We start from the raw sequence: 332,874 nt of genomic DNA on the forward strand, positions 1-332,874 counted from the left end.
CCTGCACGAGCTCCCACCCCTGCTTGCCCCAGTTGTTGAGGATCGCGGCGGTGTTGTGGATCAGCAGGGGCGTGGTCAGGTACTCCCACGTCGTCATCGAGGCTCCTCGCAGGTGGCGGATCGGCGGGCGGGCGCGGGCGGCTGATGCTCCGCTCGGGCGCGCGGCTGTCAAGGCATCGCCCAGGTATCTCCCTTACGATCACCCTATGCCTGATACGAAAAGAACGGCTAGCGGTGTGCTCGGCGGACTCGCCGGACTGGTCGGCCTCAGCGCGGTCGCCGGAGTGCTGATCAGTGCCACCGTCACCCCCGCCATCGCCGTATCGGGCGCAGCGGCATCCAGCGCGATCACGATGTTCGACAACCTGCCGAGCGTGCTCGACATCGACAAGCTCATGTTGCCGACCACGATCTACGCCAAGAACGAAGAGGGCGAGTGGCGTGAGCTGACGCAGTTCTACGACCAGAACCGGTCGCCGGTGGACTTCGACCAGATCGCACCGGTCATGTACGACTCGATCCTCTCCAGTGAGGACCCGCGCTACTACCAGCACGGCGGCGTCGACCTCATCGGAACCACCCGTGCCGTCATGAGCAACGTACGCGGGGGCGGCGAGACCCAGGGCGGCTCGTCGATCAGCCAGCAGTACGTCAAGAACATCCTCGTGCAGCGCTGCGAGGCCGACGCCAAGCCCACCGAGACGACCACGCTCGAGGAGGAGCGCTACGCCTGCTGGTTCGAGGCCACGCGCTCGGACGGCACCGACGGCATCCAGCGCAAGCTGCAGGAGATGCGCTACGCGATCGCGCTGGAGCAGAAGTACTCCAAGAACGAGATCCTGCTCGGCTACCTGAACATCGCCAACTTCGGCGGCACGACCTACGGCATCGACGCGGCGGCCCGGTATTACTTCGGGGTCACCGCCTCGAAGCTGAACCTCGCCCAGGCGGCGACGCTCGCCGGCATCGTGCAGAACCCCAACACGTACCGCATCGACCAGCCTAACAACGAGGTCAACGGCAAGGCCGACGGCTACGCCCTGACCAAGAAGCGCCAGCAGTACGTCCTGGACCGGCTGCTCGACGACGGCAAGATCACGCAGGAGCAGTACGACGAGACCTATGACGCCCCCCTCGAGCCGAAGATCACGCAGCCCAAGACCGGCTGCGCGGCCGCGAGCGGCGCGGAGTACTTCTGCCAGTACGTCCGCTACGTCATCGAGCGCGACCCCGCCTTCGGCGCAACCCCCGAAGACCGCATCGAGGCGCTGCGCCGCGGCGGCCTGAACGTCTACACGACGCTGAACTGGGAGCTGCAGAAGACCGCGCAGGCGGCGGTCAGCGAGACCGCGCCCACCTCGGTGCCGGGCACCAAGTTCGGGACCGCGTCGGTGAGCGTCGAAGCCGAGACCGGCCGCATCCTCGCCATCGCCCAGAACACCAAGTTCAGCGAGAGCATCACCGACGACAACAACTACTCGTCGATCGTGTACGCCGGTGATCGCCGCTTCGGGCAGTCGGACGGCTTCAACGCCGGCTCGACATTCAAGCTGTTCACGCTCATCGACTGGCTCGAGAAGGGCCACTCCATCAACGAGGTCCTCAACGGCCGCCTGCGTGCGATCCCGCGGATGACGAACTCGTGCAACGGCGACTGGGTGAACCAGGACGACACCATCGTCGGCAACTTCAACAAGGTCGGCGGCTACACCGGCACCCCGCTGCAGTTCACGCGCGACTCGCTGAACTCCGGCTATTTCGCGATGGCCGAGAAGCTCGACCTGTGCGACATCCAGAAGGTCGCGACCAAGATGGGCGTCACGCGCGGCAACGGAGACCCGGTCAACATGGACACGCAGTTCTCGGTGATCGGCTCCAACGACGTCTCGCCGCTGTCGATGGCCGGGGCCTACGGCACCGTCGCCAACAACGGCATCTACTGCCAGCCGAAGGCGATCGACAAGGTCACCGACTCGGAGGGCAACGAGTGGACGCTGCCCAAGCGCGAGTGCAACCAGGTCCTCGACCCGAAGGTGGCCGCGACCGCCGCGTTCGCGCTCTCGAGCGTGATGAACTCCGGCGGGACAGGCGCCTTCGGCAACCCGTTCGACGGCACGCCGCTGCTGGGCAAGACCGGCACGCACGAAGAGAAGCAGACCTGGCTGGTCGAGTCCAGCACCAAGGTCGCCACCGCCGTGTGGGTGGGCAACGCCGAGGGCAACGCCGACCTGTTCAAGAACTGGCACAACGGCTGGCAGCTCTCGCAGCTGCGCTACCTGCTGGCAAAGACCATCCAAGGCAAGGCGAACCAGCTCTTCCCGGGTGCGCCGTTCCCGACACCCGACTCGCAGCTGACGCGCCAGGTGCTCACCGACCTGCCGAACGTCGTCGGCCGCACGGTCGACGAGGCGCGCGGCATCCTGCAGCAGGCCGGCTTCACCGTCGTCGTCGGCGACGCCGTGGACTCCCCTGAGCCCGAGGGCATCATCGCCTCGCAGGACCCCGGCGCGGGCCGCGTCGCGGGCGGCACGACGGTGACGATCCGCCCCTCCAACGGCCAGGGCATCGCGGTGCCGGATGTCTCGGGGAAGCCCCTGGACCAGGCGGTCAAGGAGATCCGCAGCGCCGGTTTCGGCAACGTGCGGGAGGGATCGTGCACGGCGAACGAGGATGCCGACAAGCAGCCTCGCGCGACCGCCACGGATCCCGGTGCCGGCAGCGTCGTCAACCGCAACGCGGCGATCACCGTCAACTACCAGCAGCGCAGCTGCGACGGAGCCGACGCCGCGCCGGGCAGCAGCGGCAACGACTGATGCCCTCGTCCGCAGTGCGGACCGCCCTCACCGCGCTCGGCGCCGTGGGGGCGGTCGGCGCCGGCGCCGCGGTGTGGGGCGTGGGGATCGAGCGCTACCTGTTCACGGTCCGCCACCACCGGCTCGAGGTGCTGCCCGAGGGGAGCCGCCCGGTGCGCGTCCTGCACCTGTCGGATGCCCACATGGCGCCGTGGCAGCACCGCAAGCAGCGGTGGATCGCCGGGCTCGAGGGCCTGGAGCCGGACCTCATCGTCAACACCGGCGACAACCTCGGTCACCGTAACGGCCTCGACGGCCTGCGCGAGGCGTTCGCGCCGTTCCACGGCATCCCCGGCGTCTTCGTCCACGGCTCCAACGACCACACCTCGCCGAGTCCCCGCAATCCGCTGCGGTACTTCATCGGGCCGTCCAAGCACGTCGAAGAGTCCGAGCCGCTGGACACCGCCGCCCTCGACGACTATCTCGGGGGCGAGCTGGGGTGGATGCCGCTGAACAACGACGCCGGGATCGTGGAGGCCGCCGGCCACCGCCTGGAGGTCTTCGGGGTCAGCGACGCGCACCGCCGGTGGGACCGGCTGAGCGTCCTGCCCGGACTGCTCGGCGCACTGCGGGAGGGGCCTCGGGCCTCGGCATCCCTCGGGGTCAGCCACGCGCCGTACCGCCGCGTGCTGGACGCGTTCGTCGACGACGGGGCGGACGTCATCTTCGCCGGCCACACCCACGGTGGGCAGGTGCGGATCCCCGGCTCGCGCTCGGCGCTCGTGGCCAACTGCGACATCCCCCTCGACCAGGCCCGGGGCCTGTCGGCGTGGACGTCTCGCGGCCGGACCGTCCCACTCAACGTCAGTGCGGGTCTCGGGCACTCCATCTACGCCCCGGTGCGCTTCGCGTGCCGCCCCGAGGCGTCGCTGCTGGAGCTCGTCCCCCGAGCCTGACGCCGCGGCGTCCTCTCCTCCCCAGCGGCCCGAGCCGCGGCATCCGTCCCCAACCGTCACCTCACGCACGGGACGGGCCGACCGTGCGGCGACGATCGACTCCTCACCGACCGGAGGACCCGATGACCACCGCCGCCCTGACACCTCGCCCGCGACACCCCCGCCGCCGCGCCCTGCTCGCCGTCGTCGCCGCCCTGATGCTCGTTCTCGGAGCCCTCCTCGCCCTGCCGCAGACCGCGCACGCCGCGGACCGCGGCACCGGCTTCGGCTCGTGGGCGCCGCGGTCGACGTACGGCTGGCACGGGTCGATGCTCGTGGACGGCGTCCACACCTACTGCATCCTGCCCGGGGCTCCCCTGCCGACGGGACCGAGCGTGGACCGAGGCGTCCGCAGCGACGTCCGGGGCCTGACACCGGCTCAGCTGACGGGCATCAACCTGCTCGTCACGCGCTACGGGCAGACGTCCGACCCGGTGCAGGCGGCCGCGGTGGGCTGGGCGGTGAAGGCGCTCGTGGACTGGGACGAGACCCTCCGCCACTACGGGTACCGCGGCGATTCGCTGGCCGGGGCGATCCACTGGACGTTCTCGGCCCTCGCCCCCGCCCACAGCAAGGCCGTCCAGCAGCGCGCGGTCGCCTACTACCGGGAGGCCAGGGGCATCGCCGCGGGGGCCGCGACGGCATCCGGCGCCGTCCGCCTCGCGCTCGACGCCGCCGACCCGCTGCGGGGCGTCGTGCGCGTGCAGTCCTCCCGAGCGGCGACCGGCGTCCTGCGACTGCAGGGCGCGGTGTTCGCCGACACGGGCTCGGCCGAGAAGACGGATGCCGCGACCGGCGTCGACTACGCCGTCGAGGTGCGTCCAGCCGCGCCCGGACGGCCCTTCGAGGTGTCCGCCGCGGGAGAGTTCCGGGCGGGCCTGGCCGCAGCCGTCCGCCACGTCACCACGGCGGGCGGTCAGGACACCGCGGGCCCGGCGGGCGAGGCGTCCTTCAGGGTGGCGGCCGACGCCGGCGGGCTGCCCCTCTTCGCGCCGACGATCTCGACGCAGGCCGTCAGCCCGGCCGCCCCCGGTGGGGCGTACGTGGACGACGTCACCTTCGGCGGCGACCTGGTCCACTGGCCGCGCGACGCGGAGGGGGCGACCCTGCCGGTCACCGCGACAGCGACGGTGTACCGCACGGCGGCGGACCCGTCGGAGGCCGACGGCGCCCCCGCGGAGGGCGAGGCGGAGCCTGCAGAAGGCGGAGAGGTTCCCGCGCAGCCCAGCGCAGTGCCGGCCGACGCGGAGCCGGTGGGCTCGCTCGCCGCGACGGTGTCGGACCCGGCGGCGATCACGCGCGTCACGTCGGCGTGGAGCCTCGACGAGCCCGGCTGGTACACCGCGGTCTGGACGATCGCGAGAGGGGCGCAGACGGCGGAGGTCGCCGCGCACCTGCCCGAGCATTACACGTGGACCGAGGCGTTCGGGGTCGCGTCGCAGGTCGTGCACGTCCCGGCACCGCCGTCGCCCGTTCCCGAGCCCGAGCCGGAACCGGAACCCGAGCCCGAGCCCGAACCGGAACCCGAGCCGGAGCCGGAGCCCGAGCCCGAGCCCGAACCGTCCCCGGAAGCGGCCGCTCCCCCGGCCCCGCCGGCCCCCGCACCGCCGGCGCTCGCCGAGACGGGCGTCGACGTGGACTCGGTCCGAGGCCTCGCGGGCGTGGCCCTCGGTCTCGTCACCGCGGGGGCGACCCTGCTGACGCTGCGGCGTCCGCGGTTCGAACCACCCGTCGCCATCGGGTAGACTCGTCGAGTTGCCCGCGGGGTGTGGCGCAGCTTGGTAGCGCGCTTCGTTCGGGACGAAGAGGCCGCAGGTTCAAATCCTGTCACCCCGACATCGAAGAGGCTCCGCCGCGAGGCGGAGCCTCTCGTCTGTTCCGGAACCGAAAGTGAGAACCGTGGCCCGCAGCACCCCTCCCCGGCTGGTCGCCTTCGACCTGGATGACACGCTCGCGCCGTCCAAGAGCGCCATCCACCCGCGCATCGGCGACCTGCTGATCGCGCTCGCAGAGCGCGTCGAGGTCGCCGTCATCTCGGGCGGGCAGCTCGCCCAGTTCACCGCGCAGGTGGTGGACCTGCTGCCGGCGTCGTCAGGCGACGTGCTGTCCCGGTTCCACCTGCTGCCCACGTGCGGCACGCAGTACTACCGCGTCGAGGTCGACGGCATCCGCACCGTGTACGCCCACTCGCTCACCGACGACCAGAAGTCGCGCGCCATGCACGCCGTCGAGGACGAGGCCCGCCGCCTCGGCTACTGGGAAAGCCAGACCTGGGGGGACATCCTCGAGGACCGCGGGTCGCAGATCACCTTCTCGGCGCTCGGCCAGAGCGCGCCGCTCGAGGCGAAGACCGCGTGGGACCCCACCGGGCACAAGAAGAACACCCTGCGCGCCGCGGTCGCCGAGCGCCTGCCGGACCTCGAGGTCCGCTCGGGCGGGTCCACCTCGGTGGACATCACCCACCGGGGCATCGACAAGGCCTATGGGATGCAGCGCCTCGCGGAGCAGACCGGCATCCCCCTGGACGACATGCTGTTCGTCGGCGACCGGCTCGACCCCAACGGCAACGACTACCCCGTGCTGGCGATGGGTGTCGCGTGCCGCGCCGTCGAGGGGTGGGAGCAGACCGCCGCCCTGCTGGACGAGCTGATCCCGACCCTTCCCGCCCGCTGACCCGGCTCAGACGTTCGCGTCGGTGATCGCGCGAACGCCCGCCGGCTGACCGACGGGAACGAGTCGCTGCAGTTGCGTGACGTGCGAGGGTTGCAGCTCGGCGAGGGTCGAGACCCCGAGCAGCTGCATCGTCCGCTCGATCTCGCCGCGCAGGATCGCGATCATGCGGTCCACGCCCTGGCGCCCACCCGCCATCAGCCCGTAGAGGTACGCACGCCCGACGAGCGTGAACCGCGCGCCCAGGGCGATCGAGGCGACGATGTCGGCGCCGTTCATGATGCCCGTGTCGATCATGACGGTGGCGTCCTGCCCGACCTCGCGCACCACGTGCGGCAGCAGGTGGAAGGGAATGGGGGCGCGGTCCAGCTGGCGGCCGCCGTGGTTGGACAGCACGATCCCGTCGACGCCGTGGTCGATGAGCTTCACCGAGTCGGCGACCGTCTGGACGCCCTTCACGACGATCTTCCCCGGCCACATGTCCCGGATGTAGGCGAGATCCTCGTAGCTGATCGTCGGGTCCATCGCGGAGTTGAGCAACTCCCCCACGGTGCCGCCGGTCGTCGACAGCGACGCGAACTCCAGCTTCGGGGTGGTGAGGAAGTCGAACCACCACCAGGGCCGCGGAAGGGCGTTGAGGATGGTCCCGAGCGTCAGCTGCGGGGGGATCGAGAACCCGTTCCGCTTGTCGCGCAGCCGGGCACCCGCCACGGGGGTGTCGACGGTGAACATCAGCGTGTCGAACCCTGCGGCGGCGGCGCGCTGGGCCAGGCCGTACGAGATCTCGCGGTCGCGCATGACGTAGAGCTGGAACCAGTTGCGTCCCGCGGGGTTCGCCGCCTTCACGCCCTCGATCGAGGTCGTGCCGAGGGTGGACAGCGTGAACGGGATGCCGGCGGCCCCCGCCGCGGCGGCGCCGGCGCTCTCGCCCTCGGTCTGCATCAGCCGCGTGAAGCCGGTGGGTGCGATGCCGAAGGGAAACGCGGACGGCCCCCCGAGGATGTCGACCGACGTGTCGACGGCGGGCGCCGGGGTGAGGATCCCCGGGTGGAACTCGATGTCCTCGAAGGCCTGCCGCGCGCGCGCCAGCGACAGCTCCCCCTCGGCGGCCCCGTCGGTGTAGTCGAAAGCCGCCTTGGGCGTGCGTCGCTTCGCGATCGCCCGCAGGTCCGAGATGGTCAGCGCGGCGTCCAGGCGGCGCTTGCGCGCGTCCAGCTCGGGCTTCTTGAACTGCATGAGCTCCAGCAGCTCGGACGGCTTGGGGAGCTGTCGGGTGACCATGGGATGCCTTTCAGGAGTGCCGACGGGACAGGCCCGCCTCGGCGTAGTAGCCGGTGATGTGATCGGTGACGAGGGTCTCTGCACGGGCGGCGTCGCCCGCCTCGACGGCGGCGACGAGCGCGCGGTGCTCGGCCCGCAGGCGCGCGGACGTGGCGTCCCAGTCGGCGATGCGCTCGGCGCCGGTACGGACGTACCCTTCGATCGCGCTTCGCAGACCCGCCATCATCGCGGCGATGACGGCGTTGCCCGACGCCTCGGCCAGCGCGAGGTGCAGCTGGGAATCCAGGGCCAGGAACTCCTCGGCCGTGAGGTCGGCCGGCTCCATCGCCTCGAGCACCGTGCGGGCGTCGGCGAGGTCCGGCTCGGCCTGCGCGGCGAGGGTCCGCGCCACGGCTGCCTCGAGGACGACGCGGGTCGCCACGACGTCGTCGATCGGGAACCCCTGGGCGGCGACCTGGAGCCGCAGCAGCTGCGCCATGCCGCCCCGCGGCGTCGCGACGATCATCGCCCCCGAGCTCGGGCCCGACCCGGTCGCGGTGCGGATGAGCCCCATGACCTCGAGGACGCGGAGGGCCTCCCGCACGCTGGAGCGCCCGACGCCGAGCGCCGTGGAGAGGTCGCGCTCGCCCGGCAGGCGATCACCGGGCGCGAGGGCGCCGTCGAGCAGGTCGCCCTCGATCTTCTCGAGCACGGTGCGCCATGCACGCGGTGCCGGAGCGGATGCCGTCATCGGTCCTCCTCAGTGGTCTGACCACGATAGCCGCTGTGGTCAGACCATGCAAGGCCGGTCAGCCGAGCGCGCCGCCAGACTCCCGCAGGTAGCATTCCGCGCACATCGACTCGTAGGTCACCCGCGCGCTGGACTGCTCGTCGATGGCGACCTGGTCGCCGTCGAAGACGAACCGGCCCCCCACCAGTCGGGCGTTGAAGAGCGCCTTCCGCCCGCAGCGGCAGATGGTCTTCAGCTCCTCGAGGCTGTGGGCGAGCTCCAGCAGGCGCCTCGACCCCGGGAAGGCCTGCGTCTGGAAGTCGGTGCGGATGCCGTAGGCGAGGGCCGGGATGCCGTCGAGGACGACGATCCGCAGCAGGTCGTCGACCTGCGCGGGCGTGAGGAACTGCGCCTCATCCAGCAGGAAGCACGCGACGTCGGGCGCGGCGCCCGTCGCGGCGGACTCCGGGATGAGCGCGTCCTCGGCCTCCGCACGCAGCCGTGCGCGATGCTCGGCGAACAGGGCACGCAGGTCGTCGTCCGGCTTGATGAGGAAGTCGACCTTGCGGCGGACGCCCAGCCGGCTGTCGATCTGATCGGCGCCCTTGGTGTCGATCTCGGGCTTGGCCAGCAGCACGTGCTGCCCGCGCTCCTCGTAGTTGTACGCCGCCTGCAGCAGAGAGGTGGACTTGCCGGAGTTCATCGCCCCGTAGCGGAAGTACAGTTTGGCCACTGCAGGAGTCTACGGAACGCCCACCGGCGCGACCGGTCTCAGGCGTTGAGCGAGAGCGTGCCGGCCGTCTCGGAGAGCACCTGCCGTGCGGCATCCGGTCGAGGGTTGAGCGTCTCGCCGTAGCTGGGGATGAGCTCCCGCAGGCGCGGCTCCCACTCCTCGACGCGGTCGGGGAAGCAGGTCTTCAGCAGCCCCAGCATGATCGACACCGCCGTCGAGGCGCCCGGGGACGCCCCCAGAAGCCCGGCGATCGTGCCGTCGGCGCCCGTGACGACCTCGGTGCCGAACTGCAGCACGCCACCCTTGTCGGGATCCTTCTTCATCACCTGGGCGCGCTGACCGGCGTTCAGCAGCTCCCAGTCCTCGTCCCGCGCGGTCGGCATGAAGGTGCGCAGGCTCTCGACCTTCTGCCTGTGCCCCTTCAGCAGCTCGCCCACGAGGTACTTGATCAGACCGGGGTTGTCGATGGCGACCTTGATCATCGGCCAGAGGTTGCCCGGGCGGACCTGGGCGACGATGTCGAGCATCGAGCCGTTCTTGAGGAACTTCGGGCTGAAGGTGGCGAACGGGCCGAACAGCAGCGAGGCCTCGCCGTCCACCACGCGGGTGTCCAGGTGCGGCACCGACATCGGCGGGGCGCCCACGGACGCCTGGGAGTACACCTTCGCCTTGTGCTGGGCGACGATGGCCGGGTTCGAGGTCTTCAGCCACTGACCGCCGATGGGGAACACCCCGTAGCCGTCGATCTCGGGGATGCCGGAGCGCTGGAGCAGCTTGATCGCCCACCCGCCGGCGCCGACGAAGACGAAGCGGGCGCGGATGCTGCCGGGCGTGCGCCCGACGGAGTTGCGCCAGCTGACCTTCCACGTGCCGTCTGCCTGCTTCTTCAGCCGCTTGACCTCGCGGTTGGTGACGACCTCGGCACCGCGCGCCGACAGGTTGTCGAAGAGCTGGCGGGTGAGGGCGCCGAAGTCGACGTCGGTCCCCGCCGGCACGCGCGTGGCGGCGAACGGCGCGTCCGAGGCCCGGCGCTTCTGCATCAGCAGCGGCGCCCACTGGTTGATGACGCGGGAGTCCTCGCTGTACTCGATGCCTTCGAACAGCGGCTGGTCCTTGAGCGCCTCGTAGCGCTTCTTGAGGTACGCAACGTCCTTCTCGCCGCGGACGAAGGTCATGTGCGGCGTGGCGTTGATGAACGTCGACGGCGCGTCGAGCACGCCCTCCTCAACCAGCGAGGCCCACAGCTGCCGGCTCTGCTGGAACTGCTCGTTGATGGCGATCGCCTTCGCGGGGTCGACCGAGCCGTCCTTGCCCTCGGGCATGTAGTTCAGCTCGCAGAGCGCCGCGTGACCCGTGCCGGCGTTGTTCCACGCGTTCGAGCTCTCGAGGGCGACGTCGCTGAGCCGTTCGTAGACGACGATCTTCCAGTCCGGCTGCAGCTCGCTGAGGAGCGTGCCCAGCGTCGCGCTCATGATGCCGCCGCCGATGAGGACGACGTCGACCGGCTCGCTCATCGAGCAGCCCCCTCGGCGAGGGCGCCCTTGCGTGCGGCGATGAGCTCGGCGATCTGCACGGCGTTGAGCGCGGCGCCCTTGCGCAGGTTGTCGTTGCTGATGAACAGGGCCAGTCCCTTGCCCTCGGGCGCGGACTGGTCGGCGCGGATGCGCCCGACGAAGCTCGGGTCCTTGCCTGCGGCCTGCAGCGGCGTCGGCACGTCGGCGAGGCTGACGCCGGGAGCGTCGGCGAGCAGCTCGCGCGCCCGCTCGGGGGTGATGTCGCGCGCGAACTCGGCGTTGATCGACAGCGAGTGGCCGGTGAAGACCGGGACGCGCACGCACGTGCCCGCCACCCGCAGGTCGGGCAGCTCGAGGATCTTGCGCGACTCGTTGCGCAGCTTCTTCTCCTCGTCGGTCTCTTCCTCGCCGTCCTCGACGATCGAGCCCGCGAGCGGGATCACGTCGAACGCGATGGGCGCGACGTACTTCTGCGGCGCGGGGAAGTCCACCGCCGACCCGTCGTGGACCAGGCGCAGCGTGTCTCCCTGGGCGAGGACCTCTTCGACCTGGCCGAGCAGCTCGCGCGCGCCGGCGAGTCCGGACCCCGACACCGCCTGGTACGTCGAGACGATGAGGCGCTCGAGCCCGGCCTCGGCGTCGAGCACCTTCAGCACCGGCATCGCGGCCATCGTCGTGCAGTTCGGGTTGGCGATGATGCCCTTGGCCGGCGCCTCGGCCGCGTGCGGGTTGACCTCGGCGACCACCAGCGGCACGTCCGGGTCCATGCGCCAGGCGCTGGAGTTGTCGATGACGACGGCGCCCGCCGCGGCGAACCGCGGGGCGTGCGCGCGGGATCCGTTGGCACCGGCCGAGAAGAGCGCGATGTCGATTCCCGCGGGGTCGGCCGTCGCGATGTCCTCGATCTCGACGGGCTGGCCGGCGAACTCCACGACCGTCCCCGCGGAGCGCGCGGTGGCGAACAGTCGCAGCTCGCGGATCGGGAAGGAGCGCTCCGCGAGGATCTCGCGCATCACGGTGCCGACCTGCCCGGTGGCGCCGACGACCGCGATGGAGAGTCCGGAATCGGAGATGCGGGTCATGGTGTACCTCTCTGCAGGAAGGATCAGCGGCCGGTGCCGGCGTAGACGGTGGCCTCGGTGTCGCCGTCGAGACCGTACGCGGTGTGGACCACGCGGGCGGCCGCGGCGAGGTCGTCCCCGCGGACGACCACCGAGATGCGGATCTCGGAGGTCGAGATCATCTCGATGTTGATGCCGGCGACGCTGAGCGCCTCGAACAGGGTCGCCGAGACGCCCGAATGGGTGCGCATGCCGGCGCCCACGACCGAGAGCTTGCCGATCTGGTCGTCGTGCACCAGGTTGTCGAAGCCGATCTCGGACTGGTCGGCGCTGAGCGCCTTCAGCGCGATCGCGGCATCCCCCTTGGGCAGGGTGAACGAGATGTCGGTGCGGCCGGTCGCCGCTGCCGAGACGTTCTGGACGATCATGTCGACGTTCGCACCGGACTTGGCGACGATCTTGAAGATCTCGGCGGCCTTGCCCGGGACGTCGGGCACGCCGATGATCGTGATCTTGGCCTGGCCCAGGTCGGTGGCCACTCCGGCGACGATCGGCTCTTCCATGTCTTCTTCCTCACCGTCGGGGCGGGTCTGTCCGGGGCCGAGCACCCACGTGCCGTCGGCCGAGCTGAAAGTGGAGCGGGCGTGGATGAGGACGCCGTGGCGGCGGGCGTATTCCACCGCGCGGATATACAGCACCTTCGCCCCGTTGGCGGCGAGCTCGAGCATCTCCTCGCTGCCGACGACGGCGAGCTTGCGCGCCTTCGGGACGACGCGGGGGTCCGCGGTGAAGATGCCGTCGACGTCGCTGTAGATCTCGCACACGTCCGCTTCGAGCGCGGCGGCGAGCGCGACGGCCGTGGTGTCCGAGCCGCCGCGGCCGAGCGTGGTGATGTCGCGGGTGTCGCGGTTGAAGCCCTGGAAGCCGGCCACGATGACGATCGCGCCCTCGTCCAGCGCTTCGCGCAGGCGGACGGGGGTGACATCGACGATGCGGGCGGAGCCGTGATCGGCGGTGGTGATCATCCCCGCCTGGCTGCCGGTGAACGAGCGGGCCTCGAAGCCCATCGAGTGGATCGCCATCGCCAGCAGGGCCATCGCGATGCGCTCCCCGCTCGAGAGCAGCATGTCCAGCTCGCGCGGTGCGGGGATCGGCGCGACCTGGGAGGCGAGGTCCAGCAGCTCGTCGGTGGTGTCGCCCATGGCGCTCACGGCCACGACCACGTCGTGGCCGGCCCGGCGCGTGTCGACGATGCGCTTGGCGACGCGCTTGATGCTCTCGGCATCCGCGACGGACGACCCGCCGTACTTCTGGACGATCAGCGCCACGATGAGACTCCCGAGGTGCCCGCGGGCACGCGTGTGGTGACGGGCGGGCGAACGGATGCCGCGCCCACCGGTCCATCTTACGGATGCCGCCATGCGGCCCCGGCCATGTGACAGGTGGCGGCCGTCCGCGGTGATTACGATCGACCGATGGGCACTCGTCGTCGTCGTCTCATCGGTCCCCTCGAGAGCCTCGTCCGCTCGGGGTCCGCGGCCGCCGACACCGAGGCGCTGATGGTGCTCGACGACACCGTCGCGGCGCGGATCCTGGACCTCGCGGTGCGCATCGGCGAGACGATGCTGGTGACCGGCGCGTCGGCGAGCGAGGTGACGCTCACGATCGTCCGCGTCGCCGGCGTCTACGGTCTGACGCACGTCCACGTCGACGTCACGTACAACTCCATCACCGCGGCCCACCACAGCGGATCGGCGCAGCCGATCGCCCTCATGCGGGTCGTGCGGGGCTCGATGCCCGATCACGACAAGCTGCAGCGCCTGCAGGCGCTGGTGGCCGACATCCGCGCCGGCCTGGGCCTGGCCGAGGCGCGGGAGCGCTATCGCGAGATCCGCCGCCGGCCGTTCGGATACCGCCCCGTCGTGGTGGTGGCCGCGCAGGCGCTGCTGGCCGTCGGGGTCGCGGTGATGTACGGGGGGAACTGGCTGGTGATCCTGCTGGCATTCGTGGGGGCGGCGCTGGCCGCTCTGACGCAGTGGCTGCTGGCGCGCGGCAAGGTGCCGTACTTCTTCAGCCAGATCGCCGGGGCGTTCGTGCTCACCCTGATCGCCGCGGCTTCCCCGCTGCTGACGCTGCTGGGCTGGCCTGCCGCCGAGGGCCTGCGCCCGTCCCTCATCGTCGCGTCGGGGATCGTGCTGATGCTGGCGGGGCTGACCGTCGTCGGAGCCGCGCAGGACGCCATCGACGGCTTCGCTCTGACGGCCACCGGACGCATCCTCGAGCTCATGACCCACACGCTCGGGGTGGTGCTCGGCATCCTGGCGGGCCTCGAGACGGCGCGCGTGCTGGGACTGCCCATCGATCCGCCGGATGACGCGCTGCCCCTCGGCGCGGTCCCGCTGCAGCTGCTGGGAGCGGTGATCATCGCCGTCTCGGTCGCCGTGTTCAACGGAGCGGGCCGGCGCATCGTCGGCGTCAGCGCGCTGCTGAGCCTCATCGCGTGGCTCGGCTATCTCGTCGCGACCGGGATCGGCTTCGAGTCGGCGGCGGCGGGCGGGGCGGGCGCGCTGGTGGCGAGCTTCCTGGGAGTCGTCCTCGCCCACCGGCTCCACGTCCCGTCGGTGGCGATCACGACCGCCGCGATCCTGCCGATGGTCCCGGGTGCCCTGGTGTTCCGCGGTCTGCTCGATGTCGTCGCCGGCGAAGGCGGGTCGGGGGCGATGACGCAGGGGTTCGCGACGCTGGTGAGCGCGGCGATCATCGGCATCAGCCTCGCGGTGGGCGCCTCGCTCGGGATCTACCTGGGGCAGCCGGTGCGGGCGACCCTCGGGTCGGTCACGCGGGCGCGGATCCGCGCCCGCCGCTGACCACGCCGGCTCAGACCGAACGGCGCCCTTCGAAGGCGCGGCCGAGGGTCACCTCGTCGGCGTACTCGAGGTCGCCGCCCACGGGCAGGCCGGATGCCAGGCGGGTGACCGAGATCTCGAGGGTGTGCAGCAGCCGGCTGAGGTACGTGGCCGTCGCCTCGCCCTCGAGGTTGGGGTTGGTGGCGATGATGACCTCTTGCACCGTCCCGTCGGCCAGGCGCTGCATGAGGGAGGTGATCCGCAGATCGTCGGGTCCGATGCCGGCGATGGGGCTGATCGCCCCTCCGAGCACGTGGTACAGCCCGCGGAACTCGCGGGTCCGCTCGATCGCGGCGACGTCCTTGGCGTCTTCGACGACGCAGATCAGCGACTCGTTGCGTCGGGGGTCGCGGCAGATGCTGCAGCGCTCCTGCTCGCTGACATTGCCGCACACCTCGCAGAAGCGGACCTTCTCGCGGACGTCGGTGAGCAGCTCGGCGAGCCGCGACACGTCGAAGTTGGGGGTCTGCAGGATGTGGAACGCGATGCGCTGGGCGGACTTCGGGCCGATGCCGGGAAGGCGCCCGAACTCGTCGATCAGGTCCTGGACGATGCCGTCGTACATGGGCTAGCTGAACCTCGTCGGCGCTTCGTAGGGCTCCTCGCGCACGAAGCGCGCGCCCAGCACCTGGCGGACGACCGCCTCGCCGTAGCGCTGCACCCCGTCGCCGCGGGTCTCGGGCGCGGCGGCCAGCCGCGGGGCGACCACCGGCGGGATGGGGGCATCGGCATCGGGCACGTCGGGGACCTCGTCGGCGGGGTCGTCGGCGTCCTGGGCGGGCGGCGCCGCGTCGGCCGGCGCGAGGACGACGCCGTCGCGCGGCGGGGCGAGAGTCGCCAGGCGCGCGGGGGCGGCGGACTCCGCCTCTTCGGGTTCGTCGTCGACGGCGAACTGCGCCGCCGGCGGACCGGAGTCCGGGATCGGCGCGACCGCCCAATCGGTCACGGGGGCGGCGGGATCCGGACGAGATGCCGGGGCGGGACGGGAAGACTGCGCCGGCCGGGACTGGGCCGGAGAGGACTGGGCCGGAGAGGACTGGGCCGGAGAGGACTGGGCCGGCGCGGGACCGGACGACTGCGCCGGAGGCGGCGGCGACGCGGGTCCGGAGGGCGGCGCCGAGCTCGGAGACGCCGAGGAGGGCTGCTCCGCCGGGGCCGGCGGCGCCCAGCGGTCACCCGGTTCGGTCTCGTCGCCGGGGCCGGGAGCGGGGTCGCCTGACCCGTCGGCGTCGTGCTTGGCGAGGTACTTCACGCGGATGCCGAGGACGCCCTGGATCGCGGTGCGCAGGTCCTCGCTGGGCCCGGCGCCGGCGGCGCGGCGCTTGAACGCCGCGACATCCGACTGGCTCTGGAAGCCGAGGGTGAGGACCTCGTCGGCGAAATCCGCCACCCGGGCACTCGAGGCGATGAGCCACGACGACCGGCTGATCTTCTCGAGCGCGCCCAGCACCTCGGGCCACGCGTCCCGCATGCGCTGCGCGGTGACGGGCCCGGTCGGCACAGCGGGAGCCGGCGACGCGGCGGGGGCAGAGACCGGCTCGGCCTGCTCGGGAGCGGGCACCGGGCGGGCATCCGCGGGAGCGGCACCCGTCGGGGCAGCACCCGTCGAGACGGCGCCCGCCGTTGCCGGCGACGCCACCGGAGGACTCTGGGCGGGCACCGCAGCGGCCGCGGTGGTCTGCGCGAGCACGCGCGCCACCATGAGTTCCAGCTGCAGGCGCGGCGAGGTCGCCCCGGTCATCTCGTCGAGTGCCGCGATGACGATGTCGGCCGTCCGCGACAGACGGCCCGCGCCGAAGGCGTCGGCCTGTCGCTGCATGGTGGCGAGCTCTTCGGCCGACACCCCGCGCAGCACCGCCGCGGCATCCTGACCGGTCGCGGCGACGATGATGAGGTCCCGCAGGCGCTCCAGCAGATCGTCGACGAAGCGGCGCGGGTCCTGCCCGGTCTGCACGACGCGGTCCACCGCGGCGAAGGCCGCTGCGGCGTCGGCGGCGGCGAACGCGTCGACGACCTCGTCCAGCAGCTCGGCGTGGGTGTAGCCCAGCAGTGCGACGGCCCGCTCGTAGCGAACGGTCACCCCGTCCTCGGCGGGTTCCGAGCCGGCGATCAGCTGGTCCAGCAGCGACAGCGTGTCACGCGGGGACCCGCCGCCGGCGCGGACCACGAGCGGGAGCACACCCGCCTCGACGGTCACGTGCTCGGCGACGCAGAGCTGCTGGACGTACTCCAGCATCGCCGCCGGCGGCACGAGCCGGAACGGGTAGTGGTGGGTGCGCGAGCGGATGGTGCCGATGACCTTCTCGGGCTCGGTGGTGGCGAAGATGAACTTGACGTGCGCGGGCGGCTCTTCGACCAGCTTCAGCAGGGCGTTGAAGCCCTGCGGGGTGACCATGTGCGCCTCGTCGAGGATGAAGATCTTGAAGCGGTCCCGCGCCGGCGCGAACACCGCCCGTTCGCGCAGGTCCCGCGCGTCGTCGACGCCGTTGTGGCTCGCGGCGTCGATCTCGACGACGTCGAGCGAGCCGCCGCCCCCGCGACCCAGCTCGACGCAGCTCTCGCATTCGCCGCACGGGGTGTCGGTCGGACCCTGCGCACAGTTCAGGCAGCGGGCGAGGATGCGCGCCGACGTCGTCTTGCCGCAGCCGCGCGGACCCGAGAACAGGTAGGCGTGCCCGACGCGATCGCCGCGCAGCGCCGTCATGAGCGGCTCGGTGACCTGGGACTGCCCGATCATCTCGCCGAACGACTCGGGCCGGTAGCGGCGGTACAGGGCGGTGGTCACCCCCACAGCCTACGGCGTGCCGCAGACATCGCCGCGGCCGGTTCCCCCGCCGGGGACACGGCGACGACGACCCCGTGCCGGCCTGCTAGATTGCTCGGCAGTGACACGGGGTGCCCGCACGGCGGGCTGAGAACACACCCGTCGAACCTGATCTCGATCATGCGAGCGAAGGGATGTCGCGATGAACGCGCGCACCGAAGCACACCTGTCCGCCCTCTCCCCCGCCGAGGCGGTGAGCGCGCTTCGGCGCGCGGCGCCGCTGGTGCAGTGCATCACGAACGCGGTGGTGACGAACTTCACCGCCAACGCGCTGCTGGCCGCCGGCGCGGCGCCGGCCATGTGCGACATCCCCGGCGAGGCCGGGATGTTCGCCGCCGTCGCCGACGCCGTGCTGATCAACCTCGGCACCCCGACCGCCGAGCAGCGGCAGGCCGCCCTCGAGGCGGTCGAGCACGCCCGCCGGGCTGGCACGCCCTGGGTGCTCGACCCCGTCGCGGTCGGCGTGCTCCCGGTGCGGACCGCCCTCGCCCGGGAGCTCCTCGAGCACCGGCCGACGCTCATCCGCGGCAACGCATCCGAGATCCTCGCGCTTGCCGGCGCCGGCGAGGGCGGGCGGGGAGTGGACTCCACCGCCGGTCCGGATGCCGCGGCCTCGGCCGCCCGGGATCTCGCCGAGCGCTGCGGCGCGGTCGTCGCGGTGTCGGGTCCCGTGGACCTGGTCACCGATGGCGACCGCGTCGCCCGCGTCACCGGCGGCGATCCCCTGCTGACGCGCGTCACCGGCGGCGGCTGCTCGCTCGGGGCGGTGATGGCGGCGCTCACCGCCGTGACCGCCCCCTTCGAGGCCGCCCTCGCGGCATCCGTCATGTACGCCGTCGCGTCGGAGCGCGCCGCAGCCCGCTGCAGCGGCCCCGGCTCGTTCGCGGTGTCCTTCGTCGACGAGCTCGATGCCCTTCCGCGGACCGTGGCCGACGGGCCGTCGCGCATCGCGACTGCCCAGGCGGTGGCACGATGACGCCGGCGGCGCGAGCCGCGCTCCACCTCGTCACCGACGACCGGGTGCCCTTCGGGCGCCTGCGCGACATCGTCGACGCCGCCGTCGGAGCCGGCGTGGACGTCGTCCAGCTGCGGGCGAAGTCGGCGTCGGCGCGCGAGATGATCCAGCAGGCGGTGACGCTGTCGGATGTGATCGACCGCCGGTGCCTTCTGCTCGTCGACGACCGCGTCGACGTGGCCCTCGCCGCCCGTGACGCGGGCGCCCGCGTGGACGGCGTGCACCTCGGGCAATCCGACGTGCCGCCGGCTCTCGCGCGGCGACTGCTCGGCGCGCAGGCCGTGATCGGCTGGACGGCCAACACTCCGCAGCATCTGGCCGCGGCATCCGCCCTGCCCGCCCGCACCGTGGACTATCTGGGAACCGGGGTCATCCGCCCGACCGCCACGAAGGCCGACCATCCGCCGCCCCTCGGGGTGGCGGGGTTCGCCGCACTGGCCGCGCAGACTCCGCTGCCCTGCATCGCGATCGGCGGCGTCGGCGAGGGGGACGTCGAGGCGCTGCGGCGCGCGGGGGCCGCCGGCGTCGCGGTGGTCTCGGCCGTGTGCGCGGCCGAGGATCCCGCGGCGGCGACGCGGGCGCTGCGCACGGCGTGCGACGCGGCACTGCCCGCTCCGGACGCCGTCCCGGAGCCGGTCCGCGGGCCGCACGCGGCGCCGCGCCCGGAGCCGGTGCGATGATCCCCCGCGTCCTGAGCATCGCCGGCACCGACCCGACCGGCGGGGCGGGCGTCCAGGCCGACCTCAAGTCGATCGCCGCGTTCGGCGGCTACGGCATGGCGGCGGTGACCGCCCTGGTCGCCCAGAACACGTGCGGCGTGCGAGACGTGCACGCGCCGCCCGCGGCGTTCCTGCGCACGCAGCTGGACGCCGTGTCGGACGACGTCGAGATCGACGCCGTGAAGATCGGGATGCTGCACTCGGTCGAGGTCGTCGAGACGGTCGAGGACTGGCTCGTGCGCACCGATCCGCCCCTCGTGGTGCTCGACCCGGTCATGGTGGCCACCAGCGGCGACCGGCTGCTGGACGCCGAGGCGGAGTCGGCTCTGCGGCGCCTCTGCCGGCGCGCCGATCTGGTGACCCCGAACCTCGCCGAGCTCGCCGTGCTCACCGGGCGGCCCCCGGCGGCGACGTGGGAGCAGGCGGTCAACGACGCCGAGGCGCTGGCGAGGGATGCCGGGACCGCCGTGCTCCTGAAAGGCGGCCACCTCGCGGGCGAGGACTGCCCCGATGCGATCGTGACGACCCAGGGGGTGCACGAGGTGCCCGGCCGCCGGGTCGCGACGACGCACACGCACGGGACGGGCTGCTCGATGTCGTCGGCGATGGCCACCGTCGCGGCGCACGGGGCGTCCTGGCCCGACGCGCTCGGGCGGGTGAAGGAGTGGCTCACCGGAGCGCTGCGCCACGCGGACGCGCTGCGCGTCGGACGCGGCAACGGACCCATCTACCACTTCCACCACCAGCGGCCGGCGTCGGCCGAGGCCTGGTCGGCCACGGCGTGGCGCGCCGCGGCGGACATCCGGCACCGGATCGACGGATGCCGGTTCGTGCGCGGGCTCCTGGACGGAACGCTCCCTGGCGAGACCTTCGCCCGCTACGAGGCGCAGGACGCGCTGTACCTCGCCGAGTACGCGCGGCTGCTGCAGCGGGCGAGCGCCCTCGCCGGATCGCCCGCGGATGCGGCGTTCTGGGCGGGGTCGGCCGAGACCGCCGTCGCGGCCGAACAGGCGATGCACCGCCGGCACGGTGCGCGCGAGGTCGCGCCGGCGCCTCAGACCACCGCCTACCTCGCGCACCTGGAGCGTTCCGCGTCGGCCTACTCCGAGCTCGTGGCGGCGCTGCTGCCGTGCTTCGTCGTGTACGCCGACCTGGGCGCCCGCTTCGGCGGGAACCGGCATCCGGAGCACCCGTACGACGACTGGCTGCGGATGTACGGCGACACGGCGTTCGCCCGGGCGACGGCGAGCGCCGGCGCGATCGCCGATGCCGCCGCCCGCGCCGCGGACGACGCGGGGCGCGCGCGCATGCACGTCGCGTACGCGAGGTCGACCGAGCACGAGCTCGACTTCTTCGACCGCGCCTGACGGCGCCGAACTCAGCGCACCGGCCTGTGCGCACCGGCCCGCGCACCGCGCGCGGGCCGGTGCCCTCTCAGCTGTCCGAGCCGTGCTCGACGTTCTCCATCGACCCCACGATCGGGATCGCGGTGGTGACCGCCGGCACCGAGGCCGACAGGTTCGAGCCGTCCTCGCGGCGGACGTCGGCGAACTGGCGCAGCGACGGGCGGCCGGGGATGACCGGGCCCTGGTCGGCGAGCGGGACGACGATCTGCTCGCCGCCGGGCACGATGAACGCCTCGTCGCGGACGGTGAAGGCGACCGGGTCGCCCGGGCCGGCGGCGACCGTCAGGGACGAGCGCTCGACGGTGACCTGCAGCCGGGTGCCGTGCCAGTGCAGCACGTAGCTGAGCGAGGGCCAGTCCGCGGGCAGCCTCGGGTCGAACGACAGCTCGCCGAAGTGGTCGCGCATGCCGCCGAAGCCGCACACGAGCGCGGTCCACACGCCGCCGGCCGAGGCGACGTGCACGCCGTCCGAGGCGTTGTGGTGCAGGTCGGCGAGATCGACGAAGGCGGACTCGGTGAAGTACTTCAGCGCCAGCTCCTGATAGCCCACCTCGGCGGCGAGGATCGCCTGCACGACCGCCGACAGCGTGGAATCGCCCGTGGTCAGCGGGTCGTAGTACTCGAAGTCGGCGAGCTTGTCGGCGGCCGAGAAGTGGTTGCCCTGCAGGAACAGCGCCAGCACCACGTCGGCCTGCTTGAGCACCTGGTACCGGTAGATCACCAGCGGGTGGAAGTGCAGCAGCAGCGGGCGCTTGTCGTCCGGGGTGTTCTCCAGATCCCAGATCTCCCGTTCCAAGAAGACGTGGTCCTGAGGGTGGATGCCGGCGGCCTCGCTGAACGGGATGTGCATCGCCTCGGCGGCGCGCTCCCACGCCTCGGGCTCGTCGTCCTCGAGGTTCAGGCGCGCGACCATATCGCGGTACACCTCGCCGTCGAGCTCGGCCATCTCGCGGACGGTCCGTGCGGCGAAGCGCAGGTTGAACCGCGCCATGACGTTGGTGAAGAGATTGTCGTTGACGACGGTGGTGTACTCGTCGGGACCCGTCACGCCGTGGATGTGGAACGTCGTCTCGACGTCGTCCACGCTGCGCCAGAAGCCGAGGGTCGTCCACAGCCGCGCCGTCTCGACGGCGATGTCCACGCCCTCGCGGTGCAGGAACTCCTCGTCGCCGGTCGCGCGGACGTACTTGGCCAGCGCGAACGAGACGTCGGCGTTGATGTGGTACTGCGCGGTGCCGGCGGCGTAGTACGCCGACGCCTCCTCGCCGTTGATGGTCCGCCAGGGGAACAGTGCACCGGCCTCGTTGAGCTGGAAGGCCCGGCGGCGCGCGGCGGGGAGCATCAGCGAGCGCATCCGCAGGGCGTTGCGGGCCCACTGCGGCGTCGTGTACGCCAGGAACGGCAGCACGTAGATCTCGGTGTCCCAGAAGTAGTGCCCGCTGTAGCCCGAGCCGGTCATGCCCTTGGCGGGCACCCCCAGTCCGTCGGCGCGCGCGGCGGCCTGCGCGAGCTGCAGGATGCACCAGCGCGCGGCCTGCTGCAGCTCGTCCTGACCCTGGATGACGACGTCCGAGCGCTCCCAGAACGACGCCAACCACGCCCGCTGGCGCTCCAGCAGCGTCTCGACGCCCACCTCCTGCGCGCGGTCGAGCGTGCGCCGGCAGCGGTCGACCAGCTCCCGCACGGGGACGCCGCGCGAGGTGTGGTAGCTGACGAACTTCGTGATGACGATCGGGACGCCCGCCCGCGCATCCACGCGGAAGACGTCCTTGGCGATGTCGGCCTCGATGAGGGTGCGCAGGTTGTAGGAGTTGTCGGTCTCGATGACGTGGTCGGCGGCCACGGCGAGGGTCATGCCCGACTCGCTGGCACGGTAGGACATCGCGGTGCGGGCGCCGTCCTGCCAGTACTCCTGCGGCTGGAGCACGCGCTGCCCGTCGATCTTCTCGGCCTTGCGCGGGTCGACGCCGGCGGTGCGCGCCGAGGAGGGCGCGCCGCCGTAGACGTCCTCGCCGTCCTGCCGGTTGATGATCTGGCAGTTGACGGCGACGGGGGCGTCGGCGTTGAGCACCGTGACCCGCAGCCGCATGACCGCCAGGTGCTTCTCTTCGAAGCTCACCATGCGCTCGAAGTCGATCTGCACCTCTTTGCCCGACGGCGTCACCCACAGCACCGAGCGCCGCAGCACGCCGTCGCGCATGTCGAGCTCACGGCGGTAGCGGCGCAGGTCCGCGACGTCGAAGGACAGCGGCTCGTCGTCGACGTAGACGCGCATGATCTTGGAGTCCGGCGCGTTGATGATCGTCTGCCCGAGCTCGGCGAAGCCGTAGGCGTTCTCGGCGTGACGGATCGGGAAGGTCTCGTGGAAGCCGTTGATGAAGGTGCCGTGCTCGTGCGCCCAGCGCCCCTCGGGGTGGTTGCCGCGCAGGCCCAGGTAGCCGTTGCCGACGCTGAAGAGGGTCTCGGTGACTCCGGCATCCTCCATCGAGAACGACGTCTCGACGAGCTTCCACGGGTCGACGGGGAAGCGGTCGCGGTCGATCATTCGCCCTCCTCCTCACCGGCGGGGACGGTGCGGATGCCGGTGCCCACGGCCGGGACCAGCTCGGCGAGGTCGGCGACGACCAGGTGCGCCCCGGCGTCTCTGAGGACCTGCGCCCCGACGCCCCGGTCGACGCCGACGACGAGTCCGAAGCCGCCCGCGGCGGCGGACTGCACGCCGCTGAGGGCGTCCTCGACGGCGGCGGCCGCTGCGGGGTCCACGCCGAGCATGCGCGCGGCCTCGACGAAGACGTCGGGGGCGGGCTTGCTGGCCAGGTGATCGCGCTCGGCGATGACGCCGTCCATCACCACGCCGAAGCGGTCGCGGATGCCGGCGACGCCGAGCACCTCCTCGGCGTTCTTCGAGCTGGAGACCACCGCCACCGGCGTGCCGGCTGCGGCGAGACGGTCCAGCAGCTCGAGCGACCCGGGGTAGGGGGCGATGCCCTCGTCGCGGAGCACCTTCTCGAAGAACGCGTTCTTGCGGTTGCCGATGCCGCAGACGGTGTCGGCGGCGGGGTCGTCCGAGGGGTCGCCCCACGGCACCTCGACGTCGCGGGAGCGCAACAGGCTCGCCACGCCGTCGTACCGCTTCTTGCCGTCGAGGTAGTCGAAGTAGTCGCGCTCGGTGTACGCGGGGGTGATGTTCCAGTCCTCGAAGAGCTCTCGGAACATCGTCTGCCAGGCGTGCATGTGCACTTCGGCGGTGGGGGTCAGCACGCCGTCCAGGTCGAACAGGACGGCGTCGTACACGGTCAGATCGGGCAACGCGTCAGCAGACACGGAACCTCCGGGGGACGAGGGGTGGGGGGATGACGAGTGGGTGTTCGTGCCGTGAAGCAAGAGTAGTGCCGCCGCGGCACGGCGGGAACGGGCGCGGATCAGGCGCGGGCGACGCCCAGGGTCTGCCGGGCGATCTCGAGTTCCTCGTCGGTGGGGACGACCAGGACCGCGACCGCCGATTCGTCGGTCGAGATCGTGCGGATGCCCTGCCCGCGGGCCTCGTTGCGCTCGGGGTCGATCGCCACGCCCGCGAAGCCCAGGGTCCGAAGCGCCGCGGCGCGCACGCGCGCGGAGTTCTCGCCGACTCCGGCGGTGAACGAGATCACGTCGACGCCGCCGAGCTGGGCGAGGTAGGCGCCGGCGTACGCCCGCAGCCGGTGGACGTAGACGTCGAAGGCGAGGGCGGCCGCGGCATCCCCCCGGTCGACGCCGGCGTCGATGTCGCGCATGTCCGACACCCCGGCGAGCCCGAGAAGGCCGCTGCGCTTGTTGAGCAGGGCGTCGAGGTCGTCGATGGACAGCCCCGCCCGCCGCGCCAGGTGGAACAGCACCGCCGGGTCGATGTCGCCCGAGCGCGTGCCCATGACCAGGCCCTCGAGCGGCGTCAGGCCCATCGAGGTCTCGACGGAGCGACCGCCGTCGATGGCGGTGACCGACGCGCCGTTGCCGAGGTGGAAGACGATCTGGCGCAGCTCGCCGACCGGCCTGCCGACATGGCGGGCGGCGGCCTCGCTGACGAACTTGTGGCTCGTGCCGTGGAATCCGTACCGGCGGATGCGGTGCGCGGCGGCGAGGTCGGCGTCGATGGCGTACGTGTACGCGGCGGGCGGCAGCGTCTGGTGGAAGGCCGTGTCGAAGACGGCGACGTGCGGCACGTCGGGGAACGCCGCGCGCGCGGCGGTGATCCCGGCGAGGTTCGCGGGGTTGTGCAGGGGGGCGAGCACGCTGAGCTCGTCGATGTTGATCTCGACGAGCGGCGTGACGAGGGTGGGCTCGAAGAACCGGGCGCCGCCGTGGACGACGCGGTGGCCGACCGCCACCGGCGGGTGGTCGTCCAGCGACGGGCCGTCCTGCGCGAATGCCTCGAGCATGACCGCGAAGCCCGCGGTGTGGTCGGCGATCGGCAGCTCGCGGCTCGACGTGGCGTCGGTGTAGGCCGCCTGGCTGCCCGCGGGCGCCCGCACGGTGTGGGTGGCCGTGCCGGTCGGCTCGCCGATGCGCTCGACGAGCCCCGAGGCGAGCACCCGCTCGGCATCCATGTCGATCAGCTGGTACTTGAACGAGGACGAGCCGCTGTTGACGACGAGGACAGGGGTCATTCGGATGCCGTTCCCTGGGCCTGGATCGCGGTGATGGCGATCGTGTTCACGATGTCGTCGACCAGCGCCCCGCGCGACAGGTCGTTGATGGGCTTGTTGAGCCCCTGGAGCACGGGTCCGATGGCGACGGCGCCGGCGGAGCGCTGCACCGCCTTGTAGGTGTTGTTGCCGGTGTTGAGGTCGGGGAAGACGAACACCGTCGCCCGGCCGGCGACGCTGGAGCCGGGCATCTTGGCGGCGGCGACGGCCGCGTCGGCGGCGGCGTCGTACTGGATCGGGCCCTCGACGAGGAGCTCGGGCGCCCGCTCGCGCACCAGCCGGGTCGCCTCGCGCACCTTCTCGACGTCCGCACCGGAGCCCGACTCCCCCGTCGAGTACGACAGCATTGCCACGCGCGGCTCGATGCCGAACTGCTCGGCGGTCGCCGCCGACGAGACGGCGATGTCGGCGAGCTGCTCGCTGGTGGGGTCGGGGACGACGGCGCAGTCGCCGTAGACCAGCACCCGGTCGGCGAGGGCCATGAGGAACACGCTCGAGACGACCGAGACTCCGGGCCGGGTCTTGATGATCTCGAAGGCGGGCCGGATGGTGTGGGCGGTGGTGTGCGCGGCGCCCGAGACCATCCCGTCCGCGAGCCCCATATGCACCATGAGCGTGCCGAAGTACGACACGTCCGTCACGGTGTCGGCGGCCTTCTCGAACGTGACGCCCTTGTGCGCCCGCAGGCGCGCGTACTCCTCGGCGAAGCGCCGGACATGGGGGGCGTCGAAGGGCGAGAGCACCTCGGCGGCCTGGATGTCCACGCCCAGCTCGATCGCCCGGGAGCGGACCTCGAAGGGCTCCCCGAGGATGACGAGGTCGGCGATGCCGCGCTTGAGGACCGTGGCGGCGGCGCGCAGGACACGGTCGTCGTCCCCCTCGGGCAGCACGATGCGGCGCCGGTCGGACCGCGCGCGCTCGATGAGCTGGTAGCCGAACATCAGCGGCGTGACGACGGTCGCGCGCGCCAGGCCCGCCGCGCGCACGAGCTCCTCGGTGTCCACGTGGGTCTCGAACAGCGACAGGGCGGTGTCGTACCGGCGCTGCGAGTCCGCCGCCAGCCGGCCGCGGGTGTTCATCACGCGCACCGCCGTCTCGTACGTGCCGAAATCGGTGGTGATGATGGGGACGTTGGAGCCGAGGCCCTCGAGCAGTCGCGTGACGGGCTCGGGGATCTCGAAGCCGCCGTTGAGGACGATCCCCGAGATCGAGGGGAACGTGCCCGAGGCGTTGGCCAGGAGCGCGGCCAGCAGGACCTCGGAGCGGTCGGCGGGGATCACCACGACGGCGCCCTCGAGCAGGCGCGGCAGGACGTTGACCATCGACATGCCGGCGATGACGACGTCGAGGGCCTCGCGGGTGAGCAGCTCGGGGTCGCCGCCCAGCAGCTCGCCCTCGACCGAGCGCATGATGTCGCGCATCGACGGCGAGACCAGGAAGCGGTCCTCGGGGATCGCCCACACCGGCACGGCGGCGCCGCGGGCCGCGGTCACCGACGTCGAAATCGCCTCGACCACCTCGGCGAGGGCGCCGGCGTCGGCCCGGTTGGCGACGACGGCGAACAGCTCGGCGCGGCCGTGGGCGAGCTCGGCGAGGGCGAGGTCGGCGATCTGGCCCATCTGCGCGGCGGTGCGGGGGAGGGAGGATCCGAGCTGCTCGGGCTGGCCCTGCACGTCGCGGCCGCCCAGCACCAGCAGGACGGGGGCTCCGAGGTTGGCGGCGATGCGGGCGTTGTAGGCCAGCTCGGCGGGACTGCCGACGTCGGTGTAGTCGCTGCCGAGGATGACGACCGCCTCGCACCGGGCCTCGACGGCCTTGTAGCGTTCGACGATGGTCGCCAGCGCGGCATCCGGATCATGCCGGACGTCGTCGTAGCTGACGCCGATGCACTCGTCGTAGTCGAGGTCGACGCCGTCGTGCTCGAGCAGCATCTCGAGGACGTAGTCGCGCTCGTCGGTGGAGCGCGCGATCGCCCGGAAGACCCCCACGCGCGGCGTGGCATGGCTCAGCGTGCTGAGCACCCCCAGCGCGACGGTGGACTTGCCGGAGTGACCTTCTGCCGAGGTGATGAAGATGCTCTGCGCCACCCTGCCAGCCTAGGGCGGCGCGGCGGGTGTTCCTCGGGATCCGCCGGGAAAAGTAAGACTCTCCGCGAACCCGGCAGAGCCTGGTTACCCTTGCTACGTTTCCGTCCTGGGGGAGTTGGCCTGGATGCCGCCTCGCGGAGAGCTGTCCCCAGTGTAACCCGTCCGCGGACTCACTCCGCGAGCGGCAGGACGTCCACGGTGCCCTCGCCGGTGACCACCGCGAGCACGCGCGGCGCCGAGACGCCCGCGACCGCGGCGCGGACGGCATCCACCGCGGCGTCGTCGAGGACGCCGGCGCTCCCCGGCTGCGCCCGCCACACGGCCACCGGCGCTCGGGCGTCGGCGCGCAGCCGCTGCACCAGCTCGGTCGGGGCGTCGCCGGCCACGAGCACGATGCGGCCGACGGTCGCACGGGGCGCGATGGTGCGGGCCTGCGTCCGGTCACGCCGCCAGATGGCGAAGTGGTAGGCGAAGACGAGGACGGTGGCGCTGAGAAGACCGAAGGGGGCGCGGATTCGCTCGACCAGTCCCCCGCCGCTTCCGAGCATCAGCTCGAACACGCGGTAGCCGATGATCAGCAGCGTGACGATCGCGACCACGGCGCTCACACCGAAGACGACGACGAGGTAGACCCGGCGGGCGGTGACCGCGGCGTCCTCGGCCGAGATCGCGCGGGTCGGCCGCCAGGCGACCCACCACACCGGGAACCCCACGAGCAGCGCGGCCAGTCCGCCCAGCAGCAGCGTGCGGGGGTCGTCGTCGACCAGGGTGCGGCCGGTGGTGGCCAGCAGCGCGTTGACGATGACGCCGAAGCCGCTGGCGGCGCCGCCGAGGGCGACCGCCGAGATCAGGATGCGGGCGATGCGGCGCGTGGCCGCCGGCCGGGTCGCGAGGACCTGGCTGTGGTAGGCCCACACGACGCCGCCGATGAGGGCGGCGGCCACCGCGGTGTCGAGGGGCCGCAGGACCTCGGTCAGGGGGTCGTTGTCCAGCAGCATCCGCAGCACGACGAACAGCACCGTGCCGACGGCGAAGAGCGTGACCCCGGCGATCACCGCCACCACCACGACGAGGATGACGGCGGCGAACGACCCTGCCTCGTCGCGCCCGCCCTCGCGGTACCAGTGCCACCACCAGACCAGGGCCCCCAGCGCGGCCCAGATGAGGGCCTGCAGGACCGGCACGCCCCACGATCCCTGGCCGACCAGGGCGTCATCGCCGACCCCGAGCGCCTGCTCGATCACGAGCGCGAGTGCGCTCACCGCGCCCGAGGTCGCCACGGCCAGGCCGTAGGCGCCGCCCAGCGCCACCGGCACCCCCGGAAGCCGGGCGGGCGCGGTGCGGGCGCTGCGGCGCAGATGGCGGTGCCACACCCACACCCCCGCCCACACGATGCCGTAGGCGAGGCTGCCCGGCTGCCACCTGCCGTCGACCGCCTCGGCGGCGGTCGAGGCCAGGGACACGGTCGCGGCGATGAGCGAGACGGTGGACATCGCGGTGATGTACAGCGCCCACATGAGCGAGGCGCGCTCGGCCGGGTCGGCGAGGCGGCGGCGCTGCCACCACCACAGCACGCCGGCGAGCGGACCGCCGATGAAGGTGAAGGCGAGGGAGCGGGCCAGGGCGTCGTCGCCGCCCGACAGGACGCGCCCGATGGAGAAGAGCAGTTCGAGAAGGCCCGCGAGACCGGTCGCGGCGATGACGACCAGGGCGAACAGGATCAGGTAGACGATGACGCGGCGGACGCCCGCCTGGACCCGTCCGGTCTGGCCGACCGGGGCCGAGGCGCCCGGCTCGGTGAGGACGGTCATCATTTCACCCCGCCTTCGGCGCACACCGCGAGCTCCCACGGCGCGGTCTCGATGAGCCAGCCGCCGTCGGCGGAGACCAGATCGAACACTCCCTCGGTCTCGTACTCGCTGGAGCCCAGCGGGCCGGAGCCGTAGACCGTTGCGATCATGACGTGCACGCGCGTGCCGTCGGGACGCTCGTCGGTCTCGAGGAGCGTGACCCTGCGATCCTCGCTGCCCAGCGGGATGCGTTCGCAGTCGTCCGCGAGCTCGGGGACGAGGTAGCCGAGGGCCTTCTGCGTGTCGCCGTCGACGACCGCCTGGCTGTAGCGCTGCACCACGCCCTCGGGGGTGTCCTCGGCGAATTCGGCGGGGCCGCCCCGCGTGAAGACCACCACGAGGGCGATCACGACGACGAGCCCCACTGCGGCCAGCAGGGCGTACATGACGAGACGGGACCGCCGGGCTTCTTCGCTCATGACCTCATCTTCGATGCTCGGGCGCCCCTCACCGAGGATCTTCGTCCCGCCACGCCGGGAGCGGCCGGAAGACGGTTCCGCGGCGCCCGACCCGCCCCGTGCGGGGGTGGGCGTTGTTACCATCGACGAGGGGGCGATGCCGCCCGCCTGCCGGTCGGGAACCGGCCCGCCCGACGGCCGTACCGGAGGTCACCCGTGACAGATGCACCCGTGACGGCAGCGCGCGCGACCGCTCCGCCCGAGAGCGCCGGCGGCGTGACGGCGGAATCGTTCCTGGCCGCGACACGCGGCATCCTGGACTCCGTCTCGCGCGTGATCGACGGCAAGCCCGAAGCGGTCCGCAGCGCCCTGGTGTGCCTGCTGGCAGAGGGGCACCTGCTGATCGAGGACGTCCCGGGCGTCGGCAAGACGATGCTCGCGCGCGCGCTGGCGGCCTCGGTGCACGCCACCGTGCGGCGCGTGCAGTTCACCCCCGACCTGCTGCCGGGCGACGTGACGGGGGTGTCGGTGTTCAACCCCGTCGACCGGGAGTTCGAGTTCAAGCGCGGCGCCATCTTCGCCCACATAGTCATCGCCGACGAGATCAACCGTTCGTCCCCGAAGACGCAGTCCGCTCTGCTCGAGGCGATGGAGGAGCGCCAGGTCACCGTGGACGGGCGCACGCACCCGCTGCCGGATCCGTTCCTCGTGGTCGCGACGCAGAATCCGCTCGAGATGGAGGGCACGTACGCCCTGCCCGAGGCCCAGCGCGACCGCTTCATGATGCGCGTGTCGATGGGATACCCCGACGCCCAGGCCGAGGCGCTCATGCTGCGCCAGCGCGAGCGGATCAACCCGCTCGACGAGGTGCGCCCGGTCATCGACGCCGACCGCGTGTCGGACCTCATCGCGTGGGCGCGCGCCATCCACGTCGCGCCCGCCATCGAGGAGTACGCGGTGGCCCTCGCCCACGCCACGCGCGTCCACGCCGACCTGCGCCTGGGCGCCAGCCCCCGCGCGACGCTGCAGCTCGTGCGCGCGGCGAAGGTGCGGGCGGCCCTCGACGGTCGCGGCTACGTCATCCCCGACGACCTGGTGGCGCTGCTCGTCCCGGTCTTCGCCCACCGCCTCATCCCCACCCGCACCGCCGGCGGCGGTCGCGGCCGCACCGTCGCCGACACCGTGAGCGGCGCGCTGGACCGCATCGCCGCCAGCGTGCCGGTCCCGATCGCCGCGCGGCGCTAGCACCGCCATGAGACGGCTGTGGCCCTTCACCGCCCGGGGAGCCGGCGCGGTGGTCCTGTCCGTCGGGGCGTTCATCGCCGCCAGCGAACTGGGCCTCGTCGAGCTGGTCTACTTCGGGATGCTGCTGGTCGCCGTCGTCGCGGCGAGCCTGATCTCGCTATACCTGACCCAGCGCACCGACGACGTCGTGCGTGCCCTGCATCCCGACACCGTCGCGGTCGGGTCCGAGGCGGAGGTGGTAGTGCGGGTCGCCGCGCGCAGCGCCGTCCCCACCGCCGCCGGGTCATGGCAGGACTCCTTGCCCCGGGGGCTGGCCGGCGAGGCCCGCGGGGTCTTCCCGTCGCTGGGCTCGGGGCTGCGCCGCGCGGAGCGGATCGTCGAGCTCGCCTACCGCGTCCGGGGCGTGCGCCGCGGCATCCACTCGATCGGTCCGCTGTCGGTGTCCTCCACCGATCCGTTCGGTCTCGTCCGGCGGCGCACCGTCCTCGGGGCGCGGACGCGCGTGACGGTCGCCCCGGCGGTGGTCGAGCTCGCGCCGCTGTCGAACCTCGCCGGCGAGTCGGGGGGCCTCCTGCACGTCAGCACCGATCAGCTCGGCCAGGGGTCGGACAACCTGTCGCCCCGCTCGTACCTGCCGGGCGATTCGATGCGGCGCATCCACTGGCGGGCCACCGCGCACCGCGACGAGCTCATGGTGCGGCAGGAGGAGCAGGAGTCGACCCCCGAGGCCGTCGTCGTGCTCGACCGGGGGGTGCTGCGCTGGTCGCCCGAGGCGATGGACGCCCCCGGCGCGGACGCGGACTTCGAGGCGGGCGTCTCGGCGTGCGTCTCGGCGGTCGCCCGGCTCGTCCGCGACGGCTACGGCGCCGAGGTCGCCGACAGCGACGGGACGCTGCTGGCCGACCGCATCGACGGCGGCGACCTCGCCGAGATCGACCATCTGGTGACCGACTTCGCAACCCTCACCGCGCGCCGCGACGACACGTTCGCCCGGCTGCCGCTGCTGTTCGCCGGCGGGTCGACGGGTCCGGTCGTCATCATCGTCGGCCGGCTGGACGCCGTGGACGTCGACGCGATCGCCGGCCTCGTCCACCATTGCACCCTCGCGGTGCTGCTGGCCGCGGCCCCCGCCGCCGGGGCGCTGGACCGGGCTGCGGCCCTGGGCTTCCACGCGGCGCGGCTGGATGCCGACGCCGACCTCGCCGACGTGTGGTCGGATGCCGTGCACACGGGGGTGCGACATGTCGCAGGCTGACCCGCGACCCCGCCGCCGCGGCATCCGGAGTCTGACGATCGGCGTCGTCGCCGCCGTGCTCGCCTCGCTCATGCCGATGCTGCGGGTCATCGCGCCGGGGCCGTGGGTCATCGGCACGCTCGCGATGATCGGGATGCTGCTGGCGGCCGGCTTCGTCGCCCGCAGGTACCGCCTGCCGGCGCTCGCGGTCACCCTCATCGAGGGCGGGCTGTGGGCGGCGTTCCTGTGCCTGGTGTTCCTGCGCGAGGAGTCGCTGTTCGGGTTCATCCCGACCGCCGACGCCGTGCGCGCCGTCCCCGCGATCATCGACGGCGCGATGACCGACATCGTCGAGGGCATCGCACCGATGACGGCGTCCACAGGCCTGACGTTCCTGCTGATCGGGGCGGCGGGGCTGCTCACGATCGTCGTCGATCACGTGGTGCTGACGGCACGGATGCCGCTGGTGGCGGCCATCGCGCTCATCGTGGTGTCGCTGATCCCCGCCATCGCCGTCCCCGTCGAACCCGACATCTCGGCCTTCCTGCTGGTGGCCGCGGCGGTGCTCTTCCTCGTCCGCGCCGAGACGCGGGCGCGCGAGCCCGTCGCCCCCGCGGCCTCGCCTCGTGAGGCGGGCCGCCCCACGGGCGCCACCGCGACAGCCCTCGGCATCGGCGCGGTGGCGGTGGTGGTGGCGCTGGTGGTGACCCCGTCGCTGCCGCAGCCGGTGCTGCGCGCGGGCAGCGGCGAGTTCGGCACGGGCATCGGCCTGGATGCCTCGCTGCAGCTGGGGAGCGACCTGCGCCGGCCGCGCGAGATCGAGGTCATGCTGGTGCGCAGCGACGCGCCCGCTCCCCCGTACCTGCGGGCGACGACGCTGTCGACCTTCGACGGCGCGGTGTGGGAGCCCGACCGGGCGGAGTCGACGTCGCTCGAGGGGTCCCGGCCGTTCGGTCCGCTCGAGACCTCCGGCGAGGTCGCGGTGGCGGAGTACACCACGACCGTCGAGGTGAAGAACCTCTCGTCGGCGTGGCTTCCAGTGCCGTATCCGGCGACCGAGGTGAGCGGCCTCGTCGGCGACTGGTCGTCGGTGCCGTACAACCGCACCGTGGTCGCCCGCGGAGCGACGAGCCAGGGTCAGAACTACCAGGTGACCTCGACCGTCCCCCGTCCGACGCTCGAGCAGATCCGGGCGACCGAGGCCGGGGGTGCGGGTCTCGAGGAGGCGAGGCAGCTTCCGCCGGGGCTGCCGGCGATCATCCGCGAGCTCGCGCGCGAGGTGACCGCCGAGGCGACGAACGACTACGACCGCGTCTTCGCGTTGCAGGAATGGTTCCGCGGCGCCGACTTCCGCTATTCGCTGTTCGCGCCCGTCGAGGAGGGCTTCGACGGCACCGGAGCCGACGCGATCGCCCGCTTCCTCGAGGTGCGCGAGGGGTACTGCGTCCACTTCGCGTCGGCGTTCGCGCTGATGGCGCGGACGCTCGGGATGCCGGCACGCATCGTCGTCGGCTATCTGCCGGGTGCGCCGACGACGGATGCCGTGGACCGCCAGACCGTGCACTCGGTCACCACGAGCCGCACGCACGCGTGGCCCGAGGTGCATTTCGAGGGCATCGGCTGGATCGGGTTCGAGCCGACGAACAGCCTGGGGTCGCCGACGGCGTTCGCGGCGGCCCGGGACGAGACGGGCCAGACGCCGGCCGATCGCGCGGACGGCGAGACGGCCACCCCGACCCCGACGCCGCGGGCGACGGCGGACGTGCCCGGCGCGCAGGAGCGCGATCAGGGATCGGCCGCCGGTCCCGACGCCGGCCGCGGTACCGGTCTGCCGCCGCTGCTGGTGGTGACCGCGCTGCTGGCGCTGCTGGCGGCACCGGGCGTCGCCCGCGTGGTGCGTCGTCGGCGGCAGCTGACCGAGGCGGAGCGCGGCGACGCGCTCGCGGCCTGGTCGGTGGCGCAGGAGGCGGCGATCGACGTGGGCGTGTCGGTGCCCGGGGCGGAGTCGCCGCGGGCGTTCGGGGCCCGGCTCGTCGCCGAGCACGGGGCGCCCGCCGACGCGGTGGAGCGGCTGGTGCTCGCGGTCGAGCAGGCCAGCTACGCGCCGGTCCGGGGGCGGGAGTGGCTGGGCGACGGCATCGCCGAGGCGGCCGTCGCCGTGCGGACGGCGCTGCTCGCCGACGCGGATCCGGCGAGGCGGGTGCTGGCGGTGGTGGCGCCGCGTTCGCTCATCGTGCGTCCCGGCACGACGTTCGCCACCACCGCCCGCGCCTGATCAGCGGGTCGCGACCGGTGCCGCATCCTCGCGCCCGTCGACGGTGTCGTCGTCGGTCGCGGCGGTGACGGCATCCCGAGCGCTGCCTTCGTTGGTGACGGCATCCCGAGCATTGCGCCTACGAGCGCTGTCGTCGTCGGCGCTGTCGTCGTCGGCGCTGTCGTCGGCGAACGGCACGTCGCCGCGGGGCGCGTCGTAGAGGGCCCGGTCGAGGATGCCTTCGCGCTGCGCGACGATCGTCGGGACGAGCGCCTGCCCGGCGACGTTGACGGCGGTGCGGCCCATGTCGAGGATCGGGTCGATCGCCAGCAGAAGGCCGACGCCTTCCAGCGGCAGGCCGAGGGTCGACAGCGTCAGCGTGAGCATCACGGTGGCGCCGGTCGTGCCGGCGGTGGCGGCGGATCCGACGACCGACACGATGACGATCAGCAGGTACTGCCAGATCGACAGGTCGATGCCGAAGAACTGGGCGACGAAGATCGCCGCGATCGCCGGGTAGATGGCGGCGCAGCCGTCCATCTTGGTCGTGGCGCCGAGGGGGACGGCGAACGAGGCGTAGTGGCGGGGAACGCCGAGGTTCCGCTCGGTGACGCGCTCGGTGAGGGGCAGCGTGCCGATCGACGAGCGGCTGACGAAGGCCAGCTGCACGGCGGGCCAGACCCCCGAGAAGTACTGCCGGATCGAGAGTCCGTGGGAGCGGACGAGGATCGGGTAGACCGCGAAGATGACCAGTGCGAGGCCGATGTAGACGGCGCCGGCGAACCACGCGAGGGTGGTGAGCTTCTCCCAGCCGTACTCCACGACGGCGGCGCCGATGAGGCCGAGGGTGCCCAGCGGTGCGATGCGGATGATCCACCAGAGCACGCGCTGGATGATCTTCAGGGCCGACTCGGTGACCCGAAGGAAGGGCTCGGCGCGGCGTCCGAGCTTGAGCGCGGCGATGCCCACGGCCACCGCGATGACGATGACCTGCAGGACGTTGAAGCCGACGCTCGAGGTGGCGGCGCCGGTCTCGGCGTCCACCTGGGTCGAGACGGTGAGTCCCAGGAAGTTCTGCGGGATGAGACCGATGAGGAAGTTCCACCACGTGCCGACCGTCGAGGGCTCGGCCGTGGCCAGCTGCGACTCGTCGACGCGGGCGCCCGGCTGGATGACGACGCCGAGCGCGATGCCGATCGACACCGCGATGAGTGCCGTGACGGCGAACCACAGGATCGTCTGCCCGGCCAGTCGCGCGGCGTTGGTGACGCGGCGCAGCTGAGCGATGCTCGCCACGATGGCGGTGAAGATCAGGGGCACGACGGCGAGCTTCAGCAGCGTGACGTACGAGCCGCCGATCGTGTCGAGGGTGGCGGCGAGCGCGTTGGGCGCTCCGTCGGCACCGGGGCCGATGCTGCGGGCGAGCAGGCCCAGCACGACGCCGAGGACGAGCGCCGCGGTGATCTGGAAGCCGAAGGAGGTCAGAAGGCGGCGCGGTGCGCTCTTGGCGGCGGCGCGCGCGGGCGGGGAGGTGGAGCTCATGGTTCTCTCTCGAAGTCAGCGGTCAGCTGGCGGGCGAAGTGTCACTCTGCTGAGTCGACCCGGTCGAGGCTAGGCCGATTGCCGGATGCCGGCGCACGATGTGACGCGGGATGACAACTCCGCGGGTGTGGGGGTTCATTCCCGATCCGTCGGATCCGGGCCCGTTCGGTCCCGCGTTCGGCGTGCGTCGCCGACCGGGTAGACTGTCGGACGGCCCTCCGGGGCTGCTGGAGGATTCGCCTAGTGGCCTATGGCGCACGCTTGGAAAGCGTGTTGGGTGCAAGCCCTCAGGGGTTCGAATCCCCTATCCTCCGCCGCCGCGATCCCAGTGTTTTCAAGGGATCGCGAGCCGTTTCAGATCCCGTGGCACAGTTGGTGGCACAGTTATCCTCGCTTCGGGCCCTGAAATCGGGCGCGGGAAGCCCCTCTCCGACCGCGAGAGGGTAGCGATCAGCCGGCGCTCCGTGCCGGGCTTTCGGCGGCATATCCTCGGCGCTGCGCGCCTGCGGTATTCCACGACCCGGCACTGCGCACCGTCAGATCGCTGATGTTCGCTGATGTCGGACAGCGGCGCCGAATGAGCGCGAACGCTAGGTCGCGGGAACCGTCGCGTCGTCGATCGCGGCGGGAGCGAGCAGTTGGCCGACGAGGTCCGCCGCGCCGCGCTGGAGGGTGCGCACGGCGTGCGAGTACGTGTTGAGCGTCGTCTGGATGTCGGCGTGCCCGAGGCGCTCGGACACGATCTTGGGATGCACGCCGGCCCTCAGCAGCAGTGTCGCGTGGGTGTGGCGCAGCTCGTGCAGGTGCAGCTCGTCGAGGTCCGGATGCGCCGCGGCGGCCTTCAGGACGCGCTCGCGCCACTGGCGGGAGAACTGGGTCGGGTTGTGCGGCATCCCGTACCGGTTGCAGAAGATCAGGTGCTCGCCGCGCGCGAGCTCGGGCGACACGGCGCGGAGCATGTCGCGCTTGGCCCGGAGCGCGCCGGCGAGTCGGGCGTCGATATCGACGTTGCGTACGCGGCCGCTCTTGGTCGCCTTGAAGTCGATGACCGGCCTCTTGCCGGCCTCCTTCACGTATGACATCGCGCGGGCGATCGTGATGACGTCGTTGTCGAGGTCGAGGTCCTTCCAGCGGAGCGCGAGGATCTCGCCGCGTCGCATCCCGGTGCCGAGGAGCGTCAGCCACGCGAGCCACAGGTAGTCCCCCGTCGATTCCGACCACTCCAGGAACATCCGCGCGTCCTCGGCCGACCAGGTCGCCATCTCGGGCGGCGCGGCCTCGAGCTTCGTCGGCGGCGACGCGCGCTTGGCGGGGTTGAAGCGGATCAGTCCGTCCTCGAGCGCGTGCTGCAGCACCTGCGAGATCAGCACGTGGATGTGCCGGACCGTCGCTGCGCCGAGCGGCTCGCCGATGTGGCCGCGGTCCTTGCGCCCGTTCTGCTCGAGCTGGCGGTAGAACCGGTTGAGATGATCCTTCGTGATGTCGGCGATCGGAGTGCGGCCGACCGACGACGGCAGCACGTGGACGCGGAAGTGCTTGCGGTAGCCAGCGAGCGTGGTCGGACGCACCCGCAGCGCGTCGAAGTAGAGCTCGGCGTAGCCGTTGAGCGTCGCGCGGGTCTCCTCGACGTGGTCGCCGCGGCGGATATCGACCTGGATCTCGGTCAGCGCATTCAGTGCGTCTCGCTCGGTCGCGAAGCCTCGACGGAACCGGCGCGCCGAGTCTCCGTCCGCCCGATCCACCCAGTAAGCGATCCGATACCGCGTCTCCCCCGTCTTCGTCGTGTACGACGAGACCGTTCCGTCCTGGTTGGATCTGCGCGGCATCCGCTCCCCCTCAGAAGATCGATGGCCCGCCGGACGAGGGCCCCGCGGGGCCTGTATATGGCCCCGGCGCGTGCCTGCGCTGCGGGCGGCGGTCGTCGCCGCGCACACGGCTCATCAGCCGGGTCGCCGTGCTCTGGCTGACGCCGAGGTTGTCGGAGACCATTCGCAGAGGCGGAAGGTTGATGGTGTAGGCGAGTTGGTAGAGCCGCACGGCATCCGCCATGGTCTGCTCGTTGGTCCGCTCGCCGCGCTCGCGCATGCGCAGAATGTACTCCCCACCGCTGACGTCACGCTCGCCGGGCTCGGCGACTGTGGACACCCTCAGCCCGCTCGCTTGCAGCGCGTACTGCACGCGCACTTCGCGCAGCGTCACGCTGGTGACCTCGTCCTTCTCATCGCCGCGCGTCACCCGCACTTCGCCGGCGACGACGCGACGAAGCTCGGGTGAGTAGACCGCGTGCACCTGGATCTCCCCCGGCACGTCAGGTTCGCCCCGCATCACAGCGGTCCACGACGCCGGAACACTGACGCCATTGCCCACAGCAACGCGCTGCTCGCTGACATCGACGCACTGCAGGTCCACCATGCGCCCCAGTATTTCAGGCGCCAACACGCTGAACAAGGCATGACATGACTGATTCTTGACACATATGGCTCACCCTCGTGCTACCGTGTGCGCATGCGCTGACAAAGGTGGCTCAAGGAGGGAACGAAGATGAACCGCTCGCCGAACTCGCTCGCTCTCACGTACAAGGATGCCGCCGCGCTCGTCGGCGTCGAATACCGCACCATCAAGCTGGGCGTCGAGCGGGGGACGATCCCGACCGTCCAGCTCGGCCCGCGGCGGATGATCCCCCGCGCGGCGCTCCTCCGGGTCTTCGGCGTCGAGCCCTGATCCGGGCTCGCGGAGCTCGTCATGGTGGACGCCCGCCTCCCGGCCGAGTGGCTCGGGAGCATCCGCATCGACGGCCTCAGCGACCGCGCGTTCCGCATCCTGGCCGGCGCGCTGATGTGGTGTAACGGCCAGGGTACGGACGGCGCGATCCCCGCCCGCTACACGAAGTACCTGCATCCCGACGGCGATGATCAAGCCGCGTTCGAGGAGCTCGAGCGCGCCGGCATCTGGAAGCGCGACGCTGACGGCTACCTCATGTCTGGATGGTCGGACGAGCTGCGCCAGTCCACGGCCGCGGAGGTCGCCCGCTACAAAGAGGCCGCACGACTGCGGCAGCGGGCGTACCGGGAGCGACGGCGAAGCGAAGCCGACGCTGGCGCGACGCCACCGGGTCGACCGTCGTCGGTGACGCGTGACGTCACGCGTGACAAGACGAGTGACGTCTCGGCGAACGTAGGCTCAGGCTCTTCTGGAGACCACCAGAAAAAGAGGAGAGCCTACGCGACGCGTGACGTCACGCGTGACGGATCCTCCCCCTTCTGCGAAAAGCACCCCTCCGGCACCACGGAGCCCTGCGGGGGCTGCGCACGCGCCAGAGTGGCGCTGGAGGCCCGTCAGCAGGCGCTGCCGGGCCTCGCGTGGGACTGCGCCGTGGACGGCCACAAGCTCGTCATCGATGGCACGTGTGCGGTGTGTGACTTCCGACCGCACCGCGACGTCGCGTGACGCGCACCCTGCAGCGGTCAGCGCAGCTCGATGAGCCGGTTCCCCGCCTCGACGAGTTCGACGACGCGATCGATCAGCGGCTCGAACCACTCCACCAACGCGCGGCGCCGGGTGTTGCCGACGCGAACCCACACGATCACCGGTGCCGCAGCGCCGAGAGCGACCATGCTCGGGAAGTCTTCGTCCTTCGTGATGAGGACGGCGTCGTGCTCGAGCGCGTAGCGCCACAGCTCGCGGTCCGAAGCGTCGGCCGGGCCGATGTCGATCACATGCTCGGCGATGTGCCCGCGGGCCGCGAGCATCCGCGCGAGCGCCGGCGGCAGCTGAGCGTCGACGAGGAAGCGCACCGTCAGGACGCGAGCACGATCGTATGGTCGGCCTGCGCGGCGGCGTACTCGAGGCAGGCGCGGATGTCCTCGGCGGTCAGGTACGGGTAGTCCTCGAGGATCTCCGACTCGGGCGCGCCGGCTGCGAGCAGCGCGAGCACGTCCGACACGCGCACACGCGTGCCGCGGATCGCCGGACGGCCGTGCACGACCTCGGGGTCCACGACGATGCGCTCGAGCAGTGACATGGCATCAGGGTACCGCGCGGCCGTATGAGATTCACGGGCTGAAACGGCGGACTCAGGACGCGTACACGTCAACCGCCTCACCGAAGGCGCGGCGGGCGAAGTAGGGGTTGCGCACGGCGGTCGCTTCGACCAGATCGACGTCGCGCCCCACGATGCGCTCGAGGGCCTCCTTCAGATCGAGGAACGGTGCGATCCCCCGGAGCGCGTCGGGCTTGAAGTCGACGAGGAAGTCGAGGTCGCTGGTGGCGGGGTCGAAGCGTGGGGTGAGCGCCGAACCGAAGATCCGTAGCCGAGCCACGCCATGCGCCTCACAGGCGCGCGCAATCGCCTCGCGATCCAAGTCATCCACCGCGTCCATGGCTTCACCGTACCGAGCCCTGAAGCACACAAGCGCCCGATCGCGAACCACTCCGACGAAGTCAACGCGAGAGTCCCCCGGGTAGCCGCAGCGCGACGCCAACTGCACTGCCCACAGCACAGAGATGACGAACAGAATGGGCGATGCACGCAGGCACTATTCAGTGACACGCTCCGATCCCTTGAGCAGGCTGGGATCGCGTGACAACCTGGTTACATGGTTCGAGGAAGGCAGCAGCTGAAGCGTGACGCCGCCCGCACCCGCGAAGCCGAGGCGCTCAAGCAAGCAGAGCGAGAGCGACGCGAGGCGGAGGAACGCGCAGCTCTCGACCGCCGCTTGACGCGGAAGTGGGGCGGCCCGCGATCCGCACTCGACCGCCTCGGCGCACTCTCCCGCGACCTCGAGAAGCTCCACCAGGAAGAGGCTCGAATCCTGCGAGAACGGGACGAACTCGTTCTCTGGCTCCGCGACGGCGGGCAGAGTTGGACCACGCTGAGCGCTCGCACGAAGCTCAGCCGACAGGCTCTCATGAAGCGGATCCGCAGCACCTGAGCCGCACGCATCGCGGGCCGGCATCGCCCCACCCATCGCGCGGGGTTCACGAACAGTCAGACTCACAAGCACTCAACCGGGAACCTGTCAGGGCATCTCCTCCCCACGGGAACGGACCCCCCAAGGTCACTGCGCTCGGCCCTAAGGGACGGCATCCGTGCGTGCGGCGACCCCCAGCAGCGACTGCCTCACCGTCGCGACGTCAGGACCGAGACCGGCCATCGAATCCCGTGTTCGTCGTGTCCCCCATTCGATGGACAGACACGTCCGGTTCGCGCCGCTAGATTCTGTTTCACTCGCCCCAGTCATCACGGGGCACCGAGAACGGAAACGCACCCATGCCCGCACCAACGAGGCGAGTGAGGCAGACGCTATTCGCGGCTGCCTCAGCGATGATGCTCGTGCTCACCCTGGCCCCACCCGCACAGGCCGCACCACCCGAGGGCGTGCCCGCGGGCTCGCCGCTGGACCAGTGCGTCAGCGCGGCCACCGCGGCCAAGCACCAGCAGTGGACTTGTCTGGGCGGCGAGCTGACGATCGAGAAGGACAGCAACGGCAAGGCGGTGGGCCGCACCGAGCGGATCGCCGCAGAGCTGCCCGCGCAGGCGAACGTCCCCGGAGCGTCGGCACAGAAGCCGATGTTCTCGACAGCGAGCTTCACGACCAAGACCGCCACGGTGGCCGCAGCCAGCTCAATCCGGGTCGTGCCGATGAAGGGCGGCGACTTCTACGACACCTGGTGTGAGACCGGCACCATCTGTAGCCGTTCGATCTCGACGTACGCCTCAGAGACTAAGGGGAACGCCGCCTACGGGAACCAGAGCGGCGTCATCGGCTCGTATGACGTCATCATCACCACCAACCTGAACGGTCGACAGGGCCAGTGGGTGGTACGCACCATCTGGGACAGCGGCCCAGGGCTGAACTTCAACAGCCCCACCCTGCACTGCCGGCAGAAGGATTTCTGGGCGGCGCTCGACTGCGGCAACCACGGGTACTACAGCCACCGCCTGACCTCCTCGAACTACCGCTACACGTCGAACACGCTCTACGGCAACAAGCTCGTCAACATCGCCGACTACTACGGGCAGTTCAAGGTGCAGTTCACGCCCGACGGGTACCCGCCCTACAACGCCACCGCGCTGAACACCCGAGTCTTCCACTGCCCGAGCGGCGGCTCAAGGTGCTTCTTCCCGTGAGCACCGTGAAGGCGCTGGTCCCCGACAACGGCTGGCAACTACTGATCGCCATCATCGCGGCGGAGACGGTATCCCCCGATCTGCTCACCGTCGACCCTGTCCCACGGCAGCGACGTGTGGTTCGCGAGGACTGCATCACCGCCGACGGCACCACCACCACCCACCGGGAGCAGACGCCAGAGGAGGAGGACAGGCTGTCCGAGATGGTCGACAGCTACCTGACCGACGCAGGCGTGCAGCCGCTGCCCCGGCCGGTGGCGGTGCACCTAACACTGCCGGACGGGGTGAAGGACATGGACCAGCTGGGCGAGCTGGTGCAGGCCGACCTCTGGGATCGTGAACTGACCCACCCCTCGGCGTGGGCGGCCGCGTTGCGGGAGGTACTTCCGGGACGCTATGCAGATCCCACATAGACCGCGCGGCGGTGCGGCCGGTCCCTTCGGGGCCGACCGCTCCCCCTGCGCTCGGTGTCCGAAAACGGTCACGTACGGCGGCAATGATCCGACGGTGGCACAGTTGTGGCACAGTTGTGGCACAGTTGGCCGCGACACGCCGTGTATTTCGATGCAGGTAAACGCATACTGTGCCATATTTCGGAGCACCGAAAACCCCGGAATTACGCGGCAAAGTGGCCCATTCGCACCTCAGAAAATGAGAGTTCGAATCCCCTATCCTCCGCCACGGTCGTCCGCGCCGCGCCTGTGCGAGATCGCGGGGCTATGGGCGTCGTCCCCCGCACGGCCACTAGGCTCCGGTCATGTCGCTGCTCCGACGCCTCGTCCTGCAGGCGCTCGCCGCGATCGTGGTGATCGCGGCGGCCGGTCGGGCGCTACGGGTGATCGGCGGCGACGACCCGCCTGAGGACCGGGCCGTGCGTGCGCTCCAGGCAGCGTTCGGCCACCGGCCGACCGGCGGCGCGTCGGAATCGGCGGACCCGACCGGCCCGCGCGAGCCGATCGACCGCGTGACCGCCCCGCTCTCGTGGTACTCCGGCGTGCCGCAGACCATCGCGAACGGCGCGATCTGGTGCGGCGTCCTCTGGTGGCGGACGCGCGAGCGGCGCTCCGCCGTCGCACCGGCGGCGGCGCTCGCCCTCGAGACGGCGTGCTTCGTCGCATCCGCCGCGCTCGTGGGGCGGCCGCGGCCCGAACGGGTGTGGCGTCCCGAGCGACCGCACGCGACGTCGTCCTTCCCCTCCGGTCACACGGCGGCGGCCTTCGCGCTGCACGGCACGCTCGCCGACCTGCTCGATCGCCACGGCTCCCGTGGCGCGCGGCGGCTCGGTCCGCTCCTGCGGTACGGCATCCCCGGAGCGGTCGCGTTCTCGCGGATCTTCCGCGGCCAGCACCACATCACGGATGCCGTGGCGGGCGCCGTCCTCGGCCGGTGGACCGCGACTGTCATCCGCCGGGCGTTGCTGAGGTCCTAGGCGGAGAGGTCCCGCGCTCTTCACGCCTGGTCGAGCGCGGTCGTCCCACGACGGGAAGCGATCCGGGTCCGATCACGTGCGGGGTTGACGCCTTCTGCGGTGATCCGACCGGATGGCGACGGATGGCGTCAACTGCCGGGTCGCGCGCGACGTGCAGTTGACGCCGTTCGCGACGACCGGACGCGATAACGACGGATGCCGTCAACTGCACGGCGGGCAGCCCTGGCCACCGGCATCCGGGCCCCCGCGCGGTCCTGTCAGCGCTTGCCCCTCAACTGGACCGTCGTCTCGTTCATGTAATCGGAGCAGAAGGCGACACCGCACGCCACCGCGAAGGTGACGGTAGCTGACTTGCCTCCCTTGAACAGGCCGTTGTCTCCCATCATCTCGATGGCCCAGGGATTCGTCGTGCCGTCGCACGTGATCTCCGCACCACCCCATCCGCGGATGAGGAAGCGTCCCACCCGCTGAGTCAGCTGCGCATCGAGGAAGGCGAATTCGGCATCCGCCCCGCACATGATCGTGCCCGAGAGGGTCACCCACCCGGTCTTGGCGTCGAAGCGGGCCGTCGGGTCGACCGTGACCTCGAGGGCCGGGGCCGGCGGGGCCACGTCGATGGCGAGCTCCATCTGGCCACCGTTGCCGCCTTCGTCGAACTGGTCGTCGAAGACGACGACGAGGTAGGTCTCGCCGGCTGTCGCCTGCCACGCCGCGCCGCCGGGCCCGCAGGCGATCACCTCGAAGCCTCCCGGGGAGCCGGTGGCCACGATGACGCCCGCGGTGTAATCCGAGGCCGAGACATCCGCGAGATAGGACTCATCGGCGGCAGCCGTGAGGGAGTACCACACGCTGGCATCCGTCGCCGGAGCACCGCATCCGGCGTTCAGCTCGGCGTCGTCGGCGTCGGTCGTCGCCTCCGTGGTGTCGAGGAGTGCCGTGAACGGCAGCCCGGCGACGATTTCGGCGCCGCCGAACACGTCGTTCGTGGGCGGCGCCGCCACGGCCGGCGAGCCCGCCAGCGCGGTGACGGCGAGAGCGACCGCGAGCCCCGCAGTGAGGCGTTGTGAGATCTTCATTGACCTTCCCCCTTGTGATCCGGCTTGTGATCCGGGGCGATCCGGCTGCCCGCCCCCGCAGGCTCATCTCGGATCGTCGCCGCCAGTATGGCGCGCTCCGTGCGCCCGCGCTACGGGTGCAGCGCGCGACACCGCGGCGTCCGCGGGCCACGGCGCGCGTGCCGCAGAAGAACGAGGGTGAGGACGGCGAGGGGGCCGTTGATCAGGCCCGGCGCGCCGACCCAGAGCGAGCCGGTGCCGACCGCATACGCCCCCCAGAAGCACGCGTTCATGAGCAGCAGCACCTGCGAGGACGCCGACACCCCCGTCAGCAGCTCACGCCGGCCGCGCGACCTCCATACCAGAGCAGCCTGCGGCCACCACAGGACGAACGAGATCACCGAGGCGATGACGCCCAGCAGTTCGACGTACGGGTTCACGGCTGCCACCTCCTCCGGCTGTGCCTACAGGAAGGAGTACTCGCGACCCGCGGGCGATACGCCGGAGAGCGCTTCTCGTACAGGCGCGCCTCGACGAAGCTGCCCGGTCCGGGCGCGGGATCACCGGCACGCGATGCGCCCCGGCCGGCCCTGGCCGCCGGCATCCGCGCCATACTGGCGGCATGACCGCGAATCCGCCGCGCGCCGCCGTCGCGACGATCGTCGCCGCGAACGCCGTCGACAAGCTCGCCGCGCTCCAGATCATCGCCGACGCGGTGGGCTCGTTCGTGAAGGATGCCGGGACGTCGCAGCCCGCCATCCCCCTGGCCGAGGGGGTGTGGATCCGGATCGAGATCCCGAAGTTCGGCGAGCCGCCGCCCCTCGCGATCGACGTGCATGCCGCCGGCGGTACGGAACGCGCCAGAAGCGAGGCGCTGGCCCTGATGGAGCGGTTGCGCGAGCGGACCCCGTGGCTGCTCTCGCCGACGTTCGCCGACGGCGTCCCACCTTCGCACGCCACCTGAACCATTCACCGGAATAGGACCCGCGGGCGTACCGTTGGCACCACCATGGAACGCTTCGGAACCCTTTCGTTCGGCCACTACGGCCCGCTCGGCGGCGGTCGCCAGCTGACCGCGCAGGACTCGATGCTGCAGGCGGTGGACCTCGGGCAGGGGATGGACGACCTCGGCGTCGACGGCATCTACTTCCGCGTGCACCATTTCGCCCGGCAGCAGTCCTCGCCCATGCCGCTGCTGGCGGCGATCGCCGCGCGCACCGAGCGCATCGAGGTCGGCACCGGCGTCATCGACATGCGCTACGAGAACCCGCTCTACCTCGCCGAGGAGGCGGCATCGGTCGATCTGCTCTCGGGTGGCCGCCTGGCGCTGGGCGTCAGCCGGGGCTCACCCGAGACGGTCGTGCGCGGCTACGAGGCCTTCGGGTACACCGGATCGGACGACCCGCGCGGCGCCGACATCGCCCGCGAGCACTTCTCGCTCTTCCTGCGCGCGATCGACGGCGAGGGTCTCGCCGAGCGCGACGCCACCAGCCCCTTCGGCGGCGGCAGCGGCCTGCAGCGCATCGAACCGCACTCGCCGGGCCTGCGCTCGCGCGTGTGGTGGGGCGCCGGCAACCGGGACTCCGCCGAGTGGGCGGGGCGGACCGGCGTGAACCTCATGTCCTCGACGCTGCTCACCGAGGCCGACGGCACGCCCTTCGACGAGCTGCAGGCTCAGCAGATCGACGCGTTCCGCCAGGCGTGGACGGATGCCGGTCACGCCGGCACGCCGCGCGTGTCGGTCAGCCGCTCGATCTTCCCCATCACCACCGCCGAGGACGCGATGTACTTCGGCGGCCGGCAGGACGGCGACCAGATCGGCGTCATCGACGGGATGCGCTCCACGTTCGGCAAGACCTACGCCGGTGAGCCCGACGACCTCGTCGAGCAGCTGCTGCAGGATGCCGCGGTCCGAAGCGCCGACACCCTGATGCTCACGATCCCCAGCCAGCTGGGCGTCGCCTTCAATCTGCGGCTCGTCGAGAGCTTCGCGCGCTTCGTCGCGCCGGCGCTGGGATGGCAGGGCACTCGGGTCTGAGCGCCCTGCATCCCCCCACCGGCCGGCGGGTCCTCAGCCGACCGGGTGTCCCGCGGCGAACATGCCCGACGGGTCCCACTCGGCTTTGAGAGCCCGCAGCCGCTCCCCCGCGTCGCCGAACGCCGTCGTGCGCTCCACGCCGCCGTCGACGAAGGTCAGCGCGAGCGCGGGCGCGTGCCAGGGCGACATCGCGGCGATCACGCCGCGGACGGCCGCGAGCGCGGACACGGCGAACTCCGCGCCCGGCACCATCGCGATCCCGACGACGAGGTAGTCGGCGTCGACGGCGCCGATGGCCCCGGCGTCCGCGGGACGGCGGGATGCCGCGCCGCCGACGTGACGGAGCTCGGCGATGAAGAGCCCCGGCGCGCTCGCGGCGGCGAGGAACGCCTGGACCGCGTCCCCGGGGAGCGCGGCGACCATCGCGCCCTCTGAGAAGGCCGGTGCCGGCTCGGGCGGATCCATGTGCATGAGGACCAGTCCCGCCGACGGGATACGCGCGAAGGTGTCCATCTCGGGCCCGAGGTCGCGCAGCGGCTGCAGCAGCGCCGCCGCATCGTCGTCGCCGGAGAGAATCGCCCCGTCGATCGCCACGAGGCTGCGCCCCGACAGGAACGGCGGCAGCTCGGGCATGGGCGGGAAGTGCATGATGCGCAGCGAGGTGGATGCCGACTCCGGCGCCGTGCGCGTCCACGCCGCCCATGCGGGGGCGACCTCGGCCGCCCGCGACGCGTCCCATCCTCGGCGAGGCGGATCAGCCGGGAGTGGTGCACGTGCGCGACACCCTGCTCGAGCCCGCCGACGCGCCGGTCGCCGCGTATCGCCGCGACGCGCACGTCGTACACCCCGACGCCGCCGTCCACGAGGTGCTCCGGGACATGCGCGAACGCGGCATGCAGCTCGCCGTCGTCATGGATGGGGGAACGGTGACAGGCGTGGTCTCGATCACCGACATCGTCGCGCGTGTCCTGCCGCGGCAGGACACGGCTGCCTGAGGACGCACGGCAGGACGTGACCCGGGAATCGGTCGGCGAAGTGGCACGCCGCCGTCGCGGACATCACCCGCCGACCTTGTCTGCCACGGCGTCCCACCACGCCGACGCCGCGGAGCGGTGGGCGGGGAACCGCTCGGCGGCGGTCGCCCGGATGCGCTCGCGTGCGCCTGCGACCGCGTCGAGGACGCCGGGCGCGGCGGCGAGGTCGTCGAGATCCACCACGTGCGACCCGCCCTGGCCCCAGTGCCCGAGCGCCCCGGTCAGCTTCACGCGCGTGTAGACGTCGGCGGCCAGGGCGAGGATCGGCACGCCCGCGGGGGCGGCGAACACGGCGGGGTGGTAGCGGCTGGTCACGAGGGCCGCGGCGCCGCGGGCCAGCGCGGCGGCCGGCAGCGAGTCGCCGGTGGGCACCACGGTGCTCGGCTCGCTCATGCGGGCGCGCACCCGCTCGTGCAGGGCGGCGTCGCCCGCCGGCGCCGCGGCGAGGTCGTACTGCCCGAAGTGGGCGTGGAAGACCACGGGTCCGACGCTGCGCGCGGCGTGATCGAGCACCGCCGCGATCGCCTGCTCGACGACGTCGGCGGGGCGGTGGGCGAACCAGCCCGAGAGGCTCACGAGCACCGAGCCGGCGGCATCCGTCGAGGCCGCAGGCCACCCCAGGAACGACGCGTCGTCGACGGTGCGGACGTCCGTCGCGCCCCATCCGCGGACGAGCTCGCCGGAATCGGCTTCGCGGACGCTGGTGGCGGCCGCCTCGCGCACGAGCTCGGCGACCCGTGCCGCGTCGGCCGGGTCGAGATCGGGGCCGAAGGTCTGCCCCGTGACGACGACGGGCAGGCCGCGGTCGCGCACCATTGCGGCCAGCGTCGTGCGCTCGTAGATGTGGACGGGCCAGCGCGAGGCGAGGTTGCCGCCGCCGGCGTTGACGAGCCCCGTGACCTCGTCGAGTGCCTCGAGGACGCCGCGCGCGGGATCGTCCGCGGCGAGCGCGCCGCGACCGCGCGCCGCGTCGCGGAGCTCGTGCGCGCGCCGTTCGGCGGTGGGACGATCCAGACCGGCGAACCCGAGCCGCTCGAGCATGGGGACGCCGTAGCGCGCGGTGGACTCGGCGGGCGCCGACGAGACGCCGATGATGCCCACCGACCGCGCGGACAGCTCGTCGCGCGTCGCCTCGAACATCGCCTCGTCGCCGATGTGCATCATCCCCGACACCACGCCGATGTCGCCGATCGCCAGTACCGTCATCCCTCGCCCTTCCGCGCTTCGCCGCCCTCAGGAAGATCCATCGGGATGCCGGATGCTTTGTCAACCATAGGCTTCCCGGCACGTGCGGCCACTACGATCGCATCTGCTCGCATGCGGCGGGACCGCGTGCAGAGAGGACGGGTCATGGGGATTCAGACGGCGATGGACCGCATCGTGGAGGCGCCCGCCATCGTCGAGGCGCTCCGCGCCGCGGACGACCTCGCCTTCGAGGCCGGACGCGACCCCGGTCTGCGGACGCTGCGGGTGCTGTCGGCGGCGATCGGCGGCAGCGACGACATCGCGGCCCTCGCGGCGGTGCACGCCCTCGCCGAGATGCACGACGAAGAGGCGGCGCGCCTGCTGGTGTCGCTGCTGTCGGATGCGCGCGCGTTCGTCCGCGAGCACGCGGCCTGGTCGCTCGGACAGGGCCTTCCCCGCCCCGCCGCCATCGCGAGGCTGACCGGGATGGTGGCCGGCGGCGGCTTCACCGGCATGCTCGCACAGCACACCCTCGAGAAGTGGTCGGCGGGCTCCGGGGAGCTCCTCGCGGTCGCGCTGGAAGCGGCTGTGAGCGGGCACGCCGACACCGCCGCGCGGGCCCGGGTGGTCGAGACGCTGGGGCTGGTGCGTCACGCCCTCGCCGTCCCTCCCCTCTGCCGCATCGCGCTGAACGCCGCCGAGGCGCTGCCGGTCCGCGAGGCGGCCGTGGCCGCCCTCGGGCAGCGCGGCGGGGACGCCGTCGTCGCCGCGACGCTGGAGGACCTGCTCGCCGCCGGCGGCGCGCTCGCCGACGCCGCGCGGCTCGCGCTCATCGACCTCGAGGCCCCCGCGGCCGCACCCGCCGAGCACGCCGGGCTCACCGTCGCGCAGCTGTTCCTGCACGCCGACATCGACCCGTCGCTGTCGGCCTCGGGCGCCGGCGACAACGGCGGCATCGCGACGCTGCTGGTGCGCCTGGGCGACGCCCTCGCGACCGACCCTGCCGCGGGCATCACCCGCGTGCTCACCCTCTCGCGCGGCTCGATGGCCCAGGCGGGCGGCGACCTGCTCGAGGTGGCCGGCTCCTCCGGGCACGTGTACGGTCACGTGCCGCTGGGCGAGCCGGCGCCGCCGTCGGCGGCGGCCTGGCCGCTGCGGGTGACGGCGCGGCGAGGCATCCGTCGCCTTCTGCGCGCTGCGGGGCGCGTGGACGTGCTGCACCTTCGGATGGCCGACGTGGGCAGCCTCGCCGCCGCCGACGTCGCGCGGGAGCTCGGCATCCCCACCGTCTTCACCGTCGCCCCCGACCCCCACAGCGTCATCCAGTCGCTCGATCGCGCGGGGACGCTGACGCGCGAGGGGTTCGGCGAGGCGGACCTGCGCGAGCACTTCTGGTTCCGCGCGCGGCTGGTGCAGAGTCTGGCCGGCTCCGCCTCGCACACGGTGCTCTTCCCCCGACCCGAGCTCGCACGGGACATGCGCGAGCTCGTCGGCATCGACATCGACTCGCACCGCGAGCGCCACTCGATCGTCGCCGAGGGCGTGGATCTGCAGGTCATCGACCGCGCAGTCGACGCCGCCCGCACCGACGTCGCCGCGGCCGGCGCCGACCTCGCGCGGCTCGTGCAGCAGCTCGAGCCGGCCCGCCGCGGGCTGCCGCTCATCGTCTCGGTCGGCCGCCTGCACCGCGTGAAGGGCATGGCGACGCTGGTGCGCGCGTGGGCGGAGTCACCGCTGGCCGAGCGCGCCAACGTGCTGCTCGTCGGCGGCGACCTCGAGCACCCGTCGGTGGACGAGCGCGAGCAGCTCGACCGCATCGACGACGTCGTCCCCGCCGCCGAGCGCGCCGCGCGGGGCCTGATCGTCGCGGGGCACCGCCCCAACGACGTCACCGCCCGCTGGCTCGCCGCGGCGAGGTTCGGGATGCCGGGTCTCGCCGCTCCCGGCGGGGTATATGCCTGCGCGAGCATCAAGGAGGAGTTCGGCATCGCGCTGCTCGAAGCTCTCGGCGCCGGACTCGTCGTGGTCGCGCCGGACGGCGGCGGACCCGCCACCTACGTCGATCACGGCGACACCGGCTTCCTCACCGCGACGTGGGATCCGCGGCGCCTGGCGGAGTCGATCGGGCAGGCGCTGGACCGCGCCGCGCTCGGCGACGACGCCATCGCCGCGCGGGCGCGCGGCGTCGTCGAGGAGCGCTTCACGATCCAGGCGATGGCGGCCGCGCTCGCGCCGATGTACCGCACCGTCGCCGTCCAGGAGCAGGAGCTCGTCCGGGCGGCGGGGCTGCCCGCATGACGCTGCTGGTCATCAGCCCCGACTACGCCTCACACCTGCTGCCCCTGGCGACGCTCGCCACAGCGTGGCAGCGCGACGGCCACGATGTCGTCGTGGCGACGGGGCCCGCCACCGCCCCAATCGTCGCGCAGTTCGGCTTCACCCGCGCCGATCTGCCCCTCGGCCGCGGCGCGAACGCCGGCGTCATCCGCTCGCAGGAGCAGCAGGCGGCCGAGGCCGCCTCGCTCGAGGGGTTCTTCGCGGCGACCCGGCGGGGAATGGTCGAGACGCTCACCTATCAGGCGCGGGAGCGGCTGACGGATCTGATGTGGATGCCGGCGGACCGGGCCCGCGCCACCCTCGAGGTCGTCGAGCGCGTGCGCCCGGACCACATCCTCGTGGACCATCTGGCCTTCAGCGCGCGCCTGGCGCTGCACACGGCGGGGATCGCGTACGGCGACGTGGTGCTCGGGCATCCCTCCGCCCTTCCCGGACCGGGCGAGGTGTACGGCTTCCCGCCGGCGTGGCCGTCGTCCTTCACGCCGGCCGCGGCCGACCTCGAGGCGCTGCGCGGGCTGTGCGAAGAGGTCTCGGACCGCTTCGCCGCGCAGTGGTCGGCGGCCGCGCGCGAGCTCGACCCGGCGGCGCCGGCCGTCGCGGACGCATTCGCGCTGCACGGCGAGACCGTGCTCTACAACTACCCGGCCGCCTTCGCCGACGGCGACGGGCGCGCGTTGCCGCCGCACCGCTTCCTGGGTTCGACGTGGCGGGACGAGGACGCCGACGCCGGCGTCGAGGACTGGATCGGCACGGCCGGGGCATACGTGTACGTCAGCTTCGGCAGCTTCCTCTCGGTGCGCGCGGACGTGCTCGCGCGTGTCGCCGAGGCCTTGCGCCGCCTGGGCCTGCGCGCGGCGATCGCCACCGGCGTCACCGACCCCGCAGACCTCGGCCCGCTGCCCGCGGACTGGCTCGTGCGCGAGTACCTGCCCCAGGTGCGGCTGCTCGCGTCGGCAGCGGCATCCGTCACCCATGGCGGGAACAACTCGGTCACCGAAGCGGCGGGGGCGGGGGTGCCGATGGTCGTGCTGCCGTTCTCGACGGACCAGTTCGCCGGTGCGGCCGCGATCGAGCGGGTGGGCGCAGGCCTCGCCCTCGACCCCAACACCGCGAGCGCGGCGGAGCTGGCCGACGCGATCGGCGCGGTCGCGGCGCCGGGCTTCGCCGGCCGGATGCTGCTCGACGACGTCGCCGCCGGGCAGCGGCGTGAGCCGGGTCCCGAGATCGCCTACGCGACCCTCTCGTCGAGCTCGCTCGGGAGCCCGACCAGCTGAGCCATCGCGTCGGGGTCGCCCGCGGCGAGACGGTATTCCTCCATGCGCGCGGCGTTGGCGTCGTAGGCGGCGCCGGCACGGACCTCGCCGATGTGATGGAGGGCGTAGACGCGTCCCGCGTGCCGCTGCGGCGGGGCACCCAGCAGCGTCGTGTGGGCCAGGAACCACGCGGCGTCCTCGAAGCCCCAGCCGCGGAAGCGCTCGTCCTGACCGCCGTGGCTCGCCCAGGTGCGGGGCGTGGCGACGTAGACGCCCGAGCACGCGCCCTCGACCAGGTCGTGGGCGCAGTCGACGAGCGGCGTTCCTGCGGCGTACTGCGCCGAGCCCTCGCGGCCGAGCCAGCGGTACTCGTCGTAGGGCAGGTGCACGAACGGGCTGTCACGCGCGGCGGCGATCGCCTCGCGGAGCGCCGCGGGCTCGGGCAGCGTGTCGGCGTCGCCGATCACCACCACCTGGTCGGGTGCGGCCTCGGCCATGGCGCGGTTGCGGCACGCGGCGAGCACGAACGGGTCGTCGTCCGTGTCGACGGTCTCGATCGGCAGGTCGGGGAAGTGGTCGGCGTACCAGGCGACCACGCGCTCGAAGGCGTCGAGGCGCGACGGGGCCGCACGCCACGGCAGCACGATCTTCGCGGGGGCGATGGTGGTCGCTTCGAGCACGCGGTTCTCCTGGACGACGGGAAGGGATGGGGGACGACCGGAGGGTCGGTTCAGAGCCTAAGCGCCCGATCGACCCACGCGGGAACGATCTCGGTGGCGGGACCGAGCTCGACGTGGTCGTAGAGCGAGACGTCCTCGTGGGTCTCCAGGTTCAGCAGGGCGGTGCGGGCGCCCACGGCCGCAGCCAGCGCGTGCAGGGTCGAGGCCGGTGCGACCTGCCCGGAGGTGCCGACCACCCACAGCTCGCGGCATCCGCTCACCGCCTCGTAGATCTCGTCGAGTCGGTAGACCGCCTCGCCGAACCACACCACGTCCGGCCGGAGCGCCGGCCGGCCGCACGCCGGGCACGGGGGTGCCGGGGCGAGGTCGCCCGTCCACTCCGGCCGCGCCCCGCACGCCGTGCACCGTGCGCGGGCGAGCTCGCCGTGGATGTGGATGACACGACCGGAACCGGCCCGCTCGTGCAGGTCGTCCACGTTCTGCGTGACGATCGTCACCGGGTGGCGCTCCTCGAGGCGGGCGAGGGCCCGGTGGGCGGCGTTGGGCTCGGCCGCGCGGGCGGCGCGGCGACGCTCGTCATAGAACGCGTGCACGAGGGCGGGGTTCCGGGCGAAGCCCTCGGGGGTCGCGACGTCCTCGAGCGCGTGGTCCTCCCACAGTCCGTCGGACTGGCGGAAGGTGCGGATGCCGGACTCGGCCGAGATCCCCGCGCCCGTCAGCACGACGATGGCGGATGCCGTCACCCGGCGTCCTCGATGAGGTGCAGCTGCGTGCCGTCGGGGTCGATCAGGTAGCCGGCGCGGTGTCCCCACTCCTGGAGCGCGACCGGCACCAGGCGCGGGATCCCGGTGCTGCGCTCGACGACGCCGGCGGCGCGGACGGCGGCGTACAGCTCGTCGAGGTCGGCGATGCGGATGCTCGCCATGAACCACGAGGCGTACGGGTCGTGCTCGGGCGCGAGGAAGAACTCCAGGGTGATCGTCCCGCGGGCGAGGATCAGCCATCCGCCGTCCCGATAGGCCGGGACGAATCCGAAGCCGCCGTAGAACGTCACCGTCGCGTCGAAGTCGCGCGACGGCAGGTTCGGCACGGCGCGGTCGTGAACGGCGCGGTCGTGAACGGCGCGGTCGTGAACGGCGCGGTCGGGCACGGCGCGGTCGGACATGGTGCGACGATACCTCCGGCGAAGTCCGCGGGCCATGTCGATTCGCCGGCCGCCCGTTCGACGTCATAGTGAGAGGGGACGACCGGTCCCCCGCAGAACAGGAGACGACGATGAAGCACATGCTGATCATGCGAGCCACCCAGGAGGCCGTGGAGCGGTACGCCGAGATGGACTTCGAGGCCGTCATCAACGCCATGGGCGCCTACAACGAGCAGCTCATGAAGGCGGGCGTCATGGTCGGCGGCGACGGGCTCGCCCCCGAGCCGGGCTGGGTGGTCGACTTCGACGGCGAGACGCCGGTCGTCAGCGACGGCCCGTACGGCGAGGTCCACGAGCTGTTCAACGGCTTCTGGATCATCCAGACCGCGACCGCCGAAGAGGCGCTGGAATGGGCCAAGCGCTGCCCGCTCGGCCCCGGCAACCGCCTCGAGGTACGCCGTGTGACCGACGAGTCGGACTTCGCCGACCATGCCGACAACGAGTACATCCAGAAGGAGAGCGCCTGGCGCGAGGAGCTCGGCACGAAGTGACCGGCTCGACCGCGGACGAGATCCGTCGGGCGGTCGACGCGGTGTGGCGGGTGGAGGGCCTGCGGATCGTCACGGCGGTCGCCGCCCTCACCCGCGACGTCGCCCTGGCCGAGGATGTCGCCCACGAGGCCGTCCTCGAGGCGCTGGGATCGTGGACCGGCGGCATCCCCGACAATCCGGGGGCGTGGCTGACGACCGTCGCCAAGCGCCGCGTGATCGACGCGTGGCGGCGCCGTGAGCGCCTCGACGAGCGCTACGCCGCCCTCGCCCACGATCTCGAGTCGACCGCCGGGGACGACTGGGAGCTCATGGACGACGACGTGCTGCGGCTGCTGTTCACGGCGTGCCATCCCGTGCTGTCGCGGGAATCGCAGGTCGCCCTCACGCTGCGTGTCGTCGGCGGGCTGTCCACCGAAGAGATCGCCCGTGGATCCGGCCGGATCTCGCCGACGAAGCGCTGCGGCTCGGACGCCTCGTCGCCGCGCTGCTGCCGAACGAGCCCGAGCCGCTCGCCCTCGTCGCCCTCATGGAGTTCCAGCGTTCGCGCTTCGCCGCCCGCGAGTCGGCGACCGGCGACCCGGTGCTGCTGGGCGACCAGGACCGCAGCCGCTGGGATCGCGGCCAGATCGCGCGTGCGGTGATCCTGCTGGATCGGGCGGATGCCGCGGCCGCCGCCCGGGGACGCAGCCGGGGCCCGTACGCGCTGCAGGCGGCCATCGCGCGGTGTCACGCCGTAGCGCCCCGCATCGAGGACACCGACTGGGAGCGGATCGTGCTGCTGTACGAGGTCCTGGGCCGTGTCGCACCGAACCCCGTGGTCGATCTCAACCACGCCGTGGCGGTGTCGATGGCCCGCGGACCGGCCGACGCACTGGCCCTGGTGGACCGGCTGGCCGACGCGGGGGTCCTCGCCGGATCCCCGCTCCTGCGCGGCGTGCGCGGCGAGCTGCTGGCCCGGCTCGGACGCCGCGAAGAGGCCGCGGCGGAGCTTCGACGGGCCTCCGCGCTGGTCGGGAACGCGGCACGCAAGGCGACGCTGGACCGGCGCGTCGCGGAGCTCACGGAACGAAACGCGAGCCCCTGACCGGGACTTTTCGCAACCCGCGCTCACACGGGATGTCCAGGATCTGCACACGAACCGTCCAGACCGGGTCGGCAGACTCTGGGACTTGTGCCCGCGGAAGCGGGTGCGAAGCGCCGGCCCGACGGCGCGGACATCGATACGGAACCCGGTTTTTCATGCGCTCCACCACGTCTTCCTTCCTGCCCGCCCGCCGTGCTCGCCGTCTGGCCGAGCGCCGCAACCGCCGCCGCCCCCTCGTGATCGCGGCCGGCTTGGCCTTCGGCCTCACCGCCGCGACGGGCCTCGCGATCGCTCCGGCCGCGCTGGCGGCGCAGGCTCCTGCCGAGCCCTCGATGGCGCCCGCGGCATTCACGGTGCCCACTGATCCCGCACCGATCGTCACCGCGTTCGGCACCGACGCCATCTCGATCGAGGTGCGCACGGCGCTGGCCGACGCGAAGGCGGCGGTGGCGGCATCCGAGCAGATCACCGTCGAGATCGACGAGTCGGGTCTGGACGTCGGCGACGTCGACACCACGGTGGACACCGCCGAGCTCGAGGCCGCCGCCGAGCGCCTCGAGGCGGCGAAGGACATGCCCGCGCCGCTGCTTCCCGCCATCGCCGACGAGGTCTCGGAGCTCGCGTCGGCGGTCGACGGGCAGGTCGACGGTTTGCAGGCCGCCCTCGAGGACGCCGAGAAGGCCAAGGCGAAGGCCGAAGCCGAGAAGAAGGCGAAGGAGAAGGCCCGCAAGGAGGCCGAGGCCAAGGCCGCGGCCGAGCAGAAGGCCGCCGAAGAGGCCGCCGCCGCCGAGGCCGCCGCCTCGTCGTCGTCGCAGCAGCAGGCTCCCCTTCCCGCCGCGCCCGCCGGCACCGGCGGCGGCGCGAGCCCCGCCGAGGCGCAGGCCATCGCGCAGGGCATGCTCGCCGGCTACGGCTGGGGCGGCGACCAGTTCTCGTGCCTGGTGTCGCTGTGGAACAAGGAGTCCGGCTGGAACTACCAGGCGATGAACCCCTCCAGCGGCGCCTACGGCATCCCGCAGGCTCTGCCCGGCAGCAAGATGTCGACCGCCGGCGCCGACTGGCAGACCAACGCCGCCACCCAGATCTCGTGGGGTCTCGGCTACATCAGCGGCCGCTACGGCTCCCCGTGCGCCGCGTGGTCGCACTCGCAGGCGGTCAACTGGTACTGAGCCGCGGTCCGGCGCTGGCATCGCGCCGACCCCGGTAGCATCGCGCGTCGCGCCCTGGCAAGCCCCGGCGGCCAGGGCGCGACGCGCTTAACGTGGCCCGCATGACGCGATTCGGCTACACCCTGATGTCCGAGCAGAGCGGCCCGCGCGAACTCGTGCGCTACGCGCAGGCCGCCGAGCGGGCGGGCTTCGACTTCGAGGTCCAGAGCGATCACTACTCCCCGTGGCTGATGAGCCAGGGGCATTCCCCGTACGCCTGGACCGTGCTGGGCGCCGTCGCACAGGCGACCACGAGCGTCGAGCTGATGACCTACGTCACCTGCCCGACGATGCGCTACCACCCCGCCGTCGTCGCGCAGAAGGCCGCGACGCTGCAGATCCTCAGCGAGGGACGGTTCCTGCTCGGGCTGGGGTCGGGCGAGAGCCTGAACGAGCATGTCATCGGACGCGGCTGGCCGCACGTGTCCACCCGGCAGGAGATGCTGGCCGAGGCCATCGACATCATCCGCGAGCTGCAGAGCGGCGAACTCGTCACCTACAAGGGGCAGCACTTCGAGGTCGACTCGGCGCGCCTGTGGGATGTGCCCGACGCTCCCCTCGAGATCGGCGTGGCGGTCTCGGGCGAGGAGTCGATCGCGATGTTCGCGCCGCTCGGGGATCACCTGATCGCCGTGCAGCCCGACGGCGACCTCGTCGGGCAGTGGGAGGCGGCGCACGGCGAGGGGTCCCGCAAGATCGGCCAGATCCCGATCTCGTGGGATCCGGACCGGGATGCCGCCGTCGAGCGGGCGCACGAGCAGTTCCGCTGGTTCGCCGGCGGGTGGGCCGTGAACGCGGATCTGCCGACCCCGGCGGGATTCGCCGCCGCGACGCAGTTCGTCCGGCCCGACGATGTCGCCGACGCGATCGCGTGCGGCCCCGACCTCGACGAGCTCGCCGAGAGCGTGCGCCCCTACCTCGACGCGGGGTTCACCGACGTGGCGCTCGTCCAGATCGGCGACGCGCAGCAGGACCGGTTCCTGGCCGAGGCGGCCGAGCCGCTGCTCGAGCGCCTGCGCGCGCTCTGACGGATGCCGGCGCTCACACCCGGCCGGTGAGGATGAGGTTCCAGTACACCCACGGCAGCACCCACCGGTCCGCGATCCACGCCAGCCGGTTTTCGCGGTACATCCGCGGCAGGAACGGAAGTGTGGGCTTCAGGGCACCGGTGTCGTCGAACTCCGCCCACACGACGCTGTGACGCGAGACGGTGAACGGGCATACCGCGTAGCCGTCGTAGCGGGCGGTCGGCTCCTGGCCGCGCAGGACGGCGGCGAGGTTCTTCGCCAGCACGTACGTCTGCTTGCGGAGCGCTCCCCCGCACTTGCTGTTCGCGGTGGCGGCGGCGTCGCCGAGCGCCCACACGTGGGGGAAGCGCGGGTGGCGGAGCGTCTCGGTGTCGACCTCGACGAATCCCCCGGTGTCGCCGGGCGCGGCGAGCCCCGATTCCCGGAGCCACGCGGGGGCGGACTGCGGCGGCACGACGTTCAGGACGTCGTAGGGCAGTCGCTCGGTCCCGTCGGGGCCGGCGATGACGACCGCGCCGGCGACGGCATCCACTTCGATGAGTTCGCTGCGGGTGCGCAGTTCGATGCCGTATTCGGCGATCTTGCGATCCAGTTCGGCGTCGAAGGCGGGGATGCCGAAGATCGTGTCGGTGGGGACGACCATGACGACGCGGATGTCGTCCAGCACGCCGGTCCGGCGCCAGTAGTCGCACGCCTGGTACATCGGCTTCTGCGAGGCGCCCGCGCACGAGGCGGGTCCCGAGGGCTCGGTGAACACCACGGTGCCGGACCGCACGTCCCGCAGCAGCCGCGACGTCTTCGCCGCGAGGGCGTGCTCGTAGTGCGATGACACCGCCGGGGTCTGCAGGGCTGCGTCGAGGCCCGGCACGCGTTCCCAGTCGTGACGGATGCCGGGACTCACGATGACGTGGTCGAACCCGACGCGGGTGCCGTCGTCGAGCGTGACGGTCCCGGCCGCGGGGTCGATCGCCGTGACGGCGGCGCGGATCCACCGCACTCCTCGGGGGATCACGGCCGCCTGCGGACGGACGGTCTCGCTCGCTCGGGCGGTGCCGCCGGCGACGTGCGAGAACAGCGGCTGGTAGAAGTGCGTGTCGCGCGGCTCGACGAGGGCGATGTCGTCGACGCCGGCACGGCGCAGGCGCGCGGCCACCGACACCCCGCCGTTGCCGCCGCCGATCACCAGGACGCGGTGGCGGGTGGTCGTGTGCTCGGGCATACGGGCCACGGTACGACGGACCCGAGGGCGACCCCGAGGGGTTGCGGTGGGGTGAGCGTGCGGCTACGCCGGCTGCGCGGTGCGCAGGATCTTGTGCATGGGGCGGCCCTTGGCCAGCTCGTCGATCAGCTTGTCGAGGTAGCGGATCCTGCGCATGAGCGGATCCTCGATCTCTTGCACCCGCACCCCGCACACGACGCCGGTGATGAGCGCAGCGTGGGGGTTGAGGCGCGCGTCGGCGAAGAAGTCCTCGAGCGTCGTGTGCTCGTCGAGGTGACGGCGCAGGTCGTCGTCGTCGAACCCCGTGAGCCAGCGGATGATCTCGTCGACCTCGTCGCGCGTGCGGCCCTTGCGTTCGGCCTTCGTCACGTACAGCGGGTAGACCGACGCGAATGCCATGGAGAAGATCCGGTGCACCCCGCCAGGCTACTCGCGATGGCGGACGCCGTCAGGAGGGGGAAGGCCGCGAGCGCAGCTCGGACTCGTCGAAGGACAGGGAGTCCAGGGGCAGTTCGCGGTCCGCGTCCCACGGCTCCGCCCAGCCGAGCCGGTCGAAGAGGCCGTCGAGCACCATGCCGGTGAAGCCCCACACGAGGTGGTCTCCGGTGGCGTCCCGAACGAGGAATCCCGGTCCGCGCCATTCGCGGCCGTCGCGGCGGATGACGGTGACGCCCCGGTGGGCGGGGTGGAGCAGGTCGGCGACAGGTGCGCGGAAGACGGCGGACGACTCCGCCTCGTCGACGACCCCCACGGGGGACGGATGCCGCCACCAGGCGAGGACGGGTGTGACGAGGTGACCGGAATACGCCAGGGGGACGGGGTCGAGGACGCCCAGCACCTCGACACCCGCGGGGTCGAGGCCGGTCTCCTCACGCGCTTCGCGCAGGGCCGCGCCGACGGGGCCGCCGTCGGCGGCGTCGACGCGGCCGCCGGGGAAGGCGACCTGGCCGGGGTGGGAGCGCAGGGTCGTCGCCCGGGCGAGGAGCAGCACGTCCAGGTCCCGCGAGACGGCGTCGTCGGCTGCCACGTGGCCGGCCGGCACGTCGTCGAGGACGCCGAAGAGGATGAGGACCGCCGCCGGTCGCGGGTCGGGCGAGGCGGGCAGGTCGCCGACGACGCCGGTGCCCGCCGTGCGGTGCACGAGGGCGCGCAGCTCCTCTCGCGCGGACGACGGCGGGTGCTCGGCGGGCATGGATTCAGGGTACGCCGCGATGACGCGGGAGCTTCGTCTCGGTCGCTGCGCTCCCTCGCTCAGCGTCCGGTTCCCCGCGCGGCGCCCCGCCCACCCGGCCCGGGCCCCCGGCTGCGGGCGCCTCGCCCACCCCGGTCGCTGAGCGAGCGAAGCGAGACGAAGCGCTCCCGGCTGCGGGCGCCACGCCCACCCGGCCGCTGAGCGAGCGAAGCGAGACGAAGCGTGGGCTCGGTCGGCGATACTGAGGGCGTGTCCCCCTCCGTCTCCGGTGCAGCCAGGCCGCGGCTGCTCTATATCGAGGACGAGGCCGACATCGCGGGCATCGTGACCGAGGTGCTCGCCGATGAGTACGACGTCGATCACGCCTCCTCGGGCGAGGAGGGGCTGCGGCTGGCGCTCGGCCGGCGGTACGACGTGATGGTGGTCGATCGGCGGCTGCCCGGGATGTCGGGCGCGCAGCTCATCGAGGCGGTGCGCACCGCCCACCTCGCGACGCCCGCGATCATGCTGACGGCGCTCGGTGCCGTGGAGGATCGCGTGAGCGGGCTCGACGCCGGCGCGGACGACTACCTCGTCAAGCCGTTCGACTTCGCCGAGCTCCGCGCCCGGCTGCGGGCGCTGCTGCGGGGGCGCGGGGCCGGGGTCCGCCGCGAGCTGGGCGACTGGGTGTTCCTGCCGTCGGCGCAGGCGCTGTATTCGCCCGCGGACGGGCGCATTCCGCTGACGGTGGCCGAGACCGAACTGCTGGAGCTGCTGTCCTCCAGTCCGGAGCACGTGTTCTCGCGCGACGAGATCCTCGCGAGCGTGTTCCCCGGCGGCTCGGCGAACACGGTGGACACCTACGTGCACTACATCCGGCGCAAGTCGACGCCCGAGATCATCGAGACGGTGCGGGCGCGCGGCTATCGAAGCGGTCGTCCCCGATGAGTCGCGCGAAGCCGGCGGGGCCCGTCCCGGATGCCGGCGACCGCGCACGCGTGCGGCGCTCGGCGCTGCGGGTGGCGGTGTGGGTGGGGGCGGCATCCGCGGCGATCGTCGGCCTCATCACCGTGGCGACCGTGAGCGTGCTCTTCGCGACGTCGCGCCCGGACGGTCGTCCACCTCGAGAGGGCGGTCGTCCGCCCGGGCGCGTGATCGACCTGGATGACGTGGTGCCGGTGGCGATCGCGCTGGGGGTGCTGGGAGTGCTCGCGCTCGGCGTCATCGCGTGGTTCGCCGCGGCCCGTGCGGCCAGGCCCCTCGCCGAGGCGCTCGCGGTGCAGCGCGCGTTCGTCGCCGACGCCAGTCACGAGCTGCGCACGCCGCTGACGACCCTCACCAGCCGCATCCAGCTCGCGGAGCATCGCGCCGAGCGCGGCGGCGACGTGGCCGGGGCGCTCGCCGACCTGCGGCGTGATGCCGCCGCAATGGACGGCGTACTCACCGACCTGCTGCTGTCGGCCGAGTCGGCGGCGTCCGGCGGCGCAGACCGGGATGCCGCCGCCGACGTCGCCGCGAGCGCGAGCGCGACGGTGGCCGTGGTCGGCCCCGGGGCGGCGGAACGCGGCGTGACGCTGCGGGTCGAGTCGCCGGAGGGCCTGGTCGCAGCGGCCGAGCCGGCCGCGCTCACCCGCGCGCTCATCGCGCTGGCCGACAACGCGGTGCGGTACTCGCCGGCCGGGGGGACGGTGCTCGTGACCGCGCGTTCGGCGCCGGGCCGGGTCGAGGTGCGCGTGTGCGATGAGGGCCCGGGGATCACCGGCATCCCGATGGATCGTCTGTTCGACCGGTTCGCGCGCGCGGACGGCGGAACAGAGGGAGGCGGGCGGCGCGGTTTCGGCCTGGGGCTGGCCCTCGTGCGCGACATCGCGACGCGTTCCGGCGGCAGCGTCGAGGTGGAGCGCACCTCGAGCGCGGGAACGGTGTTCCTGCTGACGCTGCCGCTGCGTCGCGGGCGGGCCTGAAACGCGGCCGCGACGCCGGCTGAGGGTCTTCGATCCTGACCCTATGAACTCGCCCAGAGGGGCCGATTCTTGGTCGTTTCTGGGAAGGTCGTCGCGACAGTGACGGCATGACAGACAGCGACAAGACCCCGTCCTCCCCCCAGGATCCCCCCGCTCGATCGGAGCGTGCGGCTCCGCCCGACTCCGCTGCGGCCTCGGATGCCCCGACGACGCCGCTTCCGCCGCAGCCCACGGCAACGGCCACGCCCCCGCGGACGGCGGACACGGCCGCGCCCGCGGTGCCGCTCCATCGGCGAACGTGGGTCCGTGTGACGGCGGGGGCGGTGGCTGCGGCGCTCCTGTTCGGCGTAGGCTTCGGCACCGGCTGGGCCTCTTCGGCGGCGGCCACCACGGCGTCGCTGGTGAACTCCGGTGGTCCGTTCGGCTGGGGCGCTGACGACGACGATCAGGACGGTGATCGAGACGGTGACGGCGCGCGTCCGGGGATGCCGGGACCGGGCGAGTCCGGCCGTGGCGGTCCGCACGCCGACGGTCGTCACGGCGACGGCATGCGTGGATCGGACGACGACGACAGCGGGACCGACGACGACGGCGGGTCCGACGACGGGACCGAGGACTCCGAGTCGGGAACGGGCGCCGGCTCATGACCACCACGACCGTGCCGGCTGCGCGTGCCGTCACGCCGCCGTCGAGTGGCGCCGCCCCTGCCGTGAAGAGGCGGCGTGCCGCGGCCTGGCATGCCGGCGCGGTCGTGGTCGTCTGGGCGACGAGCCTGTTCGTGGCGGCGCTGTGGGTGGCCGGCGGCGGAGTCGATGCCGTGCTCGCCGGGGGCGGCGACGCGCTCAGCGCCCTCGGCCGGCTGACGGGGCTCGTCGCCTCGAACCTGCTGCTCTACCAGGTCCTGCTGATGGCGAGGGTGCCGCTGTTCGAGCGCGGGTTCGGCCGTGACGCGATCACGCGCATGCATCGGCTCGTCGGGTTCTGGTCGTTCTGGCTGATGCTCGCGCACATCGCCCTGCTCGCCGTGGGCTACGCCGTCGTCGCCGGGATCGATCCCCTCGCCCAGCTGTGGCAGTTCGTGTGGGACTACCCCGGGATGCTGGCGGCGACAGCCGGGACGATCCTCGTGATCGGCGTCGCGCTGACCTCGATCCGGCGAGCTCGTCGTCGCCTGCGGTACGAGTCATGGCACCTGCTGCACCTCTACGCGTACCTCGGCGTCGGGCTGGCGCTGCCGCACCAGCTGTGGACGGGCGCGGACTTCACGGCGTCGCCGGCGGCGACGGTGTACTGGTGGATGCTGTGGGGTGCGGCGGCGGGAGCCGTCGTGGTGTGGCGGATCGGCGTGCCGGTCGCGCGGTCGCTCCGCCATCGGGTCGTGGTGTCGTCGGTGATGCCCGACGGCGAAGGCGGGGTGACGGTGCGGATGCGCGGGCGACGTCTGGCGGAGCTCGGGGCTCGGCCGGGCCAGTTCTTCGTGTGGAGATTCCTCGACGGGTCAGGCTGGATGCGGGGCAACCCGTTCTCGCTCTCGGCGGCGCCGCGCGGGGACGAGTTGGCGATCTCGGCGCGCATCGTCGGCGACGGCACTGCGAGGCTCGCGACACTGAAGCCCGGGACGCCCGTCCTGTTCGAGGGACCATACGGCACGATGACCGGCGATCGACGCGAGGGGCGGAAGCTGCTCCTGGTGGGTGCCGGAGCGGGTGTCGCTCCCCTCGTCTCGCTGCTCGAGGGCGAGTCGTACGGAACCGGTGACGCGATCCTGGTGACCAGGGACTCCACCAAGGGTGCGGCGCTCCGTGCGGACGCGATCGCGCGGATCGTGCGGGACCGCGGGGCGCGGTACGTCCCGCTGCCCGGCCGCCGGGCGCGTGCGTCGGCGAGCTGGCTGCCCGAGTCGCACGCGTCGTGGCACGGGGCCGATGTCTTCCGGTACCTGGCGGACGACCTCGCCGAGTACGACGCGTTCGTGTGCGGCCCACCCGCGTGGATGGGCGCCGTCGTCCGGGATCTTCGCGAGGCCGGCATCCGTCAGGACCGCATCCACACCGAGAACTTCTCGGTCTGAGGGAGGGAGTGGGATGAAGAGGATCCTGTACGCCGTGCTGGCGACCGTGAGCGGCGTGGTGCTGCTGTTCGGGTACCGCGCGTCTCATATCGAGACGGGTGATGGAGCGGCGAGCGCGGACATGGCGTCGTCCGCGGGGACAGCGGGCGCGGCATCCGGCGTTGCGTCGGCCGGATCGACGGCCGCGAACTCTGACGGGTCGTCCGGCGGAACGGCCGGCGACGCGTCCGACGCGTCGTCGGGCGCATCGGCGGGGCTCGCGGACGGGACCTACACCGGGGCGGCCGCGAGCACGCGGTATGGGCCGGTGCAGGTGCAGATCACGGTGGCGGGCGGGGTGGTCACCGAGGTGCAGGTGCCGGAGTATCCGTCGAGCAACGGCCGGGACCGTCAGATCAACCAGCGTGCGCTGCCGGTGCTGGTCTCCGAGACGCTGGACGCCCAGAGCGCCGGCATCGACATGGTCTCGGGCGCGACGTACACCAGCGAGGGATACGTGCGCTCGCTGCAGAGCGCCCTGGACGAGGCACGGCCGTGATCGAGCCCCGCCGCCACGTGCGCGTCGAGCACATCATGGGGACTGCGATCAGCATCCAGGTGATCGGCGACGTCCGCGACGGCGTGCTCGAGGCGGCAGCGGAAGCCTGCTTCGCGGACCTTCGTCGAGCCGACCGCGTGTTCTCGCCGTTTCGCGACGACTCGGACATCCTGCGGTTGGCGCGGGGCGAGCTCGCCGACGCGGCGGCCGACCCCTGGGTCGGGCAGGTCGCGGAGGCGTGCGAGCGCGCGCAGGCCGAGACCGGGGGACTTTTCACGGCGTGGTGGTCGGGGGTGTTCGATCCGACCGGACTCGTGAAGGGGTGGGCGGTGGAGCGGGCGGCGCGCGCGCACCTGGCGCCGCTGGTCGGGGAGCGTGGAGTCCTCGCGGCGGGGATCAACGCCGGCGGCGACATGCAGCTGTTCACGGCGGCGGATGCGGAGTGGGTGTGGCGGGTCGGGATCGCGGATCCGACCGCGGGTCCGGCGAGGACGTTCGCGACCGTCGAGGTGCGGGAGGGCGGCGTGGCGACGTCGGGATCCGCGGAGCGGGGGGCGCACGTGGTCGACCCGCGCTCCGGCCGACCGGCGCGCGGCGTCGCGTCGGCGACGGTCGTGTCGTCGAGTCTCACACACGCGGACGTCTGGGCGACCGCCGCCGTGGCAGCGGGGTTCGACGATCGGGCGTGGATCTGGCGTGCGGGAGAGAGCACCGGCATCCTGTTGACCGACGACGGGCGCGTGTGCCGCTGGATCGACGGCGTCGAGGTGCACGCGCACGCCCCCGGCCCCGCAGCGGATTTCGATACGCCGGCTGCGCCGGCTACTCAATCACCGGCGGTCCGACCGCTGAGCGAGCGCGCTTCTCCCGGTCGCTGAGCGAGCGCAGCGAGACGAAGCGTCCCCCGGCCCCGCGGCGGATTTCGATACGCCGGCTGCGCCGGCTACTCAATCACCGGCGGTCCCACCGCTGAGCGAGCGCAGCGAGACGAAGCGTCAGAAAGGCGCGGGATCCGGCTCAGGTTCGGGGATGCGTTCCGGGCGGAACACCGGGACCCGCCGCTCCGGTTCGACGAGGTAGGTCCGGCCTATCGGCGACCGCCATTCCAGCACGCCGCCGGCGAGCTGAGTCACGCGCCAGTTCCCGTGGGTCTTCACGATGTGGTGGTTCTTGCAGAGCGGACCCAGGTTGCTCAGCCCGGTGTGGCCACCTGCCGACCACGCCAGCGTGTGGTCGATCTCGCACCGTGACGCCGGCATGTTGCATCCGGGCGCGAGACACCGGTCCGCGCGCCACTTCACGAGCCGTCGCAGCGACTCCGGCGGAGAGTAATGGTCACGGCCGACCGAGAGGACCATGCCTGTCTCAGGGTGGGTGAGCACCCGCATCCACCCCGATGCTCCGGCGCACAGCCGGCGCGCGGTCTCGATCGGCACCGGCCCGGTCCCCTCGACGACCGGAGCGTCGGATGCTGCGGCGTGCTCGTCGTCCAAGAGAGCGAGGGCGGGCACGGTCACCATCACCTGCGCACGGATCCCCCGGGCCTGCTCGGGGTGCTGCGGCACCTGCCCGTCGATCAGCAGGTCGCCGATGACGTCCGCGCGGATCTGATCCAGCGTCCGGGTCTCGCCGTCGGCGGCCTCGATCACCTTCCCCATGCGCGTCGCACGGTCGAACGCCGCCTGGGTGTCCACGACGGGTGCGTAGACATGAAGCCACCCCATGCCGTCGCCGGCGTTCTCGTGCCTCACGTGACGATGACCGATCAGGCGCTCGTGGCGTGCCGCCAGGGACTCGGCTCGGACGTCGTCGATGCGCCTGCGCAGCAGCCGTCGGAATGTCCCGACCGGATGCCGCTCCGCCAGGCGCAGCGCCTCGGCGGCGAGCCCGGTCGCGACCTCGGCCTCGACTTCCGTCAGCAGCGACACCATCGCGCGGGCGTGCTGCTCGGTGATGTTCGCGCGCATGAGGGACGTCAGCGCGTCGGGGAAGCGATGAACGAGGGACTCGGCCAACTCCATGAGCTCCTGCGCGGCGTGCTCGCTGATCCGCAGGCCGGCCACCAGCTCCAGCCGCACCGACCGCGCGATCACGTCCGAGAGCGCGCGACCGTTCGCGCCGGCGTGCGAGATGCGCACCTGCAGCAGGCGATCGACCGCCATCAGCCGCTGCGCGAACGAGGACGACAGCACGGCCGTGCACTCCATCACGAGGTCGAGTTCGTCGGGACCCGACCACTCCGCGGAGCGCTCGGTCTCGACCGGATCGAGCGGCAGCATGATCGCGTCGTCGAACCAGTCCGGGGGTTCGTCGGGATCGAACAGATGATCGGGTGTCATGGTTCCACGATAGGGAGGGGGTCCCACATTGTGATCGATACGGCAGGTCCCCGCAGGTGCGGGGATTTCGGTACGCCGGCTGCGCCGACTACTCAATCGCCGGGAAACGGGATCCCCGGCGCCACCTTCACCCCGGACGCTGCGCGAGCGCAGCGAGACGAAGCGCCGCGCCGACCCGGTCAACCGCGGAAGAACACCTCGGCCACGCGCGACAGGTCCCACAGGTCGCTCACGCCGGCGAGCTCGCGCGCCGAGTGCATCGACAGGATCGGGATGCCGATGTCCACCGTCCGGATCCCCAGGCGCGTCGCCGTGATGGGCCCGATCGTCGAACCGCACGGTACGGCGTTGTTCGAGACGAACTCCTGGGTGGCGACGCCGGCCGTCGCGCACCACGCGCTCCAGGCGGCCGCACCGGCGGCATCCGTCGCGTAGCGCTGGTTGGCGTTGATCTTGAGGATGGGTCCCGAACCGAGCAGCGGCTGGACGACCGGATCGTGCTTGTCGGCGAAGTTCGGGTGCACGGAGTGGCCGACGTCGCTCGAGACGCACCACGACGCGTCCAGCGCCCGCAGCTGCTCGACGCGATCGGCGCCGAGCGACAGCCACACCCGCTCCAGCACGTCCGACAGGAACGGCCCGGCCGCCCCGGATCGCGTCGCCGAACCGACCTCCTCGTGGTCGAACACCGCCAGCATGGGGATGTGGTCCGCGTCGAAGTCGTCGGCCGCACGCTCCATCGCCACGACGCCCGCGTGCACCGACGCAAGGTCGTCGAGCCGGCCGGCCGCGAAGAACACGTCGTCGAGCCCGAAGGTGGCGCCGCGCGCAGCATCCGCCGTCACGATGTCGTAGCCCCGGATCCGCGCCGCATCGACACCGGCGCCCCGCGCGAGCTCGGCGAGCAGGTCGGCCGAGGCCGCCTCGCCGAGTCCCCACACGGGCTGCGTGTGCAGCTGCTTGTGCAGCGCGAGGTGATCGTTCGCCTCGCGGTCGAGGTGGATCGCCAGCTGCGGAAGACGCAGCAGCGGTCCGGTCGCGGCGAGCACGGCCGTGCCGTCATCGAGCACGAGCCGGCCGGCCAGCCGCAGCTCGCGGTCCAGCCACGAGTTCAGCAGCGGCCCGCCGTAGATCTCGACGCCCGCCTGCAGCCAGCCCCGTGCGCCGGTCGTCGGCTTGGGCTTGAGCTTGAAGCCGGGCGAGTCGCTGTGCGCGCCGAACACCCGCACGGGCGTCGTCCCCCGCGCACCCGTCGGCACGATCCAGGCGATGACGGCGCCGTCGCGGACGACGACGAAGCGCCCTCCCGGCGCCTGCGGCCAGGCCTCGCCCTCGTCCAGGCGCGTGAAGCCCGCCGCGGCGAGCCGCGTCGCCACCTCTGCGGCGGCGTGGAAGCTCGACGGCGACGCCTCGACGAAGGCGGCCAGATCGTCGGCGTGGGCGAGGGACTCGGATGCAGCGGGCACGTCAGGACTCCTCGTCGGGCGGGGTGGGCGGTCCTTCGATCGTAGGCGGATGCCGCGACACGCCGCCTCGCGTGCATCGCGGGTCCGCCCGGAGCAGACTGACCGTACCGCGAACGAAGGGACCCGCCGTGGACAGCCTGAATCTCACCGGACTCGTCACCGCCCTGCGGGAGGAGGCGCGGGCGGCGACCACCGGACGCGCCGCACGCACCGTCTTCGGCGGCCGGGAGCATCGCCTGCGGCAGACGGTCATGGCGCTCACGGCCGGAACCGGCACGGGCGAGCACGAGAGCCCCGGCGAGGCGACGTTGCAGGTGCTTTCGGGCACGGTGCGCGTGAGCGCCGGCGATGAGACGTGGGAGGGCGCGGCCGGCGACCACCTGGCCCTCCCCCGCGCCCGGCACAGCCTCGACGCCCTCACGGACGCCGTCGTCATCCTCACCGTCGCCACCGTCTGAGGGCGCGCGTCGGCTCCTCCCCAGCCCCGTCCCGGACCCCGGGTGTCCACAGGCGGCGGGTGGCCGGCGATGCCGCCCCGACGGCTGGCTAGCGTTCCGGCATGCGAAACCCCCGACTCAGACACGTCCATCGCCTGCGCCTGTCGATCCTCGGCGTCGGCGACACCACCGCGTGGCGCGAGGCCGACGTCGACGAAGAAGTCACGCTCGCGGATCTGCGCGTCGCGATCCGTGCCATGTTCGACGGACCCGAGTGCCGTCATCACGTCTTCGCCGAGGAGCCGGGAGCGTCGTGGTCTCCGGCGCGACGCCGCTGGGGCGACCGGTGGACCATGATCGACTTCCGCGACCCGACCGTCATCGACGAGACGACCGCGCGCGTCGGCACGGTGCTGCGCGACGCGCCGCTGCTGCTCTCGCACACGTGCGACGGCGAGTGGACGGTCCTGATCGATCGCGGGGCGAGCGACGTGGTGCCCGCCACCGAGCCGGAGGTGCGCGTCGTCGCAGCCGAAGGGGCCGCGCCGTTCGCGTGCTCCCGCGGCTCCTTCGAGCTCGAGGTGCTGCACGGGATCCTCGCCGACCCGGCGCACCCCGCTCACGCCGACCTGGCTGCGCGGCTCGAGTGGACGTACGGCCCGTGGTCGTCGTATTCCGCGGATCATGTCGACGTCGCGGCGCTGCAGCGGCAGGTCGACCGCGCGCTCGTGCCCGCGCGTCACGCCGGGCCGCTCGACCGCATCGTCGGCTCGCTCCCCCACCGGGCGCGTACCGGAGCCCGCACCCACATCGAGGCCACGGGCCTGCATCTTCCTCCCGCGATCACCGAAGAGGACGCCGAGTCCCTCACCGGCGACCTGCGATGGCTCCTCCTGCGCATCGGCATGGACGGCGTCCCGGCCCGCGCCGGCGACGTCGACCCGGGGGCGGTCGCCGAGCTCTCGCACGACCGCAACTGCACGCCCGCCCGCGTCGCCGCGCTCTTCGCGGTCGCCCGCCGGATGCGCCTCGTCTACAACCGCCTCGGGCGGCTCCGCGCCAAGAAGGACGTGCTCGCCCGCATCGAGTCGCCGACCGGCATGTGGTCGGTGGTCGCTGCGGCACTCCCCGGCAGGTACGACACGGCAGCCGACCTGCTGCTGCTCGCGGTCGCCGACGGCAGCATCGGCGACGCCCGCACGGGCCTCCTCCCGGCCTCACGCGCCCTCGCCCTCGCCGACGCCGGCGATCGCCGCGAGCGCGCGCGGTACGGCCTCGGCGATGTCGGAGCCTATGGCGAGCCCGACCCGTGCGACACCCGCTGCGACTGCCCCGTCATCGCCGGGTCGACGTGGCACGACGTCGTCGCGCAGGCGATTCAGGATGCCGCGGCCGCCGCCGCCGTCGACGGCGCCCGCACGGTCGCCTCACTTGTCGGACCCGACGCACGGCACGCCGCCGCGGTGCCCGCCGAGTGGGTGTGGCACACGTCCGCGCCCGACGACGACCCGTACGGGTGGCCGGCGACGCCACGGCACGCGGGCTGGGGAGCCGGCGTGAGGACCGTCGGCCTCGAGGCCGAGCTGCTGCAGCGCACCGTCGAACTGCGCGAGGTGCTCACCGCGCTGGGCCTCGAGCGCAGGGACGACGGCGGCTGGCTCGTCCCCGACCTGCTGCGCGAGCTGGCGCGCACGGCGCTCGGGACGCGGGGAGCGCACCGCTACGGCGGCTCCTCGTTCTGACGGACCCTCGTTCGGCGACGGTTGCGGGGGGCCTGCAGGATGTCTGAGCTTCCGCGGTCAGCGGCGGGCGCGCCCGGTCGCCCGCGGTCGCCGCCCGCGCCGCACGAGCGTCGCGACGACCCGCCAGCCCACGAGGAATGCACCCAGCACCGCGGCCGCGACGGCGACGAACGAGACCTGCACGCCTTGGTCGACCAGCGCCCGCAGGATCATGCCGCCGGCGACCGTCACCAACCACACCATCGCGCCGGTCCGGACGGGCGCGAAGGGTCGCCGCCATGCGGCCGTCACGATCCACCCGACGGCGAGCGCCGTGAGGAACGGCCACGCCGTGCTCCACAGACCCGCGAGGACGTCCTCGCGGTGACTGACTCGTCCGGTTCCTGCGAACAGCAGCACGAGCGCGGCGTCGATCGCGAGTGCAGACGCGACGCCTCGTCCCGTCGCGCGGCCCGTCACGCGTCCCGTCGCGCGGCCGGTCGCGTGAGAAGAGGCGGACTCGTGCGGGGTCATGACTCCCCAGCCTAGGCAACCCCGCGTAGCGCTGCTCTCGGGCCCCCCTGGCGGGACTTATCGTTTTTCGATAGATTTGCCCCGTTCATCGACAAGGGAGCCGCCATGGGGACCATCACCATCGTCGCACTGCGCATCGTCATCGCCCTCGCGCTCGCGGGCTCCGTCTTCGTGCAGACCGTGATCGTCCCGCTCATATGGGCCGACATGGAGGGCGAAGGGCCGTGGGGTCAGGTCGCCTTCGTCGTCATCGCGGTGCTCGGGGTGGCGACGATGCAGGTGTTCGCCGTCTGCGTGTGGATGCTGCTGACGAAGGTCCGGCGGGGGTCGGTCTTCTCGCCCGCGTCGTTCCGGTACGTCGACGTCATCATCGGCGCCATCGCGGCGGCGGCGACGCTCACGTTCGCGCTCGCGGTCCTGCTCGCCCCGGGCGAGGTCGCACCGGGGGTCGTCGGCCTGATCTGCGGGGCCGCGCTGGTGCTGGCGGGGATGGCCCTGCTCGTAGTGGTCATGAAGACCCTGCTGCGCCAGGCGATCGATCGCGAGACCGAGGCGCGGGCGCTGCGGTCCGAGCTCGACGAGGTCATCTGAGATGCCGATCGTGGTCGACGTCGACGTCATGCTCGCGCGCCGCAAGATGTCGGTGGGCACGCTCGCCGAGCGCATCGGGATCACCCCCGCCAACCTCGCGGTCCTCAAGAACGGCCGCGCCAAGGCGGTCCGGTTCACGACGCTGGACGCGCTCTGCGCGGTGCTGGAGTGCCAGCCGGGAGACGTCCTCCGCTGGGTCCCGGACGAGCAGGCGTGAAGCCGCCTCAGCCCCGAGGGCGCCCGGCGACCCCCGCGAACACCGCGTGCAGGAGCGGCGGGATCGAGGCCACCATGAGGAGCGTCCCGAACACGGGCTCCTCGGGTCGCAGCACCGCGCCGCTGATCACGAGGCCCGTGAACAGCGCCGCCGAGACCACGCGGCGCCCGGTGCGCTCGAGGCCGCGCAGCCGCTGATCGAGGCGCGGGGTGTCGACCTGGAGCCTGCCCTCCTCGGCGCGCGAGACCAGTCCGTCCAGGCGTCGCGGCAGACGGGCGGCGATCCCGGCCGCATCGGCCACTTCGCGCACCACGGCCTGCACCGCGCTGCCGCTCTGATCCCGCAGCAGCTGCTGCGCGTACGGCTCGACGGCGTTCCAGATGTTGAACTCCGGGTCCAGCGAGCTGCACATCCCCGAGGTGAGCGAGATGGCCCGGATGATGAGCAGGAAGTTCTCGGGCAGCTGGAACGGCATCGCCCGGACGGTGTCGCCGAACTCGCGGGCGAAGTCCCGGAACTCCCGCGGGTCCACCCGCTGCAGCTCGGCGAAGCCCATGCCGCCGAACCGCGCGAACAGCGCCGAGAGCGCCCGCTCGAGCTCGGCGGTGTCGGCGGAGGGCAGCAGCACGCCCACTTCCCGCACGCCCTCGACCATGCGGCGGCTGTCCCGAGCCGCGACGGCGATGATGAGCCGCTGCAGGCCCTCGCGCAGGCGGTCCGAGACTTCGCCCATCATCCCGAAGTCGACGAAGCTGAACCGCCACGCCGGCGACCCGGCCGGGGCCCCCGGCAGGGGCGTGATGAAGATGTTGCCCGGGTGCGGGTCGGCGTGGAAGTACCCGTCGACGAACAGCTGATCGAACATCACGTTGGCGAACGCGGTGGCCACCTCGGCCGGATCGATCCCGGCGGCGCGCAGCGCGTCGACATCCGAGATCTTGATCGCCGAGACGTCCTGGAGCGTCAGCACGCGCCGCGTCGTCCGCTCCCACACCACGTCGGGCACCGTGACGCGGCGGTCGCCGGCGAAGCCGAGATCGAACCGCTCCGCGTTCTGCGCCTCGTGCAGGTAGTCGATCTCCTGCAGGCTCGTGTAGGCGAACTCCTCGACGAGCGTCGGCAGGTCGACGTGCTTGCGGATCATCTGCACCCGGTTCAGCCGGGCGGCCACCGTCCGCAGCGCCCGCAGGTCCACCTCGACGATGCGGTCGATCCCCGGACGCTGGATCTTCACCACGGCGTCGGCGAAGCCGGCCTCGTCCGCGTCGGCGGGCAGGAGCCGCACCCGGTGGGCCTGCCCGAGGGATGCCGCCGCCAGCGGCACCGGATCGACGAAAGCGTAGGCGCGCTCCAGCGGCATCCCGAGCTCCCGCTCGGCCTGCTCCTTCATCGCGGGGAAGGCGACGGCGGGCACCTCGTCCTGCAGGCCCTCGAGCTCCTTGGTGATCTCGGGCGGCAGGATGTCCAGGCGGGACGACATGAACTGGCCGACCTTGATCATCAGCCCGCCGAGCCCGAGGGCGAGCCCGTGGAAGTCGCGGGCGATCGCGCGCAGCCGACGGCGCCGCCCGAGCGCCGAGATCCGCTCGAGCCCGAACCGCGGCAGGAACAGCTCGTACCACCACGCCTGGATCATGTAGCGCGTGGCGAATCGCATGATGCGGCGATACCGCGCACGCGAACCGTCGACGTCGGCCATCGGGTCTCCTTGATGCCGACGTGCGGACGGCACCGATCAGCTCTGGGCGAGGATGCTGTAGAGCTTACGCCGCGCGTCGTCCAGGACGGCGACCGCCTCGGCGACCTGTTCCGCGGTCCCCGCCTTGGCCACCTGCGCGGCCGCCTGCGCGAGCTTCGCGCCCGCCTTGGGAAGCGCGGTGGCGCGGGTCGCCTCGCGCATGCCCGGCATCGCCCACGGCGCGGTGTCGTCCTCGGCGCCGTCGGCCTCGGCCCGACCGGCCTCGGTGAGCGAGTAGGTCTTCTTCCCGCCGGACTCCTCGGCGACGATGAGCCCCTCGTCGGCGAGCATCTGCAGCGTGGGGTACACCGAGCCCGGGCTCGGCTTCCACATCCCCGAGCTGCGCTCCTGGATCTCGTGGATGATCTGGTAGCCGTGCATCGGCTGCTCCTTGAGCAGCGTCAGCACCGCGGCGCGGACGTCGCCGCGGCCCATGCGCCCCGAGACGCGCTGCTCGAACCCGCCCCACAGCTGGTCCATCGCCTCCCAGAGCCCGGCGCCGGGGAAGCCGCCCTGGCCCGGACGCCCGGATCCCCGGTGCCGCGGGCCGAACGGGTTGCCGCGGTCGCTGTCGCTGTCGTTCATGATGGCCTCCTCGGCGTCGCGCCCGCACTCACGAGCGATACCTACCGATATATCGTTGACCCAGGCGTGACGCAAGATCCCGAGCGCCGGAGTGCGACGCCGGCTACCGCGAGCGACGGAGCCGGTCAAGGGGGTGGCCGCCCGGACGGGGCCGCCGCAGGGTGAGGAGACCACCCGCCCGATCCGGCACCGACAACCCGGATCCGGCACCGACCACAAGGAGGGCCCGTGAACACCTCGATCCCCGACACGCCCGACTCGACCGGCTACGAGGGCGTCGAGCCCGAGTCCGACCAGCCGATCGTCCCCACCCCCGACGAGCCGCTGGCGCCGACGCCCGACGAACCGATGGCGCCGAATCCGGACGAGCCGCTCGCCCCGTACGACGAATCCACTCCCCCGCCGGACTACCCCACCGAATAGTCACCCGGCAGTCACCGGCTCCGCCGCTCCGGCCCGCCTCAGCGGGACCCGGAGCGGCGTCTGCGCATCTGGGCCAGCGGCAGGCTGAGGCGGGGGTTCCCCTCGAGCAGCGGCTCGTGCGCCTCCAGGAACTCCCAGTAGGCCGAGGTGAAGGCGGACTCCCGCGCGGCCGCCGCCGACGGCCACCACGATCCCATCCTCTGCAGGTAGGCCCCGCCCGAGATGTAGGGCTTCGTGGCGACGCGGCCGCCGTCGGCGTACTGGCTCATGCCCTGCACGTTGGGCACCATCACCCATTCGTACGCGTCGACGAACAGCGCCGAGAACCAGTCGTAGACCGCCTGCGGCCGGTACCCCTGCAACAGGAACCAGTTGCCGAGCACCATCAGGCGCTCGATGTGGTGGGCGTATCCCCACTCGTGCACGCGCCGGAGCACCGTCCGCACGGGCACGGGCAGATCCTCCGGGATGCCGGCACCGGTGTACCACCATGGTTCGAGCTCGCGCGTCAGCGCGAAGTGATCGGCGTCGCCGAGCTCGGGCCACGCCCGGTACGCACCCCGCATGTACTCGCGCCACCCGATCACCTGCCGCAGGAATCCCTCGCGTGCGGCCAGCGGCACGTCTGATCCGGTGGCGAGCGCGGCATCCACCACTTCGTCCACGCGCAGCAGCCCGATGTTCAGCAGCGGGCTGATGACGGAGTGGAAGAGGAACGGCTCGTCGGCGGCCATCGCGTCCTCGAACCTTCCGAACGACGCCAGCCGCTCGGCCGTGAAGGCCGCCAGCCACTCCCGCGATCCCTCGGCGGTGACGGGCAGCCAGAACCGCGCGGGGTCGCCGGGATGGTCGGCGAACAGCCGCGCCGTGTCGGCGATCGCCTGCCGGACGATGTCATCGTGGCGGACCGCCGGCAACGCGGGCACGTGCACGCCCTCGCGTGGCAGCGGTTCGCGGTTGTCGGCGTCGTAGTTCCAGCGGCCGCCCGCAGGTTTCACCCCGTCCATCAGGATGCCGGTGCGCCGGCGCTGCCGGCGGTAGAAGTCCTCCATGCGCGCGCCGTCATGCCGGGCGAACCACGCGTCGACATCCTCGGCCGGCGTGAGGAAGAGCGCGTCGGGGTAGACCTTCGTGTGCACCCCTTCGCCCTCGCAGAGCCGCGCGATCCGCCGGTCCACGCCGCGATCGGTCGCGCTCATCCAGGCCAGGCCATCGACGCCCTCGCGGCGGAGGACCTCGCGGAGCGCGTCGGCGAAGCCGAGCTCCTCACCCACGTCCACCCGCACGACCCGCCGCCCCGCGGCCTCGAGCCTCGCGGCCGCGTGACGCATCGCCGCCAGCAGCAGCACGATCTTGTGCGCGTGGTACGGCCGGCGGCGGAACACCGCGGCGGACTCGATGAAGATGAAGGCCTCGATGTCGGCGTCGTCCTCGGCCGGGTGCGGATCGAAGAGCTGCGTGGCGAGCACGAGCGCGGCCTTCATGACCGCCATCCTGGCACCCCCGCGGACGACGGGGCGCGTCGGGGCGAAATCCGCCCCGACGTCCGCGCTCGCACCTAGGCTGGCCGGAATCGGCGCCCCGCTCGCGGCCCCGATCCGCCGACAGCCGAGCAGGGAGGACCATGGACGGCGACGGAAGCGCGGCGAGCGCCACCATCTCGGTGGTCATCCCCGTCAAGGACGACGACGACGAACTGCGCCGATGCCTTCGCGCCCTGGCATCCCAGACGCGCCCGCCGGACGAGATCGTCGTGGTCGACAACGACTCGACCGACGCCTCCGCCGAGGTCGCGCGGTCGGCTGGCGCCCGCGTCGAGCAGTGCGGCGCCCCCGGCATCCCGGCGGCGGCGTCGCGGGGGTACGACTGCGCGCGCGGCGACCTCATCCTGCGTCTGGACGCCGACTGCATACCCGGACCGACCTGGGTGCAGGACATGGCCGACGCCTTCGCCCGGCGCCCCGACGTCGCGGCGTTCACCGGGGGCGCGCGCTTCATCGACGGCCCGCGGCCGCTGCGGGCTCCGCTGGTCGCGCTGTATCTGGGCGCCTATGTGCTCACGACGTCGTCGGCTCTGGGCCACCTGCCGCTGTTCGGCTCGAACCTCGGGATGCGCGCCGAGGTCTGGCGCAGCATCCGGTCGCGAGTGCACCGCGACGACCCCGGCATCCACGACGACCTCGACCTCGCCTACCACCTGGGCGAGCGGCACCGGATCCGGGTGCTGCGCGGCGCGGCGATGGGGATCTCGATGCGGCCGTTCTTCCCCGGGCGCGCGTTCGGTCGCCGCATGTCCGCCGGGTGGCGAACGGTCCTCATCCACTGGCCCGCCGACCTGCCGCCGGTGCGCTGGACGCGACACGCCCTGCGCCGACTGCGGTCCCGGATCGGGGGCCCGCGATGAGCGGGCTGCTCGGCCCCGTGTCGCCGCCGGATCTTCAGGTGATGACGTACAACGTCCGTCGCGCGGTGCGGGCGCCGTGGCCGCCGGCCGACCGCTGGCAGCGCCGGCAGCCGAGACTGCAGGCGCTGCTGCGCGCGGAGCGCCCCGCCCTCCTGGGGGCCCAGGAGGTGCTGCCCCGGCAGGCGCAGGCGATCGGCGCAGCCCTGGGTCCCGCGTACCGCAGGATCGGCAGCGGACGCCGGGCCGGCGGCCTCGGCGAGGGCTGCCCGGTGTACTACGACTCCGACCGGCTGGAGCTGACCTCGTGGACGCAGACCGCGCTGTCGTCCCGCCCGGGCGAGCCCGGGTCGCGCACGTGGGGGAACCTGCTGCCGCGTGTCCTCGTGCAGGCGGATCTGCGCGATCGGCCGACGGGCGCCCGCCTGCGGATGCTCAACACGCACTTCGATCCGTTCTCGCGCGCATCCCGGGTCCGCTCCGCCGAGCACGTGCGGCTCGTCGTCGCCGCATCCGACGTGCCCGTCATCGTCACGGGCGACCTGAACGACCGCGCCGGCTCGCAGGCGCTCGAGACGCTGTTCGACGACGACGTCCTCGTCGACGCGTGGGAGCACGCGCACGAGCGGGTCGGGTCCGAGTGGGGCACCTTCGGCGGCTACCGCGAGCCGCGCGCGGGGACCGGACGCATCGACTGGGTCGCCGTGACACCGGACATCGAGGTCCGTCGCATCGGCATCAACACCTCCCGCCACCTGGGCGGGTGGGCGTCGGACCACCTGCCGGTCCAGGCAGTCGTCCGCATCCCGACAGGAGCCCCTCATTGAGACGCAACTTCCTCACTCCCCCGTCAGGCCCCGCGGAGTGGGCGGCCGACGCCGTCCGCGTCCTCGGACTGCTCAGCGTCCTCGCCGTCTGGATCTGGGGCACGCCCACCCACGTCGGCGTCCTGGCTCTGGCTCTGCCGGCCCTCCTCGTGCCGAGGTTCCTGGCGCTGCGGGCCGGCTTCGACGTCTTCTACGGGCTGACCGTGCTCGTGGCGGCGTGGAGCAACGTCTTCGACCTCTACACCACGGTGACGGGGTGGGATCTGCTCATCCACTTCGTCTGCACCGGGGTGGTCGTCGTCGTCGCCTACGTCGGGCTGGCACGCGTGGGCGTCGTGGCCGCGGCCCGCGGCGACGGCATCCCGCGCCGGCGGCCGATCGTCCTGGCGGCCGCCTTCGGGCTCGCCGTCAGCGCACTCTGGGAGATGGTCGAGTGGCTCGGATGGGCCTACCTCACGGACGACATCTTCGTCGCCTACGAGGACACGATCGGCGACATGGCGGTGGGCGGACTCGGCGCGCTGTGCGCCGGCGTGCTGCTGGCCTACGTGCCGCTGGAGCGCGCGGTCTCGAGCTCGGCGCGCGCCGGGGAGTCGGCCGTGCGCGAGAGCGCCCGGTCGACCGCGACGTAGGCGAAGCCGACGATCTCGAGCGTCACCGCCAGCGCGAGGATCCACAGCGCCACCCCGCCCACGCCGAGGGTGGCGACGTCCATGAACGGGTAGGGGAAGGTCACGCCCGGCTCGAACTCCCCGCCGAAGGCCCCGAAGACGAACGCGAACGCCAGGTAGCCCAGCGGCAGGATCGCCCAGAGGAAAGGGTCGCGCCAGCGCATGCGGCCCTTGGGGGTGAACAGCAGCCAGTCCAGCACGACCAGCACGGGCGTCACGACGTGCACGAGCGAATCGGTGAGGGTGTAGGCCTGATACGACGGGTCCTCGGTCAGCTGCGGAACGAGGACGACGGTGTAGACGAGCATCACCACGGTGACGGCCATGAGCACCGCCCCGTGGATCTCGGGCGACGGGTTGGTCACGCCCCGCGGGCCGCGCCGGACGAGGTCGCGCAGAGTGGCGAGCATCACCACCGTCAGCCATGCCAGCACGATGACGTTGGTCACCGCCGTGAAGTACAGCATCGTCCGCCAGCTGGGATCGGGAGTGAACAGGTCCAGCAGGCGGATGACGCCGGTCGCCACCAGGACGACCGCGACGACGCGGAATGCGAGCGCGGCAGGACGGAAGGGAATGGCCACGACACGACCCTAGGCGCTGGCCGCGGCCCCGAGCCGCCGCGAATCGGCGAAACTGGAGAGCACGCATTCGCGAGAAGGAGCGGACGACATGAGCCTCGACGACGGCAGCATCACGCGCACCCCCGGCACCGAGACGGCGGTGCTCGCCGGCGGATGCTTCTGGGGGATGCAGGACCTCATCCGGCGCCGGCCCGGCGTCATCGACACCCGGGTGGGCTACACCGGCGGCCGGAACGACCACGCCACCTACCGCAACCATCCCGGCCACGCCGAGGCGGTCGAGATCGTCTTCGACCCGTCGCAGACGACCTACCGCGACATCCTCGCCTTCTTCTTCCAGATCCACGACCCGTCGACCCTCAACCGTCAGGGCAACGACATCGGCACGAGCTACCGGTCGGCGATCTTCCCGCTCAGCCCCGAGCAGGAGCGCGTGGCCCGCGACACCATCGCCGACGTGGACGCGTCGGGCCTCTGGCCGGGCAAGGCCGTCACCACGATCGAGCCGGCGGGGGCGTTCTGGGAGGCCGAGCCGGAGCACCAGGACTACCTGGTGACCTACCCGAACGGCTACACGTGCCACTTCCCGCGGGCGGGCTGGGTGCTGCCCGAGCGGGCGCCGGCGGGCGTGGACGCCGACTCCGCCTCGTAGCACCGGGCCGGTGGCGGCGGCGGGACCTTCGGCTCTCGCCGGGTGCGCCGTGGACGGCCTACCGTCGAAGGACGCCGATGCCTGCGCACGGAGCCCACCGATGGCCACGCCCCTACACGACCGCCCCCACGCCGCCCACCCGCGCGACGTGCTCGCCGGGCTCCGGGCCACGGCGCACGGGCTCGCCGGGGCCGAGGCCGCCCGCCGGCGCGACCTCTTCGGGCCGAACGCCCTCCCCGAGGCGCGGCGCACCTCACCGCTGCTGCGGTTCCTCGCGCAGTTCGACAACGTCATCATCTACGTGCTGCTGGTCTCGGCGGCGATCAAGCTGGTGTACCGCGATCCGGTCGACGCGACCGTCATCGCCGCCGTCGCCGTGATCATCGCCGTCATCGGCTTCGTGCAGGAGGGTCAGGCCGAGAAGGCACTGGCGGGCATACGACGGATGCTGTCGCCGCAGGCCACCGCTCGGCGCGACGGATCGTGGCAGAGCGTGGACGCGTCGACGCTCGTCCCCGGCGACATCGTGCGCGTGCACCCCGGCGACCGGGCGCCGGCCGATGCCCGGCTGGTCGAGGCGCGGGGCGTCCGCGCGGACGAGGCGCCGCTGACCGGCGAGTCCGAGCCGGTCGACAAGCACGTCGACGCCGTGGCGTCCGATGCCGCGGTGGCCGATCGCTCCAGCATGCTCCACGCCGGCAGCGTGGTCGTCTCGGGGCGTGCCGTCGCCGTCGTCACGGCGACCGGCGAGCGTACCGAGCTCGGCCGTATCCAGCGTCTGGTCCGCGAGGCGGACTCCCCCGACACTCCGCTCACGCGCGAGATCGATGGACTGGGCCGCCGCATCGTCGTCGCGATCGCCGCGGCGACGGCGGCGATGATCGCCATCGGCTTCCTGCTGCACGCAGACTCCCTCGAGGAGCTGCTGTCGGCGGCCATCGGCTTCGCCGTGGCGGCAGTGCCCGAGGGGCTGCCGGCGGTGGTCACCATCACGCTCGCCCTGGGGGTCCGACACATGGCCACCCGGTCGGCGATCGTGCGCAGGCTGCCGGCGGTCGAGACGCTCGGGTCGGTGACGGTCATCTGCTCGGACAAGACCGGAACGCTCACGCGCAACGAGATGACGGTGCGCGAGGTCGTCACGGCCGCCGGACCCCGCCCCCTCACGCCGGACGGGTGCAGCGACACCGGCGGCGGTGTCGGGGAGCTCGCCACCGCGCTCGCCGTCTGCAACGACGCCCGCGTCGCCGAGGTCGACGGCCTCACCCGCGTCGTCGGCGACCCCACCGAGGCGGCGCTCGTGCTGCTCGCCCGCGCGTGCGGCGTCGATACCGGCCGGCACCGCCGCCTCGACGAGATCCCCTTCGACGCCGAGACCCGCCTGATGGCCACGTCGGACAGCGTCGACGGCGCCGCCCCGGTCCTCACGGTGAAGGGAGCCCCCGATCGCGTCCTCGCGCTGTGCGCCGACCAGCGGGCCGCCACCGGCGCCACCGAACCGCTCGACGAGGATTTCTGGGACCGAGAGGTCGCCCGGCTGGGCGGGCAGGGCATGCGGGTCCTCGCCGCGGCGGTGTCCACGCGGCCCGTGCCCGCCGGGCCGCTCACGACGTCCTCGCTCGCGGACCTGACGCTCCTCGGCGTCGTGGCCATCGCCGATCCCCCGCGCCCCGAGGCGGTCGCCGCGATCGCGGAGTGCCGCCGCGCCGGCATCCGAGTCATCATGATCACGGGCGACCACGCCCTGACCGCGCGGGCGATCGCCGCGGAGCTCGGCATCACGACCCCGGGAGCGCGGACGCTCACGGGAGCCGAGGTCGAGCTGCTCGACGACGACGCCCTCGCCGCGGCGGTCGCCGACGTCGACGTGTACGCCCGCACCGATCCCGGGCACAAGCTGCGGATCGTCGCCGCCCTGCAGGAGCGCGGCGAGGTCGTGGCGATGACCGGCGACGGCGTCAACGACGCACCCGCCTTGATGCAGGCCGACGTCGGCGTCGCCATGGGCGTCAAGGGAACCGAGGCGGCCAAGGATGCCGCCGACCTGGTCCTCGCCGACGACGACTTCGCCACCATCGAGGGCGCCGTGCGCCAGGGCCGCCGCATCTACGACAACCTGCGGACGTCGATGCTGTTCATCCTGGCGACGACCTTCGCACAGGCCCTCATCGTCTTCGCCTCGGTGACGCTGGGGTTCACGCCGCCGCTCGAGCCCACCCAGATCCTGTGGGTCAATCTCGTGACCGGCGTCACCCTCTCGCTCGCCTTCGCGTACGAACACGTGGACCCCGGCGTCATGAACCGTCCGCCACGACCACGCGGCGAGGGGATCCTCGCGCGTCAGGGACTGCGCATCGTGGGCATCGGGACGGCCGTCGCGGCGGTGTCGGTCGCAGCCTTCTTCACCGAGCTCGCTCGCGGAGCGGAGCTGAACGCCGCCCGCACGACCGCGGTCGCGGTCCTGGTGCTCTCGCAGGTCGCGGTGCTGTTCTCGGTGCGGTTCGCCGAGGCATCGAGCCTGACTGCGCGGGTGCTCCGGGGCAACCGGGCGATCTGGGTGTCGATCGCCGTCCTCGCCGCGCTCCAGACGCTGTACACCTACGTGCCCGCCTTCCACGCGTGGTTCGGATCGCGCACACTCGGCGCGATCGAATGGTCGATCGCCGTGGCCTTCGCCGCCGCCTGCTTCGCCGCCGTCGAGATCGGCAAGGCCGCGGGACGGATCCTTTCACGAAGACGTCAGGCCCGCGTGCTAGGGTGAGTCGGCCTTCGGAGTGTTCAGCCTCCGGTGCTCGCGTGCGTTGCCACGCCCCTCACACGTCCGTTCCGCACACGCCGGGACGGCACCCCCGGTCGCTCACGCGGCCCGAAGAATAGAAGGAAAGACACGATGGCCACTGGCACCGTGAAATGGTTCAACTCCGAGAAGGGCTACGGGTTCATCGCGCCCGACGACGGCTCGGCCGATCTCTTCGCGCACTTCAGCGCGATCGTCGGCGACGGCTACAAGGAGCTCCGCGAGACGCAGAAGGTCGAGTTCGACGCCGAGCGCGGACCCAAGGGCATGCAGGCCGCCAACATCCGGCCGCTCTGATCCAGACGTGCTTCCGAAGCCGGGATGACATCTGTCATCCCGGCTTCGGTGCGTTCGGGCCCCTGTCAAGCCCACCCCGGCGCCTCGCGTCGTGCGTAACGTGACGCTCGAGTCGCGCCGGCCACGGCCGCGGCACCGACGAGAGGAGCCGTCATGGCCGAGGGGCTGCACAAGGGCGACCGCGTGAGCTGGAGCACGTCGCAGGGGCGCACCCAGGGCAAGGTCGTCGAACGCAGGATCAAGGACTTCCAGTTCGCGGGGCAGAAGTTCACGGCATCCGCCGACGAGCCGTCCTACATCGTCGAGTCCGAGAAGAGCGGCGACCGCGCCGCCCACAAGGGGTCGGCGCTGCGCCGGCTCTCATGAGCTCGCCGCAGCCGCTGAGCGCCGAGCCGCCGCCGCTGCACGGCCCGGTGGTCGCCGCGCAGGAATGGCGCCATGTCGCCTTCGCCCACTGGCGCGCGCCCGCAGACGTCGTCGCTCCCCTGCTGCCCGCCGGCGTGGTGCCCGACCTCTTCGACGGGTCTGCCTGGGTGGGGCTCATCGCCTTCCGCCTCGGCGAGGCGCGGCTCGGCCTGTTCGCCACCCCGCGCCGGCTCGGGACCTTCACCGAGGTGAACGTGCGGCTGTACGGCGTCGACGCGCAGGGCCGTCGCGGCGTCGTCTTCCGCTCCCTCGAGGCGGCGAGTCTTCCCGCCGTCCTCGCCGCGCGGGCGGCGTTCTCGCTGCCCTACATGTGGGCGCGGACCGACCAGCGGTCGCGGCCCGAGGGATGGGAGTACGTCTCGCGCCGATGGTCGGCGTCGGGGGACGGGCCGGGATTCCGGCTCGCGGTCGCGGTCGACACCACGACGACCGCCGGCGACGAGCTCTCCCTGTTCCTCACCGCCCGATGGGGCCTCTTCCAGCGCCGCTTCGGGCGGACCCTGTGGCTGCCGAACACGCACGAGCCGTGGCTGCTGCATCCGGCCAGAGTTCTGTCTCTGCGGGACGAGCTCGTCCCGGCGGCCGGGCTGCCGCCGGTGGCCGGGACACCGGCGGAGTCGGTCCTGTACAGCCCGGGAGTCGACGCCCGTTTCGGCCGCGCCGAAACGCTCGACGTGCGCTGAGCCGGATCAGGCGCGTGACAGTGCCGCGAGCGCATCGCCCGTGAGCCGATGCGTGGTCCACTCCGACATGCCCGTCGCGCCGATCGACCGGTAGAAGGCCAGGGACGGCTCGTTCCAATCCAGCACCGTCCACTCCAGCCGCCGGTACCCCCGCTCGACGCACACCGCGGCGAGCGCCGCGATCAGCGCTTTGCCGTAGCCGCGGCCCCGCTCGGCGTCGAACACGAAGAGGTCCTCGAGCCAGATCCCGTGCGTGCCGGTCCAAGTCGAGTAGGTGAGGAACCACAGCGCGATGCCGACGACCTCGCCCTGCCTCTCGACCACGTGGGCGAACGCGCGCGGGTCGTCACCGAACAGCGTCTCGGCGAGCGCCGGGACGCTGTTCTCGACGGCATCCGGCTCGCGCTCGTACTCGGCGAGGGCCTGGATGCAGGCGAGGATGCCGGGTTCGTCACCCGGGCGGGCCGGGCGCAGCACGGCGCCGTCGGCGAGGTGGCGGACAGTCACCCCCCGAGCGTAGCGGGGGCCGCCCCGCCGCCGTCAGCGCACGACGAGCGCCGCGGGATCCAGCCGCACCGTGAACGCCTGCGCGTCGCCGACCTCTTCGCCGTCGATCTCGAACAGCGTCGGCGAGGGCAGCTCGACCCGTGCCCGCTCGCCGCTCAGGTGCAGCGCGGTGTCGGAGCTGACCGTGGAGGCATCCTGGACGAAGAGCTTGCGCACCCCGTTGTCCCACACGAAGGTCTTGAGAGTCTCGAGCCACTGCGCCGGGGAGTCCGCGCTGACCACCAGCAGGTCCAGGCGGCCGTCGTCGAACAGCGCGTCCGGCAGCAGGGCGACACCGCCCTGCAGCGTGCCGCAGTTGCCGATGAGGAGCGTGTGCGCGCTGATGCGCTGCGGCTCCCCGTCGTCGAGCGTGAGGGTGACGTCCACGACCTCGGATGCCGACACCGCGCGCCCCATCGCCTCGACGTAAGCCAGCCAGCCGGCCTTGTCCTTGAGGTCCTCGTCCGTCTCGGACAGCATCTGCGCGTCCAGCCCGAAGCCCACCATGACGGTGAAGGCGCGCTCGGGCTGGTCGTCGCCCTCGATGTCGACCCAGCCGATGTCGATCGTGCGCTGCTGGCCCGCGTCCAGCGCCCTCGCCAGCGCCTTGTCGATGCTGCCGAGGGGCACCTCGAGGTTGCGGGCCAGCAGATTGCCCGTCCCCTGCGGGACGATCCCCATGGGCACGCCAGACCCGGCGAGCATCTCGGCGGCGGCACGGACCGTGCCGTCGCCCCCGGCGACGATCACGAGCTCGGCGCCCCCGTCCAGCGCATCGCGCGTCGCCCCCCGACCCGGGTCCTCGACGGTGGTCTCGTACCACTGCGCCGCCTCGGCGGCGCCCGGCTCCAGCCGCTCCAGCGCCTCGCTCAGTTCGTCGCGTTCGATCTTGCTCGGGTTCCATACGATCCCGATACGAGGTGATGTCATGCGATCACTCTCGGTGCCCGGCCGACCTCGCGCAAGTACTGGCGCGAGGGTCCCTGAATGTGCTCTCAGATGACGTATGAGTGAACTCTCATCTGACAACCGGCGTCGGGTCGCGATGAGACCTACCGCATGCCTGCGGGCGAACATAGGCTCGGACGCGTGTGCGCCCGAACCCGGGACGCGCGCGTGCGACACCGAGGGTCGGGGGAACCTCCGACTGCCGGCATCCGTCTTGCAGAGGAGATCACGCAAATCATGCAGCAACGAACGCGCGGCCGCGTCGCCGCAGGAGCACTCGCGGGAGCCACCGCACTCGCCCTCGCCCTCGGCGGCGTCGGAGCGGCGAACGCCGCCCCCGCCGACCCGAAGAGCCCGCCCGCGAAGGGCCGCACCGTCGAGATCAACCTCGTCACCGTCAACGACTTCCACGGCCGCATCGAGGAGTCCGGCACCGCCGCCGGGATCGCGCGCCTGTCGGGCGCGATTCAGCAGCTCCGCAAGGACAACCCGCACACGATCTTCGCCGCCGCCGGCGACATGATCGGCGCGTCGACGTTCACCTCTTTCATCCAGGACGACGTGCCCACGATCGAGGCCCTCAACAAGGCCGGTCTCGACGTCAGCGCCGTGGGCAACCACGAGTTCGACCGCGGATTCGCCGACCTGACCGAGCGCGTCATGCCGCTGGCGCAGTGGGAGTATCTCGGCGCCAACGTGTACGACAGCGAAACCGGCGACCCCGCTCTGCCGGAGTACTGGATCGAGAAGGTCGGTGGCGTCAGCGTCGGCTTCGTCGGCGCCGTCACCGACGAGCTGCCCTCGCTGGTGAACCCCGCCGGCATCGAGGAGATCACCGTCGGCAGCCCCGTCGAGGCCGCGAACCGCGTGGCCGACCAACTGAGCGACGGAGACTCTGCCAACGGCGAGGCCGACATCGTCGTGATGCTCGTCCACGAGGGCGCGGCCGACACGACCGTCGCCAGCGCGACGGACGCGACCACCCGCTTCGGCCAGATCGTCACCGGCGCAGGCGACAACATCGACGCCATCGTCTCGGGGCACACCCACCTGGCGTACAACCACGTGATCGACGGCCGCCCGGTCATCTCGTCCGGTCAGTACGGCGAGCGCTTCTCGAACATGGAGATCGTCTACGACCGCAAGGCCGACGAACTGGTCTCGATGGAGAACACCATCTACACGATGGCCATCCGCAACGATCGCGGTGACGTGATCGGGTACGAGTACGAGCCGAACAAGGCGCTGCTCCCCCTCGTCGCCGAGGCCACCGAGATCGCCGCCGAACTCGGCAGCGTCGAGCTCGGCGTCGCCGACAGCGGGTTCGGCCGTGCCGTGTTCGCCGACCCGGCGACCGCCACCGACTTCCCCGAAAACCGCGGCGGCGAGTCCACGCTCGGCAACTTCGTCGCCGACGTGCAGAAGTGGTCGCTGAACGCCGAGGGCACGCGCAACGTGCAGATCGCCTTCATGAACCCGGGCGGCCTGCGCGCCGACATCATCCCCGGCCCCGTCACGTTCGCCGAGGCGGCCGCCGTGCAGCCCTTCGCGAACACCCTGGTGTCGATGACACTGACGGGCGATCAGATCAAGCAGGTGCTCGAGCAGCAGTGGCAGCCGTCGACGTCGTCGCGTCCGTTCCTGAAGCTCGGCGTCAGCTCCGGCTTCACCTACACGTACGACCCGACGGCGGCCGAAGGCAGCCGCATCACGCAGATGTGGCTCGACGGCGTCGAGATCCAGCCGACGACCACCTACCTCGTGGGGGCGAACTCGTTCCTGGCGGGCGGCGGTGACAACTTCACCGCCTTCCGCTCGGGCGCCGGCAAGGCCGACAGCGGCAAGATCGACCTGGAGTCGATGGTCGACTGGTTCGACACCTTCGGGACGGCCACCCCCGACCTCGCGCAGCGCGCCGTCGGCGTCCATCTGCCCGCCGGCACGTCGGTCGCGGCCGGCTCGTCGGTGACGGTGAACCTGTCGTCGCTGGACTTCACGCGCGACGAGACCGACGCCGACCAGGCCGTGGTCTCGCTGGCCGGCACCGAGCTCGGCCGGGCCGCGGTCGACACCGCGTACACACCGCGGACCGACGAGGTCGGCACGGCGGTCGTGACGTTCACGGTCCCCGCGACCGCGAGCGGCGCGACGACCTTCGACGTGACGGTGCCCTCGACCGGCACCACGACGACGTTCACGCTGAACGTCACCGGCTGACGATCACCGCAGCCAATGGCCCCGGGCGCGCAGCCCGGGGCCATTCGCCGTTTCTGGACTCGTCAGTGGCGGTGCCAGTCAGTGCCGGCGCCGATCAGTGCCAGCGCCAGTCCGTGACCTCGGGGATGTCCTCGCCGTGCTCGCGTGTGTGCGCCCGCGCGCGTTCGCGCCGCCGCTCGAGGTCGTCTCGGAACCCGGCGTGGTTCTCGGCCGCCCCCGGCACGAGGTCGAGGGCGTCGATCGCGAGGCGATAGCGATCGAGGTCGTTGCGCATCACCATGTCGAACGGCGTCGTGGTCGAGCCTCGCTCGCGATATCCGCGAACGTGCAGGTGCTCATGGCCGTTGCGCTTGTAGGTCAGGCGGTGGACGAGCGCGGGGTAGCCGTGGAAGGCGAACAGCACCGGACGATCGCGCGTGAAGACGGCGTCGTAGTCCTCGTCGGACAGCCCGTGCGGGTGGCTGCCGGTGGGCAGCAGCCGCATCAGGTCGACGACGTTCACCACGCGCACCGACAGCCCCGGTGCCCCGTCGCGCAGCAGCGCCGCCGCCGCCAGCACCTCGAGCGTCGGGACGTCCCCGGCCGCGGCGAGGACGACGTCCGGCTCGTCGCGAGATCGCGTGCCGGCCCAGTCCCACACGCCGACGCCCCGTGCGCAGTGCTCGCGCGCCTCGTCCAGCGTCAGCCACTGGGGCTCGTCGTGCTTCCCCGCGACGATGACGTTCACATGGCCCGCGGTGCCGAGGCAGTGCTCGGCGATGACGAGCAGGGTGTTGGCGTCGAAGGGCAGGTAGACGCGCACCACCTCGGGGCTCTTTGTCGTCACCACGTCGAGGAATCCGGGGTCCTGGTGCGTGAAGCCGTTGTGATCCTGCCGCCACACGTGGCTCGAGAGCAGGTAGGTGAGACTCGGGATCGGCTCCCGCCAAGGCACCGCGGCCGCCGTCTCGAGCCACTTCGCATGCTGATTGAACATCGAGTCGACGATGTGGACGAACGCCTCGTAGGTCGCGAAGATCCCGTGACGACCCGTGAGCACGTATCCCTCGAGCCACCCCTGGCACTGATGCTCGCTGAGAACCTCGATGACTCGCCCGGTGCGCGCGAGGTCACGGTCCACCGGCAGGATGGCGCTCTGCCACTGCTTCGCGGTGACCTCGTACACGGCCGGAGCGAGCTTGTTCGAGGCCGTCTCGTCGGGTCCGAAGATCCGGAAATCGCGGGGATTGCGCTCGATGACCCCGCGGAGCCACATGCCCAGGACGGCGGTGGATCCGGCATCCGCCGAGCCTCGCGCGGCGACGGCCACGGCGGACGGCTCCAGCGGGGGCAGATCGATCGGCCGTCGCATGCCGCCCGACGTATGCGGCGAGGCGCTCATGCGGCGATCGTCTCGCGGCGTCAGCGACGAGACGACGGATGCCGGCACCCCGGCCTCGTCGAACAGCTCGTGCGGACGATACGACCGCAGCCACGCCTCCAGCTGCGCGAGGTGCCCGGCGTCGTCGCGGACACCCTCGAGCGGCACCTGGTGCGCACGCCACGTGCCCTCGACCGGTTCGCCGTCGACGATGCGCGGTCCCGTCCAGCCCTTCGGCGAACGCAGCACGATCATCGGCCAGCGCGCGGGCGGCGCCTCGCTCCCGGCATCCCGCGCCGCTGCCGCCGCGCGTCGCAGCTCCGCGATCCGGTCGAGGGCGTCATCGACGACAGCGGCGAACCGGCGGTGGATTTCGAGGGGAGGGTCGTCGGCGTCGAAGCCCACCACGATCGGGTCGTGGCCGTACCCGCGCAGCAGGTCCGTCAGCTCATCGTCGGGGATGCGGGCGAGCAGGGCGGGGTTGGCGATCTTCCAGCCGTTCAGGTGCAGGATCGGCAGGACCGTCCCGTCGGCGACCGGATCGAGGAAGCGGTGCCCGTGCCAGCCGGTGGCCGCCGGCCCCGTCTCGGCCTCGCCGTCTCCCACGACGCACACCACCGTGAGCCCCGGGTTGTCGAACGCCGCCCCGTACGCGTGCGAGAGCGAGTACCCGAGCTCGCCGCCCTCGTGGATCGACCCGGGCGTCTCGGGTGCGGCGTGACTGGGGATGCCGCCTGGCCACGAGAACTGACGGAACAGCCGGCCCATGCCCGCCTCGTCGCGCGTGACGTCGGGACACCGTTCGGTGTACGTCCCGTCCAGCCACGCCGCGGCCACCATCGCCGGGCCGCCGTGGCCCGGACCGGCGATGTAGAGGGCCTCCAGATCGCGCTCGCGGATCGCGCGGTTCATGTGCGCATAGACCAGGGTGAGCCCGGGGACGGTGCCGAAGTGACCGAGCAGACGTGGTTTGACGTTCTCGCGCGTCAGTCCGCCGCGCAGCAGCGGGTCCTCCCGCAGGTAGATCTGACCGACCGAGAGGTAGTTAGCCGCTCGCCACCACGCATCCAGCGCGGCGGCGGTGTCGTCGTCGATGGGGGCGGAGGGTCGAGAGGACATCACGCCGCAACGCTACGCATCGCCCGCAGCCTGCTCGACGGGGTTGCGCCCGCGGGCCGCGGCGCGTATCGGGATCGCCCGGGTCAGTACCCGCCGACGGCCACCCGGTCCCCGAGGATCGCACGGGTGCTCGACAGGCCCAGGCGCGTGGCCCCGGCGGCCATCATCGCCTTGGCGTCGGCGAGCGTGCGGATGCCGCCCGAGGCCTTCACCTCGAGGCGGTCGCCGACCGTGCGCTTCATCAGCTCGACGGCGTGCACGGACGCGCCGCCGTCGGGGTGGAAGCCCGTCGAGGTCTTGACGAAGTCCGCGCCGGCGGCCTCGGCCGCCCGGCACGCTCCGACGATCGCCACGTCGTCCAGCGCCGCGGCCTCGATGATGACCTTCAGCACGATCGGGCGCGGCGCGGCCTCGCGCACCGTCCGGATGTCGGCCTCGACGTCGGCGAAGCGGCCGTCGCGAGCGGCGCCCACGTCGATGACCATGTCGATCTCGTCGGCGCCGTGCGATACGGCCAGGCGCGCCTCGGCGGCCTTGATCTCGCTGTGGTGCTTGCCGCTGGGGAACCCGCACACGGCGGTGAGCTTGAGCCCCTCGGGAAGCTCGACCGGCAGCGCCGACGGCGAGAGGCAGACGCTGTAGGCGCCGAGCGCGGCCGCCTCGGCGACGGCGGCGTCGATGTCGGCGGCCGTGGCCTCCTGCTTCAGGAGCGTGTGGTCGACGGCGCGGGCGAGCTCAGCGATGGACATGGTCCTCCAGGGACGAAAGAGAGGGGAAGCGACCCTCCATTCTGCCCGACGCGGCTGAGCGGAGCCTGACGCTAGAGCAGCCAGGGATCGATGCCGAAATCGTCCTGCCGGGGCGGGTCGGCGATGATCGGCGGCGGCGCGTGACGCCGCCGCTTGCGCTTGACCAGGACGTGGGTCGCCACCGCGGCCGGCGTCTGCTCCCCCGCCCGCATGCGGATGAGTTCCGCAGCGCGCGGCCCGGTGGGGATGTCGCGGGGCAGCGAGGAGGCTGCCACCACCCAGTCGGGCAGCCCCAGCAGCCGCAGCACCGAGCGCAGGCGCTCGGACTCGTAGACGCTGTCGGGGTCCAGCTCCTCTGCCAGCAGCCGCTGCAGGTCCTCGGCGGCGCCGGGCCTGCCGGCGACGGCCGCGATCTCGGGCGCATCGTCCTCGCCCACCGGCTCGGCGAGGACCTGGCGGTCGGCTCCCGGTTCGATGGACGGGTCGCTGCAGTACCGCGCGACCTCGGCGCCGTCCTGCCACGCGACGATCGCCAGCTGGCGGTCCCGCCTCACCTGCAGCGCGATCACGCCGCCGCGCAGCTCGGCGGCGAGCACCGCGGCGACCTCGACGATCCCCCGCCGGCCGCGCGCGACGACACCGGCGCCCGGGTCGCCGATCAGCACCTGCCAGCCGCCCGCCGGCGGGGCGATCCACCCCGAGAAGCGAAGGTCGTGCAGGACGGCGTCGACGGAGGGCGCGGCATCCGTCTCTGCGGGCAGGAGCACCGCGCTGTAGGAGTACCCGTCCGGACCGCCGACCTCGTCGGCCATGCCTGCAGCGGGAGGGGGCAGCATGTCAGCCGAGGAACTGGGTCGGATCGAACTCGTCGATCGGGATGATGCGCACCCGCGGCAGCGGGGCGTCGAAGACTCCGGCGTCGAACTCCAGATCGAAGGTCTGGATGCCGGCGAGCGAGGCGTAGCCGATGTTGCGGAACTCGTTGAACGCCAGCAGCCCGACGCGGCGGTCGGGTCCGACGAGGGCGCCGAGGTCCTCGAGGAAGTCGCCGTCGTGGCTGACGAGCATGACGTCGTCGCCGCGGTCGCGCAGGGCGGCGAGCGTCCGCTGAATGGCGATGTCGACGACCTTCTCGTCGGGTGCGCCCGACAGCGGGACGACGCGGTAGTCCATGGCCTTCAGCGCCTGGACGAACGACATCGGGATGCCGCTGGAGGCGTTGAGGAAGAACAGGCCCTGCGCGTGGTGACCCCACGTGCGGGCGGCGAACGCGATCACCCTGTCCCAGCGCGGGCGCTCCTCGGGCTGCGGCCGGCGACCGAGGATCGCCGAGCCGAGGGTCGCGTCGATGTTCTCGCCGTCCACCAGGACCCACGTCATATCGCCTGCCATGGGTCCTCCGCTCGTGCCGCGGGTGCGGCGTGACCCCAGCCTAGGGGCCGCCGGGCGCACAGCGAAGCGGTGCGGGACCGAGCCGGTCTCGCACCGCTTCGAGGTGGGCGATCAGAGCAGCCAGGGGTTGCGCTGCACGAGGGGCAGCCGCTTCCACATCCCGCCGAGACCCCATGTCTCACCCGTGGCCAGTGCGGCGAGGGCGATCGCGACGAGCGCGTAGACGATGTGGTAGTCGACGATGGGGTTGGTGGACCCGGCGGCGAACGTCCACTCCGCGAGGTACATCAGGAGCATCATCGCGGTGGTCGCCGCAGCGGCGACCCGCATGCCGACGCCCGCCATCAGGGCCAGCCCGATGCCGGCGAGCCCGAGCATGAACACCACGTCCACGACGGGGGTCGCGAGGCTCTGGAACCACGGCTGCAGCGGGCCCTGCACGGCCTCGCTCTGCAGGAAGCCCTGCGCGGGCGTGCCCCCGTTGATCCACGCCCGCTCGGCGGGGGTGGCGAAGCCGAGGCCGAGGAGCTTGTCGACGAAGGCCCACAGGAAGATGAAGCCGGTCGCGAGCCGCAGCACGGCGAGGGCGCGGCGGGCGGTCGCACTGCGGACGACGTCCCGCTCGAGGGCGACCTCTCGCGTCACGGCGCGGGTGCGGGCACCGGTGAGGGCGAGGGGGACGGCGTGGGTGGTCATGGGAGTCTCTCCTTGCGTCGGGTCGACGTCTGCCGGCCTGGTTTCCTTGTGTGGTCTGACCACATAAGGATCCCGCGCGGCACGCGAGGGAGCCAGGGACCTTGGTCCCGTGCCGACGGTCAGGCGGCGAGGTCGTGCGACTGCTGGAACAGCGCCAGCCGCAGCGCGCCCGCATGACGGATGTAGACGCTGGACATCGAACCCGAGAAGATCGGGACCTCACCGTCGTCGGCGAAGGCCCGAGCCCGGTAGATCAGCGCCGCGGCCTCGGGACCCAGCGACAGGAAGCGGGGCTGCGACAGCTCATACCGCACCCACGGCGGGGCGCCCGCCATGGCCGACAGCGCCTGGTCGCGATCCATCACCGCACCGTCGCCCAGCACCACGCGGGTGTCAGCGGCCATCACCGAGGCGAAGAACTCGACCGCCGTCCCGTCGCAGCGGGAGCGCCAGCCCCGGTGCTCCAGCTCGAGCAGGTCATCGATCGAATCGCACATGACCACACGCTGGCCCTCGCCGCATCCGCCAGCCAAGGGCTTGCGCATCGGGCCGCCGATGTGCTCTAGTCCGCCGCCACCGGGGCGCCCGCGCCCTCGCGCATGAGCAGCCGCACCACCGGCTCGTCCGGCGCCGCCCACTCGAGGGAGTCCAGGGCATGGGTCTCGAGCCACACCAGCCGGTCGTGGTCGAGGCTCGCGACGGGACCCGCGCCGATGAGCGAGGCGCGGTAGCACGACAGCCGGATCACGCCGCCGTCCTCGACGGCGGTCTCGTCGGTGGTGAGGTGCCCCTCGAGCTCGATCGCCACGCCGAGCTCCTCCTCGATCTCGCGCACGAGGGCGGCCCGCGGCTCCTCGTCGGGCTCGACCTTGCCACCCGGGAACTCCCACCGCCCGCCGGCGATCTTGCCCGGCCGCCGCCGGCAGGCCAGCACCCAGCCGTCGCGCACGATGACGGCGGCGACGACGACGAGCGGAGCGGGCATGGTTTCCTCGGGCGGGGAGTACCAGCATCCCGCACGCGGCGCCGTCGCGGAAGAGTCTGCGCGAGCCTGTAGCACGCCCCCACCCGCCGTGCAATCCCCGCGGCGTCGCGAAGCCCGGCGCGTAGGTTCAGGTGCGACCCCTCCCGCTGATGCCGAAGGAGCCACCATGGCCACCCCCACCGCGAAGAAGACGCCCGCGAAGAGCCAGGCCGCCGCGCGCAACCGGCGCCGTCCCGCAAAGGGCGGCAGCGGTGCCGAGCTGACCGCCGAGCAGAACGCCGAGTCCGGATTCACCGCCTCGCAACAGCTCGGCGAGAACCTGCAGAAGGTGCTCGTGGACCTGATCGAGTTGTCGCTGCAGGGCAAGCAGGCGCACTGGAACGTGGTGGGTCGCAACTTCCGCGACACCCACCTGCAGCTGGACGAGATCATCGACGCCGCGCGAGAGTTCGGCGACACCGTCGCCGAGCGCATGCGGTCGCTGCACGCCCTGCCCGACGGCCGCAGCGACACCGTCGCCGAGACCACCACCCTGCCGGAGTTCCCGCAGGGCGAGATCGACACCAGCGAGGTCGTCGACCTGATGACCGAACGGCTGGATGCCGTCGTCCACACGTGCCGCGACGTCCACGACGACGTCGACGACGAAGACCCCACCAGCGCCGACATCCTGCACGCCGTGCTGGAGCGTCTCGAGCAGCTGTCGTGGATGGTGAGCGCGGAGAACCGCACGCCGAAGCGGTGATCCCCGGCGCTCTCGTTGCGCCGCTCACGGACTCGTGCCGTGGGCGGCGCAGTGCCGTTCAGGGGCGCAACGCCGTTCAGGCGGCGGTGACGCGCTCGGCGTGCGTGTAGACGTTCATCGATCCGGCGCGCACGAACCCGACGAGGGTCACCCCGGATGCCGCGGCCAGCTCCACCGCGAGCGAGGACGGCGCCGACACCGCCGCCAGGATCGGGATGCCGGCCATCGCCGCCTTCTGCACGAGTTCGAAGCTCACGCGGCCCGACACCTGCAGCACGGTCGCCCGCAGCGGCAGCCGGTCCTGCTGCACCGCCCACCCGACCACCTTGTCCACGGCGTTGTGCCGGCCGACGTCCTCGCGCGCCACGAGCAGGGCCCCGGTGGCGGCGTCGAACAGGCCCGCCGCGTGCAGGCCGCCGGTCTTGGCGAAGACCGCCTGGGCGGTCCGCAGCCGGTCCGGCAGGGCCAGCAGGTCCGCGGGGGCGAGGGTCACTGCATCCGTCGACACGTCGAAGCGCGAGGTGGTCTCGACGGCCTCGATCGAGTCCTTGCCGCACACGCCGCACGCACTCGTGGTGGTGAAGCGGCGCGCGAGCGCCGATTCGGGCAGCCGGATGCCGGGCGCCAGGGCCACGTCCAGCACGTTGTACGTGTTGCCGCCGTCGGCCGGCGCGCCCGTACCCGGCCCGCCGCAGTGGATGGCCGCGCGCAGATCGCCCGCCGCGGCGATGACCCCCTCGGACACCAGGAAGCCGGCGGCGAGCTCGACGTCGTGACCGGGCGTCCGCATCGTCACCGCCAGCGGCGCGCCGCCGACGCGGATCTCGAGAGGCTCCTCGACGGCGAGGCTGTCCACGCGGCGGACCGGGGAGCCGTCGGCGGTGAAGCGGACGACGGGCCGGCGGACGACGAGGCGCCCCATCAGCGGCGCCGCCGCCGACCGGTGAGGTCGACGACTCCGACGAGGAAGGCGATGCCGAGGAACAGCCCCACGGCCGCCATGCCCAGCGCGTAGGCGTCGTGGAAGGCGACGTATTCTGATCCGCCGCGCTCGGCGTAGATGGCGGAGTAGAACAGCGACAGGCCGATCGCGGTGCCGACCGCCGCGCCGATGCGCTGGCCGAGCTGGCCGACCGAGCCGGCGATCCCGCCTTCGCGCACCGGGATGTCCTGAAGCGTGAGCGTCTGGTTGGGCGCGATCACGAGCCCGCCGCCGAAGCCGCCGACGCTGAGCACCGCCGCCATCACCCAGGGGACGGCCGACACCGGCAGGAAGAGGGCGCTCGCGGCGAGCGCGCCCACCGACACCAGGATCGCCGCAAGCCCCCACACGACCACCGGGCGACCGTGGCGGGTCACGAGATTGCCGCCGAGCCACGAGGAGACGGCGCTGGCGAGCGCGAAGCCGATCGTGACCATGCCCGCATACACCGGAGCCAGGCCCGCGCCGCTCTGGAGGAAGAGGTTGGTCAGCAGGAACATCGCCGGGACCGCGGTGAAATAGGCGGTCTGGACCATCGTGCCGTTGCGGTACGACGGGATGCGGAACAGACGGAACGGCACCAGCGGCGCGCGTCCGCGCCGGGCGTAGGCGCGCTCCCAGGCGTAGAACGCGGCGGCGAAGAGCGCGAAGGCCACCATCAGCCACCAGCGGCGCGGGTCGTCGGTGGGCGCGCCGGTGGTGAACAGGAACGGCCACATGAAGGCCAGCACCATCAGCCCGAACAGCACCACCCCGACCGGGTCGAGCTGCAGCTTGGCGGCCTGGCGGGCACGCGTGCGCGGGAGGACCCAGATCGCCGCGGCGATCGCGAGGACGCCCAGCGGCACGTTCATCCAGAACACCCAGCGCCAGCCGTCGTCCTCGCCGCCGATCGCGATCAGCAGCCCGCCGAGGGTCGGGCCGAAGGCCGTGGCGATGCCGATCGTCGCCCCGAACAGCCCGAACGCACGGCCGCGCTCCTCACCCTGGAACAGCTGCTGCGTCATCCCGATGACCTGCGGCATCTGGATCCCGGCGGCCACCCCCTGCAGCAGGCGCCCGGCGATCAGCAGCTCGGGCGAGTCGGCGATGCCGCACAGCAGGCTCGTGATCGTGAACAGCGACAGGCCGACGATGAACAGCGCCCGCTTGGAGCGCTGGTCGCCGAGCCGACCCGCCGGGACGAGGACGAGCCCGAAGGTGAGGACGTAGCCCGACACGATCAGCTGGAGCTCGGTGGACCCGGCGCCCAGCGCCTGCTCCATCGCGGGCAGGGCGACGTTCACCTTCGACATGTCGAGGATCGTGATCGCCGCCACGCTCACGCACACCCAGAACGCCCGCCACCGCTGCCCGTGCGTGAGCGGGATGGTCCCGGTGGGCGTCGCAGGCGCGGCGGCCGAGGTCGTCGCCACCGATCAGCCGCCGATCGCGTTCATGCCGCGAGCCGGCTGCAGGAAGGCGGGATCGTCGATCGCGTGACCGGGGAGCTTGCCGGCCACGCACGCGCGCAGCATCCGGTCGATGTCGTCCTCGGTGTGCGCCGCCCGCAGGGTCGGCAGCAGGTCGTACTCGGTCGTCGAGAACAGGCAGTTGCGCAGCTGCCCGTCGGCGGTCAGCCGCAGCCGGTCGCAGTCGCCGCAGAAGGGCGCCGTCACCGACGCGATGACCCCGACCGTGTGGGGCCCGCCGTCGAGGGTCCACCGCTCGGCGGGCGCACCGCCCCGGCCGGGGACGGGCGTGAGCTGCCAGCGCTCCCCCAGCGCCGCCAGGATCTCGTCGCGCGTCACCATCCGGCGCCGATCCCACGTGTGCCCTGCATCCAGCGGCATCTGCTCGATGAAGCGCAGCTGCGCGCCGTGCGCGACGGCGAAGTCGACCAGGTCGACGAGCTCGTCGTCGTTGACGCCGCGCATCGCGACGGCGTTGAGCTTGAGGGGCCGAAGGCCCGACGCCGCGGCGGCGGCGATGCCGTCGAGCACGTCGTCCAGCCGGTCGCGACGCGTCAGGTCGCGGAACCGGTCGGGGCGCAGGGTGTCGAGCGAGATGTTCAGGCGGCCGAGGCCCGCCGCCTGAAGCGCCGGAAGGTGCTCCCGCAACCGGATCCCGTTGGTCGTCATCGCCAGCTCCACCGGCTCACCGGCCGGCCCCCGGAGCTCTGCCAGACGCCGGACGACGTCGGCGATGTCCGCACGAAGCAGCGGCTCGCCGCCGGTCAGCCGGAACGTCGTGATCCCCGCCGCCGCCGCCACGCGCGCGACCTCGACGATCTCGTCGACGGACAGGATGCTGCTGCGAGCGAGCCACTCATTGCCCTGCTCGGGCATGCAATAGGTGCAGCGCAGCGAGCAGCGGTCCGTGAGCGAGATCCGCAGATCCCGGTGGACGCGGCCGAAGGTGTCCACGAGCGCGCCCGCGCGGGCCGCCTCGCCGCCGAGGGCGGGGCCCGCTCCGGGCCGCACGCCGATCACGACCGGGACCGCCGTCACGAGACGCCGCCCCGGCGGATCGATCCCTCAGCCGCCATGGATCGAGGCTACCCGCACCCGCCCGCCCCGGCGCCCCGGGGGGCGGATCGAAGCGGCGGGACCTTGGTCCCGGCATCCGGTCATCGGCCGCCCGTCGCGGGTGCCATCGTGGACGCGGGCGTCACCGCCCGACCGCGCCAGCGTGGTCGGACCACATGATAACCTGTGGCCTGACCACATGGTCTTCGCTACCGATCGGAGATTCACCCCGTGGACTGGCTCGACCCGCTCCTCCTCGCCCGCTGGCAGTTCGGCCTCACGACGCTGTACCACTACCTGTTCGTGCCGCTGACCCTCGGGATGGCCCTGGTCGTGGCGATCTTCCAGACCGTGTGGCACCGCACGGGCGACGTGAAGTGGCTGCACCTGACGCGCCTGTTCGGCAAGATCTTCCTGATCAACTTCGCCATGGGCGTGGTGACCGGCATCGTCCAGGAGTTCCAGTTCGGGATGAACTGGTCGGCGTACTCCCGCTTCGTCGGCGACATCTTCGGGGCGCCGCTCGCCTTCGAGGGCCTGATGGCCTTCTTCTTCGAGGCGACCTTCATCGGCCTGTGGATCTTCGGGTGGGACAAGCTCCCCCGCGCCCTGCACCTCGCCTCGATCTGGATGGTCGTGCTGGGATCCACGCTGTCGGCCTACTTCATCCTCGCCGCCAACGCCTTCATGCAGAACCCCGTCGGCTACCAGATGGCCGCCGACGGCGGTCGCGCGGAGCTCATCGACTTCGGCGCCGTGCTGACCAACCCCGTCGTCCTCGCCGCATTCCCGCACACGATCTTCGCGGCATGGATGTTCGCCGCCGCCGTCGTCATCGCTGTCTCGGCATGGCATCTCTCGCGCGGGCAGCACACCGAGACCATGCGCTCGTCGCTGCGCTTCGGCCTGTGGGGCATGATCGTGTCCTTCATCGGCGTCGGCCTGTCCGGCGACCAGCTGAGCCTGGTGATGGTGGCGACGCAGCCCATGAAGATGGCCGCCGCCGAAGCCATGTGGGACACCGCGTGCGGCGCCGACGCCTCGTTCTCGATCTTCTCGCTCGGCACCCCCGACGGATCCGAGGAGATCTGGTCGCTGCGGGTGCCCTACCTGCTGTCGCTGCTGTCCACCCACTCCCTCGACGGCTGCGTCGAGGGGCTCAACGACCTGCAGGCCCTGTACACCGAGCAGTTCGGCGCGGGCGTGGACTACATGCCGATCGTGTGGGTGACCTACTGGTCGTTCCGCTGGATGATCGGCCTGGGCGGCGCGGCCACCCTCATCGCCGTCGCCGGCCTGTGGGTCACGCGCAAGAAGGCCACGCGCCCGGTCGCCGGCTGGATGTGGAAGATCGCGATCTGGTCGGCGCCGCTGCCCCTGGTGGGAAGCCTGGTCGGCTGGGTCTTCACCGAGATGGGCCGCCAGCCCTGGATCGTCTTCGGCCTCATGCTCACCGAGGACGGCGTCTCGCCGAACGTGCCCGGCTGGACGGTGCTGATCTCGCTCGCCGCCTTCACCCTCGTCTACGCCGCGCTGGCGGTGGTGGAGTTCGGCCTCATCGTCAAGGCGGCGCAGAAGGGGCCCGACCCCCTCCCCGGCCCCGACGACCCCGATCCGCGGTCGGCCGCGATCGAAGACACCCCGACGACGGTCTACTAGGAGACGGCCATGGATCTCGCATACGTCTGGTTCTTCATCGTCGGCGTCTTCTTCGTCGGCTACTTCGTGCTCGACGGCTTCGACTTCGGCGTCGGCATGTCGCTGCCCTTCCTCGGCCGCGACGAGGTGTCGCGCCGGCAGATCATCAACACCATCGGCCCGGTGTGGGACCTCAACGAGACGTGGGTCATCGTCGCCGGCGCGTGCCTGTTCGCCGCGTTCCCCGAGTGGTACGCGACGCTGTTCAGCGGCTTCTACCTGGCGCTGCTGCTCATCCTGCTCGCCCTCATCGTCCGCGGGGTGGCGTTCGAGTACCGCCACCAGCGCGACGACGCGCGGTGGAAGAAGCGCTTCGACCTCATGATCGTCGTCGGCTCCGCCGTCCCCGCGTTCCTGTGGGGGGTCGCCGTGGCCAACATCGTCCAGGGCGTGCCGATCGACCAGGACTTCGAGTTCACCGGCACCCTGCTGACGCTGCTGAACCCGTACGCGCTGCTGGGCGGCCTGACCACGCTGCTGCTGTTCTTCACGCACGGCGTGTACTTCGTCGCGCTGAAGACCGACGGCCGGGTGCACGACGAGGCGCGGGTCCTCGCCCGCCGGTCGGGCTTGGCCGCCGTCGCCGTCGCGGCGGTGTTCCTGGTGTGGACGATCTTCAACGCCGTCGGCGCCGGGGCTCCCCTCCTCGCGGGCGTCATCGCGTGCGCCGCGATCGCGGCGGTGACCCTCGTGATGTCGCTGGTGTTCAATATGCGCGACCGTGAGGGCTGGGCGTTCGGCTTCGGCGCGGCGACCATCGTCTCGGCCGTGCTGACGCTGTGGCTCGCGCTCTTCCCGAACGTGATGCCCTCGTCCACCGATCCCGCGTTCTCGCTGACGATCGAGAACGCCTCGAGCACCGACTACACCCTGACGATCATGACGTGGGCCGCGGTCATCTTTCTCCCGCTCGTGCTGCTCTATCAGGGGTGGACGTACTGGGTGTTCCGCAAGCGCGTCACGCGCACGCACATCGAGAAGGCCGGCGCCGCCGCCCACTGACCCGCCCGCCCCCGCGGAGGGGCGGATAGGGTCGTCATGCGATGAGTCAGACGGATGCCGCACCCGGCGCGCGCCCCGAGCGCGTGCGCCCCGTGGACCCGAGGCTGCTGCGGTACGCCCGCTCGTCCCGCGGCTTCTTCGTCGCCGTCGGGGTGATCGCCGCCGCGCAGACGGCGACGGTTGTGGCCTTCGCGTGGCTGCTGACCGAAGCGGTCGTCGGAGTCATCGACGGGCGGCCGCTCGACCGGCTGACTCCTCTGCTGGCAGGCCTCGCCCTCGCCGCTGCGGTGCGCGGCGCGCTGGTGTGGGCACGCGAGACGGTCGCCGCCCGCGCCGCGGCCCGCGTGCAGTCCGAGCTGCGCGCCCACCTCGTCGACGCCGTCGGCGCCCTCGGCCCGGAGTGGCTGGAGCGGCGCAGCTCCGCCGCACTGGCCGTCACCGCCGGGCGCGGACTCGACGCCCTCGAGGCGTACTTCGGCCGCTACCTTCCGCAGCTCGTGCAGACCGTGGTCGCCACGCCGTCGCTCGTGGCCGTGATGTGGTGGCAGGACTGGATCTCGGGGCTGACGGTGCTGCTCACCCTCCCCCTCATCCCGATCTTCATGGTGCTGATCGGGCTGGCCACCCGCGCCGTGCAGCACCGGCAGTGGCGCACCCTGCAGCACCTCGCGTCGCGGTTCGCCGACACCGTGCAGGGGCTGTCGACGCTCACGGTCTTCGGCCGCCAGCACCGCGCGGCGGCCGCCATCGAAGAGGTCACCGACCGCTACCGTCGCGAGACGATGAAGGTGCTGCGGGTGTCGTTCCTGTCGGGGTTCGCGCTGGAGTTCCTCGCCTCGATCTCGGTCGCGATCGTCGCTGTCTCGATCGGGTTCCGCCTCATCGACGGCACGATCGCGCTGGGCGTGGGACTCTTCGTGCTGCTGCTCGCCCCCGAGGCCTACCTGCCCCTGCGGCAGGTCGGGGTCCAGTTCCACGCCGCGGCCGAGGGGGTCGCCGCCACCGACGACGTCTTCGCCGTGCTCGACGAGTCCCGCCCCCGCGGGGCCCGACCGCGCGCCACACCCACCCCCGCGCCAACCCACACATCCGCCGCCCGATCCACACCCCGCGGCACCCCGGACGTGTGGATCGGTGAGCCGATGTGTGGATCGGCCGTCGCGACCTCGCGCACCCATCCCGCCGGCCGGCCCGAGCTGGTCGTCGAGGCCCTGCGCGTCCGCCGGGGCGAGCGGCTGCTGCCGCCCGTGGACCTGCGCGCGAGCCCCGGCGATCTCGTGCTCGTCGAGGGCCCGAGCGGCACCGGAAAGTCGAGCCTGTTCGCCGCGCTCCGCGGCGCCGCCCCGTACGAGGGCGCGGCGCGCTGGGACGGGCACGAGGTCCGCACCCTCTCCCCCGCCTCGTGGCTGGCGTGGGCGGGGCAGCGGCCGGGACTCCTCGCGGGCACCGTCGCGGCCAACGTCGCCCTCGGCGACGACCGCCCCGACCGTGCGCTCGTCGAGCGCGCCCTCGCCGCGGCCTGCGCCGACGGCATCCGACCCGATCTGGAGCTGGGGATCCAGGGCGCCGGGCTCTCGGGCGGGCAGGCGCAGCGGGTCGCCGTCGCACGCGCCGTCTACCGGCACCTGCGCGGCGGAGCCCCCGTCATCGCCCTCGACGAGCCCAGTTCCGCACTGGATGCCGCCACCGAGGCGCGCCTGTGGCGTTCGCTGCGCGCGCTGGCCGACGCGGGCGCGGTGGCGCTGCTGGTGTCGCATCGGCAGAGCGCCCGCGAGGTGTGCGACCGGGTCCTGCGGCTGGAGCCGGCGGGGGTGGCGGCATGAGGCCGGGTACGCGGGGCGTGCTGCGGGGCGCCCTTCCCCCCGCGCGCCGGCTGTGGCCGGCACTGGCGTCGGGCTTCGCCTCGGAAGCCTCGGCGGTGGCGCTCCTCGCCGTCAGCGCGTGGCTCATCGTGCGGGCCGGCGAGCAGCCGCCGGTGCTCTACCTGTCGGCCGCGGTGGTCGGGGTGCGCTTCTTCGCGCTGTCCCGCGCGGTGTTCCGCTACCTCGAGCGCCTGACCGGGCACGACGCGGCCCTGCGGCGCCTGGCCGCCGCGCGGTCGTCGCTCGTGCGGCGCCTGATCCCCCTCGCGCCAGACGGGCTGACCCGCACGCGTCGCGGATCCGTGCTCGGCGCCCTCGTCGACGACGTCGACGAGCTGCAGAACCTGCCGCTGCGCGTCGTCCAGCCCCTGGTGTCGTCGGCGGCCGTCGCGCTCGGCGCGGTCGTCCTCGTGGCGTTCGTGTCGTGGCCGGCCGGCCTCACGCTGCTCGCGTGCCTCGCGGTGGCGGCCGTCGCAGCGACCCTATGGGGCTGGGCGTCGGGCGCACGCGCGGAGCGGACGATCGCCCCCCTGCGTGCGGCCTTGGCCGACGCCGTCCTGGACCACCTCTCGAACCTCGACGTGCTGCAGGCCTACGGTGCCGAAGCGGCCGGCCGCGACCGGATCCGCGAGGCCGACCGCGCGGTCCGCCGCGCGGTGGTCCGCCGCTCGGTCGCCCAGGCCGGGACGGCCGCCGTCGTCTCGGTGCTCGCCGGCGCGGCCTCGATCGCCGCGATCCTCGCCGCCGCGCCCGCCGTCGCCGCGGGGACGATCGACGGCCCGGCCTTCGCGGTGGCGGTCCTCGTGCCGATGGCGGTGTTCGAGGTGTTCGCGTCGGTCCCGCTGGCGGCGGCCGCGTGGCGCCAGGTGCGCGCCGCCGCCGACCGCGTGGCCGGCGCCATCCCCGACGAGGTCCCCGCCGAGCTCGTGACGGCGGGACCGGACGCCACCGGCGACGCGCCGCCGCTCGGCGAGGGGCTCGCGCTGCGGGGCGCCACGGTGCACTGGCCCGGCGACTCCCGTCCCGCGCTCGCGGGGATCGACCTCGACGTCCGCCCCGGCGAGCGGCTGCTCGTGTCCGGACCCAGCGGCGCCGGCAAGACCACGCTGGCGCACGCGCTCGTGCGGTTCCTCGACGTCGAGGGCGTCTACACCGTCGGCGGCCGCAGCGTCGGCGACCTCGCCGCCGACGACGTCCGCCGGACCGTGGGGCTGTGCGAGCAGCATCCGATGCTCTTCGACGAGGACATCCGCCAGAACCTGCTGTTCGCCCGCGACACCGCGACGGATGCAGAGCTCGAGGCGATCCTCGAACGCGTCGGGCTCGGCGCGTGGCTGCGCGAGCGCGGCGGCCTCGGCGCGCGCGTCGGCGAGCGTGGCGCGCTGGTGTCGGGCGGCCAGGCGCAGCGGATCGCCCTCGCCCGCGCGCTGCTGCGCGGCTTCCCCGTGCTGGTGTTGGACGAGCCGACGGCGGGCGTGGACCCCGAAGCGTCGGACGCGCTGCTCACCGACCTGCTGAGCGCCGTCGGATCCGACGGGTCGGGCCGATCCGTCGTGCTGATCTCGCACGTGGCCCCGCCGGCGGGCCTCATCGACCGCGAGGTGCGGATCGACGGCGGGCGACTGCATCCCGTCGGCTGATCCCCCACGGCCCGCGTTCTCAGGCTGCGCCGGCCCGCGCCACCAGCCTGACCTCGCCGGAGTCGACACGTAGCGTCACCGGCGCACCGGGGACGAGGTCGAGCGCGGCGGCGCGGTCGGCGGGCAGGTCCACCGCCACATCGGGGTCGGCGGTGCGCACCCGGACGCCCGCGGGCGTGGGCTCCAGCCGGGTGACCCGCGCCAGCCACTCGCCGGGCGCGGGCAGCTCACCCAGCCGCAGCGCCGCCGTCCACGTCGGCGCGTCCGTGCGCGAGAGGTGCACCGCCGCCGGCGGGAAGACGGCCGCGGCAGGTCCGTCGGGCAGACCGGATGCCGCGACCGCGCCGATCGGCACGCCCGAGGCGGGCGCGAACCGGCCGTCGCGGACGACCCCCTCGACGCGGTTGAGTCCCGCGACGGCGGCGGCGAACCGGGTGGCGGGCGCGGCGAGGACCTCGCGCACCGAGCCGGAGCCGGTGACGCGGCCGTCCTCGAGGACGAGCAGGCGCGAGGCGAGCGCGACGGCGTCCACGGCGTCGTGAGTGGCGACGACCGCGGTGGTGCGGGTGGCGCTCAGCTGCTCGCGCAGGACCGCGCGGATGTCGGCGGCGGTCTCGACGTCGAGCGAGGTCAGCGGCTCGTCGAGCAGGATCACCGCCGGCGACGTCGCGAGGGCGCGCGCGAGCGCCACCCGCTGCTGCTGTCCGCCCGACAGCTGCGCAGGGCGTCTCGCACCCAGACCGTCCAGGCCCACCTTCCACAGCCACTCGTCCGCCTCGCCGTGCGCGGTCTTGCGGGCGGTGCCGCGGGCGCGCGGGCCGAAGGCGACGTTCTCGTGCGCGGTCAGGTGCGGGAACAGGCGGGGCTCCTGCCCGAGCAGGACGATGCCGCGGCGGTGGGGTGCGGTGCGCACGCGCGGGCGCGTGCGGGAGTCCAGCACGCGATCGCCCAGCCGGACGTGCCCGGCGCGCAGCCGCACGAGGCCCGCGAGCACCCCGAGGAGCGTCGACTTGCCGGCGCCGCTCGGGCCCATGACCGCGACGGTCTCTCCCGGCTGCGCCGCCACGGCGACATCCAGCCGGAACGCCCCGCGGACGACCTCGACGCGCGCGTCCAGCGCCGCCCCGCTCATCGCGGCGTCTCCACGCGCCACGCGCGCACCAGCACGAGCACGGCGACGGCCGTCACCAGCAGCAGCAGCGACAGCGCGACGGCGGTCCCCTGCGACACCCCCGCGCCGTTGAAGGCGGTGTAGATGGCCAGCGGCATCGTCTGGGTGACGCCCGGGGCGTTCCCGGCGAACAGCGCCGTCGCGCCGAACTCCCCGATCGCGCGGGCGAAGCACAGGACGATGCCGGCGACGAGCCCGGGCGCCGCCAGCGGAAGGGTCACGCGCCGCAGGATCGTCCACCGCCCGGCACCGAGCGCGGCGGCCGTCTGCTCGTACTCCACCCCGCTCGCCCGCAGGGCGCCCTCGAGGGCGAGGACGAGGAAGGGCAGCGCCACGAACGTCTGCGCCAGGACGACGGCGACCGTCGTGAACGGCAGGCGGATGCCGGCCTCGGCCAGGTACTGGCCCACCACCCCCGTCCGGCCGAAGAGCATGAGCAGCGCCACGCCCCCCACCATGGGCGGCAGGACCAGCGGCACCGTCACGAGCGCCCGCAGCGCCGCGGCACGGCGCCGGCCCGTGCGCGCGATGAGGAGCGCGAGCGGCACCCCCAGCAGGACGCAGATGCCGGTGGCCGCGCCCGCGGTCTGCAGCGACAGCCCGAGGGCGGCGAGCGCGGCGGGCGAGGTGACGTCCTCGCGGAGCGTGGACCACTCCACGCGCGCGACGAGCGCTCCGAGCGGCACGAGCAGCAGCGCGAGCCCGAGCAGGGCGGGCAGCGCCAGGATGCGCGGCACGAAGCCCCGCCGGCCGTCGGCGCGGCGCGCGGTCGCGAGGCCGCTCACGGCGCACCGAATCCCGCGTCGGCGAGCACGCGGAGTCCCGCGGCCGAGGTGACGAACTCGACGAAGGCGTCGGCGACCTTCGGATCGGCGGCACCGGCGAGCGCGGACACCGGGTAGCGGTTGACGACGGCATCCGCCCCTTCGGCACGCACCGCGCGGACGCCGTCGGCGCGCGCGATGTCGGTGGCGTAGACCAGGCCCGCGTCCGCCTCACCAGCGGCGACCTTCGTCAGCACGGCGGTGACGTTCTGCTCGTAGCCGTCGACGGCCGCCGTCACGCCCTCGTTCCCGAGCAGGGTGACGGATGCCGCGCCGCACGGCACCTCGGGCGCGCACAGCACGACGGTCGCCTCGGGCCGGGCGAGGTCGGCCAGTCCGCGCACTCCCGCGGGGTTGCCGGCGGGGACGGCGATGACGAGGGTGTTGGTCGCGAACGGCCGTGGGCGAAGCGCCAGCCCGGCGTCCTGCAGGTCGGCCATCGTCGCCTCGTCCGCGGCGGCGAAGACATCGGCCGGAGCACCCTCGAGGATCTGCGCGGCCAGGGTGCGCGACCCGTCGTAGACGACGGGCCGGACCTCGACGTCCGGGTTCTCGGACTGGAACCGCTCGGTCAGCTCGTCGAACGCGGCCCCCAGCGACGCGGCCGCGTAGACGGTCAGAGGCCCGGCGAGGTCGCCGGCGCCCGGGGAGCCCGCCCCCGGGGAGCCGGAGGGCTCGGCGGCGCAGCCGGCGAGCACGAGCACGGCGGCGCCGGCCGCGAGGGCGGCGCGGGGGGATCGGATCATGCGCATGGGGGTGATTCGCAGCGTTCGTCGCATCGGTCGTCGCCTCGGTCGTCGCCTCGGCTGTCGCGAGAGTCGTCCTGTTCACCCTATGCGGCCTGGGACGTAGCCTGGTCCCATGCCGCTGCCGCCGCTCGTCGAGCCCGTCGCCGCCCTGGACGACGCCGAGCGGGCGCGGACGGCCCGCCACCTCGTCCTCGCGGGGCTCGGCGACGAAGGACAGCGGCGCCTCGCGGCGGCCCACGTCGCCGTCGTCGGCGCCGGCGGGCTGGGATCCCCGGCGATCCTGGCCCTCGCCGCCGCCGGCGTCGGCACGCTCACCGTCATCGACGACGACGTCGTCGAGCTGTCGAACCTGCAGCGTCAGGTGCTGCACCGCCGCACCGACGCCGGGCTGCCCAAGACCGACAGCGCCCGCCGGGCCGCGGGCGACCTCTCGGACACCGTCGTGCGCGGCATCCGAGAGCGACTGACCCCCGGCAACGCCGAGCGGCTGCTGGCGGAAGCGGACGTCGTCCTCGACGGCTCGGACACGTTCGCCACGCGCGAGACCGTCGCCGCCGCGACCGAGACGCTCGGCATCCCGCTGGTGTGGGGCACGGTGCAGGAGTTCGACGCGCAGGTCACGGTCTTCTGGTCGGCGCCGCCCGTCGGCACCGCCCCCGTGCGCCTGGCGGACCTGTACCCGCCCGGCAGTGCGGGCGAGGTGCCGACGTGCGCGCAGGTCGGCGTGCTCGGCGCCCTGTGCCTGCAGGTCGGATCGCTCCAGGCGCTCGAGGCGATCAAGCTGATCGCGGGGATCGGCGAGCCGCTCCTCGGACGCATCCTCGTGATCGACGGCCTCGGCGCCCGCTGGCGCGAGGTCCCCCTCCGCCCCGCCCCCGCCCCGACCCACCCGGTCGCTACGCCCGCCCCCGCCCTCTCCACCCCCACCCCCCACATCCGCGCCGCCGACCCCGACCCCGCCCACGCACGGATCCTCGACGTGCGCGAGGACCACGAGGTCGCCGCCGGCATGATCCCGGGCGCACGGCACGTCCCGCTGGCGCGGGTCCTCGCCGACCCCGCCGCCCTCGCGGCGCCCGGCGAGCCGCCGCTGGTGGTCGTGTGCGCCGTGGGCGTGCGCGCCCGCCGCGCGGCAGACGCGCTGCGGGCGGCCGGGGTCCCGGCATCCGTCCTCGCCGGCGGCATGCAGGCGTGGAGCGCCGCCGAGCGGGGCAACGGATGAGCGGCCTGCGCGCGGTCGACGAGCACCTCGCGACGATCCTCGCCCGCGTGCGTGCGACCGGCGCCGAGCAGCGGGCCCTCGCCGACGCGGCGGGTCTGACGCTCCGCGAGCCGGTCCGGGCCGCGGTCGACCTGCCGGCCTTCGACAATTCGGCGATGGACGGGTTCGCGGTCCGCTTCGCGGATGTGACGGATGCAGCGCCCGCCGCCCCCGTCCGGCTGAGCGTCGTCGCCGATCTTCCGGCGGGCACGACCCTGGACCCGCCGCTGTCGCGGGGGCAGGCGGCCCGCATCATGACGGGGGCGCCCGTCCCCGCGGACGCCGATGCGATCGTGCCCTTCGAGGACACCGCCGGTGGCCTCGAGGACTCCCTCGCCGACGCGGTCGTGCAGGCCGCCCCCGCGCGCGCGGGCGCGCACATCCGGCGCCGCGGCGAGGACGCGCGCGTCGGGGACGAGGTCCTCACGGCGGGCGTCGTGATGGGCGCCCTGCAGCGCGCGGCCGCCGCCGCGGCGGGGGTCGCCGAGGTCGTGGTGGCTCGGCCGCCGCGCGTGGCGGTGGTCTCGACGGGCTCGGAGCTCGTGGCGCCGGGCCTCGCCCTGCGGCGCGGCCAGATCCCCGAGTCCAACGGCGAGCTGCTGGCGGGCCTGGCCACTGAGGCGGGCGCCGAGGTGGTGCTGCGGGCCGTCGTGGACGACGACGGCGACGGCCCCGCCGACGCGGTCGCCCGAGCGCGGGGGCTCGCCGCCGACGTCGTGATCTTCTCGGGCGGCGTCAGCGCCGGCGCCTACGAGGTCGTGAAGACCTCGCTCGCCGGCGCCATGACCTTCTCTAAGGTGGCGATGCAGCCGGGCAAGCCCCAGGGGTTCGGCGTCCTCGACGACGGCACGCTGCTGTTCGGGCTGCCGGGCAACCCGGTGAGCGCGGCGGTGTCCTTCGAGGTGTTCGTCCGCCCGGCGCTCCTGGCCGCCCAGGGCCGGGCCTCGCTCGCGCGCCCCGTCCTGCGTCTGCCCGCCGCGCACGCGTGGCGCACGCCGGCCGGGCGCCGGCAGTATCTGCCGGTCGTCGTCGACCGCACCGATCCGGCGGCCTGGCGCGCCGTGCCCGCCACCTCGGGCGGATCGCATCTGGCGGGCGGCCTCGGCCGCGCCGAGGCCTACGCCGTCGTTCCCGCCGAGGTGGGCGCCGTCGAGGCCGGCGCACTCGTGGATGTCATGCTGATCTCATGACCTTCACCCACCTGGATGCCGCGGGCCGGGCCCGCATGGTCGACGTCACGGCGAAGCAGCCCACCGTCCGCTCGGCGACCGCGCGAGGGCACGTCCGCTGCGCGCCCGAGGTCGTCGCCGCCCTGCGCGACGGGTCCGTGCCCAAGGGCGACGTCCTGGCGGTCGCGCGGATCGCGGGGATCCAGGCCGCCAAACGCACCCCCGACCTGCTGCCGCTGGCCCACGTGATCGGCGTCCACGGCGCGGTGGTCGACCTCGCCGTCACCGACGGCGGCGTCGACATCGAGGCGACCGTCCGCACCGCCGACCGCACCGGCGTCGAGATGGAGGCGCTGACAGCCGTCTCGGTCGCCGCCCTCGCGGTGGTCGACATGGTCAAGGCGCTCGACAAGGGCACATCCATCCAGGACGTGCGGATCGTCGCGAAGACCGGCGGCAAGTCCGGCGACTGGCACCGCCCCGACGAACCCGGAGCCGGGCGATGACGGCCCAGCCGGACGAATCGACCGCCGCGATCATCCTCGCCGGCGGCCGGGCCTCCCGCATGGGCGGGACGGACAAGCCGCTCCTGCATGTGAACGGGCGGAGTCTGCTGGCCGCGGCCGTCGACGCCGCCCGCGACGTCGGGGCGCGCCCGGTGACGGTCGCCGGTCCGATGCTCGACCCCGCGCTCGAGGTGGACTGGGTGCGCGAGGACCCGCCGTTCGCCGGCCCCGCCGCCGCGATCGTGGCGGCACTGGCCGAGTGGGCGGCCTCAGGCATCGCACCCGGCTGGACCTACCTGCTCGCCGCCGACCTGCCCGCGGTCACCGACGCCGTGGTCCGCCTCGACGCCGCGCGGGGGCTCCTCCCCCGCGATGCCGACGGGGTGTGCCTGGGGGATGCCGCCAGCCGGCCGCAGTGGCTCATCGGGCTGTACCGCACGCGGGCCCTCGAGGACGCGGCATCCGCTCTGCCCGATGCGGGACGAGACCAGCCGGTCCGGGCCCTGATGGAGGATCTCGCCGTCACCGTGCTGCGCGCGGAGGAGCTCACCGACGACATCGACACGTGGGACGACGCGCGCCGCTTCGGCGCCGAGCACCCCTGAGCGCCCTGCCGGGCGGCGGCGGGTCGTGGCAGGATCGACACGACCGCCCGAGACCAGGAGGCATCATGAGCGAGCAGACCCACCTGCCCCCCGAGGCGCTGGACGACTGGGCGGCGGCCCTGCAGGAGCGGTTCGACCTGGAGGCCGGCCAGGTGCCCGTCTCGGGCGTGCTGGACCTCGCGCGGGACGTGGCGGTCGGCGTCGCGCGACCCGCCGCTCCGGTCGGCGCCTTCGCCGCGGGCCTCGCGGCGGGGCTCCGCGGCGGCGACGCCGACGCGATCCGCGACGCCCTCGCGGCCGTGACCGACCTCGCCCGCACCGTCGACCACGCCGACGCCCCGGCGGCCGACGACGCCGTGGTCGACCCCGACGCCGACGTGATCGGCACCGCCTGATGCCCCGCGTCCGCTACTTCGCCGCCGCCGAAGAGGCCGCCGGCCGCGACGAGGAGCGGCGCGACGAGGCGACCCTCGGGGCGCTCCGCGTGGCCCTGGCCGCCGACCACCCGCGTCTCGCCGGCATCCTGACCCGCTGCGCGGTGCTCGTCGGCGGCGAGCGCGTCGCCGACGACACCGCCCTCGGCGACGAGGACGTCGTCGACGTCCTGCCCCCCTTCGCGGGCGGCTGAACCGTCAGCCCCCGAGGCCCTTCCACGCCGTGGTGCCGTCGGCCTCGACCTGGCGCTTCCACACCGGCAGGTCGGTCTTGATCGTCTCGATGACGGCGCGGCACACCTCGAACGCCTCGGCGCGGTGGGCCGAGGCGACGGCGATGACGACGGCGGTGTCCCCCACCGCGAGCCGGCCCACGCGGTGACTGACCGCGACAAGGGCCCCGGTGCCGCCGATCGCGGCGGCCGCGATGCGGGCCAGGGCGGCCTCGGCGTCGGGGTGCGCGGAGTACTCCAGCGCGACGACGGCTCCGGCGGCATCCGGATCGTGGTCGCGCACGCGACCGACGAACGTCGTGACCGCGCCGGCTGCGGCATCGTCGATGGCCGCGAGGTGCTCGGCGAGGTCGAGCGGCTCGGTGCGGATGCGGGCGAGGGCGACCGGCATCAGTGGTCCTCGCCGTCGAGCTGGTCCAGCACGTGCCCGGCGACGGACACCACGACGGGCATCCCCGACCTCACCGCCGCCGACGACCCGGGAAGGTTCACCACGAGCGCCCGGCCGGCCACACCGGCGATGCCGCGCGACAGCATCGCCGCGGGCTTCTCGGCCACACCGCGACGGCGCAGCTCCTCGGCGATGCCGGGCAGCTCCCGCTCGATCACGCGGGCGGTGCCTTCGGGCGTCCGGTCGCGGGTGGCGACGCCGGTTCCCCCCGTGGTCACGATGACCCGGATGCCGGCTGCCACGAGGTCGCGCAGGACCCCCTCGACCTCGTCGGCGCCATCGGGGACGATCCGCGGGTCCTCGCACGCGAACCCGGCGGCGCGCAGGGCCGCCACCGCCACGGGACCGCTGGAGTCGGCGCGCAGGCCCGCGGCGGACCGGTCCGAGACGGTCACGACGGCGGCGGGATGAGGCATCCCCCCACTGTAGATCGTGCCCGTCCTGCAGATCGCGGCCGTCCTGCAGAGGGTGCCGTCACGCCGCCTGGCGCAGGCCCGACTGCTCGGCCTCGGCGAGCTGCTCGGCCGCGGCGGTGATGCGGTTGGCCATGCCCGCGAAGATGAACCCGTGGAAGGGCACGACGGCGAACCAGTACAGCCGTCCGGCCAGGCCCGTGGGGAAGAACACCGCCCGCTGCTCGTAGCGGGAGCCCGCGCCCTCGGGCGTCGCGCGCAGCTCCAGCCAGGCCAGGCCCGGCACCTTCATCTCGGCCCGCAGCCGCAGGAACGAGCCGGGTTCGAGCGCCTCGACGCGCCAGAAGTCCAGCGCGTCGCCGACGGCGAGGCGATCACGGCTGCGGCGCCCGCGCGCGAGCCCGATGCCGCCGACCAGGCGGTCCATCCAGCCGCGGATCGCCCACAGCAGCGGTGAGGAGTACCAGCCGTTCTCGCCGCCGATCCCCTCGATCACCCGCCACAGCGCCTCGGCCGGCGCCGAAGTGCGCGCCTCGCGCGCATCGACGAAGACGGCCTTGCCCGCCCAGTCGGGGTCGCTCGGCAGCGGGTCGCTCGGGACGCCCAGCACCTCGGCGTCGGCCCAGCTGGTCTCGACGGCGTCCTCTTTCACTCGGCCGAGCGCCAGGCGCACCGCGCGACGGTACGGCGTGAGGCCGTCCTCGGGCGGCGGGATGAGCGCGTCGATGTCGTGGTTCTTCATGACGCACTCGTTCTGCAGCGACGCCACGAGCGGCCGCGCGATCGACCGCGGGATCGGGGTCACCAGGTTCACCCAGTGCGAGGCGAGATTCGGCGTGAAGACCGGCAGCGAGGCAATCGGCCGCTGGTGCAGGCCCGCCTCGACCGCGTAGCCGTTCATCATCTGCCCGTAGCGCAGCACGTCCGGGCCGCCGATGTCGACGGCGCGATTGACGTCCGCGTCCACGCGCGCGGCTCCGAGCAGGTAGTGCATGACGTCGCGGACCGCGATCGGCTGGATGCGGTTGCGCACCCACTTCGGCGCCGGCATGTAGGGCAGCACGTCGGTGAGGTGGCGCACCATCTCGAACGACGCCGACCCCGACCCGATGACGACGCCGGCCTGCAGCACGAGCGTCGGCACGCCGCTGGCCAGGAACACCTCGCCCACCTCGACGCGCGAGCGCAGGTGGGGCGAGAGCTCCACACCCTCGGGATGCAGTCCCCCGAGGTAGACGATGCGGCCGACGCCCGCCGCGGCGGCGGCGCCGGCGACGGTGCGCGCCGCCCGCAGGTCGGCGTCCTCGAAGCCGCGGCCGGCGGCCATCGAGTGGACGAGGTAGAACAGGACGTCGACATCGTCGACGGCGGTGGCCACGGCATCCGGATCATCGGCCGACCCCCCGACCGTTTCGACCTCGCCGCCCCACGCGAAGGCGCCGACGCGGGCCGGTTCGCGGGCCAGGACCCGCACCCGGTACCCCGCGTTCAGCAGCCGGGGCACGAGCCGACCGCCGATGTACCCGGTGCCGCCGAGCACCAGCGCACGCGGCGCCGACCCGTCGGGACGCGGGCGCGCACGCAGCGCCTCTTCACGGCCGGTGGGAGCGCTGAGATTCTCCATGGCCGAAATCTAGCGGCATCCCGGGTACCCCGGATCCGGCCGGCGGTGATTGCTCAGCGGTGCGCGGCCGCCGCGGCGGCACCGGCCCGTGCCGCCGACGCCGGCCGGGCGTCGCGGAGCATCCCGGCCACCACGAGGGCCCCCGCACCCACGAGGACCAGCAGCCACAGCCCGAGCGCGTAGGAGTTGGACACCGGGTCGTAGGTGGCGCCCATGACCAGCGGCGGGAAGTAGCCGCCGAGTCCGCCCGCCGCCGCGACGACGCCGGTCACGGCGCCGACCTTGTCGGGCGGGGTCGAGGGACCCACCCACGCGAACACCGCCCCCATGCCCAGGCCCATCGCCGAGGCCATGAGCAGGAACACCGCGCCGGTCAGGACTCCCTCGGGCGGCTGCTGGCCGACGATGTACGCGGTGGCGACGATGCCGGCGAGCGATGTCAGCGAGACGACCTTGGGGCCCAGCCGGTCGGCGAGAACGCCGCCGATCGGCCGCGCGACGACCGCGGCCGCGGCGAACAGCGCGGTCCGGGTGCCGGCGCCGACGGCATCCACGTCTTCCGGGTAGATGGTGAGCAGGTACTTCGGCAGGTACGTCGAGAACGCCACGAAGCCGCCGAAGACGATGGCGTAGAGGAAGGCCATCTCCCACGTCACGGCGAGCTTCAGAGCGCCGGTCACCTTCGGCACGAGGGCCTGCCGGCTCGGCGCCCACGCGGGCGACTCCCGCAGGAAGATCCACACCACCACGGCGACGGCCACCATGATCCCGGCGATCAGCAGGTGCGTGGGCAGGTACCCGATCCCCTGCGCGAGCCGGGGGGTGGCGAACGCCGACACGGCGGTGCCGATCATGCCCATGCCGAAGATCCCGGTGGCCAGGCCCCGGCGGGATGCCGGGAACCAGGCGCTCGAGAACGGGATGCCGACGGCGAAGATCGTCCCCGCGATGCCCAGCAGGAATCCCGCCCCCACCAGCAGCGGGTAGCTGCCGATGGATCCCGCCAGCGCCACCAGCAGGACCGCGGGGACGGCCGCCAGGAGCACGATCGTGAACATCCGCCGGCCGCCGAACCGGTCGGTCATCGCCCCGACGACGATGCGCCCGAGGGCGCCGACGAGCACGGGCGTGGCGAGCATGATCGAGATCTGCCCCTGGTCGAGCCCCATCTGCTGGGCGTAGATGTTCTGCAGCGGGGCGATCGCCATCCACGCCCAGAAGCCGACGGTCGAGGCGAGCGTCGCGAGGATGACCTGGCCGAGTCCGCCCCGCAGGTCGGGGCCTCCTGCGGCGTCGCGGGCAGCGGATTCACGGGTCGTCATGGCGCCTCCGTTCGTCACGGTCACCGTACCGGGGCGTGCGCACGGGCGACACCCCGGACGCGCCGGATTCGGCGACGCACCGGCCTACCCGTTGCCCCCTCGCCGCATCCTGGGTTGAATACGGGCAGCGACGCCCGCTTCCGGCGGCACCGTGGCCGACGAGGACGGGGCGTCGCGATGGAGGAGTCATGACGCCCGACATCCGCGCCGCCCGTCCGTCGACGGACGGCCCGCTCGCCGACACGCTGCTGAAGATGGGGCGGTTCCTGCGGCCGGGCGAGACCAGCGAGGATCTGCGATCGGTGTTCCTCGAGGGCGGCCGGTCGGGGGACGTGTTCTACCGCGACCGGTGGGCCCACGACAAGGTCGTCCGCTCCACGCACGGGGTGAACTGCACGGGGTCCTGCTCGTGGAAGGTGTACGTCAAGGACGGCATCATCACGTGGGAGGCCCAGCAGACCGACTACCCGTCGGTGGGCCCGGACTCGCCCGAGTACGAGCCGCGCGGGTGCCCGCGCGGGGCGGCGTTCAGCTGGTACACGTACTCCCCGACGCGCGTGCGCTACCCCTACATCCGCGACGCGCTCGCCGAGCTGTACCGCGCCGCGCGCGCCCTGCATCCCGACCCCGTCGATGCGTGGGCGTCGATCGTGGCGGACCCCGAGGCGTCCCGGTCCTACAAGTCCGCCCGCGGCAAGGGCGGCCTGGTGCGGACGACGTGGGACGAGGCGCTCGAGATCGCCGCGGCCGCGCACGTCCACACCGTCAAGACGTACGGGCCCGACCGGGTCGCCGGCTTCTCGCCCATCCCCGCGATGTCGATGGTGTCGCACGGCGCGGGCGCACGCTTCCTCAACCTGCTCGGCGGGACGATCCTGTCCTTCTACGACTGGTACGCCGACCTGCCCGTGGCGAGTCCCCAGGTCTTCGGCGACCAGACCGACGTCCCCGAATCCGCCGACTGGTGGAACGCGGGCTACCTCATCATGTGGGGCTCGAACGTCCCCGTCACCCGCACCCCCGACGCGCACTTCATGGCCGAGGCGCGCTACCGCGGGCAGAAGGTGGTCACCGTGTCGCCGGACTACACCGACAACACCAAGTTCGCCGACGAATGGGTCGCCCCGCACCCGGGGACCGACGCCGCCCTCGCGCTGGCGATGGGCCATGTGATCCTGACCGAGCATTTCGTGAAGGCCCGCACGGCGCGCTTCGAGGACTACATGCGCCGCTACACGGACGCGCCGTACCTCGTGACCCTCGAACCCCACGGCGACGCGCTCGTCCCCGGCAAGTTCCTCACCGCGTCGGACCTCGGCGGCGAGGCCGCGACGGCCGCGCGGGCCGATTTCAAGACCGTGCTGCTGGATGAGCGAGGCGGGGCGGTCGTGCCGGGCGGCTCGCTCGGGCACCGCTTCACGCCCGAGGACGAAGGGCGCTGGAACCTCGACCTCGAAGGCGTCGTCCCGCCGCTGTCGATCGCCGACCTGGCGGACTGGTCGGGCGAATCCGCCGAGATCGCCTTGCCCCGCTTCGACCTCACCCCCGAGGTGGGCGACGAGCACGCCGGCGGCTCGGGCGTGGTCGTCCGGGGCGTGCCCACCCGCCGCGTCGCCGGGCGCCTGGTCACGACCGTGTTCGACCTGCTGCTGGCGCAGTACGGCGTGCCGCGCGACGGGATGCCGGGCCGGTGGCCCACCGGCTACGACGACCCGGCCACGCCCGGAACGCCCGCCTGGCAGGAGGAGATCACCTCGGTCCCCGCCGCCCAGGCCGTGCGCATCGCGCGGGAGTTCGCCGACAACGCCGATCGCTCCGGCGGGCGATCCATGATCCTCATGGGCGCCGGGACCAACCACTGGTTCCACTCCGACACGATCTACCGCACGTTCCTGGCGCTCACGACCATGACCGGCTGCCAGGGGGTCAACGGCGGCGGCTGGGCCCACTACGTGGGGCAGGAGAAGGTGCGCCCCATCACCGGCTACTCGCAGTACGCCACCGCCGGGGACTGGAACCGTCCGCCGCGGCAGATGATCGGCACGGCGTTCTGGTACCTCGCCACCGACCAGTGGCGCTACGACGGGATGCCGGCCGACAAGCTCGCCTCGCCGCTGGCTCGCGGCGCGTTCGCCGGCCGGACGACGGCGGACTGCCTGGTCGAGTCGGTCAAGCGGGGATGGATGCCCAGCTACCCCACGTTCTCGCGCAACCCGCTGGACCTCTGCGACGAGGCCGAGGCCGCCGGCAAGGAGCCCGCCCAGCACGTCGTGGACTCCCTCGCCGACGGATCGCTGCGCTACGCCTGCGAGGACCCCGACGCCCCCGAGAACTTCCCCCGCATCGTCACGGTGTGGCGGGCGAACATCCTCGGGTCCTCGGGCAAGGGCAACGAGTACTTCCTCAAGCACCTGCTCGGCGCGGACTCGGCCATCCGCGCGAGCGAGACGGCCCCCGGCTCCCGCCCCGAGGACATCGTGTGGCGCGAGGACGCCCCGCAGGGCAAGCTCGACCTGCTGATGACGGCGGACTTCCGCATGACCTCGACGACGCTGTTCAGCGACCTCGTCTTCCCCGCGGCGACCTGGTACGAGAAGCACGACCTGTCCTCGACGGACATGCATCCCTTCCTGCACTCCTTCAACCCCGCGATCGCGCCCCCGTGGCAGACCCGGACCGACTACGACCTCTTCGGCGAGCTCGCCCGCCGGTTCAGCGAGCTGTGTGCCGGGCACCTCGGCGTCCGCCGGGACGTGGTCGCCTCGCCCCTGCAGCACGACACCCCCGACGTCATGGCGTACGCCCACGGCGCCGTCCCCGCGGATCCGCCGCTCCTGCCCGGCGTGACGATGACGAAGCTGCTCGTCGTCGAACGGGACTACCCGTCGCTCTACGACCGGTGGCGCTCGCTCGGACCGCTCACCGGCACCCTCGGCATGACGACGAAGGCCGTCACCTACCACCCCGACCAGGAGCTGAAGAAGCTCGAGCGGCTCAACGGGGTGTTCGACACCGGCCCCGCGGCCGGCCGCATCCGGCTGGACTCCGATCGTCGCGTGTGCGATCTGATCCTCGCGCTGTCGGGCACCAGCAACGGCCGGCTCGCCGTCCAGGGGTTCCGGGCCCTGGAGAAGCGCACCGGGCAGCGTCTGGCATACCTCGCCGAAGAGGAGGAGGGCACCCACATCACCTTCGCCGACGTGCAGGTGCAGCCCCGCGCGGTGATCACCTCGCCCGAGTGGTCCGGCTCGGAGCACGGCGGCCGGCGGTACACCGCGTTCGCGATCAACGTGGAGCACCTGAAGCCCTGGCACACCCTGACCGGTCGCCAGCACTTCTACCTCGACCACGACTGGATGGAGGAGCTCGGCGAGAACCTGCCGACCTTCCGCCCCCCGCTGGACATGCACCGGCTGTTCGACTCGCCGAAGGTGGGCGCGACCACGCAGACCGAGGTGGCGGTGCGCTACCTCACCCCGCATTCGAAGTGGTCCATCCATTCGGAGTACCAGGACAACCTGTTCATGCTGTCGCTCTCGCGCGGCGGACCCACCATCTGGATGAGCCCGCAGGATGCCGCCAAGGTCGGCGTGCGCGACAACGACTGGATCGAGTCGTACAACCGCAACGGCGTGGTGGTGGCGCGCGCGATCGTCTCGCACCGGATGCCGGAGGGGACGGTGTACATGTATCACGCCAAGGACCGCACGGTGGACGTGCCGATCGCCGAGACGAGCGGCCTGCGCGGCGGCATCCACAACTCCCTCACCCGCATCCTGCTCAAGCCCAGCCATCTGATCGGCGGCTACGCGCAGCTGGCGTGGGCCTTCAACTATCTGGGGCCCACGGGCAACCAGCGTGACGAGATCACCGTCATCCGCCGTCGCAGCCAGGAGGTCACGTACTGATGAAGGTCATGGCGCAGATGTCGATGGTGATGAACCTCGACAAGTGCATCGGCTGTCACACCTGCTCGGTCACGTGCAAGCAGGCGTGGACGAATCGGACCGGCGTCGAGTACGTGTGGTTCAACAACGTCGAGACCAGGCCGGGGGTCGGCTACCCGCGCGGCTACGAGGACCAGGACAAGTGGGGCGGCGGCTGGGTGCGCACCGCGCGCGGCCGGCTGAAGCTGCGAAGCGGCGGCCGCCTGGCCAAGCTCGCGCGCATCTTCTCCAACCCGAAGCTGCCCGAGATCCACGACTACTACGAGCCATGGACCTACGACTACGACATGCTGCTGAACGCGCCGCGCACCGCGCAGGTCCCCGTCGCGCGGCCCAAGAGCCTGCTCACGGGCGAGGACATGAAGATCTCGTGGTCGGCCAACTGGGACGACGACCTCGGCGGGTCCCTCGAGACCATGCAGGACGACCCGATCCTGCAGAAGATGAGCGAGAAGGTCGAGGCGGAGTTCTCGAAGGCCTTCATGTTCTACCTGCCGCGGATCTGCGAGCACTGCCTGAACCCGTCGTGCGTGGCGTCCTGCCCGTCGGGGGCGATGTACAAGCGCGCCGAGGACGGCATCGTCCTCGTGGACCAGGATCAGTGCCGCGGCTGGCGCATGTGCGTGTCGGGCTGCCCGTACAAGAAGGTCTACTTCAACCACAAGACCGGCAAGGCCGAGAAGTGCACGATGTGCTACCCCCGCGTCGAGGTGGGACTGCCGACCGTGTGCTCCGAGACGTGCGTCGGGCGCCTGCGCTACCTCGGGCTGGTCCTCTACGATGCCGACCGCGTGGCCGAGGCGGCGGCCGTCGAGGACGACCGGGCGCTGCTGGCCAGCCAGCGAAGCGTGCTGCTGGACCCCCGCGACCCCGCGGTCATCGAGCAGGCCCGCCGCGACGGCATCCCCGAGGACTGGATCGCCGCCGCCCAGCGCAGCCCGATCTGGCGCCTCATCCAGGAGTACGAGGTGGCCCTGCCCCTCCACCCCGAGTACCGCACGATGCCGATGGTCTGGTACATCCCGCCGCTGTCGCCGGTGGTGGACGTCGTGAGCGATTCCGGCAACGACGGCGAGGATGCCCGCACGCTGTTCGCGGCGATCGACAAGCTGCGTATCCCGATCGGCTACCTCGCCGAACTCTTCACGGCCGGCGAGACGGGTCCGGTCGACCACGCGCTGCGGCGCCTCGCCGCCATGCGCTCCTACATGCGGGGGGTCAACCTCGACGACGAGCGCGACGAGCGCATCGCCGGCGCGGTCGGGATGACCGGCGCCGAGATCGAGTCGATGTACCGGCTGCTGGCCATCGCCAAGTACGAGGACCGCTACGTCATCCCGCCCGCTCACGCCGAGCAGGCGCACGCCCTCGAGGAGATGGCCTGCTCGCTGGACTACGACGGCGGACCCGGCATGGGCGGCGCGGGGCCGTTCGGCCTGTCCAGCGGGCCGAGCGTGCCGGTGGCGGTGGAGAACTTCCACGTGCTCGCCGACCGGCAGACCGCCGACCGGCCGTCCACCGCGGGCCGGGTGAACCTGCTCAACTGGGACGGCAACGGCACGCCCGACGGCCTGTTCCCGCCCGGTGCGCGGTCGGACGAGGACGCCTCGTGAGCGGCACGATCCCGCGGGTGACGCCGCGGCGCGCCCTGCCCGAAGAGCTGCGGCCCCTGCGCCTGGCCGCCGCGGACCGCGCGCGCGTGCACATGATCGCGTCCCTGCTGCTGGACTACCCCGACGACGCGTGGTTCGCGCGGCTGGACGCCATCCGCGACGCGCTGCCCGGGCTGCCGCCGGCCGTCGCGGAGCCGCTGGCGGGGTTCGTCGACGACGCCGCCCGCGCCGGGACCACCGAGTGGCAGCGTCGGTACGTGCTGACGTTCGATCTGAAGCGCAAGTGCAGCCTCTACCTCAGCTATTACGCCACGGGCGACACCCGCAAGCGGGGAACGGCGCTGGTGACCTTCCTCGAGGCCTACCGCGCGGCCGGGTGGGAGTTCGACGCGCAGGAACTGCCGGACTACTTGCCCGCGGTGCTGGAGTTCTCGGCCGTGAGCGACTCGCCGATCGCCGCCGCGCTCATCGCCTCGCACCGCGAGGGCATCGAAGTCCTGCGCGCGGCACTGGAGTCGCTGTCCAGCCCCTGGGCGGCGATCGTGCGCGCGGTGGTGCTGTCGCTGCCGCCGGTGGACGATCGCACCCGCGAGCGCTACCTCGCCCTCATCAGCGAAGGGCCGCCGACCGAGACGGTGGGCCTCAGCGTCCTGGGGAACCTTCCCCCGTTCTCACCCGTCGCGCAGCGAGGAGACGCCCCGTGACCGCCGCCGAGTTCATCCTGTGGGTCGCCCTGCCGTACGCCGCGATGGCCGTCTTCGTCGTCGGCCACATCTGGCGCTACCGGTACGACAAGTTCGGGTGGACGACCCGCTCGACCCAGACATACGAGAACCGCCTGCTGCGCTGGGGATCGCCGATGTTCCACCTCGGCATCCTGATGGTGATCGCCGGGCACGCGGTCGGACTGCTCATCCCCCGCGAGTGGCTGTACGCGATCGGGGTGTCCGAGGAGATCTACCACTTCGGCGCGACCGCGCTCGGCACCGCCGCCGCCGCGCTGACCCTCGCGGGGCTGGCGATCCTGATCTACCGCCGCCGCACGGTCGGCCCGGTGTTCCTGGCGACGACGGTCATGGACAAGGTCATGTACGTCTTCCTCGGCGCGACGCTGCTGTTCGGAACCCTCGCCACCGTCGTGCACCAGGTGTTCGGGGGCGGGTTCCACTACCGCGAGACGATCTCACCCTGGATCCGCGGCATCCTGATCTTCCAGCCCGATCCGGGTCTCATGGCCGAGGTGCCGCTGATGTTCCAGCTGCACGTGGTCACCGCGTTCGCCCTGTTCGCGCTGTGGCCGTTCACGCGCCTCGTGCACGTGTTCTCGGCACCGGTGGGCTACCTCTTCCGCCCGTACATCGTCTACCGCTCCCGCGACGACCAGCGCGGCTCGCGCCCGGTCCGCCGCGGCTGGGATCCGGTGCGCACTCCCGACCCGGAGCGGCTGCGCCGCCTGTGACCCGCGGCGGCGCGTCTCACCCGGCGTGGGGCTCGAGCCTGACCAGCACCGACTTCGACGTCGGCGTCCCGCTGACGTCGGCGACGGAGTCCAGGGGCACCAGCACGTTGGTCTCGGGATAGTAGGCCGCGGCGTTCCCCCGCGGGGTGGGGTAGGCCACGACACGGAAGCGCGGGGCGCGACGCTCCTGCAGCGCGCCGTCGAGAGCCGTCCACTCCGACACGAGGTCGACCAGGTCGCCGTCAGCGAGGGCGAGCTCGGCGATGTCCTCGGCGTTGACCATCACCACGCGCCGGCCGTCGTGGATGCCGCGATACCGGTCGTCCTTGCCGTAGATCGTGGTGTTGTACTGGTCGTGGGAGCGCAGGGTCTGCAGCAGCAGGCGCCCCGGCGGGATGCGGGGGTATTCCAGCGCGTTCACGGTGAACTGCGCGCGCCCGTCGGCCGTGGCGAAGCGGCGCGCGTCGCGCGGCCCGTTCGGCAGGTGCAGCGTCCCGCCCCGGTCGATGCGCCGCTCGTAGTCGTCGAAGCCGGGGATGACGCTCTGGATGTGCGCGCGGACCGCGGCGTAATCGGTCTCGAGCAGCCTCCAGTCCGCCCGCGGGGCGTTCGGACGCGGGTCCGTCTCGGCGCGGTCGCCGCCGTCGGGCTGGTCCGCCACCGGGCGCTCCGGCAGGCCGCGGTCCGGGTCGCCGTCATGGGTGTGGGTCCGCGGATCCGGCCGGGGGCCGGCATCCGGGAAGAGCAGCGCGCACAGCCGCGCGACGATGGCGACCTCGCTCGGCATGTCGCCCGACGGCGGGGCGAGGCGCCCGCGTGAGGAGTGCACCGCCCCCATCGAGTCCTCCACGCTCACCCGCTGCTCGCGGCCGCCGCGGACGTCGCGGTCGGTGCGGCCGAGGGTCGGCAGGATCAGCGCCCGCCTGCCCGTGACCACGTGCGAGCGGTTGAGCTTCGTCGAGACCTGCACCGTGAGCGCGACCCGGGACATCCCCTCTTCGACCACGGCGGTGTCGGGGGTCGCGCTGACGAAGTTGCCGCCCATCCCCATGAAGAAGTCGACGTCGCCGTCCCGCATGGCGCGGATCGCGCCGACGGTGTCATAGCCGTGCGCGCGGGGCGCGGTGAACGAGAACTCGCGGTCGAGCGCCTCGAGGAACGCCTCGCCGGGCTTCTCGTAGATGCCCATGGTGCGGTCGCCCTGCACGTTGGAGTGACCGCGCACGGGGCAGACCCCCGCCCCCGGGCGGCCGATGTCGCCGCGCAGCAGCAGGACGTCGACGACGTCGCGCAGGGTGGCGACCGAGTGCTTGTGCTGAGTGAGTCCCATCGCCCAGCACACGATCGTCGCGCGGGAGCGGGCGACCTCGTCCCCGAGCTCCCGCAGCGTGCGCTCGTCGAGCCCGGTCGCCGTCTCGAGCTCGGTCCACGGCACGGCCGCGAGGGACTCGCGGTACGCGTCGAAGCCCGCCGTGTGCCCGTCGATGAACGCGTGATCCAGGATGCCGTCACCGGCGTCCTCGCGTTCGAGCAGGTGCTTGCCGATGGCCTGGAAGAGGCCCTGATCGCCGCCGAGGCGGATCTGCACGAAGCGGTCGGCGAGTTTCGTGCCGCCCAGCAGCACGCCGCGCACGGTCTGCGGGTTCTCGAAGCGGACCAGGCCCGCCTCGGGCAGCGGATTGACGGCGATGATCCGCGCGCCGCGCGCCTTCGCCTTCTCGAGAGCACTCAGCATGCGGGGATGGTTCGTGCCGGGGTTCTGGCCGGCGACGATGATCAGCCCCGCGTCGTGGATGTCCTCGAGCGACACCGTGCCCTTGCCGATCCCCAGGGTCTCGGTCAGCGCCGAGCCGCTGGACTCGTGGCACATGTTCGAGCAGTCCGGCAGGTTGTTCGTCCCGAGGCCCCGCACCAGCAGCTGGTACAGGAAGGCGGCCTCGTTGGACGTGCGGCCCGAGGTGTAGAAGACCGCCCGGTCCGCGGCATCCAGGCCTTTGAGGTGGTCGGCGATGAGGTGCAGTGCCTCATCCCACCCGATCGGCCGGTAGTGCGTGTCGCCCTCGTCGAGGATCATCGGCTCGACCAGGCGCCCCTGCTGCCCCAGCCACCAGTCGTCGTGACCGGCGAGGTCGGCGACCGAGTGGGCCGCGAAGAACGCCGCGTCCACGCGGCGCACCGTCGCCTCTTCCGCGACGGCCTTCGCGCCGTTCTCGCAGAACTCCGCGACGTGGCGCCGGTCGGTCTCGGGCCACGCGCAGCCCGGGCAGTCGAACCCGTCCTTCTGGTTCACGCGGGCGAGGGTCCGGACGGTGCGGGCGATCCCCATCTGCTCGACCGAGATCTTCAGGGCGTGGGCGACGGCGGGGACGCCGACCGCCACCCGCTTGGGCGCCGCCACCCGCAGACGACTCTCGTCGATGTCGTCCCGGGGTGGGCGGGAGGCCATATCAGCGGCGCCCCGTGCCGAAGACGCCGCGGATGACGGCGCCGAGGATGGTCTGGGTCGACTTGGAATTCAGCACCTGTTCCAGCGGGCTCTTCGGCTGCGAGCGCGACCGGGTCGTGCGCGAGGAACCGGACGTCTTCTTCAGCAGCCGCTCGTACTCCTGCTGCGCCTTGCGCTCGGCATCCGCCTGAGCCTTGTCGATCGCCGCTTGCTGCTTGGCGTACTCGGCGTCGGCCTTGGCCTTCTCGAGCGCCGCCTGCTCGGCGGCCTCGGCCTCTTCGGCCGCCTTCATCTTCGCCGTCAGCACCTCGCGGGCCGATTCCCGGTCGATGGGGGTGCCGTACTTGGCCCGCAGCGGCGACGCCGCCACGGCGGCCTCGATCGCCGCATCGGGTGTGGGCGTCATGAGGCCCTGCGGGGCGCGAAGGCGCGTCCAGGCGACCGGGGTGGGCGCACCCTTCTCGCTCATCACCGTGATGATCGCCTCGCCGGTGCCGAGCTCCTGCAGCACCCGCTCGAGGTCGTAGTCCGACGTCGGGTAGGTGCCGACGGTCGCGCGCAGCGCCTTGGCGTCGTCGGGCGTGAAGGCGCGGAGCGCATGCTGCACGCGCGAGCCGAGCTGCGCCAGCACGTCTGCGGGGACGTCCTTCGGGGTCTGCGTGACGAAGAAGACCCCCACGCCCTTCGAGCGGATGAGCCGGACGGTCTGGACGATGGCGGCGACGAAGTCCTTCGACGCCCCGGTGAAGAGCAGGTGCGCCTCGTCGAAGAAGAACACCAGCTTCGGCTTGTCGAGGTCGCCGACCTCTGGGAGCGTCTCGAAGAGCTCGGCGAGCAGATACATCAGGAAGGTGGAGAACAGCGCCGGCTTGTCGGCGACGCCGGGGACCTCGAGCAGACTGATGACGCCCCGTCCGTCGGCGGCCGTGCGCAGGAACTCCGACACCTCGAACTCGGGCTCGCCGAAGAAGACGTCCGCGCCGTCGTCGGCGAAGGTGATGAGCTCGCGCAGGATCACCCCCGCCGTGGCTGCGGACAGGCCGCCGAGGTCCTTCAGCTCCGCCTTGCCCTCGTCGCTGACGAGGAAGGTGAGCACGGCACGCAGGTCGGAGAGGTCGACGAGGGCGAGTCCGTTGCGGTCGGCGTAGTGGAAGACGAGCCCGAGGCTCGACTCCTGCGTGGGATTGAGGCCCAGCACCTTGCTCAGCAGCAGCGGTCCGAAGCCGCTCACCGTCGCCCGCACGGGGACGCCCTTGCCGATGCCTCCGAGGGCGAAGTACTCCGTGACGGATGCCGCGGGCTGCCAGTCCTGCCCGATCCCGGTGGTGCGGGCCAGGAGCTTGTCGCTGGCCTGGCCCGGGGTCGCCACCCCCGACAGGTCGCCCTTGATGTCCGCGGCGAAGACGGGGACGCCCTTCGCCGCGAGCTGCTCGGCCAGCCCCTGGAGGGTGCGGGTCTTGCCGGTGCCGGTGGCGCCGGCCACGAGGCCGTGCCGGTTGGTCATCGCCAGCGGGATCCGGATCTGCACGTCCGGGCGAGGGTCGGTGTTCACCAGCGCGCCGAGGTCGAGCGCGGCGCCCTCGAACGCGTAGCCGCGCCGAATGGCCTCGACGGCGTCGGCGTCGAGCGGGCCGGCCTCCACCGCGCCCGGGGGCGTGTCGGCGACGCCCCCCTCGGCCGCCGGCGGGGGAACCTCGGCCGGCGCGCCCACGTCCGCGGTGGTCGTCGGGGACGGGTGCTCCGCCGGCACGGGCTGCTCGCCCGCCGGGGCGCCGGCGGCCGTGCGCGCGGCTGCGGCTTCGGCGGCAGCGAGCGCGGCCCGCGCCTGCGCCGCCGCGAGGCGGGCCTCGGCGGCCTCCGCCTCGGCCCGCAGCCTCTCGAGCTCGGCCTGAGCGGCGGCTGCGGCGGAATCGGACGACGACGGCGTGGTCATGGCCACAGCCTAACGGCGCTCGGGATCCTTCCCGGGGGCTTTGGCCGGCGCCCGGGCCGCCCCGTGACGCTCCTCCTCGCGGGCGAGCGGCTTGGCGAAGGCGGCCGCCACCAGCAGGGCCGCGCCGACGCCGACGAGCGCTCCGCCGATGGTGTCGCTGATCCAGTGCGCGCCGAGGTAGGTGCGCGAGAAGGCCATCGCGAGGGTCCAGACGGCGCCGGCGATCGCCACCCACACCTTGGGGAAGAGCACGAACAGCGCCATGGCGATGGTGGCGGCGTTGGCGACGTGCCCCGACGGGAAGGACCCGACGTCGGAGTGCACGATGATGTCCTCGGGGCGGGCGCGCCCGATCGTCTGCTTGAGCACCTGCACGACGGCGACGCTCACGATCTCGGCGGCGACGAAGTACGCCGCCCCCCACGGCCGGCGGAAGATGAGCAGCAGGATCGCGACGCCGATCGGCACCGCGAAGACCCCGAACCAGCCTCCGCCGATCCAGTCGAGCGCGTACGCCACGCCGAGCATGAACGGGCTGCGACTGGCGGCCAGCAGGTCCTGCCACGCCGAGTCGAAGCCGAAGGTGGCGTTACCCAGGCCCACCAGGATGCCGACCCCGAGGACGACGCCGGCCACGACGAGCGCGAGCCCGATCCACAGCGGACGGCGGTACGCGACACGGACGTCGGTGGTGGGATGCTCCTTCATGCCGTCATCCTGCCAGGATGAACGCCGCGTGAACACGACTCGCGCGCGGGCGGGGATCATGGCATGATTCCGCCCGCGCCGCGGATCACGGGGCGAGTCGCTCGACCGTGCGGGGGCGCACCAGCAGCCACAGCGCCGCGACGCCGACCACGGCGCACCCGACCATGACCGAGGCCATGGTCGAGGCCGTGATGCCGGCATCCTGCGCGATCCACCCGACGAGGGGCGAGATGAGCCCGGCGACGCCGAAGTTGGTGGCGCCGATGATCGACTGCGCGGTGCCGGCCGCGCGGCCGTGGCGGTCGAGGGCGAGCACCTGCACGCACGGGAAGGTGAAGCCGCACGAGGTCATGAACAGGAAGAGCGGCACCATGGTGCCCCACACGCCGAGGTCCAGCGCGTCGGCGATGATGATGCCGGATGCCGTGACCACCAGCGCCGCGGTAGAGACCGCCATCACCCACTGCGGGCCGAATCGTGCGGCCAGGCGCGAGGCGACCTGGACGCCGACGACGATCCCGATGGAGTTCACCGCGAACAGCACGCCGTACTGCTGGGGGTCGAAGCCGTAGCCCTCCTGGAAGAGGAAAGGCGAGGCCGAGAGGTACGAGAACAGCCCGCTGAAGGTCATGCCGCCGATCACGAGGACGCCGATGAAGACGCGGTCGCTGAAGACGCTCCGGTAGCGCTGCCACACGGTCGTCGCGCCGCGCTCGTGGCGCCGGGCCGGCGGCAGGGTCTCGGGGATGAAGACGATGGCCGAGACCAGCATCACCGCGCCGTACACCGCGAGCACGACGAAGATGCCGCGCCACGGCATCACCAGCAGCAGCGCAGAGCCGACGAGCGGTGCGATGACCGGCGCCGCGCCCGACACCAGGGCGAGCCGGGACAGCATGACGACCAGGCGACGGCCGCCGAAGAGGTCGCGGACGATCGCGGCGGCCACGACGCCGCCGGCCGCGGCGCCCGCTCCCATCAGCACCCGGGCCAGCGAGAGGGTCTCGAGGGTGGGCGCCAGCGCCGCCGCACCGCTGGCGACGACGTGCAGCGCCGTGACGACGAGCAGCGGGATGCGGCGCCCGACCTTGTCGCTGAGCGGCCCGACGATGAGCTGGCCGAGCGCGAAGCCGATCATCGTGCCGGTGAGGGTGAGCTGGATCGCCGCGGACGTGGTGTCGAAGTCGTCCTCGAGGACGGGGAACGCGGGCAGATACAGGTCGATCGTGAACGGGCCGAGGGCGGTGAGGGCGCCGAGCAGGATGATGTAGAGCACCCGGCGGCGGCTGGAGATCGCGTCGCCGGGGTGCAGGACGATCGGCGCGGTCGCCGGGTTCGCTCCGAGCGTGCGGATGGCCCCCGTCGGCGAGGGGGCGGTACGGGCGGAGCGCGGAGCGGTCGCGGGGGCGATCGCTTCCTCGGCGCGCGGAAGGGAAAGGGAGGCGGTGTCGAGCACGGGGAGTCCAGAGGATCGAATCGATTCGAAACGACAATGATAACGGATGCGCGCCGGGCGCACACTCAGCCTCGCCTGCATGCCGCCGCATACAATCGAGAGCGTGAGCCCGACCGATAAGAAGCGCAGCGGCAACCCTGCCACGCAGGCCGAGATCAATCTGACCGTCAAGCAGCAGCGCGAGCAGCGCCGGCAGCAAAAGCTCGCCGAGTACCAGAAGCAGCTCGCCAAGCGCCGTCGCAGCAAGCTGGTGTGGTGGATCGTCGGGGCCACAGCGGCCGTCCTCGTGGTGGGTCTCGTGGTCGCCTCGGTCGTGTTCGCCCCGCCTGGACCCGCCACCTACACCGCCGGCGACAGCACGGGCGTCGAGATCGAGGGCGTCGAGACCTTCGAGAACGTCACCGACCACGTCGAGGGCACCGTCGAGTACGAGCAGAGCCCGCCTGCAGGCGGACCGCACAACGCCGTCTGGCTCAACTGCGCCGTCTACGACCAGCCCGTCCCCAACGAGAACGCCGTGCACTCGATGGAGCACGGGGCCATCTGGGTGACCTACGACGCCGACGCGGTCACGGGCGACGAGCTCGAGACGCTGAAGTCCCACCTGCCCTCCAGCTACGTCGTCCTCTCGCCGTACGAGGGCATCGACTCCCCCATCGTGCTCAGCGGGTGGAACACCCAGCTCAAGCTCGACTCCGCCGACGACGAGCGCATCCCGGAGTTCTTCGAGGAGTACTGGCGCAGCCAGAACGTCCCCGAGCCCAACGCGGTCTGCTCGGGCGGGGTGGACGCGCCCGGCAAGCAGAGCTGACGTGACCGACGAGACCGTACCGTCCCCACGGGCGCGGGCCGCGGCATCCGCCCGGCCCCGCTGGTGGATCGTGGCGCTGGCAGCCCTCGGCATCGCCGCGCTCGCCTTCGCCGTCGGCCGGTTCTCGACCTTCTCGTCCGCGGACGCCCTGCCCCCGGGGACGGACTCCCCCGAGGCCGGGTTCTCGCGGGACATGCAGGTCCACCACGGCCAGGCCATCCAGATGGCCATGGAGATCTACCGCAAGACCGAGGACGAGGAGCTCCGCGCCCTCAGCTACGACATCGCCACCGGCCAGGCCGGCCAGCGCGGCGAGATGTACGACTGGCTCGTGCAGTGGGGGCTGTCCCAGTCGGGCGGACCCATGATGGCCTGGATGAGCGCGTCCGCGGGCGACCACGGCCACGGCGGCGGGTCGGCCGAGGCGATGAGCGACGACGAAGCCCACGCCGCCATGGGCATGGCCTCGGCGCAGGAGCTGCAGTCCCTCGCCGATGCGGCGGGCACGGCCGCGGACTGCCTCTTCCTCGAGCTCATGGTCCGGCACCACGAGGGCGCGATCCCGATGGCCGAGGCGGTCATCGACCTCGGCTCCGAGCAGCGCGTACGCGACGTCGCCGCGAGCATCGTCGCGGGGCAGTCGGCCGAGATAGACGCCATGCAGTCGATTCAATCGCGGCTCGGCTGCGGCGCCTGACCCACCGCCGACGGCCGAGGATCAGCAGCAGGGCGAAGCAGTCGAGGAGCACCCCACCGCAACGCGGCCCTCGACCTCACGCGCGGTGAGGCCGAGGGCCGGGTCGACGGGAATCTACTTCACCGAGCCGGCGGTGAGGCCCCGGACGAAGTACCGCTGGAGCGCGAAGAAGATCACCAGCGGGATGACGAGGGTGATGAACGACCCCGCCGCCACGCGCTGCCAGCCCTGACCGTACTGGCCCAGCAGGGTGTACAGGCCCTGCGTGAGCACCTGGTTCGGCCCGGACTGGATGAAGATGTACGCCACGAGGAAGTCGTTCCACACCCACAGGAACTGGAAGATCGCGAACGACGCCAGCGCCGGCACCGACATCGGCACGATCAGCCGCCAGAAGATCTGGAAGTGGCTCGCACCGTCCACGCGTGCCGCCTCGATGAGCGAGTTCGGCAGCGTCTGCATGTAGTTGCGCAGGATGTAGATCGCCAGCGGCAGCGCGAAGGTGGAGTGCACGATCCACGCCGCCGGGTACTGCCCGATGATCTGGATGCCGGTGGTGTTCCCGAACCACACGAACAACTGCAGGATCGGGATGATCGCCAGCTGGATCGGCACGACCATGAGGCCCAGCACGATGGCGAAGTACACCTCCTTGAACTTGAACGTGAAGAACGTGAAGCCGTACGCGGCCATCGCGGCGATCATGATCGGCAGGACGGTGGCGGGCACCGTGACGGCGACGGAGTTCCAGAAGGTGCGGCTGACATCCAGGGCGTCCCAGGCCTGCGCGAACGGCTCGAGCGTCCACGTCGTCCCGAACGGGTTCAGCAGCGCGGTCCACCATCCGGTGGCCTCGACGTCCGCTCGGGGCCGCAGGCTCGTGACCGCCAGGCCCAGCAGGGGGAACAGCCACAGTAGCGAGATGATCCCCATGATGATGGTGATCAGGATGCGGGGCTTGGGCGTGTCGCCGGCCCGCTCGCGCTTTGCCTTCCTGCTGCCGGCGTCGAGCTTGCGCCGAGCGTCTTCGTCGACGATCGGGGTCGGGGTGACAGTCATCGGAGTTCCTCCTGCGACTTGTAGCTGCGGACCTGGTAGACGATCAGCGGCACGACCGCGATCATGAGGACGATGACCACCGCGGCAGCCTTGCCGGGGTTCTGGAAGCTGAAGAGCTGGCTGTAGAACTCCACCGCGAGCACGCTGGTGTTGTACTGACCGCCCGTCATCGCGTAGATGATGTCGAAGATCTTCATGACGAAGATCACGATGGTGACGAAGACCGCGAGGATCGTGCCGCGGATCTGCGGGACGATGACGCTGAAGAACAGCCGCCGCTCCCCCGCCCCGTCGAGGCGGCCGGCCTCGATCGTCTCTTCGGGAACGCCCTTGATCGCCGCCGAGAGCAGCACCATCGCGAAGCCGACCTGGAGCCAGATCGCGATGATCATGATGAGGAAGCTGTTGAGCCGTCCGGCGTCCAGCGTCAGCCACGGCACCGGGTCCTGACCGGTGGTGCCGGTCCACGCCGCGTTCAGCAGGTAGATCTGCGGGTTGCCGGGCGGCGCGTAGAAGTAGATGAACCGCCAGGTGACCGCGGCCGCGACGCCGCTGATGGCCATCGGCAGGAAGATCATCGCCTTGAACGTCTGCTCGCGGCGCTTGCCGAGCTTGTCGGTGAGCACCGCGACCAGCAGGCCGATGAGCACCGCACCCGCGGGGACCACCAGGACCCACAGCAGGTTGTTGAGCAGGACCCCGAGGAAGCTGGGGCTGGTGAACAGGGAGATGTAGTTCTCGAGTCCGACGAAGCTGGCGCCTTCGCCGCGACGCTGGCTCTGCTTCATGAAGCTCTCGACGAGCGTCCGCAGTGCCGGGTAGAGCAGGAATATCGAGATCAGGACGATGACCGGGAAGAGGAAGACGTACGGCAGCAGCCGCGCCTTCCACTTGTCATTTGTCCGCTCGACGAGCCAGTTGAGACTCCAGAAGATCAGATACGACACCGCCAGTCCGAGGACCACGGAGATGAGCGCGCTGAAGATGGCCATCGAAACCGCCTGACGTCAATGTGAGGGTGATCGTGATGCTAGTGGCGAAGCGGCGCCGGCGGATACTGCCGGCGCCGCTTCGTCGATCGATTTCTCGATCAGTGGATGCCGCGGCTCCGGGTCACCGGGGCCACGAGGCGTCGATGGCCTGGAACGCCTGTTCCATCGACTTCTGTCCGGCGAACCAGCTGGTCAGCTCGGTCCATTCGGTGCCGGCACCGACCTCGCCGGGCATCTGGTCCGACGCGTCGAAGCCGAACAGCGTGGACTCGGCGAGGAGCTGCTGCGCCTTCTTCTGGAACTCGGTGGTGTAGTTCGACGTGTCGAACTCGTTGTGCGGCGAGAGGAAGATGGCCTGGCTGGCGTAGCCGTTGGTGCCGAACTCCTTGCCGGTGATGTACTCGACCACGGCCTTGGTGGACTCGTTGTTGGTGAACGCGCCGACCAGGTCGCCACCGCCGAGCATGGCGGTGTCGGTGCCCTCGGGCGAGGGCAGCTGGAAGAAGTCGACGTTCGACAGGTCGCCGTCGGCGATCTGCGCCTTGATGTCCTCGGGGAAGAAGTCCGCGATGAACGACCCCTGGCGCATCATGAAGCACTGGCCCTTGTCCTTGCCCTCGACGAAGAGCTGGTTGCCCGCCGTCTGGAAGGCCGTCGTGGCCGCCGCCTGGCCGCCGCCGTTGACCTTGCCGTCCTCGAGCAGCTCGCTGGCGACCTTCTCGCCCGCCTGCTTCACCAGGTCGCTGTCGAACAGCACATCGCCGGCGATCCAGGCGTTGTACTCCTCGAGCCCGCCGTAGCGCAGCACGTACTCCTCGAGCCAGTCGGTGGCCGGCCAGCCGGTCGCCGCGCCGGACTCGATGCCCACGCACCACGGGTAGCCGAGACCCTCGTCGATGATCTGCTGCTGCAGGTCGCCGAGTTCGGCGTCGGTGGTCGGCACGGTCAGCCCCGCTGCCTCGAAGGCCGCCGGGTTGTACCAGACCAGGGACTTGACGTTGATCGAGTAGGGCAGGCCGAAGGTCTGTCCGTCGACCTGGGCGATCTCGCCGAGGCCGTTGGCCTCGTCGGCGATGATCGCCGCGACGTCGATGCCGAGCTCCTCCAGCGGGAAGAGCTGGTTCACCTGGCTCTTGAGGACGCCCGGCTGCGGGTAGATCGCGATGTCCGGCGGGTTGCCGGCCGTCGCGCGGGCGACCACCGCCGTCTGGAAGTCCGTGTTGCCGTCGTAGGTGACGGTGATGCCGCTCTCTTCGCTCCACGCGTCGAGGTCGGCTTGGAACGCCGCCGCCTGCGCGTCGGTGAAGGCGCCCATGATGGTGACGCTCTTGTCGTCGTCGCCACCGCCGCCGCCTCCGTCGCCGTTGCCGCCGCCACCGGAACAGCCGGCGAGCGCGATGCCGACGACCCCCAGCGCCACGACCGGCGCCATGAACCGTCGATGCTGTGACATGCCCATGTGTACTCCTCCTCGAGTAAGTCCTTGGGATACGGCGCCTCGATCGGGAACCGCTTCCAGAAACGCTAGGGGATCGAAAGTGTTTCCACAACAGCGATGTGTCACGAAACGGTAAACCTGCGGAATATCACCGCAGAGCACCGGCGAGTCGATACTGGAACCGCTCCCCTTTTTTCCGGCATCCGGTCTATGCTGAGGCGGAGCGGGATGCGGGTGCCGCGGGAAGGCTGGCTCAACGGTGAGCGGAATCGCTGAGGTCGCGCGTCGCGCCGGCGTGTCGAAATCGACCGCCAGCCGCGCCCTCGGCAACACCGGATACGTCTCGCCCGAGACCCGCGATCGCGTGCGCCAGGCCGCCGACGAGCTGGGCTACGTCCCCTCGACGAGCGCCGTGAGCCTCGCCACCGGCCGCACCCAGAGCATCGGCGTGGTGATGCCCTACGTCAACCGGTGGTTCTTCGCAGAGGTGCTCGAGGGCATCCAGGAGGCGCTGCTGGCGGCGGGGCTGGACCTCACCCTGTACGACGCCAAGCCGGGGTCCACCGGGCGTGTGCGGATCTTCGAGGACTTCCTCGCACGCAAGCGCTTCGACGGCCTGATCGCCGTGGGGCTAGAGCCCGACGACGCCGAGGTCGCGCGCCTCGTGCGGATCGGCCGGCCGGTCGTCAGCGTCATCGGCAGCGACGACCTCACGAGCGTCGTCGCGATCGACGACGACTACGCCGCGCGGCGCGCGACCGAGCACCTGCTGATGCTCGGCCATCGCGACATCGCGTTCCTCGGCGGCCGCACCGACCGGCACTGGGCGCAGGTGGACCGGCGACGGCTCGCCGGCTACGTCAGCGCCATGCAGGATGCCGGCCTGGGCCCGCGCGTGCGCCACGTGCCGTCGGATGTCACCCTGCCGGGCGGGTACGCCTCGGCGGTCGACCTGCTGGGCGACACCCGGTCGCGGCCGACCGCGCTGGTGGCCACGTGCGACGAGGTCGCGATCGGAGCCATGATCGCCGCCCGGCGGCTCGGCGTGCAGGTGCCCGGGGACCTCAGCGTCATCGGCATCGACGACCACGAGTACGCCGAGATGTTCGCGCTGACCACCCTGCGTCAGTCGCCGCGCGATCAGGGACGGGTCGCCGTCCGCCTGCTGCTGGAGCACCTCGCCGACCCCGCACGCCCGGTGACCCCCGTCCGGATGCAGGCCAAGCTCGTCGTGCGCAGCTCGACCGCGGCGCCGGACCCGCTGTCGGCGACGGCCGTCACCGACGCCCGCAGATGACAGAACCCCGGATGCCGCGGCATCCGGGGTTCTGCGAATCAGAACGGAGTCTGATTACTTCAGGGTGACGGTGGCGCCGGCCTCTTCGAGCTTGGCCTTGGCCTTCTCGGCGTCGTCCTTGTTCGCGCCCTCGAGCACGGGCTTGGGGGCACCGTCGACGACGGCCTTGGCCTCGCCGAGGCCGAGCGAGGTGAGCTCGCGGACGACCTTGATGACCTGGATCTTCTTGTCGCCGGCGGCCTCGAGGATGACGTCGAACGCGTCCTTCTCCTCGGCCTCCTCGGCGGGGGCACCACCGGCGGGGGCGCCGGCAGCGGCCACGGCCACGGGGGCGGCGGCGGTGACGTCGAAGGTCTCCTCGAACGCCTTGACGAACTCGCTGAGCTCGATGAGCGTGAGCTCCTTGAACGCGTCGAGCAGCTCCTCAGTGCTGAGCTTTGCCATGATGATTCTCCTTGATTGGGGTTCTACTTCGCCGAGGCCCGATGTCAGGCCGCGGACTCCTGCTTCTCACGCAGCGCGTCGACCGTGCGGACGGCCTTGGACGGCAGCGCGTTGAAGACGAATGCCGCCTTGGTCATCGAGGCCTTCATCGCACCGGCGAGCTTCGCCAGCAGGACTTCACGGCTCTCGAGGTCGGCGAGCTTGTTGACCTCGTCCGCGCTCAGGGGGTTCCCGTCGAAGAAACCGCCCTTGATCACGAGATGAGGGTGTGCCTTGGCGAAGGCGCGCAGGCCCTTCGCGACGGCGACCGGGTCGCCGTGCACGAACGCCACGGCCGACGGACCCTTGAGGTCGTCGTCCAGCGACGAGATCCCCGCGTTGTTCGCGGCGATCTTGGTCAGCGTGTTCTTCACCACGGCGTAATCCGCGTCCTGACGGATCGTGTTGCGGAGCTCCTTGAGCTCGGCAACCGTCAGGCCGCGGTACTCGGTCAGCAGTACGGCGGTCGAGTCCTCGAAGTTCTTCGTGAGCTCGGCGACCGATGCTTCCTTCTGCGCCATGGCCACTCCTTGTGTGTGCGAGACGTCCCGCAGTGGCGGGGCGTCGGCCTGAACCGCCGGCGCTGCAAATGAGAAAAGCTCCGGCGCAAGCGCACGGAGCTGATGTTCCCGTTCGGGAGAATCGTTCTGCACACCTGCGCGGGCCCCTGCATTCGCAGAGCTTCGATCTCGGTGCGTTCGCACGCACGTCGATGACCGGCGGTCTTCGGCTCCCGGAAGTCTAAGCGACAGCATCCCCCATCGCCAAATCCCCCTGCGCCGTCTGCCTGCTGTCACGTATCACGTGATGCGTACGCGGTTCCTGTGACGTATCACGTGATCCGGCGGGGCCGGCACGGGAACGACACTGCCAGCGAGCCCTGCGGTGCCACACGCGTCCGCGAGGGCTGCGGGGGTCAGCGAGAAGAAGGGGGGTGGATGCCGAAGGCCGCCAGTCGCGCCGCGAAGGCTTTGCTGGTCCCGATGTGGACGTCCTCGACGCGAACGAACCGGCGCTGCGTGGTGCCGCGGATCCAGTCCTCCCGCCGCTTTTCGGCCATGACCACCTCCTCGATCGAGCGGCCAGAGCGCAGCACCTCGTCCAGGTACTTGCCCTGCCCGTCGAACTCGAGAAAGCTGTGGGCCTGCTCGATGCCCAGGTCCACGTAATAGTCCGAGCCGTCCGGACCCGGCACGCGCACCTGCAGGTCCAGCTCGGTGAAGCCTGCCTGCACGAGCCGCAGTCGCGACACACTCTCGCCGGGGCGGTCGGCGCGACCGTCGGCGAAGCGGATGACCCAGTCCGCCTGCCGCAGCCCGCGCCCGCGACCGGCGAGGGCGACCCGCTCGAGCAGCCGGGCCCGCCACGAATCTGCGGCGTCGACGTCGTACTCGTGGCGAGAGGTCGCGATAGAGCGCAGGCCGGCGTCCGCCGCCGCCACGGCGGTCTCGATCCCGACCACGCGGATCAGGTCGAAGACCGTCCGCTCCAGCGTGGTCCGACGGATGCCGTCGATCTCGACGACGTCCTCCTCCAGCAGGCTTCCCACATGCCGCACGAGACCAGCCCTGCCCGATGCGCGCGAACCGCCCCGGAAAGTCGTGTGCACGGCCGACGGGGTGTGACGCCAGAGCGGCAGATCCCACACCACCGCCGCCGACTCGTGCGAGAAGACGCCGTCGCCGTCGCGCATCTCGGCATGGGCAGCGGCGACTTCGACGCGGTGACGGGATTCGGCCCAGAGCTCCTGCCACAGCGCTCCCGTGACGTAGCGATTGCGCTGCACACGGCGCAGGTCACCGGCATCCACCGCACTTCGGATCTTCCGGCTCGTCCAGCCGGCGTCGAGCAGCTCTTCACGCGTGTTCAGCGCGGTGAGGGCCTCGGCGAAGGACAGGTGCTGGGGCATGCAGCCCAGGCTGACGGCATCCGTGTGCACTCATCACGTGATTCAGCCGTTTGTGGACGGCGGCGCAAGCGTCCCGCCCTGGGGAGGAGAAGTCACCGCCCCTCTCCCGCACCCGCCCGACCCTCCGCACCGCTCCCGCCGACCACATCACGTGATCCGCACGAGATCACCCGTTCCGAACCGGAATCAGCGGGTGAGGTCGTGCAGATCACGTGATCCGTACACACACACACACACACACACAGACCCCCAGGGGGGCGAGGGATGCCGGTCAGAGGGTGGCGGCGAAGGGGTCCCGGTCGTCGGGCACCAGGGGGACGTCCGCGACGGTGCTCTCGACGGTGACGAAGGCGCCCGCGACCACGGACTCCTCGATCGCGGTGAGCGTGTCGAGCACGTGGTAGCCGAGCTCGCCGGTGGCGATGTGGCGGCCCCCGCCGCGGATGGCACGCGCCATGTCGAGCACGCCGAGCCCCCGGCCCGCCTCGACGCCCACCGGCGGGACGTCGTGCCACAGCGGCTCGCGGGTGGGCGAGTCCACAATGGGTCCGCGCGTGATCCTCACCTGGCCGCCGAAGGTGTTGGGGTCGGGGACGAGCAGCGTGCCCTCGGTGCCGGTGATCTCCACCACGCCCATGCGGGTCAGCGGCGAGTCGAAGCTGAAGACGCTCTGGCTGACCGCCCCCTTCTCGAAGCGCGCGATCGTCTGGACGAGGGTCGGCACCTCGACCGGGAAGCCCTCCCCCGCACGGTCGCCCACCTGGATGGTGCGCGTCGCCCGACCCTGCGCGCCGACGGCGGCGACGGCGTCGACGGCTCCGAACAGGTGGACCAGGGCGGTGACGTAGTACGGCCCCATGTCCAGCAGCGGTCCCCCGCCGCGCGCGAAGAGGAACGCGGGATTCGGGTGGAAGACGTCCGGCCCGATGTACTGCATCGAGGTCTGCGCCGAAAGCGGCTGCCCGATGTCGCCGCGCGCGATCGCGCGCCGTGCGGTCTGCAGGCCCGGTCCCAGCACCGTGTCCGGCGCGATGCCGACGCGCAGCCCCGCCGCTTCGGCCTGCTCCAGCAGCCCCCGGGCCGCGGCCCGGTCGATCCCGATCGGCTTCTCGCTCCACACGTGCTTGCCCGCGGCGAGCGCGGCCGAGCTGACGGGGACGTGCGCCGCGGGGATCGTGAGGTTCACGACGAGCTCGACCTCGGGGTGGGCGAGGACGTCCTCGGGCGATCCGCTCTCGGGCACGCCGTGCGCGGCCGCCTGCGCCGCGGCCCGCGCGGTGTCCAGGTCGCCCACGATGACGACGCGCACGTCGGGGAACGAGGTGAGGTTCGCGAGGTAGGTGTCGCTGATCATGCCGGCGCCGATGAACCCGACGCCGACGGGCCCCGTCCCGCCCATCAGCGGATGCCCCGCGCTGCCAGCCACGCCAGCGAGCCGGCGATGCCGCCGAAGACATCCCCGTCGTAGCGGTCGTACTCGATCACGGCCAGCTCCAGCGCCGTCGCCGACCCGAGCGCGGCGTCCAGCGCGACCTCGCCGCCGCCGGCCGGCACCTGCCCGAGGTCGACGCCGTCGTGGTCGCCGGTGCGGAACGGGTCGACCCCCGTCCGCCCGTCCTTGACGTGCAGCGCCGCGAGGCGGTCGCCGAGCCGGGCGACGAGCGCCCCGACGTCCTGCCCGCCGACCTGGGCCCAGAACGCGTCGAGCTCGATCGCGACGCCGGCGTCGAGCCGGTCGACGAAGAAGTCGTACGCGACCTGACCGTCGAACGAGTGATGGAACTCCTGCGAGTGGTTGTGATATCCCACCCGGATGCCGCGTTCCGCCGCCTTCTCCGCCGCGCGGTTCACCAGCTCGGCGGTGCGGGCCACGTCGTCCGGGGTCGCCCATCGAGCCGGCTCGACCATGGGATCGATGAGGAGCCCGATGCCGAGCTCGGCGGCGTCGTCGAGGACCGCGTCGAGCGGCGGGACGTCGACGACCTGGTCGCCGAAGCGCAGCTGGCTCGACAGGAAGGCGGCGTGCCCGCTCGGCGCGGCGAGGCCCGCGGCGTCGAACGCGCGGCGGAGTTCGGCGGCCCGGCCGACGAAGGCGAAGGCCTCGACGTTGCGCAGGCCGAGCGCGGCGAGGCGCTCGAGGGTGCCGCGCAGGTCGGCGTCGAGCTCGTGTCTGACGGTGTACAGCTGAACGGACGGGCGCGGAGCGGGCATGAGGACCTCTTCGTCGAGTGGTCGCGGTCGAAGTCCGACCACGGGTAGGTTTTGCCTCAGCCTACACGGCAAACCAAACCAGCGGTAGGGTTTGAGCATGTCCGCCGCCCCCACCGCCGGCCCCCGCGGCGCGTATGCCAAGTCAGCCGGCTTCCGCGAGGCCGTGCTGGACACCGCGTTGCACATGCTCGCCGAACGCGGCTTCGACGCGACCACCCTGCAGCTCATCGCCGACGAGGTGGGCCGGTCGAAGGCCGGCCTGCTGCATCACTTCGGCTCGCGCGAGAACCTGATGCTCGAGATCATCCGGCGACGAGACGAGGTCAACCGCCGGCGGTTCCCGCGCGACGCCGGGGGCGGCTTCGCGACCACGGTGGACCTCGTCGCCCACAACGCCACGGTCCCGGGGCTCGTCGCCCTCTTCGCCGTCGTGTCGGCCCTGGCCGCCACCGACATCCAGCCCACACCCCGGCGGGACTACTTCGTCGGCCGGTACGCGCGCAACCGCGACCACTTCGGCAGGCACATCGCGAGCGCGCAGGCGGCCGGGACCGTCCGCAGCGACATCGACGCGGGCGTGGCGGCATCCCTCGTTCTCGCCGCGATGGACGGGCTCCAGATCCAGTGGCTGCTCGACGACGAGGTGGACATGGCGGAGCACCTCGGCGCCCTCATCGGCCTGCTCACGCCGCCGGGTGTCGCGCCACCGCCGGCAGGCACACCGACGTAGGCTTTCGGGGTGACACCCGAGCTCGCCGCCCGCATCGTCGCGGATTCGCGCGACCGCGTGGCATGGGTGAGGGCTCGCTCCCGCGGGATCACCGCGACCGATGTGGCCGCGCTCACCAGCGAGCGGGCGATCGCCCGGGCTGCGGACGCCAAGCTCATGGGGTCGGGCTTCTCGGGCAACGCCTACACCGCGCACGGCCGTGCGCGGGAACCCGAGATCGCCGCCTGGGTGGCCGCGACCCACGGCATCCAGCCGTCATCGGCGCTGTTCCACGCCGTCGTCGAGCGGCGGCACCTGGCCACGCCGGACGGCATCGCGGTGGACTCCGCGGGCCGCGTCGTGCTGGCCGAGATCAAGACCACGAACAAGTCCTGGCGGTCGATCCCCCGCTCCTACCTTCGTCAGGTGTGGTGGCAGCAGCACGTGCTGGGGGCCGAGCGCACGCTGGTCGCGTGGGAGCAGCACGACGACTTCGTGCCCGTCGACGACGAACCGCGGTGCGCCTGGGTGGACCGCGACGAGGCCGAGATCGCCAAGCTCGTGCGCCTGGCGACCTCGCTCATCGACGAGCTGTACCGCCGCACGACGGGCCGCGCGGTCCCCGCCCCCGCGAGCGCGGCGACGACAGAGCGGATGCCGCGCCACGCCGCTCCGCGCCAGCCCTACCGGGCACTGGCCCTCGCCGACTGACCACGCGCCCAGCCGTCGCGCCGTTCTGGCAGGTCGGATGGTTGACGCGGATCAAGCAGTGACGTATCGTTGACTTCCGTCAATAATTGATCCACGTCAACCAGAGCGTCAGCGTCGCCGCTCCCGCGGAGGGAAGCGCATGCCGACAGAATCACGCCGGGCCACGAGCGCCCGGCACCACCGGTCCCCCGGCGCCGAGCGGTCGCCGATGTCGCATCGCGCCGTCCTGCAGGCGCTGTCCGGCCTGCTGCTGGGCATGTTCGTGTCGATGCTCGCCTCGACCGTCGTCTCGACGTCGCTGCCGGTCATCATCCACGACCTCGAAGGAACGCAGTCGGCGTTCACGTGGGTGGTGACCGCGATGCTGCTGACCACGGCGATCTCGACGCCCGTGTGGGGCAAGCTCGCGGATCTGTTCGACCGCAAGCTGCTCATCCAGATCGCCCTCGCGGTCTTCGTCGTGGCGACCGCCGCCGCGGGGTTCTCGCAGAATCCCGAGACCCTCATCGCCTTCCGCGCCGTGCAGGGCGTCGGCGCCGGCGGCCTGGCCGCCCTCAGCCAGGTGATCATGGCCGACATCATCAGCCCGCGCGAACGCGGGAGGTACATGGGGCTCTTCGGCGCGGTGATGGCCGTGGCGACCATCGGCGGGCCGCTGCTGGGCGGGCTCATCACCGACACGTGGGGCTGGCGCTACAACTTCTTCGTCGCCATCCCGTTCGCCGTGGCCGCCTCGATCATCCTGCATCGCACCCTGCACGTCCCGCCGCGCGCGGCACGTCGCGTGTCGATCGACTATCTGGGGATCGTCCTGCTGTCGGTCTCGGTCTCGCTGCTCCTGGTGTGGGTCACCCTCGCCGGAGACGCCTTCGAATGGTGGAGCATCCAGACCGCGCTCATGGTGGGCGGCGCCGTGCTCGGCGCGGCCTTGTTCATCCTGGTCGAGAAGCGCTCGCGCGAACCGCTCGTCCCGCTCACGCTCTTCGGCGACCGCACGTTCACGCTCTCGGTCATCGCCTCGATCGCCACCGGCATCGCCATGTTCGGCGCGTCGGTGTTCCTCAGCCAGTACATGCAGCTGGCGCGGGGCGCGTCCCCCACCGAGGCGGGCCTCATGACGATCCCGATGATCGCCGGGCTGCTCGCCGCGTCGGTGGGCGTCGGCCAGCTGATCACCCGCTTCGGGCACTGGAAGCCGTATCTGATCGCCGGCGCGGTGCTGCTCACCGCAGGCGCGGCACTGCTCTCGACCATCCGCTACGACACCGCATTCGCGGTGGTCTCGGCGTACATGCTCCTGCTCGGAGCCGGCGTGGGCATGACGATGCAGAACCTCGTGCTCATCGTCCAGAACACCGCGCGCCCGGACGAGATCGGCGTCGCGAGCTCCGGCGTCACCTTCTTCCGCAGCCTCGGCGGCACCATCGGCGTCTCGCTGATGGGCGCGGCCCTCGCCGCCCGCGTGTCCGAGCTCATGGCCGACCGCGCGGGGGATCTCGCCGCCGCCATCGCACGGCTCGGCGACGGCGGCGCGCAGATCGCGGCGCAGCTGCGCAGCGGGACGCTCCCGCAGGTCTCGGCGCTGCCGGGCGACATCCGCGTCATCATCGAGGACGTCTACGCGCAGGGCATCTCGCACGCGTTCCTCATCGCGGTGCCCTTCGCCGTGGTCAGCCTGGTCGCGATCGTCTTCCTCCCCGGCACGCCGCTGACCCGCATGACCACGCGCGAGCGTATGCAGGCCTCCGAAGCGGACCTGGCGACCGTCTCGGTCAGCGAAGGCATGGATGCCGTGGCCCCGGCGGCCCGGCAAGAGGTCCGCGGCCGTGGCGGGCAGTAGTCTCGGCCGCATGAGCCGTCCGAGCGACACGCTGCCCGCAGCCGACGACGACGAGCGCGTCGCGGCCGTCCGGGCGCTGGAGGGCGAGTTCGGGGAGCTGATCGCGCAGTTCCGCCGGGTGATCAGCGAGAACGCCGAGCGCGTCAGCCCCGGTATGCTTCCCGGCGCATACAAGGTGTTCACCACCATCGTCCGGCGCGAATCGATCACCCTGTCCTCGCTCGCCGAGATCCTGATGGCCGACAAGGGGCAGATCAGCCGATCGGTGCGCGACCTCGAGCAGCGTGGTCTCGTCGAACGCGCGCCCGACCCGGCAGACGGAAGATCGCACCTTCTCACGCCCACGACCGAGGGCCTGGCGCGCCTGGCCGCCGCCCGCGCCCCGCAGGAGGACCTCATGCTCGCGGCGCTCGCGGAGTGGAGCGTCGAAGACATCCGCAGCCTCACCCGCCTGCTGCACGCCCTCACCGCCGGCGAGCGGCCGTAGCGGTCGGACATTCTCCCCTCGGTAGCACCGGCGTAACACGTCCGAGACAATCTCAGGGTTGACTGTTCGCCAGTGCACTCACCCGGTGCTGCCGATGCCGACACGCACGTGGAAGGAGCGACCATGAGATTCCGGCCGCTGCGATCGACCCCCAAAGACGTCCCGGTCGTCCCCGTCGAGGAGCCGCCGACGTCGATGCGCGCCATCGTCTTCGACGGCCCGGGCGACGCGGAGGCGCTGCATCCGGCATCCGTCGACGTTCCCACCCCCGTGATCAGCGAGCTGCTCGTGCGCATCGTGGCGGCGGGCATCAACCCCATCGACGCCAAGACCCGCGCGGGCAAGGGCGTGAGCGGTCAGATCGGGCAGTACCCGGCTGTTCCCGGCTTCGACTTCAGCGGCATCGTGATCCGCTCGCCCTACGAGGCGCACCCGTTTCCTCCCGGCACCGAGGTGTACGGGATGCTCGCCTTCCCCCGCACCGGGGGGTCGTACGCCGAATACGCCGTGGTGCCCACGCTGTCGGTGGCGCGCAAGCCCGCCTCGCTGTCGCACGTCGAGGCCGCCGGCGTGCCGCTCGCGGCGCTGACCGCGTGGGGGCTCGTCGTCGAGACCGCCCACGCGCACGAGGGGCAGCGGATGCTGATCCACGCCGGCAGCGGCGGCGTCGGCCATTTCGCGGTGCAGCTGGCGGCGTACTTCGGCGCCCACGTCACCGTCACCGCCTCGGGCCGCAACGCCGCGTGGCTGCGGGAGCTGGGAGCCTCGGTGGTCATCGACTACACCACGACCCGCTTCGACGAGGTCGTCGCCGACATGGACGTCGTGATCGACCTGGTCGGCAACGTCTCGCAGCAGACCGGATCGCGCTCGCTCAACGTGCTCCGCCCCGGCGGTCTGTACGTCCTGGTGCCCACCGGGTCCTGGCCGGACTACGCCGTCGCCGCCGAGGAGGCGGGCGTGCGAGCCACGTCGTACAAGGTGATCCCCGACGGCTCGGCGCTGGCCACGATCGGGCGGCTGCTGGACAGCGGAGCCATCCAGGTCTACGTCGACAAGGTCTTCGACCTGGACGAGGCATCGGCGGCCCATACCGAGCTGGAGCGCGGTCACACCCGCGGCAAGATCGTCCTGCGCGTCAGCGACGACTGACGGCCACGGGCGACGGCGGGTCCAGCACCCGCCGTCCCTCGGCGATGATCTCGCCGGCGACGGCCTCCAGCAGCGCGGAGCGCAGGTTCCACTGCTGCCAGTAGAGCGGGACGTCGACCGGCGGACCCCCCAGCCGCACGAGCTCGCCGCGGCGCAGCGCCGCCTCGGACTGGAAGCCCGGAAGCAGCGCCCAGCCGAGCCCCAGCTGGACGGCGGCGGCGAAATCGGCGGATGCCGGCACCCGATGCCTCGGGGGTGCGGCCGGATCCACTCCGCCCGCCGTCAGCCACTGGCTCTGCAGGTCATCGCGGCGGTCGAAGTCCACCACCGGGGCCTCGGCGAGAGTCGCAGCGCCCGCCGTGAGCGACCACCGCTCGGCGAACGCGGGCGTGGCCACAGCCTCATAGCGCATGACCCCGAGCGCCGAGACGCGGCATCCGGCGATGGGTCGCTCCCGCGACGTGACGGCACCCATGACCGTCCCCGCCTCGAGCAGCCCCGCGGTGAAGTCCTGGTCGTCGCGGTGCAGGTCGAACACGACCGGATGCCGCTCCCCCAGGCGCGCCAGCGGCGGCAGGAACCACGTCGCGAGCGAGTCGGCGTTGACCGCGAGCGGGACGACGATGCGGCTCTGCTCGTCGGGATCGCCGCCGAGGTCTGCCAGCGCGTCGTGCTCCAGCAGCGCCGCCTGCCGTGCCAGTCGCACGAGCGCCCGCCCGGCGGCGGTCGCTCGCGCGGGCTTGGAGCGGACGAGCACCAGCTGACCGACGTGCTCCTCGAGGGCCTTGACCCGCTGGCTCACCGCCGACGGCGTGATGTGCAGCCGCTGGGCGGCCGCATCGAGGGTGCCCTCGTCGATGATGACGGCGAGGGTCTCGGCCAGCTCGAAGGGAATGCGCATCTGAAGTGCAGCTAATGCTACGCAAGGAAGGTGAGCTGGTCTACGGTTCGGATCCGCCGTAGCGTCGAAGGCGTGCTCCCTTCCCTGCTGGCCGGCCTCGGACTCGGACTCTCGCTCATCGTCGCGATCGGCGCCCAGAACCTCTTCGTCCTGCGCCAGGGCCTGCGGCGCGAGCACGTGCTGACGGTCGCCGCCATCTGCGCCGTCTCTGACGCGACCCTCATCGCCCTCGGCGTCTCGGGCGTGGGGCTGGCCGTAGCGGCGCTTCCGGCGCTCCTCGACATCGTGCGCTGGGCGGGTGCGGTCTTCCTGCTGGCCTACGCCGTCCTCGCCGCCCGGCGTGCCTGGCGTCCGGCCGGCGGAGCGCTCGACGCCCGCTCCGGCGACCCCGGCGGCTCGGCGGCACCCGCCCCCGCCTCGCGGGGTGCGGTCGCCGGACCGTCCACCCGTACGCGGCTCGCCCCCGTGGTCGCGACGTGCCTGGCGCTGACGTGGCTGAACCCGCACGTGTACCTCGACACCGTCTTCCTGCTGGGGACGGTCGCCGCCACGCACGGCGACGCGCGCTGGGTCTTCGCGGCCGGCGCGATGACGGCCAGCGTCATCTGGTTCTTCGGCCTCGCCTATGGCGCACGCTTCCTCAGCCGGTGGCTCGCCACCCCGCGGGCGTGGCGGATCCTGGACGGCGTCATCGCCGTGGTGATGGCCGCACTCGCCGTCAGCCTGGTGACAGGCGCGTGACAGGCGCTCCGGCGGGATCCGGCCCGATGAGGGACGATGGAGCCATGCGAAGGGTGCATGTCCGCGTCCGGGGCGAGGTCCAGGGCGTCGGCTACCGGTACACGCTGCGGATGGTCGCGCGCGAGGCGGGGATCGCCGGCTGGGTCAGGAACCGGCGGGACGGCACGGTCGAGGCGGAGCTCGAGGGCCCCGCCGAGCGGGTCGACGAGGTGCTGGCCTGGATGGCCGAGGGACCGCCGGGTGCCGACGTCACGGGCGCCGAGGTCCGCGACATCGCCGTCACGGGCACGCCCGGTTTCGAGGTGGCCGCGACGGCGTGAACCCGCCCCGACGACAGAAGAGGCCCCGCCGGACGGCGGAGCCTCTTCTGATCAGCTGCGGTGCGCGGTTCAGGCGATCGCGTTGACGTCCAGCGGGATGCCGGGGCCGAACGTGGTCGACACGGCACCCTTCTGGATGTAGCGGCCCTTCGAGCTCGACGGCTTGAGACGCACGATCTCCTCGAGGGCGGCCTTGAGGTTCTCGTCGAGCTGCTCGGCCGAGAACGAGGCCTTGCCGACGACGAAGTGCACGTTGGCGTGCTTGTCGACGCGGAACTCGATCTTTCCGCCCTTGATCTCCTCGACCGCCTTGCCGGGGTTCGGGGTGACGGTGCCGGTCTTGGGGTTCGGCATCAGGCCGCGGGGACCCAGCACCTTGCCCAGGCGGCCGACCTGGCCCATGAGCTCCGGGGTGGCGACGGCGGCGTCGAAGGCGGTGTAGCCGTCGGCGACCTTCTGGATGAGCTCGGCACCGCCGACCTCGTCGGCGCCGGCGGCAATGGCCGCCTCGGCCGCGGGGCCGGTCGCGAACACGATGACGCGGGCGGTCTTGCCGGTCCCGTGGGGCAGGATGACGGTGCCGCGCACCATCTGGTCCGCCTTGCGGGGGTCGACCGAGAGCTTGAGGGCGACCTCGACGGTGGCGTCGAACTTCGACGAACCGGTCTCCTTCGCCAGGGCGACGGCCTCGGTGGGCGTGTAGAACTTGTCAGCCGCGATCTTGGCGGCGGCGGCCTGGTAGGCCTTGGACTTCGTAGCCATTTTCCCTATCCCCCTCAGTCCTCGACCGTGATGCCCATGGAACGGGCGGTGCCGGCGATGATCTTCGAGGCGGCCTCGAGGTCGTTCGCGTTCAGGTCGGGCTGCTTGGTCTCGGCGATCTGCCGCACCTGCTCCTTGGTGATCTTCGCCACCTTGACGGTGTGCGGGGTCGCGGAGCCCTTGCCGACGCCCGCAGCCTTCTTGATCAGCTCAGCGGCCGGCGGGGTCTTGAGGATGAAGGTGAAGCTGCGGTCTTCGTAGACCGTGATCTCCACCGGGATGACGTTGCCGCGCTGCGACTCGGTCGCGGCGTTGTAGGCCTTGCAGAACTCCATGATGTTGACGCCGTGCTGACCGAGCGCGGGGCCGATCGGCGGCGCCGGGTTGGCGGCGCCGGCGTTGATCTGGAGCTTGATCAGGCCGGTCACCTTCTTCTTGGGTGCCATGTCCTCTTCCTTTCCTCGAGGGATGCCGGGCGGCATCCCTCTCCCGCACACCCGGCGTCTCCGGGCAGCGGTTCCCCCGGCCTGCGGCCGGGAAGTCTTTACAGTTTGGTGACCTGGTCGAACGACAGCTCGACCGGGGTCTCGCGCTCGAAGAGCGAGACGAGGACCGTGAGCTTGCCGCTCTCGGGCTTGATCTCGCTGATCGACCCGGGAAGACCCGCGAACGAGCCCTCCTTGATGGTGATGGTCTCGCCGACCTCGAAGTCGACCTCGGCGGGGATCGTGCGGGCCACCGCAGCACCGCCCTTGGCGGCGCCGCCCTTGGCGGGCGCGACGTCCTTGACCTCGACGAGCGACTTCAGCATCGTGAAGGCCTCTTCGAAGCGCAGCGGCGTGGGGTTGTGGGCGTTGCCGACGAAGCCGGTGACACCGGGCGTGTGGCGGACGACCGACCAGGTGTCCTCGTTGAGCTCCATGCGCACCAGCACGTAGCCGGGGATGCGCACGCGGGTGACCATCTTGCGCTGGCCGTTCTTGATCTCGACGACGTCCTCCATCGGGACCTCGACCTGGTAGATGTCCTCTTCGACCTCGAGCGTGGACTTGCGCTGCTCGATGTTGGCCTTCACCTTGCGCTCGAATCCGGCGTAGGAGTGGATGACGTACCACTTGCCCGGGAGCGAGCGGAGTTCGGCGCGGAACGCGTCGTACGGGTCCGCGTCGGCGTCATCGGCGTCCTCGTCCTCGTCCTCGCCCAGCTCGGGGCCGTCGTACGGGGCGACGTCCTCGGCGGCGGCGGCCGCGCGCTCGGCGGCTTCTTCGGCGGCGGAGTCGGTGAGCACCTCGGCGGCGGCCTCGGCCTCGGCGGTCTCGTCGATCTCGAGTGCGTCGTTCACGATGGCGTCTGCCTCCGGGTCGTCGATGTCGTCCAGGTCCTCGTCGTCGACGTCGTCCTCGTCCTCGTCGCCCTCGATGTGCAGAGCGGCGTGCTCGGCCGGCTCGACCGATCGCTGCTCGGCCTCGAGGACGTTGCCCTCCTGGGCTTCGTCGTCCTCGGAGGACTGCTCCGCGGCGGTCGCCCAGTCGGCGTCGTCGATGAATCTTTCAGACACTTGAGTTCTCTTCCGTTTCTCACGCCGATACAGCCGCACACGGCTGTCGCGGCGAGATCAGGGGGTGTTACGCCCCGGACACTCCGAAGACGTTGGCAGCGAGCCACACGAACAGCAGATCCAGTCCGTAGACGATCGCCATCATGACGACCACGAACCCCAGGACCACCGCGGTGAACTTCACCAGCTCCTGCCGGGTGGGCGTGACCACCTTGCGGAGCTCTGCGAAGACCTGACGGATGAACAGAGCGATCCGCGCGAAGACGTTCATCTTCTGCTCGCGCGGGGCGCCGCCGCTTGCGACGACTTCGCCCGTCGGCTCGTCCTGGACCATCTATGCCACCTGATTACCTTCCGTGAGTCAGCTTCCGCTGACGCGCAGGGCGGACAGGAATCGAACCTGCAACCTGCGGTTTTGGAGACCGCTGCTCTGCCAATTGAGCTACCGCCCTAGATCCCTGCGGGATCCGGTGGTCCGTCTGCACACTCTTGCCGCAACCAGAAGAAGGGGGTCACCCGACCGGCGGGCACAGCGAAAGAATGCAGATTTGAACCGCTCGTCCCAGTGTACGGCATGCCCCGGCCGGCCGACGAACCGGGCGGGCGGCCGCGGCGGTGTCAGTACTGCTGGATGCCGTAGCGGTCGGGCTCCTCGCCGCGGCGGAAGGCGCGACCGCTGAGGCTCGTCGGCTCGATGCGGACGTAGTGGTACTTCAGCGTGGGGATCCACGGCTTCAGCGGCAGCGAGTCGGCGTGCTCGACCTCGGCCGAGGTGTCCAGCCGGCGGGCGTGACCGCGCACGACGACGCTCCACGCGTCGGCCTCGCTGTAGTCGTCGACCTCGAAGAGAACCTCGTCGTTGATCGTCAGCTCGAACAGCTTCGAGCCCTCCGCGGTGCGGAAGATCACGCCGCCGTCGTCGACGACGTAGTTGACGGGGAAGATGTCCAGGACGTCACCGACGCGGGTGACGAGCCTGCCGAGCTGGTGGGCGTGCAGACGCTCCCAGCACTCCGCGTCGGAGAGGCGGGCGACGGCTTCGGTGGACTCGTTCATGCTCCACATCCTGCCGCCGCCCGGCCTCGCGCGCCAGGGACCTTCGGCCCGGGCACGCGCCGCCTCAGCCGGCGATGCGGATGAGCTTCTTGTTGACGAACTCGTCCGCGGCCAGCAGGCCCATCTCACGCGCGGTGCCGGAGCGCTTGACGCCGCCGAAGGGCAGTTCGGGCGAATCGGCGAGCACGCAGTTGATGTAGACCATCCCCGCGTCGATCTTGTCGGCCACCCGCTCGGCCTGCTCCGGGTCGGTGGTGTAGACGTAGGAGCCGAGTCCGTAGCTGGTGTCGTTGGCGATCTTGACCGCCTCGTCCTCGCCGCTGACGCGGTAGACCACGCCGGCGGGGCCGAAGAGCTCCTCACGGTAGACGTCCATGTCGCTGGTGACGTCCGTGAGCACCGTCGGCGGGTAGAACGCCCCGTCCCGCTCTCCCCCGACGACGAGGGTGGCGCCCTGCGCCACGGCGGTGTCGACCTGCGCCTGCAGGCGCTGGGCGGCCGCCACCGACGACAGCGGGCCGAGCAGCGTGTCCTCGGCGAACGGGTCGCCCATCTTCTGCCCGCTCATCGCCGCGGCGAACTTCTCGACGAACGCGTCGTAGAGGTCGTCCGCGACGATGAACCGCTTGGGGGCGTTGCACGACTGGCCGTTGTTGTCCATGCGCGCCTCGACGGCCGCCGCGACCGTGGCATCGAGGTCGTCGGTGGACAGCACGATGAAGGGGTCGGAGCCCCCGAGCTCGAGGGCGACCTTCTTCAGGTGCTGGCCGGCGAGGGCGGCGACGGCGGAACCGGCCCGCTCGGATCCGGTCACCGACACGCCCTGCACGCGGCGGTCGGCGATGACCAGCGCGGCCTGCTCGTTCGTGGCGAAGATGTTGGTGTACACGCCCTCGAGGCCGGCCTCACGGTACATGTCCTCGATCGCCGCCGCCGATGCCGGGCACTGCGGCGCGTGCTTGAGCAGGATGGTGTTGCCGACGACGATGTTCGGCGCCGCGAAGCGCGCGACCTGATAGTAGGGGAAGTTCCACGGCATGATCCCCAGCAGCACGCCCAGCGGCGAGCGCCGGATCACGGCGCTGCCCTCACCGAGGATCTCCAGCGGCTGGTCGCCGGTGATCTTCTCGGCGTTGTCGGCGTAGAACTCGGTGATGTCGGCGGCGAAGTCGACCTCGCCCTCGGCGGCGGCCAGGGGCTTGCCCATCTCGCGCACGATGATGGCGGCCAGCTCGTCCCGGCGCTCGCGGTGCAGCTGCGCGACACGGCGGATCTTCGCCGCACGCTCGGCGACGGGGGTGTCCCGCCACGCGCGGTAGGCGGCATCCGCCCGGCCGATCGCCGCGTCGAGATCGGCGTCCGAGATGGTCGGGAAGGTGGCGAGGGTCTCACCGGTGGCGGGGTTGACGACGGCGTAGTCGGTCATGAGCGCTCTCTCTGTGATCGGTCGTGGGATCGGACGTGTTGTCCAGTGTGCCGTCAGCGACGGTTTCGCCGAAGGCTCTCGGGTGCATCGAGAGCAAGTGTCTCGCCGCGGAAGAATGCCGGACGCTTTATCGCCTGCCAGATCATGATGACGACGCCGACGCCGATGACGGCGACGCCCAGGATGAAGACCAGGCCGACGCCGGCGATGTTGGAGCCGCTGCCGTACGCCGGGTCCGCGCTGTCGACGAGGGTGATGACGAAGAGGACCGCGAGGATGACCCCGCCCACCAGAGGGAAGAGCAGGGTGAACAGGAAGTTGCGCACCGAGTCGAACCACTGCTTGCGGAAGTACCACACGGCTGCGAACGCCGTCAGCCCGTAGTAGAAGCAGATCATCATCCCGAGGGCCGTGATGGTGTCCCACAGCACGTTCTCGCTGACGAAGCGCATGACGGCGTAGAACACCGATGCCACGACCGCCGACACCACGGTGGCGTAGCCGGGGGTGAAGAACCGAGGCGACACGCGCGCGAAGGCCGGCGGAAGGGCACCGTAGTGCCCCATCGCCAGGAGCGTCCGGGCCGGCCCCACGGCCGTGGACTGCAGCGACGACGCCGAGCTCGTCAGCACCGCGAGCGAGACCAGGAACGCCAGCGGGCCGAGCACGGGACCGGAGAGGTAGAAGAACACGTTCGCCTGGATGTCGGGGTTGCCGAGCCCCAGTCCGCCGTCGCCGGCACCGGCGAACGACAGCAGCGCGATCGAGATGAGCAGGTACAGGGCCACCACGATCACGACGGTGACCGTCGCCGCACGCCCCGGCGTCTTCTGCGGATTGCGGGTCTCCTCGTTCATGGTGAGGACGACGTCCCAGCCCCAGAAGATGAAGATCGACAGCGACAGGCCGGCCACGACCGCTCCGACCGATCCCACCGCGAACGGGTCGAACCACGACAGGTCCACCGCGCTGGCATCGAACGCCGTGCCGCCCGCCACGTGCACCAGCGCCGCGATCGAGAAGACCACCAACACGATCACCTGGAAGCCCACGAGGAAGTACTGCAGCTTCTGGGTGGTCTGCAGGTCGCGGTAGGACACGATCGTCGCGCCGAGCATGAACAGCAGGCAGACGACGACGTTGATGACGGGGTCGAACGCCAGTTCGGCGATCGTCCCCCCGCCCCCGGCGAGCTGGTCGATCAGCAGGAAGAGGAACTCCACGGCGATACCGGCGAGGTTGGACAGCACCAGCACGGTCGCCGCCACCAGTCCCCAGCCCGCCATCCAGCCCACCCACGGGCCGAACGCGCGGGTCGCCCACGTGAAGGAGGTTCCGGAGTCGGGGATCATGCGGTTGAGCTCGCGGTACCCGAAGGCGACGAGGAGCATCGGGATGAACCCGGCCAGGATGATCGCCGGGACCTGGTAGCCGACCTCGCTCACGGTGGGCCCGAGCGAGGCGGTCAGGGTGTAGGCGGGCGCGATGGTGGAGATGCCGATGACGACGGCGCCGACGAACCCGACCGTTCCCGCGCCGAGGCCCTTCTTCGACACCGCCCCGTCGACGGAGTAGCCGGCGGCGACCATGGTGCGTTCGCTCATCGGGCGGCGCCTTCCTGGGATGCCCGCTCGCGCGGGACGACGATCATGGGGACGGTCAGCTCGTGGAGCATCTTGGCCGCCGTGGAGCCGAGGAACAGCCGGCGGGGCTGGGCGAGTCTGCTCGATCCCACCAGCACGACCTCGCCCGGCAGCCAGTCCAGCTCGCTGACGGCCTGCTCCAGGCTCTCGCCGTCACCGACGACGACCTCGCTGTCGATGCCCTCGGGAAGCGCCCGCTGCGCCTTGCCGAGGACGTCCTCGGCGTGCGCGGCGCCGGCGATGCGGATGACGCCGGTGTCGAGCGTCGCGGGCAGGTCGACGGTGACGAGGGAGAGCAGCCGGATGCCGGCACCCGTGGCCCGCGCGAGCGCCACCGCCTCGTCCAGCAGCGCCTGCGCGCCGGGCTTCGTGCCGAGGGCCACGGTGAGGCGGGAGATCCCCGCGGCGACCGCGGTCTTGCGCGCCCCGCGCGGGACGAGGATCACCGGGACGTCGGCGCTGTGCAGCAGCTCGGTGGCGGTGGTCCCCAGGCGGTGCCGTCCGCGTCCGGCGCCGTCGGCGCCGCCGACGACGATGTGCGAGGCCCCGGCTTCGGCGGCCGCGGCCCGCAGGCCCTCGCCGAACGAGTCGGCGAAGCGCACCTGCTCGGTGTGCGGCACGGCCGCGGGGATGGTCGCCGCCGCGTCGGCGAGCCAGGTCTCGGCCTGGGCGCGCAGGTAGTGGTCGTAGCCGGCCTTGGGCGGGGTGATGACGCTGCGGGTGTCGGCGGGGAGGACGAGGACGAGCTGCAGGGCGGATCCGGCCGCCAGCGCGAGCCGGGCGCCGAAGGCGACGGCATCCTTCCCCGCTTTGGTCGCCTGGTAGCCGACGACGATGACGCCGCTCACGAGTGGGCCTCGCGGACGATGTTCGCCGCGGCGAGCCGGCCCATGCGGATCGCGCCGTCGACGTGCTGGTAGCCGGCGCCGGCCATGTCGCTGCAGGCGAAGTGAATGGGGCCGACGGGGGTGCGCAGGTCCGCGCCGTAGCGGGCGAGACCGCCCAGGTCGAAGCTGGCGGCGTAGGCGCCGCGCGTCCACTCCTCGGCGCCCCAGTCGCTCTCGAAGTACACCAGCGGGCTCTTGGCCTCAGGTCCGAAGTAGTGCGAGAGGGATTCCAGGATGCGCTCCCTGCGTTCCTCGGCCGACACCCGGAAGAGGTCGTCGGCGTTGCGGTCGGACACGAAGCCCACGAGGGTTCCGCGCTCGTCGCCGTGGTTGGTGTTGTCGTACGCCTCGTGCGAGATCTCGTAGGGGCTGAAGGCGGTGCCCGACAGGCCCTGCTCGCGCCAGAACGGGCGGTCGTAGACGGCGTGGACCTTGATCACGAAGCCCATCGAGATGTGCTGGTGCATCTGCTGCTTCAGGCGCGGAAGCGCGGGCTGGAAGTCGATCCACGGGTAAAGGACCGGCGCGTGGGCGAGGATCGCGAAGCGCGCGCGGACGGTCAGGCCCCCGTCGGTGAGGACCGTCACGCCGTCCGCGCCCCACCGCACCGTGTTGACCGGCTGCTCGAGCACGACGTCGTCGCCCAGCCTCTCGGCCAGCAGCAGCGGGACCTGCTGCAGGCCACCCACGACCCGCTCGTCGAGGATGAAGTCGGCGTCGACGAGGTGACTGAAGCTGCCCGCGCTCGCCGCCATGAGAAGGGCCTGCAGCGCCGAGAAGGCGTAGGCGGGCTTGGTCAGCATGGCCCCGGCGATGAAGAGGGCGATGTTGTCGCGCGCCTCCTGGTCGTCGGTCTGCTCCTCGAGCCACGCCTCGAACGAGATGCGGTCCAGAGCCTCGGCGTCGGGGTGCTCCCACGGACGGTCGGGGTCGACCTGTGCGACGAGGGAGTCGAGCACGCCGATCAGCCGCACGATCTCCTTCTCGGTCTCGGGGGCGACGGGGAAGATCTCGCCCGTGAAGCGGGTGAGGCGCCCGTCGGTGCCGATGTAGACCGACTCGCCCTCGCGGTAGCGCTTGTAGGTCTCCAGGCCCAGCTCGGCCAGCGTCTCTTTGAGGGCGTCCTGGTCGGGCGAGACCCACTGCCCGCCGACCTCGAGCATGGCGCCGTCGACGACGTCGGTCCACAGCCGGCCGCCGACGCGGTCGCGAGCCTCCAGGACGACGACCGACAGGCCGGCCGCGCGCAGTTCGTGCGCCGCCGTCAGCCCGGCGGCGCCGGCGCCGACGATGACGACGTCTTTGGTGATCTCGTCCATGCGAGTGCCGAAAGCCTTTCTTCCCTGCATCCGGATCACGTGATGTGCACGAGCGCACCCGTTATGTACGGTTCGCAACGGGTGATCTCGTACGGATCACGTGATCTGTACGTGAGGGGGTGAGGGTGAGGGGGTGAAGAGAGAGAGGGGATGCCGGGGTCAGGGGTGGCCGGCGAGCGCGGCGAGCACGACGTCCAGGCCCTCGTGGAGCAGGTCGTCGGTGATCGACAGCGGCGGAAGGAAGCGGATGACGTTGCCGAAAGTGCCGCACGTGAGGACGATGACGCCCTCGGCGATGCAGGCCTTCGCCACCGCCGCGGTGAGCGCGGCATCCGGCTTGCCGGTGGCGGCGTCGACGAACTCCACCGCGATCATCGCGCCGTGCCCGCGCACGTCGCCGATGCGGCCGTCGGCGGCCTGGGCGGCACGCAGCCGGTCGGTCAGCAGGGCGCCGATCGCGCGGGCGCGCTCGAGCAGCCCGTCGTTCTCGAAGGCGTCGATCGAGGCCAGCGCCGCCGCGCACGCGATGGGGTTGCCGCCGTAGGTGCCGCCGAGGCCGCCGGTGTGGGCGGCGTCCATGATCTCGGCGCGGCCGGTGACGGCCGCGAGGGGCAGGCCACCGGCGATGCCCTTCGCCGTGGTGATGAGGTCGGGCACGATGCCGAAGACCTCGCTGGCGAACATCCGGCCCGTCCGGGCGAAGCCGGTCTGCACCTCGTCGGCGATGAAGACCACGTCGTGGGCGCGGCACCACGCCACGAGGGCCTCGAGGAAGCCGTCGGCGGGCACGATGAACCCGCCCTCGCCTTGGATGGGCTCGATGATCATGGCGGCGAGGTTGTCGGCGCCCACCTGCTTCTCGATCAGGGTGATCGCGCGCTCGGCGGCCTCGGCGCCGCTGAGTCCGTCGCGGAAGGGGTACGACAGCGGCGCGCGGTAGATCTCGCTCGCGAACGGCCCGAACCCGCTCTTGTACGGCATGGCCTTGGCCGTGAGGGCCATCGTGAGGTTCGTGCGCCCGTGGTAGCCGTGGTCGAAGGCGACGACGGCCTGCTTGCCGGTGAACTTGCGGGCGATCTTGACGGCGTTCTCGACCGCTTCGGCACCCGAGTTGAACAGCGCGCTCTTCTTGGCGTGGTCGCCGGGTGTGACGCGGTTGAGCGCCTCGGCGACGGCGACGTACGACTCGTACGGCGAGATCATGAAGCACGTGTGGGTGAACTGCGCGACCTGCGCCTGCACGGCCGCGACCACCGCGGGGTGCGCGTTGCCGACGCCGGTGACGGCGATGCCCGAGCCGAGGTCGATGAGGGAGTTGCCGTCGGCGTCCACGACGACGCCGCCGCCGGCGGCGACCGCCTCGATCGGCACGGTGTGACCGACGCCCGACGCGACGGCGGCGGCCTTGCGCGCCAGCAGCTCCTGCGAACGGGGGCCGGGGATGGCGGTGACCAGGCGTCGCTCCTGCGGCAACGCGGGTCCGCCGAGGGGGTGGGTGACGAGCGTGTCGGTCGAAGTCATGCGGCGAGCGTAAGCGGGGCCGCGAACGCCGAGCACCCACCGACCGGTACATTCTGTTCGAGCTGCTGTACATTCGGTACACCCCGCTCACCCGGCATCCGAGGAGAACATGGCCGCCGACGCCCCCACACTGCGGGCGCTGCTCTCGCGCGCCGACCTGCGTCTGCGCCTCGAGGGCGAGGCCTCCCCCGGCGCTCTGGACCGCGAAGTGCGGTGGGTGCACAGCTCCGACCTCGCCGACCCCACGCCCTTCCTCTCGGACGGGCTCGTGCTGCTGACCACGGGGACGCAGTTCCACGACGCCGGCGACGATGCGGCACCGTACCGCGCGTACGTCCGGCGACTCGCGCGCCGCGGCATCGCCGGCCTGGGCTTCGGCACCGAAGTGGCCCGCAACGGCATCCCCCCGTCGCTCGCCGACGCCTGCCGCGACGAGCATCTCGTGCTGTTCGAGGTGCCCTACCGCACGCCCTTCCTGGCCGTCGCGCGGGCGAACGCCGAGGCGATCGCCGCCCAGGCCTACGCCCGGCGCAGCTGGGCGCTGGCCGCGCAGCGCGCGATCTCGCTGGCGGCACTGCGACCCGACGGGCTCGGCGCGACGCTCAGCGAGCTCGCCCGGCAGCTCGAGGCGTGGGTGGGCCTGTACGACGCGGCCGGCGAGCTCACGCGCGAGCACCCGACGGGCGCACTGGATGCCGCGACCGCCGAGGGCGTGCGGGCCGAGGTCCGCACGGTGCTCGGGCGCGGCGCGCGGGCAGGGTCGTCCTTCCACGTCGGCGAGCGCCCGTTCACGCTGCAGACCCTCGGGCGCGGCGGGCACCTGCGCGGCGTCATCGCCATCGGCGCGGGCGATCTGGACCAGGAGGGGCGCGGCGTGCTGACGTCGGTCATCGCCATGGCCGGTCTGGCCCTCGAGCAGCAGCAGGGGCTGTCGCGGGCGTGGGGCGCGCTCCGCGCCGGACTCGTGCAGGCGCTGCGCAGCGGCGACGCCACCCTGGCGCGGCGCATCGCCCGCGACGTGTGGGGGCCGCTCCCGCCCCCTCCGGTGCGGGTGGCCTTCGCCGGCCTCGGCGACGCCGCCGCGGGGTCGCGCACCTCACGCCTGGACGGCATCGCCGAACTGCTCGAGGTGCGCGCGCACGAGTCGCGCGGCTCGGTGTTCTTCGGCCGCGCCGACGACGGCCTCATGATCGTCGTCCCGGCGGCCGACCGGGCGGTCGTGGACGAGGTCGCCGACCGCTTCGGCGCGCCGATCGGCCTGTCCGACCCGACGGGCTACGACGATGTCGCCGCGGCGTTCGAGCAGGCCCGGGTGGCGCGCGAGCGCGGCGGGCGCGGCGTCACGGAGTTCGCCGAGGTATCGGGCGGCGGCGTGCTGTCGGCGCTGTCGGCCGAGGCCCGCGCGCTCGCGGCCGCCGAGCTCCGCCCGCTCACCGACCACGACGCCGCCCACGGCACGCAGCTCGTGCCGACCCTCGCCGCGTGGCTCGACCACGACTGCTCGCACGAGGCGTCGGCGCGGGCGCTCGGGGTCCACCGGCACACCATCCGCACGCGCCTCGCCCTCGTCGAGCGCCTGATCGGCCGCGACCTCGCCTCGTTCGCCACGCGTGCCGAGCTCTGGGCGGCCCTGCGCGCCGTCGCCTGAGCGACGCGCCCCCTGCACCGGAGCGATCGTGCGCGCGACGCGCCCCGGCGGCGGAGCGATCGTGCGGCGATCCGCCGATTGCGGACGGATCGACACGCCCGGGCGGATGCCGTCGCCGCCGGCGCCCGGCAGGATGACCGTCATGGCTGCCCCCCGCGCGATGTCCTCCGCCCCGGCCGTCCGCAACGGCGAGGTGTCGTGGTGGTGGCGTGACCTGGGCGGACGGCCCGCGCCGCGGCCCGCACTGGAGGGCGACCGCGATGCCGACATCGTGATCGTCGGCGCCGGCTATACCGGCCTGTGGACCGCGTACTACCTGGCCGCCCACCAGCCCGACCTGCGGATCACGGTGCTCGAGCAGCGGTTCGCCGGCTTCGGGGCGTCGGGGCGCAACGGCGGGTGGCTGACGAACTCGGTCACCGGCGGGCGCGAGCGCTACGCCGCCTCGCACGGCCGGGACGCCGCGATCGCCCAGCAGCGGGCGCTGAACGACGCCGTCGACGAGGTGATCGCCGTCACCGCCCGCGAGGGGATCGACGCCGACATCGTCCAGGGCGGCGAGCTCGAGATCGCGCGGACGCCCGCGCAGCTGGCACGGCTCCGCCGCACCGCGGCCCACGAGCGCGCCTGGCCGCACACCGACATCGAGGAGCTCGGCCGCGACGCGGCGGCCGCACGCGTGGGCGTCGACGGCGTCCTCGGCGGGATCTGGCATCCGCACTGCGCGCGGGTGCACCCGGCCAAGCTCGTCCGCGGGCTCGCGGCGGCCGTCGAGCGGGCGGGTGTGAGGATCCACGAGGGGACGCGGGTGACCGAGATCGCGCCGGGACGCGCGGTCACCGAGAACGGCGTCGTGCGGGCCGATCACGTGATCCGCGCCACCGAGGGCTTCACCGCCGACCTGCGCGGCGAGCACCGGACGTGGCTGCCGATGAACTCGTCGATGATCGTCACCGAGCCGCTGCCGCCGTCGTTCTGGCACCGGGTCGGCTGGACCGGCCGCGAGACCCTGGGCGACTTCGCCCACGTGTACATGTACGCCCAGCGGACCGCCGACGACCGCATCGCGTTCGGCGGCCGGGGGGTGCCCTACCGATTCGGCTCCCGCGTCGACACCGACGGCACGACGCAGCGCCGCACCGTCGCCGCCCTCACGGCGCTGCTGCACGATTTCTTCCCGGATGCCGTGGGCACCGGCATCGCGCACGCGTGGGCGGGCGTGCTGGGCGTCCCCCGCGACTGGGCGGCGAGCGTCGGGCACGACCGCGCCACCGGCCTCGGCTGGGCGGGCGGGTACGTGGGGACCGGGGTCACCGCGACCCACCTCGCGGGCCGGACGCTGGCGGACCTGGTGCTCGGTCGCGACAGCGACCTGGTGCGCCTGCCCTGGGTGGACCACCGGGCGCGCCGCTGGGAGCCCGAGCCGCTGCGGTGGCTCGCCGTCCAGGGCATCTACGCGGCGTACCGCACGGCGGACCGCATCGAGGCCCGCTCCGGGTCGGCGCGCACGGCGTGGCCGGCGGCGGTGGCGGACGTCGTCGCGGGCCGGTGAGCGGGTCGCCGCGAGGTGAGCGGGTCGCCGGGGGTGACCGGGTCGCCGCGGGCTCAGCGGGCGACGGCCACGGGGAAGTCCGTGAGGCTGTCGATCTCGAGGTCGGGGACGACCTCGAGCCCCGCGGCGCGCGGCACGCCGCTGCGGACGAGCACGGCGTAGATGCCGCAGCGCCGGGCCCCCGCGATGTCGGTCAGCAGCTGGTCGCCGACGGCGACGGTGTGCTCGGGGCGCGAGCCGAGGATCTCCAGCGCCATCCGCATCATCGTCGGCTCGGGCTTGCCGATGACGACAGGCTCGACGCCGGTGGCGGTGATGATGGGCGCGGCCACCGAGCCTGCACCGGGGTCGAGGTCGTCGCCGTGCGGGATCAGCCGGTCGGGGTTGGTGAGGACGAACGCCGCGCCGTGTCGGACGGCGTGGACCGCCGTGCGGATCCGGTCGTATGTCAGGTGCACGTCGAGCCCCACCACCACGACATCCGCGCGCGCGTCGTCGACGAGGCCGAACCCCGCCCGCTCGATGTCGCCGCGCAGCGACGCTGCGCCGATCACGTAGACGGCCGCACCCGCCGGGAAGGTGCGACGCAGGTGCTCCGCGGTCGCGAACGACGAGTTGACCACGCGGGCGGGGTCGGTCTCGTAGCTGAAGCGGGCGAGCTTGGCCACGACGTCGTCTCGCGAGCGCGTGGAGTTGTTCGTGACGAACACCGACGGGATGCCGGCGGCGTCGAGGGAGCGGACCACGTCGAACGCGCCGGGCACGACGTCGTCGCCGCGGTACAGCGTGCCGTCGAGGTCGAAGATGACGCCTTCGAGAGGGTCTGGCCATCCCGCATGCGGGAGCGCCGCGCTCATCCGGCCGGCTGGGCGGCGGGGCTGAGGGCCACCACCTCGTCGAGGATCTGCGCCACCACCGCCGCGTCGTGGGCGGAGCGGCCGAGGAAGAGCCCGTCGATGTCCTCGGCGAGGACGGGAAGGATGCCGGTGCCCGCCGCCCCGCCGTAGATGACGCGGGAGTCGCCGACGCCCGGGATCTGCGCGAGCGCGTCCCGCAGGGCGTCGACGACGGTCGAGACGTACTCCGGCGGAGCGGGTTCGGCCGCGCCGATCGCCCACCGGGGCTCGTACGCGACGAGGAATGGCGCAGCGACTCCGTCGGCCAGGCTGGCGGTGAGCGCACCACGCAGCTCGGTCACGCACTGCCCGGCGGCCCGCTCGGCGCTGGCCCGCACGGCCTCCCCGACGCACAGGATCGGGATGAGGCCGTTGCGGAATGCTGCGGCCATCTTGCCCGAGACGGCGGCGTCGGTCTCGCCGAAGTGCGTGCGCCGTTCGGCGTGCCCGATCTCGACGAAGGTGCAGCCCACCTGTGCCAGCTGCGCGCCGCTGACCTCGCCGGTGAACGGACCGAAGTCCGCCCAGGCGATGTCCTGCGCCCCGACGAGCACCCCGCTGCCGGCCAGTGCCCGGGAGGCGTCGGACAGGCTCGGGAAGCTCGGCAGGACGAAGACGGTCGCCTCACCCGACCGCACCGCGGGATGCCCCTCGACGGTCTCGCGGACCGCGTCGATCCAGGACAGCGTCTGGTGGTGGTCCATGTACATCTTCAGGCCGAGGCCGATGATGTACCGGGCGCCCAACGGGTCGGTCATGTGCGTTCCCGGTGCTCAGCGCCGCACGAGGCTGCGCTTGCGCGGCACCTGCAGCGTTCCGGTCGGCGGCTCCAGGCCGCCGGGGGTGGGGACGGGACGCGGCGCGGCCTTCTTGCGACGGCCCTTGACGACATAGTGCGTCAGCACCATGACACCCAGCAGCAGAAGACCCCAGACGAGGTTCTTCGCATAGGGCGAGAATCCGAAGGCGGTCATCGAGGTCGACAGCAGCTGCAGCAGCACCAGCGCGAAGCCGAGGCTGACGATCCGGCCCTTGCCGCCGTACGGGTTGAAGCCCGCGAGCACGACCGCGAGGATCGTCTGCAGCAGGTACGACTCGCCGAATCCGACACGCATCGAGTTGGCGCGGGCGATGATGATGATCGCCGCGAGCCCCACCACGAGCCCGATGAGGGCGTAGGTCAGGATGATGGTCCGCTCGGTGCGGGCGCCCGAGAACCGCAGGGCGACCTCGTTCTCGCCGAACAGGTAGACGCGGCGCCCGAAGCGGGTCTTGCGCAGCATCCAGCCGACGACCACGAACACCGCCACCAGCAGCACGAACACCAGCGGAGCCGGCCCGATGCCGATCGCGGCGATCATCGAGAACTCCGGGATGGCGATCGGGACGCTGTTCCCCTTGGTGATCGCCATGCCGATGCCGGTGAACAGCAGCATCGTGCCGAGCGTGGCCAGGATCGGCGGGATGGAGATCTTCGCGATGATCGTGCCGTTGAGCACGCCTGTCAGGATGCCGGTGACGATCGCCGTGATCAGGCCCAGGATCATGATGAGACCGTGGTTGTCGTCGGTGACGGGGATGATCTGGCCGCTCATGACCAGGGTGGCCATGAGGCCGGCCAGGCCCGCCGCGGCGACGATCGAGAGGTCGATGCCGCCGGTCAGGATCGCCAGCGCCATGGCGACGGCGAGCAGGCCGAACTCGCTGACCTGGATCGACATCGATTGGATGCCGGCCAGCGAGAAGATGCGCTGCCCGAGCAGTGCGTACAGGACCGCGGTCACCACGACGGTCGTGATGACGAGGACCGTGAACTCGCGGTCGTCGCCGAGAGCCTTTCGTACCCAGTTCATTGTGATCGCCTTCCTCAGCTGGCCGTGAAGACCAGCGCCTGCTTGTTCGCCTTGCGCTGGCGGGAGTAGATGAATGCGAGGATGAGGACCAGCACGGCGCCGAAGAACAGGCCGTTGTAGGACGAGTCCAGCCCCAGATGGATGAGCGTGCTCTGGAACAGCTGCCAGAGGATCACGCCGAGGACGGTGCCGAGGATCGTGCCCTCGCCGCCGGTGAGCTTCGCGCCGCCGATGACGACGGCGGCGATCACCGCGAGTTCGGTGCCGATCAGGGCGGCCGGGTTGATGTAGGCCAGGTTGCTGAAATACACGATGCCCGCCAGTCCCGCAAGCGCCCCGACGTACATGTAGACGAACAGCTGGATCTTCAGCAGGCTCATGCCGGTGCGCGAGGCCGACTCGGCGTTGCTGCCGAGGGCGTACACCGAGCGCCCGATGCGGGTGCGGTAGAGCAGGAACCAGGTCAGCAGGCAGGCCGCGGCCACGACGATGATGAAGACGGTGAGCCCGGCCTGGGACCCGCCCACCTGGAAGGTGACCAGTCGCGCCGACCCGAAGTCGAGCATCGAGGTGGGGACATCGGTGCGGGTGAAGGTCTTCATGCCCAGCAGCAGCGCCATCGCACCGTGGAAGACGCTGGCGGTGCCGAGGGTGACGATCAGCGTCGGCAGCTCGTAGAAGTGGATCAGCAGGGCGTTGATCGCGCCCAGCGCCGAGCCGATGATGACGGCGAAGGCGATGATGAGGATCAGGTTGTCGATTCCCAGCGCCCGGCTCAGCAGCACGGCCGAGTATCCCGAGACGATCGCCACCGCGGCGAAAGAGACGTCGATGCCGCCCGAGATGAACACGACGAGCACGCCCAGGGCGAGGATCATGATCGCCGAGCCGCTGCGGACGAGGTCGAAGGCGGTGGCCGCGGTGAAGAAGGTGGGGCTTCGCAGCGCCACGATCACGGTGTACCCGACGATGATCGCCAGGAGGGTGGCCTCCATCGGGGTCATCTTGCGGTGGAAGACTCTCTGGAACGGCGAACGGCTCATGAGTGGCTCTCCTTGTGCTCCGCACCGGCGTGCTCGAGTTCGGCGTCCGGGTCGCTGATGATCGCGATGAGCTCCTCGCGGAACTGCGGCGCGCTCACCTCTTCCTCCTCGAAGGAGTGGATGATCCTGCCGTCGTGCATGACGAGCACGCGGTTGCAGTTGGCGGCGATCTCTTCGGCCTCGTCCGAGATGAAGATGACGGCCATCCCCTCGCGGGCGAGGCGGTGGATCTGCTCGTAGATCTCGGCCTTGGAGCCGATGTCGATGCCGACGGTGGGGCTGTCCAGGATGAAGACGGCCGGGTCGCGGAAGAGCCACTTGCCGATGACGATCTTCTGCTGGTTGCCGCCCGAGAGGCCCGAGACGACGGTGCGGATGTCCTTGTTGTTGACCTGCATCGCGTTGACGATGCGGGTGGCGAGGTCGGCCTCTTTGCGCTTGGACAGTCCGCCGAAGCGCGCGAGGATGCGGCCGAGCATCGTGGACGAGGCGTTGACGGCGATGCTGCGCCGACCGAACAGGCCCTGGGTCTGCCGGTCCTCGGGGAGCAGCGCGATGCCGTGCTTGATGGCGTCCCAGGGTGCGGAGATGTTCACGGGCTCCCCGCGCATCTCGATCGTGCCGCCGGTGGGCTTGTTCAGGCCGAAGAGGCTGAGGGCGATCTCGGTGCGCCCCGATCCCAGCAGACCGGTGAGTCCGAGGATGTCGCCGGGGCGGATGTCGAAGCTCACCGATTCGTAGTGGCCGGTGCGCGAGAGGTCGCGCACGCTCAGCACGGGGGCGTCGTCGGTCTGGGTGCGATGGTAACGCTCGTAGACGACGTCGCGGCCGGTCATCAGCTTGCTCAGCGAGCGCTGGTTGAGCTCGGATGCCTTGAAGTCGCCGACCTTCAGCCCGTCGCGGAAGACGCTGATGCTGTCGGCGACCTTGAAGACCTCGTCGAGCTTGTGACTGATGAACACGATGGACAGGCCGCGTCGCTTGAGCTCCAGCACGATGTTCAGCAGGCGCCCCACCTCGCGGCTCGTGAGGGCGGTGGTGGGCTCGTCCATGAAGAGCAGGCGGGCGTCCATGCTGAGCGCGCGGCAGATGGCCACGATCTGGCGGTTGGCCATCGACAGCGACGACACCGGGGCGTCGAGGTCCAGGTCGACGCCGACCCGCTCGATCTGCTCCTGCGCGATGCGGCGCGTGCGGGACCGGTTCACGAACGGGGTGCGGTCCTGCAGCATGTGGTTGATGGCGATGTTCTCGGCCACGCTCAGGTGCTCGAAGAGGGACAGGTCCTGGTAGATGACCTGGATGCCGGCGGCCACCGCGTCGCTGGGGTGGTGCCAGGCGACCTCCTCGCCGTTGAAGACGAGGGTGCCGGAATCGGGGGTGTACACGCCCGAGACGATCTTGGTGAAGGTCGACTTGCCCGAACCGTTCTCGCCGGCGAGGCAGAGGATCTCACCTCGCCCGATCTCGAGGTCGACGCCGCGCAGAGCGCGGATGCCGCCGAACGAGATGTGCAGGTCCTTGGCGACCAGCAGCGGCTCCTGAGTGGACATCGTCGTCTTCTCCTTTGGTGCGGGGAAAGGGGTTCCCCGGTGGGACGGCCCCAGGGCCGCCCCACCGGGGACTGGATGATCAGAACGGGTAGTCTCCGTCGGCGAAGTCGCCGGGGAAGTACTGCTGGATGTCGTTGCCGATGATCAGCTGTCCGTCGACCGTGATGGACTCGTAGCCCGGCCAGCCGAGATCTGCGCCGGCGGCGACCTCTTCACCCTTGAGCATGTCGAGGGCGACCTTGTTCAGCGCCCAGCCCCAGCCGGCGGGGTCCCAGCCCTGGCCGGCCGACAGGTAGCCGTCCTCGAGGTCCGGACCGGCCACCGAGGGCAGGGTCAGAGCGACGTTGGCGAGGTCGGTGCGGCCCTTGTCGCGCAGCGCCGAGGCCATGCCCGAGCCGCCCGAGGGGGTGGTGGCGAAGTAGCCCTTGAGGTTCGGGTACGTGTTGAGGATCTCCTCGGCCAGCGCCCGGCTCTTCTGGTCGTCGTTCTCGTTCTCGTAAGGGGTCGGCGAGACGTTCTTCATGTCGGGGCACTCGGCGGCGATGTACTCGTTCGCCGCGGCCAGCCACTCCATGTGCGACTCGCTGGTGAGAAGGCCCACGCTCGTGGCGTACTCGCCCTCGCAGCCCATGGCATCGGCGAGCTGCTTGCCGAAGCCCTTGCCGAACTCGGCGTTGACGAACGCCTCGACGTCGAAGTCGATCGAGTCGGTGCCGACCAGCTGCGTGGCCTCGGTGACGCCGACGATGATGCCGGCGTCGCGGGCGCGCTTGAGCACGGGGGCGATGCCGAGCACATCGTTCGGGACGACGATGATGGCGTCGACCTGCTGAGCGATCAGGTCCTCGACGATCTGGATCTGCTGGGCCGGGTCACCGGCGTCGGGACCGGTCTGGTAGGCCTCGACCTCGTCGCTGTACTCGTCGTTGAACATGTCGACACCCTCCGACATGCGCTGGAACCAGGTGATGCCCTCGACCTTCGAGACGGTGACGATCTTGAACTTGCCGTCGCCCGACCCCGAGTCTCCGCCATCGGTGGATCCCGAGCCGCCGGCGCCGCCGACGGTGGTGCAGCCCGCCGCCAGAACGGCCGTCGCCGCGAGCGCGACCACTCCCGCCGCTGCCCTGCTGTGCTTGCGAATCATGTGTGTTCTCCCTTGAACGCTTCTCGGGTCTCACCCGGTACAAGAACGATGACAGTTCCGCCCGATCCCAGAAATCAGGGCTTTCCCTATACGGCGGTAGGGACTCCCCTACGTACCGCGCCGGCCCCCGTCACGACGAAGCGCGCCGTCGCGGGCCCCCGAGAGGGAGCTCGCGGACGGCGCGCTTTCGCTCGCGTCGCGTCAGACCAGGATGGTCAGCGGGGCCTCGACGGTGGCCTTGAACGCCGCCAGCCACTTGGCGGCGAGGACGCCGTCGATGGGGCGGTGATCGAAGGACGCCGTGACGGTGACGGTGCGGCCGACCTCGATCCGGCCGTCCACGACGACCGGGGCCTGCACGACCGCGCCGACGGCGAGGATCCCCACCTGCGGCGGGTTGATGATGGCCGAGAACTGCTCGATGCCGTACATCCCCAGGTTCGAGATGGTGAAGCAGCCACCCACGATCTCCTCCTGCTTGAGCTTGCCGTCGTCGGCCCGCACCACGAAGTCGCGCACGCGCCTGCCCACTTCGGACACGCTCATGCCGTCGACGTCGCGCAGGACCGGCGTGACGAGTCCTCGGTCGCTGCCGATGGCCACCGCGATGTCGATGCGCTCGAAGCGCCGCACCGCGTCGGGCAGCCAGTTGACGTTCATGTCGGGCACCTCGCGGAACGCCCGCGCGGCGGCCTTGACGAACAGGTCGTTGATCGACACGCGCGTCTCGGACGCGGCGTTGATCTGCTCGCGCAGGGCCAGCAGGTCATCCACCCGGAGGGTCGCCTGCAGGTAGAAGTGCGGCGCGTCGCGCTTGCTGCCCACGAGGGCGTTGGCGATGGCCCGCCGCAGCTTGGTGTGCGGGACGTCGGTGTACGACCCGCTGTCGGGCGTGCTGCCCCCGGCGGGCGCCCCGGGCTCGGCTGCGGGCGCAGCCGCCGGAGCGGGCGCGGGCGCGGCCGCACCCGCCGCCTGAGTGGCCAGGTGCGCTTCGAGATCGGCACGCACGATGCGGCCGTTGGGTCCGGTCCCCCGGATCCCCTCGAGCGAGACGTCGGCCTGCTGGGCGAGTCGGCGGACGAGCGGCGTGGCGAAGATCCGCTCCCCCGCAACCGCCGGCGCGGCCGGTGCCGCGGGTTCCGCCGGCGCGGCGGGAGCCGCAGCGGCCGGGGCGGGTGCGGGTGCCGGGGCGGGCTCGGGCGCAGCCGCGGTGGGCGCGGCCGCGGCCTGAGCCGGGGTTCCGCCGCCGAGCCCGAGGCTCGCCAGCAGCGCCTCGCCGGCGCTGTCGTCCTCACCCTTGGACAGGAGCACCGCGATGGGGCTTCCCACCTCGACGGACTCCCCCGCCTCGGCGAGCGTGCGCCACAGGACGGCGTCGTCCTCGACGGGGATGTCGACGTTGGCCTTCTCCGTCTCGACGACCGCGATCGGGTCGCCGGCCTTCAGCGATGCGCCGGGCTGGACGGTCCACTCGACGAGAGCGGCCTCCTCGGCATCGGCCGAGACTCCCGGCATCCGGAGCAGGGTAGCCATCAGCGGACCTCCTTCCGACGCGGAGCGAGATCGCTCAGCGCGTCCACGACCTGATCGACGTCGGCGAGCGCCGCCGCCTCGAGCACCTTGCTGATGCTCGGCGAGGACTCCGCACCCGTGACGCGCTCGACGGGGGCGTCGAGCCAGTCGAAGTAGCGGCGCTGGATCTCGTCGGCCAGCAGCGCGCCGTACGAGGTCTGGCGCGAGCCCTGCTCGACGATGAGCACGCGGTTGGTCTTCTTGATGCTCGCCTCGATGGTGTCCCAGTCGATGCTGGCGGCATCCAGCCACCGCAGGTCGACGACCTCGGCGTCCACGCCGCTCTTCTCGGCGGCGTCGAGCGAGACGTGCACCATCGAGAGGTAGGTGAGGACGGTCACGTCGCTGCCCTCACGACGCACGGCGGCCTTGCCGATCGGGATCATGAAGTCCATGTCCCCGGCGGGGATCGGACCCTCCATGCGGTACAGGTCGGCGTCGTGCTCGAGCACCGCGACGGGGTCCTCGCAGTGGAGCGAGGAGTTCATCATGCCGATGTAGTCCAGCGGCGTCGAGGGGGCGGCGATGCGCCAGCCGGCCGAGGACGCCATGACCGCGGTGGGGTCCATGGAGTGCTGCGAGCCGTACCCGGTGCGGGTGCCCACTTTGATGCGCATGACAAGCGGCATCGCGTGACGGCCGCCGAACATGTGCCGGGACTTGCCGATCTGGTTGAACAGCTGATCGGCGGCGACCCACACGAAGTCGGCGTACATCAGCTCGATGACCGGGCGGTAGCGGCCGTCGAAGGCCACCCCGCCGGCCAGGCCGCAGAACGCCGCCTCGCTGATGGGCGTGCCCAGCACGCGGTCGGGGAAGGCCTCCTTCAGGCCTTTGGTCGCACCGCGCGGCCCGCCGCTGAGCTTGTGGACGTCCTCGCCGAGGACCATGATCCGATCGTCCTGCTCCATGCGGCGCTTCATGACGTCGGCGACGACGTCCACGAAGCGTGCGTTCTCGGTCTTGCCGGCGAAGTCCGCCTCCTCGGCGAAGCGCGCGCCGTCGAACTCCGACAGGTCGCTGCGGATGCCCTCGTTGATCGTCGCGGGGTCCGGCCACAGCTCCTCGCGGAAGCGGCGCGTGCCCTTGCCGGCGGGGTCGAGCTCGAGCAGCTCGTCCACGATGGCGGACATGACGGCCTTGGACCGGGTGCGGATGCCCGCGACCTCGTCCTCGGTGAGGATGCCGCGGCGCACCAGATGCGAGCCGATGAGGTCGAGCGGGTCGCGCTGGCGCCACGCCTTCTCCTCGTCGCGGTCGCGGTAGCCGAAGGCGCTCCCCGGGAACGGGCCGTTCTGGTGGAAGTAGCGGTAGACATCGGCCTCGATCATGGTCGGGCCCCCGCCGGCGCGCATGACCTCGATCGCTTCCTTGGTGGCCAGGTAGACCGCCAGCGGGTCCATGCCGTCGACCTTCCAGCTGGGGATGTTGAAGCCCAGCGCGCGCGCCGACAGGCGCGGCTCGCCGGTCGCCTCGTCGACCGTGGTCGAGACGGCGTACTGGTTGTTCTCGACGAAGAAGCAGATCGGCAGCTTCCACGCCGACGCCAGGTTCATGCTCTCGAGGACCGAGCCGATGTTCATCGCGCCGTCGCCGAAGTACGTGATCGACACCGCGTCGGTGCCGGCGTGCTTGTCCGACCACGCGAAGCCGGCGGCGAACGGCACGGCGCCGCCGACGATGGCGTTGGTGCCCATGGCTCCGAACGGCTTCCACTGCAGGTGCATCGAGCCGCCGCGGCCGCCGCAGTAGCCGTCGGCCAGACCGCAGATCTCCTCGAGGCTGCGGCGCAGCACCGTGCGGATGTCGGCCGAGATGTCGGCACGCGGGTCGAAGCCCTCGGGCGCGACGGCGCCGAAGGCCTTGGCCAGGAACTGGTGGTGGCCGCGGTGCGAGCCGTTGATCTGGTCGGCGGCGGTCAGCGGGACGATCGAGCCGACCGCGCCGCCCTCCTGGCCGATGCTGGAGTGCGCGGGGCCGTTGATGAGCTTCTGGCCCGACAGGTCGAGCACCGCCTCTTCGAAGGCGCGGATCAGGTGCAGCTCGACGGCCATCGTCGACAGCAGCGCGGGGTCCGCCTGGTTCCAGTCCTTATCGGTCGTGCTCAGCTGCACCCAGGGGGATGCGGGCTGCAGTTTCGTGATCGTGGTCATCGAGTCCTCGTCCATCTTCGGTCCGTGGTCGTGGGGTCATCCTCGGCGTACCGAGGGCCATCTGACCCCAACGTATGCCGCGGGGTCAATGGGGGATATGAGGGCTTACCCCCCTGCGGAGTGGGGAACTCCCCCAGGGGTCAGCCGACGGCTGCGGCGCGATAGTGCTCGTCGGGCACGGGACGGTGGCTGCCGACGACGGCGGCCAGCGGCATCCGCACGATGTCACGGCCGCGCGGCACGATCATCGATCCCCAGCCGTCGTCGTGCAGAGCGTCCACGGCCGCGCGGCCGAGCCGCGCCGCCAGCACGCGGTCGGCGGCGCTCGGGGTGGCGCCCCGCTGCAGCGCGCCCAGGGCGGTGGCCCGCGCCTCCACACCGGCGACGCGCTCGATCGCCGCGGCGAGCACCGTGCCGATGCCGGACCCCGGGGCTACGACCGTGGCGGCGCCGTCGGATCCGGCGAGACGGAAGCCCTCGGCCACGATGACGAGCGGGGACCTGCCGCGCCGGAGCGGTCGCTGCAGGGATGCGGCGATCTCGTCGATCGAACGGGGGAACTCCGGCAGCAGCACGAGATGGGCGTTCGTGGCGGCGCCCGCGTGCATGGCGACCCAGCCGGTGCGGGTCCCGACCACCTCGGCGATCGTGCAGCGGTGATGGGCCTCGCCCGTCGCCCGGAGCCGGTCGATGGCGTCGACGGCGGCGGCGACGGCGGTGTCGAAGCCGAGCGAGCCGTCCGTGGCGACGACGTCGTTCTCGACGGACTTGGGGACGGCGACGATCGGGATGGCGTGCTCCTGCAGTGCCGCGGCGGTGCTCAGCGTGCCGTTGCCGCCGATGACGACGAGCGCGTCGATGGCGAGGACGCGCAGCGCCTCGCGCACGCGGTCGACCCCGCCATGGACGCCGGCGGGCTGGAGCCGCGAGATGCCGAGGATCGTGCCGCCGGTCTGCGAGATGCCGCGCACCGACCGCCAGTCCAGCACGATGGAGTCCAGCTCGAGCACGCCCCGCCACCCGTCGACGAAGCCGACGAACTCGTCACCGTGCTCGCGTTCGCCGTGGCGGACGACGGCGCTGATGAGCGCGTTGATGCCGGGGCAGTCGCCCCCGCTGGTCAGGATCCCGATCCGCGTCATACCGGCGCCACCTTCGAACGCTGTTCATTGCTCTCTGGGAAAGTAGTTGTAATCTCAGGCACGCGACCATGAGGATTTCCCCGCCCCGCACGTAGGGAATCCACCACTGGCCGTAGAACCACCAGAGCTCGTCGAGCCGAGACGGTCGAGGAGGACCTGTGAGCAGCGACATCGCCTCGGGGATCCCGGGGATCACCGGCATCCCGAACGACTTCGACACCGCCCGTCAGTTGCGGGCGATCTCGGCGTCGGCGGCCGATCTCGCCGGCCGGTTCGAGCTCCAGCCGCTGCTGGAGAGGATCCTGCGGCACATCATGCGCCTGTTGGAGTGCCGTTCGGGGTCGATCTGCCTCGTCGACGAGGCGGCGGGCACCTACACCAAGCGCGTGGACCTCGGGGTCGGCTGTCAGGAGGGCGCGACGTTCTCGCTCGAGCAGGGTGCGACCGGCGAGGTCGTCAGGTCGCGATCCGCGGTGATCCTGCCGGCGTACTCCATGATCCCCAACGGCCACATCGCCCCCGATGATCCGCGGGCCGAGTGCGCCGTGATCGGCGTCCCCATCCGGTGGGGGGATCGGATCGTCGGCAGCTGCGTGGTCTTCAGCGACGGGCCGGGCCGGCTGTTCACCAGCGCCGACGCGCAGCTGGCCGAGCTCTTCGCCAGCCACGCCGCCATCGCCCTGGCCAACGCCGAGCTGCACGCCAAAGCCACCAAGCGCGAGCGCGAGGCCGCCGTCGCCCACGAGCGCGAGCGCGCGGTGCGCGACGTCTACAACACAGTCGGCCGCTCGCTCGGCGCGCTGATCGAACGGCTCGACGCCGCTCAGGCCGATCTCCCCCGCGAGCACCCGGCCGCCGCCGCTGTGCGCGCGGCGCGCGAAGAGGCGCAGGAGGCCCTCAGCGACACCCGCCGCACGGCGCTCGGCGTCGGCCCCGCGGCCCTCGAGGGACGCTCGCTCGAAGAGGCGCTGCGGCTGGAGCTGGAATGGGTCGCGGACGTGACCGACCTCAAGACCCAGCTCACCGTGAACGGCACTGCGCGCGAGCCCTCGGCCGAGGTCGCGCACCAGCTCTACCGCATCGCCGAAGAAGCGCTGAAGAACGTCGTCGCCCATGCCCGCGCCTCGAGTGTCCGCGTGGGTGTGCTGTACGGCACCCAATCGATCACGCTCGTCGTCGACGATGACGGCCGCGGCTTCGACGTGCCCGAGACGCAGAGCTTCGAGGGCTCGCTCGCACGCGGCAGCCTGGGCCTGCACGGGATGTCCTCGCGCGTGCTCCACTTCGGCGGCGACCTGAAGATCGAGTCCATCCCCGGGTGGGGCACGAAGATCCGCGCCATCATCCCGGACTCCCCATCGGGGGACGTCGCCTCCGAGCACAAAGCCTGGAAGGTGCTCGTCGCGAGCGCCCAGCCGCTGGTCTCGGCGGGTCTGGTCGGCCTGATGCACCTGCACGAGCCGTCGATGCAGATCGCCTCGGACTCGGGCTCCCTTGAGGAGGTGCGCCACAGCATCGCCCAGCTCGTGCCGGACGTGGTCGTCCTCGACCTCGACACGCATGGCATGAGCCTGTCCGAGGTGAGCGCGGCACTCCTGGACGCCAACGCCAAAGGCGCCCTGGTGGTGTACATGGACAGCCCCACCGTCGAGCAGGTTCGCCTGGCCCGCCAGCTCGGCGTGCGCGGGTATCTCAGCCGCAAGTCGGCGCCCGAGGTGATCGTCCGCAGCATCGTCGCCGCCGGCAAGGGGCAGGCCCTCATCGAGGGCGACCTCTACGAGCACCTCACCGAGGTGTCCGCGGGCGAGGACAAGGGCGAGCGGCTCACGGCGCGGGAGCTGGAGGTGCGCGCTCTGGTGGTGAAGGGCTACGCGGACAAGCAGATCGCCACCGAACTGGGCATCTCGGTGAAGACCGTCGAAAAGCACGTGGGCTCGCTGCTGCGAAAGACGGGCGCGACCAATCGCACGATGCTGGCGAGCATGGGCGAGGACCGCCCGGCGTTCTGATCGCGACCCCTACTTGATTCCCCTACTCCGACCGGGGGACTCCCCTCATAGTTCCGTGCGGCACGCTCCCATAGCGTGAACGGCAGGACCAACAAGGGAGTGTGTCATGACGGTGGTTTCTCTGCGTGAGATCCTCGAGCCGGCTTTCGCGCAGCGGTACGGAGTACCCGCGATCAACATCTTCAACGACCTCACGCTGGAGGGTGTCCTCGCCGGTGCGGTCGAGGCGAACTCGCCCGTGATCGTGCAGACCTCGGTGAAGACGGTGCGCAGCATCGGCGCCCCCGTTCTGGCCGCGATGTGGCGGTCGATGACGGCGGGCATCGAGGTGCCGGTCGCGCTGCACCTGGACCACTGCCCCGACCGCGCGGTGGTGACGGCGTGCCTCGAGAACGGCTGGAACTCGGTGCTCTTCGACGCCTCCGAGATGCCGGTGCAGGAGAACCTGCGCCAGACCATCGAGGTCGTGCAGGAGGCGCGCCGCTACGGCGCGCAGGTCGAGGGCGAGATCGAGGCGATCACCGGGGTCGAGGACGACCACGGCTCGGACGAGGTCGCGGCGCGCCAGTCGCTCGAGGAGTCGCTCCGCTTCATCGATGAGTCGGGTGTCGACGTCTTCGCCCCCTCGATCGGCAACGCCCACGGCAGCTACACCTCCGCGCCGGTGCTCGACTTCGACCGCGTCCGCCAGCTCGTCGAGGCGCGCAGCATCCCGATCGCCCTGCACGGCGGCAGCGGCTTGAGCAGCGAGCAGTTCCGCGAGCTCATCTCGCTCGGCTGCGCCAAGGTCAACATCTCCACGGCGCTCAAAGAGACCTACATGAAGTCGACGCTGGCGTTCCTCAAGGACGCCGAGGCGAAGAACAAGTGGGACCCGCCGTCGCTGTTCCGCCACACCCTGGACGATGTCGTCGCCCTCGTCCGCGGCCTCGCCGAGGAGTTCGGCTCGGCCGGAAAGGGCGGCCGCTGATGCCCGCACTCATCTTCGACTGCGACGGGGTCCTCGCCGACACCGAGCGCGACGGTCACCTGCCCGCGTTCAACGCCACCTTCGAGCACTTCGGGCTGCCGCTGCGGTGGACGACCGAGTCGTACGCCGAGAAGGTCCGCATCGGCGGCGGCAAGGAGCGGATGGCGAGCGTCCTGACCCCCGAGTTCATCCAGGCCAACGGCCTGCCGGAGGACCCGGAGGAGCTGCGCGAGGTCGTCGGTCAGTGGCACAAGTACAAGACTGCGCAGTACACCTCGCTCATCGACAGCGGCGTCCTGCCCACCCGCCCCGGCATCACGCGCCTCATCCGCGCGGCGCACGAGGCGGGCTGGAAACTCGCCGTCGCCTCGACCTCGGCCCGGCCGTCGGTCGAAGCGGTGCTGCGTCAGGCGGTGGGCGACGAGATCATGAAGGACTTCAAGGTCTTCGCCGGCGACGACGTGCCGCGCAAGAAGCCCAGTCCCGACATCTACCTGATGGCCGTCGAGGGCCTGGATGCAGACCCCGAGCAGACGGTCGTGATCGAGGACAGCGAGATCGGCCTGCGGGCCGCTCACGCGGCGGGCCTGCGCACGATCGTCACCGTCAGCGGCTACACCGCCGGAGAGAACTTCGAGGGCGCGTCCCTCGTGGTCAGCTCGCTCGGCGAGCCCGAGGGCGTCGGGTCCGAGACCCTGGCCGCCGCGCCCGGGATCGAGCCCGAGCCCTACATCTCCCTGCACACCCTCCACCGCGTCCTGGACGCGGACCGACCCCCGCGTTCCGAACCGGAACCGGCCTGACCCGGCACTGGAACCCCAGTCCGCTGATCACTCAACGAAGGAGTTGAACGAGACATGACAACGCTTGTCAACGACCCGAAGGACTTCCCGAAGGAACTCGTCGAAGGGTTCGTCGAAGCCAACCCGGACTACGTGCGACCCGTCTTCGGCGGCGTCGTGCGCGCCACCCAGTCCCGGCCCGGAAAGGTCGCCGTGATCTCGGGCGGCGGCACCGGCCACTACCCCGCCTTCACCGGCTGGGTCGGCCAGGGACTGCTGGACGGCGCGGTGACGGGAAACATCTTCTCGTCCCCCAGCGCCTCGCAGGCGGTGAGCGTCGCCCGCGCGGCCAACCAGGGCGGCGGCGTCCTGATCGCCTTCCTCAACTACGCCGGCGACGTGCTGCACTTCGGGCAGGCCGCCGAGCGCCTGCGCTCCGAGAACATCGAGGCCCGCACCGCGGTCGTCACCGATGACATCGCCTCGGCGCCCATCGAGAAGCAGTCCCAGCGCCGCGGCATCGCCGGCGGCCTGGCGGTGTTCAAGATCACCTCGGCCGCCGCCGAGGCGGGCCTGTCGCTGGACGAAGTCGTCGACGTCTTCCACGCCGCGAACGAGCGCGTGCGCACCTTCGGCGTCGCCTTCTCGGGCTGCACGCTACCCGGCGCCGACCACCCGCTGTTCGAGGTGCCCGCGGGCCAGATGGGCGTCGGCCTCGGCGTCCACGGCGAGAAGGGCATCTACGAGACCGACCGCGGCACCGCCGACGACGTCGCGAAGCTCCTCGTGGAGCGGCTGCTCGAGGACCGCCCGGCCAACTCCGGCAAGCGCGTCGTGGCCGTCCTCAACGGACTCGGCTCGGCCAAGTACGAGGAGCTCTTCGTCCTCTACACCCGCGTGTCCCAGCGGCTGCGCGACGGCGGCCTCGAGGTCGTCAAGGGCGAGGTCGGCGAGTTCATGACGTCGCTGGACATGGGCGGCGTCTCGCTGACCCTCATCTGGCTGGACGACACCATCGAGGACTACTACTTCGCCGAGTGCGACACCGCCGCGTACACGCGCCGGGCCCCGATGGCGCCGGCGCTCCCGGCCGACGTCGCGTTCAACACCGAGCCGGAGCCGCTCCAGGTGACCACCCCCGGAAGCGACGACTCGCGCGTGGCCGCCGGGCTCATCACCGAGGGTCTGCGCAAGGTCAGCGAGGCGATCGAGTCCCAGCGCGAGGCGCTCGGCGACCTGGACGCCATCGCCGGCGACGGCGACCACGGCATCGGCATGACCCGCGGCTCCGCCGCGGCGTCGAAGGCTGCGACCGAGCTGCACGCGGCCGGCGGTGGCGCGCAGACGGTGCTCGTCGGCGCGGGCGACCGGTGGTCCGAGAACGCCGGTGGCGCCTCGGGCGCCCTGTGGGGCGCGGCGCTGACGGCTGCCGGCAACGTCCTCGGCGACGTGGACCGTCCGGATGCCGCCGCCCAGGCCCGCGCGCTGCGCGCGTTCCTGCAGTCGCTGCAGCGCCTCGGCCGTGCCGAGCAGGGCGACAAGACCATGCTCGACGCGGTGATCCCCTTCGTCGAGGCGTTCGAGTCGGCCGTCGCCGGCGGCGCGGGCACGCTCGCGGCCTGGCAGCAGGCCGCCGACGTGGCTCAGTCCGCCGCGGACGCCACCGCGGAGCTGACCCCGAAGATGGGCCGCGCACGCGTCCTGTCGCAGCGGTCGGTGGGCTACCCCGACCCGGGTGCCGTCTCGTTCGCCCTCGCCGTCCGCACCATGACCGAGCACATCGCCGGCGCGAAGCAGAGCTCCGCGACCGACGCCGAGTGAAACAAGGAGATACGAAAATGGCCATTCCCGGCATCCGCGGCATGGAGCACATCGGCTTCACCGTGCCCGACCTGAACCAGGCGTGCGACTTCTTCGTCAACATCCTCGGCGCGACGGAGCTGTTCGTCGCCGCGCGGGACTTCAAGGACGACGAGGGCACCTGGATGTACGACCACCTGCGGGTCAACCCGCGGGCGAGGATCAAGGAGTTCCGCTACCTGCGCCTGGGCAACGGCAGCAACCTCGAGATCTTCGAGTACGAGTCGCCCGACCAGAACACCGAGCAGCCGAAGAACAGCGACATCGGCGGCCACCACCTGGCCTTCTACGTCGACGACATGGACGCGGCCATCGCGTACCTGCGCGAGAACGGCGTCGAGGTGCTCGGCGAGCCCACCAGCTACACCGAGGGTCCCAACCTGGGTCTGACGTGGTGCTACTTCATGGCCCCGTGGGGCATGCAGCTCGAGGTCGTGTCGTCGCCGAACGGCACCACCTACGACAACGACGCCGCCGCCACCGGCAAGCCGCGCCTGTTCCACCCCGCCCTGGTGGACGAGACCAAGGTCTGATCCACCCTTCACGAGGAGGGCCGCATCCCGTCGCCGGGGCGCGGCCCTCCGTCGTTCTCGCAGAGAGGTTCACCATGACCGACGACCTGAGCCGCGCCGTCACCGTCCACCGGGGCGACGCCGGCGACCTGATCTTCGACGAGCGGATGCTGCCGGTCGGGCCCCCCGGACCCCACGATCTGCTCGTGGCGGTGGGAGCGGCATCCGTCAATCCCGTCGACTCCAAGGTTGCCCGCGATTCGCCGGATCCCCGCGTGCTGGGGTTCGACGCCTCGGGCGAGGTGCTCGCGGTCGGCGAGGCGGTCACCCTCTTCCGTCCCGGCGACGCCGTCTTCTACGCGGGCACGCTCCGCCGGCCCGGCTCGCACCAGACGCTGCAGCTGGTCGACGAGCGCATCGTCGGCCACCGCCCGGCGGGCATGACGGTCGAGGACGCCGCCGCCATGCCGCTGACCTCGATCACCGCGTGGGAGGCGCTGTTCGACAAGCTCAAGCTCAGCGCCGACGCTGCGGGCACACTGCTGATGATGGGCGCGGCCGGCGGCGTGGGCTCGGTGCTGGTGCAGCTGGTGCACGCGCTCCTGCCGGGCGTCCGGGTGATCGCGACCGCGTCGCGGGAGTCCTCGCGCGCGTGGCTCGCCGACCTCGGCGTGGACACCGTGGTCGACCATGCCGGCGACCTGGTGGGGCAGGTGCGCGCGCTCGCGCCGGGCGGCGTCGACTGGATCGTCAGCCCCCACTCCCAGGGGAGGATCCCGGACTACGCCGCGATGCTGCGCCCCTTCGGCGAGATCGTGGGCCTCGACCGCGGGCCGATCGAGGTCACCGCACTCAAGCCGCTGAGCGCGTCGTGGCACTGGGAGTTCATGTTCACGCGCGCGGACCCGAGTGGGCCGACGGACCTCGCCCACCACCGCATCCTGGAGTCCGTGGCGGCCCTCGCGGCGGAGGGTCGGCTGCGCACGCCCCGCACCGAGACGGTGGACGACGCGACGCCGGCCACCCTGGCCGCCGCGTACCAGCGGGTCGCGGCGGCCGGGGTGGCCGGCAAACTCGTCATCAGGATGCGGTGACGAACGCTCCGATCCGGTCGGCCAGCGACTCGGCATCCAGCCCGCAGTCCGACAGCAGCATCTCGTAGGGACCCGACGAGATGTAGCGGTGCGGGACGCCGATGAGCTCGTGCGGCACCGGCCGGTGACGGGCGATCAGCTCGGCGACCGCGCCGCCGAGGCCGCCGCGCTCGTAGTGCTCCTCGATCGTCACGACGCGGCCGGTGCGCGAGATCGACTCCAGGATCGCGTCGGCGTCCAGCGGCTGGATGGTGGCCATGCCGAGGTGGTCGACCGAGATGCCCTTGTCGGCGAGCGCGTCGGCAGCTTCGATGGCGGCCGCGGTGAGCTGACCGGTGCTGATGACCGTGACGTCGTCCCCGGTGCGCAGCGCCCGCGCCTCGCCGATCTTCAGCGGCGGGTCGGCGAACAGGTCGGGGATCGATCCGGCGCCGATGCGCATGTACACAGGCCCCTCGATGGCGACCATCTCCTCGACCGCCGCCTCGATCTCGTGGCAGTCCTGCGGGGCCAGCACCGTGACGCCGGGGATCATCCGCGTGATGGCGAAGTCCTCGAGCGAGTGATGGGTGGGACCCAGCTGCGAGTAGGACATGCCGCCGTTGCGGCCGACGATCTTGACGTTCTGCTTCATGTAGCCGACGTCGTTGCGGAACATCTCGTAGTTGCGCACGGTGACGAACGGCGCGATCGCGCAGAGCACCGGGATCTTGCCCGAGGTGGCGAGCCCCGCCGCCACGCCCGTGGCGGCCTGCTCCATGATGCCCAGCTCGATGTAGCGGTCGCTGAAGCGGTCGCGGAAGGCGCCGAGCCCCGAGCTGAGCCCGGAGTCGACCGAGAGGGCGACGATGTCGGGATTGCGTTCGGCGACGGCGGTCAGCGCCGCACCGAAGACCTTGCGGGGATCGCGCTCAGCCACCGACGACCTCCAGGCTGTGCTGCCTGACGAGGGCCTCGAGCTCGGCCACGGCGCGATCGAGCTCGCCGTCCGCCGGCGTCCAGTAGTGCGAGTCCAGACGTCCGGCGAGGAAGCTGATGCCGTTGCCCTTGACCGTGTGAGCCACGATGGCGGTGGGCTTGCCGGGGGTCAGCGGGCCCGACTCCACGGCGTCGAGGATGGCCCCGAAGTCGTGGCCGTCGACCTCGCGGGTCGCCCAGCCGAAGGCCGCGAGCTTGGCCGCCACCGGACCCATGTCCATGACGTCGGCGGTGGGGCCGCTGATCTGGAAGCCGTTGCAGTCGAAGAACACCACGAGGTTGTCCACGCCGTGGTGCGCGGCGGCCGCGAAGGCCTCCCAGTTCGACCCCTCCGCCAGTTCGCCGTCGCCGACGACGGCGAAGACGCGGCGGTCGCTGCCGTCGATGCGACCGGCGATGGCCATGCCGATCGCGATGGCGACGCCGTGGCCGAGGGCGCCGGTGTTGGCCTCCACTCCCGGGAGCTTGTGCATGTCCGGGTGTCCGGGGAGCCGGGACTTGTACTCGCCGTAGGTGTCGAGCACCTCTTCGGGGAAGAACCCGAACTCGGCCAGCACCGCGTACTGGGCGAGCGCCTTGTGTCCCGCCGAGAGCAGGAAGCGGTCGCGGTCAGGGTCGTCGGGGTTCGCGGCGTCGACGTTGAGCACGCGGCCGTAGAGGGCGGTGAGGATGTCGATGCACGACAGCGCGCCGCCCAGATGGCCGGAGCCGGCGGCGCGCAGCATGCGCAGGACGTTGAGGCGGGCGCGGGTCGCCTGCACGGGCAGGTCGCCGAGGAGCTGATCCGTCACTGGCCGCGCCGCTCGGCTTCGTACTCGGCGATGGCGGCGACCTTGGGGGCGCTGCGGCTCTCGGCGTCGAAGTTCAGTTCGAGGTAGCGGCTGAGCATCGTCTTGGCCAGCTCCGGGCCGGTGACCTGCGCACCCATGGCGACCATGTTGGCGTTGTTGCTCAGCTGCGCGCGCTCGGCGGAGTAGACGTCCGACAGCAGCGCACAGTACGCGCCGTCGACCTTGTTCGCCGCGATCGAGACGCCGATGCCGGTGCCGCACAGCACGACGCCGCGGTCGTACCGGCCGGCGGCGACGGCTTCGGCGACGTCGGTGGCGGTGTGGGCGTAGATGGGGTCCTCGGCGCCGAGGTCCTCGACCTCATGACCCAGCTGCTGGGCCAGGTCCATCAGCGTCTGCTTCAGCTCACCGGCGTTCGGGTCGGATCCGAAGGCGATTTTCATGTGGGGGCTCCCGTCGTCTGTGAGGACCGAGCAGCCGACCATTCGACACGGGCATCGGTCCTGGTTAACAGTGAAAGCCAGGCCGCCATGCCGCCGACAGTGGGAGAGACCCTACGGAAACTGGGGAAGTTCCCTACCCGGCGCCGCCTCAGCGGGGCGCGTGCGCCTCGAGGAACTCGTAGACGTCGGTGGTGTCCACGCCCGGGAACGACCCCATGGGCAGGGTCGCCAGCAACGTCCGCGGCGTCCGCACGTTGGGCCAGGAGTTCTCTCGCCACGTCGCCTCGAGATCGGCCGGCGCCCGGCGGCAGCACACTTCGACGGAGTGCTTGGACACTCCCCGATTGCCGGTGTCCCGCCCGAGGAACCACTTGGTGTCGTCGAAGCGCACCCCCACCGACACCGAGTGCGCGCCCTCGCTCGACTGCTCCACGCGCGCCGTGCACCAGTAGGTGCCGTTGCCGGTGTCGGTGTACTGGTAGTACGGGTTGAAGTGGTCGTCCACGTCGAACACGACCCGCGAGGTCCACTTGCGGCAGCACATCTGCCCCTCGATGGAACCGAGCCGGTCGGTGGGGAAGTTCACGTCGTCGTTCTCGTACGCCTTCGTGATCGTCCCCGACTCGTGCACCTTCAGGAAGTGCACGGGCAGCCCCAAGTGCACGGTAGCGAGGTTGGTGAAGCGGTGCGCGGCCGTCTCGTACGACACCGAGTACGCGTCGCGCAGGTCCTCGATCGAGATGGCGCGGTCCTTCTTCGCGTCCTGCAGGAACGGCACGGCGTGGGCCTCGGGGATCATGAGCGCGCCGGTGAGGTAATTCGTCTCGACCCGCTGGCGCAGGAACTCGGCGTACGATGTCGGCTCGGCGTGGCCCAGGATGCGGCTGGACAGCGCCTGCAGCACCGCCGTGCGGGGATCGCCCTTCGAGGTCAGCCGGCTCGAGAGGTAGAGCCGGCCGTTCTTGATGTCGGCGACGCTGCGGGTGGTCTGGGGCAGGTCCGGCACGTAGTGCAGGGTGAAGCCGAGGTGGGCTGCGATGTCGGATGCCGTGCGCTGGGTGAGCGGTCCGCCCGGGTGGTCGACGGCGTCCAGGATGCCGCGGGCCTGCCGCTCGAGATCGGCGAAGTAGTTGTTCTGGGTGCGCATCAGCCGGCGGAGGGCGACGTTGGCCCGCCGCGCCTCTTCGGGCGTCGCGGCGCGCTCGTCGTTGAGCCGGCCGATCTCGCCCTGCAGCGCCAGCATCGCCTTGAGCACCTCGGTGGGCACGGACTTGCCGATGCGGAACGGCTCGATGCCGAGGGCGGTGAAGGTGGGGCCGCGCATCGCGCGCTCGAGGGCGATCTCGAGGGTCGAGCGCTCATCGAGCGGCTCGGACTCCAGCAGCGCGTCCAGCGTCGTGCCGAGCGCCCGGGCGATCGTCTGCAGCAGGGTCAGCTTGGGCTCGCGCCGGCCGTTCTCGATCATCGAGAGCTGGCTCGGCACGCGGTCGATCGCCGCGGCGAGCTCGTCGAGCGTCATCCCGCGCTCGGTGCGAAGCTGCCGGATCCGGCGGCCGATGGTCAGGGCATCCACCTCTTCATCGTCGACGCTGTCGACGATCGATTCGCGGGCCGGAGTGAGGGTCATGGACCGATTCTGTCACAGAAGCAGAATTTTCGGGAAAGTTCACACCGGGATTCGTCGGGAGTGGACTCGATCTTCACTCGATAGTGGACTCATGACCGCCGCCACCACCGCCCCGCTGCGCACTCGCACCGCCCCGATCCCCACGGCATCCCACACGCCGACGATCGAGATCGCCGGCCCCCTCCGGGACCGCTACGACGAGATCCTCACCGCTGAGGCCGTCACCTTCCTGACCGAGCTGCATGCACGGTTCTCGGCACGGCGCCACGACCGGCTCGCCGACCGGCTCCGCCGCCGGTTCGAAGTCGGCAACGGCCACGACCCGCAGTTCCGCAGCGACACCGCCCACATCCGCGAGGACGACGAGTGGCGGGTCGCCGGCCCCGGCCCCGGTCTCGAGGACCGCCGCGTCGAGATCACCGGCCCCACCGACCCCAAGATGACCATCAACGCCCTGAACTCCGGCGCCAAGGTGTGGCTGGCCGACCAGGAGGACGCCACCAGCCCCACGTGGAAGAACGTGATCGAGGGGCAGCTGTCGCTGCGCGACGCCATCCGCGGCGAGCTCTCGTACACGAGCCCCGAGGGCAAGCGCTACGAGGTCACCGCCGAGCAGACGCCGACGATCGTGATGCGCCCGCGCGGCTGGCACCTCACCGAGAACCACATCCGCTTCACCGACCGCACCGGGCGGACGATGAACGCTTCCGGTTCGCTCGTGGACTTCGGGCTGTTCTTCTTCCACAACGCCCGGCAGCTCATCGCCAACGGGCGCGGACCGTACTTCTACCTCGCCAAGCTGGAGTCCAGCGAAGAGGCGAAGCTGTGGGACGACGTCTTCACCTTCAGCGAGCAGTATGTCGGCATCCCGCACGGCACCATCCGGGCGACCGTGCTCATCGAGACGCTCCCGGCCGCGTTCGAGATGGAGGAGATCCTCTTCGAGCTGCGCGACCACGTCGCGGGGCTGAACGCCGGCCGCTGGGACTACATCTTCTCGATCATCAAGAACTACCGCGGTCGCGGCGCCCGCTTCGTGCTCCCCGACCGCAGCGAGGTGACGATGACCGTGCCGTTCATGCGCGCGTACACCGAGCTGCTGGTGAAGACCTGCCACAAGCGCGGCGCCTTCGCGATCGGCGGCATGAGCGCGTTCATCCCGAACCGTCGCGATCCCGAGGTCACCGCCCGGGCGTTCGAGAAGGTCGCCGCCGACAAGAAGCGCGAGGCCGGCGACGGCTTCGACGGCACGTGGGTGGCCCACCCCGACCTCATCCCGATCGCGCGGGCCGAGTTCGACGCCGTGCTCGGCGACCGCCCCAACCAGGTGGACCTTCAGCGGCCGGACGTCGAGGTCACCTCGACCGACCTCATCGACGTGCACATCGGGCGCCCGATCACCACCGCGGGCGTCCACGGCAACGTCTCGGTCGCCATCCGCTACCTCGAGGCGTGGCTTCGGGGGCTCGGCGCCGTGGCGATCGACAACCTGATGGAGGACGCCGCGACCGCCGAGATCTCGCGTTCGCAGGTGTGGCAGTGGATCCACCAGGACCGCACCACCGAGGACGGCACCCGCGTGACGCGCGACTACGTCGAGGGCCTCATCGCCCAGGTGCTCGGCGAGGTCGAGCGCAGCGACGCCGACCGCTTCGACGACGCCGCCGAAGTCTTCCGCGAGGTGGCGCTCGGTACCGACTTCCCCGCGTTCCTCACCCTGCCCGCCTACGCCCGATTCCTCGTCGAGACCGACTGACGACCCGACACCGATCCAGAGAGAACACCATGACCCAGTACCAGAACGACATCGAGGCCATCCAGGCGCTCAAGGAGCAGCACGGCTCCTCGTGGGACGCCATCGACCCCGAGTCCGTGGCCCGCATGCGGGCGCAGAACCGCTTCCGCACCGGGCTCGAGATCGCCCAGTACACCGCCGACATCATGCGCCGCGACATGGCCGAGTACGACGCCGACTCGTCCGTCTACACCCAGTCGCTGGGCGTGTGGCACGGCTTCATCGGGCAGCAGAAGCTGATCTCGATCAAGAAGCACCTGAAGAGCACGAACAAGCGCTACCTGTACCTGTCGGGGTGGATGGTCGCGGCCCTGCGCTCGGAGTTCGGGCCGCTGCCCGACCAGTCGATGCACGAGAAGACCGCGGTGCCCGCGCTCATCGAGGAGCTCTACACCTTCCTGCGCCAGGCCGACGCCCGCGAGCTCGACCTGCTCTTCACGCAGCTCGACGACGCCCGCGCCGCCGGCGACGAGACGGCCGTGGAATTCCTGCGGTCGCGGATCGACAACTACGAGACCCACGTGGTGCCGATCATCGCCGACATCGACGCCGGCTTCGGCAACCCCGAGGCGACCTACCTGCTGGCCAAGAAGATGATCGAGGCCGGCGCGTGCGCCATCCAGATCGAGAACCAGGTGTCGGACGAGAAGCAGTGCGGCCACCAGGACGGCAAGGTGACCGTCCCGCACGAGGACTTCCTGGCCAAGATCAACGCCGTCCGCTACGCCTTCCTCGAGCTCGGCATCGACAACGGCGTCATCGTCGCCCGCACCGACTCGCTCGGGGCCGGACTCACGCAGAAGCTCGCGGTGTCCCACCAGCCCGGCGACCTCGGCGACCAGTACAACTCGTTCCTGGATGCCGAGGAGATCACCGACGCCGAGCTCGGCAACGGCGACGTCGTCATCAAGCGCGGCGACACGCTGTTGCGGCCCAAGCGACTGCCCAGCAACCTGTACCAGTTCCGTCCCGGGACCGGCGAGGAGCGCGTCGTGCTGGACTGCATCACGTCGCTGCGCAACGGCGCCGACCTGCTGTGGATCGAGACCGAGAAGCCGCACGTGGAGCAGATCGCCGGCATGGTCGACGCGATCCGCAAGGAGGTGCCGGACGCCAAGCTGGTCTACAACAACAGCCCCTCGTTCAACTGGACCCTGAACTTCCGCCAGCAGGCCTACGACCAGCTCGCGGCACAGGGTGCGGACGTGTCGGCCTACGACCGCGGCGACCTGATGAACGTGGACTACGACGACACCGAGCTGGCGCGGCTGGCCGACGAGAAGATCCGCACGTTCCAGCGCGACGGCTCGGCCCGTGCCGGCATCTTCCACCACCTCATCACGCTGCCGACGTACCACACCGCTGCGCTGTCGACCGATGACCTGGCCAAGGGCTATTTCGGCGATCAGGGCATGCTCGCCTATGTGAAGGGCGTCCAGCGGCGCGAGATCCGCGAGGGGATCGCGACGGTCAAGCACCAGAACATGGCCGGCAGCGACATCGGCGACAACCACAAGGAGTACTTCGCCGGCGACGCCGCCCTCAAGGCCGGCGGCCAGCACAACACGATGAACCAGTTCTGATCCGCCGCACACCGGAGCCTCGGACCGTCAGGTCCGGGGCTCCCGTGCGTCAGGGCAGCAGACCCCGTTCGAGGGCGAGGGTCACCGCGCGCGTGCGGTCGGCAACCCCCAGCTTCTCGAAGACCTTCAGCAGGTGGGTCTTGACGGTCGACTCGCCGATGCCGAGCGCCGCGGCGATCTGCTTGTTGCTGCGGCCCGCCGAGACGTGGCGCAGCACGTCGAGCTCGCGCGGGGTGAGGACGGATGCCGGCTCCGGCCGGCGCATCCGCTCGACCAGCCGCACCGCGACCTGGGGCGACAGCGCCGACTGGCCCGCCGCCACCGACCGGATCCCGGCGACGATCTCGGCCTGCGGCGCCGCCTTCAGCAGGTAGCCGGCGGCACCCGCCTCGATCGCGGCGAGGATCTGGTCGTCGCTCTCGTACGTGGTGAGGATGAGGACGCGCGGCGGCGGATCGCCCGCCTCGCCCGCCGCGATGCGCGCGGTGGCCGCCACCCCGTCCACGCCCGGCATGCGCAGGTCCATCAGGACGACGTCGGGGCGGGTGGCCGCGGCCAGCCGCACGGCCTCGTCGCCGTCCGAGGCCTCGGCGACGACCTCGAGCCCGTCCTCGTCCGAGAGCAGCCCCGCCAGCCCCGCGCGCACCACGGGGTGGTCGTCGGCGATCAGCAGCCGGATCACGACGCGGCCTCCGCACCCCGGATGACGGATGCCGCAACCGGCGCGGCCGGCAGTTCGATCACGACGCGGGCGCCGGCTCCCGGGGCGGTCGCCATCACGAGAGTGCCACCGGCCAGCGCGACGCGCTCGCGCATGCCGTCGAGACCGAAGCCGGTGCGCGGTGCGGCCGGATCGAAGCCGGCCCCGTCGTCGGCGACCTCGAGCCGGAGCCCGCCGTCGGCCGCGCCGGTCACCTGCACCGCCACGCGCGAGGCGCCGGAGTGCTTGCGGACGTTGGCGAGGAGCTCCTGCACGCAGCGCAGCATCACCACCTGGCGCTCGCGATCGATCTCGGCCCCCGCCGTGTCGACGCGCAGGTCGATGTCGAGGCCGGTCTCGGCCCGGAACCGGTCGGAGAGGCGGCCGAGCGCGGCGTCGAGGGCCTGGTCGGAGGGCACCGCGGCCGTGCGGGCCACGAGTGCGCGCGCCTCGCCGAGCGCTTCGCGGGCGACCTGCTCGACCTCGCCGATCGCGTCGGCTGCGGCATCCGCTCGTCCCTCGCGCGATCGGCGCCCCGCGCGCTCGGCCAACAGGACGAGACCGGCGAGAGTCTGGGCGAGCGTGTCGTGGATGTCGCGGGCCAGGCGCTCGCGTTCCTCCGCCGCCCCGCGATCGCGGCTGAGCGCCTCGACCTGCGCCTGGGCGGCGGTGAGGTCGGCGAGCAGCCGCGCACGCTCCTCGCCGTACTCGGCGATGCTCGCTATCCACATGCCGAGCGCGATCGCGAACACGAGCGAGAACCCCGCCGTCGCCGCGCCCGAGGCCAGCCCGGAGGCGCCCGGGGCGCCGTTGATCGCGAACCCGGTGAACGTCGCGGCGGCGACGACGACCGAACCCAGGATGCCGCGCCGCCGGGTGTCTCCGAGCACCCACACCAGCGGGTAGGCGAGAGTCTGCAGCATCGCCATGAACCCCGCCGCCGCGCATCCGACCGTGATCACTACGAATGCCGCGACGAGGAAGGCGTGGAAGCGCCACGGCACGGGGCGCTCGATGCCGCCGCGGGCGATGAGGGCGTAGGCGAGGACGAACCCCGCGGTCGCGGCGAGCGCGACCGCCTGCCGTGCGGGTGAGGTGGGCCCGAAGCCGAAGACGGTTCCGACGGCGATCACGAGTGCCCCGGCGGCGACGGTGATGTCCCACCATCTCGGCTTCAGCAGCATCCGGCCCCCTCAGTCGTCCGCGGAGTCGTCCCGCCGCCAGTCAGGCTACGCGTCGCGGCGGTTCCAGCGGAACGTCAGCCGCCCGAGCACGAGCCCCACCACCAGCCAGATGCCGAGAGCGAGGGCGACGCCGGTGAGGTTCCACTCGCCGTTCTGCTCGAGGACGGCGTACTGCCCGGGGAGGAACACCGCCCGCATCCCCTGCGCCATCCACTTCACGGGGAAGATGCCGGCGACATTCTGCAGCCACTCGGGCAGCTGGAAGAAGAAGAGGTACACCCCCGAGACGAACTGCAGGATGAGCACGAGCGGGATGACGACCGCCGAGGCGCTGCGCGAGGTGCGCGGGACGGACGACAGCGCCACGCCGAGGAGCGCGGACGTCGTGATCCCGAGGACGAACACCCACGCGAACGTCCCCCACCGCTCCGGCTCCGCCGGCAGCGGGACCCGCAGCACGAGCGCCGCGAACGCGAGCAGCAGGGCCGCCTGCAGCACGCCGGTGACGAGAACCTGCACGATCTTGCCGATGAAGTAGCTCACCGCCGACACCGGCGTCGCGCCGAGGCGCTTGAGCATGCCCTCGGAGCGCTCGACGGCGATGTCGATCGCCAGGTTCTGCAGGCCCGACAGCAGCAGGCCCGCCGCGAGCATCGACGGCAGGTACATCTGCCCGAGGCTGACGGCGGGGAGCCCCGGCGCCGGCTGGAAGTCCCCGTTCGTGCCGAAGGCCACCGTGAACAGCCCCAGCAGCAGGACCGGGAAGAGGAAGGTGAATACGACGCTGTCGCCGCTTCGGAAGTACTGCTTCAGCTCGAAGCGGGCGCGCCACAGGCCCATGGCCAGCGTCCCCCGTCCGGTGTCGCGGACGGTGACGGGGCGGGATGCGAGGACGCTCATCGTCGTGCTGCCTTTCTGCGGTTGTGCTCTGCGGGCTCCGCCGCGTCGGAATCGCGGGCGACGAGCTCGAGGTACACGTCCTCGAGCGAGGGCCGCAGGATCTCGATGCCGGCGGGTTCGGCGCCGGTGCGGGCGACGAGGTCGGCGACGAAGCGCCCGGGCTCGCTCGTGCGGTGCTCCCGGATGCCGCCGGCCTCGCTCCAGCGGACCAGCGGCGTGCGGGCATCGGCCCCGCCGATCTCGTCCACCGCGCCGATCGCGCGCAGGCGGCCGCCGACGATGATGCCGACACGGTCGGCGAGCTGTGCGGCCTCTTCGAGGTAGTGAGTGGTGAGCAGGATCGTCGTGCCGCCGTGCGAGAGCCCCTGGATCATGGTCCAGAACTCCCGGCGCGCCTGCGGGTCGAAGCCCGTAGTCGGCTCGTCGAGGAACAGCAGCTCAGGCCCGCCGACGATCCCGAGGGCGACGTCGACGCGGCGCTGCTGACCGCCCGAGAGCTTGTTCACGCGGGTGTCCGCCTGCGGCGTCAGTCCTACGGCGTCGATGACCTCGTCCACGTCGCGGGGGCGCGGGAAGAACCCCGCGAACTGTCGCACATTCTCGCGGACGGTGAGCGCTCCGAGCTCGCCCGCGCTCTGCAGCACGACGCCGATGCGCGACTTCCAGCCGAGCCCGGCGCGGCCGGGGTCCTCGCCGAGGACGTTCACGTCGCCGCCGGTGCGCCGCCGGAATCCCTCGAGGATCTCGACGGTCGTGGACTTGCCCGCGCCGTTGGGACCGAGCAGGGCGAAGGTCTCGCCCCGCGCGATCTCGAACGACACGTCGTCGACGACCGCGCGGCCGCCGTACTCCTTGCGCAGGTTCTGCACCTGCACCACGTTGTCTGCCATGACTCCAGCCTGCTGATGGCCGGGGCGGCCCGGCAGGGTCATTGGTCCGATGGGGCCTCCCCCATTCGGTGGATGCCGGCGGGCGGGCGCGCACGTGCCCGACTACGATTCGGTGTGTGACCGAACGCGCTCCTCTGTCCCGCAAGCTGTCCGCCATCGCCGAATCGGCGACCCTCAAGGTCGACGCGAAGGCCAAGTCGCTGCAGGCCGCCGGCCGGCCGGTGATCAGCTACGCCGCGGGCGAGCCGGACTTCCCCACGCCGCACTTCATCGTCGATGCGGCCGCCGAGGCACTCCTCGACCCCGCGAACTTCCGCTACACCCCGGCGGTGGGCCTGCCGGTGCTGCGCGAGGCGATCGCCGCCAAGACCCTCCGCGACTCCGGCCTCGAGGTCGACCCGTCGCAGGTCATCGTCACCAACGGCGGCAAGCAGGCGGTGTACCAGGCGTTCCAGGCCGTGGTGAACCCCGGCGACGAGGTGCTGCTGCCCGCGCCGTACTGGACGACCTACCCCGAGGCGATCGCCCTGGCCGACGGCATCCCGGTCGAGGTCTTCGCCGGCGCCGACCAGGAGTACAAGGTCACCGTCGAGCAGCTCGAGGCCGCGCGCACCGAGCGCACCACGGCGCTGGTGTTCGTGTCGCCGTCGAACCCGACCGGGTCGGTGTACACCCCCGACGAGACCAAGGCCATCGGCGAGTGGGCGCTCGAGCACGGCATCTGGATCATCACCGACGAGATCTACCAGAACCTCGTCTACGAGGGCGTCCGCGCCGTCTCGATCGTCGAAGCGGTGCCGGATGCCGCGGCTCAGACGATCCTCGTCAACGGCGTGGCCAAGACCTACGCCATGACCGGCTGGCGCGTGGGCTGGATGGTGGGCCCGAAGGACGCCATCAAGGTCGCCGCGAACCTGCAGTCGCACTTGTCCAGCAACGTCAACAACATCGCCCAGCGCGCGGCGCTGGCCGCCCTCACGGGTCCCCAGACCGAGGCCGAGCAGATGCGGGTCGCCTTCGACCGCCGCCGCAAGCTCATCGTGTCGGAGCTGGCGAAGATCCCGGGCGTGACGGTGCCGAACCCGCAGGGCGCCTTCTACGTCTACCCGGACGTGCAGGGGCTGCTGGGCCGCGAGTGGCGCGGCAAGACGCCGACGACGACGCTCGAGCTCGCCGACCTCATCCTCGAAGAGGCCGAGGTCGCGGTGGTGCCGGGCGAGGCGTTCGGCCCGAGCGGCTACCTGCGCCTGTCGTACGCCCTGGGGGACGACGCGCTCCTCGAGGGCGTCCAGCGCCTGCAGTCCCTGTTCGCCTCCTGATCCCCGCCGACCACCCGCGAGACTGCATCTCCGGCCCGAGACCTCGGTCTGAACCCACCGTCTCGGCGTAGAGATGCAGTCTCGCGGTCGTAAAGCGGGTCAGGTCTCGGCGAGGCGGTAGCGGGTGCCGGGGCGCCCGGCGGTGGCGTAGTCCAGCGACCGCGCCGCCAGGCCGGTCACCGCGAGGTGCTCGAGGTAGCGGCGGCAGCTCACGCGGCTCAGCCCCACGGCCTCGGCGATCTCGGCGGCCGACGACAGCGGATGGCGGCGGAGCGCGTCGGTGACGACCTCGAGGGTCTGCGGGGTGAGGCCCTTGGGCAGCGGGGTGCGCCCGGCCGGGTACATCACGGCGTCGATGTCGCGCTGATCGAGCCGGTCGCCGCCGCCGGAGGACGCGTCGCGCTCGCGCAGCACGTCTTCGATCCGCTGGTGCAGCTCGTGGGCGGTGAAGGGCTTCACGAGGTAGTGGCGGGCGCCCATGAGCCGCGCGTCGCGCACGGTTTCGAGGTCGCGCGCGGCCGTGACCGCGATCACCTCGGGCTGGGTGAGCGTGCCGTCGCCGCGCACGGCGCGCAGCGCATCCAGTCCCGAGAAGCCGGGCAGGTGCACATCGAGCAGGATCAGGTCGGGGGCGAGGCTCCGGATCGCCTCGACGGCCTGCGGGCCGCTCCCGGCGGTGCCGACGAGCTCGCAGCGGGGATGTGCGGCGACGAACGCGCTGTGCAGGGCGACGACGGCGGGGACGTCGTCGACGACGAGGACGCGCAGCGGCCGGCTCATGCGCGCCCGACCCGCTCGGTGGCCGGCAGCGTCACCGCGAACGTCGCCCCGGCACCCGAGCGCTCCAGGACGATGTCGCCGCCGTGCCGGCGCGCGACGCGGCGCACGAGCGCCAGGCCGATGCCGCGCCGGCGCGTGCCGCCCTTCGTCGAGACCCCCTCGTCGAAGACGCGGCCCTCGAGCTCGGCGGCGATCCCGGGGCCGGTGTCCGCCACGACCGCGCGCACGCCGCCCGGGTCCGCGGCGACCTCGACCCGGATGCGGTCCCCGGCGCCGCACGCGTCGAGGGCGTTGTCGACGAGGTTCCCGAGCACCGTGACGAGGTCGGCCGACAGCGACGCCGGCACCTCCCCCGTCGCGTGCAGCCCGAACTCGATGCCGCGCTCGCGCGCCTGCGACTGCTTCACCGCCAGCAGCGCCGTCAGCTCGGAGCCCAGGGCACCGGCATCCGCCGACGTGGCCAGCGCACCGCCCGGCCGCACCTTCCGGATGAACTCGCGGGCGTCATCCACGAGCCCGAGCTCGAGCAGGCCCGCCACGACGTGCATCGAGTTGGCGAACTCGTGGGCCTGCGCACGCAGACCGTCGGTGAGCGACTGCGCCCCGTCCATGTCGCGCAGGGCGGCGTGCAGCTCGGTGTGGTCGCGCAGCAGCAGCGAGCCGCCCACGGCGGCCCCGGAATCGTCCCGGATGCCGGTGCCCCGGGCGATCAGCGCGCGTTCGCCCGCGAGGACCAGCCGTCCGTCGGGCTCGCCGTCCTCGAGCACCGAGAGGATCGGCCCGTCGAACACGTCGTGGGCGTGGCGCCCCACGAGGTCGTCGCGCTCCAGCAGGCGGAGCGCCGCGTCGTTGGCCAGGGTGATCACACCGGCCGCGTCGACGGTGATGACGCCCTCGCTCAGCCCGTGCAGCATCGTTTCGCGCTCGTCAACGAGTTCGGCGATGTCGCCGGGCTCGAGCTGGAAGATGCGGCGGCGCACCACCGCCGTCACCCACGCCGCTCCGAACACCCCGGCCACGGCGGACCCGGCGACCGCCAGGAGCACCCACGGCAGCCACGTCTGCAGGTCGGCGGCGATCTCGGACTCCAGCACGCCCACCGACACCGAGCCGATCACCTCGCCCGGATCGTCGGCGGCCGGGTCGGCGTAGATCGGCACCTTCACCCGCCACGACTCCCCCAGCGTCCCCGTCTGCGTGCCGACGTACACCTCGCCCGAGAGCGGGATCGACGGGTCGGTCGAGACCGGCTCGCCGATGCGGTCCGGGTCGGGGTGGGACAGCCGGATGCCGTCGGCATCGGTGACCACGACATATGTGAGGTCGGAGGACTCGCGGATGAGCTCGGCGATGGGCTGGATCGCCTCGCTCGGCTGCGGGGCGTCGAAGGCGTCGAGGACCGCGGGGAGCCGCGCGATCGAGAGGGCCACCCCCACCATGCGCTCCCGCGCCTGGTCGCGGATGATGCGCTCCTGCACGCCGATGGCGACCGCACCGGTCGTCACCGTCACCACGCACACGATGATCGCCTGCAGCAGGAGCAGCTGCAGCTTCAGCGACATCGCGGGGAGCATCCCCCCATTGTGCCCCGCACCTGCGGGCGCTCTCGGCGACCAATAGTTACCGAAGTGCGCGTTAGTTCCACAAGCGAGACACCGCCCCGGCAGCCGACCTAGCGTCTGACGACACCCGGAGGCACCGACGCCTCCGCACTCGAAGGAGAGTCGAACAGCATCATGATGCGCACCAAGATCACCGCCGTCGGCCTCGCGGGCCTCACCGTTCTCGCCCTGGCCGGCTGCAACCCACAGGGCGGCGGCGATGCCGCGGCCGCCGGCGACGGCGCCGCCGCGGCCCCGAAGTCGGTCCAGATCATCGTCCCCGCCGATCCCGGCGGCGGCTGGGATCAGACCGGACGCGCCCTGTCCGAGACGTTCACCGCCGAGGACCTCCTCCGCACCGCCCCGGTCTCCAACGTCGGCGGCGCCGGCGGGACGGTGGGCTTGGCATCCCTCGCCAACGAGCGCGACCCGTACACCCTGATGGTGACCGGCCTGGTGATGGTGGGGGCCGTCGAGACCAACGCCGCCGAGGTGCGGATGGGGGACACCACCCCGATCGCGCGCCTCACCGAGGAGCCGCTGGTGGTCGTGGTCCCGGCATCCTCGCCGTACGAGACCCTCGAGGACCTCGTCGACGACGTCGTCGAGAACGGGCAGGACGTCACCATCACCGGCGGTTCGGCCGGCGGCGCCGACCACATCCTCGCCGGGCTCCTGCTCGAGGCGGCGGGCCTGGGCGGCGACGAGATCGCCGAGAAGCTCAACTACATCCCCAACGCCGGCGGCGGCGAGGCGGTCTCGCTGCTGCTCGGCGACAACGTCTCGGCGGGCATCTCGGGCGTGGGCGAGTTCGCCGAGTACGTCGAGTCGGGCGACCTGCGCGCCCTCGCCGTCTCGAGCGACGGTCCCGCGGCCCTACTGCCCGACGCGCCCACGATGACCGACGAGGGCTACGACGTCGTCTACACCAACTGGCGCGGGCTGCTCGCCCCGGGGAACATCTCGGAGGCCGAGGCGCAGGCGCTCGTGGACCTCGTCACCTCGCTGCACGAGACCGAGACGTGGACCTCGACGCTTGAGGAGCGCGGCTGGAGCGACGCCTTCCTCACGGGTGAGGAGTTCTCGGACTTCGTCGAGGGCAACGTCACCGAGGTGCAGGGGACGCTGCGCAACATCGGACTGCTGTGATGACCGACCACACGGTCGCCGACCGGGGCGCGGCGGTCTCGCCGCGCCCCGGTTGGGGTGCCGATCGCATCGGCGAGCTCATCTTCGCCGCCGGGGTGCTGGCACTGGGAGTCGTCGCCTTCGTGGGCGCGCTCTCGATCCGCACGCCGGCCGGCGCCGCCGTCGGGCCGAGAGTGTTCCCCTTCATGGTGTCCGCGATCCTCGTCGCCGCCGGGCTCGCGCTGATCGTGGGCGTGCTGCGCGGGCATCTGGGCGCGCGCGAACAGGGCGAGGACATCGACAGCGACGCCCGGGCCGACTGGTTCACGATCGCCAAGCTCGTGGGGCTCGTGGTGGGGGTCATCCTGCTGCTCGAGGTGCTCGGGTGGTGGCTGGTCGCCGCGCTGCTGTTCGGCGGCGCCGCGTGGACCCTCGGCGCCAAGCGCTGGTGGATCGCGCTGCTCGTGGGCCTCGCCCTCGGCGTCGGCACGCAGCTGCTCTTCGGCGAGGCCCTGGGCCTGTTCCTGCCGCGCGGCATGGCCTTCGACGCGTGGTACGGGCCCGGCCCGCTGTTCGGCTAGGAGACGACATTGGACAACCTGAACCTGCTGCTCGAGGGCTTCGCCACGGCGATGCAGCCCGAGTACCTGCTCTTCGCCTTCATCGGCGTCGTCATCGGCACCGCCGTCGGGGTCCTCCCCGGAATCGGCCCGGCCATGACGGTGGCCCTGCTCCTGCCGCTGACCTATTCGCTGCCGCCGACGGCCGCCATCGTCATGTTCGCCGGGATCTACTACGGCGGCATGTACGGCGGGTCCACCACCAGCATCCTGCTGAACACGCCCGGAGAATCGGCATCCGTCATCACCGCCATCGAGGGCAACCGCATGGCCAAGCTCGGCCGGGGCGCCGCGGCGCTCGCGACCGCTGCGATCGGATCGTTCGTCGCCGGCACCGTCGCCACGATGCTGCTGACGCTGTTCGCCCCGCTGATCGCCGGGTTCGCCGTGCAGCTGTCGCCGGCGGACTTCGTCGCCCTGATCGTCGTGGCCTTCATCACGGTCGGCGCGCTGCTGGGCTCGTCGGTCTCGCGAGGGCTCGCCTCGCTCGGAATGGGTCTGTTCATCGGCCTCATCGGCACCGAGGCGACCACAGGGCAGGCGCGGTACACGATGGGGATGCTGGCACTGTCGGACGGCGTGAGCGTCGTGCTCGTCGCGGTCGCCCTGTTCGCCATCGGCGAGACGCTGTACGTCGCCGCGCGGCTGCGGCACGGCCCGATCCCGGTGATCCCCGTCACGCGCGGGTGGCGCAGCTGGATGTCGCGCGAGGACTGGCGCCGGTCGTGGAGGCCGTGGCTGCGCGGCACGGCGATCGGCTTCCCGATCGGGACGATCCCCGCCGGCGGGGCCGACGTGGCGACGTTCCTGTCGTACGCGGCCGAGAAGAAGCTCTCGCGCAACAAGGCGCAGTTCGGCCGCGGTGCGATCGAGGGCGTCGCGGGGCCGGAGTCGGCGAACAACGCCGCCGCGGCGGGCGTGCTCGTGCCGTTGCTGACCCTGGGCCTTCCGACCACCGCGACGGCGGCGATCATCATCACCGCGTTCCAGTCCTACGGCATCCAGCCCGGTCCGCAATTGTTCCAGAACCAGGGCGACCTGGTCTGGGCGCTGATCGCGAGCCTCTACATCGGCAACGTGCTGCTGATCGTGCTGAACCTGCCCCTGGCGGGCATCTGGGTGAAGCTGCTGCAGATCCCGCGCCCGTACCTGTACGCCGGCATCCTGACCTTCGCGGTGCTGGGGGCGTACGCGGTGAACTTCACCACGTTCGACATCCTGGTGCTGCTGATCGTCGGCGCCCTCGGCTACGTCATGCGGCGCTTCGGGTACCCCATCGCCCCGCTGATCGTCGGCCTGATCCTCGGGCCGATGGGCGAGCAGCAGCTGCGCAAGGCGCTGCAACTGAGCCAGGGGAACCTCGTCGACCTCGTGATGCATCCGTTCGCGGCGACCTGCTACGCGATCCTCGCCGTGCTGCTGGTGGCGGGGCTGTGGCTGAAGCGCCGGCAGAGCCGGTACGAGCGGGCCCTCGAGGCGTCGCTCGCGGCGACGACGTCGCCGGCCACCGCGATCGACCGCATGTGGGAGCCGGGCGAGCGCCCGACCGACGTGACGACGGCGACCATCCGCGCCGAAGAGGCCGCCCGCCGCGCCGGCGCCGGCGACCGCTCCGGTGGCGACCGCTCCGGTTCCGGCTGACCCGGCATCCCTTCCCCGTCCGCGAGACTGCATCTCCGGCCCGAGACCGCGGTGTGAACCCACCGTCTCGGCGCAGAGATGCAGTCTCGCGGTCCGTGGGGCGGGGCTACAGCTCGACGTTGACGAGGACGGGCTCGGGCTGCAGGATCAGGCCGAACTCCGACTGGACGCGGCCCTGGATGAAGCGGGCGAGCTCAGCGAGCTCGGCGGCGGTCGCCGAGCCGCGGTTGGTCAGGGCGAGCGCGTGCTTGGTCGACAGCGACGCCCGCGAGCGCGGCAGCTTGAACCCCTTGCGCAGCCCCGCGTGCTCGATGAGCCACGCCGCGCTGACCTTGACGTCGGACTCGACCGCAGACGGCGGCGGCACGTAGCCGTCGAACGCGGCGAGCGGGATCACCAGCACCGCGTCCAGGTCCGGCGACACCGGCCACCGCGGGCACTCGTCCGGAAGAGTGCGGGCGAAGGATGCCGAGACCACCGCGTTTTGGAAGAACGACCCCGCGCTGTAGGTGTCGGGGTCGGCGTCGTCGAGCACCATCCCCTTCTGCGCGCGCGTGGAGAGCACGTGCTCGCGGATCCAGGTCAGCGAGACCTGCTCGCCCTCGGCGAGGCCGAGCGCGGTGCGCAGCTGCTTGCCGGCGATCGGCCGCTCGGCCTGTCCGACCTCGGCGAGCTCGAGGGTGACCGAGAGGATCACGGCCCGCCGCAGCGGCGCCTCGCCGTAATGGTGCTTGAGCACCGAGGTGCGAAAACCCAGGCCGAGGTCGGCCGCCGGGACGATCGAGACCTCGCCGGTGGACTCGTCGATCAGCTCGACCTCGACGAGGGTCTGGACGATCTCCTGCCCGTAGGCTCCGATGTTCTGCACGGGCGCGGCGCCCACGGTCCCCGGGATGCCCGACATCGCCTCGATGCCCGCGAGCCCCTCGGCCACGGCGTAGGCCACCAGGTCGTCCCAGTCGTGGCCCGCCTCGACCCGGACCCGGGCGAAGCCGGCGCGGGGCGACGGCATTCGCTCGATGCCCGACGTGCGCACGCGCACGACCGCGCCGTCGAAGGGCTCGTCGCCGACGAACAGGTTAGATCCGCCGCCGAGGACGAACCACGGCTCGCCCTCGTCCCACAGTCCGCGGAGCGTGTCGACGAGCTCGTCGCGGTCGGATGCCTCGAACATGCGCAGCGGTGCCGCGCCGGTCCGCAGGGTCGTGAGGGTCGACAGCGGGACCGGGGTGATCTCCGCCATCAGGCGGCCCGGACGCGCACCTGCGCCTTGCCGAGCACCGTGGTGTCGCCGTGCGCGACGGTGAGGTCGATGCGGATCGCCTCGTCGTCGATCGCGCCGACCTTCGCGGTCACGGTGACGTGGGCGCCCGAGGCCGGATCGACGACCACGGGGCGCGTGAACCGCACGCCGTAGTCCAGGATGCGCCCGCTGTCGCCGAGCCACGGCACGATCGTCTCGACGGCCAGGCCCATGGTCAGCATCCCGTGCGCGAGCACCCCCGGGAGCCCGACCTCTGCGGCGACGTCGTCGCGGTAGTGGATGGGGTTGAAGTCCCCCGAGGCGCCCGCGTAGCGCACGAGGGACTCGCGCGTGAGGTGGACGGTGCGCTCGGCGACGACGTCGCCCACGTTCAGCTCGCTCACTTCTCGCCCTCCCCGACCAGCAGCACCGACGTGGCGGTGACGACATGCTCGCCGGCGGCGTCGCGCACCTCGGCGTCGCTGGTGACCATCGCGTTGCCCCCGAGGGTGCGGATGCCGGTCACGGTCAGCTGGGCGGTGAGCTCGTCGCCCGCGACGATCGGGCGGGTGTAGCGGAAGCGCTGCTCGGCGTGCAGGACGCGCGAGAGCTCGATGCCGGAGCCGGGCTCGGCCAGCAGCTGCTGCAGCGTGAGGTCCTGCACGACCATGGCGAAGGTCGGCGGCGCGACGACGTCGGCGTAGCCGAGCGCCTGCGCGGCGGCGGGGTCGAGGTGCTGGGGGTCGTCGGCGAAGACGGCGCGCGAGAATTCGCGCACCTTCTCGCGGCCGACGAGGTAGGGCGCCGTCGCGGGGAACGCGCGGCCCACGAGCTCGGGGTTCACTGGCACCGTGCCATCCTACCTAGGGCCCTCCGCGCGCCGCGGTCGAGGGACACGGTGAGAGCGGGCGGTCAGTCCTCGTAGCCGATGAGCCAGCGCAGGCCGAAGCGGTCGAGGATTTGGCCGTCGGTGGCGCCCCACGCGCGCTTCTGCAGCGGGTCGAGCACGGTTCCCCCGACCGACAGCCCGGAGAACCAGCGGGTGAGGGTCTCGGGATCGGCGGTGCCGAGCAGCGCCAGGCTGACTCCGGTCTGCGACACCGAGGGCTGGTCGCCCGAGGCGTCGGCGCCGTACAGCCGGACGGGTCCGCCGAGGATGCCGTGGGCGATCGCGTCGCCGGGGCCGTCGGTTCGGCCGAACTCCTCGTAGGTGTGCAGTTGAAGCTCTCCGTCGAACACGTCGCGGTAGAAGGCGAGGGCCTCCGCGGCGTTGCCGGGGAACCACACGTACAGCGTGAGGTCGGTCATGTTGTCCTTCCGGGACGGTCAGCGGCGCCGCGCGCGGACGGCCTTGTAGGCCATCTGCCCGGCGATGAAGGTCAGGAACGCCGCGAACAGCACGTTGCCGACGAAGGGGTCCACGCGCGTGGCGATGAAGGCGCCGAGCGCGGTCGTCGTGCAGGCGGCGAGCCCGACGACGAGCGCGGCGACGAGGTCGACGTTGCGGCGGCGGATGTTGCCGACGGTGCCCGAGATCGCGGTGGGGATCATCATCAGCAGCGACGTGCCCTTGGCGACGAGATCGCTCGTTCCGAACAGGATCATGAGCGCCGGAACGACGACGATGCCCCCGCCCACCCCGAGAAGACCCGACAGGATGCCGGTGACGACGCCGAGGACGACCAGGCCGATGCCGGTGGCCCACGTCAGCTCGAGCCCCACCTCTCGCGACGGGATGACGTAGAAGAGCGTGACGATGACGACGGCGAGGAAGCCGATGAACGCCCAGCGCAGGATGGTCTGCGACAGCCGGGCGAGCAGCCACGTGCCCACCTGCGCGCCGACCACGGCGCCGGCGGCGAGGATGAGGGCGGGTATCCATGCGACCGAACCGGACAGCGCGTACGAGACCACGCCGACCCCGGCGGTCGGGACGATCGCCGCCAGCGACGTGCCGGCCGCGAGCCGCTGGTCGAACCCGAGGACGAGGACGAGCAGCGGCACGATGACCGTCCCGCCGCCGACGCCGAAGAGACCCGACAACAGGCCCGCGAGCAGGCCGACGCCGATGCAGGTCAGGAAGAATCGCGCATTGCGCGCGGGCAGCACCCGTTCGCCGGCCATCACAGGAACGACGCGTCGTCGATGACCCACATGCCCTCGCCCGGCACGAGAAGGTACTCGAGCCGGTCCTGGTAGTCCTCGAGCTCGTCGGTGGGCTGGCCGTCGGCGTCGAACATGCTGCGGTAGCTCTCGGTGGTCGACACCCGGATGCTGTCGCCTTCGGCGGTGATGTCGGTGATGGTGACGGCGTAGTCCTCCACCGACTCCGAGAACGCCGTCGCCTCGGCCTCGAAGGACTCGCAGTCGGTCAGCTGCAGCACGTCGCTGCGGAAGTCCTCGGTGGTCACCGCCAGGAAGACGTCGCAGTCGACGGTCTGCCATGCGCGGTCGTAGAGCTGCACCGCCTCGACGGCGGCCAGCTCGTCCGCACCCTCGGGCTCGGCGCCCTCCTGGACGAGCGGGGCGGACGGGGCGGGTGCTCCCCGACCCCCGTTCACGGCGAGGCCGAAGAACAGCAGCGGGATGACGACCGCCGCGGCGATCACCACCCCCAGCAGGACGACACCGAGGACCACCCACACGATCCACAGAGCCGACTTCTTCGGCTCCGTCGCCGCCACGAACGCACCCGAGGGGGCGGCGGGGTGCCCGGGGTAGGCGCCGGCGTAGGGCGGCACGGCGTTCGGGTCACCCGTCGCGCCGTAGGCGGCGTACGAGGGGGTCTGGGCGGGCGACGGCATCCCGGAGCCGACAGCGGCGGCCGGGTCGAGCGCGGCCAGCTCGGGCGGCAGCACCTGCGTCTGCCCGGCGTCGTGCTCGGGGCCGGAGCCGCCGGCGTCGTGCGCCTGGCCGGCGTCGTGCTCGGGGCCGGCGTCGTGCGCCTGGCCGGCGACGGGCTCCGGGTCGGGCTCGGCGACGTGCTCGGTCCAGTGCGCGCCGTCCCACCACCGCAGTGCGCCGTGTCCGTCGTCGTACCAGCCGGGAGGCGTCGTGGTCATGTCGGCCACACTATCCCGCGGATGCCGGCTCCCCCGCCGGCTCCCCCGCCGCGATCACGCGCCCGAGGGCGTCGCCCGAGGCCCATGCGGTCCGCACGGCCGTGCGCTCTCCCCACGCGTCCCCGCAGACGGCGATGCCGTCCGCGCGGAGGAACGGCGCCGTCGCCCCGGCGGCGGGCCGGGCGAAGGTCCAGCGGTGGGCGAACACGGTCGCCGGGTCCCGGGCGATGCCGAGGATGCGCGTCGTGGCGGCGAGCGCAGGGGCGATCGCGACGTCGGGGTCGTCGAGGTGCCGGCGAGCGCGCTCGGGCGTGGTGTGGACGACGAGGACGCCCGCGCCGTCGCCGCGGCGGTCCCCGTCGTCGGCGATGAACGAGACGTCCGGATCCCCGTCGACGAACACTCCGTGCAGGTCCGCGGGCCACTGCCGCTGGGACCAGGCCAGGACGACGGCGATCACGGGCTCGAACTCCCTCTCGGCGACGGCGGGGGCGATCGGGTGCGAGGCGTCGACGAGGCGCACCGCCTGCGGCGCGGGCATCGCCAGCACGACCTCGCCGGCCGCATCCCCGTCGACCCGTCCCGGCGCGACCCGGGCGACGGCGCGGCCGGATTCCACCGGCATCCCGTCTGCGAGATCCTCGACGAGCGACCGCAGGCCGGCGGGGGCGGCGAATCGCATCGGGCCCGTGCTCGTGCCGATGATCCCGGATGCCGTGGCGGTGGCGAACGTGTCGGTCCAGGCTCGCGCGAGCCCCCGCTCGACCCAGCCGGCGGTGAGCGCGGCGAAGCCGTCGTCGCCGGGGGCGGTGAGGTAGGCGGCGCCGATGTCGACCGGCCGGCCGTCGATCACGCGGGTCGCCATGCGCCCGCCGACGCGGCGGCCGCGGTCGATCACGCGCACCGGGACGCCGGCGGCGCGCAGCGCGCGTGCGCACGCCAGGCCCGAGATGCCGGCCCCGACGACGGTGACGGTCGTCATTCGGTCGCTGCGGCTGCGGGGGTCGCGCGGGACTCGCTCGCGCGCTCGGCGGCGATTCCGACGCCGATGCCCTCGCCGACGGCGCGGCCCTGGATGATGGCGGCGATGTCGAGTCCGGTCGCGGCCTTGACCGAGTCGAACACCGAGCGCAGACCGGTGGCGGACTCCCCCGCGAGGTGCGACGAGGCGCCGTCGCCGCCGAGGACCGTGATCGCGCCGACCTTGTCGAAGCCCTTGGCGTACTCGGCCATGACCAGCGGCAGCGCGTCCAGGGCGCGCTGGGCGAGCAGGGCCTCCTGGTTGCGGGCGAGGGCGGCCGCTTCGGCCTCGAGCGCGTCGGCCTTGGCCTGGCCGGCGAGACGTACCGCCTCGGCGTCGGCCTCGGCGCGCAGGCGCGTCGCCTTCGCCTCCTCCTCGGCGATCTGCGCGCGGGCCTCGGCGGATTTGACCTGCTCGTAGGCCTCGGCGTCGGCGGCGCGCTGGCGCTCGTAGAGCCGCGCATCCGCGACGCGCTTGACCTCTGCATCCAGTTCGGCCTGACGGTTCTCGGCACGCTGCAGCAGCACGCCCTGCTCGGCCTGCGCCTTGGCCAGCGCCTCTGCCTGCTCGGCCTCGGCGTTGGCGCGGCCGACCTCGGCCTGCGAAGCGGCGGTGTTCTTGTCGTACGCGGTCTGCTCGACCAGGGTCGCCTCGCTGGTGGCCAGCTCGCGACGCTTGATCTCGCGCCGCGCGTCGATCTCGGCGACCTCGGCCTCACGCTTGACGCGCTGGACCTCGGTGGCGCCGAGAGCCGAGATGTAGCCGTTGGCGTCGGTGATGCCCTGGATCTGGAAGGAGTCGAGGATGAGGCCCTGACTGGACAGGTCGCTCTTGATGCCCTCGGCGATCTGGTCCGACAGTCGCTGCCGGTCGCGCATGAGCTCCTCGACGGTGAGGGTGGCGACCACCCCGCGGAGTGCGCCCTCGAGCTGCTCGGTGGTGAACTGCTCGATCGCCTTGTCCTGCGAGGCGAAGCGCTCGGCGGCTCGGCGGACCGCCTCGGGGTCGGAGCCGATCTTGACCAGCGCGACGCCGCTGACCGTGACGGTCACGCCGTTGGACGACTGCGCGACCGGCTCCATCTTGATCTGGCGGGCGCGCAGCGACACCAGCTCGGCGCGCTGGGTGATCGGGTTGACGATCGCGCCGCCGCCGGTGATCACCGAGATGCGCGAGGACTGGCCGTCCGCGCCCTTCTGCGTCTTGCCGACGATGACCAGGGCCTCATCGGCCTTGGCCACGCGGTACCAGGCGCGGAAGAGCAGCAGACCGACGAAGAAGACGACGATGACGCCGATGAGAACGGGGACGAGGATGCCGACGAGGGCGAGAAGCTCCATGGTCCACAGCCTAGGGCTCCGGTATACCGGTGCCTCGCCCTCTCCACAGCCCGGCGCGGCGCCCCGCGCCCCGCGGCCCACTGGCCCACGCCGCGACGCCGGCTAGGAGAAATGGTGCACAGAAGGATGCCGGTGGCCACCGGCATCCTCACCAGTGCAGATCTCCTAGCGAAGGGCTGGGGCGGCGGTGCCCGCAGCGGCGACCGGACGCGCGGGCGGCTGCACGGGAGCCGGCAGCGCCGCGCGGACCGCGGGCGCGACCTCGGTCGCGAGCAGCTCGATGGACCGCAGGGTCTCCGCCTGACCCAGGCCGCCGAGGCCGACCTGCGCCAGGAACCGCGTGTGGCCGAGCACCTCGTGCTCCCACAGGATCTTGTCGATGATCTCGGCCGGGCTCCCGGCGAAGAGGGCACCGTGCGGCTGCGCCCAGGACTCGAACGCCTCGCGCGACAGCCGTCCCGAGCGCGGCATGTTCTGCGCGAAGTACCCCGCGTAATGCGGGTAGAACGTGTCGCGCGCCCCCTGCGAGGTGCGCTCGACGTAGAAGTGGGAGGTGACGCCCACGCGGCCCGGTTCGCGGCCCGCTTCAGCCGCGGCATCCCGGTACAGCCGCGCCAGCGGCGCGAAGCGCGCCGGCTCACCGAGGATCGCGAAGTACAGCGGCAGGCCGAGCCGGCCCGCACGCACGGCCGAGGCCGGCGTGCCGCCCACGGCCAGCCACACCGGCAGCTTCTGCTGCACCGGCCGCGGCCAGACGCCGGCGTCGCGAAGCGCGGCGCGGGTCGTCCCCGACCAGGTGACGGGGTTGTCGTCGCGGATCTTCAGCAGCAGGTCGAGGCGATCGTCGAAGTACTCGTCGTACCGGTCGAGCGGCTGGCCGAACAGCGGGAACGACTCGACGTAGGCGCCGCGCCCGGCCGTGACTTCGGCGCGCCCTCCGCTGATCAGGTCGAGCGTCGCGAAGTCCTCGTGGATGCGGACGGGGTCAGAGCTCGAGAGCACCGTGACGGTGCTCGTCAGCCGGATGCGGGTGGTGCGGGCCGCGGCCGCCGCGAGCACCATCTGAGGCGACGAGACGACGAAGTCCTCGCGGTGATGCTCGCCGACGCCGAAGACGTCGAGCCCGGCGGCGTCGGCCACCTCGGCCCACTCCAGAAGCTCGTGCAGGCGACGCCCGGCCGCAAGGGGCGCGCCGTCGGCGTCGCGGGTCAACTCGCCGAACGTGAAGATCCCGAGCTCGAACGGCGTCGCGGTCACGGCGCCACCGCGCCGCGGACGCGCGCGTCTTCGAGGAAGGCGCGGACGTCGCGCACCTCGGCGGCGTCGATCCCGTGGCCGAGCCCCGGATACACCCGCTCGACGAGCGAGCTGTGACCCGGCAGGAACTCCCGCGTGCGCTCGATCGCCGCGGGTGCGATGACGCGGTCGGCCGCTCCCCTGCCCCAGAAGACCGGCGGGCGGGTGCGGGCGAGCTCGGCATCGCCCGGCTGCTCGCCGCGAAGCACGAACCCGCCGAGGACGACCGTCGCCGCCACCCGCTCGGGGCGGGTGCGCAGCAGCTGGCTGGCCATGAGCCCACCCTGCGAGAAGCCGATCGCGATGACGCGTGCGTGGGGTCCCGCCTCGGCGTCGACCCACGACCAGATGGCGTCGGTGGCACGCACGACGGGCTCGGATGCCGGGTCCCCCGGCGTCTGGATCTCGAACCACGCCGCTCCGCCGTGCGCCATCTGCAGCGGTGCGCGAAGCGACGCCCACCGCTGATCCAGCTCGAGCGCGGCGGCGAGGCCGGTCAGGTCGTGCTCGGTGGACCCGTAGCCGTGCAGGAGGAGGATGACGTCGGACGCGGCATCCGCGGAGAAATCGGCGGAACGCACGGCGCTCAGGGACACGGTCATCGGCTCAGCAGCTCCTCGGTGGAGAGGTCGGGAAGGGCGAGGGTCACCTGGGTGCCCCAGGGATCGTCGACGACGACGGAGCGGCCGTCGGCGCGGAAGCCGATGCCGCGGGCGCGGAGGCGGGCGGCGACCGCCTCGAGCTCGGCGACCTCGGGCACGGTGACCGACACGTCGCCGAGACCCAGGCGCGCGGCGCGAGGGCCGGCGCCGGCGCTGTTCCAGATGTTCATCGCGACGTGGTGGTGGTAGCCGCCCGCCGAGGCGAACAGGGCTCCGGGGTATTGCGCCTGCGTCGTCTCGAACCCGAGGGCGTCGACGTAGAAGCCGCGCGCGGTGGCGAGGTCGCCGACCTGCAGGTGCACGTGGCCGACGCGGCCGGCGAGAGAGGGCCCGGCATCCACCGCGCTCTGCACCAAGTGGCGCGTGAGATAGGCGTTCGGGTCGAGGTAGTTCGTGGCCATCTCGATCTGGCTGCCGTGCCGCACCCACTGCTCGCGCGGGCGATCCGTGTACAGCTCGACACCGTTGCCCTCGGGGTCGGTGAAGTAGAAGGCCTCGCTGACCAGGTGGTCGCTGGATCCGACGAAACGGCTGCGCGGCTCCTGGGCGGCGCGGTAGACCGTCGCGGCCAGGCTCGCGGCGTCGTCGAAGAGGAAGGCGGTGTGGAAGAGGCCCGGCTGGCGCGGGTCGACGCCCGGCAGGTCCGGGGTGTGGATGAGCCGCAGCAGCGGGGTCGCGCCGCGGCCGAGCACACGGTGGACCTCGCGGTCACGGCTGCGCTCCTCGAGCGGCTCCATCGCGAAGGCGCGGGCGTAGTAGTCCGACATGCCCTCGAGGTCGCCGACGCGCAGCGTGACGGCTCCCATGGCTGTGTCGGGGTGCAGGATGCGGTCGGACGTCTCGGTGGTCATGGTCTCTTCCCGGTTCGAGGTGGGGCCGGCATGCCGGCCCCACCGGATCGACATCGTCAGGCTGCGACGGCGAAGCCGCCGGTCCAGCCGATCTTCTCGCCGACGGCGAGGGTGAGCTGCAGGAAGCCGAGGGCCTCGAGCTCGTGGGCGCGAGTCAGCGAGCCCGCGTCAATGGCCGACACGCCACCGGCGGTGACGGCGGCGATGAGCGACTGCTTGGCGGCTGCGTCGTCACCGGCCACGGCGACCGTGGTGGGCAGGCCGCCTACCTGCTTGCTGCCGAGGGTGGCGGCGAAGTTGGTGTTGAAGGCCTTGAGGACGGTGCTGCCGGGGAGCTTCTTCTGGATCTCGGCGGCGGCGGAGCTGCCCACGGGGACGACCAGCGAGTCGAACGTCTCGAAGTTCAGCGGGTTGCTGATGTCCACGATGGTCTTGCCCTGCAGCTGCTCGCCGTAGGCGTCGATGACGGCGTCCACCGCGTGGTACGGCACGGCGAGGATCACGACGTCACCGGTCAGGGGTGCGGTGCCGATCTGCTCGCGCGAGACGTGGGTGACGTCGTTGCCGCCGGCTGCCAGCACGCCGCCGATGGCGCCGCCCATGTTGCCGGTTCCGATGATGGTGAAGCTGGTCATGCTGTCTTCCTTCGGTCGTGTCCGCGGGTTGTGCGGGTTTAGTTATAGATGAAACTATCATCAGATGCTTGTATCTGCAACCTTTGCTACACTCGGGGCATGACCGAACTCCAGTACGACGAGCGCGTGGCCATCGCGCGCCTGCGCGCACTGCTGGAGCTGCTGCCGACGGCGCTCGACCGCGAACTCGCACCCGAAGGCATCACGTCGTTCGAGTTCGCCCTGCTCGAGGCGCTGAGCGAAGCACCGGACGGCCGCCTGCGACTGAGCGCGCTGGCGGCTCGCACGAACGCCACGCTCCCCCGCCTCTCGCGGGTGGTGACCGGCCTCGAGCGAAAGGGGCTCGTGCTGCGCGCGGCATGCGAGGAGGACGGCCGGGCGACCAACGCCGTACTCACCCCGGCCGGGGAGCGCGCCTACCGGGCGAGCCGCCCGCGCCACGACGACGCCGTGCGGCGCATGGTCCTCGACGGCCTGGGCGAGGGCGGCGCGGAGCGCCTGGCCGACGTCGCCTTCGCGATCCTCGACAAGCTGGACCCCGACCGGCGCCTCGCCGTCACCGCGGACGGCTGCGCCGCCGACCCGCTGCTGCCGCCCGTGGACGCGCGGGCGTGCGCCGCGGACCCCGCGGCATCCTGACCCGCGCTTCGCGCGCGCCCCGCGGGCGCGGTGCGCCGGATACCCCGGGCGCTGTGCGCCGGCTACCCCCGGGCGCCGTGCGCCGGGTAGGAGATGCGCACTCCTGAGGATGCACCGAGCGCACGGCATCCTCACCAGTGGGTTTCTCCTAGCGAGGACGTAGGCACGCGGTGCGCCGGAAACCCGCGGGCGCGGTGCGCCGGATAGGAGATGCGCACCCCTGAGGATGCACCGAGCGCACGGCGTCCTCACCAGTGCGTTTCTCCTAGCGAGGGCCTGGGCCCGCGCCCGGACCCGCGCCCGGAAAGCACGAAACCCCCGGCGAAACCGGGGGTTCGAGTAGCGGGAGCGGGGCTTGAACCCGCGACCTCACGATTATGAGTCGTGCGCTCTCACCAACTGAGCTACCCCGCCGCACCGCATCCGTGGTCCGAAGACCGGATGCTGCGAGCCCCGAGTCAGGATTGAACTGACGACCCCTTCCTTACCATGGAAGTGCTCTGCCACTGAGCTATCGGGGCGTGCTGCCTGCGAGCAGGCAACTAGAAGAGGATACCAGAGCCGCGGCATCCTGCTGAATCGACGATCAGCCTCCGGCGTGCTGTCGCAGCCACGGGATCGGGTCGATCGCCGTGGTGCCGTTCATGAGGATCTCGAAGTGCGTGTGGGCGCCGAACGAGCGCCCGGTGTTGCCCGTCGTCCCGAGGATCGTGCCCACCGTCACCTTCTGACCGGGCACCACCTTGAGCGAGCCGTACTCCATGTGCGCGTAGTGGCTCGAGACGAGCTGCCCGTCGATCTCGTGGTCGATGATGACGTGGACGCCGTACGCGCCGCCCGCGGCGGTCGCCTCGCGCACCACGCCGTCGGCGATCGCCTGGATGGGCGAGCCGGCGCCGGGCGTGAAGTCCACGCCCTCGTGCATGCGGCCCGAGCGCATCCCGAACCCGTAGGTGATCGGCACGCCGACCGCGAATGGCCACTGGATGGCGCTGTTCGGGTCGTTCTTGAAAAAGTTCGAGAAGTTCTGGATGCCGGACTCCGACGCGATCTCGGCCATCGTAAGGGTGTCGTAGTTCTCACTGCGCACGACGTCGGCACTCTCGGTGCCGGCGGGCGCGACGTAGGCCTGGATCTCGTCGGGCTGGATGTCGACGCCGCTGTCGGCCGGAGCGACGATCGCGGTCGCCGCGGGGTTGCCGGTCGCGGCGGCGACGGCTTCGGCGGGCGTGGTCATGCCGACCGTCATGAGGCCGACGATGCCCATCACGCCGACCGAGAACGACGCCGTCGCGAGGCTCTTCAGCGCGCTGCGCCCGCGGAAGGTGCGGGGCACGGCGTGCGCGGTGGCGGCGCTCTGCGCCGAGACCGGCTCGGGCGCCACGCTGCGGACGGGCGACTGCACCGGGGCCTCACCGGTGAACGAGAACAGGGCGACGGCAGCGGCGAACTCGTCGATCGAGGAGGGGCGGGAGGGGGCCGGCTGGTCGAGGACCTGGCCGGCGGGCTCCTGCTCGATGACGCGCTCGGTCACCGGCTCGCGGTCGACCTCGGGCTCGATCAGCTCGAAGGGCTCGGCGGGGGCGAGCACCGGCTCGACCGGACGCGCGCGGCGTGCGCGGCGACCGGGAGCCTGAGGCAGGACGGCCGCGGGAACGGGAGCCGCGACCTCGACCGGCACGGCGACCTCGGCAGCAGCCGCGACCTCGACCGGCTTGACGGCGACGACCGGCACGGGCACGACCGGCACGACCCCGGCGACCGGCGTCTCGGCCCCGGCGACGGCGGCCTGCCCGGTCAGCATCGCCTCGGCGACGGCGGCCACGGCCGCGTCCACGAGCTCGGCGTGGGGCTCGTCGAGGACCGGGCGGGCGGGTCCTGCTGCGCGGCGGGCGCGGCGCGACGCGGGGGCGATGGCGGCGGTGTCCTCGGCCCCGAGCACGATCGGCTGGGCGGAGGTGTCGATCACGGGCGCCACCTCGGGCGCGGGCGACAGCTCGAAGGCCGTTCCCGTGTGCGCCGTCTCGGACACCTCGAAGGCCGTACCGCTCTCGACCGCCGGCGTGATCCCCGCCGCCGAGGTGACCGCCGCGGCGGACTTCGCGCGGCGACGCAGTTCCGCCCGCGAGGGCTGGACGGGCGTCGCGGGAGCATCGATCGCGGTCTTCGTCCCGCCCGCCGTCGCCGGAACGGACGCGGTGGCGGTGCGGTGAGCACGGCGCGTGCGCGCAGGCTCAACGGAGTCGAAAGGCAAAGCGGGGTAGGGCTCTCGGGTCGTGTCGCTCGGGCGAGCGAGGGGCGTACTCGGAGGTGGGGGGATCACTCGCGCCGTTCGGGCGACGAAGGTAACGATCGGGTAAACACTACCGAAGCCGGTCTGGGAATGCCATGTACGAAACCCATCCGTAACGAGCTCTTCCGCCGGCTGTCGAAATGCGTCATTCCCCGGTCCCGGATGCCGCGTCCAGCAGGCGCTCGAAAAGCCCCGGTCCGGCCGCGATCATCAGTCGTCGCGCCGCCGTTCCGCCTTCCCGCCACACGCGTCCCCCGGCTTCCTGGACGAGCAGGGCGCCCGCCGCGTGGTCCCACGGCTGCAGCCCGGGCTCGAAGTAGCCGTCGAGGCGCCCCGCAGCCACGAAGGCGAAGTCCAGCGAGGCCGCGCCGCTGCGTCGCAGGTCGCGTGCGAGGGGCATGACCCTCGCGACGCGCGCGAGATCGCCGGCGTGGGTCGACGGGTCGTATCCGAAGCCGGTCGCCAGCAGGGCGCCGGCGGGGCCGGTGTCGGGGTTGACGGCCAGCCGCGTGCGGTCCAGCCATGCCCCCTCTCCCTTCGCGACCCGGAACAGCTCGCCGATCGCGGGGCTGAACACCGCTCCGGCGAGCGCCTGCCACTGCGCCGGGTCGGGTTCGCCGGCCACTGCCGCGATGCTGACGGCGTACGAGGGGATGCCGTAGGCGTAGTTCACCGTGCCGTCGATCGGGTCGACGACCCACGTGATGTCGCTCGTGCCGCGCTCGGCGCCCGACTCCTCGCCGAGGAACCCGTCCTCGGGTCGGGCCTCGCTCAACCGCGTGCGGGTGAGCTGCTCGACCTCGCGGTCGGCTTCGGTGACGATGTCGGCGAGGGCGGACTTGGTCGCGGCGATCGCGACGCCCTCCGAGCGCCGTCGCCGCGCGAGGTCACCGGCCTCGCGGGCGATCTCGACGGCGATGGACTGCAGCAGGACGGGATCACTCACCCTCCCACGCTACGCCCGCGCGTTGTTACCGTGAGACCATGCCCGACGCCGCGCCGCCGCCATCCCGCATCCATGACGTCGTGATCGTGGGCGGCGGGCACAATGCGCTCGTCGCCGCCGCCTATCTCGCCGCATCCGGCAAGAGCGTGACGGTGCTGGAACGCCTGGATCACGTCGGCGGGGCGGCGGTGTCGGAGCGCCCGTGGGCGGGTGTCGACGCACGCCTGTCGCGGTACTCCTACCTGGTGAGCCTGCTCCCCCGGCGTATCATCGACGACCTGGGGCTGCGGATCACGTTGGTGCGCCGCCGCTACTCCTCGTACACGCCCGATCCGGCCGACCCGTCCCGCGGCATCCTGATCGACACGAAGGATGCCGCGGCCACCGCCGCCTCGTTCGCCCGCACGACCGGTGATGAGGGCGAGGCCGCACGGTTCGCCGCCTTCGGCGACCGGCTCGCTCCGCTCGCGCGCACGCTGTTCCCCACGGTCACCGAACCGCTTCGGCCCGCCGCGGACGTGCGGCGCGCGCTCGGCGACGACCGGCTGTGGGCCGACGTGGTCGAGCAGCCGCTCGGCGGCATGCTGCGCTCTGCCCTCGGCACCGACATCGCCCGCGGGATCGCGCTGACGGACGGCCTGATCGGAACCTACGCGCGCGCCGACGAGCCGGACCTGCGCCAGAACCGCTGCTTCCTGTATCACGTGATCGGCGGCGGCACCGGCGACTGGGACGTCCCCGTCGGGGGCATGGGCGCGGTGTCGGGCGAGCTCGCCCGCGCCGCCCGCGACGCCGGCGCGGACCTGCGCACGGGCGCCGAGGTCGAGGCGGTGACCCCCGACGGCGAGGTCAGGCTGCGCGGCGGCGAGCGGCTGCACGCCCGCGTCGTCCTGAGCGGGGTCGGGCCGGCCGTCCTCGACCGGCTGCTGGCCGCCGGCGGCGATTCGATCCGGGATGCCGCGTCCCCTGCACCCGAGGGCGCCCAGGTCAAGGTGAACATGCTCCTTCGCCGCCTGCCGAGACTTCGCGACAGCGAGGTCGCTCCCGAGGCGGCGTTCGCGGGGACGTTCCACATCAACGAGACCCTCACCCAGCTGGATGCGGCTCACGCCGCCGCCGTCGCCGGCCGGGTGCCGGACCCGCTGCCGGCCGAGATCTACTGCCACTCCCTCACCGACCCCACGATCCTGGGACCGGAGCTGCGGGCCTCCGGCGCGCAGACCCTGACGCTGTTCGGGTTGCAGGTGCCGCACCGGCTCGTCGCCGGCACGGACCGCGACCGGATGCGGGCGGAACTGCTCGACGCGGCCGAGCGCTCGCTCGACGCGGTGCTGGCCGAGCCCATCGCCGACTGCGTCTACCTCGCCCCGGACGGCACGCCGTGCATCGAGGCCCGCACGACGGCCGACCTCGAGGACTCGCTCGGCATGGTCGCCGGCGACATCTTCCACGGGCCGCTCGCGTGGCCGTGGGCCGACGACGGCGACCGGCTGGACTCGCCGGCGCACCGCTGGGGCGTGGCCACCCGGCATCCGTCGATCATGCTGTGCGGCTCGGGCGCGCGACGCGGCGGAGCCGTCAGCGGCATCGGCGGGCACAACGCGGCGATGGCCGCGCTCGAGGCCCTCGCCGGCTGAGCGCGCGCTAGGGACGGGGCGGCAGCGGCGGGGGCGGCGGATACCCCTCGTAGTCGGGAGTGGTGGGCGGCGCCGGCGGCACGGCGGGCTCCTCCGCCGAAGGCGCGGGCGGCGGACCGGCGGGCGCAGCCGGCGGGGCGGCAGGCGCCGCCGCGGGGTCGGGATAGCCGAAGACGTGGGCGCCCTCGGACGGGTACCCGGTGTAGTACGCACCCCAGTCGGGTGATCCGTCGGGCATCATCGGCAGCGGAGTGACACCGTCGAAGAACGTCGGCCACGGCAGCAGCTCCTGCGATGCGTATTCGTCGGGGGCGGGCTGGTTCGCATGCGCGGACGCCGGTACGGCGGCGGGGATCGCGGGGGCCTGTCCGTAGGCGACGGCGGGGAACGCGCGCGGCTTCTTCGGCGCGAACAAGACGTTCACGAGCGGGATCAGCGCCGTCCCGACGGCGGCGAGGATCGCGGTGGCCACGACGACCCGCCAGTACAGGTTGTCGAAGACGACCCAGTCCGACACCACGAGCGGCACGATCAGCAGTGCCGCCAGCCCGACCACGAGCGAGATGGTCACGACCGCGACGGTCTGGGTGAAGGCGGTCACCAGCCGCCGGAACGCCCTGGCGTAGAGGCGGACGTGCAGCAGCGCCAGCTGCAGGATCAGGACGATCAGCAGGAAGCGGATGAAGCGGGAGGACCCGTCCCAGATGTCGCTCTCCGGCATCCAGATGAGCACGGCCCCGAGCAGCAGCGCCAGCACCCATGTCGACATGCTCGCCAGCGCGAACCACGCCGGGCGCCGGGGCGCGAGGTGGGCGTCGAGGATCGCGACGCCGGCGAACGCCGCCAGCAGCAGGATCGTCAGGAACGCCCGGCCGACGATGCCGTCCTGCGAGCCGATGAGCACCCACACGACGCACACGATGGCCGCCGCGATGAGGGCGCCGATCGCGACCCAGATCGCCGCACGCAGCAGCGGCGACGTCGACGCGTCGGAGTGATCGAGGGTCCGGTCCGGTCGGTCGGGCACGTTCATGGCGTTCCTCTTCCGCAGGCGTCGTGGACCTGCCCGACCATCCTGGCACGCCGGTCCGTCCCGGCCGGCGAGTCGCGCGGCCTCTCCGCCGCCGCGAAGGAGAAATGGTGCACAGAAGGATGCCGGCGCCTCCCGGCATCCTCACCAGTGCCGATCTCCTCGCGAACGCGGGGGGGGGGGGGGGGGAGAGAGACGGGGGCGCGACGATCGCGGAGCTCAGCCCGGAAACCACGAAGCGCCCCACGAGGGGGCGCTTCGGCTGGTGGCGAGTGAGGGATTCGAACCCCCGAAGGCTACGCCGGCTGATTTACAGTCAGATCCCTTTGGCCGCTTGGGTAACTCGCCAGGTGCGCACCCGCCCGGCTTTTCCAGTCGACCAGAGGCGCGATCAACAATCGTACTCTGTCGCGGGCCGTGCCAGAAATCGGCCCCGCGCCGCCGCGGGTCAGGTGCCGATGCGGTCCATGTCGGTGTCCTCGAGGGCGCTCGGCAGCCGCAGCAGCGCCCCCTCGAACCGGCACGTGGCGGCGGCCACGTCCATCGCGGACTGAAGCACGTGCTCCCACTCCTCGCTCGTCGACGGCTGGGCGTCGAGCATCGCGGCGAGGGTGGCGGCGAAGGCGGCGTCGCCCGCGCCCATGGTGTCGACGATGGGTCCGGGCAGGGTCGAGATGGGTCGGCTGACGACGGTGCCGCCCGCCTCGATGGCCGCGCCCGCCGAGCCGTAGGTCGCCAGCACCGCCCCGGCGCCGAGGTCGATCAGGCGTGCACGCAGGGTGTCCAGCGGCTCGCCGTACAGCAGCCCGGCGTCGTCCTCGCCGACCTTCACCAGCGACGCCGAGGCGGCCAACGCCTCGAATCCGCGCACGAACTCGGCCCGGTCGGTCAGCATGCCGCTGCGGGGATTGGGGTCGATCGCGAACCGGGTGCCGGCGGCGCTCAGCGCCTCGCCCAGTTCGCGGGTCTGCTCGAGGTCGTCGAGCGCGACGCAGCTGATCGCGACGAGCGGGGCGTCGGCGATGGCCGCGCGCTCGGCATCCCCGTATCTGATCCGCCGCTTCTGCGACGCCTCGTTGAAGACGTAGGTGGGCTCGCCGGACCCGCTGCGGGTGCTCACGGCACGCGCGGTACCCAGAGGCGACTCGGTGGCGATGAGCCCGACGCCGTAGTCCGCGAGGAAGCTGCGGATGTGCTCGCCCGGCTCGTCGTCCCCCACCATCGCGATCAGTGTCGTCGGAACGCTCAGCCGCGAGAGCCCCACGGCGACGTTGAGCGCCGCACCGCCGACGAATTCGCGCACGCCGTTGTCGTCGCGCAGCTCGTCGATGAGCGCGTCGCCGATCACCACGACGGGTCCAGTCATGTCCTGCTCCCTGCTGTCTCGAGCACCCGGCCGACGAAGGCCTCGGTGCGCCGGCGCGTCCCATCGATGCGCAGGTCAACACTGGCACGGATTTCATTCGGCGCGAGAGGGGCGGCCAGTCGCACCGTGTCGTGGCACGACAGGTCGGCGCAGATGTAGGTGCCGATGCTGTCGCCGTGCTCGCCGGCGCTGCCGGCCTTGCGGGCACTGAAGAGCGCGACCTGGTCGGCTGGCTGCATCGTGTGGCACAGGTTGCACATCGCGGCGCGGGCCTGCGACGAGCCCTCCGAAGCCCGCAGCACGATCCCGCGGGGTTCCCCGTCGACCTCGGTCACCAGATACCCGCGTCCGCGGGTGCGCGGATCGCGCCACGCGTAGAAGTCCTGGTGGTCCCACTCCACCAGCGGGAAGTCGTGCGGCACCGTCAGCAGTCTCAGCTCGTCGGCCGAACCGTTGACGAACGACGCACGGATCTGCTCCTCGGTCAGCGAACGCATGGCATCACCTCGACCCTCAGTGTACGAGCGGGGGCGCCATGCGGCGGAAGATCCGCGGATGCCGCAGCCTCAGCCGCGCAGTCAGCCCGCCTCGACCTCGCCCGCCGGGGTCGCATCGTCGGCCCTCGCGAGGTCCGGCTCGTCGAGCTGCGGCACCACCGCCGCCGTGGGAGCGGTCACGCCCGCCAGCCGCCACACCGCGAAGACGGGACCGTCGGCCGACAGCAGCACGCCGCCGTCCTCGGCGACCGCGAGGGTCGCGTCGCCGTAGAGGACCTCGGCACTCGACGCCTCGACCGCGCCGGCGGGCAGCTCGGCGTCGACGTGGCCACGCGCGGCGAGGACGAGGATCGTCTCGTCCTGCGTCTCGCGGACGAACGCGACGGCGTCGTCGTCGACGTGCAGCCACCGCATCCCTCCGACGGCGAGCGCGGGGTGCTCCCGCCGCAGCCGGATGAGATCCCGGTACAGCGCCAGCCGCTCGGCGACCTCGGGCTCGGACTCGGTCCCCCACGGCATCGGGGTGCGGCTCATCTCGCCGTCGACCCCGGGCAGGCCGAACTCGTCGCCGGCGAAGACCACCGGCATCCCGGGCATCGTCATCGACAGGCCCACGGCGACGGGGATCGTGCCCGGGGCGGCGTGGGTGGCGAAGCGGCCGGTGTCGTGGCTGTCGAGCGGCTGCATGTTGCCCAGGCGCACCCGCCACGGGATGCCGCCGGCGAACCGCACGACGGCGTCGGCGAACTGGCGGGCGGTGTAGCGCGGGATGCCGCCGATCGGCAGGCCGAAGTACCAGGGCTCCGTGCGCTCTTCGCCGTCGGCGGTGAGGTACGGGGCTCCGGTCGGCTCGCTCAGCCACGCCCACAGCGGCCGCGTGAACGCCGGGTACGTCATCGCACCGTGCCAGCCGTCGCCCTGCAGGTCGCTCGTGGCGTCATTGGTGGACTCGGCGACGAGCATCGTGTCGGGGTTGATCTGGATCATCGTCCGCCGCAGCAGCTGCCGCACCTCGGCGTTGAGGTCGATGTCGCCCAGGCGTCCGGTCATGTTGGCGACGTCGATGCGCCAGCCGTCCAGGTGGAACGGCGCCTTCAGCCACTTCGCCACGACCGACTGGTCGCCCTCGATGAAGCGGTTCCGCAGCTCCTGCGACGCCCAGTTGAACTTCGGCAGCGTCGGCGTGCCGAGCCACGAGTGGTACTCGGTGTTGGCGTCGTCGGTGAAGTAGTAGAAGTCCTCTTCGGGGGCGCCCGGGTGCCCGAGTGCCGACTGGAACCACTCGTGCCGGTCGCCGGAATGGTTGCTCGTCAGATCCCCGATCACCCGGATGCCGCGGGCGTGGGCCGCGGACACCAGGCGGATCAGCGCCTCGTCGCCGCCGAGCAGCGGGTCGACGTGATCGAAGCTCGAGGCGTCGTAGCGGTGGTTCGACGCCGCCGGGAAGACGGGGGTCAGGTACAGCAGGTTGACCCCGAGCCCGGCCAGATGGTCGAGCTTGCCGGTGATGCCGTCGAGGTCGCCGCCGTAGAACTGCTGCGACCGCCCGGGGAACAGCGGGTCGACGGGGTCGGTCCACTCAGCCGGGATCGCCCACTCCGGCGTCTCGCGCCCGGCGGCGGCGGCCGACCGCGCGAACCGGTCGGGGAACACCTGGTACATCACCGCATCGGCCATCCACGCCGGGGGCGGCGGGTCTGCCACGAGGGCGAAGTCCTCGGCATCCAGCGTTTCGATCGAATGGATGCCGGTCTGGTTCAGCCATTCGACGCGGCCGTCCGCGTGCCGAAGCACCCACCGGTACCCGTGCCGGGGGTTGCGCACCGTCACCGGCGCGTCCCACCACTCCCACCAGTCGGCGGTGCCGGCGCGGACCGCGCGGGTCCACTCGGGTTCGTGGTCGGGGTTGGAGCGGGTGCCCACCTCGACGATCGGACCGTACGAGGCGGGCACCCGCAGGCGCACCGTGACCGTCTCGCCGAGCACCGGCGTCTGCGTCGAGACGTAGAGGGGCGAGCCGTCGTGGTGCGGCAGGAGCGTCACGCGGCGGCCCGGTTGTTACTTGACCGAGCCGCTGACGAGCCCACCGGCGATGTAGCGCTGCGACATGAGGAAGAACACCATCACCGGCAGGGCGGCCAGGACGGCGCCGGCGCAGAAGATGCCCCAGTTCTGCGACTGGAATCCCGACACGAGCTGGAACAGCCCGATGGCGACGGTCTGCTGGCTGGGATTGGTGAGCACGACGCTCGCGATCGCGAACTCGCCGATCGTGCCGATGAAGCTCAGCAGGCCCACGACCACCAGGATCGGCGTGACCAGCGGCAGCATGATCGTGAAGAACACGCGCGCGTGACCGGCGCCGTCGATCTTCGCCGCCTCGTCGATGGCCGACGGGACGGTGTTGAAGAAGCCGTACATGAGGAACGTGTTCACGCCCAGCGCGCCGCCGAGGTAGATCATGATCAGGCCCGCGTGCGTGCCCAGGCCGATGGCCGGGAAGACGTCGCCGATCTGGATCATGAGCAGGAAGATGGCGGTGATGGCCAGCAGCTGCGGGAACATCTGCATCACCAGCAGCGTCACCAGGCCGAAGCGACGGCCCTTGAACCGCATGCGCGAGAACGCGTACGCACCGAGCGCGCACAGCAGCACCGTGAGGACGCTGGTGATGACGGCGATGAACAGCGAGTTCACGTACCAGCGGCCGTAGGGGACGCTCGGATCGGTGAACAGGCGGATGTAATTCTGCGGGTCGAAGCGCTGGAACAGCACGTTGGATCCGGTCAGGGTGCCGATGGGGTTCACCGACACCGACAGGATGTACAGCAGCGGGAACAGCGCGTAGACGATCGCCGCCCACGCCACCAGGTGACGCCACCCGGTGTCGACGAACCAGCTCTTGGCGCTCCGCCTGTTCTGCGGCGGCTCGACGCGGTCGTCGGTGACGACGGCCGCTCCCTTGACCACGGCGTCCGAGAACCCGGCGCCCGGTGCGATCTTCTCGCTCATCAGTTCAGGTCCTCCAGTGCCTTGGTCTGCCGGAAGCTGACGATCGCCACCACCGTCACGATGATGAAGATCAGGATCGACAGAGCCGATGCCAGGCCCAGGTCGCGCCCGCCGCCGCCGCCGAACGCCACCTTGTAGACCATCGTGATCATGATGTCGGTGGCGCCGATGTCCAGCGTCGTGTCGGTGAAGCGCGGGTTGCCTCGCGTCAGCATGTAGATCACGCCGAAGTTGTTGAAGTTGTACGCGAAGGTCGCGATCAGCAGCGGCGCCACGGCGACGAACAGCAGCGGCAGCTTCACGGCGGTGAACGTCTTCCACGCGCCGGCGCCGTCCATCTTGGCCGCCTCGACGATGTCGTCCGGCAGCGACTGCAGGGCGCCGGTGCACACCAGGAACATGTACCCGTAGCCGAGCCACATGTTGACGAGGATCACCGAGAGCCTCGCCAGCCATGGATCGGAGAGCCAGGGTATCTGGGCGCCGCCGAAGATGACCTGGTTGATGAAGCCGAACTCCTGGTTGAGCATGCCCGCCCACACCAGGCCCGTCAGGTACGCGGGGAAGGCGTAGGGCAGGATCACGAGGATCCGGTAGATCTTCTTGCCGCGCAGCGTCGGGTGGTTCAGGACGATCGCCAGGAACAGCCCGAGCGCGAAGCAGACGAGGGTGGACCCGGCTGCGAAGACGAACGTCCAGATGGTCACGCGCAGCAGCGGGTCGCGGATCTGGTCGTTGGTGAAGGCGAACGCGAAGTTGTCCCAGCCGATCACCACGCGCCAGCCCGGAGTCAGCTTGGACCCGTCCTCGGCGCGGAAGTCGCCTCTGCCGTCGTCGGCGTAGACGACGCCTGTGTCGCGGTTGGTGAAGGTGTCGGCGGCCTCGTCGTACTCGAGGTTCGAGGTGAAGATGTAGGCGCTCTGCCCGTCGGGCGTTCGCAGCGCGCCGTCGTTGATGTCGTCCGAGACAGGCACGCTCAGCGCGAGGATGGCGTCCTGGTTGCTGACGATCTGGCTGAGGTTGAGCTCGTTCCAGCCGGCCGGCACGCCCGAGACCTCGTCCAGCGGCTGGTCGTTCGTGCCGAACAGGGTCTGGCCGTCGGGGTCTGTGACCAGCAGCCCGTACTGCCCGAGCTGCTCGAGGACCTGGACGCGGTAGGTCGGGGAGTCCGGTACGCGCACCTGGGAGGTGCGCACGATCTGCTCGATCGCGGCATCCTTCGTGGTGTTGTGCTGGTCACCGGCGTTCGTGAAGGCGATGTAGCCGGTGTAGATGATCACGAAGATCTGGAACACGGCGAGGAACGCCAGTCCCGGTGTGAGGTATTTGCCCGGCAGCAGGCCCGGGCGCAGGTAGATGTAGTTGACCCCGATGATGACGAGCAGGAAGACTGCCGCGGCGATCCAGTTCTCGTCGGCGATGAGCACCCAGATGCCGAAGACGGCCAGGGCGTCGATGATGCCGAGCAGGATCACCTTCACCAGCAGGGCGACGAGCCCGCCGGAGGTGAGTTTGCGATTCGGCCGGAAGAGGTTGCCACCGTGGGGGGCGGGTGCGGTTCGGCGAGAAGCCGCGGTCTTGACGTCAGCCATCGGTGGGACGCTCCTTCGCATTCCGTGGGATCAGGATAGTGAGGCGGGCGAGGTCTGGAACAGACCCCGCCCGCCTCGCTTTCGCGTGTCAGCCGCCGATCTTGGACTGGATGTTCTCGGCAGCGGTCGTCCAGACCTGGGCCGGGTCGCCGTCGCCCTTGATGAGCTGCAGCTCGGCGTTGCCCCAGTCGGACCACACGGCACCCATCTCGGGGATGGCGGGCATGGGGTCACCGGTGGCACCGATGGCGCCGAAGGCCTCGACGTCGGGGTCCTCTGCCGCAGCGGTCTCGTAGGCCGCGGTCAGTGCCGGCGGGCGCCCGCCGACCTCGTAGAGGGCCAGCTGGGCATCTTCGGTGCTCAGGTAGTTGACGATGAAGTTCGTCGCGGCCAGAGCGTTGGTCGACTCGCTCGAGAGGAAGAAGCCGTTGACGCCCACGAACGGACGAGCCTCTTCGCCACCGGCGCTGGGGAGCGGGTCGATGGCGTAGTTGATGCCGCCTTCGCTGATCGCGGGGATGTTCCACGGACCGGTGAGGTAGTACGGCGAGTCGCCGGCGATGAAGAACTCGCGAGCCTTGTCGCCGTCGATGTTGGCGTTGAGGATGCCGTCGGCGCCCCACTGCTTGAGGGCGGTGGCGAACTCGATGCCGGCCTCGTCGCCCAGCACCAGCTGGGTGGCGTCGTACGAGCCGTCCTCGGCCTGTGCGAACACCTGCGAGCCGAACGAGGTCTGCAGCGGGTACAGGTGGTACGGGTCACCCTGCTCGGGCGAGAGGCCCACGAGGAAGGGGTACTTGGTGCCGGCTTCGCGGCCCGCCGCGATGACCTCGTCGAACGTCTCGACGGGCTCCGAGACCAGGTCGGCGTTGCGGACGAGCGCGACGTTCTCGATCGAGTACGGCACGCCGTAGACCTGGCCGTCGTAGGTCATGGCCTGGATGGCGGACTCGGCGAACTGGTCGGCGATGTCACCGATCTCGAGCGGCGCGACCACGCCGGCCGCGACGTACGCGCCGAGCTTGTCGTGGGGGCTGACGATGATGTCGGGGCCCTCGCCGGTCGGGACCTGGCTGATGAAGTCCTGGTCGACCGTCGCGAAGTCCTTGGTGACCAGCTCGACGTCGATGCCGGTGTCCTCGGTGAAGGACGCCGCGACCTCTTCGAGAGCGGGCTTGCGCTCGATGTCGACCCAGACGGTGATGGGCGTGGTGTCCCCGCCGCCGTTGTCGCCGCCGTCGGTGCTGCCGCCGCCGTTGTCGCCGCCACCGGCGCAACCGGTAAGAGCGAGCGCGGAAACCGCGGCGATCGCGGCGAAGCCGACGATGCTCCTCTTGTTCACCTTCATTGGTGTGTGCCTCTCTTGAGTACCTGGTTGCGGACTCTCGGCCCCGCGGCTCGTAGAAGTCCGTCCTTCTGACCTGCAGCAGATTCTGCAAGCGCTTACATTTCTACGTCACCGAGCCCGATCTCGCAAACACTCTCTGGTGTTCGATATCAGGCCGTGACTTTTGACGGATGCTGAAACCGCTTGCAGCCCGGCTCTTTCCGGCGACGGGTGCGACGGCATCCACCTCGCTAGACTTCCCGCCATGGCTGATTCGTCGTTCGACATCGTGAGCAAGGTTGACCACCAGGAGGCCGACAACGCGCTGAACCAGGCGCGAAAAGAGGTCGAGCAGCGCTACGACTTCAAGGGGACCGGGGCCTCGATCGAGTGGTCCGGCGAGGCCGTGCTGATCAAGGCCAACTCCGAGGAGCGGGCCAAGGCGGTGCTGGACGTCTTCCAGTCCAAGCTCATCAAGCGCGGCATCTCGCTGAAGAGCCTCGAGTCGGGCGAGCCGACGGCCAGCGGCAAGGAGTTCCGCATCGTCTCGACGATCAAGGACGGCATCTCGTCCGAGAACGCCAAGAGGATCTCGAAGATCATCCGCGACGAGGGACCGAAGTCGGTGAAGTCCCAGATCCAGGGCGACGAGCTGCGCGTGCAGTCGAAGTCGCGGGACGACCTGCAGGAGGTGCAGCGCCTGCTCAAGGCCGCCGACCTCGACGTCGACCTGCAGTTCGTCAACTACCGCTGACGCGGGCTCGCGTCGCCGCCTCCACCAGCGACGGCAACGCGCGTCCGATCGTGTCCATCGTCGCCGTCAGCGAGATGCGGAAGTGCTCCGGCCGGTCGAACAGCGTGCCGGGCATGACGTAGACGCCCCGCGCGGCGAGGTCGTCGCAGAAGCCGGCCGCGTCGCCGCCCGGCGCGCGGCCCCACAGGTAGAAGGTGCCCTCGGGGCGCGTGACGTCGACTCCGGCGGCGGTGAGGGCGTCCACCAGCCGGTCGCGCTTGCGGGTGAGTTCGCCGATGTCGATCGAGACGGATTCCAGCTGCGGCACGGAGTACTGCATGACGGCATCCGGGAATCCCCACCCGATCGCCAGGCCCGTCGGCATGAGCGCCTCGCAGAGCTCCTCCCGATCGCGGCGGGGCAGCAGCGGTGACAGGGCCAGGTAGCCCAGTCGCTGGCCCGGGGCGAGCAGCACCTTGCCGTAGCTGTAGTCGATGACCGTCCACGGGTACGTCGTCGCGGGGCTGTCGAATCCGATGTCGTCGAACCGGATGCGGCGATACGGCTCGTCCGAGAGGATCCAGATCCGCCTGCCGTGGCGCCGCGAAGCGTCCTCGAGAACCCCTGCGAGCTGCTCCCACGTCGAGGCCGGGTAGATCCTGCCGGTGGGGTTGGCGGGTGAGTTGACGACGACGATCCGGGTGCGGGGCGTGATCGCGCGGGCGATCGCGTCGACGTCCAGGTCGAACGTGCGCGGCTCGAGCTCGGCGCGGACCGGCAGCAGGTTCATGGCATGCAGCATCGGCTCGTAGCAGAACCATCCGGGCACCGGGATGACGACCTCGTCGCCGGCGTCGGCGAGCAGCGCGAACGCGAGCGCGATCGCGCCGAAGGCGCCCTGCGTCATCGCGATGTCCTCGGGCTCGAAGGGCGCGCCGAGCTCGGCGACGAGGCCTGCGGCGACGGCCTCCTGCGCGGGCCGCTCGCTGGTCTTGTAGGCGAACCAGTCCACCGACCGCGGCTCGCTGTTCGCGCGCAGCGCCGCGGGCAGGCCGGGCAGCGCCATCTCGTGCGGATTGCCGAAGGTGAAGTCCAGGGCGTCCGGATCATCCGAGATCGCCTGGATACGGCCGAAGAAGGTCGTGACGACATCGACCGCGGACTTCGCGCGGGCGGCACGGCTCGAGATCACCATCGCATCCACCTTCGTTCCCCCGCGCCCCACCCGCGTGACGCGCTCAGCCTCCCAGCGCGCTCCTGCCGCGTCAAGAGGTCCGCCGGCACCGGCATTCGAATGGATGTCCGAGGATCATGGCAGGCTGTGTGCATGACGAAGACCGCTGCGAATCCGGCCGACGTGGCCGCGGAGCGGTTGCGTCCGGTCGTCGACCGGCTGGTGGACGTGCGGGCCCGGATCGCGTCGCTGCAGGCGGCCGAGGCGCAGCTGTTCGCGCAGGCCGGGGTGATCGCCGCGGACTGGGCCGCCGCGGCGGACACCCGGTCGGATGCCGAGCTCGCCCACCGGTCGGTCGCGGCCGACATCGCAGCGGCGCTGCGTGTGTCGGACCGGACGGTGCAGCGTCAGATCGGGGATGCCGAGCGCATGGTGACCCGCTTCCCCGAGACGGCGCGCCTGCTGCGGGCGGGCCGGATCTCGCTGGCCCATGCCCGCATCATCGTCGAGGCCGGGGCGCGGATCGCAGAGCCCGAGCTGCGGGCGGAGTACGAGGCCAGCGTGCTGCCCTACGCACAGGCGGAGTCCGCATCGCGGCTGCGTCCGGTCGCACGGCGTCGCGCACAGTGGTTCCTGAACGAGACCGTGAGGGAACGCCATGCGGCCGCCGCCCTCACCCGGACCGTGCAGGTCCACGACCTCGACGACGGCATGTCCGTGCTGCAGGTCACCACCGCGTCGGTCGTCGTCCACGGCATCCACGACCGCGCCACCCGAATGGCCCGCGACGTCGCCGCGGCCGATGCCGAGGCGCTCCGGGCGGCGAGGACCGCCGCGACCGACGCCGAACGCGTCGCGAAACAGGCGGGAACGGATGCCGCGCACAGGGAGGCGGTCCGACTGCGGGAGCACGCCGACCAGCTCGCCGCGTCGCGGCGGAGCATGGACCAGATCCGCGCCGACCTCATCGCCGACATGCTGCTGGCCACCGACCCCACCGCGCACATCGGCACCACCCCCACCGGGCTCGCCGCGATCCGTGCGACCGTGCAGGTCACCGTGCCCGCCCTCGCCCTCATCGACTCCCCGCTCGACGACCCGTTCGACGCCATCACCCTCGCCGGGTACGGACCCATCAGCCCCGACACCGCCCGGCAGCTCGCCGCCGGCGCGCCCGGATGGGACCGCATCCTCACCCACCCGATCTCGGGCGCCGTCCTCGCCGTCGACCGGCACGACCCCACCGCACAGATGCGCCGCCACCTCGCCGTCCGCGACCAGCACTGCCGGTTCCCCGGATGCCGGCTGGCCACCGCACGCAGCGACATCGACCACACCGTGGACTGGGCCCATGGCGGCCCCACCGAGATCGGCAACCTCGCCCACCTCTGCCGGAGGCATCACACCCTCAAGCACCACACCCCGTGGACCGTGAAGCAGAAGCCGGGCGGGATCCTGGAGTGGACCAGCCCCACCGGCAGCCGGTACCCCTCGCACCCCACCAGCGCCGTCCACTTCGCCACCGACGCCGAGTTCGACCCCGCCCCCTTCTGACACGCGACGATCCTGGGTGATCGCTAGGTCTCCTAGCGAACCTGCCGTACCGTGGAGGCACCCCACCCGAGAGGCGCCCCATGGAAGTGGTAAGAGCGCGAGTGGATGGACAGATGTTCATCCTCGATCCGGCGCAGGACGTCGGCGAACTGAAGCGCCTCATCCTCGAGGCCGTCCAGCAGGGCGCGGGTTTCGTGCACTTCGACACCGTCGGCAGGTCGAACATCGCCGTGCTCATCACGCCCTATGTCGGCGTGAGGTTCGAGGTGCTGGAGCGGTCCGAGGAGCAGGTCCGCGAGTGGCAGCTCAACCCGCCCAGCATCGAGCCCGGCGACAGCGTCTACGACGACCTCATGTACTGACGGTTCGCCCGCCCTTCCGCCTTCGGCGCGCCGCGTCTGGCGCGCGCCCGCGCCGACGGCCAGAATGAGCGCCATGGCACCCGAAGCCACCAGCGCCGCTGCGCCCGGCGACGCAGCCCTGGGCCGTCGCGCCCAGATCCTCGCCACCGAGCACTGGGGACTGCTCGCCGCGCGCGGCACCGCTCAGAGCGAGGTGCTCACACGCATCACGATCTACCTCACGCTCGTCTCGGCGGGCCTCGTGACGATCAGCATCCTCGGCCAGGCGTCCGGCTTCGGCGAGTGGTTCGCCCCCGCGGCGCTCGGCATCCTGGCCTTCCTCGTCGTCGTCGGCTTCATGACGCAGACGCGCGTGAGCAACGTCGCCGAGGAGGACATGATGTACGTCGTCGCGATGAACCGGCTGCGCGGCGCCTACGCCGACCTCGACCCTGCCGTCGAGGACATCTTCCTCGCCTCTGTGGCCGACGATCAGACGGGCCTCGAGCGGACCTACTCCTTTCTCAGGCGCCGGTCCTTCAGCCACCTCTTCGGCAGCTCCGCCATCCTCATCATGTTCGTCAACGCCGCCGTGCTCGGGCTCTTCGGCGGCTCGCTGACGTACGCCCTGAGCGCGGCGATGCCCGCGGCGATCGCCGTCGGGGTGACGCTCGCCGTCCTCACCACGGGGGCCTCGGTCACCTATGGCTACTGGACCTTCCGGACCGCGTGGCGAAATTACCGGCCGCGGCGACGTAGCCCGGAGCGTCCGCGCTTCTGGCGCGTTCGTCACTGATCCCCGGCGCGGCACGTCACCTCGTGGCGGGTTGCGCCGGGGAGCGCTAGACATGGACGCATGTCGTCTCGGCTGGTCCTCGGACCCATGCTCCGCTACACCGACGAGGTGTGCGCCACCGTGTGGGTCGAGACGGACGCGGATGCCGTGGTCAGCGTGCACGCCGACGGCCGGCGGTGGCAGGCCCGCAGCTTTCTCGTCCACGGGCACCACTACGCCCTCGTCGACGTCGACGGACTCGAGGCGGGGGCCGTGCTGCCCTACGAGGTCCACGTCGACGGCACGAAGGTGTGGCCCGAGGATGCGGCCCTGCCGGCGCCCGTGATCGCCACGCCGGCGCGCGATCGCCGCCTGCGCATGGCGTGGGGCTCGTGCCGCACCAGCGTCGACCACGACGCCCCGGGCAACCGGCTGCACGGCGTCGACGCGATGCGCACGTTCGCCCTCGCGATGGCCGAGGACCCCGCACTGCGTCCCGATCTGATCCTGCTGCTGGGCGATCAGGTGTACGCCGATCTCACCACCGAGCCCATGCAGGACTTCATCCGCTCGCGCCGCAGCCTCGACGAGCCCCCGGGCAAGGAGCTGAAGGACTACGAGGAGTACGCGCACCTGTACAAGCTGGCGTGGTCGGACGACATCAACCGCTGGCTGCTGTCGACGGTGCCGAGCACCATGATCTTCGACGACCACGACATCCGCGACGACTGGAACGCCTCGCTGGACTGGAAGAGGCAGATGGAATCCACGTCATGGTGGCACGGCCGGATCGTGGCGGGCCTCGCCTCGTACTGGGTGTACCAGCACGTCGGCAACCTCTCTCCCGCCGAGCGCGCCGCCGACGAGATCTGGCAGCGCATCGCCGCCGGCCACGGCGAGGGCGAGCCCGGCGCAGCCGCCGAGCCCGACGTCAGCGAGGCGCTCGACGCGCTCGCCGACCGCGTCGACCGGGAGCCGACGACCTACCGCTTCAGCTACCGCCGGGACTTCGGCGACATCCGCCTGGCGGTGGTCGACTCCAGAGCCGCGCGCGATCTGGACCCGCAGGCGCGCGCGCTCGTCGATGCCACCGAATGGGCCTGGCTGGACGAGCAGCTGCAGGGCGGCGTGCGCCACCTGCTCGTGGCGACGTCGCTGCCCTATCTGCTGCCGATCGGGCTGCACCACGTGGAGTCGTGGGATGAGGCGATCTCGCAGGGCGCGTGGGGACGCACGGCCGCGCGCATCGGCGAGCGGCTGCGTCAGATGGTCGACCTCGAGCACTGGGCGGCGTGGCAGAACAGCTTCCACGCGCTCGCCCGGCTGCTCACCGACATCGCCGACGGCGCCCGCGGCACGCCCCCCGACACGTTGACGATCCTGTCCGGCGACGTCCACTTCTCGTACATCGCCGAGGTGGACCGCGATCACGGATCACGCATCATCCAGGCGGTCTGCTCCCCCGTCCGCAACCCGCTCCCCCGCATCATGCGGTGGTTCTCGGTGGTGATGTCCTACGGCCTGGCCCGTCCCATCGGAGCCGTCGTCGCGCGCTCCGCGAAGGTTCCCGACCCGCCGTTCGACTGGTCGACGACGAAGGGTCCCTGGTTCGACAACAACCTGTCGGTCCTGCAGGACACCGCCGGCGGCCTTCAGCTCACGTGGCACCGGGGCGTCATCGAGGACGGCGACGAACGGCATCCGCGCATGGAAGAGGTCTCGCGCGTGGTCATCGCACCGCGCGGGAGCAGCTGAGCGCTCGCCCGCCGCGGCTCACTCGCCGCGCGAGATGGCCACCATCTCGTCGCGCGGGACGACCTTGATGCGGGCGCGCTCGTGCGGGGCGCCCAGAGCGACCTCGTGCTGGTCGAGCCGGTGCCAGCCCTCGAGGTCGGTCCATCGCACGCCGCGCTCTGCCAGCAGCGCCGGGATCGCGGCCTCGGACGGGTCCACCGGGTGCCACCAAGAGCCCTGGTCGTTGATGAGGTGGCGGATCGTCTCCATGGCGTCGGACTTGGTGTGGCCGATGAGGCCGACCGGACCCCGCTTGATCCAGCCGGTGGCGTAGACGCCGGGGACGCGCTCGTTGGAGTCCTTGCGGAGCACCTGACCCTCGTGGTTGGGGATGACGCCGTGACGCTTGTCGAACGGGATGCCGGGCAGCGGCGAGCCGAAGTAGCCCACGGCGCGGTAGATCGCCTGCACCTCGAGCTCGCGGATCTCGCCCGTGCCGACCACGCCGCCCTCGCCGTCGGGCCGCGTGCGCTCCCAGCGGAACCCCGAGACCCGGCCGTCGTCGTCGGTGAGGACGGCGAGGGGCTTGGCGTAGAAGTGCAGGTGCAGCCGCCGCGAGGCCGTGCCGCCGGCGTTGTTGACCGACTCCCGCTTGCGCCAGGACTGCAGCACGCGGTCGATCACCATCACCTGCTTGTTCGAGGCGATCGCCGCCTTCGACCCCTCGTCGTAGTCGAAGTCCTCGTCGTAGACGACCATGTCGACATCACGCAGCTCGCCGAGCTCGCGCAGCTCCAGCGGCGTGAACTTCACCTGCGCGGGACCCCGGCGCCCGAAGACGTGCACATCGGTCACCGGCGAGGCCTTGAGGCCCTGGTAGACGTTGTCGGGGACCTCGGTCGGCAGCAGGTCGTCGGCGTGCTTGGCGAGCATGCGCGAGATGTCCAGCGCCACGTTGCCGTTGCCGATGACCGCGACCGACGCCGCCTCCAGCGGCCACTCGCGAGGCACGTCGGGGTGCCCGTCGAACCAGCTCACGAAGTCCGCCGCCCCGTAGGACCCCTCGGCGTCGATGCCCGGGATCGACAGACCGGTGTCGCGGATCGCACCGGTGGCGAAGATGACGGCGTTGTAGTGCCGCTTGAGGTCCTCGAGGGTGATGTCCTCGCCGAAGCGGACGTTGCCGAAGATGCGGATGTCACCGCGGTCGAGGACTTCGCGCAGCGCGGTGATGATGCCCTTGATGCGCGGGTGGTCGGGGGCGACGCCGTAGCGCACCAGGCCGTAGGGTGCGGGGAGCTGCTCGAACAGGTCGATCGACACGTCGAACTTCCGCTCGGCCTTCAGCAGGATGTCCGCGGCGTAGATGCCCGCAGGTCCCGCGCCGACGATCGCCAGCCGCAGCTTGGTCATACAAGTCCTTTCACGGATGCCGGTGCCCCGGGCGCCGGTCAGCTCGAGCGGTCGGCGACAGCCTGCGCGAAGCGGGTCAGCGCCTCGCGGACGGCGCCCTGCGGCAGCGGCTCCAGCGCCTCGACCGCTTCGCGCGACCAGGTGTGCGCGAGGGCCAGGGTCTCCTCGGTCGCCTCGTGCTCCCGCAGTTCGGCGAGCGGCCCGTCGAGGACGGCGGGGTCGGCGCCCTCGGCGATCTGGGCCACACCGGCGTCGATCCGCTCGCGCAGCGCGCGGGAGGCCGCATCCGTCCGCTCACCGAGCACGAGATACGGCATGGTCGGCACGCCCGCGCGCAGGTCGGTGCCGGGCACCTTGCCGGTCTCGCCCGGATCGGCCGAGAGGTCGATGACGTCGTCGAGCAGCTGGAAGGCGACACCGGCCTTCTCGCCGAAGACGACCATCGGCTGCTCGAACTCCTCGGGAGCGTTGGAGAAGATGACGCCGGCCTGCGCGGCGGCGGCGATGAGGGAGCCCGTCTTGTCCGACAGGACGTCGAGCGAGAACGCCACGCGATCCTGGCCCTCCTGCGGGCCGACGGTCTCGTGGAACTGGCCGAGCACCAGCCGCTCGAAGGTGTCGGCCTGCAGCCGGATGGCGCGGTCGCCGTGCCGTGCCATGATCTGGCTGGCGCGCGAGAAGAGCAGGTCGCCGGTGAGGATCGCGACGCTGTTGCCCCACACCTCGTGGGCGCTGGGCACCCCGCGGCGCTTGTCGGCGTCGTCCATGACGTCATCGTGGTACAGCGAGCCGAGGTGGGTGAGCTCGAGCGCGGCGGCGGCCTCGATGACCTCGTCGGTGGCGCCGTCACCGAGCTGCGCCGTCAGCAGGGCCAGCATCGGACGCACGCGCTTGCCGCCGGCGTCGAAGAGGTAGCGGCTGGCGGAGTCGGCGATCGCGTCCGTCATCCGGAGCTCCTGCGCCATGCGCGCCTCGACGCGCTCCATACCCGCCTCGACCGCCGACAGCAGCCGCCGCGAGCGGGGACCGGCGAACACGCGCTCGCTGAGGCCGAGCTTGCCCGCGATACGCGGGCCCGACGCGGAGGGGGTCACCGTCACAGCCTACCGGCGCGGACGCCCCGCGGTCCCCGCCGTGACCCGGCGTCAGGCCGTGGGCGGCTTCATCGCGCGGTGGAGCGCGACGATCCCCATCGACAGGTTGCGGTGGGCCACGCCGATCCACCCCGCTTCGCGGATCCATGCCGCGAGCCTCTCCTGGTCCGGCCAGTCCTTGATGGACTCGTTGAGGTAGTCGTACGCGGCGGCGTTGGAGCTGACCGCCTTGGCCACCACGGGCAGGATGCGGTCGTTGTAGAAGCGGTACAGCCCGTTGAAGGCCGGCGACGGCGGGTGCGAGAACTCGCAGATCACCAGCCGCCCGCCGGGCTTGGTCACCCGCAGCAGCTCGCGCAGGGCGGCGCGCGGGTCGTTGACGTTGCGCAGGCCGAACGACATCGTCGCGGCGTCGAAGGAGTCGTCCTCGAACGGCAGCGCCGTGGCGTCCGCCTCGACGAACGACAGATTCGGGATGCCGCCATGCCGGCGCCGCCCCTCGGCGATCATGCCCGGCGAGAAATCGGCGGCGACGACGTCCGCGCCGCTGCGCGCCAGCGACACGCTCGATGCCCCGGTGCCCGCCGCGAGATCGAGGATGCGCTGCCCGGGGCGCGGATCGACCGCCCGCGTGGTCGCCACGCGCCACAGCTTGTCGTTGCCCATGCTCAGCACGGTGTTCGTGCGGTCGTAGCCGGACGCGACCTCGTCGAACATGCCGCTGACGCTCGCGGGGTCCTTGTGCAGGTCGGCGCGTTGGGGCTGGTCGTCGCGGGGGTCCACGCCACGAGTGTATGCCCGGTCAGTGATGCGAGGGGCCCAGCCCGAGGGCGGCCAGCCGGTCCAGCCAGGCATCGGCGGTGGCCGGGTCGAACGGCGCCTCGCGCGCCCGCACGCGACGCTCCAGGTCGTCCGCCAGCTGATCGAGCGCCGCGACCACCTGCGCCGGGTAGCCGTAGCGCACGCGGTGGTCGTCCCATTCGTCGCGGTCGTCGATGTAGATGCCCTGACCCTCGCGCTCGACGACGTCCAGGTCCATGTCGATGCCGGTCGGCTCGCCGTCCTGCCAGCGCACGTCCCACGCGAGGTCGATGTAGACCTTCGTGCGGTGGGGGGCGGCGTTGTGCGTGTAGGCGTAGTCACCCGACGGCGGGATGAGCGTGACGTTCGGATGCTGCGGCACGAAGTCGCGGCCCGGCCGCGAGCTGTGCCATCCCGGCAGCTGCCCGAACCAGTCGCCCCACTCGTCCGAGCCGAGGTACACGCACTCGTGGATCCAGTGCGGCCCGCCGTCCCACTTGCGCCACCGGAACAGCAGACGGGTGCCCGGCTCGGGGCGCTCGGCGTCGGGGTGGGTCACCCGTTCAGCCTATTGCGCCCCGAGCCGGTGGCGGCCGGCGCGGCCGCGTGCGACGCGGCGAGTCTAGGCTTGATCCGTGACCGAACCGGCTTCCTCGCACCCGCCGCGGCTGGTCGCCGTCACCCGCGAGATCGAGCCCGTCGAGGACCTGCTGGAGCACGCCTCCCCGGACCGGCCGCTCGTGTGGCTGCGTCGCGGGGACGGCCTCGTGGGCACCGGCGAGGCGCTGCGCATCGGAGTGGGCGGCAGGGACCGCTGGTCCCCGCCCGCGGGTGCGACCGCGCCCGTGATCGCCGACGTGTGGCGGGCGATCGCCGCGGCGGCCGAGGTCGACGACCCGCTCGGGCTCCCCGGGACGGGGCTCGTGGCCTTCGGATCGTTCGCCTTCGACGCGCACTCCGAATCGTCCAGCCGCCTGATCGTCCCCGAGGTCGTCATCGGCCGCCACGCCGGGCGGTTCTGGAGGACCACGGTGCACGTGACCGGCGAACCGGCGCCGCGCGCGCCCGACCCGGCGCCCTGGGGCCCCTACTGGTCGGCGACGCTGGGGCCCGGCGCACTGGACCCCGCCGCCTACCAGCGCGCCGTCCGCGGCGGCCTCGCCGCCATCGAGGCGGGCACCGTGAGCAAGGTCGTGCTCGCGCGCGACCTCGCCGGCACCATCCCCGCCGGATCCGACCTGCGGCGTCTGGCCCGCGCCCTCGCCTCGGGCTACCCCGACACGTGGTCCTACGCCGTCGACGGCCTCATCGGGGCGAGCCCCGAGACCCTCGTGACGGTGTCGGCGGGCGTCGCGACGGCCCGCGTCCTGGCCGGCACGACGCCGCGCGGCGCGGACGCGGACGCCGACGTCGCGGCATCCCTCGCCCTGTCGACCTCGGCGAAGGACCTCGACGAGCACCAGTACGCCGTGCAGAGCGTGCTGGGGGCCCTGCGTCCCCACACCACCGCCCTGTCGGCCAGCGGGCAGCCGTTCGCCCTGAAGCTGCCGAACGTGTGGCACCTGGCCACCGACGTCGAGGGCGACGTCGCCGGCAACGCCTCGGCGCTGGACCTCGTCGCCGTCCTGCACCCGACCGCCGCCGTCGCCGGCACCCCGACCCGCGCGGCGCTCGAGGTCATCCGCCGTCTGGAGCCCTTCGACCGCGGTCGCTACGCCGGCCCCGTCGGCTGGGTCGACGCGCACGGCGACGGGGAGTGGGCGATCGCGCTGCGGTGCGCCCAGATCGACCTCGACACCGGCACCGGCGACGCCGACCGCGCGACGATCGGCCTGCGCGCGTTCGCGGGCGCGGGGATCGTCGCCGGCAGCGACCCCGAGGCCGAGCTCGTCGAGACGCGCGTGAAGTTCCGGCCGATCGTCGACGCGCTCGCCTGAGCGGCGCTCAGGTCGCGGCGAGCTTGCGCTTCTCTTCGTCCACGTCGTAGTCGGCGGCGGGCCACCGCGGATCGATGTCCTCGAGCGCCTCGAGCAGCAGCCCCTGCACGGCCAGCCGCGCGTACCACTTGTGGTTGGCCGGCACGACGTACCAGGGCGCGGCATCCGTGGTCGTCCGCTCCAGCATGGTCTGGAACGCCGACATGTAGTGCGGCCAGAGCTTGCGCTCCTCGGTGTCGCCGGGGTTGTACTTCCAGTGCTTGTCCGCGCGGTTCAGGCGCTTCATCAGGCGGTTGCGCTGCTCCTCGTACGAGATGTGGAGCATGACCTTGACCACGCGCGTGCCGGATTCGACGAGCTTGGCCTCGAAGTCGTTGATCGCGTCGTAGCGCCGCTCGATCTCTTTCGGGGTGGCCAGCTCGCGCACCTTGCCGACCAGCACGTCCTCGTAGTGCGAGCGATCGAAGACCCCGATCACGCCGGGCTCGGGCACGCGCTTGCGGATGCGCCACAGGAAATCGTGCTCGAGCTCCTCGTCGGTGGGCTTCTTGAAGGCCGAGATCTGCACGCCCTGCGGGTCGACCGCGCCGACGACGTGGCGGATGATGCCGCTCTTGCCGGCGCCGTCCATCGCCTGCAGCACCAGCAGCACCGCGGCGTGCGTGGACTCGGCCTGGCTGGCGGCGTACAGCCGCTCCTGGTACTCCTCGAGCTCGCCCGACACGCGCTCCAGGTCCGCGACTCCGTCCGCCTTGTTCCCCTCGTACCCGGGGCTGCCGTCGGGGTCGGTGCCGGACAGGATGAAGCCGCTGCCGACGCGCAGCAGCCGGGAGACGTCCGCGGTCCAGCGCTTGTGCTCGTTGGTACCCATCCGCACATCATGGACCCGCGCGGGCTCAGCGGTCGAGAGGCACCTCGAGGAGTTGACGGCCGCCCACCGGAGCGGTAAGGGCCTGGTCGAGCGCCGCGCGCGTGGTCACCCGCTTGTACTCCCAGCCGTAGGCGAGCGCGAGCTGCTCGAGCCGTACGTCCTGCGGGGTCAGCAGCACGCGGTCCATCGCCTCGGCGCCGGCGACGGCGGCCACCTCGAGCCCGTCGAAGATGGTTCCGCCGCGGTCGTTGCCGACGATCACCTGGAGCCGCGGCTCGGTCTCGGCAGGCGGCAGAAGCAGCGCGCCGACGTCGTGCAGCAGCGCGAGGTCGCCGAGGAGCACCCTGGTGACCCCCGGCGCACCGTCCTGCTGGCTCGCCAGCGCGATGCCCGTGGCGGTGGCCACGGTGCCGTCGATCCCCGCCAGGCCGCGATTGGCGTGCACCGGCACCCGCTTGCCGCCGAGCACCGCATCGGCGACGCGCACGAGTCGCGACGACCCGAACATCAGCCGGTCGTGCGGCCACGTCGCGCGCCACACGGCATCCACGAGCGCGGCGCGATCCAGCGGCGCCCGCAGCACCGCGAGCTCTTCGGCGATCGCCCCGAGCCGCTCGCCCGGCACCGCCGACGACAGTCCCGCGGCGTCCGGAGCCGGCGCCGACAGATCGACGGATGCCGCGCGCGAGGCGTCCATCCACGCCGAGGCCCACGCCCGGTCGGGGTCGCCGGTGGCTACGGTCACCGTGTCCACGGCGATCGCCTCGCCGTTGAGGTTCAGGGGCTCGCCGGGACCGCGCACCGCCACGACCTCGACGTCCGGGCGGGACAGCAGCGCGGTGACCTCGCGGCTGAGGGTCGGGTGGCCGAGCACCACGGCGCGCTCGATGCGTCCGCCGAGGTCCGGGTCCGACAGCAGCTGCCGGTAGCCGTGGACGACGAGGCGGCCGAAGCGGGCGCCGCTGACGATCTCGGCGATCAGCGGCCAGGTCCCGGCGTGGGCCAGGGTCTCGGCATCCGGCCCCGCGTCGGCCCCGGCCACGACCACGGTGCGGGGTCCGCGCTCGAGCACGAACGGGTCGTCGTCGGGGTCGGCGGGCACGTCGGACTCGCCGATGCCGCCGCCGCCCTGGTAGAGCGCGCCCGAGGCGTCCGCCGCATCGGCGTCCTGGGGCTGATCCGGCCCCGCCGTCGACAGCTCGCGCGAGGGCACCGACAGCCAGCCGGGCAGCGCGCCCGCCAGCGGCTCGCGGTACGGCAGGTTCAGGTGCACGGGGCCCGGCGACCACAGCCCCGCTCCCAGGGCGGCGTCGTAGGCCTCGTCGGCGACGGCGCGCAGCATGAGGCTCTGCTCGCCGTCGCCGGAGCCGTCGGTCGCCTCGGGCACGGGGAGGTCGGTCTCGTACCGGGTCGCGGCCGAGAACATGCCGGGCTGGCGCGTGGTCTGGTTGGCGCCGACGCCCCGCAGCTCGGGCGGGCGATCGGCGGTCAGCAGCAGCAACGGCATCCCCGCATGATGGGCTTCGAGCACCGCCGGCAACAGGTTGGCCACGGCCGTGCCCGACGTGCAGATCACGGCCGCCGGGCGGCCCGTCTCACGCCCGATGCCGAGGGCGGTGAAGCCGGCGACGCGCTCGTCGATGCGCACGTGCAGTCGCAGCGCGCCCCGCCGCTCGAGCTCGGCGGCGATGAGAGCCAGCGCCTGCGACCTCGAGCCGGGGCTCAGCACGACGTGCGAGACACCGCGCTCCACCAGGCGGCAGAGCAGGGCCGCGGCGGCGTCGGTCGCCGGCGATCCGTCGACCACGATCAGCCGAGGGCTCCGCGCTGCCCGCGGGGATCGTCATCGGGATCGATGTCGCGCGCGGGGGCGTCGGCGGTCCCGCCGGTCGCGGGCGGGGTGCGGGGGCCCGGCGGAGCCGGCGGGTTCCACCGCGGGTCGTCGTCCTCGGCGTCCAGCTGGGCGAGCTCCTCTTCGAGCCGGCGGATGCGCTCGTCCTGATCGCTGACCGATCCGATGCGGCCGAGGAACTCCGGGTCGTCGTCCGGCGCACGGCGGGCGGCCTGCGTCGAGGCGCGGGTGCGGCCCACCAGCAGCCACAGCACCCCGCCGAGGACCGGCAGCAGGATGACGATGAGCAGCCACATCGGCTTGCTGACGCCGCGGTGACGGGTGGCCGGCTGGACGGCGCAGTCGACGATGGTGAAGACCCAGAACGCGGTCGCCACCAGAGCCAGAATCAACAGCACCCGAGGCACGTATCCATCCTAGGCGCGCTGCCGAGCCCCCGCTCCGGTCGTGACGCAACCGACGCCCGCCGCCGACTCCGGCGGGCACGCGTACGATGTCGGGGTGAGAATCCGCTCTGTCCTGGTCTACACGGTGCTGCGCCTGCTGGCGTTCCTGGTGCCCTTCGGGCTGCTGATGCTCACCCCGATCGGGCGCGACCTGTACTGGCTCTCGGCGATCTTCGCCGCCCTCATCGGCCTGAGCCTGTCGCTGCTGTTCCTGCGCCGCCCGCTGGACGAGGTGACCTCGGGCATGGCCGAGCGCCGCGCAGCCGCACGCGCCGAGCGCTCCCGCGCGGCCCGCGACGCCGCGGACGAGGACGCCGCCGCTGACGCGCTGGACCGCGGCCGCGACGCGGACTGACGCCCGGGCCGGTCAGCCCGCGAACGCCCAGAACAGCAGCGCGCCGTAGGCGACCGAGGTCAGCGACGCCAGCGCGAGGGCCACGAGCAGCTCGCGCGGCACGCGGTAGGTCCACACGATGAGGACCGCCGGCAGCGCCGCCAGCAGCGCGAGCAGGGTCAACCAGGCGATCGGGTAGAACAGCGCCAGCCACACTGCGATCCCGAACGGCACGAGCAGGAACGCCGTGAACAGCCACCGCGACCCGGTGCGTCCGGCGAGCACCGACAGCGTGCGCTTTCCCGCCACGCGGTCCTGGTCGATGTCGCGCAGGTTGTTGGCCACGAGCACCGCGCACGCGAGCAGTCCCGCGGCGACGGCGCCGAACCACGCCTCCTGCGGCAGGGCGAGGGACTGCACCCACGTCGTGCCGAGCGTGGCGACGAGCCCGAAGAAGATGAAGACGAAGACCTCGCCCAGGCCCGCGTAGCCGTAGGGCCGCTTGCCGCCGGTGTAGAACCAGGCGGCGGCGATGCAGGCGGCGCCCACCAGGATCAGCCACCACTGCTGGGTGCGGATCGTCAGGACGAGGCCCGCGATCGCGGCGATCGCGAAGAACGACAGCGCCACGATGAGCACGGTGCGCGGCTTCGCCTTGCGCGACGCGGTGAGGCGGGCGGGACCTTCGCGGTGGTCGTCGGTGCCGCGGATGCCGTCGCTGTAGTCGTTGGCGTAGTTGACGCCGATCTGCAGCGCCACCGCGACGGCGAGGCACAGCAGCGCCAGCACCCAGTGCAGGCCGTCGGTGACGAGGAGTGCCGCACCCGTGCCGATCAGGATCGGCGTCACCGCGAGGGGAAGGGTGCGAAGGCGCGCCGCGCCGATCCAGTCCCGCAGGGTGGCCGGCTCGACCCGTCGCGGCGCCGCCACGACCTTCTTCTGCGGGTTGCCGCGCGGTCGGTTGCGCGAGGTGCCGGACGAGGGAAGGGGGCGCTTGCGAGAGGGACCTGCCACGAGTGCACATCCTACGACGACCCCCGCCCGCGGCATCCCGCCCGCCCGGATCAGTGCAGCGCGGCGACCGCCCGGGACACGGCATCGCGGTCCGGCTTGCCCGAGGCCAGCAGCGGGATCTCGTCGACCAGCACCAGGCGCGCCGGCCGCGCGTACGGCCCGAGCTCGTCGGCGACGGCGCGGCGAGCCTCGTCGAGCTGGACCGATTCGCTGCGGCGCAGCGCCTCGCCGCGCGGCGCGACGACGACGGATGCCTCGCCCCACCGGTCGTCGGGAACGCCGACGACGACGGCCTCGCCGAGCCCCGGGACGCTGCGGACGACGCGTTCGACGCGATCGAGCGAGATGTTCACGCCGCCCGAGACGATGACGTTGTCCAGCCGCCCGTGGATGCGCAGCACGCCGTCCTCGAGGAGCCCGGCATCCCCGGTGCGGTACCACCGGGTCCCGTCGGCGTCGCGCGGGAAGGTCTGCTCGGTGCGCTCCGGCTCGCCCAGGTAGCCGGCGGCGAGCATTGGCCCGGCGATCCGCACCTCGCCGTCCACGATGTCCAGCCGGACCCCGTCCAGCGGCACGCCGTCGTAGACGCACCCCCCGCACGTCTCGGTCGCCCCGTAGGTGCGCGCGATCCTCGCGCCGACGGCATCCGTTCGCTCGAGAAGCGCCGCGGGCATGGCCTGACCGCCGACGAGGATGCGCTCGAACGAGCGCAGCGCCTGCGCGACCGCCTCGTCTGACTCGGCCGCGTCCAGCAGCCGGGCCAGCTGCGCCGGCACGAGCGAGGTGTACGCGGGCGGCTGACCGGATGCCGTCATCGCGGCGGCCGCGGCGGTGAAGCTCGCCGGGGTGAAGGGCCCGTCGGGCAGCACCGGGTCGTGGCCGGCGAGGATCGAGCGGACGAGCACCTGCAGCCCCGCGACGTAGGCGGCGGGGAGCGCGAGCAGCCAGTTGCCCTCGCCGATGCGCCGTCCGGTCGCCTGCACGCTGGCGGCGAGCGCGTCGCCGGTCAGCAGGACGCTCTTGGGGACGCCCGTCGACCCCGAGGTGGTGACGACCACCGCCGTCCCGTCGGGCACCTCGCCCGGCTCGTCGCCGGTGAGACCCAGCGACAGCGCGGGACCGGTTCCGGCGAACACGGCCCGCAGCGCCTGGACGATCGCGCGCGGGTCGTCGTCGACGACGGGATGCAGCCGCATCAGTAGTGCCAGGGGTACGGCGACCAGTCGGGATCGCGCTTCTGCAGGAACGAGTCGCGGCCCTCGACGGCCTCGTCGGTGCCGTAGGCCAGTCGCGTGGCCTCGCCGGCGAACACCTGCTGCCCCACCAGCCCGTCATCCACGGCGTTGAAGGCGAACTTCAGCATGCGGATCGCCGTCGGCGACTTCGTCAGGATCGTGCGGGCCATCGCCACCGCCTCGCGCTCGAGCTCGGCATGCGGCACGACGCGGTTCACGGCGCCCATCTCGTAGGCGCGCTCGGCGGAGTACTCCTCGGCGAGGAAGAACACCTCGCGCGCGATCTTCTGGCCCACCTGGCGGGCCATGTACGCCGAGCCGTAGCCGGCGTCGAACGACCCGACGTCCGCGTCGGTCTGCTTGAACCGGCCGTGCTCGGCGCTGGCGATCGACAGGTCGCACACCACGTGCAGGGAATGCCCGCCGCCGGCGGCCCAGCCGGGGATGACGGCGATGACGACCTTCGGCATGAAGCGGATGAGGCGCTGGACCTCGAGGATGTGCAGGCGGCCGAGCCGCGCCGCGGCGGCCTCGGCGCCCCCGGCCGGGGCGACGGCCGGGGCATCGGAGCCCTCGGCGGGGGCGTACTCGTATCCCGCCCGCCCGCGGATGCGCTGGTCGCCGCCGGAGCAGAACGCCCAGCCGCCGTCCTTGGGGCTCGGGCCGTTGCCGGTGAGCAGGACCACGCCGATGCGCGGGTCCTGCCGCGCGATATCGAGCGCCCGGTAGAGCTCGTCCACGGTGTGCGGGCGGAAGGCGTTGCGCACCTCGGGCCGGTCGAAGGCGATGCGCGCGATCCGGCCGTCGGTCGAGACGTGCGCCGTGATGTCGGTGTAGCCCTCGGCGCCGGGTGCCGGCATCCATTCGTTCTCGTCGAACAGCTCGGAAACGCTCACCCGCACAGCCTATGGCGCGGGGCTCCGACGCGGAGCGTCATGCGGCCGCGGCGACCGGCGCCGCCGCCCTACCCTGGACCGGTGACTTCGACTCTGCGCACCCTCGCCGCGGCCGCAGCCGCCGCAGCCCTGCTGACCCTGGCCGCCTGTTCGCCCTCCCCGTCCCCCCAGACCACCTCGTCGCCCGCCGCAGCGCCCTCTGCCGAGGGCGAGTGCGCCGGCGTCGCCGTCGTGGTCGAGACGGGCGACCTCGAGGCCGAGGACTCCCCCGCCGGTGCGTGGTGCGTCCCCGCCGACGAGCCGATCATCGCCGCGGACGCGCTCGCGGCCGCCGACGTCGCCACCGAGGGCACCGACGAATACGGCGATCAGGTCGTCTGCCGCGTCAACGGCGTGCCCGCCGAGGACCAGGCGATCGTCGCCGAGGACGGCACGGAGTACTTCGAGAAGTGCACGACGATGCCCGCCGCCTTCGCGTACTGGTCGGTGTGGGTCAAGCCCGCCGGCGGCGAATGGGACTACGCGCAGGAGGGCCTGTCGACCCTCGAGCTCGAGCCCGGCGACGCCGTCGAGCTGCTGTTCACGCTGAACGGCGAGCCGGCGGCGCCCACCGCATGACGTCATGACGCTCCGACCCGCACCGCTTCGCGCCGCCGCGACCCTCGCCGCCGCGTTCGTGGCGGTGCGGGTCGTCTACCGCGTGGTCTTCCACGGCGCCGACGGCACGGGACCGGTGCTGTGGGACCTGCCCGCGGTGCGCCTGCCCGACCCGTTCGGGCACGTGGTGCTGCTGGGGCGGGCGACCCTCGACGGCGTGACGGATGCCGTCTCCGGCGCACTGCCGATCGCCCTGACGATCCTCGCCTTCGGGCTGCTCAACGCCCTCGTCGACCTGCCGCGCCTGCTCGCCCGCGGCGGCCGGCGGGGACCGCTCCGCGGCATCGCGCGCACGCTCGCGGTGGCGTGGGCGACCCTTCCCGCCCTCGCCGCGGCGGTGCGCGCGGTGCGTCGCGCCCAGCGGCTGCGCGGCGGGCGCGGCGGCGTGAGGATGCTGACGCCCATCCTGGAGCGGACGCTGGAACGGGCGACCGCGCTGGCGGCGGCGCTCGAGCTGCGCGGGCTCGGCGGCACGGGCGCCGACGGCGCGTGCGAGGCGCCGGTCGTGGCACGCGGAGTGGTGCTGCGGCACCGGGGCGCGGCATCCGGTCTCGTCGTCGCAGACGTCGCGCTGGATCCCGGAACCCTCACCGTCGTCACCGGCCCCACCGGGGGCGGCAAGACGACGCTGCTGCGCGCCCTCGCCGGCTTGCACGGTCATCTGGACGCCGGCGACGCCCGCGGCGACCTCGACGTCGTCGGGCACGACCGGGCGACCCTGCCCCCGCGCGACACCGCCCGCCTCGTCGGCGTCGTGCTGCAGAACCCGCGGGACGGCTTCGCCACCCCCCGTGTGCGCGACGAGATCGGGCTGGCGCTGGAGCTCCGCGGCGTCGCCGAGGTGATCGTGCGCGCACGGGTGTCCGAGGTCGCCGCGCGCGTCGGCATCACCGAGCTGCTCGATCGCGAGATCGCCGGACTGTCCGCCGGCGAGGCGACTCTCGTGGCCATCGCGGCAGCGGTCTCGGAGCACCCGATCCTGCTGCTGGTGGACGAGCCGCTCGCCGACCTGGATCCCGCCATGCGGACGCGGATCATCGACCTGCTCGACACCCTCGCGCACGGCGCCGGCGTGTGCGTCGTCGTCGCCGAGCACCGCGTGGCGGGACTCGCCGCCGTCGCCGACCGTCGCCTCGAGGTCGCCGACGGGCGCGTGACAACGGCGGCTCCGGACGAGGCGGGGCCGGATGCCGGGACGCAGGATGCCGGGGCGGCGGATGCCGCGCCGGCTGCCGCGCCCGATGCCACGCCGGCGCCCCCGGTGCGCGAAGTCCTGCGGGTGCACGAGCTGACGGTGACGCACGGCGCGCGGATCGCCGTCGACCGGGCGACGCTGTCGGTCGCCGCCGGAGAGGTGGTCGCCGTCGTCGGCCCGAACGGCGCGGGCAAGTCCAGCCTGCTCGACCGGCTCGCCCTCCCCCGCCGGCGGGACGACGTCGTCGTCGACGGCGAGCAGGCGACGCCCTCGCGCACGGCGAGAGGCCGCACGGGGCGGCGGGTCGCGCTCGTGCCGGACTCCTCGGACGACCTGTTCGTGTGCGACACGGTCGCGGCGGAGTGCGCGCGGACCGATCGACGCCACCGCCTGCCCCGCGGGACGACGGCGGCGCGGTGGGCGGCACTGGTGGACCGGGACGGGCTCGGCGAGGCCGGGATGCGGCATCCGCGCGATCTGTCCGCCGGGGAGCGCCGCTGCCTGGCGCTGGCGGTGCAGCTGGCCGGGTCCCCGCGGGTGCTCATGGTCGACGAGCCGACGCGGGGCCTGGATCCCCGCGCCCGCGCGCTCGTCGCGTCGGCGGTGCGGCGCCTCGCCGGCGACGGCGTCGCCGTCCTGCTGGCCACGCACGACCGGGACTTCGCCGCGGCCGTGGACGCCCGCATCCTGCCGATGGCGGGCGGCGCCCTGCACCGCGCCCGAACGCAGTCCGCGCGTGGCCCGCAGCCCGCCGGCGGCCTGCGGACGTCGCTCGGGACGGAGAACGGACACGCGAGCCCGGCCGCCGCCCCCCCGCCGCGCGCCACGCCGCCGCGGCCGCGGCCCGGCCGCATCGCGGCGGCGTTCGGACACGGGTTCTCGGTGCCCGCACGCATCGCGGCGGTGCCGGCACTCGCGGCCGCGAACCTCGTGGCCGTCGCGGCCTTCGCGTGGCCCCTCGTCGCCGCCGCGGTGCCCGCGCAGGCGCAGGCGGCCGTGCCGGCGGCATCCCTCGCCCTCGCTCCACTGGCGGCGCTGGTGGTCCTGGCGGCCCTCGACGGGTCGGTGCGATCGGCGCACACCCTCGCCCTTCTCGGCACGCTCGCCGCGATCGGCGCCGCCATCCGCATCGTCGGCACCGGCGTCGGCGGGGTCGAGGCGGTGTTCATCCTGCTGATCCTCGCGGGGCGGGCGTTCGGCGCGCGCTTCGGTCTGCTGCTGGGCCTTCTCACGATCGCGCTGTCGTCGCTGGTGTGGGGCGGCATCGGGCCGTGGACACCGTTCCAGATGTTCGCGTGCGCGTGGGTGGCCGCCGGCGCGGGGCTGCTCCCCCGCCGCGTGCGCGGCCTCGCCGAGGTCGTCCTGCTGGCCGGCTACGGCGTCGCGGCGTCCTTCGCGTTCGGGCTCGTGATGAACCTGTGGTTCTGGCCGTTCGCCGTCGGCGGCGGGACGGCGATCTCGTACGAGGCCGGGGCTCCGCTGGCCCAGAACCTCGGCAGCTTCCTCGTCTACTCCCTGGTGACGTCGTCGGCGTCGTGGGACGCCCTGCGGGCGGTCACCACGGTCGTCGGCATCGCCGTCGTCGGCCGCTCCGTGCTCGCCGCGCTCCGGCGCGCCACGCCCGCGACGCCGCTCGCGGGGCCCTCGGCGAGGCGGGCGAGCCCACGCACTCCGGCGGACGTGTCAAGCTTGACGGGATGAAGATCACCACCTCCTCGGACTGGCGCGACGGACTCCCCTTCGACACCCCGGTGCTCGTATCCGACGTCATGCCCGGCGAGCCGACCCGCTGCGCGTCGTGCCCGGCCGATGCCCCGCTGCGTCCCCGTACGGAGCTCTGGGCCGTCAAGCACCCGCACCCCAAGAACCCCGCCGGCTTCGTGCGGTTCTACTGCTTGGACCACCGGCCGCAGCCCCCGCGCCTGCCGGACCCCGCCCGCGCCGTCGCCGCGACGCGGCCCCGCAAGGCGCCCGCCGCGCGCCGCTCACCGGCCGCACCCCGCCCCACGCCCGCGGCCGAGCGCCCGAGGGCGGTGTGCCCGAACTGCTTCGTCGAGGTGCCCTCGACCGGCATCTGCGGCATGTGCGGGGAGTCGGTCGCATGACCGGCACCCCGCCTCACACCGAGAAGTACTTGGCCTCGGGGTGGTGGAACACGAAGGCGTCGGTCGACTGCTCGGGATGCAGCTGCAGTTCGTCGCTGAGCTCCACCCCCATCCGCTCGGGCCGCAGCAGCTCCACGACCTTCCGGCGGTCCTCCATGTCGGGGCACGCCGGGTAGCCGAGTGAGAAGCGCGCGCCGCGGTACTCGAGCTTGAACAGCCCCGCCACGTCGGCCGGATCCTCGCCCGCGAGCCCCAGCTCGGAGCGCACGCGCGCGTGCCAGAACTCCGCCAGCGCCTCGGTCAGCTGCATCACGAGGCCGTTGAGCTCGTAGTAGTCGCGGTACTTGTCCTCGGCGAAGAGCTTCGCCGTCACCGCGTCGATGCGGGCGCCTGCCGTCACCAGCTGCACCGGCAGGACGTCGACCTGGCCCGACTGCCGCGAGCGCACGAAGTCCGCCAGGCACAGGTGGCGGTCGCGCCGCTGCCGCGGGAAGTGGAAGCGCAGCCGCTCCGACCCCACGGCGCCGCCCGAGCCGCCATCGGGCGCCAGCAGCCCCGGCACCCCCAGGACGCCGGCGGGGTCGTCGCCGTGATGCAGGACGACCACGTCGTCGCCCTCGCTCACCACGGGGAAGTACCCGTAGGCGACCGAGGCGTCCAGCATCCCCTCGCCGAGGATGCGGTCGAGCCAGTACCGCAGGCGCGGACGACCCTCGGTCTCGACGAGCTGCTCGTACGACAGCCCCTCGTCGCCGCGGCCGGGCTTGAGGCCCCACTGGCCCATGAAGGTCGCCCGCTCGTCGAGGAACGCGGCGTAGTCGGCCAGCGCGATGCCGCGGACGATCCGCGTGCCCCAGAAGGGCGGCTGCGGGACGGCATTGTCGGATGCCACGTCCGAGCGCTCCGGCATCGCCTCGGGCTCGGTGAGGGTGAGCTTGGAGCCGGCGGCGTGACGCCGCTTCTTCAGCTCCGGCAGTCCCACCGACGCCGGGTCGGCGCCGCGCGCGATCTTCACCAGCGGCTCCATGAGCGCCAGTCCCTCGAACGCGTCGCGGGCGTAGCGCACCTCGCCGTCGAACAGGCCCGCGAGGTCGTCCTCGACGTAGGCGCGGGTGAGAGCGGCGCCGCCGAGGATCACCGGCCATTTCGTGCCGAGCCCGCGTGCGGTGAGTTCCTGCAGGTTCTCCTTCATCACCACCGTGGACTTCACCAGCAGCCCCGACATGCCGATGACGTCGGCGCGGTGCTCCTCGGCGGCGGCGATGATGTCGGCGATCGGCTGCTTGATGCCGAGGTTGATCACGTCGTAGCCGTTGTTGGTGAGGATGATGTCGACGAGGTTCTTGCCTATGTCGTGCACGTCGCCGCGCACCGTCGCCAGCACGATCGTGCCCTTGCCCGAGGCCTCGCTCTTCTCCATGTACGGCTCGAGCAGCGCGACGGCGGTCTTCATGACCTCGGCCGACTGCAGCACGAACGGCAGCTGCATCTGGCCCGATCCGAATCGCTCGCCGACGACCTTCATCCCCTCGAGCAGGTGGTCGTTGATGATCTCGAGCGCCGTCAGCCCGCCCGCGCGCGCAAGGTCGAGATCGGCCTCGAGCCCCTTGGACTCGCCGTCGATGATGCGGCGCTCCAGGCGCTCCCCCACCGGCAGCGCCGCCAGCTCCGCGGCGCGCTGGTCGCGAAGCGCCGCGGTGTCCACGCCGGCGAACAGGTCGAGCATCGTCGCCAGGGGGTCGTAGGTGATGTTGCCGTCGGCGTCGTACTCGCGCCGGTCCCACACCAGGTCCAGCGCCACCTGACGTTGCTCGTCGGGGATCGAGGCCAGCGGCACGATCTTCGCCGCGTCGATGATGCCCGAGTCCAGCCCCGCCTGCGCCGCCTCGTGCAGGAACACCGAGTTGAGCACGCTCCGCGCCGCCGGGTTGAGCCCGAACGACACGTTCGAGACGCCGAGGGTGGTGTGGATGCCGGGATACGCCGCCGTGATGCGGCGGATGGCCTCGATCGTCTCGATCGCGTCGCGCCGGGTCTCCTCCTGCCCGGTGGCGATGGGGAACGTGAGGCTGTCGACGATGATGTCCTCGACTCGCATCCCCCATTCGCCGACGAGGGCGTCGACCAGGCGCGAGGCGATGCGCACCTTGTCGTCGGCGGTGCGGGCCTGGCCCTGCTCGTCGATGGTGAGGGCGATGACCGCGGCGCCGTGCTCCTTGACCAGCGGCATGATGCGCCCGAAGCGGCTGTCCGGCCCGTCGCCGTCCTCGTAGTTGACGGAGTTGACCACCGGCCGCCCGCCGATGAGCTCGAGTCCCGCGCGGATCACGGCGGGCTCGGTGGAGTCGATCACGAGCGGCAGCGTCGAGGCGCTGGCGAAGCGCGAGACGACCTCGCGGATGTCGGCGACGCCGTCGCGGCCGACGTAGTCCACGCACACGTCCAGCAGGTGCGCGCCCACCCGGATCTGGTTGCGCGCGATCTCGACGCAGTCGTCCCACCGGCCCTCGAGCATCGCCTCGCGGAACGCCTTGGATCCGTTGGCGTTGGTGCGCTCCCCGATGGCGAGGTACGCGGTGTCCTGGTCGAACGGCACGTGCTGGTAGAGCGAGGCGACGCCCGGCTCGGCCGTGACGCCGCGCGCCACGACCGGGCGGGTCTCGAGCGAGCCCAGCCGCTCGACGACGGCGGCGAGGTGCTCGGGCGTCGTGCCGCAGCATCCGCCGATGAGTCCCAGGCCGAACTCGCGCACGAACTGCTCGTGCGCCGTGGCGAGCTCGGCGGGGGTCAGCGGGTAGTGGGCGCCGTCGGCGGTCAGCACCGGCAGCCCGGCGTTGGGCATGCACGCGATCGGGACGGTGGAGTGCTTCGACAGGTGGCGCAGGTGCTCGCTCATCTCGGCGGGACCCGTCGCGCAGTTGAGGCCGATGGCGTCGACGCCCAGCGGCTCCAGCGTCGTCAGCGCCGCGCCGATCTCGCTGCCCATGAGCATGGTGCCGGTGGTCTCGACGGTCACCTCGACGAAGATCGGCAGCCGGATGCCGCGGCTCACGATCGCCTGCTTGCAGCCGTTGACGGCGGCCTTGGTCTGCAGCAGATCCTGCGAGGTCTCGACCAGCAGCGCGTCGGCGCCGCCGTCGATGAGGCCCTCGGCCTGCAGCGCGAAGGTCTGCTTCAGGTGGTCGTACGTGGTGTGCCCGAGGCTCGGGAGCTTCGTGCCCGGGCCCATCGACCCGAGCACCCAGCGCATCCGGCCGTCGGCCGCCTCGGCGGCTTCGACGCGCTCGCGCGCGATGCGCGCCCCCGCCTGGGCGAGCTCGTGGATGCGGTCGTCGATGTCGTAGTCCGACAGGTTCGACCAGTTCGCCCCGAACGTGTTCGTCTCGACGGCGTCGATCCCGACGGCGAGGTAGGCGTCGTGGATCGCCGCGATCATGTCGGGGCGGCTGACGTTGAGGATCTCGTTGCAGCCCTCGAGCTGCTGGTAGTCCTCGAGGGTGGGCTCGTGCCGCTGCAGCATCGTGCCCATGGCGCCGTCGGCGATGACGACCCGCGAGGCGACGGCATCCAGCAGCGCCTGCGCGCGGGCGGGTCGCGGCACGCCCTCGATGTCGAGGGCGAAACGGGGGGCGGGGGCGGTGCCGGTCACCCGCGCGATTCTAATGGCGCGGATGCCGGCATCCGGAGCCGGGCGTCATGGGGCGACGCCGTTTCACACGCCGTTCTTGGCGTCGCGCCACGCCAGCCAGCGCGCGACGACGCCGTAGTCGAAGTCCGGCCCCGGGAAACCGAGCGTGAAGACGCGCGTGCCGCCCTCGAACAGCGCGTCGGCGATGTGCTCGTCGCGGCGCTGCAGCTCGTTCGAGATGACGAGGTCGGCGGTGTCGCGCTGCTCCTTCTCGGCCCAGCGGCGGATGACGTCCAGCTTGCCGGGCAGCTCTTCGGGCCGGACGAAGCTGTGCCAGATGTCGGCGTGGCGGGCTACCAGCCGCAGTGTCTTCTGCTCGCCCTTGCCGCCGATCATGACGGGGATGCGGCGGGTGGGTGCGGGGTTGAGCGCGTCCCATCGCGCCTCGATGCGCCGCAGGCCCTCGGCGAGGTCGTCCAGGCGCGACCCGGCCGTGCCGAACTCGTAGCCGTACTCGGCGTAGTCCTTCTCGAACCAGCCCGAGCCGGTGCCGAAGATGAAGCGACCGGCGTCGCCGCCGCGCGCCGAGATGTGGTCGATCGTGCGGGCCATGTCGGCCTGCAGGTCGGCGCCCCGGTAGCTGTTGCAGTTGACCAGCGCGCCGAACTCGACCCGCTCGGTCTGCTCCGCCCACGCTCCCAGCATCGTCCAGGACTCGAAGTGCAGGCCGTCGGGGTCGCCCGACAGCGGGAAGAAGTGGTCCCAGTTGAACAGGATGTCCACCCCCATGTCCTCCAGCCGCGTCACCGCGTCGCGGATCTGCGGGTAGGTCACGTGCTGGGGCTGGATCTGCACGCCGAGGCGCACGGGGGTGTCGAGAAGCATGGGATCCAGCCTAGGTTCGCGCGGGAGCGGCGGGCGCGGGCAGGATGGACTCGTGAGCACCGTCGCCCTCCCCTCGTTCGACGAGCTGCGCGAACTCGTCCACGTGGTCGTGCTGCCGCTGGCGACCCGCTTCCGCGGCATCGAGGTGCGCGAGGCGGTGCTCATCGACGGCCCCGAGGGCTGGACGGAGTTCTCGCCGTTCACCGAGTACGACGACGCCGAGGCGTCGTCGTGGCTGGCCGCGGCGATCGACTTCGGGTGGATGCCGCAGCCGGCGCCCCGCCGCGAGATCATCCGGGTCAATGCCACCGTGCCCGCCGTGCCGGCGGCATCCGTCCCGGGCGTCCTCGCCCGCTTCGACGGCTGCCGCACCGCGAAGGTCAAGGTCGCCGAGCCCGGGCAGATCCTCGCCGACGACGTCGCCCGCGTCCGCGCCGTGCGCGAAGCACTCGGGCCCGAGGGCCGCGTGCGGCTGGACGCGAACGGCGGGTGGAACCTCGACGAGGCCGAGCACGCCGTCCGGGCGATGGAGGAGTTCGACCTCGAGTACGTCGAGCAGCCCTGCGCCACCGTCGACGAGCTCGCGCAGCTGCGGGCGCGGATCGCGCGGCTGGGGATCCCCGTCGCCGCCGACGAGAGCGTGCGCAAAGCGGCCGACCCCCTGCTGGTCGCCCGCGCCGGCGCCGCGGATCTGCTGGTGGTGAAGGCGCAGCCCCTCGGCGGGGTGCGGCGAGCGCTGCGGATCGTCGCCGACGCGGGGCTGCCGGCCGTGGTCTCCAGCGCTCTGGACACCTCGGTGGGCCTGTCGATGGGCGTCGCCCTCGCCGCCGCGCTGCCCGAGCTGGACTACGACTGCGGTCTGGGAACCGGGTCGCTCCTCGCGGCCGACGTCACCGCGGCGCCGCTCGTGCCGCGGGCGGGCGCGCTCCCCGTCGGCCGCGTCGACGTCGACCCGCAGCTGCTCGCACGCCACGCCGCCCCCGCCGCGCGCCGCCAGTGGTGGCTCGCCCGCGTCGAGCGCTGCCTGACGCACCTCACCGGCATCCGGCCATAAGGCACGCCGCCGCCCGGACGCAAGTGGTTGCCGGGCGCCTCGGCGCCCGCGCACACTCGGGGGCATGGTCTTCATCGGGTACCACGCCTCGCACGAACAGCTCCCCCCGAGCACGCTGCTGACCTCGGTCATCGGGGCCGAGCGCGCCGGATTCGACGGGGCGATGTGCTCCGACCACCTCGCTCCGTGGGGCGTCCGGCAGGGCGAATCGGGGTTCGCGTGGTCGTGGCTGGGCGCTGCCCTGGCCTCGACGTCCTTCCCGATCGGCGTCGTCAACGCCCCCGGGCAGCGCTACCACCCGGCGATCATCGCCCAGGCGATCGCGACGCTCGAAGAGATGTTCCCGGGACGGTTCTGGGCGGCGCTCGGCAGCGGCGAGGCCATGAACGAGCACGTCACCGGCGACCCGTGGCCGAGCAAGCGGGAGCGCAACGCGCGGCTGGCGGACTCCCTGACGATCATCCGGCGCCTGCTCGACGGCGACGACGTCACATTCGACGGCACCGTCCGCGTGCACCGCGCGCGGGTGTGGTCCCGCCCCGAGACCCCGCCGCCGCTGCTGGGAACGGCCGTCAGCGCCGAGACGGCGGGGTGGCTGGCCGGCAAGGTCGACGGCCTTGCCACGGTGGCCCAGCCGATCGACGCCCTGCGGGACGTCGTGGCGGCGTACCGGGATGCCGGGGGCACCGGCCCCTGCGTCCTGCAGGTGCACGTCAGCCTGGCGGACACCCACGCCGAGGCGCTCGCCCTCGCGAAGGACCAGTGGCGCAACGGCCTCATCGGCTCGCCGCTCGCGTGGGACCTCGAGCAGCCCGAGGACTTCGACGCCCTGACCGAGGATCCCGACGAGAAGCAGCTGCGCGAGGCGGTGCTCGTCGACGACGACCCGGCGGCCCTGGCCGAGCGGATCGCCGAGCGGGTGGCGCTGGGCTTCGACCGCGTGTTCGTGCACCACGTCGGCAAGGACCAGCGACCGTACCTCGACGCCGCGCGCGAGGTGCTCGTGCCGGCGCTTCGGAGCGCACTGTGAAGATCACCGACACCTCGGACCTGTGGTGGAAGACGGCGGTGGTGTACTGCCTCGACGTCGAGACCTACTTCGACGCCGACGGCGACGGCGTGGGCGACCTGCAGGGGCTCGCCCGCCGCATCGACTACCTCGCCGACCTCGGGGTGACGTGCCTGTGGCTCATGCCGTTCTATCCGACGATGGACCGCGACGACGGCTACGACGTCACCGACTTCTACGGCGTCGACCCGAGACTGGGCAGCCACGGCGATCTGGTCGAGGTCGTGCGCACGGCCCGCGACCGCGGCATGCGCGTGATCGTCGACCTCGTCGTCAACCACACCTCCGACCGGCATCCGTGGTTCGTCGCCGCGCGGCGCTCGGTGAACTCCCCCTACCGCGACTTCTACGTGTGGCGCGACGAGCCGCCGGCTAACAACGTCAACGCCGTCTTCCCCGGCGAGGAGTCGACGCTGTGGGAGAAGGACGAGCGGAGCGGCCAGTACTACCTGCACAGCTTCTACTCCCACCAGCCCGACCTGAACATCGCCAACCCGCGCGTGCGCGACGAGATCGCCAAGACGGTCGGCTTCTGGCTGCAGCTGGGCATCTCGGGCTTCCGCGTGGACGCGGTGCCGTTCCTGCTCGAGGTTCCCGAGGGCGAGCACATGGGCGACCCGCACGAGTACCTGCGGGACATCCGCCGCTTTCTGCAGCGCCGCTCGAGCGAGGCGGTCATGCTCGGCGAGGTCAACCTGCCCTACCGCGAGCAGCTGGACTACTTCGGCGCCGGGGCGGGCGACGAGCTCACGCTGCAGTTCGACTTCATCGGGATGCAGGCGCTGTACCTGTCGCTGGCGCGCTCCGACCCCGCTCCCCTGGTGAAGGCGCTGCGCTCCCGGCCGGCGATCCCCGACGACGCGCAGTGGGCCAACTTCGTGCGCAACCACGACGAGCTGACCTTGGACAAGCTCAGCGACGCCGAGCGCGACGAGGTGTTCGAGGCGTTCGCCCCCGATGAGCGGCAGCGGGTGTACGGCCGCGGCATCACGCGGCGGCTGCCCCCGATGCTGGGCGGCGATCCCCGCCGCATCCGCATGGTCTACAGCCTGCTGTTCTCGCTGCCCGGGGTGCCCGTGCTGTTCTACGGCGAAGAGATCGGCATGGGCGAGAACATCGACCTGAAGGGCAGGCTCGCCGTCCGCACCCCCATGCAGTGGGATGCCGGGCGCAACGGCGGCTTCTCGTCGGCGGCGCCCTCGCGGCTGGCCGCCGCGCCGCCGGCCGACGGCTACGCGCCACTGCACGTGAACGTCGCGGCGCAGCTCGAGGACGACGACTCGCTGCTGCAGTTCATCCGCACCCTCGCCGCCCGCTACCGGATCTCGCCCGAGATCGGCTGGGGCGAGCTCGAGCTGCTCGAGCACGACGCCGCCGGCGTCCTCGCCCACTCGCTGACCGCGGACGTCGGACGCTTCGTCGCCGTCCACAACTTCACCGACGTGCCGGCCTCGATCACGCTGTCGCTGCCCGAGGAGCCCGAGAGCACCGCGCTGTCGAACCTGCTCGGCCCCGAGCGCTACGAGCTCGAAGGGCGCGGCCGCGTGACGTTCGAGCTGCCCGCGTACGGCTACCTGTGGCTGCGGGTCGCGCGCCCGGGTGACGGCCGGGTGGGCTGACTTCAGGCCTCGACCAGCAGCAGCCGGGCGACGGCAGCGAGTTCGCCGTTGGTGCGGCGGCACATCTCGGCGTGGTCCAGGCCCTCCATCACCGCGCGCACCGAGGTCTCCTGCCACACCGTCAGCATGAGCCGGGCGGCCTCCCGCGCCGGCAGGCGGAAGCGGAGCGCGCCCGCGCGGGCGATGTCCTCGATGATCTGGGCGACGCTGCCGAGCATTTCGTCCTCCTGCGCCAGGAAGGCGGCGGCGAGCTCGGGCGTCCGCAAGGCGTGGATGCGGATCTCGCTCATCAGCAGCACGCCCAGCCGGTCGTCGGCCGACACGTCCAGCACCTGCTGCAGGATCGCCAGCGGGTCCGCGGGCGCCGCGGCGAGCGCGCCCTGCTGCTCGAGCTCGGCGACGCGCTCGGTCACCTGGGCGACGCGCCCGCGGGCGACCTGCCCGGCCAGCTGCAGGAACAGCTCCTCTTTGGTCTCGAAGTTGGAGTAGAAGGCCCCGCGCGTGAAGCCGGCCCGCTCGCACACGGCTTCGACGGATGCCGCGGCCAGCCCGACCTCGGCGAAGACCTCGGCGGCTGCATCCAGCAGTCGCTGCCGGGTCGCCTCGCGCCGGCGCGGCGCAGGTGCGACGGTGCTCGTCATGTCCGCATCCCTTCTCGCCCTCTCTCGAGCGATCGCCCGACGATACCCCGCCCCACCCTCCCTACCACCCACCCTCCCGACCACATCACGTGATCTGCACGAGATCACCCGCTGCGAACCGTACCTACCGGGTGATCTCGTACGGATCACGTGATCTGTACGGGTTCAAGGGTTACGATACACAGGTGTATCCGATACAGCGCTGTATCGAAAGCTGAGAACCTGGAGGCGCTGGTGTCCACACTGCTCTACTCGCTCGGCCGGTGGGCGTACCACCGGCCGTGGCGTGTGCTGATCGCATGGATGCTGCTGCTGGCGCTCGCCGGCGGCGGGGCGGCGGTGTTCATGAAGGGCACCGACAACGCCTTCTCGATCCCCGGCACCGAGGCGCAGGAGGGCATCCAGATGCTCGAGCGCACCTTCCCGCAGGCCAGCGGCACGAGCGCGCAGCTCGTCCTCGTGGCCGCCGACGGCGAGCGGGTCGCCGACGAGCCCTACGCCGGCGCGATCGCCGGCACCGTCGCCGACCTCGAGGCGCTCGACGGCGTGCTGGCGGTGACCGACCCCTTCGACGAGATGGTCACGGGTCTGGTCTCGGACGACGGCACGGCCGCGATCATCCGGCTGCAGTTCGACGGGCAGGCCACCGACGTCTCGGACGGGACGAAGGCGGCGCTCGAAGCCGTCGCGGACGACCTGCTGGCCACGCTCCCCGACGGCTCCCGCGCGGCGATGGGCGGCGACCTGTTCTCGACGTCGGTCCCGGCGCTGTCGCTCATCGAGGCCGTGGGCGTCCTCATCGCGCTGTTCGTGCTGATCGTGACCTTCCGCTCCCTCGCCGTGGCGTGGTTCCCGCTGGTGAGCGCCATCATCGGCGTCGGGCTCGCGATCGCGCTCATCTACGTCTCGACCGCGTTCGCGTCGATCTCGTCGACGACGCCCATGCTCGCCATCATGCTGGGCCTGGCCGTCGGCATCGACTACGCGCTGTTCATCGTCGCCCGCCACCAGGACCAGGTCCGCGCGGGGATGCCGCCCGCCGAGTCCGCCGCGCGCGCCACCGGCACGGCGGGCTCGGCCGTCGTCTTCGCCGGCGTCACCGTGCTGATCGCCCTCATCGGCCTCTCGTTCGCCGGCATCCCCTTCCTCACCACGATGGGCGTCGCCGCGGCGGTCGCGGTGGCGATCGCCGTCGTCGTGGCGCTGACGCTGACCCCCGCCCTCCTCGGGATGGCGAAGGGCCGGGTCGTGGGGTGGCCGGTCGGCAGGCGGGGCCGCCGCGCCGTCGCGGCGCGCGCCGCCCGGCCGAACCGATGGGTGATGCTCGTCACCCGGCATCCGCTCCTGACCACCATCGCCGTCGTCGTGGGACTCGGGATCATGGCGATCCCCGCCGCGAGCCTGGCCCTCGCCCTGCCCAACGCCGGGGTCCAGCCGCCGTCGAGCCAGGCGCGCCAGGCCTACGACCTCACCGCCGAGAACTTCGGGCCGGGCTCCAACGGCCCGCTCATCATGACCGGGACGATCGTCACCTCGACCGACCCGCTCGGCCTCATGGCCGACCTCGCCGACGAGATCGAGCAGATCCCCGGCGTGAAGGAGGTCGCCCTGTCGACCCCGAACCAGACCGCCGACACCGGGCTCATCCAGATCGTCCCCGAGACCGCCCCCGACGACCCGGCCACAGCCCAGCTCGTCCGGGACCTGCGCGCCCAGCACGACCGGCTGCTCGAGGAGTACGACGTGGACCTCGTCGTCACCGGGTTCACCGCCGTGGGTATCGACATCTCCGACCGCCTCGGCGCCGCACTCGTCCCGTTCGGCGTCTTCGTCGTCGGCCTGTCGCTGGTGCTGCTGACCATCGTCTTCCGGTCGATCTGGGTGCCGCTGAAGGCCGCCGCGGGCTACCTGCTGTCGGTGGCGGCGTCGTTCGGCGTCGTCGCCGCCGTGTTCGAGTGGGGCTGGTTCGCCGACGCGCTGCACGTCACCCGCACGGGACCGGTCATCAGCTTCATGCCCATCATCCTGATGGGCGTGCTGTTCGGGCTCGCGATGGACTACGAGGTCTTCCTCGTCTCGCGCATGCGCGAGGACTACGTCCACACCGCACGGGCGCGCGGCGGGCGGGCCGACCGGGCGACCGCGGTCGCCGCGGTGCGCTCGGGCTTCACCGCCTCCGCCCGCGTCGTGACGGCGGCGGCGGTGATCATGTTCGCCGTGTTCGCCGCGTTCGTCCCCGAGGGCGACTCCTCGATCAAGCCGATCGCGCTGGGCCTGGCCGTCGGCATCGCGGTCGACGCGTTCGTGGTGCGGATGACGCTCGTCCCCGCGGTGATGACCCTCCTGGGCGAGAAGGCGTGGCGGATGCCGCGATGGCTGGAGAGCCGGCTGCCCCACTTCGACATCGAGGGCGAGGCGGTCGAGCGCGAACTGGCCCTGAACGACTGGCCCGAACCGGCGACCACCGTGATGATCGCCGCCGAGGAGCTCACCGTGCGAGACGAGGACACCACGCTGTTCGCGGGCGTCGACGTCCGCGTCGAGCCGGGCGGCACCCTGGTCGTCACCGGCGACACGCGTGCGGCGCGCGCGTTCGCCCTCGTCGTGGCCGGCCGTCTGGCCCCCGACGACGGGCGGCTGCGGGTCGCCGGCCACCTGCTGCCCGAGCGCGCCGCGTGGGTGCGCGGGCATGTCGCCGTCGCGCTGCTGGCCCCCGCCGACGACCCGGTCGACGAGGTGGCGCGCGCTCTTTCGGACGGCGCACGGCTGGTCGTCCTCGACGGCGTCGACCACCTCGACGTCCCCACGCGCGACCAGGTGGCGGCGCTGCTGCGCGACGCCGGGGCGGACCTCACGATCCTCGCCACGGCCCGCACCGAGGGCCCCGCCCTCGCCCTCCTCGCCGAGGCCCGCCGGCCCGGCGTCACCGCTCTGGCGCTCGACGCCACGACCTCCCGCTCCACCGAGGTGCCCGCATGACCCTTCCCCTCGAACGCTCCCGTCCGCGCGGCCCCGTCACGTGGCTGACGCTCGTCGGCGTGCTGCTGCTGCCCGTCGTCATCGGCGGCATCCTCATCGCCGCCCTGTACGACCCGACCTCTCGGCTCGAGAGCCTCGACGCCGCGATCGTGAACGACGACGAGCCGGTGACGATCGGCGAGCAGTACGTCCCGCTCGGGCGGCAGCTGACCGCCGGGCTCGTCGAGGGCTCGGACGAGCTCGACAGCAATCTGACGTGGACGATCTCCAACAGCGAGGACGCCGCCGCAGGGCTCGCCGACGGCACGTACGCGGCGGTCGTCACGATCCCGTCGGACTTCTCGGCCGCAGCCACCTCGACCCGCCCGGGGGCGACGCCCGAGCAGGCGGTCATCGAAGTGACGACGCCCCCGGACAGCCTCATCGTCGATGACGCCATCACCTCGCAGATCGCGCAGGCCGCGGCATCCCTGATGGGCGACGAACTGTCGTCGCGGTTCCTCGAGAACGTCCTGATCGGCTTCACGACGCTCGGCGAGCAGCTGGGCGACGCCGCGGACGGCGCCGGCGAGCTCGCCGACGGCACCGGCGAGGCGGCCGCCGGAACGGTGAGCCTCGCCGACGGCGTCGCCCGGCTGTCGGGGGGCGCGGGCGAGCTCGCCGCCGGCGCGTCGGGCATCTCGTCGGGCCTCGGCGGTCTCGCCGGCGGTGCACGCGAGCTCGCCGACGGCGCCGACGGGATCGCCTCGGGCGCGAGCGGACTCGCCTCGGGCGCCGGGCGGCTCGCGGACGGCACCGCCGCCGCGGCCGACGGCCTGGACACATGGTCCGCGGGAGCACGCGACATCGCCGCCGGCACCGGGCAGCTCGCGGGCGGCCTGTCGCTGATGGCCGACCAGGTCTCGCAGCTGCCGGACGTGCCCGCCGACGTCGTCGACGCCGCGAACGAGCTCGCCGCGAACCGCGAGCAGATCCGCAGCACGGTGACGGATGCCGCCGCCGAACTCGCGGGCCTCGCCGCCGACTGCGCGGCCCAGGGCGGCTCGGTGGAGCTGTGCGCAACCCTCACCGACGTCTCGGCGCGCGTGGACGACGCGCTTCCGGCTGTCACGGGCGTGATCGACGACGCCGACGTGCTCGCGGCGGGCGTCAGTGACCTCGCGGCGTTCGAGCCGCGACTGGTGGCGGCGCTGCGCGAGTCGGCGGCGGGAGCGCAGACCCTGGCCGGCGGCATGGGCGAACTCGCCGACGGCGCCGCGGACGCGGCATCCGGACTCGACGAACTCGCCGGCGGCATGGGCGACCTCGGCTCGGGAGCCGGCGACCTCGCCGCCGGCACCGCGACGTGGGCCGCCGGCGCGCGCACGTGGGCGGACGGCGCGGCGCAGGCTGCGGGCGGAGCGGCGACGTGGTCCGCGGGCGCGGCGACGTGGGCGCAGGGCTCATCCGACGCCGCGGCCGGCGCCGACGACCTCGCCGGCGGGCTCGGCCTGCTCGCGGACGGCACCGGCGAACTCGCCGACGGCCTGCAGACGGCCACCGACGAGATCCCGTCGTACACCGACGCCCAGGCCGCACGGCTGGCGAGCGTCGTCGCCGATCCGGTCTCGGCGGACGGCGCCGGCACGCAGCTGTTCGGCGCGTCGGCGATCCCGCTGCTGGCGACCCTCGCCCTGTGGTTCGGCGGTCTCGGAAGCTACGTCGCGCTGCAGGCGGTGACGCGGCGCGTGCTGACCGCCCGCGCGTCCTCGCCGGTGCTGGCGCTGCGCGGGCTCGCGCCGGCGGCGGCCCTCGGCGCCGCGCAGGGTCTGCTCGTCGCCGGCGTCGTGCAGCTGGCGGCGGGGTACGACCTGGGCGCGTGGACGGTGTTCGCCCTCGTGTGCGTCGTGGCGGGCGTCGCCTTCGCCGCGGTGAACCAGTCCCTCGTCGCCGTGTTCGGCGGCGCGGGGCGGTGGGTGTCCGCCCTCATCGGCGTGATGGCGGTGGCGACGGGCATCGTCTCGACCGTGCCCGGTGCGCTCTCGGGTGTCGCGGGCCTGCTGCCGACGGCATCCGCGTACAACGGGATGGTGGCCGCGCTCACGACGGCCGGTGGCGTGGGTCCCGCGCTGGCGGGCCTCGTCGTGTGGACGCTGCTGGCGATCGCGGCGACGGTCGTCGCGGTGGCCCGCCGCCGCACCGTGACCGCGCGCACCCTGCTCACTCCCGCCTGACGGCGCGCGGGGGTCCTGTCCCGCCCGCCCTGCATTGCCACCAGATCACGTGATCCGTACGAGATCACCCGCTAGGAACGGTCAATAGCGGGTGCTTTCGTGCAGATCACGTGATCTGGCGCGCAGCGACGGGTGAACGGGCGCGCAGGCGGGGCGCGCAGGAACGGGCGCGCAGGGACGGGCGCGCAGCAACAGGGGGCGGATGCCAGGGCGCGGCGGCTCAGGAGTCGGCGTCGGCGTCCTCGGCCGGGGTGTCGCCGCCGGCGTCGGCCGCATCGGCACGGACCTCGTCGGTGACGGCGTCGGTGGGCGGGCTGTCGTCGGACCGAGCGTCGTCGGAATGGCGGGAGTGGGGCGTGGGGTCGCTCATGGGAGCTCCTTTCGACCACGCCACTCTCGCCTGCACCGTCCCCGCGGCCAACGGGGTTGACAGCAACTCAGCTCAGGCCGGAGTACGCGTGCAGCCCCTTGAAGAACATGTTCACGATCGTGAAGTTGAACAGCACCGCCGTGAAGCCGATGATCGACAGCCACGCCGACCGCGCGCCGCGCCAGCCGCGGGTCGCACGGGCGTGGATGTAGCCGGCGTAGAGCACCCAGATGACGAAGGTCCAGACCTCCTTCGTGTCGAAGCCCCAGTAGCGGCCCCACGCGTCGTTGGCCCAGATGGAGCCGGCGATCAGGGTGAAGGTCCAGAAGATGAACCCGATGATCGCGAAGCGGTAGGCCAGCGACTCCAGCGCATCGGCATCCGGCAGGGTCTTGAGGAAGCGGGGCCCGGACGATGTCTTGCCGGATGCCGCGTCCGCCGCGTCCGCACGGTCCCCGGCGGCACGGTGCACGGCAACGTCGTCCACGGCGAGCGCGCGGCGTTCACGGCGGGCCTGCATGAGCTGCAGCACCGACAGCCCGAACGCGAGCGCGAACAGGGCGGTCGCGAGCGACGCGACGAAGACGTGGATGACCAGCCACACGCTCTTGAGGGGGTCGGCCAGCGGAACGACCTCGACGTAGAACGCCAGGGTCGCACCGCCCAGCAGCAGCACGGTCATGCCGGTGATGAGCGAGCCGAGGAAGCGCAGGTCGTGACGCAGCAGGACCGCGAGGTAGACCGCGACGATGAGGGTCGTGCCGGTGAGGGCGAACTCGTACATGTTCGACCACGGCACGCGGTCGGCCGCGATGCCGCGCGTGACGGTGCCCGCCAGGTGGAACGCGAAGGCGAGCACCGTGAGGGCGGTGCCGATGCGCGCCCACATCAGCTTGGGCGCGGGCGCCGCGCCGCCGGCGGGGCGCGCCCCTCCGGCATCCGCCGACGTGCCCGAGGACCCCGCGAGAGCGCCCACGAGCTCGCGCTCGCGGACGGTGCGCTGATCGGCGGCCACCGCGCCGCGCCGGGCGAGGTCGACGGCGTAGGCGACGAAGGCGAGGGCGTAGATCGCGATCGCGGTCCACACCAGCAGCACCGAGGCGGAATCGAGGTCGAACGGGGCGGATTCGGGCATGATCCTCAGTTTACGTCGGGGGTGTCAGGTCGGTCCGGGCGCGCAAGAGCGGCGCCGTGGCGGCGCGCGAACTGCTCCACCGCGTCGTCGAGTGCGGGATCCTCCCCGCGCGCGAGACCGGCGTACTCCAGTCGCACGACGTCGCCGTCGGGCCGCGCCTTGACCCACATGCGGCGACGCGGCACGAACAGCGCGGCCAGCAGTCCCGCCATCGCCAGCATCGCGAACACCAGCACCCACGCCGCCGCGGCGTCGCGGTGGATGGACAGCGACACGTAGCGCTTCACCGAATCCTCATAGCCCTGGGCGCCCTCGGGCGCCTCGTCCTCGAAGGTGATGGTGCCGAAGCCGCCCGGCAGGTCGAGGGTGTCGCCCGGGGCGAGCTGCAGGGAGTCGACGCCGGTGTCCCCGCCGGTCAGTCGCGTCATGTCGGTGGGATCGAGCGTGTACACCGAGCGGGGCGTGCCGTCGTCGATGCCGAGGTCTCCCGAGTACACGTCCAGCGACAGCACCGGATTGACCAGCGCGGGGTAGGCCGACGTGAACGCGCCGGTGGTCAGGGGCGCCTGGGTCGGGTAGAAGAAGCCGACGATGCCGAGCTGGTCGGCCAGCCCGTCGGGCACCTTCACCACGCCGAGCGAGGTCATGTTGTTGTCCTGCGGCAGGAACGGCACCGATTCCGAGAACACCACGTCGCCGTCGGTGTCGCGGATCGTGATGGTCGGGGCGTACCCGTTGCCCATCAGGTAGATGCGGTCGCCCGCGAGGTCGAGCGGGTGGTTGACGCGCACCTCGCCGGGCTGCGGCTCTTCACCGGCACGCTGGGTGGTGAGCTTCGCCGCGAAGTCGCCGGCCTGGCCGGCGCCCTGCTCCCCCACCGGCACGTACGTCACCTGGAACTCGTCCAGGGTCAGCGCGTAGGGCTCGAGCTGCTCCTCGTCGACGAACCGCCCGGGGTTGAAGGAGTTGTAGTCGAGCATGGCGTTGACGAAGGTGCGGCCCTCGATGATCACGCTCTGCCCGGTGTAGGTCAGGCCCCCGCCGATGCCGACGGCCAGCAGCACGCCCACGAGCGCGCCGTGGAAGACCAGGTTCCCCGTCTCGCGCAGGTAGCCTCGTTCGGCCGAGACCGAGAACGCGCCGCCGGAGTCGAACCGCTCGACGCGGTAGCCGGCCTTGCGCAGCTGCGCCTGCGCGCGCGCGACCGCGGCGGACGCGGCATCCGTCGCCGACGAACCCGCGGGGACGTCGACGGATGCCGTCCGATGGGCCGACAGGCGCTCCAGCCGCACCGGGGTGCGGGGCGGCCGCGCACGCAGCGCCTTGTAGTGGTGGGTGGTCCGCGGGATCACGCAGCCGATGAGCGAGATGAACAGCAGGATGTAGATGGCCGAGAACCACGGCGACGTGTAGACGTCGAACATGCTGATGCCGTCGAGCACCGGGGCGAGGTCGGGGTTGTCGGCGTAGTACTGGGTGACGCCGTTGGGGTCGGCGCTGCGCTGCGGCACGAGCGACCCGGGGACGGCGGCGATGGCCAGCAGCAGCAGCAGCACGAGCGCGGTGCGCATCGAGGTCAGCTGCCGCCAGCCCCAGCGGATCCAGCCGGTGACGCCCAGGGCCGGCTGCGTGATGTCGCCGGCGGAGTCGGCGTGGTCGGCCGGGCGCAGCGGCTCGGCCGCGCGCGCGGCGGCGTCGTCGGACACCGCGGAGTCAGAGCGGGAGGGGGACACTGGCGAACACCCCCTGCAGCTGCGCCATGATCGCGGTCCAGACGCCGGTCACCATGAGGATCCCGAGCAGGATCAGCACGACGCCGCCGACGATGTTGACGGTGCGGATGTGGCGTCGCAGGAACCCGACCGAGCGCGTCGCCCACCCGAAGCCGAGGGTGAGCAGCACGAACGGGATGCCGAGGCCCAGGGAGTACGCCAGGCCGAGGATCGCCCCTCGCCCTGCCGAGCCCTGGTCGAACGCCATCCCGAGGATGACGGCGAGCGTCGGGCCGATGCAGGGGGTCCAGCCGATGCCGAGCGCGACGCCGAGGAGCGGCGCCCCGACGAGCCCGAGGTTTCCGCGCACCCGCGGGCGCATGGTGCGCTGGGCGAGCCCGAAGACGCCGAGGAACACCAGCCCGAGGGCGATGATGACGACCCCGAGGACGCGGGTGATTGGGTCGGCGAACTCCAGCAGGAAGCGGCCGAGGGTCCCCCCGAGCATCGCCACGCTCATGAAGACGACGGTGAACCCCGCGATGAACAGCAGCACCCCGATGAGCAGCCGGCCCCGGCCGGGAGCCTTCTCGTCGGTGACGACGGCGACGGATGCCGGTGCCCGGCGTTCGCCGGTCGCGCCGGCGACGGCATCCGTCGTCTGCGCCTGCCGCGCTCGCGAGGACCCCGCCCCGGCGCTCACCGCTCCCCCGATGAACCCCAGATAGCCGGGGACGAGGGGCAGCACACACGGCGAGACGAACGAGATGAGGCCCGCGAGCACCGCGATCGGCACCGCGAGCAGCAGCGAACCGCCCGCGACGGCGTCGGCGGGGTTCACGAGCGCCCCAGCGCGTCGTCGACGAGCGTGGTGAGGATCGAGGCCTCGCTCAGCTGCCCGATGATGCGCGCGGCGACCCGGCCCTCCCGGTCCAGCACGAGGGTGGTGGGCACGGCGTTCAGCGGCGTCTGCTCGGCGAAGGCGAGCTTGATGGATCCGTCGACGGTCGCCAGCGCGCTGGGGTAGGTGACGCCGTACGTCTCGGCGAACGCCAGCGAAGCCTCGGCGCCGTCGTACAGGTTCACCCCGAGGAACGTCACGTCCTCGCCCTCGAACTGCGCGTGGGCGGCTTCGAGCTCCGGCGCCTCGACGCGGCAGGGCGCGCACGCGGCGTACCAGAAGTTGACGACGACGACGTCGCCGGCGACGTCCTCGCTCGAGATGGTCCCGCCGTCGTCGAGGACGCCCTCGAAGACCACCGGCTCGCCTCGGTCGGACTCGGGCACCTCGACGACGCGGAAGCCGTCGGCGGCGATGAAGCCCTTGTTGTCGCCGGCGCGGTACTGCTCGGCGAGGGGGTCGCTCGTGCACGCCGCGAGTCCCGCGGTGAGGGCGAGCGAGACGAGCGCGGCGGCCGCGGCCCGCAGACGGCGGGAGCGGGAGGTTCGGGCGGTCATACGGCTCCCACGTCGATCGACCCGGCGGTGGATGCCGGCTCGGCGTAGCTGCGCTCGGTCCACCGGCCGTCCGCCATCTCGAAGGTGGTGACGCTGGACAGCGCGCAGCGGCGCTCGCGGGGGTCGTGCCGCGACGGCAGGCCCGCCACGGCGAGATGGGTGATCCAGATCGGCAGCTGGTGCGACACGATGACGACGTCCCCGGCCTCCACCGATTCCCACGCGTCGGTCATGGCGTGGTTCATCCGCCCGATGACGTCCGCGTACGGCTCCCCCCAGCTCGGCAGCGCCGGCTTTCGCAGGTGGCGCCAGTTCCACGGATTGGCGAGGGCCTGCACCATGCGGCGTCCCTCGAAGACGTTGGTGGGCTCGATGACGCGGTCGTCGATCGTGGGCTCCAGCCCGAACAGCTGCGCGAACGGGGCGGCGGACTCGCGGGTGCGCTCGAGAGGCGAGCAGACGAGCGCGGTGACGGTGCGTCCCTGCCCGTGCACGTACTCGGCGGCCTGCCGGGCCATGCGGCGACCGGCCTCGCTCAGCGAGAATCCCGGCATCCGCCCGTAGAGCACGCGACTCGGGTTGTGGACCTCACCGTGACGCACGAGGTGAAGGCGGTCGGCGGGCACGCGTCCAGTCTAAGTCGGGCGGTTCTGTGGGCGGGCTGAGCGTCAGTCGGCCGAGGTCCGGGCGAGCTCCCGGTCGTCCTCGTCCGCGCCCGGCTCGTCGGCCCGCCGCTCGCGCGCGGCGGCCACGAGCGCACGCGTGCGCGCCCAGACGAACCAGGCGACGCCGATCACGACACCGGCGATGACGAGGTACTGCAGGGCGTCGACGTAGGGCTCCACGACCGGCCAGGCCTCGCCCAGGAGGAAGCCGGCGAGCACGAAGATCGTGTTCCAGATGAGGCTGCCCGCCGTGGTGAGCAGACCGAAGCGCCACAGCGGCATGCGGGTGACGCCCGCGGGGATGGAGATGAGGCTCCGGAAGATCGGAACCATGCGGCCGAAGAAGACCGCCTTGCCGCCGTGCTTGTGGAACCACGCGACGGTGCGGTCGATGTCTTCCGGATGCAGCAGCGGGACGACGCCGGCGATGCGGCGCAGCCGCTCGACACCGAACCACGCCCCGATCGCGTATAGGAGGAAGGCTCCGACGACCGATCCCGCCGTGGTCCAGGCGAGCGCCTCGAGGAGCGTGAACGAGCCGCGGCTGGCGGCGAGACCCGCCATCGGCAGGACCACTTCGCTCGGCAGCGGCGGGAAGAGGTTCTCGAGGGCGATGGCGATCCCGGCGCCCGAGGGACCGATGACGTCCATGAGGGACACGGTCCAGTCCATGATGGCGCCCAGCCACGAGCCGTCGGTTGCGTCAGTCATCGCGGCAACGATAGGGCAGGCAGGTTACGGGAACCTGGACCGGACGACAGCAGGGCCTGTGAATCGCCTCCGAGGCGCACACGTAGACTTGGGCCCCGTGAGTGAACGCGTTCTCGTCAAGCAGCTTCAGGACCTCGCCGACGGCCCCGTGTCGGTGTCGGGATGGGTCGAGACCGTCCGTGATCAGAAGAAGGTGCAGTTCGTCATCCTGCGCGACGAGACCGGCGCGGTGCAGCTGGTCAATCCCGCCACGCGCCCGAGCGAGGACGGCGCCGAGCAGGACGCCGGTGCGCTGGCGCTCACCGAGACGATCTCGGGCCTGACCCACGGCACCTTCCTGACCGTGACGGGCATGCTCAAGCACGACGAGCGCGTGAAGCTCGGCGGCGTCGAGGTGAAGATCGGCACGCTTGACATCGCCGCCGCGGCTCTTCCCGAGACGCCCATCGCGGCCGACAGCGGGCTGGACAAGCGCATGGACTGGCGGTTCCTCGACCTGCGCCAGCGCCGCAACAACCTGATCTTCCGCGTGCAGACCACGCTCGAGCACGCGATGCGCAGCTACTGGATCGAGCGCGACTACATCGAGGTGCACTCCCCGAAGCTCATGGCGTCGGCATCCGAGTCCAACGCCGAGCTGTTCTCGCTGGAGTACTTCGACGACCAGACCGCGTACCTCGCCCAGAGCCCGCAGTTCTTCAAGCAGATGGCGCAGGTCGCCGGGTTCGGCAAGATCTTCGAGATCGCCCCCGCCTTCCGCGCCGACCCGTCGTTCACCAGCCGGCACGCGACGGAGTTCACCTCGATCGACGCCGAGATCAGCTGGATCGACTCGCACGAAGACGTCGCGGCGATGCAGGAAGAGCTGCTGGCCACCGCCATCCAGGCGGTCAAGGACAAGCACGGCGCCGAGATCCAGGAGCTGTTCGGCTTCGAGGTCGTCGTGCCGAGCGTGCCGTTCCCCCGCATCCCGCTCGCCGAGGCGCGCGAGATCGTCAAGGCCCGCGGGTACGAGATCCCCCGCACCGACGGCGACCTCGACCCCGAGGGCGAGCGCCAGATCGCCGCCCACGTCGAAGAGACCTACGGCCACCAGTTCGTGTTCATCACGGACTACCACCCCGAGATCCGCGCGTTCTACCACATGCGCGACCCCGAGACGGGGCTGACGAAGTCCTACGACCTGCTCTTCAAGGGCGTGGAGATCACCACCGGAGCTCAGCGCGAACACCGGGTGGACGTCCTCGTCGAGCAGGCCAGGGAGAAGGGCCTGGAGCCCGAGCACCTGGACTTCTACTTCGACTTCTTCCGGTACGGCGCCCCGCCCCACGGCGGCTTCGGCATGGGGCTGGCCCGCGTGCTCATGCTGCTGCTGGGCGAGTCCTCGATCCGCGAGGTGACCTACCTCTTCCGCGGACCCACGCGCCTGGCTCCCTGACGCTCAGCGCGCGGCGTCGTCCAGCGCCGCGCGCAGCCGGTCGGGCGAGACGCGCCAGTGGGCGTGGAACGCGCCGTCGACGAGCACCACCGGGATCTTCTCCCACCACTGCGCGTAGAGGGCGGGGTCGTCCTGGATCGAGCGCTCCTCGACGTCGACGACGGCATCCTCGGGCAGATCGGCGACGACCTGGTCGACCACCTCGCGCGCGACGTCGCACAGGTGGCAGCCGTCCTTGCCGATGAGGGTGATCGTGGTCACCCGACGAGTGTACGCGGACAACACGAAGCGCCCCCGGTCGACCGTTCTCGGGTCGGGGGCGCTCGGTGTCGTTCGCCGCTTACTTCTTGTTGCGGCGCTGGTGGCGAGTCTTGCGAAGCAGCTTGCGGTGCTTCTTCTTCGCCATGCGCTTGCGGCGCTTCTTGATGACAGAACCCACGGAAAACCTCACTATGTCAGGGGTCTGGACGCGTCTCGTGCGCGCCCGGGATCGGGCAGATGCGAAAAATGCCTCGGGACAGTCTAGCCGACGTCGGCGATAGGCCGTTGCAGGGCCTCGGTGACGGCGGATTCGGGCACGCGGTAGCTGCGGCCGAAGCGGACCGCGGGCAGTTCTCCCGAGTGCACGAGGCGATAGACCGTCATCTTCGACACGCGCATGAGCTCGGCGACTTCGGCGACGGTCAGGAAGCGCACATCGGGCAGTTCCGCCATGTCGATCCCTTCCCCAGAGGTAGTGACCACACTCTAGGGGTTCGCGGGGACACGTGTAAACCGGCGTGACTCATGTGACGGGAGGGACCCGTCGTCAGCGGCCGGGGAACTTCTTCAGTGCGGTCTCGAGCGCGTGCTTGGCGGATGCCGCGGCACGGCCCACCACGTCGGCCGCATGGGCCGCGGAGTCCGGCAGCGAGATGGCGGCGGCATCCGTCTCGGACGCCCCCTCGCCCTCGCCGAGGAAGGGCACCAGCCAATCGTCGACCTCGTCCAGCGGGCCCGCCGAGAGGGTGTAGTAGCGGTGCTGTCCCTCTTCGCGCACCGACACCAGGTGCGCCTCGCGCAGCACCTTGAGGTGCTTCGAGACGGTGGGCTGGCTCGCCCCCAGCTCCTGCACGATGTGGGACACACTCGTGCCGCGCTCCCCGGCGGATGATCGGTCCAGCAGGAGTCGGAGGATGTCGCGCCTCGTGCCGTCCGCGATCACGTCGAAGATGTCCGCCATAGGGTCAGAGTAGTCGGGCTCCCGCCGGAGTACCATGAGGGCCGGAATCGGGCTGAGAAGGAGCGGTGCATGGGCGCGCGCACCACGATGACGCGCCGGCGGAAGCTCCGGGAGGCTGCTCGTCGCACGTCGGATTTCCTGCGCGACTTCGCCACGTCGTCGCCCGCGCGCTTCGCGATCCTGGTGTTCTCGTCGCTGATCCTGATCTTCACCGCACTGCTGTCACTGCCCGTTGCCGCTGCGGACGGCGAGGTGACGCCGCTGGCGGACGCCCTCTTCACAGCCGTGTCGACGATCTGCGTGACCGGCCTCATCACCGTCGACACCGCCACGCACTGGTCGGCCGCCGGCAAGGCGATCATCTTCATCGGCGTGAACATCGGCGGGATGGGCGTGCTGACCCTCGCGTCGATCCTCGGGCTCATCATCTCCAAGCGGCTGGGCCTGCGCGCCAAGCTCATCGCCGCAGGCGACTCCAACCCGCTCCGCGTGCACGGCGGGCCCGTCAACGAGGGCCAGACGGTGCGGCTGGGCGAGGTCGGACCCCTGCTGCGGACGGTCGCGCTGTCGACGCTGGTGATCGAGGCGGGCATCGCGCTGCTGCTGTACCCCTCCCTGGTGTGGGCGGGCATCTCGCCGATCGACGCGCTGTGGGAGGCCCCCTTCTATGCGGCGATGGCCTTCACCAACACCGGCTTCACCCCCAACCCCGGGGGGCTCGAGCCGTTCGCCGACGACTACTTCCTGCTGACGGTGCTGATGGCCGGGGTGTTCCTCGGCAGCATCGGCTTCCCCGTCATCTACTCGCTGTCGCGGCACGTGTGGCACGTGGGACGCTGGTCGCTGCACACCAAGCTCACGCTCATCGCCACGGTCATCCTCTTCCTCGCCGGGGCGGTGGCCTTCCTCGGCCTGGAGTACGGCAACCCCGGCACGTTCGGGTCGATGGACGCGTGGGACACGACGTTCCAGGCGTTCTTCCTCTCGGCCATGACGCGCTCGGGCGGCTTCGCGGTCGTCGACATCGGCGAACTCCACGGCTCCTCCCTCGTCGTCGGCTCGATGCTGATGTTCGTCGGCGGCGGCTCGGCCTCCACCGCCGGCGGCATCAAGGTGACGACCCTGGCCGTGCTGGCCCTCGCGGTGTGGTCCGAGGCGAAGGGCCGCACGTCCGTCGAGGCCTTCGGCCGCCGCATCCCCAGCGACGTCCAGCGCGTGGCGCTGTCGGTCGTGGCGTGGGGAGCGACGATCGTGGCGCTGTCCACGATCACGATCGCCCAGCTCACGCAGGCGCCCATCGCCGACGTGCTGTTCGACGTCATCTCGGCCTTCGGAACGGTGGGGCTGTCGACCGGGCTGACCGAAGCGCTCCCCGACCACGCCGTGTACGTCATGGCGGCGACGATCTTCATGGGGCGCATTGGTACAGTGACTCTCGCCGCGGCGGTGGCCGCGACGTCCCGATCGCAGCTCTACTCGCTGCCCGTGGAAAGGCCGATCGTTGGTTGAGCGGATCCGAAGCGACGCCCCGGTCCTGGTGATCGGGCTGGGACGGTTCGGCGCAGCCTGCGCCGGCGAACTCGACCGGCTCGATCGCGAAGTGCTCGCGATCGACGAGAGCCTGGACCTCGTCCAGAAATGGTCGGAGCGGGTGACGCACACCGTGCAGGCCGACGCCCGCAACATCGAGGCGCTCAAGCAGGTCGGCGCGCAGGAGTTCCAGGTGGCCGTCGTCGCCGTGGGCTCGTCCATCGAGGCGTCCGTGCTGATCACGGCGAACCTCGTCGACCTCAAGGTCCCGCAGATCTGGGCGAAGGCGGTCTCGCAGTCGCACGGCAAGATCCTCGCCCGCGTGGGCGCGAACCACGTGATCTACCCCGAGCGCGAGGCGGGCGAGCGCGTCGCGCACCTGGTCAGCGGACGGATGCTGGACTTCATCCGCTTCGACGACGACTTCGTCCTGGCGAAGATGTACCCGCCGAAGTTCATCCGCGGGGTCGGGCTGAACGAATCCGGCGTCCGATCGAAGTACAACGTCACCGTCGTCGGCGTGAAGAGCCCGGGCAAGCCCTTCCGCTACGCCGAGGCGAACACGGTGGTCACCAACCACGACCTCATCATCGTGTCGGGGACGAACTCCGACATCGAGCGCTTCGCCGCCCTCGACCGCTGAGTCGCTGAGTCCTCAGCGCAGCTGCGCGAAGGCCTCGACCTTCTGCGTCGGCCCCACGATCACGATGCGGTCCCCTTCCGAGAGGACCGTGGCGTTGTCGGCGTTGTGCCACGGCGCCTCACCCGACTTCACCGCCGCGACGGTGATCCCGTGCTTCTGCCGGATGCCGGTCTGCCCGAGCGGGATGCCGCGCACCGAGGTGGGCGCCGCGATCTTGGCCAGCGAGTACCCCTCCTCGATCTCGAGGTAGTCCATCGCCGCGCCGCGGACGAGGTGGGCGACCCGCCGGCCCATCGTCCGCTCGGGGTAGATCACGTGGTGCACGCCGAGCTGCTCGAGGATGCGTCCGTGCTGCTCGTTCTCGGCCTTGGCCCAGATCACCGGCACCTGGAGCTGCAGCAGGATCGAGCACGTGAGGATCGACGCCTGGACGTCGTGGCCGATGGCGACCACGACTCGATCGAACTGGTCGACCGCGAGCTGGCGCAGCACCTCCTCCTTGGTGGAGTCGCCGCGGACGACCTGCGTGAGCACGCCGTTGAAGGACTGCACCAGGTCCTCGCTCATGTCGATGCCGAGCACCTCGGTGCCGCTGGCCATGAGCTCTTCGGCGAGCGCGCTGCCGAACCGGCCGAGACCGATGACCGCGACGGAGTCCGCCTCGGCGATGCGGCGCGACTGGTCGGCGAACAGGGTGAACCTAGCCAATGGCGGGCCTTTCCTTGGGGTATTCGTACAGGATCCGACGCTCGCGGAGCGCGAGGGCGGACCCGAGCGTGAGCGGGCCGATGCGGCCGAGGAACATCAGCACGACGAGGATCATCTCGGCCGCCGGCGGAAGCTCGTCCGTGATCCCGGTCGACAGGCCGACGGTGCCGAAGGCCGAGACCGCCTCGAACAGCACGCGATCGAATGGCATCCCGGTGATGACCATCAGGGCGATCACCGCGGTCATGATGGCGCCGATCGCGACGAGGACCACCGCGATCGCCTGGCGGTGTACGGCGCGTGAGAGCCGCTTGCCGAAGATGTTCACGGCGCCCTCCCCGCGCAGCTCGGTGAGCAGGATGAAGAACAGCACCGCGAAGGTGGTCAGTTTGATGCCGCCGGCGGTGCCGGCGGGTCCGCCGCCGATGAACATGAGCACGTCCATGCCCACCCACGTCTCGTCGTGCATGAGGCCGATGTCGACGGAGTTGAACCCGGCGGTGCGCGTCTGAACCGAGTGGAAGAAGCCGATGAGCAGTCGCGTGGCGGGGTCGTCGTAGGCGCCGAGAGTGCCGGGGTTGTTCCACTCGAGAGCGGTGATGTACACCGTGCCGACGATGAGCAGCACCGCGGTACCCGACAGAACCAGACGGGTGTTCATCGTCCAGTGCAGTGGTCGCCGCCACTCGCGCCGCAGCTGCATGATGACGGGGAATCCGAGGCCGCCGAGGATGATGGCGGCGCAGATGGGCAGGCAGATCCACGGGTCGGCGGCGAAAGGGATCAGGTTGTCGCTGTACAGCGCGAACCCGGCGTTGTTGAACGAGGACACCGCGTGGAAGAGGCCGTGCCAGGCGGCCTTGCCCAGCTCGTACCCGTACCCGAACCGGAACCGGAAGGCGAGCAGCACGAAGACGACGGCTTCGAAGCCCAGCGAGATGAGGACGATGCTGCGGATGACGCGGCGGACGTCCTCTCGTCCGATCGCGTTGGTCTCGGCCGCGGCGTTCAGCCGCGACCTCACGCTCAGGCGCCGCGCGAGGAGCACGCCGATCAGCGACGCGACGATCATGATCCCCAGTCCGCCGATCTGGATGAGCACCATGATCACGGCGAGCCCGAAGCCGCTCCAGTGCGTGGCGGTGTCGAGGGTGACCAGCCCCGTCACGCACACCGCCGAGGTGGAGGTGAACAGCGCGTCGTCGAAGTCGGTCAGCTCGCCGGTCGCCGACGAGATGGGGAGGGTCAGCAGCAGCGCACCGAGCATGACGACCGAGGCGAACCCGACGACCACCACCTGGGCGGGATGCAGACGCTGCACAGCGCGGCGACGCCGCGTGCGCGCGACATCGCGTATGAGCACGAACGAGAAGCGTACGCCTTCGGCGCGCTCGCGCAAGGGGTGCGTCAGTCGATGTCGGCGGCGAGCTCCCGGGCGCGGGCGAGCGCCGCGTCCGTGGCGCGGCCGAACACGTCGTCCAGTCGCGCCTGCTGCAGCACCTCGACGGCCCGCTCGGTCGTGCCCTTGGGACTCGTGACGCGTCGGCGCAGTTCGGCGGGTTCGACATCGGATGCCGCCAGCAGCGCTCCCGCGCCGATGAAGGTCTGCTCCGCCATCCGCCGGGCGTGCTCGCGCGAGAAGCCCTTCGCCTCGGCGGCACGCGTGAGCTCCTCGACGAGGAGGAAGAAGTAGGCCGGGCCCGAGCCCGAGATCGTCGACAGCGGATCGATCTGCGACTCGGGCACTTCGATGACCTCACCGACCGTCTCGAACAGGCGGCGGACGGTGGCCATGGTCGACGCGTCCGCGCGCATTCCCGCCGCGAGCCCGGTCAGCCCCTTCCCCACCGTGGCGGGGGTGTTCGGCATCGAGCGCACGACGATCGCGTCGGGGCCGAGGATGCGCTCGAAGGTCGCGATGGTCACGCCGGCCGCGAGGCTCACCACGATCGCATCCGGGGCGAGGACCGGGGCGATCTCGCGCAGCAGATCCGGAACCATGGCGGGCTTCACGCCGATGAGGACGATCCCGGCGCGCGACGCGGCCTGGACGTTCGCGTCGGCATCCCGCTCGAGCGCGTAACTGGTGACCCCCGGCAGCGTCGCCAGCTCATCCGCCTTGGCCGCCGAGCGGTTGGTCACCGCGATGTCGGCACCCTCGCCCGACGCATGGAGGCCGCGCAGGATCGCCCCTCCCATCGATCCGGCGCCGAGGAATGCGATGGCGGGTAGATCGTCGTGAGAAGCCATGCCGTCATCCTAGAGAACCGGCCGACCTGACGATGGGTTCACGTTGCGCGCGCGACTATCATCGAGTCAGCGCCGTCGCTCCTGCCCCGGCGCGGAACGTGGAGGTTTCGGCCATGACCCTGTTCGACGGCATCACCCAGCGAGTCATCGACACGCCTCGCCTCGCGGTGAACATCCTCGAGCGCGTCGGCGATGACGCCGACACCCCCGTCGATCGGACCGTCGTCCTCATCCACGGCAACGTCTCGTCGTCGCTGTTCTGGCAGGAGATCATGCAGGATCTCCCCTCGGACCTGCGGGTCATCGCGATCGACCTGCGGGGCTTCGGCGGCACGGAGCACTCCCCCATCGACGCGACCCGCGGAGTGCGCGACTTCAGCGACGACGTGTTCGCCACCCTCGAGGCGCTCGGCATCCCGACCGCGCACTTCGTGGGCTGGTCGATGGGCGGCGGCGTGGTGATGCAGTACGCCCTCGACCACCCGGTGCTGAGCATGACCCTGCAGGCCCCGGTGTCGCCCTACGGCTTCGGCGGAACCCGCCGCGACGGGTCCCGCGTCAGCGTCGTGGATGCCGGATGCGGCGGCGGCGGCGCGAACCCCGACTTCGTCCAGCGGCTCAACGACGGCGACACCACCGACGACGCGCCGACATCGCCGCGCAGCGTCTTCCGCTCGGGCTACGTCGCTCAGGACTACACCACCGACCACGAGGACGTGTGGGTCGCCTCGATGCTGACGACCTCGACCGCCACGGGCAACTACCCGGGCGACTCGGTCGCCACCGAGCAGTGGCCCGGCTTCGGCGCCGGCGGCATCGGCGTCCTCAACACGATGGCCCCCCGTCACTTCGACGTGTCGGGCATCGTCGACCTCGCCGACAAGCCGCCGGTGCTGTGGATCCACGGCACCGCCGACGCCATCGTCTCGGACGCGTCCTTCTTCGACCTCAACCACCTGGGCGCGCTCGGCATCGTGCCCGGCTGGCCGGGTGCCGACGTCGCCCCCGCCCAGCAGATGGTGTCCCAGACGCGCGACGTCCTCGAGGCGTACCGCGCGGGCGGCGGCGCCGTCACCGAGGTCGAGCTCGAGGGCGTCGGCCACTCGCCGCACCTGGAGCGCCCGGCCGTCTTCCGCCACGCGCTGCTCGAGCGGATCGGCTACATCGGCCACGCGCAGGACCCCGCCCCGCCCACCGAAGCGATCATCCTCCGCTCCGCGGACTGAGCGTCAACCCCCGCGCGCGATCGCCGCGGCATCCATAGAATCGCGCCCATGAGTGCTTCCGGCGGCGGCAAGGCGATCATCGCCGCATTCCTGGCGAACATGGGCATCGCGCTGGCCAAGTTCGTGGCGTGGTTCATCTCGGGGTCGGCGTCGATGCTCGCCGAGGCCATCCACTCGGTCGCCGACTCGGGCAATCAGCTGCTGCTGCTGCTCGGCGGCCGCAAGGCCAGGCGGCAGGCGGACCGTGAGCACCCGTTCGGCTACGGCCGCGAGCGGTACGTGTACGCCTTCGTGGTGGCGATCATCCTGTTCTCGGTGGGCGGCCTGTTCTCGATCTACGAGGGCATCGACAAGCTCCGCCATCCCCATGAGCTCACCAACGCCTGGCTGCCCCTCACCGTCCTCGTGGTGGCGATCGTGCTGGAGTCCTTCTCGCTGCGCACCGCGATCCGCGAGAGCAACCTGGTGCGCGAGAAGGGCCAGTCCTGGGTGTCCTTCGTCCGCCGGGCCAAGGCCCCGGAGCTGCCCGTCGTGCTGCTCGAGGACATCGCGGCCCTCACCGGCCTCGTCTTCGCCCTGTTCGGCGTCGGCCTCACGGCGATGTCCGGCGATCCGGTGTTCGACGCGATCGGGACGCTCATGATCGGCGCGCTGCTGATCGTCGTCGCGATCATCCTCGGCATCGAGACCAAGAGCCTGCTCGTCGGCGAGGGGGCGACCGAGGCCGACCACCGCCGGATCGTGCAGGCCATCCAGGACGGCCCCGAGGTCGGCCGGATCATCCACATCAAGACCCTCTACCTCGGCCCCGACGAGCTGCTGGTCGCGGCGAAGGTGTCCTTTCCGCCGCAGGCGAGCTTCGCCGACGTCGCCCGTGCGATCGACGTCGTCGAGCACCGGGTGCGGACGGCGGTGCCCGCCGCCCGCGTCATCTACGTCGAGCCGGACGTGCACCGCGCGGGCGATGACCCGCAGCCGGCGACCGAGCAGTTCGTCATCCGCTCGGCGGACTGACCCGGCATCCGCTCACCGTCTCGGGGCGAAGAACTCCTGCAGCAGGGCGGTCGACTGCCCCGCCTCGACGCCTCCGACCACCTCGGCGCGCACCGGCAGCCGGCGGTCGCGGACGACGTCGTACATCGAGCCCGCGGCTCCCGCCTTGTCGTCCCACGCGCCGAAGACGAGACGCGAGATGCGGGCCTGCAGCACGGCTCCGGCGCACATGACGCACGGCTCGAGGGTGACCACGAGCGTGCAGCCCTCAAGATTCCAGGTCCCGTTCCGCGCCGCCGCGGCCCGCAGGGCCACGATCTCGGCGTGCCCGGTGGGGTCGTGCTCGACCTCGCGGACGTTGCGCCCCTCGCCGATGACCCGGCCCGCGGAATCCATCACCACAGCGCCGACGGGGACATCGCCCGCGGCGGCGGCCTCGCGGGCGAGCTCGAGGGCGCGCGCCATGCCGGCGGCATCGTGCGGAGCGACGTTCACCCCACGAGCGTAGGACGCCGGCGACTACTCTTGGGCGTATGCGCCTGCACGTCGCCGACCATCCCCTCATCACCCACAAGCTCACCGTCCTGCGGGACGAGCGCACGACCTCGCCGGTGTTCCGGCAGCTGACCGAGGAGCTCGTCACGCTGCTCGCGTACGAGGCCACCCGGTCGGTGCGGGTGTCTCCGATCACGATCCAGACGCCGGTCACCCAGACGACGGGCGTGAAGATCAGCGAACCCCGCCCCCTCGTCGTGCCGATCCTGCGCGCCGGGCTCGGGATGCTGGAGGGCATGGTGAAGCTGATCCCCACCGCCGAGGTCGGATTCCTCGGGATGGTCCGCAACGAAGAGACGCTCGAGCCCTCGACGTACGCCGAGCGCCTGCCCGACGACCTCAGCGACCGCCAGTGCTTCGTGCTGGACCCCATGCTCGCCACCGGCGGATCGCTGGGAGCGGCGATCGACTTCCTCTTCGCCCGCGGCGCGCAGGATGTCACGGCCATCTGCCTGCTGGGCGCGCCCGAGGGCGTCGCCGCGATCGAGAAGCAGATCGGCGACCGCGACGTCACGCTCGTCCTGGGCGCCATGGACGAGCGGCTCAACGAGAAGGGCTACATCGTCCCGGGGCTCGGCGACGCCGGCGATCGGCTCTACGGCACCGTCTGAGGCTCGGGCTCGTTCCGCGCCGGGATCGGCGCGGTGACCAGCCCTCTCGACACCACCGCGACGGGCGTGCGGGCCCGGCCGTTGAACCCCGTGGCGGTGACCGCGGTGTAGGCCCCCATCGTGGGGCTCACCAGCAGGTCGCCGATCCGCAGCTCCGGCAGCAGCGCCTCGCGCGCGATCACGTCCGACGAGTCGCACGTGGGTCCGGCGAGCGTCGCCCAGCGGTGGGAGGCGGCATCCGTTTGGTCCCCCAGCTCGTCGACGGCGTAGACCGGCGGGTGCACGTCCTCGGTCATCACGTTGGAGTAGGACCCGTACAGCCCGTCGTCGAGGTAGTACCACCGGCCGTCGGCGCGCTCGGCGATCCCCACCACGCTCGTGACGAGCGCGGCGGCCTCGGCCACCAGGATGCGGCCGGGCTCGGCGAGGATCTCGAAACGCCCACGCACCGCGTCGAGGGCGGGATGCAGCATCCGGCAGATCTGCTCGATCGACGCCACATCGGTGTCGTAGGCGACGGGGAAGCCGCCGCCGATGTCGATGACCTCGAAGCGGACGCCGAGCTCGCCCTCCAGCCGCGTCATCAGCGCGAGGGTGTCGTCGACCGCGTCGGCGAAGCGCTGCGGGTCGTCGAGCTGGCTGCCCACGTGGAAGCTGAAGCCGGCGATCCGGATGCCGCGGGCCACGGCCGCGCGGACGAGCTGTTCCGCCTCGTGGGCGCCCACCCCGAACTTGCTCGAGAGGTCGCTCTTGGCGTGCGGGCTGCGGTACGCGAGGCGGACGAGCAGACGCGTGTCGCGAGGCGATCCGTCGAACTTGGCCAGCTCGGCGGCGTTGTCCACGACGAACGTGCGGACCCCCTCCTCGAGTGCGGCGACGATCTCGGCCGGCTTCTTGATCGGATGCGTGTGGATGACCCGCGACGGCTCCACGGCGCGGGCGCGCAGCAGGGCGAGCTCCTCGATCGTGGCCACGTCGAACCCGCAGCCGGCGCGCTCCAGCACGTCGAGCACCGCCGGGTGGTCGAGGGCCTTGACGGCGTAGTGGAACCGGACGAACGGCAGGGCGCGGCGCAGCCGCCGGTACTGGCGTTCGACGACGGCCGGATCGAGCAGCAGCAGCGGGGTCCCGTGCAGCGCGATCGCCGCGCGGGCGGCGTCGCCGGCGAGGGTCGCGCGCAGTTCCGCGCGACGGAGCTCGATGACGTGGGAGTGGCACGTCGTGGTCTTCACCGCCACGGTGCCCATCACGTCGGCGATGCTCATGACGCCCCCTCGATGACGCGCGGGCGCGATACCCGCAGGCCGGTCCGCTCGGTGACCGTGAAGGCGCCCGCCGCCACGGCGTAGAAGACGAGGTCGGCGACCACCTTGCCCGCCAGCAGTCCCCACAGCGGATCGGCGAGCAGCCACACCCCCGCCATCAGCGCCGCGGGGCGGATGAGGAGGGTGTCCAGGATCTCTGCGGCGCCGAACTCCGCGGCCAGCAGCAGCGCGGTGCGGGTGGCTGCGGCGCGCGCCGACCGGCGCACGCGCGCCTGCTCGGTGTAGATGGTCACGCACAGCACGGCGTAGAAGCCGAGGGTCTCGCCGGCGAGGGCGGCGAGGGCGATCAGCGCCGCCGAGTCCGTCCACGCGGTGACGGCGATGCCGGCCAGGATCATGCCGGCGGTCCCGATGATCTCGGCGGGGAGGTAGCGGCGGACCCAGAAGTCCACGCTCCTGCGGCGGTGGGCGTCCCCCGCCGCGATGTCGCCTGCGCTCATCGGCCTCTCCCTTCCATGGGAAAGGAGGAGGGGCGGGGCTGTCAGATACACCGGGCGCAGGAGAGGGAAAGACGGTGCGGCGCCCGCCCCTCGCCGAACGAGCACCGCACCCGCGTCTGACGACGCCCGGCCAGGGTATGCGCGCTCACCGGGCCGCGCCCACGGGGTTGACAGCGCCGGAGCGGACCGTTATTCGTCCTCGAGCGGCGTGGTCGGAGGGTTCCGACGGCCCGTCTCGCGCTCCCAGAACTCGAGCTGCTGGGTCAGCGCCTTGGCGAGCTCGAAAACCTGCTCCGGTGGGATGCGGATGCGGCTCACGACCCGCGCGGGCACCAGCGTCCGATGCTCGCCCGTCTCGGGGTCGACGTGATCGGACGGCGGCTTGGCCAGGGTCAGGAAATCCATCACGAAGACCGTCGGGGTGTGCCACACGTTGGCGAAGTCGGCGTACGCGCCGCCGATGAGCTCGGGCGGCAGATCGATCTCGAACTGTCGCGGTGCCTCTTCGGACATGGCGGCCTCCTCGCGTCGAGCGCGAGTCTACGCACCCGCCCCCACGAGTCGCGCGAAGGCGCTCAGGCGCGCGACACCCTCGGGCGTCCGCGGCAGGTCGTCGAGCAGGCCCGGGGAGTGCACGAGATACGCGGTGTGCTCGGCGCGCGACAGCGCGACGTTGAGGCGGTTGCGCAGCAGCAGGAACTCCAGCCCCCGCGGTGCGTCGCGGCCGGTGGACGCGGCCAGCGACACGATGGCGACCGCGGCCTCCTGGCCCTGGAAGCGATCCACCGTCCCCACGGGGACGTCGTCGAATCCGGCCGCCGACAGGGCGCGCTCCACCTCGACCTGCTGGGCGTTGTACGGCGTGACGACGATCAGGTCGCACTGCTCGAGCGGTCGCGGCGGCAGGGCCTCGGCGGAGCCGTCTGCGCGGTAGCGCATGTCGTGCCACGGCCGGCCGACGAGGTCCCGGACCAGGGCGACGACGACCTCGGCCTCTTCCGGCGAGAACGAGGTCCGCGCGCGGTGACGCACCGGCACGACCTGCACGCCGGGCTCGATCCCCTCGATGCGGCGGACGGCCGTGGCCGCATGCGCGGCGAGCTCACCGCCGTACGACAGCCTCGACACCGGCGCCGCGACGGCCGGGTGCATGCGCCGGGTCCGCGCCAGGAACCGGCCCCGCCCGGCGGGGATGACGTCCGCGCCGTCCATCAGCCAGCCGAGCGCCGACGTGTCGACCGGTTCGGGATGGGTGCCCTGGCTCACCTGCGGCAGCTGCTGAGGGTCGCCGAGCAGAAGCAGGCGGCTCGCGGCGAGAGAGACGGCGACCGTCGAGGCGAGCGAGAACTGCCCCGCCTCGTCGATGACGAGAAGGTCGAGGCTGCCACGCGGGATCCGGGTCTCATGGCTGAAGTCCCACGCCGTCCCGCCGACGACGAACCCTTCCGGGTGCTCGGCGGCGAAGGCGGCGACGCCGTTCTTGGGGATGACGGTGAAGGTTGTCTCGGCGTCGCTGCCGGCATCCTTCAGCGCTTTGCCGACCTGCTGCGGCGGCACGCCCGCCGCGACGATGCGGTCGAGCATGTTCTCGACCACCGCGTGCGACTGCGCCACGACGCCGACCTTGTAGCCGTGCTCGGCGACGAGGCGGGCCACGACGTGGGACCCGACGAACGTCTTGCCTGTGCCGGGGGGCCCCTGTACGGCCAGATAGCTGCGATCCAGCCGCAGCACCGTCGCGACGATGGCGGAGACGTCGTCACCGTCCGCGGCGGGGGTGACCCCCGCCGCGGCGAGGCGGGGGTCGCGCCGGCACAGGATGTCGGTTGCGGGGTCCTCGGGCAGCTCTGCCGAAGCGATGACCCTGTCGGCCCAGGCGTCGATGGCGGCCTGCTGGTTGCCCGCCCGCGGGGGTGCGGCGGGGGTCAGCGCCACCGGCAGCTCCGACCAGGTGAAGCCGTCCACCGCCGTCTCGTCGATGACCGCCCCGTCGTCGAGCACCTCTCGGACGACGACGGACCGCGCGACGTGGATCCACCGGGGATCCGCCTCGTTCGGGAAGGGCGCCGGCAGCTCGTAGACGGCGAACGGGTTGCCGCCCGCGCTCAGCCGCGTGCCCGGCGCCGGCTCGCCCTGCAGCGCCACCGTCCGCCGCAGCACCTTGCGGCCACCCTCGGGGTAGTGCCAGTCCTCGACCACCTCGCAGCGCGCTGGCTCGACGACCACGACGTCGCGCGTGTGCTCCCACAGCGACAGCGGTTCGCGCAGCCGCAGGAAGTGGGTCGCCCAGAAGGACTTCGCCTCGCGGGGGTAGTAGTCGATCGCCGCCGCGCCCAGCCGAAGGCAGCGGGCCTCGGACGATTCCGGCGCGTGCTCGGCGGCGCGGGCGACCAGGTGCAGCGCCCGCGGCGACGGCTCGTAGCTCGCGTCGTCGGGTGCGGAGTCGCGCGAGGGCACGAGACCGGCCTCTTTGGCACGCTCGACCAGCCAGTCGCGCAGCCGCCGGGTCGACACGCAGTCGTAGCGGTTGTAGTCGGCGAGGTCGGCGAGGATCCGCTCGGCATCCGTCGCCCGGCCGTCCTCGGCCAGGGCGCGGGCCTCGACGTAGCGGACGATGGAGTCGTCGCCCTTCTGCACGTCGCTGGTGCGCACCTCGTCGCCCATGTACAGCGGCTCGAGCTTCTTGATCGAGTACGAGCGCGACCCCACGCGCAGCGCGCGCCGGACGATCGGGTACAGGTCCACGAACACGCCGTCCCGCAGCAGCCGGTCCACGTCGGCCTCGCGCACGCCGTAACGCGCCGCCATCGCCAGCAGATGGCTCGGCTCGTAGGGGGCGTAGTGGTAGATGTGCATGCCGGGGTGCTGCTCGCGGCGCAGCGCCACCACGTCGAGGAACGCCTCGAGCGCGGCCCGCTCCTCGGCGAACGAGTGCGCCCACAGCGCGCTGTACTGCTCGCGATCATCGATCCAGCCGAACAGGTAGTCGATCCCCCATCGCGCCGCGGAACCGGGGTCGGGCGCCTCGGTGTACAGCGGGTCGCCCTCGAAGTCGAAGAACATGTCGCCGTGGTCTGGCCGCGGGAGCGCCCCCAGCGCCTTGGGTGCCACCACGTCGTACGTCGGCACGGGCGCGGGCCCGGACGCCGTCGAGTCGGGGAGCCCCGCAGGGCTCGCCAGCTGCAGCCGCGCCTGCGTGCGCAGCATCGCGAACACCTCGTGGTTCATCCCGTCGGGACCGGCGGCGGCGCCGGCGAGGTCGTCGATCGTCCGGATGCCGGCATCCCGCAGCCGGTCGCGCTGCCCCGGGCGCATTCCGGCGACCAGCAGCAGGTCTCGCGCCGCCGTCACCTCTTCGTCGCAGGCGGCGCAGCGGCCGCACGCGAGAACGCCCAGCTCCCCCCGCTCGTCCCCCCACGCGATGGCCGCGGCGCCGGCGCCGAGCCCGACCCGGCGGTCGGCGATGAGCTGCTCCAGTCGCGCGCGGCGCAGCCCGAACACCGGCATCAGGTCGTCGACCCGGTGCGTGCTCGTCGACCCGTCGCCGAGGAGCAGCTCCACCCGGTCGGAGCGCGCGACGCCCAGGCGGTCGAGCTGGTCGACATAGGCGGCCAGCTGCATGAGCGCCGTGACGCGGGCGCGGCGGGCGAGCTTGGTGTCCTGCACGAGCCACCGCCCGTCGTCGTCGCGCACGAGGAAGTCGGCGAAGCCGACGAACGACTCGCTTCGGAACGCCGCCTGGTAGATCACCGACGCATCCGACGCGAGCGCGGCGAGGGTGGCGGCCACCGCGGCGTCCATGCCGCCGGCATCCGACGAGCGGGTCTCGGCGATCTCGATCACGCCCGAGCCGTGCCGCGCGACGTACGCGTCGAGCACGCGGCGCTCGTGCACCAGCCCCAGCCGGCCCGCACGCTCGAGGGTGGCGTCCTCGGGTTCGACGACCGCCGCGATGCGCCCGAGCTTGGCGTCGATGGCCCGCAGCCACGCGAACTCGCACTCGGCCGCCGCCTTCAGGTCGCTGGCGCTCCAGACGAGCCGGCCCTCTTCAGCTATGTAGCGCATGCCTTCCCTTCCTCATCGACAGTAGCCGCCGGTTCGGACACGCCCCGGCGCCCGCCTGACAGACTGGGTCCATGAGCACGAGCCTCGAGTTCGACAGCGTCTACCGGCACGGCTTCGCGCGCATCGCCGCGTGCACGATCCCGGTCTCGATCGCCGATCCCGCCTCGAATGCGGACGCGGTGCTGGAGGCCGCCCGGGCCTGCTCGGACGACGCGGTCGCCGTCGCGGTGTTCCCCGAGCTGTGCCTGACCGGCTACGCGATCGACGACCTCGTGATGCAGGACGCCGTCCTCGACGCCGTCGAGGACGCCGTCGCCCGCCTGGTGGCGGCATCCGAGGATCTGCGTCCGGTCCTCGTGGTGGGCGCGCCGCTCCGCCACGGCAGCCGACTGTACAACTGCGCGATCGTCATCCACCGCGGAGAGCTGCTGGGCGTCGCGCCGAAGTCGTACCTGCCGACCTACCGGGAGTTCTACGAGCGGCGCTGGTACGCGCCGGGCGACGACCAGGCCCAGCAGGACATCCGGATCGGCGATCTCGAGGCCCCCTTCGGCCCCGACCTGCTGTTCGCGTCCCTCGACGTCCCGGGGCTGGTGGTCCACGCCGAGATCTGCGAGGACTTCTGGGTGCCCGTGCCGCCCTCCTCGCACGCGGCGCTCGCGGGCGCGACGGTGCTGCTGAACCTCAGCGGCAGCCCGATCACGATCGCCCGCGCCGACGACCGCAAGCAGCTCGCGCAGGCGCAGTCCCTGCGCTGCCTCGCCGCGTACGCGTACGCCGCCGCCGGGGCCGGCGAGTCCACGAACGACGTCTCGTGGGACGGTCAGACGATGATCTACGAGGCCGGCCTGCTGCTGGCCGAGACCGAGCGCTTCCCCGACGGCCCGCGCATGTCGGTGGCCGACGTGGACCTCGACCGCCTGCGTCAGGATCGCCTGCGCCAGGGGACGTTCGACGACAACCGCCGCACCCACTCCCCCGCCTTCCGCACCGTCCACTTCGTGCTCGCTCCCCCGGCGGGCGACGTGGGGCTCCGCCGCACGCTCGACCGGTTCCCGTTCGTCCCCGACGACCCCGCCCGCCTCGCGCAGGACTGCTACGAGGCCTTCAACATCCAGGTGTCGGGGCTCGTGCAGCGCCTGCGGGCGATCGGCTCGCCGAAGCCGGTCATCGGGGTGAGCGGCGGCTTGGACTCCACCCACGCGCTGCTAGTGGTCGCCCGCGCGATGGACCGGATGGGGCGGCCCCGCAGCGACATCCTGGCGTACACGATGCCCGGCTTCGCCACGAGCGACCACACCCGCACGAACGCGATCGCGATCGCCGAGGCCGTGGGGGCGAGCATCGAGACCATCGACATCCGCCCCGCCGCCACCGAGATCCTCAAGGGCATCGACCACCCGTTCTCGGACGGCGAGCCCGTGCACGACGTCACGTTCGAGAACGTGCAGGCCGGCATCCGCACCGATTTCCTGTTCCGGCTGGCCAATCACAACAACGGGCTCGTGATCGGTACGTCCGACCTGTCCGAGCTGGCGCTCGGGTGGGCGACGTACGGCGTGGGCGACCACATGAGCCATTACGCCGTGAACTCCGGCGTCCCCAAGACGCTCATCCAGCACCTCATCCGGTGGGTGATCTCGCACGACGGCGACGGCTCGACCGACCTGTCGGACGAGGCCAAGCGGGTGCTCCAGTCGGTGCTCGACACCGAGATCTCGCCGGAGCTGGTGCCGGCCGGCGAGGACGGCGAGATCCAGTCCACCGAGGACCGCATCGGTCCCTACGCGCTGCACGACTTCACGCTGTTCCACGTGCTGCGCTTCGGGATGCGCCCGTCGAAGATCGCGTTCCTCGCGGCGCACGCGTGGCGTGATCCGGATGCCGGGGCCTGGCCCCCCGGCTTCCCCCCCGACGAGCGGTTCGGCTACGACCTGCCGACGGTCGTGCGATGGCTGCAGGTGTTCCTGCAGCGCTACTTCGCCTTCGCGCAGTTCAAGCGCTCCGCGATCCCGAACGGGCCCAAGGTGTCCCCGGCCGGTTCGCTGTCGCCGCGGGGCGACTGGCGGGCGCCGTCCGACGGCAATGCGCGGGCGTGGATCGCGGAGCTGAAGGCCGCCCTTCCGGAGCTCGTCGAGGACTGACGGCCCGGGGCGGGCTCAGTCCCGCCGCTCGGCCGTGTCGCGCACGCCGATGCGATCCGGGATCTCGAAGGCGAGGCCGGGCAGCCACGTCACGGGGTCCGGCCACGGACGCGACGCGGGAAGGCTCGCCAGCAGGCGCCGGATCGCGCGGGCGACATCGACGGCCGGGGCGTCGACCGGCAGCACCCGGCGCGGGGCGCGGTGTCCGAGCGCGCCGCACCACCAGTGGCGCCACGTGTCCTCGGCCGATGAGGGGTCGATGACGACGTAGTAGTCGGGCATGATCGCCTCGCCCGCCCCGAACCGCGACAGCGCGGTCTCGACCTCGAGTTCGAGCGCACCCATGGTCGAGCGCTCCTCGAAGAGCTCGACCCATGCGGACGCGACGTGGACCAGCGGATCGGCGTCGTGCACGACCCAGGGGGCGTGCGAGGCGGCGATGCGACGGGCGCCGAGCGTGGGCTCGTCGTCCGGGAGTGCGAGGGCGTCCACGCCGGGAAGATCGGCGAGGGACTCCAGCACGGCCGCGGTACCGTCGCCGACGAGGGCGACAACGGTACCCGCGGGGCTCAGGGATCCTGCGGATGCGGTGTACTCCATGCTCCAGCGTACGACCGCGGTCGTTTCGCGCGCGTGAATTCGCGGCGGGTCTTCAGCGCTCAGACCGGGAGCGCGCCGTAGGCGAGGGTGACCACCCAGCCGTCGCGCGAGAGGTCGGCGAGGCGGTACTGCACGAGGCGATCGGGGACCCAGCCGCGCGACAGCGACGAGTCGAGCCGCACATGGTCGGGCTTCACGCGGGCGCCGCGGCCGTCCGCCTCGCGCACCGCCTGCACGCGCGTCCAGTGCGCGAGGAGCTTCGGCACGTCGTGCTCGTCGAGCAGGTGCGAGTGCCGCCGCATCTCGCGCAGCTGCGTCTCGTCGGGGGTCGCGTCCCGCAGGTCGATCCCGAGCGGCATCGCCGGGTCCGCGATCGCGACGACCGTGGCGCCGCGGTGGCTGGCGTTCTTGATGCGCAACGGCACCTCTTCGCCGCCCACCTCGGCGAACAGCTCGGTGTGGAAGCCGAACTGGGCCGGCGACTCGCGCTCGACCTTGACCGCGCCCGGCTCGACCCGCAGGTGCGCGGCGACGAGCTCGCGCGCGAGAATCCGCTTGCGGTCGTGCTCGCTCACACGCGGGTCCCAGCCCAGCCGCGCGGTGATCCCCGCGGGGGTGTCCAGCAGCACGGATTCCATTCCGGCCCTTCCTGAGTTCGGTTGATGACGGTGATGCGATGTCTCCCCATCTTGGCGAAGTTCCTCGCGGGCCGGAGCGGACATCGACGCGGGGCCCGGGCGGGGGACCCGGGCCCCGCGTCGTGGACCGTCAGTCCGACCCGGCCGACACGACCGACCCCGCCGAAGCCGCGGACTCCGGCGCGGGCGCCGGAGCGGGGACCGGAGCGGGGACCGGTGTGGCGGCGCTGACCGCAGTGACCGGAGCAGACGTGGCATCGATCCTGATCGCCGACGATGAGGCTCGGATCTCAGGCTTCATCGACAAGGGACTCCGCGCGGCCGGTTTCGCGACGCGCGTGGCGACCACCGGCCCCCAGGCGCTCGAGCTGGCGCTGAGCGACGAGTTCGACCTGCTCGTGCTGGATGTGAATCTCCCCGGGATGGACGGCTTCGCGGTGCTCGAAAACCTGCGCGGATCCGGTTCGCGCATGCCCGTGATCATGCTGACCGCCCGCGTCGAGCTGCACGACACGGTCGCAGGTCTGGAAGGCGGCGCCGACGACTATCTCGGCAAGCCCTTCCGCTTCGACGAGCTGGTCGCGCGTATCCGTCTGCGCATGCGCCGCGAAGAGACCGCGACGAGCACGGAGCTGCGCCACCTCGATCTGGTGCTGGATGTCCGCACCCGCCGCGCCCAGATCGGTGACCACGCCGTCGAGCTCTCGGCGCGGGAGTTCGCGCTCGCGGAGGAACTCGTGCGCCACGCCGGCCAGGTGCTCAGTCGCGAGCAGCTGCTGAGCCGCGTGTGGGGGTACGACTTCGACCCGGGCTCGAACGTCGCCGACGTCTACATCGGCTATCTGCGGCAGAAGCTGGGGCCCGGACGCATCGAGACTGTCCGAGGGGTCGGGTACCGCCTGACGTGAGGTAGGACACTCCTGGGACACGACGGGCGCGCGGTGGCAGGATTGGCGCATGGCTCGGCGCGCGACCATCGTCGGCAGCGGCCCCAACGGGCTCGCCGCTGCCGTGACGCTGGCGCGTGCGGGCTACCGCGTCGAGGTGCTCGAGCACGCCGATTCGATCGGCGGCGGCGTCCGCACCGCGGACTCCACGCTGCCGGGATTCCACCACGACGTTGGCTCCGCCGTGCACCCCGCCGCGCTGAGCTCGCCATTCTTCCGCGCCTTCGGGTTGCGCGACCGCGTCGAGTGGATCGTCCCCGAGATCGCCTACGCCCATCCGCTGGACGGGGGACGTGCGGCGCTCGCCTGGCGCGACCTCGAGCGCACCGCGGCGGGCCTCGGCCGCGACGGCCCCGCCTGGCGGCGCCTCGTCGGGCCGCTCTCGCACCGCCTGGACGCCGTGGTGGAGTTCACCGGCAGTCAGCTTCTGCGGATGCCGCGGCATCCGGTCGTCGCTTCGCGCTACGGCCTGCGGGTCCTGCGCACGGGGTCGCGGCTGGGTCGCACGACCTTCCGCGACGACGCCGCCGACGCGCTGCTGACCGGGGTGCTCGCGCACGCCAACACCCCGCTGCCGTCGCTCGCGGCGGCGGGGTCCGGCCTCTTCCTGGCCGCGCACGCGCACACCGGGGACGGCTGGGCCTACCCCCGGGGCGGCGCGCAGCGCATCGCCGACGCGCTCGTCGAGGATCTGCAGGCCCACGGGGGGCGGGTGCGCACGGGGCAGCGCGTGCGGCGCCTCGGCGACGTCGACTGGGGCGACGCGCGCGCCGGAGACCTGCTCCTGCTGGACACCACCCCCCGCCTGCTGCTGACGCACTCGGGCCTTCCCGGCCGCTACGCACGCGCCATCGTCCGCTACCGGTACGGGCCCGCGGCGGCGAAGGTGGACTTCGCCCTCGACGGACCCGTCCCGTGGACGAACCCCGAGGTCGCCCGCTCTCCGACCGTTCACCTCGGCGGCACGCGTGCCGAGGTCGAGGCCGCCGAGAACGCCGTGGCCCGTGGTCGCGTCCCCGAGCGCCCGTACGTGCTGCTCGTGCAGCCCTCGGTTCTCGACCCGACGCGAGCGCCCGCCGGAGCCCACACGGTGTGGGCGTACATGCACGTCCCCTCGGGGTCGCGCGTGGACCCCACCGCCGCCGTCACCGCGCAGATCGAGCGGTTCGCCCCGGGATTCGGCGAGCGCGTGCTGGCGTCGAGCGCCATGACCGCCGCCGAGCGTCAGGCCTTCAACCCCGCCGACATCGGCGGCGACATCCTGGGCGGCGCGTTCACGCTGCTGCAGGCGGTCCGTCGGCCGATCGTGTCGACCACGCCGTGGCGCACCCCGATCCCGGGCGTGTACCTCGCGTCGGCCGCCACTCCCCCCGGCCCCGGCGTGACCGGGATGCCCGGGTGGTACGCCGCCCGGCAGGCCCTCGCGGACCTGTCCGGCGTGCACGTCGAACTGACCGACCTCTTCACGGGGTGAGTCGTGGACGGCTTCGCGGCGGTGGACTTCGGGTTCGCGCGCGACGTGCTGCAGCGGGGCGTCGCGGGGCTGTTCCTCGTGGCGTTCCTCTCGACTCTCAACCAGTTCCCGGCTCTCCTGGGTGAACGGGGGCTGCTGCCGGCCCCGCAGCTGCTGGCGTGGGCAACGTCGTCGCCCCGGCGGGCGCAGATGCTGCGACCCACCCTGTTCCGGTGGGTGCCGTACTCGGATCGCCGCCTGCGCGCCCTGTGCGCGGCGGGCATGCTGATCGCGGCGAGCCTGGTGGCCGGCATCCCGCAGCAGGGCCCGCCGTGGGTGCCCCTGGTGTGCTTCCTGGCCCTGTGGTTCGGCTACATGTCGGTCGTGTCGCTCGGGCAGACGTTCTACGGGTTCGGGTGGGAGATGCTGCTGCTGGAGGCGGGGTTCCTCGCGGCGTTCCTCGGCTCGGCGGATCAGCCGCCGCCGACGGCGGTGATCGTACTGTTCTGGTGGCTGCTGTTCCGGCTCGAGTTCGGCGCGGGCATGATCAAGATCCGCGGCGGACGGGAATGGCGGGACCTCACCGCCCTGATGTACCACCACGAGACCCAGCCCATGCCGGGACCCCTCAGCCGCCAGGCCCACCTGCTGCCGGCGTGGTTCCACCGCGGCGAGGTGGTGGGCAACCACATCGCCCAGCTCGGCGTGCCCTGGCTGCTGTTCGCGCCGCTGCTGGGGCTGTGGATCCCCGGCCCGGTGCCGGCGGCGGTGGGCGCGGCGGCGGCGGCCGTCGTCATCGCCACCCAGCTGTGGCTGGTGCTCACCGGCAACTTCGCGTGGCTCAACTGGGCGACCATCGTGCTGGCGTTCGCGGCCATCGGGCTGCCGGGCATCGGGTCCGCCCCGGCGTCACCCGCCTCGGACCCGCCGTGGCTGATCGACGGGATGCCGCTGTGGTGGGTCGTTGTCACCTCGGCGCTCACGGTGGGCTACGCCGTCCTCAGCTGGGCGCCGCTTCGCAACCTTTTCGCCCACCGCCAGCTGATGAACGCCAGCTTCAACCGCTGGCAGCTCGCCAACGCGTACGGCGCCTTCGGGACGGTCACGCGCCGGCGGGTGGAGATCGTCGTGGAGGGCACCCTCGACGACGACCCCGAGACCGCCCGCTGGCAGGAGTACGGGTTCCGCGGCAAGCCCGGCGACGTGCGGCGACGCTCGCGGCAGTTCGCCCCGTACCACCTGCGGCTGGACTGGCTGATGTGGTTCCTGCCGCTCGGCCGCTCCCTCGAGGACTGGTTCGCCGCGTTCCTGGTCAAGCTCCTCGATGCGGATCCCGCGACGCTGCGACTTCTCGCCCACGATCCCTTCGGCGGCGAGCGGCCCACGTTCGTCCGCGCGGTGTCGTATCACTACCGCTTCGCCACCCGCGCCGAGCGCCGGGTCGACGGCGCGTGGTGGGTGCGGGATCGCCGGCGGACCGTCGTCCCGCCCGTCGGCGGCGCGCGGGCGTCGAGAATGGGGAGATGAGACTTCTCGTCGCCGCCCTCGAGTCCGAGCTCGTCGCCTTCCCCGAGACCCTCGACGGGTTCGATCGCCTGGTCACCGGTCCCGGCAAGCTGCAGGCGACGTACGCGCTCACCCGCGCCCTCGAGAACGGACGCTACGACGAGATCGTCGTGGTCGGCACCGCCGGCGCGATCGATCCGCTCCTGCCCGACGGCGTGTTCGAGGTCACCGGGGCGATCCAGCACGATGTCACCGACATCGACGGCATCGTCGGGCAGCACGTGTCGCTGCCGCACCGCGTGGCCATCGCGGGATCCGGCGAGGACGGCGTGACGATCGCGACCGGAGATCACTTCGTCGACGACGCCGAGGCCGTCGAGGTCATCCGCCCTCTCGGCGCGTCGATGGTGGACATGGAGACCTACGCGTACGCCTGGGTCGCCCTCGAGTACGGGGTTCCCCTGCGGGTGCTGAAGGCCGTCTCGGACCGCGCGCAGGACGGCGCCCACCTGACGTGGAAGGAAGCGGTCACGATGTGCAGCGGGCAGCTGCGCGACCGGATCCGCGACGATTACGGCGTCTGAGCACTCGCCGGCGCGTCCTGCCGGATGACGCTGGGCCCTTGCGCCGTGGCTTCGACGACCAGGTGCGCCGGGATCTGCTCCTTCATGGCCGCCACATGGCTGATCAGGCCGACGGTGCGCCCGCCCGAGCGCAGCTCGTCCAGCGTGCGCATCGCGAGGTCGAGCGTCTCGTCGTCGAGTGAGCCGAAGCCCTCGTCGATGAAGAGCGTGTCCAGACGGATGCCGCCCGCCCGCGCCGTGACGACCTGGGCCAGGCCGAGAGCCAGCGCCAGAGACGCCAGGAACGTCTCGCCCCCCGACAGGGACTGAGCGGGGCGGGCGGCGCCGGTGTGCGCATCGAGGATCTCGAGGCCGAGGCCCGAGGCCGCGCCCCGCGCCGCCAGCGCGTCGGTGTGGTGCAGCAGGTACCGCCCGTCCGACATCTGGGTCAGACGCACGTTGGCGGCCGCGACGATCTCTTCGAGTTCGGCCGCCAGCACGAAGGACTCCAGTGTCATGCGATGGGTGTTGGGCGCGCGACCGGCGACCGTGTTCGCCAGGCGCGCGATGATCTCGTGGTCTTCGGCGAGGCCGGCCAGCGCATCCAGCCCGTCCTCGGCTCGAATGGCGAGCTCGGCGACGGCGTCGGCAGCCTGGACGGCCTGGGCGGCGGCGTCGACGGCCCGGCTCCAAGCCGTGCGCGCGTCGGCCAGCGCCTGGTGGGTGAGCGTCAGGTCGACCGGCTCGTCCGGGATGCCGGCGAGCTCGAGCTCGAGCTCGCGCAGGCGGTCGCGCTCGGCGCGGAGCGCCGCGTCGTACTCGCGGATGCGGGCGTCGATGCTCTCGCGATCGGCGGGCTCGCGCAGCGCGGCGACGGCGTCATCGAGGTCGGCGAAATCGCTGGCCGACACACGCTCGTCACGTTCGCGACGAGCCTCATCGGCGACCGCCGCGGCGGCCTCGGCGGCGACCAGGGCGTCAGCGAAGGACTCTGCGGCGCTCTTGCGGGTCTCGGCCGCGCGCAGGCGATCGGCGACGCGCGCGAAGTCGCCGCGGGCCTCGGCGACCGCCGAGACGTCCGCCGCGAGGCGGGCCTCGGCGCCGGCGAGCTGCTCGCGGAGCGAGGCGACCTCACCGGCGATGCGCTCCTTTTCGGCGGCGGCGGTCTCGCTGAGGGCTCGCAGCTCGGTCCGCTCCGCCTCGAGCCGGTCGACCTCGCGCACGGCCTGCTCGGCAGCGGCGACGGCATCGGCGGCTTCGCCGCGCCGGGTCGTGAGCCGTTCGACGCTCTCGCCACCGGCTCGCGCGGCCGCCGCGGCGGCGGCGTCCTGCGCGACCCGCGCCGCGTCGGCGGCGGCCTTCTCGTCACTCGCGCGCGCGTCCCGTGCGGCCTCCGCGCGTGCGATCTCGTCGTCGGTGACCGCGTCGCCGTCGGCGATCGCGGGGGCGGGGTGGTCCGTCGAGCCGCACACCGCGCACGGCTCGCCGTCGGTCAGGCCCTGCGCCAGCTCGCCGGCGTACCCCGCGAGCCGTCGGCGCAGCAGCGCCGTGACCGCGCGTCGCGCACCGTCGTGGGCCTCCGAGGCGGCGAGGTACGTCGCGTCCGCCGCCCGGGCGGCCGCTGCGAGCGCCGCCGCCTGGGTCGCCGCGGTCAGCCTCGCGTCGACCTCTGCGAGCACGGCGCGGCGCTCGTCGAGGGCGTGCGCGGGTATCAGGGCGGCGGCGTGCGCGGCGTCGAGGGCCGCGATGCGCGCGGGGACGTCGGCCATCGCCGCGACGATGCCGTCGAGGGACGCCTCGAGCTCCCGGACGGAGAGCCGCCCCTTCTCGAGCTGATCCTGTGCGGCCTCGAGCGCGCGCTCCCGCTCTGCCGCGGCCGACCACAGCGCGATCCGCCCGGCGAGCTGTTCGACCGACTCGCGAAGCTCGGCGACCGTGGGATCGGCGCCGGGGGGCGTGGGAAGCGCGGGCAGGCCGGCGTCGGCGGCGGCGGCGAAGCGGTCGCGCGCGGCGGCGGACCGCATCCGGGCCTCGCCGAGCGCGGCCTCGGCGCGCTCGGCGGCGGATAGGGGCGAGCGCAGTGCCTCGGCCCGGCGGGCCCGCTCGAGGGTCCGCCGGTCGTCGTCCACGTCGGCCGCGCGGGCGTCGAGGGCGGCGAGCTCCTCGCGCGAGCGCAGTCGCTGCAGCTGGCGTTCGTGCTGTGCGGTGGCGGACTGGTGTGCGGACTCGGCGCGGCGGTGCGCGGCGTCGGCGTCGTCGCGTGCGCGGCCGAGCGTCTCGGCCTGGTAGCGGGCGCGCTGCACCCCGAGACCCGCCCCCGCGACCCGGTCGGTCAGCCCGGGAGCGGCATCCCCCGCCCCGGCGTCGCCGGGCCCCGCCGGCACCGTCTCGGCCGGCGTGGCGGCGCCGAGCCCCGCGGCGTCGAGCCGGCGCTCGATCTCGTCCACCAGCATCCGGATGCCGTCGCCGCCCGCCACGAGCAGGCGCTCGGCTTCTCGCCGACGATCGTCGAGAGCGGTCTGGTAGTCCTCGTAGGTGCGGGTGCCGAACAGACGACGCAGCAGCTTCTGCCGCTCGTCGTTCTTGGCCAGCAGGAACTGCGCGAACCGGTTCTGGGCCAGCAGGATCACCTGCAGGAACTGCTGCTGGCTGAGTCCCAGCACGTCGTCCAGCTCCAGTCCCACGTTGCGCGCCCCGCTGGCGCGCCCCCGCCACTCGCCGTCGACGAACTCGTCCAGCTGCGCCTCGGGCGCGACGAGGGTGGTGCCGCTCCCCCGTCTCTTCGCCCGTTCGTACTCCGGCGACCGGGTGACCCGCCACCGCCGGCCGCCGGTGGTGAACTCGACGGCCACGCGCGTGACGTCATCGGGCCCGCAGTGGTCGCTGCGCAGGCGCCGGTCGCCGCCGTCGTAGCGGGGGACACCGCCGTAGAGCGCGAAGCACACGCCGTCCAGGACGCTGGACTTGCCCGCCCCCGTCCGGCCGGCGATGAGGAACATCCCGTCGTCGGCGAACGCGTCGAAGTCGACCTCCTGCCGCTCCCGGAACGGCCCGAAGCCCTCGAGGGTCAGGCGGTGCAGTCTCACGCGCGGGCCTCGGCGACGACCCGCTCACCGATGACCTCGCGGATCACCTCGATCTCGCGCTCGCCGGCCCCCTCGCCCGCGCGCACGTGCACGAGGAACGCGTCGATGAGCTCGGCATCCGACCGGGCGGCGCGCACGCGTGCGGCATAGCCGGGCGCGGCGTCGTCGGGTCGCTCCGGCGGGGTGTGCGACACCGTGGCGCAGTGCGGGAACCGCGTGAGCAGGCGCCGCATCGGATCGGTCTGGGGGGTGGGGTCGGTGTACTGCGCGCACACCCAATCGTCCTCACCCTCGGCGAACCGCTCGTCGCTCAGAAGCTCGTCCAGCGTGCCGGTGATCGTCCGCAGGCGACGCGGCACCGGCAGGTCGAGCCACGTCGCGGTTGCAAGACCCGCCTCATCCAGATCGACCAGCCACGAGCCGCGGGGCTTGTCCGCCTCGCCGAAGCTGTAGTGCAGCGGGGCGCCGGCGTAGCGGACGCGGTCCGACAGGGTCTGGCGGCCGTGGATGTGGCCGAGCGCGACGTAGTCGGGGCCGTCGAACGTCGACAGCGGCACGACGTCGAGCGTGCCCTGCCGGATCTCGCGCTCGACGCCGGGCGTCGCCTCGACGCCCGCGGCGAAGCAGTGCGAGACCACGACGGAGCGCCCGCCGCGCAGGCCGAGGTCGGACCGGACCAGCTGCATGGCATGGGCCAGGGTCTCGTGCTGCGTGCGAGGCTGCACGTCGTCCCACAGGTGTCGCACGAGCGCGGGCTCGAGGTACGGCAACGGGTAGATGTGGACGGGACCGTGGGTGTCCGCGATCGTCACGGGCGTGCCGACCGTGCGGGGATCGGTGACGACGTGGATCCCGTCGCGGAGCAGATCGGCCTGGAATCCGAGCCGCGCCGCCGAGTCGTGGTTGCCGCTGGTGACGACCACCTGCGCGCCCGTCGCGGCGAGTTCGCGCAGCGCCGTCGTGAGCACGGGATAGCACGCCGCCGACGGTGCGGCGGAGTCGAACACGTCCCCCGCGACCAGGACGACGTCGACACCGTGGTCGCGCACCTGGCCGGTCAGCGCGGTCAGCACCCCGGCGAGCGCGTCCAGCGTCGAGTGGCCGTGGAACGACCGCCCGATGTGCCAGTCCGAGGTGTGCAGGATGCGCATGCACACACGGTAAGCCGCGCCTGCGACATCGCCCGCGAGGGGGCGCGCGGGTCGCCCGATCGACCGGCCGCTACGCTTCTGTCATGCCCGAATCCGCCGCCCCCGAGGACGAATTGGGCGCCGACGGACCGGGCGCGAAGGCGCCCTACGCGTTCGAGCACGCGGGGGCGACGATGATCGTCGAAGAGGAGTCGTCGGGTCCGCGGACCTTCGTGCTGCTGCACGGTCTGGGGATGGGGCGCACGGTGTTCGTCGGCCTGACCGCGGAGCTCGCGGCCCTCGGTCGCGTGTACGCCGTCGATCTTCCCGGCTACGGGCAGGCGCCCGAGCCGCCCCGCACGCTCACCATGGAGCGTCATGCCGACCTCATCGCCGCCTTCCTCCGGTCGCGGGGCGGCCGGCGGGCGGTCGTCGTCGGACATTCGATGGGCAGCCAGATCGCCGCCGAGATCGCCGCCCGGCATCCCGATCTCGTCGAAGCCGCCGTCCTGATGGCGCCGACCGTCGACGCGCGGGCGCGCACGTGGCACCAGCAGGCGCTGCGACTGGGGCGCGATCTGCTGCGCGAGAATCCGCGCGTCCTGTTCATCGGGGCGCGGGAGTACGCCCGGTCGTGGCCGAACTTCCCCCGCGAACTCCGGGCGGTCCTGGCCCACAGCCCGGAGCGGGCGTACGCCAATGTGAAGGCGCCGGCCCTCGTCATGCGCGGGCAGAAGGATCCCGTTGCTCCGCGCGAATGGTGCGAGGTGGTCACGGCGATGCTGCCCGACGGCGAGTACACCGAGATCCCGGGGCACCGTCACGAGACGATGATCCGGGATGCCGGGCCCGCCGCCGAGCGGATCGCCGGGTTCCTCGCGCGGATCGAGGCGCCTTACGACTCCTCGGGTGCGGCTGAGTCGCCCGTCGAGATCTGACGCGCGAGCTCGCGCACCTCGTCGTCGGGCAGATCGACGCCGGACTGGTCCAGCCGCTGACGCAGCACGTCGGCGACGCGCTCGAGCGGCTGGTCGCCGACGTCGGAGCGGGTCTGAGCGACGATCCCGGCGACCTTGTCGACCGCCGACGCGTCGTTCTGCGCCATGGCGGGCAGACGCTGCTCCTGCTCGCTGCCGAGGCCGCCGGGCGTGCGCTGGGCCTGCCCTGCGGTCGTCGTGTCGCGCCCGCCGTCCTGACCGTGGTGGTCGCCGTCGGCCGTGGGGATCACACCGATGCCGACCGCCTCGTGGCTGGGCTCCGGGGCCGCGGGGGTCGCCGGCTCCTCCGCCGAGGCCTCGCGCGCCTCGTCGGCGTTGTCGAACTGGTTCTCGGCGCTGCCGCTCATGATCCGCATCCTTCGTCGTCGGTCTGGTCGTCGGTGGCGAGGTCGGGGTCCGCGCCCTGCCGCACGGCTTCGCCGGCGGCCGGGTCGTCCGGCGGCGAATGATCCGCCGCCAGCTCGGCGGAGCCGCGCGCGGCGGCGTCGCGCTCCGTGCTCTCGGCGTCGCCGACGGGGTCACGGCCGCCGGGCGGGGCGGCGTCGATCACGCCGTCGGGAAGTTCGCGCTCCATGGGGACTCCTCTCGTCCGCTCCCACCATGACCCGCGGTCGGGTCGGGCAGGTAGGGCTTGACAGGCGAGGACGAGGGGCTAGCCTCAGGGCGCGATGGGCTCAGGCGGTGCGCGAGCGCGCGAGCACGTCGCCGCGTTCGGGGTGGTCGGCGAACCAGTCGGCGACGTACCAGCACACGGGGATGACCGCGCGGTCGCCCGCGCGCTCGATCTCGGCGACGGCCCGGTCGACGAGATCACCGGCGTACCCGTGCCCGCGGAAGGTGGGGATCGTGTACGCACGGGTCATCGCCACGGTGCGCCCGTCGTCGCGGTAGTCGAGCACGCTGACCAGGTCGCCGCCGCGCGAGAGGGTGTACCGCGAGGCGTCGGGTTCGTGGACGAAGGTCAGGTCGGACATGCCGACAGGCTAACCCCGCGCGGCGGAAGCGCTCTCAGGACGGGCGGAATCCTGAGCCCACCTTCAGGGAGTCCAGGGACCGGCGTCCCACGTGATGGCCGCGAGCTTCTTCTGCCCCTGGAGATTCGGATGGAACCAGTCCCACGACAGGTCCGTCCGAAGGAAGTCGGTGTTCGCCACCGCACCGCCGTCCCACCAGCACTTGGCGGTCGCGGCGCACGCGGCGGCGAGCTCGGCGTTGAACGCGTCGACGCGCGCCTGCGTCGCGAGGGTGTCCTCGGCGAGCGCGCGGCACTTGTCGGTGATCGACGCGAGCGAGTTCGGGTAGTCCTTGTTGACCTCCCACAGCCGTTGAAGGTTCGGGATGCTGGCGACGAAGATCGTCGGCTTCGCGCCGCTCGCCGCGAGCCGGGTCAGTGTCGTGTCGATGTGAGAGCGGAACGTCGCGACCGTGGTCATGGTCGCCACCGACGAGGCGCAGGCGTCGTTGGCTCCGACGAGGAGGGTGACGTACTTGGCCCCCTGCGACACCGCGCGCGAGGCCTGCGCGGGCACGTCGGCCGCGACGGCGCCCGGGACGGCGTACGTGCCGACGGAGCGTACCTTCGCCCCGAGGGCGTTCAGCCGGGTGACGTGAGACTGGACGGTCGAGCTGGAGCCGGTGGCCCAGCTGTTGGACGAGCAGTAGTAGATCGCCCAGCATGTGGTCGACGCCTGGGTGAGGGAGTCGCCCAGCGCGGCCACGCTGTTCGGCAGCGATGTGCCTCCGCCGCCGCCTCCGCCCTTGTCGGGCGGCGCGGCCATCGCCCCACTCGCCCCCGCGACCGATCCGGCCACGATCGCCAGAGCGGCGAGTACGCTCGCCGCCCGCCTTCCCCAGCTGCCACGTGCGCGCATGACGGCCTCCCCAGGTGTCGCGCTCAGGACCGGCATACACCCGTCGCGTCGGCGCCGCAAGAGACCGCGATGCACGCGGGACTGCGACGCGCCCGGACTGAGACGGCGTCGCAGCGGCGGCGATTGAGCATAGTGCTCGGTCGCGGTCGCGTCCAGCACCGGCATCCGTGCGATTTGACGCATGGGGACGCACTCCGTCATAATCGGCCTCATGACTGACAACGCGCTTTCTCTGTCCGCCTGGGAGGCGAACGGGACTGCCGGCATGATGATGGCCGGCCGCGTTGCTCTGTGTTGTCGAATGTGCCACTAGCACGGTGACCTCTGCCGGACTTGCGCCCGAGGAGCGATGATTCCTCGGAGTGACCAGCGAGTCCCCCGAAGCGCCGGACACGTGCGTCGATCACGCGCCGCCGACCGCTTCGCATCGCCCTCTCGCCGGGGCCTCATCGCAACACTCTTCGAACCCTTTCCGGGCCTGCTGGGGGCCGGGGTTCACTTCCTCCGAGGACCATCATCATGTCGAACACCGCCCTTCTCGAGCGCCCCACCCACCTGCGCCCCGTGACCACTTCCGCTCCTGCCCTGCGCGCCGTGCCCGCGCCGGCTCCCGCTGCCCCGGTTGCCGCCGCGCCCGCCGCGCCCGCTCAGCCCACGCACCACCTTCCCCCCGGAACCGCGCCCCGCGGCTTCGCGCTGTACGTCGGACTCGACGAGGCCAAGGCCGCCGCCGCCGGGGTGTCCCTCGGGGTGCTCGTCGAGGCGCTTCGCCGGACGCTGTCCGAGCTCGCCCCCGACGCCGAGACGTACGCCACCGTCGCCCTCGCGCCTGCCGGCGCCGGCGGCCGCGACGTCGACGTCGTTCGCCGCGCCCTCCACGAGCCCTCTGCCATCGCGCGCACCAAGCAGGACGAACCCAGCGAAGAGGAGCGCGCCGCCCGCGGCGTCATCGTCGACATCTCGCGCAAGCGCGTCCTGATCGACAGCGAGTCGGCCGCCCTCACCTTCAAGGAGTTCGAGCTGCTGCAGTACCTCGTCCTGCGCGAGGGCCGCACCATCGAGCGCACCGAGCTGGTGTCCTCGCTGTGGCAGGGGTCGACGGACGAGGAGACGCCGGGCGAGCGCACGATCGATGTGCACGTGCGCCGGCTGCGCTCCAAGCTCGGCCGCTACGAGGACATCGTCCGGACGGTCCGCGGCGTCGGCTACCGCTTCGACCGCCACGCCGATGTCGTCATCCGCTACGGCCACGGCACCCCTTCGCCCGACCGCTTCTGACCCCTCCCGGACGCCCGACGCCGCGCTGTCCGGCCTGCGTCGTAGGGTGAGGGCATGAGCCGCCCGCAACCCGCCGCCGCGCGGCGCGCGGCTGTGGCCGGGGCGACCGCGGCACCGCCGCTCGAGACCGAATACCGGCCGTCCCGCCCGCTCGACCTGCTGCGGACCGTGGGGTTCCAGCGCCGCGGCGCCGGCGACCCGACGCTGAAGATCGCAGGATCGGTGCTGTGGCGGGCCAGTCGCACCCCCGCGGGGGTCGCCACCCTCGCGCTTCGGCAGTCGGCCCCCGGGGTCGTCCGCGCTGCCGCGTGGGGGCCCGGCGCCGGCTGGGCGCTCGAGCAGGTGCCCGCCCTGTGCGGCGGGCACGACGACGATTCGGGGTTCGACGCGGCGCGGCATCCGCTCATCGCCGACGCCCACCACCGCAACCCGGGTCTGCGCCTGAGCCGCACCGACCTCGTCTTCGACGCGCTCGCGGGCGCCGTCATCGAGCAGAAGGTCACCGGCACGCAGGCGTTCGGCGCCTGGCGGCGCATCGTGACGTGGCACGGCGAGCCGGCCCCCGGCCCGGTGCCCGCCCCGATGTTCGCGCCGCCCACGATCGAGGGCTGGCGGCTGGTGCCTTCCTGGTCCTGGCATCGCGCCGGACTCGAGCCGCCGCAGGCGCGGACGATCGTCGACGCCGCCCGCCGGGGCGAGGCCGTGGAGCGCGCGGTGGTCGCCGCCGCCGACGGCGACGGGCGCGATCGCGTGCTGCAGAGCCTGCGGGGCGTCGGCCCGTGGACGGCCGCCGAGACGCGCATCAAGGGCCTCGGCGATCCGGACGCGGTGAGCGTCGGCGACTACCACGTCGCCCACGAGGTCGGCTATGCGCTGACCGGGCACCGCGTCGACGACGACGGGATGCTGGAGCTGCTGGCCCCCTGGTCCGGCCACCGCCAGCGGGTCATCCGGCTCATCGGGGCGAGCGGCGTCCGAGAGCCCCGGCGGGGCCCACGCCTGCACCCCGAGGACCACCGGGACCGCTGACCGGGGCTGCCGCGAGGGTCTCTTGCGGATGTCGGAGGCCGCGCCCACACTGGGGACGGCGCGCGGCCGGACGCGGCATCCATCGACGAATCAGGAGTCAGCATGGCCACCCTCAACCCGTACCTGTCGTTCCGCACCGAGGCGCGCGACGCGATGACCTTCTACCAGAGCGTGTTCGGCGGCGACCTCGACGTCTCGACGTTCTCGTCGTACGAGGGGATGGTGCAGGACCCCGCCGAGGCGGAGCTTGTGATGCACGCCCATTTGACGACGCCCGACGGCTTCACCCTCATGGCGTCGGACACCCCGTCGTCGATGCCGTACGCGCCGCCCGCCGGGATGTCGGTGTCGGTGAGCGGCGACGACGAGGCCCAGCTGCAGGGCTTCTGGGACCGCCTGTGCGAGGGCGGACAGGTCGTGATGCCGTTCGACACCCCGCCGTGGGGCGGCAGGTTCGGCATGCTGAAGGACCGCTTCGGGATCGACTGGATGGTCGCCTACAGCCCGGCGACGTAGCGCCGCGCCTAAGGTGAAGGCATGAGCGGAGGACGCGGCGGCTGGACGCGGGGGCACACCCGATGGGGCCTGGGGACGGCGTTGCTGTTCACCGTCGGCATCCTGTTCGGTCTCATCTGGGGGAACGTCTGGCTGGGCCTGGTGCTCGCCGGCGCGATCTCGATCGGCTGGCTGATCGCGTACGAGTCCTCACGCGGCCGCAACGTCGGGATCTACGACCGCGACGACGACGGCGCGCAGCTCTAGCCGCCTCCCCCTCCCCCGGCCGCGAGACTGCATCTCCGGCCCGAGACCGCGGTCCACACCCACCGTCTCGGCGCAGAGATGCAGTCTCGCGGAGGGGGCGGGGGCGGGGGACGACGGCGCTACATCTCCTCGTGGGTGTCGGGGTCGCCGTCCCACAGCCGGCCGCGCTCGAGCGCGGTGAGCGCGTCGACGTGGTCGTCCGCGAGGGTGAACCCGAAGATGTCGGCGTTCTCGCGCTGCCGCTCCGGGTCCGCGGACTTCGGGATCGGGGTCGACCCCAGCTGCACATGCCACCGCAGCACGATCTGCATCGGCGTGACGGCGTAGACCACCGCGAGCTCGGCGATCAGCTGCTCCAGCATCAGGTCGCGGCGGGCCAGCGGACTCCAGCTCTCGGTGCGGATGCCGTGCTCGGCGTGATACGTCCGCAGCGGTGTCTGGGGGAAGTACGGATGCAGCTCCACCTGGTTGACCGCCGGCGTCACGCCGGTCTCGTCGATCAGCCGCTGCAGCATCGGCTCGGTGAAGTTCGAGACCCCGATCGAGCGGACGAGCCCCTCGTCCCGCGCCTGGATCATGCCTTCCCACGTCTGCACCCAACGGTCGACCCCGGGGTTCGGCCAGTGGATGAGGTGCAGGTCGATGCGGTCGAGCCTCGTGCGATCCAAAGAGCCGCGGATGCTGTCGATCGCCTCGGCGCGGCCGTGCTGGCGTCCCGGGATCTTCGACGTGATGACGAGCTCGTCCCGGTCCACGCCGCTGCGGCGGACCGCTTCGCCGACCTCGGTCTCGTTCTCGTAGTTCACGGCGGTGTCCACGAGGCGATAGCCGGATTCGATCGCCGCAGTGATGGCGGCGATCCCCTCCTCTCCCCGCAGGTTGTAGGTGCCGAGTCCGAGCTCGGGAAGAGACGACCCGTCGTTCAGGGGCGTCGTGGGGATGGTGAGCATGACGTCATCCTCTCGCTCGCGCAAGGGAACGGGATGCCGCCCCCCGCGGCATCCCGTTCGGTTCGTGGGTCAGACGTTCTCGACGTCGCCGTCGAGGGTGCCTTCGGCAGCGGCCTGCTCGTCTGCGGCGGCGCTGTCCAGGCGCGCGTCATCGAGATCGGGGTCCAGGGGGCGCTCGACGTCTTCGCCGCCGATGCGGTCGCCGTCGAGGTCGTCGTCCCCGTCGGGGACGGGCAGCAGGGGTGGGGTCATCGACATGGGGTGTCCTTTCGCCGGTCCTTTCGACGCTAGGTCGGCCGCGCGGGGCGCCCCAGGGGGTTGCGCGCATCGACGCAAGTCGTTACCCGCTGGCGCGAGATTGTCCGCCCCTCTGGGAATTGATACCCCCACAGGGTATGTTGAGGCTGACATGGACGCACACAAGGGACACCGCCCCGGCACGACTCAGCCCGAGCACGGCCCGCACGACGGGCACGCGGGCCACGACGGGCACGCGGGCCACGACCGCGGCGCGGGCCACAACGAACACGCCGGCCACGGCACGCACGGCGGCCACGGCGAGCACGGCGGCCACACCGGGCACGTCGACCGTTTCCAGCGCCTGTTCTGGGTGATGCTCGTGATCGCGGTGCCCGTCATCGCGCTCTCGCCGATGTTCGGGATGCTGCTCGGCTACGAGCCTCCGGCATTCGCCGCCTGGATCCCCCCGGTCCTCGGAACAGTGATGTACGCGTGGGGCGGCAGCCCCTTCCTCACCGGCGCCCTCTCCGAGATCAAGGCGCGCAAGCCCGGCATGATGCTGCTGATCGGCCTCGCTATCACGGTGGCCTTCTTCGCGTCCTGGGGCGCGAGCCTCGGCATCCTGCATCACGCTCTGGAGTTCTGGTGGGAGCTGGCGCTCCTCATCGTCATCATGCTGCTCGGCCACTGGCTCGAGATGCGCTCGCTCGCGCAGACGACGTCGGCGCTGGACTCCCTGGCCGCGCTGCTGCCGGATGAGGCCGAGAAGGTCGACGGCGACTCCGTCACGACGGTCGCCCCCTCGGACCTGGTCGTCGGCGACGTCGTCGTGGTCCGTCCCGGCGGGCGGGTGCCCGCCGACGGCGAGGTCGTGCAGGGGTCGGCGAGCATCGACGAGTCGATGATCACCGGCGAGTCCCGCCCGGTGCGGCGCAGCGAGGGCAACCCGGTCGTCGCGGGCACGGTCGCCACCGACTCCGGACTCCGGGTCCGGGTGACGGCGATCGGCGAGGACACGGCGCTCGCCGGCATCCGGCGCCTCGTCAGCGACGCCCAGGCGTCGTCGTCGCGTGCGCAGCGCCTGGCCGACCGCGCGGCGGCGTGGCTGTTCTGGTTCGCCCTCGGCGCCGCGGCGATCACTGCGGTCGTCTGGACGGTGCTCGGGATGCCGGACGAGGCTGTCGTCCGCACCATCACCGTCCTCGTCATCGCGTGCCCGCACGCCCTGGGCCTGGCGATCCCGCTCGTCGTGTCGATCGCGACCGAACGGGCCGCGCGGGCCGGGGTGCTCGTGAAGGACCGGCTGGCCCTGGAGAGCATGCGCGGCATCGACACCGTTCTCTTCGACAAGACCGGCACCCTCACCAAGGGTGCCCCGGCGGTCACCGCGGTCGAGCCCGTCGAGGCCTTCACCGCCGACGAGGTGCTGGCCCTCGCCGCCGCCGCCGAGGCGGACTCGGAGCACCCGCTCGCCCGCGCGATCGTGGCGGCGGCCGCGCACCTGGACGTCCCGCACGCGACGGACTTCTCGTCCTCGCCCGCGGTGGGCGTGCGCGCACAGGTCGCGGGGCGCGTCGTGCGCGTGGGCGGCCCGCACCTGCTGGCCGAAGAGGGTCTGACCGAGCTGGATGCCGTCAGCGCGTGGCGTGACGAGGGCGCGATCATCCTGCACGTCGTCGTCGACGGCGCCGTGGCCGGCGCCCTTCGCCTGGCCGACGAGATCCGGCCCGAGTCGCGGCAGGCCGTCGAGGCGCTCCACGCGCGCGGCGTGCAGGTCGTGATGATCACCGGCGACGCCGAGGCGGTCGCCGCGTCGGTGGCCCGCGAGCTCGGCATCGACCGCTACTTCGCCGGCGTCCGCCCCGAGGACAAGGCCTCGTCGGTGGCCGAGCTGCAGCGCGAGGGCCGCAAGGTGGCGATGGTGGGCGACGGCGTCAACGACGCGCCCGCCCTCGCTCAGGCCGACGTGGGCCTGGCGATCGGCGCGGGAACCGACGTCGCGATCGGCTCCGCCGGCGTGATCCTCGCCGGCTCCGACCCGCGCGCGGTGCTCTCGGTCATCGAACTGTCCCACGCGTCGTACCGCAAGATGGTGCAGAACCTGTGGTGGGCGGCCGGCTACAACCTCATCTCGGTACCCCTGGCCGCCGGCATCCTGGCCCCCGTCGGAATCGTGCTGCCGATGTCGGTCGGGGCGGTGCTGATGTCGCTGTCGACCATCGTCGTCGCCCTCAACGCGCAGCTGCTGCGGCGCCTCGACCTGCGCCCCGAGGTCGTCGCCGCCCGCTGAGACGTCGGCGCGTGATGCGCGCCCCGACCGGCATCCCCTCCCCTCGCCGTCCGCGAAGGGAGGGGATGTCGCCGGAAGGAGGGTGGATTAGGGCGTTCGCGTCCTCCGCAGCCCGACATCCAGTCCGCTCGCCGTCGGCGAGGGGAGGATGCCGCTGAGCGCCCTCAGCCGAGCAGGCGTTCGATCGTGGTGACGACGCCGTGCTCGAGGTTCGAGGGCGCACGGTGGCGGGCGCGGGCGGCGAGGTCCGGGTGGGCGTTGGCCATCGCGAAGGACAGGTCCGCGGCATCCAGCAGCTCGAGGTCGTTGAGGTAGTCCCCGAACGCCGCGGTCTGGGCGCGGGTGACCCCGAGCGCCTGCTGCAGGCGCTCGAGCGCGACGCCCTTGTTGACTCCGGTGTTCATGACGTCGATCCAGCGGTGGCTCGACACCACCACCTGGTGGGTGGCGCGCAGGTCGTCGAATTCGGGGGCGATGTCGCCGGCCTCGCCGAAGCAGTACAGCGCGAGCTTGAGGATCTGGTCGTCGATCCGGTGCAGGTCGTCGACCACCTCGAGATGCGTGTAGTAGTGGTCCGCCTCGTCGCGGAACGCGGCATCCGACCGCTCGATGTGCGCCGAACGCTTGCCGCACACGACGAGCCCGAGGTCGGCGCCGGCGTCGCTGAGCGCGCGCACGCGATCGATGACGGATGCCGCGACCGCCGGCGACAGCGCGTCCGAGCTGACCTCGTTCCCGGCGTGAACGACGTACGCGCCGTTCTCGGCGATGAAGACCATGTCGTCGAGGTGTTCCGCGAACAGCCGCTGGAGCGTCGCGAGCTGGCGGCCGCTGGCAGGAGCGAACCGGATGCCGCGCTCGGCGAGCCGGTCCATGAGCGGCCAGAGGGAGTCGGGCACTCGCCCGTCGCCGTCCAGCAGGGTGCCGTCCATGTCGACGGCGATGAGCCTCAGGTCGGGGGCGGGAAACGTCATGCGGAACCTCCGCCCCCAGCCTACGGAGGTTCGGCGGAGGCCTCGGACCGCGGCATCCTCACGTCAATGGAGGCTGCCGTCGGGGGCGGTGCGCCTCCAGTCGTGGAACGTCACGGTGAGTCCGGCGCGCGTGGGCGCGCACGTGAACGGCCCCGCTTGGGCGGTGAGGCCCGGGGCGAACGGCACGACGCGCACCAGCTGCGGCTCGCGGCCGTCGACCGCCGCGCGGATCGTGAGGGCGTCGCCCGCGCGGCTCACCCGGATGCGGACCCGCCGGCCGAGCCAGTCGGGCACAGGCGCGAGCGACCAGTCCGAGACGCCGTCGGTGACGACCGCGCCCAGCTGCAGGCGCCCGTCGGCGAACTCGACGCCGGCCTTGACCCAGTGCGCCTCACTCACACGGACGAAGACGCCAGCCTGGTCGAACTGCGCCGAGAACGCCGCGGTGAACTCGACCTCGACCGCGCTGTCCTGCTCGAACCCCGCCACGAGCGCGTGCTCGCTGTCGTGGATGAACCCGTAGGACGTGGTCCGCCACGCGTCGCTGCCCTCGGCGGCGGTGACGAGAAGGTCGCCGCCGCGCTCCTCGGCGTCGACGGGCGGATGGGTCCAGCGGCCGGCCGACCAGGCGATCTCGTGCATGGGCCCATCCTGGCAGGGCCGGCGCCCGCCTCAGGCAGGGTCGACCGGCGCGTAGCGGGTGAGCACCACCTCGTCGGGGAGCGTCTCGACGCCGACCAGCGTCAGCTCCGGCCGGAAGCCGGTGGCGAAGTACGGCAGCCCCTCGCCCAGGACCACCGGCTGCGTGTACAGACGGTACTCGTCGATCAGGCCGGCACGGCCCAGGGATGCCGCCAGTTCCGGCCCCGACACCTCGATGACGCCGTCCACCTCGGTCGCGAGCGCGCCGATCGCACCGACCGGGTCCTCGCGGATGAGCCGCACTCCCTCGGGCGCGTCGGCGAGCGTGCGCGAGACGACGACCTTGGGCGTCTCGGCCCACGCACGGGCGAACTCCTCGGCGACGGCATCCCGATCCGGATCGGGCTCTCCCCAGTAACGCATCATCTGCCACATGCGGCGGCCGTAGACGCTCACCGCGGTGTCGTGCTGCAGGTCGTTGAAGTACTGGTGCAGCGCGCGCCCGGGAACGGGGAGGGTGATGACCCCCTCGGGATCGGCGACGAAGCCGTCGAGCGAGACGAGCATGCCGTACACGATCCGCGCCATGACGCCCTCCGCCGCCGGCGCACAGGGGCGCCGTGCGACCGAACGCTACGCCGCCCCTGCGACACCGGCAAGCGCGCGACCGCCCGGATCCTGGGTGTCGCTGATGCACCGGCAAAGAATCACAGAAAGATAACGAGAAACCCTTGTCGTCGTTACCTCGCCGTTATACAGTTCTAGAGCGGTAGTTGTTTTGCTGTGGCAGCTGCCGACATGTGATTGCAGGACACTCTTGGTGCAAGGGAAAAGGGCCGGTCGGATGCCTCTCCGACCGGCCCTTACTCTGTGGGCGCTTCGTCTCGCTCCGCTCGCTCAGCGACCGGGAGCAGGGCACGCTTCGTCTCGCTCCGCTCGCTCAGCGACCGGGAGGGTCGGATACCGGGCCCTGAGTGAGGAGCGGAGCGACGAGACGAAGGGTCTCACCGCACCGGATCGCCGGTGAGCATCGCCCGCAGCCGCTCATCGCCCGCCGCGGCGAGCGCCTGCGCCCGACGCGGATCCTCGGCCGACGCATGCGGCGGCATCACGGCCGCGACCGCCGGCACCGCCTCGGCCGTCCACTCGACACCCTGACCGAGCGCCAGTCGCGCGAGCGCGCTCGTCGCCCGGTCCGGGCTCTCCGCCAGCACGGCAAGACCCTCGGATGCCGCGCCCAGCGTCGCCGCCGACAGCAGGCTCTGCAGCACGTCGCGGTGCCCCAGGGCCCGCACGGCGGCGTCGTCCCCGGCCGCGCACGCGACCGTGACCGGCTCCGCCGCGACGACGCCCGCGGGCCCGGCGTGGAACCGCGCCGTCAGGCGATACCGCCCGGGGACCGGGAACACCGGCGCGCTGGTGTCGGTCGCGAACAGCGGCACCGACGCGACCAGCCGCTCGCCGGGCGCGAGCTGCACCCGGCGGGCTCCCGAGTCCGCCGGCCACGGCCACGCCACCCGCAAGGCTCCTGCCGGCCCGTCGACCTCGACCCACAGGTCACCCTCGACGAGGTTCAGCCGCGCGTTCGCCTCGACGGCGGTGCCGGCATCCGGCCCGTTCTCGAGCGACACCTCCCCGAGGACACACCGTCCGGGCGCGGCCCCGCCGGGCAGCGTCAGCCGAAGCTGCAGCTGCCCGGCGGCGCCGGTTGCGGGATCGCTCATCGCGCCTGCGGTTCGACGAAGTCGGCGACGATGCGGGCGGCCTCGGCCGCTTCGCGGCCTCGGGCCGATCGCGCACCGCCCTTGGCGTCCTTCTTCAGCTGCTCGACGACCTCGGTCACGACGGGCGCGTCCTTCTCGGTCGGGCTCGCCACCGTGACCGCCAGCTCCGCGACGCGCTTGGCCGACCGGCCCTTGAGCGCCAGGTCGAAGAAGTGCTGGGCATCGTCGGCGGCGACCCGGCGGACCGTGTCACCGGCGATGTCGGCGAACTCCCGCGACAGCGCGTTGGCCATCACGAGTGCCCCGGCAGCGCCGGTGTCGGTGTCGGCGTGCTGCTCGGCGAGCGCCGTCAGCACCTGGCGGGCGTGCTCGTCGGCGCCGAAGTCACCGAGCGCCATCGCGCGACCGACGCCGCGATCGAGCGTCTGCTCGCTGATGGCCACCTCGGTCTCGGTCGCCGCCGTCCGCACGTCGATCGTGACCGGGTCCGAGACGAGCGTCGTCACGGCGTCCGCGGCGAGGATCGCCGCGATCGTGTGCCGGCCGGGCTCGGTGAAGGTCACGCCCTGGTTCGTGAAGAACACCTGCACATGGTTGCTCACCGACTCACCGGGCTGCAAGGTCACCATCGGCCGCGGACCGCACCCGATGACGATGTCGAGCACCTGGTCGACCGCGCCGTCGGGCCGCGTGCGCTGGAACACCAGATCGCCCTCGGCGAGGGTGAGCAGGCTCGTGACCTCGCGCGCGGCATCCCCGGTGTTGGTCACCGTCACCTCGGCGGTGACGTACTCGCCTACGAAGGCGTGGGCGGGCATCGCGACCGACAGGCGCAGGCCGGTCTCGCCGGCGTCGCCGCCGAAACCCGACACGTCCACCGGCGCCGGAAGCCCCGACGACAGGCTGCCGTGGCCCCAGCCGAAGTTCTTCCACCCCGGGCGCACCTGCGGGTCCGGCGAATGGATGAGCGACTGGCGGTCGTGCTCCGAGAAGGCGAACGTGGCGTTGCCGGGGTAGGTGTTCGTCGACGAGGCGAACCCCATGACATCCCCGGTCTGGTTCATGATCTCGGTGCCGATCCCCGGCAGGTGCACGTCGTGCTTGGGGTGGAACAGGTTGAACGCGTGCCCCGCCTCGTGGATGAGCGTGCGCAGGAAGGCCGCCGGCACATTGTTCAACGGCTGATTGCGCGCCCCCGCCTCGATGAACGAGTCGCCGCCCAGCGTCGCGTCGGCGAAGCCGACCGCGCCCTCGCGGGGCACGGTGTCGTCGTCGAACATGACCCCGAACAGCCCGCCCTGCGCAGAGCCCACCAGCAGCCACAACCGCCACTGCTCGCCGCTGACGGCCTGCCGGTGATTGGCGAGCAGGGTCTGCAGCTCGGCGTTGGTGAGCGAGGCGTCGTTCGGGATGTTGATCTGGTCCTGCGCGACCGTCACGTCCCACCCTGCGGTGGCGTACACCGAGCGCAGCGTCACCGTCGCTCCCGAGCCCGCCACGGCGGATGCCGGGAAGTTGCGGTTGACCATCGCGTCCACCTCGATGCGGCAGCCGCGATACCTCGACGAGGTCTTCGTCGCCTTCACCTGCGACGTCGTCCCGCCGATCTGCAGGGTCCCCGTCATCACCTGCGGCGCCCACCGCACGTTGATGAGGCTGCGCCGGCAGGTGAGCGTCAGGGTTCCGGTGTCGGTCGTGGTGAACTCCTGCGTCGACCGGTTCCACAGGTGCCGCACGATCGGCACCGTGAGGGTCCCGTTGGCATAGGTCGCGCCGTTCGAGCGGAAGTACCACGAGTACTGCCCCTGCGGGAACGCGGGGTACCACGGCAGCGGCACCGGGAACAGCACCCCCAAGTCGTCCGGTTCGCCGACCCCACCGGCATCCGCCTCGTCTTCATCGCCGAAGACCGGGATCCGCGGGAACGGCGGACGCACGATCTCGGGCTCGATCGGCCCGAAGATGCGCTGGCTGTAGATGTCGCCCGACACCCGCAGCGATGACGCGCCGACCTCGATGCGCATCGGCCCCCGCACGAGCGGCTGGATGATCGTCCGCCGTTCGACCTCGAACAGCCACGATCCGTTGAGCGCACTCAGCGCGCACGGACCGGTCAGGCGGTTCAGCGGCCCCGGACGATAAGGCTCGAGCGGGATGAGGACTTCGCCGTCCTGACCGAACTCGAGCACGTCACCGGCGTCGCCGGCGTTCTGGTTGCATCCCATGATGATTCTCCCCTTCTGTGGACTCCCCCACACGAAAGAGCCCGAAGGGCGATCACTGATACATCGGATGCCGGAATCCGCCGCCGCCGGTCAGACGCCGCCGGTCAGACGCCGCCGCCACCACCTCCGCCGCCCCCGCCGCCGGCGGAGCCGCCGCCGCTCGACCCGCCCGAGGACGAGCTGGTGGAGGAGCTCGCCGACAGGTTCGAGATGCCGGACGAGAAGGCCGCGGCGTTGAACCCGTGCGTGCCGGAGTACCAGCCCGGCGAGTTGCCCTCGCCGTAGAGGACGGCGAGCTGCTTCGCCCACTCCTTCTCTTGGCCGAACACGACCGCGTACGGCAGCAGCGTCTCGTAGAGCTTGAGCATCTCGCGGGTGTCGGTCGGGTCGATCGTCACCCGTTCGGCGCCCCGCGGGGATTGCAGCATGCGGATGCGGTCGGCCTCGGCCCACTCGATGAAGACCCGGAGCCCGGCGAGGTGGTCCCGCACCTCGGCGCCCTTGGCGGTGAGGGGCTTGCGCGCGAGCATGCCCACGACGGCGAGGAACGCGATGCCGGCGGCCACGAACAGCAGCAACGGTATCGGGCCCGCGACGCCCTGCTCCATCGCCGCGAATCCGAAGAACGCGACGAGCCCGCCCGCGACGGCGGCGGCGAGGACCGGCCACGCGCGCGGCCCGGTCGGCACCTCGCGCCGCAGGCCCGACAGTTTCAGCTGCCGGTTCGCGGCCTTGATGATCTTCTGCGCCGCGGCCGAGAAGCGGGTGTCGGTACGGCCGAACTCGAATTCCTCTCCGGGCATGCCCATCGGGAACAGTCCGTCCAGCAGCATCCGTCCATCGCCGTCCGCTCGCGAGGGATCGACGAGCACGGCCGTCAGCTTCGCGCCCGAGAACAGGCGCTTCGGGCCTTCGACGATGCGGATGCTGCCGACCACCGCCTGCTCGAGCACTTCGGCCGGGATCGCCTTGGACGTCTTGCCCAGCAGCACCGCACTCTCGAGAGCGTCGACCCCCTTCGGCGGGGTGTACTCGGCGATGATCGTGGGGCGCCCCGGCTCGTCCCGCAGCCAGCGCCGCCTCACCCGGGCGGCGACGCCGACGACGCCCGCGAGCACGACGGCGGCGATCGCCTGCAGCCATCCGAACGGCGATGCGAGGTACGAGGAGTCGAAGGGCGTGAAGGTCCCCCGGTCGAACGCGACCGCGATCGTCATCGTCTCGTACGGCTGCAGGTCGGTGGTGGCGGCGGCCACGACGACGGCGCCGTCGGCACCTGCATCCGCCGTGATGTCGCACGTGTCCGTGGCACCGGTATAGCCGGCGTAGCAGGACTGCGCGCCGGTGAGGGATGCCGCCAGCTCCGCCGGCACGACCAGGCGTGCCGACACGCGCCCGAACGGCTGCCGCCACTCCTCACCGTTGACGTCCCAGTAGAACTCGTCGACGCCGGTGTCGTCGAAGAACCGCGTGACGTTCTGGAGCGTATACGTGAAGACGTATGTCTGCGGTCCGCGCACGAAGTCGTCGGCGCGCGACGTCATCGAGTAGTACCCGTCCTCACTCTCGGTCTCGGCCGGGCGCGGGTTGCCGTCGCCGTCCGTGATCGAGACGAGGTGCGGATGCAGGGGCACGTCGAAGTAGGAGTCGGGGATGCTGCGGCGCATGCCGCGGTTCTGATCGATGTCGGGGAAGACCGCGACGAACTCCTCGACGACCGTCAGGGTGCTCGTGCCGTCCTCGGCGCGGCCGAGGGTGTACTCCACGTCCATGCTCGCGAACGTGAAGTCGTCGACGTCGGCCGCGACGGCGGGCGCCGAGATCGGGGCTGCCACGGCGGCGGGTGCGCCGCCCAGCCCCACGATAAGCAGGGCGATCGCGACGGCCGCGAGGGGTGGCATCCGTGAGACACCACGCCGCCATCGGGCGGATCGGACCCCCGAGAATCGCTCCCCCATGGCCACAGCATAGAGCCGCGGATGGGGCTTACTCTTGTGCGTATGACCGACCGCCGCCTCGCCGTCGACGCCTGGGAGAGCCTCTTCCGCGCGCAGTACGAGGTCTTCGCCGAGATCAGCTGCGACTTCGACGAATCGGACCTGACGCAGGCGGAATACGACGTGCTGCTCACGGTCACCCGCGGCGAGGACATGACCGCGCGGCTGCGGGACGTCACCGCCAACATGCTCATCAGCCAGCCGAGCGTGTCGCGCCTCGTGGACCGCATGGTCGCCCGCGGGCTGCTGGTCAAGTGCGCCGACCCGCTCGACGGTCGCGGTTCGCTCGTGCAGGCCACCGAGGCGGGCGCGGCTGCCTTCCGGCGGGTCGCGTCGCAGCACGGCCGCTCCATCGCGGAGCGGATGTCGGCCCTGAGCGACGACGAACTCGCCCAGCTGCGAGATCTCACAGCGAAGCTTCGGGGACAGGCCGCGGGCTGAGCCCCCCCGCCCGGACGCGCGGATGCCGCGCCCCGGGCGGGACGCGGCATCCGGTGTTGCTGCTCGGCTCTTACTGCTCGACGGGCTGCGGTCCGTCGGCGTGGGACTCGTGCGCCTGCAGGACAGGGCCGCCCTCCTCGGTCGACACGGCGATCTTGCGGGGCTTGGCCTTCTCGCTCACGGGGATCGTGACGCTCAGGACGCCGTTGGCGTACTGGGCCGAGATGCGCTCGGTGTCGATTCCCTGGCCGAGGTTCAGCTGACGCAGGAAGCTCGCGGCCTCGCGCTCGCGGGTGATCCACTTCACGCCGTCACCGGAGGGCAGGGTGCGCTCGGCGCGGATGGTCAGCAGCTGACCGTCGACGTCGATGTCGACCGAGCCCGGGTCGATGCCCGGAAGGTCGGCGGTGAGGACGTAGTGGTCGCCGTCCCGGTAGAGGTCCATCGGCATGCGGCGCGGGCCGCGGCGCACGTCGAAGAAGCTCGAAGCCAGGCGGTCGAGGTCGCGGAACGGGTCATAGGTGGCCATGATCGTCTCCTTCAGTGGATTTGGTGTGCGGTTGTGGTCTGCAAGTTGAGTCGACTCGACTCAACTGCCACGATGTTAGCACTCTCGGGTGTCGAGTGCTAAGAGGTTTGAGGCCAGATCGCTGACGGCGAACGGATGCCGGTGGGGCTGGGTCGGCGGGGCGCTTTGGGGCTCCGGGCGCAGAGTTGACGGCATCCGTCACCACCCACCCCGGAAACCGCGCCGCGCCCCGCCCGGGCCCCGAGTTGACCGCATCCGTCACCACCCACCCCGGAAACCGCACACGCCGTCAACTCCGCGGGTCCCGCGGCTCCTGCACAGGGCACCCGCGCCGGGGAATCCGTCCACAGTCACCGCATCGAGCAGTCCAGTGGGCATCGCGCGGTCCAGCCTTGACGTGTGCCCCGCAGCCCCAGCCGACTCCCCGCCACGCTCGGCGACGACTTCTCGGTGGCGAGCGCGAAGGCAGCCGGCGTCACCGCCTCGCGGCTGCGAGCACCCGACCTCTGGGCTCCGTATCCCGGGGTACGTGTACGCGTGTCGGCGGTCACCGCCCTCGCCGCGGACGACGATCGCTCCGCCGTCGCGCGGGATGCGACGTACCGGCGCGACCACCTGCTGCTGCGAGCTCGCGCATACGCCGAACGGATGCCGCCGGGCACCCTCTTCGGCGATGTCACGGCCGCGGTGATCTGGGGCATGCCGCTTCCCCTGCGCGCGCTGCGGGGCGAGTGGGACCCCGTCACCGCCACCCATGGGCCGCGCGACCTCGACGTGGTCGCGGGGTATCCGCATCGCGCGCCGCGGACTTCGGGGACGGTCGCGTCGCAGTCGCGGTCGCCGTTGCTCGATCCGCGGGAACGGAGTGCGATGGCGGCCGTCGGCCCCGCGTTCGCGTGGGCGAGCCTCGCGACGGTGCTGTCCCTCGAGGAGTTGATCGCGGCCGCGGATGCCCTCGTCCACATCCCGCGGACGTCGGACGGGCAGCATCGTGACCCGGATGCCGCGAAGGCGGGCCTCGCGGCGCTTCACGCTGTGGCCCAGACCGGCGACCTCGCCGCCCGGCGAGCGATGGCAGAGGCGTTGCCGCACGTTCGCGTCGGAAGCGCCTCCAGCCCCGAGACGGCCCTGCGCCTCGGCATCCTGCGGGCGGGCCTGCCCGAGCCCACCCTGGACTACGAGGTGCGCCAGCCGGACGGAAGCCTCGTCGGTGTCACCGAGTTCGCCTTCGAGCGGTGGCGCGTGCTCGTCGAGTACGAAGGCGATCACCACCGCACCGACCGCGCCCAGTGGCACCGCGACATCCAGAAGCACCGGGAGTGCGCCGCGCTCGGCTGGACGGTCCTGCGCATCGCCGCGCGCGACACCCAGCCGACCACGGATGCGGCTATCGGCCTGATCGCCGGTGCGCTGCGCCGCGCGGGCTGGGCGGGCGAGGGCGGCGGGACGCCGAGTTGACCGCATCCGTCACTACCGGCTCCGGTGACCGCGGATGGCGTCAACCGCTCCGGCGCTGCAGGCGCCGAGCTGACGGCTTCCGCGGCTACAGGCGTCGATAACCGCAGACGGCGTCAACCCGCTGGCCCACCGGCGGGCCGAGTTGACGGCATCCGTCGCCATCGCGCGGCATGACCGCGAACCGCGTCAACACTCGATGACGTTGACCGCGAGACCGCCTTCGCTCGTCTCCTTGTACTTCGTGGACATGTCGATGCCGGTCTGACGCATCGTCTCGACGACGGCGTCCAGCGACACGTAGTGCGAGCCGTCGCCGCGCAGCGCGAGCCGGGCGGCCGTGACCGCGGTCGACGCCGCGATCGCATTGCGCTCGATGCAGGGGATCTGCACCAGGCCGCCCACCGGGTCGCACGTGAGGCCCAGGTGGTGCTCCATCGCGATCTCGGCAGCGTTCTCGATCTGGCGGTTCGTGCCCCCCATCACCGCGGTCAGGCCGCCCGCGGCCATCGCGCAGGCCGATCCGACCTCGGCCTGGCAGCCACCCTCGGCACCCGAGATGGACGCGTTCGCCTTGAACAGCGACCCCAGCGCGGTCGCGGTGAGCAGAAAACGACGGATGCCGCGCCGGCGGTTCGCCTCGGCCACGTCCTCGTCGGAGGTCGGGGTGGGCGACGCTTCGTCTCGCCCTGCGGGCTCGCTCAGCGACCGCGCTTCGTCTCGCCCTGCGGGCTCGCTCAGCGACCGCGCTTCGTCTCGCCCTGCGGGCTCGCTCAGCGACCGGGGAGAGGGCCCGGGCTCGCTCAGCGACCGGGCGGGACCGCTCGACGACCGGGGGGAGGACGCGGGCTCGGCCCCGGAACCGGCGCCGAAGCCCAGCAGCGCGCTGCCGACGAGCTCGCCGTAGGGGGTGACGGCGTTTCCGGCGCCGAGGCCGGAATCCGCCAGGAACCGCCACCAGTACATCGCGACGGCGGGCAGGATGCCGGCGGCGCCGTTGGTGGGAGCGGTGACGACCCGCCCGCCGGCGGCGTTCTCTTCGTTGACGGCGAGCGCGAAAGCGCCGAGCCACTCACCCGGAAGCTCGCGGTGCCCCGACGCCTCGGCGGCCTCGAGCTGCTCGCGGATCGCCGACGCCCGCCGCTTCACCCGCAGCATGCCGGGCAGCTCCCCCGGCGTCCGGAGCCCCGCGTTCACGCAGGCGGCCATGGCATCCCAGATGGCGTCGAGGCCCGCGGCGACCTCGGCTTCGGTGCGCAGCGCCTCTTCGTTCAGCCGCGCCGCCTCGGCGAACGTGATGCCTCTCTCGTCGCACTGCTCCAGCAGCTCCTCGGCCGACGAGAACGACAGCGGGAACGGATGCGGGGCGACCTGCGGCGCTGCACCCTCGCGGCGGATGAATCCGCCGCCGACCGAGTAGTAGGTGTCCTCGGCGATCACGTCGCCGTCGGCGGACCGGGCGGTGAGCGTCATCGCGTTCGGGTGGCCGGGCAGCCGCGTGCGCGGCGCGAACTCCACGTCCGCCCGCACGAACGGCACCGCGCGCTCTCCGGCGAGCAGCAGGTCCTCGCCGTCGGCCCATCCCGACCACGCCGCGCGCACGGCGGCCGGGTCCACGGTCTCGGGTTCGAGCCCCTTCAGCCCCGCGACGACCGCGTCGGGCGTGCCGTGGCCGATGCCGGTCGCCCCGAGCGAGCCATAGAGGACGCACGAGACGCGGGACACCGACGGAAGCAGACCCTGCTGCCGCAGCCGCACGACGAAGTCATGGGCGGCCCGCATCGGACCGACCGTATGGGAGCTCGAGGGTCCTACACCGATGGAGAACAGCTCGAACGCCGAGACGTAAGCGCTCACTGCACCAGGCTACGCCGTCGGCTCACGGCCGCTGAAACGCCACGAGCCCCACGAGGTTGCCGTCGGGGTCGCGGACGAACGCCTGCCACTCGTCGTACCCCGCAGGCCCCAGCGTGTCGTCGTCGTGGTGGAAGATGACGTGGGGCTCGGTGTCGACGTCGGCGCCCGACCGCTCGAGCGCCTCGTGGACGTTGTCGACCTCGAGATAGATGAGGCTCGACGGCGCCCCGCGATCGAGCAGCAGCCTCACGCCGTCGAGGTCGAAGAAGAGCAGGCCGGGGCCGTCGAAGCGGGCCGTCGGTTCGGCGTCCAGCACGCGCGCATAGAACGCGGCGGCCCGGTCCAGGTCCGTCGCGCGTAGAGCGACCTGCACGACTCTCACCGCGTCAGTCTGGCACTTCCCCGCACCGCGAACCAGGGCGCTAGCATCGCACTCGGGAAGGGGAATCGATGACGATGCTCGACACGGATGCCCGGGCTGACGCCGGCCGGATCCTCCACGGGATCGAAACCGAGCACGGCCGGGACGAGGAGTTCCGCCGCCGGGTCGAGGAGCACTTCCCGAGGCTGCACGGTCTGTTCGGGCGACTGTACGGCGATCGCCCGGATGCCGGTGAGCAGCTGGCCGCCGTCATCGCCGAGGCCGCGGCATCCTGGCGCCGCCGGCCCGTGGAGCTGCGGGCGCGGGACCGCCGCAGCGACGAGGACCCGACGTGGTTCCTGTCCGAGCGCATGCTCGGAGGCGTCTGCTACGTCGACCGGTACGCCGGCACCCTGCAGGGCGTCCGCGAGCACATCCCGTACTTCCAGGAGCTCGGGCTGACCTACCTGCACCTCATGCCGCTGTTCGACAGCCCCGAGGGCAACAACGACGGCGGCTACGCCGTCTCGAGCTACCGCAAGGTCGACGAGCGCCTGGGCACCATGGCCGATCTCACCGACCTCGCCGCCGATCTGCGGCAGGCCGGCATCTCGCTGGTGGTGGACTTCATCTTCAACCACACCAGCAACGAGCATGAATGGGCGCAGAAGGCCGTCGCCGGCGAGCCCGGCTACGAGGACTTCTACCTCATCTTCCCCGACCGGACCATGCCGGACGCGTACGAGAAGACCACGCGCGAGATCTTCCCCGACGACCACGCGGGGTCGTTCGTGCAGCTGCCCGACGGCCGCTGGATCTGGTCGACGTTCTACCACTTCCAGTGGGACCTGAACTACGCCAACCCCGCGGTCTTCCGCGCGATGGCCGGCGAGATGCTGTTCCTGGCGAACCAGGGCGTCGAAGTGCTGCGAATGGATGCCGTGGCGTTCATCTGGAAGCGGCTCGGCACCACGTGCGAGTCCCTGCCCGAGGCGCACCTGCTGCTGCAGGCGTTCAACGCGGTGCTGCGGATGGCCGCACCCAGCCTGCTGTTCAAGTCCGAGGCGATCGTGCATCCCGACGAGGTGATCCAGTACATCTCGCCCGAGGAATGCCAGCTGTCGTACAACCCCCTGCAGATGGCTCTCACTTGGGAGTCCCTGGCGACGCGCAGCGCGGCGCTCCTGCAGCAGGCGCTGGACACCCGGCACGATCTGCCGCCGGGCACCTCGTGGGTCAACTACGTGCGCAGCCACGACGACATCGGCTGGACGTTCGCCGATGAGGATGCCGAGGAGCACGGCATCCAGGGATTCCCTCACCGCCGCTTCCTCAACGACTTCTTCGTCAAGGGCGCCGAAGGCTCGTACGCCCGCGGTGTGCCGTTCCAGGAGAACCCGCGGACGGGCGACGCCCGGGTCACCGGCACGACGGCCTCGCTCGCCGGGATCGAGGCCGGCGACGCCGGCGGTGAAGACCGCGTGGTGCTCGCGCACGCGGTGGCGATGTCCACCGGCGGGATGCCGCTGTTCTACCTGGGCGACGAAGTCGGTCAGCTCAACGACTACTCCTACCGCGACAACGCCGCCGAGGCCGGCGACAGCCGGTGGGTTCATCGCCCGCACCGGCCCGACGACCTCTACGCCCAGCGGCACGACCCGACCACGACGGCGGGACGGCTGTACGCGCGGCTGTCCAAGCTCATCGCTGTGCGCAAGGCCACGCCGGAGTTCGGCGGCAACGCGCTCATCCCGTTCCACGTCCCGCACCCGTCGGTGCTCGGGTATCAGCGGCCCGGGGCCGAGACGTGGGAGGAGCGCGTCCTCGTCCTCGCCAACGTCGGCGACGACCCGGCGTACGTCGACCCGTTGACGCTCTCGGGCTTCGAACGGCACGCCGTCGACCTCATCAGCGGTGCGGCGATCGATCTCGACGAAGGACTCATGCTCGGCGCGCACCGCTTCACGTGGCTGCGCGTGGACCCGCTGTGGTGACCGCGACCCCGCCCCGCACACGCGGACGGTGAAACGACGAAGGCCCGCGGGATCCGTGGGCCTTCGTCTACTGTCTCAACACAGTGCGCGCCTCGAGGGACTCGAACCCCCAACCTTCTGATCCGTAGTCAGATGCTCTATCCATTGAGCTAGAGGCGCCCGGTGCGAACTCTCGCGCACACCAGCGTCCAGAATAGCCGACGTCCGGCATCCGCGCGAATCGGCGCGGGATCCCGGGCGCGCCTCACGCCGCCGGCCCGCTCCCGTCCACGCCGCGGATGGTCGTCGACGGCGCGGAGTCGACGTCGACGTCGTCCTCGCCCGTCGTCACCGGGACACGGTCGCGCGGGGCGACGTGGCGCCGGTGCGCGGCGAGCCGCGGCAGATCGACCAGGCGCAGCGACTGCATCCGGGCCGCCCTCATGCGCTCGTAGTCGGGATCGAGGTCGGGCCGCATGCCCTCGACCTTCAAGCGGCGCTGCAGGTTGGCCTCGACATCGCCCCACGCCGACTCCCGCGACGCCTCGATCAGCGCACGGACGGCGACGGGGTCGTCCGCCTGATGGCGCAGCTCCTTGGCGACGCCGCGGTACTGGCGGTGGCGGCGGCGCAGGTTGCCCATGTCGCGGTCGCGGTAGTCGTGGGTGCCGTCGGGGTCGCTGAACTTGCCCCACGCCTTCTTGCGCTGCCGGCGGGCGAGCTCGGCCGCGGCGTCCTGCTCGTCGGCGAGGGCGATGAGGGTCTCGCGGGCGAGGGTGGCGAAGGCCTCGGCGTCGAAGGGCGAGTCGTGCGCGATGGTCTCGACGAGGATCCGGTTGCGCACCGCCAGGCGCGCCGCGGCCGTCGCGATCGCGACTCCCTCGGCGACGGCCTCCGCGGTCTTGCCCATCCGCCCCCACCTCCGTGTACGAGATTACCGGTCGAGGGCGCTCCAAACCGATCGGGGCGGCGGTCCGAACACACCTGCAACACGGCAACACCGGCTCACACCACAGGAGGACATCATGAGCTCATCACCCAATCGCCTCGTCGCCACGATCTTCGGCGCCGTCTACCTTCTCGTCGGCCTGCTCGGCTTCACGGCCACCGCGGGCGTCGGCTTCATCGCCGCCGACGGCGGCCTGCTGCTCGGCATCTTCGAGGTCAACCCGCTCCACAACATCGCCCACCTGCTGATCGGCGCGGCTCTGCTGGTCGCGGGACTCTCGCGCGTCGCGGCGGCGAAGGGCGTGAACACGACGGTCGGCGCCGTCTACCTGCTGCTGGGCGTCGTCGGGTTCTTCCTCGTGGGTACGCCGCTCAACATCCTGGCGCTCAACACCCCCGACCACTTCCTGCACCTGGCGAGCGCGCTCGTGCTGCTGGGCGTCGGACTGGGCGCCGACCGCACCGTCCGCAGCCGCGCGGCGGTCTGAACGTCATGGCCTCGACGGCCGCTCCCCTCACCGGGGCATCCCGCGCGGCGACGCCGGCCTGGTCGGCCGTCGCCGCGTGGGGCGCCGCCCTGCTGCAGTTGGCGCTGGGCGCCGGAGTCCTCACCGCCGCAGAGCAGGCGCTCTTCGCGCGGACCGTCGGCGCCCTCGTCCTCGCACTCGGCGCCGCCGCATTCGGGTGGGGGGCGGCGACCCTCGCGCGGGCCCGGGTGACGGCACCGCGGGCGGGGGTCGTCGGGGCCGTCGCCGGGATCGCGACCTCGGGCGGACTGCTCGTCCTCGCCCCGACCGCGACCAGCGTCGTGGCGGTGGCCACGACATCCGTCCTGCTCGCCGTCCTCGGCGCGGTGTGCGGCCGTGCCATGCGACAGGATGCCGCGCCGGCACGCCCCATCCGGATGTCGGCGCTGCTGGTGGCCGCCGTCGTCGTCGCGGGCGTGGTCACCCCGGCGCTGAGCGCCACCGAGGCCGGGCTCCTGGCGCCGGACCACGGCGCCCATGAGGGGTGGACGGGCGGGCATCACTGAGGCGCGCTTCGTCTCGCCCTGCGGGCTCGCTCAGCGACCGGGGGACGCGGGGCGGGCTTGCTCAGCGACCGGCAAGGGCGCGGCGGGGGTCAGACGGCGGTGATGCGCCAGGAGGCCTCCGTCGACTCCCCGGGGGCGAGGACGATGAGGCCGGCGTCGTAGTCGTAGTTGCCGGCGTTGAACGCGTCGGGCGCGCACGTCATCGGCTCGACCGCCAGCCCCAGGCGGCTCACGGCCGGATCCGGCTTGTCGGCGGTGTGCACCTGCACCCAGGGGCAGGACGCGTCGAACGACATCGCGACGCCCGAGCCGTCGGCATCCGTCACTGTCACGGTCGCGAGCCCGTGCTCGTCGCGTTCGAGCGACGTGTAGGCGTGATCGATCTCGACATCCTCGATGGGTCGCGCCTGACGGAAGTCGAAGCGTCTCGGATCCTCGGCGTCCACCGGGCGCAGCGAGGTGGGGATGAGGCGGTCATCGGTCACGGCGAGAACCTCGGATGCCGGGAGCTCGAGAGTCCACTCGTCCACGCGCCCCTCGCCCGCGACCAGATACGGGTGAGGCCCGGTGCCGAAGGGCGCGGGGGTCTCGGTGTCGTTCGTGGCGGTGACGGTCTGGGTGAGTCCGTCGTCACCGAGCTCGAACCGGGTCTCGAGCCGGACGCGCCACGGGTAGGCCGTCTGGGCGGGGATCGTCGCGGCCAGCACCACATGGCTCGGCCCCTCGTCGACCGCCGCGAAGTCCAGCCACACCGCCAGCCCGTGGATGGCGTGGCCGCGCGCGGGCTCCGTGAGCGCCAGCTGACGGGCCGCTCCGCCGAAGTGGTACTTGCCGTCGACCACCCGGTTCGGCCACGGGGCGAGGGTGACGCCGCGGTGCGAGGGGCGCACCTCGTCCGCCTCGAAGGGCACGACCAGGTCGCGGCCGCGGTGCGTGAGCGAGCGGAGCGTGGCTCCGATGCTCGCGATGACGGCTTCGTAGTCGCCGGCGCGCAGCCGGTGCTGCGTGCCTGAGAGCGGGGTGGGTGCCATGTGGTTCGAGTCCCTGTGCGAGTCGGTTTTCTCCCAGTATGGCCGAGGGCGCGTTCGCTAGAATGGGTGGTTGACCTGAACAGAAAGTGCATCTACCTCGTCCGCTCGGCGGAAGAAGGCGGCACACGCGCCGCAGCGTGCGGCCACGCTATGAGGACAACGATGCACACCCGTTCGACCGCCACACCGCACACCAGCCTCGTCCGCGAGACGGGGCTGGCCTATTTCCCGGTCGCGCTGATCGCGCGGCTGCCGTTCGCGATGATGGTCGTCGGCATCCTGACGCTCGTCGTCGCCGCGCGCGGCTCGCTCGCCCTCGGCGGCCTCACCTCGGCGATGACGGGGCTCGGCACGGCCCTGTTCGGCCCCGCGCTCGGTGCGCTCGCCGACCGTTACGGCCAGCGCCGCGTGCTGCTGGTCGCGGGAGTGGCCAACAGCGTGCTGCTCGCGGTCCTCGCGTGGCTGGCTTTCACCCCGACGCGGGATGCCGTGATCCTCGCCGTCGCGTTCGGCATCGGGGTCACGATGCCCCAGGTCGCGCCGCTCTCGCGCAGCAGGCTCGTCGGCATCATCGGCCGCTCCTTCCGCGGCGAGCGCCGCGGAAGGGTGCTCAACGGCACGATGGCGTACGAGTCCGCCGCCGACGAGGTCGTCTTCGTCTTCGGCCCGGTCGTGGTGGGCCTGCTCGCGACGACGCAGGGGCCGGTCGCCCCCGTCCTCGGCGCCGCTGCCCTGGCCCTCATCTTCGTCACTGCCTTCGCCCTGCATCCCACCGCTCGCGTCTCGGCGCACAGCGAAGACGGCTCGGTCGACCAGGCGCCCGCGATCGAGCTCGTCCGGGCACGCGTGCTGATCCCCGTGGTCGGCGCGCTGGGCATGGGGCTCTTCTTCGGCTCGATGCTGACCTCGCTCACCGCCTTCATGGCCGACCGCGGCATCCCCGAACAGGCGGGCCTGGTCTACGGGGCGATGGGCATCGGCTCGGCCGCGCTCGCCCTGAGCGTCGCCGCTTTCCCCGCCCGCTTCACCCTGACCGCGCGCTGGCTGGTGTTCGGCGGGGTACTCGTGGCGGGCGCCGCCGCCGTTCCGCTGGCGCAGGATGTCGCCGGGATGGCGGCGTGCCTGCTGATCGTCGGCATGGGCATCGGGCCCACCCTCGTCACGCAGTACAGCCTGGCCGCCGAGGCGAGCCCCCGCGGCCGCTCGGCCACGGTCATGACGATGCTCGGCTCAGGTGTCGTCGTCGGGCAGTCGGCGTCGTCCGCGCTCGTCGGGCTCGTCGCCGAAGAGGCCGGCACCGCCGCCGCGCTGCTCGCCCCCGCGCTCGCCGCCACGGTCGTCCTCGGCGCGGCCGTCGCGCAGGCCCTCGTCGCGCGCCGCCGCTGAGTCCGCCGCTGAGTCCGCCCGGGAGTCCCCCGCCGAACCGGTTGCCCGCCCCGCGCGTCCGGGCTCCGTGGCAGGGTGGAGGCATGCGTATCGCCCTCACCGGTTCCACCGGCAAGCTCGGTTCGGTCGTCCTGCGCGAGCTCCGCGCCCACGGCCACGATGTCGTCGCCTTCGACGTCGTCGGCGCGCGTGAGCCCGGGTTCGTCCAGATCGACCTGACCGACTACGGTCAGGTCGCCGATGCCCTGGCGGGTGTCGACCGGACCGCCGGGTTCGACGCCGTCGTGCACCTGGCCGCCATCCCGGCCTCGGGCCTGCGCACCGACGTCGCCACCTTCCACAACAACATGGCGGCGACCTTCAACGTGTTCTGGGCGGCCGTGAGACTCGGCATCCGTCGCATCGTCTACGCCTCGAGCGAGACCGTGCTGGGGCTGCCGTTCGACGTCCCGCCGCCGTACATCCCCGTCGACGAGGAGTACGCGGCGCGGCCGGAGTCGGTGTACTCGATCGTGAAGACCCTCGAAGAGCAGCTCGCGCGGGAGCTCGTGCGGTGGCACCCCGACCTGTCGATCACGGGCCTGCGGTTCTCGAACGTGATGGTGCCCGCCGACTACGCCGAGTTCCCGTCGTTCGACGCCGACGCGCGCCACCGCAAGTGGAACCTGTGGGGGTACATCGATGCCCGCGACGGGGCGCAGGCCGTCGAGAAGGCCCTGGAGTCCGCGCCGGCAGGCTTCGAGCCCTACATCATCGCCGCCGCCGACACCGTGATGTCGCGCCCGAACCGCGAGCTGATCGCCGAGGTGTTCCCGGGTGTCCCCGTCACCCGCGAGGTCTCGGACCACGAGACCCTCCTCTCGATCGACAAGGCCCGCCGCGAGCTCGGCTTCGACCCGAAGCACAGCTGGCGCGACCACCAGGAGTAGCCGGCGATGCCCGAGGATCCGCGCCTGTCCGCCGCCCGCTACCGGGTGGAGCAGCTGGCACGCGAGACCGAGGGCGAATCGGCCGACGGCGAGCACCCGGATGCCGGCACCGCCACAGGCCGCGCGAGCGGCGCGCCCGCGCCCGACCCGGCACGCATCCCCACCGCATCGGACCGCGCCGCCTACGTCGAGTCCGCCATCCAGCAGGCGATCCGGCGGGGCGACTTCGACGATCTGCCCCGGGCGGGCAAGCCCATCCCCGACCTCGGCCGCTCGCACGACCCGGACTGGTGGATCCGCCGCAAGATCGAGAGCGAGAAGCTGACCGGCCTGGGTCCGCCGGCGCTGACGCTGCGGGTCGAGGACGCCGAGCTCGGCGGCAGGCTCGACGCGCTCTCCGCCGAGGCGGACGTGCGCGAGGTGCTCGAGGACTTCAACCGCCGGGTGCGGCTCGCGCGCATGCAGCTCCAGGGCGGACCGCCCGTCGTGACCGCTCTGCGCGAGGTCGACGCCGAGGTCGCGGCCTGGGCGGCACGGCGCGCGGAGCGCGCGAGGCGACGGGATGCCGCCGCCCCGCCGGCTCCGCCGCGCCGGCGTCCGCGGTGGTGGCGGCGGCAGCCCTGAGCACCGGTGCGAGCGTCGCACGGTCGGCGATGCTCCGGCACCCGCCCGCGTTCTACCACTGCCGTCTCGGGGTATCAACCCCGGACCCGGCATCCCCCGGCTGGCCTAGCGTCGTGTGCACCGCTGATCGCCGGGCATGATCCCGGCGGCCCAATGGAAGGACCGATATGACCTCGATCACCGAGAGCATCGACGTCGACGTTCCCGTCACCGTCGCCTACAACCAGTGGACGCAGTTCGAGAGCTTCCCCCACTTCCTCGACGAAGTGGAGTCGATCACCCAGCTCGATGACACTCACACGCACTGGAAGGTGAACGTGGGCGGCGCCGAGCGCGAGTTCGACGCCGAGATCACCGAGCAGCACCCCGACGAGCGCGTCGCCTGGCGCAGCACCGGCGGCGAGACGCAGCACGCCGGCGTGGTGACCTTCCACAAGCTCACCGACACCTCTTCGCGCGTGACCGTGCAGCTGGATTGGGAGCCGGAGGGCCTGCTCGAGAAGGTGGGCGCGCTGCTGGGCGCCGGCTCGCACGCGGTGAAGAAGGACCTGAAGAACTTCAAGGAGTACATCGAGGCGCGCGGACACGAGTCCGGCGCCTGGCGCGGCGACGTCCCGCGCTGATCGACGCCCCCCACGGAGGGCCCCGCGACCCCGGCGTTCCGACGGGTCCGGGGCCCTTCGGGGTGTCAGGCGGGTGTCAGCCGGAGCTCAGCCCCGGAAGTCGTCGGGATCGACGTCCTCGAGGAACTTCTTGAACTCCTCGAGCCGCTCCTCCTCGTCCTCCTCGACGAGGGTGTCGGGCACGCCCGCCTCGTCGAGGACCTCATCGGCGACGAACATGAGCGCGCCCGTGCGCGAGGCGAGGGCCACCGCGTCCGACGGGCGGGCGTCGATCCGGTGCACCGCTCCCCCGGCATCCAGGGTCACCTCGGCATAGAACGTGCCCTCGTCGATGCGGGTGACCTCGACCTGTGTGACGGTCGCCCCGAGCGTCTCGAGCATCGCCCGCATGAGGTCGTGCGCGAGGGGACGGGGCGTCACGGCGTTCTCGACGGCGACGAGGATCGACGTCGCCTCCTGCGCGCCGATCCAGATCGGCAGGATGCTGCCGGAGCCCGGCAGCTCGGTGACGGGCTTCAGCAGGATGACATGCTGCCCCGTGGAATCGAGGGCGATGCCCGCGACGCGCACCTGGACCATCGGCTTCCCCCTTCGCGAGGTGGGCGTGGGGACATCGTATGCCCGGCGCGCGCACCACGGCAGGGGCGCCGCGCGCCGGCATCCGCCAGGATCGACTGCATGACCCGCCACTGGAGCCCGCTCGCGTTCGTCTACCTCGCCCTCGCCGTCGCCGGACTCGTCGGCACATGGTGGTTCAACGCGCTGGCGATCGTCCAGATGCGGGACTTCCTGGGCGACCTCGCCGCGGGCGGACCGGCGGTGTCGTCGATCACGGTCGACCTGCTCGTGGTCGCCGTCGCCGGGAGCGTCTTCATCATCGCCGAGGCACGGCGGCTGGGCATGCGCTTCGGCTGGCTGTACGTCGCGGGTTCCGCGGTGACGGCGTTCGCGTTCACCTTCCCGCTGTTCCTCGCGATGCGCCGCCGCCGGATGACTCAGCTGGCCGCCGCGTCCGAGTGATCCGGCACGATCGCGGGCTCGGCGCGGCGCACCGGGAAGAGCGCGCCGACGAGCAGCCACGCGAGCACCGCTCCCACCAGCTGCGCACCGATGAACGGCAGCACGGATGCCGGAGCGATCCCCGCGAAGGTGTCGCTGACGGCGCGTGCGATCGTGATGGCGGGGTTGGCGAAGCTCGTCGACGAGGTGAAGAAGTACGCCGCGCCGATGTAGGCCCCCACGGCGGGCGCCGCCAGGTGCGCCCGATCGGTGCGGACCAGGGCGAAGATCACCGTGATGAGCCCGGCGGTGGCGACCACCTCGGCCAGCAGGTGCGGCCACGTCGCGCGGTCCGTAGTGCTGAGCGCGGTCGGGATGCCGAACATCGCGTTGGCGAGCACGGCACCGGCCAGGCATCCGGCGATCTGGGCGGGCACGTAGCCCGCGAACGTCCGCCACGGTCGCGACCCACTCAGGGCGTCGACGAGGGTGACGACGGGGTTTAAGTGCGCACCCGACACCGGCGCGAACACCAGGATCAGGACGGTCAGCCCGAAAGCCGTCGCGACGGCGTTCTCGAGCAGCGCGAGCCCGGTGTCGGTCGGCGACAGTGTCTGGGCCGCGATGCCCGAGCCGACGACGACCGCGGCCAGGCCCGCGCTGCCGAGGAACTCGCCCGCGAGCGCGCGCGGGTTCACGAGGCCGCCAGCAGCTGGGCGATACGGTCGAGCGCGCCCGGAACGAGCCGGAAGTACGCCCACGTGCCGCGCTTGCTGCGCGTGAGGAAGCCCGCCTCGGTGAGCACCTTGAGGTGATGCGACACGGTGGGCTGGCTCAGCCCGACGGGCTCGATGAGGTCGCACACGCACGCCTCCGCGCCCTCGGACGCCGCGACGATCGACAGCAGCCGCAGCCGCGTGGGGTCGGCGAGGGCCTTCATCGTGTGCGCGAGCTGCTCGGCCTCATCGGCGGTCAGGGTCTCGCGGACCAGGGGCGAGCAGCAGGCCGGGGCAGCGGCATCCGTCGCATCGATCACGTTGGGCGCAGTCACGGCATCGATGCTAATCGATATTGACAATCATCGATACCCGGCGTTTACTCATATATCGAAAGTCATCGATATACGAAAGGCCGGCGCATGACCCTGCTCGAACTCACCGTCCCCCCGGTCCGCTCCGACCGTTCCGCCGCGCTGCCGGTCGCGGTCATCGGCTCCGGCCCGGTCGGCCTCGCCGCGGCCGCGAACCTGCTCGAACGCGGGATCGAGGTGATCGTCCTCGAGAGAGGGGCGGATGCCGCGGCCGCCGTCCGCGCCTGGGGGCACACGCGGCTGTTCTCACCGTGGCGTCACGTCACGGACCCCGCCGCGGTGCGCCTGCTCGAGGTGACGGGGTGGGTCTCGCCCGACCCGGACGCGGTCCCCACGGGCGCCGAGCTCGTCGAGCACTACCTGCAGCCGCTCGCCACGCGGGAGCCCATCGCGTCGCGCCTTCGCACCGGGGTGACGGTGACCGCCGTCGCGCGGGAGGGGATGGACCGGACTCGCACCCGGAACCGCGCGGCGACGCCGTTCGTCCTGCGGATCCGGACCGCCGGCGGGACGGACGAGGTCGCCGCGCGCGCGGTGATCGACGCCTCGGGAACGTGGTCCTCCCCCAACCCCCTCGGCTCGAACGGGCTCGGGCTGCTCGGGCTCGACGAGATCGAGGACCTCGTGCTGCCCGCACTGCCGGACGTCCTCGGAGCCGACCGGTCCCGGTTCGCGGGCCGTCGCACCACCGTGGTCGGTGCGGGGCACTCGGCGGCGGGCACCCTCGCCGCCCTCGCGGAGCTCGCCCGCACGGCCCCCGGCACGCGGGCCACGTGGCTCATCCGCAACAGCAGCGCGGTCCGGGTCACCTCCTCCCCGGACGACGAGCTCAGCGACCGGGCGAAGCTCGGCAGCCGGGTCGAGCACGCGGTCGCCGAGGGGCTCATCGACGTCGTCGACGGGTTCGAGATCACGCGCGCGCGACGCCGCGGCGACGCCGCACTGCTGATCGGGCGGCGCCACGGCGCGCCCGCCGAGCACGAAGCGGACGTCGTGGTGGCGGCGACGGGGTTCCGCCCGGACCTGTCGATCCTGCGCGAGATCCGCCTCGATCTCGACGAGATCGTCGAAGCGCCCCGCCGGCTCGCCCCGCTCATCGACCCGAACGTCCACACGTGCGGCACGGTCGAGCCGCACGGCTTCCGCGAGCTCACCCACCCCGAGCCCGGCTTCTTCATCGTCGGCATGAAGTCCTACGGCCGGGCACCGACCTTCCTGCTCGCCACCGGCTACGAGCAGGTCCGCTCGGTCGCGGCGTACCTCGCGGGGGACCTGGCCTCGGCCGGCAGGATCGAACTGGTGCTGCCGGCGACGGGCGTCTGCTCCACCGACCTCGGCGGGCCGGGATGCTGCTGACCGGCATCCGCCCGATGGTCGCGGGCGACTGGCCGGCCGTCGCGGCGATCTACGCCGACGGCATCGCGGACGGGGATGCCACCTTCGAGTCGAGCGTGCCCGCGTGGCATGAGTTCGACGAGCATCGGCTCGCCGCGCCGCGCCTGGTGGCGGTCTCGGATGCCGGCGATGTGCGGGGGTGGGCCGCGGCGACACCGGTGTCCGCGCGAGCGGTGTACCGCGGAGTCGTCGAGCACTCGATCTACATCGACCGGGCCGCGCGCGGCCGAGGCGTGGGCGCGACCCTGCTGCGAGCCTTCGTCGCTGCGGCCGAGGACGCCGGCATCTGGACCATCCAGGCCAGCGTCTTCCCCGAGAACACCGTGAGCCTGCGCCTGCACGACAGCGTGGGCTTCCGCCGAGTCGGGGTGCGGGAGCGCATCGCCCGCGCGGACGCAGGACCGCGGGCGGGACAGTGGCGCGACACGGTGCTCATCGAGCGGCGCTCGCCCCGCAACGGCCGCGAGTGAGCCCGCGCGCATAGACTGCGATCTATGGATGCCGCGTCTGCCGACGTCTCGCGGAGCGCTGCCGTACTGGCCGACCCGACACGCGTGCGTATCCTGCAGGAGCTCCGCTCCGCCCCGGAGCGGCGCGCGATGGTCAGCCGCCTCGCCGAGACTTTGGGACTTCGGCAGCCCACGGTCAGCCACCACATGAAGGCGCTGCTGAGCGCCGGAGTGGTCACCCGCCGGCAGGACGGCCGCCGCGCATGGTTCGCCATCGCGCCGGACCACGAGGAGCGCGTGGCCGCCCTGCTGGCGGGACCGGCGCCGGCCGCGGAGCCGGACATCGAGCGGATCACCGACGACCTCGCCCTGCGGTTCCGCGGCACCCTCTCGCGCGAGACGGTCGCGCGCTACGTCGCCGAGAGCCGCACACTGCTGTCGCGCACGCCCGCACCGCTGCTGTCCTCCCGCACGGGCGCCTTCGCGGCATCCCGCCTCGAAGCCCTCGTGCGGGCCGACCGATCCCCCGCGAGCGAGCGCCCCGAGGTGCTGTTCGTGTGCGTGCAGAACGCCGGCCGATCCCAGCTGGCCGCGGCCATCCTGCGGCACCTCGCCGGCGACCGCGTCGTGGTGCGGACGGCGGGCTCCGCTCCCGCCCCGCAGGTGTCCTCCACCGTGGTGGCAGCCCTCGACGAGATCGGCGTGCCCGTCGCGGGCGACTTCCCCAAGCCGCTCACCGACGAGGCGGTGCGCGCCGCGGACGTCGTGGTGACGATGGGCTGCGGCGACGCCTGCCCGGTCTATCCCGGTCGCCGCTATCTGGACTGGAAGCTGGCGGATCCGGCGGGTCGTCCGCTCGAGGCGGTTCGCGGCATCCGGGATGAGATCGAACGCCGCGTCCGCGACCTGCTCGCCGACGTCGCCGGCTAAGTTCACGAATCGTTCACCGTCCCCGGTCGACAACGCATAGATGTGTATCTATGCTTTGGTGCAGCGAAGAAAGCGAGTCCTCCATGGCCGACACCCCCACCGTCCTGTTCGTCTGCGTGCACAACGCGGGCCGCTCCCAGATGGCCGCCGGCTACCTGCGCGCCCTCGCGGGCGACCGCGTCGAGGTGCTGTCGGCGGGATCCGCCCCGAAGGACCAGATCAACCCGGTCGCCGTCGAGGCGATGGCCGAGGAGGGCATCGACATCGCCGGGAACACCCCCAAGGTGCTCACCGTCGAGGCCGTCCGGGAGTCCGACGTGGTCATCACGATGGGCTGCGGCGACGCCTGCCCGATCTTCCCCGGCAAGCGCTACGAGGACTGGGAGCTCGACGACCCGGCGGGCCAGGGCATCGAGGCCGTCCGCCCGATCCGCGACGACATCCGCGGCCGGGTCGAGGCGCTCATCGCCGAGCTTGTCCCCGCGCGCTGACGCCGTCCGCCTGGGCGCCGTCAGGCGAGGGTGTCCAGGATGCCGGTCAGCACGTCCATCGTGGTCAGCGGGCTGATGATGGCGAAGCGCAGCACCGGCTCGCCGCGGTGCGAACTGGGCACCACGAAGCCCACCTGGTCCTCGAGCAGGCGATCCGACCACGCCGCGTAGTCGGCGAGCGCCCACCCCTCCCGGCGGAACACCACGACCGACAGCTGCGGATCGCGCACGAGGGACAGCTCGGGGCGGCGCTCGATCTCGTCGGCGATCTCGCGCGCGAGGTCGATGCCGTACGCGATGGCCGACCGGTACGCCTCGGTGCCATGGGTCGCGAGCGAGAACCAGAGCGGCAGGCCACGGGCGCGACGGGTCAGCTGGATGCCGAGATCCGAGGGGTTCCAGTCTGCGGTGCCGGTGAGCGTGTCGAGGTACTCCGCGTGCTGGGTGTGCGCCAGCAGCGCCTTGTCGGGTTCCCGGTAGAGCAGCGCGCACGCGTCGAACGGCGCGAACAGCCACTTGTGGGGATCGACGATCAGCGAGTCCGCGCGCTCGACGCCGGCGAAGGCGGGACGCATGCTCTCGACGAGCATGGCTGCCAGGCCGTAGGCGCCGTCCACGTGCAGCCAGATCCCTCTCGCGGTGGTGACCTCGGCGATCGAGGCGATGTCGTCGATGATGCCGAAGTTCGTCGTGCCGCCGGTGGCGACCACGGCGAAGACGGCATCCCCGTGCGCGTCGAGGACCCGCGCGAGGGCGTCGCCGTGCAGTCGGCCGTCGTCGCCGGTCGGGACCTTCGCGACGTCGACGTCCATGACCGCCGCCGCCGACGCGATCGACGAGTGCGCCTCGGCGCTGCCGACGACGACCCAGCGCGCCGGGTCCGGCCGGCTGAGCTCGCGATTGCGGCGGCGCGCGGCATCCCTCGCCGTCACGAGCGCCGACAGGTTGCCGATCGTGCCGCCCTGCATGAACACGCCGCCGGCGCCCGCAGGCAGCCCGAACTCCGCGGCGAGCCAGTGCAGCACCTCGTTCTCGGCGAACACCGCGCCGGAGCCCTCCATCCACGATCCGCCGTACACCGAGGATGCCGAGACGACGAGGTCGAAGGCGATCGCCGCTTTCGTGGGGGCCGAGGGGATGAACGACAGGTAGGCCGGGTGATCGGTGGTCACGCACGCGGGCGCGAGGACGTTCTCGAACAGCGCCGTCGCCCGGCGCGCGCCGATCCCGTCGGGCGTGATCGAGCCCGAGGCCAAGCGAGACAGGTCGCGCGGGGTGAGCGGTTTGTCCAGCGGCACGTCCTCGTAGATCGCCCGGCGACGGGCGTAGTCCAGCACGTCGTCGACGGTGGCTCGGGTGTGCGCCGAGATGGCGTGCATGTCGTCGGGCGAGGGGTGGGTCACGGAAGAGCTCCTTGGGGTCAATCCACGGTAGGGAACCGCCGGTGGAAGAATCAACACCGAGACCTCGAGAGGACCCCATGAGCCGCTTCCCCCGCGCCGTCTACGACCAGGGCGCCGACCCGGACGCCCGCTTCACGCTCGCCAACGAGCGCACATTCCTGGCGTGGATCCGCACGGCGCTCGCGCTGCTGGCCGGTGGCGTCGCCCTCGAGCTGCTGGGTCTGGACCTCGAACCGAACCTGCGTCTGGCCGCTTCGCTCGTCCTGGTGGTCTCGGGGGTCCTCACCCCCGGACTGGCGTGGGCGAACTGGATGCGGACCGAGCGGGCGCTGCGGCTGGGTCACTCGCTGCCCCCGTCGCTGCTCGGGCCGGTCCTCGCCGTCGCGGTGACCCTGGCGGGCGTACTCGTGGTGCTGGCGGTCATCGTCGAGTGAGCGGCTCGTTCGATCCCGGGCTGCAGCCGGAGCGCACGGAGCTCGCGTGGCGACGCACCGCCCTCGCCGTCGCCGTCGGCTCGCTCGTGGCGCTGCGACTGCTCCCCGCCGTGCTGCAGGACGCGTGGTGGATCGCACCCGGCATCGCCGGGCTGCTGGCCGCCGGCGGCCTGTGGATCGCCTCGGACCGGCGGTACGCGCGCGTCCACGAGGCCACGAGCGCGGCGGGCGCGCACGCCCCGCTCCCGGACGGCAGGCTCCCGCTCGCCCTTGCCGCGCTCGCCACCGCCGCGGCGACGACCGGGCTCGTGGTGATCCTCGCGGCCGCGCTGGGGTGAGCCGCGGCGGCCGGGGCGAACGCGCACGGACGGTAACCTTGATCCGGTGACCGAAGCAGCCGATCCCGACCGCGGATACATCGTCGCCACCGACGGCGCCTGCAAGGGCAACCCCGGACCCGCCGGGTGGGCATGGGTCGGCGAGGACGGGCATTGGGCAGCCGGCTCGATCCCCCAGGGCACGAACAACATCGGCGAACTCCTCGGGCTGCTCCGCGCGATCGAGGATCACCGCGACGTGGCGCACCTGGTGGTGCAGGCGGACTCCAAGTACGCCATCGACACCTACTCCTCGTGGATGGACGGGCACCGCCGCCGCGGCTGGAAGACATCCACCGGCGCGCCGACGAAGAACCGCGAGATCCTCGAGCAGCTGATCGCCGCGCGCGACGCGCGGCGGGCGGCGGGACTCCCGGACGTCGTCCTCGAGCACGTCCGCGGCCACTCCGGCCATGTGCTCAACGAATGGGCGGACGAGCGCGCGGTGCGCGCGTCGACCCACGCCGCCAAGGGCCTCGCCTCGAGCTGGTCGTCGCTCGGCGGCCAGGACCGGCTGGACGTGACGAAAGCCCCCTGATCCCGCCCCGGGCACGACGGGTGGTGGTGGACTAGACGCATGTCGACGTCACCTTCGCGCACGCGCCCGGTCGCCCTCATCACGGGAGCGTCGTCGGGCATCGGATTGGCCACCGCCCTCGCCCTCCTCGAGCGGGGGTGGGTGGTCTACGGCGCCGCGCGACGGGTGGACCGCATGCAGCAGATCACGGATGCCGGTGGCCACGCCATCGCGCTGGATGTCACCGATGACGCGTCCATGCGGTCGGCGGTGGACGAGATCATCGGTGCCCGCCACCGCCTCGACCTGCTGGTCAACAACGCCGGCTACGGATCGTACGGCGCTCTAGAGGACGTGCCGATGGAGGAGGCGCGCCGTCAGTTCGAGGTCAACGTCTTCGGCCTCGCCCGCCTCACCCAGATCGTGCTGCCGGTCATGCGCGAGCGTGGACGCGGCCGCATCATCAACGTCTCGTCGATCGGCGGGCGGATCTACGAGCCTCTCGGCGCGTGGTACCACGCCACGAAGTTCGCCGTGGAGGGATTGAGCGACTCGCTCCGCCTCGAAGTCGCGCCGCACGGCATCGACGTCGTGCTGGTCCAGCCCGGGCCGATCCGCACCGAGTGGAACGAGATCGCCCGGCAGAGTGTGCTCGACCGCTCGGGCGGCGGCGTATACGCCGACCAGGCGGCCGCGCTGTACGCCAACTACACCCGGGTCGACAACTCGTCGCTGTCGGCGCCGCCCGAGACCGTCGCTGCGACGATCGTGCGCGCAGCGCTGGCTCGGCGCCCGCAGACGCGTTACGCGACACCGTGGAGCGCCCGACTGATCGTCGGCCTGCGGCGCGTGCTGCCCGATCGGGCGATGGACCTCGTGCTGTCGCGCATGGCACGATGACGGCGGTGCGGGCCCTGCGCGAGCGCCTGCTCACCGCGCTGGCAGGGGACCCGCAGGGCGCCCCGGCGTGGGTGGAGCAGCTTGCCGCAGGGGACGACGCCGGCCTCTTCCCCGAGAACGGAGCGGCCTGGACGGTCCACGCCGGCACGGCGACGCTGATCGCCGGCATCCGCGCCCTGCTGGTGCAGGCGCTCCATCCCGGCGCGCTGGCGGGAGTCCACGACTTCTCGCGGTATCGCGAGGATCCTCTGGGGCGGTTGGCCGGCACGGTGAGATGGGTGATCTGCGTCACGTACGGGTCGACGGCTCAGGCGCAGGCCGAGACGGCCAGGGTCGGCCGCTTCCACGCGCGCGTGCGCGGGAGCTACGTCGACGCGAAGGGCCGTGACACCGCATATTCGGCGAGCGACGCCGACCTCGTCGAGTGGGTGCATCTGGCGTTCACGGATGCCTTCCTCACCTGTCACCGGACGTGGGGCGGCGCGATTCCCGGCGGACCGGACGCATACGTGGCGGAGTGGGCGCAGGCGGGACACCTCATGCGGGTGGCGGAACCGCCGCAGTCGGCGGCCGACCTGGACGCGCGACTGCGCGGCTACCTCGCACAGGGCGAGCTGCGCGGCGGCGCGCGCGTCGACGACGTCGTGCGGTTTCTGAAGAAGCCGCCGGTCGCCGGCGGCCTGGCATGGGGCTACCGCCTGTTCTTCGCCGCGGCGGTCGCGACAATCCCCCGGGAGTTCCGCCGCCTGCTGGGCGTGCGCAGGTCGCCGTTCCCGGTGGTGACGCTGACCCGTCTCGTTCTTCCCCTCGTCACGCGGGTGCTCGAGTCCGGCGGGCCTCGCGCGCATGATCGTGCACACGAGCGGCTTCGGCGTCTGGGAGTGACGACGCCTTGACCGCGAAGAGGCCACCCAGCATTGGGTGGCCTCTTCGTGAAAGAAGTCCGGCGGTGTCCTACTCTCCCACAGGGTCCCCCCTGCAGTACCATCGGCGCTGAGAGGCTT

The 332,874-nt window shown here is 72.1% G+C and carries 317 protein-coding genes, 7 tRNA genes, 1 other RNA gene, 1 pseudogene and 1 riboswitch (1 of these 327 only partly in view); of the genes and pseudogenes, 141 read left to right on the top strand and 185 right to left on the bottom strand.

Annotation, left to right across the window (positions count from 1 at the left end; translation table 11 throughout):
* On the bottom strand, window positions 1-97 hold the 5' portion of the coding sequence (locus ACYVF4_RS04355; RefSeq protein ID WP_460720076.1) for a DUF4177 domain-containing protein. It extends 119 nt beyond the left edge of the window; the window shows 97 of its 216 coding nt (coding positions 1-97); its start codon is at window positions 95-97; its stop codon lies beyond the left edge, outside the window.
* Between the two features lie 109 nt (window positions 98-206).
* Between ACYVF4_RS04355 and ACYVF4_RS04360 the strand changes: the two genes are divergently transcribed.
* The 5 genes from ACYVF4_RS04360 (at window position 207) to ACYVF4_RS04380 (ending at window position 6,460) form a co-directional block, all read left to right on the top strand.
* The gene (locus ACYVF4_RS04360; RefSeq protein WP_460720079.1) at window positions 207-2,813 is read left to right on the top strand and encodes a transglycosylase domain-containing protein; all 2,607 of its coding nucleotides are present in this window, start codon (window positions 207-209) and stop codon (window positions 2,811-2,813) included.
* Window positions 2,813-3,748, top strand: coding sequence for a metallophosphoesterase (locus ACYVF4_RS04365; RefSeq protein WP_460720082.1), 936 nt, complete (start codon window positions 2,813-2,815; stop codon window positions 3,746-3,748). The genes ACYVF4_RS04360 and ACYVF4_RS04365 overlap by 1 nt, the downstream gene beginning before the upstream one ends.
* A gap of 122 nt (window positions 3,749-3,870) precedes the next feature.
* Window positions 3,871-5,532, top strand: coding sequence for a ribosomal eL19 family protein (locus ACYVF4_RS04370; RefSeq protein WP_460720084.1), 1,662 nt, complete (start codon window positions 3,871-3,873; stop codon window positions 5,530-5,532).
* Between the two features lie 17 nt (window positions 5,533-5,549).
* A tRNA-Pro gene (locus ACYVF4_RS04375) sits at window positions 5,550-5,623 on the top strand.
* 63 nt (window positions 5,624-5,686) lie between these two features.
* Window positions 5,687-6,460 (top strand): HAD-IIB family hydrolase, encoded by a 774-nt coding sequence (locus ACYVF4_RS04380; RefSeq protein WP_460720086.1) that lies wholly within the window; start codon window positions 5,687-5,689, stop codon window positions 6,458-6,460.
* Between the two features lie 6 nt (window positions 6,461-6,466).
* On the opposite strand, the gene ACYVF4_RS04385 is transcribed toward ACYVF4_RS04380, so the two are convergent.
* From ACYVF4_RS04385 to ACYVF4_RS04410, 6 genes are read right to left on the bottom strand one after another with little or no spacing between them, the layout of a single operon-like run.
* Complete coding sequence (locus ACYVF4_RS04385; protein ID WP_460720088.1) at window positions 6,467-7,738, bottom strand: alpha-hydroxy acid oxidase; 1,272 nt, start codon at window positions 7,736-7,738, stop codon at window positions 6,467-6,469.
* A 10-nt stretch (window positions 7,739-7,748) separates the two neighbouring features.
* Window positions 7,749-8,468 (bottom strand): FadR/GntR family transcriptional regulator, encoded by a 720-nt coding sequence (locus tag ACYVF4_RS04390; RefSeq protein WP_460720090.1) that lies wholly within the window; start codon window positions 8,466-8,468, stop codon window positions 7,749-7,751.
* Between the two features lie 58 nt (window positions 8,469-8,526).
* Entirely contained in the window at window positions 8,527-9,180 is a 654-nt protein-coding gene (locus tag ACYVF4_RS04395) for a thymidine kinase (protein WP_460720092.1), read from the bottom strand.
* Between the two features lie 38 nt (window positions 9,181-9,218).
* Window positions 9,219-10,694 carry a malate:quinone oxidoreductase gene (locus ACYVF4_RS04400; protein ID WP_460720094.1) on the bottom strand — a complete coding sequence of 492 codons (1,476 nt, stop codon included), beginning with the start codon at window positions 10,692-10,694 and terminating at the stop codon, window positions 9,219-9,221.
* Window positions 10,691-11,776: an aspartate-semialdehyde dehydrogenase gene (locus ACYVF4_RS04405; RefSeq protein ID WP_460720096.1), complete on the bottom strand. Its 1,086-nt coding sequence runs from the start codon at window positions 11,774-11,776 to the stop codon at window positions 10,691-10,693. The genes ACYVF4_RS04400 and ACYVF4_RS04405 overlap by 4 nt, the downstream gene beginning before the upstream one ends.
* Before the next feature lie 23 nt (window positions 11,777-11,799).
* Window positions 11,800-13,083 carry an aspartate kinase gene (locus ACYVF4_RS04410; protein ID WP_460720098.1) on the bottom strand — a complete coding sequence of 428 codons (1,284 nt, stop codon included), beginning with the start codon at window positions 13,081-13,083 and terminating at the stop codon, window positions 11,800-11,802.
* A 147-nt stretch (window positions 13,084-13,230) separates the two neighbouring features.
* On the opposite strand from ACYVF4_RS04410, the gene ACYVF4_RS04415 reads away from it, so the two are divergent.
* Window positions 13,231-14,622, top strand: coding sequence for a threonine/serine exporter family protein (locus tag ACYVF4_RS04415; RefSeq protein WP_460720100.1), 1,392 nt, complete (start codon window positions 13,231-13,233; stop codon window positions 14,620-14,622).
* Between the two features lie 10 nt (window positions 14,623-14,632).
* On the opposite strand, the gene recR is transcribed toward ACYVF4_RS04415, so the two are convergent.
* Together recR and ACYVF4_RS04425 are read right to left on the bottom strand one after the other, a co-directional pair.
* On the bottom strand, window positions 14,633-15,226 hold the full coding sequence (recR, locus tag ACYVF4_RS04420; RefSeq protein ID WP_460720102.1) for a recombination mediator RecR: 594 nt from the start codon (window positions 15,224-15,226) through the stop codon (window positions 14,633-14,635).
* Window positions 15,227-15,229: 3 nt separating this feature from the next.
* Window positions 15,230-17,446, bottom strand: a complete 2,217-nt coding sequence (locus ACYVF4_RS04425; RefSeq protein ID WP_460720104.1) for a DNA polymerase III subunit gamma and tau — start codon at window positions 17,444-17,446, stop codon at window positions 15,230-15,232.
* 96 nt (window positions 17,447-17,542) lie between these two features.
* Window positions 17,543-17,637: riboswitch (TPP riboswitch) on the top strand.
* Between ACYVF4_RS04425 and thiM the strand changes: the two genes are divergently transcribed.
* From thiM to thiD, 3 genes are all read left to right on the top strand, one after another.
* Window positions 17,628-18,461, top strand: coding sequence for a hydroxyethylthiazole kinase (thiM, locus tag ACYVF4_RS04430; RefSeq protein ID WP_460720106.1), 834 nt, complete (start codon window positions 17,628-17,630; stop codon window positions 18,459-18,461). (Overlaps the previous riboswitch by 10 nt.)
* Window positions 18,458-19,180, top strand: coding sequence for a thiamine phosphate synthase (gene thiE / locus ACYVF4_RS04435; RefSeq protein ID WP_460720108.1), 723 nt, complete (start codon window positions 18,458-18,460; stop codon window positions 19,178-19,180). Before thiM ends, thiE begins: the two co-directional genes overlap by 4 nt.
* Window positions 19,177-20,586 carry a bifunctional hydroxymethylpyrimidine kinase/phosphomethylpyrimidine kinase gene (gene thiD / locus ACYVF4_RS04440; protein WP_460720110.1) on the top strand — a complete coding sequence of 470 codons (1,410 nt, stop codon included), beginning with the start codon at window positions 19,177-19,179 and terminating at the stop codon, window positions 20,584-20,586. Before thiE ends, thiD begins: the two co-directional genes overlap by 4 nt.
* Window positions 20,587-20,653: 67 nt before the next feature.
* Here the strand turns inward: thiD and ACYVF4_RS04445 are convergent, their stop codons facing one another.
* From ACYVF4_RS04445 to ACYVF4_RS04475, 7 genes are all read right to left on the bottom strand, one after another.
* Window positions 20,654-23,170, bottom strand: coding sequence for a glycoside hydrolase family 65 protein (locus ACYVF4_RS04445; protein WP_460720113.1), 2,517 nt, complete (start codon window positions 23,168-23,170; stop codon window positions 20,654-20,656).
* Entirely contained in the window at window positions 23,167-23,934 is a 768-nt protein-coding gene (locus ACYVF4_RS04450) for an HAD family hydrolase (protein ID WP_460720115.1), read from the bottom strand. Before ACYVF4_RS04450 ends, ACYVF4_RS04445 begins: the two co-directional genes overlap by 4 nt.
* 113 nt (window positions 23,935-24,047) lie before the next feature.
* A complete protein-coding gene (locus tag ACYVF4_RS04455) occupies window positions 24,048-25,268 on the bottom strand; it encodes an acetate/propionate family kinase (protein WP_460720117.1) in 1,221 nt (406 codons plus the stop codon).
* Window positions 25,265-27,394 carry a phosphate acetyltransferase gene (gene pta / locus ACYVF4_RS04460; protein ID WP_460720119.1) on the bottom strand — a complete coding sequence of 710 codons (2,130 nt, stop codon included), beginning with the start codon at window positions 27,392-27,394 and terminating at the stop codon, window positions 25,265-25,267. Before pta ends, ACYVF4_RS04455 begins: the two co-directional genes overlap by 4 nt.
* Window positions 27,395-27,444: 50 nt before the next feature.
* An RNA gene (gene ffs, locus ACYVF4_RS04465) (signal recognition particle sRNA small type) lies at window positions 27,445-27,541 on the bottom strand.
* 23 nt (window positions 27,542-27,564) lie between these two features.
* Window positions 27,565-29,208 (bottom strand): DUF5671 domain-containing protein, encoded by a 1,644-nt coding sequence (locus ACYVF4_RS04470; RefSeq protein WP_460720121.1) that lies wholly within the window; start codon window positions 29,206-29,208, stop codon window positions 27,565-27,567.
* Window positions 29,205-29,663 carry a hypothetical protein gene (locus tag ACYVF4_RS04475; RefSeq protein WP_460720123.1) on the bottom strand — a complete coding sequence of 153 codons (459 nt, stop codon included), beginning with the start codon at window positions 29,661-29,663 and terminating at the stop codon, window positions 29,205-29,207. The genes ACYVF4_RS04470 and ACYVF4_RS04475 overlap by 4 nt, the downstream gene beginning before the upstream one ends.
* 210 nt (window positions 29,664-29,873) lie before the next feature.
* Here ACYVF4_RS04475 and ACYVF4_RS04480 point away from each other — a divergent pair, with 210 nt between their 5' ends.
* From ACYVF4_RS04480 to ACYVF4_RS04490, 3 genes are read left to right on the top strand one after another with little or no spacing between them, the layout of a single operon-like run.
* On the top strand, window positions 29,874-30,887 hold the full coding sequence (locus tag ACYVF4_RS04480; protein WP_460720125.1) for an AAA family ATPase: 1,014 nt from the start codon (window positions 29,874-29,876) through the stop codon (window positions 30,885-30,887).
* 7 nt (window positions 30,888-30,894) lie between these two features.
* On the top strand, window positions 30,895-32,142 hold the full coding sequence (locus tag ACYVF4_RS04485; protein WP_460720127.1) for a DUF58 domain-containing protein: 1,248 nt from the start codon (window positions 30,895-30,897) through the stop codon (window positions 32,140-32,142).
* Window positions 32,129-34,396, top strand: a complete 2,268-nt coding sequence (locus tag ACYVF4_RS04490) for a transglutaminase family protein (protein ID WP_460720130.1) — start codon at window positions 32,129-32,131, stop codon at window positions 34,394-34,396. Before ACYVF4_RS04485 ends, ACYVF4_RS04490 begins: the two co-directional genes overlap by 14 nt.
* Here ACYVF4_RS04490 and ACYVF4_RS04495 read toward each other — a convergent pair whose 3' ends face one another.
* Window positions 34,397-35,917: a dicarboxylate/amino acid:cation symporter gene (locus ACYVF4_RS04495; protein WP_460720132.1), complete on the bottom strand. Its 1,521-nt coding sequence runs from the start codon at window positions 35,915-35,917 to the stop codon at window positions 34,397-34,399.
* A 229-nt stretch (window positions 35,918-36,146) separates the two neighbouring features.
* Here ACYVF4_RS04495 and ACYVF4_RS04500 point away from each other — a divergent pair.
* A tRNA-Ser gene (locus tag ACYVF4_RS04500) sits at window positions 36,147-36,231 on the top strand.
* 276 nt (window positions 36,232-36,507) lie between these two features.
* Here ACYVF4_RS04500 and ACYVF4_RS04505 read toward each other — a convergent pair.
* Together ACYVF4_RS04505 and ACYVF4_RS04510 are read right to left on the bottom strand one after the other, a co-directional pair.
* Window positions 36,508-37,743 (bottom strand): tyrosine-type recombinase/integrase, encoded by a 1,236-nt coding sequence (locus ACYVF4_RS04505; protein WP_460720134.1) that lies wholly within the window; start codon window positions 37,741-37,743, stop codon window positions 36,508-36,510.
* Between the two features lie 10 nt (window positions 37,744-37,753).
* Window positions 37,754-38,329 (bottom strand): hypothetical protein, encoded by a 576-nt coding sequence (locus ACYVF4_RS04510; RefSeq protein WP_460720136.1) that lies wholly within the window; start codon window positions 38,327-38,329, stop codon window positions 37,754-37,756.
* Window positions 38,330-38,458: 129 nt separating this feature from the next.
* Between ACYVF4_RS04510 and ACYVF4_RS04515 the strand changes: the two genes are divergently transcribed.
* Together ACYVF4_RS04515 and ACYVF4_RS04520 are read left to right on the top strand one after the other, a co-directional pair.
* Entirely contained in the window at window positions 38,459-38,638 is a 180-nt protein-coding gene (locus ACYVF4_RS04515; RefSeq protein WP_378884357.1) for a helix-turn-helix domain-containing protein, read from the top strand.
* Window positions 38,639-38,659: 21 nt separating this feature from the next.
* On the top strand, window positions 38,660-39,364 hold the full coding sequence (locus tag ACYVF4_RS04520) for a hypothetical protein (RefSeq protein ID WP_460720138.1): 705 nt from the start codon (window positions 38,660-38,662) through the stop codon (window positions 39,362-39,364).
* Window positions 39,365-39,381: 17 nt separating this feature from the next.
* Here ACYVF4_RS04520 and ACYVF4_RS04525 read toward each other — a convergent pair whose 3' ends face one another.
* The 4 genes from ACYVF4_RS04525 to ACYVF4_RS04540 all read right to left on the bottom strand — a co-directional run bounded on the left by ACYVF4_RS04525 (window position 39,382) and on the right by ACYVF4_RS04540 (window position 40,872).
* Window positions 39,382-39,711 (bottom strand): DUF5615 family PIN-like protein, encoded by a 330-nt coding sequence (locus ACYVF4_RS04525; RefSeq protein ID WP_460720140.1) that lies wholly within the window; start codon window positions 39,709-39,711, stop codon window positions 39,382-39,384.
* A gap of 2 nt (window positions 39,712-39,713) precedes the next feature.
* Complete coding sequence (locus ACYVF4_RS04530) at window positions 39,714-39,938, bottom strand: DUF433 domain-containing protein (RefSeq protein ID WP_460720143.1); 225 nt, start codon at window positions 39,936-39,938, stop codon at window positions 39,714-39,716.
* A gap of 52 nt (window positions 39,939-39,990) precedes the next feature.
* Entirely contained in the window at window positions 39,991-40,296 is a 306-nt protein-coding gene (locus ACYVF4_RS04535) for a nucleotidyltransferase family protein (protein ID WP_460720144.1), read from the bottom strand.
* Window positions 40,297-40,452: 156 nt separating this feature from the next.
* Window positions 40,453-40,872 (bottom strand): hypothetical protein, encoded by a 420-nt coding sequence (locus ACYVF4_RS04540; RefSeq protein WP_460720147.1) that lies wholly within the window; start codon window positions 40,870-40,872, stop codon window positions 40,453-40,455.
* A 377-nt stretch (window positions 40,873-41,249) separates the two neighbouring features.
* Here ACYVF4_RS04540 and ACYVF4_RS04545 point away from each other — a divergent pair, with 377 nt between their 5' ends.
* The 3 genes from ACYVF4_RS04545 (at window position 41,250) to ACYVF4_RS04555 (ending at window position 43,476) form a co-directional block, all read left to right on the top strand.
* The gene (locus ACYVF4_RS04545; RefSeq protein ID WP_460720149.1) at window positions 41,250-42,047 is read left to right on the top strand and encodes a hypothetical protein; all 798 of its coding nucleotides are present in this window, start codon (window positions 41,250-41,252) and stop codon (window positions 42,045-42,047) included.
* Complete coding sequence (locus ACYVF4_RS04550; protein WP_460720151.1) at window positions 42,044-42,460, top strand: DUF5956 family protein; 417 nt, start codon at window positions 42,044-42,046, stop codon at window positions 42,458-42,460. Before ACYVF4_RS04545 ends, ACYVF4_RS04550 begins: the two co-directional genes overlap by 4 nt.
* 344 nt (window positions 42,461-42,804) lie before the next feature.
* Window positions 42,805-43,476 (top strand): phosphatase PAP2 family protein, encoded by a 672-nt coding sequence (locus ACYVF4_RS04555; protein ID WP_460720153.1) that lies wholly within the window; start codon window positions 42,805-42,807, stop codon window positions 43,474-43,476.
* Window positions 43,477-43,733: 257 nt separating this feature from the next.
* On the opposite strand, the gene ACYVF4_RS04560 is transcribed toward ACYVF4_RS04555, so the two are convergent.
* Complete coding sequence (locus tag ACYVF4_RS04560) at window positions 43,734-44,552, bottom strand: DUF6299 family protein (RefSeq protein ID WP_460720155.1); 819 nt, start codon at window positions 44,550-44,552, stop codon at window positions 43,734-43,736.
* Window positions 44,553-44,662: 110 nt separating this feature from the next.
* Complete coding sequence (locus ACYVF4_RS04565; RefSeq protein WP_460720157.1) at window positions 44,663-44,971, bottom strand: hypothetical protein; 309 nt, start codon at window positions 44,969-44,971, stop codon at window positions 44,663-44,665.
* A 182-nt stretch (window positions 44,972-45,153) separates the two neighbouring features.
* Here ACYVF4_RS04565 and ACYVF4_RS04570 point away from each other — a divergent pair, with 182 nt between their 5' ends.
* Entirely contained in the window at window positions 45,154-45,495 is a 342-nt protein-coding gene (locus ACYVF4_RS04570; RefSeq protein WP_460720159.1) for a hypothetical protein, read from the top strand.
* 45 nt (window positions 45,496-45,540) lie between these two features.
* On the top strand, window positions 45,541-46,569 hold the full coding sequence (locus ACYVF4_RS04575) for an LLM class flavin-dependent oxidoreductase (protein WP_460720161.1): 1,029 nt from the start codon (window positions 45,541-45,543) through the stop codon (window positions 46,567-46,569).
* Between the two features lie 33 nt (window positions 46,570-46,602).
* On the opposite strand, the gene ACYVF4_RS04580 is transcribed toward ACYVF4_RS04575, so the two are convergent.
* Window positions 46,603-47,217, bottom strand: a complete 615-nt coding sequence (locus ACYVF4_RS04580) for a BBE domain-containing protein (protein ID WP_460720163.1) — start codon at window positions 47,215-47,217, stop codon at window positions 46,603-46,605.
* Window positions 47,218-47,342: 125 nt separating this feature from the next.
* On the opposite strand from ACYVF4_RS04580, the gene ACYVF4_RS04585 reads away from it, so the two are divergent.
* The gene (locus tag ACYVF4_RS04585; protein WP_460720165.1) at window positions 47,343-47,564 is read left to right on the top strand and encodes a CBS domain-containing protein; all 222 of its coding nucleotides are present in this window, start codon (window positions 47,343-47,345) and stop codon (window positions 47,562-47,564) included.
* Window positions 47,565-47,627: 63 nt separating this feature from the next.
* On the opposite strand, the gene ACYVF4_RS04590 is transcribed toward ACYVF4_RS04585, so the two are convergent.
* The gene (locus ACYVF4_RS04590; RefSeq protein WP_460720167.1) at window positions 47,628-48,809 is read right to left on the bottom strand and encodes a polysaccharide pyruvyl transferase family protein; all 1,182 of its coding nucleotides are present in this window, start codon (window positions 48,807-48,809) and stop codon (window positions 47,628-47,630) included.
* A 144-nt stretch (window positions 48,810-48,953) separates the two neighbouring features.
* Between ACYVF4_RS04590 and ACYVF4_RS04595 the strand changes: the two genes are divergently transcribed.
* Both ACYVF4_RS04595 and ACYVF4_RS04600 read left to right on the top strand, forming a co-directional pair.
* The gene (locus ACYVF4_RS04595) at window positions 48,954-51,086 is read left to right on the top strand and encodes a glycosyltransferase (protein WP_460720169.1); all 2,133 of its coding nucleotides are present in this window, start codon (window positions 48,954-48,956) and stop codon (window positions 51,084-51,086) included.
* Window positions 51,083-52,399 carry a nucleotide disphospho-sugar-binding domain-containing protein gene (locus ACYVF4_RS04600; RefSeq protein WP_460720171.1) on the top strand — a complete coding sequence of 439 codons (1,317 nt, stop codon included), beginning with the start codon at window positions 51,083-51,085 and terminating at the stop codon, window positions 52,397-52,399. Before ACYVF4_RS04595 ends, ACYVF4_RS04600 begins: the two co-directional genes overlap by 4 nt.
* Here ACYVF4_RS04600 and ACYVF4_RS04605 read toward each other — a convergent pair.
* From ACYVF4_RS04605 to ACYVF4_RS04615, 3 genes are read right to left on the bottom strand one after another with little or no spacing between them, the layout of a single operon-like run.
* Window positions 52,354-53,058 (bottom strand): glycosyltransferase family protein, encoded by a 705-nt coding sequence (locus ACYVF4_RS04605; RefSeq protein ID WP_460720173.1) that lies wholly within the window; start codon window positions 53,056-53,058, stop codon window positions 52,354-52,356. The two genes, ACYVF4_RS04600 and ACYVF4_RS04605, sit on opposite strands and share 46 nt — an antisense overlap.
* Window positions 53,059-53,108: 50 nt before the next feature.
* Window positions 53,109-53,801: an NAD-dependent deacylase gene (locus ACYVF4_RS04610; protein ID WP_460720175.1), complete on the bottom strand. Its 693-nt coding sequence runs from the start codon at window positions 53,799-53,801 to the stop codon at window positions 53,109-53,111.
* Window positions 53,798-54,223: a bleomycin resistance protein gene (locus tag ACYVF4_RS04615; RefSeq protein WP_460720178.1), complete on the bottom strand. Its 426-nt coding sequence runs from the start codon at window positions 54,221-54,223 to the stop codon at window positions 53,798-53,800. Before ACYVF4_RS04615 ends, ACYVF4_RS04610 begins: the two co-directional genes overlap by 4 nt.
* A 110-nt stretch (window positions 54,224-54,333) precedes the next feature.
* Here ACYVF4_RS04615 and ACYVF4_RS04620 point away from each other — a divergent pair, with 110 nt between their 5' ends.
* The 5 genes and pseudogenes from ACYVF4_RS04620 to ACYVF4_RS04640 all read left to right on the top strand — a co-directional run bounded on the left by ACYVF4_RS04620 (window position 54,334) and on the right by ACYVF4_RS04640 (window position 58,073).
* Window positions 54,334-54,753, top strand: a complete 420-nt coding sequence (locus ACYVF4_RS04620; protein WP_460720180.1) for a YciI family protein — start codon at window positions 54,334-54,336, stop codon at window positions 54,751-54,753.
* A 50-nt stretch (window positions 54,754-54,803) separates the two neighbouring features.
* A pseudogene (locus ACYVF4_RS04625) lies at window positions 54,804-54,935 on the top strand (RNA polymerase subunit sigma-24); the annotation flags it as partial.
* A 161-nt stretch (window positions 54,936-55,096) separates the two neighbouring features.
* A complete protein-coding gene (locus ACYVF4_RS04630; protein ID WP_460720182.1) occupies window positions 55,097-55,837 on the top strand; it encodes an RNA polymerase sigma factor in 741 nt (246 codons plus the stop codon).
* Between the two features lie 155 nt (window positions 55,838-55,992).
* A complete protein-coding gene (locus tag ACYVF4_RS04635) occupies window positions 55,993-57,006 on the top strand; it encodes an aggregation-promoting factor C-terminal-like domain-containing protein (RefSeq protein WP_460720184.1) in 1,014 nt (337 codons plus the stop codon).
* Window positions 57,007-57,107: 101 nt separating this feature from the next.
* On the top strand, window positions 57,108-58,073 hold the full coding sequence (locus ACYVF4_RS04640) for an LLM class F420-dependent oxidoreductase (RefSeq protein ID WP_460720186.1): 966 nt from the start codon (window positions 57,108-57,110) through the stop codon (window positions 58,071-58,073).
* 13 nt (window positions 58,074-58,086) lie between these two features.
* Here the strand turns inward: ACYVF4_RS04640 and ACYVF4_RS04645 are convergent, their stop codons facing one another.
* The 3 genes from ACYVF4_RS04645 to ACYVF4_RS04655 all read right to left on the bottom strand — a co-directional run bounded on the left by ACYVF4_RS04645 (window position 58,087) and on the right by ACYVF4_RS04655 (window position 60,484).
* Window positions 58,087-59,292 carry an NAD(P)/FAD-dependent oxidoreductase gene (locus ACYVF4_RS04645; protein WP_460720188.1) on the bottom strand — a complete coding sequence of 402 codons (1,206 nt, stop codon included), beginning with the start codon at window positions 59,290-59,292 and terminating at the stop codon, window positions 58,087-58,089.
* 63 nt (window positions 59,293-59,355) lie between these two features.
* Window positions 59,356-59,709 carry a DUF2200 domain-containing protein gene (locus ACYVF4_RS04650; protein ID WP_460720190.1) on the bottom strand — a complete coding sequence of 118 codons (354 nt, stop codon included), beginning with the start codon at window positions 59,707-59,709 and terminating at the stop codon, window positions 59,356-59,358.
* A gap of 31 nt (window positions 59,710-59,740) precedes the next feature.
* Window positions 59,741-60,484 carry an NUDIX hydrolase gene (locus tag ACYVF4_RS04655; RefSeq protein WP_460720192.1) on the bottom strand — a complete coding sequence of 248 codons (744 nt, stop codon included), beginning with the start codon at window positions 60,482-60,484 and terminating at the stop codon, window positions 59,741-59,743.
* Between the two features lie 249 nt (window positions 60,485-60,733).
* Between ACYVF4_RS04655 and ACYVF4_RS04660 the strand changes: the two genes are divergently transcribed.
* The 6 genes from ACYVF4_RS04660 (at window position 60,734) to ACYVF4_RS04685 (ending at window position 65,914) form a co-directional block, all read left to right on the top strand.
* Window positions 60,734-61,411 carry a response regulator transcription factor gene (locus ACYVF4_RS04660; protein ID WP_460720194.1) on the top strand — a complete coding sequence of 226 codons (678 nt, stop codon included), beginning with the start codon at window positions 60,734-60,736 and terminating at the stop codon, window positions 61,409-61,411.
* The gene (locus ACYVF4_RS04665; RefSeq protein WP_460720196.1) at window positions 61,408-62,427 is read left to right on the top strand and encodes a sensor histidine kinase; all 1,020 of its coding nucleotides are present in this window, start codon (window positions 61,408-61,410) and stop codon (window positions 62,425-62,427) included. Before ACYVF4_RS04660 ends, ACYVF4_RS04665 begins: the two co-directional genes overlap by 4 nt.
* A 323-nt stretch (window positions 62,428-62,750) precedes the next feature.
* Window positions 62,751-63,074, top strand: coding sequence for a hypothetical protein (locus tag ACYVF4_RS04670; RefSeq protein WP_460720198.1), 324 nt, complete (start codon window positions 62,751-62,753; stop codon window positions 63,072-63,074).
* On the top strand, window positions 63,071-64,498 hold the full coding sequence (locus ACYVF4_RS04675) for a ferredoxin reductase family protein (RefSeq protein WP_460720200.1): 1,428 nt from the start codon (window positions 63,071-63,073) through the stop codon (window positions 64,496-64,498). The genes ACYVF4_RS04670 and ACYVF4_RS04675 overlap by 4 nt, the downstream gene beginning before the upstream one ends.
* A 13-nt stretch (window positions 64,499-64,511) precedes the next feature.
* On the top strand, window positions 64,512-65,036 hold the full coding sequence (locus ACYVF4_RS04680; RefSeq protein ID WP_460720202.1) for an FMN-binding protein: 525 nt from the start codon (window positions 64,512-64,514) through the stop codon (window positions 65,034-65,036).
* Window positions 65,033-65,914 (top strand): FAD:protein FMN transferase, encoded by an 882-nt coding sequence (locus ACYVF4_RS04685; RefSeq protein WP_460720204.1) that lies wholly within the window; start codon window positions 65,033-65,035, stop codon window positions 65,912-65,914. The genes ACYVF4_RS04680 and ACYVF4_RS04685 overlap by 4 nt, the downstream gene beginning before the upstream one ends.
* Before the next feature lie 117 nt (window positions 65,915-66,031).
* Here the strand turns inward: ACYVF4_RS04685 and ACYVF4_RS04690 are convergent, their stop codons facing one another.
* Window positions 66,032-67,375 (bottom strand): HNH endonuclease signature motif containing protein, encoded by a 1,344-nt coding sequence (locus tag ACYVF4_RS04690; protein WP_460720206.1) that lies wholly within the window; start codon window positions 67,373-67,375, stop codon window positions 66,032-66,034.
* Between the two features lie 179 nt (window positions 67,376-67,554).
* Window positions 67,555-68,841, bottom strand: a complete 1,287-nt coding sequence (locus ACYVF4_RS04695; protein WP_460720208.1) for a M18 family aminopeptidase — start codon at window positions 68,839-68,841, stop codon at window positions 67,555-67,557.
* A 128-nt stretch (window positions 68,842-68,969) separates the two neighbouring features.
* On the opposite strand from ACYVF4_RS04695, the gene ACYVF4_RS04700 reads away from it, so the two are divergent.
* Both ACYVF4_RS04700 and ACYVF4_RS04705 read left to right on the top strand, forming a co-directional pair.
* The gene (locus ACYVF4_RS04700; RefSeq protein ID WP_460720210.1) at window positions 68,970-69,299 is read left to right on the top strand and encodes a cupin domain-containing protein; all 330 of its coding nucleotides are present in this window, start codon (window positions 68,970-68,972) and stop codon (window positions 69,297-69,299) included.
* Window positions 69,300-69,400: 101 nt separating this feature from the next.
* Window positions 69,401-71,020: an IS1096 element passenger TnpR family protein gene (locus tag ACYVF4_RS04705; RefSeq protein ID WP_460720212.1), complete on the top strand. Its 1,620-nt coding sequence runs from the start codon at window positions 69,401-69,403 to the stop codon at window positions 71,018-71,020.
* A gap of 57 nt (window positions 71,021-71,077) precedes the next feature.
* Here the strand turns inward: ACYVF4_RS04705 and ACYVF4_RS04710 are convergent, their stop codons facing one another.
* Entirely contained in the window at window positions 71,078-71,533 is a 456-nt protein-coding gene (locus ACYVF4_RS04710; RefSeq protein WP_460720214.1) for a DUF3054 domain-containing protein, read from the bottom strand.
* Between the two features lie 105 nt (window positions 71,534-71,638).
* On the opposite strand from ACYVF4_RS04710, the gene ACYVF4_RS04715 reads away from it, so the two are divergent.
* Both ACYVF4_RS04715 and ACYVF4_RS04720 read left to right on the top strand, forming a co-directional pair.
* Window positions 71,639-72,124, top strand: coding sequence for a DUF2975 domain-containing protein (locus ACYVF4_RS04715; RefSeq protein WP_460720216.1), 486 nt, complete (start codon window positions 71,639-71,641; stop codon window positions 72,122-72,124).
* A 1-nt stretch (window position 72,125) separates the two neighbouring features.
* Window positions 72,126-72,341, top strand: a complete 216-nt coding sequence (locus ACYVF4_RS04720; RefSeq protein ID WP_460720218.1) for a helix-turn-helix domain-containing protein — start codon at window positions 72,126-72,128, stop codon at window positions 72,339-72,341.
* A 7-nt stretch (window positions 72,342-72,348) separates the two neighbouring features.
* Here the strand turns inward: ACYVF4_RS04720 and ACYVF4_RS04725 are convergent, their stop codons facing one another.
* Both ACYVF4_RS04725 and ACYVF4_RS04730 read right to left on the bottom strand, forming a co-directional pair.
* On the bottom strand, window positions 72,349-74,040 hold the full coding sequence (locus ACYVF4_RS04725) for an ABC1 kinase family protein (protein ID WP_460720220.1): 1,692 nt from the start codon (window positions 74,038-74,040) through the stop codon (window positions 72,349-72,351).
* Between the two features lie 36 nt (window positions 74,041-74,076).
* Window positions 74,077-74,664 (bottom strand): PadR family transcriptional regulator, encoded by a 588-nt coding sequence (locus tag ACYVF4_RS04730; protein ID WP_460720222.1) that lies wholly within the window; start codon window positions 74,662-74,664, stop codon window positions 74,077-74,079.
* A 228-nt stretch (window positions 74,665-74,892) separates the two neighbouring features.
* Between ACYVF4_RS04730 and ACYVF4_RS04735 the strand changes: the two genes are divergently transcribed.
* Complete coding sequence (locus tag ACYVF4_RS04735; RefSeq protein WP_460720224.1) at window positions 74,893-75,087, top strand: hypothetical protein; 195 nt, start codon at window positions 74,893-74,895, stop codon at window positions 75,085-75,087.
* Between the two features lie 38 nt (window positions 75,088-75,125).
* On the opposite strand, the gene ACYVF4_RS04740 is transcribed toward ACYVF4_RS04735, so the two are convergent.
* Window positions 75,126-76,571, bottom strand: coding sequence for a cryptochrome/photolyase family protein (locus ACYVF4_RS04740; protein WP_460720226.1), 1,446 nt, complete (start codon window positions 76,569-76,571; stop codon window positions 75,126-75,128).
* A 140-nt stretch (window positions 76,572-76,711) separates the two neighbouring features.
* On the opposite strand from ACYVF4_RS04740, the gene ACYVF4_RS04745 reads away from it, so the two are divergent.
* Genes ACYVF4_RS04745 through ACYVF4_RS04755 form a run of 3 tightly spaced genes read left to right on the top strand, consistent with a single transcriptional unit; the run spans window position 76,712 to window position 78,947 of the window.
* Complete coding sequence (locus ACYVF4_RS04745; RefSeq protein WP_460720228.1) at window positions 76,712-77,491, top strand: glycosyltransferase family A protein; 780 nt, start codon at window positions 76,712-76,714, stop codon at window positions 77,489-77,491.
* On the top strand, window positions 77,488-78,315 hold the full coding sequence (locus ACYVF4_RS04750) for an endonuclease/exonuclease/phosphatase family protein (RefSeq protein WP_460720230.1): 828 nt from the start codon (window positions 77,488-77,490) through the stop codon (window positions 78,313-78,315). Before ACYVF4_RS04745 ends, ACYVF4_RS04750 begins: the two co-directional genes overlap by 4 nt.
* Window positions 78,312-78,947 (top strand): hypothetical protein, encoded by a 636-nt coding sequence (locus tag ACYVF4_RS04755; RefSeq protein WP_460720232.1) that lies wholly within the window; start codon window positions 78,312-78,314, stop codon window positions 78,945-78,947. Before ACYVF4_RS04750 ends, ACYVF4_RS04755 begins: the two co-directional genes overlap by 4 nt.
* Here the strand turns inward: ACYVF4_RS04755 and ACYVF4_RS04760 are convergent.
* Window positions 78,860-79,570: a Pr6Pr family membrane protein gene (locus tag ACYVF4_RS04760; RefSeq protein ID WP_460720234.1), complete on the bottom strand. Its 711-nt coding sequence runs from the start codon at window positions 79,568-79,570 to the stop codon at window positions 78,860-78,862. The two genes, ACYVF4_RS04755 and ACYVF4_RS04760, sit on opposite strands and share 88 nt — an antisense overlap.
* 88 nt (window positions 79,571-79,658) lie before the next feature.
* On the opposite strand from ACYVF4_RS04760, the gene msrA reads away from it, so the two are divergent.
* The 5 genes from msrA (at window position 79,659) to ACYVF4_RS04785 (ending at window position 84,425) form a co-directional block, all read left to right on the top strand.
* Window positions 79,659-80,222, top strand: coding sequence for a peptide-methionine (S)-S-oxide reductase MsrA (gene msrA / locus ACYVF4_RS04765; protein WP_460720236.1), 564 nt, complete (start codon window positions 79,659-79,661; stop codon window positions 80,220-80,222).
* Window positions 80,223-80,322: 100 nt separating this feature from the next.
* Complete coding sequence (locus ACYVF4_RS04770; protein WP_460720238.1) at window positions 80,323-82,983, top strand: cation-translocating P-type ATPase; 2,661 nt, start codon at window positions 80,323-80,325, stop codon at window positions 82,981-82,983.
* Between the two features lie 129 nt (window positions 82,984-83,112).
* Window positions 83,113-83,316, top strand: a complete 204-nt coding sequence (locus tag ACYVF4_RS04775; RefSeq protein WP_460720240.1) for a cold-shock protein — start codon at window positions 83,113-83,115, stop codon at window positions 83,314-83,316.
* A gap of 153 nt (window positions 83,317-83,469) precedes the next feature.
* A complete protein-coding gene (locus ACYVF4_RS04780; RefSeq protein WP_460720242.1) occupies window positions 83,470-83,682 on the top strand; it encodes a hypervirulence associated TUDOR domain-containing protein in 213 nt (70 codons plus the stop codon).
* Complete coding sequence (locus ACYVF4_RS04785; protein ID WP_460720244.1) at window positions 83,679-84,425, top strand: YqjF family protein; 747 nt, start codon at window positions 83,679-83,681, stop codon at window positions 84,423-84,425. The genes ACYVF4_RS04780 and ACYVF4_RS04785 overlap by 4 nt, the downstream gene beginning before the upstream one ends.
* A gap of 6 nt (window positions 84,426-84,431) precedes the next feature.
* Here ACYVF4_RS04785 and ACYVF4_RS04790 read toward each other — a convergent pair whose 3' ends face one another.
* Window positions 84,432-84,932, bottom strand: coding sequence for a GNAT family N-acetyltransferase (locus ACYVF4_RS04790; RefSeq protein WP_460720246.1), 501 nt, complete (start codon window positions 84,930-84,932; stop codon window positions 84,432-84,434).
* Between the two features lie 33 nt (window positions 84,933-84,965).
* On the bottom strand, window positions 84,966-85,901 hold the full coding sequence (locus tag ACYVF4_RS04795) for a diacylglycerol/lipid kinase family protein (RefSeq protein ID WP_460720248.1): 936 nt from the start codon (window positions 85,899-85,901) through the stop codon (window positions 84,966-84,968).
* 255 nt (window positions 85,902-86,156) lie between these two features.
* On the opposite strand from ACYVF4_RS04795, the gene ACYVF4_RS04800 reads away from it, so the two are divergent.
* Window positions 86,157-88,136, top strand: coding sequence for a bifunctional metallophosphatase/5'-nucleotidase (locus ACYVF4_RS04800; protein ID WP_460720250.1), 1,980 nt, complete (start codon window positions 86,157-86,159; stop codon window positions 88,134-88,136).
* Between the two features lie 94 nt (window positions 88,137-88,230).
* On the opposite strand, the gene ACYVF4_RS04805 is transcribed toward ACYVF4_RS04800, so the two are convergent.
* The 7 genes from ACYVF4_RS04805 to ACYVF4_RS04835 form a co-directional block, all read right to left on the bottom strand.
* Entirely contained in the window at window positions 88,231-90,615 is a 2,385-nt protein-coding gene (locus tag ACYVF4_RS04805; protein WP_460720252.1) for a phosphoketolase family protein, read from the bottom strand.
* An 83-nt stretch (window positions 90,616-90,698) separates the two neighbouring features.
* A complete protein-coding gene (deoC, locus tag ACYVF4_RS04810) occupies window positions 90,699-91,364 on the bottom strand; it encodes a deoxyribose-phosphate aldolase (protein ID WP_460720254.1) in 666 nt (221 codons plus the stop codon).
* A 71-nt stretch (window positions 91,365-91,435) separates the two neighbouring features.
* Window positions 91,436-92,176, bottom strand: coding sequence for a hypothetical protein (locus tag ACYVF4_RS04815; RefSeq protein WP_460720255.1), 741 nt, complete (start codon window positions 92,174-92,176; stop codon window positions 91,436-91,438).
* Between the two features lie 25 nt (window positions 92,177-92,201).
* Entirely contained in the window at window positions 92,202-92,756 is a 555-nt protein-coding gene (locus ACYVF4_RS04820; RefSeq protein WP_460720257.1) for an NYN domain-containing protein, read from the bottom strand.
* Between the two features lie 111 nt (window positions 92,757-92,867).
* Window positions 92,868-93,452, bottom strand: a complete 585-nt coding sequence (locus ACYVF4_RS04825; protein ID WP_460720259.1) for a DoxX family protein — start codon at window positions 93,450-93,452, stop codon at window positions 92,868-92,870.
* Window positions 93,453-93,571: 119 nt separating this feature from the next.
* Complete coding sequence (locus ACYVF4_RS04830) at window positions 93,572-93,949, bottom strand: nuclear transport factor 2 family protein (RefSeq protein ID WP_460720261.1); 378 nt, start codon at window positions 93,947-93,949, stop codon at window positions 93,572-93,574.
* A gap of 65 nt (window positions 93,950-94,014) precedes the next feature.
* Window positions 94,015-94,437, bottom strand: a complete 423-nt coding sequence (locus ACYVF4_RS04835) for a (deoxy)nucleoside triphosphate pyrophosphohydrolase (protein ID WP_460720263.1) — start codon at window positions 94,435-94,437, stop codon at window positions 94,015-94,017.
* A gap of 166 nt (window positions 94,438-94,603) precedes the next feature.
* Between ACYVF4_RS04835 and ACYVF4_RS04840 the strand changes: the two genes are divergently transcribed.
* Window positions 94,604-95,182, top strand: coding sequence for a Dps family protein (locus ACYVF4_RS04840; RefSeq protein WP_460720265.1), 579 nt, complete (start codon window positions 94,604-94,606; stop codon window positions 95,180-95,182).
* A gap of 76 nt (window positions 95,183-95,258) precedes the next feature.
* On the opposite strand, the gene fdhD is transcribed toward ACYVF4_RS04840, so the two are convergent.
* The 3 genes from fdhD to moaA all read right to left on the bottom strand — a co-directional run bounded on the left by fdhD (window position 95,259) and on the right by moaA (window position 98,653).
* Entirely contained in the window at window positions 95,259-96,104 is an 846-nt protein-coding gene (gene fdhD / locus ACYVF4_RS04845) for a formate dehydrogenase accessory sulfurtransferase FdhD (RefSeq protein ID WP_460720267.1), read from the bottom strand.
* Entirely contained in the window at window positions 96,104-97,459 is a 1,356-nt protein-coding gene (locus ACYVF4_RS04850; RefSeq protein WP_460720764.1) for an MFS transporter, read from the bottom strand. The genes fdhD and ACYVF4_RS04850 overlap by 1 nt, the downstream gene beginning before the upstream one ends.
* Window positions 97,460-97,582: 123 nt before the next feature.
* Window positions 97,583-98,653, bottom strand: coding sequence for a GTP 3',8-cyclase MoaA (gene moaA / locus ACYVF4_RS04855; RefSeq protein ID WP_460720269.1), 1,071 nt, complete (start codon window positions 98,651-98,653; stop codon window positions 97,583-97,585).
* Between the two features lie 249 nt (window positions 98,654-98,902).
* Between moaA and ACYVF4_RS04860 the strand changes: the two genes are divergently transcribed.
* Genes ACYVF4_RS04860 through cydC form a run of 4 tightly spaced genes read left to right on the top strand, consistent with a single transcriptional unit; the run spans window position 98,903 to window position 104,873 of the window.
* On the top strand, window positions 98,903-100,330 hold the full coding sequence (locus tag ACYVF4_RS04860; RefSeq protein WP_460720271.1) for a cytochrome ubiquinol oxidase subunit I: 1,428 nt from the start codon (window positions 98,903-98,905) through the stop codon (window positions 100,328-100,330).
* A gap of 9 nt (window positions 100,331-100,339) precedes the next feature.
* Complete coding sequence (gene cydB / locus ACYVF4_RS04865) at window positions 100,340-101,371, top strand: cytochrome d ubiquinol oxidase subunit II (protein ID WP_460720273.1); 1,032 nt, start codon at window positions 100,340-100,342, stop codon at window positions 101,369-101,371.
* A 41-nt stretch (window positions 101,372-101,412) separates the two neighbouring features.
* Window positions 101,413-103,194, top strand: coding sequence for a thiol reductant ABC exporter subunit CydD (cydD, locus tag ACYVF4_RS04870; RefSeq protein WP_460720275.1), 1,782 nt, complete (start codon window positions 101,413-101,415; stop codon window positions 103,192-103,194).
* A complete protein-coding gene (gene cydC, locus ACYVF4_RS04875) occupies window positions 103,191-104,873 on the top strand; it encodes a thiol reductant ABC exporter subunit CydC (RefSeq protein ID WP_460720277.1) in 1,683 nt (560 codons plus the stop codon). The genes cydD and cydC overlap by 4 nt, the downstream gene beginning before the upstream one ends.
* Before the next feature lie 19 nt (window positions 104,874-104,892).
* Here the strand turns inward: cydC and ACYVF4_RS04880 are convergent, their stop codons facing one another.
* The 3 genes from ACYVF4_RS04880 to modA are packed head-to-tail and all read right to left on the bottom strand — an operon-like array spanning window position 104,893 to window position 107,614.
* Window positions 104,893-106,005, bottom strand: a complete 1,113-nt coding sequence (locus ACYVF4_RS04880) for a sulfate/molybdate ABC transporter ATP-binding protein (protein ID WP_460720279.1) — start codon at window positions 106,003-106,005, stop codon at window positions 104,893-104,895.
* The gene (locus ACYVF4_RS04885) at window positions 106,002-106,829 is read right to left on the bottom strand and encodes an ABC transporter permease (RefSeq protein WP_460720281.1); all 828 of its coding nucleotides are present in this window, start codon (window positions 106,827-106,829) and stop codon (window positions 106,002-106,004) included. Before ACYVF4_RS04885 ends, ACYVF4_RS04880 begins: the two co-directional genes overlap by 4 nt.
* Entirely contained in the window at window positions 106,826-107,614 is a 789-nt protein-coding gene (gene modA, locus ACYVF4_RS04890) for a molybdate ABC transporter substrate-binding protein (RefSeq protein WP_460720283.1), read from the bottom strand. The genes ACYVF4_RS04885 and modA overlap by 4 nt, the downstream gene beginning before the upstream one ends.
* Window positions 107,615-107,729: 115 nt before the next feature.
* On the opposite strand from modA, the gene ACYVF4_RS04895 reads away from it, so the two are divergent.
* From ACYVF4_RS04895 to ACYVF4_RS04920, 6 genes are all read left to right on the top strand, one after another.
* The gene (locus tag ACYVF4_RS04895; protein WP_460720285.1) at window positions 107,730-108,839 is read left to right on the top strand and encodes a ThiF family adenylyltransferase; all 1,110 of its coding nucleotides are present in this window, start codon (window positions 107,730-107,732) and stop codon (window positions 108,837-108,839) included.
* Window positions 108,836-110,068, top strand: a complete 1,233-nt coding sequence (locus tag ACYVF4_RS04900) for a molybdopterin molybdotransferase MoeA (protein ID WP_460720287.1) — start codon at window positions 108,836-108,838, stop codon at window positions 110,066-110,068. The genes ACYVF4_RS04895 and ACYVF4_RS04900 overlap by 4 nt, the downstream gene beginning before the upstream one ends.
* Entirely contained in the window at window positions 110,065-110,553 is a 489-nt protein-coding gene (gene moaC / locus ACYVF4_RS04905) for a cyclic pyranopterin monophosphate synthase MoaC (RefSeq protein ID WP_460720289.1), read from the top strand. Before ACYVF4_RS04900 ends, moaC begins: the two co-directional genes overlap by 4 nt.
* On the top strand, window positions 110,550-111,158 hold the full coding sequence (gene mobA / locus ACYVF4_RS04910; RefSeq protein WP_460720291.1) for a molybdenum cofactor guanylyltransferase: 609 nt from the start codon (window positions 110,550-110,552) through the stop codon (window positions 111,156-111,158). Before moaC ends, mobA begins: the two co-directional genes overlap by 4 nt.
* Window positions 111,159-111,223: 65 nt before the next feature.
* Window positions 111,224-111,553 (top strand): DUF6457 domain-containing protein, encoded by a 330-nt coding sequence (locus tag ACYVF4_RS04915; protein ID WP_460720293.1) that lies wholly within the window; start codon window positions 111,224-111,226, stop codon window positions 111,551-111,553.
* Window positions 111,553-111,786 carry a MoaD/ThiS family protein gene (locus ACYVF4_RS04920; RefSeq protein WP_460720295.1) on the top strand — a complete coding sequence of 78 codons (234 nt, stop codon included), beginning with the start codon at window positions 111,553-111,555 and terminating at the stop codon, window positions 111,784-111,786. The genes ACYVF4_RS04915 and ACYVF4_RS04920 overlap by 1 nt, the downstream gene beginning before the upstream one ends.
* Before the next feature lie 4 nt (window positions 111,787-111,790).
* On the opposite strand, the gene ACYVF4_RS04925 is transcribed toward ACYVF4_RS04920, so the two are convergent.
* Genes ACYVF4_RS04925 through ACYVF4_RS04940 form a run of 4 tightly spaced genes read right to left on the bottom strand, consistent with a single transcriptional unit; the run spans window position 111,791 to window position 115,635 of the window.
* Window positions 111,791-112,216 (bottom strand): molybdenum cofactor biosynthesis protein MoaE, encoded by a 426-nt coding sequence (locus tag ACYVF4_RS04925; protein WP_460720297.1) that lies wholly within the window; start codon window positions 112,214-112,216, stop codon window positions 111,791-111,793.
* On the bottom strand, window positions 112,216-112,692 hold the full coding sequence (locus ACYVF4_RS04930; protein ID WP_460720299.1) for a MogA/MoaB family molybdenum cofactor biosynthesis protein: 477 nt from the start codon (window positions 112,690-112,692) through the stop codon (window positions 112,216-112,218). The genes ACYVF4_RS04925 and ACYVF4_RS04930 overlap by 1 nt, the downstream gene beginning before the upstream one ends.
* A 58-nt stretch (window positions 112,693-112,750) precedes the next feature.
* Window positions 112,751-114,313 carry an SDR family oxidoreductase gene (locus ACYVF4_RS04935; protein ID WP_460720301.1) on the bottom strand — a complete coding sequence of 521 codons (1,563 nt, stop codon included), beginning with the start codon at window positions 114,311-114,313 and terminating at the stop codon, window positions 112,751-112,753.
* 53 nt (window positions 114,314-114,366) lie between these two features.
* On the bottom strand, window positions 114,367-115,635 hold the full coding sequence (locus ACYVF4_RS04940; RefSeq protein WP_460720303.1) for an MFS transporter: 1,269 nt from the start codon (window positions 115,633-115,635) through the stop codon (window positions 114,367-114,369).
* 188 nt (window positions 115,636-115,823) lie between these two features.
* Here ACYVF4_RS04940 and ACYVF4_RS04945 point away from each other — a divergent pair, with 188 nt between their 5' ends.
* Genes ACYVF4_RS04945 through narI form a run of 4 tightly spaced genes read left to right on the top strand, consistent with a single transcriptional unit; the run spans window position 115,824 to window position 122,654 of the window.
* Complete coding sequence (locus ACYVF4_RS04945; protein ID WP_460720305.1) at window positions 115,824-119,543, top strand: nitrate reductase subunit alpha; 3,720 nt, start codon at window positions 115,824-115,826, stop codon at window positions 119,541-119,543.
* The gene (narH, locus tag ACYVF4_RS04950; protein WP_460720307.1) at window positions 119,543-121,195 is read left to right on the top strand and encodes a nitrate reductase subunit beta; all 1,653 of its coding nucleotides are present in this window, start codon (window positions 119,543-119,545) and stop codon (window positions 121,193-121,195) included. Before ACYVF4_RS04945 ends, narH begins: the two co-directional genes overlap by 1 nt.
* Window positions 121,192-121,899 carry a nitrate reductase molybdenum cofactor assembly chaperone gene (gene narJ / locus ACYVF4_RS04955; RefSeq protein WP_460720309.1) on the top strand — a complete coding sequence of 236 codons (708 nt, stop codon included), beginning with the start codon at window positions 121,192-121,194 and terminating at the stop codon, window positions 121,897-121,899. The genes narH and narJ overlap by 4 nt, the downstream gene beginning before the upstream one ends.
* Window positions 121,896-122,654: a respiratory nitrate reductase subunit gamma gene (gene narI / locus ACYVF4_RS04960; protein ID WP_460720311.1), complete on the top strand. Its 759-nt coding sequence runs from the start codon at window positions 121,896-121,898 to the stop codon at window positions 122,652-122,654. The genes narJ and narI overlap by 4 nt, the downstream gene beginning before the upstream one ends.
* 16 nt (window positions 122,655-122,670) lie before the next feature.
* On the opposite strand, the gene ACYVF4_RS04965 is transcribed toward narI, so the two are convergent.
* The 4 genes from ACYVF4_RS04965 to ACYVF4_RS04980 form a co-directional block, all read right to left on the bottom strand.
* Window positions 122,671-125,100 (bottom strand): FdhF/YdeP family oxidoreductase, encoded by a 2,430-nt coding sequence (locus ACYVF4_RS04965; RefSeq protein WP_460720313.1) that lies wholly within the window; start codon window positions 125,098-125,100, stop codon window positions 122,671-122,673.
* A 1-nt stretch (window position 125,101) separates the two neighbouring features.
* On the bottom strand, window positions 125,102-127,033 hold the full coding sequence (locus ACYVF4_RS04970) for a helicase HerA-like domain-containing protein (protein WP_460720315.1): 1,932 nt from the start codon (window positions 127,031-127,033) through the stop codon (window positions 125,102-125,104).
* Between the two features lie 9 nt (window positions 127,034-127,042).
* On the bottom strand, window positions 127,043-127,741 hold the full coding sequence (locus ACYVF4_RS04975; RefSeq protein WP_460720317.1) for a phosphatase PAP2 family protein: 699 nt from the start codon (window positions 127,739-127,741) through the stop codon (window positions 127,043-127,045).
* Between the two features lie 85 nt (window positions 127,742-127,826).
* Window positions 127,827-129,197, bottom strand: a complete 1,371-nt coding sequence (locus ACYVF4_RS04980) for a multidrug effflux MFS transporter (RefSeq protein ID WP_460720319.1) — start codon at window positions 129,195-129,197, stop codon at window positions 127,827-127,829.
* 79 nt (window positions 129,198-129,276) lie between these two features.
* Between ACYVF4_RS04980 and ACYVF4_RS04985 the strand changes: the two genes are divergently transcribed.
* Complete coding sequence (locus tag ACYVF4_RS04985; protein ID WP_460720321.1) at window positions 129,277-130,008, top strand: DUF3105 domain-containing protein; 732 nt, start codon at window positions 129,277-129,279, stop codon at window positions 130,006-130,008.
* Window position 130,009: 1 nt separating this feature from the next.
* Window positions 130,010-130,705 carry a DUF305 domain-containing protein gene (locus tag ACYVF4_RS04990; RefSeq protein ID WP_460720323.1) on the top strand — a complete coding sequence of 232 codons (696 nt, stop codon included), beginning with the start codon at window positions 130,010-130,012 and terminating at the stop codon, window positions 130,703-130,705.
* 114 nt (window positions 130,706-130,819) lie between these two features.
* On the opposite strand, the gene ACYVF4_RS04995 is transcribed toward ACYVF4_RS04990, so the two are convergent.
* The 3 genes from ACYVF4_RS04995 to ACYVF4_RS05005 all read right to left on the bottom strand — a co-directional run bounded on the left by ACYVF4_RS04995 (window position 130,820) and on the right by ACYVF4_RS05005 (window position 134,209).
* A complete protein-coding gene (locus tag ACYVF4_RS04995; protein WP_460720325.1) occupies window positions 130,820-131,764 on the bottom strand; it encodes a carbohydrate ABC transporter permease in 945 nt (314 codons plus the stop codon).
* Window positions 131,761-132,756 carry a carbohydrate ABC transporter permease gene (locus tag ACYVF4_RS05000; RefSeq protein ID WP_460720327.1) on the bottom strand — a complete coding sequence of 332 codons (996 nt, stop codon included), beginning with the start codon at window positions 132,754-132,756 and terminating at the stop codon, window positions 131,761-131,763. The genes ACYVF4_RS04995 and ACYVF4_RS05000 overlap by 4 nt, the downstream gene beginning before the upstream one ends.
* 121 nt (window positions 132,757-132,877) lie before the next feature.
* Window positions 132,878-134,209, bottom strand: coding sequence for an ABC transporter substrate-binding protein (locus ACYVF4_RS05005; RefSeq protein WP_460720329.1), 1,332 nt, complete (start codon window positions 134,207-134,209; stop codon window positions 132,878-132,880).
* A gap of 244 nt (window positions 134,210-134,453) precedes the next feature.
* Between ACYVF4_RS05005 and ACYVF4_RS05010 the strand changes: the two genes are divergently transcribed.
* Window positions 134,454-135,491 (top strand): LacI family DNA-binding transcriptional regulator, encoded by a 1,038-nt coding sequence (locus ACYVF4_RS05010; protein ID WP_460720331.1) that lies wholly within the window; start codon window positions 134,454-134,456, stop codon window positions 135,489-135,491.
* Window positions 135,492-135,545: 54 nt separating this feature from the next.
* Here ACYVF4_RS05010 and rplL read toward each other — a convergent pair whose 3' ends face one another.
* From rplL to ACYVF4_RS05035, 5 genes are all read right to left on the bottom strand, one after another.
* The gene (gene rplL, locus ACYVF4_RS05015; RefSeq protein WP_251451116.1) at window positions 135,546-135,935 is read right to left on the bottom strand and encodes a 50S ribosomal protein L7/L12; all 390 of its coding nucleotides are present in this window, start codon (window positions 135,933-135,935) and stop codon (window positions 135,546-135,548) included.
* 44 nt (window positions 135,936-135,979) lie between these two features.
* Window positions 135,980-136,495 carry a 50S ribosomal protein L10 gene (gene rplJ, locus ACYVF4_RS05020; protein WP_460720334.1) on the bottom strand — a complete coding sequence of 172 codons (516 nt, stop codon included), beginning with the start codon at window positions 136,493-136,495 and terminating at the stop codon, window positions 135,980-135,982.
* 395 nt (window positions 136,496-136,890) lie between these two features.
* Window positions 136,891-137,883, bottom strand: a complete 993-nt coding sequence (locus tag ACYVF4_RS05025; protein WP_460720336.1) for a type IV toxin-antitoxin system AbiEi family antitoxin domain-containing protein — start codon at window positions 137,881-137,883, stop codon at window positions 136,891-136,893.
* Window positions 137,884-138,154: 271 nt separating this feature from the next.
* Window positions 138,155-139,282, bottom strand: a complete 1,128-nt coding sequence (locus ACYVF4_RS05030; protein WP_460720766.1) for a Gfo/Idh/MocA family protein — start codon at window positions 139,280-139,282, stop codon at window positions 138,155-138,157.
* Window positions 139,282-140,094: a sugar phosphate isomerase/epimerase family protein gene (locus tag ACYVF4_RS05035; protein ID WP_460720338.1), complete on the bottom strand. Its 813-nt coding sequence runs from the start codon at window positions 140,092-140,094 to the stop codon at window positions 139,282-139,284. Before ACYVF4_RS05035 ends, ACYVF4_RS05030 begins: the two co-directional genes overlap by 1 nt.
* Window positions 140,095-140,191: 97 nt before the next feature.
* On the opposite strand from ACYVF4_RS05035, the gene ACYVF4_RS05040 reads away from it, so the two are divergent.
* The 5 genes from ACYVF4_RS05040 to ACYVF4_RS05060 all read left to right on the top strand — a co-directional run bounded on the left by ACYVF4_RS05040 (window position 140,192) and on the right by ACYVF4_RS05060 (window position 144,993).
* Window positions 140,192-140,824, top strand: a complete 633-nt coding sequence (locus ACYVF4_RS05040) for a TetR/AcrR family transcriptional regulator (protein WP_460720339.1) — start codon at window positions 140,192-140,194, stop codon at window positions 140,822-140,824.
* A gap of 9 nt (window positions 140,825-140,833) precedes the next feature.
* Window positions 140,834-141,514 carry a YqaJ viral recombinase family protein gene (locus ACYVF4_RS05045; protein WP_460720341.1) on the top strand — a complete coding sequence of 227 codons (681 nt, stop codon included), beginning with the start codon at window positions 140,834-140,836 and terminating at the stop codon, window positions 141,512-141,514.
* 208 nt (window positions 141,515-141,722) lie between these two features.
* Window positions 141,723-143,354: an MDR family MFS transporter gene (locus tag ACYVF4_RS05050; RefSeq protein WP_460720343.1), complete on the top strand. Its 1,632-nt coding sequence runs from the start codon at window positions 141,723-141,725 to the stop codon at window positions 143,352-143,354.
* Window positions 143,355-143,364: 10 nt separating this feature from the next.
* Window positions 143,365-143,841: a MarR family winged helix-turn-helix transcriptional regulator gene (locus tag ACYVF4_RS05055; RefSeq protein ID WP_460720345.1), complete on the top strand. Its 477-nt coding sequence runs from the start codon at window positions 143,365-143,367 to the stop codon at window positions 143,839-143,841.
* A 123-nt stretch (window positions 143,842-143,964) separates the two neighbouring features.
* On the top strand, window positions 143,965-144,993 hold the full coding sequence (locus tag ACYVF4_RS05060; RefSeq protein ID WP_460720347.1) for an NADP-dependent oxidoreductase: 1,029 nt from the start codon (window positions 143,965-143,967) through the stop codon (window positions 144,991-144,993).
* On the opposite strand, the gene ACYVF4_RS05065 is transcribed toward ACYVF4_RS05060, so the two are convergent.
* Window positions 144,980-145,894: a LysR family transcriptional regulator ArgP gene (locus tag ACYVF4_RS05065; RefSeq protein ID WP_460720349.1), complete on the bottom strand. Its 915-nt coding sequence runs from the start codon at window positions 145,892-145,894 to the stop codon at window positions 144,980-144,982. The genes ACYVF4_RS05060 and ACYVF4_RS05065 overlap by 14 nt on opposite strands.
* Window positions 145,895-145,966: 72 nt before the next feature.
* Here ACYVF4_RS05065 and ACYVF4_RS05070 point away from each other — a divergent pair, with 72 nt between their 5' ends.
* Together ACYVF4_RS05070 and ACYVF4_RS05075 are read left to right on the top strand one after the other, a co-directional pair.
* Window positions 145,967-146,635: a LysE/ArgO family amino acid transporter gene (locus ACYVF4_RS05070; RefSeq protein ID WP_460720351.1), complete on the top strand. Its 669-nt coding sequence runs from the start codon at window positions 145,967-145,969 to the stop codon at window positions 146,633-146,635.
* Between the two features lie 44 nt (window positions 146,636-146,679).
* Window positions 146,680-146,955, top strand: coding sequence for an acylphosphatase (locus ACYVF4_RS05075; protein WP_460720353.1), 276 nt, complete (start codon window positions 146,680-146,682; stop codon window positions 146,953-146,955).
* A 69-nt stretch (window positions 146,956-147,024) separates the two neighbouring features.
* On the opposite strand, the gene rplA is transcribed toward ACYVF4_RS05075, so the two are convergent.
* The 11 genes from rplA to gabT all read right to left on the bottom strand — a co-directional run bounded on the left by rplA (window position 147,025) and on the right by gabT (window position 157,127).
* Window positions 147,025-147,717 (bottom strand): 50S ribosomal protein L1, encoded by a 693-nt coding sequence (gene rplA, locus ACYVF4_RS05080; RefSeq protein WP_460720355.1) that lies wholly within the window; start codon window positions 147,715-147,717, stop codon window positions 147,025-147,027.
* Between the two features lie 14 nt (window positions 147,718-147,731).
* Window positions 147,732-148,163 carry a 50S ribosomal protein L11 gene (gene rplK / locus ACYVF4_RS05085; protein WP_460720357.1) on the bottom strand — a complete coding sequence of 144 codons (432 nt, stop codon included), beginning with the start codon at window positions 148,161-148,163 and terminating at the stop codon, window positions 147,732-147,734.
* 98 nt (window positions 148,164-148,261) lie between these two features.
* Window positions 148,262-149,275: a transcription termination/antitermination protein NusG gene (gene nusG, locus ACYVF4_RS05090; RefSeq protein ID WP_460720359.1), complete on the bottom strand. Its 1,014-nt coding sequence runs from the start codon at window positions 149,273-149,275 to the stop codon at window positions 148,262-148,264.
* A 67-nt stretch (window positions 149,276-149,342) separates the two neighbouring features.
* Window positions 149,343-149,609, bottom strand: a complete 267-nt coding sequence (gene secE, locus ACYVF4_RS05095; RefSeq protein WP_460720361.1) for a preprotein translocase subunit SecE — start codon at window positions 149,607-149,609, stop codon at window positions 149,343-149,345.
* A gap of 45 nt (window positions 149,610-149,654) precedes the next feature.
* A tRNA-Trp gene (locus ACYVF4_RS05100) sits at window positions 149,655-149,727 on the bottom strand.
* Window positions 149,728-149,893: 166 nt separating this feature from the next.
* Window positions 149,894-150,331 (bottom strand): pyridoxamine 5'-phosphate oxidase family protein, encoded by a 438-nt coding sequence (locus ACYVF4_RS05105; RefSeq protein ID WP_460720363.1) that lies wholly within the window; start codon window positions 150,329-150,331, stop codon window positions 149,894-149,896.
* A 64-nt stretch (window positions 150,332-150,395) separates the two neighbouring features.
* Window positions 150,396-151,757, bottom strand: a complete 1,362-nt coding sequence (locus tag ACYVF4_RS05110; RefSeq protein ID WP_460720365.1) for an NAD-dependent succinate-semialdehyde dehydrogenase — start codon at window positions 151,755-151,757, stop codon at window positions 150,396-150,398.
* A 53-nt stretch (window positions 151,758-151,810) separates the two neighbouring features.
* The gene (locus tag ACYVF4_RS05115; protein ID WP_460720367.1) at window positions 151,811-153,361 is read right to left on the bottom strand and encodes an APC family permease; all 1,551 of its coding nucleotides are present in this window, start codon (window positions 153,359-153,361) and stop codon (window positions 151,811-151,813) included.
* Entirely contained in the window at window positions 153,358-154,248 is an 891-nt protein-coding gene (locus ACYVF4_RS05120) for a universal stress protein (protein ID WP_460720369.1), read from the bottom strand. Before ACYVF4_RS05120 ends, ACYVF4_RS05115 begins: the two co-directional genes overlap by 4 nt.
* Window positions 154,245-155,606, bottom strand: a complete 1,362-nt coding sequence (locus tag ACYVF4_RS05125) for a flavin monoamine oxidase family protein (RefSeq protein WP_460720371.1) — start codon at window positions 155,604-155,606, stop codon at window positions 154,245-154,247. The genes ACYVF4_RS05120 and ACYVF4_RS05125 overlap by 4 nt, the downstream gene beginning before the upstream one ends.
* Window positions 155,607-155,765: 159 nt before the next feature.
* Window positions 155,766-157,127: a 4-aminobutyrate--2-oxoglutarate transaminase gene (gabT, locus tag ACYVF4_RS05130; protein ID WP_460720373.1), complete on the bottom strand. Its 1,362-nt coding sequence runs from the start codon at window positions 157,125-157,127 to the stop codon at window positions 155,766-155,768.
* A gap of 109 nt (window positions 157,128-157,236) precedes the next feature.
* On the opposite strand from gabT, the gene ACYVF4_RS05135 reads away from it, so the two are divergent.
* Together ACYVF4_RS05135 and ACYVF4_RS05140 are read left to right on the top strand one after the other, a co-directional pair.
* A complete protein-coding gene (locus ACYVF4_RS05135; RefSeq protein ID WP_460720375.1) occupies window positions 157,237-158,775 on the top strand; it encodes a PucR family transcriptional regulator in 1,539 nt (512 codons plus the stop codon).
* A gap of 142 nt (window positions 158,776-158,917) precedes the next feature.
* Entirely contained in the window at window positions 158,918-160,327 is a 1,410-nt protein-coding gene (locus ACYVF4_RS05140; protein ID WP_460720377.1) for an NAD(P)/FAD-dependent oxidoreductase, read from the top strand.
* Between the two features lie 53 nt (window positions 160,328-160,380).
* Here the strand turns inward: ACYVF4_RS05140 and ACYVF4_RS05145 are convergent, their stop codons facing one another.
* The 9 genes from ACYVF4_RS05145 to ACYVF4_RS05185 all read right to left on the bottom strand — a co-directional run bounded on the left by ACYVF4_RS05145 (window position 160,381) and on the right by ACYVF4_RS05185 (window position 171,686).
* Window positions 160,381-161,184, bottom strand: coding sequence for an HAD-IIA family hydrolase (locus ACYVF4_RS05145; RefSeq protein ID WP_460720379.1), 804 nt, complete (start codon window positions 161,182-161,184; stop codon window positions 160,381-160,383).
* A complete protein-coding gene (locus ACYVF4_RS05150) occupies window positions 161,181-161,981 on the bottom strand; it encodes a triose-phosphate isomerase family protein (RefSeq protein WP_460720381.1) in 801 nt (266 codons plus the stop codon). Before ACYVF4_RS05150 ends, ACYVF4_RS05145 begins: the two co-directional genes overlap by 4 nt.
* Before the next feature lie 15 nt (window positions 161,982-161,996).
* The gene (locus ACYVF4_RS05155) at window positions 161,997-163,076 is read right to left on the bottom strand and encodes an ABC transporter permease (protein ID WP_460720383.1); all 1,080 of its coding nucleotides are present in this window, start codon (window positions 163,074-163,076) and stop codon (window positions 161,997-161,999) included.
* A 14-nt stretch (window positions 163,077-163,090) separates the two neighbouring features.
* Entirely contained in the window at window positions 163,091-164,119 is a 1,029-nt protein-coding gene (locus ACYVF4_RS05160) for an ABC transporter permease (RefSeq protein WP_460720385.1), read from the bottom strand.
* Window positions 164,116-165,672 carry a sugar ABC transporter ATP-binding protein gene (locus tag ACYVF4_RS05165; protein WP_460720387.1) on the bottom strand — a complete coding sequence of 519 codons (1,557 nt, stop codon included), beginning with the start codon at window positions 165,670-165,672 and terminating at the stop codon, window positions 164,116-164,118. The genes ACYVF4_RS05160 and ACYVF4_RS05165 overlap by 4 nt, the downstream gene beginning before the upstream one ends.
* A gap of 79 nt (window positions 165,673-165,751) precedes the next feature.
* Complete coding sequence (locus ACYVF4_RS05170; RefSeq protein ID WP_460720389.1) at window positions 165,752-166,819, bottom strand: substrate-binding domain-containing protein; 1,068 nt, start codon at window positions 166,817-166,819, stop codon at window positions 165,752-165,754.
* A gap of 201 nt (window positions 166,820-167,020) precedes the next feature.
* Window positions 167,021-168,352, bottom strand: coding sequence for a dihydrolipoamide acetyltransferase family protein (locus ACYVF4_RS05175; RefSeq protein ID WP_460720391.1), 1,332 nt, complete (start codon window positions 168,350-168,352; stop codon window positions 167,021-167,023).
* Window positions 168,352-170,544, bottom strand: coding sequence for an alpha-ketoacid dehydrogenase subunit alpha/beta (locus ACYVF4_RS05180; protein ID WP_460720393.1), 2,193 nt, complete (start codon window positions 170,542-170,544; stop codon window positions 168,352-168,354). The genes ACYVF4_RS05175 and ACYVF4_RS05180 overlap by 1 nt, the downstream gene beginning before the upstream one ends.
* Before the next feature lie 140 nt (window positions 170,545-170,684).
* Window positions 170,685-171,686 carry a 6-phosphofructokinase gene (locus ACYVF4_RS05185; RefSeq protein ID WP_460720395.1) on the bottom strand — a complete coding sequence of 334 codons (1,002 nt, stop codon included), beginning with the start codon at window positions 171,684-171,686 and terminating at the stop codon, window positions 170,685-170,687.
* 158 nt (window positions 171,687-171,844) lie between these two features.
* On the opposite strand from ACYVF4_RS05185, the gene ACYVF4_RS05190 reads away from it, so the two are divergent.
* From ACYVF4_RS05190 to ACYVF4_RS05215, 6 genes are all read left to right on the top strand, one after another.
* Window positions 171,845-173,695, top strand: a complete 1,851-nt coding sequence (locus tag ACYVF4_RS05190; protein WP_460720397.1) for a LuxR C-terminal-related transcriptional regulator — start codon at window positions 171,845-171,847, stop codon at window positions 173,693-173,695.
* A 106-nt stretch (window positions 173,696-173,801) separates the two neighbouring features.
* A complete protein-coding gene (locus tag ACYVF4_RS05195; RefSeq protein WP_460720399.1) occupies window positions 173,802-174,665 on the top strand; it encodes a class II fructose-bisphosphate aldolase in 864 nt (287 codons plus the stop codon).
* Window positions 174,665-175,468, top strand: coding sequence for an HAD-IA family hydrolase (locus ACYVF4_RS05200; RefSeq protein ID WP_460720401.1), 804 nt, complete (start codon window positions 174,665-174,667; stop codon window positions 175,466-175,468). Before ACYVF4_RS05195 ends, ACYVF4_RS05200 begins: the two co-directional genes overlap by 1 nt.
* Before the next feature lie 54 nt (window positions 175,469-175,522).
* Complete coding sequence (locus ACYVF4_RS05205; RefSeq protein WP_460720403.1) at window positions 175,523-177,268, top strand: dihydroxyacetone kinase family protein; 1,746 nt, start codon at window positions 175,523-175,525, stop codon at window positions 177,266-177,268.
* 17 nt (window positions 177,269-177,285) lie between these two features.
* Complete coding sequence (locus ACYVF4_RS05210) at window positions 177,286-177,840, top strand: VOC family protein (protein WP_460720405.1); 555 nt, start codon at window positions 177,286-177,288, stop codon at window positions 177,838-177,840.
* A gap of 74 nt (window positions 177,841-177,914) precedes the next feature.
* A complete protein-coding gene (locus tag ACYVF4_RS05215; protein WP_460720407.1) occupies window positions 177,915-178,913 on the top strand; it encodes a zinc-binding dehydrogenase in 999 nt (332 codons plus the stop codon).
* On the opposite strand, the gene ACYVF4_RS05220 is transcribed toward ACYVF4_RS05215, so the two are convergent.
* The 4 genes from ACYVF4_RS05220 to ACYVF4_RS05235 all read right to left on the bottom strand — a co-directional run bounded on the left by ACYVF4_RS05220 (window position 178,900) and on the right by ACYVF4_RS05235 (window position 182,752).
* Window positions 178,900-179,832, bottom strand: a complete 933-nt coding sequence (locus tag ACYVF4_RS05220; protein WP_460720409.1) for a transketolase family protein — start codon at window positions 179,830-179,832, stop codon at window positions 178,900-178,902. The genes ACYVF4_RS05215 and ACYVF4_RS05220 overlap by 14 nt on opposite strands.
* Window positions 179,825-180,682 carry a transketolase gene (locus ACYVF4_RS05225; RefSeq protein ID WP_460720411.1) on the bottom strand — a complete coding sequence of 286 codons (858 nt, stop codon included), beginning with the start codon at window positions 180,680-180,682 and terminating at the stop codon, window positions 179,825-179,827. Before ACYVF4_RS05225 ends, ACYVF4_RS05220 begins: the two co-directional genes overlap by 8 nt.
* A complete protein-coding gene (locus ACYVF4_RS05230) occupies window positions 180,679-181,125 on the bottom strand; it encodes an RpiB/LacA/LacB family sugar-phosphate isomerase (RefSeq protein ID WP_460720413.1) in 447 nt (148 codons plus the stop codon). The genes ACYVF4_RS05225 and ACYVF4_RS05230 overlap by 4 nt, the downstream gene beginning before the upstream one ends.
* A gap of 148 nt (window positions 181,126-181,273) precedes the next feature.
* Window positions 181,274-182,752, bottom strand: a complete 1,479-nt coding sequence (locus ACYVF4_RS05235) for a helix-turn-helix domain-containing protein (RefSeq protein WP_460720415.1) — start codon at window positions 182,750-182,752, stop codon at window positions 181,274-181,276.
* Window positions 182,753-182,843: 91 nt separating this feature from the next.
* On the opposite strand from ACYVF4_RS05235, the gene aceB reads away from it, so the two are divergent.
* A complete protein-coding gene (gene aceB, locus ACYVF4_RS05240; RefSeq protein ID WP_460720417.1) occupies window positions 182,844-184,508 on the top strand; it encodes a malate synthase A in 1,665 nt (554 codons plus the stop codon).
* 29 nt (window positions 184,509-184,537) lie between these two features.
* Window positions 184,538-186,130 carry an isocitrate lyase gene (locus ACYVF4_RS05245; RefSeq protein ID WP_460720419.1) on the top strand — a complete coding sequence of 531 codons (1,593 nt, stop codon included), beginning with the start codon at window positions 184,538-184,540 and terminating at the stop codon, window positions 186,128-186,130.
* Window positions 186,131-186,179: 49 nt separating this feature from the next.
* On the opposite strand, the gene ACYVF4_RS05250 is transcribed toward ACYVF4_RS05245, so the two are convergent.
* From ACYVF4_RS05250 to ACYVF4_RS05265, 4 genes are read right to left on the bottom strand one after another with little or no spacing between them, the layout of a single operon-like run.
* A complete protein-coding gene (locus tag ACYVF4_RS05250; RefSeq protein ID WP_460720421.1) occupies window positions 186,180-186,812 on the bottom strand; it encodes a response regulator in 633 nt (210 codons plus the stop codon).
* Window positions 186,809-188,014: a sensor histidine kinase gene (locus ACYVF4_RS05255; RefSeq protein ID WP_460720423.1), complete on the bottom strand. Its 1,206-nt coding sequence runs from the start codon at window positions 188,012-188,014 to the stop codon at window positions 186,809-186,811. Before ACYVF4_RS05255 ends, ACYVF4_RS05250 begins: the two co-directional genes overlap by 4 nt.
* 45 nt (window positions 188,015-188,059) lie before the next feature.
* The gene (locus ACYVF4_RS05260) at window positions 188,060-188,914 is read right to left on the bottom strand and encodes an ABC transporter permease (protein ID WP_460720425.1); all 855 of its coding nucleotides are present in this window, start codon (window positions 188,912-188,914) and stop codon (window positions 188,060-188,062) included.
* Entirely contained in the window at window positions 188,911-189,804 is an 894-nt protein-coding gene (locus ACYVF4_RS05265; protein ID WP_460720427.1) for an ABC transporter ATP-binding protein, read from the bottom strand. Before ACYVF4_RS05265 ends, ACYVF4_RS05260 begins: the two co-directional genes overlap by 4 nt.
* Window positions 189,805-189,920: 116 nt before the next feature.
* Here ACYVF4_RS05265 and ACYVF4_RS05270 point away from each other — a divergent pair, with 116 nt between their 5' ends.
* Complete coding sequence (locus ACYVF4_RS05270; RefSeq protein ID WP_460720429.1) at window positions 189,921-191,123, top strand: pyridoxal phosphate-dependent aminotransferase; 1,203 nt, start codon at window positions 189,921-189,923, stop codon at window positions 191,121-191,123.
* A gap of 99 nt (window positions 191,124-191,222) precedes the next feature.
* Here the strand turns inward: ACYVF4_RS05270 and ACYVF4_RS05275 are convergent, their stop codons facing one another.
* Both ACYVF4_RS05275 and ACYVF4_RS05280 read right to left on the bottom strand, forming a co-directional pair.
* Window positions 191,223-191,903 carry a response regulator gene (locus ACYVF4_RS05275; RefSeq protein ID WP_460720431.1) on the bottom strand — a complete coding sequence of 227 codons (681 nt, stop codon included), beginning with the start codon at window positions 191,901-191,903 and terminating at the stop codon, window positions 191,223-191,225.
* On the bottom strand, window positions 191,900-193,477 hold the full coding sequence (locus ACYVF4_RS05280; protein ID WP_460720433.1) for an ATP-binding protein: 1,578 nt from the start codon (window positions 193,475-193,477) through the stop codon (window positions 191,900-191,902). Before ACYVF4_RS05280 ends, ACYVF4_RS05275 begins: the two co-directional genes overlap by 4 nt.
* 165 nt (window positions 193,478-193,642) lie before the next feature.
* Here ACYVF4_RS05280 and ACYVF4_RS05285 point away from each other — a divergent pair, with 165 nt between their 5' ends.
* The 3 genes from ACYVF4_RS05285 to ACYVF4_RS05295 are packed head-to-tail and all read left to right on the top strand — an operon-like array spanning window position 193,643 to window position 196,893.
* On the top strand, window positions 193,643-194,653 hold the full coding sequence (locus ACYVF4_RS05285; protein WP_460720435.1) for a Bug family tripartite tricarboxylate transporter substrate binding protein: 1,011 nt from the start codon (window positions 193,643-193,645) through the stop codon (window positions 194,651-194,653).
* Window positions 194,653-195,213 (top strand): tripartite tricarboxylate transporter TctB family protein, encoded by a 561-nt coding sequence (locus ACYVF4_RS05290; protein ID WP_460720437.1) that lies wholly within the window; start codon window positions 194,653-194,655, stop codon window positions 195,211-195,213. The genes ACYVF4_RS05285 and ACYVF4_RS05290 overlap by 1 nt, the downstream gene beginning before the upstream one ends.
* 9 nt (window positions 195,214-195,222) lie before the next feature.
* On the top strand, window positions 195,223-196,893 hold the full coding sequence (locus ACYVF4_RS05295; RefSeq protein ID WP_460720439.1) for a tripartite tricarboxylate transporter permease: 1,671 nt from the start codon (window positions 195,223-195,225) through the stop codon (window positions 196,891-196,893).
* A 106-nt stretch (window positions 196,894-196,999) separates the two neighbouring features.
* On the opposite strand, the gene ACYVF4_RS05300 is transcribed toward ACYVF4_RS05295, so the two are convergent.
* The 12 genes from ACYVF4_RS05300 to ACYVF4_RS05355 all read right to left on the bottom strand — a co-directional run bounded on the left by ACYVF4_RS05300 (window position 197,000) and on the right by ACYVF4_RS05355 (window position 207,003).
* A complete protein-coding gene (locus ACYVF4_RS05300; RefSeq protein WP_460720441.1) occupies window positions 197,000-198,136 on the bottom strand; it encodes a UDP-N-acetylmuramate dehydrogenase in 1,137 nt (378 codons plus the stop codon).
* The gene (locus ACYVF4_RS05305; protein WP_460720443.1) at window positions 198,136-198,540 is read right to left on the bottom strand and encodes a MaoC/PaaZ C-terminal domain-containing protein; all 405 of its coding nucleotides are present in this window, start codon (window positions 198,538-198,540) and stop codon (window positions 198,136-198,138) included. The genes ACYVF4_RS05300 and ACYVF4_RS05305 overlap by 1 nt, the downstream gene beginning before the upstream one ends.
* Entirely contained in the window at window positions 198,537-198,986 is a 450-nt protein-coding gene (locus ACYVF4_RS05310; RefSeq protein ID WP_460720445.1) for an FAS1-like dehydratase domain-containing protein, read from the bottom strand. The genes ACYVF4_RS05305 and ACYVF4_RS05310 overlap by 4 nt, the downstream gene beginning before the upstream one ends.
* Window positions 198,987-199,048: 62 nt before the next feature.
* Window positions 199,049-199,444 carry a VOC family protein gene (locus ACYVF4_RS05315; RefSeq protein WP_460720447.1) on the bottom strand — a complete coding sequence of 132 codons (396 nt, stop codon included), beginning with the start codon at window positions 199,442-199,444 and terminating at the stop codon, window positions 199,049-199,051.
* Window positions 199,445-199,462: 18 nt separating this feature from the next.
* Entirely contained in the window at window positions 199,463-200,260 is a 798-nt protein-coding gene (locus ACYVF4_RS05320; RefSeq protein ID WP_460720449.1) for a sulfite exporter TauE/SafE family protein, read from the bottom strand.
* Window positions 200,260-201,198: a DUF2510 domain-containing protein gene (locus ACYVF4_RS05325; protein ID WP_460720451.1), complete on the bottom strand. Its 939-nt coding sequence runs from the start codon at window positions 201,196-201,198 to the stop codon at window positions 200,260-200,262. The genes ACYVF4_RS05320 and ACYVF4_RS05325 overlap by 1 nt, the downstream gene beginning before the upstream one ends.
* A gap of 10 nt (window positions 201,199-201,208) precedes the next feature.
* Complete coding sequence (locus ACYVF4_RS05330) at window positions 201,209-202,180, bottom strand: NAD(P)/FAD-dependent oxidoreductase (protein ID WP_460720453.1); 972 nt, start codon at window positions 202,178-202,180, stop codon at window positions 201,209-201,211.
* The gene (locus ACYVF4_RS05335) at window positions 202,177-203,559 is read right to left on the bottom strand and encodes an SPFH domain-containing protein (protein ID WP_460720455.1); all 1,383 of its coding nucleotides are present in this window, start codon (window positions 203,557-203,559) and stop codon (window positions 202,177-202,179) included. The genes ACYVF4_RS05330 and ACYVF4_RS05335 overlap by 4 nt, the downstream gene beginning before the upstream one ends.
* 165 nt (window positions 203,560-203,724) lie before the next feature.
* The gene (locus ACYVF4_RS05340) at window positions 203,725-204,816 is read right to left on the bottom strand and encodes an LLM class flavin-dependent oxidoreductase (RefSeq protein ID WP_460720457.1); all 1,092 of its coding nucleotides are present in this window, start codon (window positions 204,814-204,816) and stop codon (window positions 203,725-203,727) included.
* Complete coding sequence (locus ACYVF4_RS05345) at window positions 204,813-205,457, bottom strand: alpha/beta hydrolase (protein ID WP_460720459.1); 645 nt, start codon at window positions 205,455-205,457, stop codon at window positions 204,813-204,815. The genes ACYVF4_RS05340 and ACYVF4_RS05345 overlap by 4 nt, the downstream gene beginning before the upstream one ends.
* A complete protein-coding gene (locus ACYVF4_RS05350) occupies window positions 205,454-206,368 on the bottom strand; it encodes a VOC family protein (protein ID WP_460720461.1) in 915 nt (304 codons plus the stop codon). The genes ACYVF4_RS05345 and ACYVF4_RS05350 overlap by 4 nt, the downstream gene beginning before the upstream one ends.
* Window positions 206,369-206,424: 56 nt before the next feature.
* Entirely contained in the window at window positions 206,425-207,003 is a 579-nt protein-coding gene (locus tag ACYVF4_RS05355; protein WP_460720463.1) for an NADPH-dependent F420 reductase, read from the bottom strand.
* 99 nt (window positions 207,004-207,102) lie between these two features.
* Here ACYVF4_RS05355 and ACYVF4_RS05360 point away from each other — a divergent pair, with 99 nt between their 5' ends.
* Entirely contained in the window at window positions 207,103-207,642 is a 540-nt protein-coding gene (locus ACYVF4_RS05360; RefSeq protein ID WP_460720465.1) for a MarR family winged helix-turn-helix transcriptional regulator, read from the top strand.
* Between the two features lie 340 nt (window positions 207,643-207,982).
* Here the strand turns inward: ACYVF4_RS05360 and ACYVF4_RS05365 are convergent.
* The 3 genes from ACYVF4_RS05365 to ACYVF4_RS05375 all read right to left on the bottom strand — a co-directional run bounded on the left by ACYVF4_RS05365 (window position 207,983) and on the right by ACYVF4_RS05375 (window position 209,611).
* Window positions 207,983-208,056: transfer RNA gene (locus ACYVF4_RS05365), tRNA-Met, on the bottom strand.
* Between the two features lie 35 nt (window positions 208,057-208,091).
* A tRNA-Thr gene (locus tag ACYVF4_RS05370) sits at window positions 208,092-208,163 on the bottom strand.
* A 65-nt stretch (window positions 208,164-208,228) separates the two neighbouring features.
* Window positions 208,229-209,611 carry a M23 family metallopeptidase gene (locus ACYVF4_RS05375; RefSeq protein ID WP_460720467.1) on the bottom strand — a complete coding sequence of 461 codons (1,383 nt, stop codon included), beginning with the start codon at window positions 209,609-209,611 and terminating at the stop codon, window positions 208,229-208,231.
* Between ACYVF4_RS05375 and ACYVF4_RS05380 the strand changes: the two genes are divergently transcribed.
* The gene (locus tag ACYVF4_RS05380; RefSeq protein ID WP_460720469.1) at window positions 209,601-209,855 is read left to right on the top strand and encodes a hypothetical protein; all 255 of its coding nucleotides are present in this window, start codon (window positions 209,601-209,603) and stop codon (window positions 209,853-209,855) included. The two genes, ACYVF4_RS05375 and ACYVF4_RS05380, sit on opposite strands and share 11 nt — an antisense overlap.
* A 225-nt stretch (window positions 209,856-210,080) precedes the next feature.
* Here the strand turns inward: ACYVF4_RS05380 and ACYVF4_RS05385 are convergent, their stop codons facing one another.
* Window positions 210,081-210,881 carry an inositol monophosphatase family protein gene (locus tag ACYVF4_RS05385; RefSeq protein WP_460720471.1) on the bottom strand — a complete coding sequence of 267 codons (801 nt, stop codon included), beginning with the start codon at window positions 210,879-210,881 and terminating at the stop codon, window positions 210,081-210,083.
* Window positions 210,882-210,919: 38 nt separating this feature from the next.
* On the opposite strand from ACYVF4_RS05385, the gene ACYVF4_RS05390 reads away from it, so the two are divergent.
* On the top strand, window positions 210,920-212,518 hold the full coding sequence (locus ACYVF4_RS05390; protein WP_460720473.1) for a phytoene desaturase family protein: 1,599 nt from the start codon (window positions 210,920-210,922) through the stop codon (window positions 212,516-212,518).
* 7 nt (window positions 212,519-212,525) lie between these two features.
* Here ACYVF4_RS05390 and ACYVF4_RS05395 read toward each other — a convergent pair whose 3' ends face one another.
* From ACYVF4_RS05395 to ACYVF4_RS05430, 8 genes are all read right to left on the bottom strand, one after another.
* The gene (locus tag ACYVF4_RS05395) at window positions 212,526-213,551 is read right to left on the bottom strand and encodes a hypothetical protein (protein ID WP_460720475.1); all 1,026 of its coding nucleotides are present in this window, start codon (window positions 213,549-213,551) and stop codon (window positions 212,526-212,528) included.
* Between the two features lie 260 nt (window positions 213,552-213,811).
* Window positions 213,812-213,896: transfer RNA gene (locus ACYVF4_RS05400), tRNA-Tyr, on the bottom strand.
* A gap of 100 nt (window positions 213,897-213,996) precedes the next feature.
* A complete protein-coding gene (locus tag ACYVF4_RS05405; protein ID WP_460720477.1) occupies window positions 213,997-214,914 on the bottom strand; it encodes a PfkB family carbohydrate kinase in 918 nt (305 codons plus the stop codon).
* Window positions 214,911-215,411, bottom strand: coding sequence for an FBP domain-containing protein (locus tag ACYVF4_RS05410; RefSeq protein WP_460720479.1), 501 nt, complete (start codon window positions 215,409-215,411; stop codon window positions 214,911-214,913). The genes ACYVF4_RS05405 and ACYVF4_RS05410 overlap by 4 nt, the downstream gene beginning before the upstream one ends.
* Before the next feature lie 81 nt (window positions 215,412-215,492).
* Window positions 215,493-217,454 carry a glycoside hydrolase family 13 protein gene (locus tag ACYVF4_RS05415; protein WP_460720481.1) on the bottom strand — a complete coding sequence of 654 codons (1,962 nt, stop codon included), beginning with the start codon at window positions 217,452-217,454 and terminating at the stop codon, window positions 215,493-215,495.
* A 15-nt stretch (window positions 217,455-217,469) separates the two neighbouring features.
* Window positions 217,470-218,423 (bottom strand): sugar ABC transporter permease, encoded by a 954-nt coding sequence (locus tag ACYVF4_RS05420; protein ID WP_311284935.1) that lies wholly within the window; start codon window positions 218,421-218,423, stop codon window positions 217,470-217,472.
* The gene (locus tag ACYVF4_RS05425) at window positions 218,423-220,015 is read right to left on the bottom strand and encodes an ABC transporter permease subunit (RefSeq protein WP_460720484.1); all 1,593 of its coding nucleotides are present in this window, start codon (window positions 220,013-220,015) and stop codon (window positions 218,423-218,425) included. The genes ACYVF4_RS05420 and ACYVF4_RS05425 overlap by 1 nt, the downstream gene beginning before the upstream one ends.
* An 88-nt stretch (window positions 220,016-220,103) precedes the next feature.
* Window positions 220,104-221,363, bottom strand: a complete 1,260-nt coding sequence (locus ACYVF4_RS05430) for a sugar ABC transporter substrate-binding protein (RefSeq protein WP_460720486.1) — start codon at window positions 221,361-221,363, stop codon at window positions 220,104-220,106.
* Window positions 221,364-221,607: 244 nt separating this feature from the next.
* On the opposite strand from ACYVF4_RS05430, the gene ACYVF4_RS05435 reads away from it, so the two are divergent.
* Window positions 221,608-222,096, top strand: a complete 489-nt coding sequence (locus ACYVF4_RS05435; RefSeq protein ID WP_460720488.1) for a YajQ family cyclic di-GMP-binding protein — start codon at window positions 221,608-221,610, stop codon at window positions 222,094-222,096.
* On the opposite strand, the gene ACYVF4_RS05440 is transcribed toward ACYVF4_RS05435, so the two are convergent.
* Complete coding sequence (locus tag ACYVF4_RS05440; protein ID WP_460720490.1) at window positions 222,083-223,270, bottom strand: aminotransferase class I/II-fold pyridoxal phosphate-dependent enzyme; 1,188 nt, start codon at window positions 223,268-223,270, stop codon at window positions 222,083-222,085. The two genes, ACYVF4_RS05435 and ACYVF4_RS05440, sit on opposite strands and share 14 nt — an antisense overlap.
* 132 nt (window positions 223,271-223,402) lie before the next feature.
* On the opposite strand from ACYVF4_RS05440, the gene ACYVF4_RS05445 reads away from it, so the two are divergent.
* The 4 genes from ACYVF4_RS05445 (at window position 223,403) to ACYVF4_RS05460 (ending at window position 227,674) form a co-directional block, all read left to right on the top strand.
* Window positions 223,403-224,803: an HNH endonuclease signature motif containing protein gene (locus ACYVF4_RS05445; protein WP_460720492.1), complete on the top strand. Its 1,401-nt coding sequence runs from the start codon at window positions 223,403-223,405 to the stop codon at window positions 224,801-224,803.
* 113 nt (window positions 224,804-224,916) lie between these two features.
* Window positions 224,917-225,165, top strand: a complete 249-nt coding sequence (locus tag ACYVF4_RS05450) for a hypothetical protein (protein ID WP_460720494.1) — start codon at window positions 224,917-224,919, stop codon at window positions 225,163-225,165.
* A gap of 73 nt (window positions 225,166-225,238) precedes the next feature.
* Window positions 225,239-225,940, top strand: a complete 702-nt coding sequence (locus ACYVF4_RS05455) for a hypothetical protein (protein WP_460720496.1) — start codon at window positions 225,239-225,241, stop codon at window positions 225,938-225,940.
* 60 nt (window positions 225,941-226,000) lie between these two features.
* Window positions 226,001-227,674 carry a DUF7800 domain-containing protein gene (locus ACYVF4_RS05460; protein ID WP_460720498.1) on the top strand — a complete coding sequence of 558 codons (1,674 nt, stop codon included), beginning with the start codon at window positions 226,001-226,003 and terminating at the stop codon, window positions 227,672-227,674.
* Between the two features lie 18 nt (window positions 227,675-227,692).
* Here the strand turns inward: ACYVF4_RS05460 and ACYVF4_RS05465 are convergent, their stop codons facing one another.
* The 4 genes from ACYVF4_RS05465 to ACYVF4_RS05480 are packed head-to-tail and all read right to left on the bottom strand — an operon-like array spanning window position 227,693 to window position 231,520.
* On the bottom strand, window positions 227,693-229,066 hold the full coding sequence (locus tag ACYVF4_RS05465) for an FAD-dependent oxidoreductase (protein ID WP_460720500.1): 1,374 nt from the start codon (window positions 229,064-229,066) through the stop codon (window positions 227,693-227,695).
* Window positions 229,067-229,104: 38 nt separating this feature from the next.
* Window positions 229,105-230,160, bottom strand: coding sequence for a polyprenyl synthetase family protein (locus ACYVF4_RS05470; protein WP_460720502.1), 1,056 nt, complete (start codon window positions 230,158-230,160; stop codon window positions 229,105-229,107).
* Between the two features lie 51 nt (window positions 230,161-230,211).
* Window positions 230,212-230,943, bottom strand: a complete 732-nt coding sequence (locus ACYVF4_RS05475) for a demethylmenaquinone methyltransferase (RefSeq protein ID WP_460720504.1) — start codon at window positions 230,941-230,943, stop codon at window positions 230,212-230,214.
* A gap of 19 nt (window positions 230,944-230,962) precedes the next feature.
* Window positions 230,963-231,520 carry a DUF402 domain-containing protein gene (locus ACYVF4_RS05480; RefSeq protein ID WP_460720506.1) on the bottom strand — a complete coding sequence of 186 codons (558 nt, stop codon included), beginning with the start codon at window positions 231,518-231,520 and terminating at the stop codon, window positions 230,963-230,965.
* A 76-nt stretch (window positions 231,521-231,596) separates the two neighbouring features.
* Here ACYVF4_RS05480 and ACYVF4_RS05485 point away from each other — a divergent pair, with 76 nt between their 5' ends.
* Window positions 231,597-232,898 carry an isochorismate synthase gene (locus tag ACYVF4_RS05485; RefSeq protein WP_460720508.1) on the top strand — a complete coding sequence of 434 codons (1,302 nt, stop codon included), beginning with the start codon at window positions 231,597-231,599 and terminating at the stop codon, window positions 232,896-232,898.
* Between the two features lie 7 nt (window positions 232,899-232,905).
* Here ACYVF4_RS05485 and ACYVF4_RS05490 read toward each other — a convergent pair whose 3' ends face one another.
* Genes ACYVF4_RS05490 through ACYVF4_RS05500 form a run of 3 tightly spaced genes read right to left on the bottom strand, consistent with a single transcriptional unit; the run spans window position 232,906 to window position 236,028 of the window.
* Window positions 232,906-233,769, bottom strand: coding sequence for a PPK2 family polyphosphate kinase (locus ACYVF4_RS05490; protein WP_460720510.1), 864 nt, complete (start codon window positions 233,767-233,769; stop codon window positions 232,906-232,908).
* A gap of 25 nt (window positions 233,770-233,794) precedes the next feature.
* A complete protein-coding gene (menD, locus tag ACYVF4_RS05495) occupies window positions 233,795-235,576 on the bottom strand; it encodes a 2-succinyl-5-enolpyruvyl-6-hydroxy-3-cyclohexene-1-carboxylic-acid synthase (RefSeq protein WP_460720512.1) in 1,782 nt (593 codons plus the stop codon).
* Window positions 235,577-235,578: 2 nt separating this feature from the next.
* A complete protein-coding gene (locus tag ACYVF4_RS05500; protein WP_460720514.1) occupies window positions 235,579-236,028 on the bottom strand; it encodes a PLDc N-terminal domain-containing protein in 450 nt (149 codons plus the stop codon).
* A 94-nt stretch (window positions 236,029-236,122) separates the two neighbouring features.
* On the opposite strand from ACYVF4_RS05500, the gene ACYVF4_RS05505 reads away from it, so the two are divergent.
* Window positions 236,123-236,422, top strand: coding sequence for a DUF4229 domain-containing protein (locus tag ACYVF4_RS05505; RefSeq protein WP_460720516.1), 300 nt, complete (start codon window positions 236,123-236,125; stop codon window positions 236,420-236,422).
* A 12-nt stretch (window positions 236,423-236,434) separates the two neighbouring features.
* On the opposite strand, the gene ACYVF4_RS05510 is transcribed toward ACYVF4_RS05505, so the two are convergent.
* From ACYVF4_RS05510 to ACYVF4_RS05520, 3 genes are read right to left on the bottom strand one after another with little or no spacing between them, the layout of a single operon-like run.
* Window positions 236,435-237,415 (bottom strand): 1,4-dihydroxy-2-naphthoate polyprenyltransferase, encoded by a 981-nt coding sequence (locus ACYVF4_RS05510; RefSeq protein ID WP_460720518.1) that lies wholly within the window; start codon window positions 237,413-237,415, stop codon window positions 236,435-236,437.
* A 50-nt stretch (window positions 237,416-237,465) separates the two neighbouring features.
* Window positions 237,466-238,611, bottom strand: coding sequence for an AMP-binding protein (locus tag ACYVF4_RS05515; RefSeq protein ID WP_460720520.1), 1,146 nt, complete (start codon window positions 238,609-238,611; stop codon window positions 237,466-237,468).
* A complete protein-coding gene (locus tag ACYVF4_RS05520; protein ID WP_460720768.1) occupies window positions 238,611-239,510 on the bottom strand; it encodes a 1,4-dihydroxy-2-naphthoyl-CoA synthase in 900 nt (299 codons plus the stop codon). The genes ACYVF4_RS05515 and ACYVF4_RS05520 overlap by 1 nt, the downstream gene beginning before the upstream one ends.
* A 117-nt stretch (window positions 239,511-239,627) precedes the next feature.
* On the opposite strand from ACYVF4_RS05520, the gene ACYVF4_RS05525 reads away from it, so the two are divergent.
* Genes ACYVF4_RS05525 through ACYVF4_RS05535 form a run of 3 tightly spaced genes read left to right on the top strand, consistent with a single transcriptional unit; the run spans window position 239,628 to window position 243,503 of the window.
* Entirely contained in the window at window positions 239,628-240,164 is a 537-nt protein-coding gene (locus tag ACYVF4_RS05525) for a hypothetical protein (protein ID WP_460720522.1), read from the top strand.
* A gap of 4 nt (window positions 240,165-240,168) precedes the next feature.
* Window positions 240,169-243,099 carry an ATP-binding cassette domain-containing protein gene (locus ACYVF4_RS05530; RefSeq protein WP_460720524.1) on the top strand — a complete coding sequence of 977 codons (2,931 nt, stop codon included), beginning with the start codon at window positions 240,169-240,171 and terminating at the stop codon, window positions 243,097-243,099.
* The gene (locus tag ACYVF4_RS05535; protein WP_460720526.1) at window positions 243,096-243,503 is read left to right on the top strand and encodes a glucose-6-phosphate dehydrogenase; all 408 of its coding nucleotides are present in this window, start codon (window positions 243,096-243,098) and stop codon (window positions 243,501-243,503) included. Before ACYVF4_RS05530 ends, ACYVF4_RS05535 begins: the two co-directional genes overlap by 4 nt.
* Before the next feature lie 13 nt (window positions 243,504-243,516).
* On the opposite strand, the gene metH is transcribed toward ACYVF4_RS05535, so the two are convergent.
* Window positions 243,517-247,152: a methionine synthase gene (gene metH, locus ACYVF4_RS05540; RefSeq protein WP_460720528.1), complete on the bottom strand. Its 3,636-nt coding sequence runs from the start codon at window positions 247,150-247,152 to the stop codon at window positions 243,517-243,519.
* Window positions 247,153-247,215: 63 nt separating this feature from the next.
* Window positions 247,216-248,016 (bottom strand): LLM class F420-dependent oxidoreductase, encoded by an 801-nt coding sequence (locus tag ACYVF4_RS05545; protein ID WP_460720530.1) that lies wholly within the window; start codon window positions 248,014-248,016, stop codon window positions 247,216-247,218.
* A 52-nt stretch (window positions 248,017-248,068) separates the two neighbouring features.
* Here ACYVF4_RS05545 and ACYVF4_RS05550 point away from each other — a divergent pair, with 52 nt between their 5' ends.
* The 3 genes from ACYVF4_RS05550 (at window position 248,069) to ACYVF4_RS05560 (ending at window position 251,758) form a co-directional block, all read left to right on the top strand.
* Window positions 248,069-249,070: an o-succinylbenzoate synthase gene (locus ACYVF4_RS05550; protein ID WP_460720532.1), complete on the top strand. Its 1,002-nt coding sequence runs from the start codon at window positions 248,069-248,071 to the stop codon at window positions 249,068-249,070.
* A 64-nt stretch (window positions 249,071-249,134) separates the two neighbouring features.
* Entirely contained in the window at window positions 249,135-250,100 is a 966-nt protein-coding gene (locus tag ACYVF4_RS05555) for a TIGR03885 family FMN-dependent LLM class oxidoreductase (RefSeq protein ID WP_460720534.1), read from the top strand.
* Window positions 250,097-251,758 carry an alpha-amylase family protein gene (locus ACYVF4_RS05560; RefSeq protein WP_460720537.1) on the top strand — a complete coding sequence of 554 codons (1,662 nt, stop codon included), beginning with the start codon at window positions 250,097-250,099 and terminating at the stop codon, window positions 251,756-251,758. The genes ACYVF4_RS05555 and ACYVF4_RS05560 overlap by 4 nt, the downstream gene beginning before the upstream one ends.
* Before the next feature lie 2 nt (window positions 251,759-251,760).
* On the opposite strand, the gene ACYVF4_RS05565 is transcribed toward ACYVF4_RS05560, so the two are convergent.
* Window positions 251,761-252,399: a TetR/AcrR family transcriptional regulator gene (locus ACYVF4_RS05565; protein WP_460720539.1), complete on the bottom strand. Its 639-nt coding sequence runs from the start codon at window positions 252,397-252,399 to the stop codon at window positions 251,761-251,763.
* 234 nt (window positions 252,400-252,633) lie between these two features.
* On the opposite strand from ACYVF4_RS05565, the gene ACYVF4_RS05570 reads away from it, so the two are divergent.
* Together ACYVF4_RS05570 and ACYVF4_RS05575 are read left to right on the top strand one after the other, a co-directional pair.
* Entirely contained in the window at window positions 252,634-255,378 is a 2,745-nt protein-coding gene (locus ACYVF4_RS05570; RefSeq protein ID WP_460720541.1) for an MMPL family transporter, read from the top strand.
* Window positions 255,375-257,591 (top strand): YhgE/Pip domain-containing protein, encoded by a 2,217-nt coding sequence (locus ACYVF4_RS05575; RefSeq protein ID WP_460720544.1) that lies wholly within the window; start codon window positions 255,375-255,377, stop codon window positions 257,589-257,591. The genes ACYVF4_RS05570 and ACYVF4_RS05575 overlap by 4 nt, the downstream gene beginning before the upstream one ends.
* A gap of 220 nt (window positions 257,592-257,811) precedes the next feature.
* Here ACYVF4_RS05575 and ACYVF4_RS05580 read toward each other — a convergent pair whose 3' ends face one another.
* The 7 genes from ACYVF4_RS05580 to ACYVF4_RS05610 form a co-directional block, all read right to left on the bottom strand.
* Window positions 257,812-257,961 (bottom strand): hypothetical protein, encoded by a 150-nt coding sequence (locus tag ACYVF4_RS05580; RefSeq protein WP_460720546.1) that lies wholly within the window; start codon window positions 257,959-257,961, stop codon window positions 257,812-257,814.
* A gap of 67 nt (window positions 257,962-258,028) precedes the next feature.
* A complete protein-coding gene (ccsB, locus tag ACYVF4_RS05585) occupies window positions 258,029-259,096 on the bottom strand; it encodes a c-type cytochrome biogenesis protein CcsB (RefSeq protein WP_460720548.1) in 1,068 nt (355 codons plus the stop codon).
* 5 nt (window positions 259,097-259,101) lie between these two features.
* On the bottom strand, window positions 259,102-260,802 hold the full coding sequence (resB, locus tag ACYVF4_RS05590) for a cytochrome c biogenesis protein ResB (protein ID WP_460720550.1): 1,701 nt from the start codon (window positions 260,800-260,802) through the stop codon (window positions 259,102-259,104).
* 7 nt (window positions 260,803-260,809) lie between these two features.
* Window positions 260,810-261,649, bottom strand: coding sequence for a cytochrome c biogenesis CcdA family protein (locus tag ACYVF4_RS05595; protein WP_460720552.1), 840 nt, complete (start codon window positions 261,647-261,649; stop codon window positions 260,810-260,812).
* Window positions 261,646-262,266: a TlpA family protein disulfide reductase gene (locus ACYVF4_RS05600; protein ID WP_460720554.1), complete on the bottom strand. Its 621-nt coding sequence runs from the start codon at window positions 262,264-262,266 to the stop codon at window positions 261,646-261,648. The genes ACYVF4_RS05595 and ACYVF4_RS05600 overlap by 4 nt, the downstream gene beginning before the upstream one ends.
* A complete protein-coding gene (locus tag ACYVF4_RS05605) occupies window positions 262,263-262,892 on the bottom strand; it encodes a histidine phosphatase family protein (RefSeq protein WP_460720556.1) in 630 nt (209 codons plus the stop codon). Before ACYVF4_RS05605 ends, ACYVF4_RS05600 begins: the two co-directional genes overlap by 4 nt.
* A 42-nt stretch (window positions 262,893-262,934) precedes the next feature.
* The gene (locus tag ACYVF4_RS05610) at window positions 262,935-263,642 is read right to left on the bottom strand and encodes a DedA family protein (RefSeq protein ID WP_460720558.1); all 708 of its coding nucleotides are present in this window, start codon (window positions 263,640-263,642) and stop codon (window positions 262,935-262,937) included.
* 97 nt (window positions 263,643-263,739) lie between these two features.
* On the opposite strand from ACYVF4_RS05610, the gene aspS reads away from it, so the two are divergent.
* Window positions 263,740-265,080 (top strand): aspartate--tRNA(Asn) ligase, encoded by a 1,341-nt coding sequence (gene aspS / locus ACYVF4_RS05615; protein ID WP_460720560.1) that lies wholly within the window; start codon window positions 263,740-263,742, stop codon window positions 265,078-265,080.
* Between the two features lie 3 nt (window positions 265,081-265,083).
* On the opposite strand, the gene ACYVF4_RS05620 is transcribed toward aspS, so the two are convergent.
* The 4 genes from ACYVF4_RS05620 to ACYVF4_RS05635 all read right to left on the bottom strand — a co-directional run bounded on the left by ACYVF4_RS05620 (window position 265,084) and on the right by ACYVF4_RS05635 (window position 266,302).
* Entirely contained in the window at window positions 265,084-265,341 is a 258-nt protein-coding gene (locus ACYVF4_RS05620; RefSeq protein WP_460720562.1) for a glutaredoxin family protein, read from the bottom strand.
* 79 nt (window positions 265,342-265,420) lie between these two features.
* On the bottom strand, window positions 265,421-265,519 hold the full coding sequence (locus ACYVF4_RS05625; RefSeq protein WP_003792170.1) for a 30S ribosomal protein bS22: 99 nt from the start codon (window positions 265,517-265,519) through the stop codon (window positions 265,421-265,423).
* An 83-nt stretch (window positions 265,520-265,602) separates the two neighbouring features.
* A complete protein-coding gene (locus tag ACYVF4_RS05630; RefSeq protein WP_019182077.1) occupies window positions 265,603-265,794 on the bottom strand; it encodes a helix-turn-helix domain-containing protein in 192 nt (63 codons plus the stop codon).
* A gap of 94 nt (window positions 265,795-265,888) precedes the next feature.
* Window positions 265,889-266,302 (bottom strand): ArsR/SmtB family transcription factor, encoded by a 414-nt coding sequence (locus ACYVF4_RS05635; protein ID WP_460720564.1) that lies wholly within the window; start codon window positions 266,300-266,302, stop codon window positions 265,889-265,891.
* An 87-nt stretch (window positions 266,303-266,389) separates the two neighbouring features.
* Here ACYVF4_RS05635 and ACYVF4_RS05640 point away from each other — a divergent pair, with 87 nt between their 5' ends.
* Both ACYVF4_RS05640 and ACYVF4_RS05645 read left to right on the top strand, forming a co-directional pair.
* Window positions 266,390-267,811 carry a TrkH family potassium uptake protein gene (locus ACYVF4_RS05640; protein WP_460720770.1) on the top strand — a complete coding sequence of 474 codons (1,422 nt, stop codon included), beginning with the start codon at window positions 266,390-266,392 and terminating at the stop codon, window positions 267,809-267,811.
* Window positions 267,804-268,475, top strand: coding sequence for a potassium channel family protein (locus tag ACYVF4_RS05645; protein WP_460720566.1), 672 nt, complete (start codon window positions 267,804-267,806; stop codon window positions 268,473-268,475). Before ACYVF4_RS05640 ends, ACYVF4_RS05645 begins: the two co-directional genes overlap by 8 nt.
* A gap of 12 nt (window positions 268,476-268,487) precedes the next feature.
* Here ACYVF4_RS05645 and ACYVF4_RS05650 read toward each other — a convergent pair whose 3' ends face one another.
* The 3 genes from ACYVF4_RS05650 to proC are packed head-to-tail and all read right to left on the bottom strand — an operon-like array spanning window position 268,488 to window position 271,433.
* On the bottom strand, window positions 268,488-269,183 hold the full coding sequence (locus tag ACYVF4_RS05650) for a potassium channel family protein (RefSeq protein ID WP_460720568.1): 696 nt from the start codon (window positions 269,181-269,183) through the stop codon (window positions 268,488-268,490).
* A complete protein-coding gene (locus ACYVF4_RS05655; RefSeq protein WP_460720570.1) occupies window positions 269,176-270,546 on the bottom strand; it encodes a TrkH family potassium uptake protein in 1,371 nt (456 codons plus the stop codon). Before ACYVF4_RS05655 ends, ACYVF4_RS05650 begins: the two co-directional genes overlap by 8 nt.
* A gap of 44 nt (window positions 270,547-270,590) precedes the next feature.
* Complete coding sequence (gene proC / locus ACYVF4_RS05660; protein ID WP_460720572.1) at window positions 270,591-271,433, bottom strand: pyrroline-5-carboxylate reductase; 843 nt, start codon at window positions 271,431-271,433, stop codon at window positions 270,591-270,593.
* Window positions 271,434-271,546: 113 nt separating this feature from the next.
* Between proC and ACYVF4_RS05665 the strand changes: the two genes are divergently transcribed.
* Both ACYVF4_RS05665 and ACYVF4_RS05670 read left to right on the top strand, forming a co-directional pair.
* Window positions 271,547-272,659 (top strand): alpha/beta fold hydrolase, encoded by a 1,113-nt coding sequence (locus ACYVF4_RS05665; RefSeq protein WP_460720574.1) that lies wholly within the window; start codon window positions 271,547-271,549, stop codon window positions 272,657-272,659.
* Between the two features lie 48 nt (window positions 272,660-272,707).
* Window positions 272,708-273,673, top strand: coding sequence for a cation diffusion facilitator family transporter (locus tag ACYVF4_RS05670; RefSeq protein ID WP_460720576.1), 966 nt, complete (start codon window positions 272,708-272,710; stop codon window positions 273,671-273,673).
* 12 nt (window positions 273,674-273,685) lie between these two features.
* Here the strand turns inward: ACYVF4_RS05670 and ACYVF4_RS05675 are convergent, their stop codons facing one another.
* Window positions 273,686-274,117, bottom strand: a complete 432-nt coding sequence (locus ACYVF4_RS05675) for a nucleoside deaminase (protein WP_460720773.1) — start codon at window positions 274,115-274,117, stop codon at window positions 273,686-273,688.
* Window positions 274,118-274,185: 68 nt separating this feature from the next.
* Between ACYVF4_RS05675 and upp the strand changes: the two genes are divergently transcribed.
* On the top strand, window positions 274,186-274,818 hold the full coding sequence (gene upp, locus ACYVF4_RS05680; RefSeq protein ID WP_460720578.1) for a uracil phosphoribosyltransferase: 633 nt from the start codon (window positions 274,186-274,188) through the stop codon (window positions 274,816-274,818).
* Here the strand turns inward: upp and ACYVF4_RS05685 are convergent.
* The 4 genes from ACYVF4_RS05685 to ACYVF4_RS05700 form a co-directional block, all read right to left on the bottom strand.
* Window positions 274,803-276,083, bottom strand: a complete 1,281-nt coding sequence (locus tag ACYVF4_RS05685; RefSeq protein WP_460720580.1) for a type III PLP-dependent enzyme — start codon at window positions 276,081-276,083, stop codon at window positions 274,803-274,805. The two genes, upp and ACYVF4_RS05685, sit on opposite strands and share 16 nt — an antisense overlap.
* Entirely contained in the window at window positions 276,080-276,583 is a 504-nt protein-coding gene (locus ACYVF4_RS05690; RefSeq protein WP_460720582.1) for a hypothetical protein, read from the bottom strand. Before ACYVF4_RS05690 ends, ACYVF4_RS05685 begins: the two co-directional genes overlap by 4 nt.
* 189 nt (window positions 276,584-276,772) lie before the next feature.
* A complete protein-coding gene (locus ACYVF4_RS05695; protein ID WP_460720584.1) occupies window positions 276,773-277,096 on the bottom strand; it encodes a DUF3467 domain-containing protein in 324 nt (107 codons plus the stop codon).
* Between the two features lie 27 nt (window positions 277,097-277,123).
* A complete protein-coding gene (locus ACYVF4_RS05700) occupies window positions 277,124-280,648 on the bottom strand; it encodes a TM0106 family RecB-like putative nuclease (protein ID WP_460720586.1) in 3,525 nt (1,174 codons plus the stop codon).
* Window positions 280,649-280,719: 71 nt separating this feature from the next.
* Between ACYVF4_RS05700 and ACYVF4_RS05705 the strand changes: the two genes are divergently transcribed.
* Window positions 280,720-282,792 carry an NAD(+) synthase gene (locus tag ACYVF4_RS05705; protein WP_460720588.1) on the top strand — a complete coding sequence of 691 codons (2,073 nt, stop codon included), beginning with the start codon at window positions 280,720-280,722 and terminating at the stop codon, window positions 282,790-282,792.
* 15 nt (window positions 282,793-282,807) lie between these two features.
* On the opposite strand, the gene ACYVF4_RS05710 is transcribed toward ACYVF4_RS05705, so the two are convergent.
* Window positions 282,808-283,392 carry a hypothetical protein gene (locus tag ACYVF4_RS05710; protein ID WP_460720589.1) on the bottom strand — a complete coding sequence of 195 codons (585 nt, stop codon included), beginning with the start codon at window positions 283,390-283,392 and terminating at the stop codon, window positions 282,808-282,810.
* Between the two features lie 59 nt (window positions 283,393-283,451).
* The gene (locus tag ACYVF4_RS05715) at window positions 283,452-284,030 is read right to left on the bottom strand and encodes a hypothetical protein (RefSeq protein WP_460720590.1); all 579 of its coding nucleotides are present in this window, start codon (window positions 284,028-284,030) and stop codon (window positions 283,452-283,454) included.
* A gap of 251 nt (window positions 284,031-284,281) precedes the next feature.
* On the opposite strand from ACYVF4_RS05715, the gene ACYVF4_RS05720 reads away from it, so the two are divergent.
* From ACYVF4_RS05720 to ACYVF4_RS05735, 4 genes are read left to right on the top strand one after another with little or no spacing between them, the layout of a single operon-like run.
* Window positions 284,282-284,938, top strand: coding sequence for a response regulator transcription factor (locus ACYVF4_RS05720; protein ID WP_460720775.1), 657 nt, complete (start codon window positions 284,282-284,284; stop codon window positions 284,936-284,938).
* 49 nt (window positions 284,939-284,987) lie between these two features.
* Window positions 284,988-286,451, top strand: a complete 1,464-nt coding sequence (locus ACYVF4_RS05725) for a phytoene desaturase family protein (protein ID WP_460720591.1) — start codon at window positions 284,988-284,990, stop codon at window positions 286,449-286,451.
* A gap of 3 nt (window positions 286,452-286,454) precedes the next feature.
* On the top strand, window positions 286,455-287,957 hold the full coding sequence (locus tag ACYVF4_RS05730; RefSeq protein ID WP_460720592.1) for a lipase maturation factor family protein: 1,503 nt from the start codon (window positions 286,455-286,457) through the stop codon (window positions 287,955-287,957).
* Complete coding sequence (locus ACYVF4_RS05735) at window positions 287,954-288,520, top strand: phosphorylase family protein (RefSeq protein WP_460720593.1); 567 nt, start codon at window positions 287,954-287,956, stop codon at window positions 288,518-288,520. The genes ACYVF4_RS05730 and ACYVF4_RS05735 overlap by 4 nt, the downstream gene beginning before the upstream one ends.
* Here the strand turns inward: ACYVF4_RS05735 and ACYVF4_RS05740 are convergent.
* Window positions 288,508-291,585 (bottom strand): AAA family ATPase, encoded by a 3,078-nt coding sequence (locus ACYVF4_RS05740; RefSeq protein ID WP_460720595.1) that lies wholly within the window; start codon window positions 291,583-291,585, stop codon window positions 288,508-288,510. The two genes, ACYVF4_RS05735 and ACYVF4_RS05740, sit on opposite strands and share 13 nt — an antisense overlap.
* Entirely contained in the window at window positions 291,582-292,736 is a 1,155-nt protein-coding gene (locus ACYVF4_RS05745; RefSeq protein ID WP_460720597.1) for an exonuclease SbcCD subunit D, read from the bottom strand. The genes ACYVF4_RS05740 and ACYVF4_RS05745 overlap by 4 nt, the downstream gene beginning before the upstream one ends.
* A gap of 83 nt (window positions 292,737-292,819) precedes the next feature.
* On the opposite strand from ACYVF4_RS05745, the gene ACYVF4_RS05750 reads away from it, so the two are divergent.
* A complete protein-coding gene (locus ACYVF4_RS05750; protein WP_460720599.1) occupies window positions 292,820-293,653 on the top strand; it encodes an alpha/beta fold hydrolase in 834 nt (277 codons plus the stop codon).
* Here the strand turns inward: ACYVF4_RS05750 and ACYVF4_RS05755 are convergent.
* From ACYVF4_RS05755 to ACYVF4_RS05770, 4 genes are all read right to left on the bottom strand, one after another.
* Window positions 293,611-294,060 (bottom strand): hypothetical protein, encoded by a 450-nt coding sequence (locus ACYVF4_RS05755; protein WP_460720601.1) that lies wholly within the window; start codon window positions 294,058-294,060, stop codon window positions 293,611-293,613. The two genes, ACYVF4_RS05750 and ACYVF4_RS05755, sit on opposite strands and share 43 nt — an antisense overlap.
* Window positions 294,057-294,287, bottom strand: coding sequence for a hypothetical protein (locus ACYVF4_RS05760; RefSeq protein WP_460720603.1), 231 nt, complete (start codon window positions 294,285-294,287; stop codon window positions 294,057-294,059). Before ACYVF4_RS05760 ends, ACYVF4_RS05755 begins: the two co-directional genes overlap by 4 nt.
* Before the next feature lie 100 nt (window positions 294,288-294,387).
* Window positions 294,388-294,687 (bottom strand): GNAT family N-acetyltransferase, encoded by a 300-nt coding sequence (locus tag ACYVF4_RS05765; RefSeq protein ID WP_460720605.1) that lies wholly within the window; start codon window positions 294,685-294,687, stop codon window positions 294,388-294,390.
* A 63-nt stretch (window positions 294,688-294,750) separates the two neighbouring features.
* Window positions 294,751-295,491 (bottom strand): SGNH/GDSL hydrolase family protein, encoded by a 741-nt coding sequence (locus ACYVF4_RS05770; RefSeq protein WP_460720607.1) that lies wholly within the window; start codon window positions 295,489-295,491, stop codon window positions 294,751-294,753.
* A 612-nt stretch (window positions 295,492-296,103) separates the two neighbouring features.
* Here ACYVF4_RS05770 and ACYVF4_RS05775 point away from each other — a divergent pair.
* The 4 genes from ACYVF4_RS05775 to ACYVF4_RS05790 all read left to right on the top strand — a co-directional run bounded on the left by ACYVF4_RS05775 (window position 296,104) and on the right by ACYVF4_RS05790 (window position 298,653).
* Entirely contained in the window at window positions 296,104-296,862 is a 759-nt protein-coding gene (locus tag ACYVF4_RS05775; protein ID WP_460720609.1) for a winged helix-turn-helix domain-containing protein, read from the top strand.
* Window positions 296,863-296,916: 54 nt separating this feature from the next.
* Window positions 296,917-297,891 (top strand): DNA-3-methyladenine glycosylase family protein, encoded by a 975-nt coding sequence (locus ACYVF4_RS05780; protein ID WP_460720611.1) that lies wholly within the window; start codon window positions 296,917-296,919, stop codon window positions 297,889-297,891.
* A 102-nt stretch (window positions 297,892-297,993) separates the two neighbouring features.
* On the top strand, window positions 297,994-298,407 hold the full coding sequence (locus ACYVF4_RS05785) for a VOC family protein (RefSeq protein ID WP_460720613.1): 414 nt from the start codon (window positions 297,994-297,996) through the stop codon (window positions 298,405-298,407).
* A 21-nt stretch (window positions 298,408-298,428) separates the two neighbouring features.
* Window positions 298,429-298,653 carry a hypothetical protein gene (locus ACYVF4_RS05790; RefSeq protein ID WP_460720615.1) on the top strand — a complete coding sequence of 75 codons (225 nt, stop codon included), beginning with the start codon at window positions 298,429-298,431 and terminating at the stop codon, window positions 298,651-298,653.
* 119 nt (window positions 298,654-298,772) lie between these two features.
* Here the strand turns inward: ACYVF4_RS05790 and ACYVF4_RS05795 are convergent, their stop codons facing one another.
* Both ACYVF4_RS05795 and ACYVF4_RS05800 read right to left on the bottom strand, forming a co-directional pair.
* The gene (locus ACYVF4_RS05795) at window positions 298,773-299,603 is read right to left on the bottom strand and encodes an aldo/keto reductase (protein ID WP_460720617.1); all 831 of its coding nucleotides are present in this window, start codon (window positions 299,601-299,603) and stop codon (window positions 298,773-298,775) included.
* Window positions 299,604-299,672: 69 nt separating this feature from the next.
* Window positions 299,673-299,861, bottom strand: a complete 189-nt coding sequence (locus ACYVF4_RS05800; protein WP_460720619.1) for a hypothetical protein — start codon at window positions 299,859-299,861, stop codon at window positions 299,673-299,675.
* 151 nt (window positions 299,862-300,012) lie between these two features.
* Between ACYVF4_RS05800 and ACYVF4_RS05805 the strand changes: the two genes are divergently transcribed.
* Entirely contained in the window at window positions 300,013-302,133 is a 2,121-nt protein-coding gene (locus ACYVF4_RS05805; protein ID WP_460720621.1) for a heavy metal translocating P-type ATPase, read from the top strand.
* A 164-nt stretch (window positions 302,134-302,297) separates the two neighbouring features.
* Here the strand turns inward: ACYVF4_RS05805 and ACYVF4_RS05810 are convergent, their stop codons facing one another.
* The 6 genes from ACYVF4_RS05810 to ACYVF4_RS05835 all read right to left on the bottom strand — a co-directional run bounded on the left by ACYVF4_RS05810 (window position 302,298) and on the right by ACYVF4_RS05835 (window position 309,599).
* Window positions 302,298-303,107, bottom strand: coding sequence for a Cof-type HAD-IIB family hydrolase (locus tag ACYVF4_RS05810; RefSeq protein ID WP_460720622.1), 810 nt, complete (start codon window positions 303,105-303,107; stop codon window positions 302,298-302,300).
* 63 nt (window positions 303,108-303,170) lie between these two features.
* Complete coding sequence (locus ACYVF4_RS05815; protein WP_460720624.1) at window positions 303,171-303,749, bottom strand: DUF1349 domain-containing protein; 579 nt, start codon at window positions 303,747-303,749, stop codon at window positions 303,171-303,173.
* A 30-nt stretch (window positions 303,750-303,779) separates the two neighbouring features.
* Window positions 303,780-304,337 (bottom strand): dihydrofolate reductase family protein, encoded by a 558-nt coding sequence (locus ACYVF4_RS05820; RefSeq protein ID WP_460720626.1) that lies wholly within the window; start codon window positions 304,335-304,337, stop codon window positions 303,780-303,782.
* Window positions 304,338-304,753: 416 nt separating this feature from the next.
* Window positions 304,754-305,473: a hypothetical protein gene (locus ACYVF4_RS05825; RefSeq protein ID WP_460720628.1), complete on the bottom strand. Its 720-nt coding sequence runs from the start codon at window positions 305,471-305,473 to the stop codon at window positions 304,754-304,756.
* On the bottom strand, window positions 305,470-307,698 hold the full coding sequence (locus ACYVF4_RS05830) for a hypothetical protein (protein ID WP_460720630.1): 2,229 nt from the start codon (window positions 307,696-307,698) through the stop codon (window positions 305,470-305,472). Before ACYVF4_RS05830 ends, ACYVF4_RS05825 begins: the two co-directional genes overlap by 4 nt.
* A 104-nt stretch (window positions 307,699-307,802) precedes the next feature.
* On the bottom strand, window positions 307,803-309,599 hold the full coding sequence (locus ACYVF4_RS05835) for a DUF2207 domain-containing protein (protein WP_460720632.1): 1,797 nt from the start codon (window positions 309,597-309,599) through the stop codon (window positions 307,803-307,805).
* 99 nt (window positions 309,600-309,698) lie between these two features.
* On the opposite strand from ACYVF4_RS05835, the gene ACYVF4_RS05840 reads away from it, so the two are divergent.
* A complete protein-coding gene (locus tag ACYVF4_RS05840; RefSeq protein WP_460720634.1) occupies window positions 309,699-310,136 on the top strand; it encodes a MarR family winged helix-turn-helix transcriptional regulator in 438 nt (145 codons plus the stop codon).
* Between the two features lie 70 nt (window positions 310,137-310,206).
* Here the strand turns inward: ACYVF4_RS05840 and ACYVF4_RS05845 are convergent, their stop codons facing one another.
* Window positions 310,207-310,665 (bottom strand): Hsp20/alpha crystallin family protein, encoded by a 459-nt coding sequence (locus ACYVF4_RS05845; RefSeq protein ID WP_460720636.1) that lies wholly within the window; start codon window positions 310,663-310,665, stop codon window positions 310,207-310,209.
* 399 nt (window positions 310,666-311,064) lie between these two features.
* Here ACYVF4_RS05845 and ACYVF4_RS05850 point away from each other — a divergent pair, with 399 nt between their 5' ends.
* The gene (locus tag ACYVF4_RS05850) at window positions 311,065-312,123 is read left to right on the top strand and encodes a hypothetical protein (protein WP_460720638.1); all 1,059 of its coding nucleotides are present in this window, start codon (window positions 311,065-311,067) and stop codon (window positions 312,121-312,123) included.
* A 186-nt stretch (window positions 312,124-312,309) separates the two neighbouring features.
* Here ACYVF4_RS05850 and ACYVF4_RS05855 read toward each other — a convergent pair whose 3' ends face one another.
* Window positions 312,310-313,977: an L-serine ammonia-lyase, iron-sulfur-dependent, subunit alpha gene (locus ACYVF4_RS05855; RefSeq protein ID WP_460720640.1), complete on the bottom strand. Its 1,668-nt coding sequence runs from the start codon at window positions 313,975-313,977 to the stop codon at window positions 312,310-312,312.
* Between the two features lie 22 nt (window positions 313,978-313,999).
* The gene (locus ACYVF4_RS05860) at window positions 314,000-314,359 is read right to left on the bottom strand and encodes a VOC family protein (RefSeq protein ID WP_460720641.1); all 360 of its coding nucleotides are present in this window, start codon (window positions 314,357-314,359) and stop codon (window positions 314,000-314,002) included.
* Window positions 314,360-314,427: 68 nt separating this feature from the next.
* Between ACYVF4_RS05860 and ACYVF4_RS05865 the strand changes: the two genes are divergently transcribed.
* The gene (locus tag ACYVF4_RS05865) at window positions 314,428-316,332 is read left to right on the top strand and encodes an amylosucrase (RefSeq protein WP_460720643.1); all 1,905 of its coding nucleotides are present in this window, start codon (window positions 314,428-314,430) and stop codon (window positions 316,330-316,332) included.
* A gap of 86 nt (window positions 316,333-316,418) precedes the next feature.
* Here ACYVF4_RS05865 and ACYVF4_RS05870 read toward each other — a convergent pair.
* Window positions 316,419-316,491: transfer RNA gene (locus ACYVF4_RS05870), tRNA-Arg, on the bottom strand.
* 85 nt (window positions 316,492-316,576) lie between these two features.
* Complete coding sequence (locus ACYVF4_RS05875; RefSeq protein WP_460720644.1) at window positions 316,577-317,221, bottom strand: asparagine synthase; 645 nt, start codon at window positions 317,219-317,221, stop codon at window positions 316,577-316,579.
* 115 nt (window positions 317,222-317,336) lie between these two features.
* Here ACYVF4_RS05875 and ACYVF4_RS05880 point away from each other — a divergent pair, with 115 nt between their 5' ends.
* Together ACYVF4_RS05880 and ACYVF4_RS05885 are read left to right on the top strand one after the other, a co-directional pair.
* Window positions 317,337-317,747 carry a DUF4383 domain-containing protein gene (locus tag ACYVF4_RS05880; protein WP_460720646.1) on the top strand — a complete coding sequence of 137 codons (411 nt, stop codon included), beginning with the start codon at window positions 317,337-317,339 and terminating at the stop codon, window positions 317,745-317,747.
* A 5-nt stretch (window positions 317,748-317,752) separates the two neighbouring features.
* Window positions 317,753-318,292 carry a hypothetical protein gene (locus ACYVF4_RS05885; RefSeq protein ID WP_460720648.1) on the top strand — a complete coding sequence of 180 codons (540 nt, stop codon included), beginning with the start codon at window positions 317,753-317,755 and terminating at the stop codon, window positions 318,290-318,292.
* A gap of 89 nt (window positions 318,293-318,381) precedes the next feature.
* Here ACYVF4_RS05885 and ACYVF4_RS05890 read toward each other — a convergent pair whose 3' ends face one another.
* Window positions 318,382-319,323 (bottom strand): aldose 1-epimerase family protein, encoded by a 942-nt coding sequence (locus ACYVF4_RS05890; RefSeq protein WP_460720650.1) that lies wholly within the window; start codon window positions 319,321-319,323, stop codon window positions 318,382-318,384.
* A 162-nt stretch (window positions 319,324-319,485) separates the two neighbouring features.
* On the opposite strand from ACYVF4_RS05890, the gene ACYVF4_RS05895 reads away from it, so the two are divergent.
* From ACYVF4_RS05895 to ACYVF4_RS05910, 4 genes are all read left to right on the top strand, one after another.
* On the top strand, window positions 319,486-320,709 hold the full coding sequence (locus ACYVF4_RS05895; protein WP_460720652.1) for an MFS transporter: 1,224 nt from the start codon (window positions 319,486-319,488) through the stop codon (window positions 320,707-320,709).
* An 83-nt stretch (window positions 320,710-320,792) separates the two neighbouring features.
* Window positions 320,793-321,638 (top strand): NAD-dependent epimerase/dehydratase family protein, encoded by an 846-nt coding sequence (locus tag ACYVF4_RS05900; protein ID WP_460720654.1) that lies wholly within the window; start codon window positions 320,793-320,795, stop codon window positions 321,636-321,638.
* A gap of 6 nt (window positions 321,639-321,644) precedes the next feature.
* Window positions 321,645-322,262, top strand: a complete 618-nt coding sequence (locus tag ACYVF4_RS05905) for a DnaJ family domain-containing protein (protein ID WP_460720656.1) — start codon at window positions 321,645-321,647, stop codon at window positions 322,260-322,262.
* A gap of 167 nt (window positions 322,263-322,429) precedes the next feature.
* The gene (locus tag ACYVF4_RS05910; protein WP_460720659.1) at window positions 322,430-322,885 is read left to right on the top strand and encodes an SRPBCC family protein; all 456 of its coding nucleotides are present in this window, start codon (window positions 322,430-322,432) and stop codon (window positions 322,883-322,885) included.
* 87 nt (window positions 322,886-322,972) lie between these two features.
* Here ACYVF4_RS05910 and ACYVF4_RS05915 read toward each other — a convergent pair whose 3' ends face one another.
* On the bottom strand, window positions 322,973-323,464 hold the full coding sequence (locus ACYVF4_RS05915; protein ID WP_460720661.1) for a bifunctional nuclease family protein: 492 nt from the start codon (window positions 323,462-323,464) through the stop codon (window positions 322,973-322,975).
* A 99-nt stretch (window positions 323,465-323,563) separates the two neighbouring features.
* Between ACYVF4_RS05915 and ACYVF4_RS05920 the strand changes: the two genes are divergently transcribed.
* Window positions 323,564-323,905, top strand: a complete 342-nt coding sequence (locus ACYVF4_RS05920; protein ID WP_460720663.1) for a DUF2834 domain-containing protein — start codon at window positions 323,564-323,566, stop codon at window positions 323,903-323,905.
* Here ACYVF4_RS05920 and ACYVF4_RS05925 read toward each other — a convergent pair.
* Window positions 323,881-324,582, bottom strand: a complete 702-nt coding sequence (locus ACYVF4_RS05925; protein WP_460720665.1) for an aquaporin — start codon at window positions 324,580-324,582, stop codon at window positions 323,881-323,883. The genes ACYVF4_RS05920 and ACYVF4_RS05925 overlap by 25 nt on opposite strands.
* The gene (locus tag ACYVF4_RS05930; RefSeq protein WP_460720667.1) at window positions 324,579-324,935 is read right to left on the bottom strand and encodes an ArsR/SmtB family transcription factor; all 357 of its coding nucleotides are present in this window, start codon (window positions 324,933-324,935) and stop codon (window positions 324,579-324,581) included. Before ACYVF4_RS05930 ends, ACYVF4_RS05925 begins: the two co-directional genes overlap by 4 nt.
* A gap of 87 nt (window positions 324,936-325,022) precedes the next feature.
* Between ACYVF4_RS05930 and ACYVF4_RS05935 the strand changes: the two genes are divergently transcribed.
* From ACYVF4_RS05935 to ACYVF4_RS05950, 4 genes are all read left to right on the top strand, one after another.
* Complete coding sequence (locus tag ACYVF4_RS05935) at window positions 325,023-326,330, top strand: FAD-dependent oxidoreductase (protein WP_460720669.1); 1,308 nt, start codon at window positions 325,023-325,025, stop codon at window positions 326,328-326,330.
* Window positions 326,321-326,839 (top strand): GNAT family N-acetyltransferase, encoded by a 519-nt coding sequence (locus ACYVF4_RS05940; protein ID WP_460720671.1) that lies wholly within the window; start codon window positions 326,321-326,323, stop codon window positions 326,837-326,839. Before ACYVF4_RS05935 ends, ACYVF4_RS05940 begins: the two co-directional genes overlap by 10 nt.
* A gap of 24 nt (window positions 326,840-326,863) precedes the next feature.
* The gene (locus ACYVF4_RS05945; RefSeq protein WP_460720673.1) at window positions 326,864-327,748 is read left to right on the top strand and encodes a metalloregulator ArsR/SmtB family transcription factor; all 885 of its coding nucleotides are present in this window, start codon (window positions 326,864-326,866) and stop codon (window positions 327,746-327,748) included.
* A gap of 83 nt (window positions 327,749-327,831) precedes the next feature.
* Entirely contained in the window at window positions 327,832-328,239 is a 408-nt protein-coding gene (locus ACYVF4_RS05950) for an arsenate reductase ArsC (protein ID WP_460720675.1), read from the top strand.
* A gap of 20 nt (window positions 328,240-328,259) precedes the next feature.
* On the opposite strand, the gene ACYVF4_RS05955 is transcribed toward ACYVF4_RS05950, so the two are convergent.
* Window positions 328,260-329,618: a pyridoxal phosphate-dependent decarboxylase family protein gene (locus ACYVF4_RS05955; protein ID WP_460720777.1), complete on the bottom strand. Its 1,359-nt coding sequence runs from the start codon at window positions 329,616-329,618 to the stop codon at window positions 328,260-328,262.
* Window positions 329,619-329,719: 101 nt separating this feature from the next.
* On the opposite strand from ACYVF4_RS05955, the gene ACYVF4_RS05960 reads away from it, so the two are divergent.
* The 5 genes from ACYVF4_RS05960 to ACYVF4_RS05980 are packed head-to-tail and all read left to right on the top strand — an operon-like array spanning window position 329,720 to window position 332,766.
* On the top strand, window positions 329,720-330,076 hold the full coding sequence (locus ACYVF4_RS05960) for a YidH family protein (RefSeq protein WP_460720677.1): 357 nt from the start codon (window positions 329,720-329,722) through the stop codon (window positions 330,074-330,076).
* The gene (locus ACYVF4_RS05965) at window positions 330,073-330,414 is read left to right on the top strand and encodes a DUF202 domain-containing protein (protein ID WP_460720679.1); all 342 of its coding nucleotides are present in this window, start codon (window positions 330,073-330,075) and stop codon (window positions 330,412-330,414) included. Before ACYVF4_RS05960 ends, ACYVF4_RS05965 begins: the two co-directional genes overlap by 4 nt.
* A gap of 46 nt (window positions 330,415-330,460) precedes the next feature.
* Window positions 330,461-330,991: a ribonuclease H family protein gene (locus ACYVF4_RS05970; protein WP_460720681.1), complete on the top strand. Its 531-nt coding sequence runs from the start codon at window positions 330,461-330,463 to the stop codon at window positions 330,989-330,991.
* Between the two features lie 39 nt (window positions 330,992-331,030).
* Entirely contained in the window at window positions 331,031-331,870 is an 840-nt protein-coding gene (locus tag ACYVF4_RS05975) for an oxidoreductase (protein ID WP_460720683.1), read from the top strand.
* Complete coding sequence (locus tag ACYVF4_RS05980; RefSeq protein ID WP_460720685.1) at window positions 331,867-332,766, top strand: oxygenase MpaB family protein; 900 nt, start codon at window positions 331,867-331,869, stop codon at window positions 332,764-332,766. Before ACYVF4_RS05975 ends, ACYVF4_RS05980 begins: the two co-directional genes overlap by 4 nt.
* Window positions 332,767-332,874: the final 108 nt, after the last annotated feature.

The sequence above is a fragment of the Microbacterium aureliae genome, from assembly GCF_054780155.1.

Coding starts and splice junctions, on each gene's coding strand:
- ACYVF4_RS04360 (WP_460720079.1), top strand. CDS start 207: ATGCCTGATACGAAAAGAACGGCTAGCGGTGTGCTCGGCGGACTCGCC.
- ACYVF4_RS04365 (WP_460720082.1), top strand. CDS start 2,813: ATGCCCTCGTCCGCAGTGCGGACCGCCCTCACCGCGCTCGGCGCCGTG.
- ACYVF4_RS04370 (WP_460720084.1), top strand. CDS start 3,871: ATGACCACCGCCGCCCTGACACCTCGCCCGCGACACCCCCGCCGCCGC.
- ACYVF4_RS04385 (WP_460720088.1), bottom strand. CDS start 7,738: ATGGTCACCCGACAGCTCCCCAAGCCGTCCGAGCTGCTGGAGCTCATG.
- ACYVF4_RS04390 (WP_460720090.1), bottom strand. CDS start 8,468: ATGACGGCATCCGCTCCGGCACCGCGTGCATGGCGCACCGTGCTCGAG.
- ACYVF4_RS04400 (WP_460720094.1), bottom strand. CDS start 10,694: ATGAGCGAGCCGGTCGACGTCGTCCTCATCGGCGGCGGCATCATGAGC.
- ACYVF4_RS04405 (WP_460720096.1), bottom strand. CDS start 11,776: ATGACCCGCATCTCCGATTCCGGACTCTCCATCGCGGTCGTCGGCGCC.
- ACYVF4_RS04415 (WP_460720100.1), top strand. CDS start 13,231: ATGGGCACTCGTCGTCGTCGTCTCATCGGTCCCCTCGAGAGCCTCGTC.
- recR (WP_460720102.1), bottom strand. CDS start 15,226: ATGTACGACGGCATCGTCCAGGACCTGATCGACGAGTTCGGGCGCCTT.
- thiM (WP_460720106.1), top strand. CDS start 17,628: ATGAACGCGCGCACCGAAGCACACCTGTCCGCCCTCTCCCCCGCCGAG.
- thiE (WP_460720108.1), top strand. CDS start 18,458: ATGACGCCGGCGGCGCGAGCCGCGCTCCACCTCGTCACCGACGACCGG.
- thiD (WP_460720110.1), top strand. CDS start 19,177: ATGATCCCCCGCGTCCTGAGCATCGCCGGCACCGACCCGACCGGCGGG.
- ACYVF4_RS04445 (WP_460720113.1), bottom strand. CDS start 23,170: ATGATCGACCGCGACCGCTTCCCCGTCGACCCGTGGAAGCTCGTCGAG.
- ACYVF4_RS04455 (WP_460720117.1), bottom strand. CDS start 25,268: ATGACCCCTGTCCTCGTCGTCAACAGCGGCTCGTCCTCGTTCAAGTAC.
- ACYVF4_RS04470 (WP_460720121.1), bottom strand. CDS start 29,208: ATGATGACCGTCCTCACCGAGCCGGGCGCCTCGGCCCCGGTCGGCCAG.
- ACYVF4_RS04475 (WP_460720123.1), bottom strand. CDS start 29,663: ATGAGCGAAGAAGCCCGGCGGTCCCGTCTCGTCATGTACGCCCTGCTG.
- ACYVF4_RS04485 (WP_460720127.1), top strand. CDS start 30,895: ATGAGACGGCTGTGGCCCTTCACCGCCCGGGGAGCCGGCGCGGTGGTC.
- ACYVF4_RS04490 (WP_460720130.1), top strand. CDS start 32,129: ATGTCGCAGGCTGACCCGCGACCCCGCCGCCGCGGCATCCGGAGTCTG.
- ACYVF4_RS04495 (WP_460720132.1), bottom strand. CDS start 35,917: ATGAGCTCCACCTCCCCGCCCGCGCGCGCCGCCGCCAAGAGCGCACCG.
- ACYVF4_RS04505 (WP_460720134.1), bottom strand. CDS start 37,743: ATGCCGCGCAGATCCAACCAGGACGGAACGGTCTCGTCGTACACGACG.
- ACYVF4_RS04510 (WP_460720136.1), bottom strand. CDS start 38,329: ATGGTGGACCTGCAGTGCGTCGATGTCAGCGAGCAGCGCGTTGCTGTG.
- ACYVF4_RS04515 (WP_378884357.1), top strand. CDS start 38,459: ATGAACCGCTCGCCGAACTCGCTCGCTCTCACGTACAAGGATGCCGCC.
- ACYVF4_RS04520 (WP_460720138.1), top strand. CDS start 38,660: ATGGTGGACGCCCGCCTCCCGGCCGAGTGGCTCGGGAGCATCCGCATC.
- ACYVF4_RS04530 (WP_460720143.1), bottom strand. CDS start 39,938: ATGTCACTGCTCGAGCGCATCGTCGTGGACCCCGAGGTCGTGCACGGC.
- ACYVF4_RS04535 (WP_460720144.1), bottom strand. CDS start 40,296: ATGGACGCGGTGGATGACTTGGATCGCGAGGCGATTGCGCGCGCCTGT.
- ACYVF4_RS04540 (WP_460720147.1), bottom strand. CDS start 40,872: ATGCCGGCCCGCGATGCGTGCGGCTCAGGTGCTGCGGATCCGCTTCAT.
- ACYVF4_RS04555 (WP_460720153.1), top strand. CDS start 42,805: ATGTCGCTGCTCCGACGCCTCGTCCTGCAGGCGCTCGCCGCGATCGTG.
- ACYVF4_RS04560 (WP_460720155.1), bottom strand. CDS start 44,552: ATGAAGATCTCACAACGCCTCACTGCGGGGCTCGCGGTCGCTCTCGCC.
- ACYVF4_RS04570 (WP_460720159.1), top strand. CDS start 45,154: ATGACCGCGAATCCGCCGCGCGCCGCCGTCGCGACGATCGTCGCCGCG.
- ACYVF4_RS04575 (WP_460720161.1), top strand. CDS start 45,541: ATGGAACGCTTCGGAACCCTTTCGTTCGGCCACTACGGCCCGCTCGGC.
- ACYVF4_RS04580 (WP_460720163.1), bottom strand. CDS start 47,217: ATGCACTTCCCGCCCATGCCCGAGCTGCCGCCGTTCCTGTCGGGGCGC.
- ACYVF4_RS04590 (WP_460720167.1), bottom strand. CDS start 48,809: ATGACGGTACTGGCGATCGGCGACATCGGCGTGGTGTCGGGGATGATG.
- ACYVF4_RS04595 (WP_460720169.1), top strand. CDS start 48,954: ATGGGGATTCAGACGGCGATGGACCGCATCGTGGAGGCGCCCGCCATC.
- ACYVF4_RS04600 (WP_460720171.1), top strand. CDS start 51,083: ATGACGCTGCTGGTCATCAGCCCCGACTACGCCTCACACCTGCTGCCC.
- ACYVF4_RS04615 (WP_460720178.1), bottom strand. CDS start 54,223: ATGTCCGACCGCGCCGTGCCCGACCGCGCCGTTCACGACCGCGCCGTT.
- ACYVF4_RS04620 (WP_460720180.1), top strand. CDS start 54,334: ATGAAGCACATGCTGATCATGCGAGCCACCCAGGAGGCCGTGGAGCGG.
- ACYVF4_RS04635 (WP_460720184.1), top strand. CDS start 55,993: ATGCGCTCCACCACGTCTTCCTTCCTGCCCGCCCGCCGTGCTCGCCGT.
- ACYVF4_RS04640 (WP_460720186.1), top strand. CDS start 57,108: ATGACGCGATTCGGCTACACCCTGATGTCCGAGCAGAGCGGCCCGCGC.
- ACYVF4_RS04645 (WP_460720188.1), bottom strand. CDS start 59,292: ATGCCCGAGCACACGACCACCCGCCACCGCGTCCTGGTGATCGGCGGC.
- ACYVF4_RS04655 (WP_460720192.1), bottom strand. CDS start 60,484: ATGCCCGCCGAGCACCCGCCGTCGTCCGCGCGAGAGGAGCTGCGCGCC.
- ACYVF4_RS04665 (WP_460720196.1), top strand. CDS start 61,408: ATGAGTCGCGCGAAGCCGGCGGGGCCCGTCCCGGATGCCGGCGACCGC.
- ACYVF4_RS04675 (WP_460720200.1), top strand. CDS start 63,071: ATGACCACCACGACCGTGCCGGCTGCGCGTGCCGTCACGCCGCCGTCG.
- ACYVF4_RS04680 (WP_460720202.1), top strand. CDS start 64,512: ATGAAGAGGATCCTGTACGCCGTGCTGGCGACCGTGAGCGGCGTGGTG.
- ACYVF4_RS04690 (WP_460720206.1), bottom strand. CDS start 67,375: ATGACACCCGATCATCTGTTCGATCCCGACGAACCCCCGGACTGGTTC.
- ACYVF4_RS04705 (WP_460720212.1), top strand. CDS start 69,401: ATGCGAAACCCCCGACTCAGACACGTCCATCGCCTGCGCCTGTCGATC.
- ACYVF4_RS04710 (WP_460720214.1), bottom strand. CDS start 71,533: ATGACCCCGCACGAGTCCGCCTCTTCTCACGCGACCGGCCGCGCGACG.
- ACYVF4_RS04715 (WP_460720216.1), top strand. CDS start 71,639: ATGGGGACCATCACCATCGTCGCACTGCGCATCGTCATCGCCCTCGCG.
- ACYVF4_RS04720 (WP_460720218.1), top strand. CDS start 72,126: ATGCCGATCGTGGTCGACGTCGACGTCATGCTCGCGCGCCGCAAGATG.
- ACYVF4_RS04725 (WP_460720220.1), bottom strand. CDS start 74,040: ATGGCCGACGTCGACGGTTCGCGTGCGCGGTATCGCCGCATCATGCGA.
- ACYVF4_RS04730 (WP_460720222.1), bottom strand. CDS start 74,664: ATGAACGACAGCGACAGCGACCGCGGCAACCCGTTCGGCCCGCGGCAC.
- ACYVF4_RS04740 (WP_460720226.1), bottom strand. CDS start 76,571: ATGAAGGCCGCGCTCGTGCTCGCCACGCAGCTCTTCGATCCGCACCCG.
- ACYVF4_RS04745 (WP_460720228.1), top strand. CDS start 76,712: ATGGACGGCGACGGAAGCGCGGCGAGCGCCACCATCTCGGTGGTCATC.
- ACYVF4_RS04750 (WP_460720230.1), top strand. CDS start 77,488: ATGAGCGGGCTGCTCGGCCCCGTGTCGCCGCCGGATCTTCAGGTGATG.
- msrA (WP_460720236.1), top strand. CDS start 79,659: ATGAGCCTCGACGACGGCAGCATCACGCGCACCCCCGGCACCGAGACG.
- ACYVF4_RS04770 (WP_460720238.1), top strand. CDS start 80,323: ATGGCCACGCCCCTACACGACCGCCCCCACGCCGCCCACCCGCGCGAC.
- ACYVF4_RS04775 (WP_460720240.1), top strand. CDS start 83,113: ATGGCCACTGGCACCGTGAAATGGTTCAACTCCGAGAAGGGCTACGGG.
- ACYVF4_RS04780 (WP_460720242.1), top strand. CDS start 83,470: ATGGCCGAGGGGCTGCACAAGGGCGACCGCGTGAGCTGGAGCACGTCG.
- ACYVF4_RS04785 (WP_460720244.1), top strand. CDS start 83,679: ATGAGCTCGCCGCAGCCGCTGAGCGCCGAGCCGCCGCCGCTGCACGGC.
- ACYVF4_RS04795 (WP_460720248.1), bottom strand. CDS start 85,901: ATGACATCACCTCGTATCGGGATCGTATGGAACCCGAGCAAGATCGAA.
- ACYVF4_RS04800 (WP_460720250.1), top strand. CDS start 86,157: ATGCAGCAACGAACGCGCGGCCGCGTCGCCGCAGGAGCACTCGCGGGA.
- ACYVF4_RS04805 (WP_460720252.1), bottom strand. CDS start 90,615: ATGTCCTCTCGACCCTCCGCCCCCATCGACGACGACACCGCCGCCGCG.
- deoC (WP_460720254.1), bottom strand. CDS start 91,364: ATGTCCATCGCTGAGCTCGCCCGCGCCGTCGACCACACGCTCCTGAAG.
- ACYVF4_RS04815 (WP_460720255.1), bottom strand. CDS start 92,176: ATGGCCGACGAGGTCGGCGGTCCGGACGGGTACTCCTACAGCGCGGTG.
- ACYVF4_RS04820 (WP_460720257.1), bottom strand. CDS start 92,756: ATGGCAGGCGATATGACGTGGGTCCTGGTGGACGGCGAGAACATCGAC.
- ACYVF4_RS04825 (WP_460720259.1), bottom strand. CDS start 93,452: ATGACCACCCACGCCGTCCCCCTCGCCCTCACCGGTGCCCGCACCCGC.
- ACYVF4_RS04830 (WP_460720261.1), bottom strand. CDS start 93,949: ATGTGCGATTCGATCGATGACCTGCTCGAGCTGGAGCACCGGGGCTGG.
- ACYVF4_RS04835 (WP_460720263.1), bottom strand. CDS start 94,437: ATGCCCGCTCCGCTCGTCGTCGTCGCCGCCGTCATCGTGCGCGACGGC.
- ACYVF4_RS04840 (WP_460720265.1), top strand. CDS start 94,604: ATGGCCACCCCCACCGCGAAGAAGACGCCCGCGAAGAGCCAGGCCGCC.
- fdhD (WP_460720267.1), bottom strand. CDS start 96,104: ATGGGGCGCCTCGTCGTCCGCCGGCCCGTCGTCCGCTTCACCGCCGAC.
- ACYVF4_RS04850 (WP_460720764.1), bottom strand. CDS start 97,459: ATGTCGAAGGTGAACGTCGCCCTGCCCGCGATGGAGCAGGCGCTGGGC.
- cydB (WP_460720273.1), top strand. CDS start 100,340: ATGGATCTCGCATACGTCTGGTTCTTCATCGTCGGCGTCTTCTTCGTC.
- cydD (WP_460720275.1), top strand. CDS start 101,413: ATGAGTCAGACGGATGCCGCACCCGGCGCGCGCCCCGAGCGCGTGCGC.
- cydC (WP_460720277.1), top strand. CDS start 103,191: ATGAGGCCGGGTACGCGGGGCGTGCTGCGGGGCGCCCTTCCCCCCGCG.
- ACYVF4_RS04880 (WP_460720279.1), bottom strand. CDS start 106,005: ATGAGCGGGGCGGCGCTGGACGCGCGCGTCGAGGTCGTCCGCGGGGCG.
- modA (WP_460720283.1), bottom strand. CDS start 107,614: ATGATCCGATCCCCCCGCGCCGCCCTCGCGGCCGGCGCCGCCGTGCTC.
- ACYVF4_RS04895 (WP_460720285.1), top strand. CDS start 107,730: ATGCCGCTGCCGCCGCTCGTCGAGCCCGTCGCCGCCCTGGACGACGCC.
- ACYVF4_RS04900 (WP_460720287.1), top strand. CDS start 108,836: ATGAGCGGCCTGCGCGCGGTCGACGAGCACCTCGCGACGATCCTCGCC.
- moaC (WP_460720289.1), top strand. CDS start 110,065: ATGACCTTCACCCACCTGGATGCCGCGGGCCGGGCCCGCATGGTCGAC.
- mobA (WP_460720291.1), top strand. CDS start 110,550: ATGACGGCCCAGCCGGACGAATCGACCGCCGCGATCATCCTCGCCGGC.
- ACYVF4_RS04915 (WP_460720293.1), top strand. CDS start 111,224: ATGAGCGAGCAGACCCACCTGCCCCCCGAGGCGCTGGACGACTGGGCG.
- ACYVF4_RS04920 (WP_460720295.1), top strand. CDS start 111,553: ATGCCCCGCGTCCGCTACTTCGCCGCCGCCGAAGAGGCCGCCGGCCGC.
- ACYVF4_RS04925 (WP_460720297.1), bottom strand. CDS start 112,216: ATGCCGGTCGCCCTCGCCCGCATCCGCACCGAGCCGCTCGACCTCGCC.
- ACYVF4_RS04930 (WP_460720299.1), bottom strand. CDS start 112,692: ATGCCTCATCCCGCCGCCGTCGTGACCGTCTCGGACCGGTCCGCCGCG.
- ACYVF4_RS04935 (WP_460720301.1), bottom strand. CDS start 114,313: ATGGAGAATCTCAGCGCTCCCACCGGCCGTGAAGAGGCGCTGCGTGCG.
- ACYVF4_RS04940 (WP_460720303.1), bottom strand. CDS start 115,635: ATGACGACCCGTGAATCCGCTGCCCGCGACGCCGCAGGAGGCCCCGAC.
- ACYVF4_RS04945 (WP_460720305.1), top strand. CDS start 115,824: ATGACGCCCGACATCCGCGCCGCCCGTCCGTCGACGGACGGCCCGCTC.
- narH (WP_460720307.1), top strand. CDS start 119,543: ATGAAGGTCATGGCGCAGATGTCGATGGTGATGAACCTCGACAAGTGC.
- ACYVF4_RS04965 (WP_460720313.1), bottom strand. CDS start 125,100: ATGGCCTCCCGCCCACCCCGGGACGACATCGACGAGAGTCGTCTGCGG.
- ACYVF4_RS04970 (WP_460720315.1), bottom strand. CDS start 127,033: ATGACCACGCCGTCGTCGTCCGATTCCGCCGCAGCCGCCGCTCAGGCC.
- ACYVF4_RS04975 (WP_460720317.1), bottom strand. CDS start 127,741: ATGAAGGAGCATCCCACCACCGACGTCCGTGTCGCGTACCGCCGTCCG.
- ACYVF4_RS04985 (WP_460720321.1), top strand. CDS start 129,277: ATGCCGCCGCATACAATCGAGAGCGTGAGCCCGACCGATAAGAAGCGC.
- ACYVF4_RS04995 (WP_460720325.1), bottom strand. CDS start 131,764: ATGACTGTCACCCCGACCCCGATCGTCGACGAAGACGCTCGGCGCAAG.
- ACYVF4_RS05000 (WP_460720327.1), bottom strand. CDS start 132,756: ATGGCCATCTTCAGCGCGCTCATCTCCGTGGTCCTCGGACTGGCGGTG.
- ACYVF4_RS05005 (WP_460720329.1), bottom strand. CDS start 134,209: ATGTCACAGCATCGACGGTTCATGGCGCCGGTCGTGGCGCTGGGGGTC.
- rplL (WP_251451116.1), bottom strand. CDS start 135,935: ATGGCAAAGCTCAGCACTGAGGAGCTGCTCGACGCGTTCAAGGAGCTC.
- rplJ (WP_460720334.1), bottom strand. CDS start 136,495: ATGGCGCAGAAGGAAGCATCGGTCGCCGAGCTCACGAAGAACTTCGAG.
- ACYVF4_RS05025 (WP_460720336.1), bottom strand. CDS start 137,883: ATGCCCCAGCACCTGTCCTTCGCCGAGGCCCTCACCGCGCTGAACACG.
- ACYVF4_RS05030 (WP_460720766.1), bottom strand. CDS start 139,282: ATGGGCGGGACGGGGCCCGTCGGCGTCGGGTTCATCGGCGCCGGCATG.
- ACYVF4_RS05035 (WP_460720338.1), bottom strand. CDS start 140,094: ATGCCCGCTCCGCGCCCGTCCGTTCAGCTGTACACCGTCAGACACGAG.
- ACYVF4_RS05040 (WP_460720339.1), top strand. CDS start 140,192: ATGTCCGCCGCCCCCACCGCCGGCCCCCGCGGCGCGTATGCCAAGTCA.
- ACYVF4_RS05050 (WP_460720343.1), top strand. CDS start 141,723: ATGTCGCATCGCGCCGTCCTGCAGGCGCTGTCCGGCCTGCTGCTGGGC.
- ACYVF4_RS05055 (WP_460720345.1), top strand. CDS start 143,365: ATGAGCCGTCCGAGCGACACGCTGCCCGCAGCCGACGACGACGAGCGC.
- ACYVF4_RS05060 (WP_460720347.1), top strand. CDS start 143,965: ATGAGATTCCGGCCGCTGCGATCGACCCCCAAAGACGTCCCGGTCGTC.
- ACYVF4_RS05065 (WP_460720349.1), bottom strand. CDS start 145,894: ATGCGCATTCCCTTCGAGCTGGCCGAGACCCTCGCCGTCATCATCGAC.
- ACYVF4_RS05075 (WP_460720353.1), top strand. CDS start 146,680: ATGCGAAGGGTGCATGTCCGCGTCCGGGGCGAGGTCCAGGGCGTCGGC.
- rplA (WP_460720355.1), bottom strand. CDS start 147,717: ATGGCTACGAAGTCCAAGGCCTACCAGGCCGCCGCCGCCAAGATCGCG.
- rplK (WP_460720357.1), bottom strand. CDS start 148,163: ATGGCACCCAAGAAGAAGGTGACCGGCCTGATCAAGCTCCAGATCAAC.
- secE (WP_460720361.1), bottom strand. CDS start 149,609: ATGGTCCAGGACGAGCCGACGGGCGAAGTCGTCGCAAGCGGCGGCGCC.
- ACYVF4_RS05105 (WP_460720363.1), bottom strand. CDS start 150,331: ATGAACGAGTCCACCGAAGCCGTCGCCCGCCTCTCCGACGCGGAGTGC.
- ACYVF4_RS05110 (WP_460720365.1), bottom strand. CDS start 151,757: ATGACCGACTACGCCGTCGTCAACCCCGCCACCGGTGAGACCCTCGCC.
- ACYVF4_RS05115 (WP_460720367.1), bottom strand. CDS start 153,361: ATGAGCGAACGCACCATGGTCGCCGCCGGCTACTCCGTCGACGGGGCG.
- ACYVF4_RS05125 (WP_460720371.1), bottom strand. CDS start 155,606: ATGGACGAGATCACCAAAGACGTCGTCATCGTCGGCGCCGGCGCCGCC.
- gabT (WP_460720373.1), bottom strand. CDS start 157,127: ATGACTTCGACCGACACGCTCGTCACCCACCCCCTCGGCGGACCCGCG.
- ACYVF4_RS05135 (WP_460720375.1), top strand. CDS start 157,237: ATGGCCGCCGACGCCCCCACACTGCGGGCGCTGCTCTCGCGCGCCGAC.
- ACYVF4_RS05140 (WP_460720377.1), top strand. CDS start 158,918: ATGGCTGCCCCCCGCGCGATGTCCTCCGCCCCGGCCGTCCGCAACGGC.
- ACYVF4_RS05145 (WP_460720379.1), bottom strand. CDS start 161,184: ATGAGCGCGGCGCTCCCGCATGCGGGATGGCCAGACCCTCTCGAAGGC.
- ACYVF4_RS05150 (WP_460720381.1), bottom strand. CDS start 161,981: ATGACCGACCCGTTGGGCGCCCGGTACATCATCGGCCTCGGCCTGAAG.
- ACYVF4_RS05155 (WP_460720383.1), bottom strand. CDS start 163,076: ATGAACTGGGTACGAAAGGCTCTCGGCGACGACCGCGAGTTCACGGTC.
- ACYVF4_RS05160 (WP_460720385.1), bottom strand. CDS start 164,119: ATGAGCCGTTCGCCGTTCCAGAGAGTCTTCCACCGCAAGATGACCCCG.
- ACYVF4_RS05165 (WP_460720387.1), bottom strand. CDS start 165,672: ATGTCCACTCAGGAGCCGCTGCTGGTCGCCAAGGACCTGCACATCTCG.
- ACYVF4_RS05170 (WP_460720389.1), bottom strand. CDS start 166,819: ATGATTCGCAAGCACAGCAGGGCAGCGGCGGGAGTGGTCGCGCTCGCG.
- ACYVF4_RS05175 (WP_460720391.1), bottom strand. CDS start 168,352: ATGGCTACCCTGCTCCGGATGCCGGGAGTCTCGGCCGATGCCGAGGAG.
- ACYVF4_RS05180 (WP_460720393.1), bottom strand. CDS start 170,544: ATGACCACGATCACGAAACTGCAGCCCGCATCCCCCTGGGTGCAGCTG.
- ACYVF4_RS05185 (WP_460720395.1), bottom strand. CDS start 171,686: ATGACGCGGATCGGGATCCTGACCAGCGGGGGCGACTGCCCCGGCATC.
- ACYVF4_RS05195 (WP_460720399.1), top strand. CDS start 173,802: ATGACGGTGGTTTCTCTGCGTGAGATCCTCGAGCCGGCTTTCGCGCAG.
- ACYVF4_RS05200 (WP_460720401.1), top strand. CDS start 174,665: ATGCCCGCACTCATCTTCGACTGCGACGGGGTCCTCGCCGACACCGAG.
- ACYVF4_RS05205 (WP_460720403.1), top strand. CDS start 175,523: ATGACAACGCTTGTCAACGACCCGAAGGACTTCCCGAAGGAACTCGTC.
- ACYVF4_RS05210 (WP_460720405.1), top strand. CDS start 177,286: ATGGCCATTCCCGGCATCCGCGGCATGGAGCACATCGGCTTCACCGTG.
- ACYVF4_RS05215 (WP_460720407.1), top strand. CDS start 177,915: ATGACCGACGACCTGAGCCGCGCCGTCACCGTCCACCGGGGCGACGCC.
- ACYVF4_RS05230 (WP_460720413.1), bottom strand. CDS start 181,125: ATGAAAATCGCCTTCGGATCCGACCCGAACGCCGGTGAGCTGAAGCAG.
- ACYVF4_RS05235 (WP_460720415.1), bottom strand. CDS start 182,752: ATGACCCTCACTCCGGCCCGCGAATCGATCGTCGACAGCGTCGACGAT.
- aceB (WP_460720417.1), top strand. CDS start 182,844: ATGACCGCCGCCACCACCGCCCCGCTGCGCACTCGCACCGCCCCGATC.
- ACYVF4_RS05245 (WP_460720419.1), top strand. CDS start 184,538: ATGACCCAGTACCAGAACGACATCGAGGCCATCCAGGCGCTCAAGGAG.
- ACYVF4_RS05255 (WP_460720423.1), bottom strand. CDS start 188,014: ATGCTGCTGAAGCCGAGATGGTGGGACATCACCGTCGCCGCCGGGGCA.
- ACYVF4_RS05260 (WP_460720425.1), bottom strand. CDS start 188,914: ATGAGCGTCCTCGCATCCCGCCCCGTCACCGTCCGCGACACCGGACGG.
- ACYVF4_RS05265 (WP_460720427.1), bottom strand. CDS start 189,804: ATGGCAGACAACGTGGTGCAGGTGCAGAACCTGCGCAAGGAGTACGGC.
- ACYVF4_RS05275 (WP_460720431.1), bottom strand. CDS start 191,903: ATGAGCCGGCCGCTGCGCGTCCTCGTCGTCGACGACGTCCCCGCCGTC.
- ACYVF4_RS05280 (WP_460720433.1), bottom strand. CDS start 193,477: ATGCTCCCCGCGATGTCGCTGAAGCTGCAGCTGCTCCTGCTGCAGGCG.
- ACYVF4_RS05285 (WP_460720435.1), top strand. CDS start 193,643: ATGCGCACCAAGATCACCGCCGTCGGCCTCGCGGGCCTCACCGTTCTC.
- ACYVF4_RS05290 (WP_460720437.1), top strand. CDS start 194,653: ATGACCGACCACACGGTCGCCGACCGGGGCGCGGCGGTCTCGCCGCGC.
- ACYVF4_RS05300 (WP_460720441.1), bottom strand. CDS start 198,136: ATGGCGGAGATCACCCCGGTCCCGCTGTCGACCCTCACGACCCTGCGG.
- ACYVF4_RS05315 (WP_460720447.1), bottom strand. CDS start 199,444: ATGACCGACCTCACGCTGTACGTGTGGTTCCCCGGCAACGCCGCGGAG.
- ACYVF4_RS05320 (WP_460720449.1), bottom strand. CDS start 200,260: ATGGCCGGCGAACGGGTGCTGCCCGCGCGCAATGCGCGATTCTTCCTG.
- ACYVF4_RS05325 (WP_460720451.1), bottom strand. CDS start 201,198: ATGACCACGACGCCTCCCGGCTGGTACGACGACGGACACGGCGCACTG.
- ACYVF4_RS05330 (WP_460720453.1), bottom strand. CDS start 202,180: ATGACGACCGTCACCGTCGTCGGGGCCGGCATCTCGGGCCTGGCGTGC.
- ACYVF4_RS05335 (WP_460720455.1), bottom strand. CDS start 203,559: ATGGAGCTTCTCGCCCTCGTCGGCATCCTCGTCCCCGTTCTCATCGGC.
- ACYVF4_RS05345 (WP_460720459.1), bottom strand. CDS start 205,457: ATGACCGTGTCCCTGAGCGCCGTGCGTTCCGCCGATTTCTCCGCGGAT.
- ACYVF4_RS05350 (WP_460720461.1), bottom strand. CDS start 206,368: ATGACCACCGAGACGTCCGACCGCATCCTGCACCCCGACACAGCCATG.
- ACYVF4_RS05355 (WP_460720463.1), bottom strand. CDS start 207,003: ATGACCAGCTTCACCATCATCGGAACCGGCAACATGGGCGGCGCCATC.
- ACYVF4_RS05360 (WP_460720465.1), top strand. CDS start 207,103: ATGACCGAACTCCAGTACGACGAGCGCGTGGCCATCGCGCGCCTGCGC.
- ACYVF4_RS05390 (WP_460720473.1), top strand. CDS start 210,920: ATGCCCGACGCCGCGCCGCCGCCATCCCGCATCCATGACGTCGTGATC.
- ACYVF4_RS05395 (WP_460720475.1), bottom strand. CDS start 213,551: ATGAACGTGCCCGACCGACCGGACCGGACCCTCGATCACTCCGACGCG.
- ACYVF4_RS05405 (WP_460720477.1), bottom strand. CDS start 214,914: ATGACTGGACCCGTCGTGGTGATCGGCGACGCGCTCATCGACGAGCTG.
- ACYVF4_RS05410 (WP_460720479.1), bottom strand. CDS start 215,411: ATGCGTTCGCTGACCGAGGAGCAGATCCGTGCGTCGTTCGTCAACGGT.
- ACYVF4_RS05420 (WP_311284935.1), bottom strand. CDS start 218,423: ATGAGCGAGAAGATCGCACCGGGCGCCGGGTTCTCGGACGCCGTGGTC.
- ACYVF4_RS05425 (WP_460720484.1), bottom strand. CDS start 220,015: ATGGCTGACGTCAAGACCGCGGCTTCTCGCCGAACCGCACCCGCCCCC.
- ACYVF4_RS05430 (WP_460720486.1), bottom strand. CDS start 221,363: ATGAAGGTGAACAAGAGGAGCATCGTCGGCTTCGCCGCGATCGCCGCG.
- ACYVF4_RS05435 (WP_460720488.1), top strand. CDS start 221,608: ATGGCTGATTCGTCGTTCGACATCGTGAGCAAGGTTGACCACCAGGAG.
- ACYVF4_RS05440 (WP_460720490.1), bottom strand. CDS start 223,270: ATGGTGATCTCGAGCCGTGCCGCCCGCGCGAAGTCCGCGGTCGATGTC.
- ACYVF4_RS05445 (WP_460720492.1), top strand. CDS start 223,403: ATGACGAAGACCGCTGCGAATCCGGCCGACGTGGCCGCGGAGCGGTTG.
- ACYVF4_RS05450 (WP_460720494.1), top strand. CDS start 224,917: ATGTTCATCCTCGATCCGGCGCAGGACGTCGGCGAACTGAAGCGCCTC.
- ACYVF4_RS05455 (WP_460720496.1), top strand. CDS start 225,239: ATGGCACCCGAAGCCACCAGCGCCGCTGCGCCCGGCGACGCAGCCCTG.
- ACYVF4_RS05460 (WP_460720498.1), top strand. CDS start 226,001: ATGTCGTCTCGGCTGGTCCTCGGACCCATGCTCCGCTACACCGACGAG.
- ACYVF4_RS05465 (WP_460720500.1), bottom strand. CDS start 229,066: ATGACCAAGCTGCGGCTGGCGATCGTCGGCGCGGGACCTGCGGGCATC.
- ACYVF4_RS05490 (WP_460720510.1), bottom strand. CDS start 233,769: ATGGGTACCAACGAGCACAAGCGCTGGACCGCGGACGTCTCCCGGCTG.
- ACYVF4_RS05515 (WP_460720520.1), bottom strand. CDS start 238,611: ATGCGGCTGCATCCCGTCGTCGACGACGACCCGCGCGCGATCGTCCAG.
- ACYVF4_RS05520 (WP_460720768.1), bottom strand. CDS start 239,510: ATGCCGGCACCCGGCGCCGAGGGCTACACCGACATCACGGCGCACGTC.
- ACYVF4_RS05530 (WP_460720524.1), top strand. CDS start 240,169: ATGACGCTCCGACCCGCACCGCTTCGCGCCGCCGCGACCCTCGCCGCC.
- ACYVF4_RS05535 (WP_460720526.1), top strand. CDS start 243,096: ATGAAGATCACCACCTCCTCGGACTGGCGCGACGGACTCCCCTTCGAC.
- ACYVF4_RS05545 (WP_460720530.1), bottom strand. CDS start 248,016: ATGCTTCTCGACACCCCCGTGCGCCTCGGCGTGCAGATCCAGCCCCAG.
- ACYVF4_RS05555 (WP_460720534.1), top strand. CDS start 249,135: ATGGTCTTCATCGGGTACCACGCCTCGCACGAACAGCTCCCCCCGAGC.
- ACYVF4_RS05565 (WP_460720539.1), bottom strand. CDS start 252,399: ATGACGAGCACCGTCGCACCTGCGCCGCGCCGGCGCGAGGCGACCCGG.
- ACYVF4_RS05575 (WP_460720544.1), top strand. CDS start 255,375: ATGACCCTTCCCCTCGAACGCTCCCGTCCGCGCGGCCCCGTCACGTGG.
- ACYVF4_RS05580 (WP_460720546.1), bottom strand. CDS start 257,961: ATGAGCGACCCCACGCCCCACTCCCGCCATTCCGACGACGCTCGGTCC.
- ccsB (WP_460720548.1), bottom strand. CDS start 259,096: ATGCCCGAATCCGCCCCGTTCGACCTCGATTCCGCCTCGGTGCTGCTG.
- ACYVF4_RS05600 (WP_460720554.1), bottom strand. CDS start 262,266: ATGACCGCCCGAACCTCCCGCTCCCGCCGTCTGCGGGCCGCGGCCGCC.
- ACYVF4_RS05610 (WP_460720558.1), bottom strand. CDS start 263,642: ATGACTGACGCAACCGACGGCTCGTGGCTGGGCGCCATCATGGACTGG.
- ACYVF4_RS05630 (WP_019182077.1), bottom strand. CDS start 265,794: ATGGCGGAACTGCCCGATGTGCGCTTCCTGACCGTCGCCGAAGTCGCC.
- ACYVF4_RS05635 (WP_460720564.1), bottom strand. CDS start 266,302: ATGGCGGACATCTTCGACGTGATCGCGGACGGCACGAGGCGCGACATC.
- ACYVF4_RS05640 (WP_460720770.1), top strand. CDS start 266,390: ATGACGCGCCGGCGGAAGCTCCGGGAGGCTGCTCGTCGCACGTCGGAT.
- proC (WP_460720572.1), bottom strand. CDS start 271,433: ATGGCTTCTCACGACGATCTACCCGCCATCGCATTCCTCGGCGCCGGA.
- ACYVF4_RS05665 (WP_460720574.1), top strand. CDS start 271,547: ATGACCCTGTTCGACGGCATCACCCAGCGAGTCATCGACACGCCTCGC.
- ACYVF4_RS05670 (WP_460720576.1), top strand. CDS start 272,708: ATGAGTGCTTCCGGCGGCGGCAAGGCGATCATCGCCGCATTCCTGGCG.
- ACYVF4_RS05675 (WP_460720773.1), bottom strand. CDS start 274,117: ATGGCGCGCGCCCTCGAGCTCGCCCGCGAGGCCGCCGCCGCGGGCGAT.
- upp (WP_460720578.1), top strand. CDS start 274,186: ATGCGCCTGCACGTCGCCGACCATCCCCTCATCACCCACAAGCTCACC.
- ACYVF4_RS05685 (WP_460720580.1), bottom strand. CDS start 276,083: ATGAGCATCGCCGACGTGATGGGCACCGTGGCGGTGAAGACCACGACG.
- ACYVF4_RS05690 (WP_460720582.1), bottom strand. CDS start 276,583: ATGAGCGCAGGCGACATCGCGGCGGGGGACGCCCACCGCCGCAGGAGC.
- ACYVF4_RS05695 (WP_460720584.1), bottom strand. CDS start 277,096: ATGTCCGAAGAGGCACCGCGACAGTTCGAGATCGATCTGCCGCCCGAG.
- ACYVF4_RS05700 (WP_460720586.1), bottom strand. CDS start 280,648: ATGCGCTACATAGCTGAAGAGGGCCGGCTCGTCTGGAGCGCCAGCGAC.
- ACYVF4_RS05705 (WP_460720588.1), top strand. CDS start 280,720: ATGAGCACGAGCCTCGAGTTCGACAGCGTCTACCGGCACGGCTTCGCG.
- ACYVF4_RS05710 (WP_460720589.1), bottom strand. CDS start 283,392: ATGGAGTACACCGCATCCGCAGGATCCCTGAGCCCCGCGGGTACCGTT.
- ACYVF4_RS05715 (WP_460720590.1), bottom strand. CDS start 284,030: ATGGAATCCGTGCTGCTGGACACCCCCGCGGGGATCACCGCGCGGCTG.
- ACYVF4_RS05725 (WP_460720591.1), top strand. CDS start 284,988: ATGGCTCGGCGCGCGACCATCGTCGGCAGCGGCCCCAACGGGCTCGCC.
- ACYVF4_RS05735 (WP_460720593.1), top strand. CDS start 287,954: ATGAGACTTCTCGTCGCCGCCCTCGAGTCCGAGCTCGTCGCCTTCCCC.
- ACYVF4_RS05745 (WP_460720597.1), bottom strand. CDS start 292,736: ATGCGCATCCTGCACACCTCGGACTGGCACATCGGGCGGTCGTTCCAC.
- ACYVF4_RS05750 (WP_460720599.1), top strand. CDS start 292,820: ATGCCCGAATCCGCCGCCCCCGAGGACGAATTGGGCGCCGACGGACCG.
- ACYVF4_RS05755 (WP_460720601.1), bottom strand. CDS start 294,060: ATGAGCGGCAGCGCCGAGAACCAGTTCGACAACGCCGACGAGGCGCGC.
- ACYVF4_RS05760 (WP_460720603.1), bottom strand. CDS start 294,287: ATGGAGCGCGAACTTCCCGACGGCGTGATCGACGCCGCCCCGCCCGGC.
- ACYVF4_RS05765 (WP_460720605.1), bottom strand. CDS start 294,687: ATGTCCGACCTGACCTTCGTCCACGAACCCGACGCCTCGCGGTACACC.
- ACYVF4_RS05770 (WP_460720607.1), bottom strand. CDS start 295,491: ATGGCCGCGCCGCCCGACAAGGGCGGAGGCGGCGGCGGAGGCACATCG.
- ACYVF4_RS05775 (WP_460720609.1), top strand. CDS start 296,104: ATGTCGAACACCGCCCTTCTCGAGCGCCCCACCCACCTGCGCCCCGTG.
- ACYVF4_RS05780 (WP_460720611.1), top strand. CDS start 296,917: ATGAGCCGCCCGCAACCCGCCGCCGCGCGGCGCGCGGCTGTGGCCGGG.
- ACYVF4_RS05785 (WP_460720613.1), top strand. CDS start 297,994: ATGGCCACCCTCAACCCGTACCTGTCGTTCCGCACCGAGGCGCGCGAC.
- ACYVF4_RS05790 (WP_460720615.1), top strand. CDS start 298,429: ATGAGCGGAGGACGCGGCGGCTGGACGCGGGGGCACACCCGATGGGGC.
- ACYVF4_RS05795 (WP_460720617.1), bottom strand. CDS start 299,603: ATGCTCACCATCCCCACGACGCCCCTGAACGACGGGTCGTCTCTTCCC.
- ACYVF4_RS05800 (WP_460720619.1), bottom strand. CDS start 299,861: ATGTCGATGACCCCACCCCTGCTGCCCGTCCCCGACGGGGACGACGAC.
- ACYVF4_RS05805 (WP_460720621.1), top strand. CDS start 300,013: ATGGACGCACACAAGGGACACCGCCCCGGCACGACTCAGCCCGAGCAC.
- ACYVF4_RS05810 (WP_460720622.1), bottom strand. CDS start 303,107: ATGACGTTTCCCGCCCCCGACCTGAGGCTCATCGCCGTCGACATGGAC.
- ACYVF4_RS05815 (WP_460720624.1), bottom strand. CDS start 303,749: ATGCACGAGATCGCCTGGTCGGCCGGCCGCTGGACCCATCCGCCCGTC.
- ACYVF4_RS05820 (WP_460720626.1), bottom strand. CDS start 304,337: ATGGCGCGGATCGTGTACGGCATGCTCGTCTCGCTCGACGGCTTCGTC.
- ACYVF4_RS05825 (WP_460720628.1), bottom strand. CDS start 305,473: ATGAGCGATCCCGCAACCGGCGCCGCCGGGCAGCTGCAGCTTCGGCTG.
- ACYVF4_RS05830 (WP_460720630.1), bottom strand. CDS start 307,698: ATGGGATGCAACCAGAACGCCGGCGACGCCGGTGACGTGCTCGAGTTC.
- ACYVF4_RS05835 (WP_460720632.1), bottom strand. CDS start 309,599: ATGCCACCCCTCGCGGCCGTCGCGATCGCCCTGCTTATCGTGGGGCTG.
- ACYVF4_RS05840 (WP_460720634.1), top strand. CDS start 309,699: ATGACCGACCGCCGCCTCGCCGTCGACGCCTGGGAGAGCCTCTTCCGC.
- ACYVF4_RS05845 (WP_460720636.1), bottom strand. CDS start 310,665: ATGGCCACCTATGACCCGTTCCGCGACCTCGACCGCCTGGCTTCGAGC.
- ACYVF4_RS05865 (WP_460720643.1), top strand. CDS start 314,428: ATGACGATGCTCGACACGGATGCCCGGGCTGACGCCGGCCGGATCCTC.
- ACYVF4_RS05875 (WP_460720644.1), bottom strand. CDS start 317,221: ATGGGCAAGACCGCGGAGGCCGTCGCCGAGGGAGTCGCGATCGCGACG.
- ACYVF4_RS05880 (WP_460720646.1), top strand. CDS start 317,337: ATGAGCTCATCACCCAATCGCCTCGTCGCCACGATCTTCGGCGCCGTC.
- ACYVF4_RS05885 (WP_460720648.1), top strand. CDS start 317,753: ATGGCCTCGACGGCCGCTCCCCTCACCGGGGCATCCCGCGCGGCGACG.
- ACYVF4_RS05890 (WP_460720650.1), bottom strand. CDS start 319,323: ATGGCACCCACCCCGCTCTCAGGCACGCAGCACCGGCTGCGCGCCGGC.
- ACYVF4_RS05895 (WP_460720652.1), top strand. CDS start 319,486: ATGCACACCCGTTCGACCGCCACACCGCACACCAGCCTCGTCCGCGAG.
- ACYVF4_RS05900 (WP_460720654.1), top strand. CDS start 320,793: ATGCGTATCGCCCTCACCGGTTCCACCGGCAAGCTCGGTTCGGTCGTC.
- ACYVF4_RS05905 (WP_460720656.1), top strand. CDS start 321,645: ATGCCCGAGGATCCGCGCCTGTCCGCCGCCCGCTACCGGGTGGAGCAG.
- ACYVF4_RS05910 (WP_460720659.1), top strand. CDS start 322,430: ATGACCTCGATCACCGAGAGCATCGACGTCGACGTTCCCGTCACCGTC.
- ACYVF4_RS05915 (WP_460720661.1), bottom strand. CDS start 323,464: ATGGTCCAGGTGCGCGTCGCGGGCATCGCCCTCGATTCCACGGGGCAG.
- ACYVF4_RS05920 (WP_460720663.1), top strand. CDS start 323,564: ATGACCCGCCACTGGAGCCCGCTCGCGTTCGTCTACCTCGCCCTCGCC.
- ACYVF4_RS05935 (WP_460720669.1), top strand. CDS start 325,023: ATGACCCTGCTCGAACTCACCGTCCCCCCGGTCCGCTCCGACCGTTCC.
- ACYVF4_RS05940 (WP_460720671.1), top strand. CDS start 326,321: ATGCTGCTGACCGGCATCCGCCCGATGGTCGCGGGCGACTGGCCGGCC.
- ACYVF4_RS05945 (WP_460720673.1), top strand. CDS start 326,864: ATGGATGCCGCGTCTGCCGACGTCTCGCGGAGCGCTGCCGTACTGGCC.
- ACYVF4_RS05950 (WP_460720675.1), top strand. CDS start 327,832: ATGGCCGACACCCCCACCGTCCTGTTCGTCTGCGTGCACAACGCGGGC.
- ACYVF4_RS05955 (WP_460720777.1), bottom strand. CDS start 329,618: ATGCACGCCATCTCGGCGCACACCCGAGCCACCGTCGACGACGTGCTG.
- ACYVF4_RS05960 (WP_460720677.1), top strand. CDS start 329,720: ATGAGCCGCTTCCCCCGCGCCGTCTACGACCAGGGCGCCGACCCGGAC.
- ACYVF4_RS05975 (WP_460720683.1), top strand. CDS start 331,031: ATGTCGACGTCACCTTCGCGCACGCGCCCGGTCGCCCTCATCACGGGA.
- ACYVF4_RS05980 (WP_460720685.1), top strand. CDS start 331,867: ATGACGGCGGTGCGGGCCCTGCGCGAGCGCCTGCTCACCGCGCTGGCA.